The sequence below is a fragment of the Aminobacter anthyllidis genome (genome assembly GCF_018555685.1).
GTDB lineage: Bacteria > Pseudomonadota > Alphaproteobacteria > Rhizobiales > Rhizobiaceae > Aminobacter > Aminobacter anthyllidis.
In genome coordinates, this window is the sequence record NZ_JAFLWW010000006.1 from 222,650 (window position 1) to 551,258 (window position 328,609).

General features: G+C 63.9%; 331 protein-coding genes, 3 tRNA genes, 1 other RNA gene, 4 pseudogenes and 3 riboswitches (1 of these 342 only partly in view). Of the genes and pseudogenes, 187 read left to right on the top strand and 152 right to left on the bottom strand.

Features of this window, described 5'->3' with window-relative positions; genetic code table 11:
* The 3 genes from rpoN to ptsN form a co-directional block, all read left to right on the top strand.
* Positions 1 to 325: the final stretch of an RNA polymerase factor sigma-54 gene (gene rpoN / locus J1C56_RS21230; RefSeq protein ID WP_214392052.1), read on the top strand. 1,208 nt of this gene lie to the left of the window's left edge; the window shows 325 of its 1,533 coding nt (coding positions 1,209-1,533); the start codon falls outside the window, past its left edge; it ends in the stop codon at positions 323 to 325.
* Between the two features lie 281 nt (positions 326 to 606).
* A complete protein-coding gene (gene hpf / locus J1C56_RS21235) occupies positions 607 to 1,191 on the top strand; it encodes a ribosome hibernation-promoting factor, HPF/YfiA family (RefSeq protein ID WP_214392053.1) in 585 nt (194 codons plus the stop codon).
* A gap of 64 nt (positions 1,192 to 1,255) precedes the next feature.
* Positions 1,256 to 1,720, top strand: a complete 465-nt coding sequence (ptsN, locus tag J1C56_RS21240; protein ID WP_214392054.1) for a PTS IIA-like nitrogen regulatory protein PtsN — start codon at positions 1,256 to 1,258, stop codon at positions 1,718 to 1,720.
* 92 nt (positions 1,721 to 1,812) lie between these two features.
* Here ptsN and J1C56_RS21245 read toward each other — a convergent pair whose 3' ends face one another.
* The gene (locus J1C56_RS21245) at positions 1,813 to 2,070 is read right to left on the bottom strand and encodes a BQ00720 family protein (protein ID WP_214392055.1); all 258 of its coding nucleotides are present in this window, start codon (positions 2,068 to 2,070) and stop codon (positions 1,813 to 1,815) included.
* Positions 2,071 to 2,131: 61 nt separating this feature from the next.
* Positions 2,132 to 2,557: an Hsp20 family protein gene (locus J1C56_RS21250; protein WP_214392056.1), complete on the bottom strand. Its 426-nt coding sequence runs from the start codon at positions 2,555 to 2,557 to the stop codon at positions 2,132 to 2,134.
* A gap of 129 nt (positions 2,558 to 2,686) precedes the next feature.
* Here J1C56_RS21250 and J1C56_RS21255 point away from each other — a divergent pair, with 129 nt between their 5' ends.
* Positions 2,687 to 3,628, top strand: a complete 942-nt coding sequence (locus tag J1C56_RS21255; RefSeq protein ID WP_214392057.1) for a nucleoside hydrolase — start codon at positions 2,687 to 2,689, stop codon at positions 3,626 to 3,628.
* Between the two features lie 52 nt (positions 3,629 to 3,680).
* Here the strand turns inward: J1C56_RS21255 and J1C56_RS21260 are convergent, their stop codons facing one another.
* A complete protein-coding gene (locus J1C56_RS21260; protein WP_214392058.1) occupies positions 3,681 to 4,004 on the bottom strand; it encodes a hypothetical protein in 324 nt (107 codons plus the stop codon).
* 77 nt (positions 4,005 to 4,081) lie between these two features.
* Positions 4,082 to 4,696 (bottom strand): LysE family translocator, encoded by a 615-nt coding sequence (locus tag J1C56_RS21265; protein WP_214392059.1) that lies wholly within the window; start codon positions 4,694 to 4,696, stop codon positions 4,082 to 4,084.
* A gap of 225 nt (positions 4,697 to 4,921) precedes the next feature.
* Between J1C56_RS21265 and J1C56_RS21270 the strand changes: the two genes are divergently transcribed.
* Positions 4,922 to 5,176, top strand: coding sequence for a TonB family protein (locus tag J1C56_RS21270; RefSeq protein ID WP_214392060.1), 255 nt, complete (start codon positions 4,922 to 4,924; stop codon positions 5,174 to 5,176).
* Between the two features lie 60 nt (positions 5,177 to 5,236).
* On the opposite strand, the gene J1C56_RS21275 is transcribed toward J1C56_RS21270, so the two are convergent.
* The 6 genes from J1C56_RS21275 to J1C56_RS21300 all read right to left on the bottom strand — a co-directional run bounded on the left by J1C56_RS21275 (position 5,237) and on the right by J1C56_RS21300 (position 8,847).
* Positions 5,237 to 6,130: a ribokinase gene (locus J1C56_RS21275; RefSeq protein ID WP_214392061.1), complete on the bottom strand. Its 894-nt coding sequence runs from the start codon at positions 6,128 to 6,130 to the stop codon at positions 5,237 to 5,239.
* Between the two features lie 82 nt (positions 6,131 to 6,212).
* On the bottom strand, positions 6,213 to 6,677 hold the full coding sequence (locus J1C56_RS21280; RefSeq protein WP_214392062.1) for a hypothetical protein: 465 nt from the start codon (positions 6,675 to 6,677) through the stop codon (positions 6,213 to 6,215).
* Positions 6,678 to 6,692: 15 nt separating this feature from the next.
* Positions 6,693 to 7,178, bottom strand: coding sequence for a hypothetical protein (locus J1C56_RS21285; protein ID WP_246591694.1), 486 nt, complete (start codon positions 7,176 to 7,178; stop codon positions 6,693 to 6,695).
* Entirely contained in the window at positions 7,145 to 7,528 is a 384-nt protein-coding gene (locus tag J1C56_RS21290; protein WP_214392063.1) for a hypothetical protein, read from the bottom strand. Before J1C56_RS21290 ends, J1C56_RS21285 begins: the two co-directional genes overlap by 34 nt.
* A gap of 34 nt (positions 7,529 to 7,562) precedes the next feature.
* The gene (locus J1C56_RS21295; RefSeq protein ID WP_214392064.1) at positions 7,563 to 8,036 is read right to left on the bottom strand and encodes a hypothetical protein; all 474 of its coding nucleotides are present in this window, start codon (positions 8,034 to 8,036) and stop codon (positions 7,563 to 7,565) included.
* A gap of 544 nt (positions 8,037 to 8,580) precedes the next feature.
* Entirely contained in the window at positions 8,581 to 8,847 is a 267-nt protein-coding gene (locus tag J1C56_RS21300) for a hypothetical protein (RefSeq protein WP_214392065.1), read from the bottom strand.
* Positions 8,848 to 9,065: 218 nt separating this feature from the next.
* Here J1C56_RS21300 and J1C56_RS21305 point away from each other — a divergent pair, with 218 nt between their 5' ends.
* Positions 9,066 to 9,980, top strand: a complete 915-nt coding sequence (locus tag J1C56_RS21305; RefSeq protein ID WP_214392066.1) for an EamA family transporter — start codon at positions 9,066 to 9,068, stop codon at positions 9,978 to 9,980.
* Here J1C56_RS21305 and J1C56_RS21310 read toward each other — a convergent pair.
* Complete coding sequence (locus tag J1C56_RS21310; protein ID WP_214392067.1) at positions 9,910 to 10,836, bottom strand: methylated-DNA--[protein]-cysteine S-methyltransferase; 927 nt, start codon at positions 10,834 to 10,836, stop codon at positions 9,910 to 9,912. The two genes, J1C56_RS21305 and J1C56_RS21310, sit on opposite strands and share 71 nt — an antisense overlap.
* Positions 10,837 to 10,898: 62 nt before the next feature.
* Positions 10,899 to 11,393: a DUF2244 domain-containing protein gene (locus tag J1C56_RS21315; protein WP_214392068.1), complete on the bottom strand. Its 495-nt coding sequence runs from the start codon at positions 11,391 to 11,393 to the stop codon at positions 10,899 to 10,901.
* 22 nt (positions 11,394 to 11,415) lie between these two features.
* Between J1C56_RS21315 and nth the strand changes: the two genes are divergently transcribed.
* The gene (gene nth / locus J1C56_RS21320; RefSeq protein ID WP_214392069.1) at positions 11,416 to 12,222 is read left to right on the top strand and encodes an endonuclease III; all 807 of its coding nucleotides are present in this window, start codon (positions 11,416 to 11,418) and stop codon (positions 12,220 to 12,222) included.
* Here the strand turns inward: nth and J1C56_RS21325 are convergent.
* A complete protein-coding gene (locus J1C56_RS21325; RefSeq protein ID WP_214392070.1) occupies positions 12,216 to 12,656 on the bottom strand; it encodes a DUF2214 family protein in 441 nt (146 codons plus the stop codon). The two genes, nth and J1C56_RS21325, sit on opposite strands and share 7 nt — an antisense overlap.
* Before the next feature lie 170 nt (positions 12,657 to 12,826).
* Between J1C56_RS21325 and J1C56_RS21330 the strand changes: the two genes are divergently transcribed.
* On the top strand, positions 12,827 to 13,027 hold the full coding sequence (locus J1C56_RS21330; RefSeq protein ID WP_338001482.1) for a YdeI/OmpD-associated family protein: 201 nt from the start codon (positions 12,827 to 12,829) through the stop codon (positions 13,025 to 13,027).
* Between the two features lie 134 nt (positions 13,028 to 13,161).
* The gene (locus tag J1C56_RS21335; protein WP_214392071.1) at positions 13,162 to 13,695 is read left to right on the top strand and encodes a GNAT family N-acetyltransferase; all 534 of its coding nucleotides are present in this window, start codon (positions 13,162 to 13,164) and stop codon (positions 13,693 to 13,695) included.
* A 15-nt stretch (positions 13,696 to 13,710) separates the two neighbouring features.
* On the opposite strand, the gene J1C56_RS21340 is transcribed toward J1C56_RS21335, so the two are convergent.
* Positions 13,711 to 14,283 carry a transglutaminase-like cysteine peptidase gene (locus J1C56_RS21340; protein ID WP_280224465.1) on the bottom strand — a complete coding sequence of 191 codons (573 nt, stop codon included), beginning with the start codon at positions 14,281 to 14,283 and terminating at the stop codon, positions 13,711 to 13,713.
* A gap of 288 nt (positions 14,284 to 14,571) precedes the next feature.
* On the opposite strand from J1C56_RS21340, the gene J1C56_RS21345 reads away from it, so the two are divergent.
* From J1C56_RS21345 to J1C56_RS21365, 5 genes are read left to right on the top strand one after another with little or no spacing between them, the layout of a single operon-like run.
* Entirely contained in the window at positions 14,572 to 15,243 is a 672-nt protein-coding gene (locus tag J1C56_RS21345) for an amino acid ABC transporter permease (RefSeq protein ID WP_214392072.1), read from the top strand.
* A complete protein-coding gene (locus J1C56_RS21350) occupies positions 15,243 to 15,914 on the top strand; it encodes an amino acid ABC transporter permease (protein ID WP_214392073.1) in 672 nt (223 codons plus the stop codon). Before J1C56_RS21345 ends, J1C56_RS21350 begins: the two co-directional genes overlap by 1 nt.
* Positions 15,915 to 16,646, top strand: a complete 732-nt coding sequence (locus tag J1C56_RS21355; RefSeq protein WP_214392074.1) for an amino acid ABC transporter ATP-binding protein — start codon at positions 15,915 to 15,917, stop codon at positions 16,644 to 16,646.
* A 1-nt stretch (position 16,647) separates the two neighbouring features.
* Positions 16,648 to 17,571: an isoaspartyl peptidase/L-asparaginase gene (locus tag J1C56_RS21360; protein WP_214392075.1), complete on the top strand. Its 924-nt coding sequence runs from the start codon at positions 16,648 to 16,650 to the stop codon at positions 17,569 to 17,571.
* 20 nt (positions 17,572 to 17,591) lie between these two features.
* The gene (locus tag J1C56_RS21365) at positions 17,592 to 18,389 is read left to right on the top strand and encodes a transporter substrate-binding domain-containing protein (protein ID WP_214392076.1); all 798 of its coding nucleotides are present in this window, start codon (positions 17,592 to 17,594) and stop codon (positions 18,387 to 18,389) included.
* Positions 18,390 to 18,706: 317 nt separating this feature from the next.
* Here the strand turns inward: J1C56_RS21365 and J1C56_RS21370 are convergent, their stop codons facing one another.
* On the bottom strand, positions 18,707 to 19,705 hold the full coding sequence (locus tag J1C56_RS21370) for a LacI family DNA-binding transcriptional regulator (RefSeq protein ID WP_214392077.1): 999 nt from the start codon (positions 19,703 to 19,705) through the stop codon (positions 18,707 to 18,709).
* Positions 19,706 to 19,789: 84 nt separating this feature from the next.
* Here J1C56_RS21370 and J1C56_RS21375 point away from each other — a divergent pair, with 84 nt between their 5' ends.
* Positions 19,790 to 20,704: an ROK family protein gene (locus tag J1C56_RS21375; protein ID WP_214392078.1), complete on the top strand. Its 915-nt coding sequence runs from the start codon at positions 19,790 to 19,792 to the stop codon at positions 20,702 to 20,704.
* Complete coding sequence (locus tag J1C56_RS21380; RefSeq protein WP_214392079.1) at positions 20,697 to 21,422, top strand: copper homeostasis protein CutC; 726 nt, start codon at positions 20,697 to 20,699, stop codon at positions 21,420 to 21,422. Before J1C56_RS21375 ends, J1C56_RS21380 begins: the two co-directional genes overlap by 8 nt.
* 72 nt (positions 21,423 to 21,494) lie before the next feature.
* On the opposite strand, the gene J1C56_RS21385 is transcribed toward J1C56_RS21380, so the two are convergent.
* From J1C56_RS21385 to J1C56_RS21395, 3 genes are read right to left on the bottom strand one after another with little or no spacing between them, the layout of a single operon-like run.
* The gene (locus J1C56_RS21385; protein WP_214392080.1) at positions 21,495 to 23,051 is read right to left on the bottom strand and encodes a SpoVR family protein; all 1,557 of its coding nucleotides are present in this window, start codon (positions 23,049 to 23,051) and stop codon (positions 21,495 to 21,497) included.
* A 9-nt stretch (positions 23,052 to 23,060) separates the two neighbouring features.
* A complete protein-coding gene (locus J1C56_RS21390) occupies positions 23,061 to 24,377 on the bottom strand; it encodes a YeaH/YhbH family protein (RefSeq protein WP_214392081.1) in 1,317 nt (438 codons plus the stop codon).
* A 22-nt stretch (positions 24,378 to 24,399) separates the two neighbouring features.
* Entirely contained in the window at positions 24,400 to 26,349 is a 1,950-nt protein-coding gene (locus J1C56_RS21395) for a PrkA family serine protein kinase (RefSeq protein WP_214392082.1), read from the bottom strand.
* Positions 26,350 to 26,752: 403 nt separating this feature from the next.
* Between J1C56_RS21395 and J1C56_RS21400 the strand changes: the two genes are divergently transcribed.
* The 10 genes from J1C56_RS21400 (at position 26,753) to J1C56_RS21445 (ending at position 37,403) form a co-directional block, all read left to right on the top strand.
* Positions 26,753 to 27,181: an OsmC family protein gene (locus J1C56_RS21400; RefSeq protein WP_214392083.1), complete on the top strand. Its 429-nt coding sequence runs from the start codon at positions 26,753 to 26,755 to the stop codon at positions 27,179 to 27,181.
* A gap of 133 nt (positions 27,182 to 27,314) precedes the next feature.
* Complete coding sequence (locus J1C56_RS21405) at positions 27,315 to 28,265, top strand: sugar-binding transcriptional regulator (RefSeq protein WP_214392084.1); 951 nt, start codon at positions 27,315 to 27,317, stop codon at positions 28,263 to 28,265.
* Positions 28,266 to 28,468: 203 nt separating this feature from the next.
* On the top strand, positions 28,469 to 29,779 hold the full coding sequence (locus J1C56_RS21410; RefSeq protein WP_214392085.1) for an ABC transporter substrate-binding protein: 1,311 nt from the start codon (positions 28,469 to 28,471) through the stop codon (positions 29,777 to 29,779).
* A gap of 92 nt (positions 29,780 to 29,871) precedes the next feature.
* Entirely contained in the window at positions 29,872 to 30,744 is an 873-nt protein-coding gene (locus tag J1C56_RS21415) for a carbohydrate ABC transporter permease (protein WP_214392086.1), read from the top strand.
* A gap of 10 nt (positions 30,745 to 30,754) precedes the next feature.
* Positions 30,755 to 31,579 carry a carbohydrate ABC transporter permease gene (locus J1C56_RS21420; RefSeq protein WP_214392087.1) on the top strand — a complete coding sequence of 275 codons (825 nt, stop codon included), beginning with the start codon at positions 30,755 to 30,757 and terminating at the stop codon, positions 31,577 to 31,579.
* A 20-nt stretch (positions 31,580 to 31,599) separates the two neighbouring features.
* The gene (locus J1C56_RS21425) at positions 31,600 to 32,598 is read left to right on the top strand and encodes an ABC transporter ATP-binding protein (protein ID WP_214392088.1); all 999 of its coding nucleotides are present in this window, start codon (positions 31,600 to 31,602) and stop codon (positions 32,596 to 32,598) included.
* On the top strand, positions 32,595 to 33,371 hold the full coding sequence (locus J1C56_RS21430) for an L-iditol 2-dehydrogenase (protein WP_214392089.1): 777 nt from the start codon (positions 32,595 to 32,597) through the stop codon (positions 33,369 to 33,371). Before J1C56_RS21425 ends, J1C56_RS21430 begins: the two co-directional genes overlap by 4 nt.
* 187 nt (positions 33,372 to 33,558) lie before the next feature.
* Positions 33,559 to 35,037 (top strand): mannitol dehydrogenase family protein, encoded by a 1,479-nt coding sequence (locus J1C56_RS21435; protein ID WP_214392090.1) that lies wholly within the window; start codon positions 33,559 to 33,561, stop codon positions 35,035 to 35,037.
* A 160-nt stretch (positions 35,038 to 35,197) separates the two neighbouring features.
* Positions 35,198 to 36,769 carry an FGGY-family carbohydrate kinase gene (locus tag J1C56_RS21440; RefSeq protein ID WP_420797422.1) on the top strand — a complete coding sequence of 524 codons (1,572 nt, stop codon included), beginning with the start codon at positions 35,198 to 35,200 and terminating at the stop codon, positions 36,767 to 36,769.
* Positions 36,770 to 36,833: 64 nt separating this feature from the next.
* On the top strand, positions 36,834 to 37,403 hold the full coding sequence (locus tag J1C56_RS21445) for an isochorismatase family protein (RefSeq protein WP_214392091.1): 570 nt from the start codon (positions 36,834 to 36,836) through the stop codon (positions 37,401 to 37,403).
* A gap of 12 nt (positions 37,404 to 37,415) precedes the next feature.
* On the opposite strand, the gene J1C56_RS21450 is transcribed toward J1C56_RS21445, so the two are convergent.
* From J1C56_RS21450 to J1C56_RS21465, 4 genes are all read right to left on the bottom strand, one after another.
* A complete protein-coding gene (locus J1C56_RS21450; RefSeq protein ID WP_214392092.1) occupies positions 37,416 to 37,580 on the bottom strand; it encodes a hypothetical protein in 165 nt (54 codons plus the stop codon).
* A gap of 171 nt (positions 37,581 to 37,751) precedes the next feature.
* Positions 37,752 to 38,144, bottom strand: a complete 393-nt coding sequence (locus J1C56_RS21455) for a hypothetical protein (RefSeq protein ID WP_214392093.1) — start codon at positions 38,142 to 38,144, stop codon at positions 37,752 to 37,754.
* 70 nt (positions 38,145 to 38,214) lie between these two features.
* The gene (gene groL / locus J1C56_RS21460) at positions 38,215 to 39,840 is read right to left on the bottom strand and encodes a chaperonin GroEL (RefSeq protein ID WP_214392094.1); all 1,626 of its coding nucleotides are present in this window, start codon (positions 39,838 to 39,840) and stop codon (positions 38,215 to 38,217) included.
* Between the two features lie 40 nt (positions 39,841 to 39,880).
* Positions 39,881 to 40,195 carry a co-chaperone GroES gene (locus J1C56_RS21465; RefSeq protein WP_214392095.1) on the bottom strand — a complete coding sequence of 105 codons (315 nt, stop codon included), beginning with the start codon at positions 40,193 to 40,195 and terminating at the stop codon, positions 39,881 to 39,883.
* A 260-nt stretch (positions 40,196 to 40,455) separates the two neighbouring features.
* Here J1C56_RS21465 and J1C56_RS21470 point away from each other — a divergent pair, with 260 nt between their 5' ends.
* Positions 40,456 to 40,683, top strand: coding sequence for a hypothetical protein (locus J1C56_RS21470; RefSeq protein WP_214392096.1), 228 nt, complete (start codon positions 40,456 to 40,458; stop codon positions 40,681 to 40,683).
* 426 nt (positions 40,684 to 41,109) lie between these two features.
* Here the strand turns inward: J1C56_RS21470 and J1C56_RS21475 are convergent, their stop codons facing one another.
* The 4 genes from J1C56_RS21475 to J1C56_RS21490 all read right to left on the bottom strand — a co-directional run bounded on the left by J1C56_RS21475 (position 41,110) and on the right by J1C56_RS21490 (position 46,805).
* Positions 41,110 to 41,955, bottom strand: coding sequence for a ChaN family lipoprotein (locus J1C56_RS21475; protein WP_338001483.1), 846 nt, complete (start codon positions 41,953 to 41,955; stop codon positions 41,110 to 41,112).
* A 4-nt stretch (positions 41,956 to 41,959) separates the two neighbouring features.
* Entirely contained in the window at positions 41,960 to 42,685 is a 726-nt protein-coding gene (locus J1C56_RS21480) for a hypothetical protein (RefSeq protein ID WP_214392097.1), read from the bottom strand.
* 9 nt (positions 42,686 to 42,694) lie between these two features.
* Positions 42,695 to 44,431 carry an ABC transporter ATP-binding protein/permease gene (locus J1C56_RS21485; RefSeq protein WP_214392098.1) on the bottom strand — a complete coding sequence of 579 codons (1,737 nt, stop codon included), beginning with the start codon at positions 44,429 to 44,431 and terminating at the stop codon, positions 42,695 to 42,697.
* 64 nt (positions 44,432 to 44,495) lie between these two features.
* Positions 44,496 to 46,805, bottom strand: a complete 2,310-nt coding sequence (locus tag J1C56_RS21490; protein WP_214392099.1) for a TonB-dependent hemoglobin/transferrin/lactoferrin family receptor — start codon at positions 46,803 to 46,805, stop codon at positions 44,496 to 44,498.
* 368 nt (positions 46,806 to 47,173) lie between these two features.
* Between J1C56_RS21490 and J1C56_RS21495 the strand changes: the two genes are divergently transcribed.
* The 8 genes from J1C56_RS21495 (at position 47,174) to J1C56_RS21530 (ending at position 61,216) form a co-directional block, all read left to right on the top strand.
* Positions 47,174 to 48,934, top strand: a complete 1,761-nt coding sequence (locus J1C56_RS21495) for a peptidase domain-containing ABC transporter (protein ID WP_214392100.1) — start codon at positions 47,174 to 47,176, stop codon at positions 48,932 to 48,934.
* Between the two features lie 73 nt (positions 48,935 to 49,007).
* A riboswitch (cobalamin riboswitch) is annotated at positions 49,008 to 49,218 on the top strand.
* Between the two features lie 111 nt (positions 49,219 to 49,329).
* Positions 49,330 to 52,215, top strand: coding sequence for a ribonucleoside-diphosphate reductase subunit alpha (locus tag J1C56_RS21500; protein ID WP_214392370.1), 2,886 nt, complete (start codon positions 49,330 to 49,332; stop codon positions 52,213 to 52,215).
* A gap of 196 nt (positions 52,216 to 52,411) precedes the next feature.
* Entirely contained in the window at positions 52,412 to 53,530 is a 1,119-nt protein-coding gene (locus J1C56_RS21505; protein ID WP_214392101.1) for a ribonucleotide-diphosphate reductase subunit beta, read from the top strand.
* A complete protein-coding gene (locus tag J1C56_RS21510; RefSeq protein ID WP_214392102.1) occupies positions 53,521 to 53,766 on the top strand; it encodes a hypothetical protein in 246 nt (81 codons plus the stop codon). The genes J1C56_RS21505 and J1C56_RS21510 overlap by 10 nt, the downstream gene beginning before the upstream one ends.
* Positions 53,763 to 54,521 (top strand): precorrin-6A synthase (deacetylating), encoded by a 759-nt coding sequence (gene cobF / locus J1C56_RS21515; RefSeq protein ID WP_214392103.1) that lies wholly within the window; start codon positions 53,763 to 53,765, stop codon positions 54,519 to 54,521. The genes J1C56_RS21510 and cobF overlap by 4 nt, the downstream gene beginning before the upstream one ends.
* A gap of 113 nt (positions 54,522 to 54,634) precedes the next feature.
* Positions 54,635 to 58,444 carry a methionine synthase gene (gene metH, locus J1C56_RS21520; RefSeq protein WP_214392104.1) on the top strand — a complete coding sequence of 1,270 codons (3,810 nt, stop codon included), beginning with the start codon at positions 54,635 to 54,637 and terminating at the stop codon, positions 58,442 to 58,444.
* A 77-nt stretch (positions 58,445 to 58,521) separates the two neighbouring features.
* A riboswitch (cobalamin riboswitch) is annotated at positions 58,522 to 58,727 on the top strand.
* 117 nt (positions 58,728 to 58,844) lie between these two features.
* Entirely contained in the window at positions 58,845 to 60,092 is a 1,248-nt protein-coding gene (locus J1C56_RS21525; protein WP_214392105.1) for an aromatic ring-hydroxylating oxygenase subunit alpha, read from the top strand.
* A 23-nt stretch (positions 60,093 to 60,115) separates the two neighbouring features.
* Complete coding sequence (locus tag J1C56_RS21530) at positions 60,116 to 61,216, top strand: FAD-binding oxidoreductase (RefSeq protein ID WP_214392371.1); 1,101 nt, start codon at positions 60,116 to 60,118, stop codon at positions 61,214 to 61,216.
* Between the two features lie 61 nt (positions 61,217 to 61,277).
* On the opposite strand, the gene J1C56_RS21535 is transcribed toward J1C56_RS21530, so the two are convergent.
* The 16 genes from J1C56_RS21535 to exbB form a co-directional block, all read right to left on the bottom strand.
* On the bottom strand, positions 61,278 to 62,036 hold the full coding sequence (locus J1C56_RS21535) for an iron ABC transporter ATP-binding protein (RefSeq protein WP_214392106.1): 759 nt from the start codon (positions 62,034 to 62,036) through the stop codon (positions 61,278 to 61,280).
* Complete coding sequence (locus J1C56_RS21540; RefSeq protein WP_246591770.1) at positions 62,033 to 62,914, bottom strand: iron chelate uptake ABC transporter family permease subunit; 882 nt, start codon at positions 62,912 to 62,914, stop codon at positions 62,033 to 62,035. Before J1C56_RS21540 ends, J1C56_RS21535 begins: the two co-directional genes overlap by 4 nt.
* Before the next feature lie 52 nt (positions 62,915 to 62,966).
* Positions 62,967 to 63,920: an ABC transporter permease gene (locus J1C56_RS21545; RefSeq protein WP_214392108.1), complete on the bottom strand. Its 954-nt coding sequence runs from the start codon at positions 63,918 to 63,920 to the stop codon at positions 62,967 to 62,969.
* Between the two features lie 11 nt (positions 63,921 to 63,931).
* Positions 63,932 to 64,837: a siderophore ABC transporter substrate-binding protein gene (locus J1C56_RS21550; RefSeq protein WP_214392109.1), complete on the bottom strand. Its 906-nt coding sequence runs from the start codon at positions 64,835 to 64,837 to the stop codon at positions 63,932 to 63,934.
* A 72-nt stretch (positions 64,838 to 64,909) separates the two neighbouring features.
* Positions 64,910 to 65,755: a sugar phosphate isomerase/epimerase family protein gene (locus J1C56_RS21555; RefSeq protein ID WP_214392110.1), complete on the bottom strand. Its 846-nt coding sequence runs from the start codon at positions 65,753 to 65,755 to the stop codon at positions 64,910 to 64,912.
* Positions 65,752 to 67,053, bottom strand: a complete 1,302-nt coding sequence (locus J1C56_RS21560) for a DUF6005 family protein (protein ID WP_214392111.1) — start codon at positions 67,051 to 67,053, stop codon at positions 65,752 to 65,754. The genes J1C56_RS21555 and J1C56_RS21560 overlap by 4 nt, the downstream gene beginning before the upstream one ends.
* On the bottom strand, positions 67,053 to 68,321 hold the full coding sequence (locus J1C56_RS21565; RefSeq protein WP_214392112.1) for an AMP-binding protein: 1,269 nt from the start codon (positions 68,319 to 68,321) through the stop codon (positions 67,053 to 67,055). Before J1C56_RS21565 ends, J1C56_RS21560 begins: the two co-directional genes overlap by 1 nt.
* Before the next feature lie 10 nt (positions 68,322 to 68,331).
* Positions 68,332 to 70,044 (bottom strand): IucA/IucC family protein, encoded by a 1,713-nt coding sequence (locus tag J1C56_RS21570; RefSeq protein ID WP_214392113.1) that lies wholly within the window; start codon positions 70,042 to 70,044, stop codon positions 68,332 to 68,334.
* Entirely contained in the window at positions 70,028 to 71,815 is a 1,788-nt protein-coding gene (locus tag J1C56_RS21575; protein WP_214392114.1) for an IucA/IucC family protein, read from the bottom strand. Before J1C56_RS21575 ends, J1C56_RS21570 begins: the two co-directional genes overlap by 17 nt.
* A 94-nt stretch (positions 71,816 to 71,909) precedes the next feature.
* Complete coding sequence (locus J1C56_RS21580) at positions 71,910 to 72,194, bottom strand: DUF2218 domain-containing protein (protein ID WP_214392115.1); 285 nt, start codon at positions 72,192 to 72,194, stop codon at positions 71,910 to 71,912.
* Positions 72,195 to 72,257: 63 nt separating this feature from the next.
* Positions 72,258 to 74,564: a TonB-dependent receptor gene (locus J1C56_RS21585; RefSeq protein ID WP_214392116.1), complete on the bottom strand. Its 2,307-nt coding sequence runs from the start codon at positions 74,562 to 74,564 to the stop codon at positions 72,258 to 72,260.
* Between the two features lie 130 nt (positions 74,565 to 74,694).
* On the bottom strand, positions 74,695 to 75,657 hold the full coding sequence (locus tag J1C56_RS21590; RefSeq protein WP_214392117.1) for a FecR family protein: 963 nt from the start codon (positions 75,655 to 75,657) through the stop codon (positions 74,695 to 74,697).
* Between the two features lie 115 nt (positions 75,658 to 75,772).
* A complete protein-coding gene (locus J1C56_RS21595; RefSeq protein WP_214392118.1) occupies positions 75,773 to 76,276 on the bottom strand; it encodes an RNA polymerase sigma factor in 504 nt (167 codons plus the stop codon).
* A 376-nt stretch (positions 76,277 to 76,652) separates the two neighbouring features.
* Positions 76,653 to 77,546 (bottom strand): energy transducer TonB family protein, encoded by an 894-nt coding sequence (locus J1C56_RS21600; protein WP_214392119.1) that lies wholly within the window; start codon positions 77,544 to 77,546, stop codon positions 76,653 to 76,655.
* On the bottom strand, positions 77,543 to 78,004 hold the full coding sequence (gene exbD / locus J1C56_RS21605; protein ID WP_214392120.1) for a TonB system transport protein ExbD: 462 nt from the start codon (positions 78,002 to 78,004) through the stop codon (positions 77,543 to 77,545). Before exbD ends, J1C56_RS21600 begins: the two co-directional genes overlap by 4 nt.
* Before the next feature lie 11 nt (positions 78,005 to 78,015).
* A complete protein-coding gene (gene exbB / locus J1C56_RS21610) occupies positions 78,016 to 79,173 on the bottom strand; it encodes a tonB-system energizer ExbB (protein WP_214392121.1) in 1,158 nt (385 codons plus the stop codon).
* Positions 79,174 to 79,521: 348 nt separating this feature from the next.
* Here exbB and J1C56_RS21615 point away from each other — a divergent pair, with 348 nt between their 5' ends.
* From J1C56_RS21615 to J1C56_RS21645, 7 genes are all read left to right on the top strand, one after another.
* On the top strand, positions 79,522 to 79,917 hold the full coding sequence (locus J1C56_RS21615) for a cupin domain-containing protein (RefSeq protein ID WP_214392122.1): 396 nt from the start codon (positions 79,522 to 79,524) through the stop codon (positions 79,915 to 79,917).
* A gap of 27 nt (positions 79,918 to 79,944) precedes the next feature.
* On the top strand, positions 79,945 to 80,940 hold the full coding sequence (locus J1C56_RS21620) for a sialidase family protein (RefSeq protein ID WP_214392123.1): 996 nt from the start codon (positions 79,945 to 79,947) through the stop codon (positions 80,938 to 80,940).
* Between the two features lie 10 nt (positions 80,941 to 80,950).
* Complete coding sequence (locus J1C56_RS21625; RefSeq protein ID WP_214392124.1) at positions 80,951 to 81,643, top strand: HpcH/HpaI aldolase family protein; 693 nt, start codon at positions 80,951 to 80,953, stop codon at positions 81,641 to 81,643.
* Positions 81,640 to 81,990: a RidA family protein gene (locus J1C56_RS21630; protein ID WP_214392125.1), complete on the top strand. Its 351-nt coding sequence runs from the start codon at positions 81,640 to 81,642 to the stop codon at positions 81,988 to 81,990. The genes J1C56_RS21625 and J1C56_RS21630 overlap by 4 nt, the downstream gene beginning before the upstream one ends.
* Positions 81,991 to 82,096: 106 nt before the next feature.
* Positions 82,097 to 83,257: a Gfo/Idh/MocA family protein gene (locus J1C56_RS21635; RefSeq protein WP_214392126.1), complete on the top strand. Its 1,161-nt coding sequence runs from the start codon at positions 82,097 to 82,099 to the stop codon at positions 83,255 to 83,257.
* On the top strand, positions 83,254 to 84,081 hold the full coding sequence (locus tag J1C56_RS21640) for a sugar phosphate isomerase/epimerase family protein (protein ID WP_214392127.1): 828 nt from the start codon (positions 83,254 to 83,256) through the stop codon (positions 84,079 to 84,081). The genes J1C56_RS21635 and J1C56_RS21640 overlap by 4 nt, the downstream gene beginning before the upstream one ends.
* A 13-nt stretch (positions 84,082 to 84,094) precedes the next feature.
* Positions 84,095 to 85,564, top strand: coding sequence for an amidase (locus J1C56_RS21645; protein WP_214392128.1), 1,470 nt, complete (start codon positions 84,095 to 84,097; stop codon positions 85,562 to 85,564).
* 2 nt (positions 85,565 to 85,566) lie between these two features.
* Here J1C56_RS21645 and J1C56_RS21650 read toward each other — a convergent pair whose 3' ends face one another.
* From J1C56_RS21650 to J1C56_RS21675, 6 genes are all read right to left on the bottom strand, one after another.
* Complete coding sequence (locus J1C56_RS21650) at positions 85,567 to 87,270, bottom strand: glycoside hydrolase family 3 N-terminal domain-containing protein (protein ID WP_214392129.1); 1,704 nt, start codon at positions 87,268 to 87,270, stop codon at positions 85,567 to 85,569.
* 120 nt (positions 87,271 to 87,390) lie between these two features.
* The gene (locus tag J1C56_RS21655) at positions 87,391 to 88,191 is read right to left on the bottom strand and encodes an ABC transporter permease (RefSeq protein WP_214392130.1); all 801 of its coding nucleotides are present in this window, start codon (positions 88,189 to 88,191) and stop codon (positions 87,391 to 87,393) included.
* The gene (locus tag J1C56_RS21660) at positions 88,184 to 89,104 is read right to left on the bottom strand and encodes an ABC transporter permease (protein WP_246591697.1); all 921 of its coding nucleotides are present in this window, start codon (positions 89,102 to 89,104) and stop codon (positions 88,184 to 88,186) included. Before J1C56_RS21660 ends, J1C56_RS21655 begins: the two co-directional genes overlap by 8 nt.
* Positions 89,101 to 90,150 (bottom strand): ABC transporter ATP-binding protein, encoded by a 1,050-nt coding sequence (locus tag J1C56_RS21665; RefSeq protein ID WP_214392131.1) that lies wholly within the window; start codon positions 90,148 to 90,150, stop codon positions 89,101 to 89,103. The genes J1C56_RS21660 and J1C56_RS21665 overlap by 4 nt, the downstream gene beginning before the upstream one ends.
* A gap of 31 nt (positions 90,151 to 90,181) precedes the next feature.
* Positions 90,182 to 91,243: an ABC transporter substrate-binding protein gene (locus J1C56_RS21670; protein ID WP_214392132.1), complete on the bottom strand. Its 1,062-nt coding sequence runs from the start codon at positions 91,241 to 91,243 to the stop codon at positions 90,182 to 90,184.
* 1,080 nt (positions 91,244 to 92,323) lie between these two features.
* Positions 92,324 to 93,019, bottom strand: a complete 696-nt coding sequence (locus J1C56_RS21675; RefSeq protein WP_214392133.1) for a TetR/AcrR family transcriptional regulator — start codon at positions 93,017 to 93,019, stop codon at positions 92,324 to 92,326.
* 194 nt (positions 93,020 to 93,213) lie between these two features.
* Here J1C56_RS21675 and J1C56_RS21680 point away from each other — a divergent pair, with 194 nt between their 5' ends.
* Positions 93,214 to 93,696: a RidA family protein gene (locus J1C56_RS21680; RefSeq protein WP_214392134.1), complete on the top strand. Its 483-nt coding sequence runs from the start codon at positions 93,214 to 93,216 to the stop codon at positions 93,694 to 93,696.
* A 59-nt stretch (positions 93,697 to 93,755) separates the two neighbouring features.
* On the opposite strand, the gene J1C56_RS21685 is transcribed toward J1C56_RS21680, so the two are convergent.
* A complete protein-coding gene (locus J1C56_RS21685) occupies positions 93,756 to 93,989 on the bottom strand; it encodes a hypothetical protein (RefSeq protein ID WP_214392135.1) in 234 nt (77 codons plus the stop codon).
* A 47-nt stretch (positions 93,990 to 94,036) separates the two neighbouring features.
* Between J1C56_RS21685 and J1C56_RS21690 the strand changes: the two genes are divergently transcribed.
* From J1C56_RS21690 to J1C56_RS21700, 3 genes are all read left to right on the top strand, one after another.
* Complete coding sequence (locus J1C56_RS21690; RefSeq protein WP_214392136.1) at positions 94,037 to 94,246, top strand: cold-shock protein; 210 nt, start codon at positions 94,037 to 94,039, stop codon at positions 94,244 to 94,246.
* Between the two features lie 139 nt (positions 94,247 to 94,385).
* Entirely contained in the window at positions 94,386 to 94,607 is a 222-nt protein-coding gene (locus J1C56_RS21695; protein WP_214392137.1) for a hypothetical protein, read from the top strand.
* A 236-nt stretch (positions 94,608 to 94,843) separates the two neighbouring features.
* Positions 94,844 to 96,019, top strand: a complete 1,176-nt coding sequence (locus J1C56_RS21700) for an aminotransferase class I/II-fold pyridoxal phosphate-dependent enzyme (RefSeq protein ID WP_214392138.1) — start codon at positions 94,844 to 94,846, stop codon at positions 96,017 to 96,019.
* A gap of 213 nt (positions 96,020 to 96,232) precedes the next feature.
* Here J1C56_RS21700 and J1C56_RS21705 read toward each other — a convergent pair.
* Positions 96,233 to 96,322 (bottom strand) — tRNA-Ser (locus J1C56_RS21705).
* A 333-nt stretch (positions 96,323 to 96,655) separates the two neighbouring features.
* Between J1C56_RS21705 and J1C56_RS21710 the strand changes: the two genes are divergently transcribed.
* The 5 genes from J1C56_RS21710 (at position 96,656) to J1C56_RS21730 (ending at position 100,103) form a co-directional block, all read left to right on the top strand.
* Positions 96,656 to 97,369, top strand: a complete 714-nt coding sequence (locus tag J1C56_RS21710) for a hypothetical protein (protein WP_214392139.1) — start codon at positions 96,656 to 96,658, stop codon at positions 97,367 to 97,369.
* A 70-nt stretch (positions 97,370 to 97,439) separates the two neighbouring features.
* Positions 97,440 to 97,760, top strand: a complete 321-nt coding sequence (locus J1C56_RS21715) for a hypothetical protein (protein WP_214392140.1) — start codon at positions 97,440 to 97,442, stop codon at positions 97,758 to 97,760.
* A 37-nt stretch (positions 97,761 to 97,797) separates the two neighbouring features.
* Complete coding sequence (msrA, locus tag J1C56_RS21720) at positions 97,798 to 98,463, top strand: peptide-methionine (S)-S-oxide reductase MsrA (RefSeq protein WP_214392141.1); 666 nt, start codon at positions 97,798 to 97,800, stop codon at positions 98,461 to 98,463.
* 194 nt (positions 98,464 to 98,657) lie between these two features.
* Positions 98,658 to 99,647, top strand: a complete 990-nt coding sequence (locus tag J1C56_RS21725; RefSeq protein WP_184770036.1) for a BMP family lipoprotein — start codon at positions 98,658 to 98,660, stop codon at positions 99,645 to 99,647.
* An 84-nt stretch (positions 99,648 to 99,731) separates the two neighbouring features.
* Positions 99,732 to 100,103, top strand: coding sequence for a VOC family protein (locus tag J1C56_RS21730; protein ID WP_214392142.1), 372 nt, complete (start codon positions 99,732 to 99,734; stop codon positions 100,101 to 100,103).
* A gap of 36 nt (positions 100,104 to 100,139) precedes the next feature.
* On the opposite strand, the gene J1C56_RS21735 is transcribed toward J1C56_RS21730, so the two are convergent.
* Positions 100,140 to 100,349, bottom strand: coding sequence for a SlyX family protein (locus J1C56_RS21735; RefSeq protein ID WP_214392143.1), 210 nt, complete (start codon positions 100,347 to 100,349; stop codon positions 100,140 to 100,142).
* A gap of 167 nt (positions 100,350 to 100,516) precedes the next feature.
* Here J1C56_RS21735 and J1C56_RS21740 point away from each other — a divergent pair, with 167 nt between their 5' ends.
* The 7 genes from J1C56_RS21740 (at position 100,517) to deoA (ending at position 107,258) form a co-directional block, all read left to right on the top strand.
* On the top strand, positions 100,517 to 102,049 hold the full coding sequence (locus tag J1C56_RS21740; protein ID WP_214392144.1) for an ABC transporter ATP-binding protein: 1,533 nt from the start codon (positions 100,517 to 100,519) through the stop codon (positions 102,047 to 102,049).
* Positions 102,046 to 103,188, top strand: coding sequence for an ABC transporter permease (locus J1C56_RS21745; RefSeq protein ID WP_214392145.1), 1,143 nt, complete (start codon positions 102,046 to 102,048; stop codon positions 103,186 to 103,188). Before J1C56_RS21740 ends, J1C56_RS21745 begins: the two co-directional genes overlap by 4 nt.
* Before the next feature lies 1 nt (position 103,189).
* The gene (locus J1C56_RS21750) at positions 103,190 to 104,161 is read left to right on the top strand and encodes an ABC transporter permease (protein WP_214392146.1); all 972 of its coding nucleotides are present in this window, start codon (positions 103,190 to 103,192) and stop codon (positions 104,159 to 104,161) included.
* A 46-nt stretch (positions 104,162 to 104,207) separates the two neighbouring features.
* Positions 104,208 to 104,492 carry a hypothetical protein gene (locus J1C56_RS21755; protein WP_214392147.1) on the top strand — a complete coding sequence of 95 codons (285 nt, stop codon included), beginning with the start codon at positions 104,208 to 104,210 and terminating at the stop codon, positions 104,490 to 104,492.
* Positions 104,493 to 104,511: 19 nt separating this feature from the next.
* On the top strand, positions 104,512 to 104,904 hold the full coding sequence (gene cdd / locus J1C56_RS21760; protein WP_214392148.1) for a cytidine deaminase: 393 nt from the start codon (positions 104,512 to 104,514) through the stop codon (positions 104,902 to 104,904).
* Positions 104,901 to 105,707 carry a purine-nucleoside phosphorylase gene (locus J1C56_RS21765; RefSeq protein ID WP_214392149.1) on the top strand — a complete coding sequence of 269 codons (807 nt, stop codon included), beginning with the start codon at positions 104,901 to 104,903 and terminating at the stop codon, positions 105,705 to 105,707. Before cdd ends, J1C56_RS21765 begins: the two co-directional genes overlap by 4 nt.
* 231 nt (positions 105,708 to 105,938) lie before the next feature.
* Positions 105,939 to 107,258, top strand: coding sequence for a thymidine phosphorylase (deoA, locus tag J1C56_RS21770; RefSeq protein WP_214392150.1), 1,320 nt, complete (start codon positions 105,939 to 105,941; stop codon positions 107,256 to 107,258).
* Positions 107,259 to 107,293: 35 nt separating this feature from the next.
* Here deoA and J1C56_RS21775 read toward each other — a convergent pair whose 3' ends face one another.
* Entirely contained in the window at positions 107,294 to 108,508 is a 1,215-nt protein-coding gene (locus J1C56_RS21775) for an MFS transporter (protein ID WP_214392151.1), read from the bottom strand.
* 75 nt (positions 108,509 to 108,583) lie between these two features.
* Between J1C56_RS21775 and J1C56_RS21780 the strand changes: the two genes are divergently transcribed.
* Entirely contained in the window at positions 108,584 to 109,540 is a 957-nt protein-coding gene (locus tag J1C56_RS21780; RefSeq protein WP_214392152.1) for an AraC family transcriptional regulator, read from the top strand.
* A 3-nt stretch (positions 109,541 to 109,543) separates the two neighbouring features.
* Here J1C56_RS21780 and J1C56_RS21785 read toward each other — a convergent pair whose 3' ends face one another.
* The 3 genes from J1C56_RS21785 to J1C56_RS21795 all read right to left on the bottom strand — a co-directional run bounded on the left by J1C56_RS21785 (position 109,544) and on the right by J1C56_RS21795 (position 111,890).
* Entirely contained in the window at positions 109,544 to 110,086 is a 543-nt protein-coding gene (locus tag J1C56_RS21785) for a TIGR02281 family clan AA aspartic protease (RefSeq protein WP_214392153.1), read from the bottom strand.
* Positions 110,087 to 110,186: 100 nt separating this feature from the next.
* Positions 110,187 to 110,813: a uracil phosphoribosyltransferase gene (gene upp, locus J1C56_RS21790; RefSeq protein WP_214392154.1), complete on the bottom strand. Its 627-nt coding sequence runs from the start codon at positions 110,811 to 110,813 to the stop codon at positions 110,187 to 110,189.
* Between the two features lie 102 nt (positions 110,814 to 110,915).
* Positions 110,916 to 111,890, bottom strand: a complete 975-nt coding sequence (locus J1C56_RS21795) for an adenosine deaminase (RefSeq protein ID WP_214392155.1) — start codon at positions 111,888 to 111,890, stop codon at positions 110,916 to 110,918.
* 110 nt (positions 111,891 to 112,000) lie between these two features.
* Here J1C56_RS21795 and ubiE point away from each other — a divergent pair, with 110 nt between their 5' ends.
* The 12 genes from ubiE to J1C56_RS21855 all read left to right on the top strand — a co-directional run bounded on the left by ubiE (position 112,001) and on the right by J1C56_RS21855 (position 125,480).
* Positions 112,001 to 112,777 carry a bifunctional demethylmenaquinone methyltransferase/2-methoxy-6-polyprenyl-1,4-benzoquinol methylase UbiE gene (gene ubiE / locus J1C56_RS21800; protein WP_214392156.1) on the top strand — a complete coding sequence of 259 codons (777 nt, stop codon included), beginning with the start codon at positions 112,001 to 112,003 and terminating at the stop codon, positions 112,775 to 112,777.
* 13 nt (positions 112,778 to 112,790) lie between these two features.
* A complete protein-coding gene (gene ubiB, locus J1C56_RS21805; RefSeq protein WP_214392157.1) occupies positions 112,791 to 114,365 on the top strand; it encodes a 2-polyprenylphenol 6-hydroxylase in 1,575 nt (524 codons plus the stop codon).
* Between the two features lie 69 nt (positions 114,366 to 114,434).
* Entirely contained in the window at positions 114,435 to 114,710 is a 276-nt protein-coding gene (locus tag J1C56_RS21810; RefSeq protein ID WP_214392158.1) for a FitA-like ribbon-helix-helix domain-containing protein, read from the top strand.
* Positions 114,710 to 115,111 (top strand): type II toxin-antitoxin system VapC family toxin, encoded by a 402-nt coding sequence (locus J1C56_RS21815; RefSeq protein WP_214392159.1) that lies wholly within the window; start codon positions 114,710 to 114,712, stop codon positions 115,109 to 115,111. The genes J1C56_RS21810 and J1C56_RS21815 overlap by 1 nt, the downstream gene beginning before the upstream one ends.
* An 18-nt stretch (positions 115,112 to 115,129) precedes the next feature.
* Positions 115,130 to 116,347, top strand: coding sequence for a bifunctional phosphopantothenoylcysteine decarboxylase/phosphopantothenate--cysteine ligase CoaBC (gene coaBC, locus J1C56_RS21820; RefSeq protein ID WP_214392160.1), 1,218 nt, complete (start codon positions 115,130 to 115,132; stop codon positions 116,345 to 116,347).
* 126 nt (positions 116,348 to 116,473) lie between these two features.
* Positions 116,474 to 117,079, top strand: coding sequence for a glutathione transferase GstA (gene gstA / locus J1C56_RS21825; protein WP_214392161.1), 606 nt, complete (start codon positions 116,474 to 116,476; stop codon positions 117,077 to 117,079).
* A 415-nt stretch (positions 117,080 to 117,494) separates the two neighbouring features.
* Entirely contained in the window at positions 117,495 to 117,584 is a 90-nt protein-coding gene (kdpF, locus tag J1C56_RS21830; protein WP_067954606.1) for a K(+)-transporting ATPase subunit F, read from the top strand.
* A gap of 31 nt (positions 117,585 to 117,615) precedes the next feature.
* The gene (kdpA, locus tag J1C56_RS21835; RefSeq protein WP_214392162.1) at positions 117,616 to 119,319 is read left to right on the top strand and encodes a potassium-transporting ATPase subunit KdpA; all 1,704 of its coding nucleotides are present in this window, start codon (positions 117,616 to 117,618) and stop codon (positions 119,317 to 119,319) included.
* Between the two features lie 37 nt (positions 119,320 to 119,356).
* Complete coding sequence (kdpB, locus tag J1C56_RS21840) at positions 119,357 to 121,429, top strand: potassium-transporting ATPase subunit KdpB (RefSeq protein WP_214392163.1); 2,073 nt, start codon at positions 119,357 to 119,359, stop codon at positions 121,427 to 121,429.
* 12 nt (positions 121,430 to 121,441) lie between these two features.
* Positions 121,442 to 122,011 (top strand): potassium-transporting ATPase subunit KdpC, encoded by a 570-nt coding sequence (gene kdpC, locus J1C56_RS21845; protein ID WP_214392164.1) that lies wholly within the window; start codon positions 121,442 to 121,444, stop codon positions 122,009 to 122,011.
* 56 nt (positions 122,012 to 122,067) lie between these two features.
* Entirely contained in the window at positions 122,068 to 124,791 is a 2,724-nt protein-coding gene (locus J1C56_RS21850) for a sensor histidine kinase (RefSeq protein WP_214392165.1), read from the top strand.
* Positions 124,788 to 125,480 carry a response regulator transcription factor gene (locus J1C56_RS21855; protein WP_214392166.1) on the top strand — a complete coding sequence of 231 codons (693 nt, stop codon included), beginning with the start codon at positions 124,788 to 124,790 and terminating at the stop codon, positions 125,478 to 125,480. Before J1C56_RS21850 ends, J1C56_RS21855 begins: the two co-directional genes overlap by 4 nt.
* On the opposite strand, the gene J1C56_RS21860 is transcribed toward J1C56_RS21855, so the two are convergent.
* Both J1C56_RS21860 and gyrB read right to left on the bottom strand, forming a co-directional pair.
* Positions 125,456 to 126,118 (bottom strand): Pr6Pr family membrane protein, encoded by a 663-nt coding sequence (locus J1C56_RS21860; RefSeq protein ID WP_214392167.1) that lies wholly within the window; start codon positions 126,116 to 126,118, stop codon positions 125,456 to 125,458. The two genes, J1C56_RS21855 and J1C56_RS21860, sit on opposite strands and share 25 nt — an antisense overlap.
* Positions 126,119 to 126,493: 375 nt before the next feature.
* On the bottom strand, positions 126,494 to 128,938 hold the full coding sequence (gyrB, locus tag J1C56_RS21865) for a DNA topoisomerase (ATP-hydrolyzing) subunit B (RefSeq protein WP_214392168.1): 2,445 nt from the start codon (positions 128,936 to 128,938) through the stop codon (positions 126,494 to 126,496).
* Between the two features lie 503 nt (positions 128,939 to 129,441).
* Between gyrB and J1C56_RS21870 the strand changes: the two genes are divergently transcribed.
* Positions 129,442 to 131,340 carry a PAS domain-containing sensor histidine kinase gene (locus J1C56_RS21870; RefSeq protein ID WP_214392169.1) on the top strand — a complete coding sequence of 633 codons (1,899 nt, stop codon included), beginning with the start codon at positions 129,442 to 129,444 and terminating at the stop codon, positions 131,338 to 131,340.
* A 71-nt stretch (positions 131,341 to 131,411) separates the two neighbouring features.
* On the opposite strand, the gene J1C56_RS21875 is transcribed toward J1C56_RS21870, so the two are convergent.
* Positions 131,412 to 131,855, bottom strand: coding sequence for a response regulator (locus J1C56_RS21875; protein ID WP_214392170.1), 444 nt, complete (start codon positions 131,853 to 131,855; stop codon positions 131,412 to 131,414).
* A 138-nt stretch (positions 131,856 to 131,993) separates the two neighbouring features.
* On the bottom strand, positions 131,994 to 132,563 hold the full coding sequence (locus J1C56_RS21880; RefSeq protein WP_214392171.1) for an NADPH-dependent FMN reductase: 570 nt from the start codon (positions 132,561 to 132,563) through the stop codon (positions 131,994 to 131,996).
* Positions 132,564 to 132,738: 175 nt separating this feature from the next.
* On the opposite strand from J1C56_RS21880, the gene J1C56_RS21885 reads away from it, so the two are divergent.
* A complete protein-coding gene (locus J1C56_RS21885; protein WP_214392172.1) occupies positions 132,739 to 134,109 on the top strand; it encodes a cytochrome P450 in 1,371 nt (456 codons plus the stop codon).
* A 173-nt stretch (positions 134,110 to 134,282) separates the two neighbouring features.
* Positions 134,283 to 134,561: an acylphosphatase gene (locus J1C56_RS21890; protein WP_214392173.1), complete on the top strand. Its 279-nt coding sequence runs from the start codon at positions 134,283 to 134,285 to the stop codon at positions 134,559 to 134,561.
* 172 nt (positions 134,562 to 134,733) lie between these two features.
* On the opposite strand, the gene J1C56_RS21895 is transcribed toward J1C56_RS21890, so the two are convergent.
* The 4 genes and pseudogenes from J1C56_RS21895 to J1C56_RS21910 form a co-directional block, all read right to left on the bottom strand.
* Positions 134,734 to 134,964, bottom strand: coding sequence for a DUF3297 family protein (locus tag J1C56_RS21895; protein WP_214392174.1), 231 nt, complete (start codon positions 134,962 to 134,964; stop codon positions 134,734 to 134,736).
* Between the two features lie 132 nt (positions 134,965 to 135,096).
* Positions 135,097 to 135,468 (bottom strand): YraN family protein, encoded by a 372-nt coding sequence (locus J1C56_RS21900; RefSeq protein WP_214392175.1) that lies wholly within the window; start codon positions 135,466 to 135,468, stop codon positions 135,097 to 135,099.
* Positions 135,461 to 136,360 (bottom strand): 16S rRNA (cytidine(1402)-2'-O)-methyltransferase, encoded by a 900-nt coding sequence (rsmI, locus tag J1C56_RS21905; protein ID WP_214392176.1) that lies wholly within the window; start codon positions 136,358 to 136,360, stop codon positions 135,461 to 135,463. The genes J1C56_RS21900 and rsmI overlap by 8 nt, the downstream gene beginning before the upstream one ends.
* A gap of 217 nt (positions 136,361 to 136,577) precedes the next feature.
* Positions 136,578 to 137,104, bottom strand: a pseudogene (locus J1C56_RS21910) (EamA family transporter).
* Here J1C56_RS21910 and J1C56_RS21915 point away from each other — a divergent pair.
* Positions 137,103 to 137,576 carry a GNAT family N-acetyltransferase gene (locus J1C56_RS21915; RefSeq protein ID WP_214392177.1) on the top strand — a complete coding sequence of 158 codons (474 nt, stop codon included), beginning with the start codon at positions 137,103 to 137,105 and terminating at the stop codon, positions 137,574 to 137,576. The pseudogene J1C56_RS21910 and the gene J1C56_RS21915 overlap by 2 nt on opposite strands.
* 6 nt (positions 137,577 to 137,582) lie before the next feature.
* On the opposite strand, the gene J1C56_RS21920 is transcribed toward J1C56_RS21915, so the two are convergent.
* From J1C56_RS21920 to rph, 5 genes are read right to left on the bottom strand one after another with little or no spacing between them, the layout of a single operon-like run.
* Positions 137,583 to 137,903, bottom strand: a complete 321-nt coding sequence (locus J1C56_RS21920; RefSeq protein WP_214392178.1) for a low molecular weight protein tyrosine phosphatase family protein — start codon at positions 137,901 to 137,903, stop codon at positions 137,583 to 137,585.
* Positions 137,904 to 137,914: 11 nt separating this feature from the next.
* On the bottom strand, positions 137,915 to 139,081 hold the full coding sequence (hemW, locus tag J1C56_RS21925) for a radical SAM family heme chaperone HemW (RefSeq protein ID WP_214392179.1): 1,167 nt from the start codon (positions 139,079 to 139,081) through the stop codon (positions 137,915 to 137,917).
* Complete coding sequence (gene rdgB / locus J1C56_RS21930) at positions 139,081 to 139,728, bottom strand: RdgB/HAM1 family non-canonical purine NTP pyrophosphatase (RefSeq protein ID WP_214392180.1); 648 nt, start codon at positions 139,726 to 139,728, stop codon at positions 139,081 to 139,083. The genes hemW and rdgB overlap by 1 nt, the downstream gene beginning before the upstream one ends.
* On the bottom strand, positions 139,728 to 140,156 hold the full coding sequence (locus tag J1C56_RS21935) for a VOC family protein (protein ID WP_214392181.1): 429 nt from the start codon (positions 140,154 to 140,156) through the stop codon (positions 139,728 to 139,730). The genes rdgB and J1C56_RS21935 overlap by 1 nt, the downstream gene beginning before the upstream one ends.
* A gap of 10 nt (positions 140,157 to 140,166) precedes the next feature.
* Positions 140,167 to 140,883: a ribonuclease PH gene (rph, locus tag J1C56_RS21940; protein WP_214392182.1), complete on the bottom strand. Its 717-nt coding sequence runs from the start codon at positions 140,881 to 140,883 to the stop codon at positions 140,167 to 140,169.
* 149 nt (positions 140,884 to 141,032) lie between these two features.
* On the opposite strand from rph, the gene hrcA reads away from it, so the two are divergent.
* Positions 141,033 to 142,103, top strand: a complete 1,071-nt coding sequence (gene hrcA / locus J1C56_RS21945) for a heat-inducible transcriptional repressor HrcA (RefSeq protein ID WP_214392183.1) — start codon at positions 141,033 to 141,035, stop codon at positions 142,101 to 142,103.
* Between the two features lie 23 nt (positions 142,104 to 142,126).
* The gene (locus J1C56_RS21950; RefSeq protein ID WP_192567143.1) at positions 142,127 to 142,324 is read left to right on the top strand and encodes a hypothetical protein; all 198 of its coding nucleotides are present in this window, start codon (positions 142,127 to 142,129) and stop codon (positions 142,322 to 142,324) included.
* A gap of 13 nt (positions 142,325 to 142,337) precedes the next feature.
* On the opposite strand, the gene J1C56_RS21955 is transcribed toward J1C56_RS21950, so the two are convergent.
* The 3 genes from J1C56_RS21955 to J1C56_RS21965 are packed head-to-tail and all read right to left on the bottom strand — an operon-like array spanning position 142,338 to position 144,589.
* Positions 142,338 to 143,135: a YiiX/YebB-like N1pC/P60 family cysteine hydrolase gene (locus J1C56_RS21955; protein ID WP_214392184.1), complete on the bottom strand. Its 798-nt coding sequence runs from the start codon at positions 143,133 to 143,135 to the stop codon at positions 142,338 to 142,340.
* A 51-nt stretch (positions 143,136 to 143,186) separates the two neighbouring features.
* Entirely contained in the window at positions 143,187 to 144,119 is a 933-nt protein-coding gene (locus J1C56_RS21960) for a CHAD domain-containing protein (protein WP_214392185.1), read from the bottom strand.
* Positions 144,116 to 144,589, bottom strand: a complete 474-nt coding sequence (locus J1C56_RS21965) for a CYTH domain-containing protein (protein WP_214392186.1) — start codon at positions 144,587 to 144,589, stop codon at positions 144,116 to 144,118. Before J1C56_RS21965 ends, J1C56_RS21960 begins: the two co-directional genes overlap by 4 nt.
* Before the next feature lie 78 nt (positions 144,590 to 144,667).
* Here J1C56_RS21965 and J1C56_RS21970 point away from each other — a divergent pair, with 78 nt between their 5' ends.
* From J1C56_RS21970 to J1C56_RS21990, 5 genes are all read left to right on the top strand, one after another.
* Positions 144,668 to 145,351 (top strand): DUF1956 domain-containing protein, encoded by a 684-nt coding sequence (locus tag J1C56_RS21970; protein ID WP_214392187.1) that lies wholly within the window; start codon positions 144,668 to 144,670, stop codon positions 145,349 to 145,351.
* A complete protein-coding gene (locus J1C56_RS21975; protein WP_214392188.1) occupies positions 145,348 to 146,298 on the top strand; it encodes an HlyD family secretion protein in 951 nt (316 codons plus the stop codon). The genes J1C56_RS21970 and J1C56_RS21975 overlap by 4 nt, the downstream gene beginning before the upstream one ends.
* Before the next feature lie 109 nt (positions 146,299 to 146,407).
* Positions 146,408 to 147,325 (top strand): ABC transporter ATP-binding protein, encoded by a 918-nt coding sequence (locus J1C56_RS21980; RefSeq protein WP_214392189.1) that lies wholly within the window; start codon positions 146,408 to 146,410, stop codon positions 147,323 to 147,325.
* A complete protein-coding gene (locus tag J1C56_RS21985) occupies positions 147,322 to 148,470 on the top strand; it encodes an ABC transporter permease (RefSeq protein ID WP_214392190.1) in 1,149 nt (382 codons plus the stop codon). Before J1C56_RS21980 ends, J1C56_RS21985 begins: the two co-directional genes overlap by 4 nt.
* Positions 148,471 to 148,578: 108 nt before the next feature.
* The gene (locus J1C56_RS21990; RefSeq protein WP_214392191.1) at positions 148,579 to 149,403 is read left to right on the top strand and encodes a DUF2066 domain-containing protein; all 825 of its coding nucleotides are present in this window, start codon (positions 148,579 to 148,581) and stop codon (positions 149,401 to 149,403) included.
* 181 nt (positions 149,404 to 149,584) lie between these two features.
* Here J1C56_RS21990 and J1C56_RS21995 read toward each other — a convergent pair whose 3' ends face one another.
* Complete coding sequence (locus tag J1C56_RS21995; protein ID WP_214392192.1) at positions 149,585 to 149,908, bottom strand: hypothetical protein; 324 nt, start codon at positions 149,906 to 149,908, stop codon at positions 149,585 to 149,587.
* A gap of 178 nt (positions 149,909 to 150,086) precedes the next feature.
* On the opposite strand from J1C56_RS21995, the gene mbfA reads away from it, so the two are divergent.
* Positions 150,087 to 151,070, top strand: a complete 984-nt coding sequence (gene mbfA / locus J1C56_RS22000) for an iron exporter MbfA (RefSeq protein ID WP_214392193.1) — start codon at positions 150,087 to 150,089, stop codon at positions 151,068 to 151,070.
* A 19-nt stretch (positions 151,071 to 151,089) separates the two neighbouring features.
* Here mbfA and J1C56_RS22005 read toward each other — a convergent pair whose 3' ends face one another.
* The 4 genes from J1C56_RS22005 to J1C56_RS22020 all read right to left on the bottom strand — a co-directional run bounded on the left by J1C56_RS22005 (position 151,090) and on the right by J1C56_RS22020 (position 153,079).
* Entirely contained in the window at positions 151,090 to 151,854 is a 765-nt protein-coding gene (locus J1C56_RS22005; protein WP_214392194.1) for an SDR family oxidoreductase, read from the bottom strand.
* Between the two features lie 228 nt (positions 151,855 to 152,082).
* The gene (locus J1C56_RS22010; protein ID WP_214392195.1) at positions 152,083 to 152,427 is read right to left on the bottom strand and encodes an antibiotic biosynthesis monooxygenase family protein; all 345 of its coding nucleotides are present in this window, start codon (positions 152,425 to 152,427) and stop codon (positions 152,083 to 152,085) included.
* A complete protein-coding gene (locus tag J1C56_RS22015; protein WP_214392196.1) occupies positions 152,424 to 152,810 on the bottom strand; it encodes an NIPSNAP family protein in 387 nt (128 codons plus the stop codon). Before J1C56_RS22015 ends, J1C56_RS22010 begins: the two co-directional genes overlap by 4 nt.
* 65 nt (positions 152,811 to 152,875) lie before the next feature.
* Positions 152,876 to 153,079 carry a DUF1127 domain-containing protein gene (locus J1C56_RS22020; RefSeq protein WP_246591699.1) on the bottom strand — a complete coding sequence of 68 codons (204 nt, stop codon included), beginning with the start codon at positions 153,077 to 153,079 and terminating at the stop codon, positions 152,876 to 152,878.
* An 85-nt stretch (positions 153,080 to 153,164) separates the two neighbouring features.
* Between J1C56_RS22020 and J1C56_RS22025 the strand changes: the two genes are divergently transcribed.
* Complete coding sequence (locus tag J1C56_RS22025) at positions 153,165 to 153,845, top strand: ArsR/SmtB family transcription factor (protein ID WP_214392197.1); 681 nt, start codon at positions 153,165 to 153,167, stop codon at positions 153,843 to 153,845.
* A 287-nt stretch (positions 153,846 to 154,132) separates the two neighbouring features.
* A complete protein-coding gene (locus tag J1C56_RS22030; protein ID WP_184770089.1) occupies positions 154,133 to 154,285 on the top strand; it encodes a hypothetical protein in 153 nt (50 codons plus the stop codon).
* A gap of 234 nt (positions 154,286 to 154,519) precedes the next feature.
* Here J1C56_RS22030 and J1C56_RS22035 read toward each other — a convergent pair whose 3' ends face one another.
* Positions 154,520 to 155,140 carry a glutathione S-transferase family protein gene (locus J1C56_RS22035; protein ID WP_214392198.1) on the bottom strand — a complete coding sequence of 207 codons (621 nt, stop codon included), beginning with the start codon at positions 155,138 to 155,140 and terminating at the stop codon, positions 154,520 to 154,522.
* Between the two features lie 225 nt (positions 155,141 to 155,365).
* Here J1C56_RS22035 and J1C56_RS22040 point away from each other — a divergent pair, with 225 nt between their 5' ends.
* Both J1C56_RS22040 and J1C56_RS22045 read left to right on the top strand, forming a co-directional pair.
* Positions 155,366 to 155,716, top strand: coding sequence for a YciI family protein (locus J1C56_RS22040; RefSeq protein ID WP_214392199.1), 351 nt, complete (start codon positions 155,366 to 155,368; stop codon positions 155,714 to 155,716).
* Positions 155,717 to 155,718: 2 nt separating this feature from the next.
* Complete coding sequence (locus tag J1C56_RS22045) at positions 155,719 to 156,963, top strand: RNA polymerase sigma factor (RefSeq protein ID WP_214392200.1); 1,245 nt, start codon at positions 155,719 to 155,721, stop codon at positions 156,961 to 156,963.
* Positions 156,964 to 157,134: 171 nt separating this feature from the next.
* Here J1C56_RS22045 and cysK read toward each other — a convergent pair whose 3' ends face one another.
* Both cysK and J1C56_RS22055 read right to left on the bottom strand, forming a co-directional pair.
* Positions 157,135 to 158,115 carry a cysteine synthase A gene (cysK, locus tag J1C56_RS22050; protein ID WP_214392201.1) on the bottom strand — a complete coding sequence of 327 codons (981 nt, stop codon included), beginning with the start codon at positions 158,113 to 158,115 and terminating at the stop codon, positions 157,135 to 157,137.
* A 154-nt stretch (positions 158,116 to 158,269) separates the two neighbouring features.
* A complete protein-coding gene (locus J1C56_RS22055; RefSeq protein ID WP_214392202.1) occupies positions 158,270 to 158,887 on the bottom strand; it encodes a LysE family translocator in 618 nt (205 codons plus the stop codon).
* A 214-nt stretch (positions 158,888 to 159,101) separates the two neighbouring features.
* Between J1C56_RS22055 and J1C56_RS22060 the strand changes: the two genes are divergently transcribed.
* The gene (locus J1C56_RS22060; RefSeq protein WP_214392203.1) at positions 159,102 to 160,358 is read left to right on the top strand and encodes an Hsp70 family protein; all 1,257 of its coding nucleotides are present in this window, start codon (positions 159,102 to 159,104) and stop codon (positions 160,356 to 160,358) included.
* A gap of 218 nt (positions 160,359 to 160,576) precedes the next feature.
* Here the strand turns inward: J1C56_RS22060 and J1C56_RS22065 are convergent, their stop codons facing one another.
* The 4 genes from J1C56_RS22065 to J1C56_RS22080 form a co-directional block, all read right to left on the bottom strand.
* Positions 160,577 to 160,867, bottom strand: coding sequence for a GIY-YIG nuclease family protein (locus J1C56_RS22065; RefSeq protein ID WP_214392204.1), 291 nt, complete (start codon positions 160,865 to 160,867; stop codon positions 160,577 to 160,579).
* Positions 160,868 to 161,221: 354 nt separating this feature from the next.
* Positions 161,222 to 162,937 carry a SulP family inorganic anion transporter gene (locus J1C56_RS22070; protein ID WP_214392205.1) on the bottom strand — a complete coding sequence of 572 codons (1,716 nt, stop codon included), beginning with the start codon at positions 162,935 to 162,937 and terminating at the stop codon, positions 161,222 to 161,224.
* A gap of 82 nt (positions 162,938 to 163,019) precedes the next feature.
* Positions 163,020 to 163,265, bottom strand: coding sequence for a helix-turn-helix domain-containing protein (locus J1C56_RS22075; RefSeq protein ID WP_192567129.1), 246 nt, complete (start codon positions 163,263 to 163,265; stop codon positions 163,020 to 163,022).
* A 91-nt stretch (positions 163,266 to 163,356) separates the two neighbouring features.
* Positions 163,357 to 164,043 carry a phosphatase PAP2 family protein gene (locus J1C56_RS22080; protein WP_214392206.1) on the bottom strand — a complete coding sequence of 229 codons (687 nt, stop codon included), beginning with the start codon at positions 164,041 to 164,043 and terminating at the stop codon, positions 163,357 to 163,359.
* Positions 164,044 to 164,287: 244 nt separating this feature from the next.
* Between J1C56_RS22080 and J1C56_RS22085 the strand changes: the two genes are divergently transcribed.
* Complete coding sequence (locus J1C56_RS22085; RefSeq protein ID WP_214392207.1) at positions 164,288 to 166,273, top strand: PhoX family protein; 1,986 nt, start codon at positions 164,288 to 164,290, stop codon at positions 166,271 to 166,273.
* A 255-nt stretch (positions 166,274 to 166,528) separates the two neighbouring features.
* On the opposite strand, the gene J1C56_RS22090 is transcribed toward J1C56_RS22085, so the two are convergent.
* The 4 genes from J1C56_RS22090 to J1C56_RS22105 form a co-directional block, all read right to left on the bottom strand.
* A complete protein-coding gene (locus J1C56_RS22090; protein WP_214392208.1) occupies positions 166,529 to 166,867 on the bottom strand; it encodes a hypothetical protein in 339 nt (112 codons plus the stop codon).
* Positions 166,868 to 167,032: 165 nt separating this feature from the next.
* Positions 167,033 to 167,341 carry a hypothetical protein gene (locus J1C56_RS22095; protein WP_214392209.1) on the bottom strand — a complete coding sequence of 103 codons (309 nt, stop codon included), beginning with the start codon at positions 167,339 to 167,341 and terminating at the stop codon, positions 167,033 to 167,035.
* Between the two features lie 535 nt (positions 167,342 to 167,876).
* Complete coding sequence (locus tag J1C56_RS22100) at positions 167,877 to 168,629, bottom strand: hypothetical protein (protein ID WP_214392210.1); 753 nt, start codon at positions 168,627 to 168,629, stop codon at positions 167,877 to 167,879.
* Positions 168,630 to 168,687: 58 nt separating this feature from the next.
* Complete coding sequence (locus J1C56_RS22105) at positions 168,688 to 169,284, bottom strand: GNAT family N-acetyltransferase (RefSeq protein ID WP_214392211.1); 597 nt, start codon at positions 169,282 to 169,284, stop codon at positions 168,688 to 168,690.
* 212 nt (positions 169,285 to 169,496) lie between these two features.
* On the opposite strand from J1C56_RS22105, the gene lepA reads away from it, so the two are divergent.
* A complete protein-coding gene (gene lepA / locus J1C56_RS22110; protein WP_214392212.1) occupies positions 169,497 to 171,305 on the top strand; it encodes a translation elongation factor 4 in 1,809 nt (602 codons plus the stop codon).
* Between the two features lie 142 nt (positions 171,306 to 171,447).
* Here lepA and J1C56_RS22115 read toward each other — a convergent pair whose 3' ends face one another.
* Complete coding sequence (locus J1C56_RS22115; RefSeq protein WP_246591703.1) at positions 171,448 to 171,861, bottom strand: hypothetical protein; 414 nt, start codon at positions 171,859 to 171,861, stop codon at positions 171,448 to 171,450.
* A 318-nt stretch (positions 171,862 to 172,179) separates the two neighbouring features.
* Here J1C56_RS22115 and J1C56_RS22120 point away from each other — a divergent pair, with 318 nt between their 5' ends.
* Positions 172,180 to 174,153, top strand: a complete 1,974-nt coding sequence (locus J1C56_RS22120; RefSeq protein WP_214392213.1) for an NAD(P)-binding protein — start codon at positions 172,180 to 172,182, stop codon at positions 174,151 to 174,153.
* Between the two features lie 451 nt (positions 174,154 to 174,604).
* Here the strand turns inward: J1C56_RS22120 and J1C56_RS22125 are convergent.
* Positions 174,605 to 174,883: pseudogene (locus tag J1C56_RS22125) on the bottom strand (GIY-YIG nuclease family protein); the annotation flags it as partial.
* A 239-nt stretch (positions 174,884 to 175,122) separates the two neighbouring features.
* On the opposite strand from J1C56_RS22125, the gene J1C56_RS22130 reads away from it, so the two are divergent.
* A complete protein-coding gene (locus J1C56_RS22130) occupies positions 175,123 to 175,509 on the top strand; it encodes a hypothetical protein (RefSeq protein ID WP_214392214.1) in 387 nt (128 codons plus the stop codon).
* Here J1C56_RS22130 and J1C56_RS22135 read toward each other — a convergent pair.
* Both J1C56_RS22135 and J1C56_RS22140 read right to left on the bottom strand, forming a co-directional pair.
* A complete protein-coding gene (locus tag J1C56_RS22135) occupies positions 175,506 to 176,099 on the bottom strand; it encodes a hypothetical protein (protein WP_214392215.1) in 594 nt (197 codons plus the stop codon). The genes J1C56_RS22130 and J1C56_RS22135 overlap by 4 nt on opposite strands.
* A gap of 70 nt (positions 176,100 to 176,169) precedes the next feature.
* Positions 176,170 to 176,670 (bottom strand): hypothetical protein, encoded by a 501-nt coding sequence (locus tag J1C56_RS22140; protein WP_214392216.1) that lies wholly within the window; start codon positions 176,668 to 176,670, stop codon positions 176,170 to 176,172.
* A gap of 148 nt (positions 176,671 to 176,818) precedes the next feature.
* Between J1C56_RS22140 and J1C56_RS22145 the strand changes: the two genes are divergently transcribed.
* The 15 genes from J1C56_RS22145 (at position 176,819) to trmB (ending at position 193,545) form a co-directional block, all read left to right on the top strand.
* Positions 176,819 to 176,992, top strand: coding sequence for a hypothetical protein (locus J1C56_RS22145; protein WP_214392217.1), 174 nt, complete (start codon positions 176,819 to 176,821; stop codon positions 176,990 to 176,992).
* Positions 176,993 to 177,747: 755 nt separating this feature from the next.
* The gene (locus J1C56_RS22150) at positions 177,748 to 178,128 is read left to right on the top strand and encodes a hypothetical protein (protein WP_214392218.1); all 381 of its coding nucleotides are present in this window, start codon (positions 177,748 to 177,750) and stop codon (positions 178,126 to 178,128) included.
* A gap of 89 nt (positions 178,129 to 178,217) precedes the next feature.
* The gene (locus J1C56_RS22155) at positions 178,218 to 180,251 is read left to right on the top strand and encodes a hydantoinase/oxoprolinase N-terminal domain-containing protein (protein WP_214392219.1); all 2,034 of its coding nucleotides are present in this window, start codon (positions 178,218 to 178,220) and stop codon (positions 180,249 to 180,251) included.
* Positions 180,252 to 180,398: 147 nt separating this feature from the next.
* Positions 180,399 to 182,570 carry a malate synthase G gene (locus J1C56_RS22160; protein WP_214392220.1) on the top strand — a complete coding sequence of 724 codons (2,172 nt, stop codon included), beginning with the start codon at positions 180,399 to 180,401 and terminating at the stop codon, positions 182,568 to 182,570.
* Positions 182,571 to 182,833: 263 nt separating this feature from the next.
* The gene (tsaB, locus tag J1C56_RS22165; RefSeq protein WP_214392221.1) at positions 182,834 to 183,517 is read left to right on the top strand and encodes a tRNA (adenosine(37)-N6)-threonylcarbamoyltransferase complex dimerization subunit type 1 TsaB; all 684 of its coding nucleotides are present in this window, start codon (positions 182,834 to 182,836) and stop codon (positions 183,515 to 183,517) included.
* Entirely contained in the window at positions 183,514 to 184,002 is a 489-nt protein-coding gene (locus J1C56_RS22170; RefSeq protein ID WP_214392222.1) for a GNAT family N-acetyltransferase, read from the top strand. Before tsaB ends, J1C56_RS22170 begins: the two co-directional genes overlap by 4 nt.
* A gap of 88 nt (positions 184,003 to 184,090) precedes the next feature.
* Positions 184,091 to 184,891: a lyso-ornithine lipid O-acyltransferase gene (gene olsA / locus J1C56_RS22175; RefSeq protein ID WP_214392223.1), complete on the top strand. Its 801-nt coding sequence runs from the start codon at positions 184,091 to 184,093 to the stop codon at positions 184,889 to 184,891.
* Positions 184,892 to 184,973: 82 nt separating this feature from the next.
* Positions 184,974 to 186,374, top strand: coding sequence for a tRNA (N6-isopentenyl adenosine(37)-C2)-methylthiotransferase MiaB (gene miaB, locus J1C56_RS22180; RefSeq protein WP_214392224.1), 1,401 nt, complete (start codon positions 184,974 to 184,976; stop codon positions 186,372 to 186,374).
* 74 nt (positions 186,375 to 186,448) lie between these two features.
* Positions 186,449 to 187,441 carry a PhoH family protein gene (locus J1C56_RS22185; RefSeq protein ID WP_409014571.1) on the top strand — a complete coding sequence of 331 codons (993 nt, stop codon included), beginning with the start codon at positions 186,449 to 186,451 and terminating at the stop codon, positions 187,439 to 187,441.
* A 12-nt stretch (positions 187,442 to 187,453) separates the two neighbouring features.
* Positions 187,454 to 187,966: an rRNA maturation RNase YbeY gene (gene ybeY, locus J1C56_RS22190; RefSeq protein ID WP_214392226.1), complete on the top strand. Its 513-nt coding sequence runs from the start codon at positions 187,454 to 187,456 to the stop codon at positions 187,964 to 187,966.
* A gap of 26 nt (positions 187,967 to 187,992) precedes the next feature.
* Entirely contained in the window at positions 187,993 to 189,066 is a 1,074-nt protein-coding gene (locus J1C56_RS22195; protein ID WP_214392227.1) for a hemolysin family protein, read from the top strand.
* Between the two features lie 88 nt (positions 189,067 to 189,154).
* A complete protein-coding gene (lnt, locus tag J1C56_RS22200; RefSeq protein ID WP_214392228.1) occupies positions 189,155 to 190,747 on the top strand; it encodes an apolipoprotein N-acyltransferase in 1,593 nt (530 codons plus the stop codon).
* Positions 190,748 to 190,888: 141 nt separating this feature from the next.
* Positions 190,889 to 191,314 (top strand): helix-turn-helix domain-containing protein, encoded by a 426-nt coding sequence (locus J1C56_RS22205; RefSeq protein WP_214392229.1) that lies wholly within the window; start codon positions 190,889 to 190,891, stop codon positions 191,312 to 191,314.
* A gap of 247 nt (positions 191,315 to 191,561) precedes the next feature.
* Positions 191,562 to 192,827: a methionine adenosyltransferase gene (metK, locus tag J1C56_RS22210; protein WP_214392230.1), complete on the top strand. Its 1,266-nt coding sequence runs from the start codon at positions 191,562 to 191,564 to the stop codon at positions 192,825 to 192,827.
* Positions 192,828 to 192,843: 16 nt separating this feature from the next.
* Positions 192,844 to 193,545 (top strand): tRNA (guanine(46)-N(7))-methyltransferase TrmB, encoded by a 702-nt coding sequence (trmB, locus tag J1C56_RS22215; protein ID WP_214392231.1) that lies wholly within the window; start codon positions 192,844 to 192,846, stop codon positions 193,543 to 193,545.
* 59 nt (positions 193,546 to 193,604) lie between these two features.
* Here the strand turns inward: trmB and J1C56_RS22220 are convergent, their stop codons facing one another.
* Positions 193,605 to 194,993, bottom strand: a complete 1,389-nt coding sequence (locus J1C56_RS22220; RefSeq protein WP_214392232.1) for a sensor histidine kinase — start codon at positions 194,991 to 194,993, stop codon at positions 193,605 to 193,607.
* Positions 194,993 to 195,667, bottom strand: a complete 675-nt coding sequence (locus J1C56_RS22225) for a response regulator (protein ID WP_184773216.1) — start codon at positions 195,665 to 195,667, stop codon at positions 194,993 to 194,995. Before J1C56_RS22225 ends, J1C56_RS22220 begins: the two co-directional genes overlap by 1 nt.
* A gap of 128 nt (positions 195,668 to 195,795) precedes the next feature.
* On the opposite strand from J1C56_RS22225, the gene J1C56_RS22230 reads away from it, so the two are divergent.
* The 4 genes from J1C56_RS22230 to J1C56_RS22245 all read left to right on the top strand — a co-directional run bounded on the left by J1C56_RS22230 (position 195,796) and on the right by J1C56_RS22245 (position 200,141).
* Complete coding sequence (locus tag J1C56_RS22230) at positions 195,796 to 196,860, top strand: ABC transporter substrate-binding protein (RefSeq protein ID WP_214392375.1); 1,065 nt, start codon at positions 195,796 to 195,798, stop codon at positions 196,858 to 196,860.
* Between the two features lie 309 nt (positions 196,861 to 197,169).
* Complete coding sequence (locus J1C56_RS22235; RefSeq protein ID WP_214392233.1) at positions 197,170 to 198,114, top strand: Bug family tripartite tricarboxylate transporter substrate binding protein; 945 nt, start codon at positions 197,170 to 197,172, stop codon at positions 198,112 to 198,114.
* Complete coding sequence (locus J1C56_RS22240) at positions 198,111 to 198,599, top strand: tripartite tricarboxylate transporter TctB family protein (RefSeq protein WP_214392234.1); 489 nt, start codon at positions 198,111 to 198,113, stop codon at positions 198,597 to 198,599. Before J1C56_RS22235 ends, J1C56_RS22240 begins: the two co-directional genes overlap by 4 nt.
* Positions 198,600 to 198,626: 27 nt before the next feature.
* Positions 198,627 to 200,141: a tripartite tricarboxylate transporter permease gene (locus tag J1C56_RS22245; RefSeq protein ID WP_214392235.1), complete on the top strand. Its 1,515-nt coding sequence runs from the start codon at positions 198,627 to 198,629 to the stop codon at positions 200,139 to 200,141.
* Between the two features lie 205 nt (positions 200,142 to 200,346).
* Here the strand turns inward: J1C56_RS22245 and J1C56_RS22250 are convergent, their stop codons facing one another.
* Positions 200,347 to 200,511 carry a hypothetical protein gene (locus tag J1C56_RS22250; RefSeq protein WP_214392236.1) on the bottom strand — a complete coding sequence of 55 codons (165 nt, stop codon included), beginning with the start codon at positions 200,509 to 200,511 and terminating at the stop codon, positions 200,347 to 200,349.
* 271 nt (positions 200,512 to 200,782) lie between these two features.
* Here J1C56_RS22250 and rimP point away from each other — a divergent pair, with 271 nt between their 5' ends.
* The 10 genes from rimP (at position 200,783) to J1C56_RS22300 (ending at position 213,259) form a co-directional block, all read left to right on the top strand.
* Positions 200,783 to 201,415, top strand: coding sequence for a ribosome maturation factor RimP (gene rimP / locus J1C56_RS22255; RefSeq protein ID WP_214392237.1), 633 nt, complete (start codon positions 200,783 to 200,785; stop codon positions 201,413 to 201,415).
* Between the two features lie 51 nt (positions 201,416 to 201,466).
* Positions 201,467 to 203,056: a transcription termination factor NusA gene (nusA, locus tag J1C56_RS22260; protein ID WP_214392238.1), complete on the top strand. Its 1,590-nt coding sequence runs from the start codon at positions 201,467 to 201,469 to the stop codon at positions 203,054 to 203,056.
* Between the two features lie 32 nt (positions 203,057 to 203,088).
* On the top strand, positions 203,089 to 203,739 hold the full coding sequence (locus tag J1C56_RS22265; protein WP_214392376.1) for an RNA-binding protein: 651 nt from the start codon (positions 203,089 to 203,091) through the stop codon (positions 203,737 to 203,739).
* Complete coding sequence (gene infB, locus J1C56_RS22270) at positions 203,736 to 206,432, top strand: translation initiation factor IF-2 (protein WP_214392239.1); 2,697 nt, start codon at positions 203,736 to 203,738, stop codon at positions 206,430 to 206,432. The genes J1C56_RS22265 and infB overlap by 4 nt, the downstream gene beginning before the upstream one ends.
* A gap of 114 nt (positions 206,433 to 206,546) precedes the next feature.
* The gene (gene rbfA, locus J1C56_RS22275; RefSeq protein WP_214392240.1) at positions 206,547 to 206,954 is read left to right on the top strand and encodes a 30S ribosome-binding factor RbfA; all 408 of its coding nucleotides are present in this window, start codon (positions 206,547 to 206,549) and stop codon (positions 206,952 to 206,954) included.
* Position 206,955: 1 nt separating this feature from the next.
* Positions 206,956 to 207,903: a tRNA pseudouridine(55) synthase TruB gene (gene truB / locus J1C56_RS22280; RefSeq protein ID WP_214392241.1), complete on the top strand. Its 948-nt coding sequence runs from the start codon at positions 206,956 to 206,958 to the stop codon at positions 207,901 to 207,903.
* 61 nt (positions 207,904 to 207,964) lie between these two features.
* Positions 207,965 to 209,059, top strand: a complete 1,095-nt coding sequence (gene corA, locus J1C56_RS22285; protein WP_214392242.1) for a magnesium/cobalt transporter CorA — start codon at positions 207,965 to 207,967, stop codon at positions 209,057 to 209,059.
* A 163-nt stretch (positions 209,060 to 209,222) separates the two neighbouring features.
* A complete protein-coding gene (gene rpsO / locus J1C56_RS22290) occupies positions 209,223 to 209,492 on the top strand; it encodes a 30S ribosomal protein S15 (protein ID WP_184773233.1) in 270 nt (89 codons plus the stop codon).
* A 367-nt stretch (positions 209,493 to 209,859) separates the two neighbouring features.
* Positions 209,860 to 212,007: a polyribonucleotide nucleotidyltransferase gene (gene pnp / locus J1C56_RS22295; RefSeq protein ID WP_214392243.1), complete on the top strand. Its 2,148-nt coding sequence runs from the start codon at positions 209,860 to 209,862 to the stop codon at positions 212,005 to 212,007.
* A gap of 238 nt (positions 212,008 to 212,245) precedes the next feature.
* The gene (locus J1C56_RS22300; RefSeq protein WP_214392244.1) at positions 212,246 to 213,259 is read left to right on the top strand and encodes a class I SAM-dependent methyltransferase; all 1,014 of its coding nucleotides are present in this window, start codon (positions 212,246 to 212,248) and stop codon (positions 213,257 to 213,259) included.
* A 9-nt stretch (positions 213,260 to 213,268) separates the two neighbouring features.
* Here the strand turns inward: J1C56_RS22300 and J1C56_RS22305 are convergent, their stop codons facing one another.
* The 4 genes from J1C56_RS22305 to fabA form a co-directional block, all read right to left on the bottom strand.
* Positions 213,269 to 214,807, bottom strand: a complete 1,539-nt coding sequence (locus J1C56_RS22305; RefSeq protein ID WP_214392245.1) for a putative bifunctional diguanylate cyclase/phosphodiesterase — start codon at positions 214,805 to 214,807, stop codon at positions 213,269 to 213,271.
* 91 nt (positions 214,808 to 214,898) lie between these two features.
* Positions 214,899 to 215,711: an enoyl-ACP reductase FabI gene (fabI, locus tag J1C56_RS22310; protein WP_214392246.1), complete on the bottom strand. Its 813-nt coding sequence runs from the start codon at positions 215,709 to 215,711 to the stop codon at positions 214,899 to 214,901.
* Between the two features lie 10 nt (positions 215,712 to 215,721).
* Positions 215,722 to 216,945: a beta-ketoacyl-ACP synthase I gene (fabB, locus tag J1C56_RS22315; protein WP_214392247.1), complete on the bottom strand. Its 1,224-nt coding sequence runs from the start codon at positions 216,943 to 216,945 to the stop codon at positions 215,722 to 215,724.
* Positions 216,946 to 216,976: 31 nt separating this feature from the next.
* Positions 216,977 to 217,495: a 3-hydroxyacyl-[acyl-carrier-protein] dehydratase FabA gene (gene fabA, locus J1C56_RS22320; protein WP_214392248.1), complete on the bottom strand. Its 519-nt coding sequence runs from the start codon at positions 217,493 to 217,495 to the stop codon at positions 216,977 to 216,979.
* A 274-nt stretch (positions 217,496 to 217,769) separates the two neighbouring features.
* Here fabA and irrA point away from each other — a divergent pair, with 274 nt between their 5' ends.
* Positions 217,770 to 218,168, top strand: a complete 399-nt coding sequence (irrA, locus tag J1C56_RS22325) for an iron response transcriptional regulator IrrA (protein WP_395448410.1) — start codon at positions 217,770 to 217,772, stop codon at positions 218,166 to 218,168.
* A 35-nt stretch (positions 218,169 to 218,203) separates the two neighbouring features.
* Here irrA and J1C56_RS22330 read toward each other — a convergent pair whose 3' ends face one another.
* Positions 218,204 to 218,761 carry an SH3 domain-containing protein gene (locus tag J1C56_RS22330; RefSeq protein WP_214392250.1) on the bottom strand — a complete coding sequence of 186 codons (558 nt, stop codon included), beginning with the start codon at positions 218,759 to 218,761 and terminating at the stop codon, positions 218,204 to 218,206.
* A gap of 160 nt (positions 218,762 to 218,921) precedes the next feature.
* Here J1C56_RS22330 and J1C56_RS22335 point away from each other — a divergent pair, with 160 nt between their 5' ends.
* A complete protein-coding gene (locus tag J1C56_RS22335; protein ID WP_214392251.1) occupies positions 218,922 to 219,923 on the top strand; it encodes a 2-hydroxyacid dehydrogenase in 1,002 nt (333 codons plus the stop codon).
* Between the two features lie 261 nt (positions 219,924 to 220,184).
* Here the strand turns inward: J1C56_RS22335 and J1C56_RS22340 are convergent, their stop codons facing one another.
* The 14 genes from J1C56_RS22340 to J1C56_RS22405 all read right to left on the bottom strand — a co-directional run bounded on the left by J1C56_RS22340 (position 220,185) and on the right by J1C56_RS22405 (position 233,293).
* Complete coding sequence (locus J1C56_RS22340; protein ID WP_214392252.1) at positions 220,185 to 220,598, bottom strand: aconitase X swivel domain-containing protein; 414 nt, start codon at positions 220,596 to 220,598, stop codon at positions 220,185 to 220,187.
* Positions 220,595 to 221,848 (bottom strand): aconitase X, encoded by a 1,254-nt coding sequence (locus J1C56_RS22345; RefSeq protein WP_214392253.1) that lies wholly within the window; start codon positions 221,846 to 221,848, stop codon positions 220,595 to 220,597. The genes J1C56_RS22340 and J1C56_RS22345 overlap by 4 nt, the downstream gene beginning before the upstream one ends.
* On the bottom strand, positions 221,845 to 222,327 hold the full coding sequence (locus J1C56_RS22350; RefSeq protein ID WP_338001485.1) for a GNAT family N-acetyltransferase: 483 nt from the start codon (positions 222,325 to 222,327) through the stop codon (positions 221,845 to 221,847). The genes J1C56_RS22345 and J1C56_RS22350 overlap by 4 nt, the downstream gene beginning before the upstream one ends.
* 2 nt (positions 222,328 to 222,329) lie before the next feature.
* Positions 222,330 to 223,088, bottom strand: a complete 759-nt coding sequence (locus J1C56_RS22355) for a molybdopterin-synthase adenylyltransferase MoeB (RefSeq protein ID WP_214392254.1) — start codon at positions 223,086 to 223,088, stop codon at positions 222,330 to 222,332.
* Positions 223,089 to 223,143: 55 nt separating this feature from the next.
* Positions 223,144 to 224,292, bottom strand: a complete 1,149-nt coding sequence (recF, locus tag J1C56_RS22360) for a DNA replication/repair protein RecF (RefSeq protein ID WP_214392378.1) — start codon at positions 224,290 to 224,292, stop codon at positions 223,144 to 223,146.
* A gap of 47 nt (positions 224,293 to 224,339) precedes the next feature.
* Positions 224,340 to 225,458, bottom strand: coding sequence for a DNA polymerase III subunit beta (gene dnaN, locus J1C56_RS22365; protein ID WP_214392255.1), 1,119 nt, complete (start codon positions 225,456 to 225,458; stop codon positions 224,340 to 224,342).
* Positions 225,459 to 225,661: 203 nt separating this feature from the next.
* Positions 225,662 to 227,197 (bottom strand): chromosomal replication initiator protein DnaA, encoded by a 1,536-nt coding sequence (gene dnaA, locus J1C56_RS22370; protein ID WP_214392256.1) that lies wholly within the window; start codon positions 227,195 to 227,197, stop codon positions 225,662 to 225,664.
* Positions 227,198 to 228,032: 835 nt separating this feature from the next.
* Positions 228,033 to 228,299 carry a 30S ribosomal protein S20 gene (gene rpsT / locus J1C56_RS22375; RefSeq protein ID WP_067965745.1) on the bottom strand — a complete coding sequence of 89 codons (267 nt, stop codon included), beginning with the start codon at positions 228,297 to 228,299 and terminating at the stop codon, positions 228,033 to 228,035.
* 135 nt (positions 228,300 to 228,434) lie between these two features.
* The gene (locus J1C56_RS22380; RefSeq protein WP_214392257.1) at positions 228,435 to 229,208 is read right to left on the bottom strand and encodes an enoyl-CoA hydratase; all 774 of its coding nucleotides are present in this window, start codon (positions 229,206 to 229,208) and stop codon (positions 228,435 to 228,437) included.
* Between the two features lie 49 nt (positions 229,209 to 229,257).
* On the bottom strand, positions 229,258 to 230,148 hold the full coding sequence (mutM, locus tag J1C56_RS22385) for a bifunctional DNA-formamidopyrimidine glycosylase/DNA-(apurinic or apyrimidinic site) lyase (RefSeq protein WP_214392258.1): 891 nt from the start codon (positions 230,146 to 230,148) through the stop codon (positions 229,258 to 229,260).
* Entirely contained in the window at positions 230,141 to 231,379 is a 1,239-nt protein-coding gene (locus J1C56_RS22390) for a phosphopentomutase (protein ID WP_214392259.1), read from the bottom strand. The genes mutM and J1C56_RS22390 overlap by 8 nt, the downstream gene beginning before the upstream one ends.
* A 109-nt stretch (positions 231,380 to 231,488) precedes the next feature.
* A complete protein-coding gene (locus J1C56_RS22395; RefSeq protein ID WP_246591708.1) occupies positions 231,489 to 232,085 on the bottom strand; it encodes a TadE/TadG family type IV pilus assembly protein in 597 nt (198 codons plus the stop codon).
* Positions 232,086 to 232,159: 74 nt separating this feature from the next.
* Positions 232,160 to 232,702, bottom strand: coding sequence for a TadE/TadG family type IV pilus assembly protein (locus tag J1C56_RS22400; protein ID WP_420797423.1), 543 nt, complete (start codon positions 232,700 to 232,702; stop codon positions 232,160 to 232,162).
* A gap of 165 nt (positions 232,703 to 232,867) precedes the next feature.
* The gene (locus tag J1C56_RS22405) at positions 232,868 to 233,293 is read right to left on the bottom strand and encodes a pilus assembly protein N-terminal domain-containing protein (protein ID WP_246591710.1); all 426 of its coding nucleotides are present in this window, start codon (positions 233,291 to 233,293) and stop codon (positions 232,868 to 232,870) included.
* A 365-nt stretch (positions 233,294 to 233,658) separates the two neighbouring features.
* Between J1C56_RS22405 and J1C56_RS22410 the strand changes: the two genes are divergently transcribed.
* From J1C56_RS22410 to J1C56_RS22450, 9 genes are all read left to right on the top strand, one after another.
* The gene (locus J1C56_RS22410) at positions 233,659 to 233,835 is read left to right on the top strand and encodes a Flp family type IVb pilin (protein ID WP_214392262.1); all 177 of its coding nucleotides are present in this window, start codon (positions 233,659 to 233,661) and stop codon (positions 233,833 to 233,835) included.
* A gap of 164 nt (positions 233,836 to 233,999) precedes the next feature.
* Entirely contained in the window at positions 234,000 to 234,521 is a 522-nt protein-coding gene (locus tag J1C56_RS22415; RefSeq protein ID WP_214392263.1) for an A24 family peptidase, read from the top strand.
* A 131-nt stretch (positions 234,522 to 234,652) separates the two neighbouring features.
* On the top strand, positions 234,653 to 235,468 hold the full coding sequence (gene cpaB / locus J1C56_RS22420) for a Flp pilus assembly protein CpaB (RefSeq protein WP_214392264.1): 816 nt from the start codon (positions 234,653 to 234,655) through the stop codon (positions 235,466 to 235,468).
* Entirely contained in the window at positions 235,465 to 236,982 is a 1,518-nt protein-coding gene (locus J1C56_RS22425; protein ID WP_214392265.1) for a type II and III secretion system protein family protein, read from the top strand. Before cpaB ends, J1C56_RS22425 begins: the two co-directional genes overlap by 4 nt.
* Positions 236,983 to 236,996: 14 nt before the next feature.
* Positions 236,997 to 237,707, top strand: coding sequence for a CpaD family pilus assembly protein (locus J1C56_RS22430; protein ID WP_246591712.1), 711 nt, complete (start codon positions 236,997 to 236,999; stop codon positions 237,705 to 237,707).
* 19 nt (positions 237,708 to 237,726) lie between these two features.
* Positions 237,727 to 239,010, top strand: a complete 1,284-nt coding sequence (locus J1C56_RS22435) for a CpaE/TadZ family protein (protein ID WP_214392267.1) — start codon at positions 237,727 to 237,729, stop codon at positions 239,008 to 239,010.
* A 29-nt stretch (positions 239,011 to 239,039) separates the two neighbouring features.
* Complete coding sequence (locus J1C56_RS22440; RefSeq protein ID WP_214392268.1) at positions 239,040 to 240,542, top strand: TadA family conjugal transfer-associated ATPase; 1,503 nt, start codon at positions 239,040 to 239,042, stop codon at positions 240,540 to 240,542.
* A gap of 28 nt (positions 240,543 to 240,570) precedes the next feature.
* Complete coding sequence (locus tag J1C56_RS22445) at positions 240,571 to 241,584, top strand: type II secretion system F family protein (RefSeq protein WP_214392269.1); 1,014 nt, start codon at positions 240,571 to 240,573, stop codon at positions 241,582 to 241,584.
* A gap of 4 nt (positions 241,585 to 241,588) precedes the next feature.
* A complete protein-coding gene (locus J1C56_RS22450; RefSeq protein WP_214392270.1) occupies positions 241,589 to 242,605 on the top strand; it encodes a type II secretion system F family protein in 1,017 nt (338 codons plus the stop codon).
* A 71-nt stretch (positions 242,606 to 242,676) separates the two neighbouring features.
* Here J1C56_RS22450 and J1C56_RS22455 read toward each other — a convergent pair whose 3' ends face one another.
* Positions 242,677 to 243,486 carry a tetratricopeptide repeat protein gene (locus J1C56_RS22455; protein WP_214392271.1) on the bottom strand — a complete coding sequence of 270 codons (810 nt, stop codon included), beginning with the start codon at positions 243,484 to 243,486 and terminating at the stop codon, positions 242,677 to 242,679.
* A gap of 134 nt (positions 243,487 to 243,620) precedes the next feature.
* Here J1C56_RS22455 and J1C56_RS22460 point away from each other — a divergent pair, with 134 nt between their 5' ends.
* The 3 genes from J1C56_RS22460 to J1C56_RS22470 all read left to right on the top strand — a co-directional run bounded on the left by J1C56_RS22460 (position 243,621) and on the right by J1C56_RS22470 (position 246,350).
* The gene (locus J1C56_RS22460; RefSeq protein WP_214392272.1) at positions 243,621 to 244,985 is read left to right on the top strand and encodes a leucyl aminopeptidase family protein; all 1,365 of its coding nucleotides are present in this window, start codon (positions 243,621 to 243,623) and stop codon (positions 244,983 to 244,985) included.
* A gap of 157 nt (positions 244,986 to 245,142) precedes the next feature.
* Complete coding sequence (locus tag J1C56_RS22465; protein WP_184773291.1) at positions 245,143 to 245,493, top strand: MarR family winged helix-turn-helix transcriptional regulator; 351 nt, start codon at positions 245,143 to 245,145, stop codon at positions 245,491 to 245,493.
* Positions 245,490 to 246,350: a C40 family peptidase gene (locus J1C56_RS22470; RefSeq protein ID WP_214392273.1), complete on the top strand. Its 861-nt coding sequence runs from the start codon at positions 245,490 to 245,492 to the stop codon at positions 246,348 to 246,350. The genes J1C56_RS22465 and J1C56_RS22470 overlap by 4 nt, the downstream gene beginning before the upstream one ends.
* Before the next feature lie 499 nt (positions 246,351 to 246,849).
* Here J1C56_RS22470 and J1C56_RS22475 read toward each other — a convergent pair whose 3' ends face one another.
* From J1C56_RS22475 to J1C56_RS22515, 9 genes are all read right to left on the bottom strand, one after another.
* Positions 246,850 to 247,800 (bottom strand): 2-hydroxyacid dehydrogenase, encoded by a 951-nt coding sequence (locus J1C56_RS22475; protein ID WP_214392274.1) that lies wholly within the window; start codon positions 247,798 to 247,800, stop codon positions 246,850 to 246,852.
* Between the two features lie 20 nt (positions 247,801 to 247,820).
* Positions 247,821 to 249,449: an ABC transporter ATP-binding protein gene (locus J1C56_RS22480; RefSeq protein WP_214392275.1), complete on the bottom strand. Its 1,629-nt coding sequence runs from the start codon at positions 249,447 to 249,449 to the stop codon at positions 247,821 to 247,823.
* Positions 249,446 to 249,838, bottom strand: coding sequence for a type II toxin-antitoxin system VapC family toxin (locus tag J1C56_RS22485; protein WP_214392276.1), 393 nt, complete (start codon positions 249,836 to 249,838; stop codon positions 249,446 to 249,448). The genes J1C56_RS22480 and J1C56_RS22485 overlap by 4 nt, the downstream gene beginning before the upstream one ends.
* Complete coding sequence (locus tag J1C56_RS22490; protein WP_214392277.1) at positions 249,835 to 250,083, bottom strand: type II toxin-antitoxin system VapB family antitoxin; 249 nt, start codon at positions 250,081 to 250,083, stop codon at positions 249,835 to 249,837. The genes J1C56_RS22485 and J1C56_RS22490 overlap by 4 nt, the downstream gene beginning before the upstream one ends.
* 49 nt (positions 250,084 to 250,132) lie before the next feature.
* On the bottom strand, positions 250,133 to 251,275 hold the full coding sequence (locus J1C56_RS22495) for an ABC transporter permease (protein ID WP_214392278.1): 1,143 nt from the start codon (positions 251,273 to 251,275) through the stop codon (positions 250,133 to 250,135).
* The gene (locus tag J1C56_RS22500; RefSeq protein ID WP_214392279.1) at positions 251,275 to 252,378 is read right to left on the bottom strand and encodes a microcin C ABC transporter permease YejB; all 1,104 of its coding nucleotides are present in this window, start codon (positions 252,376 to 252,378) and stop codon (positions 251,275 to 251,277) included. The genes J1C56_RS22495 and J1C56_RS22500 overlap by 1 nt, the downstream gene beginning before the upstream one ends.
* 171 nt (positions 252,379 to 252,549) lie before the next feature.
* Complete coding sequence (locus J1C56_RS22505; protein ID WP_214392280.1) at positions 252,550 to 254,421, bottom strand: extracellular solute-binding protein; 1,872 nt, start codon at positions 254,419 to 254,421, stop codon at positions 252,550 to 252,552.
* Positions 254,418 to 256,301: an extracellular solute-binding protein gene (locus tag J1C56_RS22510; protein WP_214392281.1), complete on the bottom strand. Its 1,884-nt coding sequence runs from the start codon at positions 256,299 to 256,301 to the stop codon at positions 254,418 to 254,420. Before J1C56_RS22510 ends, J1C56_RS22505 begins: the two co-directional genes overlap by 4 nt.
* Positions 256,302 to 256,455: 154 nt before the next feature.
* Entirely contained in the window at positions 256,456 to 257,106 is a 651-nt protein-coding gene (locus J1C56_RS22515) for a c-type cytochrome (RefSeq protein ID WP_214392282.1), read from the bottom strand.
* Between the two features lie 199 nt (positions 257,107 to 257,305).
* Between J1C56_RS22515 and J1C56_RS22520 the strand changes: the two genes are divergently transcribed.
* Together J1C56_RS22520 and J1C56_RS22525 are read left to right on the top strand one after the other, a co-directional pair.
* Positions 257,306 to 258,034 carry a 3-deoxy-manno-octulosonate cytidylyltransferase gene (locus J1C56_RS22520; protein WP_214392283.1) on the top strand — a complete coding sequence of 243 codons (729 nt, stop codon included), beginning with the start codon at positions 257,306 to 257,308 and terminating at the stop codon, positions 258,032 to 258,034.
* Between the two features lie 16 nt (positions 258,035 to 258,050).
* A complete protein-coding gene (locus J1C56_RS22525) occupies positions 258,051 to 258,914 on the top strand; it encodes a prephenate dehydratase (protein WP_214392284.1) in 864 nt (287 codons plus the stop codon).
* 20 nt (positions 258,915 to 258,934) lie between these two features.
* Here J1C56_RS22525 and nudC read toward each other — a convergent pair whose 3' ends face one another.
* Both nudC and J1C56_RS22535 read right to left on the bottom strand, forming a co-directional pair.
* Complete coding sequence (gene nudC, locus J1C56_RS22530; RefSeq protein ID WP_214392285.1) at positions 258,935 to 259,876, bottom strand: NAD(+) diphosphatase; 942 nt, start codon at positions 259,874 to 259,876, stop codon at positions 258,935 to 258,937.
* 29 nt (positions 259,877 to 259,905) lie between these two features.
* Entirely contained in the window at positions 259,906 to 260,325 is a 420-nt protein-coding gene (locus J1C56_RS22535) for an HIT domain-containing protein (protein WP_214392286.1), read from the bottom strand.
* A 153-nt stretch (positions 260,326 to 260,478) separates the two neighbouring features.
* Here J1C56_RS22535 and J1C56_RS22540 point away from each other — a divergent pair, with 153 nt between their 5' ends.
* The 4 genes from J1C56_RS22540 (at position 260,479) to J1C56_RS22555 (ending at position 263,364) form a co-directional block, all read left to right on the top strand.
* A complete protein-coding gene (locus tag J1C56_RS22540) occupies positions 260,479 to 260,919 on the top strand; it encodes an anthrone oxygenase family protein (RefSeq protein WP_214392287.1) in 441 nt (146 codons plus the stop codon).
* A gap of 66 nt (positions 260,920 to 260,985) precedes the next feature.
* Positions 260,986 to 261,082: signal recognition particle sRNA small type (ffs, locus tag J1C56_RS22545), an RNA gene on the top strand.
* Between the two features lie 122 nt (positions 261,083 to 261,204).
* Positions 261,205 to 263,022, top strand: a complete 1,818-nt coding sequence (locus tag J1C56_RS22550; protein WP_214392288.1) for a DNA polymerase III subunit gamma/tau — start codon at positions 261,205 to 261,207, stop codon at positions 263,020 to 263,022.
* A gap of 18 nt (positions 263,023 to 263,040) precedes the next feature.
* A complete protein-coding gene (locus J1C56_RS22555; RefSeq protein WP_214392289.1) occupies positions 263,041 to 263,364 on the top strand; it encodes a YbaB/EbfC family nucleoid-associated protein in 324 nt (107 codons plus the stop codon).
* A 116-nt stretch (positions 263,365 to 263,480) separates the two neighbouring features.
* Here J1C56_RS22555 and J1C56_RS22560 read toward each other — a convergent pair whose 3' ends face one another.
* Complete coding sequence (locus J1C56_RS22560; protein ID WP_214392290.1) at positions 263,481 to 264,521, bottom strand: zinc-dependent alcohol dehydrogenase family protein; 1,041 nt, start codon at positions 264,519 to 264,521, stop codon at positions 263,481 to 263,483.
* A gap of 180 nt (positions 264,522 to 264,701) precedes the next feature.
* On the opposite strand from J1C56_RS22560, the gene J1C56_RS22565 reads away from it, so the two are divergent.
* The 3 genes from J1C56_RS22565 to J1C56_RS22575 all read left to right on the top strand — a co-directional run bounded on the left by J1C56_RS22565 (position 264,702) and on the right by J1C56_RS22575 (position 267,578).
* A complete protein-coding gene (locus J1C56_RS22565; protein ID WP_246591717.1) occupies positions 264,702 to 265,412 on the top strand; it encodes a cell wall hydrolase in 711 nt (236 codons plus the stop codon).
* Between the two features lie 93 nt (positions 265,413 to 265,505).
* On the top strand, positions 265,506 to 266,111 hold the full coding sequence (gene recR / locus J1C56_RS22570) for a recombination mediator RecR (RefSeq protein ID WP_214392291.1): 606 nt from the start codon (positions 265,506 to 265,508) through the stop codon (positions 266,109 to 266,111).
* 192 nt (positions 266,112 to 266,303) lie between these two features.
* Positions 266,304 to 267,578, top strand: coding sequence for a lytic murein transglycosylase (locus J1C56_RS22575; RefSeq protein ID WP_214392292.1), 1,275 nt, complete (start codon positions 266,304 to 266,306; stop codon positions 267,576 to 267,578).
* A gap of 143 nt (positions 267,579 to 267,721) precedes the next feature.
* Here J1C56_RS22575 and J1C56_RS22580 read toward each other — a convergent pair whose 3' ends face one another.
* Positions 267,722 to 268,723, bottom strand: coding sequence for an LLM class flavin-dependent oxidoreductase (locus tag J1C56_RS22580; protein WP_214392293.1), 1,002 nt, complete (start codon positions 268,721 to 268,723; stop codon positions 267,722 to 267,724).
* Between the two features lie 127 nt (positions 268,724 to 268,850).
* A complete protein-coding gene (locus J1C56_RS22585) occupies positions 268,851 to 269,903 on the bottom strand; it encodes an LLM class flavin-dependent oxidoreductase (RefSeq protein ID WP_214392294.1) in 1,053 nt (350 codons plus the stop codon).
* Positions 269,904 to 270,122: 219 nt separating this feature from the next.
* Here J1C56_RS22585 and J1C56_RS22590 point away from each other — a divergent pair, with 219 nt between their 5' ends.
* Positions 270,123 to 270,551, top strand: coding sequence for a DUF6481 family protein (locus J1C56_RS22590; protein ID WP_214392295.1), 429 nt, complete (start codon positions 270,123 to 270,125; stop codon positions 270,549 to 270,551).
* A 240-nt stretch (positions 270,552 to 270,791) separates the two neighbouring features.
* On the opposite strand, the gene sugE is transcribed toward J1C56_RS22590, so the two are convergent.
* A complete protein-coding gene (gene sugE / locus J1C56_RS22595; RefSeq protein WP_214392296.1) occupies positions 270,792 to 271,106 on the bottom strand; it encodes a quaternary ammonium compound efflux SMR transporter SugE in 315 nt (104 codons plus the stop codon).
* Between the two features lie 158 nt (positions 271,107 to 271,264).
* Positions 271,265 to 271,390, bottom strand: coding sequence for a hypothetical protein (locus tag J1C56_RS33330; RefSeq protein WP_275945173.1), 126 nt, complete (start codon positions 271,388 to 271,390; stop codon positions 271,265 to 271,267).
* A gap of 152 nt (positions 271,391 to 271,542) precedes the next feature.
* Here J1C56_RS33330 and J1C56_RS22600 point away from each other — a divergent pair, with 152 nt between their 5' ends.
* Together J1C56_RS22600 and J1C56_RS22605 are read left to right on the top strand one after the other, a co-directional pair.
* Positions 271,543 to 272,520, top strand: a complete 978-nt coding sequence (locus J1C56_RS22600; protein ID WP_214392297.1) for a cation diffusion facilitator family transporter — start codon at positions 271,543 to 271,545, stop codon at positions 272,518 to 272,520.
* Positions 272,521 to 272,648: 128 nt separating this feature from the next.
* Positions 272,649 to 273,050: a GFA family protein gene (locus J1C56_RS22605; protein WP_214392298.1), complete on the top strand. Its 402-nt coding sequence runs from the start codon at positions 272,649 to 272,651 to the stop codon at positions 273,048 to 273,050.
* Between the two features lie 5 nt (positions 273,051 to 273,055).
* Here J1C56_RS22605 and J1C56_RS22610 read toward each other — a convergent pair whose 3' ends face one another.
* Positions 273,056 to 274,312, bottom strand: coding sequence for a DNA recombination protein RmuC (locus tag J1C56_RS22610; RefSeq protein WP_214392299.1), 1,257 nt, complete (start codon positions 274,310 to 274,312; stop codon positions 273,056 to 273,058).
* Between the two features lie 103 nt (positions 274,313 to 274,415).
* Between J1C56_RS22610 and def the strand changes: the two genes are divergently transcribed.
* The 6 genes from def to truA all read left to right on the top strand — a co-directional run bounded on the left by def (position 274,416) and on the right by truA (position 277,985).
* On the top strand, positions 274,416 to 274,946 hold the full coding sequence (gene def, locus J1C56_RS22615; RefSeq protein WP_214392300.1) for a peptide deformylase: 531 nt from the start codon (positions 274,416 to 274,418) through the stop codon (positions 274,944 to 274,946).
* 64 nt (positions 274,947 to 275,010) lie between these two features.
* Positions 275,011 to 275,298, top strand: a complete 288-nt coding sequence (locus J1C56_RS22620; RefSeq protein WP_214392301.1) for a FitA-like ribbon-helix-helix domain-containing protein — start codon at positions 275,011 to 275,013, stop codon at positions 275,296 to 275,298.
* A complete protein-coding gene (locus tag J1C56_RS22625; RefSeq protein WP_214392302.1) occupies positions 275,295 to 275,720 on the top strand; it encodes a type II toxin-antitoxin system VapC family toxin in 426 nt (141 codons plus the stop codon). Before J1C56_RS22620 ends, J1C56_RS22625 begins: the two co-directional genes overlap by 4 nt.
* Before the next feature lie 47 nt (positions 275,721 to 275,767).
* Positions 275,768 to 276,703, top strand: coding sequence for a methionyl-tRNA formyltransferase (gene fmt, locus J1C56_RS22630; protein ID WP_214392303.1), 936 nt, complete (start codon positions 275,768 to 275,770; stop codon positions 276,701 to 276,703).
* On the top strand, positions 276,700 to 277,209 hold the full coding sequence (locus J1C56_RS22635) for a GNAT family N-acetyltransferase (RefSeq protein ID WP_214392304.1): 510 nt from the start codon (positions 276,700 to 276,702) through the stop codon (positions 277,207 to 277,209). The genes fmt and J1C56_RS22635 overlap by 4 nt, the downstream gene beginning before the upstream one ends.
* Before the next feature lie 23 nt (positions 277,210 to 277,232).
* Entirely contained in the window at positions 277,233 to 277,985 is a 753-nt protein-coding gene (truA, locus tag J1C56_RS22640) for a tRNA pseudouridine(38-40) synthase TruA (protein ID WP_214392305.1), read from the top strand.
* 3 nt (positions 277,986 to 277,988) lie between these two features.
* Here truA and J1C56_RS22645 read toward each other — a convergent pair whose 3' ends face one another.
* Positions 277,989 to 278,528, bottom strand: a complete 540-nt coding sequence (locus J1C56_RS22645) for an Lrp/AsnC family transcriptional regulator (protein WP_214392306.1) — start codon at positions 278,526 to 278,528, stop codon at positions 277,989 to 277,991.
* 48 nt (positions 278,529 to 278,576) lie between these two features.
* Here J1C56_RS22645 and J1C56_RS22650 point away from each other — a divergent pair, with 48 nt between their 5' ends.
* Positions 278,577 to 279,743 (top strand): MFS transporter, encoded by a 1,167-nt coding sequence (locus tag J1C56_RS22650; protein ID WP_214392307.1) that lies wholly within the window; start codon positions 278,577 to 278,579, stop codon positions 279,741 to 279,743.
* A gap of 25 nt (positions 279,744 to 279,768) precedes the next feature.
* Here the strand turns inward: J1C56_RS22650 and J1C56_RS22655 are convergent, their stop codons facing one another.
* Positions 279,769 to 280,365, bottom strand: a complete 597-nt coding sequence (locus J1C56_RS22655; RefSeq protein WP_214392308.1) for a transporter — start codon at positions 280,363 to 280,365, stop codon at positions 279,769 to 279,771.
* A gap of 12 nt (positions 280,366 to 280,377) precedes the next feature.
* Positions 280,378 to 281,565 carry a succinyl-diaminopimelate desuccinylase gene (gene dapE / locus J1C56_RS22660; RefSeq protein WP_214392309.1) on the bottom strand — a complete coding sequence of 396 codons (1,188 nt, stop codon included), beginning with the start codon at positions 281,563 to 281,565 and terminating at the stop codon, positions 280,378 to 280,380.
* Positions 281,566 to 281,737: 172 nt separating this feature from the next.
* On the opposite strand from dapE, the gene J1C56_RS22665 reads away from it, so the two are divergent.
* The gene (locus J1C56_RS22665) at positions 281,738 to 282,748 is read left to right on the top strand and encodes a 2-dehydropantoate 2-reductase (RefSeq protein WP_214392310.1); all 1,011 of its coding nucleotides are present in this window, start codon (positions 281,738 to 281,740) and stop codon (positions 282,746 to 282,748) included.
* Here J1C56_RS22665 and J1C56_RS22670 read toward each other — a convergent pair.
* The 4 genes from J1C56_RS22670 to dapD form a co-directional block, all read right to left on the bottom strand.
* Positions 282,745 to 283,446, bottom strand: coding sequence for a hypothetical protein (locus tag J1C56_RS22670; protein ID WP_214392311.1), 702 nt, complete (start codon positions 283,444 to 283,446; stop codon positions 282,745 to 282,747). The two genes, J1C56_RS22665 and J1C56_RS22670, sit on opposite strands and share 4 nt — an antisense overlap.
* Positions 283,447 to 283,467: 21 nt before the next feature.
* Positions 283,468 to 283,839: a DUF805 domain-containing protein gene (locus J1C56_RS22675; protein ID WP_214392312.1), complete on the bottom strand. Its 372-nt coding sequence runs from the start codon at positions 283,837 to 283,839 to the stop codon at positions 283,468 to 283,470.
* Positions 283,832 to 284,185, bottom strand: coding sequence for a DUF805 domain-containing protein (locus J1C56_RS22680; RefSeq protein ID WP_214392313.1), 354 nt, complete (start codon positions 284,183 to 284,185; stop codon positions 283,832 to 283,834). Before J1C56_RS22680 ends, J1C56_RS22675 begins: the two co-directional genes overlap by 8 nt.
* Positions 284,186 to 284,255: 70 nt before the next feature.
* Positions 284,256 to 285,110, bottom strand: a complete 855-nt coding sequence (gene dapD / locus J1C56_RS22685) for a 2,3,4,5-tetrahydropyridine-2,6-dicarboxylate N-succinyltransferase (protein ID WP_214392314.1) — start codon at positions 285,108 to 285,110, stop codon at positions 284,256 to 284,258.
* 143 nt (positions 285,111 to 285,253) lie between these two features.
* Between dapD and J1C56_RS22690 the strand changes: the two genes are divergently transcribed.
* Positions 285,254 to 286,093 (top strand): LOG family protein, encoded by an 840-nt coding sequence (locus J1C56_RS22690; RefSeq protein ID WP_108609491.1) that lies wholly within the window; start codon positions 285,254 to 285,256, stop codon positions 286,091 to 286,093.
* 3 nt (positions 286,094 to 286,096) lie between these two features.
* On the opposite strand, the pseudogene J1C56_RS22695 reads toward J1C56_RS22690, so the two are convergent.
* Positions 286,097 to 286,945, bottom strand: a pseudogene (locus J1C56_RS22695) (DUF817 domain-containing protein); the annotation flags it as partial.
* Positions 286,942 to 287,652: a pyrimidine 5'-nucleotidase gene (locus J1C56_RS22700; protein ID WP_214392315.1), complete on the bottom strand. Its 711-nt coding sequence runs from the start codon at positions 287,650 to 287,652 to the stop codon at positions 286,942 to 286,944. The gene J1C56_RS22700 and the pseudogene J1C56_RS22695, both read right to left, overlap by 4 nt.
* 177 nt (positions 287,653 to 287,829) lie before the next feature.
* Between J1C56_RS22700 and J1C56_RS22705 the strand changes: the two genes are divergently transcribed.
* On the top strand, positions 287,830 to 288,591 hold the full coding sequence (locus J1C56_RS22705) for a GGDEF domain-containing protein (protein ID WP_214392316.1): 762 nt from the start codon (positions 287,830 to 287,832) through the stop codon (positions 288,589 to 288,591).
* Between the two features lie 365 nt (positions 288,592 to 288,956).
* A complete protein-coding gene (locus J1C56_RS22710; RefSeq protein WP_214392317.1) occupies positions 288,957 to 289,862 on the top strand; it encodes a DMT family transporter in 906 nt (301 codons plus the stop codon).
* A 4-nt stretch (positions 289,863 to 289,866) separates the two neighbouring features.
* Here J1C56_RS22710 and phhA read toward each other — a convergent pair whose 3' ends face one another.
* Entirely contained in the window at positions 289,867 to 290,700 is an 834-nt protein-coding gene (gene phhA, locus J1C56_RS22715; protein WP_214392318.1) for a phenylalanine 4-monooxygenase, read from the bottom strand.
* A 133-nt stretch (positions 290,701 to 290,833) separates the two neighbouring features.
* On the opposite strand from phhA, the gene J1C56_RS22720 reads away from it, so the two are divergent.
* A complete protein-coding gene (locus tag J1C56_RS22720; protein ID WP_214392319.1) occupies positions 290,834 to 291,310 on the top strand; it encodes an Lrp/AsnC family transcriptional regulator in 477 nt (158 codons plus the stop codon).
* Positions 291,311 to 291,317: 7 nt separating this feature from the next.
* Here the strand turns inward: J1C56_RS22720 and J1C56_RS22725 are convergent, their stop codons facing one another.
* Positions 291,318 to 292,001: a transporter substrate-binding domain-containing protein gene (locus tag J1C56_RS22725; protein ID WP_214392320.1), complete on the bottom strand. Its 684-nt coding sequence runs from the start codon at positions 291,999 to 292,001 to the stop codon at positions 291,318 to 291,320.
* 9 nt (positions 292,002 to 292,010) lie between these two features.
* Entirely contained in the window at positions 292,011 to 292,913 is a 903-nt protein-coding gene (gene argB, locus J1C56_RS22730) for an acetylglutamate kinase (protein WP_172582946.1), read from the bottom strand.
* 182 nt (positions 292,914 to 293,095) lie between these two features.
* On the opposite strand from argB, the gene J1C56_RS22735 reads away from it, so the two are divergent.
* From J1C56_RS22735 to J1C56_RS22755, 5 genes are all read left to right on the top strand, one after another.
* The gene (locus J1C56_RS22735; protein ID WP_214392321.1) at positions 293,096 to 293,635 is read left to right on the top strand and encodes a sigma-70 family RNA polymerase sigma factor; all 540 of its coding nucleotides are present in this window, start codon (positions 293,096 to 293,098) and stop codon (positions 293,633 to 293,635) included.
* Positions 293,632 to 294,363 carry an anti-sigma factor gene (locus tag J1C56_RS22740; RefSeq protein ID WP_214392322.1) on the top strand — a complete coding sequence of 244 codons (732 nt, stop codon included), beginning with the start codon at positions 293,632 to 293,634 and terminating at the stop codon, positions 294,361 to 294,363. The genes J1C56_RS22735 and J1C56_RS22740 overlap by 4 nt, the downstream gene beginning before the upstream one ends.
* Before the next feature lie 189 nt (positions 294,364 to 294,552).
* Entirely contained in the window at positions 294,553 to 295,104 is a 552-nt protein-coding gene (locus J1C56_RS22745; RefSeq protein WP_214392323.1) for a fasciclin domain-containing protein, read from the top strand.
* A 195-nt stretch (positions 295,105 to 295,299) separates the two neighbouring features.
* Positions 295,300 to 295,797, top strand: coding sequence for a peptide-methionine (R)-S-oxide reductase MsrB (gene msrB / locus J1C56_RS22750; RefSeq protein ID WP_214392324.1), 498 nt, complete (start codon positions 295,300 to 295,302; stop codon positions 295,795 to 295,797).
* A 92-nt stretch (positions 295,798 to 295,889) separates the two neighbouring features.
* Entirely contained in the window at positions 295,890 to 296,222 is a 333-nt protein-coding gene (locus J1C56_RS22755) for an antibiotic biosynthesis monooxygenase family protein (RefSeq protein ID WP_214392325.1), read from the top strand.
* A 39-nt stretch (positions 296,223 to 296,261) separates the two neighbouring features.
* Here the strand turns inward: J1C56_RS22755 and yihA are convergent, their stop codons facing one another.
* From yihA to rpmH, 5 genes are all read right to left on the bottom strand, one after another.
* Complete coding sequence (gene yihA / locus J1C56_RS22760) at positions 296,262 to 296,924, bottom strand: ribosome biogenesis GTP-binding protein YihA/YsxC (RefSeq protein ID WP_214392326.1); 663 nt, start codon at positions 296,922 to 296,924, stop codon at positions 296,262 to 296,264.
* Positions 296,921 to 297,559 (bottom strand): CatB-related O-acetyltransferase, encoded by a 639-nt coding sequence (locus tag J1C56_RS22765; RefSeq protein WP_214392327.1) that lies wholly within the window; start codon positions 297,557 to 297,559, stop codon positions 296,921 to 296,923. The genes yihA and J1C56_RS22765 overlap by 4 nt, the downstream gene beginning before the upstream one ends.
* Positions 297,560 to 297,922: 363 nt before the next feature.
* Positions 297,923 to 299,743: a membrane protein insertase YidC gene (gene yidC / locus J1C56_RS22770; RefSeq protein ID WP_214392328.1), complete on the bottom strand. Its 1,821-nt coding sequence runs from the start codon at positions 299,741 to 299,743 to the stop codon at positions 297,923 to 297,925.
* A gap of 9 nt (positions 299,744 to 299,752) precedes the next feature.
* Positions 299,753 to 300,121 (bottom strand): ribonuclease P protein component, encoded by a 369-nt coding sequence (gene rnpA, locus J1C56_RS22775; protein WP_214392329.1) that lies wholly within the window; start codon positions 300,119 to 300,121, stop codon positions 299,753 to 299,755.
* Between the two features lie 16 nt (positions 300,122 to 300,137).
* The gene (gene rpmH, locus J1C56_RS22780) at positions 300,138 to 300,272 is read right to left on the bottom strand and encodes a 50S ribosomal protein L34 (RefSeq protein ID WP_008833937.1); all 135 of its coding nucleotides are present in this window, start codon (positions 300,270 to 300,272) and stop codon (positions 300,138 to 300,140) included.
* Positions 300,273 to 300,627: 355 nt separating this feature from the next.
* Here rpmH and J1C56_RS22785 point away from each other — a divergent pair, with 355 nt between their 5' ends.
* From J1C56_RS22785 to J1C56_RS22795, 3 genes are all read left to right on the top strand, one after another.
* Entirely contained in the window at positions 300,628 to 302,115 is a 1,488-nt protein-coding gene (locus J1C56_RS22785) for a sensor histidine kinase (protein WP_214392330.1), read from the top strand.
* Positions 302,116 to 302,217: 102 nt separating this feature from the next.
* A complete protein-coding gene (locus tag J1C56_RS22790) occupies positions 302,218 to 303,054 on the top strand; it encodes a universal stress protein (protein WP_214392331.1) in 837 nt (278 codons plus the stop codon).
* Positions 303,055 to 303,224: 170 nt separating this feature from the next.
* Positions 303,225 to 303,301 (top strand) — tRNA-Arg (locus J1C56_RS22795).
* Between the two features lie 148 nt (positions 303,302 to 303,449).
* On the opposite strand, the gene J1C56_RS22800 is transcribed toward J1C56_RS22795, so the two are convergent.
* Complete coding sequence (locus J1C56_RS22800) at positions 303,450 to 304,694, bottom strand: flavin-containing monooxygenase (protein WP_214392332.1); 1,245 nt, start codon at positions 304,692 to 304,694, stop codon at positions 303,450 to 303,452.
* Between the two features lie 303 nt (positions 304,695 to 304,997).
* Entirely contained in the window at positions 304,998 to 306,188 is a 1,191-nt protein-coding gene (locus J1C56_RS22805) for a M14 family metallopeptidase (protein ID WP_214392333.1), read from the bottom strand.
* A gap of 435 nt (positions 306,189 to 306,623) precedes the next feature.
* On the opposite strand from J1C56_RS22805, the gene J1C56_RS22810 reads away from it, so the two are divergent.
* Positions 306,624 to 306,700, top strand: a tRNA-Arg gene (locus tag J1C56_RS22810).
* A gap of 221 nt (positions 306,701 to 306,921) precedes the next feature.
* Here J1C56_RS22810 and J1C56_RS22815 read toward each other — a convergent pair.
* On the bottom strand, positions 306,922 to 307,227 hold the full coding sequence (locus J1C56_RS22815; protein ID WP_214392334.1) for a hypothetical protein: 306 nt from the start codon (positions 307,225 to 307,227) through the stop codon (positions 306,922 to 306,924).
* A gap of 165 nt (positions 307,228 to 307,392) precedes the next feature.
* Between J1C56_RS22815 and J1C56_RS22820 the strand changes: the two genes are divergently transcribed.
* The 12 genes from J1C56_RS22820 (at position 307,393) to J1C56_RS22875 (ending at position 321,180) form a co-directional block, all read left to right on the top strand.
* A complete protein-coding gene (locus tag J1C56_RS22820) occupies positions 307,393 to 308,553 on the top strand; it encodes a mandelate racemase/muconate lactonizing enzyme family protein (protein WP_214392335.1) in 1,161 nt (386 codons plus the stop codon).
* 35 nt (positions 308,554 to 308,588) lie between these two features.
* Complete coding sequence (locus tag J1C56_RS22825) at positions 308,589 to 309,761, top strand: M24 family metallopeptidase (protein ID WP_214392336.1); 1,173 nt, start codon at positions 308,589 to 308,591, stop codon at positions 309,759 to 309,761.
* A 127-nt stretch (positions 309,762 to 309,888) separates the two neighbouring features.
* On the top strand, positions 309,889 to 311,328 hold the full coding sequence (locus J1C56_RS22830) for an amidohydrolase family protein (protein WP_214392337.1): 1,440 nt from the start codon (positions 309,889 to 309,891) through the stop codon (positions 311,326 to 311,328).
* 69 nt (positions 311,329 to 311,397) lie between these two features.
* A riboswitch (glycine riboswitch) is annotated at positions 311,398 to 311,497 on the top strand.
* A 145-nt stretch (positions 311,498 to 311,642) separates the two neighbouring features.
* Positions 311,643 to 312,896: a D-amino acid dehydrogenase gene (locus J1C56_RS22835; protein WP_214392338.1), complete on the top strand. Its 1,254-nt coding sequence runs from the start codon at positions 311,643 to 311,645 to the stop codon at positions 312,894 to 312,896.
* A 16-nt stretch (positions 312,897 to 312,912) separates the two neighbouring features.
* Positions 312,913 to 315,105 carry a malate synthase G gene (locus J1C56_RS22840; RefSeq protein WP_214392339.1) on the top strand — a complete coding sequence of 731 codons (2,193 nt, stop codon included), beginning with the start codon at positions 312,913 to 312,915 and terminating at the stop codon, positions 315,103 to 315,105.
* A gap of 301 nt (positions 315,106 to 315,406) precedes the next feature.
* Positions 315,407 to 315,832: a GlcG/HbpS family heme-binding protein gene (locus tag J1C56_RS22845; RefSeq protein WP_214392340.1), complete on the top strand. Its 426-nt coding sequence runs from the start codon at positions 315,407 to 315,409 to the stop codon at positions 315,830 to 315,832.
* A gap of 164 nt (positions 315,833 to 315,996) precedes the next feature.
* Positions 315,997 to 317,085, top strand: a complete 1,089-nt coding sequence (locus tag J1C56_RS22850; RefSeq protein WP_214392341.1) for an NAD/NADP octopine/nopaline dehydrogenase family protein — start codon at positions 315,997 to 315,999, stop codon at positions 317,083 to 317,085.
* Positions 317,082 to 317,972, top strand: coding sequence for a dipicolinate synthase subunit DpsA (locus tag J1C56_RS22855; RefSeq protein ID WP_214392342.1), 891 nt, complete (start codon positions 317,082 to 317,084; stop codon positions 317,970 to 317,972). Before J1C56_RS22850 ends, J1C56_RS22855 begins: the two co-directional genes overlap by 4 nt.
* The gene (locus J1C56_RS22860) at positions 317,969 to 319,315 is read left to right on the top strand and encodes a dihydroorotase (RefSeq protein WP_214392343.1); all 1,347 of its coding nucleotides are present in this window, start codon (positions 317,969 to 317,971) and stop codon (positions 319,313 to 319,315) included. The genes J1C56_RS22855 and J1C56_RS22860 overlap by 4 nt, the downstream gene beginning before the upstream one ends.
* Positions 319,312 to 319,992, top strand: a complete 681-nt coding sequence (locus J1C56_RS22865; protein ID WP_214392344.1) for a resolvase — start codon at positions 319,312 to 319,314, stop codon at positions 319,990 to 319,992. Before J1C56_RS22860 ends, J1C56_RS22865 begins: the two co-directional genes overlap by 4 nt.
* A 1-nt stretch (position 319,993) precedes the next feature.
* Positions 319,994 to 320,194 carry a 2-hydroxymuconate tautomerase gene (locus J1C56_RS22870; RefSeq protein ID WP_067969826.1) on the top strand — a complete coding sequence of 67 codons (201 nt, stop codon included), beginning with the start codon at positions 319,994 to 319,996 and terminating at the stop codon, positions 320,192 to 320,194.
* Positions 320,191 to 321,180: an isochorismatase family protein gene (locus J1C56_RS22875; protein WP_214392345.1), complete on the top strand. Its 990-nt coding sequence runs from the start codon at positions 320,191 to 320,193 to the stop codon at positions 321,178 to 321,180. The genes J1C56_RS22870 and J1C56_RS22875 overlap by 4 nt, the downstream gene beginning before the upstream one ends.
* Before the next feature lie 74 nt (positions 321,181 to 321,254).
* On the opposite strand, the gene J1C56_RS22880 is transcribed toward J1C56_RS22875, so the two are convergent.
* Positions 321,255 to 322,622, bottom strand: coding sequence for a cytosine deaminase (locus J1C56_RS22880; protein WP_214392346.1), 1,368 nt, complete (start codon positions 322,620 to 322,622; stop codon positions 321,255 to 321,257).
* 246 nt (positions 322,623 to 322,868) lie between these two features.
* Here J1C56_RS22880 and J1C56_RS22885 point away from each other — a divergent pair, with 246 nt between their 5' ends.
* From J1C56_RS22885 to J1C56_RS22915, 7 genes and pseudogenes are all read left to right on the top strand, one after another.
* Positions 322,869 to 323,612 carry a GntR family transcriptional regulator gene (locus J1C56_RS22885; RefSeq protein WP_214392347.1) on the top strand — a complete coding sequence of 248 codons (744 nt, stop codon included), beginning with the start codon at positions 322,869 to 322,871 and terminating at the stop codon, positions 323,610 to 323,612.
* Positions 323,613 to 323,637: 25 nt separating this feature from the next.
* Complete coding sequence (locus J1C56_RS22890) at positions 323,638 to 324,105, top strand: RidA family protein (protein WP_214392348.1); 468 nt, start codon at positions 323,638 to 323,640, stop codon at positions 324,103 to 324,105.
* Between the two features lies 1 nt (position 324,106).
* Positions 324,107 to 325,105, top strand: coding sequence for a CobW family GTP-binding protein (locus J1C56_RS22895; protein ID WP_338001488.1), 999 nt, complete (start codon positions 324,107 to 324,109; stop codon positions 325,103 to 325,105).
* Between the two features lie 344 nt (positions 325,106 to 325,449).
* Positions 325,450 to 326,442, top strand: a complete 993-nt coding sequence (locus J1C56_RS22900; protein ID WP_214392350.1) for an ABC transporter substrate-binding protein — start codon at positions 325,450 to 325,452, stop codon at positions 326,440 to 326,442.
* A gap of 64 nt (positions 326,443 to 326,506) precedes the next feature.
* Positions 326,507 to 327,283: an ABC transporter permease gene (locus tag J1C56_RS22905; protein ID WP_214392351.1), complete on the top strand. Its 777-nt coding sequence runs from the start codon at positions 326,507 to 326,509 to the stop codon at positions 327,281 to 327,283.
* 71 nt (positions 327,284 to 327,354) lie between these two features.
* A complete protein-coding gene (locus J1C56_RS22910; RefSeq protein ID WP_214392352.1) occupies positions 327,355 to 328,155 on the top strand; it encodes an ABC transporter ATP-binding protein in 801 nt (266 codons plus the stop codon).
* Positions 328,156 to 328,353: 198 nt separating this feature from the next.
* Positions 328,354 to 328,609: pseudogene (locus J1C56_RS22915) on the top strand (Re/Si-specific NAD(P)(+) transhydrogenase subunit alpha); the annotation flags it as partial.

The following is a 328,609-nucleotide window of genomic DNA, read 5'->3' on the forward strand; positions in this document are numbered from 1 at the left end:
GACGGTCAGTCGCGTCACCGCCAACAAATACATGCTGACGACGCGTGGCGTGTTCGAGCTTCGCTATTTTTTCACCGCCTCGATCGCCTCGGCCGAGGGCGGCGACGCGCATTCGTCGGAAGCCGTGCGTGACCGTATCCGACAGATGATCGAGGAAGAGCAGGCCGCCGACGTGCTTTCCGACGATGCGATTGTGGATATCCTGAAGAAAAGTGGCGTCGAGATCGCCCGCCGCACGGTCGCCAAGTACCGGGAAGGCATGAACATCGCCTCGTCGGTGCAGCGCCGGCGCGAAAAACGCGCCATGGCGGGTACGGCCAGCTAGGCCGAAAGCCGCGGAACCGTTGGCCATCCGGGCCGTTGATTGACAATCCTTAATGAAGTGTCTAGAAGCCCGCCCGCATGAAGAGGGCTAAGCCCGCCAAAGAAAGATGCGGCACAGGATGGCTTGTGATACGAGCCAGGGGCTGCCGGTGGGTGGCCCAAGATCAGCCGACAAGTTCGGACTTAAAATTGGTGTGACAAGCGAGCCAACGCTTGTTTGCATCTGCCACGGGTATAAACTCGGACCGGTTTGAAGTCTGAACAGAAAAGGTCAGTTTTCAGATGAGCCTGCGCATATCAGGAAAACACATGGACGTCGGCGATGCGTTTCGTACGCGCATTGAAGGACGTATCGGCGAAGCGATCGGCAAATACTTCGATCGCGGCTTCTCCGGGCACGTCAACGTCGTGAAGTCCGGCTCGCGCTACACCGCCGATTGTGTGGTACGGCTCGATTCGGGCATGTCGTTGCAAGCGACCGGTGAGGCCCAGGAACCGACTGCCGCTTTCGAAGCGGCGGCCGACAAGCTCGAAACCCGCTTGAGGCGCTACAAGCGCCGGCTGAAGTCGCACAATCTGGGCGCTGGCAACGGTGAATTGACCGATGTCGCCTACTCGGTGGTCGCGGCACTCGTCGATGACGACGAGGATGTGCCGGAAGATTTCGCGCCCGCCATCGTTGCCGAGTCGACGATGGTTCTGAAGACGATGTCGGTGGCATCAGCCGTCATCGAACTCGATACCAAGGATAGCCCTGTTGTGGTGTTCCGCAATGCTGGCAACGAGCACCTCAACATCGTCTACCGCCGGTCTGATGGCAACATCGGCTGGATAGATCCCTCGACCGCAAAGGTCGCCCAGGGATAGTCGCCGCCGACCGCATGTGGGGTTTGGGGCAATGCGGCGGTGAGCACAGCAAGGGAATTTCAGCATGGATCTGAGTGATCTGATCGAGGCTCCGGCAATCATGCCGGCCTTGAAGGCGAACTCGAAGAAGCAGCTTCTGCAACTTCTCGCCGAAAGGGCCGCAGCGATTTCCGGTATCCCCGAGCGGGAGGTGTTCGACACCATCCTTCAGCGCGAGCGACTTGGCTCGACGGGTGTCGGCAATGGCATCGCCATCCCGCATGGAAAGCTCGCAGGCGTCAAGCGGATCACCGGCGTCTTCGCGCGCCTGGAAACGCCTGTCGACTTCGAAGCACTTGACGACCAGCCGGTCGATCTCGTCTTCCTGCTTCTGGCTCCTGAAGGGGCCGGAGCCGACCATCTCAAGGCGCTGTCGCGTATCGCACGCGTGCTGCGCGATGCCGACACGGTCGCCAAGGTTCGCGGCACGCGCGATGCGTCGGCGATCCACGCGCTCTTGTCGGAAACGCCGGCTTCGCACGCCGCCTGATTCTGATTGTTTGAAAAGCTTGGCAAGGGCCGCGTCGCGCGGCCCTTTTCCGTTTAGCCATCCTGTCGCCGGCCCGAGGGCAGGCGCAAAGGTCAGTGGATGGCGACTGTCATCAGATCGTTTTCCATCGCACCCGCAAGGGCGCGGTCACGCGCATCGGACAACAGGATCGGTTCGCCGGTTGCGGCAAACAGCGCCCACAGTTCGAGGCCGGGATCGATCTCGGTCAGGCCTGGGAAACGGCCGCGCAGATCGTCGCTGGATACCTTCCTGAGATAGGCGACGGAGCCTTCGCCGAGATGGGCAAGTTCGCCCGTGGTCATCGTGGGTCTCTGGGCAGTATTGGGCATTGTAGCCTCCTTCTAGCCAGGATGCCGTCTCGGCCATCCCGCATGAGAGCCATCGGCAGTATCAGTCTGCTACCGATATGTTTATTTTCCGTACCAGTCGCTCGGCTTCCGGCCGGTCGAGATCGACCGAGAGCAGACCGTTCTTAAGATCGGCCGCCATCACCCGCATCCCGTCGGCCAGAACGAAGCAGCGTTGGAACTGCCGCGAGGCGATGCCGCGATGCAGGAACTCGCGCTCCTTGTCGTCGCTCTGTCGGCCACGCACGATGAGCTGGTTCTCCTCGACGGTAACTTCGAGATCGTTTTCGGCGAAACCGGCCACCGCAAGCGTGATCCGCAGCCTTTCGCCCCCTTCGGCGGCATCCCTGATGCGTTCGATGTTGTAGGGCGGGTAGCTGTCGCCCGACTTGGCAAGGCGCTCCAGCGTCTTTTCCATCGTGTCGAAGCCCAGGAGAAGCGGGCTTGAGAAGGGCGTCATACGGCTCATGTTACAGCTTGTCCTCCGAGAGCGACATAATGCGGAAAAACCCGGATGGCATTTTCCCGTCTGTTGTTGATATGGTCCGCGCCGTCGGCAACTTCAAGACTGCAAAAAACTGCCCAACAAGGAAAGAAAATGCCCGTACCGCGCAAGATAATCATCGACACTGACCCCGGTCAGGACGATGCCGTCGCCATACTGCTGGCGCTGGGGAGCTCCGAGCTCGACATTCTGGGAATTACCGCTGTCGCCGGCAACGTGCCGCTGAAGCTGACCGAAAACAATGCCCGCAAGATCTGCGAACTGGCAGGCCGTCCCGACATCAAGGTCTATTCCGGCGCCATCCGGCCGCTGATGCGTGAACTGGTCACCGCCGAGGAGGTGCACGGCAAGACCGGCCTCAATGGTCCCGACCTGCCCGAACCCACGATGAAGCTGCAGGAGCAGCACGCCGTCGACTACCTCGTCGAGACGCTGATGCGCGAGGAAGCCGGCACCATCACCCTGTGCCCGCTCGGGCCACTAACCAACGTCGCGCTTGCCCTCATCCGCGAGCCCAGGATCGCCCCGCGCATCAAGGAAATCGTGCTGATGGGCGGCGGCTTCTTCGAAGGCGGCAACGTCACGCCTTCGGCCGAGTTCAACATCTATGTCGACCCGCATGCCGCCGACGTGGTGTTCCGCTCGGGCGTGCCGATCGTCATGATGCCGCTCGACGTCACCCATAAGGCGCTGACCACGACCAAGCGCATCGACGCCTTCCGCAAGCTCGGCACCAAGGTCGGCTTGGCCACCGCGCAGATGCTGGAATTCTTCGAGCGCTACGACGAAGGCAAGTACGGCACCGACGGCGGCCCGCTGCATGATCCGTGCGTCATCGCTTACCTTATCAAGCCCGAGCTGTTCCAGGGCCGTCACTGCAACGTGACCGTCGAGACGTCGTCCGAGCTGACCATGGGTATGACCGTTGTCGACTGGTGGGGCGTCACCAAGCGCCCGAAGAATGCAACCTTCATGCGCGACATTGACCATGACGGCTTCTTCGCGTTGCTGGTCGAGCGCCTCGGCCGGCTGTAACGCTACAAGCTATGACCGCCTCTCTTTGCCGGGAGGCGGTTTTCCACGGCTATCAGTCCAGACGATAGTCTGAGGTCCCATCCTCATAGGTCGTGCGTCGAAGCACCAACGCATTGCCTCTCTGGCGGATTTGCCAGTCCTGCAGGAAAACGAGTCTGTCTCCGACTCTCACACCGTAGCGATAGCTGATCCCATGGACGCTTCGACCGGAGCTTGTTGAGACAACTTCGATCGTTCCGACTACGGCATCGATAGACTTGATCGGGCTTGGCTTCCAAAGCTGCAAGATGGGTTGGAAGGCAAAAGCCACGCACATCAAAACTAAAATCGCCGCCGCGAGATACTTCGCGGCAGGTACCAAATATGTTTTCAGCATAGCGCGTGCCCCCCACATGTGATGACATGGGGAGGAGCGCGCTATACTTCAATAATCAGGTCGGATGGTGCCGTACCTCATTTTGCCCGCGAAAAAGCCAGCCAGACACCGCCGCCGACAAGGAACGTGCCCGATATGCGGGTCATCAGCTTGAGGCGCCTGGCTGACAGGAACTTGCCGGCGCGGCCGGCGGCAATCGCATAGGCCGAGTCCGACATCGCGGCGAACACCATCGCTGTGACGCCCATGATGACGATCTGCTGGGCGTAATTGGCGGTAGGGTCGATGAACTGCGGGATGAAAGCGCCGAAGAAGATCAGCGTCTTGGGATTGCTGATGGCAACCAGGAACCCTTGCAGGAAGAAGCCGCCGCGCGGCCGCCTGGGCATGCCGTCGCCGGCAAGCTCGCCGCCCGAGCGGAACATCTGGATGCCGAGCCAGATCAGATAGGCCGCGCCCAAAAGCCTGACCCATTCGAACCAGTGGCCCATCGCCTCGATCATCTGGTTGAGGCCGATGCCGACGATGGCGATCATCACGGCGACGCCGATCTGGGTGCCGGCGGCATTGGCGAGCCCGGCGCGCGTACCATGCCGGATGCTCGAGGCGATGATCAGCGTGACTGTCGGCCCCGGTATCAGCACGATGACGATGCAGGCGACGACATAGGCGGCGTAAAGTTCGAGCGACATGTTCCGTTCCTCCGGCGGTTGCCCGACAATAAGCACGCAGAATTTCTGGCTGTCCAGAAGAAGCAGAAGCAACCAAGGGCGCGGATCACCACTCCGTCAGGGTCGCCGGCCTAACTGTAGGTTCGCCTGAATGTGGTGATGAAAACCTTGCGTCTACATTGCGTGGCGTCAGCATTCATGAAAAACATGACGCTTTGAGACAAGGTTTTAGGCAAGGAATGAGACGTGAGCGCAATCCTGAAATCAATCGCCCTTGCTCTGGTGGTTTTCGCTAGTGGTTGCGCGACAAAGACCGCCGAAGTCGCTCTCGTTACTGATGCAAACGGCAAGCTCAAATCGGCGCAGATCGCTAAGACATCAGGCGATCCTGCCCTCGACAAGCGAGCGCTCGGTATCGCCAGGAAAAGGTTTACGAAGGTCGTGCCTGTCCCTGCCAAGGACAAGACCTACATGCAGCCGGTGGAGTTCAAGCTGAACTAGCTTCGACGGAGAGGCTCAGGCAGCCTTTCCATGTCCATCGACGTGGCCAGTCTGATGAGATCAGATCGCCGCATCCACCTCCGCGGCGAGCGGGATCGCTGGCTGGGCGCCCGGCTTCAAGCAGGCGAGGGATCCGGCAGCGGCGGCACGGCGAAGTGCGTCCTTGAGGTCGAGGCCCGACGAAAGGCCGGCGGCGAGATAGCCACAGAACGTGTCGCCGGCTCCAACCGTATCGACCGGAGTGATCTTGAGGGCGTCGACATGGACGAGTTCGTCGCCCTTGGCGGCCAGCACGCCGTCGCCACCAAGCGTGACGATGATGGTGGCTCCGGTGCGGCGGGCGAATTCGCCCATCCGCGCCGGCCGCTCGCCGGCGGGCAGCGCCAGCGCCTCGGCGTAGAGGTCGAACTCGGTTTCGTTGGCAATGATATAGTCGGCCTTGCCGACGAAGCTTGCGGCCTCGGCGCGGAACGGCGCGGTGTTCAGCATGGTCACGGCACCGGCCTTGCGTGCCGCGTCGATCGCCGCGTCCACTGTCGCGAGCGGGATTTCGTGCTGCAGCAGCACGATGTCGCCCTTCGTGAACTGGGCCTTGGCGAGATCGCCCGGCACCACCGAGCCGTTGGCGCCCGGCACCACTGCGATCATGTTCTCGCCGTCGCCGCCGACAAGGATCAAGGCAACTCCCGTCGCCGCCTGGATATGCGCAACGCCGGAGAGATCGACGCCGCCATCCTCAAGGTAGGCGACAGCCTCGCCGGCGAAGGCATCCTTGCCGACCGCGCCGACCATCCGTACCTGCGCGCCTGCGCGCGCTGCCGCGAGCGCCTGGTTGGCGCCCTTGCCGCCGGGCGCTGACTTGAAGTCGCCGCCAGGAACGGTTTCACCCGGGCCGGGCAGGCGGCCGACGGTTGCGGTGAGGTCGAGGTTGATGGATCCGACAACGGTGATCACGGCAGTCTCCTGAAGATTTGGCCGGAAACTACATCGTGTCGCGCGCGCTTGCCAGATGGCCGCCCGGTCATTCGCAGCTTGCTCATTCGCAGCGGAAGACGACCTGTGCCTGGTAGGTGCCGGCCGGGAAGATGCCGGTCGACTTGGTCGCGGTCAGGTTGACCGGAATGATCCTGGTTCCGTTCGACACCCGCGTGATCGTGCTGCCGCCATAGGTCACGCTATCCACGGTGTAGGTGGAAGCGAAGGTTACGTTGGCATCGCCTCCGCTCGGAGCCGACAGGAAGTTGACGGGGGCAGGCGCGGAGAGGCCGTAGCAGTCGAGCAGGTTCAGGATCGAGCACAGCAGCGAACTGGTGGTCACGCTGACCGAGGCGGCCGAGCCACCGGCCTGGGTCGAGCCGAAGACGTTGATTGTGGGGTTGGGCGAAAGCGTGCCGTTGGTCTGGATGTTGATGGTGCAGGTGCCGATGATGGCAGCTTGCGGCTGCGTCACCGCCCCAAGACTGGCCAATCCCACAATGCCTGCCTGCAGATAGCGCCGCATGGCCTCCACGCGTCCCTATTTCGGTTTCTGCTGCTGGCCATCGGTCCAGCCGCTTTCGGCCCAGCCGGCCTTGGAATGCTGCACCGATCCGGTGACGTCGCCGCCGCCCTGTCCGCCCAGCCCCATCTTGAGCAGTTTCAGCTCCATCTGCAGCCGCGCCACCTCGAGCTCATAAAGCTTGGAGCAGTCGAGCCGCTTGGGTGTCCGGCCGATCGGGATGACGACGCGGCCATAGGTTGCGAGGTCGTTGTTCTCGCGGTTGTTGCCCTGGATCACACCGACGTCGAGATAGGCGCCGCTGCCCGACACAGCCGAACGGCAGGTGGTGCCATCCGCGGCGCGCACTTCATCCTGGCCCTGTGGCAGTGTCACGCCCGGCAGGGAGAAACCGCTCTGGTTCTGGTTGAGATTGTAGACGTCCTCGGCCCAGGACGCGCAAGGCGTCAATGCGGCGAGGCTCGAGAGCGTCAGAAACGCCGCTGTCCGAGAAATTTTCCGCATATTTGAGCCTTGATCTGCGTCTGTTCATTTGGAAATGGCACGCTTTCCGTACAAATACGCACTTTACGCTCTTTGTTACCGTCGAACGGCACGACCACGAGAACCGGCCGCGACGCCTCGGCGCCCAGCATGAAGCTGTCGGGCGCGATCTTTGCGTTCACCGGCTGGAAATCCTGGTCGTAGACGCGGACATCGATCCGGATTTTCTTGTTGTAGGGATTGGATGGAAAGACACGCACGGCGAACGCGTCCGTGAAACTCGTCACCTCGCCGCGCATCGGCGACATCGACTGTGTGAATGCGGGGGTGGCCGCCAGCGCCATTCCGAGAAATGCCAGGCTGCGTAACATCAAGCTCTCCCTGTCGTTCTTGTCTTGATTGCCGCTACTGGCAGGTGACCGTGACGGTGGCCGAGTAGCTGCCGGCGGCAAAGATGTCGGATCCGGTCTTGGTGCCGGCGAGATGGACGGTGACCGTATCGACTCCTGGGGTCGACAGGTTCGAAGAGGCGCCGGTTTCCGCTATGGTGTGCGCGCCCGCCACCGAGTAGGTGGGCGACCATGTTATCGGGGTGATATCAGCCGGCGGAACGGTGATCGCGGTCGGTGCGCCAACGCTGAGCGCGACATTGCCCGTGGTGGTGATCGTAACGGTGCCGGGCGAGCCGCCGGCATTGTGCGAGCTCAGCGACTGCAGGCCAGGGCTCGCGGTCATCGTGCCGCTGCCATTGGTCACCACCAACGTGCAGATTGCCGCGACCGTGCCGTTGAAGGTGACATTGCCCGTGGCCGCAAGTACCGGCTGGCTCATCGAGCAAGCCGCGATGGCAAGCCCTGTAGTGAGAATGCAGTATTTCATTCTGCTCTCCGGGACCGCGTAGATGCATCTGTCCTGAAGGCGACGGTGATCCAGTATGGTTAATTTGGTATTAACACCAAACTCTGATCAAAAGTTCGTTTGTGTACATATAACTTATTCTACGTGATTTCGAGATTTTTGACACGGTGTCAATCTCGTTTGTTGCGTCGGATGAAAGTATATGTATGAAATTATTTTATGTGCGCACGTGAATTGCTTGAAATATGTGGCCATGCCCTCAAGTATCGGCGTCCGTCGGTTGATCCAGATGCGTAGCCCTTTTGATCCACGGCAGCAAGAATATGCACGTCGACTAAACATGTCAGGGTTTCGCCGCAGTCTCTTTCAAACAAATATGATCGATGGCTGATATAATCTCGCCCGTCGCGCGCAGGACATGCATTCGAGCTTAGGCCGCGTCAGGCCGTGGCTGAACCAACAGCAGCGCGCGCTGGCCAACTCCATGCTCGAGCAAAAAAATGAAAATTGCGAGCCAGCTCAGCAGATGGAGCTTGCTCGACAATAGGCCAGCCAGGAGACAGTGCTACTGCTTTGAGCCGCCAGTTGCCTGCTTGGACGCCTCGATCAGGTCTGCCTGGCGAACAAGGCCTTCGGCGATTTTTCGTGCCTGGTGTGGCTTTATCAGAAGCTCCACACTCTCAGCCGTGGTCTCTCCACGGCGAACCTGCTCGATGTGCTCCTGGGAGGTCACATACTCCAGGCGAACAATAAGGTTCCCCGGCTCCAGCGCGTTGATGTGCACGTTGATCAGGTTCGGTGTGTTGGTCGTGTTCTCAAATTTTGCAGGCATGGTCGTCCCTTCCGAATCTGCGGATCATGCCGCTGCATTAGCCAATAGTCCATCAGCCGCCTCAACGCACTTCTTGCCAACGAGCGCGATCAACCGTGGTCAAAGACGAAACCCGAAGTTGGCGCAAGGGGCAGGTCTTTCCCTTGGGGTTATCATCGTGTAGACTAAAAAGTCAATGAATTCAAATATTTGATCGATAGCGTCAGGAAAATTGAACCATGCGCCCGCGCCATCTGCTGCTCGCCCTGAGCATCGTTCTGATCTGGGGCGTCAACTTCGCCATCATCAAGATCGGCCTGAAGCAGGTATCGCCGCTGGCACTCGGCGTCGCGCGCTTCTTCCTCGCTGCCTTCCCTTGGGTGTTTTTCATCAAGCGCCCGAACGTGCCGCTATCGATGATCGCCACATACGGTTTGCTGATCTTTGCGCTGCAGTTCGGCTTTCTGTTCACCGGCATGAAGATCGGCATGAGCGCCGGGCTGTCGTCGTTGATCCTGCAACTGCAGGTGTTCTTCACCATCGGCCTGTCGATGATCCTGCTTGGCGAGCGGCCGACGCCCTGGCAACTGGCCGGCGCAGCGCTGGCGTTCAGCGGCGTCGGACTGGTTGGGCTGCATATCGGTGGCGACGTGACCATGGCCGGCTTGCTGCTGCTGATCGCGGCCGCCGCCGCCTGGGGCGGCGGCAATGTTGTATCGAAACAGATATCGCAACGCGCGGCGGCGGCACCCAACGTGCTCGGCCTCGTCGTCTGGGGCAGCCTGTTTGCCTTGCCGCCTTTGCTGGCCGTGGCGCTGATCCTCGACCCCGAACACTTCGTCAGCAGCTTCACCGGGCTGGACTGGGCCTCGGTCGGTTCGATCGGCTATATCGTCTATCTCTCGACGCTGTTCGGCTTCGCTGCCTGGAGCGGGCTGTTGGCGCGCTATCCGGTCTCGACGGTCGCGCCGTTCACCTTGCTGGTGCCGGTGTTCGGTTTCCTCGGTTCGGCTGTGCTGCTTGGCGAGCCGCTACAAGACTGGAAGCTCGTCGCTTCCAGTCTTGTCATCGTCGGATTGTGCATCAACCTGTTCGGGCCGCGGCTGTTTTCGCGTCCGCAGCGGTCAGTTGTCCCGCCTCCCAGCCCAGAATAGCCCGCTTGCGCGTCAGGCCCCAGTGATAGCCGGTCAGCGCGCCCGACTTGCCGAGCGCCCGGTGGCAGGGGACGACAAACGACAGCGGGTTGGCGCCGACGGCTGCACCCACGGCACGGCTAGCCTTGGGCGATCCGACTTCCGAGGCGATTGCCGAGTAGCTGCAAGCGCGGCCCATCGGGATCTTGAGCAGCGCTTCCCACACCCGCACCTGGAAGTCGGAGCCGATCATCACAACCCGCAAGGGCTGGTCCTGGCGCCAACGGGTCGGATCGAAGATATGCGCGGCATAAGGTGCCGTAGCACTCATGTCCTCGACATAGGTGGCATTCGGCCAGCGGCCCGACATGTCGGCGAAAGCGGCACGCTCTTCTCCGGCGTCGTTGAACGACAGCCCGGCGAGACCACGGTCGGTGACCATCACCAGTGCCACGCCGAAGGGCGAGATGTGGAAGCCGTAACGGATGGTGAGCCCGGCACCTCGCGTCTTGTAGTCGCCCGGCGACATCGCCTCGTGGGTGACGAACAGGTCGTGCAGGCGGCCCGGCCCGGACATGCCGACCTCGAACGAGGTTTCGAGCAGCGGCAGGCCGTCATCGAGCAATTTGCGGGCGTGGTCGAGTGTCACCGCCTGCAGGAAGGCTTTTGGCGACAGGCCGGCCCAACGGCTGAACAGCTTCTGCAGGCTGGTCGGGGTCTCGCCGACTTCATCGGCCAGGGTCTCGAGCGACGGCTGGTCGCGATAGTCGAGGCTGATCTTCTCGATCACCCGGCGCACGGTCTCGTACTCGGAGCCGGTCGGGGTGATGTCGTGCTGCAGCGTGGCGATGGGTTTCGTCTGCGTCTGGGCGTTCATGGCTTGATCTCCTTGGACGCCAATATCGCGTGGGCTGTGGGTATTTCCCACCCGATTCCTGCTCATCTGCTCCTTGCGGTTGCAAGGGCCCGTGAAAAGGCCGTGGCAAAGCTCTCGCGGTCGTCGGGATTGAGGAAGCTGCCGATCGGAACGCTTGTGTCGCGTGTCTCGACTGCCATGCCGGTGATACCGATCTCTTCGTGGCGGGAGACCGCGAAGCGGGCCCAGAACGGGTTGAAATGATACCTCTGCGATTTGCCTGACGGAGCCGTCTTCAGGATATCCAGGCTGGTGCGGGAGACGCTGACCTCCTCGCGGGCGCGTGCGGCGCGATAGTTGAGCCGGAAGGCGACATAAAGGGCAACCACGTCGAGGCCGAGGAAACCGAAGATCGGCCAGGCGCCCTGGCTCAGGAAGATGATCCCGGTGACGATCCAGCCGAATGTCAGCGCGCCCATCAGGATCATGAAGCCGGTGCGACCGAGCGAGCGGTGCGGCAAAAGAAGAGCCTTGAAGAATGGCTCGTCGGCAACAAAACTGGCGTTTGTCTCGCTCATGACGACTAATTATAGAGAGGCGATGAAAAACCCCAAGCCTAAAGATAAGCCGACGGACTCGCCCAAAGGTCGCACGTCGGCCGCCGGCGCCAAGCCGCGTACAACGCGCCGCCGTTCGCTCTACTCGGCGGCCGAAGTGCGCGAGATTTTCCGTCGCTTCTCGGTCCAGCGGCCGGAGCCCAAGGGCGAACTCGAACACGTCAACGCCTTCACGCTGCTGGTAGCGGTGGTGCTTTCGGCGCAGGCGACCGATATCGGCGTGAACAAGGCGACACGCGCGCTGTTTGCCATCGCCGACACGCCCGAAAAGATGCTGGCGTTGGGCGAGGAGACTGTCGGCCAGCACATCCGCACCATCGGCCTGTGGCGCAACAAGGCAAAGAACGTGATCGCGCTGTCGGAAGCGCTGATTCGTGACCATGGCGGCGAGGTGCCCGACGATCGCGACCAGCTCGTCGAACTGCCGGGCGTCGGGCGCAAGACCGCCAATGTCGTGCTCAACATGGCTTTCGGCCAGCACACTATGGCCGTCGACACCCACATATTGCGCATCGGCAACCGGATCGGGCTCGCCCCGGGCAAGACGCCCGAACAGGTCGAAGCCACGTTGGTGAAGATCATCCCCGACGAGTTCATGCGCCACGCCCATCACTGGCTGATCCTGCATGGCCGCTATGTCTGCAAGGCGCGCAAACCCGATTGCTGGCGCTGCGTCATCGCCGATATCTGCAAGTCGCCGGAAAAATCCACCAGCGAACCAGCCCCGCTGGTGCCTTTGGACGACATCGATCCGATCGAGGTCGCGGAAGCGGAAGTGGCGGCTCAGTAGCCGCGCGCCATGGCCGCGGCAAGGATCGGGATCAGCGCGAAGACGGCGATTTCGGCCTTGAGGAAGGTGCGCACCCTGGCGATCTCGGCGTCCGGAACGACGTAAGCCTCACCGCCGCCAGCCGAACGCCAGCGCGCGATGCGGATCGTCGGTCCGATCGACAGCAGCCCGACGGCAGCGAAGGCCACCATCTTGGCCCAGAAGGTCGGGTTGTAGACGTAGAACTCCCAGCCCTTCAGCCCGAAATAGACGCGCGACGCACCGATGATCACCAAAAGTGCGGCGAGCCCGCCATAAGTCGCGTCGATGCGGCCAAGCAAGGCGAGATTGCGCCGGCCAAGCCCGGGACGCACCAATATTGCCTCGGCGCCGATGACGCCCGCGAGCGCGAATGCCAGAAGGTGGTGGACGATAGTCAGGATAAGGTCAGTCATCGGTCCCTCGCGATACGACTCGACCGGGGCACCTTAGCAACGGACCTTGAGCACGCATATGACGGAGCAAGCTGGCAGGAAATGTCAGCTGACGGCTACTTGCCGAATTGACGGTGGGACGGGAAGAACACACGTTTCCGGCCATGGCGCTGACACGACAAATCAACTCGATGCCTGACTGGATCCGTGGCGAGCTTGTCTCGTGCGGCCTGATCGAGGCCTATGAGGCGCGGCCGGACTACCAGCGCAACGATTATCTCGGCTGGATCAGCCAAGCCAAGCTCGAAACGACGCGCCGCAAGCGGCTCGACCAGATGCTCGACGAACTCGAGCGCGGCGGCGTCTACATGCGGATGGCCTGGCACGGCTAGAACATGCTCTCGAAAGCGGGAAGCACGATCCACAAAGAAGGCAGCGCGCTGGCGGACAGCGTCACCATGTTCTGGCCTGCTGCCTCGGCGGTCATCTGTGCTAGACCGGCGTCCATCTTTCACGGAGCATCTCGATGGCCGCCTTTTCCCTTGCCGACATTCCTGTCATCGAGACCGAGCGCACAGTGCTGCGGCCGCATCGGCTCGACGATTTCGAGGCCTATGCCGGAATGTGGGCCGATCCGGTCGTCACCCGCTTCATCGCCAAGCCGCGGACGCGCGAGGAAAGCTGGCAGCGCTTCCTGCGCCATGCCGGATCATGGTCGCTGATCGGCTACGGCTTCTGGGCGATCGAGGAAAAGGCGACGGGCCGCTTCATCGGCGAGGGCGGCTTCCACGATCTCAAGCGCGAAATCACACCTTCGATCGAAGGCATCCCGGAGGCGGGCTGGGGCTTTGTCGCCGATATGCACGGCAAGGGCATTGCCAGCGAGGCGGTGGCGGCGTTCGTGCGCTGGGCCGACAGCCGCTTTGCCGGCCACACCGTCTGCATCATCGATCCGGCCAACGGTGCGTCGCTACGTGTCGCCGAGAAGAACGGCTATCGCGAGGTTGGTCGAACCACCTATCACGGTGAGCCGACCATCCTGCTTGAACGCCGAAGCTGAGTTCGGGAGAGGGCGTCAGCCGCCGACAGCAGTCGACAGGATCGGCTTGGCGGTGCCAATCCGTTCCCAGCTTCTGCCATTGCCCTGCGCCTGGCGGGCGAAATAGCTGTAGGGCGTGCTCGACCAGTCGCGGACCGAACTGGTCAGGTTGTCGAGGATCAGGTCGCCTTCGCTGGTGCGCACGGTGAGCACCGTGTGACCCTGGCCACGATAGCGCGCCACCGTCAGCAGCAGCGCCGAGGCCGGCCAGCCACGCTTCAGCAATTCGCGCTTCTTCAGGATCGCGAAATCCTCGCAATCGCCTGATGAAACGGGCACGCGCCAGTCATCGCCCGTGTCGTTGCGTTCCTTGATGCGCGAGTTGACCGCGCGGTTGACCTGCTTGAGCTCGGACTTGAGGTCGGCGTGCAAGGCAACGACCTTGCTGCCGCCTGAAGTGCTGCACAGGCCCGGTTCACGGCCGCAGAACGAGGCGAATGCGGGCGGCGCGAAGGCCTTGCCCTTGGTCTCCATTGTCGTTCCGGCCTGGGCAGCAAGCGTACAGGCAAATGACGCCGATAGCGCGATCAGCGCGACGATACTTTTCACAGTGGTAGTCCCCGATGCGTGGAAAAAGGATGACGTGTGTCGGTTAATGAGCGGTTGCTAAAATGACCATTTGCCGCAATCGAGGCGAAGCGCTTAACAAATTGTAACGGAAACACATAAAGCTTTAGACAATCGGCTGCTGGCGGCTTGCCGTCCAATGCCTGTCGCCGGCGCGCAGCTGTGGATGTTCTTTCCTTGAAAAACTGATCGCATGGCCGTTCCAGGCGTTGACATCGCCTTGGCCGTTTTGCAGAGTGAAACCGGTTTCACTTTCCGGGAACGTGCCGCTTGAAGTTCGACCTGTCGATCCTCGCCAAGCATATCCCCTTCCTGCTGGAAGGGGCGTGGCTGACGCTGCAGGCCTGCGCGCTTGCCGTGATCGGTTCGCTGGTGCTCGGTCTCGTTGTTGGTGCGATGCGCACCTCAGCCTCGCCGCTGCTCAACCGGCTGGCTGCGATCTACATCGACATTTTCCGCAACATCCCCTTCATCGTGCAGCTGTTCTTCTTCTATTACGGGCTGCCCGAGATCGGCATCTACATCGACGCCTTCACCACCGGTGTCGTCGCCCTTTCGATCGCCGGCGGCGCTTTCACTTCTGACGTCATCCGCTCGGGCATCCTGGCAATCGACCCGGGCGTCATCGAGGCAGCGCAGGTCAGCGGGCTCAGGAAGATCACCATCTTCCGCAAGATCATTCTGCCGATTGCCCTGCGCGCCTCGGTGAGACCATTGGGCTCGGTCTTCATCAACCTGATCCTGACGTCGTCGATCCTGTCGACGATCACGCTCAACGAGCTGACCGGCTCAGCCAAGATCGTCGCTTCGAACACGTTCCGCCCGTTCGAGGTCTACTTCGTCCTGCTTGTCGCCTACGCCGCGCTGACCTATTCCGTGTCGATCCTGATCGGCATGCTCCACCGCTACCTCAACCGTCACCAGGAAGAGGGGGCCGTCTGATGCGCTACGGGGACTTCACGCCGTTCGACATTGTGCTTTTGCTGCAAGGCCTTGGCGTTTCGCTGGCTTTGTTTGTCTCGACCACGCTGATCGGCCTCGTCATCGGCACGGCCTGGGCGGTGATCCGCTTCTACCGCGTGCCGGTGCTGATGCAGGCCGTCACCTTTGTCGCCGAGCTGCTCAAGAACTCGCCGGTGCTGGTGCAGCTGTTTTTGGTCTTCTTCGGCCTGCCGGCATTCCTGAAAATCAATGTCACGCCGACCGAAGCCGCCCTCATCACGCTGTCCGGCAACAGTGCCGCCTTCATCTATGTCATCGCCGTCTCGGCCATCGAATCCGTCGGCCGCGACCAGATCGAGGCGGCGCGTGTCTTTGGTCTTACCCGCTGGCAGATCCTGCGCCGGGTGATCGCGCCACAGGCGACCGCCTTCGCCATCGGGCCGCTGACCGGCCTGCTGGTCAACCAGCTGCAGGTCACCTCGCTGATCTCTGTGATCGGCGTCATGGACCTGACCAAGGTCGGCAATATCCTCAACCTGCGCACGCTCAAGCCGTTCCTCGTCTGGACTGCCGTAGGCTTGCTCTACTACCTCACCGCCAAGCTGGTGACCTATGCCGGCGCGCGCTTCGAGAAGCGGCTTCGCGCCCATACCGCCTGGAAGGGTCTGTAAATGATCAGCATCACCGGCCTGCGCAAATCCTTCGGCGCCGCCACAGTGCTCAATGGCATCGACCTCGAGATCCGCCAGGGCGAGGTTGTCTCCGTGCTCGGCTCGTCCGGCTCGGGCAAGTCGACGCTCATCCGCTGCATCAACGGGCTGGAGAAGATCGACGCCGGCAAGATCACGGTCGACGGCTTCGACGTCTCCAAGCCGCGCGAGTTGAGCGAGGCGCGCAAGCGCTCGGGCACGGTGTTCCAGCTGTTCAACCTTTACCCGCACATGACTGCGGTGCAGAACGTGGCGCTGGCCCCGATCGAGGTGCTGAAGGTGCCGCGCAAGCAGGCCGAGGCCGAGGCACGCGAGCTGCTGCACTCGGTCGGGCTGACCGAACGCGCCGACGCCTATCCCTCGCAGCTGTCAGGCGGCCAGCGCCAGCGCGTCGGCATCTGCCGGGCGCTCGCCATGAAGCCGAGCTATCTGCTGCTCGACGAGGTCACCAGCGCGCTCGATCCCGAGATGACGTCTGAGGTGTTGTCGATCCTGGCCGCTCTCGCCAAGACCGGCACGACGATGGTGTTCGTCACCCACGAGATCGAGTTCGCGCGCTCCATCTCCTCGCGCATCGCCTTCCTCGACAAGGGCCAGCTCATCGCCGACCTGCCGACCGAAGAATTCTTCTCCGCCACGGGCATGGCCCTGCCGCGCGTGGCCCAGTTCCTCTCCAAGATGCGTAAAGACTGAAATGATCCTGCTTGCCAATTCCGAGGCCTGGCCCGGCTTCTCCAAGAGCGTCGAACTTCTGAAGGGTGGCAGCCACGGCATCGACGCCATGGTCGCCGGCATCGGCGAGGTCGAGCGCGAGGTCAAGGTCCGCTCGGTCGGCTTCGGCGGCTGGCCGAACATGCTCGGCCGCATGGAATTCGACGCCGGCGTCATGGACGGCACGACGCGTGAAGTCGGCTCGGTGGGTGCGGTGCCTGACACCATCCCGGTCGCCGCCCTTGCGCATGAAGTGATGAAGCGTCTGCCGCATGTCATGCTGACCGGCGACGGCGCCCGCCGTTTTGCCACCGAGATCGGCTTTCCCCATGACGAGACGCTTTATGAAGAGAGCAAGCGTGTCTGGTGGCAGCGGCTGGAAAAGGAGCTGTCGCCGGAAGAGCTGGCCAAATTCCCCGACATCGCGCTCGCCCCGCTCAGCCGCACCATCACCGATCCCGAACGCGTGCGCGACACCACCGTGTTCCTGTCGCAGGACAGCCTTGGCGGCCTCAACGTCGTGACCTCGACGTCGGGCTGGGCCTGGAAGTATCCCGGCCGTCTCGGCGACTCGCCGATCCCCGGCGCCGGCTTCTACGCCGACAGCCGCTTCGGCGCTGCCGCTTGCACCCATACCGGCGAGATGACCATGCGCTGCGGCACCGCGCGCACCATCGTGCTCGCCATGCGGCTGGGTTATTCGCTCGACGCGGCCATCGCGCTTGCCATCGAAGAGCTGCGCGAGCTGAAAAGCGGCTTCCTGGCCGGCGTCGTCATCCATGCGCTCGACGCCAAGGGCAACCACAAGGTCGTCAGCCTGAATTGCGAAGAGCAGATCAAATACTGGTTCTGGGACACCGATTTGCCCGAACCGGAGCATCGCTTCGCCGAACCGTTCACATCCTAGCAACCCGAGGGAGAGGGAAAATGAAGAAGCTTATGACGAAACTGGCCGGCATGGCGCTGGCCATCGGCCTCGCGGCCACGGGCGCTGCCCAGGCCGGCAAGATCGACGAGATCCGCGAGCGCGGCACCGTGCGTATTGGCGTGTCGCTCGGCGGCGAGCCGATCGGCTTCCGCGACGCCCAGAACAACCCTGTCGGCTATGATGTCGACGTCGCCACCATGCTTGCCGAAAAGCTCGGCGTGCCGGTCGAATTCGTCGACGTGTCGGGCGACGCCCGCATCTCGATGCTGGTCTCCGGCCAGATCGACATCGCTGTTGCCAACACCTCCGCGACGCTCGAGCGCGCCAAGTCGGTCGATTTCTCGATCCCCTACAATCGCGCCGGCCTGCGCATCATCGTCCAGAAGGACGCCGGCATCACTTCGCTCGAAGGTCTTGCCGGCAAGAAGATCGTCGTCGGCCGCGGCTCGACGGGCGAGACTTTCATCAAGAAGGCGGCACCCCAGGCCGAGCTCGTCTACACCGACAACTTCTCGCCTGAGGGCGTTCTGCTGCTGCAGCAGAAGCGTGTCGACGCGGCGATCGAGGACTCCTCGCTGCTCGACTATCTCGCCACCAAGAACGAGAACCTGGTGACGCTGCCGGGCCTGCACTCCAACGACCCGATCGGCATCGCTGTCGCCAAGGGCGACGAGGGCTTCGTGCGCTGGATCGACATGTTCGTATCCGACTACATCCAGAGCGGCGCTTACCAGGCCAACTACAAGAAGTGGTGGGGCGAGACCGCCAACCCGCCGGCTTTGACCCCGCTCTGGTAATTACTGCCGCCGAGCCCCTCTCCTTAAGGGGGAGGGGTAGGTGGTGCGTCCTTCGAGGCTCGCCCGCCGAACGACTTTGCCCTGTTTGCAACCCATTGCGGGCTCGCACCTCAGGATGAGGACCGTTGGGTCAGCTCGACCTTATCCTGAACGTTTTTTCCAAAAATCAGCTGGAAGTTCTCGCTTCATCCTACGGCTTCGCCCGACAGGCATGGGCGACACCAACGGTCCTCATCCTGAGGTGCGAGCCCGCAGTGCGTAGCAAACAGGGCAAAGTCGTTCGGCGGGCGAGCCTCGAAGGACGCACCAACAGCGCCTTACGACGTCGCGCGCGGCACGAAGAAGGTCGGCACAGTCACCTCGGCCTGCCCATTGCCGAACTGCTCGGGTGTCGCCAGGAAACGCAGGATCTCGCTGACATAGGTCTTCTTGTCGTAGCCGATCGACGAGATCGGATAGGCCTCGAAGTCCGTCAGCGACAAATTGTCGAAGCCGTAGAGGCGGAAGCGCTCTGGCCTGTTGCCGGGAAAGGCGTCGCGGTGGACGTCCATGATCCCCATGGCCATGGCATCGGAGGTGCAGAACACCGCGTCGGTCGTTGGCCATTCAGGCGACTGCGCAACGCCGCGGCCGCTCTGGTAGGAGTAGTCGCCGCGCAGTTCCGCAACCAGTCGGATGCCGCGCTTTGCCATCTCGGCCTTGTAGTTGGCGATGCGCTGCTGCTCGACCGGTGAGGATACGCGTCCCGTTACCAGCGCTGCGGTTGCGACACCCTTGCTGGCCGCGTCGGCGACAGCCTCGGCGATGCCGATCGCCTCGTTGGGCACCACTGAAGGAGACGAGCCGTCATGCATGCCGTTGAGCATCAAAACGTCGTCGCTGCGGAACATCTTGCGCACGCTTTCAGCGTCGGCGAAGTCGGAAAACACCAGTGCCGCATCGACGTGGTAGGCAACACCGTTGCGCAGGAATTCCTCGATACGCTCGACCGAGCCGACGCGCAGGAAGATCACCTGCTTGCCGATCGACTGGATGTCGCTGATCAGGAGATCGAACAGGTCGAGGTCGGAGAAGTCGTGGATGTGGTTGACGATCACCGCGATCAGGTTGACCGTCTTGGTGGTCAGGCTGCGGGCCAGAAGATTGGGCTTGAAGCCGAGCTTGTCTGCTGCTTCAAGCACGCGCGCGCGCTTGTCGGCGGAAACGGGTCGGCTTTCGCTCGACAGCGCCCGCGAGGCGATCGCGCGCGACACGCCGGCCAGCTCGGCGACATCGGCGATGGTCGGCGAGGTGCGTCGTTTGCGCGAACTGTCCATAAGTGCCTTTGCGAGTTGTCGTCTTGAAATTCGGGCGCCGTGGCCGGTCGTTCCGCAGCATTGATCCATCTGGGAACTGATTTCATGCTTACCTGCTTCGACATTGGCGGTTCAACGATAAAAAGCGCCCGTGCGCGTTCGGCCGGCGAAATCGAGATCATCGACCGGGTCAAAACCCCGCTGGACGATTTCGATGCCTTCGCCGCCGTCATCGCCGAACGCGTGGCGATGGACCGCGATCGCACCCGGGGCGTTTCCATTTCGATCGCCGGCGTCGTTGACCCTGCGACCGGCAGCCTGAAATGCGCCAACATCCCTTGCATTGACGGTCGCATCATTGCTGCCGATCTCGAGGCTGAAATCGGCCTGCCGGTCTGGATCGCCAACGATGCCGACTGTTTCGCCATGGCCGAGGCGACTGAAGGGGCAGGGCGCGGCCATCGCAATGTCTTCGGCATCATCCTGGGAACAGGCGTCGGTGGCGGGCTGGTCATAGACGGGCGCCTCGTCACGGGAGCTGGCGGCTATGCCGGCGAGTGGGGCCATGGCCAGGCGCTGGCCACCAGGGTCGGCACGCCGCCGGTCGAGATCCCGCATTTCGCCTGCGGCTGCGGCCAGGCCGGCTGCGTCGACACCATCGGCGGCGCCCGCGGGGTCGAGAAGCTGCACCATTTCCTGTGCGCGGAGGCGCTGTCGAGCACCGATGTCATCGACCGCTGGCGCGAAGGCGAGCCGAAGGCGCGCCGCACGATGGAGGTCTATCTCGAACTTGTCGGCGTGCCATTGGCGCTGACGATGAACATCATCGGCGCCTCAGTCGTTCCCGTCGGTGGCGGTCTGTCCAACGTGCCCGAACTGATCGCTGCTCTCGACGATGAAGTGCGTGGCCGCACCCTTCGGCGCTCGCAAAGCCCGCTGCTGGTCAAGGCCGCACTCACCACCGAGCCGGGCCTGCTCGGCGCCGCTGCCCTCGGTTTCCAGGAGTTGACCCGTGTCTGAGAAAATCCTGCTCGAAGTGTGCCTCGACAGCCCGCAAAGCCTGGCCGCTGCGATTGAAGGTGGCGCCGACCGGATCGAACTGTGCACTGCGCTCGAAACCGGTGGTCTCACGCCGTCGCCCGGCCTGATGGCGCTTGCCGCCAAGGCGCCGATCCCGGTCTATGCGATGATCCGCACGCGGCCCGGCGATTTTGTCTTCGACGACGCGGATGTTGCAACCTTGCTGGCCGATATCGACGCCGTGCGCGCCGCCGGCCTGGCGGGTGTCGTGCTCGGTGCCAACAGGCCGGACGGGACGCTGGACCGCGATGTGCTTTCGCGGCTGGCAGTCCATTCAAAAGGGCTCGGCATGACGCTGCATCGCGCCTTCGACCTTGCTGGGCCGGACTTTGCGCCTGCGGTCGACCTCGCCATCGAACTCGGCTTCGAGCGTATCCTGACCTCGGGCGGCGAAACCACGGCGCTGAAGGGGCTCGACGCCCTGGCCGCGTGCTTCGATCACGCGCGCGGCCGCATCGTCATCATGCCGGGATCGGGCGTCAATCTCGACACGGTCGGCGCGATCAGGGCGCGGCTGCCGCTGCGCGAGATCCACTCGTCCTGCTCGTTGGCCGTCGACGCGCCCGCTGGCAAGGCGCTGGAACTCGGCTTTGTCGCAGCGCGGCCAAAGCACACCGACGCCGGGATCGTGCGCAAGATGATGGCGGCGCTGGCCTAGAACAATTCCAGGAAAAGTGCGCAGCGGTTTTCCGTCCGGAATTGCGTAAAGACAATACAGCTCGTGAGAGGCTCAAGCCTTCTCGCCCAACTCCTTGGTCGAGACTTCGTAGAGTGTCTTGTCGGTCGTGCCGTCGATGCCGACCATGCTGACCTCGTGCCCCCAGAGCCGCTGGATGTAGCGCAGCGTCTCGTTGCGGGTCTCTTCCACCAGTGTCGTGCCATGGTGAACTGTGTGCTTGATACGCAGCTTGCGGTCGCCCTTGAGGTCGGCGTCGACCGCCTGGATGTCGGGCTGCGTCACCCCGACGTCGTAGTTGTCGGCGAGCCGCGAGCGTACCCGCTCATAGCCGCGCTCGTCATGGATCGCCGTGACCTCGTAGTACGGGTCGGAGGCTTCTTCCTGCAGTGAGAACAGCCGCATGTCGCGGATCAGCGCTGGGCTCAGGAACTGGCGGATGAAGGACTCGTCGCGGTGCGTCGCCCAGGCGTCGAGCAGGGTGCCGCACCAGTCGCCATTGCCGGCGAAATCCGGGAACCAGTCGCGGTCTTCAGCGGTCGGTTGCGTGCAGATGCGCTGGATGTCGCGCATCATGTTGAAGCCGAGCGTGTAGGGATTGAGGCCGCCGTAGCGCGGGTCGTCGAAGGTGGGTTGGAACACCACGTTGGAATGGTTCTGCAGCACCTCCAGCATCGTGCCTTCGCTGATCTGGCCCTTGTCGAACAGGCGGTTCATGATCGTGTAGTGCACGAAGGTGGCACAGCCTTCGTTCATCACCTTGGTCTGGCGCTGCGGGTAGAAATACTGGGCAATGACGCGGACGATGCGCAGGATCTCCCTTTGCCAGGCCTTGAGCACGGGGCTGTATTTTTCCAGGAAGTAGAGCAGATTTTCTTCCGGATATTCGATGGCCGTCTGGCGCTCGGAAATGTCGGTCTCGGCCTCGCGCGGCACTCCGGCTTCGGCCGACTGCGGCAGCGTCCGCCACAGGTCGCTGAACGTGCGCTCCTCGTGTTCCAGCCGCTCGCGGATGCGCGCCTGCTCCCTTTCGACCGACAGCCTGGGCCGCCGGCGATAGCGAAACACGGCTTGCGGCATCAGTGCGTGTGCCGCGTCAAGCACGGCTTCCACGGCAGTCGGGCCGTACCTTTCCTCGCAGCGGGCGATATAGCTCTTGGCGAACTCCATATAGGCGAGGATGGCGCCCGCATCGGTCCATTGCTGGAACAGGTAGTTGTTCTTGAAGAAATGGTTGTGGCCGAACGACGCGTGCGCGATGACAAGCGTCTGCAGCGCCATGGTGTTTTCTTCCATGAGATAGGTGATGCAGGGGTTGGAATTGATCACCAGCTCATAGGCGAGCCCCATGCGCCCCTTGCGGTAGAGGTTCGACTCGTGGACGAAATGCTTGCCGAAAGACCAGTGCTGGTACATCAGCGGCATACCGATTGACGAGTAGGCGTCGAGCATCTGCTGAGATGAAATCACTTCGATCTGGTTGGGATAGAAGTCGAGGCGAAGCTCGTCGACGGCGATCTCCTTGATCGCGTCATAGGCGCGCGAAAGGTCGTCAAAGTTCCAGTCGGAACTCGTAAACAGCAGCGGCGACGTTTTTGAGCGCTTTTCCAACTTGCATCCTCATCCGCGTTTTGCCGGCGCTGGCGCCTTGGCGAACAACTCATGAAAGACGGGATAGATGTCGGACGGCTTGGCGATGCGCGTCATTTCGAAGTTCGGCCATTCGGCGCTGACCTCGCGATAGGCGTTCCACAGCGAGGTGCCGTTGTCGGCATGTCGGAACATCTCGCTTTCGCGTTCGTCGATGATCTCGACATAGGCATAGTACTGGCAGAGCCGCATCAGCGTCTTGTCGAGGATCGAAACGCAGCGCTCGGAATCGTTGGGGATGTTGTCGCCGTCGGAAGCCTGTGCGGCGTAGATGTTCCATTCCTTGGCAGGGTAGCGTTCGCGGACGACCCGCAGCATCTCCTCCAGTGCAGTGGAAACGACCGTGCCGCCGCTTTGGGTGCTGTAGAAGAAAGTGTCCTCGTCGACCTCCGAAGCCTCGTGCGTGTGGCGGATGAAGACGATGTCGGTCTTGGCGTAACGCCGCTTGAGGAACAAATGGAGGAGCACGAAGAAGCGCTTGGCGAGATCCTTCTCGCGCTCGCCCATCGAGCCTGAAACGTCCATCAGGCAGAACATCACCGCATTGGCATTGGGCACCGGCTGCGGCTCGAAACGGTTGAAGCGGATGTCGAGGGGGTCGATGTAGGGGATCAGCTTTCGACGCCGCGCGAGCATTGCAATTTCCTCGCGCAGGGCTGCGATACGTTGCTGGGTGGCGGCGCTCGGCCGCCTCTCACCCTCCAGCTTGAGCAGTTCCGCCGCAGCCGCGTCGATCTCGGATTGTTTCGGCCTTCTCAGCGCGATGCGCCGCCCAAAGCTGTTGAACATGGTGCGCCCGACGCTGATGCTGGTCGGGTTGCCGCTCATGGTGAACCCGGCCCGGCGCGGCCGGAACGTCACCACTTCCTTGAGGTTGAGCTTCACAAGGTCGGGCAGCTCGAGGTCTTCAAAGAACAGGTCGAGCACTTCTTCGCGCGACAGGGCGAACTGGAAATCGTCTTCGCCATCGCCCGACGACGACGGGTCGGAGCCCTTGCCGCTGCCCGCCGCCGGTCGCGGGATGCGGTCGCCGGTGCCGAAGGTCTTGTTGCCGGGCAGGACCTCCTCCCGGCGGCCCGAATGTGGTGCGCGTTGGAAGGTCGGCTCGCCGATGCCCTTGCGCGGGATCGGAATGAGCTGGTCCTGGTCCGCCGTGTCGATCTTGCCCGACCTGACCCGTTCGTTGATCGCCCGTTTCAACTCGTCCCGGGCGCGCCTCAAAAAACGCTGCCTGTTGCCAAGGCTCTTGTCCTTGGGATTGAGGCGCCGATCGATGAAGTTCGGCATGTGGGTCCCCGCTCGCTCCCGGTCAGCCTGCCTTGTTGACCCGCATGTACCAGTCGACAAGCCGCCGGACCTGGCGCTGCGTGTAGCCGCGCTCGGTCATGCGCTCGACGAATTCGGCATGCTGCTTCTCGGTGGTGCTGTCGCGCTTGGCACCGAAGCTGATCACCGGCAGCAGGTCCTCGACCTGACCGAACATCCGCTTCTCGATCACCTCGCGCAGCTTCTCGTAGCTGGTCCACGACGGGTTGCGGCCATTGTTCTTGGCGCGCGCCCGCAGCGTAAATTTCACCACCTCGTTGCGGAAGTCCTTCGGGTTGGCGATACCGGCCGGCTTCTCGATCTGCGACAGCTCGGAGTCGAGAATGCCGCGATTGAGGATCTGGCCGGTATCGGGGTCCTTGTAGTCCTGGTCCTCGATCCAGGCATCGGCATAAGCGATATAGCGGTCGAACAGGTTCTGGCCATATTCGCTGTAGGATTCGAGATAGGCCTTCTGGATCTCGTGGCCGATGAACTCGGCGTAGCGGCTGGCGATCTCCGACTTGATGAAATCCAGATAGGAGGATTCGATCTCGCCCGGGAACTGCTCGCGCTTGATCGCCTGTTCAAGCACGTACATCAGGTGCACCGGGTCGGCGGCGATCTCCTTGGTGTCGTAGTTGAACGTCTCCGACAGCACCTTGAAGGCAAAGCGCGTGCTGACGCCGTTCATGCCCTCGTCGACACCGGCGGCGTCGCGATATTCCTGCATCGACTTGGCCTTGGGATCGACGTCCTTGAGGTTCTCGCCGTCATAGACACGCATCTTGGTGTAGAGCGGCGAGTTCTCGTGTTCGGCGAGCCGTGTCGACACGGTGAAGCGGCTCAATATGTCGAGCACCTCGGGCGCGCAGGGATTGCTCACCAGTTCGCTTTCGCGCAGCAGCTTCTCATAGATCTGCCGTTCTTCGGTGACGCGCAGGCAATAGGGCACCTTGACCACCAGGATGCGGTCGAGGAACGCTTCGTTGTTGCGGTTGCTCTTGAACTGCAGCCATTCCGACTCGTTGGAGTGCGCAAGAACGATGCCCTGATAAGGGAAGGCGCCAAAGCTCTCGGTGCCGTTGTAGTTGCTTTCCTGGGTAGCCGTCAGCAGTGGGTGCAGCACCTTGATCGGCGCCTTGAACATTTCGACGAATTCGAGAAGCCCTTGCGTCGTTCGGTTCAGTCCGCCGCTGTAGGAGTAAGCGTCGGGATCGGCCTGGCTGAAATTTTCCAGCTTGCGGATGTCGACCTTGCCGACGAGCGCCGACACGTCCTGGTTGTTTTCGTCGCCGGGCTCGGTCTTGGCTATGCCGATTTGGCGCAGCCGCGACGGCATCAGCTTGACGACACTGAACTTCGAAACGTCGCCGTTGATTTCTTCGAGCCGCTTGGCAGCCCAAGGCGAGATCAGGCCGGTTAGCCGGCGCCGGGCGATGCCATATTTGTCTTCGAGCAGGTCGGCCATGCGCTCGGGATGGAACAGGCCAAGGGGTGATTCGAAAACCGGGCTGAGCTGGCCGCCGATCTTGAGCGTGTAGATCGGCCGCTCTTCCATCAGCTTCTTCAGTCGCTCGGCGAGCGACGACTTGCCGCCGCCGACGGGGCCGAGCAGGTAGAGAATCTGCTTGCGCTCCTCAAGCCCCTGGGCGGCATAGCGGAAGTACCCAACGATGCGCTCGATGGTGTCTTCCATGCCGTAGAATTCGGCAAATGCCGGATAAAGCTTGATTGTTCGGTTGGCAAAGATGCGCCCGAGGCGGGCGTCCGCGCTGGTGTCGATCAGGGTGGGGGCGCCGATGGCGTCCACCATTCGCTCAGCCGCAGTCGCGTACATCGCTGGCTGGTCGCGGCAGGCGAGCAGATATTGCTGTAGGCTCATCTCCTCGGTGGTCTGACTTCCGTATATTTCCGAGAAGAGATTGAAGACGTCGGATTCACGTGTTTGCATGGCACCCTCACAATGCCGAAGTCGGTGGGAGTGTAACACCACTTCGACCTTTTGCCTTCATCTCAACTTCCCTGAACAATCAAAGTTCCGCACAGAATCTCGTGATTGAAGATTTAGTTTGCATGCATGGAATTGTGGCGCGGCGCGGCCTTCGATTTGCCGTGGCCTGCACCTGATTTCACGGGCCTGCGACACGGCTTTGCCCTCAACTTTCGGCTGCATCGGGATGCATCCTGTGGAACACACGGCTGCCGCAAGCGACAAGTTTCGCGCCGGCCGCCGCGGCAATTTTTCTGGCTCAAAAACCCATGCGCGGAACGGCGGGTACTCGACGCTTTGGCCCGCGCCCGGCTATGAACGCTGACCGCATGGGCGGAACATTTTGCATGGAAGGATGGCTGTCATGAAGGCACGCATCAAATGGGTTGAGGATCGCACCTTCGTTGGCGAGTCCGGCAGCGGGCACAAGATCGTTCTCGGAACATCCAAGGAGCCGGGCGGCCAGACGCCAGGCCCGAGCCCGATGGAGCTGATGCTGATCGGCGCCGGCGGCTGCTCGGCTTACGATGTCGTCCACATCCTGGAGAAGGGCCGCGAGGCGATCGAGGATTGCACCGTCGAACTCGATGCCGACCGCGCCGAGACCGATCCCAAGGTGTTCACCCGCATCCACATGCATTTCGTGGTCAAGGGGCGGGGTCTTGCGCCAGCCAAGGTCGAGCGCGCCGTCAGCCTGTCGATCGAGAAATACTGTTCGGCCTCGGCCATGCTCGCCAAGTCGGCCGTGCTGACCCATGACTTCGAAGTCGTCGACACCACGACGGCAAGCTGACGTCTAGCACTGGCGCTCCGTACAGGGGCGCCAGAAGCTCAAGCAGGGATGCGAGCAATTGACGCCATTGCGAGCAATTGCGCATTTTCGAAAACCCTGCGAAACTGCCGGGATCAAGCATGAGGCGTGACGCATGAGTTCCCGGCAGGAAACCCCAAGGCTCGACGAGGCCGCCCGAGCGGGCTGGCTTTATTATGTCGCCGGAAATACTCAGGACCAGATCGCAACGAAGCTCGGGGTCTCGCGCCAGACCGCGCAGCGGCTGGTGTCGCTCGCCATGTCCGAGGGCCTGATCAAGGTGCGCGTCGACCACCCGATCGCGAGCTGCCTCGACCTTGCCGCCCGGTTGCGCTCGCGCTTCGCACTCGACCTCGTCGAGGTCACGCCCAGCGATCCGGATTCGTCTTCGACGACGATCGGTATCGCCCAGGCCGCCGCTGCCGAGATCGAGAAGTGGCTGCGTTCGGCCGAACCGATCGTCATGGCGATCGGTACTGGCCGCACGCTCAAGGCGGCAATCGAGCAGCTGCCGCCGATGGAGTGTCCGCACCACAAGGTGGTTTCGCTGACCGGCAACATTTCGCCCGATGGTTCGGCGGCGTTCTACAACGTCATCTTCACCATGGCCGACACCATCAAGGCGCGCAGCTTTCCCATGCCTTTGCCGGCAATTGCCTCGTCGTCGGAGGAGCGGCGCATGCTGCATAGCCAGCCGCTGATCCAGCCGACTCTGGCGCTCGCCGCCCAGGCCGACGTTACCTTTGTCGGCGTCGGCGACATGGGTCCGCAGGCGCCGCTCTACGAGGACGGCTTCATCACCGAAGCTGAACTCAAGGCGCTGCAGAAGGCAGGTGCCGTCGGCGAAATCGTCGGCTGGGCCTTCGACCGGGACGGCAAGCTGATCGAGGGCATCACCAACGACCGCGTCGCCTCCGCCCCTTTGCCGTCGCGCGAACGCTCGCTGGTGGTCGCGCTTGCCATGGGCGAGCGCAAGCTGCCCGGCATTCTGGCCGCCGTCACCCGGCGTCTCGTCAACGGACTGATCACCGACGAACGTACCGCGGCCGCGCTTCTGGCCGGTTGAAGCAAAGCTTCGGCAAGCTGTCGACTGCTGCGTAGGCGCTGGCGCACGCGCCCTCGGATTCTCACATTCAGAACCAAGGTCTCGCCGGCTCTCCGGCAGGCCCCGTCTGCGCGCGCCGAGATTCCTGCTTGACATAAATCACGTCAGATGAATAATTGCCCACAGCCGAGGCAAATGCTCACTTTGGCTTTTGGGAGGAATTGATGAAACTGAACACGCTCTTTCTGGGCCTGTGCGGAGCGAGCGCGCTCGCGTTTGCCGCTCATGCCGAGACCATCACCATCGCCACCGTCAACAATGGCGATATGGTCCGCATGCAGAAGCTGACGGACGATTTCACCACCAAGAACCCCGATATCCAGCTCGAATGGGTGACGCTCGAAGAGAACGTGCTGCGTGAGCGCGTCACCACCGACATCGCCACCAAGGGTGGCCAGTACGATGTCATGACTATCGGCACCTACGAGGTGCCGATCTGGGCCAAGCAGCAGTGGCTGCTGCCGCTCGACAATCTCGGCGCCGACTATGACGCCGCCGACATCATCCCGGCCATTGCCGGTGGCCTTTCGGCGGACGGCAAGCTCTACGCCGCGCCATTCTACGGCGAGAGCTCGTTTGTCATGTACCGCAAGGACCTGATGGAAAAGGCCGGGCTCACCATGCCCGACGCGCCGACCTGGGACTTCATCGCCGACGCCGCCCGCAAGATGACCGACCGTGCCGCCGAGATCAACGGCATCTGCCTGCGCGGCAAGGCCGGCTGGGGCGAGAACATGGCCTTCCTGACCGCCATGTCGAACTCCTTCGGCGCGCGCTGGTTCGATGAGAAGTGGCAGCCGCAGTTCGATCAGCCGGAATGGAAAAAGACGCTGCAGTTCTATGTCGACCTGATGAAGGATGCCGGCCCGTCCGGCGCCTCCTCCAACGGCTTCAACGAGAACCTGGCGCTGTTCCAGCAGGGCAAGTGCGGCATGTGGATCGACGCCACCGTCGCGGCGTCCTTCGTGTCGAACCCGAAGGACTCCACCGTTGCCGACAAGGTCGGTTATGCGCTGGCGCCTGACACCGGCCTCGGCAAGCGTGGCAACTGGCTGTGGGCATGGTCGCTCGGCATTCCCGCCGGCACCCAGAAGGCCGAAGCTGCGCAGAAGTTCGTCGCCTGGGCGACGGGCAAGGGTTACCTCGACCTCGTCGCCTCGAAGGAAGGCTGGGCCAACGTGCCGCCCGGCACGCGCACCTCGCTCTACAACAACCCCGAGTATCAGAAGGCCGCGCCCTTCGCCAAGATGACGCTGGACTCGATCAACTCGGCCGACCCGACCAAGCCCACCGTCAAGCCAGTGCCTTATGTCGGCGTGCAGTTCGTCGCCATCCCCGAGTTCCAGGGATTGGGCACGACCGTCGGCCAGCTCTTCTCGGCGGCACTTGCCGGCCAGTCGAGCGTCGATGATGCACTGGCCGCGGCTCAGACTGCCTCGGTGCGCGAGATGACCCGCGCCGGCTACATCAAATAGGCAGATCCTCCCTGCCTGGCCGTCCGGTCTCCCAGTCCGGACGGCCCCTTTCAGGCCTGAAACCTCATCTGCTCGAACGCGGGGTGACCGCCATGGCTACTCGACAGACCAGTACGCTGGCGCGCTTCATGATGGCGCCCTCGGTGATCCTGCTCTTCATCTGGATGATCGTGCCGCTGGCGATGACCCTGTGGTTCTCGTTCCAGAACTACAACCTGCTCAATCCGGGCAATGTCAGCTTCGCCGGGCTGTTCAACTACAAGTTCTTCTACACCGACCCGGCCTTCTTCCAGTCGATCTGGAACACGCTGGTGCTGGTCGTCGGCGTGCTGCTGATCACGGTCATAGGCGGCATCGCGCTGGCGCTGCTGCTCGACCAGCCGATGTTCGGCCAGGGCATCGTCCGCATCCTGGTGATCTCGCCGTTCTTCGTCATGCCTCCGGTTGCGGCACTGGTGTGGAAGAACATGATCATGCACCCCGGCTACGGCGTGTTCGCCGACATCGCCAAGTTCTTTGGCGCCCAGCCGGTCGACTGGTTCGCGCAGTACCCGCTGTTTTCGATCATCATCATCGTCGCCTGGCAGTGGCTGCCCTTCGCCACGCTGATCCTGCTCACCGCGCTGCAGTCGCTCGACGGCGAGCAGAAGGAAGCCGCCGAGATGGACGGCGCGGGCTTCGTCAGCCGCTTCATCTATCTGACTGTCCCGCATATTTCGCGCGCAGTAACAGTGGTCATCCTGATCCAGACCATCTTCCTGCTCGGCGTCTATGCGGAGATCCTGGTCACCACCAATGGCGGTCCGGGCTACGCCTCGACCAACCTGCCGTTCCTGATCTACCGCACTGCACTTCTTGGCTACGACGTCGGCGGCGCTTCGGCCGGCGGCATCATCGCGGTCATCCTGGCCAACATCGTCGCCTTCTTCCTGATGCGCGCCGTTGGCAAGAACCTGGACAAGTGAGGAGGAACCGATGGCACGCGCAGTTTCGACAAGACGCAAGATCGGCTTCACCGTGGCAGCCTGGGTGGTTGCCATGCTGATCTTCTTCCCGATCCTCTACACCATCATCACCAGCTTCAAGTCCGAGACGGAGGCGATCGCCGGCTTCAGCCTCATCCCGTCGGGCACGCTGGAGAGCTATGCCGAGGTCCAGGCGCAGAGCAACTATTTCAAGTTCTTCCTGAACTCGGTGATCATCGCGGTCGGCTCGACAATCCTCGCGCTGGTCGTCGCCGTGCCCGCCGCCTGGTCGATGGCGTTTTCGCCGACCAAGCGGACCAAGGACATCCTGATGTGGATGCTCTCCACCAAGATGATGCCGGCGGTGGCGGTGCTGGTGCCGATCTACCTGATCTTCCGCGACACGCATCTGCTCGATACGCGCATTGGCCTCACCGTCATGCTGATGCTGATCAACCTGCCGATCGTGGTGTGGATGCTCTACACCTACTTCCGCGAGATTCCGGGCGAGATCCTGGAGGCCGCGCGCATGGACGGCGCCACGCTTTGGGGCGAGATCGTCTATGTGCTGACGCCGATGGCGGTGCCCGGCATCGCCTCGACCATGCTGCTCAACATCATCCTGGCGTGGAACGAGGCGTTCTGGACCATCCGCCTGACCACCACCAACGCCGCGCCGCTGACCGCCTTCATCGCGTCCTTCTCCAGCCCGCAAGGCCTGTTCTGGGCGAAGCTTTCGGCGGCCTCGACACTGGCCATCGCACCAATCCTGATCATGGGCTGGTTCTCCCAGCGCCAACTCGTCCGCGGCCTGACTTTCGGCGCCGTGAAGTAGTCGACCCCGGGGAGGAAACCATGGGAAACATCAATCTCAAGAAAGTGTCGAAGTCATTCGGCGCAACGACAATCATCCCCGAGATCGACCTCGAGATCGAAGACGGCGAGTTCGTCGTCTTCGTCGGGCCGTCCGGTTGCGGCAAGTCGACCTTGCTCCGGCTGATCGCCGGGCTGGAGGACACCTCCGGTGGCAGCATCAGCATCGATGGCCGTGACGTCACCGGCGAGGCGCCGGCCAAGCGCCGGCTGGCGATGGTGTTCCAGTCCTACGCGCTCTACCCGCATATGACGGTCTACAAGAACATCGCCTTTCCACTGAAGATGGCGGGCGAGGACGCGGCCGTCATCGACAAGAAGGTCAAGGACGCCGCGCGTGTCCTCAACCTGACCAACTATCTCGAGCGCCGGCCCGGCCAACTCTCCGGCGGCCAGCGCCAGCGCGTCGCCATCGGCCGCGCCATCGTGCGCCAGCCCTCGGCCTTCCTGTTCGACGAGCCGCTGTCCAACCTCGACGCCGCGCTTCGCGGCACGATGCGCCTCGAGATCAGCGAGCTTCACCACCAGCTCAAGACAACGATGATCTACGTCACCCACGACCAGGTCGAGGCGATGACGATGGCCGACAAGATCGTGGTGCTGAACGCCGGCAACATCGAGCAGGTCGGCTCGCCGATGGAACTCTACAAGACGCCGAAGAACCTGTTCGTTGCAGGCTTCATTGGCTCGCCCAAGATGAACCTGATCAACGGTGCCGCCGCCGCCAAGCACGGCGCGACGACGATCGGCGTCAGGCCCGAGCATCTCGGCATCTCGACCACGGCAGGCGAGTGGAAGGCGACCGTCGGTGTGGCCGAACATCTCGGTTCGGACACCTTCCTGCATGTGCATGCCGATGACGTCGGGCCGCTGACGGTGCGTGCCGACGGCGAGATCGGCGTTCATCACGGCGAGACAGTCTTTCTGACCCCGAGCCCAGCCAAGATCCATCGCTTCGGCGCAGACGGGAGGGCCATGTGAGCGCGAGGCTCCAGGGCAAGTCGGCGCTGATCACAGGTGCCGCGCGCGGCATCGGCCGTACTTTCGCCGAGGCTTATGTCCGCGAGGGAGCCGTGGTTGCCATCGGCGACATAAATCTCGACGCGGCGATGAAGACAGCCGATGAAATCGGCGCTTCGGCCTATGCCGTCAGCCTCGACGTGACCAACCAGACCTCGATCGAGGCGGCGATCAAGGCCGTGGAACAGAAGACCGGCGGTCTCGACATCCTGGTCAACAATGCCGCGCTGTTCGATCTCGCGCCGATCGTCGAGATCTGCAGGGCAAGCTACGACAAGCTGTTTGCGGTCAACGTTGCCGGCACGCTGTTCACCATGCAGGCCGCCGCCCGCTCGATGGTGGCGCGAGGCAAGGGTGGCCGCATCATCAACATGGCGAGCCAGGCAGGCCGCCGGGGCGAAGCGCTCGTTGCGGTCTACTGCGCCACCAAGGCGGCCATCATCAGCCTGACCCAGTCGGCCGGGCTGGACCTGATCAAGCACGGCATCAACGTCAATGCCATCGCCCCGGGCGTCGTCGAAGGCGAGCACTGGCAGCATGTCGACGAGCTGTTCGCCCGATACGAAAACCGGCCGCTGGGCGAGAAAAAGCGCCTTGTCGGCGAAGCGGTTCCTTATGGCCGCATGGGCACGGCGGAAGACCTTGTCGGCATGGCGATTTTCCTCGCCGGGCCGGAGAGCCAGTACGTCGTCGCCCAGACCTACAACGTCGATGGCGGCAACTGGATGAGTTGAAGACAGCGCTCCTCTCCCCTGAGCTTGTCGAAGGGACGGGAAGAGGATGCCGGCAGGCAGGTGATGGGCAGCGAGAACCTTCGAGATTTCGCTCCGCCCTTCATCCGGCCCTTCGGGCCACCTTCTGCCCGTAAACGGGGCGAAGGGGTCGGGGGCGTCTGCGCCGAACAAGAGAAAGCGTCGAACCATGACCGTGAAGCTCTCACTCGCCACGCTGCCGAATTTGCCCGCCAAGGTCGCGCGCCCGACATACGACCGCGCGTCGCTCAGGGCCGGCATCGTTCATTTCGGGGTCGGCAATTTCCACCGCTCGCATCAGGCGGTCTATCTTGACGAGTTGTTCGACTCCGGTGCCGGCCATGACTGGGCGATCGTCGGCGCGGGCGTGTTCGATGGCGAAAAGATCGGTCGCGCCAAGTTGGCAGAGCAGGACTGGCTGACGACAGTGGTCGAGCAGGACAGCGGCCACATGAGCGCCCGCGTCACCTCGGTCATGGTCGATTTCCTGATGCCCGGCGACGCGGCTGTCATCATCGAGCGCCTCGCCGATCCAGCGATCCGCATCGTCTCGCTGACCATAACCGAAGGCGGCTATTTCATCGACCCGGCGTCCGGCGTGTTCAATCCGACCCATCCCGATATCGTCGCCGACGCGCAAGCCATCGCCACGCCCGGAACGGTGTTCGGCATCATCCTCGCCGGCCTCATCCGCCGCCGCGAAGACGGCATCGTGCCGTTCACGGTCATGTCCTGCGACAACATTCCGGGCAACGGACATGTCACATCGGACGCGGTTGTTGGCCTGGCGCGGCTGGTTGACGACACGCTGGCCGACTGGGTCCAAGACAACGTCGCCTTTCCCAACAGCATGGTCGACCGCATCACGCCCGCGACCACAGACCGCGAGCGCAGCATTCTCTCCAGCGACTTTGGCGTCGAGGACAACTGGCCGGTGTTCTGCGAGCCGTTCAAGCAATGGGTGATGGAGGACCGTTTCACCGACGGGCGCCCGGCGCTGGAAAAGGTCGGCGTCCAGTTCGTCCACGACGTCGCCCCGTTTGAGCTGATGAAGATCCGCATCCTCAATGGCGGCCACGCCACCATCGCCTATCCCGCCGGGCTGATGGACATCCACTTCGTTCACGAGGCGATGGAAAATCCGCTGGTGCGCGCCTTCCTCGCCAAGCTGGAGCGCGAGGAGATCATGCCGACGGTGCCGCCGGTCCCGGGCGTCGTGCTGGAGGAATATTGCCAGCTCATCGAGCGCCGCTTCTCAAATCCCAAGATCGGCGACACGGTGCGCCGCCTATGCCTCGACGGTTCCAACAGGCAGCCGAAATTCATCATTCCGACGATAGCCGACCGGTTGAAGGATGGCGCTGATGTCACTGGCCTCGCGCTCGAATCCGCGCTCTGGTGCCGCTACTGCTTCGGTAGCACCGACTCAGGCGCCGTCATCGAGCCGAACGACCCCAACTGGGACCGGCTCCAGGCGACGGCCAGGACAGCCAAGGGCGCGCCTGAAAGTTGGCTCGCCATGGAAGATATCTACGGCCAGGTTGGCCGCTCTCCTGCCTTCGCCGCAGCCTTTGCCCACAGCCTCGACACGTTGTGGAAGCTCGGCACCAGGGAGACGCTCACCCGTTATCTCGGCGGACGCCTCTGAGCCAAGTCTAGGGTGCCGCTGACCGCTGGAATTGGTCAGGGCGCGCATATAGACTGTGCGTCATGGTTCTGCTCCGCGCACGTCTGCATCGAAGGAAAGTGCCGTCGGTCCGGTCCGGCGGCTCCCGCGCGACCGGGCTTTCCAGGGCAGTGGCGTCCTGATGGCGGCCTATCTTTGCGCGGTCGACGTCGGCACCGGCAGCGCGCGCGCCGGTATCTTCGATACGGGGGGAAGGCTGCTCGGCCGTGCCGAGCACGCAATCGCCATGAACCGCTCGGCATCAGGCCATTGCGAACACGATTCCGAGCAGATCTGGTCGGCGGTCTGTGCCGCTGTCCGTGATGCCCTTGCCGCCGCGAAGGTCGCGCCCACCGACATCGTCGGCATCAGCTTTGACGCGACATGCTCGACGGTTTTCCGCGGCAGGTCCGGCGAGCAGGTCAGTGTGTCAGTGGAAGGGGATTCCCGCTGGGACACCATCGTCTGGCTCGACCACCGCGCGCTCGCCGAGGCCGACGAATGTACTGCCACCCGCCACGAAGTGCTCGGCTATGCCGGCGGGGTGATGTCGCCCGAGATGGCGACGCCCAAGCTTATGTGGGTCAAGCGTCATCTGCCGCGCAGCTGGGCGCGTACCGGCCAGCTTTTCGACCTTGCCGATTTTCTCGGCCACAAGGCCTGCGGTTCGCTCGCCCGCTCGCAATGCACGCTGACCGCCAAATGGACCTATCTCGCCCATGAGCGCGAGGCCTGGCGTCACGATTTCTTCGCGGCCGTCGGCCTCGGCGACATCTTCGATCATGCCGCCTTGCCCGATCGCGCAAGCCCCGTCGGCGCCGATCTCGGTGCACTTACCCCGGCAGCAGCCGAGGCGCTCGGCCTCACCACCGCATGCCGTGTCGGGGCCGGCATGATCGACGCGTTTGCGGGCGCCATCGGCGTCATCGGCGGCCTGCCCGGCATCGAACGCCATCTGGCGCTGATCGCCGGAACCTCGAGCTGCGTCATGGCGATGTCGTCCGAACCACGTGCATTCGCCGGAGTCTGGGGGCCGTATTTTGGCGCAGCGCTGCCCGATCTCTGGCTGAGCGAAGGCGGCCAGTCGGCGACGGGCGCGCTGCTCGACCACATTATCCGCTGGCATGGCGCCGGCGGCGAGCCTGACGTGGCCATGCACCGGCGCATCACCGAACGCATCATGCAACTGCGCGGCATCGAGGGCCTCGACCTCGCCGGGCGTCTCCATGTGCTGCCCGACTTCCACGGCAACCGCTCGCCGCTCGCCGATCCGCATGCGCTGGGCGTGATCAGCGGACTGACACTCGATTCATCCTTCGACAGCCTGTGCCGGCTCTACTGGCGTACGGCAGTCGCCATCGCACTCGGCCTTCGCCATGTGCTCGATGCGCTCAACGCCAATGGCTACGGCATCGACACGCTGCACGTCACCGGCGGCCACACCCGCAATCCGCTGCTGATGGAACTTTATCCCGACGCCACCGGCTGCACTGTTGTTGAGCCGCTTGGCGGCGACGCCGTGCTGCTGGGTACGGCCATGGCTGCGGCCTCTGCCGCCGGGCTTTATCCGAGCCTCACCGAGGCCTGTGCCGCGATGCGCCAGGAAGGCCGCGCGCGCCAGCCCAATCCATCGGCGCGTCCACGCTTCGACCGCGACTATCGCGTGTTCCTCGAAATGCACCGCCAGCGCAAGGCGCTCGATGACATTATCTGAGCCGGTCACCATATGCCGCTCATTCGAGTGAGGGGCGTCGGTGCAAGCAAATCGGGAAGTTAAGATGGATGAGGTGGTGACCGCCGACGCGTTGATCGTCGTCGATGTCCAGAACGCGTTCGTATCGGGCGCCGAGGCGGTGCCGGCCCACGCGCGGCTTCTCGCCGCCGTCGCGACGTTGCTCGTGAATGCGCGTGCCTCGGGCGTGCCCGTCATCTTCATCCAGAACGACGGCCCGGCAGGCGCCGTCGACGAGCCGCATACATCCGGCTGGGAGCTGCATTTTCCGCCTCGGCCAGGCGAGCATGTCGTGCGCAAGGAGGTCGACGATGGCTTCGACGGCACTGGCTTGAACGACTTGCTCACGGCATCCGGCGTGCGCACCATGGCCATCTGCGGCATGCTGTCGGAGATGTGCCTGGCGGCGACGGCGCGGACTGCGATGGCCATCGGATATGGCGTGATCCTGCCGCACGACGGCCACGCCACCTACGACGTGCCGCCGGGCCCCGGCGGGTCCGAGGGTGTTCAGGCGCATCTCGCGGCACGCGCCGCGGAATGGTCGCTCGGCGACGAGGTGGTCATCGTGCCGAAAGCGAGCGATGTCAGCTTTGCCCGCCGCCAAGCGAGCTAGCTGCCCGGAAATTCATTCTGTCTGGTCGTCTTCGGCCGCTGGTCGATCGCGCCGCCTGATATCGTCGTCCGATTTCTTGTGCTGGGCAGCGGCCGTCTTGCGGATGAAATCGAACCGGTTTTCGTCGGCATCTGCCGGCTTCGGCAGGGCGTCGGTCTTCTTTGAAAATCTGATCATGGGGCGAAATCCTATTCTGCTGAAGCCGAGAAGCCCGCCGGGACATGTCCTGGCGGCGGCAGCATTAGTCTTTCGAGAAGAAAATCATGCTGAGTTCGAAATAGGTGAGGTGCGAAGCTATCCGCGCCGGAGCTGTGTCCCCGGCGCGAACGTAGCGAGTGTCGCCGGATATCAGGCAGCGAGTGCGGTGGCGCAGCCGATGGAAGCGCGCCGGTCGGGAGCGGTCTCGCCCGGCATGGTGGCCCAGCCGCCGGTCTCGACGAACTTCTGCCTGTCATAGCCGACGGACTTGGCCTTCAGTTCGACCAGCTTTGCCGCGGCATCGGGTGCCGCATTGAATCGCTCGACGCAGATGGTCGAGGCGAGCTGACCGCGCGCCACGTCGCCGGCTGTCTGTGCAAGCGTCTGCGAGGTGCCGCCGGTGACCCAGCCGCCCCAGCTGAAGCCGATGATCATCGTGGCGATGGCGGTGCCGACGCATGTCCAGACAAGTGTTGATTTGGATGGTTGGTAGCTCTCCCAACGTGCGGCGAGGGACTGCTTCTGGTTGCTCTGCATAGCCATGGAAACGTTCCTTGTTGATGGTGGGCAGTCACCATCCAGCCGCTGGGCGGCCGGATGGTTCAGGCTTGGCTTAGTAACCCATGCCGGCTGGGTTGCCGCCGTTGGACGCTTCCTTCGCCGGAATGTCGGCGATCATGGCTTCAGCGGTGATCAGCAGGGCTGCGATCGAGCCGGCATCCTGCAACGCCGTGCGAACGACCTTGGCGGGATCGACAATGCCGGCCTTGATCATGTCGACATAGACTTCCGTCTGCGCATTGAAGCCCAGATTGGCATCCTTGCTTTCCATCAGCTTGCCGACCACGACGGAGCCTTCGACGCCGGCATTGTCGGCGATCTGCCGGATCGGCGCCTCGAGCGCCTTGAGTACGATCGAAATGCCGGCGGTGACGTCGGCATTCTCACCGGTGAGTGTCTCAAGCGCCGCCTTGGCGCGCAGCAGGGCGACACCGCCGCCGGCGACGATGCCTTCTTCAACGGCCGCGCGCGTGGCGTTGAGCGCATCGTCGATGCGGTCCTTCTTTTCCTTGACCTCGGTCTCGGTCGCGCCGCCGACGCGGATGACGGCAACGCCGCCAGCCAGCTTGGCCAGGCGTTCCTGCAGCTTTTCCTTGTCGTAGTCCGAGGTAGTTTCCTCGATCTGCATCTTCAGCTGGGCGATACGGGCTGTAATGCCGGCCTTGTCGCCAGAGCCGTCGATGATCGTGGTCGTGTCCTTGTCGATGAGCACGCGCTTTGCCCGGCCGAGCATGTCGATGGTGACGTTCTCGAGCTTGATGCCGAGATCCTCCGAGATCATCTGGCCGGCGGTCAGGACCGCGATGTCTTCCAGCATCGCCTTGCGGCGATCGCCGAAGCCGGGCGCCTTGACGGCGGCGACCTTCAGTCCGCCACGCAGCTTGTTGACGACGAGCGTGGCCAAGGCCTCGCCTTCGACGTCTTCCGAGATGATGAGCAGCGGCTTGCCGCTCTGCACCACGGCTTCGAGGATCGGCAGCATCGCCTGCAGATTGCCGAGCTTCTTCTCGTGGATGAGGATGTAGGGGTCTTCCAGCTCGGCCCGCATCTTGTCGGCATTGGTGACGAAGTAGGGGCTGAGATAGCCACGGTCGAACTGCATGCCTTCGACGACGTCGAGTTCGGTCTCGGCGGTCTTGGCTTCCTCGACGGTGATGACGCCTTCATTGCCGACCTTGTCCATCGCCTTGGCGATCATGGCGCCGACGGTGGCGTCGCCATTGGCGGCGATGGTGCCGACCTGGGCGATCTCGTCCGACGACTTGACCTTCTTTGCCCGCGCCTGGATGTCCTTGACCACGGCAGCGATGGCAAGGTCGATGCCGCGCTTGAGATCCATCGGGTTCATGCCGGCGGCTACGAGCTTGGCGCCCTCGCGCAGGATGGACGCGGCGAGCACCGTTGCCGTCGTGGTGCCGTCGCCGGCGAGATCGTTGGTCTTCGAGGCCACTTCGCGCACCATCTGCGCGCCCATGTTCTCGAACTTGTCGGAAAGCTCGATCTCCTTGGCGACGGTGACGCCGTCCTTGGTGATGCGCGGCGCGCCATAGGCACGGTCGATGATGACATTGCGGCCTTTCGGGCCGAGCGTCACCTTGACGGCATTGTTGAGCAGCTCGACGCCGCGCAACATGCGGTCGCGGGCATCGGTCGAAAATTTGATTTCCTTGGCAGACATGATTTTTCGTCCAGTTCGTTCTTGAGGCCGCAGAGCCGGATCAGGCGGCTTTCTTGGCCGCTTCGCTTGAGTCGACGATGCCCATGACGTCGGCCTCCTTCATGATCAGGAGATCGGCGCCGTCGATCTTGACCTCGGTGCCCGACCATTTGCCGAACAGCACCGTGTCGCCGGCCTTGACGTCGAGCGGGATCAGCTTGCCGCTTTCGTCGCGCGAGCCCGGGCCGACGGCAATGACTTCGCCTTGCTGGGGTTTTTCCTTGGCATTATCCGGAATGATGATGCCGCCTTTGGATTTGATATCGCCTTCGGCGCGCCGGATGACGACGCGGTCGTGGAGTGGTCGGAATTTCATGAAGAGTCTTTCTGCAGTCGGCGCATAGGGGACCGCATCCCTTATGTACGCCCTTTGGCACTCGAATGACAGGAGTGCCAAAAATTATTCCGGACGGTGCGAGAGTATTCAAAAATAACCAGCACGAGCGGTGGCTTAAAAATCCGATTCCATGACAAATAGGCGGGGAATTTGAATTCCGGGCAGAGAAACCTTATTTAAGGCGCAGTGGAATTTTTATTTTCCGCGCACAAAGAGGATTTCAGATATTGGGTGTAGTCATGGAAAATTTTCTGGATAAAGCTCAGCTGCGTTCGATCGAGACGCAGAAGAAAACAGCGGAACGCAACAGCGCCATGGCTGAATATCAGTCGGAAGCAAAAGCCCGTGCCATCAAGACCGCAAAGTTGCGGGAATTGCGCTTGGCCAAAGACGAGGCTGACCGCGCCGCCGAGGCCCTGAAACCCGTGGAACCCAAGAAGAAGCGGGTGACGCGCGCTGCAAAGTAGCCAGCGGCGCATTTTTCTGGCCACCAAGACTGCCACTCCTGCTTAGAGCGCCGTGCGTCCGAATGGACGCACAAAGGACGCTTTGATCCTTGGAATCGACGCATCGTGCTTTCCGAAAATCGGTGCGATTTTCGGGCCGATGCGTTTGGCAGGATGGTCAGTGGGCCGATGCTTGTTCGATGATGCCGGCCCCGCATCTGTCGACGAGCCTATTGCATTGTCCGAGATCCCTCCCCATATGAGACCCATCGGCAATCCGCCGGGAGCGAAACGCGCGTCGAGATACGATGTCGGGTTCTGCCGCGGATTGTTGAATTTGCCCTGATTGACGGCTGACCGACCACGAATGTACCGGCGGTGTGCGCAAGTCTCAGGACCCAGAGGGAAGCGGGCTGGCGCCCGCTTTTTTCGTTTCTGGGCTTCGCCCTAGGAGCGGGATGCCTCGACCGGCTGTGGTTGAAGCCGAAACATCGCCCTGGCTATTCCCTTGATCCGAGTGCCGTCGACAAGCGCCGTGTCGTTCGGCAGCAGCGTCGTCACCTTTCCGATTCCGAGATCCGCAAGCTGGAACGGCGTGCCGTGGCCGTATTCGAGATGCCCGCGGCCGATGATGCCGATCACAAGCGGCGGTTTGTCGGTCATCCGCGCCTTGGCGATGTTGCAGGCGAAGGCACGATCCCAGGTTTGCTGTGCCCTGACGAAGCGGTCGAACTCCGGCGCTTCGGGCGAAGTCACCTTGCGCGCCGGCGAACCGCCGCCGGTGATGTCGAACAGGTACTGGCGATAGGCGGGCGTCGCATGCGCGGAGGGCGTGAGGCTGTCGCGATCGTCGAGCGGAATGGCATCCCAGCCTTCCTTGCCGACCCGTGTCACCAGTTCGCGGTAGCAGTTGAGCGCCAGCATCGGGACGCCAAACTCGCGGCAGAAATGGAAGATCGGCAGGTAGAGCTCAGCCGGGAAACCCCAGACCTTGCCCCATTCGGCTGCCTCCAGAAACGCCTGCTGGTCGAGCTTGCCGGCAACCCAGTCGTCGAGCACGGGCTGCAGCCGGCGCGGGAACATTTCGAAACCGATGGCGATGTCGTTGCGCAGCGTCCGCATCGCCGTGCAGACATGCAGCTGCCAGCGATGGATGTCGTAGCGGTCATGCGTTTCGCCGAGCAGCAGCACATTGCTCTGCGCCACCTCCCGCATCAGCTCAGGATGATCGAGCAACGCTCCGCTGTCGGGTTCGAGCCAGCGGGCGACGGGATGGTTCCATGTGTCCGTCACGGCGTCACCCGAAGCTCGCCGGCGCGCCGGTGACCGTAAGTCCGGTCTCGGCGCCGTCGATGGCGAGCGCGACGAAGCGCAGTTGGTCAGCACCGCTCTCGCGGCGCCAGCCGGAAACCGACCCGCCCTTGAGGTGCAGGTGGAAGTCCGGCTGCATGACGTTGACATATCCCATGACAGGCTTGACTGCCGGCATGTCGCCTTCCCAGGCCTGCCAGAAGGACGGCCGGCTGAACTCGATCCTGACACGGCCACCGCTGCGCTCGGCGGCGGCGAAGGGCTCAAGCCCGGCATCGTCGGCGTCGAGCTCCTTGCGGTCGCCGGCGTTGGCGCTGGGCCTGTCTTCGAGGGGAAGCGGGGCCCCTTGCGGGAACTCGCCAAGCAAGGCGTCGAACGGCTCGAGGCCCTCGAAGCCGGTGACATTGGCAATGCTTTCGCCGTCGACACCGCGCAGCTCGATGCGTGGATAGGATTTTTCGCGCATCACCGACGTGCGATCTACGATGACGGTGGCGATGGCCGCCAGTTCGATCCGCGAATTGTGCTCGGTACCTTGGCAGACCAGCCAGCCGTCCTCGATGCGAACCTGATCGACAGTGCCGATACGCTCATGCGTGGCGCCAAGGCGCTCCGAATTGATCATCACCCGCCCGATGGCGGGCAGGCGCGCAAGCAAGGCGGCGGGGGCGACGTCGAGGCGTTCGCGTTTGTGGGGCGTGCGGGCGGTCATGGGCATTTCCTATGCGAATTGCAGGACTGGATTTTCGTTCGCCGCTTCGGCTTTCGGCTCGAGATCGATGACACGCATGGTCCCCAGCGCCTTGGGGCTGCGGTGCGAGACGACGACGAATGTTGTTGCCGGCAGATGTTTCCTGAGCACCGAAAACAGTTCCGCCTCGGCGGCCTCGTCGAGCGCGCTTGTCGCCTCGTCGAGGAACAGCCAGTCTGGCTTGAGCACGAGCGCGCGGGCCAGCGCCAGGCGCTGAAGCTCGCCGCCGGAGAGGCCCGACTGCACCAGCGGGTGGCCTTCCGCGGCATCTTCGAGCCGCAGCATGTCGCTGTCGCCGAAGCCGACGGCCTCGATGGCACGGCGCAATTCCTGTCGCGTGAAGCCGTGGGCGGACGCGGGGTAGGCGACCGCACCGAAGATGTCGCCCTGCGGGAAGTAGGCCTTCTGCGACAGGAACAGCTTGCTTGCTGAAGGCATCTCGATACGGCCGTCGCCATGGTCCCAGCCGCCTGCCATTGCCTTGAGCAGCGTGGTCTTGCCGAGCCCTGACTGGCCGCGCAGCCACGCTGTCTCGCCGGGTCGGACATCAAGGGAGCGTATCGACAGCAGCTCACGGCCCTCGGGCGTCCGCAACTTGAGATCGCGCACATGCAGTCCACCTGCCGACGCTTCATGGACGATGCCTGAAGGTCGGCCACGCACCGCCTCTGTCGCGGCAAGGAAGCCGTCGAGGCGCGACGAGGCGGCAACCAGATTTGACAGCGGTTTGTAGGAAAAGATGAACCACGACAGCGTGGTGACCACGTTGGAAAACGCCATGGCGATCTGCATCAGACCGCCAAGCGCGATGCTGCCGGCGAGGAAGCCGGGCAGGGCGACGAACAGCGGAATGCGCAGCACGGTATGCTGGTAGGGGAAGGTGAAGCACCCGAGCAGGAACTCGCGGCCGGCCAGCTTGCGCCAGTTCTGGGCAATGCCGTCGAAGCGCCGGTCGAGCCCGGAGCGCTCGACATCTCCGCCGCCCATCAGCGCGATCTCGTCGGCCGACTGGCGGATGCGCGCCATGGCGAAGCGGAAATCGCCCTCGCGCTTTTGCTGCGTGTAGAACAGCGACTTCAGCGGCCGGCCGAGCAGATGCGTCAGCGCGCTTGACAGCGCGACATAGATGAACGCCGCCCAGACCATGTAGCGCGGGATCGACACGTCGAAGCCGAACAGCGAGAAGCTCAGCGCGAAGGTCGACAGCCCCCACAGCAGGGCGAGATAGGAGAAAATGCCGACGATCTTGGTGATCAGCTCGATGCCTTCGTCGAGGATACCCTTGACGAACAGGCCGCAATCGTCGGCGATGCGCTGGTCGGGATTGTCGACATCGCGCGGGCAGTCGCCCTGGGTCAGCCGCCAATAGGCGCGGTCGGCGAACCATGAGCCGAGCGCTGCCTCGGTCAGCGACTTGCGCCACCTGATGTGCAGGATCTTCTGCAGGTAGTCGGCCGCCAGTGAACGCGCCGAGTTGGCGGCCACGATGCCGGCAAAAACCCAGATCTGCCAGACCGCGGCCTTGGCATCGACTTTCTCCAGCGCGCCGTAGAAGGCCGAGGTCCAGGTCACCAGCCGGATGGTGAAATAGATGCCTGCCAGCTGCAGCGCGATGACCGCGGCGAGATGGACAAGGCTCGTCTTGCCGCCCTTGCCGGCAATGCAGAGCTTGAGCAGGCGAACGAACTGCTTGAGGACGTTGATCACCGACGGGGCCTTTCATCAATGACGCAGGGCAACGTGCCCTGCGCCGGATCTCGTTCGTTTCGCCTCAGAAGCGCACGGTGGCGCCGAGCTTGAAGGTGCGGCCTGGAGCCACCTGCATTTCCGGATTGTTGGCGTTGGCCACCGGCGCCGAAATCACGTTGGTGACGCCGGTGAGCGTGTTGGGGAAATAGCGGCGGTCGAAGATGTTCTGGATGCCGAAATCGACATCGACGTTTTCGGTCGGCTTCCAGCGGGCGTAGGCGTCGAACACCGCATAACCGCCGGGCTTGAAGGCATTGGGGTCGGCACGTTCGGTGACGCCATGGGCGAAGGTCGCGACGAGCTCGGTCTCGAGGTTCCAGTCGGGGATGAGGTAGCGTCCGCCGAGCACCGCGGTCAGCGGAACCGCACCGTCGAACGCTGTTTCGGCAGCGCTCGCCGAAATCCGCTGCGTGCCCTTCTGGTAGGAGATCGAGGCGTTGAGGAACAGGTTGTTGTAGACCTCGTATTCGCCACCGAATTCGATGCCCCAGACCTTCACGTCCTCGACATTGTCGGAGGTGTATCGCTCGGTCGGGCCGGGCACGGGCTGCAGCGAGCGGATGAAATCCTTGTAGTCGGCATAGAAGCCGGTGAGGCTGAAGTAGCCCTTGTCGAGCTCGCCGCGCACGCCGACTTCGTAGCTGCGGACGAATTCCGGCTTGAGGTTGGGATTGGGGATCACCTCGACCATTCCAGTCGATCCGATCGACAGCGACGACGCGAACAGCTGCTGCGACGTCGGCATCTTGAAGCCTTCGCCATAGCCGGCATAGATCGAGTAGGTGTCGTTCAGCTCATACATCGCGCTGATCCGCTTGATCAGCCGGGTCTCGTCGATCTTTTTCGGCTGGAAGCCGGGCAGCGGAACGTAGTCCCTGTCGCCGGTCGGATCGATCGAATAGTGCGCCAGGCGCGCGCCGGGCGTGATGGTCAGCCGGTCGTCTAGCAGCTTGATCTCGTCCTGCAGGTAGATGTCGGCGCGGACGGTGTCGACTTCGGGGAAGTTGAAGCCCTGGTTGTTGGCCGTGGTCGAGGTGCCGGTCGTCAGGTTGTTGGTTGTGTTGTAGCCGGCATAGCTGCTGTTGGTCAGGTCGCCGTCGAAGCCATAGGTCAGCTTGTGCGCCAGGCCGCCCAGTTCGAAGGACGAGTTGGCCTGCACGTCGGCCTCGAAGAAGTCCTCGCCATAGTTGCGGACCTGGATGTTCTGCTGGCGCCGCGTCGGATAGGTGCGCAGCTGGTTGCTGTAGGTGTCGCGCTTCTGCGGTGAGTAGGAGATCTGCCACTTGATCTCGTCGAGCCAGGGCGCGTCGACTTTCCAGTCATGCGACAGGGCCAGCCTGTAGCGTTCCATCTCCAACTCGCGCTGCCAGCTCGTGCTGGTGTAGCCCCCGAGTGCCGCGCTCGAGTCATACATCTGCTGGATCGTGGTGTTGCGGTTGAACCATTCGCCGGTCAGCTTGACCTCGTGATCCTGGGTCGGGTTCCACTGCAGCTTCATCAGCCCGTTGAAGGCGTCGGTGTCGGCGGGAAATGCCTTGTTGCAGGGCCAGATCGCCTGGCGCGGGCAGCCCCACTGGCCGCCATCCGCACGGCTGTTGCTGAAATCGCCTTCCGAGGCGCCGAGATGGCCGAAACTGCCGAGGAACTTGAAGTCGCCGGATTCTGCGGCCGCACTCACCTGCTTGCGGAATGAATCGTCGTAGCTGTCATAGGCCGTCTTCATCTCGACGGCCCATGGCTTGGAGCCGTCGAGCAGGTCGTCGGGGTCGAGCGTGCGGAAGGCGACGGCACCGCCAAGCGCGTCAGCGCCCTGGAGCACCGAGTTGGGGCCGCGCACGATCTCGGCGCTGCGCATGTTGAACGGGTCGACGAAGTCGCGGCTGCCGTCGATGATCTGCTCCTGGATGCGCGAGCCGTCGACGGTCATCTGGACGCGGTTTCCGCCCATGGCGCGGATGTTGAAGCCGGTCAGCTGGCCGAACGGGTTGGTCAACGACGTCGTGCGCGACACGGTGACGCCCGGCTCATAGCGAACCATGTCCTGGATGTCGCGGACGACATGGCGCTGCAGGGTTTCGCGATCGATGACCGAGACCGACATCGGAATGTCGAGCACCTTGCCGGTGGTGCGTGCCGAGGTGACGACGAGCCGGTCGAGCACGATGCGCTCTTCATTGCTCAGCAGCGGCTTGATTTCCTCGGCCTTCTTGACCGGTACCGGTGTGGCTGCCGTCTGTGCGCCGGCGATGCCGGCCGATTGCAGCAACAGCAGCGAAACGCCAGCCAGAAGGATATGCGACCGCGAACCGCGACCGGTTTGAACGTTAGACATGACAGCCCCCTCGAAAAGTCTGGAAAAGCTGGCTGTCCGCGAACGAAGGGCTGGCGTAAGTTAATATGAGTCGATGACTCAAGATTATAAGGCTGTATAATCTGTTCCCATGCCGGCGCAAGCCCGGGCTGGCCCGGCGCGACACCTGGCCTCACCCGCAACAGGTACATGCCGGTGCCGGCTTCACACGGCCTGCGAGGATTTGAGCGGATCTCGGAAGACTTCCCGCGCGCATCGCCTTGACGTGACGGACGATTTTCGCCGAGCCATTTCGTGAAAATATGACTATCATTGTCATATTATTTGACAGCAAAGCACGAATGACCTAGCGAACCCGTCCCTGTTGTTCGAGCGGCGTCGGGTTGGCGATGAAATTTCGAGAGAAACTGAACGCCTTGCGCAACATACCGCTCGGCGACTGGCGGATACTGATGCGGATAATGGGCATCTACCGTCGAAAATTTTTTCTCGCCATTGCGCTTTCCCTGGCTGGAATCGTGCTTTCGGTGACGGTCCCGATCCTTTCACAGAAGATCATCGACAGCGTCATGGTCGGTAAGGACGGCTGGGCGGCGACCCAGTTCGCCGCCATTGCCATTGCAGCGGCGGTTATCAGGCACATGACGTCACGCTGGCACAATTCGTTGATCAACGACGTCGACGCCAGGTTCACCGCCCGGCTGTCCAGGCGCGTCTACTTCCGTCTCATGCGCATCCCCTACGAGAGTTCGGCATCGGCAGGCGGAAGCACGATCAACCTGCTCAATGAATCGCAGCGTGTCGCGAGCTTCATGCTGAGCGCTGCGCCGAACTTCGTCCTCACGATTTTGGGTGCCGCCGTCTCGTTCGCCGTGGCGCTGTACTACGACTATCTCATCTGCCTTCTGGCCTTTGTCGTTGCCCTGGTCTTCGCCTTATTTGCCCGCAAGACCAATGCGCAGTTGGGCGAGGCGAGCCGCAGCTCGTTCCGGCACAACAGCGCCCTGCAGGGGGCGACCGCCGAGACGGTGGGCAACATCCGCGGCATCAAGTCGAATGCAGTGGAGCGCTTCTTCATCGGGCGCTGGTCGGCGAAGTCAGCCGAAGCCATCAAGGCGCGCTGGCACATCCTCGACCTTTCGCACTCCTATTCATTCACGCTTGGCCTGCTGAGCGAGATTCTGACGCTTCTCGTGGTCCTCGTCGGCTGCTGGCGCATCCTGCGCGGCGATCTCACGATCGGCGGCCTGCTTGCGCTACAGCTCCTCGTCACCCGCGCAACCATGCCGATGCTGACCAGCGCTGGCATTCTGATCCAGTTCCATTCGGTCAGTGCCACGGTCTCGGCCCTTGCGGCCTTCGTCAAGCGTCAGCCGGAACGCGCCATCGTTGCCCCGGCGCTGCGTGCCGCCGATTTCGGTTCGATCACCGTGGAGGATCTGACCTTCCGTTATCCCGAGGCGACCGCCGCAGCGCTAAACGGCGTTAATCTGGCGCTGCCCGCGAGCGGCGTCGTAGCCATCGTCGGCCGCAACGGCTCGGGCAAGTCCAGCTTGCTGCGCGTGCTTTTGGGGCTCGAGCGCGACTATGACGGCAAGGTGGCGATCGGCGGCATAGACGTCCGCGCCTACAATCCGCGCTGGCTGCGCGGCCGCATCGGCGTCGTCGACCAGGAGACGTCGCTGTTTTCGGGCACCATCCGCGAGAACCTTCAGGCGTCGCTGCCACGCCCGCTCCGCAACGATGAGATCGACAAGGCGCTGGCGTTTTCCTCCGCCGACAAGTTCACCGCCGGCCTGCCCAAGGGCATCGACACCGAGCTGGTGCAGGCGGGGCAGAACCTCTCCGGCGGACAGCGCCAGCGCCTGGCGATATCCCGCGCCGTTCTCCGCGACCCGCATATCGCCGTTTTCGATGAGCCAACCTCGGCGCTCGATGCCGAATCGGCGATGTCGCTCGAGCGCGAGCTGCTGGCGTTTGGCCGCGACCGCCTCGTCATCATCGTCACGCACCATCTGTTTTCGGCGCGTTCGGCTGACATGATCGTCGTGCTCGATGAAGGCAGGATCGTCGGCGTCGGCAGTCATGAGGCTCTGAGCACCGAATGCTCCGTCTATCAGGCCCTGTGGCGCGACTACGTCAGGGACTGACCGTCCACTGACGTAGCGGGTCGATCAGGTGGAAATGATCTTTCCACCTGTTGACACGGCACCCGTCAGTTATACTACATGTAGACATCGTGGTTCTTCCGAGTTGATTCCGGCTCGGGAGCTAAGAGGGAAGCCGGTGAGCGATTTCGCAATGCCGGCGCTGCCCCCGCAACTGTAAGCAGTGAGTTGCTGTCGAGTAACGCCACTGGCGCCATGGGCGCTGGGAAGGCCGACAGCGGCAATGACCTGTGAGCCAGGAGACCTGCCGCGATCGATTTTTGAACGTCCACGGGCGGGGTGTCCCGGTGGTGCGCTTGCGTTCTGCCGGCATGCGCCGGCCGAAAGACAGCACGCGTCCGCTGAAGGCCTTCGCCCCCAAACCATCGGGGAAGATGATGCCGGCGACCTCCACTCTTCTATCAAGCGGAACCGACAGGGTTCCGTCCGCTTTCAGCCAGGATTCTGGCGCTGGCCACGTCGCAGGCTACCGCGTCATACGGCGCAACGGTTCGGTGACGCCATTCGATGCGACCAAGATCACGGTCGCGCTGACCAAGGCGTTCCTCGCCACCGAAGGCTCGGTGGCCGCCGGTTCGCGGCGAGTCCACGAGGTGGTCGAGGACATGGCGGCGCAGGTGGTCTCGGCGCTGACCCGGCGTGCCGACGCGGGCCGCACATTCCACATCGAAGAAATCCAGGACCAGGTCGAGCTGGCGCTGATGCGCTCCGAGCATCACAAGGTCGCCCGCGCCTATGTGTTGTATCGCGAAGAACGTGCGCGCGAGCGCGCCGCCGCCAAGGTGGCCTCGGTCGAAGTCACGGCGCCGGCGCTCCAGGTCAAGGGCGATGACGGCAGCCTGGCGCCGCTCGACGAGGCGCGGCTGGCCCGCATTGTCGACGAGGCATGTGATGGGCTTGATGCGGTGTCAGCCGAAGCCATCCTGACCGAGACGCGTCGCAATCTCTATGACGGCATCACGCTGGATGAGCTTTCGCTGGCGCCGATCCTCGCCGCGCGCACGCTTGTCGAGACCGAGCCGAACTACGCCTTCGTCAGCGCCCGGCTGCTGATGGACCGGCTGCGGCGCGAGGCGCTGAGCTTCGTCTCCGGCAGGCCGGAGCAGGCCACCCAGGCCGAAATGGCCGAGCGCTATGCTACCTATTTCCCCGATTTCATAGCCACCGGCATCAAGGCCGAACTGATCGATCCCGAACTTGGCCGTTTCGATCTGGCGAGGCTCAGCACCGCCCTGAAGCCCGAGCGCGACCTGCAGTTCCAGTATCTTGGCCTGCAGACGCTCTATGACCGCTACTTCCTGCACACCAGTGGCAAGCGTTTCGAACTGCCGCAGGCCTTCTTCATGCGCGTGGCGATGGGCCTGGCGGGGCGTGAGATCGACCGCGAGGCCCGCGCCATCGAATTCTACGACCTGTTGTCGTCCTTCGATTTCATGGCTTCGACGCCGACGCTGTTCAACTCGGGAACGCTGCGTCCGCAATTGTCGTCCTGCTTCCTCACCACCGTCGCCGACGATCTCGACGCCATCTTCAAGGCGGTGAAGGACAATGCTCTGCTCGCCAAGTATTCCGGTGGGCTTGGCAATGACTGGACCCCGGTGCGTGGCCTTGGCGCCCACATCAAGGGCACCAATGGCGAGAGCCAGGGCGTGGTACCGTTCCTCAAGGTTGCCAACGACACCGCGATCGCCGTCAACCAGGGCGGCAAGCGCAAGGGCGCGGTCTGCGCCTATCTCGAGACCTGGCACGTCGACATCGAGGAGTTCCTCGACCTCAGGAAAAACACCGGCGACGACCGCCGCCGCACCCACGACATGAACACCGCCAACTGGGTGCCGGACCTGTTCATGGAGCGGGTCGAGGCCGATGGCGAGTGGACGCTTTTTTCGCCCGACGAGGCGCCCGACCTGCACGACCTCTACGGCACGGCATTCAAGACAGCCTACGAAGCCTATGAGGCAAAGGCATCGGCTGGCGGCATCAAGGTGTTCCGCACGATCCGGGCGCTCGACCTGTGGCGCAAGATGCTGACCATGCTGTTTGAGACCGGGCATCCCTGGATCACCTTCAAGGACCCGTGCAACATCCGCTCGCCGCAGGGCCACGTCGGCGTCGTCCACTCGTCGAACCTTTGCACCGAGATAACCCTCAACACCTCGAAGGACGAGGTCGCCGTCTGCAATCTCGGCTCGGTCAATCTCGCCAATCACATCGGCGCCGAAGGTCTCGACCTCGACCGTCTGGCTCGCACAGTGACGACGGCGATGCGCATGCTCGACAATGTCATCGACATCAATTTCTACACCATTCCCGAAGCCAGGCGCTCCAACCTGCAGCATCGCCCGGTCGGCCTCGGCCTGATGGGTTTCCAGGATGCCTTGCAGGCGCTGAAGATCCCCTATGCCTCCGATCAGGCGGTGGCCTTCGCCGACGCCAGCATGGAGGCGATCTCCTACAACGCGATTTCGGCGTCCTGCGACCTTGCCGCCGAACGCGGGCGTTATCCGAGCTTCGACGGTTCGCTGTGGTCGAAGGGCATTCTGCCGATCGATTCCATCGACCTGCTGGCAAAGGCGCGTCCCGGTGTCGACATGGACCGGGGCTCGACACTCGACTGGGATGCCTTGCGCAAGCGCGTCAGGAAGACCGGCATGCGCAACTCCAACACCATGGCGATCGCGCCGACGGCAACCATCTCCAACATTTGCGGCGTGGCGCAGTCGATCGAGCCGGCCTACCAGAACCTGTTCGTCAAATCGAACATGTCCGGCGACTTCACCGTGGTCAACGCAGCCCTGGTGCATGAGCTGAAGGCGCGCGGCCTTTGGGATGAGGTCATGGTCTCCGACCTCAAATATTTCGACGGCTCGATCGGCCAGATCGACCGCGTCCCCGACGATCTCAAGGCGCTCTTCGCCACCGCCTTCGAGATCGACAGTGCCTGGCTGATCGAGGCGGCGTCGCGCCGGCAGAAGTGGATCGACCAGGCCCAGTCGCTCAATCTCTACATCGCCAATCCAAGCGGCAAGAAGCTCGATGCACTCTACCGCCTGGCGTGGAACAAGGGCTTGAAGACGACCTACTATTTGCGCTCGCGCTCGGCCTCGCATGTCGAGAAATCGACGCTGAAGGGCACCGACGGCAAACTCAATTCGGTCTCCGCCGTCACCATGACAGCGTCCGCGCCGATCATCGTCAATGCCGATGCTGCCTGGGGCGAAACCTGCGCCATCGACGATCCCGAATGCGAAGCCTGCCAGTAAGCATCATCGAAAGCCGTCAACGCACGCGCCGCCCCTCATCCCCCTGCCGGGACCTTCTCCCCGTATAGCGACGGGGAGAAGGAGGAAGCGGCAACCTCGCGGCCAGCCTTCCTCTCCCCGTCACCATACGGGGAGAGGATGCCGGCAGGCAGGTGAGGGGCAGCGCCAAGGGCGCAGAACAATCAAGGAAACAAAAATGCTCGACTGGTCCGAACCGAAATCCACACCCATCGTCCCGCCACTTGCCGGCGCACCTCTCGCCGACGCCACCGGGTTGGGTGTGATCGAACGTGGTGGCGGCCGCGTCCGCGTCGACGACAAGCGCATGATCAATGCGCGTGCCGACGTGAACCAGCTTCTGCCGCTCAAATACCGCTGGGCGTGGGAGAAATATCTCGCCGGCTGCAACAATCACTGGATGCCGACCGAAGTGTCGATGCAAGCCGACATCGCTCTGTGGAAGTCGAAGGACGGGCTGACCGACGACGAACGACGCATGATCAAGCGCAATCTTGGCTTCTTCGCCGCCTCGGAGAGCCTGGTGGCCAACAACATCGTGCTGGCCATCTACCGCCACCTCACCAACCCGGAATGCCGGCAATATCTGCTGCGCCAGGCCTTCGAGGAGGCGGTGCACACCCACACCTTCCAGTACATCGTCGAGAGCCTCAGCCTTGATGAGGGCGAGCTGTTCAACATGTATCGCGAGGTGCCCTCGATCACCGACAAGGCGGCCTGGGCGCTCAAGCACACCCAGCATCTCGACGATCCGGATTTCAGGACCGGCACGCCGGAGGCCGACCAGGCATTCCTGCGCGACCTTGTCGCCTTCTACGTCATCTTCGAGGGCATGTGGTTCTACACCGGCTTTGCCCAGATCCTGTCGCTGGGCCGGCGCAACAAGATGGTCGGCATCGCCGAGCAGTACCAGTACATCCTGCGCGACGAGTCGATCCACCTCAACTTCGGCATCGACGTCATCAACCAGATCAAGCACGAGAATCCGCATCTGTGGACCCCGGCGTTCCAGGACGAAATCCGCGGCATGATCCGCACCGCCGCCGAGCTCGAGGCCTCCTATGGCCGCGATACGATGCCGCGCGGGTTCCTTGGGCTCAATGCAGCGCTTTGCGAAACCTACATGCACTTCATCGCCAACCGGCGCTGCGCCCAGCTTGGCCTGCAGCCGGTCTTCGCCGACATCGAGAATCCGTTCCCGTGGATGTCCGAGGCAATGGACCTGAAGAAAGAAAAGAACTTCTTCGAGACCCGCGTCATCGAATACCAGAACGGTGGAGCACTGGCATGGGACTGAACTGGAACCGTCCCGCCGTCGCACCGGTCATGCCGGAGCCCGAACAGGTGTTCCTGGCTTGGCTGATCGCCCAGCCTGAGGACGGCAATCTGCGCGAGGCGGCGTCGCGGCAGGCCAGCCGCCTGGCCGAGTATGCCGGCGTGCATCCGGGGCCGCGCCAGCTCAGGCAATTGTTCCTCGACCTTGCCGCCGAGCTTGGCGGCGGCACGGCGGCCGGCAGGGCCATGCCGTCATGAAGCGAAAGATTCTTGTCATCGGCATCGGCGCCGGCAATCCCGACTATGTCACCATCCAGGCTGTCGATGCGCTCAACCGCGTCAACGTCTTCTTCATCCCCGACAAGGGTATCGAGAAGGACGGGCTGGCGCGTGTCCGGCGCGAGATCTGCGAACGCTTCATCCGCGACCAGAGCTACCGCACCGTCGGGTTCGACGTGCCGCGCCGCAGGCAAGCGCCCGAGGATTATGGCGTCGCCGTTGCGGATTGGCACGACGCCGTCGAAGGCGTCTACGAACAGCTTTTGATGGAGGAACTCGAGGAACACGAGTGTGGCGCGTTCCTCGTCTGGGGCGATCCGACGCTCTACGACAGCACCTTGCGAATCCTCGATCGGCTGCAGGCCAAAGGCGGCTTCGAACTCGAATATGACGTCATTCCGGGGATCACGAGCGTCCAGGCGCTCGCCGCTAGGCACAAGGTCGCGCTGAACAAGATTGGCGAATCGATCACTATCACCACAGGACGCAAGCTTGCCGAGGGTTTCCCCAACAATGCCGACAGCGTCGTCGTCATGCTCGATGGCGAAGGCGCCTTTGCCGGTCTCGACGGTGATCTCGATATCTGGTGGGGCGCCTATGTCGGCACGCCGGACGAGATCCTGGTGTCGGGCAAGTTGCGCGAGGTCGTCGGCGACATCGAGCGCTTCCGCAAGCAGGCGCGCGCGCAAAATGGCTGGATCATGGACACTTATCTGCTGAAGCAGCCGGACTGACGGACGGGCGGTCGCACTGCCCGTAGTCGCAAATACGACAACTGCGCACTCGACATGTTGACATAAAGATGTCTTTATGTGACCTGACGGCTTTGTCGCCGAAAGGATGAAAAGTGTCGCAAAACGCCACCTCGCTCGACGCCCTGTTTGGGTCTGTTGCCGCCAAGCCAGACGGCTCGGAGGTGCTCGCGGCGCTGAAAGCCGCGGCGCGCGAGCGCATCCTGATCCTCGACGGCGCAATGGGCACCCAGATCCAGGGCCTCGGTTTCAACGAGGACCATTTCCGCGGCGACAAGTTCACCGGCTGCGCCTGCCATCAGCAGGGCAACAACGATCTGCTCATCCTGTCGCAGCCCAAGGCGATCGAGGAGATCCACTACAAATACGCCATCGCCGGCGCCGACATCATCGAGACCAACACCTTTTCATCGACCTCCATCGCCCAGGCCGACTACGGCATGGAGGACATGGTCTACGAGCTCAACCGCGACGGCGCGCGGCTGGTCCGCCGCGCCGCGATCCGCGCTCAGCAGGAAGACGGCAAGCGCCGCTTCGTTGCCGGCGCGCTCGGGCCGACCAACCGCACCGCCTCGATCTCGCCAGACGTCAACAATCCCGGCTATCGCGCTGTTACTTTCGACGACCTGCGCATCGCTTATGGCGAACAGCTGCGCGGCCTGATCGACGGCGGCGCCGACATCATCCTGATCGAGACCATCTTCGATACGCTCAACGCCAAGGCGGCGATCTTTGCCTGCGACGAGATCTTCATCGAAAAGGGCGTGCGCCTGCCGGTGATGATCTCGGGCACCATCACCGACCTGTCCGGCCGCACCCTGTCGGGCCAGACGCCGTCGGCCTTCTGGAATTCGATCCGCCATGCCGACCCGTTCACGGCCGGGCTCAACTGCGCGCTCGGTGCCGCCGCGATGCGTCCGCATCTGGCCGAATTGTCCGATGTCGCCGAGACCTTCATCTGCGCCTATCCCAATGCCGGCCTGCCCAACGCCTTCGGCCAGTATGACGAGAGCCCCGAATTCATGGCCGCGCAGGTCGAGGAATTCGCGCGCGAAGGCTTCATCAACATCGTCGGCGGCTGCTGCGGCTCGACGCCCGAGCACATCCGTGCAATCGCCGAAGCGGTGGCAAAGTATCCGCCGCGCCAGGTGCCGGAACTCAAGCCGCAGATGCGCCTGTCGGGCCTCGAACCGTTCACGCTCACCGACGAGATTCCGTTCGTCAATGTCGGCGAGCGCACTAACGTCACCGGCTCGGCCAAGTTCCGCAAACTGGTCACCGCTGGCGACTATGCCGCCGCCCTCGATGTTGCCCGCGACCAGGTCGTCAACGGCGCCCAGATCATCGACATCAACATGGATGAGGGCCTGATCGACTCGAAGAAGGCGATGGTCGAGTATCTCAACCTGATCGCCGCCGAGCCCGATATCGCGCGCGTGCCGGTCATGATCGACAGCTCCAAATGGGAGGTGATCGAGGCCGGCCTGAAATGCGTCCAGGGCAAGCCGATCGTCAACTCGATCTCGATGAAGGAAGGCGAAGAGGCCTTCCTGCACCACGCCAGGCTCTGCCGGGCCTATGGTGCCGCCGTCGTCGTCATGGCCTTCGACGAGCAGGGCCAGGCCGACACCAAGGCGCGCAAGGTCGAGATCTGCACCCGCGCCTACAAGCTTCTGACCGAGCAGGCCGGCTTCGCGCCCGAAGACATCATCTTCGACCCCAACATTTTCGCCGTCGCCACAGGCATCGAGGAACATGACAATTACGGCGTCGACTTCATCGAGGCGACGCGGGAAATCACCCAGACCCTGCCGCACGTCCATGTCTCGGGCGGCGTGTCGAACCTTTCGTTCTCGTTCCGTGGCAACGAGCCGGTGCGCGAGGCCATGCACGCCGTGTTCCTCTACCACTGCATCCAGGTCGGCATGGACATGGGCATCGTCAATGCCGGCCAGCTCGCCGTCTACGAGTCGATCGACCCGGAGCTGCGCGAGGCCTGCGAGGACGTCGTGCTCAACCGCGTGCCCAAGGCCGGCGGCACGGCGACCGAACGGCTGCTGGAGCTGGCCGAACGCTACAAGGGCACGGCCGGCAAGGAGGCCAAGGAGCGCGATCTTGCCTGGCGCGATTGGCCGGTCGAGAGCCGCATCAGCCACGCGCTGGTCAACGGCATCACCGAGTTCATCGACGCCGACACCGACGAGGCGCGGCTGAGGGCCGAGCGTCCGCTGCACGTCATCGAAGGCCCGCTGATGGCTGGCATGAACGTCGTCGGCGACCTGTTCGGCGCCGGCAAGATGTTTTTGCCGCAGGTCGTCAAGTCGGCCCGCGTCATGAAGCAGGCTGTCGCCGGCCTCCTGCCGCACATGGAGGCGGAGAAGGCGGCCAACGCCGCCAAGGGCATCGACAATGGCGAGCGCCAGACCGCCGGCAAGATCCTGATGGCGACGGTCAAGGGCGACGTCCACGACATCGGCAAGAACATCGTCGGCGTCGTGCTCGCCTGCAACAATTACGAGATCATCGACCTTGGCGTCATGGTGCCGGCAACCAAGATTCTCCAGGTCGCGAGGGACGAAAAGGTCGACATCATCGGCCTGTCTGGCCTGATCACGCCCTCGCTGGATGAGATGGCGCATGTCGCGGCTGAAATGCAGCGCGAGGGTTTCGACATTCCGCTGCTGATCGGCGGTGCCACCACCAGCCGGGTGCATACGGCCGTGAAGATCCATCCGCGCTATTCCAGCGGCCAGACCGTCTATGTCACCGACGCCAGCCGCGCGGTCGGTGTGGTGTCCAATCTGTTGTCCATGGATGCCAAGCCCGGCTACGTCGAAACTGTACAGGCTGAATACAAGAAGGTTGCCGACGCCCATGCCCGTTCGGAGGCCGACAAGCAGCGCCTGCCGCTGGCCAGGGCGCGCGCCAATGCGCACAAGGTCGACTGGACGTCCTACACGCCCCCCAAGCCGTCCTTCCTCGGCACCAAGGTGTTCGAGAACTGGGATCTCGCCGAGCTCGCCCGCTACATCGACTGGACGCCGTTCTTCCAGACCTGGGAGCTCAAGGGCCGTTACCCCAAGATCCTCGACGATGAGAAGCAGGGTGCGGCGGCGCGCCAGCTGTTCGAGGACGCGCAGGCGATGCTGAAGAAGATCATCGACGAGAAGTGGTTCGCGCCCAAGGCCGTCATCGGCTTCTGGCCGGCTAATTCAGTCGGCGACGACGTCAGGTTGTTCACCGACGAGGCGCGCAAGCAGGAGCTTGGTACCTTCTTCATGCTGCGCCAGCAGCTGACCAAGCGCGACGGCAAGGCCAATGTCGCGCTGTCCGACTTCATCGCTCCGCTCGACAGCGGCAAGCCGGACTATCTTGGCGGCTTCGTGGTGACCGCCGGCATCGAGGAAGTGGCGATCGCCGAGCGCTTCGAACGCGCCAATGACGATTACTCCTCGATCATGGTCAAGGCGCTGGCCGACCGCTTCGCCGAGGCTTTTGCCGAACGCATGCATGAAAAGGTACGCAAGGAGTTCTGGGGCTACGCTCCGGAAGAGGCCCTCGCACCCGACGAATTGATCGGCGAGCCGTATCGCGGCATCCGCCCGGCTCCGGGCTACCCGGCCCAGCCCGACCACACCGAGAAGGTGACGCTGTTCCGGCTGCTCGACGCGGAGAAGAATGCAAGCGTCAGCCTCACCGAAAGCATGGCGATGTGGCCGGGCTCGTCGGTCTCCGGCATCTATCTGGCGCACCCCGAAAGCTACTATTTCGGTGTCGCCAAGGTCGAGCGCGACCAGGTCGAGGACTATGCCCGGCGCAAGGACATGACCATTGCCGAGGTCGAGCGCTGGCTCGGCCCGATCCTCAACTACGTGCCCGCCTCGTTCGCCGAGGCGGCCGAGTAACCTTGCCACGGGCTCTGTCGCCTTTGCGCTGAGCCCGTGTCGTTTTCGTGCTCGTGTCCGGCCCGCTTTCCGTGGTCTGATCAGGACATGTTCAAGGTGCTGCTTCGCGTGAGACGAAGCGGAGAATTGGGAAGCCGGTTAGATGCCGGCGCTGCCCCCGCAACGGTGGCGGAGTTTGTTGTTTCGACGGGAGACCACTGGGCCTGAAGGCCTGGGAAGGTGTCGAAACAGTCCGAAAGGACAGCTCCGGAGCCCGGAAACCAGCCTTGAACCTGAAACAACTCGACTGATCGCGGTGGGCGGTCAAGAGGCGGATCGTTGCTGCGCGGACCTTGCGTCCGCCGGGCAGTCGTTCTTCCCGACATCACCACCAGTTCAGTCCTTGGTGCGAGGACAGGACATGGACACGAAGAATAAGATGCTGAGCTTGCTGCGCGGACGCCGCGACGGCTTCAGCTTGGAGCAGCCCTTCTACATCGACCCGGATTTCTACCGGGTCGACCTGGAGCTGATCTGGTACCGCGACTGGCTGTTTGTCGGCCATGACTGCGAACTGGCCAAGCCGGGCAGCTTCTTCACCGTCCAGGTTGGCGACTATCCTGTCGTGCTCGTCCGTGACCAGAAGGGCGAGCTTCGCGCCTTCCACAATTCCTGCCGCCACCGCGGCAGCCGCGTCTGCGCGGCGGAAAAGGGCACGGCGGCCAAGCTCGTCTGCCCCTATCACCAGTGGACCTACGAACTCGACGGCCGCTTGCTGTTCGCGCGCCAGATGGCCGAAGGTTTCGACAAGAGCCAGTTCGGCCTGAAGCCGGTCGCCTGCGAATCCGTCGGCGGCTACATCTTCATCTGCTTGGCCGACGAGCCGGCCGACTTCGCGCCGATGCGGGCTATGGTCGAGCCCTATCTTCTGCCGCACCGGTTGCGCGAGGCCAAGGTCGCCTTCGAAAGCACCATCGTCGAGAAGGGCAACTGGAAGCTGGTCTGGGAAAACAACCGCGAATGCTATCATTGCGCGGCGAACCATCCAGAGCTCTGCAAGACCTTCCCCGAAGCGCCGACCGTCACCGGCGTCAACGGTGCCGAAAGCGATCCCGAAATGCTGGCGCACTGGGCCAAGTGCGAGGCGGCCGGGCTGCCGAGCAAGTTCCGCATCGATGCCGGCGGCCAGTACCGGGCAACGCGCGCGCCGCTGCTGCGCGACGCGGTCAGCTACACCATGTCGGGCAAGCGCGCGGTGCGGAAAAACCTCTCCGACAGCGTCTCGGCCGACAGGATCGGCACGCTTTTGCTCTATCACTATCCGACCACTTGGAATCACGTGCTCGGCGACCATGCCGTCACCTTCCGCGTGCTGCCGATCAGCGCCACCGAAACGGCTGTCACCACCAAGTGGCTGGTTCACAAGGATGCCGTCGAAGGCGTCGATTATGACCTTGCCGAACTGACGCATGTCTGGACCGAGACCAACGACCAGGACCGGCGCATCGTCGAGGAAAATGCCTTCGGCATCAAATCGCCGGCCTATGAGCCGGGACCCTATTCGGTCGAACACGAAGGCGGGGTCATGCAGTTCATCGAATGGTACGCCAATTTCCTCGAGCCGCGGCTGGCCGATGCCGGCAAGCCGGCCTTGCGCAACGTCGCCTGATTGGGAGGGGAGCAGTGAACGCGATGTCCGATCTCGGCCTTTACCGCAACCTCGACGAGATGGTGCCCTGGAACGACAGGATCCAGGTGCTGGAGGTCATCGGCGTCTCAGACGAGGCGCCGGACGTCAAGACCTTCACCTTCCGCTCCGACAACCAGACCTGGTTCCGCTATAAGCCTGGCCAGTTCGTGACGCTTGAACTGCCGGCCGAACCGGCGCCTGTCATGCGCACCTACACGCTGTCGTCGAGCCCGTCGCGGCCGTTCTCCATCGCCGTCACCGTCAAGGCGCAGGCGGGCAGCGTCGGTACGCGCTGGATGTTCGATCAGCTCAAGCCGGGCGTCCGCATCAAGGCCTATGGCCCGTCAGGCGACTTCTCGCTGCACCAGCATCCGGCCGGCAAATATCTGTTCGTCTCGGCTGGCTCCGGCATCACCCCGATGATGTCGATGCTGCGCTGGCTCAACGACTGCGCGCCCTGGACGGATGTTGCCTTCGTCAACTGCGCGCGCCGTCCCGAAGAGATCATCTTCCGCAAGGAACTGGAGCTCCTGGGCACCCACATGCCCGGCCTGTCACTTGGCTTCATGATCGAGGAACGGTCGAGCCGCGAGGGCTGGTTCGGCCATATGGGGCGCATCGATGCGGTGCGGCTGCCGCTTCTGTCGCCCGACTTCCGCGAGCGCGAGGTGTTCTGCTGCGGTCCCGATCCCTTCATGCGCGCCGTCCGCGGCATGCTGGAGGCGACCGGCTTCGACATGGCCCGCTATCATCAGGAAAGCTTCGCAGCACCGGTCATCGAGGAAGTCCCTGCGCCCTTCGCGACACCGGGCAAAGGCGGTGCCGAAGCAGTACCCGATGCCGTCGTCCCGGTCCGCTTCTCGCTGTCGGATGTCGACGCCGACTGCCTGGCCGGCCAGACAGTGCTGCAGACGGCGCGCGCTTCGGGCGTGCGTATTCCGGCGGCCTGCGAATTCGGCCTGTGCGGCACCTGCAAGGTCAGGAAGCTCTCCGGCGAGGTCGAGATGAGCCACAATGGCGGCATCCTCGACCACGAGATCGATGACGGCTTCATCCTTGCCTGCTGCTCGAAGCCGCTGTCGGCGATCGAGGTCGAGGCGTAGAGCAATTCCAGGAAAAGTGTGCAGCGGTTTTCCGACCGGAATTGCGCAAGATGATAGAGGCTCAGCGGTGGTGCAGCACCAGTGGCGCGCCGCCGACGTCGATGACATTCATGTCGTAGCCGAAGACCTGGGCGAGCACGTCAGGCTGCAGCACTTCCGCCGGCGCCCCGTCAGCGACGATGCGGCCTGCCTTCATCGCCACGATCCGGTCGGCATAGACGGCGGCATGGTTGATGTCGTGCAGCACCACGATGACTGTGCGCCTGTCGTTGTCGGCAGCCGCGCGCAGGTCGCGCATCAGCTGGCGGGCAAACAGCATGTCGAGATTGTTCAGGGGCTCATCGAGCAGCATGTAGTCGGTGCCCTGGCAGAAGGCCATGGCGACCATGGCGCGCTGGCGCTGGCCGCCTGAAAGATTGTCGAGGAAGCGGTCGGCCAGTTCCATCAGGCCAAACTGTTGAAGTGCTGCCTCGATCAGCAGCAGGTCATTTGCGTCGATCCGCCCGCGCTGATGCGGAAAGCGGCCGAAGCCGACGAGTTCGCGCACCTTGAGCCGGCTTGCCACCGCCGGGTCCTGGCGCAGGATGGCCAGCGTCTTGGCCAGTTGGCGGCTTGGCGTCGTGTCCACCGGCAGGCCGTCGACCGATATCGATCCGCTCTGCAGCGGCCGCAGCCGGGCTATCAGCGACAAAAGGCTCGACTTGCCGGCACCGTTAGGTCCGACAAGTGCTGTCACCCCGCCCTTGGGCATGGTCAGCGACACGTCTTGCAGGATCTGCGTGTCGCCAAGGCGCAGCGAAACATTCTTGATCTCGATCATAGCTTGCTCGTTGTGATCAGCATGGCCAGGAACACGAGGCCTCCCACGAATTCGATGACGACGCCCAACGTCGCGGCACCGCCCAGCACGTGCTGCAGCACCATCTGGCCGCCGAGCAGCACGATGACCGCCGTCAGCATTGCCGCCGGCAGCAGCAGGCGGTGGCGTCGGCTGTCGACGATGCGCTCGGCCAGTGCCACCACCAGCAGGCCAAAGAATGTCACCGGCCCGACCAGTGCGGTCGACACGGCAACCAGGGCCGCGACCAGCAGCAGCAGGCCGGCCAGCGCCTTGGTCCAGTCGACGCCGAGCCCGGTGGCGCTGTCGGCGCCAAGGGCAACGATGTCGAGCAAATGGCGCAGGCGCCAGATGATGACGGCGGCAACCGTCGTCACCGCGAGGCCAATGACGACGAGGTCGGGCCGCACGGTGTTGAAGTCGGCGAAGCTCGATCCCTGGACGACGGCGAATTCGTTCGGGTCGATCAGCCGCGCGATCAACATGGCGAGGCTGCGGAACAGCACGCCGAGCACCACGCCGGTCAAAAGCAGCAGGCCGATGTCGAAGCGCCGGCGCAGCATCGGCAGGAACAGCACTAGCGCCATGGCCATCATCAGGCCGGCCTCGCCGGCGAATTTCAGGCGCGGGTCGAGCGCGACATAGCCGACGCTGCCGAGTGTCAGCACCAGCGCCATCTGGCCGAACAAATAGAGCGCGTCGAGCCCCATGATCTGCGGCGTCAGCACACGGTTCGCCGTCACCGTCTGGAACACCACCGTCGAGATCGCGATGGCCACGCCGACCTGGATCAGCGTCACCAGCCGCACGGCGCGCAGTTCGAGCGCGAAGGCGATGTTGCCGCGCAGGCCGACGGTCATGAAGGCGACAGCCACGACCGCTGCCAGGGCGGCCAGGATCAGGAGGCGTTTGTCAGGCACGCTGCGTCCGCCCGAACAGGATCCACAGGAACAGCCCCGAACCGACGACGCCGAGCACGGTGCCGACAGGAATTTCATAGGGGTAGCGGATGAGCCGGCCGATGATGTCGCAGGCAAGCAGCAGCACGGCACCTGTGACGGCGACCCAGGGCAGCGCGCTTTTCAGATTGTCGCCCATCAGGCGCGACACGAGATTGGGAACCACCAGCCCGACAAACGGGATCATCCCGACGACGACGACGGCCAGCGACGAGATCACCGCCACCATGACCAGGCCGAGCTGGACGATGCGCTGGTAGTTGAGGCCGAGCCCGACGCTGACCTCACGGCCCATCGAGGCGATGGTCAGCCGGTCGGCAACCCACCAGGCCAGCGCCACCATGGCAGCAAGGATCCACAGCAGCTCGTAGCGGCCACGCAGCACGCCCGAGAATTCGCCATTGGTCCAGATATCGACATATTGCAGCAGGTCGGTCTGCCAGGCGATGAAGGTAACCGCCGCCCCGATGACCCCGCCATAGACGAGGCCGAACAGCGGGATGAGGAATGGCTGGGTCGGCGGCAGCCGATGCGCGATGCTGAGGAAGACCGATGTGCCGGCAAGGGCCGCCACGCTGGCGCCCAGCGTCTTCATGGCGATCGAGGCGGTTGGAAACAGCAACGTCACGGCAAGCACGCCCAGCGCCGCACTCTGGCCGGTACCCGTGGTGATCGGCTCGACGAAGCGGTTGCGCACCAGGATTTGCAGCACCAGCCCGGCAATCGCCAGGCCAGCACCCGTCAGCACCACGGCCACCGTCCGCGGCAGGCGGCTGACCAGCAGAAGCTGCAGTGCGCCGGCGTCGGTCAACACGCTGCCCATCGGCAGGTCGTCGACGCCGATGCCGAGGCTGAGCACGAACAGCCCGACGAGGCTGGTGGCGACCACCAGCCGCGCACTGGGCATTGCCGCCGCCACTACTTCGCCTTGGCGAAGGCTTGTTCGATGGTCTTGAGCACGCGGTGCGTCGACTGCACGCCACCGGCGGCGATGTAGAAGTCAGGCGACGGCAGGTAGATCACCTGGCCTTTCTTCCATGCTGTCGTCTGCGCCACTAGCTCGTTGTCGAGGGTCGCCTTGGCGCCCTGTTCGCCCGAGCCGATCGCTGCGGCGCGGTCGAGCACCAGCAGCCAGTCCGGGTTTGCCTTGCTGATGAATTCGAACGAGATGGCTTCGCCATGCGTTGCCGCCTCGACGTCGGCGACCGCCGGCTCGAGGTCGAGCGTCTTGTGCACCCAGCCGAAGCGCGAGCCGGGACCGTAGGCGGTGATCTTCGGACCGTTGGTCATCAGGATCAGCGCCTTGCCCTTGCCCTTCACCGCCTGCCTGGCGGCTTCGACGGCGGCATCCAGCTCCTTGGTGGCGGCAGCAGCTTCGTCCTGCTTGGCGAACAGGTCGCCATAGGATGCGAGGCGCGTCTTGGCCTGGGCAACGAGGTCGTCGCCGTCCATGGTCATGTCGATGGTCGGGGCCACGCGCGACGTCGCCTCGACCTGCGTCGACGAGCGGCCGCCGACGATCACCAGGTCGGGGGCAAGTTCATTCAGCGCTTCGAGGTTAGGTTCAAACAGCGTGCCGACGACGGTGGCGCCCTTGGCGACGTCTGCCAGTTCCGGCACGAACAGCTTGTCGGGAATGCCGGCCGGCTGGATGCCGAGGCGGTTCAGCGTGTCGATCGCGGCGATGTCAAAGACGGCGACCTTGGCCGGGACCTTGTCGATGGTCTTGGGGCCGGTCGCGGTGGTGATCTCGACGGCGAAGGCGGGTGCAGTGGCAATAGCCAGTGCCGCCGCAAGATTGGCCAGCAGGCGAACAAACTTCATCTTTTGTCTCCGTCCTCGTGGATTTGCGCCGGTTGCTTAAAACCTTCGCGATATACTCTTCTTTGGCGCATATCAGAAGCTGCCGGTGCGCAGCAAGACTTCGTCGCGGCCCTTCAAGCGCTTTATTGCCTGGCGGTCGCTGCGCAGCACGTTGAAGCAATCATTGCCGAACCATTCGAGCGAAGCCTCGACATTTGGGTCGTCGCGCAGTTCGCCGAGGAAGCGCCGGTAGTCGACCTTGCCGTCGAACAGCGGCGTCATGCCTTCGCGGCTTCCGGCCGCCGCATAGACATTAGCCGGCTCGAAGACCCGGAGATCGGCGCGCGAGCGCACGTTCTTGAGGTGGTAGTGGCGGATATGCGGGCGCATCGCCGCGTGCGCAGCGACTGGGTCGTCTCCGCCCTCCCAGACATGCAGCGTGTCGAAGTTGAGCTTGAACGCCGGATGGTCGACCTCGGCAACGAGCCTGAGCGTCGACGCGCCGCAATCGGCCAGCGTGCCGGGATGCGTCTCGGCCAGGAGTTCGAGGTCGAAGTCAGCGGCGATCTCCGAAATCTCGCGCAGGCGCGCGGTGATGATGCGCCTGACGTCGGCGGGCGTGTCGCGGCTGCCACGGCTGCCGGCGAAGGTGCGGATCTTCCTCGCCCGCCAGTGCCGCGCGAGGCGGCACAGGTCGACCGTCTTCTTGTGCAGGGTCTCGGCGTCGCCGTCGAGCGGCAGGTAGTCGCTGACCATCGGCACATTAAGCCCCTGCTCGTCCAGCCAGTCGGCGTCGCACTGCGGCTGGTAGGCGAGGTTGCGCGCATGCGCACCCCAAAGCTCGATGCCCTGGAAGTCATTGGCGCGCGCCCATCTAGCGATGTCCTCGAGCGAGAGGAGATGATGGCGGAAGGTGATGGTGCAGAGCGAGATCTTCATTCGGCTGCTCCGAGCAGTTCGATGGGGGTTGTGTGGGGGATGCCCTTGCTGGCGCACCACGCCCGGAAGGCCTCGCCGAGCCTCGCCTTGATCCGCCGTTCGAGCCCGTCCAGCGTGTCGAGCCGTAGCAAGACGTCGTCGGCGAGGCTACGGTCCTCGGTCTGGGCCAGCTTCATCACTGCATAGTGCAGCGCCTTGAAGTCCTGGATCACGCGCTCGATCTCGTCGCACCAGTGGTCGAAATCGGCGTTCGCCAGCTTCATCTCGCGCCAGAAGAAGGCGAAGCCGTGCTCATAGGCATATTTGCGGATCGAGATGACGGGTACCTCGCGCAAGGCGGCGCCGAGATCGGCGAGCTTCACGCCATCGCGGCCTTCGAGATGGGCTGAAACGATGCGGCGCACCCCGTCGACCAGCGGATTGTGGTCCGGCTGATGGCAGGCGAGGAAGAAGTCGCGCAGGTCGGTGGCGGCGGGCACACGCGCCTCCAGCCGGTCGAAGATGTAGCCGCCGCCGACGGTTGGCTGGCGGATCGCATGGATGACCTTGTCGCGGGCGATCTGGCCTTCCCAGCGGAAGTCGGGATCATTGACCTGCCAGATCTTCGGATCGTCGGTTTTCTCGATCATCAGATAGTGCGGGAACGGGTTCTGGTTGAACTTGTTCTCCCGCTCCGGCAGGTGGAACAGGTCCAGCATCACCATCAGATATTCGCTCTCGCGCTTGCGTTCGAGCAGGTCGAGCATGACGACGATGTTCTGGTCCTTGGACCGCGCCGGGTCGTACCATTCATGCATGGCCACGCCGTAGAGCCGCTGGTACCAGGCGCGGAAGAAATCGTGGTTGATAGACTTGTCGTGATAGGCGAGCTGCCAGCGCTCGTTGATGGCAAAGCCGGCGTCCCAGACGCTGAAATAGAACGGCCGCTGGTCGATGCCGGATCGCTTCAGCGCATCGCAGACGCTGCTGACGAAGCAATGCACCTTGATGTCGATATAGTCCTCGCCATGCACGCCTTCGCCCTGCGGCGCAGGCTTGGCCTCTGCCGCAACGGCTTCGCCGGTGAACAGCTGCGCCAGTTCGCGCACCGTATCGATGTCCTGGCGGTTGATCGCCTCTTCGGGCGCGGCCAGGCCGAACTCGAGCTCAAGGCTGAGGAAAATCTCGAGGATCAGCACCGAGTCGAGATAGAGGTCCTCGTTGAGCCGCGCGTCCGGGCCGAAGCGGTCGAGATGGGCATGGTTCATATGATCGCGCAGCACGGTGCCGATCGCTTCGATCACCTGTTCGGTGTTCATCACGCGACCTCCTTCGCCAATGCGGCGAACTGCCCGGCCGCGTGCTGTGCCGCGACCTCGCGGCGGCTGATCTTGCCGTTGGCCTGGCGCGGTATCGCGTCGACCTGGACGATTTCCATCGGCAGCTGGTGGCTCGCGAGGTTCTGGGCGCACCATTGCCGCACGGCCGGGCCCTCCAGCCGCTCTGTGGCACTGAACAGCAGGCCGACCCGCTCGCCTGCGAGAGTGTCGGCTTTGCGGAAGGCGACGGCGTCGGTGACTGAAGGCATCGACATCACCACGTCCTCGACCTCGCGCGGATAGACGTTGAGCCCGGAGACATTGATGGTGTCGTCGAGCCGGGAGACGAACACCAGCATGCCGTCCGGCCTGTAGTAGCCGAGGTCACGGGTGGCGATGTCGCCATTCGGACCACTGACGATCATCTCGGATGGCGCCACGGCGCTGTTGGAGCAGGCGACGCTGTGGTGCGGCAGAACGAAGCCCATGTCGGCCGCGTCGGTGACATCGGGATTGACGGCGATGCAACCGGTTTCCGAGCAGCCATATTGCTGGAACAGATGTGTCGTCCGCGCCCGGATGCGGGCGAACCACGGTTCGGGCAGCACCGTGCCCGAGGTCATTGCCGCATGGAGTTTCTCGCCCTCGGGCATCAGCCGGGCCAGCGTGTGCAGCACCGCCGGCGACGAATAGAGCAAAGGCTGCTCGATGCCGCGCAGGGTCCTGAGCAGGTACTTCGGATTGCCGGCGTCGACGATGACCGGCGTGCGGCCGCGCTTGAGCGCCACCAGTATGCCGCAGATCAGCCCGTAGGAATGCGTCGTCGGGCAGGCGATGACGGGCGTCATCTCCTCCGGCTGGCGGAACGTCGCCACGTAGCTTGCCACTTCCGCATCGATCTCGGCCCAGCCGCGGGCGATGCATTTCGGCGCGCCTGTGGTGCCGGAGCTCATCTGCAGCAGCTGGCCCGTTGAAGCCGGCTCGACCTGGGTCGACAGCGTCTCCGCTTCGAGGCTGTTGAAGTATAAGGCGTTGCAGCCCGCGGCGACGGCAAGCCGGCGCGCCGCGGCATGCGGCGTTGCCGGATGAATCGGGAAGACGCTGGCGCCGATGTTGCGGATGGCAAAGAACAGCGCCAGCCAGCCGGCTGTGTCGCTGAAGCAGACGGCGTAACGCGCGTTCGCGCTCAGTCCGGCCTTGTCGGCGCTCAGCACGACCATCTGCTCGAACTTCTGTCGGTCATAGTACCTGTCGTCGATCTGGAGCATCGATTTTCCTTCAGGCGTCGGGGATGGAGAGGGGGTTGGGAACGGCGTGGCTCGAGTGGCCGGTGTTCAGCTTGCGGGCGAGCAGGGCTTCGGCCGCAATCGTCGGTCGTGCGAGCCCGAGCCGGTCCTGGCGCGCGCCGAGCCCGTGGGTGGCGGCGTAGTCGGCCAGCATCCGCCGAACGGTTTTCCAGAAGTCGGCTTCGTGCAGGCCGTAGAACGTTTGCAGCAGGTGCGAGACCTCGGCCAGGTTGAAGACGAACAGCGCATCCGTCACCAGCTCGCCGAGCGTCTCGACATCTTCCATCCAGTAGTACTGGTCAGGCAATGCGTCGCGATAGACCGGGTCGAGCGCCAGGAAGTCGGGCGCCTTGTCCGGCTGGATGAGGAATTCGGGCACGTATTCGACGCTGTCGTGGAAGTCGCGCAGCACCAGCCTGACCGGCCAGCCGTCGCGATGGACGAGCACCATGTTCTGGCCGTGCGCCTCGGTGGCGATGCCATGCCCGACGAGCAGGTGCCAGACCGGCAGGATGGCGACATCGAGCAATTGTACGAGCCAGTTCCGGAAGCCGTGGCGGCGCACCCATCCGTCGATGAATGGGCGTCCGTCCTGTTCGGTCGCCATCAGCGCGTTGAACGGCACTGCCTGTTCGCCCTCGCCGAGCGTCGAGGTGACGCTGCGGCGCCAGATCGCCGCGAGCTGGCCGGCCAGCGGACCGTCGAGCCCGGCGATGATGCCGGCATATTCGTCGAGCACGACAAGCGGATATGTCGTCTCGAACAGCGGATCGCTGGTAACGATGTCGCCGAGCCAGCGCGAGATCACCGGTGCCGTGCACACCGAATGCGGCTCGATCGTCCGCAGCGACGACGAGTTGCTCATGTTCATCGACAGCTTGACGTTGGCCGCCTCGGGCCGGTCTGCGTTGAGCAGCGTCCGGATCGACTGGCTCGCCGTGTAGCGGTCGCCGGCGATGCCGGCGAAATGCGCGGTTCCGTCGGCGAGCCATGGTGCCAGCAGCGTGTCCCGCAGCGACTGCCACTGCCATGGATGCAGCGGCAGCAGGCAGCAGTCGTCCCAGGCAAGGCCAAGGCGGGTGCGCTCCCGGTCGAGCTGGGCAAAGACCACCGTGCCAAGCTCGGCGATCCAGAACGCGGCTTCATCGATCGGCAGGCGCTGGCTTACCTTGCTGCGCTTCACCAGCAACCAGGCGAGCTGGAAGCTGTTGCCGGCCTCGGGGCCGAAATCGCGGTTGTCGCTTTCGCTGAACCCCGTCCGAGCCTTGAAGCAGGGATGGTAGGCATGGCCCTCGTGCAGCGCGCCTTCGAGCGCGGCGAAGCCGAGGTCGCGGCGCGACCCGTAGCCAAGGTTGCGGTCGTTCCAGCTGCAATGCGCCAGCGTGCTTTGCAGTTCGCCCAGCAGCCGGCGCCTGTCTTCTGCGGAAGCCGGCAGGCTCGCCACCAGCTCGTCCAGTGTCGCGGCTTGCCATGCTCCATCGCGCCTTTCGCTCTCGACCGAGCCGGCCGCAAGGCGGATGCGGCCGAACGCGCCTTCCATGCCTGCGCAGCGAAAACGCTTGTTACCATGCGACCATGCGAAGGCGACCCGTGCGCCGTCACGGGCAACCGCCGCCTCGACGAGCCCCTCATACAGCACGGCCTCGACCAACTGCCTGACGACGCGCTCGTCGGGACGCCCCGGCAGGTCAAGAGGCAAGGGCACTGCCGTCTCCGTGGTAGAGGCCGGCAATGGCGGCGAACAGCGGGTTGGGGAAGCGGGCGTAGAGCGAGCGCTCGTTGCTGGTCTGCAGTTCGTCGACGTCGAACAGGCGCGTCATCAGGTTGGCCTTGAACGCCACCGTCGGCCGGTCGAGCAAGCTGCGGACGAATTCGCGGCCAACGCCCGACGTCGTTCGCGACAGCACCTCAAGGCGGTCGCGCAGCATGTGCAGCAGGACCACCTCGTCGATCAGGCCGTCATGCCCCATGCGGGCGATGACCGAGAAGATCTGGTTGACGATCAGGTAGTAGGCGAAGCGGTCCTGGATATCGCGGTCGTCGTAGTAGAGCGAGGCGATCTCGGCTGCCTCCGGCACATGCTGGCTGAGGCGGGCGCGATGGCGTTTCGACAGGTAGAAGCCCTGGTTGTCGCGATAATAGCCGGCGGTCGGATAGCCCTGGCTGACATCGACCAGGCTGTTCTGCTGGTGCGCCTCGAGCGCCAGGCCGAAGTCGTCATACAGCATGACCAGCGGGTCGAGCGCGCAGTCGAGATAGCGCTGGAACCAGTGGCGGCAGACAAGCTCGGGATGCGTGCCGTCCCTGAGGCAGATGGTGCGGATGATGCGTTCGAGCCGCGACTGTTCGCCGGGCAGCGGTTCGGCGGTCAGCGCGGCAATGGTGATCTTGCCACGTCCCTTGCAGGTGACGAACGGGTTCTCGCGCAGGATCACCTCGAAGCCGCTTTCGCTGCGGCCTGGCAGGTCGAGCGTGATGTAGGCGGGGTCGGCGATCAGCTTGAAGCGGCCGTCGTCGCTGCCGATGCCCGTCCGCTGGAGCAGCTTGGCCATGGCGACCCCGGCCTCCAGCTCCTTGCGGCTGTTGACCCTGAGCGAATTGGTGATCCGCACCGGCACCGAGAATTTCAGCATCCACGGCAGGCCTTCGCTGTAGACGGTGCGTACCGAAGACGTGGCGGTGAATGTGGGACCGGCTGGGCCGACGAGCCTGAGCTTGCGCGCCGCCTGAAGCGCGCGGATGCCGTCGTCGAGCAGCAGTGCCTCGGCTTGCAGCGGGTGCATCGGCAAGGGTATCTCGCCGGGGCGCAAGCCAAGGTCGGCACCACCTGTCAGTGACGCGACGATCTCCGGCGCGGACTCTGCTGCCGCCGATTTGTGGCTGACGACAGACGCATCGGCGGCGAAGTAGACCAGCTGGAAATTGCCGCGCAGCTCCGGCGCGTAGCTCGGCTCCTGCCACGAGGTCATGCCTTGCCGGCTCTTCGGCGTCGGGTGCAGCGAGTGCCCGAACACCAGCGACTGTTCGGCGGCAATGAAGCTGTCGTCGTCTTCGCCGGGGCGGTGCGCCTCGATGTAGCGCAGCGTCTGCTGGTAGCTCTGCAGCGCCCGGCCGAGCAGCTCGAGTTCGCAGCCGCGCATCGCGTCGCCGCGCTCGTCGTGCAGTTGCCTGTAGGCTTCCTGCAGCAGCAGCTGCAGTGCGGCGAAGGGTTCGACGTGGCGCCAGCCGCCTTCCGTCGCCCGCCGCTGCCGCTGCCAGACCTTTCCGAAGCGGTGCGGGCCGCACAGCGAGTGCGAAACAAGCTCGGCGCGCAGCACGAGCTGCTGTGCCGCCAGAACCAGTTCGATGCAGTCGACGGGGTCGTCCGTGCCGAGCCTGTGTTGCGTCACCCTGCCGGGCGAGATTTCGCGGACATAGCAGTTCGCGAAATTCTGGAACGTAGCGTGTTCGGCAACCTGCCGCTGCGTGAGCTTCATCTGTCGTCACCACATGGTTTGACCGATAGAGTCCCTTGCAGCAGCTAGGTATCTGACGGATTTTCTCGGGAACTCAGGCGCTGCCTAACGAGCCTCAGGCACTCCACTGGATGGTGCGTTCCGGCTCGCGGAAGGCGAAGCGGGCGAGATGGTCGTCGATGACGGCCTTGGTCCGCGCCAGCTGATCGGCGTCGGGCGCATCCACCGCGATGGTCAGGGCGGTGGCGTCGGCGTCCATCACGGCATGGCCGAACGGGAAATGGCATTCGCCGTGCCCGTCGCCATGTGTCACCTCGATCTTGTGGGCAAAATGCTTGCACAGCTGGGTCAGGTACTTCACGCCATGCTCGGTCTCGAACCGTCCCGTCGATTGAAACATGATCTCTGTCCTCGTCCGCGCTTTCAGTTGAAATGGCCACGGACAATGCCCGTGGCCATCAGGTCAGAACTTTGCCGTCGCGCTCAGCCGGAACGAACGGCCGGGTTCCAGCAGCGGCTTTACATCGTTGAACTCCTGGCCGTAGGTCGCGCGGCTGGCATAGTTCTCGTCGAACAGGTTCTTCACTTCGCCGCGGAACGTCAGGTTCGGATGCGACTCCGGCTGGTATTCGACGAAGACGTTGACCACCTCGTGCCCCTCGATCCGCTTCGAGCCCTTCGGCACCTTGTCGTAGTCAAGGGCGATCTCGACGTCGCCGCCAACGGTTACGCCCCAGTCGTCGAAACGGTGTATGGCGGCGAGCGTGAAAATCTGGCCGACCGGGGTCGCTAGGTAGTTGCCGAGGTAAGAATCCGCCGGTCCACCGTCGATGGTCACGTCGATGTTGACATACTTGACGCTGAAATTCCCTGCACCCCAGTCATAACCACCGCCGAGCGAGAAGCCCTGTGAGCGGACATCATGTGCCTCGATGGCTCGTCCGGGAGCCCAGTAGGCGGTGCGCGCGTCGTAGATGTCGGTACGAAAGATGCCGCCCTCAAGAGTGAAGCCTTCATAGGTCGCGACCAGTCCTGCGGTGAAGTTGTCCGATGTCACCGGCTTCGGACCGTCGCCGTAGTTCCACTTCGGATTGAAGTTGAAATTCTCGGCCAGCGGCACCCCGGCCCAGACATGCGAATAGCCTGCCTTGGCGGTCAGGAAATCGGGCAAGAGATCGTACTCGCCCGAGATGTTGCCGCTCAAGCCGGCATTGGTCCACTTCTGGCCGGTGGTCCCTTCGAACCACTGGTTGTCGCCGCGCGCACCAAAGGAAAGCCGCGTCCGCTCCCATGGCTCCAGCCGGGCCTGAGCGTAGAGGCCGATATTGCTGGCGTGCTCGGTGGACGAATCTTCCTTGGCGTCCAGATCGGCGGTGTCCTTGTAGAAATCGAAGCCGGCGGTGATGCTGCCCATGTCGAGCGCGAAGCGATTTTCTGCTTTGCCGTTAAGGCTCTCGGTCTTGCCGATACCGGTATAAGTGGCTGAAACGGTGCTCGGTGCCACGGGCCTCGGATAGATGAGCGTCTCCACCGTCGCGCTCGTGTAGGCGATCACCACTTTCGGATCCCACCATCCTTCAGGCGACTCGTCGGTATAGGTGAAGACGGTGCTGCTGCGGTCCAGCGTATAGTCGCGGATCTTCGGCTCCCAGTACTTGGGAGGATCGAGTTCGCCCATGTTGGCGCGGAACGGCCGGGGGGCGTCGTCGCGCAGCTGTTCGTGGCTCAGCTCGAAGCGATGGCCGTTTTCCGCCTGGTAGGCGACCTTGCCGATGCCGCTCAACAGATTGGCGCTGGTCCCGCCGACCTCACTGCCATTGCCAGCGGTGTAGTTGTCGCCCTTGGCGAAGTTCAGATAGCCGAAGAACTCGAAGCCGTCTTTCATGCCGAATGCCGACAGGCCGACCGTCGAGGTCTTGCTATTGAAGTCGTAGGTTCCGGTGACCAGCCCGCCGAGGCTCTTGCCCGGCTCGAGCAGGTCGCGCGCGTCCTTGGTCTCGTAGGCGATCGAGCCGCCGAGCGCGCCGGGGCCGGCATCGGCCGGGGCCACACCCGCGTCGACGCTCACGGCCTTCAGCAGCGAGGGATCGATCAGGTTGGTCGCGTTGTGGTGGAAGACCTTGTTGTTCTGGCGGGCTCCGTCGACAGTAACTGCAAGATTGGTCTCTTCGATGCCTTGCACATAGACCTTTTGCGACATCGGAAGTGAGCTGCCGACGGCGACCTTCGGCTCGTTGGCGAACACTTCCTGCAGGTCGACAGGGGCTTTCTGCGCCAGATCCTCGGCCGTGATCTGGACGTTGTTGACGCTGCCGCCCGTGCCCAGCGTGGTCACGTCGATCGTGTCGAGAACCACGGCGCCGCTGGCCGAAACGCTGAGACCGCCCGTCGCGGCGCTGGCGGCGGCCGATTGGACCGAAACGGTGTTGGGCCCGGTGAAGCGATAGTTGAGGCCGCTGCCTGCAAGCAGGCTTTGCAGCGCCTGTTCGGGCGACAGGTTGCCCGAGACGGCCGGGGCACTGGCCGATCCGATTTCAGCGGTGCCGAAGGCGATCTGCAGGCCGGTCTGGGCGGCGAGCTGCTTCAGCGACTGGCCGAGCGGCTGTGCCGGCAGGTTGATGCTCTGCGCCCGCGTGGCCGACTGCGCATGGGCCACGCTCATCGGCGCGGCAATGGTCAGCATGCCCGCCCCAAGCGCCGTGCCGACCAGAAGCCGCGCCAGCACGCGTCTCGACGCCGTGCCGCCAAAATCCATGTTGCTGTTGCCCATCGTGCTGGTCCCCAAAAGCCGTATGCGCCCATCCACCGAGCGCCCTCGATGGTGTGACGCGCGACAAGGCCCGCCGCCTAAAGGGCTGCCTGCGTTTTTTCTGAAATAAGTTGGGTCGAGTTCGTTGGGGTCAGGAGATGACGATGACGACGCCGGGAACCCGGCGCACGGTCAGGCCTTGGGTCTGCGCCAGTGCTTCGATCGCGTCATGCGCGTCACGCGTCAGGAACACGGCGCTGACCGGACCCGCATCGTGCGTATGCGTCGCAATGACGAGGCGCTCGGGAACATAGCGGCCGAGTTCGCCGACAGCGCTGCCGAACGGCCGACCTTCGAACACCACGCGCCCGCTGCGCCAGGCCAGTTCGTTGGCGACATTGACGTCGGTGGCCGCCATCGGCGCGTCGCCGCTGCGGTAGCGGGTTTGCTGTCCAGCCGTGAGCGACACCATGTTGGCCGCACTGCCGCCCGAGACGGCGATGGCGCCCGATGACGCCGTGACGGTGACTTCGTCGGCGATCGAGCGCACGGCGTATATGCCTTCGTTCGCGTCGCTGTTGCCGCCCAGTGCCGCGACACGGAACGGCGCGCCGGCGTCCGGTCTGATCGAGAACTCGACCTCGCCCGCGAGCAGGTTCACCAGGCGCAGGCCAGGCTGGAAATCGACGTCGACGGCGCTGTTGGTGTTGAGCAGCATCGTCGAGCCGTCGGGCAGGGCGGCAGTCGCCTGTTCGCCCGCACCGGTGGCGAAGTCCGACCGCATCCACGTCATGATGCGTGGGGCGGCGAGTGCCACCGCCGAGGCGGCAACTGCAGCGCCGACGAGAAACTTGCGCCGGCTGACGGAGCGGCTGAGCTTTGGCGTGGACACGGGAGCGGCATCCAGGTCGCTGCCGTCGACGTGCCGCAGCAATTGCCAGAATTCCTTTTCGCGGGCAAAGGCCCGCGCATGCTCCGGCGACTGGGCCCGCCAGGCGTGGAATCGGTCGAGGTCCTGCCGGCTGACATTGCCGGCGGTCAGTCGAACGATCCAGTCGCGCGCATCAAGTGCGACGCCGCGTTCGATCTCGGATCCGTGTTGCCCTTTGCCCATCGCCAGTCACGCAAGCAGTGCCCACAAGTTCGGGCACACTAACCATCTTGCTATCATAGACACGCGAGATGGCACCACGCCTAAGCGTCACGGCAAAATAAATCTTGTTGCGGGGTCAGCCGTTGCTGTCGCGCAACTCAGCGAGGCGTTCGACTACGCGCCGGATATGATAGTAGACGGCCTCGTCGCTGATGCCGAGCTGGCGGGCGATCTCGCGGTGCGAGATGCTGTTGACGCGGTTCATCAGGAAGATGCGCCGGCTTCTTTCCGGCATCGTCTGCAATGCCTTGTCGACGGCGCGCAGCATGTCGCGGCCCATGACGATGCGTTCGGGCGAGATTTCATCAACCGACGACGACAGCAGCTCGTTGACCTCGGCGTCGATCTCGTTGCGCCGCTGCTGCTTGCGGAAGTGTCCGATGGCGGCATTCTTCGCCGCCCGCATGGTGAAGGCAGCGTGGTTGTCGATGGCGTCGTCGTGGCGGACATTGGACAGCCGGATCCACGTATCCTGAACGATGTCCTCGGCGGTCGCGCTGCAGCCGACGCGGCCGCGCGTCAGCGCCTCGATGCGCGGACGCAACGTAGCAAAGCTGGTCATCAGCCTGGTGAGTGCCATTTTTTTCACTCTTGTTTTGCACCAGTTCCGATCGCGCATGCTTGGGAGGCGCCGCGACAGAGGTTCGATAGGCCATCAAAAAAGTGCCTGCAACCCCAACACGTTAGGGAAATGCAAGGCGTAGTCGGGGGTCCGGTCTAAAACCTTCCTGTTTTTATCATGTTTAGTGTTTGATTCTGCTGGACTAACGGCGACGGCCAGATGGCGACCCGCATCAATTGTCGCAGCAAGAAAGTTTTACGGGTGTAGCAGAAACAGCACATGCTGCTCGCAGGGGCAAAGCCGATCGCCAACCGGCCATGCCGGCTGGCTGTGAATCGCGACGGTTGCGGTGACGCGGGCGCCTGCCCCTGTAGCCATTGGGGGCAGGCGGCTGTTAGCGCTTGAAATCGATCGGCACCACGATGCTCGTCGGCACCGCCGGCGGCGGCGCCGGTATCGGCGACGACCGGCGCACCAGGCTGACGGCGGCTTCGTCCAGTGCCGGGTCGCCCGATGAATTGATCAGCCGCACCGAAAGGATGTCGCCACCAGCGTTGAACGAGAACTGCACGGCCGCAACGCCCCGGTTGCGCACGTTGCGCGGCTTATGCCTGTTCAGGTGGGCAAACACGCGCGACTGCCAGCGCGCCGGCGACATCGCCTTGCCACCGCCCTGGCCGGGCGCGGGTGCGCGTACGCTGTCGGCATTCTGCGCCGACTTCTTCGCGGCAGGAGCGCTCGGCGCCGGCTTCTTCTCGACCTTGGCTTCCTTGACCGGCTCGAGCTTCTTCTGCACCGGCTTCTTTTCGCGAACCGGCTTTTCCACGGGCTTCGGCTTCTTGATCTCGGGGCGCGGTTCGGGGATCGCCATCGCCACCTCGGGCAGCGTTGCCTCGACGAGGTCGGGGATCACTTCCTCGATCGGCTCGGCCTCGGTGACTTCTTCCAGTGGCTCCGGCGTCAGTTCTGCGACCGGCTCTGTTACCGGTTCGATCGGGTCGGGCGTGACCGTCTCCGTCGGCTCCTCGACCTGTTCCGAAGGGGTACTGTCGACCAAATCGGTCGTGTCCTGCTGCACGGCTTCCGGAGCCATGGCCATGGGCGCGAGGTCGATCATCACGGCGGATTGCGCCTGCATGTCTTCCATCATCATTGGCGGCTGCTGGTTGAGATACCAGGCACCGGCCATGTGGACGGAGAGGATGACGGCCGCCGCCGTCGACCACAGCAGAGCTTCGCTGCGGCTGATGCCGCCGAAGCTGAACTGTTCGTGAATTGCCGCGCTCATTGCGGTTGACCCTCGGTGGTCGCGGGCGGGGTGGCCTGTACCTGCTCCAGCCCGACAAGTGCTATCTTGAGGTAGCCTGCGCCGCGCATCAGGTTCATCACCTCCATCAGCTCGCCATAGTCGACGCCGCGGTCGGCGCGCAGGAAGATGCGGGTTTCCTTGTCGGCCTTGGCGGCAGCGTCGAGCTGCTGCTGGAAGGCGGTCCGGGCAACGGTATCCTGGCCGATCGAGATGCTGAGGTCTTCCTTCAGCGTCACGTAGAGCGGCTCCTCGGGGCGCGGCGTCGCGGTTGCCGTCGACGCCGGCAGGTCGACATTGACATCGACCGTCGCCAGCGGCGCCGCCACCATGAAGATGATCAGCAGCACCAGCATGACATCGATGAACGGCGTCACGTTGATCTCGTGGTTCTCCTGGAGATCGTCGTCGTCAACCTGCTGTCTGATGCCGCCGGCCATGGCTCGATCTCCTAGACAGCGACGGCGGGCGCGATGCGCCCGTTGCCGCGCAAGGCTTCATTCGCCGGCTGCGAGCGCTCGGCGCGCTGCGTCTGGCGGTCGAGATCGCGGCTGACAAGGCGCTGCACGCCCGCTGCCGCATCGGCAAGGCCCTGGCGGTAGCCGGTGATCGAGCGGGCGAAGACGTTGTAGATCACCACCGCCGGGATGGCGGCGATCAGGCCGACGGCGGTGGCGAGAAGCGCTTCGGCGATACCTGGTGCCACGACCGCCAGATTGGTGGTCTGCGATTCCGAGATGCCGATGAACGAGTTCATGATGCCCCAGACGGTGCCGAACAGGCCGACGAAGGGTGCTGTCGAACCGATGGTGGCGAGCACGCCGGTGCCGCGGCTGAGGCGGCGGCCGGCCTGCGCCTGGATGCGCATCAGCCGCGACTCGACGCGCTCCTTGATGCCCGAGGCGTCGCCCTGGCCGAATTCGTGGCCCGACATCTCGAACTCCTCGACGGCGGCGCGAACGAGCACGCTGCCGATGCCGGCGCGGTCGCCGAGAGCCTGGGAAGCGTCGGCGAGCCTGCGGGCGTGGAGGATGCCGCGCAGCGCCTTCTTCAGCCGCGCTTTGCTTGCGGCGATCTCGAGCGACTTGGCAAGCCAGACGGTCCAGGTGATCAGCGAGGCGAAGGCAAGGCCGATCATCACGCCTTTGACCACCCAGTCGGCGGCCATGAACATGCCCCAGGGCGACAGGTCGTGCGGCAACAGGCTCTTGGGAACGTCGGTGCCGGCAGGCGCGCCGACGGTCGTGTCGATGGGCGTTGAAGCGGCGCTCGGCGCGGCGCCGGTGGCTGCCGGTTCGCTGGCAACTGCGCCGGGCTGTGCTGCGACGTTGCCGCCTGGCTGCGTCGGCTCGGCGGCGGGTGTGCCGGAGCCCGTGGCGGCATTGGAAGCATCGGCCGGCGTAGCTGCCGCCGGCTGATTTGCTGGAGCCACCGGTGCAGTCGTTGTCGGGGCTGCAGGCTCAACCGTCGCCGGCGCAGCCTGCTGGGCGAATGCCGCGCCGGTGCTCAGCGCGATGTACAGCGCCGTTGCGATGATGCGTCCGGCCCGCTGCGGAGCTTGCGACCCGAAAGCCGTCCCGGTGCTTGTGATGCCCCAGATGCTTCTCATGTCCGCAGTCTCCGATCGCAACGCAAATGACTCAAAGGCAGGTGTCGTGTCGGGCCTCTAACATTGTTGACTACTTTAATCAAGAAAAGCGCCGAAGAAACATGAGAATGACACACCAGAATTCATGCGTCGAGGATGAAGCGCGACCACAAGGCACGGGCGCCGGGAAGTGGAGAGGATTCGCAGGCCGCCTTCGGGCGTCGCCCGAGCGCGGTACGGCTTATCAATAAAGTTGGCGATAACCCTTTTCTGGCCAGCGCCGGGGGCCGTTCGTAAGGTCCGATCCATCGCAGGGCCGTCGAGGCCCAGACAACAAGATCAGCATTGGCCGGCTAAAGGGGCGCTCCGATGGACATCCGCTCGAGCGATTTCACGCGACCGACACTCGAGCACCAGGGCACGACGCCGGTGTGGTGGCTGGTGCCGCCGCGCGAGATGCGGGAGGAGACGCTGGGCGGCCATCTCGAGCTGATCAGCGAATTCGAAATCCGCGCCGGCGGCGAGGTCAACACCCACCACCACCCGACCTACGAGTTCTATTTCATGCTCTCCGGCCGCGCGCTGATGACCATCGAGGACGAAACCCGCGAGATCGGCCCCGGCGACCTGGTCAAGATCCCGCCCAATGCGCGGCATTCGATCAAGCCGGCGCACGAGCACAACGGCATCCGCGCGCTCGCGATGGCCTTCGGGGTCAAGGACGCGCCTGTCGTCGACTATTCGACTGACCCCGAAAGCTACTGACCCTTCACTCTGGCCGCGGCTACGATCATGACCACCACCCTTTATGCGGGGCTCGCCGGCGACACCGATCCCCGCCGCTTCATGAGCTCCGGCCTGTTGCGAAGCCGAAACGGCGGCGCCTGGGAGCGGAGTGAATCAGGCTTTCCCAATGCGCCGCAGACATTCGCCCTGCTCGCCGATATCAGGCGTCCTGGCGAGGTGTTTGCCGCCACGCAGGACGGCATCTTTGCAAGCGCCGACCATGGCGACAGCTGGACCCGGCTCGACGCGCCGAAGCCGGAGTTCGCGGTGTGGTCGCTGACCCGCCATCCGCACGAGCCGCACACGCTTTTTGCCGGCTACGAGCCGACGGCGATCTTCAAGTCGACCGATAATGGCCGGACATGGCATGACCTCGATGTCACCGTCGGCTATCCCGCGATTACAGCTGGGATGCCGCGGCGCATCACCCGCATCGCCGTCGACCCCACCAATACCGACCGGATCTACGCCAGCATCGAGATCGGCGGCCTGATCATGTCGGAAGACGGCGGCCGCAGCTGGCGCCAGGCGCTCGACGGCCTCTATGTCGTCGAGGATGCCGTCGACCTGCATTCGGTGCTCGTCGATGGCGAGGGCAAGGTGTCGGTGACGACGCGCGTCGGCGCCTTCCAGAGCAGCGACAATGGTCGCCGCTGGAGCAAGCTGCCGGTGCCGCCGCTGCGCGAAAAGGGCTCCTATTGCCGCGTCCTCGGCCAGGGGCCCGCCGATACACTTTATCTCGGGGCCGGCAACGACTTCGACGGCGACCTCGGCGGCTTCTTCCGCTCGACGGACGGCGGCGCGAGCTTCCATCGCCTGGACCTCGGCGCGCCGCTCAAGAGCACCGTCTTCGCCATGGTTGTCGATGCGGCCGATCCGCGGCGGCTCGTCTGTTCGGACAAGTTCGGCCATGTCTTCCTGAGCGAGGATGCCGGCGACAGCTGGCGCTCGCATCCGCTTCCCCGTGGCATCGGCCATGTCTTTTCCATCGCCATCGGCTGAGGGGCGCATCATGCCAAATCCGTTCAAGCAGCGCCTTCAGCGCGACGAGCCGGTCGTCGTCGTCAATCCCGACCATCCCTCGCCGGCCCTGACCGAGTTTCTCGGCAAGCTTGGGGTCGACGGCGTGTTCATCGACTGCGAACACGGCACCGCCTCGATCCAGACAGTGCAGGACATGTGCCGCGCCGCGCGTGCCGCCGGCCTGCAGTCCATCGTCCGGCCCGAGGCCAATCTCGACCATCTGCTGACCCGCTACCTCGACGCTGGCGCCGGCGGCCTGATCGTGCCGCATGTCGACGATGCCGACGCCGCCCGCAGCATCGTTGCCGCCGTGCGCCGGGCCCGGCCGCAGAACCACGAGGACACTGTGGTGGTGGCGATGATCGAGTCGCTCGAGGCAGTCGCCAACCTCGACGAGATCGTCGCGGTCGAGGGCATCGACGTGTTCTTCATGGGTCCCAACGACCTGTCGCATTCGATGGGCCTGAACGGGCAGACCCACCACCCCGACGTCAAGCAGCTCGTGCTGTCCTGCGCCGCCAGGATCCGCGCCGCCGGCAAGGTGCCGGGGACGCTGGTGACGCGGGACACCGTTGCCGCCTTCGTCGCTGGCGGATGCCGCTTCCTCTACGAACACGCCAACAATTTCCTGATCACCGGAGCCAACGACTTCCGGCAAATAATGAAAGAGAACACAAAATGACGACGATTGAACGGCTGCGCCAGGGCGAACGAATGTCCCAGATCGTGATCCATGGCGACACGGTCTATCTCGCCGGCCAGACAGCCACGGACCCGGTGCCTTCGGTCGCCGAACAGACCAGGCAGGTTCTCGACAAGATCGACACCTACCTCGCCGAAGCCGGCACCGACAAATCGAAGATCCTGTCGGCCAACATCTGGCTGACCGACGTCGCGACCTTCGAGGAGATGAACGCTGTCTGGGACGCCTGGGTCGCCAAGGGCAACACGCCCGCGCGTGCGACCGTCGGCTCGCCGCTGGCACGGCCGAAGAACCTGGTCGAGATCGCCGTCATCGCGGCGCGCTGAGCGCCACGCCAAACCTCAACTGAAAGCCCGGTCCAAACCGGCATGCGCTTGCTCGACCCGTCGGGCGGGAATGCCGGCCTGCGGCCAAAAAAGCGGAAGGACTGTCATGTCACGTCAATTGGGAGTGGGCCTCTACGGGGCCGGAAATATTGTCCACGACGGCCATGCGCCGGCCGTGGCGGCTGGTGCCTCCACCAGGCTCGCCGCGGTGTGCGACATCGACGAGGCACGCGCCAGGACGCTGGCCGAGGCCTATGGCGGAGCGAACATCTATACCAGCCTGGACAAGATGCTTGCCGACCCGTCCGTCGACATCGTCATCATGGCGACGCCCAACAACCTGCATCGCCGCGATTTCGAAGCCTGCGCCCGCGCCGGCAAGCATGTGCTGTGCGAGAAGCCCCTGGCTGTCACCTATCCCGACGCGCTCGCCATGACCAGGATCGCCGAGGAGCACAAGATCGTGCTCAAGACCGGCTTCAACCAGCGCTACCTCAACCAGATCCGCCTGGCCAAGCTCGCCATCGACGCCGGCCTGATCGGCGAGGTGTTTTCGTTCCGCACCGTGTTCTCGGCGAAGTGGGACAATTGGGTCGACGGCACAAACTTCCGCTGGGATCTCGAAAAGTCGGGCGGCGCCACCACCAACGACAACCTGATCCACCGCTTCGACATGCTCCGCTACCTGCTCGACGACGACTATGCCGAGGTCGTGGCCGATGTCAGCCACTGCGTCATACCGCCTGTCGTCGACGACAACGTCCACCTCATGGTCCGCACCAACAAGGGCGCGCGCGGCTCCTTCATCGCCGACCGCTATTCGCCGGTGCTCGGCGACGCCACCGAGCTCTACGGCACCAAGGGCTCGCTGTCGTTCTGGACCAATGCCGGTTCGCCCTTCTTCGACGTGCCGCTCGCCATCAACACCACCGTGCCGATGAACGAGCTGCCGGAAGAGATCCGCAAGGCCGTCTACCCCACCGCGCGCTCCAAGCAGAACCGCCATGCCTGGGACGGCTGGCTGTCGATCTGGCCGCCGCGCAACGAGTGGGAAACCTATGCCGAGCAGCTCGCCGGCATGGCCGAGGAAATCCTCTCCGGCACCCGCGACGGCATCGGCGCCACCGGCCTCGACGGCGCCCGTGCCACCGAGCTGGTGCATGCCGCCTACAGCTCGCAGATCGCCCGCTCCTGGGTGTCGTTGCCGCTGGCCGACGATGCGCCCTTCGCGTTTCCCGACTTCGAGGCCAAGGCAGGCCGGCCATGATCACCGCTGGCTTCTACAGCACCTTCCTGCACCAGCTGCCCGTCACTGAGTTGGTGGGCAGGCTGTCGCAGGCCGGATACAAGTCGGTCGAGCTCAATGGCGACCTGTGGAGCAAAGGTTTCGTGCCGCATGTGACACCGGCACTTGATGCGGCCGGGCGGGCGGATGTCGCCCGCGCCATATCAGACGCCGGCATGAGCATCTCGGCGCTCAGCGCCTGCCTGCATCTCGCCAAGGAGACGGCGGAGGAACGCCGCGCCGGCATCGACTATCTCAAGGCTTCCGTGGACCTGGCGCGCGACATCGGCGCGCCAGTGGTCTGGGTCTTCACCGGACGCGCCTTTGGCGGCATGGACATTGCCACCGCGCGCAAGCATCTGGCGGCGGCGCTGGAAGAGGTCTGCGATCACGCCAAGGATCGGGGTGTCAGGTTCGGCATCGAGGGTTGCTCGATGCACATCGTCGCCAAGGCTGACGAATATCTCGACCTGTTCCGGGCGATATCCGGTTCCGATGTCCGCGTCGCCTTCGACCCGACCCATTTCCAGCTCCGCGGCGAGGATCCGGTCAGGGCGGCGGAACTGCTGTTCGACCGCATCAGCAACTACCATGTCAAGGATTCGGTCGGCCTCTACCCGGATTTCAAATGCGTGCCGCTTGGCACCGGCGAAGTCGACCTGAAGGCCGTCACCGACACCTTGCGGCGGCTCGGCTATGACGGCGCGGCCTCGGTCGAATATGAGTCGCATTTGTTTGGCTGGGAAATCCCGGCAGACGAGGTTATCCGCGACAGCCGCGCCTTCCTGCGCGGTCTTGGCATCTGAACGGGAGATGCCGATGTCCCGCTCGCCTATCGGTCCGTTCAAGGAGTTCGACGACTACGACGCGCTCGGCCTTGCCGACCTCGTGCGTCGCCGCGAGGTCACTTCGCGCGAGCTTGTCGAGACGTCGATCGCCCGTATCGAGGCGCTTGATGGCACGCTCAACGCCGTCGTCATCCGCTGCTTCGAGCAGGCACTTGCTATGGCCGAGACCACGCCGCCCGCCGGGCCATTTGCCGGCGTGCCTTATCTTGCCAAGGACCTGCACACCTCGTGGGCCGGCGTTCCCTCGACAAACAGCGTCTCGTCTTTCGCCGGCACCGTTTCCCAGTCGGATTCGCTGATCACCCAGCGGACGAAGAACGCCGGCTTCATCCTGCTCGGCAAGACCAACGCGCCGGAATGGGGATGGTCGCTGACCACCGAGTCGCCGATGCACGGCCCGGCGCGCAATCCCTGGGCTTTCGAGAGGACACCCGGCGGTTCGAGCGGCGGTGCGGCCGTCGCGGTCGCGGCGGGCTATCTGCCGCTCGCCGATGCCGGCGACGGCGCGGGCTCCACCCGCGTGCCGGCGGCGATCAATGGGCTGGTCGGCCTCAAGCCGTCGCGCGGCCGCATTTCGCCGGGGCCGGAGGCGGCCGACTTCTGGTTCGGCGGCGGCCAGTCTTCATGCGTGTCGCGGACGGTGCGCGACACCGCGGCCATGCTCGACGCATTGCAGGGCGGCTATCCGGGCGAGCCCTATTACATCAGGGAGCGTCCCTCGTTCCTCGACAGCACGGCCCCGGTCAACCGGCGCCTGCGCATCGGCTTCAGCCTCAACAACCCGCGCGGCGATGCCAACGGCGCGGTCGTCGACGAGGCTGTCTGCGATGCGGCGCGGCTGTGCGGCGCGCTCGGGCATGAGGTCGAGCCCTTCGACTTCGACTATGACTTCGAGGACCTGTGGCATGCCTACACCGGCATGATCCGGGTCCAGACGGCGGCACAGTTCGACGACCACGCCCGGATGCGGGGAATTCCCAACAAGCCGTCCGACATGTCGGCGACGATCTGGACGACGATCGAGCGCGGCCGGGCGATGAGCGCGATCCAGCACGGCCGCGACATCGAGGCGATGCGACGGCATTCCCGCCACATCGCCACGCTGACCTCGCGCTATGATGTGGTGCTGCTGCCGGTCCTGCCGCAGGGCACCCGTCCGCTTGGCTACTACGACATGGCCAAGGACATCGACGCCTATGACGCCTCGGCGATGGGCGAGGACACGGTCTACATGATGCCGTTCAACGTCTCGGGCCAGCCGGCTATGTCGCTGCCGCTCGGGATGGACCGCTCGGGCCTGCCGCTTGGTGTCCAGCTTGTCGCTCCGCCGGCTGGCGAGGCGACGCTGATCGAGCTCGCGGCGTCGCTCGAGCGGGCACGTCCCTGGTACGACCGGCGCGCGCCATTCCATGCCGCCAACGGCGCAAGCGGCAGGTTCTGAGATCAGTGCCGGACGCCGTTCGCCATGTGATGGGCGAACGGCCGGTCGAAATGCGCCGCGCAAAGCTTGCCCAGTTGCTCGAGATCCTGGTCGTCCAGCGCCTTGATCATTTCGTCATGCTCGGCGAGTGCCGGTTCGACAAGGTTGTCGGTCATCAGGCTGCCGGCGTCGATGCTGCGCATCCCGGCATCGCAGTCGTGGATCGAGCGGGCGATGAACTCGTTGCCGGTCGCCTCGAGCAGCAGGTCGTGGAAGACGCGGTCCTGGACATAGGCCAGCTCGAGATCGCCGACCGCAATTGCCGAGCGGTGGAGTTGCCTGGCCTCTTCGAGCTTGCCCATCAGCATCGGCGACACCGGCAGGCGGATGCGCTGCACCGCGGCGGCGATCAAAAGCTGGCGGACGTCGTGCAGCTTGACGAGGTCGTCGGGCGACAGGTGGCGAACCACCGCACCGCGATAGGGCTCGAGCTTGACCAGCCCGGTGCGTGCCAGCTCCTGCAGCACGGCGCGCGCGACGTGCCGTTTGACGCCGAGGCCGTAGACCAGCTCGTCCTCCATGATGCGTTCCTTGGGCAGGATCCGGCCGAGCACGATGTCGCGTTCGATCTTCTTGGCGACGTTGCCGACGATTTCCGACGAGCGTGTCGTGCCCGATTGGCGCGCCCGCGCCCCGAGCGGCTTGAGCAGGTCTTCCAGCCGCCTGGCGGTTTCGGCGAGGTCGATCGCTGAAGGCCGCCGCCGCATCCGCTTGGCCCGGTGCAGGCGCTCGACGGCATTCTCCGACAGCGGCATGGCGGCATCGGCGACGCGCTGCATCTCGTCCATGTCGCCGCTGCCATGCAGGATGACGTCGCAGCCGGCTTCCAGCGTGGCGCTGACCTGGGCATCGATCGGATGGGTACGGCTGATATCGGAGACGTCGTCGCTCATCAGCACGCCGTCGAAGCGGATCATGCCACGGATGATCTCGTCGATGACCGTGCGCGAGGCGGTAGCCGGCGCGTCGCGGTCGATGGCGCGGTAGATGACATGCGCCGCCATGGCGCAAGGCATGTCTTGCAGCGAGCGGAACGGCACGAAGTCGGCCGACTGCATCTCGTCAAGCGAAGCGTTGACCACCAGCAGCGCCTCGGACTTGTCCTGGCGGGCACGGCCATGGCCGAGGATGTGCTTGATGACGGGCAGCACGCCACCGGCCAGCAAGCCCTCGCAGGTGGCGCGGCCGAGAATGCTTGCCATCTCCGGCGTGTCTCCGAGCGCCCGGTCGCCGATCACCAGGTCGCCCTTGCCGATCGGCAGGTCGAGCACGGGCGCGATGTTGATGTCGATGCCGAGATCGAACAGTTCCGCCGCGACGAGGCGTGCATTGAGCCGGACGGCGTCAAGCGCGCGCTTGATGTCGGTGCGTGCGATCTGAGCGAACAGCGAGGCCGGCGGCGGGGCGCGCCAGTGCGGCGGAGCCAGTCGGGCAACCCGGCCACCCTCCTGGTCGATCATCACGCGGACATCGCTGCGGCCGACGCTTTCGCGCAGCTCGGCCACCAGCAAGCGCAACTGCGCCGGATCGGCGCAGTTGCGCTTGTGCAGGATGAAGCCCCAGGGCTGGGCGGCGCGGAAGAAGCTGCGTTCGGCGTCGTTCAGGCTGGTTCCCGCGCAGCCGAACACCACGGCCCTCGGTTGCGTTCGGTCAATTGTCAGCGGCATGGTCATCACTCTTGGCGGGCTGCACGAGACCGATTTGTCACCGCCCGAGCCATCAGCTTGGCAGAAAAGCTGTCGGCGCGGAAGGGCGTGCGGTCCTGCCCGGAGCTGGTCGCCGGTCGGTCACGAATGCTCCTGCCGCTGGCGCCCGAACACCACCGTGACGACGATGGCGACAAGCACGATCCAGATCGTCGAGATCACCGCGGCCTGCGGGTCGACACGGTCGCGCAGGCCCAGGAACATCACCTTGGTCAGCGTCGTATTGGCGCCGCCACCGACGAACATCGACACGATGACCTCGTCGAGCGACGTCAGGAAGGCGAGCAGGGCGGCAGATAAAAGCGAGAAGCGCATCTGCGGGATGACGACCGAAAACATCGACCTCCACCAGCCCGCACCGAGGCTGCGGGCTGCCTTTTCCTGGGTGAAATCGAAGCGGGCGAAGCCTGCCGACAGGATGACATAAGCGGTCGGGATGGCGATCACCGTGTGGCCCAGCCACAAGCCCGGGAACGAACCGACGAGATGCATCCTGGCGAGCACGAAGAAGAGGCCGATGGCGACCAGGATGGGCGGCACCGTGGCCGGCATCAGCAGTACGGCGTAGAGCGGCAGCTTGGCCCAGCCGAGCGAACGCGTCGTGGCGTAGGCGGCGGCGAAGGCGATCGGCACCGCGCCGGCGGCTGTGACAGTCGCCAGCAGCAGGCTGGTCTTGGTCGCCGGCATCCACAGGTCGGACTGCCAGTATTGCTGCCACCAGCGCAGCGAAAATTCGCTCGGCGGAAACTGCAGCAGTTCGGACGCCGAGAACGACATCGGCACGACGATCAGCGAAGGTGCAAGCAGGAACACCGCCACCAGCGCGGTGAAAATGCCGATCGCCAGGCGCAGCGGCCATGAGACATCGAAACCGTCAAACATTGGGCGAGCCCCCCAGGGCCTTGATGCTGCGTCGGAGCAGGAAGGTAACGAAAAACACCATGCCGACCGACAACAAGAGCAGCACGCCGAGCGCGCTCGCCGCCGGCCAATCCGAAAGCACCGAGACGTTCTGCTCGATGCGGGTCGAGATCATCGGCACGCGGCCGCCGCCCAGGATCGCCGGGGTGACGTAGAAGCCCAGGCTGAGCACGAAGACCAGCACGGCGCCGGCGAAGATGCCGTTGGCGGCCAGCGGCAGGATCACCGCCCGCAGGGTCAGGAGCTTGCTGGCGCCGAGGCTGGCGGCGGCGCGGATAATGTTCTGGTCGATCTGCTTGATCGCCGCATAGACAGGCAGGATGAACAGCGGCAGCATCACATGGGTCATGCCGACGATGGTGCCGAAGAAATTGTTGATCAGCGGCAAGGGTTCGGAAACCAGCCCGGTGTCAGTCAGGAACCTGTTGACCAGTCCGTTGCGCTGCAACAGCACCGAGAGCGCGTAGGTGCGGACCAGAAGGGCCGTCCAGAACGGCAGCATCACAACCAGCAGCAGGATCGAAGCGAGCCGCCGGCCGACACTGGCCATGACCAGCGCAAATGGTGTGCCCAACAGCGCGCAGGTCAGCACCGTCATGCCGCTGACCTGGAACGTCGTCAGCACCGAGCGCGTATAGACCGGCGTGCTCATGATCTTGAGATAGGTGTCGAGCGACACAGTTCCGTCAGGCCGGGCGATCGATATCCACAACATGGCGGCGAGCGGCACGACGATGGCAATGGTCACCAGCAGCACCGCCGGCAGCGCGAGCCCAAAAAAGCCAAGCTGTGCCAGCATGCCGTCGCGCCGCAGCAGGGCCGAGTTGTCTGTGGCACCGGCTGCCGCCGGCAAGGTCATGGCAGGCGCGCTCATGCGTCGGTCACCGCGATCACCGCATCGCGCCGCACATGCAGCTTCAGCGCCGCACCTTCGGTCAGCGCCTCGAGACTGAAATTCGCCGCCTCGGCTGCGGCGATGCGCGCCGAGACGGCTCCGCCGTTCGCCAGAGCGACGGAGATGAGCCAGCTGTCGCCCTGGAACACAGAGCGCGTCAGCACGCCATCCAGTGACACGTTGTCATGGCCGCTGGCATCGGAAAGCGACAGCCTCTCGGCGCGGATCATCAGCTTGCGGCCCGGTCCGCCGACATCCGGCTCAGGGGCAACGAAACTGTCCACCGCGTCGAGCTCGAGAATGTTGGCCTCGCCCAGGAACTCGGCGACGAAGCGTGAGGTTGGCCGGTGATACAGCGAAGCCGGCGTGCCGAGTTGCCGGATGACGCCGTCGCGCATCACGGCAATGCGGTCAGACATGGTCAGCGCTTCGCGCTGGTCGTGCGTGACATAGACGGTGGTCAGGCCAAGCCGGTCGTGCAGCTTGCGGATTTCGTACTGCATCTGCTCGCGCAGGTTCTTGTCGAGCGCCGACAGCGGCTCGTCCATCAGCATCAGCCGGGGCTCGAACACCACGGCGCGGGCGAGCGCCACGCGCTGCTTCTGCCCGCCCGACAGGGTGGCGATGTCACGTTCAGCCATGCTGGCGAGATCAACGATGTCGAGCGCCTTTCTGGCACGCTCGGATGCCTCTGCGCGGCCGATACCGCGGACGCGCAGGGGAAACATGACGTTGGCAGCAACATTCATGTGCGGAAACAGGGCGTAGTTCTGGAACACCACGCCGATGCCACGCTTGTTGGCGGGCAGGCGGACAAGGTCGCGTCCATCGACAGAGATCTGTCCGCGATCGGGCCTGACGAACCCGGCAAGCGCCATCAGAAGCGTGGTCTTGCCGGAGCCCGAGGGGCCGAGAATGCTCAGGAACTCGCCGCGCCCGACATCGAGGTCGACGTCGTTGAGGGCACGGAAGGATCCGTAGGCTTTCGAAAGATTGCGGATTTCAATGAACGCAGCACTTGTCATGTCGTTCGAACCAAGCCGTTCCCTGCCGCGCTCAGCGCGACATCATTTCCTGGAAGCCGAGCTGGGCTTCGCCGACATGGTCAACCCACCATTCATTGCGCTGCGCGAGCTGGTGCGCAGCGTTTTCAGGATAGGTCGGCAGCTTTTTTGACACGTCATCGGGGATCAGCCCGGTCTCATAGGCGCGCTTGTTGGCGGCACCATACTTGACCCCGACCGAAAACTTCGCCTGCGCTTCCGGCTTAGACATCTCGTTGATCATCTTCATCGCTTCGGCGGCATGTGGCGCGCCGACCGGAACGGCCCAGCAATCCATGCTCATGATGCCCTGGTTGAAGGTGTAGTCGATCTTGGCCCCGTCCTTCTTGGCCGCCTCGAAACGGGCGTTCCAGCCCACCGACATGTCCACTTCCTTGTCCTTCATCAGCTGCGCGTGCTGGGCACCCGAATTCCACCACACCGCGATATGTGGGCGCAACTGCTCGATCTTGTCGAGCGCCCGCTGCATGCCGCCTTCCGACTGCAGCACCTCGTAGACCTTGTCCATCGGCACGCCATCGGCGAGCAGCGCGATCTCGAGCTGTGCCTCGGCATCGTTGCGCATCGCACGCCGGCCGGGGAATTTCTCGACGTCCCAGAAGTCGGCCCAGGTCTGCGGCGCCTTGTCCTTGTAGGCGTCGGTGTTCCAGGCCATGACCCAGGAGAAGATCAGCGCCGAGATGCAGTATTTCTGCGCCGTGCCCTCGATGAAGTCCTTCGAGTCGATGACGCTGTAGTCGAGCGGCATGAACAGGCCTTCGCGACCGCCTTTTTCGGCCTGGAAGGCGTTGGTCTGGACGAGGTCGAAGGTCACGGCATTGGCTGCTGCCTGCAGCTTGACCGAGGCATAGGCGTCGTTGATGGTTTCCTCGCGCACGGTGTCGCCCAGCGTCTTGGCCGCCGGCCCCCACAGCGTCTCGCGGCCGACCTCCTGGATCACGCCGCCGCCGACTGCGACGGTCACTTCGGCCGCCTGGGCCGCCTGGCCTGCGATGCCCCACGCGGCAAGCAGCGCGCAGGCAGAAAGAGAGTTCCTCACATTGTTTCGGATCATGGCAATTCCCCACGGGGCTGGTTTTCATCCAGCGGTTTTATTTTCCCTGAACAGCTCTGGACGGCTTGATTTGCCCGGTGTTCAGCGCCCTTGGCTGTGTCGCCAGGGCCAGGTTCAGAATTACCGTAGGGCATGTCGGGCAGGTATCCGCGATTTATCGATGCGCTTATCGATAATTTCGTCCTCGCTATTTCCCAAGTCCCGGCGACGGCGTCCACACGGGTCCGCGTATCACCCGAGAAGGCATCCAGTCGAGTTCATGGATGTGTTGGCTCGTGCAGCTTCAAAGCCTGCAAGGCATCATTTCCGTGGACGTAGTTGCCACACCATCCGAGGGGCGGACAGCTTCTTCACGTAACGTTGACTGGCACGCTCGCGCCTTGAAACAGCGAAGGCCTGCCGGGAGGGGGTCGCGGCAGGCCCCGCTGATGAAGCGAAAAGGTGGTTCTGGATCTTCGCTCCATCACCTCAACCCATTGGTCGCCCCAGGGTTCCTCCCAGCAAGCAAATAGCGCCGCCGGCCGACGCCAATCGGGGCGGGGAGATTGCATGGCATGTACCAGGCTCGTGCCCGCGATCCTGTTCGCCGCAAAGCTTGGCGTTGCCTGTCGGCCGAAGGTTGGCAGCGCCCGCGGATGCCGAGCTATCCCTTTTGGTTCTGGCAAGCCCTCTCCGGGCTCGTGATTGCATGTGAAATGGATCAAACGTGGTGTCGTCTCGCCGAAAGAGGGGTTGGAGATGTCCTTGCACGTAACACCGTAGGATTAAATATTTGTTAACCCAATCCTTGCTCAGCAGGTAATTTTAGTGCTCACTAATGTTGATGGGGGATATCGGGGGTTGCCGCCAATGAGATATCGCGAAGTACAGGAGCAGCTAAGGCTGGTTGGAATTCTCATGAGCAAGAGAGGCGGGAGCCATCGGGTCAACCATTTCGGTGGCGGCCCGGAGACGGCATACCTCACACCAGACCTCGACGAGGCCCTTCGCTTTGGCCTGTCCATGGCTAGGCCAAAGCATCTGCCCAAGAATTGGTGCATGCAGCGCTAGCCACCGTCTCATGCGGGAAATGACGAATGTTCATCCTCGCGGGGCGAGGCCATCGAGCAGGAAGTCGAGGCCTTTCCGGAACGTGCCATCCCAATCGCTGTCCAACAGCAGACGAGAGCGTTCGATTGTCGGGTAGCGTTCGCTGCGACGCGCAAGGCGCTGCTGCGCGGCGGCCCTGTCGTCGTCCGAGAGCTCGAAGCTCGCCCGGGTGACGGTGGAGCCCATCACATGGTTCCACAGCGACCATATCGCGACGTTCAGGTCTGCGTCCGCTACACCGGCCCCGGACAGGGTCTTGCTCAGCAGCTCCAGCCGTCCGAGGATGTTCGGGCCAAGCGCCCGGCGCGGCAACAGCGATGCCGACCAGGGATGGCGCAGCATGCTGGCGCGCCAGTCTTCAAGCACGCCAACGACTTCTTCGCGCCAGTCCTGAGGCTCACATGCTTGCGGCGGCCCGCCATATTCGAGCACTGAGTCGAGCGCCAGGTCAAAGACATCTTCTTTGCTATCGACGTGCCAATACAGGCTCATCACGCCCGAGCCGAGGCGGTCGGCCAGTCGACGCATTGTCAATCCGTCGACGCCCTGGGCGTCCAGCAGTTCCACCGCGGTCGCCACGATACGTTCCAGGGAGAGAGGCGGTTCACCGCGCGGCTCCGGCACGGCCTCGGGCAACTCACCGGGTTGGGATCGTTTGCCCTGGGCGCCGCTACGTTTGGCTGCCATTCGTCTTCCTCGCTGGTCGGAACCGCGATTTTGGCAGCCAGCGTCAGGAATGTCGATGCCGGGTGGTTGACTCGTACATCGTACCATACGATGAATTGGACACCGCACGGTACATCGTACGAGCGATGGGCCAAAGTCGATCGTGCCTGCTGCAGGGGCCCGTAGTGCTCAGTCCGCGGAGCCAAGAGAAAATCATGTCGCACGCAATCAAGCATCTGTTTATCGGAGGGCTAATCATCATGACCATGGCAATTCCCACTACGACGACAGCGAGTGATCTCAAGCTGACCATCGTCAATCCGCCAAAGCTCTATGACCCGACGCCGAACGGCTACAGCACGGCGGTGATCGTGCCCGGCGAAGCCAGGGTGGCCTACATTTCGGGGCAGGGCGGACAGGACGGCACGGGAGCCTTGTCGCCCGACTTCGCCGTCCAGGTGAAGCAGGCCTACGCAAACCTGGCGACTGCGCTTGAAGGAATTGGTGCCCGGCCGGATCAGGTCGCCAAGCTCACGGTCTTCGTGGTCGATCACGACATGTCCAAGCTCGAGGTGCTGACCAGGAACGTCAAGGAAATGTTCGGCGAGAAACTGCCGGCGCAGACCCTGGTGCCCGTCCCCAGGCTTGCCGTCGACCCCATGCTCTTCGAGGTCGAAGCCATCGTCATGCTGAAGTAGCGGTGCTGGGCGCACTTGGCGTGACCGACAAGTTGCCACTCAACACCGACGTTTGACCGTTAACAGGATGCCGATGGGATGCCGATTTCGATGGAGTTGCGCATTCCGTCGAAGTCGGAATTTCCACCTGTGGAACGGTCCATTTCAGAGAGCAGAATAATAAAATTGACAGCGGCAGCTAATGAATATAAACACCAGCTGTCGATATTTGCTTGTTCGATTTTTGTTATTGCGCAAAACCACTGTGCGCCAACGAACATCCCTTCAAATAAAATCGCGATGTAAACAGCCATGCACTCGCTTGGCTGTCGATGAATATTGCCATGAAAAGGGGTTTGTTATGACCACTGGCACAGTGAAATGGTTCAATGCTACCAAGGGCTTCGGCTTCATTCAGCCCGACAACGGCGGTCCGGACGTGTTCGTTCACATCTCCGCTGTAGAGCGGGCCGGCATGCGCGAAATCGTCGAAGGCCAGAAGCTCGCCTACGAGATGGAGCGCGACAACAAGTCGGGCAAGATGTCTGCCGGCCAGCTGCAAGCTGCCTGATCGGTCTTTGTGCCCTTCGGTGACCACGGATGTACTGGCACCGTCATAGGGCGCGCGAGACTACAAAAGCCAGGCAGTTTGCCTGGCTTTTTTGTTGGTGGCGCTCAGCCCTTCTTTCGAAACTTTAGGGATAACAAGCATGACCGATTCCCAGAGCAAGGCACGAGAACAGGCCGAGTCAGCCTTTGGCAAGACGCAGTCGCAGTCCCTTGCGCGCAACCGGATCAACTCCGAGATTGACGCGGTCGTTCAGCAGCGCGAGGAAAAGACACTGCGCTTGCGCGCTTTGCGGTTGGAAAAAGAAGCTGAGCTTGCGGCAAGTTCAGCGTCCGCTGGTGCCGGCAAATCTGCCAGGAAGTAACCACAAAATCAGTGGCTGGGCGGTCAGGAATGGCTGGCCCCGCCAAGTTCGCGCATCGCCTCGCGTCGTTCGTCCAGGCGCACACCATCGTCGAAATCTGAACCTCCGCCTGCCACCAAGGCTGCTCGACGCGGCCGAACCCTCTCCACGCGGGCGGGTTGCCGGGCTCACCTGAACGCCCCGTTTACTCTGGCGCTGCCCGAGCGCATGCTTTGCCGAGCATCGGGAGCGACCCCATGAGCATTCTGTCCACGCGCGCGATTTCGTCGGCCGACGCCATCGACACGGTCTTCAGGTTCTTCAGCAGCTATCGCGACGGCGTCGATGACAAGGATGTGCGCGCCGATCTCACCTTCGGCAATCCGCACGAAATGCCGCTGCCTGCGATGGTGGCGGCGATCAAGGCCAGGATGGAGCCGAAAAGCGCGAACTGGTTCGCCTACAAGACCAGCGAAGAGGAACCGCGCACGGTGATTGCCAAGGCCCTTGGCGCCGAACTCGGGCTGCCGTTCCACCCCGAGGACATCGCGATGACTCAGGGCGCCTTCGGTGCGGTCGCGCTCGCCTTTTCCCTGCTGCTTGACCCTGGCGACGAATGCATCATCCCGCTGCCGGGCTGGTTCTGCTACGCCACCACGCTGCGCGCCCGCAATGCTGTGCCGGTTCCGGTCCCGCTCGCCGAAGCAACATTCGACCTCGACGTGGCCGCCATCGAAGCGGCGATCTTGCCACGCACGCGGATCGTGGTGGTCAACACCCCGCACAATCCGACGGGCGTCATCTACAGCCGGGAACGTCTGACCGAACTCGCCGCCATGCTCACCCGCAAGTCGGCGGAGTTTGGCCGCCCAATCTTCATCCTGTCCGACGAACCCTACCGCCGCATCCGCTTCGACGGCGTGCCCTTTACCAGCCCCGCCGCCGTCTATCCCCACACGCTGATCGACTACAGCTACGGCAAGATCCTGCTCGCGCCGGGCCTGCGCATCGGCTACCTCGCAATCTGCCCGTCCATGCCCGAAGCCGACAAGCAAGCCCTGCGTGCGGCGGCGTTGACTTCGCAGGTTGGTGGCGGCTGGAATTTTCCCGATGCGCCGCTGCAATATGCGGTCGCCGATCTTGAAAGGATGAGCATCGACATCGGCGAACTGCAGCGTAAACGCGACCGGCTGCACGGCGCGCTGACGCAATGGGGCTACAGCATGACCAGGCCAGAAGGCACATTCTACCTCTGGGGCCGCGCGCCGGGCGGCGATTCGGTTGGCTTCATCCGCAGGCTGGCGGATCAAGGTGTCTTCGTGATGCCGGGAACGCTCTTCGACAGGCCGACGGATTTCCGGATCAGCCTGACGGGCACTGCAGAGATGGTCGAGGCAAGCCTTCCTGTCTTCGAGGCCGCAACTGAACGCTGACGCAGCTTTTGGAGCGAAATCGGGGATTTTTAGTCCGGGCGGGCTCTAATGCTATGGACGCCCCTGACGGCATCGGTGTGCCAAGGCTATGGGGTTGTCTGGTCGAGTCGGCCTTTTCCGGCCTGTTGTCGCGCTCGTATCCGCCGCTGCTAACCCCCTTTGAAATCAATAGGAATTTGGGCTTTCAAATGTAGGGGTTCGCAATTTGATGGCTGGCGGAGAGAGCGGGATTCGAACCCGCGTTACGGTTTCCCGTAAACACACTTTCCAGGCGTGCGCCTTCAACCACTCGGCCACCTCTCCGCATACGCGCCTTGCGCCGGCTGGTTCAGCCGGGCCGGTTGGGAGTGCACGCATCTCCTTGGCGTCGGCTCGCCGAGCCGTCAGTCGGGCGCAGTCAACCTGCCATACACCCATCCGCCTGCCGCCGAACACCCGCTAAAGCATCTGGCCGCGGGGCTCATCTAGTCGATCCTGCGCTGCTTGCCAAGCGCTGAGGCGGCAAATGTTGCCTGGTGAAATGATCATGGCCGCGATTTGTGCTTTCGGGGTGTCCTGCGGCGAGCGCGACCGCCTGCTTGCCAGTGCGCGCCGCATTGCCGCAAAGTGCTGCAGGCTTGCGGCGGGGGAGATTCGATGGCGTCCGACAACCAAACGCCCGAGAGGGACATCTGGGGCTGGCTGCCGGTGGCGTGGCTCTGCCTGGTCATGGCGCTCAGCGCCCGCGGCATTGACGCCAGCATCGCCATCATGCTGGATTTCTCGATGCCGACGGCGGTGTTGTGGCTGATCTACGCCTCGGTCGGCTTCAGCGCCGTGACGATTGCCTGGGGCATCTATCTGCTTGTCCTAGCCTACAATCGTTCTCCAGGCTTCCCTCGCAACTTCACCATCTGGCAATGGGCGATCATCGTCTTCCTGTTGGTCAAGCAGATCTACATCCTTGTCATGCCCGACTTCGCCTTCGGCATTGTCGGTCTTGCCTGGGACGGCGGCGAGATCGCGATCGGCTTGGCCATGATCTGGCTGGTCGGTCGGCAGGATCAAACGCCAGCCTTGCGGAGCAGTGGCTCGCATGAGCGGCCGCGCTTGCTGGTCTCCATCGTCGCCGCCATCATCGGCGTCATTGTCGGTGCGGCGCTAGGCGCCGGCCTCGCGCTCGCGGTTGGCTCGGGGATTTCCGAGGCCACCGACATGAGCTGCTTCGAAGGCGCCTGCGGCTACTTCGTGGTGCTGATCGGCCTCGGCGGTCTTCTTGTCGGCGCCGTTGCCGGCGGCATCTTCGCCGTCTGGCGGGTCAATCGCCGCAAGCCGAAGCCGGCCGTCCCGCCGCAAACGCCTGTCAATTAGCCGTGTCTTCGATTGCACCTGCCGGTCACGCGGCCTATTTCTCGTTCATAACCGATATCCAGGACCGCCGATGATCCGCTTCGTGTTCCGTCTTGCCGCCGCAATCGCGCTCTCAGTCGCCGTCATCATGGCCGTGCTCGACGCCACCCGCACCGTCGCCGTGTCGAGGCTGGTCATGACCCCGCTCGATACCAGCTGGTCGACGGCCTCGCCGACCACGCTGGCCGCGACCGAAGCATTCGTCCGCGAAAAGACCAGCCCGGCCTTCTGGGACAGCTTTGTCGTTCCGGTGCTCAATCAGCCTGGCTTCGCGATTTTCGCTGTCCTTGCCTTCCTGCTTTACGCGATTGGCCACAGGCGGCGTGCGAGCCGCTTTACCGGCGAGGTCTGAGGCCGGCGCGGCGACAAGCTTCAAGGAGGGGTGCGCGATGTTTTTCCTGAGCGACATGCTGAACAAGAAGCTCAAGCTGCCCGCCGCCAACGAAGCGTTGCCCGGCCGCCAGCGGACCATCCCGACGGCGTCGAAGCATCATGTCTCAAAACGCCCGCTCAAGGGGCCTTATCCCGAGGGGCTCGACCAGGCGCTGTTCGGTCTCGGCTGTTTCTGGGGCGCCGAGCGGTTGTTGTGGCAGACGCCGGGCGTGTGGGTCACGGCGGTTGGCTACGCCGGTGGCCTGACACCCAATCCGACCTACCAGGAAACCCGCACCGGGCTTACCGGACATGCCGAGGTCGTGCTGGTGGTGTTCGACCCCCGCGAGGTCGCCTATGCCGAATTGCTGAAGATGTTCTGGGAGGCGCATGACCCGACGCAGGGAATGCGCCAGGGCAACGACGTTGGCACGACCTATCGCTCGGCGATCTACACCTTCTCCGATGCCCAGCAGGCCGAGGCGATTGCCTCGCGTGATGCCTATCAGGCCGCGCTCAAGGCTGCCGGCCGGGAAAAGATCACCACCGAGATCGACACCGCGCCTCAGTTCTACTTCGCTGAAGAGGATCATCAGCAATACCTTGCCAAGAATCCCCATGGCTATTGTGGCCTGAAGGGCACCGGCGTTGCTTGTGCAATCCCCGACAAGGCGGCCGTTTAGACATTCGTTTCACACACCATTTGCAACGCCTGTGCATTTTTCCAAAAGGTCAAGATTCCGCGTGAATTTTGTCTTGGCCCGTGCAAGATATGGCCATGCGCGGGGGGAGAGATCCTCGCCATACGCTGTGCGGCAGCCGGAGGAACGGCTCGCGCGGCGATTGCAAAAAAGACAACCGACAGGGTGTGGATCACATGAAACGTATTGTCCTCGGCCTTCTGGCGGCTACCGCCATGTGCCTTCCGGCGCTCGCTGCTGATGTTCAGCCGGCGCTGCTCTACGATCTCGGTGGCAAGTTCGACAAGTCGTTCAATGAAGCGTCCTTCAACGGCGCCGAGAAGTTCAAGGCCGAGACCGGCATTGCCTATGTCGAGTTCGAAGTCTCCAACGCCTCGCAGCGCGACCAGGCCTTGCGCCGCTTCGCCGAGGATGGCCGCAATCCGATCGTCATGGCCGGCTTTGCCTGGTCCGAGGCGCTCGCCAAGGTTGCTGCCGACTATCCCGACCTCAAGTTTGCCATCATCGACATGGTCGTCGAAAAGCCCAATGTGAAGTCGATCGTGTTCAAGGAGCATGAAGGCTCCTACCTCGTCGGCGTCATGGCGGCTCTCGCCTCGCAGTCCAAGAAGGTCGGCTTCGTCGGCGGCATGGACGTTCCGCTGATCCGCAAGTTCGGCTGCGGTTATGTCGGCGGCGCCAAGGCTGCCGGTGCGACCGAAGTCATCCAGAACATGACCGGCGACACGCCTGCCGCCTGGAACGACCCGACCAAGGGCGGTGAAATCACCAAGACCCAGATCTCGCAGGGTGCTGACGTCATCTACGCAGCGGCTGGCGGCACCGGCGTCGGCGTGCTCCAGGCTGCTGCCGACGGCGGCAAGCTCGGCATCGGCGTCGATTCCAACCAGAACGGCCTGCAGCCGGGCAAGGTGCTGACCTCGATGCTCAAGCGCGTCGACGTCGCCGTCTACAACGCCTTCATGGATGCCAAGAACGACAAGTTCGAAGGCGGCATCAACAATCTTGGCCTCAAGGAAGGTGGCGTCGACTACGCCATGGACGACAACAACAAGGCGCTCGTCACCGACGAGATGAAGGCTGCGGTCGAAAAGGCCAAGGCCGACATCATCGCCGGCACCATCCAGGTGCATGACTACACCTCGGACGACAAGTGCCCCTATTGATCGGCTAGCCCGATCGAAACCCACGCCGCCGGGCATCGTCCGGCGGCGTGGGTCATTCTGGCTCGGTTTTTGGGGCGGCAGTCAATGTTCACGGTGACCGGAATTGGCGGCTTCTTCTTTCGCGCCAGGGACCCTCAAGCGCTCGCTGCCTGGTATGAAAAGCACCTTGGCATCTCGGACATTTCGCGCGAGGTCTGGAAACAGCAGGCGGGGCCGACAATCCTTGCGCCCTTCAGCCAGGACACCGAGTATTTCGGCCGCCCGGAGCAGCAATGGTTGATCAATCTGCGCGTCGATGACCTCGATGCCGCGATGTCCGACCTGAAGGCTGCCGGTATCGCGGTGGAAACGCGAGCGGAATGGGACTCGGAGGTCGGCCGGTTTTGTCGGATCCACGATCCCGAGGACAATCCGATCGAGCTGTGGCAGCCATCCGACGCTGCCGGTCTGGCCTGAATCTTGATCGGCCTGAATCTTGATCGGAAAGCTGGATCACCAGTGGGGCGGTTTGGTCACCGGCGTATCGGGCGCCGACTGTTCTTCGAGCGCCAGAAAACGCTCGGCGAGCACGTCGAGTTTCTTTTGCATCCGCTCGATGATCTTCCACTGTTCGGCGATCTGGCCGGAAAGCTCCTCGATCGTATGCTCCTGCTCAGTGGCGCGTATTTCGAGCGTCGTCAGCCGGTCATCGGGCGTGGTCATGGGCGATCCTCATTAGGTCGTCATTTCGGTCGTTGCGTCGAAATTGGTCAAGGGTCGGCCAATTCCACGGGGCAACAAGGCGAGCCGATTGGCAGGGCAGTATCGGCGTGCTAGCTCTTTCGGCAAGCCATAACAAGAACATAAGAAACCTGAGGTGGGACGGTCGTATGGCGGAAGCAGCTATCGAACTGATCGGCATCAACAAGAGTTTTGGTGCGGTCCGCGCCAACCGCGATATCGCGCTCGAAATACCGCGCGGCACCATCCACGGCATCATCGGTGAAAACGGCGCCGGCAAGTCGACGCTGATGTCGATCCTCTACGGCTTCTACCAGGCCGACAGCGGCGAGATCCGCGTCAATGGCAAGCCGACCAACATCAAGACGCCCAATGACGCGATCGCCGTGGGCATCGGCATGGTCCACCAGCACTTCATGCTGGTCGAGAATTTCTCGGTGCTGGAAAACGTCATTCTTGGTGCCGAGGGCGAGGCGCTGCTCAAGAAATCGATCGCCAAGGCGCGCTCCGAGCTGCATCGTCTCGAAGACGAATACGGCCTCGAGGTCGATCCCGATGCGCTCATCGAAGAATTGCCGGTCGGCCTGCAGCAGCGCGTTGAAATCCTCAAGGCACTCTATCGTGGCGCCGAAATCCTGATCCTCGACGAGCCGACTGGAGTGCTCACCCCGGCCGAGGCCGACCACCTGTTCCGCATCCTCCAGCAGCTGAAGGAGCAGGGCAAGACGGTGGTCCTGATCACGCACAAGCTGCGCGAGATCATGGCGATCACCGACAATGTCTCGGTCATGCGCCAGGGCACCATGGTGGCGACGCGCAAGACCAGCGAAACCACCGTCGAGGAACTGGCCGAGCTGATGGTCGGCCGCCGCGTGCTGCTGCGCGTCGAAAAGGGCGAGGCAAAGCCGGGGGCCGTCAAGCTCGCGGTCAAGAACCTGACCGTCAGGGATTCGCGCGGCGTCACCATGGTCGACGACGTCTCGTTCGACATCCGCGCCGGCGAGATCGTCGGCATCGCCGGTGTCGCCGGCAATGGCCAGTCCGAGCTGATGGAGGCCGTCTCCGGCATCCGCAAGGCAGTTTCGGGCACCGTCATGCTCGATGGCACGCCGATCGACCTGACCGGCCAGGCCGATCCCGGCGAGTTGCGCGATCGTGGCCTAGCCCATGTGCCGGAAGACCGGCATCATGTCGGGCTGGTGCTGGCCTTCGACGAAAGCGAGAACTCGATCCTCGGCTATCACGACAAGCCGCAATACCTCAAAGGCCCGTTTCTCAACCTCGATGCGATCCAGAAGGACGCGCAGGAAAAGATCGAGAAATACGATATCCGCCCGGCCAATCCCCGGCTTAAAACCGCAAATTTCTCCGGCGGCAACCAGCAGAAGATCGTGCTCGCGCGGGAAATCGAACAAGATCCCGGCGTTTTGATCGTCGGCCAGCCGACCCGCGGCGTCGATGTCGGTGCCATCGAATTCATCCACAGGCGCCTGATCGCCATGCGCGACCAGGGCAAGGCGGTGCTGCTTGTCTCGGTCGAGCTCGACGAGATCCGCTCGCTGTCCGACCGTATCCTGGTAATGTTCGCCGGCCGCGTCGTCGGCGAGCGCGGACCCGAAACCAGCGAAGGCGAGCTTGGGCTGCTGATGGCAGGCGTCGAACACAAGGAGGCCGCCGAATGAGCACGCCTTACGCAAAACTCCCGGCCTGGGCCGATTACGGCCTCATCCCCCTCATCAACCTGCTTGTCGCCTTTGCCGTTGCCGGCCTCGTCGTGCTGCTCGTCGGCGAAAATCCGCTGCGCGCCGCCGTCATCCTCGTCGAGGGCGCCTTCGGCAGCGGCCAGGGCATTGCCTACACGCTGTTTTACGCCACCAACTTCATCTTCACCGGCCTTGCGGTCGCGGTCGCCTTCCACTGCGGCCTGTTCAACATCGGCGGCGAGGGCCAGGCCTACATCGGCGGTCTTGGCATCGCCATTGTTGTCCTGTCCTTCGACAGCACGCTGCCCTGGTGGGTCGTCTTTCCGCTGGCGATCATAGCCTCCGCGCTCTTCGGCGCGCTGTGGGCGCTGATCCCGGCCTATCTCCAGGCCAAGCGCGGCTCGCACATCGTCATCACCACCATCATGTTCAACTTCATCGCCGCCTCGGTGATGGTCTACATGCTGGTCAACGTGCTGAAGCCGATGGGCTCGATGGCGCCGCAGACGCGCCAGTTCCTCGAAGGCGGGCAGTTGCCCAAGCTCGGCTGGCTGCTCGCCGAATTCGGCCTCAAGGTCAGGCCGTCGGCGCCGCTCAACATCTCGTTCCTGCTGGCGCTGGTCATGGCCTTCCTTGTCTGGGTGCTGATCTGGCGCACCAGGCTCGGCTACGAGATCCGCACCTACGGCTTCAGCTCGAAGGCCGCGCGCTACGCCGGCATTTCGGAACCCCGCATCATCATCGTCACCATGCTGATCTCGGGCGCGCTCGCCGGCATGATGGCGCTCAACCCGATCATGGGCGACCAGCACAACGTGCCGCTCGATTTCGTTTCCGGCGCCGGCTTCGTCGGCATCGCTGTGGCGCTGATGGGCCGTTCGCATCCGGCCGGCATCGTGCCGGCGGCGATCCTGTTCGGCATGCTCTACCAGGGCGGCGCCGAGCTCGCCTTCGAGATGCCGAACATCTCCCGCGACATGATCGTCATCATCCAGGGCCTGGTGATCCTGTTCGCCGGCGCGCTGGAGAACATGTTCCGGCCGACGATCCAGGGCATCTTCGCGAGTATCAGCCCAGGATCGGTCGGCATCACGGCGACCAAAGGGGAGCGTGCCTGAAATGGAATTCGTCGACGCGCTCATCAACATCCTGAACTCGACCATCCGCGTTTCGGTGCCGCTGCTGCTTGCCTGCCTGGCCGGCCTCTATTCCGAACGCGCCGGCGTCTTCGACATCGGCCTTGAAGGCAAGATGCTGGCAGGCGCCTTCGCCGGTGCCGCGGCTGCGGCGGTCTTCGCCTCGGCGTGGATCGGCCTGCTCGTCGCCGTGCTGGTTTCGGTCGGCATGGCGCTGGTCCATGGCTTTGCCTCGATCACCCATCGCGGCAACCAGATCGTCTCGGGCGTGGCCATCAACTTCATCGCCGCCGGCTCGACGATCATCCTCGGCCAGGCCTGGTTCCAGCAGGGCGGGCGCACGCCCTCGCTGCCGCCGGAAGGCCGCTTTGGCGAGATCAAGCTGCCCGGCGCCGACGCGCTGCGCGACGTGCCCGTCATCGGCCAGCTCTATTCCGGCCTGCTGTCGGGCCACTCGCTGTTGACCTACGTCGCCTTCCTCGCCGTGCCGTTCACCTGGTGGGTGCTGTTCCGCACGCGCTTTGGCCTGCGCCTGCGCGCCGTCGGCGAAAACCCGGCCGCGGTCGACACCGCCGGCATCTCGGTCGCCTGGCTGCGCTACCGCGCCGTCATCTGCACCGGCATCCTCACCGGACTTGCCGGCTCCTACATGGCGCTCGCCCAGAATGCCGGCTTCGTCAAGGACATGACCGCCGGCCGAGGCTACATCGCGCTCGCAGCCCTGATCTTCGCCAAGTGGAAACCGGTGCCGGCAATGTTCGCCTGCCTGCTGTTCGGCTTCCTCGACGCGCTGTCGATCCGCCTGCAGGGCACGCCACTGCCGCTCATTGGCAAGGTGCCGGTGCAATTGATGCAGGCGCTGCCCTACATCCTCACCGTCATCCTGCTCGCCGGCTTCATCGGCAAGGCCATCCCGCCGCGTGCCGGTGGCGTGCCTTATGTGAAGGAGCGCTGAGATCGAACGTTGCCTTCCAACATAGCGGGGGAGCTTGGAGGTCGTTATGCTGACGCAGGTCATTCGAGCCTTCTTCCGGTCCTACGGCTACCGGTTTCTGGCAACTGAGGATCTGTTGGAAATGAAGGGCAGAACCTACGCGTCGTTGAGCATAGTCGAGGACGAGGATGGCGAGAGAAAGATGCTGTTCAGGTACTGGCTCGACGAGGCCACACGCACGCAGGTTCTAAGTCGCGAGAACGTCGAGGGCATCATTGCATCTTGCCGAACGTTGCTTGACCATTCTGTCTGGAGCGAAGGCCCGGCAGATCGTTTGAACTCAAGTCTGTAGAGTAAAGACAAGGCTTCTTATGTCCCACGATCTCTTCCAGGCGGCGATAGCCGCCATGGCCAAGGCCTACGCGCCCTATTCGAAATTTCCGGTTGGCGCGGCACTGCGCACCGAAGACGGCCGTGTCTTTGCCGGCGCCAACATCGAGGTCGCGTCCTACCCCGAGGGCTGGTGCGCCGAGACCACCGCGCTTGGTCATTACATCATGGGCGGCGGCGGCAAGATCACCGAGATCGCGGTCGTTGCCGAGCGCATGGCCCGCATCACGCCCTGCGGCGGCTGCCGTCAGCGCCTGGCCGAATTCACCAGCCCGGACACCAAACTCTATCTCTGCGACGACGCCGGCATCGTCGAAACGGTCACCATGGGCCAGATGCTGCCCTACGGCTTTGAAGGCGAGATGCTGAAATGAAGGAAGCCGTCGATCGCCTCGTCGAACAGCTCGACGGTCTTGCGCCTGCAACCGCCATGGTGCTGGGCTCCGGCCTTGGCGGCCTCGTCGATGAGGTCGAAAACGCCGTGCGCATTCCGTATGCCGCCTTGCCCGGTTTCCCCCGGAGCGGTGTGACAGGCCATGCCGGCGAGCTCGTTGCCGGCCTCTTCGGCGGCCAGCCGGTCATCATGATGGCCGGCCGCGCCCACTACTACGAACATGGCGACGCGTCGGTGATGCGTCCGGCGCTCGAGACGCTGGCCGGCATCGGCGTAACGCAGCTCGTGCTGACCAATGCGGCCGGCTCCGTCGATCCTGAAATGCTGCCCGGCTCGATCATGCTGATCGAGGACCACATCAATTTCGCCGGCACCAACCCCTTGTTCGGCGAGCCGACCGACAGGCGTTTCGTCGGCATGACCGAGGCCTATGACGCCGGCCTGCGCAAGGCGTTCGAAGCCGCCGCCGCAGCAGCAAGCATCGACCTGCACAAGGGCGTCTACATGTGGTTCTCCGGTCCGTCTTTCGAAACACCTGCCGAGATCCGCATGGCTCGCATGTTCGGCGCCAATGCGGTCGGCATGTCGACCGTGCCGGAGGCGATCATCGCCCGCTTCCTCGGCCTCAAGGTGCTGGCCTGTTCGGTCATCACCAACCTCGCCGCCGGCATGACCGGGGCCGAGCTGTCGCACCGCGAGACCAAGGACATGGCCCCCATCGGCGGCGGCCGCCTCGCCACGGTGCTGCGCAAGATGTTCGAGAAGGGCACGCTCGATGGCTGAGGTTTGGACCGGAGTGAGTGCCGCGTTCCTGCGCGCCCCCCTCTGGCCTGCCGGCCATCTCCCCCACAAGGGGGGAGATCACTCGTCCTCGACGTCTTCGCCAATCACCACTGCCCCAAGACGAGCGGCAAGCGTGCCGCAGCTGATCTCCCCCCTCGTGGGGGAGATGGCCGGCAGGCCAGAGGGGGGCAACGTCGAGCGCCATCCTGTCCAGTCCGCGAGCGCCATCTGATGCTCCCCCAAGAAATCATCCGCCGCAAGCGCGACGGCAAGGCGCTCACCTCAGGCGAAATCGCGGCCTTCGTTGCCGGCATCTCTTCGGGCTCCGTCTCCGAGGGCCAGATCGCGGCCTTCGGCATGGCTGTCTTCTTCAACGGCATGAGCCGCGACGAGGCGGTGGCGCTGACGTCAGCCATGCGCGATTCCGGCGACGTGCTCGACTGGTCCGATCTGCCCGGTCCCGTCACCGACAAGCATTCGACCGGCGGTGTCGGCGACAACGTTTCGCTGATGCTGGCGCCCATCGTCGCGGCCTGCGGCGCCTACGTGCCGATGATTTCGGGCCGTGGCCTCGGCCACACCGGCGGCACGCTCGACAAGATGGATTCGATCTCCGGCTATGTCAGCCAGCCCGACCTCGCCTTGTTTCGGCGCACGGTGCGCGAGACAGGCTGCGCCATCATCGGCCAGACATCAGATCTCGCCCCTGCCGACAAGCGCTTCTACGGTATCCGCGATGTCACCGCGACGGTGGAATCGGTGCCGCTGATCACCGCCTCGATCCTGTCGAAGAAGCTCGCCGCCGGCCTCCAGTCGCTGGTGCTCGACGTCAAGATCGGCAATGGCGCCTTCATGGAAAAGGCCCGCGATGCGGCGGCGCTGGCCACCAGCCTCGTCGAGGTTGCCAATGGCGCGGGCCTCAGGACCACGGCGCTGATCACCAACATGAACCAGCCACTGGCCTCCGCCGCCGGCAACGCCGTGGAAGTCCAGAACGCGGTCGATTTCCTCACCGGCCGCTTCCGCGATCCGCGCCTGGAAGAAGTCACGCTGGCGCTCGCCGCCGAGATGCTGCAGTCGGCCGGTCGGGCAAGCTCGCAGCGCGAGGGGCTGGCGCGGGCGCGCACGGCACTTGAAGACGGCACCGCCGCCGACATCTTCGGCCGCATGGTCTCTGTCCTCGGCGGCCCGGCCGACTTCGTGGCGAAGCCGGCCAGATATCTGCCCAAGGCAGATTTGGAACTGGTGGTGAAGGCTGAGCGCAACGGCTTTGTCTCGACTATTGCCACCCGCGACATCGGCCTTGCCGTCGTTGCGCTTGGCGGCGGCCGCACCCGGCCAGAGGACAAGGTCGACCACGCCGTCGGCATCACCGGGCTTGTACCGGTCGGGGCCGAGATACGGAAAGGCGACACGCTGGCGCATGTCCACGCCCGCAGTCCGCTTGTGGCGGAAGCCGCCGCAGCTTCAGTGCTTGCGGCCTATGTGCTCGAAGACGCAAGGCCGGCGACCGCCAAGATCATCGCCAGACGCATTGCGCCGCGCAGCTAGATAGCCACGCGGCGCAACAGGCTCGTCCAACATCGTCAGCTTGCGTGCTTTCCGCCGAAGCAGACGACGGCGATTGCCGCAAGCAACGTCGCTGCGCCGCTATAGGCAAAGGCGCTGGCAACGCCGGCATTGTCGACCAGCAGGCCGCCGAACACGGCGCCCAGCGCGATCGCCACCTGGAAGGTCGCGACCAGCAATCCGCCGGCACTTTCCGCCTGGTCGGGCGCGGCACGCACCATCCACGTTTGCACGGCCACCGGCACGGCACCGAAGGCAAAGCCCCACGCCGCGACGGCAATTGCCGAAACAGTCGGCGATGTCCCCTGCAGCAGCAGTGCAAGCGCGGCTATCGCAATCAGTAACGGCGCGAGTGTAACGGCTGCCTTGAGGCTGCGCTCGGCGAGGAAGCCGCCGGCGAAGTTGCCGAAGAACCCGCCGATGCCAAAGGCCAGCAGCACCAGCGAGACGTTCTCGATGTCGAGCACGGGCACCTGTTCCAGGAAGGCCCTGACATAGGTGAAGCCGGCGAAGTGCCCGGATGCGGTCAAGAGCACGACAAGCAGCCCGACCTTGACCATCGGGTTCTTGGCGACATCCAGCAGGCCGCGGAAGCTGGACACGCTCACCGGAGGCAGCTTGGGAAGGGTCGCGAACTGGACGATCAGCGTCACGACACCGACTGCGGCGGCGAGCATGAAGGCGGTGCGCCATCCCCAGATTTCGCTGACATAGGCACCGATGGGGGCGGCGCAGACGGTGGCTACGGAAACGCCGGTGAGGACGATGGACATGGCGCGCGGGAAGACATCGCCGGGCACCAGCCGCATCGCGATGGCAGCCGACATCGACCAGAAGCCGCCGAGTGCAACTCCCAGCAGGACACGCGCAAACAGCAGCGAAGGCAGCGACCAGGCTGTCGCTGCAAGCACGCTTGAGACGATCAGCAACAGCGTCAGGCCGAGCATGACGTGCCGGCGGTCGATGCGCTTGGTGATGATCGACATGGTCGGCGCGGCGATGGCGCCGATGATTGCTGTCGCTGTCACCGCCTGTCCGGCCGTGCCTTCAGTGATGCCGAGATCCTGAGCCAGCGGCGTCAGCAGGCTGGCCGGCAGGAATTCGGCGGTGACCAGCCCGAACACGCCAAGCGACAGCGACACCACGGCGCCCCACAGGGGTTCCGCGCGCTCCTCGGCTTTCGCTTTCTGGATTGGGATACCGTCCAGCGTTGCGGTCGCGATATCGTTCATGGGGGAGGCTCTCCGATTGCGGTGCGGTGCAACATGGGGGTGGCGAATTGGCGTTTCCATGCTAGAAACGCCAGCATGAATGATCGTTCGTCCAAACTTGCTGCTGACCCGCTGACCGACATCTTGCGTGGCTTGCGTCTGGAGGGCGTCGAATACGGCCGCTGGGAGCTGAAGGAGCCGTGGAATATCGAGTTTCCGGCCCAGGCCACGGCGCGCTTCTATTTCGTCGGCCAGAAGGCCTGCTGGCTGCGCCAGCCCTCGGGCGAGTGGGTCGAGCTTCGCTGCGGCGACGCCGTGCTCCTGCCGCGCGGCGTGGCACACGCGCTGGCCAGCGAGCCGGGCGCCAAGTCGTCGCCGATCAACGGCTACGAGATCAAGCAGATCTGCGAGAAGGTCTTTTGCCTGTCAACCGAGGGCTGCCAGCCAGGCACGCTGCTTTTCTGCGGCAGCATGTACTTCAACCTCGACGGCCTGCATCCGCTGCTCTGCATGATGCCCGACGTCATGCGCACGACCGAGCTCGAGGCCCATGATCCCGGTATCACCCACATGCTCGAAACCATGGCGCGCGAGGTCAAGCTCGAGCGCGTCGGCTCCGCCGGCATCGTCGCGCGGCTTGCCGATGTGCTTGCCGCCATCATCATCCGTTCATGGGTCGAGCGCGGCTGTGGCGATTCCAGCGGCTGGATCGCCGCGGTCAGGGATCCCAAGATCGGCAAGGTGCTGGCCGCGATCCATCTCGAACCGAGCCACAACTGGACGGTCGAGGCGCTGGCCCGGATGATGGGCGCCTCGCGCTCCGGCTTTGCCGACCGCTTCGCCGCCATCGTCGGCGAAACGCCGGCGCGCTACGTCACCCAGGTCAGGATGCATCAGGCACGGCAGTGGCTTGTCCGCGACCGCTTGCGCATCTCGGTCGTCGCATCCCGGCTTGGCTACGATTCGGAAGCCGCCTTCAGCCGCGCCTTCAAGCGTGTCATCGGCCATCCGCCGGGCCATTTCCGCACGGCGGACCAGCAGACCGCGGCGTGAGGCTCACTGCACCAGGAGCAGCGCGCCGTTTTCGACCTGGTATTTCTTGAGCCGCGACAGGAAGCTCATGCCGATCAGCGTGCCGTCGAGCGCCTTGTCTTCGAGCACGACGACAGGCACGTCGTCGACGCTGATCCGGCCGATCTGCAGCCTGTCGATGCGCGCAAGCGCTGCGCGCGCCGCACCGTTGGCCGTGTTGACCTTTTGGGTGAAGTCAGCCGGCGCGACCTTCACCCCGGCCTTGCGCGCGGTCGAGACGTTGATCGCCACCAGCGTGGCCCCGGTGTCGACCATGGCGTCGATCGAGCGCCCGTTGATCTTGAAGCTCGCGGTGAAATGGCCGCGCATGTCGGCGTCTATCGTCACGCTGCGGCCGGCGGTGGAAGCGGTGGCGGCGCTCACCGCGATCGGCTTGGGTGCCGGCGTGTCGCTGCCTGCCGCCATCTCGGTCAGCGCCTTGAACTTTTCGCCGTCCTTGTCCCAAAGCATCGGCACCGACGCGGATGCGCCGGCACAGACGCCGAATATGATGAGTTTGCGCAGCATGTGACGCCCTGATTTGAGGCGTCACGATAGGCCAGACAAGGTGATCGCGGCTTTAACGTCGCCGTCCCAATGTCAAAGGCGGTAAACCGCGGGTTAAGGCTTATTTGGTGCCGTACATGCGGTCGCCGGCGTCGCCGAGGCCAGGGATGATGTAGCCCTTCTCGTTGAGTTCGCGGTCGATCGAGGCGGTGAAGACAGGCACATCGGGATGCGCCTTGGTGAAGCGCTCGATGCCTTCGGGCGAAGCAAGCAGGCACAGGAAGCGCAAATTGGTGGCGCCGCGGCCCTTCAGCTTGTCGATCGCCGCGATCGCCGAGTTGGCCGTTGCCAGCATCGGGTCGACGACGATCACCAGGCGGTCGCCGAGGTCGCTCGGCGCCTTGAAGAAATACTCGATCGCTTCCAGCGTCTCGTGGTCGCGATAGAGCCCGACATGGGCGACGCGTGCCGCCGGCACCAGGTCGAGCAGGCCTTCGAGCAAGCCGTTGCCGGCGCGCAGCACCGAGGCGAAGACCAGCTTCTTGCCTTCGAGTGTCGGCGCTTCCATCGTCTCGATCGGCGTTTCGATCATCTTGGTGGTCAGTTCGAGGTCGCGCGTCACCTCATAGCCGAGCAGCAGGGAGATCTCACGCAGCAGCCGCCGGAAGCCGGCCGTCGAGGTTTCCTTGTCGCGCATGATGGTCAGCTTGTGCTGGACAAGCGGATGGTCGACGACGGTCACGGTCATGGCTTACGCTCCTGGAACTCGGATAATTGGCGCCATTCTATCGGCTGGCGCGCCGTCGACCAATGTCGCACCAGCCTTGAACCACAGTTTTGTCGGCCAAATTCAGCGTTTATGGCCGTCGAGACGGGCAAGAAGGGCAGCTTTGGTCTTCTTGTCGACGAAAGCGGCCTCGATCGCCGTCCGCGTCGTCGCCAGCAGTGCCTTGTCGTCCATGCCGAAATGCTCAGTGGCAATGTCGTATTCGCGCTTCAGCGTCGTCCAGAAATAGGGCGGATCGTCGGAGTTCAGCGTCACCTTGCAGCCGGCGTCGCGCAGCTTCGGGAATGGGTGGTCGGCAAAGCTGTCGAATACCTTCAGTGCGATGTTCGACCCCGGGCAGATTTCGAGCACCACGCCCTCGTCGGCGATGCGCTTGACCAGGTCGGGGTTTTCGATGGCACGAACGCCGTGGCCGATGCGCGACGGCTTGATGTGGTCGAGCGCCAGCGCCACGCTCTCCCAGCCCATCAGTTCGCCGGCATGGATGGTGATCCCGAGCCCGGCCTCGCGCGCGATCTCAAAGGCGCGCACATAATCCTCGAACTCGCCCATGCGCTCGTCGCCGGCAACGCCGAAGCCGGTCACCAGCGGATGGTTGCACCTGGCGGCGAAGCGCGCGGCGGCCTCGATCGATTCGACGCCGACATGGCGCACGCCGGTGACGATCATGCGGCCCTCGATGCCGGTCTTGGCCTTGGCCCGCTCCATGCCTTCGCCGAGTGCGTCGGTATAGGCCTTGGGCGACAGCCCGGCCTTGATGGCGTGGTCGGGCGAGGTGAACACCTCGGAATAGATCGCGCCGTCGCGCGCAAGGCTCGTCAGGTAGTGTTCGGACAGCCGGGCGTAGTCCTCTTCGGTGCGGAAAAGGTCGGCGGCGAAGTCGTAGGCCGCAAGGAACGAGGTGAAATCGTTCCACACGAAGGAGCCGTTCTGGATGAAGGGTGAGACGTCCTTGCCGTATTTCTGCGCCTGGCGGACGACGAGTTCGGGTGCCGCCGCGCCTTCTATGTGGCAGTGCAGCTCGGCTTTCAAAGGCATTCTTTATTCCTTGTCTTGTCGGCGCGGGCGCGGCCTAAAACCGCGCCTCTAACAATAGCGCCCGCTGGTGTGATCGGCTATGGTCCCGCCGGATTTGATTGGACAACAAAATGTCAGAACAACGGACGACGGCCGTCGGCGGCATGGAAACCTCCTACGGTTTCCGCAATGTCGGTGCGGGCGACAAGCAGGGCCTGGTCAACGAGGTCTTCCACAAGGTCGCCAACCGCTACGACATGATGAACGACCTGATGTCGGGCGGGCTGCACCGGGTGTGGAAGGATGCCATGGTTGCCTGGCTCAATCCGCCCAAGCGTCCGGGCTGGAAAGTGCTTGATGTTGCCGGCGGCACCGGCGACGTCGCCTTCCGCATCGTCGATGCCTCGCATGGCAACGCGCATGCCACCGTGCTCGACATCAACGGCTCGATGCTTGGCGTCGGCCGCGAGCGCGCCGACAAGCGCGGCCTCGCCGACAAGACCGATTTCGTCGAAGCCAACGCCGAAGAGCTGCCTTTCGCCGACGAGACCTTCGACGCCTACACGATCGCTTTCGGCATCCGCAACGTGCCGCGCATCGACGTGGCGCTGTCGGAAGCGTACCGCGTACTGAAGCCGGGCGGGCGCCTGCTGGTCCTCGAATTCTCCGAGGTCGACATGCCGCTGCTCGACAAGGTCTACGAAGCCTGGTCGTTCAATGCCATTCCGCGCATCGGCCAGGCGGTCACGGGTGACGGCGAGCCCTATGCCTATCTCGTCGAATCGATCCGCAAGTTCCCCAACCAGCAGAACTTCGCCGCGATGATCACGCGCGCCGGCTTCGATCGCGTCACCTTCCGCAACTACACCGGCGGCATTGCGGCTTTGCATTCGGGCTGGAAGCTTTGACGGACGGCGCGCGATGAGCAGTCTCGGGGCGTCTTTCCGGCTCGCGCGCGCGGGCTGGGTCCTGGTGCGCGAGGGCGTGGTCGCGGCCTTGCCGGGCGACCAGCTGACCGGCCTGCCCAAGTTCGGCTGGAGCGTCGCCAAGCTGTTCACCCGCCGTCGCGCCCGCAAAAGCGTGCGCAGCGACCGGCTCGCCAATGCGGTTGCCCGCCTCGGCCCTTCCTACGTCAAGCTCGGCCAGTTCCTGGCGACACGTCCCGACGTCGTCGGCGACGACATCGCGCTCGATCTGGCGCTGCTGCAGGACAGCATGGCGACCTTCCCGATGTCGGAAGCTGTCGAGGCCATCGAAGGCTCGCTCGGCCGCAAGGTTTCCGATCTCTATATCAGCATCGATGCGCCGATCGCCGCCGCCTCGATCGCCCAGGTCCACCCGGCCGAGGTCGACACGCCGGATGGGCCGCGCAAGGTCGCGGTCAAGGTCATCCGTCCCGGCGTACGCCGCCGCTTCTTCCAGGATCTCGAAAGCTATTTCCTGGCAGCCCGGCTGCAGGAGCGTTTCGTCCCGTCGAGCCGCCGCCTGCGCCCGGTCGAGATCACCGAGACGATGGCCCAGACCACCAAGATCGAGATGGATTTCCGGCTCGAGGCGGCTGCCTATTCCGAGCTCGGCGAGAATACCAGGGACGATCCCGGCTTCCGCGTGCCATCGGTCGACTGGGAGCGCACCGGCCGAGACGTGCTCACCATGGAGTGGATCGACGGCGTCAAGCTCAACGACATCGACGGGCTCCGCGCCGCCGGCCACGATCTCAAGGCAATCGCCGCGACGCTCGTCCAGTCGTTCCTGCGCCATACGCTGCGCGACGGCTTCTTCCATGCCGACATGCACCCCGGCAACATGTTCGTCGACGCCAAGGGCGACATCGTCGCTGTCGATCTCGGCATATCAGGCCGCCTCGGCAAGAAGGAGCAGCGCTTCCTCGCCGAGATCCTCTACGGCTTCATCACCCGCAACTACATGCGTGTCGCCGAAGTGCATTTCGAGGCCGGCTATGTGCCGCGCCATCACAATGTCGCGGCCTTCGCCCAGGCCATCCGCGCCATCGGCGAGCCGATCCACGGCCAGCCGGCCGAAACCATCTCGATGGCCAAGCTGCTGACATTGCTGTTCGAGGTCACCGAGCTGTTCGACATGCAGACGCGGCCCGAACTGGTGCTGCTGCAAAAGACAATGGTCGTGGTCGAGGGCGTTGCCCGCACGCTCGATCCGGCCTTCAACATGTGGAAGACCGCCGAGCCGGTGGTCGGCCACTGGATATCAGGCAATCTTGGCCCGCAAGGTCTGCTGATCGACGCCCGTGACGGCCTCGGCGCGCTGATGTCGCTTGTCCGTCAAGCTCCTGATTTCGCTGCCCGTACCGAGCGCCTGTCACGCCAGATCGACGCCATGGCCGAGAACGGCCTGCGTTTCGACGCCGAGACCGCCAAGGCCATCGGCAAGGCCGAGGCGCGCTACAACCGCTCCGGCCGTGTCGCACTGTGGGTTATCGCGGCGACGCTGGTCTACGTCGCCTGGAAGCTGTTCTAAGGGTGGCCGTCGTTTGACGCCCATGCTGTCAATGACTACATTGCAGTCAATGACAGCATGGAGGCGTCGATGGCTACGCTCACCATCAGAAACGTTCCCGAAGATGTAAAGCAGGCCCTGCGCGTGAAAGCCGCGCAGAATGGCAACTCGCTTGAAGAGGCATTGCGCCAGATTTTGTCTGGCGAGGTGGCCGCCGAGCAAACGCTCGCGTCCCGCATCGGCGCGGACGAAATCATGCGCCGCGCCGCCGAACTCGAGTCTGATCAGCCGACAGACAATCGCTACAAGCACTTTTCGCAAAAGGAGCTGAGCGACCTGATCTGCGGCGAGTTCGACGGGCTGTGATGGTTGTCGACACCTCGGCCATCATTGCGATTGCACGGCGTGAACCCGAGGCGCTGGCGTTCAGCACGTTGTTGGAGCAGACGCCGGGTAAGCTGATGGCTGTCCCTACCTATCTCGAATGCGTCTTCGTTCTCGCCGGCATCGCACCGAACAAAGGCCTCTCATTTCTGCAGGGATTGGTGGCCGACACGTTGATCAAACTCGTTCCTTTCGGTGAGCAGGAGCTGGAAGCAGCGGTCGATGCCCGGATACGCTACAGCAGGGGCTCCGGTCACACCGCCAAGCTCAACTTCGGCGACTGCTTCGCCTACGCGCTTGCGAAAACCCGAAATGTCCCGCTGCTTTTCAAGGGCGAAGATTTCATCCATACCGACATCGAGCCGGCGCTGAAGCCGGCCTGAGAATACGGCGGACCTGGCATGATCCTTTCCGGCAAGCGCATCCTGCTCATCATCGGCGGCGGCATCGCGGCCTACAAGTCGCTCGACCTGATACGCCGCCTGCGCGAGCGTGGCGCTTCGGTCCGTGCGGTGATGACATCCGCCGCGCAGGAATTCGTCACCCCGCTGTCGGTCGGCGCGCTGACAGCGGATCACGTCTTCTCCGATCTCTTCGACCGCCAGGACGAGCACGACATCGGCCACATCAGGCTGTCGCGTGAGGCGGACCTTCTGGTCGTAGCACCTGCCACGGCCGACCTGATGGCCAAGCTCGCCAATGGCCATGCCAATGACCTGGCCTCCACCGTGCTGCTCGCCACCGACAAGAAGGTCTTGCTTGCACCGGCGATGAACCCGAAAATGTGGTCGCATCCGGCAACCCGCCGCAACCGCGCCACGCTTGAAAAGGACGGCATCCATTTCATCGGCCCGATGAAGGGCGAAATGGCTGAGAGCAACGAGGCCGGCGAGGGCCGCATGGCTGAGCCGCTGCAGATCGTTTCCGCCATCGAAGCACTGCTCGACGTCAGCCCGAAGCCACTGTCGGGCCGCAAGATCATCATAACCTCCGGCCCGACGCACGAGCCCATCGATCCCGTGCGCTACATCGCCAACCGCTCGTCGGGCAAGCAGGGCCATTCGCTCGCTGCGGCTCTGGCGAAACTGGGCGCCGATGTCCGCCTCGTCTCCGGCCCGGTCACCATTGCTGATCCCGCTGGTGTGAAAACCATCCATGTCGAGAGCGCGCGCGAGATGCGCGATGCCGTCGAGCAGCTTCTGCCCGCCGATGCCGCGGTCTTCGTCGCCGCCGTCGCCGACTGGCGTACCGACAACGCCGCCGGCGAAAAGATCAAGAAGGTGGCGGGTGAGGGGCCGCCCGCGCTGCAGATGGTCGAGAACCCCGACATCCTCGCCGGTATCGGCCATCACGCCAAGCGGCCGTATCTTGTCGTCGGCTTCGCCGCCGAGACCCAGGACGTGCTCAGGAACGCCCAGGCCAAGCTTGCCAGGAAGGGCGCGGACTTCATCGTCGCCAACGACGTCAGCCACGAGGGCGGCGTCATGGGCGGCGACCGCAACCGGGTGAAGATCGTCAGCAAATCAGGCGTCGACGAATGGCCCGACCTGCCCAAGGAAGAGGTCGCCGAGCGGCTTGCCCGGTTGATCGCCGAGCGCCTGAAGACCGTCACGGTCTAACCCCTGGCGATTTCGACGCCGCCGGTTCTGCGGCAGCGGCAACAGAGTGTTCACCGGATGGATGCTTGGCCCTCTCGCCCGCGCATGCGAGGGGAGGGCCACCCACCATCTGGAGTTCCCCACGAAATGAAGCTTTTCTACATGCCCGGTGCCTGCTCGCTGGCCCCGCACATCGTCGCCAACGAAGTCGGCATCGACCTTGAGCTCGTCAAGGTCGACGGCAAGACCAAGACCACCGAAACCCAGCAGGACTTCCTCGCCACCAATCCCAACGGCTACGTGCCGGCGCTGGTCCTCGGCGATGGCGAGCTGATGACCGAATCCTCCGTGCTGGTGCAGTACCTCGCCGACCAGAAGCCCGAGAGCGGCCTGATGCCCAAGCCCGGCGACATGGCGCGCTACCGCGTCCAGCAGTGGCTGGCCTTCGTCGCCACCGAGCTGCACAAGGTCTTCGGCGCCTTCTTCAAGCCCAACACGCCCGAGGCGACCAAGGAGATCAACCGCGAACTCCTCGCCAAGCGCCTCGCTTTTGTCGACGGCAAGCTTGACGGCCGCGCCTATCTGATGGGCGACGCCTTCACCGCAGCCGACGCCTATCTCTGGACGATCCTCGGCTGGGCCAAGCATGTCGGCATCGACCTCAGCTCCTTCGCCAACATCCAGCGCTATATCGGCACCGTGGCCGCCCGTCCGGCCGTGCAGAAGGCCCTGCGCGCCGAAGGCCTCGCCTGATCTCCTGCCGCCGCTGAAGCGGCGGCCTCAAGTCGGACGACAAGACGGCCTCCAGGCACCCGCCTGGGGGCCGTTTTCTTTATGCAATTCCTATTTCTTTGCCTGCCCCGCTCTCTCGAACCTTAATGCGGTCCGGGGCCATATTCCGTTCCGAAATCCAGAGCCCCGCCAACGTCGTCAGCGTGCCTGACGCCGTCGTTTGGCGCGTGGCCATGGTCCTTGTGCCCTCGGTGCAAGGTTTCAACGGAACAGGAGCCTTCGAAGATGGATATCTTCGTTCTCGCCATAGGCGTCGTCTTCTTCGCCTTGTGCTTCGCCTACGTCAAAGCCTGCGACATCCTCTGAGCATTGGCCCGAAAATTGGAAACGATTTTCGGAAAGCACGATGCGCAAATTCAACAAGTGAGAACGCCAAATGTTGCTCGAATACATCCTCGGCGGCGCAGTGACCGTGTTCCTGCTTGCCTATCTGACCTACGCGCTCATCCGCCCCGAACGGTTCTGACCGCTCTGCGCTCGCACGGAAAGTTTCTCAAATGACCATCAATGGCTGGATACAGATCGCCGCGTTCTGCGCGATCATCATTCTGCTCGTGAAGCCGCTGGGCGGCTACATGACCCGCGTTTTCACGGGCGAGCGCACGTTTCTGTCGCCCGTGCTCGGCCCCGTCGAGCGTGTGCTCTACCGGCTAGCCGGCACCAGCGAACGCGAGGACCAGCACTGGACCGGCTATGCCGCCGCCATGCTGTCGTTCAACATCGCCGGCTTCCTGCTGCTCTATGCGATGCAGCGGTTCCAGGGCTCGTTGCCCTTCAACCCCGCCGCCATGGGCGCGGTATCGCCTGAACTCTCCTTCAACACCGCCGTCAGCTTCATGACCAACACCAATTGGCAGAACTACGGTGGCGAAAGCACGATGTCCTATCTCGTGCAGATGGCCGGTCTGACGGTGCAGAACTTCGTTTCCGCCGCCACCGGTATCGCCGTCGGCATGGCGCTGATCCGCGGTTTCGCCCGTGCTTCAGGCAAGTCGATCGGCAATTTCTGGGTCGACCTGACACGCGGCACGCTCTACGTGCTTTTGCCGCTCTGCGTCGTGCTCACGCTCGCCTATGTCTGGCTCGGCGTGCCGCAGACGATCGGCTCCTACGTTGCCGCGACCACTGTCGAAGGCGCGCAGCAGACCATCGCCGTCGGCCCGGTTGCCTCGCAGCTGGCGATCAAGATGCTCGGCACCAATGGCGGCGGCTTCTTCAACGCCAACTCGGCGCATCCGTTCGAAAACCCCGACGCCATCTCCAACTTCATCCAGATGGTCTCGATCTTCGCGCTTGGTGCGGCGCTGACCAACGTCTTCGGCCGCATGGTCGGCAACCAGCGCCAGGGCTGGGCGATCTTCGCCACCATGGGCATCCTGTTCGTCGCCGGCGTCGCCATCACCTATTGGGCCGAGGCTGCCGGCAATCCGCTGGTGCACGCGCTCGGCATCGACGGCGGCAACATGGAAGGCAAGGAAGTCCGCTTCGGCATCGTCTTGTCGTCGCTCTTCGCGGTCGTCACCACGGCTGCCTCCTGCGGGGCGGTCAACGCCATGCACGGCTCGTTCACGGCACTCGGCGGCATGATCCCGCTCATCAACATGGAACTCGGCGAAGTCATCGTCGGCGGCGTCGGCGCCGGCTTCTACGGCATCCTGATGTTCGTCATCATCGCCATCTTCGTCGCCGGCCTGATGGTCGGCCGCACGCCGGAATATCTCGGCAAGAAGATCGAGGCCAAGGAAATCAAGATGGCCGTTCTCGCCATCCTGTGCCTGCCGCTTGCCATGCTCGGCTTCACCGCGATCGCGGTGCTGATCCCGAGTGCCGTGGCGTCCGTCGGCACGCCGGGCCCGCACGGCTTCTCCGAGATCCTCTACGCCTACACCTCGGGTGCGGCCAACAACGGCTCGGCCTTCGGCGGCCTCACCGGCAACACGCCCTGGTACAACATCACCATTGGTCTCGCCATGCTGATGGGCCGCTTCCTGGTCATCATCCCGGCACTCGCCATCGCCGGTTCGCTGGTCACCAAGAAGACGGTTCCCGCTTCCGCCGGCACCTTCCCGACCGACAGTCCGCTGTTCGTCGGCCTGCTTGCCGGCGTCATCCTGATCGTCGGCGGCCTGACCTTCTTCCCGGCACTCGCCGTCGGCCCGATCGTCGAGCACCTCGCCATGATCGTCGGCCAGACGTTCTGATGCAGCGCCGCAAAACCAAAGGACTGGAGTCTCTCAAATGAGTGTCCACAAATCTGCGAGCCTGCTCGACGCTCGCATCATCCTCCCCGCCATGGGCGACGCGTTCAGGAAGCTTGACCCGCGCAGCCTGGCCAAGAACCCTGTCATGTTCGTCGTCGCCGTCGTCACGGCGCTGACAACCGTGCTGTTCGTCAAGGACCTGATCACTGGCGCGGACGGCCTCGGCTTCTCGTTCCAGATCATCTTGTGGCTGTGGTTCACGGTGCTGTTCGCCAACTTCGCCGAGGCCGTGGCCGAAGGCCGTGGCAAGGCCCAGGCCGACTCGCTGCGCAAAGCGCGCACCGAAACCCAGGCCAAGCTGCTCGAGGGCGAAAGCCGCACCGCCTACAAGATGGTGGCCGGTACCAGCCTGAAGGTTGGCCAGGTCGTTCTGGTCGAGGCCGGCGACATCATCCCCTCCGATGGCGAAATCATCGAAGGTGTCGCCTCGGTCAACGAAGCCGCCATCACCGGCGAGTCGGCTCCGGTCATCCGTGAATCCGGCGGCGACCGCTCGGCTGTCACGGGCGGCACCCAGGTGCTGTCCGACTGGATCCGCGTCCGCATCACGGCGGCTGCCGGCTCGACCTTCCTCGACCGCATGATTTCGCTGGTCGAGGGCGCCGAGCGCCAGAAGACGCCGAACGAGATCGCGCTCAACATCCTGCTTGCCGGCATGACGCTGATCTTCGTGCTCGCCGTCGCCACCATCCCGAGCTTCGCCACCTATGCCGGCGGCTACATCCCGGTCATCGTGCTGGTCGCGCTGTTCGTGACGCTGATCCCGACCACCATCGGTGCGCTGCTCTCGGCCATCGGCATTGCCGGCATGGACCGTCTCGTGCGCTTCAACGTGCTCGCCATGTCGGGCCGTGCCGTGGAAGCCGCCGGCGACGTTGACACGCTGCTGCTCGACAAGACCGGCACCATTACGCTCGGCAACCGCCAGGCCACCGAGTTCCGTCCGGTCAAGGGCGTCACCGAGCAGGAACTGGCAGATGCCGCCCAGCTCGCCTCGCTCGCCGATGAGACGCCGGAAGGCCGCTCGATCGTCGTGCTGGCCAAGGATCGCTACGGCATCCGTGCCCGCGACATGGGCTCGCTGCATGCGCACTTCGTGCCCTTCACCGCCCAGAGCCGGATGAGCGGCGTCGATTTCGACGGCTCGTCCATCCGCAAGGGCGCTGTCGACTCGGTGCTCAACTACGTCAAGTCAGGTGCTGCCTCAGCCTCAGGCACGCGTGTCGACACCGAAGCCGTGCGTGGCATCCAGGCCATCTCGGACGAGATCGCCAAGCTCGGCGGCACCCCGCTCGCCGTTGTCCGCGATGCCCGACTGCTTGGCGTCATCTACCTCAAGGACATCGTCAAGGGTGGCATCAAGGAGCGCTTCACCGAGCTGCGCCGCATGGGCATCCGCACCGTCATGATCACCGGCGACAACCCGATGACGGCCGCAGCCATCGCTGCCGAAGCCGGCGTCGACGACTTCCTCGCCCAGGCGACACCTGAGAACAAGCTCAGCCTGATCCGCGAGGAACAGGCCAAGGGCAAGCTTGTCGCCATGTGCGGCGACGGCACCAACGATGCCCCGGCACTCGCCCAGGCCGATGTCGGCGTCGCCATGAACACCGGCACTGTGGCCGCCCGCGAAGCCGGCAACATGGTCGACCTCGACAGCGACCCGACCAAGCTCATCGAGATCGTCGAGATCGGCAAGCAGCTGCTGATGACGCGTGGCGCGCTCACCACCTTTTCGATCGCCAACGACATCGCCAAGTATTTCGCCATCATCCCGGCGATGTTCCTGGCCTTCTACCCGCAGCTCGGCGCGCTCAACGTCATGGGGCTGGTAACGCCGCAGAGCGCCATCCTGTCGGCGATCATCTTCAACGCGCTGATCATCGTCGCCCTCATCCCGCTGTCGCTGAAAGGCGTGAAGTACCGGCCGATCGGTGCCGGCGCGCTGCTCCGCCGCAACCTGCTCGTCTACGGCCTCGGCGGCATCATCGTGCCCTTCATCGGCATCAAGGCCATCGACATGGCGATCAACGCCATCGGCCTCGTGTAAAGGACATCCATCATGTTGAAGCAACTCAGACCCGCGCTCGTCATGATCGCCGCGCTCACTGTCATCACCGGCCTCATCTATCCCCTCGGCATGACCGGTGTCGCGCAAGTCCTGTTCCCGCACCAGGCCAATGGCAGCCTGATCGAGAAGGATGGCAAGGTCATCGGCTCCGAGCTGATCGGCCAGGCCTTTTCAGGCGAGCGCTACTTCCACGGCCGTCCCTCGGCCGCCGGCGATGGCTACAATGCGGCTAGCTCCAGCGGCTCCAACCTCGGGCCGACCAGCGCCAAGCTGATCGATCGCATCAAGACCGATGCGGAAGCGCTCAAGCAGAGCGATCCCGGCGCACCGGTGCCTATGGAGATGGTCACCACTTCGGGCAGCGGCCTCGACCCGCACCTTTCGCCCGAAGCCGCCTACTTCCAGGTGGGGCGCGTGGCCAAGGCGCGCGGTGCCGATGAAGCTGTCATCCGCAAGCTCGTCGATAGCCATGTCGAGGCGCGCGAACTCGGCTTCATGGGCGAACCGGTTGTCAACGTGCTCAAGCTCAATTTGGCCCTCGACGCAGCGGTTGCGCCCTGACAAGGTCGCGCCGGAGTTCCAGCAGAACTTCGGCGCGCCAGACTGTAAAAGAACAGATGCCAGACGATATCAGGGACAAGGAAGCCAGGCCTTCGCCGGACGCGCTGCTTGAGACAGCCGAGCGTGAAGGACGAGGCCGTCTGAAGATATTCCTCGGTGCTGCCCCCGGCGTCGGCAAGACTTACGAGATGCTGATGTCGGGCCGCGCCCGGCTCGCCGATGGCACCGACGTCGTCATCGGCGTCGTCGAGACCCACGGCCGGCGCGAAACGCAGGCCCTGGTCGAAGGTTTTGAGGTCATTCCGCGCAAGGCGGTCGAATATAAGGGCCGCAAGCTCGACGAGATGGATCTCGACGCCATCATCGCGCGCCGGCCAGCCCTCGCGCTTGTCGACGAACTCGCCCATACCAACGCACCGGGCAGCCGCCATCCCAAGCGTTATCTCGACGTCCAGGAACTGCTGACCCAGGGCATCGACGTCTACACCACGCTCAACATCCAGCATGTCGAGAGCCTCAACGACATCGTCGCCCAGATCACGCGCGTTACCGTGCGCGAGACGGTTCCTGACTCGATCATCGACCGCGCCGACGACGTCGAGATCATCGACCTCACGCCCGACGACCTGATCAAGCGCCTGCATGAAGGCAAGGTCTATGTGCCGACCACGGCGCGCCGCGCCATCGAGAACTATTTTTCGCCCGGCAACCTGACCGCCCTGCGCGAACTGGCGCTGCGCCGCACAGCCCAGCGTGTCGACGAGCAGCTGCTCACCCACATGCAGGCCCATGCCATCGAAGGGCCGTGGGCCGCCGGCGACCGCGTGCTTGTCGCCGTCGACGAGCATCCCCGCGGAGCCTCGCTGGTTCGTTACGCCCGCCGCCAGGCCGACCGCCTGCGCGCGCCATGGGCGGCGCTCCACGTCGAGACGTCGCGCTCGGCCAACCTGCCCGACGCCGACAAGGACCGGCTCGCCGCGACCATGCGGCTGGCCGAGCAGCTTGGCGGCGAGGCCGTCACCATTCCCGGCCAGTCGGTGGCCGAAGACATCGTCCGCCATGCCGGCACCCACAATTTCACCCACATCGTCGTCGGCAAGCCGGCCAAGTCGCGCTGGCGCGAATATTTCGAGGGTTCGGTCACCCATGACCTGATCCGCCAGGCCGGCAACATCAGTGTCCATGTCACCTCTGGCACGGAGCAGGACGCAGCGCCCGCCTCGCAAGGCGTGAAGACAGCCATCCCACGGCGGCGCTTCGACCCATGGCCCTATCTCACGGCTGGGCTGCATGTCGTCGGCGCGCTCGTCGTCGGCATGGCGCTGCAGCAGTTCCTCGACGTCCGCAACATCGCGCTCGTCTTCATCATGGCGGTGCTGACCTCCGCGGTGACGCTCGGCCTTAGGCCCGCGCTGTTTGCGTCGATACTTAGCGCGCTTGCATACAATTTCTTCTTCCTGCCGCCGCTCTACACGCTGACCATCGCCGACCCCGAAAGCGTCGTGGCGTTGTTGTTTTTCCTGATCGTTGCCGTCATCGCCTCCAACCTGACTGGCCGCGTCCAGCGCCAGGCCGCCGCCGCCCGCGAGCGTGCGCGCCTGACCGAGGACCTCTATCTCTTCTCCAAGAAGCTCGCCGGCACCGGCACGCTCGACGACGTTCTGTGGGCCACCGCCTTCCAGATCGCCTCGATGCTCAAGGTCCGCGTCGTGCTGCTCTTGCCCGAGGATGGCAGCATCGCCGTCAAGGCCGGTTATCCGCCCGACGACACGCTCGTCGACGCCGACATCGCCGCCGCCAAATGGGCCTGGGAGCACAACCGCGCCGCCGGTCGTGGCGCCGACACGCTGCCGGGCGCCAAGCGGCTTTATCTGCCGCTCCGCACCGGCCGCATGGCGGTCGGTGTCGTCGGTCTCGACAATGACCGCCAGGGCCCGCTGCTGACGCCCGAGCAGCAGCGGCTGTTCGATGCGCTTGCCGACCAGGCGGCGGTCGCCATCGAGCGCATTCAGCTCGTCGCCGACGTCGACCGTGCCAAGCTCGCCGTCGAAGCCGACAGGCTGCGCTCGGCGCTGCTGACCTCGATCTCGCATGACCTCAAGACCCCGCTGGCCAGCATCATGGGCGCGGCTGGCGCACTGCGCGAGTTCGGCGTTTCGTTGCCCGAGGAGGGCAGGGCGGAACTGGTCTCGACGGTGCTTGACGAGTCCGAGCGGCTCAATCGCTTCATCGCCAACCTGCTCGACATGACCAAGCTCGAGTCGGGTGCGATGGAACCCAATTCCGCGCTGCATTATGTCGGCGACGTTGTCGGCAGTGCCTTGCGCCGTGCCGCCAAGATCACCGCCAATCACAAGACCGAGCTCGACATGCCGGCCGACCTGCCGATGCTGAAGCTCGATCCGGTGCTGTTCGAGCAGGTGCTGTTCAACCTGCTCGACAATGCCGCGAAATATGCTCCGGAAGGCTCGACGATCCGCATCCGCGGCTGGGCCGACGGCGCGTCGGTGGCGATCCAGATCATGGACGAAGGTCCCGGTATTCCGCAGGCCGATCTGGAACGGATCTTCGATACGTTCTATCGCGTCCGCAAGGGCGACCATGTCCGCGCCGGCACCGGCCTTGGCCTGTCGATCTGCCGTGGCTTCGTCGAGGCGCTGGGCGGCACCATCATTGCCTCGAATCGGGCCGACCGGCCCGGCGCGGTCTTCACCATCACCATGCCGGTGCCGGCCGAGCGGCCTACTTTGGACGGACCAAACCTGGACGCAATTGCATGACCAACACGTCGGTGAAGATCCTGATCGTCGATGACGAGCCACCGATCCGCAAGCTGTTGCGCGTTGGGCTAGGCACCCAAGGCTACGCCATCAGCGAGGCGCCGAATGGCAAGACGGCGATGGCGCTGGTCAAGGAAGAAAAGCCCGACCTGATCCTGCTTGATCTCGGCCTGCCCGACATCGCCGGCCATGATCTGCTTGCCACCTGGCGTAACGAGGGCCTGCAGGTGCCGGTGCTCATCCTGTCGAGCCGCACCGATGAAGCCGGCATCGTCAAGGCGCTGGAACTCGGCGCCGACGACTATGTCTCAAAACCCTTCGGCATGAACGAGTTGGCCGCGCGCATCCGCACCGCCCTTCGCCACCGTTTGCAGCAGCAGGGCGAAAAACCGGTGTTCCAGACCGGCGAGCTGTCAGTCGACCTGGTCAAGCGCATCGTCAGGCTGGGCGGTCAGGAAGTGAAGCTGTCGCCCAAGGAATACGATATCCTGCGCGTGCTGGTGCAGCATGCCGGCAAGGTTCTGACCCACCGCTTCCTGCTCGAACATGTCTGGGGCGGGTCGGCCGACGTGCAATATCTCAGGGTCTATGTCCGCCAGCTCAGGCAGAAGATCGAAAAGACCCCCGACGAGCCGCAATACATCACCACCGAAACCGGCGTCGGCTACAGGCTGCGCGAGCCTGACTGACTTGCCGGACGGACGACGTCACGGCGTCCGCGCGCCAGCATGCGGTCGATCGCAATCAGCGTGACGGCAATGATGAGGAAGGCTGCGGTCAGCAGCACGATGCTGGCCGACAGCTGCTTGAGGTTCAGCGCTTCCGGGTTGAGGAACCAGTAGGCGTACCAGCCGTCGGCGGCGCCCCTGGCGAAGGCATAGGCGCAGTAGCCCAGCGGTGGCACGACGGCCCACAGCGCATCCCGCCATCTGAGCCCGCCATGGTCCCAGGCAAGCCACGTCAGGAAAAACAGCACGGGCGTGGCGTCATGCAGCGCATGGTCGGCGACAGCCTGCCAGCCGGTCGGCTGCCAGATCGCCCTCAGCGCCACGGAATAGACGAGGCCGCCGAAGACGATCGCCGCCGCCGTCACCAGCCGCGAGCGTGGTCCGGCGAGGCGCCCGGTGGGGTTCAGCACCAGGGCGCTCGCCACCACAGCCGCCATCAGGTTCATGATGATGGTGAAGTAGCCGAAGAACCGCCACACTGCCTCGACGACCGACGCGCCGGCACTCATCATCTGGTCGATGAGCAGGCCAAGCTGCAGTCCGAGTGCCGCCCAGGCAGCGATTGCGGTGATGAAGGCCAGGCTACGTCGAAGAGGCAATGGGGCTTCCCTGCAATGTTCGCCGCCAAGCTACATCAACGCGTGACCGGTGCAATGTGCTCTCGGTCAGAGACGTTGAGCGAGCCGATACCCCCACCCCTAACCCCTCCCCACAAGGGGGAGGGGAATGGTCGCGCCTCGCCTTCCGACGAGTGTGCGGATGTTCATCCCAACGTAAACGTGCGGAGCTGCTCTTACGGCTGCGCTGTGTGATCGATTGTGGTCGCGGCAATGGAAGGCATCCCCCTCCCCCTTGTGGGGAGGGGGTAGGGGTGGGGGTACTTCGAGCGTTGACCTCAGCACCCCAGAAAACACAATCGCCCCCTCCGCGGCAGCGCGAACGAGGCGAGGTGCAAAACACGCTAAACGTTGCGATCAGACGTCGAGATTGGCCACGCTGAGCGCGTTTTCCTGGATGAAGTCACGGCGCGGCTCGACCTCGTCGCCCATCAGGCGCGAGAACAGCGCGTCGGCGTCGGTGGCGTCATGCACCTTGACCTGCAGCAGCGTGCGCACGTTTGGATCGAGCGTGGTTTCCCACAGCTGCTCGGCGTTCATCTCGCCCAGGCCCTTGTAGCGCTGCATGGTCAGGCCCTTGCGGCCCGATGCGAAGACAGCGGCCAGAAGTGCCATCGGCCCGGCAATGGTCTCGGCGTTTTCCTTGCGGCGCAGCACCGGCGGCTCGGCATAAAGCTCGGTGAGACGGCCGGCAAACCGGTCGAGGGCGCGCGCGTCGGCGGAGTTGATCAGCGCCATGTCGAGATGGACGCTCTCCTTGACGCTGCGCAGCGTGCGTTCGAACACATAACCGCCCGAGCCGTCATTGTCGGTCGAGATATGGCCGGTCCAGCCGCGCTCGATGTCTTCCGAAATCAGGTCGAGGCGCCGGGCGATCGTCTCCGCCATCGCCTTGGCGCGGCCAAGATCGTTGAAAATGTCGGGATTGAGCGCGCCGGCGATTGCCGCCTGCTCGACCACCGAGCGCGAATAGCGCGTGTGCAGGCCGTCGATCAGCGTGCGCACGCCGAGCGCATCGGTTATCGCCGCGCGCAGGTCCTGGCCGGTCCGCACTTCGCCCGACGACAGCGTCAGCGAGGCCTCGTCGAGGCCGACGTCGACGAGATATTCCTCGAAGGCGCTCTCGTCCTTGAGGTACTGCGAGCTCTTGCCGCGCGCCACCTTGTAGAGCGGCGGCTGGGCGATATAGAGGTGCCCGCGCTCGATCAGCACCGGCATCTGGCGGAAGAAGAACGTCAACAGCAGCGTACGAATGTGGGCGCCGTCGACGTCGGCGTCGGTCATGATGATGATCTTGTGGTAGCGCAGCTTGTCGGCGTTGAACTCGTCCTTGCCGATCGAGGTGCCAAGCGCGGTGATCAGCGTGCCGATCATCTCCGATGACAGCATGCGGTCGAAACGCGCGCGCTCGACGTTCAGGATCTTGCCGCGCAATGGCAGGATCGCCTGGTTCTGGCGCGAGCGCCCGCTCTTGGCGGAACCACCGGCCGAGTCACCCTCGACGATGAAGATTTCGGACTTGGCCGGATCGCGTTCCTGGCAGTCGGCAAGCTTGCCGGGCAGCGAGGTGATGTCGAGCACGCCCTTGCGGCGGGTCAGCTCGCGCGCCTTGCGCGCCGCCTCGCGCGCGGCGGCGGCTTCCACCACCTTGGCGATCAGCGTCTTGGCCTCAGCCGGGTGTTCCTCGAACCAGGTGCCAAGCGCCTCGTTGACCAGGCTTTCGACGACAGGGCGGACTTCCGACGAAACCAGCTTGTCCTTGGTCTGCGACGAGAATTTCGGGTCGGGAACCTTGACCGAAAGCACCGCCGTCAGGCCCTCGCGGGAATCGTCGCCGGTGATCGAAACCTTTTCCTTCTTGGCGATGCCTGAGGTTTCGGCATAGCCGGTCACCTGCCTCGTCAAGGCTCCGCGGAAGCCGGCAAGGTGGGTGCCGCCGTCGCGCTGCGGGATGTTGTTGGTGAAGGCCAGCACGTTTTCGTGGTAGCTGTCGTTCCACCACATCGCCACTTCGACGGTGATGCCGTCGCGCTCGGCCCGGATCGCGATCGGGGCGCTGATCAGCGGCTTCTTGGCACGGTCGAGATACTTCACGAACTCGACAAGGCCGCCGTCATAGAGCAGCTCCTGGCTCTTGATGTCGGCATGGCGCTTGTCGGACAAAACGATGCGCACGCCCGAATTGAGGAAGGCGAGTTCGCGCAGCCGGTGCTCCAGCGTGCCATAGTCGAACTCGATCATGGTGAAGGTGTCGCTCGACGGCATGAAGGTGACTTCGGTGCCGGTCTCATTGCCCGCATCGCCGGTTTCGCGCAGCGGCGCGTCGGCCACGCCATGGGTGAAGCTCATCTCGAAAATCTTGCCCTTGCGGCGGATTTTCAGCTTGAGGAACACCGAAAGCGCGTTGACGACGGAGACGCCGACGCCGTGCAGGCCGCCCGAAACCTTGTAGGAATTCTGGTCGAACTTACCGCCGGCGTGCAGCTGCGTCATGATGACCTCGGCCGCCGACACACCTTCTTCGTGCATATCGGTCGGAATGCCGCGGCCGTTGTCGGTGACGGTCACCGAACCGTCCGGATTGAGCGACACCGTCACCAGCGTGGCGTGGCCGGCCAGCGCCTCGTCGATGGCGTTGTCGACCACTTCGTAGACCATGTGGTGCAGGCCAGAGCCATCGTCGGTGTCGCCGATATACATGCCAGGGCGCTTGCGGACAGCGTCCAACCCCTTCAAAACCTTGATGGAATCTGCGCCGTACTCGGCTTCTGCGCCGGGAAGGTTCTCGGACTGGTCGCTCATGAAAAACTTTCGTCTGACTGCCGCAGGAGGACGCGGCAAAATCGGCCCCGAATCGCACGCCCGTTGGTCCCCCAGATATAGGCGTTAAGTGTGGTTTTTCCAAGTTTTAGGGGGCTTTTGCGAGGGGATAACCACCCACCGCGCCGCCTTGCGGTGGCCCACGCTCGGGCTTGACGATTCGGCCGGTTCGAAGGCGCCTGCGGCATGCACCAAAAACCTGTACCAGGCCGCCGTTTAGGCGAGCCAAATGCCGCCCCTACTACCGGAGCCACCCGACGGCAGCATCTTGCCGATCTTACCTTGGGAGATGCTGCCGTTTGTTGGCAGGCGGCTGAAACTATGTGATTTTTCGTCCGTTGATGTTGTCGGAGTTCGGGAACAAACGCCGCACTGGCGCATTCAGGCTCATCAATACTGCCGCCCCGCCTCCGGTTGATGCCGTGGGGCTGATTTTTACTGTCCGACACTTTCACAACAGATTTCAGCCGAGAAAACTCCTGCCCATGCCGACCACAAGACCGTTGAAGGCCGATGACAAGGTTTCCAATCCGATCGTTTCAGGCGAACTCGCCGGGCTCATCGAAGCGCTGGACTGGTCGTCGACGCCGATCGGTCCGATCAGTTCCTGGCCGGCAGTCGTGCGCATGACGATCCGCATCATGCTGGCATCGGCGATGCCGATGTGCCTGCTGATTGGCCGCAAGGGCGTGATGATCTACAACGACGCCTACCGCGACATCGCAGGCGCCAGGCATCCGGCTTGCCTCGGCACGTCGGTCTTCGACAGCTGGCCCGAGGTCGCGCAGTTCAACCACACGGTCATCGACCGCATCTTCCAGGGTGAAACGCTGACCTACGAGGATCAGGAACTCGTGCTGTGGCGCAATGGTGCGGCCGAGCGTGTCTGGCTCGAGCTCGACTATAGCCCGCTGCTCGACGACGACGGCGAAGCGGTTGGCGCATTCGCCATCCTTGCGGAGACCACCAAGCGCGTACGTGCCGAAAAGGCGCTCGCCCGCAGCGAGGAACGCCTGTCCTTGGCGCTCGAGGCGTCCGGCATCGTCGGGGCCTGGGAACTGGATCTGACCAACCGGATCGTGACTGCCGATGCGCGCTTCGCCGAAATGTTCGGCGTCGACCTCGCCGCCGCGGAAGAGGGCATTTCGGCTGAAAACTTCTTCAGGCGCATCCATCCCGCCGACCGCGACTTCGTCGCGCGCAAGACCGACGAGGCGATCGCCGGCCGAGGCGGTTTTCGGGCCGAATACCGCCTCGTCGATGGCGATGGCCGTATCCGCTGGGTGCTCGCCACTGGTAAGTTTTTCGACACTGTCGGCGGCAATCCACGCCTGCCGGGCGTCGTCATCGACATCACCGAGCGCAAGGCCGTCGAGGCGGCACTGGCCGCAAGTGAAGCCGGCTTCCGTACGCTCGCAGACACCATGCCGCAGATGGTCTGGTCGACCCGGCCGGATGGTTTCCATGATTACTACAATGCGCGCTGGTACGAATTCACCGGCATGCCGCCGGGTTCGACGGATGGCGAGGCATGGGCAGGCATGTTCCATCCCGACGACCAGGGTCGCGCCTGGGAATTGTGGCGCCATTCGCTCGCCACCGGCGAGCCTTACCAGATCGAGTACCGGCTGCGCCACGCCAATGGCGAGTACCGCTGGACGCTGGGCCGGGCGCTGCCCATCCGCAATGAGGCCGGCGAGATCATCCGCTGGTTCGGCACCTGCACCGACATCCACGAGACCAAGCTGGTTGCCGAAGAGCGCGAGATCGTCGCGCACGAGCTAAGCCACCGCATCAAGAACATCTTTTCGGTGCTCAACGGCATCATCAGCCTCTCGGCGCGCTCCTATCCCGATATCAAGCCTCTGGCCGACCAGCTCAGGCAGCGCATCAGCGCCATGGGCAAGGCGCATGATTTCGTCCGGCCGCACAGTCAGGCATCGCGGCCGCAGAACAACCAGTCTTCGTTGCGCGCCCTCGTCGAGCTTCTGCTCGCTCCGCATGTCGGCGACGCTTCCGGCCGGTTCACCTTCAACGGTGACGACGCCACGATCGACGACGGCGCGGCCACCCCGCTGGCGCTGCTGTTTCACGAGCTCGCCACCAACGCGGCGAAGTATGGCGCCTTGGCGGAGGCAGAGGGCCGCGTGGTCGTCGATGCCGTCGTGAACCGAGACACCTACCGCATGGTCTGGAAGGAAACAGGCGGCGCGCCGGTGTCGGGCCCGCCCGCAGGCGAAGGTTTTGGCAGCCGGCTGATCACGCTCAGTGTCCAGGGCCAGCTTGGCGGTACGCTGCAGCGGCGGTGGAATGAGGCCGGACTTGAAGTGGAACTGACCGTGCCCGTGGCACAACTCAACCGCTCGGTGACGCTCCGGCGCTAGATCGCGGAAACGACGAAGGGCGCAACGGCGTCTGCCGGAGCGCCCTCAAATCTCGAGCAGCCGCGTCTCTGTCAGGCCGTCACGCCAAGCCCATCCTCGCTGTCGTTGCAATTGTCCGCAAACAGCTTCAGCCGAGCTGGCGGATCGGCAGGCAAACGGCGTCGGCGCGCCACGGCATATCGCACCGCCTCGCGTAGTTCTTCGTCCATCACCGGCTTGGGCAGTACACCGATCGTGCCGGGTATGCCGTCGCCCAGTTGCGAAGGATTGGCGGTCATGAACAGCACTGTCACCCCAAACTGCTCGGCAAGGATCTTGCCCAGCGAAGGTCCGGTCGGGCCGTCCCGCAAGTTGAGGTCGACAAGCGCTATTTCGGCATGCTGCGCCAGATCGAGCGCGCTCGCCGAGTCCATGGCGATGCCGACCGGGTGGTGCCCGAGTTCTTCGAGCATGCTTTCAATTTCGGTGGCAACGAAGATTTCGTCCTCAACCACCATCACCTTGCAGTTCATCATGTCACTCTACACGTATTCCCTGTTGACTGGTTGCATGGGCCAAACGCCACCGTCAGGGATAGGTTGCATGCCAAGTGGTTGAATTTCCGCAAAGGCGATGGTCGTCGCCTCAGCTGTGGTCCTGAGGCGACAATGTGGTCAGCCAGCCCGCAGCGGCTTCAGCGCTTCGCTCCAGCGGAACAGCTCGTTGAGCATCGTCTTGGCGCTGTCGTCGATCAGCGCGTTCGACTTGAACTCGCCATTCTCCTGGAGATGCTGGGTGAAGGCGGGGATCGCGATCGCCTCTGGGATCGGCATGATCTTGACCGAGGTCAGCAGCAGCTTTTCCGACTGCACGGCGCGCAAGCCCGCTGAGACGCCGCCATAGCTCAGGAAGCTTGCCGGCTTGTAGTTCCATTCACGGGAAAGATAGTCGATGGCGTTCACCAGCGCCGGTGCTGCGAAGTAGTTGTATTCGGGTGTCACGAACACGAAGGCGTCCGCAGGCTTGATCGCTTCCGACCACTGCTTGGTGTGTTCGTTTTCGTACTGGCCCAGGCGCGGGTGCTTGGGTTCGTCGAATATCGGCAGGCCGAAGGCGTCGATGTCGGTGATGACAGGTTCGAACTTGCCGTGTTCGCGCGCATAGGCTTCGAGCCAACGGGCGAAAACGGGTCCGACGCGGCCGGGGCGGGTGCTGGCCACGACGATGTTGAGCTGGTGTTTCAAGATTTCAGTCCTTGGGTGGGCAGGTATCCAATGGTGACTGGCGGGAAATAGGCGCTGAAACCCTCCCGTGGCAAGAAGGCACCTTTTGGTGACTGGGTCACATCTCGGTCATCACGCGCCTCCGCATGGACGCCTGCCTCCGCGGCACCTACATTCAGGCGATGAGGCAAATCTGATGGATACAAGACCGGAACCCTTCGTCCCGCCGGCGCCGATACCGCGCACCAAGCCGCCCTCGACGCTGGAGATGATGCGCATCGTCTACCGTAACCCGCTCGAGCTGTGGGGCGAGCCGTCCTACAACGAGCCGTGGATTTCGGTTTCAGGCGTCGGCGGCCCGCTGGTCATCGCCAACGATCCCGGCCTCATCCGCCACGTGCTGGTCGACAACGCCAGGAACTACAAGATGGCGACCGTCCGCCAGATGATCCTCAGGCCGATCCTGCGCGACGGGCTTTTGACCGCCGAGGGTGACGTCTGGAAGCGCTCGCGCAAGGCCATGGCGCCTGTTTTCACCCCGCGCCACATCTTCGGCTTCGCCCAGCCGATGCTGGCCCGCACGCTCGATTTCGTCAAACGCTACGACGACGCCACCGGTACGGTCGATGTCGCCCAGGACATGACCATGCTGACCTACGAAATCCTGGCCGAGACGCTGTTTTCGGGCGAAATCGCGGGCGAAGCCGGCAGTTTTGCCCACGAGATCGACCGGCTGTTCGAGACCATGGGCCGTGTCGATCCGCTCGACCTGTTGCGCGCGCCTGAATGGCTGCCGCGCCTCACCCGCATCCGCGGCCGCAAGACCATGGCCTACTTCCGCAAGATCGTCACCGACACGGTGGCGATGCGCAGCGACAAGCTGGCGCGTGATCCCGACGGCGCGCCCGAGGACTTCTTGACCTTGCTTTTGCGCGCCGAGGGGCCGGATGGGCTCTCCCGCCAGGAGATCGAAGACAACATCATCACCTTCATCGGCGCCGGCCACGAAACCACGGCCCGCGCCTTGGGCTGGACGATCTACTGCCTCGCCGAAGCGACCTGGGAGCGCGACCGCGTCGAACAGGAGATCGACGCGGTGCTGGCGCGCGAGCCCGATCCGGTCAAATGGCTCGACGCCATGCCCTATACCCGCGCCGCCTTCGAGGAAGCGCTCAGGCTCTATCCGCCCGCACCTTCGATCAACCGCGAGCCGATCGCCGAAGACGAGTACAAAGGCTTCAAGATTCCGCGCAAGGCGCAGGTGCTGGTCATGCCGTGGACGGTGCATCGCCACCGCAAGCTGTGGGACCGCCCCAACGCCTTCATGCCCGAGCGTTTCCATCCCGAAAACCGCGACAGGATCGACCGCTACCAGTATTTGCCGTTTGGCGCCGGCCCGCGCGTCTGCATCGGCATGAGCTTTGCCATGCAGGAGGCGATCATCGCCCTCGCCATCCTGCTCTCCCGTTTCCGCTTCGACACCACTGCCGAGACCAAACCATGGCCGGTGCAGAAACTGACCACCCAGCCGCAGGGCGGCCTGCCGATGCGGGTAACGAAACGGTAGGCCTCATCCTGAGCCTGTCGAAGGATGGGGCACGCGCCACGCCGACGCCTCCCTCCCCCTTGTGGGGAGGGATAAAGGGTGGGGGTAAATCGAGGGGCGACGATGCTTGGGGGCACCCCCACCCCTAACCCCTCCCCACAAGGGGGAGGGGAATTCTCGCGGTAGGAGGCCTCATGCCAGACGACCAGAAAGCCGTTCTCGTCCGCATATCAGGCCACGTCCAGGGCGTCAGCTTCCGCGTCTGGACGCAGCGCGAGGCAAGGCGTCTCGGCCTGAATGGCTGGGTCCGCAATGAGCGCGACGGTTCCGTCAACGCCCTGATTTCAGGCCCGGAAGAAGCGGTTGCCTTGATGCTCGAGGCATTCTGGAAGGGGCCGCCCGGCGCCGATGTCCGAAGCGTCGTGCCGGAGCCGGCCGATTCGGCAGCGGCTGGTTTCAACATCACCGGCTGACCTGCTGCCCCACCTGCAGGTCGAGCGCTTTCGCGCCTCTGCCCCGCCGGTCGCAGGGCAGTGCAGCGGCCGCAATGACTGGCGCTTCCTCTCCCCCGGGCAGGGGGAGAGATGGTTCGCGCAGCGAACCGGAGTGGGGTGCTTACCGCCTACGCCTGGCGGCAAGCCGCTATCACGGCTTCGGAAAAGCCTCGACAGTGCCCTTGAGCTTGATGGTGATCGGCTCGCCGTAGCGGTCCTTGGACTTGCCGGCCGGCACGCGGATCCAGCCTTCGCTGACGCAATACTCGCTGACGTCCTGGCGCTCCTTGCCGTTGAACAGGATGCCGACGCCCGCCTGCAGCGCCTCGGCGTTGAAAAACGGGCTGCGCGGGTCGTTGCTCAGGCGGTCGGGAAGGGACATGGCCATCTCCAGTAACTCAGGCGCCCTCGGGCGCGAACCTCGATTGCCCGTGTCGCGGGCTTGCGTGGCCTGTTAAGGGCATTGGCCGCAGGCGTAAAGGCCCAACGCGACGCACGATGCGCCGCTCCATGCTCAGTTCCGTCCCTGGAACGCGTTTTCGACATGCACCGGCCAGCGCCTCGGCAGCACCGCCACCATGTCGAAGCGCACCGAAAGCCGGCCATAATCCGGCTGGCGGGCGAGCCACAGATCGGCGGCGCCCTCGATGCGCCGTTCCGAGCCGTAGGCCACTGCATCCATCGCCTCGACCAGCGTTTTCCGCGCCTTCACCTCGACGATCAGCACCAGGTCGCCGCGCCGGGCGATCAGGTCGATCTCGCCGAGCTTGGTCTTGTAGCGCCGCGCGACGATGCGGTAGCCCTTGAGCATCAGCGCCAATGCCGCCAGCCACTCGCCGCGATGACCGCGACGTTGAGCGTACTGGCGGGCGAGGCGGTCAGTCATCCGACCCTTCGCGCAGTTCCAGCAGACGACGGTAGAGTGTCGATTTCTGCCCGCCGGTCATCCGCGCGGCCTCCGCTGCCGCCTTCGACGCCGGCATTTCCTTGGCCAGCGACAGCAACAGCTTGTCGACGTCGTCGGCCGTCTCGGTCCGCTCCTCGGGCGGTGCCACGCAGACCACGACCTCGCCCTTGGGGGTGTCGGCTTCGGCATAATGCGCCGCGAGCTCGGCCAGCGTGCCGGTGCGGATCTCCTCGAAGGTCTTGGTCAGTTCGCGCCCGATCGCCGCTGGGCGCGCACCAAGCACGTCGGTCATCGCTTCAAGCGTGTCGGCCAGCCGGCGCGGCGATTCAAAAAAGATCAGCGTGCCGGGCACGGCCTTGACCTCTTCAAGCCGCGTCCGCTTCTGCCCGTCCTTGACCGGCAGGAAGCCGGCGAAGAAAAACGCGTCCGACGGCAGCCCCGAGGCGGTCAGCGCCGCCAACACCGCCGAAGCACCGGGGACCGGCACGACGCGGATGCCGCGCTCCTGTGCCTGCCCGACAAGCCGGAAGCCGGGATCGGAGACCAGCGGCGTGCCGGCGTCGGAGACGAGCGCCACGCTGCAGCCGTTCTCCAATGCCTCGATCAGCCGTGGCCCGGCTTCGCTGGCATTATGTTCGTGATAGGCGGTCGGACGCTGGCGAATGCCGTAGCGGTCGAGCAAGACGCGGGTCACCCTGGTGTCTTCGCAGGCGACATGGTCCGCCCCGGCCAGCGTCTCCAGCGCGCGCAGCGTGATGTCGCCGAGATTGCCGATCGGCGTCGCCACCAGATAGAGCGCGGGCGTCAGCGGTCGCGCCGCGATTTCGGTCTGGCCGATGACATAGACCCGCTTGTTTTCGTTGTTCTGCACGCCGCCTCTCTTTCACCCCCTCATTGGCATGGCGGGGCCGCGCTTGCAAAAGGATGTGATCGTTTTCGCCATGGCTTTGCCACAGTGCGGGAAACAAATCGCCGCCGCGGATCGGAACGAGAGCGATTCGTGAACAGAGGCAATCGTACCGGCCATGCCCCATCGTTTCGACGCCTTCATCTCCCGCCTTGACGCAGCCACCAAAGCGGCGCCGCCCTCACGACTTGGTGGCGACCAGAACCGCGCCCGCCGCGATCAGCGCGACGCCGAGCCAGTTCGCCGTGCCAAGTCGCTCGCCAAGGAAAATGGCGCCAAACACCGCGACAAGAACGACGCTTAGCTTGTCGATCGGCGCCACCTGCGCCGCGTTTCCGAGCTTCAGCGCGCGGAAGTAGCACAGCCACGATGCCCCCGTGGCCAGCCCCGATAGGATCAGGAAGGCATAAGTCTTCCCCGAAATCGAATCCAGCGCCTGCGCTTGCCCGGCGGCGGCCGCGATTCCCGCCAGCACTAGCAGGATCACCGCCCGATCAGCGTGGCGAAATCCGAGTTGATGTTCTCGATGCCGACCTTGGCAAAGATCGCCGTCAGTGCCGCAAAGATGGCCGAAAGCACCGCCCAGAGCTGCCAGGATGCGAATGCGGGTTCATATTGGCTCCTTTGTTCTGATCTCTTGGCTGCTGGATAGTTGCTTGCGCATGCTGTACCCGGCGCTTGAAACCTTCGAAATCGAGCTGACACCATGGCGACGCACGAGACCTATTCGATCTCCGATCTTCGCGACAGGCCGGAATTTGCTGGCGACGTTGCCGTCCGCATCTGGAATGCCTGGTGGCGCCAGGACGGCCATGAACTTGCCTTCATCCGGGGCCTTGTCGACGAGAATTTTGCTTCGACCGGCCTGCCGCAGGCGCTCGTCGCCCATGACCGCGACACCTTTCTGGGCACCGCCCATCTGATCGAAAGCGATCTGGAATCGCGGCCGCAATATTCGCCATGGGTGGCCGCCGTCTGGGTCGATGAAGCCGCCAGGAAATCCGGCATCGGCGCAGCACTTGTCCAGGCCGGGGCGGAAGCAGCGTTCCTGCAGGGTTTCGACACTGCCTATCTCTGTGCCAAACCCGCCGTCTCCGCCTTCTACGAGCGGCTCGGCTGGCAGCGCATCGAGGAAGACGTCGAAGGGCTCAACGTGTTTTCGCTGAAGCGGAAGGCCTGATCGGGCTCAGCGCAGGTGCTTCGGCACCCGCTCTTCCAGCAGCGCGACCAGCGCCGGGTCCATGAAGGCGTAGTCGTCGGGAATGTCGAGGCAGACGACGCGCGCCTTGAGCGCCTTGGCGAACTTCTTCTGCAGCTTGGTGCGGTGGGTCTTTTCCATCACGAAGATGATGTCGGCCCAGGCGACAAGTTCCGGCGTCAGCGGGTTCTCGGCGTCATGATTGGTACCAGCGGAATCGACCTCGATGTCGCGGCGGGTGGCAAACACCTGCTCGGCGGTCGGGCTGCGCAACTTGTTCTGACTGCAGACGAAGAGCACGTTCTTCACCGCAGCCTCTGCTACCGCGCCAGGTCGGCGACGACGGCGTCGAGCACGATCATGCCCTCGGGCGTCGCGCGCAGGCGCGAATTGCCGATCGGCGCCACCAGGCCTTCGCCCTGCAGGATCGATAGCCGCGCCGAAGACAGCGACTTGCCTGACAGGACTTCGTAGCGCGCGAGGTCGATGCCTTCGACAAGCCTCAGGCCCATCAGCAGGAACTCGTCGGCCTCTTCCGAGCGGTTGAGGATCTCGCCGCCGGTAATGCCATGGCCACGCTCCTCGACCAGTTCGGCCCAGCGCTCGGGCGTCTTCTCGGCGATGGTCACCACGCGTGTGCCGTCTTCCAGGAACCGTCCATGCGCGCCGGGGCCGACACCGACATATTCGCCGTAGCGCCAGTAGGTCAAATTGTGCCGGCTCTCCGCACCCGGCCTGGCGTGGTTCGAAATCTCGTAGGCCGGAAGCCCGTGCGCCGCCGTCACCTCTTGGGTAATGGCATAGAGCTCGGCCGCGTGCTCGCCGTCGGGGATCTCGAACTTGCCGGCGTTGTAGAGCTGGAAGAAGCGCGTGCCTTCCTCGATTGTCAGCTGGTAGAGCGACAGATGGTCGACGGCATAGCCGATCGCCTGCTTCAGCTCCGCTGCCCAGTCATCCGGCTTCTGGCCGGGCCGGGCATAGATCAGGTCGAAGGACAGGCGTGGGAAGATTTCGCGCGCCAGGCCGATGGCATGCAGCGCCTCCTCGACATTGTGCAGCCGCCCGAGAAAACGCAAATCGGCATCATTCAGCGCCTGCACGCCGAGAGATACGCGGTTGACGCCGGCGGAGCGGTAGCCGCGGAAGCGCTCGGCCTCGACCGACGAGGGGTTCGCCTCGAGCGTGATCTCGGCGTTGTCAGCGATCGTCCAGTTGGCGGCGATCGCATCGAGCACCGCCCCCACCGTCTCGGGCTTCATCAGCGACGGGGTGCCGCCGCCGAGGAACACGCTCGTCACCTCGCGCGGACCGGTGCGGGCCCTCATCGTCGCAAGCTCTGACGCGAAGGCGCGAGCAAAGCGTTCCTGGTCCACCGGCTGGTGGCGGACATGGCTGTTGAAGTCGCAGTAAGGGCATTTGGCCGCGCAGAACGGCCAGTGCACATAGACGCCGAAGCCGGGGTCGCGGCTGAGCGACGTAACGCCCATCAGGCCGAACCAAGCATGGCGCGGGCGAATTTCTGGAAGGCGCGGGCACGGTGCGACAGGGCATCGGCCTGGCCGGGCTTCCAGCCGTGCTTTTCCTCGGCGCTCATCTCGCCAAAGGTCTTGTCGAATCCTTGCGGCAGAAACACCGGATCGTAGCCAAAGCCCTTTTCGCCGCGCGGCGGCCACACCAGGTTGCCTTCGGCCTCGCCGCGGAAATACTCGGCGTGCCCGTCGGGCCAGGCCAGGCAGATGACGGCGACGAAGCGGCCGGTGCGCTGGTCGAGCTTCGTCGCACCGCGCTCCAGCATGGCATCTTCGGTGCGTTGCATCGCCATGGCGAAGTCGCGCGTGCCGTCTTCCTTCTCGGCCCAGTTCGCGGTGTAGACGCCCGGCGCGCCGTCGAGTGCGTCGACGACGAGCCCGGAATCGTCCGACATCGCCGGCAGCCCGGTCGCGGTCGCCGCGGCCAGCGCCTTGATGTAGGCGTTTTCCTCGAAGGTCGTGCCGGTCTCGTCGGGCTCGGGCAGGCCGTATTCCTTGGCCGACTTGGCGCCGATGCCGAACGGCGCCATCAGGTCGGCGAATTCACGCAGCTTGCCGGCATTGTGGCTGGCGATCACGATCTCGTTGTCGGCAAGCTTGCGCATCAAAGGCCCCATAGTTTCGGCTCGGCGATCTCAAGCGAATTGCCTGATGGATCGCGGAAATAGATGGAACGGCCGCCTCCTGAGCCCTTGCCGAAGGGCGGCCATTCAAAGTCGGCTTCGATGGCGATGCCTTCGCCTTCGAGCCTCGTCTTCCAGTGCTCGACTTCTTCGGCGGTCGCCGAAAAGCACAGATGTCCCTGACCCGTCGTGCCATGTGGTGGCACCGGCAGCCTGGCATCGGGCTTGGGCGGATGCCGTGTCGCGTCGGCATCAAACAGCAGCAGCACACCCTGTCCGCAGCGGAAGAACACATGCCGCCCCGGCACCTTGGCGATCCGCTCCAGCCCCATTACCTCGCTGTAGAACGCCTCGGCGGCGTCGAGATCGGTGACATAGAGCGCGGATTCGAGGATCGCCGAGAGCCGCATGGCGAGTGTCTCAGCCCACCGCCATCTTCTGCAGGTCGACCAGCCGGGTGATGCCCTTGCGGGCGAGGCCCATCAGCGCCAGGAACTCTTCCTCCGAGAACGGGGTGCCTTCGGCGGTGCCCTGGATCTCGACGATGCCGCCCTTGCCGGTCATGACGAAATTGGCGTCGGTGCCGGCCGAGGAATCTTCGAGATAGTCGAGGTCGATGACCGGCTGGCCGTCATGGATGCCGCACGAAATCGCCGCGATATGATCCTTCAGCACCTTGTCGACGCTGACCATCTGGCGCGTCTCCATCCAGCGCAGGCAGTCGTAGAGCGCAATCCACGCGCCGGTGATCGAGGCGGTACGGGTGCCGCCGTCAGCCTGGATCACGTCGCAGTCGACGGTAATCTGGCGCTCGCCGAGCGCGCCCATGTCGACGACGGCGCGCAACGAACGGCCGATCAGCCGCTGGATTTCCTGCGTGCGTCCGCCTTGCTTGCCGGCCGAAGCCTCACGGCGCATGCGCTCGCCGGTCGAGCGCGGCAGCATGCCGTATTCGGCCGTCACCCAGCCCTTGCCGGAGTTGCGCATCCAGCCCGGCACCTTCTCTTCCAGGCTCGCCGTGCACAGAACATGGGTGTCGCCGAACTTCACAAGGCACGAGCCTTCGGCGTGCTTGGACACGTTGCGCTCGAAGGAGATGGCGCGCATTTCGTCGAATTGGCGTTTGGAGGGGCGCATACGGCTACTTTCTATGGCGAAATCGGAAATTGTTGCCGGCTTGTAGCTCCATGGCCGGACCAGCGCAAAGGAAAACCGGTTCCGCCGCTGGAGCTGTTGTGTTCGTGGCCGTGGGGTCTATATCATTTTGCACGGAGACCATGAAGCAGATGACCAAAGCGGTACCCGATCCCACGCTGCAGACGCTCGACATGCGATCGCGCGACATCTTCCGGCGCATCGTCGATTCCTATCTCAGGGATGGCGAGCCCGTGGGGTCGCGCAACCTGTCGCGCATGCTGCCCTCGTCGCTGTCGCCGGCGACCGTGCGCAATGTGATGAGCGACCTTGAGCATCTCGGTCTCGTCTACGCCCCGCATATTTCCGCCGGCCGCCTGCCGACGCAAAAGGGCCTGCGTTTCTTCGTCGATGCCTTCATGGAACTCGGTGATCTCTCCGACGAGGAGCGCCGCGTCATCGAGGCCCAGGTCAAGGCTTCGGGTGAGGGCGCTTCGCTGGAGCACATGCTGACCGAGGCGAGCCAGATGCTGTCGGGCATGTCGCGCGGTGCCGGCCTGGTGCTTGCCGCCAAGAACGAGGTTGCCCTCAAGCACATCGAGTTCATCCAGCTCGAGCCGACCAAGGCGCTCGCCGTGCTGGTGTCGCAGAACGGCGACGTCGAAAACCGCGTCGTCGAGCTGCCGCTCGGCGTCACCGTTTCCCAGTTGCATGAGGCGTCCAACTTCCTCAACGCCCACATCCGTGGCCGCACGCTTGCCGAGGCGCGGATCGAGATCGCCCGCATCAAGGATGAGACCAAGGCCGCCCTCGACACGCTGTCGCAGGATCTTGTCGAAAAAGGCCTTGCCGTGTGGGCCGGCGCCGAAAGCGGCCTGCCGTCGCGGCTCATCGTGCGCGGCCGCGCCAATTTGCTCGAAAACGTCACCGCCCAGGCCGACATCGAACTGCTCAAGCACCTGTTCGAGGACATGGAAACCCAGGACGGGCTGATCCAGCTGCTCGACCTCGCCGAGGAAGGCTCTGGCGTGCGCATTTTCATCGGCTCGGAGAACCGGCTGTTTTCGTTGTCCGGCTCATCGCTTGTCGTCGCGCCCTATCGCGACAAGGATGCCCGCGTCGTCGGCGCGCTCGGCGTCATCGGCCCGACCCGGCTCAACTATGCCCGCATCGTGCCGATGGTCGATTATACGGCGCAGCTGATTTCGCGCATGCTAAGGTGAGCTGAAACTAGGAGAACCGGACTATGGCGCTCGAACAGATCAAGGCCCAGATAGCGGTCCTGCTCCAGGAGATGGTCAACCAGCCCGAGGATTCCCACGAATTGCAGGAGCAGCTGCGCGAAAAGCTGAGCGAGTTGCGCGCGCAAGGCTTGCCGCTGCCCAAGGACCTCGTCGACCTCGAAAAGCGCCTCGACGACGACTTCTCCGAACAGGAAGATTGAGCAGGCGGGGCGATCACGCCCCATTGCCAGCCTTGTCTTGCTCGCCCCACGTCACCTGCCGGTAGTCGAAGCCATATTCCAGCGTTGGCTTGACGATCCTGAAATAGGGCGACAGGTCGAAGTCGCGCGGCGTGTACAGCGAGTGGTGGCGGATGTGCATGATCTCCTGGCGCATGTAGGTCGACTGCGCCGAGGCGCGGCCGGGTGCGCGGGTGATCTCGGGCAGGATCGGATAGCGGATCTCGCCATAGGCTTCGGCGATCATCGTCGAGCAGATGGCCCGCGTCGGGTCACCCGAGCCGAAGGCGAGCATGCGGCGGCGCCAGCGCACCGGCACCGGCGGCCTGGGAACGAAGTAGCGCAGCATGTCGAAAATGTTCTTGAGGTCGTATTTCAGGCCGAGCCTCTGGACCATGAACCTGACAATATGGTCGCGGTCTTCCGGCGACAGGCCGTTGGCCCGGCAGATACGGGTGTTGTAGGTGCGGTACTTCGACAGCGGCACGGCCACGCAGCCTTCGCCGAGATTGACCTCGATCAGCCGCAGCCGTTCCGAGCCGTCTTGCGGCTCCGGCAATGCGTCGCCGATGTAGAGCGCCGAGTGTGACCAGGTCGACTGCGTCAGGTACTTGATGACGGCCGAAATGCGCTGGTTGCCTTCGATCAAAAGGATGTCGCCCGGCTCCAGCGTCCGGCGCAGCGTGTCGGGGTCCGATGGCGTGTAGGGCTCGTAGCCGGAGGATTCGACCTGCAGCCGGGAGGCGAGCCAGCGGCCGAAACGGTCGAGCAGGGTGTCGGTCTTTTGCGTCATGACGCACAGGACGTAACATGAGCCGGGCCGGCGATGCCAGCGCTGCCGATGCTAGTCGGCTTCGGTATCCGCCATGCTTCCGACGAGGTCGTCGCGGGCCTTCTTCGCCAGCCGGCGCGCCGTGCGCCTGGGCCTGTCCTCGAACAATTCGGCAGCATCATTGAGGCACAGCTTGCGCAGCGCCTTCTCCGAACGCTTGAGCAATTTCACCAGATGTTTCGGCTCAGGACCGTCGAACGGCGCTTCGCCTGCCTCGATCAGTTGGCGCATGACGAACACGTCGTGCAGTTCGCCCAGGCTTTCGCCAAGTGCTTCGGCGCGCTCCCGGCGCGGCTTGACCGGCGATGGCCACAGCTTGCGGAGCAAAGAGAGGTGCGCGGCATGCCGCTTCACCGCCTTGCGCAGGTCATGGAAATCGTCTGCTTCGCCGCGCTCGCGCGATTGCTCCAGCGCCTTGCGCGCGCGCCTGAGCGTCGCCAGTGCGCCGTCGGCCAGGACGTCGGCGGCATTCTCCGGCAGGTCGGGCAGTGCCAGCGCCTGCAGGGCAGCAAAGCCCGCCTGGCATTCGGCGATTGCCGTGTCGAGCACCACGCTGAGCCCGGCCTCGCCGTGGCCGGCCTGGGCGCGATGGCGCACCAACCTGGCGCGGATCGCGGCAAGGCCGGCGGCATCCGCTTCCTCGGCGAAATCCTCCGCCAGCCGGTCGATGGTTTCGATCAGCGCGGTCGCCTGGCGCGGCCCGGCGATCGACGCTGAGATGGCGCGGTAGCGGTCGTTCTCGGTGCGGCAGAAGGCCTCGTCGCCCGGCCGGACGAGGTGCAGCAGCGCGCGCAGCGCCTTGAGGCGCTTGCGGGCGTTGTGCAGTGCCTTTTCGGGGTTGTCGCGGGCGGTGTTCAGATGCGCGGCAATCTTCTCGATCTCTTCGCCGGCAATACGGCGGACCTCGCCGGTAAGCGCCAGGCGCGGATCGATGCGAAAGCTCATGCAACGGCCTCCGGGACGTCGCTGTGGGCAAGCGACGCGTTGTAGTAGCGCGGATCGTCGGTCACCTCGCGGCCGATCCATGCCGGCAGTTCCGAAGCCGGAACATCCTCCGGCGTCTCGAGTTCCGCGATGACCAGCCCCCTCAGTTCGCCGCCGAACACATCGATCTCATAGAGACGGCCACGATGGCTAACATGATGACGTGTCTTCTCGATGACACGGCCGATGGCGAAATCCATCATCTCCTCGGCCTCGGCGAGCGGCACCTGGTACTCGAATTCGTCGCGCTCGCGGCCTCTCGTGCCGAACTTCAGCGTCAGTGTCGCCACCTCGCCATCGGAGATGCGCAGCCGCACGGAGCGGCCCGTATTCGATGCGAGATAGAACTGCCGGATGCGGATCCTGCCTTCGACAAGGCTCCGCCACTCCTGCCCGTTCACCAGGAACTTGCGTTCGATTTCCTTAGCCATGGCGCCAGTAAAGCGCGGCGCGGCGTGCGGCGCAACATTTCTGTTGACTTTAATCAATCGATTGATTAAATAACTGCCATGAGCAAGACACAGATCCCGCAAAACCCCTCCGCAGCTGACGCCACCCGTTTGGCGCTGGTGATGGCGGCGCTGAAACTGTTCGGCCGCCAGGGCTTCGATGGCACCTCCACCCGTGAGATCGCCACCGCCGCCAACGCCAATATCGGCTCGATCGCCTATCATTTCGGCGGCAAGGAAGGCCTCAGGCTTGCCGCCGCCGACCACGTCGTCATGACGATCCAGGCCATTGCCGGGCAGGCGCTCGGCAACACCGCCCTGGCCCAGCCGCAGGCCGTCACGCCTGAGGAAGCCGAGGCCCAGATCGAGGCGGCGGTGGAGCGCATGGTCGGCTTCATGGTCGCCCGCCCCGAGGCCGGCGAGATCGTCCAGTTCGTGTTGCGCGAGCTGTCGACGCCGACCGATGCGCTCGACCGCATCTACAGCGGCGTGTTCGAGCCGGTCCACCGCAGGCTGTGTCTCCTCTGGGCCGCCGCCACCGGCGAGGAGGCCGAAAGCGAGCGCGTCAGGATCAGCGTCTTCATGATGATCGGCCAGGTCGTCTACTTCCGCATCGCCCGCGCCGCCGTGCTGCGCCGCATGGGCTGGGCCGACATCGGCCCAGCCGAGGTCGGCAAGGTCATCGGCATCGCCAGGGAAAACGTCGCGGCCATCATTGCCGCGCGAAAGGCAGGAAAGCCATGAGTATCCTTTGTTCCATCCCCTTTGCGGCACAGCTGTTTTCGGCCTGCGCCGCCCCCGCACCGCTCGCTGTCGGCTATGTCGAGGGCGACTACGTCCAGCTCGCCCCGATCGAGGTCGCGCAAGTTGAAACCGTCTCAGTTCGCCGCGGCGACCGTGTTGAAGCCGGCAAGCCCGTCGTCACGCTTGAAAGCGGCGACGCCAGGATCGCGGTGACCCAGGCCGAGGCAGCCCTTGCCCAGGCCGAGGCGCAGCTCGCCGACCTCAAGATCGGCAAGCGGCCCGACGAGATCGCAGCACTCGAAGCGGCCGTCCGCTCCAGCCAGGCCCAGGCCGACGATGCCCAGCGCAGCCTGACCCGTACGCAGGACCTCGCCCGGCGCTCCATCGCCACCCAGGCCCAGCTCGACGATGCCACGACCAAGCTCGAGGTCGCCCAGGCAGCCTTCGGCCAGGCCAACGCCAATCTCGCCGTCGGCCGCCTGCCGGCCCGCAGCGAGGTCATCAAGGCCGCCGAAAAGCAGGTCGAGCAGGCTCGTTCCGCGCTCGGCCAGGCTCAGTGGCGGCTGTCCAAGCGCACGCTGACCGCGCCCGCCGCCGGCCGCATCGACGACGTCATCCGCAGCGCCGGCGACACCGCCGGCCCGTCGTCGCCGGTGCTGTCCGTGCTGCCCGATGGCGCGGTCAAGCTGACGCTGTTCATCCCCGAAAGTGCGTTTTCGTCCGTCCACGTCGGCACCCGGCTTGCGGTACGCTGCGACGGCTGCGCCGACGGGCTCACCGCCAAGGTCAGCTACGTCTCGCCCGATCCCGAATTCACCCCGCCGGTCATCTACTCGCTCGAGAACCGGCAGAAGCTCGTCTACCTCGTCGAAGCCCGCCCCGAAGACGCCAACTCGGCCCTGCAGCCGGGGCAGATCGTCGATGTAGCTCTGGAAGAGAGCGAATAGGGAATAGCGAGTAGCGAATAGAGCCACACTTCATGAAAGCCGCGCTCGTCCCTACTCCCTATTCGCTATTCGCTACTCCCTATTCGCCCGCTGCCGGAGGCAGCCCCCAATGAACGCCATCGAAGTCACCAACCTGGTCAAGCGCTTCGGCGACAAGACCGTCGTCGATCACGTCACAATAACGGTCGCCGAGGGCGAGATCGTCGGCTTCCTCGGGCCCAACGGCTCGGGCAAGACCACCACCATCCGCATCATGTGCGGCCTGCTCACCCCCGACGAGGGCGAGGGCCAGGTGCTGGGCTACGACCTGCGCACCGACAGCCTCAAGATCAAGCGCGAAGTCGGCTACATGACGCAGAAGTTCTCGTTCTACGAGGACCTGACGATCGGCGAAAACCTCGAATTCGTCGCCCGGCTCTACAAGCTCAGGCCGGTCGAGGAACACGTCGCCCGAACCCTCGACGAGCTCGGCTTGACCAGCCGGCGCGACCAGCTTGCCGGCACGCTGTCGGGTGGCTGGAAGCAGCGCCTGGCGCTCGCCGCCTGCATCATGCACAAGCCGAAGCTGCTTCTGCTCGACGAGCCCACCGCCGGTGTCGACCCCAAGGCGCGGCGCGAGTTCTGGGACGAAATCCACCGCCTGGCGCGTGGCGGGCTGACCGTTCTTGTGTCGACCCACTACATGGACGAAGCCGAGCGCTGCCATCGCATCAGCTACATCTCCTATGGCAAGATGCTGGCCTCGGGCACCGTCGAGGACGTCGTGCGCAATGCCGGGCTGACCACCTTCGTCGTTTCCGGGCCGAGGCTCGACCAGGTCGCCACGGCACTCGAAGGCCGCCCCGGCATCGACCAGGTCGCTCCCTTCGGCGCCACGCTGCATGTCGTCGGCTCGGACCGTGAAAAGCTCGAAGCGGCACTTGCCGACATACGCGACCGCAAGGACGTGACCGTCGAACCGGGCGAGACCAGCCTGGAGGACGTGTTCATCCAGTTCATGGCGGGTTCCAGGGACAACATGTCATGACAAGCCTCACCAACGGCATCTTTTCCTTTGCCCGGCTCGGTGCGCTCCTGACCAAGGAGTTCATCCAGATGCGCCGCGACCGCATCACCTTCGCCATGATGCTCGGCGTGCCGCTGATGCAGCTCGTGCTGTTCGGCTTCGCCATCAACAGCGACCCCAAGAGCCTGCCGGCCGCCCTGGTCGCGACAAGCAACGACCAGTACACCCGCGCCATGGTCTCGGCGCTGCAGAACACCAACTACTACCGCTTCGACCACATCGCCGAAACATCAGCCGAGGCCGAGGAACTGATGGCCAGCGGCGAGGTCGCCTTCGTCGTCACCATCCCCGCCGATTTCGGCCGCCGGGTCGCGGCCGGCGACGCGCCGCAGATCCTGATCGAGGCCGACGCCACCGATCCCTCCGCTTCCAGTGGTGCCGTGTCGACGCTCGGCACCGTCGCCAACCAGGCACTGCTGCGCGCCCAGGGCATGGAAGCGGCCTCCGCCGAGACGGCGAGGGGCCAGCTCGAGGTCGTCGTCCATCGCCGCTACAATCCCGAGGGCATCTCGCAATACAACATCGTGCCCGGCCTGCTCGGCGTCATCCTGCAGATGACCATGGTGATGATGACCTCGATGGCGCTGACCCGCGAAACCGAGCGTGGCACGATGGAAAACCTGCTCGCCATGCCGGCGAGCCCGGCCGAGATCATGCTTGGCAAGGTGCTGCCCTATCTCGTCGTCGGCGCCGTCCAGGTGACGGTCGTGCTGATAGCCTCGAAGCTTTTGTTTTCGATCCCCTTCATCGGCTCGCTGTCTTTGCTCCTGTCGGCGATCCTGGTCTTCGTGCTGGCGCTGGTGCTGCTCGGCTACACCATCTCGACAATTGCCCGCACCCAGATGCAGGCGATGCAGCTGACCTTCTTCTTCTTCCTGCCGTCGATCCTTTTGTCGGGCTTCATGTTCCCCTATCGCGGCATGCCCGGCTGGGCCCAGGCGCTGGGCGAAATCCTGCCGCTGACGCATTTCCTGCGCATCATCCGCGCCGTCATGCTGAAGGGCGCCGAGTTCCCGGCGATCGCCGCCGAGGTCGGTATTCTCGGCCTGTTCGTCGCCGTCTTCGCCGGGCTCGCTCTGTTCCGCTTCCGCCGCACGCTGGATTAGTGCAGGTTTGGCAGCATCCTTTGCGCATCCAGGATGCGCGGCGCTGCAACGCTTCATTGCGGGCGCCTGCTCTGATAGGTTGCATCCTCCGGACGGAGGGTGCGGCACATGCTTCGCGGCGGGATACAGGTCTGGTCTGGCGCGGCACTGCTGGCGCTGGCCTTCTTTGGCCAGGCGAGGGCAGCCGAGCTCTACACCACCCGGACAATCACCAGCGGCACTGCGCCCGAGCGCCGCGCCATTGGCTTTGCCCAATGCCTGCGCGATGTCGTGGTCCGCGTCACAGGCGACTCCAGGCTGCTCGACGAGCCGCGTCTGGCCGAACAGGCGCGACATGCCGGCGACCTGATCGCCAGCTACAGCTTTCGCGACCGCATGAGTGGTGTGCCGATCCACGACGAGCAGGGCAGCTACGACCGACCGCACGACCTGACCTGCATCTTCGACCCGGCAAGGCTCGACGCTTTCCTGAAGTCGTTCGAGCGTGAACCCTGGCTCAAGCGTCCGCGGCTCGTCGCCGTTGTCGGCATCCGCGACATGAAAGGCGCTGCCAGCATGCTGGCCAGTGACAGCCTTGCCACGCGCGATGAGGACATGCGCACGGCCCTCATCAGCGCCGCCGACAAGCTGGCATTGCCGCTTTTGCTGCCCTCGCAAAGCCAGTTGATGCAGGCGGGCCTGAGCGCCGCGACATTGGCGACGGCCGATCCGGCGCGCCTCGGCACCCTGGCTCGGATGGCCGGTGGCGGGCGGGCACTCGTCGGTACCATCGTGTGGCACGACCAGCCGGCCGGCTGGGTTGCCGAATGGCGCATCGCCGACGGGCTACCCGACACGCGCTGGGGCATATCAGGCGTCGGCTTCGACGATGCCTTCCGCAATGGCGTTTCGGGTGCTGCGCAAGTGCTGTCGGGGCATGAGCAGCCGCGATAGGCCGAGCTGAGAGCTTGCAGTCACCCCCACCCCTAACCCCTCCCCACAAGGGGGAGGGGGACGCCTTTGGCGTGGCCTTAAATGACTGGACAGATCTCAGCTTTGTGGAGGCGAGCCACTGCCAGGGTCCCCCTCCCCGTTGTGGGGAGGGGTTAGGGGTGGGGGTCTGTTGGCGTGCACCTCACCCCATCAACGACCGCACCCGTTTCTCGCCGCCAGCCTTGCGCCACGCATTGAAACGGTGCGTCGCGGCGGCGAACGAGATTTTCATCGCCTGGGCCACCGAGTAGCGTGACTTGCCTTCGTCGAACAGGCGGTAGCAGCATTCGACGCCGTCGGGCGTCAGCTTGCCGTCGCAGGTCTTGTTGTGCGGGTTGGCCGGGTCGAATTGTTCCGGCTGCGGTTCGAGCATGCCCTTGAGGCGGGCAAGGTCGGCTTCGATGCTGGCGATCAGCTCGAGCACGGGCTTGGGGTCGATGTGATGCGCGTGCTGCTTGGCCGCCATTGTGCAATCCTTCTATCAGGTGAGATTAGGCTATATAGCCACACATTGCCCTATAACAAGGGATGTGGCCGCACCTTGTCTTGGCATGCGGCAAATGGATCACACCCATAGCTTCGCGCATTGACCGGCGGGTGCCGAATGCCTAGTTTAGAATTATTCTAAACTGGAAGATTCGCAGATGTTGTCCCGTGTCTTCGGCTTTGGCCGCCGCGCCTTCGATTCCTTGTCCGAGCAGGAGATCCTGGCTCTAGCCATCTCGTCGGAAGAGGACGACGCCCGCATCTACCGCGCCTATGCCGACGGCCTGCGTGACGAGTTCCCGCAATCGGCCAAGGTGTTCGACGCCATGTCCGAGGAGGAAGACGGCCATCGCGCCGTCCTGATCGACCTTCACCGGGCCCGCTTTGGCGAGCGAATTCCGCTGATCCGGCGCGAGCATGTTCGTGGCTACTACGAGCGCAAGCCCGACTGGCTGGTGCGCCCGCTCGGCATCGACAAGGTCCGCGATCAGGCCGAGGAGATGGAGCGCCAAGCCTATCGCTTCTACATCGAGGCGATGAAGCGGACGAGCGACGCCTCGACCCGCAAGCTGCTTGGCGACCTTGCCGCTGCCGAACAAGGCCACGAGTCGCTCGCCCATCGGCTCGGCGACAAGCTCGTGCCCGAGGACGTCAAGGACGAGGAGAGGGCGGGCGAACGGCGCCAGTTCATCCTGACCTATGTCCAGCCGGGCCTGGCCGGGCTGATGGACGGGTCGGTGTCGACGCTGGCGCCCATCTTCGCGGCCGCCTTCGCCACCCAGGATACTTGGCAGACCTTCCTCATCGGCCTGTCCGCTTCGGTCGGCGCCGGCATCTCGATGGGCTTCACCGAAGCCGCCCATGACGACGGTAAGCTGTCGGGCCGCGGCTCGCCGCTCAAGCGTGGCCTCGCCTCCGGCATCATGACGGCGGTCGGCGGTCTCGGCCACGCGCTGCCTTACCTCATCCCGCATTTCTGGACCGCAACGACGGTCGCTGCAGTCGTCGTCTTCTTCGAATTGTGGATCATCGCCTACATCCAGAACCGCTTCATGGAGACACCATTCATGCGCGCGGCCTTCCAGGTGGTCCTCGGCGGCGCGCTGGTCTTTGCCGCTGGCGTGCTGATCGGCAACGCCTAGCCAGTGCTCGCGATGCCGCTCAGTCAGGCGAAACCGAAAGGTTCTGGCCAAGTCCGCCGTCGACCTTGATCCGTTCGCCGGTGGTGAAGGTGGCATCGAAGCCGAGGAACAGCACTGTGCGCGCCACCTCGTCCGGCGTGCCGTGGCGCTTCATCGGCGTCACCGCGTCGCCGATCTCCATGAAGGCGGCGCGCTCGTCTGCCGTCGCGCCGGCGACGCCCATTGTCGGCGTGTCGATGAAGCCGGGGCTGACCACGTTGACCCGGATCTTGCGCGGCAACAGCTCTGCCGCCAGCACCCGGCTGAACGCCGCCAGCGCGGCCTTGGTGGCTGAGTACACCACCATGCCCGGCGTGCCGGAATCCTCGGCGACCGACGAGGTGAAGACGATCGAGCCGCCTTGCTTGATCAGCGGGATAAGGCGTTGGGTGGTGAAGAAGGCGCCTTTGGTGTTGATACTGAACTGGCGGTCGAAGGAGGCTTCGGTGACCTGGTCGTAGGGCTGGAGTTCGGAAATGCCGGCATTCATGTGCAGGAAGTCGATCTCGCCGAGCTTGTCAGTGACCTCGGCGCCAAGCCTGGCGATCTCGCTGAGGTTGGCAATGTCGGAGCGGACGACGTGAGCGTTGCCGCCGAGCGCGAGCCGCGCATCGTCGAGGGTCTTTTCGCTGCGGCCGGTGATCAGCACTTCGGCGCCGCCGGCTATCAGTGCCTGCGCGACGGCGAGCCCCATGCCATGCGTGCCGCCGATGATCACTGCCTTCTTGCCTTTGTAGTTGCTCATGATCTGTCCCTTTTCGACCCGGCCTTGCCGCAGTGTTGGAACGCCGTCTGCGGGATGGTTCATCCAGTGAGCGAGCCCGGCGTCATGATCGATAGCTAGGCAGGTACTTGCCCATGCTCAAGTACGGACAAAAAGGTAAGGTACTTACCAAATTCTCAGAAATGGACGATTGTAGGAAAAAGAGCAGCGGGAAAGTTGCGTCAGGCGGTGAGGGGCAACGCTGACATCTCACCCATGCACCTTCCGACTGTCCCCCGGCGCCTCCGCCCGCTCGTGGAGCCCGTAGTCGCGGACAACATGGGCGATGCGCAGCCGGTAGCCTGAAAACACACCGCCACGCCCGGCCATCTGCGCCTGCCTGTGCTCTTCGGTGTTGCGCCAGGCCTTCACCGCTTCCTCGTCGCGCCAGAACGACAGCGACAACAGCCGCTTCGGATCGGCCAGGCTCTGGAAGCGCTCGATCGACAAAAACCCGTCGATGCCATCGAGCAGCGGGCGCAGGTCGGCGGCGATGCCGAGATAGGCATCGCGCTGCCCATCAGCCGGCTCGACCTCGAAGATGACGGCGATCATGGCTTCACGCTTTCCCGTTGCATGATCCCTGTCCGGAAAGTCTGCAGCTTTTCGGGATCATGCAAGGCCGCATGCGGCCCCGAGGCCAGTTTCAGGAAGATGCGGTCCTCCTTGAGGATGAACTTTTCCCGCCGGGCGAACTGGTAGTTCTCGCGGCCCAGCGGGTCGGCGGCAAGCCGCGCCCGGTAGGCCTCGTAGGCGGCGAGATTTTCGATGTTGTAGACGCCATAGGCCGTCGTCGCCGAGCCCTCGTGCGGGGCGAAGTAGCCGATCAGGTCAGCACCACAGCGCGGGATCGTCTGGCCCCAGTTGCGGGCATACTCCTCGAACGCCGCCTTGCCGAACGGGTCGATCTCGTAGCGGATGAAGCAGGTGATGGTCATTTCGGTCTCCGGAAAATGTTGGCAATGGTTCGGCCGGCATCGAAGCATCCGGCTAGGGCGGCGTGCTAGCGCCAGAAGGGTCTAGCGACTTCGCGCTCGACGTCGCGGCGGCTGAGGCCGATGTCGTCGAGCTGTTCGTCGGTCAGTTCGGAAAGGTCGAGCCGTTGCAGATGCCGGTCATAGCCGCGGGACAGGAACGCCAGCATCCGGCCGAATGCACCCAGCGGCAGGCGCTTCGGCTGTGTCGCGAATTCGGTTTTCGTCGTCATGGCTCACTCCTTTGTTGGGTTGGAGAATACGCATTGCCTGACGAGAATGCTTCGACTACCATCGAACCATGGAGGTAGTTGCGTCATGAAGGAAGGTCCCGATATCGCCCGCATCGCCAGCCTGGTCGGCGACCCTGCGCGCGCCAACATGCTGACCGCGCTGATGGATGGCGGCGCGCTGACGGCGAGCGAACTGGCGCTCGAAGCCGGCGTCTCCCTGCCGACGGCAAGTTCGCATCTCGCCAAGCTGATGGACGGCAAGCTGCTGACGGTGGCGAGCCAGGGCCGGCACCGCTACTACGCGCTGTCAGGCACCGAGGTCGCCAACATGATCGAGGCGATCAGCGGCGTCGCCGCCCATTCCGGCCCCAGGCGCGCGCGTCCCGGTCCGCGCGACAAGTCGATGCGCGAAGCCCGCGTCTGCTACGACCACCTTGCTGGTGACCATGCGGTCAAGATGTTTGACCGCTTCATCGCCGAGGAGATCATCGTCCGCGACGACGAGGAGATCCGGCTCGGGCCGGCGGGTGCGAGCTTCTTCACTGCGATTGGCATCGACACCTCGACGCTCAGTAGTTCGCGCCGGCCGATGTGCCGCGCCTGCCTCGACTGGAGCGTCAGGCGTTCGCATCTGGCGGGATCGCTGGGCACCGCCATCCTCGACAAGATCCTCGCCGAGAAGTGGGCGCGCCGCCCCGCCGGCAGCCGCGTCGTCGAATTCACCCCGCCCGGACGCAAGGCCTTCGAGAAACTCTTCCTCGCCTGACGCCAGATCTGTCGCAGCGACCTTGCGAATGGCCCGTCTCGATGTAACCGCGCCTCGAAACCTGTGGATAGTTTCGCGGCAATCGGCCGTTACATCCGTGGCGCAAAAGACACATCTTAACCAATGCCGCCCGATCAGGCCTAAATGCCTAGAAAAGAACGCAATTCAGCCGTGATCGGGCGCATTTTCACACGAAGATTAACATCGCGTTCACCGAAGATTCACATCCGCCGGCTATGATCGCTTTCACGTTCGGGACGAGCCCCGGGCGGACAGGGATAAGAACAATGGCTATCTGGAACCACCTCACTTTCGCCGCTGTGGCGTTTCGCGAATTCATCGCCCCGACCTACCGCCCCGAGCGCCACTACATGCGCGGTCCGGGACCTGCCTGCGCGCGCCGCACCAGCACGCTCCAGGCACGCGTGACCTTCCACTGATCATGACTGTTACCGGACGTCACGAAAGCCGCATCGCGCGGCCGACAAGCGATCACCGCTCGACCACCTTGCGCGGCGAACGCCGGGCGATTGCTGCCACTCGCCTCTAAGGCTTGTCCGCCCTCCCGGCGGCGCAAGCCCGGCTGCTCCAAGACAAGATGACGATCTGGCGCGCCGCCTCTTCGCGGACGCGGGCGCCTTGCCGATCGGCCTGTTCGCACGGGCCGTTTCGCCTCACCACATCTCGTGGCTGGCGTTGAGGTCCCTGATGACGGGGATGTCGCGCTGCGCCGCGCAGACGCGCTCGATATTCGCCCAGGTCGCGGCAACCTTGCCCGCCTCGGGGTGCCAGTGCGCCAGCATCAGCAGATAGATGTCGGCAACCGACATGCGCTTGCCGGCAAGCCAGTCGCGGCCTTCGAGCGCCTTGTCGAGAACACCGAAACCGCGATCGCTCTCGGCGATGGCGGCGACTTTCACAGCTTCGATGCCTTGCGCGTCGGTCGTGTAGCGCTGCGCATAAAAGTAGCGCAGCAGTGCCGGATACATCACCGACGACAGGAAGGTGAGCCAGCGCAGGAAGTCGGCGCGCCCCGGCGCATCCACAGCGGGCGCCAGCCGCGCATAGGGATGGCGCTCGGCGATCAGCTGGCACATCGCCGCCGATTCAGTCATCGCCCCGCCTTCCGGCAGCACCAGCGCCGGCACCTGGCCGAGCGGGCTGATGGTGCGGAATTCCGCGGCGGGTTCGGCGCCCTTGATCACCTCGATGCGCTCGAATGGCACGCCTGCCAGTTCGAATGCCGCCTCGACGACGAAGCCGCCGCTGCCGGCGCGTGTATAAAGCCTGTACATTGTTGTCCCCCTGCCGCTCCCCGGCGGTCGGATATGACATGCCGCCGTGTTGCTTCTCAAGCCGGGCGGATGCCGTCCAGGGTTGAATTTTCACCGGTCCAGCCCGCCATTTCCATGTGTTAGGCTCTGGCCCGAAAAAGATTCCGCTGGCCTGTCGAAATCCGTCCAAGCCGCGCGACTTCCGTTCAGCCGCGACGATGCGGCCGCAAACAACAGGAGACGGCAATGCAGTACATGCTTCTGCTTCACCACGACGACACGCCGTTCGCGGCGGCAAGCCCGCAAGACCAGGAGAAGATGAGCGCGCCCTACATGGCCTACAACGAAGCGCTGATCAAAGCCGGTGCGATGGTCTCGGGCGAGCGCCTGCAGGGCGCGTCGTCCGCCACCACCGTCCGCGTCCGCGACGGCAAGACCGAAGTGCTCGACGGCCCGTTCGCCGCGACCAAGGAGCAGCTCGGCGGCTTCTACATCATCGAGGCGCCGGACCTCGACGCCGCGCTCAACTGGGCGGCGCGCTGCCCCAGCGCCAACTACGGCACCGTCGAGGTTCGTCCGATCTGGCCGACCCGCTAGGAATGGCCGCAGGCGCCGAACAGGCGCGGGCGGCGGCGGAAGCTGCTGCCCGCCAGAGCTACGGCAGGCTCGTCGCCTGGCTTTCGGCGCGCACCCGCGATGTCGCCGGTGCCGAGGACGCGCTTGCCGACGCCTTTGCCGCGGCCTTGTCCAGATGGCCCGAGACGGGCGTACCCGACCATCCCGAGGCCTGGCTTCTGACCGTGGCGCGGCGCCGTTCCATCGACCAGCGCCGGCGGCGCATGACCGGTGAGGCTGGCCAGGCCCATCTCAGGCTGATCGGCGAAGAACTGGAACAGGAGATGGCGCGCGAGAAATTTCCCGACGACCGGCTCGGCATGATCTTCGCCTGCGCCCATCCGGCGATCGATGCCGGCGTGCGCGCGCCGCTGATCCTGCAAGCAGTGCTCGGTTTCGATGCCGCCACCATCGCCTCCGCCTTCCTGGTGTCGCCCGCGGCCATGGGCCAGCGCCTCGTGCGGGCCAAGTCGCGCATCAAGCAGGCCGGCATCCCGTTTAGCATTCCCGAAAAGGCCGAGCTCGGCGAAAGGCTGTCGGCGGTGCTGGAGGCGATCTACGCCGCCTTCTCCGAAGGCTGGACCGATGCCAGCGGCGCCGAATCCCGTCGCCGCAACCTCGCTTCCGAAGCCATCTGGCTCGGCCGGCTGGTTGTCGAGCTGCTGCCAGGCGAGCCGGAAGCGCTCTGCCTGCTGTCGCTGATGTTGCATGCCGAGGCGCGCCGCCCCGCCCGCCGCGGCGCTGCCGGCGAATTCGTGCCGCTCAGCGAACAGGACACTTTGTTGTGGGATGCAGGCCTGATCGGCGAGGCTGACGCATTGCTCCAGCGCGCCGGCGCCTTTGACGGCATCGGCCGCTACCAGATCGAGGCGGCGATCCAGTCGGCGCATGCCGCGCGGCGTTTCGCCGGCCGCACCGACTGGGCCGCGATCGCAATCCTTTACGCTGGCCTGATGACGCTCTCGGCTTCGCCCGTCGTTGCCGTCAACCATGCGGTGGCGGTGGCCTATGCCGGGGCGCTCGAGCAAGGCCTGGCCCTGCTCGACGCCATCGACGACGCCAGGCTCAACGAATACCAGCCCTACTGGGCCGCGCGTGCCGAACTGCTGGCGCTCACAGGAAGTTTGGCCGAGGCCGACAAGGCCTACCAACTCGCCATCGGCCTTGAGCCCGACCAGGCCGTGCGGCAGTTCCTCAAGCGCAGGCGGGCGGCTGTCAGCAAACGCTGATTGGCCGAGGTCTCTCGGCGGAAGGGCGCGCCGCCCCTCATCCGCCTGCCGGCACCTTCTCCCCGTAATGACGGGGAGAAGGAACAAGCGGCGACGCCGACGCCCCCCCTCTCCCCGTCCTTCACGGGGAGAGGGTAAGGGTGAGGGGCAATTGGAGATAGACTTGTCCGCTTACCCGCCCAATCCCTCGAACAGCACCGTCGAGAGATACCGCTCGGCGAAGGAGGGGATGATGACGACGATGTTCTTGCCGGCATTTTCCGGGCGCGAGCCGACGATGATGGCGGCTTGCAGGGCAGCACCCGACGAGATGCCGACCGGTACGCCTTCGAGACGGGCGACCAGGCGGGCGTTCGCCACCGCATCCTCGTTCGAAACCTTGATGATCTCGTCATAGACCGTCGTGTCGAGCACCTTGGGCGCGAAGCCGGCGCCGATACCCTGGATCTTGTGCGGGCCGGGCTGGCCGCCCGACAGCACAGGTGATCCCTCTGGCTCGACCGCAACGACATGCAGCGAAGGCTTGCGTTTCTTGATCACCTGGCCGACGCCGGTGATCGTGCCGCCGGTGCCGATGCCGGCAACCAGGATGTCGATTCCGCCTTGCGTGTCGTTCCAGATTTCCTCGGCCGTCGTTTCGCGGTGGATCTCGGGATTGGCGGGGTTTTCGAACTGCTGCGGAATGACGGCGTTCGGGATGGTCTGCACCAGCTCCTCGGCCTTGGCGATGGCGCCCTTCATGCCCTTGGCGCCTTCGGTCAGCACCAGCTCCGCGCCGAGCAGCGCCAGCATCTTGCGGCGCTCGATCGACATCGTCTCGGGCATTGTCAGGATCAGCTTGTAGCCCTTGGCGGCGGCGGCGAAGGCGAGCGCGATGCCGGTATTGCCCGAAGTCGGCTCGATCAGCGTGCTCTTGCCCGCCGTGATGCGGCCGTCGGCCTCGAGTGCCTCGATCATCGCGACGCCGATGCGGTCCTTGACCGATGCGATCGGGTTGAAGAATTCGAGCTTGGCGATGAGGTTCGCCCCGACACCCTTTTCCTTGGCGAACTTGTCGAGCCGCACCAGCGGCGTGTCGCCGATCGTTTCGGTGATCGAGCCATAGATGCGGCCGCGACCGGGCGCACGCGTGGAGGTGACGGGCTTGTTCATCGATTTAGCTCCCGAAATTGGCCTGAGATTTGAGCGACGAAGATAGGGTGTCGCAGGGCAAATTCCGAGTGGGTAGCGTGCTGATTAGGGTTGGTTCACGGAAACATGTTTCCGTGAACGCCAATTCAGGGGAATGAAATTCCAACCCGCAGGGTTACTGGCGGACGGCGATGGCCGCCGCCGCGCCCACCATGAAGCCGGCGGCGGTGCGGTTGAGCAGCTTGAGTGCGCGCGGTGTCTTGAGAAACCAGCGTGCCTGCGAGGCCAGCAGCAGATAGGGCACCAGCACGACCAGCAGCACGGCGATCGTGATGGCGACCAGAATGCCGTAGTCGCCAAGCGTCAGCGCGTGCAGGTCGACCACCGTCGGGGTGATCGCCAGGTAAAAGATCATCGTCTTGGGGTTGCCCAAGGTCACCGTCAGTCCGGCGAGGAAGCTCGAAAACAGGCCGCCCTTGCCCTTCTTTGCCTCGACCGTCTCCGGCGTGATGCCGCTGGTCCAGAAATTGTAGGCGAGGTAGGCGAGATAGGCGACGCCGAGCCATTTGATCGCCAAAAACACCATGCCGAACGACTGGGCGACGAAGGCCAGGCCAAGCACGACGGCGGTGAGATAGGTCAGGTCGCCGACCACCAGCCCAAGCGACATGGCGAGCGACGAGCGGAAGCCCGAGCCGAGCGCGCGCGCCACCAGCGCCGTCACGCCCGGCCCGGGAATCGCGGCGGCGATGGCAAGTGCACCGCTATAGGCAAGAAAACCTGTAAGGGTCATGGTGGATACTCGGCCCGGTTGAATGGCCGCGATATCGCATGAAAGCGGTTTCCAGGGAATGCCGCGGGGATTGGGCCAACGATCACATTTTCCCGGAAAATGCCTTGCAGACATCGACATTCATCGCCCCGTCGTGTAGGCGCACGGTCCGATTGCGGCCCGGCAGAAGCTTGGGGTCGCCCATTCATTCATGCAGAAAATTCAGGACTAGGTGATGCGACCGGCTTTCGGCGGCATAGACTTCGGCACTTCCAATTCGACCGTCGGCGTGATCGAGAACGGCCGTCCGCGCCTCGTCGCGCTCGAGGGTGAAAACGTCACGCTGCCCTCGGCCATCTTCTTCAACTTCGAGGACAACCAGACGGCACTCGGCCGCCGCGCCATCGGCGAATACACCGACGGTGCCGAAGGCCGCCTGATGCGCGCGCTGAAGAGCGTGCTCGGCTCGTCGCTGGTGCATGAAAAGACCCGCATCAAGGCGCGTTACATCGCCTTCACCGACATCGTCGGCATGTTTGTCGGCCACCTCAAGGACCGCCTCGAAAACCATGTCGGCGAGCCGGTCGACAGCGTTGTGCTCGGCCGCCCGGTGCAGTTCGTAGACGACAATCCCGAGGCCGACGCGGCCGCCCAGAGCGAGCTCGAAAAGGCCGCGCGCGCGCAAGGCTTCAAGCATATCGACTTCCAGTTCGAGCCGATCGCGGCAGCGCTTGACTACGAGCGTACGGTGACGCGCGAGGAGCTGGCGCTGATCGTCGACATGGGCGGCGGCACCTCCGACTTCTCGATCGTCCGCGTCTCGCCCGAGCGCGCCGCCTCCAGTGACCGCAAGGCCGACATCTTGGCCAATCGCGGCGTCCATATCGGCGGCACCGATTTCGACCGGCTGCTCTCGATCGCCCACGTCATGCCCGAGCTCGGCTATCTCACCCCGACCAAGGACGGCAAGCGCAACCTGCCGGCGGGTTATTTCATCGACCTGGCGACTTGGCAGCGCATCAACCTGCTCTACACGCCCAAGGCGATGCTCGACCTGCGCGCGATCCGCTTCGAGGCAGAGCGCCCCGACCTCATCGACAGGATGATCGAAGTCGTCGACCAGCGTTTCGGCCACGCTCTGGCGACCAAGGTCGAAAAGGCCAAGATCGAGCTGACCGATGCGTCCGAAGCCGCCATCGACGTCAAGCTGCCGGGAGCGAAGTTCACCGCGGCGCTGACCAGGCAAGGTCTCGAAGACACCATTCGCACCGCCGTCGACCGCGTCACCGCGACCGTCGCCGACACGCTTGCCGAAGCCCAGGTCGGCGCCAAGGACATCACCGCCGTCTTCCTGACCGGCGGCTCGACCGCCATCCCGCTGGCACGCGAAAGCATCCTGGCGCTGGTGCCGGGCGCCCAGATCGTCCAGGGCGACGCCTTCGGCTCGGTCGGCCTCGGCCTTGCACTCGACGCGCAGCGCAAGTTTGCCTGAGAGCAGGCTGTCGCCGGCCTCGACCGCCGGCGATTGGGGCAGACAGCAAATGAAGCCCGTCATTCCCGACCTCGTGAGCTCGTGAAACGAGCGGAGAGTGTCGGGAATCCATGCCGTGACCGTGATGAGTGGTATCACGGTCCCAGAACTGCTCGTCGCAAAGAACGTGCTTTAGGAAACCATGCTACGGCGCAATGACGGCGGAGCTGGCTCAGCCCTTAAATCAGGTGCCACGCAATGTCGCGCCAATCAGGATTGCGTTCCTCGATCAGTTTGACCTTCCAAGCTCGTGGCCACTTCTTGATCGCCTTCTCGCGGGCGATGGCATCGACAACGAGGTCGTATTCGTCGAACCAGACAAGCCGCACCGCGCCATAGCGAGCAGCAAACTTCGAACCGGTTCCGGCCTGGTGCTGCAGCAGGCGACCAGGGAGATCGGATGTCACGCCGGTGTAGAGCGTGCCGTTCTTCTGCGAGGCGAGGATGTAGACGTACCCCTTCCGGCCCATCCGGGAACCTTAGCCGGACGCGGACATGCGGCAAGCCAGTTCCTGCTCCGATTTTGATTTCGCCCATGTCACGGCATGGATTCCCGACACTCTCCGCTCGCTTTGCTCGCTCGCGAGGTCGGGAATGACGGAGGCGAGGGGCCGTATCTGCTAACCTTCAACGGCGGATCACTTGCCTTAACACTCGCCTCTGTAAGTCACAGACCGTCGAAAGTTGGTGGCGCCACTTCCCACCCCGTCATTCCCGACCTCGTTAACGAGCGAAGCGAGTGGAGAGTGTCGGGAATCCATGCCGTGACGGTCGAGCGACGCCACGGTCCAGAACGCGGCCTCCAAACACCGCCAAGAAGTGGCCTACCCCGCCGTCTCCGTCCTCAGCAACTCCTGCGCATCCTTCACCGATGCAGCGTAGCTGACATGGGGGCGCTTGACGCCGTGGGTGATCAGCATTCGCCGCGTCTGCGGCGAGGCCCCCGTGATGAAGAAGCGAACGCCGGCCTGGCGTGCCTTGCGCGCCGCGCCCTCGATGACATTGGCCGCCGTTGAATCGAGAAACGGCACGCCCGAACAGTCGAGGATGAAGCTCTTGCGCTGGTCGGCGATGCGGTCGAGCACGGCACCCACGGTCGAAGCGGCGCCAAAGAAGAACGCGCCCGAAATCCGGTAGATGACTGTGTCTGTATCGCCGGCGTCGCCCACCTCGTATGCGTGGCGGCTGCCATTGCTGGCGTCGGCGACATCCTCCTGCACCAGCGGCTGGTCGGTTTCCACCGCGATGCTTTTGGCCATGCGGTCGATGAACAGGATAGAGCCCAGCGCGAAGCCAACGACGATGCCTTCGGTCAGGTCGCGGAACACCACCAGCAGGAAGGTGACCATCAGCACCAGCGCGTCGCCCCATGACGAGCGGATCAGCGCCGCGAAGGCGTGTCTTTCGATCATGTTCCAGGCCACCACGGCCAGCACGCCGGCAAGCGCTGCGAGCGGTATGTAGCTCGCCAGCGGCGCGGCGATGAGCATGAATGCCAAGAGGAAGATCGCGTGCAGCATGCCGGCTACCGGCCCGTGCGCGCCGGCCCGTACATTGGTTGCTGTCCGCGCGATGGTGCCGGTCACGCAGATGCCGCCGAACAGTGCCGAACCTATGTTGGCAAAGCCTTGCGCCACCAGTTCACAGTTCGAGCGATGGCGTCGTCCGGTCATGCCGTCGGCAACGACGGCCGACAACAGCGACTCGATTGCGCCCAAAAGCGCGAAAGCGACCGCATCCGGCAGCACGGACATCGCCTTGTCGAGGCTGAAAGCGGGCATGGCTGGCCAGGGCAGGCTGCGTGGAATGCCGCCGAAGCGCGTGCCGATGGTCTCCACCGGCAGCGACAGCAGCGTGACGACGAGCGCAGCCGCGCCAACCGCGATCAGCATGCCGGGCCAGCCCGGGCGCCAGCGCTTGAACGCCAATATGGTGCCGATGGTCAGCGCTGTTACCGCCACGGTCGAGGCGTTGACGGTATCGGCGGCTGTCGCCAGTGCCATCAGCTTCGGCACCACCGGCCCAGGTTCCTTGCCTGTGAGCGTCAGCCCGAACATCTCGCTCAACTGGCTGGCGAAGATGATCACCGCGATGCCGGCGGTGAAGCCGACAGTCACCGGATAGGGGATGAATTTGATGTAGGTGCCGAGCCTGAGGTAGCCGATGGCGAGCAGGATGACACCCGACATCATCGTGGCGAGGATCAGCCCGTCGACGCCCTCGCGCGCCACGGTTGCTGCAACCAGCACGATGAAGGCGCCGGCCGGCCCGCCGATCTGGAACCGGCTGCCGCCGAGCGCCGAGACGATGAAGCCGCCGATGATCGCGGTGAACAGGCCTTTATCAGGCGACACGCCCGAGGCGATGGCGATCGCCATCGACAGCGGCAGCGCCACGATCGCCACCGTCAGCCCGGCAATCGCGTCGGCCTTGAACTGGGAGCCGCGGTAGCCTTCGCGCAGGACCGTCACCAGCTTGGGCGTGAACAGCTCGGCGAATGTCGGCTTTTTGTGTCGGGTTAGGCGAGGGTTGGCGTCCATGATCCGTTCCGCATTCAGCGGCGGGATCGTCGGCAAAACTGTCGGCGGTCGCCGTCGCGACTATCTCTTGCGGATCGTCGGTTCAACCGGCCTTTTTCTTGAGGCGCACGCCCCGGCCGCCGGTCTCGTTTTCGCCGATCAGTTCCACCCCGGCATCTTCGATCGCCTGGATGACCTTGGTCAGCGTGTCGATCACGCCGCGCACCACGCCCTCGCTCGCTTCCATGCGCTGGATCGTCGGCACCGAGACGCCGGCCAGTTCGGCGAGCGTCTTCTGGTCGATGCCTGCCAGCGCTCGTGCGGCGCGCATCTGTGCGGCTGTGATCACTTCAGGTTTTCCCGTCTTTGTCCGCAGAATGAATGTATCATACATTCATAGTGATGTTTCAAGCATTAATGTAGATACTTGAAACATGCCGTCATTGGGCTTCGCCGTCCGATTTCATCAGTTTGCGGCTGACCAGCCAGCACAAGGTCGCCCAGGCAAAGCCGGCGCACCAGCCGGCCAGCACGTCAGACGGCCAGTGCACGCCGAGATAGACCCGGCTGATGCCGACCATCACAGTGGTCAGGATGGCGATGCCGAACACGAAGACCGTCGCCGCCCGTCCCGGCAGGAAGCGCGCAAGCAATGCGCCCAGCGTCAGATACGTCACCGCCGACAGCATCGCGTGCCCGCTCGGAAAGCTCATCGTGTAGACCTGCGCCAGATGCGGCACGAGGTCGGGCCGCGGCCTGTCGATGCCGAGCTTGAGCAGGCTCGACAGCACCTGGCCGCCGGCCACCGAGGCGAACACGAACAGCGCCGGGCCCCAGCGCCTGACCATGCAGAGATAGATGATGGTGATCGCGGTGATGTAGATCAGCACCGAGGCGCTGCCGAGCGCGGTGATGTCACGCATCGCCTCTTCCATCCACAGCGGGCCGATCGGGTCGGCCGGGTTGCCCGCCTCGCGGAAGAACAGCAATATGTCGGTGTCGAAGGCATGCGGTGCGGCGTCGCGGGCGATCTCCGACAGCTCGACGAAGCCCCAGAGCCCGCCGGCGATGATCACGCCCGCCGCCAGCAGCGAAAACTCGATCCTGTTCCACAGTGTCTGATTCATCGTCCTGCCGCTCTGTTTCGCCTTCGGGATGGCCTCTAATCGGTCGCCGCGCAACAAGTGGGGAGGCCTTTCCCAAAGAAAAGGCGCTCAAGCAAAAGGTCGCAGCGCATTTCGTCGGCAGAGGCCATCCGCCACGCTGTTTGACCCGGCCGGATTTCCGGCGAAACTGTCATGCTGCTGTTATCTCGTCCGATTAGCGGTCTCGGCGAACCCCAAGCCGAACACCCAGCCAGAGGTCGACGCCATGAACCAGCCCTATGATCAGAAGTTCCGCACGAGCATGCTCGAGGACAATGCCGGTCCCGGCCACAATCCGACCGACAACCGCACCATGGGCGACATCATCGCCAGGCGCTTCTCCCGCCGCGGCTTCCTCCAGGGCTCGCTCGCCGTTTCGGCCATTGCCGCAACCGTCAGCCCCATCGCCATCCTGCTCGCCGACGATGCCCGCGCGGCTTCGGCGTCAGCCTTCGTCTTCGACGAGATCGAGGCCGGCATCGACGACAAGCACCATGTTGCCTCGGGCTACGATGCCGACGTCCTGCTGCGCTGGGGCGATCCGATCTTTGCCGACGCCCCCGAGTTCGACCCGCTCAACCAGTCGGCGGAATCTCAGGCGAAGCAGTTCGGCTACAACAACGACTATGTCGGCTATATCGCGCTCGAAGGCTCGTCCGAGCACGGCCTGCTCGTCGTCAACCACGAATACACCAACGAGCACCTGATGTTCCCCGGCATCGTCAAGATCGTCGAGGGCAAGATCGATGTCGCTCCGGCCGACCAGAAGCGCGTCGACATCGAGATGGCCGCCCATGGCGGTTCGATCGTCGAGATCCGCAAGGACGCGGGCAAGTGGCAGGTCGTCCGCGACGGCAAGCTCAACCGCCGCATCACCTCGACCACCGAGATGCAGCTGACCGGCCCGGCCGCCGGTAACGATCGCCTCAAGACCAATGCCGATGCGACCGGCACCAAGGTGTTCGGCACGCTCAACAACTGCGCCGGCGGCGTCACGCCCTGGGGCACCTACATCATGGCCGAGGAAAACTTCCACGGCTATTTCGGCGGCGAGCTTGCGGCCGATCATCCCGAGGCCACCAACTACAAGCGTCTCGGCGTGCCGGAAGGCACCTATGAATGGTTCAAGTTCTACGACCGCTTCGACGTCTCCAAGGAGCCGAACGAGCCCAACCGCTTCGGCTGGATCGTCGAGGTCGACGTCAACGACCCGACCTCTCTGCCCAAGAAGCGCACCGCGCTCGGCCGCTTCAAGCATGAGGGTGCCGAATCGATCGTGGCTGCCGATGGCCGCGTCGTCTTCTACCTCGGCGACGACGAGCGCTTCGACTACGTCTACAAGTTCGTCACCAAGGGCAAGTTCAACCCCAACGACCGCGCCGCCAATCTCGACCTGCTCGACGAAGGCACGCTCTACGTCGCCAAGTTCGCCGAGGACGGCACCTTCGCCTGGCTGCCGCTGGTCCAGGGCGAGGGTCCGCTGACCGCCGACAACGGCTTCGTCAGCCAGGCCGACGTTGTCATCGAGACGCGTCGCGCCGGCGACCTGCTCGGCGCCACCAAGATGGACCGCCCCGAAGACATCCAGCCCAATGCCGTCAACGGCAAGGTCTATGTCATGCTGACCAACAACACCAAGCGCAAGGCCGACCAGGTCGACGCCGCCAACCCGCGCGCCGAAAACGCCTTCGGCCACATCATCGAACTGATCGAGGATGGCGGTGATTTCGCTGCCACCAAGGGCAAGTGGGAAGTGCTGCTCAAGTGCGGCGATCCTTCGGTCGCCGAGGTCGGCGCCTCGTTCTCGACCTCGACCACCCAGAATGGCTGGTTCGGCATGCCCGACAACTGCTCCGTCGATTCCGCCGGCCGCCTCTGGGTCTCGACCGACGGCAACTCGCCCAAGGCCACCGGCCGCACCGACGGCCTCTGGGCCGTCGACACCGAAGGCGAGGCGCGCGCCACCTCCAAGCTGTTCTTCCGCGTGCCGGTCGGCGCCGAGATGTGCGGCCCGCTGTTTGCGCCCGACGACCAGACCGCCTTCGTCGCCGTCCAGCATCCGGGCGATGGCGGCGAGGATTGGGAAGGTTTCGGCCGTCCGTCCTACTACGAGGACCTGTCGACGCGCTGGCCCGACTTCAAGCCCGACATGCCGGTTCGTCCGGCCGTCGTCGCGATCACGAAACAGGGCGGCGGCAAGATCGCCGTCTGATCGGGATCGAACCGAGGTAACGAGAATGGGGGTCGCTTGGCCCCCATTCTGTTGGTCGCTGCCGTAGCTGACGCGGCGCCTCCTTCCTCCGTCATTCCCGACCTCGTGAGCGAGCGAAGCGAGCGGAGAGTGTCGGGAATCCATGCCGTGACAGCGACGGACCAGAGCCGGTGCAGGATTTGGACCTGACCTTGATCTCTTACGAGGTCAGGAATGACGGAAGGTGGGTGGTTTTCGTCCTCCCTCTGTGACGCCCTACTTCCCCGCCAGCGCCGGCCCGAGCGTGATCAGCGCCACCGCGACGACCGCGAGCCCGACGCCGATGCCCTGGATGCCGCTCAGCTTCTCGCCGAAATACATGATGGCCACCGCGTTGACGGCGATCAGCTGGATCACCGCCGACAGCGAAAACGACACCGACATGCCGAAGTCGCGCACCAGCCTGAGCATGATCAGGTTGCCGAGCGAATAGAGGATCAGCGTCACCACCAGCTTGCCGAGCGTCGGCTCGATGCCCCAGTGCTTGGCCACCATCGCGGCGATCAGGAAGATGACGGTCGAAAAACCGAGCAGCGAAAGGCCGATGGCGGACATTTTCAGGCAAGCTCCCACGAATGCCTGGCGATTTGCTCCGAATGCCGCCCTGACGTCAAGCAGGCCGGCGACACGCGCCGTCACTATCGCGCCATGCCAGGCAAAAACCCTCCCGTCGTGAGACGGGAGGGCGCTTGGCTCAAGTCTTGGGAGGCCCTGATGCCATCAGGGATAGGTACACTTGCCTTTCTGCGGTTCGCCCTGCGGGCCCGGCGTGCCGGTCTCTTCCCAGTCGCCGCCATGGCTGATGCAATAGGAGATCATCAGGTTGCACGACGCCTTGTTGTTGCAGGTCTCGACATGGCCGTGGGTCTGTCCGCCGCCGCCCGGCGCCTTGAGGCTGAGCTGGTGCGGCGGCGGTGCCGGCACACGGGCCTTGAGCTGGGCGGCCGATGACGCACCGGCGAAAGCCGACATCGAAAGCGCAAGCGTCGCGATCAGCGACGAGCGGATGATCGTGTTGGTCATGTTCATTTCGGTTCTCCTCTGGGTTCACCTTTGATTTGCGGCTCGCTGGCCGCCACGATCATGGGTGTCCGGTTCGGAGAGGAAGGTTCACGACAGAGATGGAAAAAAGATTGGGTGATTGGCGAGGGTGCTCTTCCTGTATCGCGACAATTGACGGCAGCCGCAAAATCAGTGCGGCAAGTCCATCTTATTGCGCCTGCGCGCTCGCCGTCTCTGTCACGGCATGGGTTCCCGACACTCTCCGCTCGCTTTGCTCGCTTACGAGGTCGAGAATGACGGGTTGGCGGTGTCGCCTCGGCTAACCTTCGGCGCCGTATCAGTTGCCTCAGCCTAACCTACATCAGTTGCAGGACTTGAAGGTTGACGGAAGCGCGCCCGCATTCCGTCATTCCCGACCTCGTGAGCGAGCAAAGCGAGCGGAGAGTGTCGGGAATCCATGCCGTGACATCAATGAAGGCACGGCGGTCCAGAACGGACGGCCATTCACATGGCGATATCCCAACCGCCCAGACATCGTGTTGCGCGAAAGCAGGCCGCTAGATCAAGCCAGCTGACCAGCCGGGATCGTCGCGACCACCCGCCCGGAAAGCGCGAGGTCGTCGTTCGTCGCCATCACCGCCAGCGACGTCACCGGCAGCTCGGCCAGCACGCGCCGCCGCCACCGCTCCGCCAGTCCCGCGAGATCAGCCGTCTCCGCAACCGTCAGCGCCGCTGCGAAATGATAATAGCCGATCACGTAGAAGCGGGTCAGCCGCGCACCGCAGGCCTGCTGTACCAGCCCGAACACGTCCTCGCCGTCGTGGTAACAGGGATAGACAGGCAGATAGATCCGGCCGGTGTTGATCCGGCCGAGGAACGGTCCGCCGATACGCAGCGAAATTGCGCCCAGCGGCGCAAGCGCTGTGGCCGCAGCGTCCGCGCAACGCGCGATGTCTGGCTCGGAAAGGCCGCCGACGATGGTCGCATGCAGCTTGCCGGCGCGTTCGTCGCCAAGCTCCCAGGCGATCTTTTGGCTGAATGAAAACGAGCGAAGCTCCGCCTCGAACTGCCGGAACGTTTCAGACCCGACCAGTTGCCCTGCATCGACGGGCACCACCAGCGAATGGCGCGGCGTCTCGTATGTTCCGTGGCGATAATCGGTTCCATCCTTGCCGGCGATGATCTCGGGATGGCCGGGTGCCACCAGCGGCAAATGGGCGAGCCGATAGGCGACGTCGAAGGTCAGCGCCTCGCCCGGGCCGAAAGTCCGGCGCGAGGCGTCATACGCCATGAAGGTGTCGTCGCAGAATTTCATCTGGAAATGTCCTGGCGGGAAGGGCAGTCGGCGCGTGTCAATGTCAGGTCAACCCGCCTCACGGCTTGACCATCAGCACCCAGTTCTCGCCTTCGCCGGCCCAGCCTTCCTTGACCATCGGCTCGGCAGCGATCGCGCGGTATCCGACGCTTTCATAAAGGTGTCGGGCGGTCGTGTTGGCGTCGGAAACGATCAGGCTGGTGCCGGTGCAGCCGGTGGCCTCGGCGATGGTGTCGGCCATGGCCAGCAGCCGCGAGCCATAGCCGCGCGCCCGCGCCTCCGGCAGCGTCGCCATGACATTGACGTACCAGCTGCCGACGGCCAGCGCCTCGAGCATGTTGAACGGCACGAACATCGCCGGTGTGTCGGGATCGGGCAGCGAAGGCACGATCGGATAGCCGATCAGGCAGGCAATCACCTTGCCATGCTCCAGCACCACCGCGTTGCGGTAGGAAAAGCTGCCTTCCTCGCGTTGCGCCCGCTGGCGCCCGACCTCCCAGGGGTCTTCGCCGTCCTCGGCCAGCTTGGTCCACAGATAGAGCGGCAGCCCGTCGCCAGCCATGTTGACCAGCTTGGCCAGTATGGCCGCGTCCTCCTTGGTGGCGGGCCGCGCCTCGGCCGTCAAACCCTCGTCGCTGTGGGCCTTCTCGGGCATGACATGCTCCTTCCAGTCCGCAGCGTCCCCTCGCTGCGGCCGGTATAGGAGCCTGCGTTCCCGGCTGCGTCAACAGTCCCCAGCGCGTCTCCTGCTAAGCTGTCTCGAGCCAGCCGACCGCTGCCATTGCCGGGCGCTATGTGCTGCGCTGGTAGCGAAAGCCCGCGCCGCCCTGCTTGTTAACCCTTGCCGCCCCTGCTAAAGCGCGGCGCATGACCACACCGCTCGACCACATCCGCAATTTCTCCATCGTTGCCCATATCGATCACGGCAAGTCGACGCTTGCCGACCGGCTGATCCAGTCCACCGGCGGACTGGAGCTGCGCGAGATGACCGAACAGGTCCTCGACAACATGGACATCGAGCGCGAGCGCGGCATCACCATCAAGGCCCAGACCGTTCGCCTCAACTACCGCGCCAACAATGGCGAGGATTACATCCTCAACCTGATCGACACGCCCGGCCACGTCGACTTCGCCTATGAAGTGTCGCGTTCGCTGTCGGCCTGCGAGGGTTCGCTGCTCGTCGTCGACGCCTCCCAGGGCGTCGAGGCGCAGACGCTCGCCAATGTCTACCAGGCGATCGACAACAACCACGAGATCGTCGTGGTCCTGAACAAGATCGACCTGCCCGCCGCCGAGCCCGAGCGCATCAAGGAGCAGGTCGAGGAAGTCATCGGCATCGACGCGTCGCAAGCCGTCTACATCTCGGCCAAGACAGGCCTCGGCATTCCCGACGTTCTGGAAGCGATCGTCAACCAACTGCCGCCGCCGCGCGAGGGCGACATCGACGCGCCGCTCAAGGCAATGCTGGTCGATAGCTGGTACGACACCTATCTCGGCGTCATCGTCTTGGTCCGCATCATCGATGGCAAGCTCAGGAAGGGCCAGACCATCCGCATGATGGAGACCAACGCCAAGTACCTTGTCGAGCGCACCGGCGTCTTCACCCCCAAGATGATCCAGGTCGACGAGCTTGGCCCCGGCGAGTTCGGCTTCTTCACCGGCTCGATCAAGGAAGTGGCCGACACCCGCGTCGGCGACACCATCACCGAGGACAAGCGCCCGACCACCAAGGCCCTGCCGGGCTTCAAGCCGGCCCAGCCGGTGGTGTTCTGCGGCCTGTTCCCGGTCGACGCCGCCGACTTCGAGGACCTGCGCGCCGCCATGGGCAAGCTGCGCCTCAACGACGCCAGCTTCTCCTTTGAAATGGAAACCTCGGCCGCCCTCGGCTTCGGCTTCCGCTGCGGCTTCCTCGGCCTGCTGCATCTCGAGATCATCCAGGAGCGGCTCGAGCGCGAGTTCAACCTCGACCTCATCGCCACGGCACCTTCGGTCGTCTACCGCATGAACCTCAACGACGGCTCGGTGAAAGAGCTGCACAACCCCGCCGACATGCCCGACGTGGTCAAGATCGCCGCGATCGAGGAGCCGTGGATCCGCGCCACCATCCTGACGCCTGACGATTATCTCGGCTCGATCCTGAAACTGTGCCAGGAGCGCCGCGGCATCCAGGCCGACCTCTCCTATGTCGGCAAGCGCGCCATGCTGGTCTACGACCTGCCGCTCAACGAGGTCGTGTTCGACTTCTACGATCGCCTCAAGTCGATCTCCAAGGGATACGCCTCCTTCGACTACCACCTCACCGACTACAAGGAAGGCGACCTCGTCAAGATGTCGATTCTGGTCAACGAGGAGCCGGTCGACGCGCTGTCGATGCTGGTCCACCGCACGGCGGCGGAAAAGCGCGGCCGCGTCATGGTCGAGAAGCTGAAGGAGCTGATCCCCCAGCACATGTTCAAGATCCCGATCCAGGCGGCGATCGGCGGCAAGGTCATTGCCCGCGAGACCATCTCCGCCCTGCGCAAGGACGTCACCGCCAAATGCTACGGCGGCGACGTCACCCGCAAGCGCAAGCTGCTCGAAAAGCAGAAAGAGGGCAAGAAGCGCATGCGCCAGTTCGGCAAGGTCGACATCCCCCAGGAAGCCTTCATCCAGGCGCTCAAGATGGGTGATAACTAGCTCCGCTTTTCCTTCTCCCCGCTTGCGGGGAGAAGGTGGCCCGCAGGGCCGGATGAGGGGCGGCGCGAACGCCTCATTCTCCTCTCCCCAGCGGAGGGCGGCCGCGCATCGGCCGGGTGAGGGGCTTTCGCCCCCACGCCCATCACTTCACGGCAAAATCCACCGTTTCCTTGACCGTGCCATCGACGGCGATCTGCACCTGGTAGGTGCCGACCGGCCAGCCGGCGTCCGGCCGAGTCATCGAGGCGTCGACGTGGTTTTCGATCATGCCGATTTCGAAGCTGACCTCGTCGATCTTGTAGTTGGCCGGCGCGACGCCGCCCGAATCGATCGAAATCCAGCTCACCGTGAGCTTCGATCCCGAAGCCACGGCATCGGTCAGGTCGGCGGAGAGGAAAATCTTCGCCGTGTCAGGCGCAAACGTCGCCTCTGTCGCTTCCGCGTCCTCGCTGGCCGACAGCACGATGTTTTCGAACCCTTCGGCCTGCGCATGCTGCGCCAACGCCCCAACCGCCACCAGTGCGGCTGCCCCCATCATCATCGACCGAATGCGCATGCTCTTCCCCTGATTGAAACCGCCGCCCGCGCCCGACTCATCCGGCACGCGCCCGCGGCCGCTTGCGTAGAGCGGAAGGGGTGGGGTTTGTCCATGACGGCGGACCTGCACCTGGCGGAGCTGCTGGCGCGCCTTCGCCCTCATGCAACCTGATGCGCACCGTTGTCGCCCCCCCCCCCCAAGTCATCCCGCAGTGCAAACATGTATTGCATTGCAGCGTCGAATTATCCGCCGCCACACGACATCGACTGTTCTGTCGATTTACTGACACCGTGAAGATGGCTAGCCTTCCCCTCGCATTCTGCCAGAGGGAACATCATGAACTGGACTGAAAAGGACAAGAAGCTGGGCATGGACCGCGCCATATCCAGGCGCGATTTCATGGACGGCGTGGCGATGGCGATCGGCGGTGCGGTTGCGTTGCGCGCCATGGGCCCCGGATCCGCGCACGCGCAATCCGCCCCCGTCGCCTACCCGCCCGCAGCAAGCGGCCTGCAGGGCCAGACCGACGCTGCCCAGAACGTCATGCACGCCGTCCGCGACGGCAGCTACTGGTCAAGCGCCGGCCCGGTCACCGCAAGCGCCGAGAGCTACGATCTGGTCGTCGTCGGCGCCGGCATCTCGGGCCTTGCCGCCGCGCACAGCTTCCGCAAGCAGGCCGGCCCCGACAAGCGCGTGCTGATCGTCGATCCGCTCGAGGATTTCGGCGGCCACGCCAAGCGCAACGAATTCACCGCCTCGAACGGCGCCAAACTCATCGGCTATGGCGGCAGCCAGTCGATGCAGACGCCGAGCTATTTCAGCCCCGCCGTCAACGCGCTGCTCACTGAGGTCGGCATCGAGCCCAAGCGCTTCGAAACCTTCTACGACCAGAAATGGTCCGAGGATCGCGGCCTCTCAGGCGCCATCTTCTTCTCGAGGGAGCAGTGGGGCGAGGACAGGCTTGTCATCCGCACCGGCAAGACGCCCGAATGGGTGGCCAAGACGCCGCTCAACGACAAGGCCAAGTCCGACCTGATCCAGCTTATCGAGGCGCCCGGCGACTATCTGCCCGGCCTGACCCGCGAGCAGCGCCTGGAGAAGCTGTCGGAGATCACCTACAAGGCGTTCCTGCTCGACCACGCCAAGGTCGACCCTCAGGTCGCCGACTACTTCGCCACCTCCACCAATGGCTATTTCGGCGTCGGCATCGATGCCGCGAGCGCGCTCGACGCGCGCGCCAACGGCAATCCCGGCTTCGACGGCATGGACCTCGGCGAAGCCGTGTCGAAATACAACAGCCCGTCCGGCCGTCTCGCCTTCACCGACCCCGACGACTACATCTACCATTTCCCCGACGGCAATGCCGGCATTGCCCGCGCTTTGGTGCGCGCGCTGGTGCCGGGCGCGCTGGCCGGCACGTCGATGGAGGAGCTGGTCACCGAAACCGTCGACTATTCAGCCCTCGACAAGCCGGACAGCCCCGTCCGCATCAGGCTGAATGCGACAGTCGTCAAGGTCGCCCATGATGGCGCGGCTGATGGCGCCAGCTCGGTCACCGTCACCTATGCCGACGCCGCCGGCAAGCCGGTCAGCGTCAAGGCCGGCCACGTCGTGCTCGCCTGCTGGCACCGCGTCATCCCCTATCTCACCGACGAGCTCGGCGCCGAGCAGGTCGCCGCCCTCAACGACCAGCAGAAGGTACCGCTGATCTACACCAACGTGCAGCTCCGCAACTGGCAGGCCTTCGACAAGCTCAAGATCGACGGCTTCCGCGCGCGCGGCGATTTCTGGTCCGGCGCCGACATCGATTTCCCCGTCTCGATGGGCGACTACAAATTCGCCGACAAGCCAGATGACCCCGTCGTCCTGCACCTGTCCAAGGTGATGACCAGCCCGGGCCTTGCCCCGCGCGAGCAGGCGCTGGCCGGCCGCCGCGCGCTGATGACGCTGAGCTTCGAGGAGATGGAGCGCTCGATCCGCGACCTGCTTGGCCGCGCGCTTGCAGGCGGCGGCTTCGACCCCGCCCGCGACATCGAGGCCATCACCTGCAATCGCTGGTCGCACGGCTACGCCTACGAATACATGCGCCCCGGCGACCGCTTCTGGCCGGACGGCCCGTTGCCCATCGAAGCCGCCCGCAAGCCCTGGGGCCGCATCTCCATCGCCAACGCCGACAGCGGCGCCTACGCCTACGCCCACTCGGCCATCGACCAGGGCGTCCGCGCGGTGCGAGACCTGCTCGGCACCCCGGAAGGCGCACCAGACGTCTCGCGCTTCCCTGGGCCGCCGGTGGAGAAGATCGGGCTCTGAGCGCGGACGATCAGCGCGCTCTCTCCCGTCTCCCCTCCTGAGCTTGTCGAAGGGACGGGGAGAAGTGGTCCGCAGGGATGAGGGGCGGCGCAACAGCCCCACCCAAGCTTCGTCAAAAGGTCAGCATTGCTCGTCGAATGGCGGGCTCCCCCAAAACCTCATGGTGAGCCTGTCGAACCACGAGGTTTTGGGGCCAGCAGAATTTGGCGCCTGACGCCCTCGTGGTTCGACAGGCTCACCATGAGGGCTACTGAAGCGCCTCCGGCCTCTCATCGCCGCAGCTCTGCGCTCGGTTGCGACATTCCAGAACCTGGCGCTGCCGTCCAAAGCCCCTCATGATGAGGCTGCCGAACCGCTCTGGTGAACCTGCTGATGGTAAGCCTGTCGAACCACCGGATTTTGAGCCGTCGTCGTCCGAACGCTTCCACCACGGCGTGAACTCAACCCCTTGCCTATTCTTCGCTAGTTCCGGCAGCCTTTCATACGCTAGCGCAATCAGCGCTTCCTTTTTGGCGCGGCTCCAGCCCTTGATCTGCCGCTCGCGTTCGATCGCCTCGACAATCCGATCATATGTCTCGGTGAACACCAACTCCACCGGCCGTCGCTTGCGCGTATAGCCGTCATAGACGCCCTCATTGTGCTCCCACAGCCGCGCTTCAATGCTCTGTTTGGTCAGGCCAGTGTAGTAGGAACCATCGGAACAGCGCAGGATGTAAACGGTGACTTCCATGCGCGTCCCCCAAATACAGCGCAGGCCCTCATCCTGAGCTTGTCGAAGGATGAGCTGAACGCAACGCCCCTAAAGCCTTTAGTTGAGCTTGTCAGGCGATTAGACTTGGACAAGCCTCGGCCAATATCTAGCCTGTACATCCTAGAAAATCTTGCCTGTTCTGAATTCCAAATTCTCACATTGGATAGCAGTTCGGACATCTTTCAACGACAAAGAATATCGTACCGATTGGGAAGTGTATGAGCATTGACGTCACTTTTTTAGAGTGCAAGAATCATAATGACAAGCTTTGTGGAGGGGGACTTATGCCAGACGGACAGAATCGAACGACGGAAGCGGAGTTGTCGGCAGTGGTTCTGGAGATATTGTATGATCGACCGAACGGTCGCTCTACTGTCCAGCAGTTGATAGCTGCAATTCCGCGCCGATTGGTGCTTACGCCTGAGGATCAGGCTCAATCAGATACTCGTCCGAACGAAGAGATTTGGGAGCAGAGAGTTCGTAACATTCGATCGCACCACAATACCGCCGGAAATTACATAGCCGAAGGACTTCTGGCCGCAGTTGATGGTGGTTACGAAATTACGGCAATGGGGCGACTGCGCATCGAGAATAGGCAGGCCTAGGCGAAACGCGCTTTGTATCCAGGTTGGAGCCACTTTAGCTCAGTAGCACCGGAAACGGACTTGTCCCAAACGAACCAAGCGTATGCTGTGGTGCCGGAGCCGGCCTGTACTGCTCCGGCGGGATAGAACGTTATTCTTTCGCTAAAGACCCACACCCGCGCAGGAGCTAATTCGCTGAAAATTGTGCGCGCACGGTTAGCACCTTCTAAGAAGGCTAATCGCAGCAGCAATGCAAATTTGTCACGTGCGAGAGCAACACCAGTGCGGACGAATTCCTCCGCACTGTTGTAAGGTGGGTTTGTCACGATGTTGTCAGCGAGGCTGGTGGCCCGCGTGAAGTCTACGCCCGATTGACCATATCCGCGATTGTATAGGTCGGAACTTCGGACCTGGTTGCCGCGACTTTCTAGAACGCGCGACATGGCCCCGTCGCCGCAGGCGCACTCCCATATCTCACCTTCAAAAGTCTCGCTTTCCATCAACGCATGGGTTGCCCATGCAGGGGTCGGAAAATAGTCCGGACCAGCCAGATCGGCAAATCGTTTCATTGTTGGCTTGAAGCCGCCGTTTAGGTGGTACGTAGCGTCCATGGATTGTTCCCAGGAATTGACGAATACTAAAAGAATAAAATGGTTAACAACCGATGACGACGTTCTGTACTTATTCGTCTTGTTTCAAGATAGAACGAGATTTTGATGACATCCCAAACCGCATCACCCAGTTAAGCTCCCACGTCTCGCCGCCATCAACCGACATCGCCTGTTCCCAGCGCGGTTCTTCCCCTCCCGTCCAGACATACCGCACGCGCACCGGCACGCCGCCCTCGACGTCGTCGCCAAAGAACTCGCCACGACCGTCAGCGAACCGCCCGACGACCGGCGGGAAAAGCTGAAAACTCCTGGTGTCGTTCCAGTAGATCGACCATAGCCCGGTCTCGGGATTGTAGAGCCTGAGCGTCATGCCGGTGAAACCGCGCTCGGGCACCGCCATCTGGTCGAGATTGCCGCCAAAGGTGCCGTCGGGGGCCTGCATCACCTTTTCGATGTGCGAGAAGGCCGTAAACGTCTCCCACTCGGTCGAGCCGACAAGCCGCTCGCGCAGGCGTTCGTTGGTCACCGTCCAGTCGCCGATCAGGAAATCGAAATCGTCAAAGCCGCTCATGCCATCCTCCTCCTGGATCTGGCGCAGCATAGCCGATGCCTGCTGACAGGCTGCTGTCAGGAGATGTCAGGGGCGGGTTGACCTTGGCGGCATCGCGGGCTCATCTGCCGCCGCGATCCCGCCACACCTTGCCCCTAACGCCCCATCCATGAAGCTGCTCGCCGCCCTCCTTGCCCTGGCAACCCTGTCCGCCTGCGCCGCCCGCGCGCCGGTGCCGCCGGCGCCTGTCGCCGCCCCGCCGGCCGCCGTGCAGCCGGAGCCTCTGCCCGACGGGGTCAAGCCGCTCACCGTCGAACAGGACGAGCAGATTTCGCAGGGCTGAGCGGGGAGAATTTCTCCACGCTTTCGAAGTTTTTCCGCTTTTTTCTTTCCGCTCCGTTCCTTCGCGCCCCCCTCTGGCCTGCCGGCGTTCGATGCTCGAAAAGCCAAGCAATTGGCTTTTCGTCCGCTACGCGGACCGCATCTCACCCCCCACAAGGAGGGAGATCACGCCGTCATCTGGCCCGCGACTAACCACCTGCATCGCAAGGGATTTTTGACCCGCTGGCAGGGCGAGCGCCGCCGGCGACGTGACCAATCTCCCCACCCGTGGGGGAGATGCCCGGCAGGGCAGAGGGGGGCGCGAAGGAACGCGGCCAATGTGGTTGGCCGCACCATCCCCCCGTGAACACCCACATCCCTTTCTCCACGCCCCCAGAACCTGCCCCATAATCCATCCCGTTCCTCCCACGGGAACGCCGGTCGCGACGGTGATCAGTGGGGAGGGGCCGGCGCCTCCGGCAGCGGGTTGACGTGCCCGCCGCCCGGGGAGGCTCCGCCAGGAGGTTCCCCTCCCGGGACTACGCCCGGGGTGCGCTGGACGAGCGCTAGTGGGACCGCAAGACGGGCGAAAATGCCCTGAACGCGGTCTGCGGAAGCGGAACGGGCGGAGACAGAAATCGCCGGACGGGCGGTCGCGAGATCGCGCCTACATCTAGCCGAGCGATCCCGCGACCGCCCGTCTTCCCGACCCCAAAAGCCGGCTCGGCGCGAGCGCGGCAAGGATTTCGCACGCCCCGAAAACCCGAGGAGCTTTCGATGAAGCCGACGGAAAAACCCTGGCAGCATCCCGTCTTCCGCATTCCCATGATGGAGCGCGAGGCCGGGTGCACCGACGCGCAGTGGGCCTGCGTGATGCGCGACCAGGAGCGCCACGCCGAGGCCAAGGGCATCTATCTCGGCCTGTTCCAGCTGTTGTGCAGTCATCTCGGCCATTTCAGGACATGTTCTCGCGGCGCTTGCCGGCGGCTCGGCAAATGTGTCGGCCGCCGCGCAGAGGACGACTGGTCCTTCGCCTTTCGCCCGCTGATCCCGCCTTGCGTGCCGCTGGAAGAGGAGATCGTCGAGGCGATGCGCGCCGAAATCCGCGCCGAGGTCAACCGCCTCGTTGTCCTTGGCGAGGCGCGCGGCGATGCCTGACCCTCTGGTTTCAGGCGGCTGGCCAATTTTCCTTTGCTGGCGATATCGGCTAAGCGGGACGGAGATTAAGAACTCCGGACCATCAGCGCATGCACGCCAGCCATCCTCTTCATCCCGGCCCGCTCTATCTCGGGATCGACACCGGCGGCACCTACACCGACGCCGTATTGTGGTCGGAGGCATCGGGCCCGCAGGGCAAGGTGCTGGCCAAGGCCAAGTCGCTGACCACCCGCCACGACCTGGCTGTCGGCATTTCGGGCGCTGTCGACGCGGTGCTGGACAAGGCCCATGTCGATCCCGCCGCCATCAAGCTGGTGTCGATGTCGACCACGCTTGCCACCAACGCGCTGGTCGAGGGCCAGGGCGGGCGCGTCGCACTTGTCATGATCGGCTTTTCCGAGGCCGATCTTGGCCGCGACGGGTTGAAGACAGCGCTCGGCACCGACCCGCTTGTGCTCTGCGAGGGTGGCCATGATGTCCACGGCAATGCCCGCGCGCTTGATCTCGCGGCGCTTGAGGCGGCCCTGCCGGAACTGGCGAAATCCGTCTCGGGTTTTGCCGTCTGCGCCTATTTCGCCACCCGCAACCCGGCGCATGAGATTCTTGCACGCGATTTGATCCGCGAGAAAACGGGCCTGCCTGTCACCACCAGCCACGAACTCTCCGCCAAGCTCGGCGGCCCGCGCCGCGCCCTGACGACGCTGCTCAACGCCCGCCTGATCTCGATGATCGACCGCCTCGTCGCCGCGACTGAAGGTTTCCTCGACAAGCGCGGCATCAACGCGCCGCTGATGGTGGTGCGTGGCGACGGCGCGCTGGTGTCGGCCGAATTCGCCCGCCAGCGGCCGATCGAGACCATCCTGTCCGGCCCCGCCGCCAGCCTCGTCGGCGCCCGCCACATGACCGGGCTCGACAATGCTGTCGTCTCCGACATCGGCGGCACCACCACCGACGTCGCCGTGCTCGACCACGGCCGCCCGCGGCTTGATCCGGAAGGCGCCACCGTCGGCGGCTTCCGCACCATGGTCGAAGCCGTCGCGATGCGCACCTTCGGCCTCGGCGGCGACTCCGAGGTTGCGCTGGAAGACGGCGGGCTCAAGCCGAAGATGTCGCTCGGGCCGCGCCGCTTGGTGCCGCTGGCGCTTGCCGGCATGATGCATGGCGAGGCGGTGACGAGCGAGCTGGAGCGGCAACTGCGCGCGCCCAATCCGGGCCGCATGGACGGCCGCTTCGCCGTCCGCACCGGCGTGCCGGAGCAACTGGCGGCAGGGCTCACCGTGCCTGAAGCCAAACTCTACGATCAGATCACTGCCGTCCCGCAACCCATCGACCGGCTGCTGACATCCAACGCCCAGAGCGCGACGCTCAATCGACTGGTGTCGCGCGGGCTTGTCCATGTCTGCGGTCTCACACCCTCCGACGCCGCCCATGTGCTTGGCCGCCAGGCCAACTGGGACGAGGCGGCAGCGCGGCTCGGCGCCGAGCTGTTTGCCCGCAAGCGCGACGGGCGCGGCCAGCCGATCGCGGCGACGCCGGAAGCCTTGTCCGAGCGCGTGCTGGTCACGCTCACCCGCCTCTCGGCCGAGGTCATTTTGGAAACGGCATTCGCCGAGGATGGGCTCGATGGCGCGGCGACGGTGGCGCATGCGCTGGTGCAGCGCGCGGTCGACGCCCATCCCGGCATCGCTCGCCTCACGGTCGCGCTCGACCGGCCGGTGATCGGCCTGGGTGCATCGGCCCCATTGCACTATGCCGGCCTGCCGCCGCTGGTCGGCAACGAATGCGTGGTTCCAGAGGATACCGATGTTGCCAACGCGCTGGGCGCGGTGGTCGGCCAGGTCCGGGTCACCGCCGAGGCGCGGGTCAGCCAGCCCAAGGAAGGACTGTTCCGGGTGGCGGTGGGCGAATTGCTGCGCGACTTCACCGACGAGGACGCGGCGATGGCGCTGGCCGAGGCCGAGGCGCGTGCCATCGTTGCCTCCAAGGCGCGCGACGCGGGTACGGATGCCGCCGAGATCGATGTGACTGTCGATCTCAAGGTTTCGACGGTCGAGGGCCAGCGCATGTTCATCGAGGCGCATGTGCTGGCGGTTGCGGCGGGCCGGCCCCGGATAGCGGTTTGACGGCTAAATCGATTTGCAGCGGCGATGGCTGTAAATCATTGCTGCCTTGCAACATTCGACGAATTGACCCTGCGCGTTTTGCGTGCCAAACGCCCGAAAACGTTATTTAGAACGCCCCTGCGGCGCCGGAATTCTGGAGCGCATCTCATGACCGATACTGTCTCCCTTCATGGCCTTTCTGTCGCGCGCGAACTCCACGACTTCGTGGTAGCCGAGGCCTTGCCGGGGACGGGTGTCGAGGCGGATGCGTTCTGGGCGGGTTTTGCCGCGATCGTGCACGATCTCGGCCCGAAGAACCGGGCGCTGTTGGAAAAGCGCGACGACTTCCAGCTCAAGCTCGACGCCTGGTACCGCAAGCATGGCGCACCCCACGACATGGCGGCCTACAAGGCGTTCCTGAGCGAGATCGGTTATTTGGTCCCCGAGGGGCCAGCCTTTGCCGTCACCACCGACAATGTCGACCCCGAGATCGCCACGGTCGCCGGCCCGCAGCTGGTGGTGCCGGTCATGAATGCGCGTTATGCGCTGAACGCGGCGAACGCGCGCTGGGGCTCGCTCTACGACGCGCTTTACGGCACCGATGCGATTTCCGATGCCGGCGGGGCCGAAAAGACCAAGGGTTACAATCCGAAGCGCGGCGCCAAGGTCATCGCCTGGGCCAAGGCGTTTCTCGATCAGTCCGCACCTTTGGCGTCCGGCAGCTGGAGCGATGTGACCGGTCTCGCGGTTGTCGATGGCAAGCTCGTGCTGGCGACGGCCTCCGGTTCGGTTGGCTTGCGTGATGCGGCCCAGTTCGCCGGTTATCGTGGCGAGGCAAAGAATCCCGACGCGGTCCTGCTTGTGAAGAACGGCCTGCATGTCGAAGTGGTGGTCGACAGGGAAAGCGCGATCGGCAAAACCGATCCGGCCGGTATCGCCGACATGGTGCTGGAGTCTGCGCTGACCACGATCCAGGACTGCGAGGATTCGGTCGCAGCGGTCGATGCCGAAGACAAGGTGACGGTCTACCGCAACTGGCTCGGCCTGATGCGCGGAGACCTGTCCGAAACCTTCGACAAGGGCGGCAAGCCGGTCACCCGCAAGCTCAACGGCGACCGCGACTACACCGCTCCCGATGGCGGTGTTGTTTCGCTGCCCGGCCGCTCCTTGATGCTGGTGCGCAATGTCGGCCACCTGATGACCAATCCTGGTATCGTCGACCGCGACGGCCATGAGGTGCCCGAGGGCATCATGGATGCGGCGATCACCGCACTGATCGCCCTGCATGATGTCGGCGCCAACGGCCGCAAAGCCAACTCGCGAAAAGGCTCGATGTATGTCGTCAAGCCGAAGATGCATGGCCCCGAGGAAGTGGCCTTCGCCGTCGAGATCTTCGACCGCGTCGAGCGCCTGGTCGGCATGCCGCGCAAGACCATCAAGATGGGCATCATGGACGAGGAGCGGCGCACCACGGTCAACCTCAGGGAGTGCATCCGTGCTGCCAAGGAACGGGTGGTGTTCATCAACACCGGCTTCCTCGACCGCACCGGCGACGAGATCCACTCGTCGATGGAAGCCGGTCCCATGGTGCGCAAGGGCGACATGAAGCAGGCGCCGTGGATCAATGCCTATGAGGCCTGGAACGTCGACACCGGGCTTGAATGCGGCCTGTCCGGCCATGCCCAGATCGGCAAGGGCATGTGGGCGATGCCGGACCTGATGGCGGCGATGCTGGAGCAGAAGATCGCCCATCCGAAGGCCGGCGCCAACACCGCCTGGGTGCCGTCGCCGACGGCAGCAACGCTGCATGCCACCCACTACCACAAGGTCGACGTGCACGCCGTCCAGGCCGAGCTCAAGTCCCGCCCCAAGGCGCGCCTCGACGACATCCTGTCGGTGCCGGTCGTCGTCCGTCCGAACTGGACGCCCGACGAGATCCAGCGCGAACTCGACAACAACGCGCAAGGCATCCTCGGCTACGTCGTGCGCTGGATCGACCAGGGGGTGGGCTGCTCGAAGGTTCCCGACATCAACGACGTCGGCCTGATGGAAGACCGCGCCACGCTGCGCATCTCCTCCCAGCACATCGCCAACTGGCTGCGCCACGACGTCTGCTCGCACATCCAGGTGATGGATTCGCTGCAGCGCATGGCTGCGATCGTCGACCGCCAGAATGTCGGCGATCCGCTCTACCGGCCGATGGCGCCCGAGTTCGACCAGTCGACCGCCTTCCGCGCCGCCTGCGACCTCGTCTTCGAAGGCCGCGCCCAACCCAACGGCTACACCGAACCAGTCCTGCACAAGCGCAGGCTCGAGCTGAAGGCGAAGGAACGGGGCTGAGCATTGCCAACGGAATGCTAAGCAGTCCGTGGTAGCCTATTTCGTATGACAGCGTTTCTTCACGCCCCCCTCTGGCCTGCCGGCCATCTCCCCCACACAGGGGGAGATCAACAGCTTCGGCGACGGCGACAGTCCTGCCTCGTTTTCGATTGGCGCGGGCAGTGGGGACAGCTGATCTCCCCCCTTGTGGGGGAGATGGCCGGCAGGCCAGAGGGGGGCGACGTAGAGCGTCTCGACTTCTCGAAATCCGTTAGGCCCTGCCCATGATCCTGCTCGCCATCGACTGTGCCGCAAGCCTCTGTGCAGCCTCCGTCTACGACGCGGGCACAGCCAAGGAGCTTGGCCGTTCCGTGCGCGATCTGGGCAAGGGCCATGCCGAGCATCTGATGGCCGTCATCGACGAGGCTTTGACACAGGCCGGCAAGACCTATGCCGATCTTGGCCGCATCGCCGTCACCACCGGCCCGGGCTCGTTCACCGGCGTGCGTGTCGGCGTTTCGGCGGCGCGCGGTTTTTCGCTGGCGCTGAAGATCCCGGCAGTCGGGGTCACCACACTTGAAGCGCTGGCATATGAAGCACGCCACGCGTTCGGGCCGGTGAAGGTGCTGGCAGCGCTCGATGCGGGGCGCGAGGAGCTTCATGCGGCACTTTACGATGCGGACGGACAGGCTCTTTGCGAACCTGCCGTCCTGTCGCTGGCCGAGGCCGTCGAGATCGCCTCTTCCACGCCGCTGGCGCTTGCAGGAACCGCAGCCCGGTTGATCGCCAATGCGGTCGGGGTGGACAAGGCATTGCAGCTCGGCCCGCTCGGGGCCACTGCCGACATCGGCACCTATGCCCGCCTCGCCGCTGGCAAGCAGCCCGGCGAACGGCCAAAACCCCTTTATCTGAGAGCGCCGGATGCCAAGCCGCAGGCCGGCTTCGTGCTGCCTAGGGAAGAGAAATGAAACTGCCGTTCTGGCCGCTGAAGCGCGACTACGCACTCGAACTCCTGACAACAGGCGACAGCGCCGCCATCGCCCCCCTGCACCATGAGGATTTCGTCAGGCCGTGGTCGGGTGAAGAGTTTTCGGCGCTGCTCGAACAGGACACGGTGTTCGGTTTCGCCGTCCGCGAGATCGGCCATGGCGCGGAAGCACCCGCCGGCTTCGTGCTGGCCCGGCTCGCGGCCGGCGAGGCGGAAATACTGACCATCGCGGTGTCGCGCTCGCACCGCCGCCATGGCCTGGGCTGGCGGCTGATGGACGCGGTGCTGCGCGAACTGCACGCCCAGCGTGCCGAGGCGCTGTTCCTCGAGGTCGACGAGACCAATGCGCCGGCGATCGGGCTCTACCGCAAGTTCGGTTTCCACCAGGTCGGCAAGCGTTCGAACTACTACCAGTCGGCGCAAGGCGCCACCGGTGCGCTTGTCATGCGGCTCGATCTTCGCTAGCCAGATGCCCCGAGCATGATCCCGAAAAGTGGCTACCGGTTTTTGGACAAGATCATGCTCAACAGTTGAAAAGGGCATCGAGCACTACATGATCGGAAAGATCCGTACGGGGCTCGCGCTCTTCTGGATGGTTGCGGCCTCCTTGGTGCTCGTGCCGCTGCAGGTCATCTCGATGAAGACCGGCCTGTGGCCGGAAACCGTCATCCTGAAGATCTGGCACCGCGCCATGCTCAAGGCGCTCGGCATGCGCGTGCATGTCGTCGGCGAGATGGTCAAGACACGGCCGCTGATGATCGCCTCCAACCACATCTCGTGGAGCGACATCATGGCGCTCGGATCAAGATTCGACGTCACCTTCATCGCCAAGTCGGAACTCAACGGCTGGCCGATCTTCGGCTTCCTGTCGCGGCTGCAGCGTACCGTCTTCATCGAGCGCGAGCGCAAGCGCAAGTCGGGCGACCAGGCCAGCGAGATCGCCCGGCGCCTTGCCGCCGGCAACGCCATGGTGCTGTTTGCCGAGGGCAGCACCGGCGACGGCAACATGCTGTTGCCGTTCAAGAGCACGCTGTTCGGCGCGGCGTCGATGGCGATTGCCGAAGGGGCGGCCGAGCATGTCGTCATCCAGCCGGTGTCGATCGCCTATACCCGTATCCATGGCATCCCGCTTGGCCGCCAGCATCGTCCGCTCGCCAGCTGGATCGGCGACATGGACCTGGTGCCGCATGTCGGGCAGTTGCTGGCCGAAGGCGGGCTCGACGTCGAGATCCGCTTCGGCGACCCGATCGACTTCTCGGCCAAGTCGAGCCGCAAGGAAGCGACGCGATTGATGGAAGAGCGGGTTCGCGACATGATGCAGCAGTCGCTGGCCGAGCCGCATCCGGCGCGCTAGAAAGTCACGCGGCCGACAGCTGCGGCGGCACTGGGCCTAAACCGTCTGTTTTTTGCCGCGGAAAGGCGCTAAGAGGCGCCGCATGGAAATCGACGATATCGCTGAAATCATGCCGGCCGGCAAAGCCGCCGCGGCAACGGGCGCTGCCAAGAAGGTCTTCATCAAGACCTATGGCTGCCAGATGAATGTCTACGACTCGCAGCGCATGAGCGATGCGCTTGCCGCCGACGGCTATGCCGCAACCGAGACCATCGACGACGCCGACCTGATCCTGCTCAACACCTGCCACATCAGGGAAAAGGCCGCCGAGAAGGTCTATTCGCAGCTCGGGCGCCTGGGCAAGCTCAAGGCCGAGCGGGCGGAGAGTGGCCGCGAATTGATCGTCGGCGTCACCGGCTGCGTCGCCCAGGCCGAAGGCCGCGAAATCCTGCGCCGCGCCTCGGCTGTCGATCTTGTCGTCGGGCCGCAGACCTATCATCGCCTGCCGGAAGTCGTGCGCAGGGCGCGTGGCGGCCAGAAGGTGGTCGAAACCGAATACGCGCTCGAAGACAAGTTCGAGCACCTGCCGCAGCCACGCAAATCCGAGGTCGCCAGGCGTGGCGTCACCGCCTTCCTGACGGTGCAGGAAGGTTGCGACAAGTTCTGCACCTTCTGCGTCGTGCCCTATACCAGGGGCTCTGAAGTGTCGCGTTCGGTCGCCCAGATCGTCACCGAGGCCGAAAGGCTGGCCGAGGCCGGCGTGCGCGAAGTCACTCTGCTTGGCCAGAACGTCAATGCCTGGCACGGCGAGGGCGCCGACGGCAAGGAATGGGGGCTGGGGCGCCTGCTTTATCGCCTTGCCGAAATCCCCGGCATTGCCCGGCTGCGCTACACCACCAGCCACCCGCGCGACATGGATGACGAGCTGATCGCGGCCCATCGCGATCTCGCGGCACTGATGCCCTACCTGCATCTGCCGGTGCAGTCGGGCTCGGACCGCATCCTCAAGGCAATGAACCGCAGGCACACTGCAGCCGACTATCTCAGGCTGGTCGAGCGCATCCGCACAGCCCGCCCCGACATCGCCATGTCGGGCGATTTCATCGTCGGATTTCCGGGCGAGACGGATGAAGATTTCGAGGCTACGATGGCGATCGTGCGAGCCACCAATTACGCCTCGGCCTATACGTTCAAATATTCGCCGCGTCCCGGAACGCCCGGTGCGGATATGGACGGCCATGTCGAGGAAAAGGTCAAGGACGAGCGCCTGCAAAGGCTGCAAAAGCTTATCACCGAGCAGCAGCACGCCTTCGCCGATGGGCTGGTCGGGATGACCATTTCGACGCTGATCGAGAAGCCCGGTCGCGAGCCTGGACAGATCGTCGGACGTTCGCCTTGGCTGCAGCCGGTTATTGTTGATGAAAAGGCCGGCGAAATCGGTGACATTGTTGATGTGCGAATCACGAAGACAGGCACCAACAGCCTGTTCGCCGAAGCGGTCTGATCGGCCGTACGGCAGATGAGGAGAGACGGTTGAGCGCTGCTGAACTCAAGAACCTGCCCTCCGGGGCGTCTGACATGGCGCACATCGTACTGACCTTCGACAACAACAAGCTAGCCAGTGCGCTCTACGGCCAGTTCGACGAGAACCTGGCCCGTCTAGAACAGAAACTCGGCGTCGACATCCGTTCGCGCGGCAACCAGCTGACCATCAAGGGCAGTGCTACGGCTGCCGAACAGGCGCGTCGCGCGCTCGATCATCTTTATGCCATCCTGCAGAAAGGCGGCGAAGTGGCGCAATCCGACGTAGATGGCGCCGTGCGCATGGCGGTTGCCCCCGACGACCAGCTGACGCTGCCGACGCTGGAGCGCAAGGGCAAGATGGCGGCGGCACAGATCTCGACGCGCAAGCGTACGATCTATGCCCGCTCGCTCAACCAGGACGCCTATATGCGGGCGCTGGAGCGCTCTGAACTGGTGTTCGGCATCGGCCCCGCCGGTACCGGCAAGACCTATCTCGCGGTGGCGCATGCCGCCATGCTGCTCGAACGCGGCATGGTCGAGCGCATCATCCTGTCGCGCCCGGCTGTCGAGGCCGGCGAACGGCTCGGCTTCCTGCCCGGCGACATGAAGGAAAAGGTCGATCCCTACCTGCGCCCGCTCTATGACGCGCTCTACGACATGATGCCTGCCGACAAGGTCGAGCGCGCCATTGCCGCCGAGGTCATCGAGATCGCGCCGCTCGCCTTCATGCGCGGACGCACGCTGGCGCATTCGGCCGTCATCCTCGACGAGGCGCAGAACACCACCTCGATGCAGATGAAGATGTTCCTGACCCGTCTCGGCGAGGGGTCGCGCATGATCATAACCGGCGACCCGACCCAGATCGACCTGCCGCCCAACACCAAGTCGGGCCTCGTTGAGGCGCTGCGCATCCTGGACGGCGTGCCGGGTGCTGTGACTGTGCGTTTCAACGACGCCGACGTGGTCCGCCATCCTCTCGTCGCCGAAATCGTCAGGGCCTATGACCGCGACGGCAAGGTCGCGCGCGGCCTCGGCACCGAGGGTTGATCGGGAACGGTTATGCCTGACAAGACAACATCGGCGCCCGCCGCCGCGGCGGGAGCTCTCGATATCGACCTGATGATCGAGGAGGGCGCATGGCCGAGCGAAGACGCGCTGCGGGCGCTCGTCAACCGCGCCGTGCCTGTCGCCCTGGCCGAGGCTGAGGTCGAAGTCGTCGACGGCGTCGAACTGAGCCTGGTTTTCACCGACGACGACGCCATCCAGAGCCTCAATGCCGAATGGCGCCAGAAGGACAAGCCGACCAACGTGCTGTCGTTTCCGGCGTTCCCGATGGCGCCGGGCGACCCGCTGCCGCCGATGCTCGGCGACATCGTGCTCGCCTACGAGACCGTCGTGAGCGAGGCCGAGCTTGAAGGCAAGCCGCTCGAAAACCACATCACCCACCTCATAATCCACGGACTCCTGCACCTTTTGGGGTATGATCACGAGACCGACGAGGAGGCCGAGGAGATGGAGGCCCTTGAGCGCCAGGCGCTTGCGAGGCTTGCCATTCCCGATCCCTACGCGTAACAGGGACGAACAACGACCGGAAGACGATGAACGACAAGCAAGAGACTGCCGCCACGCCCGATACGGGAACCGCGGCAAAAGCCTCCGACCAGACCGAGGACGGACCTAGTAGCAGTGCGCCGTTACCAGCGACGCACGACCCCCAGGCCGATAGGCCATCCTTCATCGAGCGGCTGACACGGCTTTTCCGCCACCGCAGCAACGGCACCAGTATCCGTGAGGAAATTGTCGACGCGCTGGCCGAAACCGGCAGCGACGCCGATTCGTTTTCGCCCGGCGAACGCGCCATGCTCAACAACATCCTCAGGCTCCGAGAAGTCAGGGTCGAGGACGTCATGGTGCCGCGCGCCGATGTCGAGGCGATCGAACTGTCGACCACGCTCGGCGAGTTGCTCGCGGTGTTCGAACAATCCGGCCATTCGCGCATGCCGGTCTATGTCGAGACACTCGACGATCCGCGCGGCATGGTCCACATCCGCGACGTGCTCGCCCACATCACCCGGGGCGCCCGCGTCAAGAAGGGCAGGGCCCGCAAGACGCCGCAGCCCGCCGACGTGCAGATCGACCTCGCCCAGGTCGACCTCAAGCGCAACATCGGCGAGCTGAACCTGATCCGCACGGTGCTGTTCGTGCCGCCATCGATGCTGGCGTCGGACCTGATGAGCCGCATGCAGGCGACGCGCACCCAGATGGCCCTGGTCATCGACGAATATGGCGGTACCGACGGGCTGGTTTCGCTCGAGGACATCGTCGAGATGGTCGTCGGCGACATCGAGGACGAGCATGACGACGACGAGCCGATGATCACCCAGGCAGGCGATGGCGTTTACGTCGTCGACGGCAAGGCCGAGATCGAGGAAGTCGCCAAGGTTCTCGGCGAGGAGTTCTCGCCCGGCGAGCACAGCGAATATGTCGACACCATCGGCGGCATGATCTTCAACGCGCTCGGCCGCGTGCCGGCGCGCGGCGAAGTGGTGCAGGCGATCCCCGGCTTCGAGTTCCACGTGCTCGATGCCGACCCGCGCCGCGTCAAGCGCGTCCGCATCGTCCATAGCGTCAAGAGCGAGCGCCGCCGTCGCGCCAAGGCTGAACAGGCGTGAGCCTGGCCTGCCCGGGCGGTCCACCAGTTGGTGCCGCCCTGCGGTGCTGCTACACCTTCGATCCGTGATTCTGGGACGAGGGGCACGGATGGAGCGCCACGCTGGGCGGATAATTCTGCTGTGGGGATGGAAAAGGGCGCTGGTGGCCTTTGTGGCCGGCGCCTTCGCCGTACTGGGCCAGGCGCCTTATGATTTTTTCGCCGCCTGCTTCGTTTCTTTTCCGATTCTGGTCTGGCTGCTTGACGGTGCCGTCGCCGACAGGCCGGCAGGCTTCCTGCGCCGCCTCGTGCCGGCCTTCGCCACCGGTTGGTGGTTCGGCTTCGGCTATTTCCTCGCCGGGCTGTGGTGGGTCGGCGGCGCGCTTCTGGTCGAAGCCGAGAGCTTTGCCTGGGCATTGCCGTTCGCCGTTGTCGGCATTCCACTGATACTGGCCTTCTTCTACGGCTTCGCCGCCGCATTGGCGCGGCTGCTGTGGAGCGATGGCATTGGCCGCATCGCAGCACTCGCCTTCGCCTTCGGCCTGACCGAATGGCTGCGCACCTTCCTGTTCACCGGCTTTCCGTGGAACCCGCTCGGCTTTGCCGCCATGCCCATGCCGCCGTTCATGCAGAGCGTGACGATGATCGGCGTCACCGGCATGAACGTGCTGGCGGTCTTTGTCTTCGCCATGCCCGCGCTGCTCGCCGACCGGCGCAATCTGCGGCTCGGCACCGCCCTTGCCGCGGTGCTGTTCGCGGCGCACGCCGCCTACGGCTATTACAGGCTGGCCGCACCCGCGGCGCACGGCAGCCGCACGATCAATGTCCGTATCGTCCAGCCCAACATCGACCTCAGCGAGAAATGGGATGGCCGCGTCCGCGACCGCATCTTTGCCAGCATGCTGCAGCTGTCGGCGGAGGCGCCCAAGCCGGGCGCCAAGAAGCCCGACCTGATCGTCTGGCCCGAGACCTCGGTGCCGTTCCTGTTCACCGAGCGGCCGGATGCGCTGGTGGCGATCGGCGACATGCTGACCGAAGGCCAGACGCTGATGGCCGGCACCGTGCGCGCCGAAGGCGAATCGGTGGCCGGCGAGGAAGCCCGCTATTACAACTCCGTCGTCAGCATCAACGACAAGGGCGAGATCGTCGACGCCGTCGACAAGGTCCATCTCGTTCCTTTTGGAGAGTACATCCCGTTTGCTGGCCTTATGGAGCGGATCGGGCTAACGCAGCTGGTCGCCGGGCCGATGAACTTCTCCGCCGGCGCCAATCGGCGCCCGCTCGAGCTGCCCGGCGGGCTCAAGGCTGCGGCCTTCATCTGCTACGAAATAATCTTTCCCCGTCTGGTTGCAGTTGACGCAGCGTCAACTGGGATTATTGTGAATGTGACCAACGACGCGTGGTTTGGCGACACTCCGGGTCCTTACCAGCATTTCCGGCAGTCGCAGGTCCGCGCGGTCGAAAACGGGTTGCCGGTCCTGCGCGCGGCCAACACAGGAATTTCCGGCATTGTCGACCCAAGCGGGCGAGTTGTGGATGCACTTGCGATGAATGTTCGCGGCACCATCGATGTCTCGCTTCCGGTGGCCGCCATTGGCGCTGCCTCGCCGTCGCTTCCGCGCGTTAACGGTTTCCTGATCATGTTGTTGATTGCCGTTGCGGCAAGTGGCTTGAAGCTCAGACAGAGGCTCAGGGCGAATTGACACTGCGGTTGTTAGAAACTCATATGTCGCCGCGCAGCCTGAAGCTGTGCCAATCAACGTTCACACGCGAACGTCATAAACTGCCCTGAAATGGGTTACCTGCCCAAATAATAAGCTGGAAAAATCCGGCGAGGAAAGACAGTGGAAAAAGAGAACAAGAAAAAACCAAATCCGACCGACGTATACGTCGGCGGACGAATTCGCCTGCGACGCAATATGCTAGGGATGAGCCAGGAGAAGCTAGGAGAGAGCCTGGGTATTACTTTCCAGCAGATCCAGAAATACGAAAAAGGGACCAACCGTGTCGGCGCGAGTCGCCTTCAGGCCATCGCTCAGATCCTGAGCGTTCCGGTCGCTTTCTTCTTCGAGGATGCGCCTGGAGCTGACGGCAGCGAGCACAAGGGGCTGTCGGAAGATTCTTCCACCTCTTTTGTGGTCGATTTCCTCTCGAGCGCCGAAGGCCTGCAGCTCAACCGTGCCTTTGCCCGGATTTCCAACCCCAAGGTCCGGCGCAAGGTCATCGAACTGGCCAAGGTTCTGGCCGACGACGAAGAGCAACAATCCTAGAGCGGCGCGCGTCCGAAAGGGCGCGCAAAAACGCTCCCGGCGTTTGAACCGCGCATCGAGATTCCTGAAAATCGGTTCCGATTTTCAGGCCGATCCACGAGGGCGACGGCGATGCGCCGTCGCCACGCCCTTGCATTAACAATACTTCCGCGACGAAAGCCTGCTTGACGAGGTCTGGCAGGCTTCGCTAACACGTTCGCGCCAAATGATCGGCATCGCGCCGGTCGCTTTCTAGAGGGGACATCCCGTGCAGCGGCAGAATTATCTCTTCACTTCCGAGTCCGTATCCGAAGGTCACCCCGACAAGGTGTGCGACCGCATTTCCGATGAGATCGTCGATCTCGTCTACCGTGAAGCCAAAAAGACCGGCATGGATCCGTGGAAGGTCCGCGTTGCCTGTGAAACTCTGGCAACCACCAACCGCGTCGTGATCGCCGGCGAAGTTCGCGTGCCCGACACGCTGCTGAAGAAGGACAAGAACGGCCAGATCGTGAAGGACGCCGCCGGCCATCCGGTCGTCAATCCGTCCAAGTTCAAGTCGGTGGCCCGCAAGGCCATCCGCGCCATCGGCTACGAGCAGGCCGGCTTCCATTGGAAGACCGCCCGTATCGACGTTTTGCTGCACGGCCAGTCGCCTGACATCGGCCAGGGCGTCGACAGCGCTTCCGACCGCCAGGGCGAAGAAGGTGCCGGCGACCAGGGCATCATGTTCGGTTATGCCTGCCGCGAGACGCCCGATCTGATGCCGGCGCCGATCTACTACAGCCACAAGATCCTGGAACTGCTCGCTACCGCTCGCCACGAAAACAAGGGCGATGCCGGCAAGCTCGGCCCTGACGCCAAGAGCCAGGTCACCGTGCGCTACCAGGACGGCAAGGCCCACGAAGTCACGCAGATCGTGCTTTCCACCCAGCACCTCGATGGCAGCTGGGATTCGGGCAAGGTCCGCAAGGTCGTCGAGCCCTACATCCGCGAAGCCCTTGGCGACCTCGACATCGCCAACGACTGCAACTGGTACATCAACCCGACCGGCAAGTTCGTCATCGGCGGTCCCGACGGCGACGCGGGTCTCACCGGCCGCAAGATCATCGTCGACACCTACGGCGGCGCGGCCCCGCATGGCGGCGGCGCGTTCTCCGGCAAGGACACCACCAAGGTCGACCGTTCGGCAGCCTATGCCGCGCGCTACCTCGCCAAGAACGTGGTTGCCGCCAAGCTCGCCGAGCGCTGCACCATCCAGCTGGCCTACGCCATCGGCATTGCCCAGCCGCTGTCGGTCTATGTCGACCTGCACGGCACCGGCAAGGTCGATGAGGCGGTGCTGGAAGATGCGCTGCGCCAGGTCATGGACCTGTCACCGTCGGGCATCCGCCGTCACCTCGACCTTAACAAGCCGATCTACGCCAAGACCTCGTCCTACGGCCATTTCGGCCGCAAGGCTGGTCGCGACGGTTCCTTCTCGTGGGAAAAGACCGACCTTGTGAAGGCCCTCAAGGATGCGGTCGCCGCTTAAGGCGACCGGGGTAGCAATGGAACAGGAACCGCGCCGCACTCGCACCAGCGAAGCCTTTTTCGGGCGGCGGCGCGGCAAGGCTATCCGCCCGTATCAGGCGGAGGCGCTTGAGTCAGGATTGGCCCGCCTTGGCATCGACCTGGGCGTGGCCGCTCCCGCCGATCTGCGCACGATGTTTGAAGCTGCGGTTTCAAAGGTCAGGCTCGAGATCGGCTTTGGCGGCGGCGAGCATCTTCGCCATATCGCCGCGAACAATCCCGATGACGGCTTTATCGGCGTCGAGCCATTCGTCAACGGCATGGCCAAGATGGCGGCAGCACTCGGCGAAAATCCGCTTGCCAACATCCGCCTCTATGACGAGGACGCCACCGAGCTGCTCGACTGGCTGCCGGAGGCTTCGCTTGACGGCATAGACCTGCTTTATCCCGATCCGTGGCGGAAGAAGAAGCACTGGAAGCGCCGCTTCGTCAGCCCGGTCAATCTCGACCGTTTCGCCCGCGTGATGAAGAGCGGCGCGAAATTCCGCTTTGCATCCGACATCGACACCTACGTCAACTGGACGCTGCAGCACTGCCGCGCGCACGCTGCCTTCGAGTGGCAGGCAGCCGATGCCGCGGATTGGCACACGCCCTACGAGGGCTGGACCCGCACCCGCTACGAAGCCAAGGCGATTCGCGAAAACCGCACGCCTGCGTATCTGACGTTCGTCCGGGTGTAGGCGGGCAGGGCGCGCCAACTCTTCCTTCTCCCCTTGCGGGAGAAGGAAATCACCGCCGCTCAGCCCTCCGCCTTGCCAAACGCCACCCGCACCCTGAGCCCGCGGCCTTCCGCGCCAGCCAACAGCTCCAACTGGCCGCCGAAGAGTGAAGCTATCTCCTCGACGATCGGCAGGCCAAGGCCGGCACCGGGCTTGTCGCCCTCGCGCCCACGCACGAAGCGCTGGCGCACGCTTTCCATTTCGGACGCCGGAATGCCCGGCCCGGTGTCTTCGACCTCCAGCACCACCTCCGTGCCGCCATCGAGCACCTTCACGGTCGCCTCGGCATCGCTGCCGGCATAAGCGAGCACGTTTTCGATCAGGTTGCGGATCATCTCGCTGAGCAGCATCGGTTCGCCGCGCACATGGAGTGCCGCTTCGCCCTCGAAGCCGAGGTCGATGCCGGCGGCATGGGCCTGGGTGACGCGGTCGGCGGTAAGTTGCTGCGCAAGCTCGGTCAAATTGACCGCGCCGAGGTTCTTCAGCCTGTCGGATGCCGCCTCGTCGACCTTGGCGAGCAGCAGCAACTGGGCGATGACGCGCTCGGCATGGGCCACCGCCTCGTCGCCGATCCGGGCCGCGCGGCGCGCCTCTTCGAGCGAGTGCGCGCGCGAGGCAAGCGCCAGCTGGGTGCGGATGATGGTCAGCGGCGTGCGCAGCTGATGGCTGGCATTGCCGGTGAAATGCCGCATCGCGCCGAGCGCCGAACCAAGCCGGCCCATGAAGGAATTGACCGTGTCGACCAGCCCGCGCACCTCCTTCGGCACCGATTGCTCGATCGGGTGCAGATCGTCGGGGTTGCGCTCGGCAATCGCATCGCGCAGCCGGTAGAGCGGACGCAGCGAGAAGGTGACGGCGAGCCAGACGATAGCAGCCGCACTGCCGATCAGGATGGCGAGCCTGAGCGCCGAGCGCAAAAGGATCGTCTGCGCCAGTTGCGTGCGGGCAATCGTCGTTTCGGCGATGGTGACCACGAACGGGATCGAGGTCGCGCCCGTCGAGGCGGCGCGGGAGAGCGAGGTCAGCCGGATCGGCTCGCCGCGGAAACTGGCATCGGCATAGCCGCTTTCCTCCTGCGCGAGACCCTCGATGACAGGCAGCGTCTGATAGCCGGTGATGAAGCCATCGGGTCCGTCGACACGGTAGAAGACGCGATCCTGCGCCGCCGAGGTCAGCATTTCGAGCGCCACGTAAGGAATGTCGACCTCCAGCGCGCCGTCCTCGGCCACCACCACGCGTTCGGCGATCGCCAGGGCGGAGCCGGCGAGCACGCGGTCGGAGACGGCATTCGCGGTGTCCACCGCCTCGTTGTAGGTGTCAGCCAGGGCGACCAGGCCCAGGGCGACCAGCGGTACCAGCAGCCACAGCAGCAGCCGGCTGCGCAGCGAATAGGGTTTGGTCCGCGCCATCAGGGGCTTTGGATCTTTTCGAGATAGTAGCCGATGCCACGCGCCGTCCGCACCGTCAGTCCGTAAGGGGCGAGGCGCTTGCGCAGGCGGCTGACATATTGCTCGATGGCGTTGGCGCTCAGATCCTCGTCGAAGCCGGCGAGCGATTCGATGATCGCCTGCTTGGCGACGACCTTGCCGGCGCGCATGAACAGCGTTTCGAGCAGCGCAAGCTCGCGCGCCGGAATGTCGATCGCCGCCCCACGCGAGGAAAAGCTGCGCGTGTTGAGGTCGAGCGCCACCTCGCCGAAAGTGACAGTCGCGGCCTTGAGCCCGGCGCGCCGGCGCAACAGCGTGCGCACCCGGGCCTCCAGCTCGCCGACGTCGAACGGCTTGACCATGTAGTCGTCGGCGCCGAGATCGAGCCCCTTGACCCGCTCGTCGAGCGAATGCCGCGCCGACAGGATCAGCACGGCGGCGTCATGCTGGCGCCCGCGCATCGTGCGCAGCACGTCGAGGCCGTCCATCTCCGGCAAATTGAGGTCGAGGATGACGAGGTCGAAGCGCTCGGTGGCGAGCACCGCCACGGCGGATGCGCCATCGCCGACGACGTCGACGGCATAGCCGCTGCCCTTGAGCACCGCCGCCAGCCCCCCGGCCAGCGTCGCGTTGTCCTCAACCACCAGAATGCGCACCCGTATTCTCCTTGCCCGCCCCATCAGGACGATGCCCATTCGCCAGTCAAAGGTCCAGAGCCTGCGATGTGCATCGTCGGTGCTTCGCCGTTGTGTCGTTCACCGCGCTGTTGCATGGTCCGGCGATCATGCGCCTGGCCATCCTCACCGCCCTCGTCTGCCTTTCAGCGCCCGCCTGGGCCGAGGTCACCGTCTTTCCAGCGCTCAGCGGCGCTGCCGACGCGCGCACGCTTGTCGTTTATTCCTCGCTCGACGCGCCATTGGCCAAGCCGATGATCGAAGGTTTCCAGAAGGCCAACCCCGGCGTCGCCGTCAGGTATGAGGACCTGCAGACCGTCGACATCTACGACCGCGTCGTCGCCGAGACCGACGCCGGCAAGGGCACCGCCGACATCGCCTTTTCCTCGGCCATGGACCTCCAGGTCAAGCTCGCCAATGACGGCTATGCCCAGGAAAGCCGGCTGCCCCTGTCGGAGCGCTGGCCGCGCTGGGCCAACTGGCGCGACACCGCCTATGCCTTGACCTACGAGCCGGCGGTGTTCGTCTACCACAAGCCGAGCTTCAAGGACGCCGCGCCGCCCGCCACGCGTGGCCAGTTCGTCGATTTTCTCAAGGCGCAGGGCGACAAGGTCTATGGCCGCATCGCCACCTATGACATCGAGCGCTCCGGCGTCGGCTTCATGTTCATGGCGCGCGACCAGGAGCAATATCCCGATATCTGGTCGGTGATCCGCGCCATGGGGGCCGTCGGCGTCAAGCTTTACTCGACAAGCGGGGCGATCCTCGAGCGCATCGCCGATGGCCGCTTCGTGCTCGGCTACAACATACTGGGCTCCTATGCCGCCGACTGGGCGGCGCGCAACCCCGACGTCGGGGTCGTCCTGCCCAAGGACTATACGGTGGTCATGTCGCGCATCGGCCTGGTGCCGGCCGCGGCCAAGTCGCCCGATCTCGGCCGCCGCTATCTCGAATATTTCATGTCGGCGGAGGGCCAGACGGTGATGGCGCGGCAACTGCACATCGCCGCCGTCAATCCGGAGGTATCGGGGGAGAACACGGCCAACCGGATGCAGGAGGTTCTGGGCGGGCAGTTGCGCCCGGTGCCGGTCAGTCCGGGGCTGATGGTCTATCTCGACCAGGTCAAGCGTTCCCGCGTCATCGAGCGCTGGAACGAAGCCCTGCGCAGTCCCTGACGTCAGGATGTTCCCAAGCAGTTGCATCGGTGTCAGTCTGATGTCAGGTTGCTGCGATAGGGAAGTTTTGGCCCATCCGTTGGAGGCGGCGAGGCTCGGAAAGTTCGGGAGGACTTCGAACACGTTTCCGCTAAGGCTACCCGACGGCGGTTGTCACCGCCGCGCAGAGGGGCCGGGAAACGCTGCTGTCATGGCAGGCCCTTAAGCCGGCCAGTTCCTTCCCCCAGGTTCCGAGACGCTGCCTCAGGCGCGGGCTTCGAAACTGAAAAAGCATTTTGCCCCGCGCATGCGGGCAAGGGAGGAACAGCAATGAAGCAGTTCGTATTGGCATCCATCATCGCGGGCGCGCTTGCGCTGCCGGCCGCCGCGGCCGACTACAAGATCATGGCACCGGCAGCCCCCGGCGGCGGCTGGGACCAGACGGCGCGTTCGATGCAGACCGCGCTCCAGGACGAAAAGATCTCCGGCTCTGTCCAGGTCAACAACGTTCCGGGTGCTGGCGGCACCATCGGCCTCGCCCAGTTCGTCAACCAGGCCAGCGGCGACCCTGCCCAGCTCATCGTCGGCGGCTACGTCATGGTCGGCGCGATCCTGACCAACGCCTCGCCTGTCACGCTCGACCAGGTCACCCCGATCGCGCGCCTGACCGGCGAATACGAAGCGCTGGTCGTTCCGGCCGCTTCCGACATCAAGGACATGGCTGGCCTCGTCGCCAAGCTCAAGGCTGATCCGGGTGCGGTTTCCTGGGGCGGCGGCTCGGCCGGCGGCACCGACCACATCACGGCCGGCCTGATCGCCAAGGCAGCCGGCGTCGACCCGACCAAGGTCAACTACATCGCCTATTCCGGCGGTGGCGAGGCACTCGCTGCCATCCTCGGCGGCCAGGTGACGGTCGGCATTTCCGGCTACGGCGAATTCGCCGAGCAGATCAAGGCCGGCACGCTGCGCATCATCGGCATCTCGTCCGACGCCAAGGTCGAAGGCATCGATGCCCCGACCTTCAAGGAAGGCGGCGTTGACGTCTCGATCCAGAACTGGCGCATGGTCGCTGCCGCTCCCGGCATCTCGGCCGAGCAGAAGGCAGCCGTTCTCGCCGACGTCGAGAAGATGGTGACCTCGGCCTCGTGGACGAAGATCCTCGCCGACAAGGGCTGGGCCAACACCTACCTCGCCGGCGACGACTTCGCAGCCCAGCTGAAGAAGGACACCGAGTCCACCGCCGCCATCCTGAAAGACATCGGCCTGGTGAAATGAGCCTGGATAACCAGCAACAAGAAAGGCGCCGCCCCGATTGGGCGGCGCTTGCCATCGCCGCCCTGCTTATGGTGGTTTCGGTCGTGATCGCCTGGAGCACCGCCAGCCATGGCGCCGGCGCCAGCTATGCCCGCGTCGGCCCGACAACGTTTCCCTATGTGATCGCAGTGGCCTTCTTCGGCCTGTCGATCTGGACGGTTTTCGAAGCTTTCCGCGGCGATTTCCCCGCGCGCGAGAAACAAGAGATCAGCCCGATCCTGTGGATCATCGGCGGTCTTGCCGCGCAGATGCTGCTGCTCAAGGCGGCCGGCTTCTCGATAGCCACCGGATTACTCTTCGCGGCGACGGCACGCGCCTTCGGACGCGGACCGCTGTGGAAGACGATTCCCATCGGCATCGTGCTTTCGTTCGTCGTCTGGATCATTTTCGCCAAGGGACTGCAGCTCTCGCTGCCCGCCGGCCCGCTCGAACACCTGCTGTTCTGAGCGATCATCAAGGGAGCTCGGCTCTAAATGGATACCTTTGGTCTGCTCGCGCAGGGACTGCTCACGGCACTCGAGCCGATGAACATGCTTTATGCGTTGATCGGCGTGACGCTCGGCACGGCTGTCGGCGTTCTTCCTGGCATCGGCCCGGCGCTGACAGTCGCCCTGCTTTTGCCCGTCACCTACAAGCTTGATCCCGCGGGTTCGCTGATCATGTTCGCCGGCATCTACTACGGCGGCATGTATGGCGGCTCGACGACGTCGATCCTGCTCAACACGCCTGGCGAAAGTGCCTCGATCGTCACCGCGCTCGAAGGCAACAAGATGGCGCGCGCCGGGCGTGGCGGACCAGCGTTGGCGACCGCGGCCATCGGCTCGTTCGTTGCCGGCCTGATCGCCACCATCGGCCTGGCCTTCATTGCGCCGACAGTCGTCAAGATGGCGCTGTCGTTCGGCCCGGCCGAATATTTCGCGCTGATGATCCTGGCCTTCATGACCGTCTCCGCCGCCTTCGGCGACTCGACGTTGCGCGGGCTGACGGCGCTGTTCATCGGCCTGGCGCTCGGTCTCATCGGCATCGACCTGCAGACCGGCCAGGCGCGCCTTGCCTTCGGCATCCCCGACCTGCTCGACGGCGTCGAGGTGACGACGCTCGCGGTCGCGTTGTTCGCCGTCGGCGAGGCGATGAGCGTCGCCGCCAGCAAGGGTGGCGATTCGACGATCCAGGCGATCAAGGGTTCGGTGTGGATGACGCGCGAGGACTGGAGCCGGTCATGGAAGCCGTGGCTGCGCGGCACCGCCATCGGCTTCCCGATCGGCGCAATGCCGGCCGGTGGCGCCGAAATCGGTACCTTCCTGTCCTATTCGGTGGAAAAGAATCTGGCCAAGAAGCCCGAAGAGTTCGGCCACGGCGCGATCGAAGGTGTCGCCGGTCCGGAAGCGGCCAACAATGCCTCGGCTGCTGGCACGCTGGTGCCGCTGCTGACGCTCGGCCTGCCGACCACGGCGACCGCCGCGATCATGCTCGCTGGCTTCCAGCAGTTCGGGCTGCAGCCGGGCCCGTTGCTGTTTGCCACCAACCCGCAGCTGGTCTGGGGCCTGATCGCCTCGCTGCTGGTGGCCAACCTGATGCTGCTGGTGCTCAACCTGCCGCTGATTGGCGTCTGGGTCAGGCTTCTGACCATCCCGCTGCCCTGGCTTTATGCCGGCATCCTGCTGTTTGCGACGCTCGGCACCATCGGCGCCAACCCGTCGACCTTCGAGCTCGGCATGCTTTTGGCGTTCGGCCTGCTCGGCTACGGCCTGCGCCGCTTCGGCTATCCGATCGCGCCTGTGGTGGTGGGGTTGATCCTGGGGCCGATGGCGGAACAGCAATTGCGCCGCGCGCTGGCGATCAGCCAGGGTGACCCGTCGATCCTGCTGGGATCGCCGATAGCGGTCATCCTGCTGCTGCTAGCGGCAACCGCGGTGCTGCTGCCGCTCTACCTGCGTGCCCGTGGCCGCGGCAAGGTGCTGGCCCAACTCGGCGCCAACGAGGACTGAGATTACTCGGTCGCGAAACAAAAAAAGCCGAGGCCCGGAGTATCCGGCCTCGGCCTTTTGCTTGCCTCGACAGCGAGGCGGAATACCCAGGGACAGAGCGACGGTCAAAATAACCTGCCGCTCCGGAGCACGGTCCAGCTGGTCACGTCTCGGCAATCGCCAATGACGCGGCCAGCGGTGCGCTCTCTACCCTGAATGCCTGTAATCAGTATTTGCGAATGCGGTCGAAGTGGAGCGGGTCGATGCCGAGCATCACCAGGTCCTTGTTGGTTGGGCGATGACCGCGCTCGACGGCTGCTGCGGCAGCGACGGCGCTACCAAAGGTGCGGACCAGTTCGCCAATGCGGCCAAGGGGCTTGCGGGTGTTCATCTCTTCATCCTCTTTTGCGCTGCATCATCATTTTGTGCAACGCAACAAATATAGGTGCCGTGACGGAATCCGGTAGGGGTATCAGCGCATGCTTGCCATGCATCTGCTGCAATGGTCGGCTAAACAGGTGGCAGTGGATGCTGCCGGCCACAGGACTTGAAAGGCGCGCCGCCTTCGGCTATATCAGCCTCAAATTCTTGGTCGGTATGACGAAGAGTGGGTCCACCCGGTCCCGCTCTTTTTTGTTACCTGCCGACCGTCTGGAGATTCTATGACCGAAAACGCAGTCGAACAGACAGGCGACGACCGCATCATCCGCGAGACTGGCATCGATGCCCGCATCGCCCTGATCGTTCAGCCAGTCCTTCGCGCGATCGGCTTCCGCCTCGTTCGCATCCGCCTGTCGGGGCAGAGCGGGCTGACGCTGCAGATCATGGCCGAGCGCGAAGACGGCACCATGACCGTCCAGGATTGCGAAGAAGTGAGCCGCGCGGTTTCGCCTGCTCTCGATGTCGATGATCCGATCGAAAAGGCGTATCATCTCGAAGTGTCGTCGCCGGGCATCGACCGGCCGCTGGTCCGCAAGTCGGATTTCGGCAACTGGATCGGTCACATCGTCAAGATGGAGACCTCGGTCATGGTTGCCGACCGCAAGCGCTTCCGCGGCAAGATTGCCGAGGTCGACGAAGAAGGCGTCCTGATCCAGCGTGACCAGGCGGCCTATGGCGAGGAGCCGACCGTGCGCGTGCCTTTCGAGGCGATTTCCGAGGCGCGGCTGATCCTCACCGATGATCTCATTCGCGATGCCCTGAGCAAGGATAATCAGGCGCGCAAGGAAGCACGGAAGCGTCGCGGCGAAGACGAAGATGCGCCGGAAGACGAAGAAACCGAAACGGAAGATTGATAGAGCCGCGCGGCTGGACCAGGTTCGGCCGAACGCTCCGGGAGAAAGACAATGGTTGTAAGCGCCAACAGGCTCGAACTGCTGCAGATCGCCGATGCGGTCGCCCGCGAGAAGTCGATCGACAAGTCGATCGTCATCGCCGCGATGGCCGACGCGATCCAGAAGGCAGCGCGCTCGCGCTATGGTCAAGAGACCAACATCCGCGCCGACATCAACCCCAATACGGGTGAGATGAAGCTGCAGCGCCTGATGGAAGTCGTCGAAAAGGTCGATGACTACGCCATCCAGATCGCGCTGAGCTCGGCGCGCGAACGCAATCCGGATGCGCAGCTCGGCGACTTCATCGCCGAACAGCTGCCGCCGATGGATTTCGGCCGCATCGCCGCGCAGTCGGCCAAGCAGGTCATCGTCCAGAAGGTGCGTGAAGCCGAGCGCGACCGCCAGTATGACGAATACAAGGATCGCATCGGCGAGATCGTCAACGGCACGGTCAAGCGCGTCGAATACGGCAACGTCATCGTCGATCTCGGCCGTGGCGAGGCGATCATCCGTCGCGACGAGCTGATCCCCCGCGAAAACTACAAGTACGGCGACCGCGTCCGCGCTTACGTCTACGACGTGCGCCGCGAACAGCGCGGCCCGCAGATCTTCCTGTCGCGTACCCATCCGCAGTTCATGGCGAAGCTGTTCACCATGGAAGTGCCGGAGATCTACGACGGCATCATCGAGATCAAGTCGGTCGCCCGCGACCCCGGTTCGCGCGCCAAGATCGCCGTCATCTCGCGTGACAGCTCGATCGACCCGGTCGGCGCCTGCGTCGGTATGCGTGGTTCGCGCGTCCAGGCCGTCGTCGGCGAGCTGCAGGGCGAAAAGATCGACATCATTCCGTGGTCGCCTTCGGCCGCTTCCTTCATCGTCAACGCGCTGCAGCCGGCCGAGGTCGCCAAGGTCGTTCTCGACGAGGACGCCGAGCGCATCGAAGTCGTGGTTCCTGACGACCAGCTGTCGCTGGCCATCGGCCGTCGCGGCCAGAACGTGCGCCTGGCTTCGCAGCTGACCGGCTGGGACATCGACATCCTCACCGAGCAGGAAGAGTCGGAGCGCCGCCAGAAGGAATTCGTCGAGCGTTCGACGCTGTTCATGGAATCGCTCGACGTCGACGAGATGGTCGGCCAGGTGCTGGCGTCGGAAGGCTTCACCTCGGTCGAGGAAGTCGCTTACGTCGATGCCGACGAAATCGCATCGATCGACGGTTTCGACGAGGACACCGCGTCCGAGATCCAGACCCGCGCCCGCGAATATCTCGGCAAGATCGAAGCCGAGCACGACGACAAGCGCAAGGGCCTCGGCGTGCAGGACGAACTGCGCGAGATCCCCGGCATCACCACGGCAATGCTGGTGGCGCTCGGCAATGATGGTGTGAAGACAGTCGAGGACTTCGCCGGCTATGCCGCCGACGATCTCGTCGGCTGGAAGGAACGCAAGGACGGAGAGACCAAGTTCTTCCCGGGCGTGCTGGCCGACTACGGCGTGTCGCGCACCGATGCAGAACAGATGGTAGTTGCTGCCCGACGCATGGTTGGTTGGATCACCGAGGACGAAGTGTCCGAGGAAGAGCCAGCCGACGTCGCCGGTGCGTGACGTGAGGCCGGCCGGAGAACCCCTTGGACGAGATGAACGATCGCACCTGCATCGTCACGCGCAAGAGCGCCGAACCGGATGATCTGATCCGGTTCGTCGTCGGCCCGGATTCGACTGTTTTTCCAGACCTCAAGAGAAATCTGCCCGGCCGCGGTTGCTGGGTGACGGCCGACCGCCTACATATCGACAAGGCGGAGGCCAAGGGCATGTTCGCCCGCGCCTTCAAGGCGCAGGTCGTCGTGCCGCCCAATTTGGGCGCCATGGTTGATAATCTGCTCGTCAGATCGGCGCTTGGCGCGCTTGGGCTTGCCCGCAAGGCCGGTCTGGTGGCACTAGGTGCCGCCAAGGTCGACTCCACGGTCCGCGCCGGCAAGGCGCTTTTAGTACTCCATGCTTATGAGGGCGCCGAAGACGGCGTCCGCAAGATCACCCAGGCCCGCAAGGCCACAGTGCATATCGGCGGGCCTGCAACGCCTGCCTATAAACTTTTTTCGGAAGCCGAATTGGGTTTGGCATTGGGTGCAACAAATGTGATACATGCTGCCGTCCTCGCGGGAGAAGCGGGCAAGGCGGTCACGAAGCGCATGGTTGCGCTTGACCGATATCGGGGCGGATCCCCGGATGATCTGGCAATGATTGCGGCGATTGCCTACGACGATGATGCCGCAGAGGATATGGAATGAGCGACACTAAATCGGGCGATGACAACACGTTGAGCGTCACTCCGAAGAAGACCTTGACGCTGAAGCGCCCGGGATCGGAGCAGGGAACCGTACGCCAGAACTTCTCGCACGGCCGCACAAAGCAGGTCGTCGTGGAGACGAAGAAGCGTAAGTTCTCCATGCCCGGCGACAAGCACGAGCCCACACCGACGGCGGCGACAGTCTTTGCGCCCAAGCCTCAGCCAGCAGCGCCCGCGCCGGCAGCGCCGGTTGCGCCTGTGGCCGCGACACCGGTCGTTGCGGCTCCGGTTGCGCCGGCTCCTGTTGCGCCAGCACCCGTTGTTGCGCCTCCGGTCGCCGCAGCGCCGGCCCCTGTCGTGAGAGAGACGCCCAGGCCTGCTCGTCAGCCCGAGCGTTCGGGCATGGTGCTGAACTCATTGTCGCGCAGCGAGATGGAAGCGCGTCGTCGCGCGCTTGAAGGCTCGGTCGTGCGTGAGCAGGAAGACCGCCTGCGCGCTGTCGAGGACGCACGTCGCCGCCTCGAGGAAGAAGAGCGCCGCCGCAAGGAGCGCGAGGATTCCGCTCGCCGCCAGGCCGAGGAAGAGGCTCGTCTCAAGACCGAGGCCGAGTCGCGCCGTCGTGCCGAGGACGAGGCACGCCGCCGTGCTCCGTCAGCGGCTCTCGAAGCCAATGTTCCCGACGAGGTGGAAGCCAAGCCGAAGGGCCGCGTTGGTCCCGGCTCCGCGGCCGCATCGCCGATCCGCCGCATTGCGACCCCTGAGGTTGCCCGTCCGGCCAAGACCAAGACCGAGGACGACCGTCGTCGCGGCAAGCTGACGCTCAATACGGCGCTGACTTCCGCGGATGGCGACGCCCGTTCACGTTCGCTGTCGGCGATGCGTCGCCGTCAGGAGAAGTTCAAGCGTGCGATGCACAACGAACCGCGCGAGAAGATCATTCGCGAGGTTACCCTTCCCGAGACCATCACCATCCAGGAACTCGCTCAGCGTATGTCCGAGCGCGCCGTCGATGTCGTGAAGTTCTTCATGAAGCAGGGCCAGATGATGAAGCCGGGCGACGTCATCGACGCCGATACGGCTGAACTGATCGCTGCCGAATTCGGCCATACGGTTCGCCGCGTTGCCGAGTCCGACATCGAAGAAGGCCTGTTCGACATCGCCGATCACAGCGCGACGCTGGTTACGCGTCCGCCTGTCGTCACCATCATGGGCCACGTCGATCACGGCAAGACCTCGCTGCTTGACGCGATCCGCCAGGCCAACGTCGTTTCCGGCGAAGCCGGTGGCATCACCCAGCATATCGGTGCCTACCAGGTCGAGAAGAACGGTCAGAAGATCACCTTCATCGACACCCCCGGCCACGCCGCCTTCACGGCGATGCGTGCCCGTGGTGCCCAGGCGACCGACATCGCGATCCTGGTGGTCGCGGCCGACGATAGCGTGATGCCGCAGACCATCGAGTCGATCAGCCATGCCAAGGCTGCCGGCGTGCCGATCATCGTCGCCATCAACAAGATCGACAAGCCGTCGGCGGATGCCCAGAAGGTCCGTACCGAACTGCTGCGCCACGAAGTCTTCGTGGAATCGATGGGCGGTGAAGTGCTCGACGTCGAGGTTTCGGCGAAGAACGGCACCAATCTCGACAAGCTGCTCGAGGCGATCCTGCTGCAGGCCGAAGTTCTCGACCTCAAGGCCAACCCCGACCGTACGGCCGAGGGTGTGGTCATCGAAGCCAAGCTCGACAAGGGCCGTGGCCCGGTTGCGACAGTGCTGGTCCAGACCGGCACGCTGCTGCCAGGCGACATCCTCGTCGCCGGCGACCAGTGGGGCCGCGTCCGCGCTCTGGTCGATGATCGTGGCAACCGTCTCGAAGAAGCTCCTCCGGCGATGCCGGTCGAGATTCTCGGCCTGCAGGGCACGCCTCAGGCTGGCGACCGCTTCGCGGTTGTCAACAACGAGGCCCGTGCCCGCGAGATCACCGAGTACCGCCAGCGTCTGGCGCGCGACAAGGCTGTCGCCAAGCACGCCACGCAGCGCGGCTCGCTCGAGCAGATGATGACGCAGCTGCAGTCGTCCGGCCTCAAGGAATTCCCGCTCATCATCAAGGGTGACGTGCAGGGTTCGGTCGAGGCGATCATCGCAGCGCTCGACAAGCTCGGTACCGACGAGGTGCGTGCGCGCATCGTTCATTCGGGCGCCGGCGCCATCACCGAAAGCGACGTCACGCTCGCCGAGACATCGGGTGCGGCGATCATCGGCTTCAACGTCCGCGCCAATGCGCAGGCGCGTCACGCCGCTGAGCAGCAGGGCATCGAGATCCGCTACTACAACATCATCTACAACCTCGTGGATGATGTTAAGGATGCGATGTCGGGCCTGCTGTCGCCGGAACGCCGCGAAACCTTCATCGGCAACGCCGAGATCCTCGAAGTCTTCAACATCACGAAGACCGGCAAGGTCGCGGGCTGCCGTGTCACCGAAGGCAAGGTCGAACGTGGCGCAGGCGTCCGCCTGATCCGCGACAACGTTGTCATCCACGAAGGCACGCTCAAGACGCTCAAGCGCTTCAAGGACGAAGTCTCCGAAGTTCCGGTCGGCCAGGAATGTGGTATGGCCTTCCAGAACTACGAAGACATGCGCGCAGGCGACGTCATCGAGTGCTTCCGCGTGGAGATGGTGACCCGGAGGCTCTAAGCCTCTGGCATTTGTCTAATCGTTTGGACGGTGGCCGTTCGGCCGCCGTCCGTTTTCGTGCAGCAGGAAGCGCGGTCCCATTCCGCCTCCTGCGACATATGGATTTTCAGGACCATGTCGCGTTTACAGAGTTCAGGCCCAACCCAGCGCCAGCTTCGCGTCGGCGAACAGGTGCGTCATGCGCTTTCCGAAATGCTCCCGCGCGGAGAGATCATCGATCCGGTGATCGAAACGACGGTCATTTCGATCACCGAGGTGCGCATGTCGCCCGACCTCAAGATCGCCACCGCATTCGTGTCGCCGATCGGCGCCAACGATACTGATGCGGTCATCGCCGCGCTCAACAAATACGCCAAGTTCATCCGTGGCCGTGTTTCATTCGCCCTCAAGCAGATGAAATACATGCCGGAATTCCGTTTCCGGCTGGACACCAGTTACGACAATTTCGCCAAGATCAACGATCTGCTGCGCTCGCCCGAAGTGGCGCGCGACCTCGGCGGCGAAGAAGACAAGGAAGACTGACATGTCGCGTCGCGGCAAGAAGAAAGGCCGGCCCGTCTCCGGCTGGCTGGTGCTGGACAAACCCGTGGGCATGGGCTCGACCGAGGCCGTCTCCAAGATCAAGTGGCTGTTCAACGCCGAAAAGGCCGGACATGCCGGAACCCTGGACCCGCTTGCGTCGGGCATGCTGCCGATCGCGCTCGGCGAAGCCACCAAGACCGTGCCCTACGTCATGGATGGCGCAAAGGTTTACCGCTTCACCGTCTCCTGGGGCGAAGAGCGTTCGACCGACGACCTCGAAGGGCCGGTGACCAAGACCTCGGACAAGCGCCCGTCCGAGGAAGAGATCCGTGCTATCATGCCTGCTTACACCGGCGTCATCATGCAGACCCCGCCGCAGTTCTCGGCGATCAAGATCGCCGGCGAGCGCGCCTACGATCTTGCCCGCGAAGGCGAGACCGTCGACATTCCGGCCCGCGAGGTCGAAATCGGCCGCCTCGAGATCATCGAAAACAGTGCTGACCGCACCATCTTCGAGATCGATTGCGGCAAGGGCACCTATGTCCGCTCGCTCGCCCGTGACATGGGTCGCGACCTCGGCTGCTTCGGCCATATCTCCGAGCTGCGCCGCACCGAAGTCGATCCGTTCACGGCCGAGGACTTCGTCACCATCGCCGAGCTCGAAGCCGCTCGCACCGCCGGCCAGCCGGACGGTGAAGAGGGCAAGTGGGACTTCACCGCGATCGACGAATTCGTCGTCGACACCTCGGCTGCGCTCGACTGCCTGCCGCAGGTTGCGGTGACCGACGAGGCCGCGACCAAGATCAGGCTCGGCAACCCCGTCATCGTGCGCGGCCGCGATGCACCGGTGGAGGCCGAAGAAGCCTGTGCCACCGCGCGCGGCAAGCTCGTCGCCATCGGTGCCATCGAGCAGGGCATGTTCAAGCCCAAGCGGGTGTTCACTGCCTGACACTTGTATGCCGGTGCCGTTTCCGGTTGGATCGCGGACATGATTCCGCGGGCGAGACGCAATGGCACTGGCTGAAACCACAGGCAATCGCGGCCATCACCGGCGCGCGCGGCCGCCGGTCGGCGCGTCGCCCGGCACACTGATCGCCGATCCGTCCGCGCGCCAGTCGGCGCTGAACCTGACGCTGATCTCGCCCGATGCCTGCGAGTTCGTCGACAATGCCAGCCTCGACGACGTCGAGGCTGCTTGCAACAATTGGCCATTGATCTGGCTCGATTGCGTCGGCCTGGCCAATGTCGGCCTGATCGAGGAGATCGGCAGGATATTCGGCCTGCATACGCTGGCACTGGAGGATGTGGTCAACACCGGCCAGCGCTCCAAGGCCGACTTCTTCGATGATCATGCCTTCTTCGTGCTGTCGATGATCGACGACGCGAAGACCAGCCGCTACGAGCAGATCTCCTTCTTCTTCGGCGACAAGTTCGTCGTCACCTTCCAGGAGCGCGAGGGTGACCCGTTCGAGCCGGTGCGCCAGCGTATCCGCACCTCCAACCCGAGCCGACTGCGCCATCGCAAGGCCGACTATCTTGCCTATGCGCTGATCGACGCGGTGGTCGACAGCTACTTCCCGATCGTCGATGCCACCGGCGACAAGGTCGACGCCATCGAAGACGAGCTGCTGGCCGCCCCCAGGAAGCAGCACATCAGCCAGCTGCACGGCCTGCGCCGGGCAACCAGCCTGCTCAAGCGCACGATCATGCCATTGCGCGACGCGCTGACCACGCTGATCCGCTCCGATGCTGCTTTCATCTCGGCCGAGACGAAGGTCTATTTCAACGACACGCTCGACCATTCGATCCGGTTGGCCGAAACGGTCGAATCCCAGCGCGAAACGATGATCGGCCTGATCGAGATGCAGCTGTCGCTGTCGCAATCGCGGACCAACGAGATCATCGGCGTGCTGACCATCGTCTCGGCGATCTTCATTCCGCTGACCTTTCTCGCCGGCATATGGGGCATGAATTTCGACCCCGCGAGTTCGCCCTGGAACATGCCCGAGCTGCTTTGGCCTTACGGCTATCCCGCGGCCCTTGGCTTCATGGCCGCGGTCGCGATCTCGCTGGTGCTGTTTTTCCGCTGGCGGAAGTGGCTCTGAACGGCAGCTCCGAGCCGGCTTGCGAATGGGACTGGCTTTTGTTGCCAAATTCCACTATATGCGCCGCAACATTGCACTTTTAAGTGCCTTGTTCCATTGGCCCCAGCTGGACGACATCCCGGCCGTGGGCGTCCCGTTTCCTCCAAATTGAAAGGAAAACACGATGTCGATTACTGCCGAGCGCAAGTCGGAACTGATGACTGAATTCGCAACCGCCAAGGGCGATACCGGTTCGCCGGAAGTCCAGGTTGCCATCCTCTCCGAGCGCATCAAGAACCTGACCGAGCACTTCAAGGACCACAAGAAGGACAACCACTCCCGTCGTGGTCTCCTGGCGCTGGTCTCCCTGCGTCGCTCGCTGCTTGATTACCTCAAGCGCAAGGACGACGCACGCTATCAGACGCTGATCGAGAAACTCGGTCTGCGCCGCTGATGAATTGGCCGGCGGGCTCTCCCAGCGAGAGCCCGCCGCTCGCGCATTCGGGCCATCCCTTTTGATGGTCCATTGGTCCGATCTCGCCACAAGGGTGCGGTCGCGCTGAAAAAGGTTCCGGAGCGCCACAGCGAAGCGCCCGAACCGCCCATGGACGGTCATGGGGCAGGATTGCAGGACGTTCGGTCAGCCGCTTTGCGGCCCACATTTTCCACCGAGCTTCTTGTTGTCTTGCCCGTGGCTGGCCAAACCGAAGCCAAGGCGCGTGCGGAAGACCAGACGGTTTTCCCTAATGGCGCGCTGAACAAGCCAGGGAATTGGCGCGCCGGAATGCGGCGTGGGCCATTCCCGCCACGAAGGACAGATTATGTTCAATCACCACAAAGTTGAAATCGAATGGGGCGGTCGTCCGCTCATCCTCGAGACCGGCAAGATCGCGCGTCAGGCTGACGCCGCCGTTCTCGCCACCTACGGCGAGACCGTCGTTCTCGCGACGGTCGTTTCGGCCAAGGAGCCGAAGCCGGGCTTCGACTTCTTCCCGCTGACCGTCAACTACCAGGAAAAGACCTACGCAGCCGGCAAGATCCCCGGCGGCTATTTCAAGCGTGAAGGCCGTCCGAGCGAGAAGGAGACGCTGGTCTCGCGCCTGATCGACCGCCCGATCCGCCCGCTCTTCGCCGCCGGCTACAAGAACGACACCCAGGTCGTCATCACGGTTGTCCAGCACGACCTCGAAAACGATCCTGACATCCTGTCGATCGTTGCCACCTCGGCTGCCCTCACGCTCTCGGGCGTGCCTTTCATGGGCCCGATCGGCGGCGCGCGCGTCGGCTACATCAACGGCGAATACGTGCTCAACCCGCACATCGACGAGATGCAGGAATCCAAGCTCGACCTCGTTGTCGCCGGCACCGATGCCGCCGTGCTGATGGTCGAGTCGGAAGCCAAGGAACTGGCTGAAGACATCATGCTCGGCGCCGTCATGTTCGGTCACCGCGGCTTCCAGCCGGTCATCGACGCCATCATCAAGCTGGCCGAAGTGGCTGCCAAGGATCCGCGCGACTTCACCGCGCCGGATTATTCCGAGCTTGAAGCCGAGATGCTGAAGATCGTCGAAGGCGAGCTGCGCGACGCTTACAAGAACATCGACAAGCAGGCCCGTTATGCCGCTGTCGACGCGGTCAAGGCCAAGGTCAAGGCTGCTTTCGCCGCTGAAGGCGACGAAGCTCCGAAGTGGTCGGCCGACAAGGTCGCCACCGTGTTCAAGGAACTCCAGGCCAAGATCGTGCGCTGGAACATCCTCGACACCGGTTCGCGCATCGACGGCCGTGACCTCTCGACGGTCCGCCAGATCGTTTCCGAAGTCGGCGTCCTGCCGCGCACCCATGGTTCGTCGCTGTTCACCCGCGGCGAGACCCAGGCGCTGGTCGTTGCCACGCTCGGCACCGGCGAAGACGAGCAGTATGTCGACTCGCTGACCGGCATGTACAAGGAGAAGTTCCTCCTTCACTACAACTTCCCGCCCTACTCGGTTGGTGAGACCGGCCGCATGGGTTCGCCCGGCCGCCGCGAAATCGGCCACGGCAAGCTCGCCTGGCGCGCAGTGCGTCCGATGCTGCCGGCTGCCGAGCAGTTCCCCTACACGCTGCGTGTCGTCTCCGAGATCACCGAGTCGAACGGCTCGTCTTCGATGGCTACCGTCTGCGGCACCTCGCTTGCGCTGATGGATGCTGGCGTTCCGCTGCAGAAGCCGGTTGCCGGCATTGCCATGGGCCTGATCAAGGAAGGCGAGCGCTTCGCCGTTCTCTCCGACATCCTGGGCGACGAGGATCACCTCGGCGACATGGACTTCAAGGTTGCCGGCACGACCAACGGCATCACCGCGCTGCAGATGGACATCAAGATCGACGGCATCACCGAAGAGATCATGAACATCGCGCTCGGCCAGGCCAAGGACGGCCGCCTGCACATCCTCGGCGAAATGGCCAAGGCTCTGTCGGAAGGCCGCTCGGAGCTCGGCGAATTCGCTCCGCGCATCGAGGTCATGCACATCCCAACCGACAAGATCCGTGAAGTCATCGGTTCGGGTGGCAAGGTCATCCGCGAGATCGTCGAAAAGACCGGCGCCAAGATCAACATCGAGGACGACGGCACGGTCAAGATCGCTTCGTCGAACGCCAAGGAGATCGAGGCGGCCAAGAAGTGGATCCACACCATCGTGGCTGAGCCGGAAGTCGGCGAGATCTACGAAGGCACGGTCGTCAAGACCGCTGACTTCGGCGCCTTCGTCAACTTCTTCGGCCCGCGCGACGGCCTCGTCCACATCTCGCAGCTTGCCAACGACCGCGTTGCCAAGACCTCGGATGTGGTCAAGGAAGGCGACAAGGTCTGGGTCAAGCTGATGGGCTTCGACGAGCGCGGCAAGGTCCGCCTGTCGATGAAGGTCGTCGACCAGGAAACGGGCAAGGAAATTGCTCGCGACAAGAAGGCTGAAGGCGAAGAATCCGCCGCCTGATAGCCTGATAAGTTGATAAGAAGCGGGCGCGCCGTAAGGTCGCGCCCGTTTTCGTTTGTCGTGCGTCCTTCGAGGCTCGCTTCGCTCGCACCTCAGGATGAGGTAGGTAGCGGCTCGGTGGCCACGGCATGACAGGTTCCATCAAGCCACAACATCTCCGGTTGGTGGCGCCAACCACCCTCATCCTGAGGTGCTTGCCTGAAGCGAGCCTCGAAGGACGCCCGACTAGGAAGCCAGAATGCGCGACGCCCTGAAAACCCTGTTCTATCCCTTCGAGGCCGAGCTGCTGGCAATGCCGGGGCAGGGCACGCGTGCCCTGTTCATCGGGGCTGAGCCGGGCTTCAGGAAGCCGCAGGGCTTCGATGCGAAGCTCTCGCTGGTTCAGGGCTTCCGGCCTCACGTGCTGGCCCTGGCGGCCGCTGGGCACGATGTTGCGGCGCGCGCCGAGGAAGATGGCTTCGACGTCACGCTTGTGCTTGCCGGGCGTCATCGTGGACTGAACGAGCTACGTGTCGCCGAGGCGATCAAGCGCGTGGTGCCAGGCGGGCTGGTCGTCGTTGCCGGTGGCAAGGATGATGGCATCGCCAGCCTGCGCAAGCGGCTTGGCGGCCTGCTCGACATCGAGGACCATCTGCCGAAATATCACGGCACGGCACTGTGGTTCCGCCGTAACGCCCAGGCAGAGGCTGCGGCAGCGACGCTGCGGGCCGACAATCCGGAGATGCTGGTCGAAGGCCGCTTCCGCACCGCGCCCGGCATGTTCTCGTTTGAACGTGTCGATGCGGGTTCGCGGCTGCTGGTCGACAACCTGCCTGCTGACATCAAGGGCAAGGTCGCCGATTTCTGTGCCGGTTGGGGCTATGTCGCGGCCGAGGTGGCCGCGCGCGCCAAGGAACTCAAGGCGCTCGACCTGTTCGAGGCCGACTTCGATGCGCTGGAGGCGGCCAGGGCCAACGTTCCCGGCACGCCTGTCCAGCCCGGGTTCCACTGGCAGGATCTCGCCAAGGAGCCGGTCGAGCGGCGCTATGATCTGGTGGTGATGAATCCGCCGTTCCACCAGGATCGCGACGCGGACCCGGAGATCGGCCAGCGCATGATCAAGGCAGCTGCCGCGGCGCTCAAGCCGGGCGGCCGGCTGTTCATGGTGGCCAACCGCCATCTGCCCTACCAGCCGGTGCTGGCGCAGGCCTTCTCGTCGGTTCAGGAAATCGCCGTCGACAGCGCCTTCAGGGTCTATTCGGCGAAGCGCTGACGTCGAGCGTCAGTGGACGCGGGCGACGCCCTCTGTGCCTTGCGTCAGCGCCGGGTCGCCGAGGCTGAGCGGTGCTGGGCGGCCGAAGAAGTAGCCTTGGACTTCCTGGCAACCGGCGGCCCTGAGCAGGGTCGCCTGGTTTTCCGTTTCCACGCCTTCGGCAATGGTACGCACGCCAAGCGCCCGCGACAGGCCGACGATCGTCGAAACCACGGCGCCCGAATTGCTGTCGGTTTCCATGCGGCTGACGAAGGAACGGTCGATCTTGAGCTTGTGGAACGAGAAGTCGATCAGGTAGGCGAGGTTCGAGTAGCCGGTGCCGAAATCGTCGACCGCCACTGAAATGCCCATCGCCGTCAGCTGCTTCAGGATCAGGGCCGCGCGGTCGCGGTCCTGCATCATCGCCGATTCGGTCAGTTCGAGTTCGAGCCGCTTGGGCTCGATGCCGGTTTCCTTGATGATCCGCTCGACGATGCCGACGAAATCGCGGGTCATGAACTGCACCGGCGAAATGTTGACAGCAACGAAGCAGTCTTCCGGCAGCAGGCGGGCATCGGTGCAGGCCTTGCGCAGCACCCACTCGCCGATCGGCGCGATCATGCCGGTCTCTTCGGCCACCGAGATGAACTCGACCGGCGGGATCATGCCGCGCTCGGGGTGACGCCAGCGGATCAGGGCCTCGTAGCCGACGACGCGGCCCGACGTCAGGTCGAGCTGCGGCTGGTAGTGCAGGTCGAAGTCGCCGCGCCCGAAGGCGACATGCAGTTCCGATTCCACCCACTGGCGATGGTCGGCAACCCGACCCATTTCGGGCTGGAAGACAGCCCAGTCGCCGATGCCGCTGGCGCGTGCGTTCTGCAGCGCGAGGTTCGAGCGGCGCAACAGCACGACCGGGTCATAACCATCCTTGGGCATGGCGACGACGCCGACCGAGACATTGACCGACTGGAGGTGTGACGGCAGCTGGTAAGGGCGCATCAGGTCGTGGATCAGGCGCTCGACGAGTGTTTCGAGCGAGCAGCGCAGCATCTGGTCTGGATAGAGAATGGCGAATTCGCCGGCGCCGATGCGGCCGATGACCATGTCGCGTGGCAATGCCGCCTTGAGGCGGGCGGTGAAGGCGCGGATCAGCACGTCGCCATTGCTGTAGCCGATGGCGTCGTTGATCTGCTTGAAGCGGTCGATGTCGATGTCGATGAGGAACATCGGCTTGCCGGTGCGGGCCGTGGCGGACGCAGCTTCGGCGATCTTGCCGACCATCGCCGGCCGCGCCAGAAGCCCGGTCAGCTTGTCGAAATGCGTCTCGTTGAAGACGAAGTCTGCCGATTCGTCGACGCCGGCAAAGAACGACATCGCCGCGATCGAGGCTGCCAGTGCGCAAAGGGCGGCAATGACCGCGCTGACCGTATCGCCCGACATGCCGCCGACATCGTCACCAAGGCCGAATTTCAAGGCCCACATGCCCAGCACGAAGCTGCCCATGCCTGAAGCGGCGATGGTAACAAGTCGAAACGTGGGGCTTCGACGGGGATTCCTGGCGGCAGACATGCTGATTTTCCTAACTTGCGTGGCATTTCTACCGATTCGCTCGTTAAGATCGATTTTGACGATTGTCTACAATTTTACCAGCAGGCGTTTTTTATTCGCGCCCGCCGTCCATCTGCTTGAGCTCGTCCAGCGTCGGCATCGACACGATGTGATAGCCCGAATCGACGTAGTGGATCTCGCCTGTGACGCCCGACGACAGGTCGGACAGCAGATAAAGTGCCGAGCCGCCGACCTCGTCGAGGGTCACGGTGCGGCGCAGCGGCGAATTGCGCTGCTGGTAGGTGAACATGTGGCGTGCATCGGCAATGCCCGCGCCCGCAAGCGTGCGTACCGGGCCGGCCGAAATGCCGTTGATGCGGATGCCGCGCGGGCCGTAGTCGTTGGCGAGGTAACGCACGCTGGCCTCAAGGCCCGCCTTGGCGACGCCCATGACGTTGTAGTTCGGCATGACACGCACCGAACCGGCATAGGTCAGCGTGATCATCGAGCCGCCATCGTTCATCAGCGCCGCCGCGTGCTTGGCGACCTCGGTGAAGGAGAAGCACGAGATCACCATGGTGCGCACGAAGTTGTCGCGCGTGGTGTCGGCGTAGAGGCCCTTGAGCTCGTTCTTGTCGGAGAAGCCGATGGCGTGCACAAGAAAGTCGATGCCGCCCCACTTTTCCTTCAACGTCTCGAAGGTCGCGGCAACCGAGGCGCTGTCTTCGACATCGCACGGCACCAGGATCGAGGCGCCGATCTTCTCGGCCAGCGGCTTGACCCGGCGCCCGAAGGCCTCGCCCTGATAGGTGAAGGCCAGTTCGGCACCATGCTCGGCGAGCTTCTGGGCAATGCCCCAGGCAATCGAGTGGTCGTTCGCGACGCCCATGATGAGCCCGCGCTTGCCCTTCATCAATCCGTCCATGTCGGGGTCCCTATGCGGAGAGGCGCTGGAAAACGAGCGTGGCGTTGGTGCCACCGAAGCCGAAGGAGTTAGACAGCACGGTGTCGATCTTGGCGTTGTCGATGCGCTTGCGCACGATCGGCATGCCTTCGAATTCCGGGTCCAGCTCTTCGATATGCGCGCTTTCGCCGATGAAGCCGCCCTGCATCATCAGGATCGAGTAGATCGATTCCTGAACGCCCGCTGCACCCAGCGAGTGGCCGGTCAGCGACTTGGTCGAGGTGATGTTGGGCAGGTTGCCGGCGAAGACTTCGCGGATGGCGCCCATTTCCTTCGAATCGCCCACCGGCGTCGAGGTGCCGTGGGTATTGATGTAGTCGACCGGGCCCTTCACCGTGGCGAGCGCCTGGCGCATGCAGCGCATGGCGCCTTCGCCCGACGGCGCGACCATGTCGTAGCCGTCCGACGTCGCGCCATAGCCGACCAGCTCGGCATAGATCTTGGCGCCGCGCGCCTTGGCATGCTCGAGCTCTTCCAGCACCAGCACGCCGGCGCCGCCGGCGATGACGAAGCCGTCGCGGTTGACGTCGTAGGCACGCGAGGCGACCGAGGCGCGGTCATTGTACTTAGACGACATCGCGCCCATCGCGTCGAACAGGTTCGACATCGTCCAGTCGAGGTCCTCGTGGCCGCCGGCGAACATGATGTCCTGCTTGCCCCACTGGATCATCTCCGCCGCATTGCCGATGCAATGCGCCGAGGTCGAGCAGGCAGACGAGATTGAGTAGTTGACGCCGTGGATCTTGAACCAGGTGGCGAGCGTCGCCGAGGCCGTCGACGACATCGCCTTCGGCACCGCGAAAGGCCCGATGCGCTTGGGGCTGTTGTTCTTGAGCGTGATCTCGGCGGCTTCGACGATCGTGCGCGTCGACGGGCCGCCCGAGCCCATGATGATGCCGGTGCGTTCGTTGCCCGACACGTCGCTCTCTTCGAGGCCGCTATCGGCGATCGCCTGCTTCATCGCGACGTGGTTCCACATGCCGCCCTGCGACAGGAAACGGGAGGCGCGGCGGTCGACGAGATCGCTCGTGTCGAGGTTCGGCGAACCCCAGACCTGGCACTTGAAGCCATGCTCGGCGAAGGATTCGGAGAAGCTGATGCCGGACTTGGCGTCACGCAGCGAGGCTTGCACTTCGGAAGCGTTGTTGCCGATGGACGACACGATTCCAAGGCCAGTTACGACGACCCGTCTCATTCAGATTTCCTTTCAGAATGTCCGCCAGCCCTTAGACTGCGGCTTCCTGCTTCGAGAGCCCGACCTTGAGGTCGAGGGCCTTGTAGATAGGTTCGCCGTCGGCCTTCAACCAGCCATCGGCGATGCCGAGCACCAAACGGCCGCGCATGACGCGCTTGAAGTCGATGCCATATTCGACCTTCTTGACCGAAGGCGTGACCATGCCCTTGAACTTCACTTCGCCGGTCGAGAGCGCCATGCCCTTGCCCTGTTCGCCAAGCCAGCCGAGGTAGAAGCCGGTCAGCTGCCACATGGCGTCGAGGCCGAGGCAGCCCGGCATGATGGGATTGCCGATGAAGTGGCAGGGGAAGAACCACAGGTCCGGCCTGATGTCGAATTCGGCGCGGACGAAGCCCTTGTCGAACTCGCCGCCGGTCTCGCTGATCTCGGTGATGCGATCGAACATCAGCATCGGCGGAGCGGGCAGCTGGGCGTTGCCGGGTCCGAACAGCTCGCCGCGGGCGCAGGCCAGCAATTCCTCGTAGCCGTAGCTGGATTTCTGATCGGCCATGAACACCTTCCCCGTCAACGTTTCGGGCGGTGCCACGCCCTTCTTGTGTGCTCTCACTAGCACAGACTGTTTGCAGCCGGAAACCGGCGATTGCGATTAACGTGCCCGTCCGCGTGGGTCAATGCGCGCTATTGATCGCATTTGAGTGACAGAATATATGTCAGGCATAGCTTGCCGGCTGCCGATCCGATTTTGGCGCGCCAGCAGGCTGGATTTGGGGCGAAGGCAAACTTCGACGAGGCAACGAGTGGATTCCCACAAGGCAAGCATTGCTGTGGAAACGCGTGTCCGTGATGCGGGGCTTAGGCCCACGCGTCAGCGCATTGCGTTGGCCGAACTGCTGTTCGCCAAGGGCGACCGCCACCTTTCGGCTGAAGAGCTGCATGAGGAAGCCTTGTCGGCCGGCGTGCCGGTGTCGCTGGCGACCGTCTACAACGCGTTGCACCAGTTCACCGAGTCGGGACTCTTGCGCATCCTGGCTGTCGAAGGCTCGAAGACCTATTTCGACACCAACACCTCAGACCATCACCACTTCTTCATCGAAGGCGAAAACCGGGTGTTCGATATCGAATCGGGCCCCGTCACGGTCACCAACCTGCCGGAGCCTCCGGAAGGCATGGAAATCGCCAACGTCGATATCGTGGTGAGGCTCAGGCCCAAGCGCCCGGCCTGAGGCCACCGATCCCGGCCGCTGCGGCCGGGATAAAATCAGTTCTCGATGCTTTCGCCGGGGTATGCGCCCCAGACCTGCGACTGGTTCAGCCAGCCGCTGGTGCCGGAAAAGCTCATCTCGCACCAGTCGCCGTTGCACTGCTTGATCGAACCGACGACGCCGGGGTCGATGATGGCGACGGTGCGCGCGCCGCTTTCGGGCTTGGCGAGCAGGTTGAGCTGTGCCGGCTTGCCGCGTTGCCACGGTGCCGTCATCGCCGTGCGGTGACCCGACAGCAGCGACTGGTTGATCCAGCCCTCGGCACCTTCGGAATCGCGCACGCGGCGCCAGTTGTCATATTCCTGGATGATTTCCATCGGCAGGCCTGGCTTCATGTAGAGCCAGTCGACCGGGTAATTGACGCCGGGGCCGATGCGCGAATTGACCTTGCCCGACTTCAGGCTGACGAATCGCGGCAGTGGCAGCCCGCTCGGACCGATCGTCCCATTCTGGGCGGCCGCGGCCGGGCCGACAAACGCGGTGCCGGGCGAAACGAAAGCAAGGCCGATCAGTGCTGCGCTGACGGCCAGACGGAGCGACACGAAACCAGACACTTCCGTAACCTCTGTTTGAACTTGGCGCCCTTTTGGCGGGCACCCTTTTTCTTTGTCTTCGGCGGCACTGCTTGTTACACAGATTACCGCTCATGGATCGGATTGCAGTTTCGCCGGTCTTGGTTAAAGAGGTCTCAACGAGATCTTCGTCGAGGATAGAATGGCCGGTCGAAAAAAGCCTCTCGTCGTCATTACGCGCAAGCTGCCCGACCAGGTCGAGACGCGCATGCGCGAGCTCTTCGACGCGCGGCTGAATGTCGACGACAGGCCGATGAGCCAGCCGGAGCTGGTCGCGGCGGTCAAGGAAGCCGATGTGCTGGTGCCGACGGTGACCGACACCATCGACGCCGCACTGATCGAACAGGCCGGCCCCAATCTCAAGCTGATCGCCAATTTCGGCAACGGCGTCGACAAGATCGACGTCACCGCGGCCGCCAAGCGCGGCATCACCGTGACCAACACGCCGAACGTCCTGACCGAAGACACCGCCGACATGGCCATGGCGCTGATGCTCGCCGTGCCGCGCCGCCTGACCGAGGGCGCCAGCGTTCTTACCAGTGACAAAAAGTGGGCCGGCTGGTCGCCGACATGGATGCTCGGCCGCCGCATCGGCGGCAAGCGTCTCGGCATCGTCGGCATGGGCCGCATCGGCACCGCCGTTGCCCGCCGCGCCAAGGCCTTCGGCCTGTCGATCCACTATCACAACCGCCACCGCGTGCTGCAGTCGGTCGAAGACGAACTGGAGGCGACCTATTGGGAGAGCCTCGACCAGATGCTGGCCCGAATGGACATCATCTCGATCAACTGCCCCTCGACGCCGGCGACCTTCCATCTGCTGTCGGGCCGCAGGCTGGCGCTGATGCAACCGCACGCCTATCTCGTCAACATCGCCCGCGGCGATATCATCGACGAGGATGCGCTGGTCAAGATGCTGCAGGACGGCAAGCTTGCCGGTGCCGCCCTCGACGTCTTCGAGCACGAGCCGGCGGTCAACCACAAGCTGCTCAAGCTCGCCGCCAAGGGCAAGGTGGTGCTGATGCCGCATATGGGCTCGGCGACAATCGAGGGCCGCATCGACATGGGCGAAAAGGTCATCATCAACATCCGCGCCCATGTCGACGGGCACCGCCCGCCGGATAGGGTGCTGCCACTGAGGACTTGAGCGGGGCGTATGGTCGTGCGTCCTTCGAGGCTCGCCCTTTGGGCGAGCACCTCAGGATGAGGACGGTCGGCGCTCTTCAGGTTGAGAACGATTGCCGCGTTGCTACCGCAGCGTTTGAGGCTTTGTTGTTTGCTGCCGCCTTTTGCTGCCGCTATGGCTGCGGGTTTGGCGGTTCAGGATCTGGGGTGCAGCACCCGCGGTCCTCTTCCTGAGGTGCGAGCGTAGCGAGCCTCGAAGGACGCAGGGCCCCTGCCGCCCGCCTCAATCGGAAACGCTGATTTCCCCATCAGCGTCGACCCGCACGTGCCGGCCCTTGAAGGCGCTGAACGCCTCTCGCGGCAACTTCACCGCCACCGGCGTCTGCCAGCCCATCTCGCGCGCCACGATCAGCCCGAGCAGCAGGATGGCGTCGGGCTCGTGCAGCACCAGCGCTGCCGGCGCATGGCCGGCATGCACAAGCTCCATCAGCACCGCCGAAGCCGACGACGAACCAATGGTGCCGGGCAAAAACAGCACCTTGCCTGATATGCATTGCCCGCATTCGGGATGGCGCACGTCGGCGATGCGTCCGGATTTCGCATCGACGCCGCCCCAGAAGCTGATCGGCGCCGACAGGATCAGGGCCGGGCCTTCGCCCGCTTTGCCCGGGACCAGGATTTCGGCGTGCGTGCTCACGAGTTGAGCCTCGCGAATACCGGTCGTCCTATGACAGCGCTCTCGACGCAGTCGGCAAGCGAGCCATAAAGCACGGCGTAACCGGTATTGCCCGGCGCATAGTGCGCGAATTTTCCGGAATTGGTCATCAGCACGCCATCGGCCTGGTCTGGCAGGATCGGCGTCACCACCACGCAGGTGTCGGCAACGATCACCACGCCCAAGGCCTCCAGCGCCTTGCGCCGGCCGTCGCTGTCGAGCTCGGTCAGGACATGCCGGCCGGTGCAGGCATGGATCGGCACTGCAAGCCGTCGCCCCGCCATCAGCCGCTCAAGCGCATCGAACTCGGCCAGCGACAGATGCGGGCTGCCGATGGCGACCGCGTCGATCCGGTCGGTGCTTTCAGCCGTCGACAGCCGTGCTTGCGCCTGCCTGACCATGTCAGGCGTCACCCGGATCACCGTTTCAGCCTCGACGCCACCCAGCGCGGTCGCGGCGTCAGGCGCTTCCGGCGTCACGCCTGAAATATGGAACAGCCCGACGGCACCCGACGATGCGGCAGCCGCGCCAAAGGCCTTGAGCGCGTCCTCGCCGGGATTTTTCTCCACCCCGGTCACCACGCCGATCGCGTTGCCGACCTCGCGGCCATAGAGGCTGCCGAGCACCGGCCAGGCGATCTCGGAGGCGAGGAACTCGGGGGGCAGGGCGGAGACGTCGAGCACCAGGCTGGCCCGCCGGTTCTCGGCTTGATGCAGGCCGTAGTCAGGTGCCCGTCCTGATATCGCGCAGGCAATGTCCAAAAAGTCGCCGTAGCGGTTGGTGCGCGCGCCGAGCACCGAATTGCAGAACACCACCGCGTTGGATTCACCCCAGGCGACGTCAGTGCCGAAGGCCGGGCGATGGCCGGCCTGATAGGGCGCGCAGGTCCAGCTCTGCTCGCAGCCGAGCTTGCGGTAGGCTTCCATCATCCGCCGCGCCATGGAGCGTTGCGGCTCTTCCAGCCGCACGCGCGAACAGCCCATCAGATCGAGCGCGCCGACATTGAGCGTTGCGCGCACCGCAACGCGCGCGCCACCTTCGACCAGCCTTTCGGCGAACAATGTGCCCGAATCGCCGTGATAGAGCGCGCCGTCGATATGCGCCGAGGCGATCGGGATCAGCCTGGGCGCGCCGAGCAGCGTGGCGCTTTCGGCGACGATGCGCATCGCCATCGCCGCACCATCAGTGCCGCCGGCGATATGGCGCTCGTCGCTGGTGAGGTCGAGGCTCAAGTGAGCGTCTTCCGAAAGGTGATCGAGGTCGGGCGGTCGAAGCCGTCATGCGCCGTGCGCTCGAACTCGACAAAACCCAGCTTCGCAAAGGTCGCGTGGTTCGTGGCGAGCTCGATTCGGGTCTGCAGTTCGAGCACCGGCTTGCCTTGTGCGATGGCATGGCGTTCGGCGGCCAGCATCAGCGCCCGGCCGATTCCCAGGCCGCGTGCACTGTCGTCGACGGCCAGCTTGCCGACATAAAATGCGTCGCTCCGTTCGGCGGCGAAGATGCAGCCGACGAGCCGCCCTTCAAGCGTCGCGATGAAGCAGACTTCGTCCTTGGCCTTGTCGCGCAGGTTGGCAGGCGTCAGCCGGTGCGCCGAGGACGGCGGGTCGATGACGCCGTCCATGTAGGCAAAGCAGCGCATGATCAGGTCGAGCAGGTCGTCCCAACGCTCGAAATCCTGGGGCAGGCGCGCAATGGTCACCTGTGCTGCCACGATCACGCCGCCTTGTAGCGAACGGTGTCGAAGCGCGCGCCGAGCGCATCGTAGAGCAGGAGCCGGCCGACAAGCGGTTCGCCGATGCCGGTGATCAGCTTGATTGCCTCCATCGCCTGCAAGGTTCCCATGACCCCGGTCAGCGCGCCGAGCACGCCGGCCTGCGCACAAGACGGCACCAGCCCCGCCGGCGGCGGCTCGGGAAACAGGTCGCGATAGGAAGGATTCCTGCGGCCTTCGGCATTGCTCTCGAACGGCTTCAGCACGGTGATCGAGCCGTCGAAGCGTCCGACCGCGGCATGCACCAGCGGCCGCTTCACCTCGGCGGCGGCATCGGCCACGGCATAACGCGTCTCGAAATTGTCGGAGCCGTCGATCACCAGGTCGTAGCCTGAGATCAGCGCGCCAGCGTTGTCGGCTGTCAGCCTGAGCTTGTGCAACTCGACCCTCACGTGCGGGTTGATGCGGACGATTGTCGCCTTTGCGCTCTCCGCCTTGGAGAGGCCGACCGATTCGGTGGCGTGGATCACCTGGCGCTGCAGATTGGATAGCGACACGTGGTCGTCGTCGACGATGCCGAGCGTGCCGACGCCGGCGGCGGCGAGATACTCCAGCACCGGCGCGCCGAGTCCGCCGGCACCGATCACAAGCACGCGCGCGCGCTTCAGCTTCTGCTGACCCGGCCCGCCGATCTCCGGCAGCACGATGTGGCGCGCGTAGCGCTCGAGTTCTTCCGGGGAGAGGGGGGCTGCCTGGTTCATGGCGCAAGCATATCGCTGCGAAATCGGCTTGTCAGTCCGGTAGCGGCGCGATCTATCAGTCCAGGCCATCCTGCAAGGCCGTGGCCCGCACGCTGCCGTGGTCGACGGTCAAAAACTGCGCCCGTCCGACAAGGCTCGAAAACAGGCTCGCCTCGGTGCCGGTCATGAAGGCCTGGCAGTTCAGCTCTTCGAGGATCGAAAACAGCGCCGCCCGGCGCCCGGCATCGAGATGGGCGGCGATCTCGTCGAGCAAGAGGATGGGCGCGGCGCCCGCCATCTCGCCGGTGAGGCGCGCATGCGAAATCACGATGCCGACCAGCAACGCCTTCTGCTCGCCGGTCGAGCACAGCTCCGCCGGCATGGATTTCGGCTTGTGGCGCACGACGAGGTCGGAGCGGTGCGGGCCTTCGAGCGTGCGTCCCGCCGCGCGGTCGCGCTCGCGCCCGCCGGCGAGCGCCTGGCGGAACCGTTCTTCCAGCTCCACCGCCGGCATGTCGCCGATGCTCTGTTCGAGCGTGCCCGCCAGGCTGAGCTCGGCCTGCGGAAAGGGCCCGGTCTCCGGCATCCGCCCGATCATCGCGGTGAGCAGGCGCACCATCTCGACGCGGGCGGCCGCGATTGCGGCACCTGTCTCGGCCATCTGGATCTCGATCGCGTCGAACCAGGCATTGTCGCGGCGGTCCTCGGCAAGCAGCCGGTTGCGGCCGCGCATCGCCTTTTCGTAGTCGAGGGCGCGCTGGCCGTGCGCCGGATCGATCGCTAGCACCAGCCGGTCGAGAAACCGCCTGCGGTCGCCGGCCGGTCCGGTGAACAGCGCGTCCATCGACGGCGTCAGCCAGACCACGCGCAGCCATTCGAGCATGTCGTCGGCCCTGGCGTTGGCGCCGTTGATGCGCACCCGCCGTCCTGCCTCGCCCATGGCTTCAGGCGCGGTGCCCGTGCCGATCTCGACCTCGCCGAATGGTGCTTCGATGCCGGCATGTACGGCAAAGCTGCCGGCGCTGCCCTCGCGCGCAACGTCGGGATAAGGCGCCCGGCGCAAGCCGCGTCCCGGCGTCAGGAAGGAAATGGCTTCGAGCAGGTTGGTCTTGCCAGCACCGTTCTCGCCGGTGAACACCACCGCGCCCGGCCTGAGGTCGAGCGAAAGCGAGCTGTAATTGCGGAAGTCCGTAAGCGTTAGCTTACTGATATGCGTCGGGGGGATGCGTTTCCGCGTCTCCCCCGTATCTGGCTCTTGCACCGGCGTGCGCGCTACACGCGCATCGGCATCAGCACGTAGAGAGCGTTCTCGTCGGCTGTGTCATGGATGAGCGTGGGCGAACCGGCGTCCGCCAGCATGAAGCGGGCTTCGCTGCCCTTGAGCTGGGCGGCGACGTCGAGCAGGTACTTGGCGTTGAAGCCGATCTCGATCGGGTCCGACGAATAGTCGGCGGCGAGTTCTTCGACGGCACTGCCCGAATCGGGGTTGTTGACGGCAAGCGTCACCAGCCCGTCGGCGATCGACAGCTTGACCGCGCGGCCGCGCTCCGACGAGATCGTCGACACGCGGTCGACGGCGGCGGCAAAGCTCTGGCGGTCGATGATCAGCTGCTTGTCGTTGCCGCTCGGAATGACGCGCTGGTAGTCGGGGAAGGTACCGTCGATCAGCTTCGAGGTCAGGATGACGCCGCCGATGGTCAGCCGCATCTTTGTGTCGGAGATTTCGGTGGTCACCGCGACATCCGGGTCGTCGATCAGCTTCTGCAGCTCGGACACGGTCTTGCGCGGGATGATGATGCCCGGCATGCCTTCGGAACCCGCCGGCGCCTCGACCTCGGCACGCGCTAGGCGGTGGCCGTCGGTGGCGACAGCGCGCAGCATCAGCTTGCCGCCGCTCTCATGCGTGTGCAGGTAGATGCCATTGAGATAATAGCGCGTCTCTTCGGTCGAGATGGCGAACTGGGTCTTGTCGATCAGGCCCTTGAGCGCATTGGCCTCGAGCCGGAAGATATGGGAAAACGTGCCGGCCGAAAGCTCGGGGAAGTCAGACTGCGGCAGGCATTGCAGGCGGAAGCTCGAACGGCCCGACACCACCGACATGGCGTTGCCGTCCTCGTCGGTCTTCAGCATCACCTCAGCGCCGTCGGGCAGCTTGCGCACGATGTCGTAGAGCAGGTGCGCCGGAACGGTGGTGGCGCCGCCTTGCTCGACATTCGCAGGCGTTGCTTCCGAAATCTCGAGATCGAGGTCGGTTGCCTTCAGTTCGAGGCTCGCGCCATTGGCCTGCAAAAGCACGTTGGACAGGATCGGAATCGTGTTCCGCCGTTCGACCACGCGGTGCACGTGGTTCAGCGACTTCAACAGGTTGGAGCGTTCCAGGATAACACGCATGACGAAACAGGCTCGCTTCTTTTGAAGGTGCGGGTTCGCGGGCTCGAATGCGCCCGGGAAAGCCCGCAACACGATCGGAATTGTGCTGAGTCTGACAGTAAAAACACTGGAAAGGCAAGCCCGCGCAGCGACTCCAAGGCCGTTGCACGGGCGTTCTGGGGATAAGTCTCAGGCGTCAAACTGTCGCCTGCGCCGACAAACCATCAGGCCTGGTCGTTGATCAGCCTTCTCAGCAGTTCGAGCTCCTGGGCAAGCGTGTTGTCGCCGCCCGAAAGGTCCTCGATCTTGCGCACCGCATGCAGCACCGTGGTGTGGTCGCGGCCGCCGAAACGCCGGCCGATCTCCGGCAGCGAGCGTGGCGTCATCACCTTGGCCAGATACATCGCGATCTGGCGCGGCTTGACGATGGTGCGGGTGCGGCGGTTCGACAGAAGCTCCGTCTTCGACACGTTGTAGTGGCGGGCAACGATGCGCTGGATGTCTTCGATGCGCACGCGCTTGGGCTCGCCCGAGCGGTAGATGTGGCCGAGGATCTCGTCGATGCGCTCGATCGATAGCTGCGGTTCAAACGACTGGCGGAAGATCAGCTGGTTGAAGGCGCCTTCAAGCTCGCGGCCCGAGCCGGTCACGGTGCGGGCGACATGGGTGAGGATCTCCTCGTCCATGGCCAGGCTGGGGTCTTCGTTCTTGGCACCCGCAAAGCGCAGCTTGAGCATGCCAAGGCGCATGCCGAAATCAGGCGCCGACATTTCGAGCGCGACACCGCCGTTGAGGCGCGAACGCACGCGCGGCTCGAGCGATTCCAGTTCCGCCGGCGGACGGTCGGCGGCAACCACCACCTGCTTGGCCGAGTCGAGCAGCATGTTGATGAGATGGCAGAACTCGTGCTGGATCGACTTGCCCTGCAGGAACTGCATGTCATCGATGATCAGAAGGTCGATGTCACGCAGCTGTTCCTTGAGCGTCAGCGCGTTGTTGTCGCGGATCGCCGTCGCAAAGCGCCACATGAAGTATTCGGCGGTCAGGTAGACGACGCGCGACTTCGGGTTCTGGCGCAGCGACTCGGCTGCGATCGCCTGCAATAGGTGCGTCTTGCCGAGACCAACGGTGGCATGGAGGAACAGCGGGTTGAAGCGCGAGTTCGATTCCGCCACCGCACGCGCCGCGGCGAGCGCCACGCGGTTGGAAGGGCCTTCGACGAAGGACTGGAAGGTATAGCGCGGGTCGAGCGGCGAGCCGAGCACGCTCTGCTTGAACTCCTGGTCCGCCGTGCCGTTGCGGGTGGGGGCGGGGCGTTCGGCAGTGCGTCCGGCAGCAGCCGTGCTGGTGGCAAGGGCGGTCTGCGTCGTCTGGCGCAGCGGCTTGCGCAGCGTTGCCTCGGTCTCCACGCCGGGGCGCGCCATGCGGGTCGCCGTGCGGATGATGATTTCGAGCTTCAGCAGCTCCGGCTCTTCCTGCCGCCACAACTCGGAAATGAGGTCGAGATAATGGCTGTTGATCCAGGAACGCAGGAAAGCCGTCGGCACCGAAAGGCGCACCACGCCTTTGGATGTTTCCGCGAGCTTCATGCGGCCAAACCAGCTGGAGAAGACCTCGCTGCCCAGGCGAACCTGGAGCTGCGTCTTGACGCGGTCAAAATTCTTCTCTGCGGCGCTGGTTGCTGCCACTGCATTGCCCTCGATCAGTTCGCCGGTAAAAAGAAAGCCCGCATTTGCTTCCCTTTCGATGCCGCTTTGCATTGTTTGCAATCCCTAACCTTCGGTCCTCGTTGCCGTATGGAGGCGCGCCGCTCGCGTCTCCACCGGTATATGTTCATTCGGGATGCTTGCCGTTTCCGGCTGAGCCCCAATAACCTTCCCCTAGCGCCACGCAGCGCTTTCGGAAGGCCAGTGCCGCGGGGGCCGCAGCACCAGGCAAATGCGTAGCCATCCGGCGAAATCGCCGGTGCGATGCAAAGTCACCATGCCGTGTATCCCCACACGCCCCAAGTATACTTCGAAGTGGGCATACCTCCCCCGGACGCGGATTCCATCCACGCCGAGAACGCCGCCGATTTTTTGGCTTTGCAGAGGGCTTGCTGCCCGTCCCTTCGATAAAAAGACCTTACAAAAATCGCTGTGGACAGGGCAAGGCCGAGTCTAACCCGTTTTTAATGAATCTGCTTACCTCGGCTCCGGATTCAAAGCTTGCCGGCACCCCTCAAAGGGACAAAGCCGTTGTGATTCAAACCCTTTTCCGGGGATCGAAAAAAAGCGCAGGCCGTCCGAAATAATTATAAAAGAATCCGCTTGACACCAACTTGTCCCCCGAGGCTCAGGGGTAGCTTGAACAACCTGTGGATGACTGTGTGTAAGTATATGAAATTACAGGGGAAATTCTGACACGGTGAGTCTGGTTGTAGGGCTACTTCTAACAGTTGTAGTTATCAGAATAGCCGCATATGCCGGCAAAATTTCGACCCCCTGGAGACCCTGCTCAGGTGGCCCTTGGGACGGCTTTTTCGGCCCCATGCCGGCAAAAGAAAAACCCGGCTGGTGAGGCCGGGTTGATCAGAAATCCAATTTCTTGCAGGGCTTAGGCGGAAAGTGCCTTGAGCCGCTGTGCCAGACGCGAAACCTTGCGCGAGGCGGTGTTCTTGTGCAGCACGCCCTTGGTGGCGGCGCGCATCAGTTCCGGCTGGGCGGCGTTGAAGGCGGCTTCTGCCTTTGCCTTGTCGCCCGAGGCCAGTGCCTCTTCGACCTGGCGGACATAAGTCCGGACGCGCGAGCGGCGGTTCTTGTTGACCGCTGCGCGGCGGGCGATCTTACGCGTTGCCTTCTTGGCCGAGGAGGTATTGGCCATGGTGCCTCTCTTTGATCTCTAGGTGGGCGCAACGCGGGTATCCGCAGAGCGCAAAAATAAATCGGGCGTCCCTGGGGGCGCCTCAGTTGGTGCGGCTTATAGTTCAGCTTCTTGCCAACGTCAACGCGATTCAGGTCAGCGGTTGCGGAAATTCGCAGTCCTTTTCTCGGCAAAGGCGGCCATGCCTTCCTTCTGGTCGTCGAGCGAGAACATCGAATGAAATACCCGGCGCTCGAAGCGCAAGCCTTCGGCAAGCGTTACTTCGTAAGAGCGATTGACGGCTTCCTTGCACATCATGACTGCCGGAAGCGAGAAGTCGGCGATCTTGGCTGCTGCCTTCATCGCTTCTTCCATCAGGTCGGCCGCGGGCACGACTCGCGAGACGAGACCGGAGCGCTCGGCTTCGGCCGCATCCATCATTCGGCCGGTCAGGCACATGTCCATTGCCTTCGACTTGCCAACGAAACGGGTGAGTCGCTGCGAACCTCCCATGCCGGGCATGACGCCAAGCGTGATCTCGGGCTGGCCGAACTTCGCCGAGTCGGCGGCGATGATGAAGTCGCACATCATGGCGAGCTCGCAGCCGCCGCCCAGCGCGTAGCCGGCGACAGCGGCGATCATCGGCTTGCGATTGCGGGCAAAAGCCTCCCAGCCGGAGAAGAAGTCTTCCATGTAGGCGTCGACATAGGACTTGGCCTGCATCTCCTTGATGTCGGCACCGGCCGCGAAGGCCTTTTCCGAGCCGGTGATGACGATGGCGCCTATGGCCTGGTCGGCTTCGAAGGTGCCGGTTGCGGCAAGCAGTTCGGCCAGCACCTGGGAATTCAGGGCATTGAGTGCCTTCGGGCGGTTGAGCGTGATCAGCCCGACCTTGCCGCGTGTTTCCACGATGATCGTTTCATAGGCCATCTCCGGCTCTCCCTCTCTCGCAGCGTCACCAATGAGGCTTTGCTCTAGCTCAGCGCTGGCACTGGCGGCAATAGAAGGTTGAGCGCCCGCTCTGCACGATACGCTCGATATGGCCCGCACAGCCGCTGTGCGGGCAAGGTTCGCCCTCGCGGTCATAGACCGAGAAGGAGTGTTGGAAGTAGCCGAGCGAGCCGTCGGTGTGGACGTAATCGCGCAGCGAAGACCCGCCCGCGGCGATCGCATCGGCGATCACTTCCCGCACGGACGTTGCAAGCAGCGTTGCCCGCTCCCGCGCGACCTTGCCGGTGCCGGAGATGGTGCCGGCTGCACGCGTGGGCGAAAGCCCGGCGCGCCACAGCGCTTCCGCGACATAGATATTGCCAAGACCTGCGATCAGCCGCTGGTCGAGCAGAGCTGCCTTGAGCGGTGTCTTCTTGCCTGCGAACAACTGGGCCAGGAGTTCGCCGTCGAGCGTATTGCCGGTCGGCTCGACGCCAAGGCCCTGCAGCATCGGATGCTCGGTGCCGTTGCGCTCGGCAAACAGCATGAAGCCAAACCGCCTGGGGTCGTTGAAGACGACGCGCGCCGGCACGCCCTTGGCATCGGCGACGTGAAAGACGACGTGATCGTGGGTTTCCGACTTCGATCGCTCGTGATGGAAGCTGCCAGGGGCGGCTGCGTCGTCGTCGGTTTCGACGCGGAACGAGCCGGACATGCCGAGATGGCAGATCAGCAGCGGCGCGTCCTCGACGTCGGCGATCAGATATTTGGCGCGGCGGCCAAGCGAGGTGATCTTCCTGCCGGCAAGGCGTTCGCCGAACTGCTCGGGGAAGGGGTAGCGCAGATTGGGCCGCCGGGTCTCGACGCGCTCGATGCGCGCGCCTTCGAGCACCGGCTGCAGTCCGCGCCGCACGGTTTCGACTTCGGGCAATTCAGGCATGGGGGGCGATCGTTTCGAGGAAGGAGGTGCCGTGGCGCCCGGGCGCCAGGCTGAGATGCTGGGCCACCGTCTCGCCGATGTCGGCGAATGTCGGCCTGAGCCCAATATCGCCGCCGGAAAAGCCCTGGGCGATGCCGATCACCGGAATGCGCTCGCGTGTATGGTCGGTGCCGGGCCAGGTCGGGTCGTTGCCGTGGTCGGCGGTCAGGATGAGCAGGTCGCCCGGCTTAAGCCGCGCGAATGCTTCCGGCAGGCGCCTGTCGAAGGCTTCGAGTGCTGCGGCATAGCCCGGCACGTCGCGGCGATGGCCGAACTCGGTGTCGAAGTCGACGAAATTGGCGAACACAAGGTCGCCGTCCTGGGCATCGTCCATGGCGCCGAGCGCCTTGTCGAACATCGCCATGTTGCCGACGCCCTTGCGGATTTCGCTGATGCCGCGATGGGCAAAAATGTCACCGATCTTGCCGATGCCGATGACCTTGCTGCCGCGCGTCGTGAGCCGGTCGAGCAGCGTGGCCTCGGGTGGCGGGGTGGCATAGTCGCGGCGGTTGGGCGTGCGCTGGAACGTCGCCTTGTTCTCGCCCAGGAAGGGGCGGGCAATCACCCTGCCGATCTTCAGCGGGTCGACGAGGCGGCGAACGACCTGGCACAGCTCGTAGAGCCGCTCCAGCCCGAAGTGTTCTTCATGCGCGGCGATCTGCAGTACCGAATCCACCGAGGTGTAGCAGATCGGCTTGCCGGTCCTGATGTGCTCCTCGCCGAAGCGCTCGATGATCTCGACGCCGCCGGCGTGGCAGTCGCCCAATATGCCTGGCACCTTGCCTTCGCGGATGATGGCTGCGGTCAGCGATGCTGGGAAGGTCGGGACTGCTTGCGGAAAATAGCCCCAATCGAAGGTCACCGGCAGTGCGGCGATTTCCCAATGGCCGGACGGTGTGTCCTTGCCGCTCGAGATTTCCTGGGCAGCACCATGAAAGGCACCGGCGCGTAGCGGCTTGTCGCCGGCGAATTCGAAGCCGGTTGCCACTTTCGCCGCGCGGCCCAGTCCGAGCGATGCCATGTTGGGCACGTCAAGCGCGCCGGAGCGCAGGCCTTCGCGGTCGCCACGACCTTCGGCGCAGGCGCTCGCGATATGCCCGAAGGTATCCGATCCGACGTCACCGAAGCGCGCGGCGTCCGCCGCGCCGCCTATGCCGAAGGAATCCAGGACGAACAGGAATGCACGCGCCATCTACAAGGGGTTCTCGGTTGCCAGTCTGCCAGACATAGGATCAGTCGCCGGCATTGGCAATTATCCCGCCGCAAGGCAGCTGACAGGGGCGCCATACAGGGGAGGCTGCTCAGCAGTCGGAGCAGGGTATCGACTGGCTCATGCGTGGGCGCAGGTAATAGGTCTCGGACATCGAGATACCGTCGAATGCGGCAGCAAGGCCTAGAGCCGGCTTGGACTCCGCCGCCCAGGTGATGACGGGCTTGTACTCGAGATCGCTTTTGACGCGGATCAGGAAGGTGCCCTTGATCTTTAGTGCAGCAGGCACGGTCGTGGGAGCCTCTTTTGGTGCATCCACAGAGGCCACGCCATTTACAAGCTTGCGCGACCACACCACCTTGACTTTGGGCGTCGCCTCGTCGGTGATCTCGATCGCGGTGATCACGATCTTGCCGACGCTGCGATTGTAGGGCTGCAGGATCGATTCGCCGATCTTCATGATCGCATCGATTTCGCTTTTTTTGATCGTCTGCTGCTGGGTGACCAGGTCGGCGACCATCGAGCCGACACGGCTGACCTTCTTGTTGGTCTCGATCCCTTGCGAAACCTCCATTGTCACGAAGTAGAGCGACAACAGCAGCGGCGCGATGATGGCGAATTCGATGGCGGCAACACCGCGTTTATCGCCGACCAGCGCGCGCGTGCAAGACTGCCAGCGCTCCAGCATGGATCGTGCTCCCGCGCAGAAAGACATGTTGCCCCTTCTTCCCATGCCACGGCTTTCGAAGCCGATCGGTCCACTCAGTCGTTAAACGGTTCGTTCTGCCAGGTAACGGTCGCGTATTGCAAAGTCTTGCCGTCCTTGAGGTTCGACATCGACGCCCGCATGAAGTCGGTGATGACAGGCCATCTATAAAAAACCTGCAGCATGTTCTTGGACATCGACGGTCCCGGGGTGACAGCGAAGCCCGTCGTGTCGATATCTTTGTCGCTGGTCAGCTTGACCTTGACCTTTGCCGCATCGGCAAAAGTCGGATAGCTGCGCAGATCGACGACCAGTTCGGGGCAACCCTTGGCAACAAGGACCTCCAGCTTGTCGCAGATCATCTTTTCCAGCGCGACCTTCGTAATGGCGGCCGCCCTGACTTGACCGGTGCGCAGCTGCCGGGCGACTTCGTCGGCGGCGTTGGCCAATACCTGCTGGCCGGCGAAGGCAATGCAGCTTTCCAGAATGGCAAAGACCAGCAACGAGAACGGGATCGCCAGTACGGCGAACTCGATCGCCGTACTGCCGCTCTGGTTACGCATGAACCGGGCAAGGAAGCTTGGCTTGGTTCCGTTCACGTCATTGCTTTCTGCAACCGCTGCTGCGCTCATGTCCCGACCGCTTCTTGTGGTTCGCGTCGACGTATAAGGGAAAGCTGTTGAAGTCCGGTTTGAATGATCCGGAAAATTGCGCGGACCCGGTTTACTGGCCGCTAACCATAGCTGGCAGGTTCAAACGCCAACCTATTGGCTGGCGTTCATTTCGCTCTCGGACATCCGCTCTGCGTCGCTCTTGTAGGAGCTCTCGCAATAGGGCGTGCATGAAAGCGTCTGGACCTCCGAACGCCGGTAGATACGGACGGACGAGGCATCGTGGCGGATGACGGTCACCTGCTCGTCGACGATCGGGCTTCCGTCGGCATCGAGCACGACGAGGTTGGTGACGCCAAAACCCTTGCCGGTGAGCACGATGGTCGAGGCATCCTGTATCGCAGCGTCGGCGATCGCCGAGTTGCCGACCACGATAGTGTCGGCCGGGCGGGTGAGCCGCACGATTTTGGCCTGGTTCATCGTCACTTCGATGCCCGCGCCTGCATATACATGCGTCGCAGTGGCGAACGATGCCAGCCAGGTGCAGGCTCCCAGGACATAAAGGTTTGGCTTGGCCATGATAGGCGCCCCCTCGGCGGCTGTCGGTGTCGGTCAACTGTTCAATGGAAGATGAACGACTTTGGTGAACCAACGGTTAAGCGCCGTACCTGGACAACCTTGGGGCGAAAGTGACGCTGTGTTGGCTCGTTCGAATGCCTGTGCAGCTGCCACGAAAATCCGCAGTTCCGGCACGGCTGCATCGCCGACATTTGTCCGGTTCTGCTTAGTCTGCGATTAACCACACGGGGCCAAGTCACGGCGAAAGGATTCGGTAAGGCTATTTCTTAAGTCGATTGAAAGAGCTCCCCGCTAGGTTGCAGTCATCCGATCGACGACAAAGAAATGTTGGCGGAAGTGCTGTAACACGGAGCAAGGAGCTTTCAATGTCTAACCTCATCGCACGTTTTGTGAAGGACGAGTCCGGCGCGACCGCTATCGAATACGGTCTGATCGCCACCCTTATCGCGCTCGCAATCATCGTCTCTGCCGGCGCGGTTGGCACCAACCTTAACACTCGATTTGAAGAAATCAGAGACGCACTGATAGCACCGGCGCCGTGATCATGGATTGACGCCCACGTCGATGTAGTTTCGGCAGGGTAAGCGAAAGGCCACTCACGAGTGGCCTTTTTGCATTTGTAGAACGTCTACCTTCGACAGAACTTCATTCAAGCTTAATTCAGCTGTCGTATGCTGAGTCGAGAACCTAACTTGGACGCGTGGCGATGCTAGAAGCGCTGATCTTTGTCGTTTTTCCTTTCTGCATGGTGTTTTCGGCTGTCTCCGATACCTTGTCGATGACCATCGCCAATCGGGTGCCGTTGCTGCTGCTCGGCGTATTCCTCGTGGTCGCTCCGCTGACCGGTATGGCCTGGACGGATATCGGCATACATCTGGCCGCTGGTGTCCTGTTGTTGGCTGTCACCTTCGCGTTGTTCGCGTTTGGCGGGATGGGCGGGGGTGACGCCAAGCTGATCGCGGCTACCGGGGTCTGGATGGGGTTCGGAATGCCGTTGATGCAGTATCTTCTCACCTCGGCGGTCCTTGGTGGCCTGTTGACGCTTGCGATCCTGTATTTCCGCAGCTCCGCACTGTCTCACATCACCGGGCAGAACATGTTTCTCAGGAATTTTTCCAAGGATGCGGACGGCGTGCCTTACGGTATCGCGCTCGGCCTTGGCGGGCTTGTCACATTTCCCGCGTCGCCGCTGGTGGTCTGGGCGGTCGAGCGCCTGGCAGCCCAATAGCTGCATGACCAGCAGGCCCGCGTAAGAAACAATTAATCACGCTCGTAAGGACTACATTAACCATAAGTTGACGATTGCCTATGCAAAGTCCGGCTTGGCTTGATGGGGTGCCAGGGCGAGGTTTCGGACAAATGGCTGCATCGCGACTGATGATACTGGGCGTGGCGGTCGCTGCCGCAGGCGGCGCCGGCTTCGTCGCAAAGAACATGTCGGCACCGCCGCCGGCCGAGGTCATTGTCGAATCCGGCCCGCAGCAGCCACAGATTGCCCTGACAGATGTCCTGGTGTTGACCGGCGACGTGCCGATGGGCGGTGCCGTCGAAAACAACATCGCCTGGCAGCCTTGGCCCAGCGACGGCGTCAACCCCAATTTCATTACGCGAAATGCCGAGCCCGAAGCGCTTGAGAAATTCAAGGCCTCGGTAGCTCGCCTCGCCATGTACAGCGGCGAGCCGCTGCGCAAATCCAAGCTGATCGGCGAAGGCCAGAGTTTCATGTCCGCCGTCCTGCCGGCCGGAATGCGCGCGGTAGCCACCACCATCTCCGCCGACACGTCAGCCGGTGGTTTCATCCTGCCCAACGACTATGTCGACGTCATCATGACGCGACGGGCCGATGCGTCGAAGTCCGGCGGCGGCTTCACCACCGAAACCATCCTCAGCAACATCCGGGTGCTGGCCATCGACCAGGCCATTCAGGAAGACGAGGAAGGCAAGAAGGTCAAGGTGGGCGAAACGGCGACGCTCGAACTTACGCCCCAGCAGGCCGAGATCATCACCGTGGCGCAACAGATGGCCGACAGGCTGACGCTGGCACTGCGCTCTGTCGCCGATACACAGGAAAAGAACCTCGCCGAAGCCGACTATCTGGTTTCGGGTTCCGGCAAGCGCGGCACCGTGCGGCTCATCAAATCCGGTGAGATTTCTGAATCGGGAGCAAGGAAATGAGATCCTGCGTCAGCTTCCTGGCGACTGCCACCGCTGCTCTCGCCATTTTGGCCGCAGGGGCTGTCGTTCCCGATCTCGCCCCGGTCTCCGCCGCTTCACGGGCACAGGTCAGTTCGAGCACCGCCAACATCCAGCGTGTCAAGCTCGGGCTCAACAAGTCGGTGGTCATCGACCTGCCGAGCGACGCCTATGACATCCTTGTCGCCAACCCGACAGTCGCCGATGCCGTCACCCGCACGGCGCGGCGCATCTACCTGTTCGGCAAGGCAGTGGGTGAAACCAACATCTTCGTCTTTGGCCCCAATGGCGAGCAGATCGTCAGCCTCGATCTCGCTGTCGAGCGCGACGTCGCCGGCCTCGAGGACTACATCAAGCGCTTCATTCCCGGCGCCGACATCAAGGTCGAGTTGCTGAACGACAACGTCGTGCTGACCGGCACCGTCGACACCCCGCTCGATGCCAAGCGCGCGGTCGACCTGGCGACGATCTTCGTCACCGGCGGTGAGGCGACGACGGGACAGTACTCGCAAACCGCTACTGGTGGATCCGAAAACGGCGGCGTCGACATCAACAACCCCGACCAGACGCGCCAGAAGAGCAAGATCGTCAACCTGCTCCAGATCATGGGCGATGATCAGGTGACATTGAAGGTCACGGTGGCTGAAGTCAGCCGTACTGTCATGAAGCAGCTTGGCGTCAATTTGATCGCGGGCGGCAACGCCAATGGCATCAGCTGGGGAGCTATCGGAGAGAATTCTTTCGGTCTCGGCAAGCCGCTGTCGTCAGGCGGCTTCTCGGTCGGTACCGACATGCTCAAGGCCTATGTCAACGCCATGGAGCAGGCTGGTGTCATGAAGACGCTGGCCGAGCCGACATTGACGGCTGTCTCGGGCCAGCAGGCCACCTTTAAGGTGGGTGGAGAATTCAATCTTGTAAGCGGCCGCAAAATCGATGCGGACACTGGCGAAGTCATCTACGACATCGAAAAGCTGGAATACGGGATCGGACTTGAGTTTCAGCCGGTGGTACTGTCTCCCGGCCGTATCAGCCTCAAAGTTCGCACGCAGGTCTCCGAACCGACTACTGAAGGGTCTGTGCAGCTTGAAGCGGGGGGCAAGCTTCCGGGCACTAATCTTCTTTCCATTCGTAAGCGCTTGGCAGACACGACGGTCGAACTGCCCTCTGGCGGCTCGATGATGATCGCCGGCCTGGTCCGCGACGATGTCAGGCAGGCCGTCAACGGCATGCCTGGCCTGTCCAAGATTCCGGTGCTTGGTACCCTGTTCCGCAGCCGCGACTTCGTACGCAACGAAACCGAGCTGGTCATCCTGGTCACGCCCTACCTGACCCGTCCGGTCGCGCGCAACGAACTCGCCAAGCCAGATGACAATTTCAACGCCGCCAGCGATGGCGCCGGCATGTTCCTTGGCCGAGTCAACCGTGTCTACGGCACCATGAAAACCGACAAGCCTATGGGCCGTTACCACGGCGTCGTCGGCTTCATCTACAAATGAGCGGGGGTAGGGGCATGTCTCAGGCAATCGTCACGCGCAGCGCCGACCGCAACCGGTTGAAGAGGTCGCGCATTTTCCGTCCGCTACTTGCCGTTGCCGCAGTTGCCCTCTTGGCCGGCTGCGCCAACCGCGACAGCGTCACGGTCGGTTCGATCCCCGATGACTACCGTACCAATCATCCGATCGTGATTGCCGAAAAGAACCAGACCATCGACATCCCTGTTGGTGCGAGCGATCGTGGCATTACCAAGGGGCAGAAGGTAACCTTCGAAGGGTTCCTGCAGAATTACGATCGCCAAGCAGCGCCCGCGCTGACGATCATGGCGCCATCAGGCGGAGCCAACGATGTCGCGGCCACACATGCGGCGCGCGGTCTGATGAACATCGCGATGAAGGCGGGCGTTCCGAAGAATCGTATCGCCATCACCAGCTATCAGGCGGAATATCCCGAAGCGTCTTCGCCGATCCGCGCTACATATTCGGCGATGCGGGCACAGACCGGCCGTTGTGGCAGCTGGCCCGAAGACATCGCCAATACCACCGACAACAAACACTACGCCAATTTCGGCTGCTCCTATCAGAACAATCTCGCCGCACAGATTGCCAACCCGGCTGACCTGCTCGGGCCGCGCAAGCAGACAGAGATCGATGCCGAGAATCGTAATGTGGTGATCGATCAGTATCGAAAGCCGCCGGCCGTTTGGAATCCGGAAACGTTCTATTGATGGGTAGGGGCAGTCCGACATGAGCAATCTCGCCTACGATTCCCCGCCCGATGGTGCCGAGCTGTCGCAGCAGGACCTTGATGTCATGCAGACATTGAGACCCGTGCCGCGCATTTCGATCCAGGCGTTCTGCGAGACCGACAGTGTCGCTGGGCCGATCGGCCGCGCCGGCGAGGACCGCCGCATGGCCAAGGCCCATCTCCAGGTCCATATGGGCGGCATCGAAACGGCCATCGAAGTCTACAGCGGCGCCCCAACGCCCAACCTGATCATCATCGAATCGCGCGGCGAACCCAAGAGCCTGCTCGAGACGCTGCATAGGCTGTCTGAACATTGCGACCCGAGTTCCAAGGTCGTGGTCATCGGCCACTACAACGATGTCGCGCTCTACCGCGAGCTGATCCGCACGGGCATCTCGGAATATGTCGTGGCGCCCGTATCGACCGCCGACGTCGTCAGCGTCATCTCCTCGATTTTCGTCGATCCCGACGCCGAACCGATCGGCCGCTCGATTGCCTTCGTCGGCGCCAAGGGCGGCGTGGGTTCGTCCACCATCGCCCACAATGTTGCTTGGGCGATGTCGAGCCTGTTCAAGTCGGAGGTTATCGTCGCCGACCTTGATCTGGCTTTCGGCACCGCCAATATCAACTTCGACCAGGACCCCGCTCAAGGTATCGCCGAGGCGGTATTCGCGCCCGAACGTGTCGACGAGGTCTATCTTGACCGCTTGCTGGCGCAGTGCGCCGAACACCTGTCCCTGCTTGCGGCACCGTCGACACTGGAGCGCGTCTACGACTTTGATGCCGAGGCGTTCACGTTGATCATCGATACGGCGCAGCGCAGCTCGCCGATGCTTGTGCTCGATGTTCCCCATATCTGGAGCGGCTGGAGCAAGAACACGCTGCTCCGTGCCGATGAAGTGGTCATCACCGCCACGCCGGAGCTGGCAAACCTGCGCAACACCAAGAACATGGTCGACATGCTGAAGCGGCTTCGGCCCAACGATCCGCCGCCGCGGCTGATCCTCAATCAGGCTGGTGTGCCCAAGCGCCCCGAAATCACTGCCAAGGACTTCTCCGAGCCGCTCGGGATCACGCCGTTGGCGATCATCCCGTTCGACCCGCTGCTGTTCGGCAATGCCGCCAACAATGGACGCATGCTTGGCGAGATGGATGCCAAGAACGCGGTCGTCCAGACGATCAACGAGATCGCCCATGTTCTGACCGGTAGGTCCGAGGCCAAGGCCAGGAAGGCGTCCGCGCTCGGTGGAATTCTCAATCGGCTGAAAGCCCGCAAGAAGTGATGCCAATGCGGCGGAGGTGTTAGTCGATCATGTTTGGCAGGAGAGGCAACGACGACGGTAATCGCCCCACGCCGGGGTTCCGCCCGCTCGCAACAACGCCACCGCCCGCAGCGCCACAGGCCGGCGACACACTGGTTGCCCCGCGCCCGGCGACACCTTCGCCGTCCGCGCCGGCAGCCGCACCGCGCCGCACCTTCGAGTCGTCGCCTTCCTTTGCGCCCGAGCCACGCAAGGCGCAGCGCGAGCGCAGCGAAAGCTACTACGACACCAAGAGCCAGGTGTTTTCGGCGCTGATCGACACCATCGATCTGTCGCAGCTCGCCAAGCTCGACCCTGACAGCGCGCGCGAGGAAATCCGCGACATCGTCAACGACATCATCGCGATCAAGAACTTCGCGATGTCGATCTCCGAGCAGGAAGAGCTGCTTGAGGACATCTGCAACGACGTGCTGGGCTACGGCCCGCTCGAGCCTTTGCTGGCGCGCGACGACATCGCCGACATCATGGTCAACGGCGCCAAGCACGTCTACATCGAAGTCAACGGCAAGGTGGAGCAGACCGGCATCCGCTTCCGCGACAATCAGCAGTTGCTCAACATCTGCCAGCGTATCGTCAGCCAGGTCGGCCGCCGGGTCGACGAATCCTCCCCGATCTGCGATGCGCGCCTGCCCGACGGCTCCCGCGTCAACGTCATTGCGCCGCCGCTGTCGATCGATGGCGCCGCTCTCACCATCCGCAAGTTCAAGAAGGACAAGCTGACGCTAGACCAGCTCGTCAAGTTTGGCGCGATCTCGCAGCATGGCGCCGATGTGCTGAAGATCATCGGGCGTGTCCGCTGCAACATCATCATCTCCGGCGGTACCGGCTCGGGCAAGACGACGCTGCTCAATTGCCTGACCAACTACATCGACCGCGACGAGCGCGTCATCACCTGCGAGGACTCTGCCGAACTGCAACTGCAGCAGCCGCATGTCGTCCGTCTCGAAACGCGCCCGCCCAACCTAGAAGGCGAGGGCGAGGTGACGATGCGCGACCTCGTCAAGAACTGCCTGCGCATGCGTCCCGAGCGCATCATCGTCGGCGAAGTGCGCGGACCAGAGGTCTTCGATCTGCTCCAGGCGATGAACACCGGCCATGACGGCTCGATGGGCACCATCCACTCCAACAGCCCGCGCGAATGCCTCAACCGTATCGAAGCGATGATCGCCATGGGTGGGTATTCGCTGCCGCAAAAGACCGTGCGCGAGATCGTTGTCGGCTCTGTCGATGTCATCATCCAGGCAGCGCGTCTGCGTGACGGTTCGCGCCGCATCACCCACATCACCGAGGTGATCGGCATGGAAGGCGACGTTATCATCACCCAGGATCTGGTGCTCTACAACATCAAGGGCGAGGACCAGAATGGTCGGCTGATTGGCCAGCATGTCTCCACCGGTATCGGACGGCCGCATTTCTGGGATCGCGCGAAGTACTATGGTGAGGAGGCGCGCCTCGCGACTGCTCTCGAAGCCATGGAAAAGGCATCTGACTGACATGCATAAGATGAGGATCTGACGCGCCATGTTCGGCCTCGACGCCATGATGCTGATCTTCATCGCCCTTGCCGGTCTTAGCGCCGGCGCGGTGGCTTATGCATTTCTGTTCAACCGTATCGAGACCCAGGCCAATACCGATCGTCGTCTGGCTACCGTCAGGCAGACCGACTCGGACCGGTCGGTGGTCAAGGCTTCGCGCGACCGTGTCGCCGAGGTCGCCAAGCGGCGCAAATCGGTCCAGGACACGATCAAGGAACTTGAGGAAAAGCAGAAAGCCAAGGATCGCAATATCAAGAAGCCGCCGCTGCGCGTCCAGATTCGCCAGGCGGGCATGCTGGTCACGATCGAGCGGTTCTACGTCTATTCGGCGATCTGCGGTGTCGTGGTCACGCTGCTGGCCTATCTGCTGGGCGCGCCGCTGATCCTGTTGCCTGGCGCATTGCTTGCCGGTGGCATTGGTTTGCCCAGGTGGTTCGTCTCCTTTCGCCGCGGCCGCCGCGTCAAGCAGTTCCTCGAAGAGTTTCCCAATGCGCTCGACATCATCGTGCGCGCGGTGAAATCCGGCCTGCCGCTCAACGACGGCATCCGTCTCATCGCTTCGGAATCGCCCGAACCGGTTCGCGGGGAATTCCGTCGCCTCGTCGAAGCCCAGCAGGTTGGCGTTTCGATCCCCGAAGCCGCCTTGCGCATGACCGAGACGATGCCATGCCCCGAGGCGGGCTTCTTCGGTATCGTCATCCAGATTCAGAGCCAGGCTGGCGGCAATCTTTCCGAAGCGCTCGGCAACCTGTCGCGGGTGTTGCGCGACCGCAAGAAGATGAAGGCCAAGGTTCAGGCGCTGTCGATGGAAGCGAAAGCGTCGGCTTGGATCATCGGATCTTTGCCGGTCATCGTCGCCATACTCGTCTTTTTCTCAAGTCCGAACTACATCATGCCGCTGTTTGTCACGAGCACTGGCCACCTCATCCTTGGCATCTCCGGCGTGTGGATGGCGATCGGCATTTTCGTGATGCGCAAGATGATGAATTTCGAGGTCTAGGCCGATGACGGACCAGGTTGTCAAATCGCTTACCGATCCCTCCTTCCTCATCGCGCTGCTCGTTGCCATCGCGGTCTTTGCCACCGTGTTCACGGTACTGCCCTCGCTAAACGGCAATCCGCTCAAGGGGCGCATGAAGGCTGTAGCTCTGGAACGCGACGAGTTGCGTGCCAAGCAGCGCATTCGCCTTGCCGCTGAAGCCGACCGTCGCCACAAGGGCCTGCGCGAACAGCAGTCGGTCGGCATGCGCAACATCGTCGAGCGGCTCGATCTGCGCCGCGCGCTCGTCGACGAAGCGACACTCAACAAGCTCAAGATCGCCGGCTTTCGCGGCCAGAATCCGCTGACACGTTTCCTGTTCTTTCGCCTGGTCCTGCCGTTTGTTGGCCTGCTGCTGGGCATCGTCTATGTCTTCGTGCTTGGTGGGGTCGCCGACAAGCCGTTCTTGATGAAGGTCTTTATCTGCATCGTCCTGGCATATGCCGGCTTCTACGCGCCTGTGCTTTACGTCAACAACCGCGCCACCAAGCGCAAGCAGTCGATCCAGGCGGCCTGGCCGGATGCGCTGGATTTGCTGCTGATCTGCGTCGAGTCGGGCATGTCAGTCGAGGCCGCCCTGCGCAAGGTCGCCGACGAGATCGGCGCCCAGTCCGTCGATCTCGCCGAGGAGTTCGTGCTGACCAATGCCGAGCTGTCCTATCTCACCGAACGCCGCCAGGCCTATGAAAATCTGGCCGGCCGCACCGGCCTCGATTCGGTCAAGTCCATCACCCAGGCCCTCATCCAGGCCGAGCGTTATGGAACGCCGGTTGCCCATGCCCTGCGCGTTCTGGCAGCCGAAAGCCGCGACATGCGCATGAACGCGGCCGAAAAGAAGGCGGCCGCACTGCCGCCCAAGCTTACCGTGCCGATGATCCTGTTCTTCCTGCCGGTGCTGTTCGCCATCATTCTCGGGCCCGCCGGCATGCAGATCAGCGAGCGCGGCATCATGGGCGACAAGCAGCAGTCGAGCAGCGAGTAGACTTCGATCCAGCACGTACAAAAAAGCCGCGTCACGACGCGGCTTTTTTTATTTTTTGGCAGATGGGTTGGTCAGTTCTTCTTCGCCTTGTCGTCGGCCTTGATCTGGTTCCAGGCATTCTGCTGGGTCAGCATGCTCCTGAGATAGCTGACATTGGCCTGCGCCTGTTCGGGCGAAAGCTCCTGGCTGGCGATCTGCTCGGCCTCGTCGAAGCGGCCCTGGAGGCCGACCGCCAGCGCCAGGTTCTGGCGCACGCGGCTGTCGGCGCCGGGCTGCGAGGCAGCGGAACGAAGATAGGTCTCGGCCGACTTCAGGTCGCCTTCGAGCACATAGGACATGCCCAGATTGGACAGGATCGTCGGCTCGTTCGGCTTGAGGTCGAGCGCCTTGCGATAGAGGCCGCGCGCATCCTGGGTCTGGCCGAGCTGGTCGAGGATCGCCGCTTCCGCCGACACCAGCTTCCAGTCGGGATATTCAGGTGTCTGGGCGCGGCGCACGGCGTCGAGTGCCGGCTGGAACTGCCCCGAAGCGGCGAGTGCCTTGCCATAGGCTGCAAGCACGTCGCGATCCTTGGGATAGCCGATGGCAAGCTTGCGCATCACCGCCAGCGACTGGTCGGTCTGGCCCTTGACCTGCAGCGCCGATGCGTATTGCAGCGCCACCGGCTTGTTGTTGGGATCGCTGGCATAGGCGCGGCCGATATGGTCGACGGAGCCGCCGATGGCGCCTGTCGACATGGTGTCGACAGCTTTGCCGCGGCCGATCGAGCCGGTGGTCATCTTGGCGGCGCCGCAGCCGGCGACGCTGGCCATCAGCAGCGTCAGCAATGCCGCTTTGGCGAGGTGTTTTCCCGTTGCGTTCATCGAGCGATTGGTCAACATCGGCGACGGGTCTCCATTCGTTCGCGTGGCCGTTCACAGGCCATTCCCCGCCTTGGAGAAATATTCTGTTAACCCTAACGGATGGTTAAGAACGTGCTGAAACGCCGTTCCATCCGAGACTGAAGGAAGACGATATGCCGGTCGAACTGTTCGAGCAAAAGCCCTCCGACGCACTGCCGATCCACCTCGTCGCCAAGGGCGGTCTCGAAAGTGCCGGGCTCTCCGCCGATGTCCTGGCCTGGGCCAATGCCAACGATTTCGCCGGCGAGGCCGGCAAGGTGCTGGCGATCCCTGGAGCGGACGGCAGCTTGGCGGGCGCGTTGTTCGGCACTGGCCAGGGCGACAGCGGGCTCGCCTTCGGCGCACTCGCGCGCAACCTGCCCGCAGGCAACTGGCATTTCGCCAGCGCCCCGGCGCAGCCCGAACTGGCAGCCCTTGGCGCCGCTCTCGGCGGCTATGCCTTCACCCGCTACGGCAAGAAGCCGGGCAGGGAGCTTGGCCTCGCCGTGCCTGGCGGCGTCGACGCTACCAGGCTGAACAGCATCGTCGAGTCGGTGTTCCTCGTTCGCGATCTCGTCAACACGCCGACAAACGACATGGGGCCATCGGCGCTCGAAGCAGCGGTCCGCAAGCTTGCCGGGGTTCACGGTGCCGAGGTCAGGGTCACGCTTGGCGACGACCTGCTCAAGCACAATTTCCCGATGATCCATGCCGTCGGCCGCGCGTCCGACGATGCGCCGCGCCTCATCGACCTGACCTGGGGCGCGCAGGACGCACCCAGGATCACGCTTGTCGGCAAGGGTGTGTGCTTCGACACCGGCGGCCTCGACATCAAGCCGGCCTCAAGCATGCTGTTGATGAAGAAGGACATGGGCGGTGCCGCCAACGTTCTCGGCCTCGCCTCGATGATCATGGCGGCAAGGCTCAACGTCAGGCTGCGCGTGCTCATCCCGGCGGTCGAGAATTCGATCTCGGCCAACGCTTTCCGGCCCGGCGACGTGCTGCAGAGCCGCAAGGGCATATCAGTCGAGATCGGCAACACCGATGCCGAGGGACGGCTGGTGCTGGCCGATGCGCTCGCCCTTGCCGATGACGAACAGCCGGAGATGCTGATCGACATGGCAACACTGACCGGGGCGGCGCGCGTGGCGCTCGGCCCCGACCTACCGCCTTTCTACACCGACGACGAAGTGCTCGCCGCCGAACTGGCTGCTGCGTCGCTAGCCGTCGAGGACCCGATCTGGCGCATGCCTTTGTGGAAGCCCTATGACTCGAAGCTTGCGTCGAAGATCGCCGACATGAACAACGTCACCACGGACGGCTTCGCCGGCTCGATCACCGCCGCCCTGTTCCTCAAGCGCTTCGTTGAGAAGACATCAGGCTGGGCGCATTTCGACATCTTCGCCTGGAACCCGAGCGATCGCCCGCATGGCCCCACCGGCGGCGAAGCCCAGGCCATCCGGGCGTTGGAAAAGGTGATTTCGGCGCGATTTGGTTGACGGTCTTGTCCCTTCTCCCCGTTGACGGGGAGAAGGTGCCGGCAGCCGGATGAGGGGCGGCGCGAGCTGGGCAGATAGTGCGACCCCGCCTCACCCCCGCCGCAAATTCTCTCTTGAATGAAACGGAAGCGAAACAATTAGCGTGGATGCTGGCGTCATGCCGATCGCATTGCGTCCGAGCCAGTCGCTGAGGCTGCTGCAGCAGTTTTCCCTGTCCGAGGTGCGTGACGACGCGCCCGACCTGACGCTGCGCCAGATGGCGATCCTGCTCACCATCTATCTCGACCCGCCGCCGCATACGGTGCGCGCGCTTGCGGCCCGCCTCGGCGTCAGCAAGCCGGTCATCACCCGCGCGCTCGACACCATGGGCGCGCTCAAGCTGGTGTCGCGCCACCGCGACGAGAGCGACAAGCGCAACGTGCTGATCCGGCGCACGGTTGAAGGCGCGCTCTATGTCGAGCGTTTGGGCGATGCTATCATTGCCAAAGCCATGGAGCTTCCGATTTGACCGCCCGCGACAGCCGCCTTCACGCCTTCCGTCCCGATCTCGCCGATGCCCGCCTTCAAGGCGAGGTCACGGCCGAGCGCTTTGTCTCCGGTCGTCCCGCGCGCATTACCGCGGCTGTTGCCGATGTCCGCAAGGCGCCGCGTCCCGATGCCGGTCTCAACACCCAGTTGCTTTACGGCGACGAGGTTGTGGTCTTCGACGATACCGATGGCTTTGCCTGGCTACAGGCCGGGCGCGACGGCTATGTCGGCTATGTCTCGGCGGGCGACCTCGCACCGCGCGGTGCTGAACCGACCCATGTCGTCACCGCCTTGCGCACCTTCGTCTATCCCGGCCCTGATATGAAGCTCCCGCGCAGCGGCCAGCTGTCGATTGGCTCGCAGGTCGCGGTCACCGGCTTCGCCGAAACGCGCGGCACGCGCTACGGATTGCTGGCGTCGGGTGAAGCGCTTGTCACCCAGCATCTGGCACCACTTGATACCGAGGCCGAAGACTTCGTCTCGGTAGCGGAACGGCTGATCGACACGCCCTATCTCTGGGGCGGCTCCAGCGCCTTCGGCATCGATTGTTCGGGCCTCGTCCAGTTGTCGATGCGCATGACCGGGCGCAACGTGCTGCGCGATTCCGACATGCAGGAAGCCTCGCTCGGATCGCCTGTCGATGCGGGCGCCGATTTTTCGCGGCTCCAGCGCGGCGACCTCGTCTTCTGGAAAGGTCACGTCGCCATCATGACCGATGCCGAGATGATGATCCACGCCAACGGCCACACCATGACCGTTGCCCGCGAGGGCCTCCGCGACGCCATCGACCGCATCGGCTACCTCTATGGCGGGCCGACGAGTTTCAGGCGACCGTAAGCGGGCAGCTTCAGGCGATACGATCGTGGAGAATTTCTCCACGATCGCGAATTTTGTTACGCGACGGATCCCGCAGATTATCTCGGCCGCGATCCTTCGCACCCCCCTCTGGCCTGCCGGCCATCTCCCCCACAAGGAGGGAGATTAATCGCGTCGCCGGCGGCGCATATCCTGAGAAGTCGCAACGACCACGCCTCTGACACTTACGATTGGGCGGGGCGCCGATGAAGGCGTGATCTCCCTCCTTGTGGGGGAGATGGCCGGCAGGCCAGAGGGGGGTGCGAAGAAACGCGATCGACGAGATTGGCTTTCTCAGGCAGCGGCACCTGTCACCATCTTGCGTGGATAGCCGTCCCCATTTTTCTGCGCCACCCGGACCCATTGACTGGACCATCGTCAAGCACGGCCGGGACCCCAGCCGCGCTCATCAATGGGGGCCTAGGTCTGCGCTCGCCCGGAATGACACGCGCGACTTGCGGCGCCCCCGAAGAAACGTCCCTCAATACCCCGCGTTGCGGTCGACCACATTCTCCAGCGGCTCGCCGCGTTCGAAGGCGGCCATCTGGCTGAGCATGGGGGCCACAAGATGCGCCGGATCGGAGGTTGCCGCCGCGTGCGGGGTGACGAACACCTTGGGGTGGTTCCACATCGGGCTGGTCTTGGGCAGCGGCTCGACCTCGAAGACGTCGAGGCTGGCTTCCTTCAGCGTGCCGTCGTCGAGCGCGCGCAAGATGTCGGCGTCGCGCTGCAGCCTGCCGCGTCCCGCATTGATCAGCACCGCTCCGCCGAGGCCGTTGCGCCGGCGTAGCTCCTTGAGCAGGCCGTAATTGATGATGCCCTTGGTCGTCTCCGTCAGCGGCAGCAGCACGACGAGAATATCGGTCGCGTTGAGGAACGGCACCAGCCCGGCTTCGCCGCTGAAGGTGGTAACGCCCGCGACTTCCTGCGGCCGGCGGCTCCAGCCATTGATGCGGAAGCCGACCGCCTTGAGCACGTCGGCTGCGGCGCGGCCGAGATTGCCCATGCCCATGATGCCGACCGAGATGTCCTCGGCCGGCCGCTGCGGCGGTTCGTGCCAGGCCTTCTTGGTTTGCTGGGCGCGGTAGAGCTGGCCCTGGCGGTGATGGTCGAGCACTCGCCACAGCACATATTCGCTCATGTGCTGGCTGAGATTGTCGGCGACGACACGCACGATCGGCACGTCGGGCAGGCCGGGATCTGCAAAGACGTGGTCGACGCCGGCACCGATCGAGAAGATCGCCTTGAGGTTCGGCAGCTTGGCCAGCGTGCCCGGCTTCTGCTTCCACACCACGGCATAGTCGATCGAAGGGTCGGCCGCCCCGTCTGGTTCGAGCACCACCTCACGCTCCGCCGACAGAAGTTCGTACCAGCGTTGCGGGTTGAAGCCGGTGATCGAAAGAAGGATCTTTCCCTTGCCCTTGGTCGACATGCTCTTCCCTTGAAGTCCTGCTACTCGCTGACCACGCCGGTCGGCGCGGTTTCGATCCTGAACGCCGCCGAGATCAGCGCCCGAGTGTAGTCCGTTTGCGGGCGCTCGAAAATCTGTTCTGACGGCCCGGCCTCCACCACCTTGCCGTTGCGCATGACGATGACGTCGTTGGCGAGCGCACGCACCACCTTGAGGTCGTGGCTGATGAACAGATAGGCGAGGTCGTGCTTGGCCTGCAGGGAGCGCAGCAGGTCGACAACCTGCGCCTGTACGCTCATGTCGAGTGCCGAAGTCGGCTCGTCGAGCATGACGAAGCGCGGCTTCAGCACCATGGCGCGCGCGATGGCGACGCGCTGGCGCTGCCCGCCAGAGAACTCGTGCGGGTAGCGGAAGCGCGTCTCGGGATCGAGGCCGACCTCGCGCAGCACGTCGACAACCTTCTGGTCGCGTTCGGCTGCCTTGAGACTGGGCTCGTGGATCTTGAGGCCCTCTTCGATGATGTCGGCCACCGACATGCGCGGGCTGAGCGACCCGAACGGGTCCTGGAAGACGATCTGCATCTCGCGCCTCAGCGGCCGCATGGCGCTGAAGCTGAACTTGTCGATCTCGCGGCCGTCGAAGTCAATCCGGCCTTGCGACGAGATCATGCGGGTCAGCGCCAGCCCCAGCGTCGTCTTGCCGGAGCCGGATTCGCCGACGACGCCGACGGTCTGGCCCGCCCGCACGGCAACGTCGATGCCGTCGACGGCCTTCACATGGTCGACGGTCTTGCGGAAGAAGCCCTGCTTGATCGGGAACCACACCTTAACGTCCGAGCCCGACATCACCGTCTTGGCCGAGGCGTCGGCCGCAGGTGGCTTGCCTTTCGGCTCGGCGGCGAGCAGGTGGCGCGTATAGCTGTGCTGCGGGTTGGCGAAGATCTCTTTCGTCGGCCCGGTCTCGACGATCTGGCCCTTGGTCATCACGCAGACCCGGTCGGCGATGCGCCTGACGATGCCGAGGTCATGCGTGATGAACAGCATCGACATGCCCTTGCGGGATTTGAGCTCGGCAAGCAATTCGAGGATCTGCGCCTGGACCGTCACGTCGAGCGCGGTCGTCGGCTCGTCGGCGATCAGAAGCTCCGGCTCGTTGGCGAGCGCCATGGCGATCATCACGCGCTGGCGCTGGCCGCCGGAGAGCTGGTGCGGATAGGCGTCGAGCCGCTTCTTGGGCTCGCGGATGCCAACCTCTTCGAGCAGTTCGAGCGTGCGGGCACGCGCCTGCTTGTCGCGCATGCCCTGATGCAGCGACAGCACCTCGACGATCTGGTGCTCGATCGTGTGCAGCGGGTTGAGCGAGGTCATCGGCTCCTGGAAGATCATGGTGATCTTGTTGCCGCGCACCTTGCGCAATGCGTTTTCGTCGAGCGCGAGCAGGTCCTGGCCGCCGAACATCATCCGCCCCGAGGGGTGGCTTGCCGGCGGGTAGGGCAGGAGCTTGAGCACAGACAGCGCCGTGACCGACTTGCCCGAGCCGCTCTCGCCGACAAGCGCCACCGTCTCGCCCTTGGCGATGTCGAAGGAGATATGGTCGACGGCAATCGTGGTTGCGCCGCCCTGGCTGAAGGCGACCGACAGGTCCTGGACGGAAAGGAGAGGGACGGTCAAATGGCGGCCTCGATGTCTGTCATGCGAAAGTCGTCGCCTTTGAAGAGAAGTGGCTGCTGGCGGGCCTTGGCAAGCGCATAGGCGAAGCAGTCGCCGAGGTTGAGCGTGGCCGGGTGGTTGCCCTTGCCGAATTTCTGGTAGGCCTCGCGGGCGAGAAGTGCCTGTTCAGGCGTGATCGGCACAATCTCGATGTCAAAATCGGCAAGCAGATTGTTTAGCTCCGCGCCTTTCCTGGTGTCCTTCAAGCCATCCGCCTTAACAGCGGCTTCAAGGTAGTTGACAGGCGACATCGCATGGCGTTGGCGAGGTGAAAGAAGCTTGTCTTCCATCGCGTCGCCATCGGACTCCTCCAATAAGATCGCTAGAATTGCCGATGCATCAACGATCATGCCGGCAAACCGTCATCGTCGTACAAATCGGAATGATCGCTTGTGACACCGGGAGGTGTCGGGCCGGAACGTTTCAATATTTCCTTGATGCGCGCCTTGCGGATCGCAAGGTCATCATTGATTTCAAGCCTTTTGAGTTCAGCTTCCAGGGCCTGTTCTATGGCGGCGGTCATGCTCTGCTGCGTTGCATCGGCCAACTGTCGCGCGAGCCTTTGTGCCTTCTCACTCTTGATGTTCATGCCCATGTTCCGCTCCATGGTAGAAAACATAAGAAATTATACCATGGTTCCAAGCTCACTTGAACGTCTTCCTTGGGTCGAAGGCGTCGCGGGTGGCTTCGCCGACGAAGATCAGCAGCGACAGCATCAGCGAGATCACCACGAAACCGGAGAGGCCGAGCCATGGCGCGTTGAGGTTGCGCTGGCCCTGCTTGAGCAGTTCGCCGAGCGAGGCGGAGCCGGGCGGCAGGCCGAAGCCGAGGAAGTCGAGCGAGGTCAGCGTCGAGATCGAGCTGTTGAGGATGAAGGGCAGGAAGGTCAGCGTCGCCACCATCGCGTTGGGCAAGAGGTGGCGGAAGATGATCGTGCGGTTGGGCACGCCGAGCGCGCGGGCCGCGTTGACGTACTCGAAGTTGCGGGCGCGCAGGAACTCGGCCCGCACCACGCCGACCAGCGCTACCCAGGAGAACAGCAGCATCAGCCCGAGCAGGATGAAGAAGCCAGGCGGCAGGATGGCAGCGACGATCAGCAGCAAATAGAGCACCGGGATCGCCGACCAGATTTCGATGAAGCGCTGGAACAGAAGGTCGGTCCAGCCGCCGAAATAGCCCTGCATCGCGCCAGCCGTCACGCCGATCAGCGCCGAGCCCGCGGTCAGGATCAGGCCGAACAGGACGGAGATGCGGAAGCCGTAGATGACACGGGCGAGCACATCGCGGGCCTGGTCGTCGGTGCCGAGCCAGTTCCAGTTGCCGACGTTGCAATTGGGATCGTCGACGCCAAGGGGATAGCGCTGGCAGCGCACGTCCTTGGCATACATCCACGACGGCTTGGCGGGTGCCGCCTCGGGAATCTCGTTGTTGGTGGTCCGGTAGGAATAGCGGATCGGCGGCCAGATCGCCCAGCCATTTGCCGATATCGCCTCCTGCACCACCGAGATGCGGTAGTCGGTAACCGGCAGGAAGCCGTCCTCGCCGAGGAACGTGCTTTCTTCATAGTTGCTGATGATCGGCGAATAGAACTCGCCCTTGAAGCGGATCAGGAGCGGCTTGTCGTTGGCGATCAGTTCGGAAAACAGCGACAGCACGAACAGCACCAGGAAGATCCACAACGACCAGTAACCGCGGCGGTTGGCCTTGAAGCTCAGCCAGCGCCGCTTGTTGATCGGCGAGAGCCAGGGCCGCTTGACCGGCGCGGCAACGGTGTCAATGGCCGACATCAGACGTCCCTCCGCTCGAAGTCGATGCGTGGGTCGATCCAGGTGTAGATCAGGTCCGAGATCAGGCCGACGAACAGCCCCATCAGCGAGAAGATGAAGAGGTTGGCGAAGACCACCGGATAGTCGCGTTCGAGCACCGAGCGGAAGCCGAGCAGGCCGAGTCCGTCGAGCGAGAAGATGTTCTCGATCAACAGCGAGCCGGTGAAGAAGGCCGAGATGAAGGCGCCGGGAAAGCCGGCGATGACGATCAGCATGGCGTTGCGGAAGACGTGGCCATAGAGCACCTGGCGCTGTGAAAGCCCCTTGGCGCGGGCGGTGACGACATACTGCTTGCGGATTTCGTCGAGGAACGAATTCTTGGTCAGAAGCGTCGTGGTGGCAAAGGCCGACAGAACCAGCGCGGTCAGCGGCAATGCGAGGTGCCAGAGATAGTCGAGCGCCTTGCCGCCGAGCGACAGCTGGTCGAAATTCTCCGAGGTCAGCCCGCGCAGCGGGAACCAGTCGAAGAACGAGCCGCCGGCAAACAGCACCATCAGCAGGATGGCGAACAGGAAGGCCGGGATGGCGTAGCCGATGATGATGACGCCGCTGGTCCAGATGTCGAAGGTAGATCCGTCCTTGACCGCCTTGCGGATGCCGAGCGGGATCGAGATCAGGTAGGACAAAAGCGTGATCCAGATGCCGAGCGAGATCGATACCGGCATCTTCTCGAGGATCAGGTCCAGCACCGAGACGTCGCGGAAGTAGCTGTCACCGAAATCGAAGCGGATGTAGTTCCACAGCATCATGAAGAAGCGTTCGAGCGGCGGCTTGTCGAAGCCGAACTGCTTCTCCAGCTTGGCGATGAACTCAGGGTCGAGCCCCTGGGCGCCGCGATATTTGGACGAGCCTTCGCCGCCCGCCGGATCGAGACTGTTGCCGCCGATTTCGCTCCCGCCGCCGGACAGCCGGTCGCCGGCGTCGCCGCCCTGGCCTGTCAGCTTGGCGATGACCTGCTCGACAGGCCCTCCCGGCGCGAACTGGATGACGGCAAACGAGATCGCCATGATGCCGAACAGGGTCGGGATCATCAAAAGGATGCGGCGGAGGATATAGGAGCCCATCAGTGTTTACCCTCCCCCTTGTGGGGAGGGTCGATCCGCGAAGCGGAGCGGGGCGGGGGTAGAGAACGGTCGATAGTGCTTGCACCCCCACCCCGTCTCACAAGCTTCGCTTCACTCAGCTTGTTCACCGACCCTCCCCACAAGGGGGAGGGTGAAGCGCAGCGAAAAATCTCAGGTCTTGCCAATACGTGCAGCCTTGTCCTTGTCGAACCACCACATAGCCTCGACTGGGAAGCCGAAATCGGGTTTCGGCTCCTTGTAGCCGAACATGTCCCAGAAAGCGGCGCGGTGATTCGCCGAAAACCAATTTGGAATCCAGTCTTGCCGGGCGCGCAAGACCCGGTCCAGTGCGCGCATCGCAACGGTCAGCGTATCGCGGTCCTTGGCCGCACCCACGGCGTCGATCAAGGCATCGATTGCCGGGTCGGTGGTGCCGGGCAAATTGCGAGAGCCCTGCAGCCTGGCCGCGCGTGAATGGAACAGCTCGTCGATCTCGTCGCGGCTCGGCGTTGCGCTGAAAGACACAGCCATGACGATGGCGTCGAAGTCGAAGCTGGTCTGGCGCGCCTGATACTGGGTGGAATCGACCATGCGCGCGGAAGCATCGATGCCGATTGCCCGCATGTTTTCGATCCATGGCGAAAACACCCGCACGAAGGTGTCGTCATCGACAAGTACTTCGAGTGACAAAGGCTCGCCCTTGGCGTTGCGCAGGCTGCCGTCCTTGCGCGCCCAGCCCGCCGCGGCAAGCAGCTTCGTGGCCTGCCCGAGCAGCTTGCGGTCGCGGCCGGAGCCGTCGGATGGCGGCTGAATCACGGCTTCGCCGAAGGTCTCGTCGGGGATGCGTCCGCGGAACGGTTCGAGCAGCGCCAGTTCGGCGGGCGAGGGCAGGCCCTCGGCGCGATAGGCCGACTTCTCGAAGGTTGATTGGGAGCGCTGATAGGCGCCGTAGAACAGGTTGCGGTTGGTCCATTCGAAGTCGAAGCACAACGCAACTGCCTGACGCACACGCGGGTCGCGAAAGCGCTCACGCCGCTGGTTGAGTGCAGTCGCCTGCATCATCGGCCTTTTCTCGCTTGGGAATTCGCGCTTGACCACCTTGCCCGACTTGAGCGCGGGGAAATCATAGCCTGTCGCCCAAATGCGCGAGGTGAACTCCTGGCGGAAGAGGATGTCGCCCTTCTTGAACGCCTCGAACGCGGCCTGTCGATCCTGGTAGAACTCGATGCGGATGCGGTCGAAATTGTAGAGGCCTCGATTGACCGGCAGGTCGCGGCCCCAATAGTCGGCTACCCGCTCGAATTCGATTGTCTGGCCCGGTGACACGCGGCCGACCTTGTAGGGGCCTGAGCCGAGCGGTGCCTTGAGCTGCGAGGCGTCGAAGGGATTGGCTTCGAAGAAGGATTTTGCCGGGATCGGATAGGTGGCGATGTCGAGGAAGGTTCGGTCGGACTGCTTGCCATCGAAGCTGAGCCGCAGTGTGTGCGCATCGATCGCCTTGGCTTCGGTCAGGTGGGTCAGCGGCAAAAGCAGGCTCGGATGGCCATCCTTCTTGAACAGCGTGAAGGCATAAGCCACGTCCTCGGCGGTCAAAGGCGTGCCGTCATGGAACCTTGCCTCGGGGCGGAGGGCGAAGTCGAAGCTGTTGCGGTCGTCCGAAATCGTCACCGATTTCGCCAGCAAGCCGTAGATCGCATCCGGCTCGTCCAGCGCCGACGTCATCAGCGAATCGTAGCACAGCCCCATGCGTGGCGGCGCGTCACCCCGGCTGACAAAAGTGTTCAGCGTGTTGAAGGTCAGCGGGTTCTGGTTGAGAACCCAGTTGGGCGGCGAGAAGTTGAACGTGCCGCCCTTGGGGGCGTCGACATTCACGAAGTCGAAATGCGTGAAGTCGGGACCGTATTTGAGGTCGCCGAAGGCCGACAGGCCGTGCAGTCCGGTGCCGGTCGGGCTCGCTGCGAAGGCGCGTCCTGATATGAACGGGGCGGCGGCGGCAGCGGCGCCGAGCGCGAGGAAGTCCCGGCGGGGGAGGCGCGTGCTCAATTGACGCCCTTGTACTTGGCGGCCAGCGCCGCTTCCTTGTCCTTGTCGATCCACCAGGAATCGATGTCGGCGCCGATGAAGCTCGGCTGTTTTTCAGGAATGCCGAACTTGTTCCAGTAGGCCAGCCAGACGACCGCCCGGTGGTACTGCGGCACGACGTAGTAGTTCCACAGCAGGACCCGGTCGAGGGCGTGGGTAGCCGCAAGCAGGTCATCGCGATCGGTGGCGAAGATGACGCGCTCGACCAGCGCGTCGACGACAGGATCGTTGATGCCCATGATGTTGCGCGAGCCCGGCTTGGCGGCCGATTTCGAACTCCAGAAGTCGCGCTGCTCGTTGCCCGGCGAGGACGACTGGTTGAGCGTTGTCGTCGTCACGTCGAAGTCGAAGTCATTGATCCGGTTGATGTACTGGCTGGTGTCGACCATGCGCAGGGTCGCATCGATGCCAAGCCTGCGCAGGCTGTCGATGAAGGGGCTTGCGATGACCTCGTCGGTGGCGTCCTTGCCGAGGAACTCGATCTTGAATTGCTCGCCGGTCTTTTCGTTGATCAGCTTGCCGCCGCTGGCGCGCCAGCCGGCCTCGGCCAGCAGCATAGTCGCCTGCCTCAGATACTGCCGCTCGGACTGTGGCGAGTCATAGACCGGCAGCTTGAACTCCTCGGTGAAAAGCTCGGGCGGCAGCTTGTCCTTGTAAGCCGTCAGCAACTCAAGTTCCTTGCCGCTTGGCAGGCCGCTGGATGCCAGGTCCTGGCCCTGGAAGTAGCTGCTGGTCCGCGTGTTGAGCCCGAAGAACAGCGTGCGGTTCATGTATTCGAAATTATAGGCCAGCGTCAGCGCCTGCCTGACGCGGCGATCCTGGAACTGCGGCCGGCGCAGGTTGAGCGCGTAGCCTTGGAACGGCTCGCCTGAGGTCGTCTTGAACACCTGCTTGATGACGTCGCCGGCCTGGAAGGCGGGGAATGTGTACTGCGTCGACCAGCGCCGCGAGCTGTTTTCAGCCTTGATGTCCTGAATTCCGCCCTTGGTGAAGGCCTGCCATTCGGCGCTGTCGTCAAGGAAGTAGGAGTAGCGGCGCTTGTCGAAGTTGTTGCGTCCGACATTGACCCCGACATTCGCCGACCAATGGTCGGGTACGCGGCTCCAGACGATCTCCGTGCCCGGCTTGAAGCTCTCGACCTTGTAGGCACCGGAGCCGAGCGGGATTTCGAGCGTTGGACGCGTGATGTCGCGCTTCTTGCCCGAGGCGTCGGTGCCCTCCCACCAATGTTTCGGCAGGACGACCAGGTCGCCCATGATCTTCGGAAGCTCGCGGTTGCCCTTCTGGTCGAAACGGAACTCGACCTCGCGGTCCGAGATCGCGACGGCTTCCTTCACGTTGGTGTAGTACTGTCCGTATTGCGGGCTGTTTGCCTTCAGGAAATTGAATGACCAGATGACGTCGTCGGTGGTGATCGGCTTGCCGTCGTGCCACCTGGCGCGTGGGTCGAGCCGGTACGTCGCGGAAGAGTAGTCGGCCGGAAACTTGTAGGCATCGGCGATCAGGGGATGGCTGGTGCTCGGCTCGTCGAGCGATTGCTCCATCAGCGTTTCGTAAAGCAGGCCGCCGCCGAAATATCTGAAGCCGGCGGCCGATGCGCCTTTGACGATGTAGGGATTGAAGCTGTCGAACGTGCCGCCGACCGTCGAGTTCAGCGTGCCGCCCTTGGGCGCGTTCGGATTGACGTAATCGTACTGCTTGAAGTCCTGGCCATATTTCGAAGTGCCGTTCAAGGACGAGCTGGTTTGCCATTCCTGGGCTGCCGCGGAAGCTATGGCGCCGGACAGAACCGCCACGGCAAGACCCGCAATTGCAACCAACCTGGTCAGCCCAACCTTCATCAACAATCCCCTCCGCCCGGTGCTTCGCAACACTCTAATTAAATCCCGGCGCATGGAAACCGCACGTTAGACGATTGTCGCCTTATGTTTGCGCCAGGCAACAAAAAAGCCGGGCTAAACCCGGCTTTTTCAAGATGCGAAGATTACAAATCGTTTAGTGAGCGGCCGCCGGGGCAGCACCCTCGGCCGGAGCGGCCGGTGCAGCACCTTCGGCAGGAGCTGCAGCAGGCGCGGCGGCCGGAGCAGCATCGGCCGCGGGCAAAGGTGCCGGGCTGTCCGACTGAGAATTCAGGTAGGCGATGAGGTTTGCGCGCTCGTCATCCTTCTTGATGCCGGCGAAGCCCATCGCGGTGCCCTTGATGTAGCCCTTGGGCGACGTCAGGAAGTGGTTGAGGTGCTCGAAATCCCAGACGACCTTGCCGCCTTCGGAGAATTCCTTCATCGGGCCCGAGTAGCCGAAGCCGCCATGCGAGGCGATCGGACGGTTGACCACGCCCCACAGATCCGGACCGACCTTGTTGGGGCCGCCCTTCTCGATGGAATGGCAGGCGGTGCACTTCTTGAACACGGCAGCACCGGCTTCGGCGTTCGCGCTGGCCAGCAGCTGGGCGATCGGCACGGCAGCCGGAGCGGCTTCGCCGCCACCTGCACCTGCGCCGCCTTCTTCAGCCGCTTCGATGGCAAAGCCCGGCTTCTCGGGAACCGGAGCAGCGAAGATCGCGTCCGACACGAGCGAGATGGAGAACACCACAAAGGCAGTACCCAGCAAGCCGCCAAGCACCTTGTTCATTTCGAATGAGTCCATACGCCCCTGGCTCCCTTATCCGGCCGATCGCCATCCTCTGCGACCGCTGCCGTTCGTCGGTATCGTACATCGCCCGGCAGGCCGGGTGAAATCGCGCGGAAACTAGGTCTTTTGCTTGCCGGTTGCAACACCTATAAGGGCGCTTCCAGTGAGACCTTTTGACACTTTCCAAAGCCATTTAGAAACAGACGCACCAGCCATGTCCACCCTTATCCTGATCCCCGCCCGCATGGCCTCGACGCGCTTGCCGGGCAAGCCCTTGGCCGACATCGCCGGTCGCCCGATGATCGTCCATGTAGCTGCCCGCGCCTCGGAAAGCGGGCTCGGCCGGGTGGTCGTGGCGACCGACACCGACATCGTGGCGGAGACGGTGAGGGCGCACGGCTTCGAGGCGGTGATGACCCGGGCCGATCATGAGTCGGGTTCGGACCGCATCTTCGAGGCGCTGACGACGCTCGATCCGAAAGGCGAGGTTGAGACGATCGTCAATGTCCAGGGCGATCTGCCGACGATCGATCCGGCAATCATCCAGGCAGCCCTGCGGCCGCTGCAGGAAAAGGCGGTCGACATCTCCACGCTTGGCGTCGAGATCACCCGCCACGAGGAAAAGGTCGACCCGAACGTTCCGAAGATCATCGGCTCGCCACTGTCGGCGCAGCGGCTGAGGGCGCTCTATTTTACCCGCGCGACGGCACCCTGGGGCGATGGCCCGCTCTATCATCATGTCGGGCTTTATGTTTATCGCCGCGCCGCACTCGAGCGCTTCGTCGGGCTGGGCCCGTCGCCGCTTGAAAAGCGCGAACGCCTAGAACAGTTGCGGGCGCTCGAAGCCGGCATGCGCATCGACGTCGAGCTTGTCGACACGGTGCCGCTCGGCGTCGACACGCCCGAACACCTCGAACGCGCGCGCGAACTTCTCTCGAACTAGAACAGACAGGCCTACCATGCCGACGACGACCAACAAGATTTCCTTCCAGGGCGAGCCGGGCGCCAATTCCGACACCGCCTGCCGCAACATGTTCCCCGACATGGAGCCGCTGCCCTGCGCGACCTTCGAGGATGCGTTCAACGCAGTCGAGACCGGCAAGGCCGATCTCGCCATGATCCCGATCGAGAACACGATCGCCGGCCGCGTCGCCGACATCCATCACCTGTTGCCGGAATCGAAGCTGCACATCGTCGGCGAATATTTCCTCCCGATCCATTTCCAGCTGATGGTACTGCCGGGCGTGCAGCGCTCCGAGATCAAGACCGTGCACAGCCACATCCATGCACTCGGCCAGTGCCGCAAATACATCCGCAAGAACAGCTGGAAGCCGGTGATCGCCGGCGATACCGCAGGTGCCGCCAAGCTCGTTTCCGAGGTCAAGGACCGGACGATGGCCGCCCTTGCGCCGCGTCTCGCCGCCACGCTCTATGGCCTCGACATACTTGAAGAGAATGTCGAGGACACCGACAGCAACGTCACGCGCTTCGTCGTCCTGACCAAGAACAAGCAGTGGGTCGAGCGTCCGAGCCAGGACGCCAAGATGATGACGACTTTCATGTTCCGCGTCCGCAACGTGCCGGCGGCGCTGTACAAGGCGATGGGCGGCTTCGCCACCAACGGCGTCAACATGACCAAGCTGGAGAGCTACCAGCTCGGCGCCTTCACCGCGACGCTGTTCTATGCCGACATCGAAGGCCATCCGGAAGACCCGGGCGTCACCCACGCGCTGGAGGAGCTGCGCTTCTTCTCGCGCGAGGTGCGTATCCTCGGCGTCTATCCGGCGAGCGATTCCCGCGAGGCGTGGCAGGTCGCCGACTGAGGCGACACGTCTTCTTCAGGTCACCCCGCTTCCGCCCAGGTGCGGATGAGCTGGTGCGCAATGGCATGTCCCGGCGGCACCCTGAGTTCGGCGGGGTGGGTCCCGGCGAGCATCTGCAGCACTTCCGCCCGGGGAAACCAGCGGCAGTCCTCCAGCTCGTCGGCGTCGGTCGAGATGTCCTGGTTGAGCGCTTCGCCATAGCAGCCGATCATCAGCGAATAGGGGAACGGCCAGGGCTGGCTCGAATGGTAGACGACGCGGCCGAGCCGGATGCCGGCTTCCTCAAGCGTTTCGCGCCGCACCGCCGCCTCGATCGTTTCGCCCGGCTCGATGAAGCCGGCGAGCGCCGAATAGACGCCCGGGGCGAAATGCCGGCCGCGGCCCATCAGGCACTTGTCGCCCGACACGGTCAGCATGATGGCGACCGGGTCGGTGCGCGGGAAGTGTTCGGTGCCGCATCCCGTGCAGCGGCGCTTGTAGCCGCCGGCGCGCATCTCGGTTTCAGCACCGCAGCGGCCGCAGAAGCGGTGGCTGGCATGCCATGCGAGCAGGGCGGCACCTTGCGCCAGGGCGCCGAGGGCGGCCTCGTCGGTCAGGCGTTGCGCCAGGATGGAGCGGAAGTCGATGGCTTTCAGGTGCTCCGGCAAGCCCTCAAGCTCGGCAGCGACGGGCAGTGCCAGCATGGCGATGTCGTCTGCACGGCCGAGCAGGATCGCCTCGCCGGTTTGGGCACCCATCGCCTCGGCCGTCGCGAGCGTGAAATATGGGTTGGGCGAAGTCTCGCTGAAATCGAGCAGCAGCCGCCCCGACGCGACCAGCAGCAGCCTTGCGCCGGGCTCCGCGAGCGCTTTCACTGCGGAATCGTCGCTGCGCTTTTCCGACTGGCGGTCGATGATGTTGCCGGCGAAGCCGAGGAAATGGCTGGCTTCACGCGTCGGTGCGTCGAACAGGCTGAAAGGCATCTGAAACTCGGTCTGCGTCGTTTCGGCTGTTATAGAGCCGACTTGATGCGCTCGGCAAACCGGTGGAGATCGTCGCGGCGATAAGGCTCGCGCACGCCATGGCCCCAGACCGGGCCAGGCCAGCCGGGATCGCCCTCGGAGCGCCCGACGACATGGAAATGCAACTGTCGCACGATGTTGCCAAGCGCGCCGCTGTTGATCTTGGCGCAGCCGGTGGATTGCTTCAGCGCATGCGCCACCATGTTGCTCTCGAAGGTCAGCATCGCCTGGTCGAGCGGGGTGAGGTCATGGATTTCCTCGACGCCGGGGCGCTGTGGCACGAGCACCAACCAAGGCCAGCGTCGGTCATTCATCACGCGCAATTCGCAAAGGCCGAGCCACATCAGCGGTTCGCTATCGGCGTCGAGACGCGAATCCAGCGTAAACCCGGCCTTGAGCCCCGAAATCATCGGCGTTTCCCTTGTTTGATCGAAGGCTAGAGTGTGGCTGTCATGGCTGCAAGCGAATCATTGAAAAGACCGGGCCAGAAACATCGCAAGGCGCACTGACGCACCGCGCGTTGCGCCGATATGCTATGCGTCGAACGTCAGCGGAGATGCGCAATGTTTGCCGGTCAGATCGCCCTGGTTCTCGCGGCCGCCTTTGCCGGTGCGGCATTCTACATCAATTTCGCCGAACAGCCCGCACGGCTCGGCCTCGACGACAAGAATCTGCTCGCGCAGTGGAAGCCGAGCTATGCCGCAGGCTTCACCATGCAGGCGAGCCTTGCAGCCGTGTCCGGTTTGCTTGGCCTGCTGGCCGCCTGGCTGGCGGCGGACTGGCGCTGGGTTGTCGGCTCGGCGCTGATGCTCGCCAACTGGCCTTACACAATGCTCGGCATCATGCCGACCAACAAGCGGCTCGAGGCGATACCGAACGAGGAAGGCGGCGCCGCGTCCCGGCGGCTGATCGTGCATTGGGGAACGTTGCATGCGCTGCGCACCGGTCTCGGCGTCGCGGCAACGCTAGCCTATCTCTGGGCGCTGAACTTCGGCAGCGCCTGATCGTCGCGTCGACATGTCGTCCAAGGGCTCTTGCAATTGGTGCGGCAATTGCCGATATGGAGGTTGGGAGGTTGGTGGTGGACGATCCACTCGCCAACCGGGTCAGGTCCGGAAGGAAGCAGCCCTAACGAGCCCGGAACGGGTCATTGTTCCAGCCTCCCGCCTCTTCGCCCTTCTCCGCGTCATTGACGGCGTTGCGCCGTGCGGGCGAAACTCGTTTCGCGGAATCGGCCCTTTGCGGTCGAGGCAGGGGCGCCAATACGAACGGGCGGGCGAACGGGGCGGATGAGCGAAGCCGGACAAACCGATAACAGCAAGGCCTACCGCGTTCTCGCGCGCAAGTATCGTCCTGCGGATTTTACGGCACTCGTCGGCCAGGAGCCGATGGTCCAGACGCTGACCAACGCCTTTTCCTCGGGACGTATCGCTCAGGCCTGGATGCTGACCGGCGTCCGCGGCGTCGGCAAGACCACCACCGCCCGCATCCTGGCACGTGCACTCAACTACAAGACGCCCGACATTGACCGCCCGTCCGTCGACCTCACCGTGCTCGGCGAGCATTGCCAGTCGATCATGGAAGGCCGCCATGTCGACGTCATCGAGATGGACGCCGCGTCCCACACCGGCATCGACGATATCAGGGACATCATCGACCGCGTCCGCTATGCGCCCGTTTCGGCGCGCTACAAGGTCTACATCATCGACGAGGTGCACATGCTGTCGACGCAGGCCTTCAACGGCCTGCTCAAGACGCTGGAAGAGCCGCCTCCGCATGTGAAGTTCATCTTCGCCACCACCGAAATCCGCAAGGTGCCGATCACGGTGCTGTCGCGCTGCCAGCGCTTCGACCTGCGCCGCATCGACGCCGGCAAGCTTGTCGGGCATCTGCGCAACATTTCGGCGCAGGAAGGCATATCGGTCGAAGACGACGCTTTGGCCATGGTCGCGCGCGCGGCCGAGGGCTCGGCGCGCGATTCGCTGTCGATCCTCGACCAGGCCATCGCCCATGGCGGCGGCACGGTGACCACGGAAGCGGTGCGTGCCATGCTCGGCCTTGCCGACCGGGCGCGGGTCGTCGACCTGTTCGAAAACATCATGAAGGGCGACATCGCTGCCGCCCTTGGCGAGTTGCGCGCGCAGTACGACACCGGCGCCGACCCGGTGGCGGTGCTGAACGACCTTGCCGAATTCACCCATCTGGTTACCCGCCTGCGTTTCGTGCCGTCGGCGGCCGATGACGCCTCGCTGTCCGAGGACGAGCGCAAGAGGGGCGTGGAATTCGCCCAGTCTCTTTCCGTCAGGGTGCTTTCCCGCGCGTGGCAGATGCTGCTCAAGGGCATTCCCGAGGTGCAATCGTCCAACCGGCCGGTCAGTGCTGCCGAGATGGTTCTGATCCGGCTGGCCCACGCCGCCGACCTGCCGACGCTCGACGAAGCGCTGAAATCGCTCGGCGATGCGCCGTCGCAGCCTTCGGGCGCCCCTCGCAATGGTGGTGGCATGCCTGCCGGCGGCAATGGCGGAGCCGGCGCTTCGGCCGTGTCGCAGGCGCGCATGCCGGTCAGCAATGGTGGCGGCCAGGCGATGCGCCTGGTTGAAAGCGCACCCGCTCCCACGGCCTTCGTCGCGCCGACGCCCGCACCGGAGCCGGTTGTCGATGCGGTGCCGGTGCGCACCATCGCCGAGCTCGCGAACCTCGCCGAAGCCAACCGCGAAATGGCCTTCAAGGTACTGATCCGCCGTGCTGTGCGCCCGGTGCGCATCGAGCCCGGCCATATCGAATGCAGCCTGACCTCTGACGCGCCGCGCACGTTCCTCAACGACCTGACAACCAAGCTGAAGCAATGGACCGGCCGCCACTGGATGGTGTCGCTGTCGCGCGAGGAAGGCGGACCGACGCTGGCCGAGCTCGAGGCGACCAAGCGCGAGGTCGCTCTTACCGATGCCAAGGCGGACCCGACTGTCGCGGCGATCCTGTCGCGCTTTCCCGGCGCCAAGATCATCGACGTGCGCCTGCCGACGGCGCCGGATGCACCTGACCTTGATACCGACACCGAGTTGCCGCCCGATCCGGGCGTGGACAACGACGATGACGAACCGTTCTGAGACGAAAGGACAAAGACGATGAAGGATCTCCTCGGCCTGATGGGCAAGGCGAAGGAAATGCAGGCCAAGCTCCAGGCCATGCAGGAGGAGGTCGCCCTGATCGAGGCGACCGGCCAGTCCGGCGGTGGCCTGGTTATCGTGACGCTTTCGGGCAAGTCGGAAATGAAGTCGGTGAAGATCGATCCGTCGCTGCTGAAAGAAGGCGAGGGCGAGATTCTCGAAGACCTGATCGTCGCCGCGCACAACGACGCCAAGGCCAAGGTCGAGGCGACGATGCAGGAAAAGACCAAGGCCCTGACCGCCGGCCTGCCGATCCCGCCGGGCATGAAGCTGCCGTTCTGAGAAAGAGCGAATAGGGAATAGTGAGTGGCGAATAGTGGCGGCGCTTGATCTTCAGGCGCCGTTTCTCGTCAATCTATTCGCTATTCGCTATTCGCTATTCGCTATTCGCTATTCGCCTAGAACCTCGTCACCACGCTGATCCCCAGCCCCTCGAACCGGTCCATCGCCATCAGCGCAGCGGGCGCTTCGTCGAGGCTGAGATGCTTGCCGACAAGCATTTGCGGCTTGAGCTTGCCGGCTTCGATCATCTCCATCATCGCCTGGTAGCGGAACGCCTGCATGCCGTGGCTGCCGAGGATTTCGAGCTCGTGGGCGATGACCTTGTCCATCGGGATCTTGGGGTGATGATGGTCGCCGAGCATCAGGCCGACCTGGACGTGCCGGCCACGCCGGCGCAGATTGGCGATCGAGTTGAAGCAGGTGACGGGATGGCCGAGCGCGTCGAGCGAAAGATGCGCGCCGCCCCTGGTGATCTCCCTGACAGCGTCGACAACGTCGCTCGTCGTTGACGCATTGATTGCGGCAACCGCGCCGACCTTCCTGGCGAAGTCCAGCTTGTCGTCGGCGAGGTCGATGGCGATCACATTGGCGCCCGCGGCCGACGCGATCATGATCGCCGACAGCCCGACGCCGCCGCAGCCATGCACGGCAACCCATTCGCCCGGCTTGACGCGGCCCTGGTCGACGACCGCGCGGAACGAGGTGACGAAGCGGCAGCCGAGGCCGGCCGCCGTGGCGAAGTCGAGTGTCTCGGGCAGCCGGACAAGATTGGTGTCGGCGAAATCGACGGCGACATATTCGGCGAACGATCCCCAGGCGGTGAAGCCGGGCTGGAACTGGTGTTCGCAGACCTGGTGATTGCCCGAGTTGCACTCGAAGCAATGGCCGCATCCGCCGACGAAGGGCACGGTGACGCGGTCGCCGATGCGCCACCGCGTGACTTGGCTGCCGAGCGCCGAGATTGTGCCGGCCAGTTCATGGCCCGGCACATGCGGCAGCACGATGTCCGCGTCATGCCCCATCCAGCCGTGCCAGTCGCTGCGGCACAGGCCCGTGGCCTCGACCTTGATCACCACGCCTGCCGGCGAGGGCGTCGGATCGGCGACGTTCCGCAGCCTCGGCGGCTGACCGAACTGCTCGAACAGGACTGCTTTCACTGTGTCTTCCTCTTGCTTTTGGAGCGTCGCGCGGGCCTTTGGCATCGACAATAGCGACCGAGCGTTGCAGTGGCGACCCCGGCAATGAGGCACGTCTCAGCCTTCGGCCATCATTTTGCCCGAAACGAGCGCATTGTTGCTGCAATCTGGGGACGTGGCGGGCATACGAGAGGGGCGCTTTTGATCGCCAAGAATTGGAAGATGCCGATGCTTGTCGGCGTCGTGGCCTTGCCGTTCATCGTTTCGGGATGCACCACCAGCAAGCTCGCTGACGGCATTACCACGAGTTCGGTTCGTTCGGGTTCCTACGCCTATACGGCGAAGGACAAGGAATGCCTGGCCAGGGCGATGTTCTTCGAATCCAACCGCTCCAGCCGCGACGGCCTTGTCGCCGTCGGCAGCGTCGTCATGAACCGTCTCAAGTCGGGCGAGTATGGCGACAGCGTCTGCGGCGTGGTCGGCCAGAAGAACCAGTTCGCGCCCGGGGTTTTGTCGCGGCCGATGAATTCAAAGGCCTTGCCCGACGTACAGGCGGCCGCGGAATCCGTGCTCAAGGGCGAGCGCCATCCCAAGGTGAAGGACGAAGTGATGTTCTTCCACACGGCAGGGCTGAAATTCCCCTACAAGAACATGCACTACACAACCGTCGCCGGCGGCAACGCCTTCTACGAGAAGCGCAGCCGCAGAAAGCCGCTGCCAGCCATGCCCGAAACGATGGTCGCCTCAGTCGAGCAGCCGGCGCTGCCTGGCGTCGTCGAGGAGGCGCCGGCGACTGTCGCTTCCGCCGGTTCCGATGCAGCCCTGGCCAGCGCGATGTCGTTCCAGGCGACCCCGGAGAATGCCGACGCGATCGGCGCGCTGATCGCCAGCCAGGATCGGCCGATGGAATGATCGAATAGGGAGTAGTGGGGCCTGAGCGGTGGCGCCGCACCGCTACTTCACTATTCGCTACTCACTATTCGCTACTCGTTTTATATCGCTTCCATGTCGAAGCGAATCGCCGGTCCCGAGATCGAACGCCTGATCCAGCTCCTGGCCAAGGTGCCGGGGCTTGGGCCGCGTTCGGCCCGCCGCGCCGCCCTTCACCTGATCAAGAAGAAAGAACAGCTGCTCGCGCCGCTGGCCGACGCCATGAGCGAAGCGGTCGACAAGGTGCGGGTGTGCTCGACCTGCGGCAATGTCGACACCTCCGACCCTTGCATGATCTGCACCGATCCGCGCCGTGACTCGACCACCATCATCGTTGTCGAGGATGTGTCCGATCTCTGGGCGCTGGAGCGGGCTGGCGCCATGAACGCGCGTTTCCATGTGCTCGGCGGCACGCTGTCGCCGCTTGATGGCGTGGGCCCGGACCAGCTGACCATCAAGCAGCTGGTGACGCGGATCGCCGAGGGTGGGGTCAGCGAGGTCATTCTCGCGGTTAACGCCACGGTCGAGGGCCAGACCACGGCGCATTACCTGACCGATCAGCTTTCCGGCTTCGACATCAAGGTCACACGGCTGGCGCATGGCGTGCCGGTCGGCGGCGAGCTCGACTATCTCGACGAGGGCACGCTGTCAGCTGCGCTCAAGTCGCGGACCGTGTTTTGACGCAATTGCGGTGAAGGAAGCTGCATGAGCAAAGGTTCTGAATCGTCGCAGCTCCGTCCCACCCCCCTCTGCCCTGCCGGGCATCTCCCCCGCAAGGGGGGAGATCGGCAGCTTCTGGCGCGCCGCTCATCTGGCTACGCTGACGATTGGCGGAGACGGTGGCGACAGCTGATCTCCCCCCTTGCGGGGGAGATGGCCGGCAGGCCAGAGGGGGGTGCGAAGAGGCGAAACCTCCGCAGTTTGGCTGCTGTATTTCTCGTCGCGTTGATGGCGGTTCCTCTCGCCGCTCCCGCCTCCGCCGCCAGGATCGACGACCAGTTCCAGGCCTGGCTTGCCAAGGATCTCTGGCCCGAAGCCAAGGCCAAGGGCATCTCCAAGGCGACCTTCGATGCGGCCTTCGACGGTGTCTCCCCCAATCTCAAGCTGCCCGACCTCGTCTTGCCGGGCGAAAAGCCCAAGACGCCGAAGAAGCAGCACCAGGCCGAGTTCGGCTCGCCCGGCAACTACTTCTCCGAAAAGACGCTGGGTGCCGTCACTGCGGGCGGCCGCACGCGCGCCGGCGCCAACGCCAAAACGCTCGCCGCGATCGAAAAGCGCTTCGGCGTGCCGGCCGGCGTGGTGCTGGCGATCTGGGGCCGGGAGTCAGGCTTTGGCGCCGCCAAGATGCCCTACGATGCCTTCGAGGTGCTGGGCACTAAGGCGTTTCTCGCCACCCGCAAGGACATGTTCCGCAAGGAGCTGTTGGCCGGCCTTGAAATGGTCGAGCGCGGGCTGGTCAGCCGCAAGGCGATGCGCTCGTCCTGGGCCGGCGCGCTCGGCCAGCCGCAGTTCCTGCCGACGTCATTCCTCCAGCACGCCGTCGATTTCGACGGCGACGGCCGCGCCGACATCTGGAACTCGACACCCGACACGCTGGCCTCGATCGCCAACTATCTCGTCCACTATGGCTGGGTGAAGGGGCGCGACTGGGGTTTTGAAGTGACGCTGCCGGACAACGTCTCTTGCGCCCTGGAGGGTCCCGACCAGGGCAAGAAAATCGCCGACTGGGCCGCCATGGGCATCACCCGCGTCGGCGGCAAGCCGTTCCCGCCAAACGAGGCGCGGGCCGAAGGTTTCCTGATGATGCCGGCGGGGCGCAATGGACCTGCCTTCATCGTCACGCCCAATTTCTACGTGCTCAAGGAATACAACGAAAGCGACGTCTACGCGCTGTTCATCGGTCACGGTGCCGACCGGATTGCCTCCAGCGACCGGCGTTTCGCGGGTAGCTGGGGCAAGGTCGACGGGCTCTATCGCTCGGACATCGCCTCAATGCAGCGCGGCCTGGAGAAGCTCGGCTACGATGTTGGCGGCGCCGACGGGTTGCCGGGCTTCAAGACACGCCGGTCGATCGGCGACTGGCAGGCCAAGAACGGCTGGGCCGCGACGTGTTTTCCCGACAAGGGGATCGTCGAAGCGATGCGCTGAATTCTTCCTTCTCCCCGTTTACGGGGAGAAGGTGGCCCAAAGGACCGGATGAGGGGCCGCGCCAACCTCTTCGAGCTCAGCTCGCCCTGCTTCGCTCGCAAGCTCGCTTTGCTTCCCTCTCCAGGTAAACGGGACGAGGAGCCTTACGCCGCCTTCGCCAGTCCGGCGCCGACTTCCGCCAAGATCTCGTAGGACCGCTTGCGCGCGGCGTGGTCGAACACCTGCGCCGTGACCATCAGCTCGTCTGCACCGGTGCGCGCAATGAAGGCCTCGACGCCACGCCGCACCGTTTCAGGCGACCCGACAACCGCGCAGGCGAGTGTTTGCGACAGCATCTGGCGCGCGACCGGGTCGAGCTCGCGCTCGTAGCCCTCGAGCGGCGCGGGCAGACGCCCGGGGCGACCGCTGCGCAGATTGACGAAGGCCTGCTGCACCGAGGTGAACAGGAGCTTTGCCTCCGCGTCGCTGTCGGCGGCAACGATGTTGATGCCGGCCATGACATAAGGCTTGGCCAGCCGCTCCGAGGGCTGGAAGCGCGAGCGGTAGATTTCGATCGCATGGTCGAGTTCGGACGGGGCGAAATGCGAGGCGAAGGCATAGGGGAGGCCGAGCATGGCGGCGAGCTGGGCGCCATAGAGGCTGGAACCGAGCACCCAGACCTCGACCTGCTCGCCCTCGCCGGGCACGGCGCGGATGCGCTGCTCCGGCGTTGCCGGCTCGAAATAGCCCATCAGCTCGACGACATCCTGAGGGAAATTGTCGACGCCGGCTTCGAGATTGCGGCGCAGCGCGCGTGCGGTCAGCATGTCGGTGCCGGGCGCGCGGCCGATGCCGAGGTCGATACGGCCGGGGTGCAGGGCGGCCAGCGTGCCGAATTGCTCGGCAATGACCAGCGGCGCATGGTTGGGCAGCATGATGCCGCCGGCGCCGACGCGGATGGTGCTGGTGCCGGCGGCGACATGGGCGATGACCACCGAGGTCGCGGCACTGGCGATACCGGCCATGTTGTGGTGTTCAGCCAGCCAGTAGCGGTGGAAGCCAAGCTTCTCGGCATGGCGGGCGAGGTCGAGCGTGTTGTGCAGCGATTGGCCGGCGGTACTGCCTTCGGTGACTGGCGAAAGGTCGAGGACGGACAAGGTGGTCATGAGGCAGCTCCGGCGGGTGGGGACCCGCCGGATATAGGAAGCGTTATGTCAGCAAACAAACCTTCCCTGTGTGCGGAAGTCTTGGTCCAGCGGCTGAAGCGCTCTGATTGCGCTTCCGGCCGATAGCTCAGGCCGCCGTGTCGACAGCGGGAACGCCCAGCTCCTTGCGCACCAGCGGCGCGACCTTGGTGCCGTAGAGTTCGATCGCCTTCATGATCTTGTCGTGCGGCATGAGGCCGATCGCCATCTGCAGCAGGAAGCGGTCGTTCTTGAAGATCTTGTGCTGCGCCACGATCTTTTCTGCGACGACTTCCGGGTTGCCGACGAACAGCGCGCCTTGCGGTGAGCGCGATTGGTCGAAATGCGCCCTGGATGTCGGCCCCCAGCCGCGCTCGCGGCCGATCCGGTTCATCACCTCGGCCTGTGGCAGGTAGAAGTCGTCCGCCGCCTGCTCGGTCGTTTCGCCGATGAAGCCATGCACGTTGATGCTGGTGGCAAGCTTGGCAGGGTCCTGGCCGCCTCGGCGGGCCGCCTCGCGATAGAGGTCGAACAGCGGCGCGAATCGCGCCGGTTCGCCGCCGATGATGGCGAGCGCCAGCGGCAGCCCGAGTACGCCGGCGCGGGCAGCCGATTGCGGCGTGCCGCCAATGGCGATCCAGATCGGCAGCTTGTCCTGATAGGGGCGGGGATAGACGCCACGGTCGTTGATCGGCGCGCGATGCGTACCGGTCCAGGTCACGCGCTCGCTGTCGCGCAGGGCAAGCAAAAGGTCGAGCTTCTCGGCGAACAGCTCGTCATAATCCTCGAGGTTGTAGCCGAACAGCGGAAACGATTCGATGAAGGAGCCGCGCCCGGCCATGATCTCGGCGCGGCCGCCGGAAAGCTGGTCGAGCGTGGCGAACTGCTGGAACACGCGTACCGGATCGTCCGACGACAGCACGGTCACAGCGCTCGTCAGCCGGATGCGCTTGGTGCGCTCGGCGGCGGCGGCAAGGGCAACGACGGGTGCCGAGGCTGCATAGTCCGGGCGGTGGTGCTCGCCGAGGCCGAAAACGTCGAGGCCGACCTGGTCGGCCAGTTCGATTTCTTCGATCAGATTGCGCAGCCGCTGATGCGCCCCGATGGCGTTGGCGCCGGGCTCTGGGCTAACGTCTGCAAAAGTGTAGAGGCCAAGTTCCATGATCGCTGGTCCTATCGCTGGTTTTCGTGCTACAGGTAGCCATCGCTCCACAAAGCCGCCAGATGCGGTCTAGTGAACAATCCATATCGAGATTGGCGCCAAAGAGCGTTTCCTATCCGCAACATCACGCGAATTCATGGGAGACACGCCTTTTTGGCGCTTGAACTATGCCTTCGCACGCGTATGTAAACGTCGCGAAGTGACTCCAGGGAAATCAAATTGGCAATCTACAGGGAAAAAGACGTCTTCGAGCGGCGTAACGCCGCCAATGACGCAAAGAAAGCTCTCCTCGAAAAGTACAAGGCTCGCCCGGCAGCCGACGATCCAGAAGTTCTGGCACGCCAGGCCGAGCGCAAGGCCATCCTCGAGGCTCGCGCCATCCGCGAAGCCGAGAAGGAAAAGCTGAGGCAGGAACGCCTGGCTCGCGAAGCCATTGAAAAGGCCGAGCGCGAAGCCAAGGCCGAAGCTGAACGCCTGGCCGCCGAAGAGGCCGCACAGGCGGAAGCCAAGGCACGCGAGGCCGAAGAGGCCGACCGCATCAGCCGCCTGCTCTCCGACGAGGCAGAGCGCAAGGCCAAGCGTGACGCGCGTTACGCAGCGCGCAAGTCGCGCGGCAAGCGGATGCCGCCTTCGGCCAACTTCGGCTGATCACAGGCCAATTCGCATGAATGACGCGTCGGCCCGTTAGCCGGGCTCGATCGCGCGAATTCAAACGTCCAGCGATTCGCAAACGGGGTGATTGCCAGGCCCCGGGCGCGGATCGCGTTCGTGCGTCTGATGCACGGCTGCTGAAATCGGAATCGATCCTCGCCAGGGCGTGCAAAAATCAAAGCTTGGGAAATGGTGAGGCCCGCCCGTTTCGGGCAGGCCGTTGCAAAGGTTGGCTGATCAGGCGACGAGCTTGAGGCCAACGATGCCCGAGACGATCAGGCCGATGCAGGCGAGGCGAATCGCTGTCGCCGGCTCGCCGAAAAGCCAGATGCCGAGCATCGCGGTGCCGACGGTGCCGATGCCGGTCCAGATCGCATAGGCGGTGCCGAGGGGCAGCGACTTCAGCGCCAGACCGAGCAGGCCGAGGCTGATGACCATCGAGGCTACGGTGAGGACGGTCGGCGTCAGCTTCGAAAAGCCGTCCGTATACTTCAGGCCGATGGCCCAGCCGATCTCGAACAGGCCGGCGAAAAACAGATAAGTCCAAGCCATGGAACGCTCCATTGGAATGGCGGGTCGTCCCAGCCGGTTTTTTTGGGAGATGCAAGGCCGTCCTTGCACCGGTTAGATAGGTTTTTTCAAAGAAAAATTCAACCATGCGCCCGGCCGAAACCGGGCGTGGTTGATTGGCGTCTAGCCAGCCTGAAGGACTACTTGTCCTTGATCTTGATTGCCTGCACCGGAGGCGCCTTGAATGCCGGCGTGGGCGCAGGCTTCTTGGCATCTTTTTTCGGTTTCCGGGCTTCTTTCCCGGCTTTCATCGCACCCTTGGCCATGATTCGTTTCTCCCGCTGCTGAGACGCGAAGTGAAACGCGAAGTCGCCGCGCTTGCAAGAGGGGTATTGAGGGCGACGACAACGGCCGTGCCAAGGCGAAAATGCTTGAGTGGGCCAGCGTCCCGGCTACTCTGTTCGAACACGAGGGACAGATGGCGGCGCAATCCGGCTCCAGATTTGTGATCTTCGCCGCGATTGCAGGCAACCTGCTGATCGCGGTGACCAAGTTCGTAGCTGCCGCCTACACCGGCAGTTCGGCGATGCTGTCGGAAGGCGTGCATTCGCTGGTCGATACCGGCAACGGCCTGCTTCTGCTCTACGGCTTGCATCGCGCCGCCCAGCCGCCTGATTTGATGCACCCGCTCGGCCATGGCCGCGAGCTCTATTTCTGGAGCTTCATCGTCGCACTGCTGGTCTTCGCGCTCGGTGCCGGCGTCGCCTTCTACGAAGGCATTATCCACATGCTCGATCCCGAGCCGATCGAGAACCCGCTCATCAACTATGTGGTGCTTGCTCTGTGCATGGTGTTCGAGGGTGGTTCTTGGCTGGTCGCGCTCAAGGAATTCCGTCGCAGCAAGGGCGAGCTCGGCTACATCGAGGCCGTGCGCCGCAGCAAGGATCCGAGCGTCTACACCGTCCTGTTCGAAGACAGCGCGGCGCTGCTCGGCCTGGTGATTGCGTTCGTCGGCATATCGGCTGCGCATTATTTCGAGCAGCCCTGGCTCGACGGTGCCGCCTCGATTGGCATCAGCCTGATCCTGGGAGCGACCGCCGTGTTCCTGGCGCGCGAGAGCAAGGGGCTGCTGATGGGCGAGCCGGCGTCGCGCGACGTGCAGTCGTCGATCCTGGCGATCGCCCAGGCCGATCCTGCCGTCGAAAGGGCTAATGGCGTGCTGACCGTGCATCTGGGACCGGAGCAGGTTGTCGCCGGGCTGAGCCTCGATTTTGTCGATCATCTCTCCGCCGCCGACATCGAGACCTGCGTCGAGCGGCTGGAAGCCAGGCTCAAGGCCGAAGTGCCCGAGGTGACGGCGGTGTTCGTCAAGCCGCAGACATCGCAGCTCTGGCGGGAACGGCGAGAGCGGATCGTCAACCCTGACGCTGGGACGGCCGCGCCTGACAGCGAGTAGGCACCCGCTCCAACGCCACGGTCTGTCTATGCTGCTGTTGCAGCCAGATCTCTGCCGAAAACCGGTTCCTCCGTTTCAGCTTCGTGCTTTAGGATGCGGGCAGTCAAAACACCCGAAGGGAGGCTTCCATGAAGATCGAGGGCGGGTGCCATTGCGGCGCCATCACCTACAAGGCCGAAGTCGACCCTGAAAAGACGGCGATCTGCCATTGCACCGACTGCCAGAAGCTGACCGGAACGGCCTTCCGTGTCACCGTGCCGGTGCCGGAGGACAAGATCGCGTTTTCGGGAACGCCGAAGATCTACATCAAGACAGGCGAAAGCGGCAACAAGCGCGCGCAGGGCTTCTGTCCGGAATGCGGCTCGCATCTCTTCGCCACCTCCGTCGGTGACGGGCCAAAGGTCTATGGCCTGAGGACAGGTACCTCAGACCAGCGCGAGCAGCTGGTGCCACGCAAGCAGGTCTGGCACCGCTCGGCGTTGCATTGGCTGCCGGAATTCGATGGCATGGCGACGGTGGAAAAGGCGTAGCCTGCCTAATCCTCTTCGACGACGCGCAGGCGGAGCTGGCCGGTCTTCGAATCGGCCGCACGCGCGGCTTGAGGCGGTGGCGCGTCTTCGGCCTCGCCGGCATGTCCCGCGCCGAACTCCAGCGCCTCGATCTTTTCGCCGCGCTTGGTGACTTTCGACGACGACACGAGGATGTCGTCAATGTCCTTGCTGGCCTGGCCGAAATGCGTCTGCAGCTTGCGCACGCGATCGTCGAGACGGCCGACGTCCTCCATCAGGCGGATGACCTCGCCCTGGATCAGATGCGCCTGTTCGCGCATGCGGGCGTCCTTGAGGATCGCCTGGATGACCTGGATCGACAGCATCAACAGCGACGGCGAGACGATGACGATGCGGGCGCGATGCGCCCGGTGGACCAGCGATTCGAAGTTCTCGTGGATCTCGGCGAAGATCGATTCCGACGGCACGAACATGAAGGCGGTGTCCTGCGTCTCGCCAGCGATCAGGTACTTCTCCGAGATCGCCTTGATGTGCACTTCGAGGTCGCGCCGGAAAGCCTGGGCGGCATATTTCTGTGCATCCGCAGCGCCCTCCACATCAGCCGCGGCGCGGATGGCGTTCCAAGCCTCGAGCGGAAACTTGGCATCGATGACCAGCGACGGCGCGCCGTTGGGCATCTTGACCAGGCAGTCCGGCCGGTTGTTGTTCGACAGTGTCGCCTGGAATTCATAGGCGCCAAGCGGCAGGCCGTCGGCGACGATCGTTTCCATGCGCGACTGGCCAAAGGCGCCGCGTGTCTGCTTGTTGGACAGGATCGCCTGCAACTGCACGACCTGGCCGGCGAGCGACTGGATGTTGCCTTGCGCCGTGTCGATGACCGCCAGCCGCTCCTGCAGCTTGGCCAGGCTGTCATGCGTCGACTTGGTCTGCTCGACCATGGTCTGGCCGATGCGGCCGGTCATCGCGTCAAGGCGCTGGCCGAGCGACTGGGTCAGCTCTGCCTGGCGGGCACCGAAGATGTCGGCGACGGTGCCGAGCCTGCCCTGCATCTCGGCCTGGGCCTGCAGGATGCCGGCCATGCGGGCCTCGGCGTCGCGGGCATGATCAGCTGCCTCGGCAGCGGCCACGGCCCGCGCCTTGGCTGAGCGCCACAAGGCGATCATCAGCACGGCGAGCAACACGACGAACAGCAAGGCGCCGAAGCCAAGCGCCTGGCCGAGCGTGATGATGGTCGCGCCAAGCTGGGCGATGGGGGCGGACAAGATGCTGGAAAGCTCGTTCATGGCCGGCACCATAACCGATTCGTCCCGCAAGGTCAGATCAAAGCGAGAACATTGCCGTGTCAGACCAGTTGACGGCTTTATTCTGACATCTTAGTTGAAGCGCATGACGATCAAGCCGCTCATCATCCTGCCCGATCCGCTCCTGCGCGAGCATTCCAAGCCGGTCGAACACATCGACGACGGCGTGCGCAAGTTCGCGCGCGACATGCTCGACACGATGTATGACGCGCCAGGCATTGGCCTCGCCGCGATCCAGGTCGGCGAGCCGATCCGGATGCTGGTGATCGACCTTGCCAAGGAAGGCGAGGAGCCGGCGCCGCGCATCGTCATCAATCCTGAGATCGTCACCAGCGGCGAAGACCGCTCGATCTACGAAGAAGGCTGCCTGTCGATCCCCGATTATTATGCCGAGGTCGAGCGCCCGGCGACGGTGCGGGTCAAGTATCTCGACGAGCATGGCAAGCTCCAGGAGGTCGATGCCGACGGCCTGCTCGCCACCTGCCTGCAGCATGAGATCGATCATCTGAACGGCGTGCTGTTCATCGACTACATCTCCAAGCTCAAGCGCGACATGGTGATGAAGAAGTTCAAGAAGCTCGCCAAGGACCGTCCGCCAAGCCGCATGGTGGGGTGATTCCACCTTGTTTGCTGGTGCCGCCACCATCTGATATCATTGATATCAACCGATGGAGGCGCGCATGGGCGACCTGCTGATCAGGAATATTCCGGAAGCCGTCAAGGAAAGCTTGGCCGATAAGGCGCGCCAAGGCGGGCGTAGCCTGTCTGACGAGGTGACGTTGCGGCTGGCTCAAAGCTTGGCGGAAGAGAAGGAGACGCCGCCTGACACCCGCAATGCTTTCGAGGTGCTGAGAAGCATCTTCCAGGACAACAATGCGCTCATGTCGGAAGAGGATCACGCAGACTTCATGCAAGCCGTGGACGGGATGCGCAAGGACGAGGGACGACCACTCCCTGAACTTGAATGATCGTCCTCGATACGAATGTGATTTCGGAAGTCCGCCTGCAGCGTCCGAACGCCAATGCTGTTGCATGGCTGGTACAGCAAGATCAGGCGGAGCTTTTTCTGTGCATCCCTGTAGTCGCCGAACTCTCTTACGGCGGATACCGCATTCTGCAACGTGACAAGCACTCGGGTCACCTCGATGCGCTGTCCGCGCTGATCGGCCAGCGGTTTCGCAACAAGGTTCTCCCCAACGACGTCGCCTCCGCCATCAAGTTCGGCGAGGTCCTGGCCAAGCGAGAAGCAGTCGGTCGCCCGATAGGCCTGATGGATGCCATGATCGCGGCGATCTGCCTTGTTCATGGCGCGACCCTTGCCACGCGCAACGTCCGCGACTTCGACGGGCTTGACCTCAGGCTCGTAAACCCGTTTGAAGCGATGGCCTGAACGGATGGCCGATGCTGTCCGGGGCATTGCGGGATAGCCAGAGCCGAATGAGCCTTCGCGTCATCTTCATGGGAACGCCGGATTTTTCCGTGCCGACACTGCGTGCGATAGCGGACGCCGGCCACGAAGTCGTCGCCGTCTATTCGCAGCCGCCACGCGCCGCCGGCCGGCGCGGGCTGGAGCTGACGCCGTCGCCGGTGCAACGCGAGGCCGAGCGCCTTGGCATCGAGGTGCGTACGCCGCTGTCGCTGAAGGGCGAGGCCGAGCAGGCGGCCTTTGCTGGCCTCAAGGCGGATGTTGCCGTCGTCGTTGCCTACGGTTTGCTGCTGCCAAAGGCCATTCTCGAAGGCACCCGATTGGGCTGCTACAATGGCCACGCCTCGCTCCTGCCGCGCTGGCGAGGGGCGGCTCCGATCCAGCGCGCCATCATGGCGGGCGACACCGAGACCGGCATGATGGTCATGCGGATGGAAGAGGGATTGGACACCGGACCGGTGGCGCGACTTGAAAAAGTCGCGATTGGACCCGACATGACAGCCGGCGAGTTGCACGATCGTCTGATGGCGATGGGTGCTTCGCTCATGGTAGAAGCGCTGGCGGAACTTGAAGCGGGCAGGCTGGAAACAGTGCCCCAGGCCAGCGAAGGCGTGACCTACGCCAAAAAAATCGATAAGGCGGAGACGCGGATCGATTGGACCTTGCCGGCGACGGCAGTCGACAACAATATCCGCGGCCTGTCGCCATTTCCCGGCGCTTGGTGCGAATTCGAAATCGGCGGACGAACCGAGCGCCTGAAAGTTTTGCGCTCGCAACGTTCCGCTGGACAAGGGGAACCGGGAACGGTTCTCGACGACCGGTTGGAGATTGCCTGCGGCGAAGCTGCCGTCAGGCTGGTCGAGGTACAAAGGGCGGGAGGAAAACCCGTCACCGCGGATGAATTCCTGCGCGGTGCCAAGATCGAAGAAGGAATGAAATTGTCATGAGCATGATGTCGATCCGGGCGGCTACGCCCCGCGACCGCGAGGCGATCCGCCTCGTTGAAGAACACGCCTTCGGGCAGCAGGCCGAGGCCGGTCTTGTCGACGCACTGGTTGCCGAAGGCGACGCGGTCATCGAACTGGTGGCCGAAGAAGATGGCGATGTGGTCGGCCACATCCTGTTTTCGCGCCTCTACGTCCAGAACGGCGGCAAGACAGTCCCGGCGGTCGCGCTTGCGCCGCTGGCGGTCGAGCCCGATTTCCACGGCAGCGGCATCGGCGGCGCGCTGATCCGCGAAGCCCATATCCGCCTCAAGGACGCAGGCGAGACGCTGGCCGTGGTGCTTGGCGATCCGGCCTATTACGGTCGCTTCGGCTACACGCACGATCGCGCCGCGAAGTTCGAAAGCGACTATCAGTGCGACGCATTGCAGGCCCTGGCCTGGGGCGATGCGCCCGAGGCCGGCAAGCTGGTCTACGCTTCGGCTTTCGGTACGGCTCTGGCTGCGTAAAGCGGCCGGAGTTACCACCCCACATGCCGCGCTATCGCCTCGATCTCGAATATGACGGTCGCGCCTATGCCGGGTGGCAGCGGCAGGCCGGCCTGCACACGGTGCAGGCGGCGATCGAGCAGGCGATCCTGAAGTTCTCGGGCGACGAGATCTCGTTGCGTGGTGCTGGCCGCACCGATGCCGGCGTGCATGCGACGGCACAGGTCGCCCATGCCGACCTGACCAAGGCGTGGGCCAACGACAAGGTCCGCGACGCCGTCAACGCGCATCTGCAGGCCGCCGGCGAGACGGTGGCGGTGCTTGCGGCCCAGCAGGTGCCGGATGAGTTCGACGCCCGCTTCTCCGCCACCGGGCGTCACTACGTCTACCGCATCCTCAATCGCCGGGCCCCGGCCGCGCTTGAGCGCGGCAAGGTCTGGTGGGTGCCCAAGCGCCTCGACCACGAGGCGATGGCTGAGGCAGCCAAGGTCTTGCTGGGCCGGCACGATTTCACCACCTTCCGCTCGACCCAATGCCAGGCCAACAGCCCGCTGCGTACGCTCGCCCAACTCGACGTGACGCGTATGGACGACATGATCGAGGTCCGGACCTCGGCGCGTTCGTTCCTGCACAACCAGGTCCGCTCGATGGTCGGCAGCCTGAAGCGGGTCGGCGAGGGCGGGTGGACAGCGCACGATCTCAAGGCCGCACTCGAAGCGCGCAACCGCGCCGCTTGCGGCCAGGTCGCGCCGCCCGATGGGCTCTATCTCAGCGGCGTCGATTACCCGGCGACCTAGCGCCTAGTAGAGCGGCTGCGCCATGTGCTTCGGCGCTGGCCAGTCCTGGGTAATGCCGGGCTGAACGGGCCGTTCCAGATAGGTCGACAGCACGACATAGCTGCGCGTCGAGGTTACACCAGGCGTGTCATAGAGGCGTGCAAGGAGCCCTTCGAGCGCGCGTGTATCCTCGGTCCGCACCTTGAGCAGCAGGCAGGCGTCGCCGGCGACCGTGTGGATCTCCTCGACTTCCGGAAACGACGACACGGCCATCAGTTCAGGGGTCTTGCCCCAGCCCTTGGTGTCGATATGGACGAAGGCCAAAAGCGGCTTGCCGAGCGCCTTTGGGTCCGCCATCGCCACCGTCTGGCGGATGGCGCCGGACCGGCGCATGCGCTTCACCCGTTCGTGCGCCGCCGGCGCGGAGAGGCCGGCCTTTTCGCCCAGTTCGGCGTAGGAGACTGTCGCGTCCTCCACCAGAACGCCTAACAGCCTTCGGTCCGCGGCGTCGACCGTGCGCTCCGACAGGCGGTTCTGCCGAATGCCGTCTGTTTCTTCATCCATCCGGAAATTCTCCGTTGAAGCTGAACATCATTCGGGGAATATGCGCCCATGTCGAACCCCGATCAATTGTTTCCTGTCGTTGCCGAACCTGTGGCTCGCATTCCCAGGGCAGCCTACCTGCTGACCGGCTGCATCGCCGTCATCGGCTCCAATTCGCTGGTCCTCGGACCGATTGCCCCCGAGGTGGCCGCCGGCTTCGGCAGTTCCGTCCCCGTGGTCATGACGGCCGCCTCGGCGTTCGGGCTGGGCACCGCGGCGAGTGCTCTTTTTCTTGCCCGCTATATCGACCGCTTCGGCGCGAAACGCATGTTGCAGGGCGCACTGGCGTTGCTGGCGATAGCCCTTGTGGCCAGCGCCATGGCGCCAGCGGTCATCGTGCTGGTCGCAGCACAATTGCTCGCCGGCATCGCGGCCGGCATCGCTCTTCCGGCGATCTATGCCAGCGCTGCCGCAGTTGCGCCGCCCGGCCGTGAGAGCGGAACCATCGGCGTCGTGCTTACCGGCTGGACGCTGTCGATGGTTGCCGGCGTGTCGCTGTCAGCCGTGCTCGCCGACCTCGTCCATTGGCGCGCGGTATTCGCAGCGGTCGCGTTGCTTGCTGCCATTGCGCTGGCGGCCATATCGGCCATGTCGGCCGACGACAAGCCGGCCGGCGGCATCGCTCCCGCGCCGCTGGGGGCGCTGGCAACGCCCGGCATCGTGCCGCTGCTGATTGCCTGCGGCGCCTTCATGACGGCGTTCTATGGCGTCTATGGCTATCTCGGCGATCATTTGCACCAGGCGCTCGGACGGCCGGTCAGCACCAATGGTCTCGCCGCTGTTTCCTACGGCATCGGTTTTGGCGCCGCAGCCCTGCTCGACGGCATCGTCGACCGGATCGGCGCCCGGCGCGTCATGCCCATCGCATATCTCGGCGTGGCGGCAATCTATGTGCTGATCGCTGCCGTCGCAGGCAACTTCGCCGTGCTCATCGCCACCATGGCGTTGTGGGGGCTGGGCAACCATTTCGGGCTGAACGTGCTGGTCATGCGCCTGTCCATGCTCGACCCTAGCAGGCGTGGCACCATCATGGGGCTGAACAGCGCGGTCACCTATCTCGCCGTGTCGGTCGGTACCACCGCATTCGGTCCGCTCTATGCCAACTACGGCTTTGCGGCCTCGGCGATCGTCGCGGCAGTGCTGATGCTTGGTGCCGCCGCTGCCGCTTGGCGTTGAGTTCTAGAGTCGCTGCGCCGGCGGTTCAGGCCGGCAGTGTGATACCGAGCAGGGCTTGCAGCGAAAACAGCACCAGCAGCGAGATGAAGAACATGCCGGTGAAGACGGCCGATCCGATCGCCGCACCCTTGCCGATGGTGGCATTGGTCATCCGCCAGGTGAACACCATCGACAGGCCGAACACCGCCAGCGACAGCAACGTTATGAAGTTCTGTGCCGCCGGAAACAGCATGCGGGTCAGGGCTGCCGGCAGCATCAGCCAGGCGATAATCGCCGAGGTCCAGTTGCTGGCGACGACATAGTGGACGAAGCGGTCGCCGATGCCGGCGCGCGGCGCAACAAGCGCAAGCGCGATCAGCGGCAGGACCCACGCACCCATGTCGACCATGGCGAGGCGCACCACGATGCCGAAGCGACCGGCGAAGGTTGCCGTCTCCAGCGCGACGTCGTTTGACACCCCGGCCCAGCCGACAACGAGCGCGGGCACCGCAACCAGAATCGCAAAGAACGAGTTCCAGAACCCGTCGGCGCTGAGATCGAGCAGGCGCAGGCCGTCGGCCTTGCCCAGCATCAGCCGCCAGGCGCCCGCAAGATTCTGCTCGATGTCATCGGTTGCCAGCATCAGCGCGTTTCGTCATCCGAACCAGTCTGCGAGGAACTGCTGGTAGACCTGTGTCAGCATCTCCAGCTCGGCAAGCGGCACGCGCTCGTCGACCATGTGCATGGTCTTGCCGACCAGCCCGAACTCGACGACCGGGCAATAGTCCTTGATGAAGCGCGCGTCGGATGTGCCGCCCGTCGTCGAGAGCTTGGGCTTGCGTCCGGTGACGCTCTTGATGGAGCCGGCCAGCGCATCGATCAGCTTGTCGTTGCGGGTCAGGAAGACGTGGCTCGGCCGGTCGCGCCAGACCAGCTCGAACTCGATCGGCTCCTTGCGCCCCTTGCGGTATTTCTTGCGCCCGCTCGCCTTGTCCAGGCGATTGTGGATCTCGGCCTGCAGCGTCTCGTCCGTCCAGGTGTCGTTGAAGCGGATGTTGAAGGTGGCGGTCGCCCTGGCCGGAATGACGTTGGTGGCGGCGTTGCCGACGTCGAAGGTGGTGACCTCCAGGTTCGACGGCTGGAAATCCTTGGTCCCCTTGTCGAAGGCCGGGTTCAGCAGTGCATCGACGAGCGTCATCAGGCCGCGCACCGGATTGTCGGCGAGATGCGGATAGGCGACGTGGCCCTGGCGGCCATGGACGGTGATGGTGGCCGACAGCGAGCCGCGACGGCCGATCTTGATCATGTCGCCGAGCGCGTCCGGGTTTGTCGGTTCGCCGACCAGCGAGGCATCCCACTTTTCGCCGCGCGACGCCGCCCATTCGAGCAGCTTGACGGTGCCGTTGATCGAGGGGCCTTCCTCGTCACCGGCGATCAGCAGCGAAACAGACCCCTTGGGGCCGCCATGGGCTTCGACGTGGCGGGCGACCGCCGCGATGAAGCAGGCGATGCCGCCCTTCATGTCGACCGCACCGCGGCCATACATCTCGCCATTGTCGATCGCAGCCGAAAACGGCGGGTGCTTCCACGCCGCCTCGTCGCCGACCGGCACCACGTCGGTATGGCCGGCAAACATCAGGTGCGGGCCGTTGCCCGAGCGGCGGGCATAGAGGTTCTCGATGTCGGGCGTGCCGTCCTCGGAGAAGGTCGGGCGGTCGACAGCGAAGCCCAGCGGCTTCAGCATGGCCTCCAGTGCTGTCAGTGCGCCGCCTTCGGCTGGGGTGACCGAAGGGCAGCGGATGAGGGCGGCGAGGTTCTCGGCGGGGTCTGTAGGCAGCTTCATGGCGACAGCGATAATCGAATCGCTGGTTCCTGTCACGACGTTCGGTTGTTCCAGACTGCACCGAGTACAGCCTCGCTACAGCGTTGTACGGTCGTGATCGCCAGACAGCGCCTGGCAGGCGTTTGTGTTCGGCTTCGAACGTTGCCTATAGTCGAGCCGTCGGGGGAGGGGCATGCGGGCATATCAGTCCATCGTCGTCGCAGGCGCCGGCAGCATCGGCTGCCATGCCGGTGCGTGCCTGGCGCTGGCTGGGCGGGACGTGACGCTGTTGGCGCGGCGCCGCGTCGCCGAAGCCATCGGCGCCGCCGGGCTGCGGGTCAGCGACATCGACGGGTTTGACCGCCGGCTCGATGGCGGCGCCATCGACGTCGCGACCGCTCCTTCGGTGCTTGCCGGGGCCGATGTCGTGCTGGTTGCGGTGAAGAGCGGCGACACCGCCGCCATGGCCGAGCTGATCGCCCGCCATGCGCCGGAAAGTGCCGTCATCGTCAGCCTGCAGAACGGGATCGACAATCCGACGCTGCTGCGGGCAGCGCTCGGGCGGCGACGGGTGATTGCCGGCATGGTGCCGTTCAACGTCGTCCAGTCGCCCGAAGGCGAGTTGCCGCTGCACGTCCACCGGGCCAGTGCGGGCACAGTGCTGATCGAGGCCGGAGACGAGAGCCTGCGCAAGCTGCTCGACGTCGACGGCTTTACCGTTGCCGGTCACGCCGACATGCCTGCCGTCCAATGGGGCAAGCTGCTGATGAACCTCAACAATGCGTTGGTGGCACTTTCGGGGCTGCCTCTGGCGGCTCAGCTCGCCGATGCCAGGTGGCGCCGCATCCTCGCCGATCAGATCGACGAGGCGCTGGCGGCGATGAAGGCGAACGGCATCAGGCCGGTGAAGGTTACAGCGGTATCGCCTGTGCTGCTGCCAACTGTACTCCGCCTGCCTGACTGGCTGTTCCTGCGCTTGGCGAAGCGCATGCTGGCGATCGACCCGATGGCGCGGTCGTCGATGTGGGAGGATCTCGAGCGGCGGCGTAGGACGGAGGTCGATGCCTTGCAGGGAGTCATCCTTGGGCTCGCGCGAAAGGCCGGTACGCCAGCCACGCTGACCGAGCGGATCGTCGCCTTGGTGCGCGACGCGGAAGCCAGGGGCAAGGGGTCGCCCAGGCTGAAGCCGGAGCAGGTCGCCTAGGTCTGTCGCGTGGCCTCGATCAGCGTAATCTTCTGCCAGATCTTGCGCGACAGGTTGGAGCCGAGGTCCTCTATGTCGTTGACCGCACTCGTCACAACCTCGTCCTGGATGGCCTGCGCGAAGAGCGCTGCGAGCTTGCCGGTGACTGACAACATCTCCGAGCAATAGTCGAGATAGCGGGCGAGCTCGGCCGGGTTGTTGGTGCGCTGCGGTGAATGCGCCGTCGGCGTGAAGGAGGTCGACAGGGCAGCCGGGTCCTTGGTCAGCTGGTGCATGTCGATGACATGGATCAGCGAGCGCAGGCCGTGCAGTTCCTTGAAGATTTGCTTGCGCTTGAGCCGCTGCTCGACGCTGTTGAGTGCAAGGAAGCCGACGCCGCCGAGGATCAGTGTGTTGAGTGTCGCCTCCACGCCCTGCACGAAGTCGAAGGCGCCGGTCGAGATGCGGTCGAAGGACAGGATCGAGCCGACGAAGATGAACATGCCGGCGCCGAGTATGATTACCGACCAGGTCAGGACCCGGAGCCACCAGATCGGCCGCGCCAGCCTTTCGGCTGCTGCGGCGAGATCACGTGACATGACGACTAGTTCGGAGGCTACGCTGGCGAGGCCGGAATTCGGGAAGCGGTCGCCGATGCGCGCCTCCAGCGACTGCGCGGTGGCTGCGATCTTTTCCGGGTTGAGCGTTCTGTAAGACATCGCGCTCGTCTCTGCCTGCGATTATTGCGGCGCGTTGGTGTGGTTGCCGAACTGGTTCGGGCCCGGAGTACCGGGGAAGAAGCACAGCGCGATGAAGGCGAAGATCGACACCACCGGGATGAACAGCGCAACCGCAAACAGGCCGGGCTTGTCGAAGTCGTGCAGGCGTTTGACGCTGAAGGCGATATGCGCCCACAGGAAGACCAGGAAGGTCAGGCCGAACAGCATCGACCACAGCTGGGCGGCGCCGCTTTCCGGGTGCACGCGCATGAACTGGTAGAGCGGGAACGACATCACCACCAGCATGAACAGGAAGCCAAGCAGATAGGCCGCGCGGTTGACGCGGCCCGAGAAGCGAAAGAACAACCAGAAGAGCTGGGATTTGTCAGGCAAGAGGATCCGGTCCGAATTGGTTGGCGCCCCTGGTGCCTTCGAGGATGCCAAGTTCGACAAGGATCCAGACGGCGCCGATGACGGGCACGAGTGCGATCAGGCTCCACCAGCCCGACTTGTCGCGGTCATGCCAGCGTTTGGCATAGATTGCCAGCGCGAAATAGATCATGCCGATCGTGACGACGATGCTGATGGCGCCGGCGCCCGAATTGCCGATGTCGAGCCCGAGCATCATGTCGAGCAGGTTGGCGACGATGCTGACGGCGATCATGACGCCGATGCCGGCCCAGAACTTGGCCCGGTTGATGCGACCATCAAAGCTGGTCAGGAGATACTTCCAGTCCATGTCACCCCTCCGAAGCTAACCGGCGCACATGGCGCGCGCCGGTCGAAGTTGCTTCGGATCGCGTGAAAGATCAATCGCGCAGCAGTTCGTTGATCGAGGTCTTGGAACGGGTCCTGGCATCGACGCGCTTGACGATGACGGCACAGTAGAGGCTCGGGCCGGCATCGCCGTTCGGCAGCGGCTTGCCCGGCAGCGAACCCGCCACGACGACCGAATTGGCCGGCACTTCGCCGTAGAACACTTCGCCCGTGGCGCGGTCGACGATCTTGGTCGACTGGCCGATGAACACGCCCATGCCGAGCACGGAGCCTTCGCGGACGATGCAGCCCTCGACGACTTCCGAACGCGCGCCGATGAAGCAGTTGTCCTCGATGATCGTCGGGCCGGCCTGCATCGGCTCGAGCACGCCGCCAATACCGACGCCGCCGGACAGGTGGACGTTCTTGCCGATCTGGGCGCAGGAGCCGACCGAGGCCCAGGTGTCGACCATCGTGCCGGTGTCGACATAGGCGCCGACATTGACGAAGGACGGCATCAGCACTGCGCCCGGGGCAACGAACGCCGACTTGCGCACGACAGCCGACGGCACGGCGCGGAAGCCGGCCTTCTCGAAGTCGACAGCGCCCCAGCCGTCAAACTTGGACGGCACCTTGTCCCACCAAGAGGCGCCACCGGGCGCGCCCGAGATCAGCTCCATCGGGTTGAGGCGGAAGGACAGCAGCACCGCCTTCTTGAGCCACTGGTTGACCTGCCACTTGCCGTCGTCCTGGCGCTGGGCGACGCGGGCCGTGCCCTTGTCGAGCAGGTCGAGCGCCGTCTCGATGGCGTCGCGGACTTCGCCACGGGTCGACGTCGAAATGCCGTCGCGTTCCTCGAACGCCCGATCGATGGTCTTTTCCAGGCTGGCGAGATCGGGCTTCGACATAAACATCTCCGTTACGGGCCGTTAAGGTTAAGGCTTCTAAGCTGGCATAAAATCGCGCGGACCCTATTTCAGGCTTATCTGGGGGTCAATCGCGGTGACGCCGCGGAATGTCGCGGGCAACGAAATTTGAGGTCGAGCATATAATGAATCCAATGGACAAGGCTGGCTGGACGCCGCTGCCGCACTCCGACGAAGACCTGGAGCGTTCCAAGAGCGTGCCTGACACGCCGCAGACACGCGCCTCGACCTACCGGCTCGCCTGGAATGACGAAGACTTCATGACCCAGCGCGACCTGCGCCCGGTGCGGCTGCAGCTTGAACTGCTCAAGACCGAGATGATCCTGGCCGAACGCGGCATCCGTTCGACGGTCATTCTGTTCGGTGGCGCGCGCATTCCCGAACCCGGCGGCGAGGCCTGGGCCGCCAAGAACGAGACGCAGCGCAAGAACCTCGAGGCCAACAGCCGCTACTATGAGGAGGCGCGCAAGTTTGCCCGCCTGTGCTCGCAGCATTCGGCGGCGTCCTACTATCGCGAGTTCGTCGTCGTCACCGGCGGCGGCCCGGGCGTCATGGAAGCCGGCAACCGCGGCGCCGACGATGTCGGAGCACCGTCCATCGGCCTCAACATCGTGCTGCCGCACGAGCAGGCGCCCAACGCCTATGTGACGCCGGAGCTGTGCTTCAACTTCCACTATTTCGCCATCCGCAAGATGCACTTCGTCATGCGCGCCAAGGCGGTTGCCGTGTTCCCGGGCGGTTTCGGCACGATGGACGAGTTCTTCGAGACGTTGACGCTGATCCAGACCGGACGCATGGAGCGGGTGCCGGTCATCCTGTTCGGCAAGTCATTTTGGGAGCGGGCGATCGACCTCGATTTCCTCGCCGACCAAGGCACGATCACGCCTGGCGACCAGGATATCATCGATTTTGTCGACACCGCCGACGAGGCCTGGGACATCATCGCCAAGTTCTACAGCCTTTGAGCCGGCGTCCAGCGGCCGTGGCCTGTGCACCAGCGTCACCAGCACGAAGGAAATGATCATCAGCAGGTACCAGGCGCCGAGTTTCTGGATGGAGACCGGCGTCCAGGCATCGTGCTGGCCCGGATAGATCCAGGCACGCGACCAGGTGCCGATGTTTTCGGCAAACCAGATGAACAGCGAAACCAGCAGGAAGCCGAGCAGCAGCGGCATGCGGTGGCGGAAGCGGAAGACGCGGTAGTGCACGACGGTGCGGAAATAGAGCACCGCCGTGACGGCGAACAGCCCGTAGCGGATGTCGATGACGAAGTGGTGGGCGAAGAAATTGACGTAGATCGCCGCGCACAGGAGCACCGTCGCCCATAGCGGGGGGTAGCTTGTGTAGCGCATGTCGAAGATGCGGCTGACGCGGGCGAGGTAGGAACCCACGGCCGCATACATGAAGCCGGAAAAGAGCGGCACGTTGTCGATGCGGAACAGGCTGTCTTCCGGGTAGGTCCACGAGCCGGCCGAGGTCTTGAAAATCTCCATCGCCGTGCCGACGACGTGGAAGATCAGGATGACCTTGGCTTCCGACGGCTTCTCCAGCTTGAAAGCAAGCATCGCCAGCTGGATGGCGACCGCCGAGACAAACAGGAAGTCGTAGCGCGCCAGTGCCGCCCCGTCCGGCCACCACAGCTTGGTCGCCATGATCAGCGCCAGCATGGCGCCGCCGAACAGGCAGGCCCAGGCCTGCTTCAGGCCGAAGACGAGGAACTCGACGACCGCGCCCGAGACACCTCCGGCGGGCAGGCGGTCGAGCACGGCATGTGCCGCCGCATCGATCCGCGCCTCGACGGAGGTAAACCGGCTCAAGCGGCGTTGGCCTCGACGATGGTGGTCAGGAAGCTCGCGAGATCGTCGGTGACGAAGTCGACATCGTCCTCGTGGGTCGGGTCGCTTTCCCAGATCTCGGAGAAGGTGGGCTCGAAATTGCGCGGTACGATCAGCACCGTGGTCATGCCAAGCGACTTCGGCACCGACAGGTTGCGTGCGAGGTCCTCGAACATCACGGCGTTGGCGCCTGTCACCTTGTGCAAGGCGGCGAAGGTCTCGTAGGGCTGGCGCGCCGGCTTGGGTGTCAAACCAGCAGCGACGATGTCGAAGATGTCGTCAAAATGGTCGAGGATGCCAAGCTGGCGCGCGGTGCGCTCGGCATGGCTTCGATTGCCGTTGGTGAAGATGAACTTGCGGCCCGGCAACTGGCGGATCGCAGCACCCAGCACCGGATCCGGCACCAGCCAAGAATAGTCGATGTCGTGGACATGTTCGAGGAACGCGTCGGGATCGATGCCGTGGCGCTGCATCAGCCCGTTAAGCGTTGTGCCGAATTCGAGATAGAGCTCCTTTTGCAGCTTGCGCGCGTCCTCGCGCGACAGCGTCAGAAGCTCCGCGACATAGCCCGTCATCTTCACGTCGATCTGCGAAAACAGGTTCGAATGGTGCGGATACAGCGTGTTGTCGAGGTCGAAGACCCAGTCGGTGACGTGGTCGAAGCGGGCGGGATCGGGAATATCGGTCATGACGCCCTTATGCCACGGTTCAAGAATTTTGGAAGCGGCTGCATGAGGCCAAGTTGGCACTCGACAATGGCCAAAATTCGGAAGACACCAAATTCAACAAGGTGGGTCAAATTTTAACTACCGATGAAAGATGACCTTCAGTTGATGCTGGCATTTCAAAGCCGGCAGGGAGTCGAAATGAAAATCGTCGTTCTTAAAACAGCCGCTGTGACCTTGGTTTCAATCCTGGGTTCGCTTGCACTGGTCTTGACGATCGTGCCAGCACTGGGAGGAACAGTTGGCGCCATCGGCTGGCTGATGTGCTTGCTATGCCCGCTGTTCATTGCGACCCCACTGGGCTTCTTCACCTTCATGCAGGAGAGGAAGCTGAAGCTCGCCCATGACGATCTGATGCGGGCGCATGCCCAGCTTGCCGCCGCCCATCGCCGCCTTTCGGAAAAGGCGAGCCGCGACGAGATGACCGGCATGCTCAACCGCGAGAATTTCTTTGCCGCGCTCGATGGCTCAAGGCGCAAGAACGATCGCGGCGCGCTGCTGATCATCGATGCCGACCACTTCAAGCAGATCAACGACTCCTTTGGTCACCTGACCGGCGACCAGGCCTTGCTGCAGATCGCCGCTGCGATCACCCGCGGCGTGCGCAGCGGTGACATCCTCGGGCGAATCGGCGGCGAGGAGTTCGGCGCCTTCCTTGTTGGCGCCACGGAGGAAGAGGCCAAGCTCGTCGCCGAGCGTATCCGCAGCGAGGTGGAACGGTTGCGCTTCCAGCCCAATGACGAGCCGGCGGTGCCGCTCACCGTCAGCATCGGCGGCACCAATTGCGAGTCCGAAGCCAACGTGTCGGAACTGATGCGCGCCGCCGACAAGCGCCTCTATGAGGCCAAGCGTCGAGGCCGCAACCGCGCGATCTTTGACACGGGCATTCCCGAAGCGGCCTGACGGCGCGCGAATCGGTCACATTGGTTTGCTAGCGGGGCGATGGCGTTTGCTGTCGCCCCTTCTTGTTATTGAGATGCCGTGACCACTGGCACCTTGTCCTGCCGCTGCTGATGTGCGGCTTCGGCATGGGCATCGCCATCTCGTAGCTGTTCCAGACCGTGCCGCCACGCGACGCTGGTTCGGGCTTGGGCGCGGTGCAGGCTTCCAGCAGATAAGTGTAGCGCTCTGATGTGACATGCCCGGTCGGGGGACGAACAGTTCCTGGATCAATGCATTGCCCTGAAAATCGATTCCGAATTTCGGGGCGATGCTGTAGACGCTGGAGCGCGGCCGCTCCGGCCGCCTTCAGCCGATACTGAACCGACATGCCGTTGTGGATTCCCATCACCATCGCTGCCGCCTTCCTGCAGAACCTGCGGTCGGTGGTACAGAAGCATCTCAAGGGCGTGATGGGCACGACCGGTGCCACATTCGTGCGCTTCGGTTTCGGCTTCCCCTTCGCGCTAGCCTTCGTCGGCGTGCTGCATTTCGTGGTCGGCTACGAGCTGCCGGCCCTGAACAGGACGTTCTTCGTCTGGGCAGTGCTCGGCGGCCTTGGCCAGATCGCCGCGACCTTCCTGCTGATCCACCTGTTTTCATTCCGCAACTTTGCCGTCGGCACCGCCTATTCGCGCACCGAACCGGCGCAGGCGGCCTTGTTCGGGCTGCTTTTCCTCGGCGAACGCGCGACATCGGGTGCAATCGCGGCCATCGCCATCAGCGTCTTCGGCGTGATGCTGATCTCGGTCGCGCATACGGCATTCACCGCGCGCACGCTGGTGACATCGGTGCTCAGTCGCAACGCGCTGATCGGACTGGCTTCGGGCACGTTCTTCGGCATCTCGGCGGTCGCCTACCGCGCGGCGTCGCTGGCGCTTGGCGGGCCGAACTTCATGATGCAGGCGGCTGTTACGCTCGCCGTCGTCATCGTCTTCCAGACGCTGGTCATGCTGGCCTGGATTGTCTGGAAAGAGCGTGACGAGCTGCCGCGCATCGCCAAGGCGTGGCGGCCAGCACTGTTTACCGGCCTTGTCGGCGCCTCGGCTTCGTTCGGCTGGTTCATGGCGATGACCCTGCAGCAGGCCGCGATCGTCAAGTCGCTCGCCCAGATCGAGATGCTGTTTACCTTCGCGTCCAGCGTCTTCTTCTTTCGCGAGCGCATCAACCGGCTCGAGATAGCCGGTTGCGTGCTGATCGTCGGCGGCATCCTGGTGCTGCTCGCCGTAGGCTAGGAGCCTAGATCGTCGCGGGATCGCGCGGCGGCTCGGCTTTCCAGCGCTTGATGATGCCGGCCAGGTCGCTGTTCTGGAACGCATCCTTCAGCGTGTCGAACGACGGCAGCACGAAATAGGCGCGCTGGAACTTGTCGATCTCGTAGGTCGTGCGCATCACCGTCTCGATGTCGAAGGGCACCTGATGGGCATCAGCGCTTTCGACCGCGAACTGCAGTTCGGTGAAGGACGACATCAGGCCGGCGCCGAATGCCTTGAGCGGCTGGCCGGGTTCCTGCATCAGCCCGTATTCGGCGGTGTACCAGTAGAGCCGGGTGATCATCTCGTCGCCGCCAAGCGCGATGAGGTCGGTCGCCTTCTCGCCGTACATCTGCATGAAATCGCCGAACACCGGCTGGCTCAGCACCGGCACGTGGCCGAAGAAGTCGTGGAACATGTCGGGCTCGACGATGTAGTCGAGCTCATCGCGCGTCCTCAGCCAGTTGGTGACCGGGAAGCGGCGGTTGGCGAGATGGTCGAAGAAGGGTTGCGCCGGGATCAGGCCGGGCACCGCCACGATCTCCCAGCCGGAGAGCTTGCGCAGCTTTTCGCTGACCTCGTGAAAATCCGGAATGCGGTCGACGAGACCGAGCGCCGACATGCCGTCGAGGTAGGATTTGTGCGCCAGCCGCTGGGTCAGCTTGGTCTGGCGGTCGCACAGCGTGCGCCACACATCCTGTTCGGCCTGGCTATAGTCGTACTTCTGCTCGACGGTGAAATCCGCCCGGCAGACGCTGTAGTCACCGCGCAGCCCCTGCGCCGCACATTCCTGTGCATAGTCTTGAACGCTCACGCTCATGGTCCGATCCTCCCCGGAAACCAGCTTCGATGAGGAATCATAACCGCCGCAGCGGAGCGGAGTTCACCTCTTTGTGCGCATTGGTTCTGGATTTGAGGTATATTCACCCAATGAATTCTCAGAAAGGGTAAAAATGCCTCAGTTCGACGAGTTCGAGATCAAGATGCTCGAGATTCTCCAGCGCGACGGGCGCAAGCCGGTTTCCGAGATCGCGCAGGAGATCGGCCTGTCCAACACGCCTTGCGCCCGCCGCTTCGAAGCGTTGCAGGAAGCCGGCGTCATCAAGGGGTTTTCGGCCCGCATCGGCCGCCGCGCGGTCGGCCTGATGGTCGAGGTCTTCGTCCAGGTCAGGCTGGTCAGCCACAGCGACGATTCGCCGGAAAAATTCATCGCCGCCGTGCAGCGCATGGACGAGGTCTCGGCGTGCTGGACGATGACCGGCGACTACGACTTCCTGCTGCATGTCATGGTGCCCAGCGTCGACGACCTCAACGCCTTCGTCATGCACCGGCTGATGCGGCTTTCAGGCGTCCGCGACGTGCACACCCAGCTGGTGTTGCAGAACATCAAGGGGCCGGGCCATGTGCCGCTCGCGCATTTGCGGGGGTAGGGGTCTCTCAGGGTCGGCTCTCAGGTGCCAGCCCAAACGAAGAGAGAAGTGTCGCGTGAGCCGGCGTGCCGAGAAAGGTGCCCAATAGGCTATCGAGGCGCTCTTGGATCTCGCGGCTGCGGCACGCGAATGCGCCGGAGGCGGGTACCTTCTCACTGGCCGGAACGGTGACGCACGCCAAGCCAGTCCCAGGATTCCGGGTAACGTGCTCGCGATGCGCGCTCTCGACACTGGCATATGCCTCGACGGCCCCGTCGGCGACGGCCTGCGCCGCCTCGTCATAGTCCTGGAAGATGACGACGGTGTCGGCACGGAACCCGAGACTCAGGGCCGTCTGTTCTTGAATCTGCCCCGCGAGGACGGCAAGCTTGCCTCCCAGGGCGGCAAGGCTGCGATAGCCGGCGATGCGGTCACGGTTGCTCTCACGCACCAGAAGTCCGTCGCGCAGCGCCCAGATCGGCAAGGTGAAGAAGGCGCGTTCGGCACGTTCCCTCGTGGCGAACATTCCGGTGGTCACGTCCCAGCGACCGTCTTCAAGCCCGGGCAACAACTCCAAGAAACTGGTTTCGACCGGTTCAAAGGATTCGCCGATGCCGGCGAAAATGTACCGGGCCAGTTCGACGTCGCTGCCAGTCAGCCCGCCACCCTCCTGATAGTTGAAGGGCGGTTCGGCTATCCAGGCGAACTTCATCGCGGCTCCTTACGGAACGATCAGCGTGCCCGCGCCGTGCTCGGTGAACAGTTCGAGCAGCACCGAATGCGGCGTCTTGCCGTTGAGGATGACGACGCCTTCGACGCCGCGCTCGATCGCCTCGATGCAGGTCTCGACCTTGGGGATCATGCCGCCCGAGATGGTGCCGTCCTTGATCAGCGCCTTGGCGTCGGCGACCGTCAGCTCGTCGATGAGTTTCTTGTCCTTGTCGAGCACGCCAGGCACGTCGGTGAGGAACAGCAGCCGTGACGCCTTGACCGCGCCGGCGATGGCGCCGGCGAAGGTGTCGGCGTTGATGTTGTAGGTATGCCCGTCGCGCCCCGGGGCGACGGGCGCCAGCACCGGGATCATTTCGGAACGGGCGAGGAGGTCGAGCAGCGTGCGGTCGACTTCAACCGGCTCGCCGACGAAGCCGAGATCGATCACCTTCTCGATGTTCGAGTCGGGGTCGACCATGGTCTTCTTGGCCTTTTCGGCGAAGACCATGTTGCCGTCCTTGCCGCACAGGCCGATCGCCCATTCGCCCTCGGCGTTGATGAGGGCGACGATCTCCTTGTTGATCGAGCCCGCCAGCACCATCTCGACGATCTCGACCGTCTTCTGGTCGGTGACGCGCAGGCCGCCCTCGAACTTCGATTCGATGCCCATCTTGGTCAGCATGGCGCCGATCTGCGGGCCGCCGCCGTGCACGACGATCGGGTTGACGCCTGACTGCTTCAGTAAAGCGATGTCGCGGGCAAAGGCGCGGCCGAGCTCGACATTGCCCATGGCGTGGCCGCCATATTTCACCACGACCGTCTTGTTTTCGTAGCGCTGCATGTAGGGCAAGGCCGCGGAGAGCAGGGCAGCCTGCATTTCGGCGGTGGCGGCGACGTTCGTCGTCATCGGCATGGTCCCGGGTCGGTGGAAAAGGTCGGCGCGGTCTTAGCCGGAAACCGGGCAGGGGGCAAATGGTTCGATGGGGCCGGCGCATCTGCGGTGCCGTGCCTCATGCATCGCTGAAACCGGTTGCAGTGATCCACGCGGCTTAAACAGCAGTTGCAATTCGTTTCGCGCCACGTAACTTGGCGGGCATGACGCCGCAGGACATCACCAAGCTGATTGTTCGGACCTCGATGAAGGACCGTGCGGCCTTCGATTTGCTCTACCGGCACACGAGCTCGAAACTTTTCGGGGTCTGTCTGCGTGTATTGAATGACAGGGCAGATGCCGAGGAAGCGCTGCAAGAGGTCTTCGTCAAGATCTGGACGAAAGCGGACCGCTTCGCAGTTTCTGATCTCAGCCCCATTTCGTGGCTTGTAGCAATCGCGCGCAATCATGCGATCGATCGCATACGGGCGCGGCGTCAGGCGCCTCTCTCGATTGACGAGGCGCTCGAGGTTGCGGATCCGGGGCCGGGGCCAGAGGCTGCAGCGGTGGCGGGCGGCGAAGCCGAGCGCATCCATGGCTGCCTGGAAGAACTGGAGAAGGACAAGGCGGCCGCGGTCCGCGGCGCCTATCTCAAGGGGGAGAGTTATAACGAACTCGCGGACCGCCACGGCGTGCCGCTCAACACCATGCGTACCTGGCTGCGCCGCAGCCTGCTCAAACTCAGGGAATGTCTGGAAAGATGACGCTCGCGCAAGACAATGGACAGGAACGTGGAGGCGACGATCTGGTCGCCGCCGAATACGTTCTCGGTGTCCTGCCTGCCGACGAGCGACGTCAGGCCAGCGCCCGCATCGACGGCGAGCCTGGTTTCGCCCGCATGGTCGACCAGTGGGAGGTGCATTTCGCGCCGCTCGCCGCCGCCTACCCGGAAATCGAAGCCCCGGCCTCGGTCAAGCCGGCGATCGACCGCAGGCTGTTCACCGCAACCGCGACGTCGCCGGCGCCCAGTTCGCAGGGCTCCGGGAGCTTGTGGGCCAGTCTCGCCTTCTGGCGCGGCCTCGCTACGGCAGCTGTCGCTGCGCTCGCGATCTATGTTGCTGTTCCCTACATCAATCCGCCAGCCCAACTGCCGCAGGAGCGCATGGTCGCTTCGCTCGCTGCCGATGGCAGTGACGTCAAGTACATGGCGATGTACGACGCTGGCAGTGGCCAGATCGGCCTTTCACACGTCTCCGGCGAGCGCGCCACCGGCAGGGATTTCGAACTCTGGATGATCGAGGGCAGCAACGCTCCGGTCTCGATGGGCGTCATCCCGGTCGGATCGACGATCCATATCAACGTCGATCAGGCGATGCGCGACAAGCTCGCGGCGGGCGCCATTCTGGCCGTCAGCCTCGAGCCTTCGGGCGGCTCGCCGACCGGCCAGCCGACCGGCCCGGTCGTTGCCGCCGGCGACCTGCGCGACATCTAATCCAGAAAAATTTGCCCGAATTCGCAACGGGGTGAAACTTTATCGCTGTGTCACTCGTGTCTTCGCGGTTTGCAAAAGATTAGATTGAAAGATGTGAAATATTTATCGCGAGAAAGTGAAACTATATAATCTCATGCCCGTAATTCCTTGTGCCTTTCCAATTCGGGAAACAACCCAAGGAGTTACAATATGCGTAAGATCTCTCTCGCTTTGCTCGCCGGTACCTTTTCCGCTCTCGCCACCTTTGCCTATGCCGAAAACCCGATGGTTGGCGGTGCCGCGATGTTCGCCGACAAGAACATCGTCGAAAACGCGGTGAATTCGAAGGACCACACCACGCTCGTCGCTGCTGTGAAGGCAGCCGGCCTGGTCGAGACGCTGCAGGGCAAGGGCCCGTTCACCGTCTTTGCGCCGACCAACGAAGCCTTCGCAGCGCTTCCGGCCGGCACTGTCGAGACCCTGCTCAAGCCCGAGAACAAGGACAAGCTGACCAAGATCCTGACCTGCCATGTCGTCGGCGCCAAGGCGATGGCTGCCGACATCAAGAAGATGGTCGACGACGACAAGGGTGCCCACCCCGTCAAGACTGTTGGTGGCTGCACCTGGACCGCCAAGTATGACGGCGACAAGGTGACGGTCGAGGACGAAAACGGCAACGTTGCCAACGTCACCATCGCCAATGTCGAGCAGTCGAACGGCGTCATCCATGTCATCGACAAGGTTCTGCTGCCCAAGATGTAAGCCCGGGGGGCAGCGTGGTTGTGCGACGCTGTCGCTCCCTGAGGCTCGCGCAATCGGCAAAGCGCCCCGCAACGGTCACCGTTGCGGGGCGTGGTTCGTCGAGGGCTGGCCCGTCGAACTACGGGTGAGAGGCCTCAAGCCCTGTTGATTTCGCCGTGATGCGGCGCCGGCCTATGGTCGGATAGGAGAAAAACCATGGACCGCCGTTCATTCCTGTTGGGCAGTGCCGCGATCGCCGTTGTTGCCGGTTTCATGATCTCGAGACGGCTGACCATTGCCGGCCCGGCTTTGGCCGAGAACTTCGAGGTCACCAAGACCGAAGCCCAGTGGCGCGCAATTCTCTCTCCTGCCGCCTTTGCAGTGCTGCGCCAGGAGGACACCGAGCCGCCGGGGTCGAGCCAGCTTCTCAACGAACACCGCAAGGGTACGTTCAACTGCGCCGGCTGCGACCTGGCTGCCTATTCGTCCGACACCAAGTTCGATTCCGGCACCGGCTGGCCAAGCTTCTGGGACGCGTTGCCCAATTCGATCGGCACCAATGTCGACACTTCGCTGCTGATGACCCGCACCGAAGTGCATTGCCGCCGCTGCGGTGGCCATTTCGGCCACATCTTCGACGACGGCCCGCCGCCAACCGGCAAGCGCCATTGCATCAACGGGCTGGCCTTGACGTTCCGGCCGGCCGCGGCCTGATCCTTTCTTGAAAATTTCTCTTGACCTCAAGATATCTTGAGGTTGCATTGATGTGCTCTCACGAGATCCAGAATGGAAAAAGAAGAGCAGCAATGAGCCAGAATGCAGAGAACGAACTGAACGGCCCGGTGGCGTTCGTCAACATCTTCACCCTGAAGCCGGGCAAGCTGGACGAGTTCATCGCCCTGCAGAAGATCAATCTGGGTCGTTCGATCGGGAACGTTCCAGGTTGGAGGGGCAGCCGCCTGCATCGTTCGATCGACGGCAATACGGCGATCATGATCAGCACCTTCGACACGGTCGCTGATCACAAGCGGGTACATCAGACGCAAGGCTTCGCCGATCATATCGCGAAGGTCGGGCCGCTGATCGAGAGCGCGGTGCCTGGCTACTATCAGGTCGTCCACGAGGTGACGCAGGCCTGAGGCCGGTTTGCCTCAGGGTGCACGCGACGGCGGCAGCGATCAGCCGCCGTTGACCACCAGCGCGATCGCCGCGCGCAGCTCGTCCAGGCCTTCGTTCTTCTCGGACGAGGTTGCCAGCACGGTCGGGAAGGCGGCGGCGCGCTTCTTGATCTTCAAAAGCGTGTCTTCGATCAGCGGCTGCACGCCCGCGGCCTTGATCTTGTCGGTCTTGGTCAGGACGATCTGGTAGGAAATCGCCGCCTTGTCGAGCAGGGTCAAAACCTCCTCGTCGTTCTTCTTGATGCCGTGGCGGGAATCGATCAGCAGATAGACGCGCTTGAGCGTCACCCGGCCGCGCAGATAGTCGAACACCAGCTTGGTCCACTGGTCGACCTGTTCCTTGGGCGCCTGGGCATAGCCATAGCCGGGCATGTCGACCAAGGCCATGGGCGGCAGGTCGCCGGCCTCGCCGGAATAGCCGTCGGGCACGAAATAGTTGAGCTCCTGCGTGCGCCCCGGCGTGTTCGACGTCCGCGCCAGCCCGCCATGGCGAACCAATGCGTTGATAAGTGACGACTTGCCGACATTCGAACGGCCGGCGAAGGCGATCTCCGGCGGGCCTTCCGGCGGCAGGAATTTCATGGCAGGGACGCCGCGGATGAAAATCCATGGGCGCTTGAAAAGCTCGGCATCCACCGGGCCGTTGGTCGTATGTTCGTTCAAGCCGCTGCCTCCAGCAGAGAAATATCCGAGCCGCGAATGGCATTGAGGTTGCGGCCGATCTTGTCCACCGGCCAATCCCACCAGGCAATCGAAAGAAGCCGTTCGATGGTCTTGTCGTCGAAACGCTTCTTGACCACGACGGAAGGATTGCCGGCTACGATCGCATAAGGCGGTACGTGCCTGCTGACAACCGATTTCGCAGCGACTATGGCGCCATGACCGATATGGACCCCCGGCAGGATCACCGCTTCCATGCCGATCCACACGTCATTGCCGAGCACAGTGTCGCCGCGCACCTCCTGCTGCCAGGTGGCAACGTCGAAGCCTTCTTCCCAGCCGTGGCCAAATATATTGAACGGGTAGGTCGAAAACCCTGACATGGCGTGGTTGGCGCCGTTCATGATGAAGCGCGCGCCTTCGGCGATGGCGCAGAACTTGCCGATGATCAGCTTGTCGCCGATGAACGGGTAGTGGTGCAGCACGCATTTCTGCTGAAACAGATCAGGACCGTCGGGATCGTCGTAATAGGTGAAGTCGCCGATCTCGATGTTCTCGGCGTCGACGAGGGATTTGAGGAAGCCGACGCGCTTGTGCATCGGTATCGGGTGCTTGATCGCGGGGTTGGGTCCGGGCATGGCGTCTCATCCATATTTATGCGCGTCGATACCAGTATAGCGCGATCCGCGACGAAGACATCGGCGGTGATGATCTTCGAGATCCGGTTTTTGCAAGCAAGACCCCGGCACCTTCGATCGAGGTGCAAACCGGGGTTCCGCAAGGGATGCGGAACCCCGGCCTTTGCCGAGACGGTTCAATTCTGACCGGGGGGGATGGTCAGAAACCGCCACCCCGCAGGCTGATGCTTGGGAGGCATCGCTCAGCTACGCTGCCACCAGCGCAAAAGTTTCAGCCTCCAGTTGAAGAAAACTCGAATGTCTCAAAATGCAAAAAGGCCCCGGAAATTTCCGGGGGCCTTTTCGTTTGGTCCCGAAGGGCGGCTATTCCGCCGGTGTCGGTTTCTTCTTGAACAACGCCACCAGATTGTCCCAGAGCTCGATCTTGGCGCCCTGGCGCTTCATGATCACGCCCTGCTGGAGGATCGACAGCGAGTTGTTCCACGCCCAGTAGATGACGAGGCCCGCCGGGAACGATGCCAGCATGAAGGTGAACAGGATCGGCATCCAGGTGAAGATCATCGCCTGGGTCGGATCCGGAGGTGTCGGGTTCATGCGCATCTGCAGGAACATGGTCACGCCCATGATCAGCGGCCAGACGCCGATCATCAGGAAGGCGGGCACGCCCCATGGCAGCAGGCCAAACAGGTTGAACAGCGACGTCGGATCCGGTGCGGCCAGATCGTGAATCCAGCCGAAGAACGGCGCATGGCGCATTTCGATGGTGACGTAGAGCACCTTGTAGAGCGCGAAGAACACCGGGATCTGGATCAGCACCGGCCAGCAGCCGGCCAGCGGATTGATCTTCTCGGTCTTGTACAGCTCCATCATCGCCTGCTGCTGCTTCATCTTGTCGTCCGCGTACTTCTCGCGGATTTCCAGCATCTTGGGCTGCACCATCTTCATGTTCGCCATCGACTTGTACGACTTGTTGGCGAGCGGGAAGAAGATGGCCTTGACGATGACGGTGGTGGCGAGGATCGACAGACCGAAGTTGCCAAGCAATTTGTAGAGCGTGTCGATGAGCCAGAACATCGGCTTGGTGATGAAGTAGAACCAGCCCCAGTCGATCAGAAGCTCGAACTGGCGGATCTGGCGGTCCGCCTCATAGGCGTTGATCTTGGCCACTTCCTTGGCGCCGGCGAAGACCAGCGTCTCGACGGTTGCCGACTGACCGGCAGCAACAGTGATCGGGTCGGTCATATAGTCGGCCTGGTAGCGCGGGCGGCCGTCCTCGAAATAGGAGAAGCGCGGCTGGAACGGCTGCTTGCCCGAGGGGACCAGCGCCGCAGCCCAGTACTTGTCGGTGATGCCGAGCCAGCCATCGGTCGACTTGCCAGGCAGAACCTGCTTGTCGTCCTCGATGGTGCTGTAGTTGATTTCCTGCAGGCCTTCCGTGCCGGTCACGCCGATCAGGCCTTCGTGCAGCACGTAGGTCGAAGCATGCAGCGGCTTGTCGAAGCGGGTGAGGCGGCCGTAGTTCGACAGCGCGACGTCGGTGCTGCCAGCATTCGCCACCGTATCGGTCACCGTGAACATGTAGTTCTGGTCGACGGCGATGGTGCGCTTGAAGGTCAGGCCCTTGTCGTTGATGTAGGTCAGCGTCACCGGCGTTGCCGGCGTCAGCGTTGCATTTGCCTCGGCGGTCCAGACGGTGTCGGGACCCGGAACCGCGCCGGTCGCTTCGCTGCCGACGAAGCCGATCTCACTATAGAAGCCGGACGGCAACGCCTGCGGGTTCAATAGCTCGATGACGGGCGAATTCGGTTCGACGGCGACGCGGTAGTGCTTGAGGCTGATGTCGTCGATGCGCGCGCCGGTCAGGTTGATCGAACCCTTGAGGCTCGGCGTGTCGAGCGCGATGCGGCCGGACGCGGCAAGCGCCTGGGCACGGTCGACCACGGCGGCCTGGGCCGTCGTCGTGCCGGGAACACCCGCCTGCGGGGTCGCAGGCATGCCGGCGCTGGCGCCTGGCGCTGTGCCCGCGGGTTGAGCTGCCTTCTGCTGCTCTGCCACGCGCTCGGCTTCGATACGCGCGGTTTCCCGCTGCGATTCGACGCGAGGGTTCATGTAGAACACCTGCCAGAGCGTCAGGATCAGCACCGACAAGGCGATGGTGATAAAGAAATTACGGTTGTTTTCCATCGAAAGCCCTTATCGCGTTCCGCGAATGCGCCGAGAAAGTTCGGCCGTGATCTGGCCGAAGGGGGCGGTGAGCACGTCTTCGCGCCCGACGATCACATAGTCTTTGCCGGCGGCCATGTCACCTGCGGCATGTGTACGAACGGCTTCCCTGAGGCGCCGCTTGACGCGATTGCGGACAACCGCGTTGCCGACCTTCTTGGTGACGGTATAGCCGACACGCGGCCCCGCACTGTCGTCGCGGTCCATAACCTCGACGAGAAAAAACCGCCCGCGCCGCTTGTCACCGCGGCGGACGGCCAGAAACTGTTTTCTTTTCAGAAGCCGTTCGGGGCCGCGTCCATGCGGAGCAGACCCCTCTGGCTTGCCGTCAGCGGGCAAGGTTCCCGCCTATGGCTTAGGCGGAGAGCCGCTTGCGGCCGCGATTGCGGCGAGCTGCGACGACGCCACGACCGCCCTTGGTAGCCATGCGAGCACGGAAACCATGGCGGCGCTTACGGACGAGTTTCGACGGTTGGTAGGTACGCTTCATTTGTTTTTATACCGCGGGGTGCGGCCCTTCTTGATTCTGTCACACTGTAACAGGAGCTTAGCTGGGCTGACTTCGACGCGATCAGAAACCGCGCCGGAAGCGGGGCCCGAGCGTGTGCGGGCTTATAGAAAGAAGGTACCGCGAAGTCAATCCGCTCGTCCCGGCGCCACCGAAGGTTGATTTGCACTGTCAGCAGAAGACAGGGGACAGCGGAGCTGCTTCGACATTTTGCAGTGCGGAATTTGCAACTGCGTTGCGATCGCCTATCTTTGCCATGAAGGGGATGCAAGGCAGTTCGTGCTCATTTTAGTCCGAAGCGCATCATTCTCGCACTGGCCTCGCAGCAAAGAACAGCATGACAGAAGCAGCCGATACCGGTGCATATGCCGGAAAGCAGGCGGACCGTTCGGTTCCGCTTTCGCGCGGCCTGTCGGCCAAGCTGCTGCTTTTGACCATCGCCTTCGTGCTGTTCGCCGAAGTTCTGTTCTTTCTGCCCTCTATCGCCACCTTCCGCCTGCGCTGGCTGGAGGAGCGCTTGGCGACGGCAGCAGCTGTTGCGACCATTCTGGTGCAAGGCGACCCGACTTCGTTGTCGCGCGCAGCGCAGAACGACGTGCTGGCCGCCATCGGCGCCAAGGCGATCGCTGTGCGCGACGGCGGCGTGTCGCGCTTGCTTGTCGTCGCCGACATGCCGCCCGAGGTCGACGAACATATCGACATCGCAAAGTCTGGCGTGCTGGGCTCGATGCCTGACGCGATCGACACGCTGTTGTTTGGCGGCAACCGCATGCTGCGCGTCTACGGCCGGGTCGGCGAGAGCGCCAAGGAATTCGAGCTCGTCATCCCGGATTACCGGCTGCATCGCGCCATGCTGGCCAACGCGCGCTATATCGTTTTCGTCTCGCTGTTGATTTCGCTGTTCACCGCGGCTCTTGTCTATGCCGCCATCGACCGCATCATGATCAAGCCCATCCGCGCCATGACGCGTTCGATGCTGACCTTTTCCGACGCCCCCGACGACCCAACCGGGGTCATCGTTCCGGAGTCACGTTCCGACGAGATTGGCCTGGCCGAGCGCGAGCTGGCGGCGATGCAGATGCATCTGCAAAAGATGCTGCACGAGCAGAAGCACCTCGCCGACCTGGGCCTCGCTGTCTCGAAGATCAATCACGACATGCGCAACATCCTGGCTTCGGCCCAGCTGATGTCCGACCGCCTGCGCATGGTCAAGGATCCGGCCGTCCAGGCCTTTGCGCCGAAATTGCTGCGGACGCTCGACCGCGCCGTTGCCTATTCGGAGAACGTGCTGTCTTACGGCCGCGCCCAGGAGCCGGCGCCGGCGCGCCGACGCCTTCGGCTCAGCCAGCTTGTCGACGACGTGCATGGCCTGCTCGGCCTCGAGCCCGAATCGGGCATCGAGTTCTTCAATGCCGTCGACACCGAGTTCGAGATCGAGGCCGATCCGGACCAGTTGTTCAGGGTGCTGACCAATCTGTGCCGCAACGCCGTGCAGGCGATGGCCGGTGCCGCCGACAGCGCCATTGTCAATCGCCTGACTGTCTATGCCGAGCGCGAGGGCAGCGTCAGCCGCATCCTGGTCGCCGACACTGGCCCGGGCCTGCCGCAAAAGGCGCGCGAGAACCTGTTCGCCGCCTTCCGTGGCTCCGCCCGCAGCGGCGGCACCGGGCTTGGCCTCGCCATCGCCTACGAGCTGGTGCGCGCGCATGGCGGCTCGCTGGAGCTTGTCGAGAGCGCTGGTGGCCGCACCGTTTTCGCCGTCACCATCCCCGACCAGCCCGTTCGCCTCGACGAGGCGCGCCAAGGCATGCGCCGGCCGGCGTGACGCCTTGATCCAGCTCAAGGCGAGGCGGGGAGAAATAGGGTAGTCTCATTTGAATGCGCGCCGACGCTGCAAGGTCGAGCGCGTCAACCAAGGAGTACTCCGATGAAGCCGCATTTCTTCCTTCCTCTTGCCACCTATCCCGAGGCCAATTCCGAGGCGGTGGCATCGAGCGCGGCGTCGATCGCAGCCCAGTTCAATGCGGAACTGCATGCGGTGGTACTCAATCCGGCCATTCCGCAGGTTTCCAACGCGCTTTCGACACTGCTGCTCGATACACCAAAGATGATCCGCGATGCCGAGGCTTCCAGTCGCAGGCATGGCAAGCAACTTCTCGCAGCCGTGGAGACGAGTGCGAAAGAAGCCGGGGTCGAGGTCGCCATCGGTGAGATAGCAGTGCCCGTCGCAGCCCTTGGCGAGGCGGCTTGCGAACGGGCCCGCTATTTCGACCTCGCGCTGCTCGGCTGGGAAGCGGGCAATCAGACCTCACGCATGCTTGCCGAGGCGGTCGTCTTCGGTGCCGGCCGTCCGGCTGTAATCTTGCCGGGCCTTTCGGCTGTAGGCACTATCGATCATGTCGCCATCGCTTGGGATGGCAGTCGGGTTGCAGCGCGTGCTGTCGCCGATGCACGCCCTTTCCTGGAGAAGGCGTCCAGGATTTCTGTGATTACCGTGCTCAATGAAAAGAAGCTGCGCGATGCCGATGCTGCCGAACGGCTTGCCGCGGGCCTGCGCCAGCGCGGCCTCACTGCGGAGGCGGTTCCGACCCAAATCGGCAGCTCCTCCATTGGCGTCACCCTCCAGGAGGCCGCGATGTCGTTGGGTGCACAGCTGTTGGTTATGGGCGGCTATGGCCATTCCCGCGTGCGTGACTTCGTGCTCGGCGGCGCAACCGAAGGCATCCTGAGCGACCTGCGACTCCCTGTCCTGTTGTCGCACTGACGGCACCCGCTGGGATATCGCGAGGCGAACGGCCGGGCTATTGCGTCCGGCCGTCACTGTGAAAAACTTTGCCGGCGCCGGCTTGCATTTCACAAAGCCAGCCGCTAGGTAGCGCCGGTCGCTGCGGTCCATTGATCGAAACGACCCGGCCATTGCAGATGGCCTGATGCGCGCCCGTAGCTCAGCTGGATAGAGCACCAGACTACGAATCTGGGGGTCAGAGGTTCGAATCCTTTCGGGCGCGCCAATTTTCCACCGTTCCGGAACAAAGCTGGGCACCGAGGTTCGCTATTGACCCTCTGCGGCCACCCACCTTTGTGGCTTGAAGCTCGCGAGAGGAGGAAGCCGCCTACCGGAGGATCTTCGCTTAGAGTCGGCATCACTGAATCGGGACGTCAGATGCAAGTGTCTAGGCGACGCTTGATATCTTCGACCAACAGGGCTGCTTCCTCTGCGATTGCCAATATTGTGCCCGACCGCCGAGAGATCGCAAAAGGCAGGCCGGCAAAATACACGCCAGGGGCGCCCGCAAACCCGTTCTCGTGCAATGGTTGCCCTCGCGCATCGAGCACGTTGGGAACGCGCACCCAGCCGAAATCCCCTCTGAATCCGGTGCACCAGATCACCGTCGTAATCCCCCGCGCGGCGAGGTCGATTGATCGGATCGGCGGATTCGGCAGGATCGCGCCAATCGCCTCCGCCGGGTCCGGCTCAGCCCTAGGGGCATCGATGCCGTTGCGCGCGATGTACTCGTCGATCTGGCTTCGAAGTTTAGCGGAACCCTCGTCCGCATGGCGAACATGCGCTTCTGCCTCGTCGCTGAACGAGAGGCTGCCGTCGTCGACGCCGGTGAGCCGACCCAGCAAGACAACGCCTTGCGCACTGAGGGATTGCAGGCTGATCGTATGGAGCGCTCCTGTCAGCGCCCTTCCCGGGATAGGCCCCTGTTGAAGCAGTTCCGTGCGCGTCAAATCTATCAGTCCGGTAAGAACCATCCAGACACTGATGTGAGTACCTCGGTACATTCGGGGCAGCCGGCCGACTCGGCCTGTTGCAAGATACACAGTTCGCCCCGCCTGGACCAAGTCCTCGGCGATTTGGCCACCCGACTGGGCGCTACCGACCACCAGCACGGCTCCACTGTCGAGACCAGACGGGTTGCGGTAGGCCGATGCATCAATCTGTTTGACCTCGGGCGGCAACAAAGCAGAGAAAGGCGGGCGCTCCGGGCAATTCTGGTTACTGCTAGCGATCACCACATTCCTCGCCCACAGGGAGCCGCTCGGAACAGCCAGCCGGTACAGGCCATCGCTCACGACAAGGTCGGTCACCGGCGTACCGGTTTCCACCGGCAGGCCATGCCGGCCGGCATAGTCCTCCACCAGCGCGACAAGCTCGCCGCTTGTCATTGCACCGTCGGGATCCGGGCCGACATAGGTATCCCCGGGCATGACCGTTTGGCTGTTAGGTGTGTTTACCCGAAAGGAGTCCCAGCGCTGGGTCCGCCAAGTCTCACCGATGCGACCTCGCTCCAACACTCTATGACGCAAGCCGCGCTGCGCCAGCGCATGGCTGACGCCTAGCCCCGCCCAACCGGCACCGATGACGACGGCATCAAGAATGTCCGTTCCGCTCGTCATTACGCCCCCCCCTCTAGTTACAACGCTATTGTACTTTGTGAAATCAGTAGATGGTCCGCTTTCCAGCATGGCGTTGCTCTCGCGCATGACAAGCGTTTCATTAACTACAAAGCCCCCGCGACGACATAGCGGTGCCAGTTTCATCCCCTCCGGTGCGCCACTATCTCCGCCACTACGGAACTAAGCGGACGCTCGCGTCTCTGCTCGATGGGCCAGAGCTTGCTCGCCAGCTCGTTGCGAACGCCAGTCTACCAAGACAAGCAGCGATCAACACGTCTTTCGGAAATACGACCCCCGCGTGGATTACTCGGGATAGGCCTCAACGCCCTCAGGCGGCGCCTTGTTGAAAAGGATGAACACCAGGGGGTTGCCGGGTTCGGACATTGCGTCGCTGCGCTGTCCCGTCACTTCTCCAGCCACGCCGCTTGTATATTCCGCAACCACTTCGCCGAAGCTGTCGCGCTGGACTGCAACCTTTTGTCCGGCTTCGACCTTGTCGTTGAGCTTGACCAGATGTTCGACCAGCCCGCCATGGGTTGCCAGGATCGGGAACGCGCTGTTGCCGACAAAGACCGTCACATCCTTCCCCGTGCGGCCCATCGGCCCGGCCACGATGCCATGATGCTTGAGGACGTTCATCGTCCCTTCCACGAACAGCGAGATCATTTCGAGGTCGAGCACGCGCGCGGCGCCGATCTCCGGGCAAAAGGCCGGAATGCCGGCGTCGACGAACGCGTTGTGCAGGACGCCGGGATAGACATGGCTGTCGAAGATCTGGCCGACTGGATAGAGTTCCAGCATCGCCTTGATCTCGGGCACATCCGTGCCGCCGATGTTGAATGCGGTGACATCGAATCCGGTTGTCCCGGTATGGAAGTCGATCGCAGCGTCGGCGTTCGGCCGTAGCAGCCGGTTGAACAGCAACCCGGCGTGCCGGCTGGGCGCGGTGGCGCCGTTCTCGTTGCCGGGCCATTCCCTGTTCATGTCGATCAGATCGTTGCCCCTGCCGAAATTGGGCCATCGGCGCTGCATGCCCTCGATCGCCGGGCGGGACACATCAGTGACCGCCATCACCGTGCCCGACATCTCGGCAGGATCGAGCTGGTTCATCACCGTCTGGACCGTATGCACGGAACTCATCTCGTCGCCATGCACGCCACTGGTCAGGACGACGCGCTTGCCGGGCTTGGCCCCCCTGGCGACCGTCACGGACACATACCAGTACTGTCCGGTCGGCATCTGTACGCCCTGAAAGTACAAAAGGTGCTTCTTGCCGGGCTCCAGGTCGTTGACGTCGAGGGCGCTGACGACTTTCTTTCCCTGGATCACATCACCGGTGTAGACCGTTGATGACGGCGCGCCGGACGGTGCCGCCGCGTCCTGGGCGCTTGCCGAACCAACATTGGCCGCAAGAACAGCTGATGCGCCGACAGTTGCAATGGATGCGATCATGAAGTCGCGGCGATCGAGATTTTCTTTGGGCTTGTTTGGCATGATCGAGGCCTTTGCCGAGAGAAAAGCGACGTTTCGGACAGCAGCATACACGCCGATCATAATCGCGCACAACTTCAAGTGCCGTAAGGTCATCTCCGATCTTTGCCGGTGGCACGACCTGCTTCGGGAGCAGGTGCCCGGTTGCGCAATGCGCGGCGCCAGGTTGCCAAGGCGATCACGGGCGCGACGATGATCAGGGCGAAGGTGATCCGCGTGCCATGTGTGGCGGAGAATAGCCTGCCTGCATCGGCTTCGGCGTCCCCGCCGACAGCAACTTTGGCAGCACCTCTTCGACAGCGTGGGGGGGGGTCGGCAGGTTTTCCCAGAAAGTTTGAATGCGGCGGCTTGCAATTCGCCAAGTCAGGGGCTAGTTAGCGCCGGTCGCTGCGGTCGATTGACCGGAGCGGCCCGGCCGTTACTTTTACGGCCTGTTGCGCGCCCGTAGCTCAGCTGGATAGAGCACCAGACTACGAATCTGGGGGTCAGAGGTTCGAATCCTTTCGGGCGCGCCATTCTCCCAACAATCCTAAACTCTGTCGGTTCGAACCGGCTCAGGATGTGTGTTGCACGTCGACACGGGCAGGTGCGGGTTGTCCCGTCTCCCGAAATGCCGATGCGTTACATCGCCCCGGTCCGGCCGCCAGCGCAGGACGCCAGTCATTGGCCATGGCGATTTCCTTGACGACCGACAGGCCGAGGCCGCTGGGTGCAGCGCGCCTGCCCGCAAGCCGGCTCACCGCGTTGGAGCGTCTTCGGTGCTGACGTGCCGTTCGAACTTTTCGAGCAGGCCATGCATCTGCTTGCGCGCGACCTCGAAGTCGGGCGATGCCGCACGTGCGGCGCGGTCGGCGTCATAGGCTTCCCTTGAAGGGAAGCTGCATTCCCACCTGACATCGGGACCACTGCCTTCCAGCCTTACCAGGATGCGTCCCGGCTCCAGCCCAAGACTGCGCCTGATCTCCGTCGCCCTGCGGCGCTGCTCGAGAACTTCTCCCGCCTGGCCTTCCCTGGCGAAGTAGTTGGTCGCCTCGACAATCATCTTTTCCCTCCTCGTGTCGTGTCGCCCGTGGTGTCCGCGCCGCCGGCGGCAAAATTCGATCCGCGCATCGCTTGACATCCAAAAATATGATCATAAAGTGTGATCACACTAGATGATCGCATCGTACAGCGACGCTACGGTGGTGACAAGGAAAAGGTAAGACCGGTGCCCACGATCAAGTCCATCGAAACGCTGATTGTCCAACTGCCGACGCGGCGCGAGCACAAATGGGCCGGCCTGACCGAGGTCATCGGCCGCTATGTCATGGTCAAGATGACCGACAGCGACGGCCGTGTCGGCTGGGGCGAGGCGCCGGCCCTGAAGGATTGGGGTGGCGAGTTCGGCCGCTATTTCGGTGAATCCGCGCTGATCACCCGTGCCGTCATCGAGACCTATCTGGCGCCTGCCGTCATCGGCCTTGAACTCGGCAATTTCGCAGAACTGCACGCCCGCATGGATGCCATCATCCGCGGCTATCCCTATTCCAAGGCGGCGGTCGAATTCGCTGCCTATGACCTGACCGGCCGTTGGCTCAACGTTCCCGTTCATACGCTGCTGGGCGGCAAGGCGCGCGCCAAGGTCGCCATCACCCATTCTATCGGCCTGATCTCGATCGAGGAGGCCAAGATCGAGGCGGCCAAGCTCGCCGAAGAGGGCATCAAGACGATCAAGGTCAAGATCGGCGTCGACCCGGCGCGCGACGTCAAGATGGTCGCTGCGGTTCGCGAGGCGGCCGGCGAGGCGATGGAGATCTGCGTCGACGCCAACGAGGGCTACAAGACGCCTGGAGAGGCGGTGCAGACCGTGCGCCAGATGGAAAAGTGCCGGCTCAAATATGTCGAGCAGCCGGTGATGGGCATCGAGCGCATCGCCGAGGTCGGCCGCCGTATCGATGCGCCGGTCATGGCCGACGAGTCGGCATGGAACGCCCATGACGCCATCCAGATCATCCAGAATGGCGGCATCCAGATCATCTCGATCTACACCACAAAGGCCGGCGGCCTGTACAAGGCGATGGAAGTCGGCGCGGTCTGCCGCGCCGCCGGCATCATCTGCAACGTAAACGGCTCGATCGAGACAGGCATCGGCAACCTGGCGAACGTCCAGGTCGCGGCTGCTTCGCCGGCGGCGACGCTATCCTGCGTCATCCCGATCTCGACGCCGGCCGAGGCCCAGCACGGCCAGGTCGGCGGCATCTACTACAAGGACGACCTTCTGGTCGAACCGATGCAGGTCGTCGATGGCGCGGTCGTTGTGCCGTCGGGTCCCGGCATGGGCATCGATGTCGACCTGGCCAAGGTCGAAAAATACCGCGTGCGCGACTGAGCGCCGGTCAAGAAACTCAAGGAGAGGAACAAATCATGCGGGCAGAAATCGTAGCGAAGCAGGTCAGGGCAATGGCGGAGCATGGGCTCGACGCCATCATCTGCTCGTCGCCTGAAAACTTCGCCTACACCGCTGGCTTCGTCGTGCCGTCGCAGCCGCTGATCCGCCACCGCCATGCGATGACCATCGTCACCGCTGACGGCCGCACCGCGATCTTCGGCGTCGACATGGAGGCCTCGACCATCAAGCGCCGCCTGCCTGACATGCCGGCCCGCATCTGGGCCGAATTTTCCGACGATCCGATGCTGGTGCTGGCTGACCAGCTCGCCGGTCTCGGCCTTGCCAAGGCGCGCATCGGCCTCGAGATGGATTACCTGCCGGCAGGCGACTTCGCCCGCCTGATCGCTGCGATGCCCGGCGCCCGTTTCGAGCATGCCGAGCCCATCCTGGCGCGGTTGCGCCAGATCAAGACAGCGGAAGAAATCGCGCTGCTCTCCAAGCTGTCGCGCATCGCCGACCAGGCGATCACCGACACGCTGGCCGTGGTTGACGCAGGCGACTCCGAGATGGACATTGCCGGCCACCTGACCCGCAACGTCTATTCGCTCGGCGCCGAGCACTTCAAGCTCCTGATCGTCGCCACCGGCGAACGCTCGGTGCTGCCCAATGTCGGCCCATCCGACCGCATCCTCAAGCGCGGCGACGTCTGCCGCGTCGAAATCTTCTCGGTCATCAACGGCTATCAGGCCGGCGTCTGCCGCACGGCCATCGTCGGCGAGGCGCCGCCCATGGCCGACAAGATCTGGGCTCACCTGGTCGAGTGCAAATATGAGATCATGGAGAAGGTGAAGCCGGGCGCCAGCTGCCGCGAGATCTACGATGCCTTCATCGCCAAGCTCGCCAAGCTCAACCTGCCGCCGATCTCGTTCGTCGGCCACGGCATCGGCCTGCACCTGCACGAGGATCCCTATCTCGGCATGACGCCGGTGCTTGGCAAGCCGGGCAGCGACGCGCCGCTGGAAGAGAACATGGTGCTCGGCTTCGAGCCGCTCTGCTACGACACCGGCTATGGCTACGGCATGCAGAACAAGGACATGCTTTTGGTGACCTCGAAGGGGTCGGAGCTTTTGTCCGACTACGCCGACACCGACCGGCTGATCCTGTGCGGCACCGCCAAGCAGGGCGGCAAGGTCAAGGCCGTGGCCTAAGGATCGCGGCTTGCGAAATGGCGGCCGGGGTGATTGTTGGCCCGGCCGTTTCAAGAACCATCGCCCGCCGTCACGGACCGGTGCAGCGATCTGGAGGGTCCGTGGGTAGAGAATTGGGTGGAGCCGCATGCGTACGCTGATCGAAAATCTGAACTTCGCTTTCACGGTCGACAAGAACGACACGGTGCTGCGCAACGCCAGCGTGGTGGTCGAAAACGACCGCATCGCCGACATCGGCCTGGCCGACGAGGTGGCGGCGCGCCACAAGGGCAAGAGCTTCGACAAGGTCATCGACGGCACGATGCTGGGCATTTGCCCGGGCTTCGTCGACAGCCACGTGCACCTTTCGGAGACTTTGTCGCGCGCGGTCTTCCCCGACAATCTCAACACCCGCGCCTGGGTGTTCCACTGGGCCAAGCCGTTCTACGCCCACATCACTGAAGAGGATGAATACTGGGGCGCGCTGCTCGGCATCACCGAGATGCTGCGTTGCGGCACCACCTGCTTCCTCGACATGGGTTCGCAATATGATCCGGGCGTTGTCATTCGCGCCATGGACAAGACCGGCATCCGTGGCATCACCGGCCGCCATGCCGCCGACAATCGGCCGGCCGAGCTGCCGCGCGGCTGGACAGAGGAGATGGCCCAGCACCACTTCTTCCCCGATGCGCAGACGGCGCTGAAGGTGCTTGAGGAAAACGTCCTGCGCTACAACAACACGCTCGACGGTCGCGCCCGCTGCTGGGTCAATATCGAGGGCAAGGAGCCTTGCAGCCTCGAACTGCATGTGGGCGCGGTCAAGCTCGCTGAAAAGCTCGGCGTCGGTACCACCTACCACCTCGCCACCTCGATCGAGGAAGCCAAGGTCTGCGAAAGCAAGTATGGCTGCTGGCCGATCACCCGCATCGACCGCGCAGGCGGCATCGGCAAGAACCTGGTCATCGCCCATGGTGCTGCCGTGTCGGACGAGGAGGTCAAGCTGCTGGCCGAGCGCGGCGCCAGTGTCGCCTTCTGCCCGTGCTCGTCGTTCAAGCTCGGCAAGGGCGCGACCGCCATCGGCAAGTATCCCGAGATGGTCAAGGCCGGCGTCAAGGTAGGCCTCGGCACCGATGGTGTTTCGGCCGCCGGCAACATGAACCTGATGCGGCAGATGCTGGTGGTTGCCGGCATGTTCAAGGACGCTCGCATGCAGCCCGACATCTTCACCGCGCGCCAGGCGCTGCGTGCCGCGACCATCGAAGGCGCTCGTGCCCTGATGTGGGACGACGAGATCGGCTCGCTGGAGATCGGCAAGAAGGCCGACTTCATCCTGTTCGACCTCGACCATGTCGAGTGGACGCCGTTCTACGACCCGCTGCAGGCGCTGGTGTTCTCGGCTTCGACGGCCTCGATCACCCAGACCTGGGTCGACGGCAAGGTGCTTTATGCCGACGGCAAGGTGCAGGGCGTCGACGAGCCGGGTATACGCCGCAAGGCACGCGAACTGGCTGCCGCCGCCGTGGTCCGTGCAGGCCTGCACGAGCATGGCGTCGAGACCACCACGACGCTTTACGACGAAGGCAACTGATGCCGTAACCCTTCCGCGACCGCCGTTGCGGAAGGGGCCGGCGCCGGCTACTAAGAAGACATGCGTTCAAGAGGCTGCATGGGAGAGATCGGCCGCTGCTAGACACCGGCCGACGCCGACGGAGCAACCCCCCAGGAAACTCTCAGGCACAAGTGACCATGCAGTTGAACGATCTGGAGAGAGGCGCCTCGAGCGTCCACCGAAGGGGAAAGCCGCAGCGGCCCGGCCGTCGCGGTTAAGCTCTCAGGTACAGCGACAGATTGGGGAAAACAGCGGGTTTCGGCCCGCACCCAACTTTGTTCGCGGAGAGTGAAATGTCCCATATTGCCGTTATCGGCGCCGGTATCACCGGCGTTACCACAGCCTATGCGCTCCTGGAGCGCGGCTATTCCGTCACCGTCATCGATCGCCAGCGCTACGCCGGCATGGAGACGTCGTTCGCCAATGGCGGTCAGCTGTCGGCCAGCAATGCCGAGGTGTGGAACCACTGGTCGACCCTGCTCAAGGGCATGAAGTGGATGCTGCGCAGCGATGCGCCGCTGTTGATGAATCCCAGGCCGACCTGGCACAAATATGCCTGGCTCGCCGAGTTCGTCTCCAACATCGCGAATTACCGCGACAACACGGTGGAGACGACGCGGCTGGCGATCGCCGCGCGCAAGCATCTGTTTGCCATCGCCGAGCGTGAGAACATCGATTTCGACCATGTCCAGCGCGGCATCCTGCACTTCTACTGGGACAGACCAAGCTTCCAGCATGCGCTGAAGGTCAACTCGATGCTGGTCGAGGGCGGCCTAGACCGCCGGCCGGTGACCGCTGCCGAGGTGAAGTCGATCGAGCCGACATTGCATGGCGATTTCCATGGCGGCTTCTACACGCCGTCGGATTCGACCGGCGACATCCACAAGTTCACCTTTGGCCTCGCCAAGGCCTGTGAGCGGCGTGGGGCGCGTTTCGTCTTCGATGCCACCGTCAGTCGGATCGCCAGGGATGGTGTGTTCTGCATCGGTTACACGACTGATGGTGCCAACGGTCAGCCGGATCACCGGGTGGTCGAGGCTGATGGCATCGTCGTCTGTGCCGGTTCGGCGAGCCGCCACTTCGCCGCGATGCTCGGCGACCGCGTCAATGTCTATCCGGTCAAGGGCTACTCGATAACCGTCCATCTCGACGACGAGCGCAGCCAGGCTGCCGCGCCCTGGGTCAGCCTGCTCGACGACCGCGCCAAGATCGTCACCAGCCGCCTCGGCGAAGGACGCTTCCGTGTCGCCGGCACCGCCGAGTTCAACGGCATGAACCGCGACATTCGCGACGACCGTGTCAGGCCTCTGGTCGACTGGACCCGCATGCTGTTCCCCGGCGTCGACACCAACCGTGTCGTGCCCTGGGCCGGTCTCAGGCCGATGATGCCCAACATGATGCCGAGGGTCGGCAAGGGTCGCCAGCCGGGCGTGTTCTACAACACCGGCCATGGCCATCTCGGCTGGACCCTGTCGGCCGCTACCGCCCAGATGGTCGCCGAGACCATATCGGGCGAGTTCCGCACCGACGCTGCGATTGCGGCCTGACGGGGGAGACGAGACGATGAACATGATGAACCGGGTCAGCGACCGTGTATCGCTTTTCGGCCTTTCTGTCGCGCGCGAACTCCACGACTTCGTGGTAGCCGAGGCCTTGCCGGGGACGGGTGTCGAGGCGGATGCGTTCTGGGCGGGTTTTGCCGCGATCGTGCACGATCTCGGCCCGAAGAACCGGGCGCTGTTGGAAAAGCGCGACGACTTCCAGCTCAAGCTCGACGCCTGGTACCGCAAGCATGGCGCACCCCACGACATGGCGGCCTACAAGGCGTTCCTGAGCGAGATCGGTTATTTGGTCCCCGAGGGGCCAGCCTTTGCCGTCACCACCGACAATGTCGACCCCGAGATCGCCACGGTCGCCGGCCCGCAGCTGGTGGTGCCGGTCATGAATGCGCGTTATGCGCTGAACGCGGCGAACGCGCGCTGGGGCTCGCTCTACGACGCGCTTTACGGCACCGATGCGATTTCCGATGCCGGCGGGGCCGAAAAGACCAAGGGTTACAATCCGAAGCGCGGCGCCAAGGTCATCGCCTGGGCCAAGGCGTTTCTCGATCAGTCCGCACCTTTGGCGTCCGGCAGCTGGAGCGATGTGACCGGTCTCGCGGTTGTCGATGGCAAGCTCGTGCTGGCGACGGCCTCCGGTTCGGTTGGCTTGCGTGATGCGGCCCAGTTCGCCGGTTATCGTGGCGAGGCAAAGAATCCCGACGCGGTCCTGCTTGTGAAGAACGGCCTGCATGTCGAAGTGGTGGTCGACAGGGAAAGCGCGATCGGCAAAACCGATCCGGCCGGTATCGCCGACATGGTGCTGGAGTCTGCGCTGACCACGATCCAGGACTGCGAGGATTCGGTCGCAGCGGTCGATGCCGAAGACAAGGTGACGGTCTACCGCAACTGGCTCGGCCTGATGCGCGGAGACCTGTCCGAAACCTTCGACAAGGGCGGCAAGCCGGTCACCCGCAAGCTCAACGGCGACCGCGACTACACCGCTCCCGATGGCGGTGTTGTTTCGCTGCCCGGCCGCTCCTTGATGCTGGTGCGCAATGTCGGCCACCTGATGACCAATCCTGGTATCGTCGACCGCGACGGCCATGAGGTGCCCGAGGGCATCATGGATGCGGCGATCACCGCACTGATCGCCCTGCATGATGTCGGCGCCAACGGCCGCAAAGCCAACTCGCGAAAAGGCTCGATGTATGTCGTCAAGCCGAAGATGCATGGCCCCGAGGAAGTGGCCTTCGCCGTCGAGATCTTCGACCGCGTCGAGCGCCTGGTCGGCATGCCGCGCAAGACCATCAAGATGGGCATCATGGACGAGGAGCGGCGCACCACGGTCAACCTCAGGGAGTGCATCCGTGCTGCCAAGGAACGGGTGGTGTTCATCAACACCGGCTTCCTCGACCGCACCGGCGACGAGATCCACTCGTCGATGGAAGCCGGTCCCATGGTGCGCAAGGGCGACATGAAGCAGGCGCCGTGGATCAATGCCTATGAGGCCTGGAACGTCGACACCGGGCTTGAATGCGGCCTGTCCGGCCATGCCCAGATCGGCAAGGGCATGTGGGCGATGCCGGACCTGATGGCGGCGATGCTGGAGCAGAAGATCGCCCATCCGAAGGCCGGCGCCAACACCGCCTGGGTGCCGTCGCCGACGGCAGCAACGCTGCATGCCACCCACTACCACAAGGTCGACGTGCACGCCGTCCAGGCCGAGCTCAAGTCCCGCCCCAAGGCGCGCCTCGACGACATCCTGTCGGTGCCGGTCGTCGTCCGTCCGAACTGGACGCCCGACGAGATCCAGCGCGAACTCGACAACAACGCGCAAGGCATCCTCGGCTACGTCGTGCGCTGGATCGACCAGGGGGTGGGCTGCTCGAAGGTTCCCGACATCAACGACGTCGGCCTGATGGAAGACCGCGCCACGCTGCGCATCTCCTCCCAGCACATCGCCAACTGGCTGCGCCACGACGTCTGCTCGCACATCCAGGTGATGGATTCGCTGCAGCGCATGGCTGCGATCGTCGACCGCCAGAATGTCGGCGATCCGCTCTACCGGCCGATGGCGCCCGAGTTCGACCAGTCGACCGCCTTCCGCGCCGCCTGCGACCTCGTCTTCGAAGGCCGCGCCCAACCCAACGGCTACACCGAACCAGTCCTGCACAAGCGCAGGCTCGAGCTCAAGGCGAAGCGCCGTATGGGGTGACGCTGAGCCGTCGAGCGCGGCACTTGCCCCTCACCCTTACCCTCTCCCCGTGAAGGACGGGGAGAGGGGGCGTCCACGTTTGCGCTCGTCGTCTATGCCATAGGAGAGAGCGGTCTCGGCCATTCCTCGTCCCTAACAGGAGGACGCCAGAGCTGTGACCTTCTCCCCGTTCTTCACGGGGAGAAGGTGCCGGCAGGCGGATGAGGGGCGGCGCTGAGAGGGCAGCAGCCATCGCTTCGAAACTAGATCGCCGAGCCTTCGTATCGGCGGCGACCAACCAAACCGAGCCAAGGAGACTAAAATGACCGAACTGACACTCGCCGCCGCCAACACCATCATCGTTGCAGCCCTCGGCAAGGGCACGGACGCCAAACCCCTGACCGTTGCCGTGCTCGACGCCGGCGGCCATCTCAAGGCGCTCCAGAAGCAGGATGGCGCATCTATGCTCCGCTACGAGATCGCCAGCGGAAAAGCTTATGGCGCATTGGCCGTCGGTATGGGCTCGCGCTGGCTCGACCAGGCCGCTAGGGAGCGTCCGCACTTCATGGAAGGCCTCAACGCCGTTTCCGGCGGCAAGATCGTGCCGGTGCCGGGCGGCGTGCTGATCCGCGACCAGGCTGGCAAGCTACTAGGCGCCGTCGGCATATCTGGCGACACCTCTGACAATGACGAGCTGGCCGCAATCGCCGGCATCGAAGCCGCTGGACTGAAACATCAGGCCGGGTGAAGAGCGGAAGCGCATTCTTCCGCTTGACAATTTTCAGTGTGATCATAAAGTGTGATCAAACTGGTTGATAGCAATCAATTGGCGCGAGGGATGGGGAGGAGTACCCATTCCGAGCGTGAGGTCGTGCGGCCAGCGTAGTCGTACTTCGGCCCCCGGAGGAGAGAATGAAAGTTGCAGTATTAGGCGCGGGCGCGGGCGGTGCAGCGTCGGTCGCAGAATTGGTCCAGGCCGGCCATGACGTGCATTTCTGGGCCCGTTCGGCCGAGACTCTGGAGCCGCATGTCAAGCTCGGCGGTGTCGCCTACGAAGGCAAGCTCGGCGAGGGCGTGGCAAAGCCGGCGCTGATCACCACCGATCTCAAGGCGGCAATTTCGGGCGTCGACGTGGGGGTGGTCGTTTTGCCGACCTTCTCGCACTCGGCGATCGCGAGTGCTCTTGCCGCCGCCGGCTGGTCGTCCAGCAAGCCTGTCGTGCTCAATCCCGGCCACACTGGTGGTGCGCTCGAATTTGCCGAGACGTTTTCGCGTACCGGACGTGCTGCCCCTCCGGTCGTCGAGTTCTCGACGCTGACCTATGTCGCGCGCAAGTACCGCCCCGACGGCGTCACGGTTTCCGGCCGAGCCAAGCAGCTCAAGGCCGCAGCGCTGAAAGGCGGCTCCGAAGTGCTTGAGATCGCAGGCAAGCTCTATCCGGGCCTTACCCCGGTCGCCGACGTGATCGCGTCGGACCTGTCCAACGTCAATATGGTCCTGCATCCGCCGGCGGCTGTGCTTGCGGCAGCTTGGGTCGAGGCGACCGGCGGCAATTTCACCTTCTATGTCGATGCAATGACCCCGGGTGTCGCCCGCGTCATGAAGCAGCTCGACGACGAACGCCTGGCGGTCGCCAAGGCATTTGGGCATGATCTGCCTAACCTCGTCGAAGAGATGAAGCTGCTCGGCACAGTCGAGGCCGATGTCACCGACACCAGCGACTTCCGCGCGGCAATTGCCGGCGGCGAGGCCAACAAGCGCATCAAGGGTCCGGATTCGCTCGAATACCGCTACTACAAGGAGGACTTCGGCCACGGCCTGCTGCCTTTCCTTGAATTCGCGAAGATCGCAGGCGTCGAAACGCCGGTGGCGCATTCGCTCTACAGCCTGGCGCAGATCGCTGTCGGCACCGATTATCGCAAGGGCGGCCGCACCGCCGAGGCGATGGGCATCGCTGGCATGTCCAGGGATCAGGTCATTGAAAAGGTAAGGGCGCAATGAGCTGGAACAACACAGTCATCGCCGTCGTCGCCGGCGACGCCCGCGAGCAGGAAATCGCCCGCTGCGCGGTCCGTGCCGGTGCAACCGTCCGCGCTTATGGCTTCCCCTGGCCGGATGAGGGCATCGAGGGCGTCTATCACGCCAAGGATGCGGCCGACGCGCTGAAGGGCGCCGACATCGCGCTGTTTCCGATCCCCGGAATCACAGCTGAAGGTGCGCTGTTTGCGCCGAAATGCCGGGAGAAGATCATCCCGACACGCGAGATGCTGGACGGAATGCGCAAGCCCGGCCACATCATTCTCGGCTGGGGCGACGCCAATTTGAAGGGCCATTGCGCCGAACTTGGCATCACGCTGCACGAATATGAGTGGGACGTCGACCTGATGCTGTTGCGCGGCCCGGCGATCGTCGAGGGCGTGCTCAAGGTGATCATCGAGAATACCCAGATCACCATCCACAAGTCCAACATCTGCCTGGTCGGGCAGGGCACCATCGGCTCGCTGCTGACCAACACGCTCTTGGCGCTTGGCGCCCATGTCCATGTCGCGGCGCGTAACCCGGTGCAGCGCGCTGCCGCCTATGCGGCGGGTGCTGAATCGCTGACGCTTGAACAATTGCCTGATTACCTGCCGAAGATGGATGTCGTCATCGGCAGCGTGCCCAAGCGGCTGCTCGAACGCGAACAGCTGGCGCTCTTGCCCAAGCATGCGCTGCTTGTCGATGTCGCGGCGCCGCCCGGCACCATTGACCGCGACGCGGCCGCCGAACTCGGCCTGAAGACCGTGTGGGCACGCGGCATGGGAGCACGCGCGCCCATCACCGTCGGACGCAGCCAGTGGAGCGGCATCGTCAGGCGCATTGCAGGAATTTTGGAGCAGAAGTCATGAAAGCGGATCTGGTCATCAAGAACGCGCGGGTGGTTCGCCACGATGGCGAATTCCATGGCGGTGTCGCGGTCAAGGACGGCAAGATCGTCCTGACAGGATCGGACGAGTCGCTGCCGAATGCCACCCGCACCATCGACGCCGAAGGCCGCGTGCTGATGCCCGGCCTGATCGATCCGCACTGCCATCTCGGCGTGAAATTTCCCTTCGCCGAGGACATGCGCACAGAAACGGCCGCTGCGGCTTCCGGCGGTGTGACCACGGCGCTGCTCTACATCCGCAACCTCAAGGAATCCTACTTGCCGTTCTATGAGGAGCGGAAGGCGCTGGGCGAAGAGAACTCGGTCATCGACTTCGGTTTCCACTTCGGCATCCAGCGCGAAGAGCACATCGCCGAGATCCCCGAGATCATCGCCAAGACCGGCGTGAAGTCGTTCAAGTGCTATTTCGGCTACGAGCCCGACAATCCGATCGGCATCGTGCCGGCGACCGACGGTTGGGTCTACGCCGCGATGCGCATTCTCGCCAAGGTTCCGGGCGGCGTCATCAACGTGCATTGCGAAAACACCCAGATCGCCTCGTGGATCAAGAAGGAGATCGCAGCCACCGGCCGCCAGGACCTCGGCGCCTATACGGAATCGCGCCCGGCCTTCTGCGAGGTCGAAACCATCCGCCGCATGATCTTCCTTGCCGAAAAGACCGGTTGCTCGCTTCATCTGGTCCACACCTCGGTCGGCATGGGCCCGGTGCTGGCCGCCGAGGCGCAGGCGCGCGGCGTGCATGTCACCGTCGAGACCTGCCCGCACTATCTGACACGCACCTGCTATGACGACGATCTCGACATGCGCGCCAAGATCTCGCCGCCGCTGCGCGACCGCAACGAGCTCGAGGGCCTGTGGGCCGGCATGCTCAACGGCTCGGTCTACAGTCTCGGCACCGATCACGTGCCGTTCCTGCCCAAGAAGCTCGAGGATTTGTGGACGGAATTCCCCGGCGTCGTCTCCTTCCCGTGGGAGCTGTCGCTGATGCTGCATTTCGGCGTCCACCAGCGTGGGCTTCCCCTCAGCCGCCTGGTCGAGCTCAACTCGTTCAATCCGGCACGTCGTTTCGGCTTGTGGCCGCGCAAGGGCCATATCGATGTCGGCTTCGACGCTGACCTGGTGCTGGTCGACCTCGACGAGGAACGCACGGTTACCCACACCGGCAAGGGCACCTGCATCTATGAAGGCTGGAAGCTCAAGGGTTGGCCGGTGATGACGGTGGCACGCGGCGATGTCGTCTACGAAAACGGCGTCGTCGCCGACACCAACTATGGCCGCGGCCGCTGCGTGACGCTGCCGTCATGACCTCGAGCCCCGATCAGCTGGACCTGGCCGGCCGGATTTCGCTGACACCGGCGCGGCTGCCGGTGCGCGAAGCCGTCGCAAGCATCGTTGCCCGCAAGGCAACGATGCGCCAGGAGCGGCTGTCGGGGATCCACAATCCGTGGGGCCATGTCATCGGCCTCACCGATCCGTGGAGCTTTCTCGAGCTGTGCGAGAGCGATGTCGTGATCGATGCCGCGCGGAAAATCATCGGTGCGGACGTTATCTTGTGGGACAGCGAACTGTTTGCCGAAGCGGGCAGCTACGCTGAGTTCCTGAGGCAAGGCCGGGAAGGCCGCTACTGGCCGGTGAGCCCGCTTGCCGGCGCCATCGTCCTGCTGCCGGTCGGTCGCGACAACCCTCAGGCCAAGGCGATCAGGCTTGAGGAACTGGAGGCTGAGGCGCTCGACGGATTCGATGCCGCCGAACCGCTCTACGTCGTCAGGCTGATGCCGGCGACCAGCCGTTTCGACCGCGACCCGAACCATCCGGCCAACCGTGCCTGCATGGAAGAGCAGGTGCTGGTCAATTATGCGAACCGTCCACTGTGGCTGCTCTGCGGCACCGACCGGGCGGACAACGATCTGGTTTCGGGCTTCGCGCCCGCCGTGCCCGTATGGGCCTCCGGCGCCATGCCCAGCGAAAGAGAGGAGAAATAAGATGCCATTCGTCGTCGTAGAGATGTGGGAGGGGCGCACTGTCGAGCAGAAGCGCAACCTCGTCAAAGCCATCACCAAGGCCATGGTCGAGGAGGCCGCCTGCAAGCCCGATCACCTGCATGTCGTGATCCACGAGACCCCCAAGGACAGCTGGGGCCGCGGCGGCGTGCTCGGCATCGACATGGTGGAGCACAAGAAATGAGCCTCGAAGCCCTCGACTACCGCAAGTCGGCGCTGTTGGTCATCGACCTCCAGAACGCCTTCATCCACGAGAAGGGCACGCTCGGCATTTCGGGCGTCGACACCAAGCGGCTGTCGTCGATCGTGCCGCCGCTGGCCAAGCTGATCAAGCGCTGCCAGGACACCGGCATTCCAGTCATCTGGACGATGCAGGAACACTTTGCCGTCGACCAGAACCGCGCCAAGAAGAAGCTGCTCGGCCATACCGCCAAGCGCAAGCAGGTGTCGGCGCTGGCCGGCAGCTGGGACGAGCAGATCATCGACGAGCTGAAGCCGCTCGCCGATTTCGATCCGGCCTTCGTCATCCGCAAGCATCGCTTTGGCGCCTTCTATGAGACCCGTCTTGAAATGATGCTCAAGATGCTGGGCACCCAGCATCTGTTCATCACCGGCGCCACCACCAATGCCTGCGTCGAAACCTCGATCCGCGAGGCCTATCTGCGCGATCTTGACGTCATTGCCGTCGATGACTGCGTGTCGGGCGTCAACGCCGAGTGGGAAGCAACGGCAAAGCAGATCTGGAAGCAGTATTTCTGCGAGATCGCGCCGTCCTCGGAAGTGCTCGACTGGATTGGCGAGCAGGTCAAGCCGCGCGTCACCAACTACGGCCACCAGCTGATCATGGTCAACGACATCGACACGTCGGTTGCCTTCTACACCAACCAGCTGGGCTTCACGATCCGGCCGGCCAAGCCGCTGGCTGACGGGCGTCCGTTCACGGCCTTCCACCAGGGCATCGCGCTGATCCATGGCAAGGCTTCGGACCATCGCCAGCTCGATCACATCGCTTTTGAAGTGAACGATGTGCGCGCCATTGATGCCAAGCTCAAGAAGGCCGGCGTGAAGTACTATACCGACCTGCATGATGGGCCTTACGGCCTGACGATCTACATCGCCGACCCCGACGGCACCAAGGTCGAGCTCTATCAGGTCGGCGCGACCGCCTGATTGCCAGGCGCCGCAGAGATAGAAAAGGCCGCCGGGTTTCGGCGGCCTTTTTTGTTTTGCAGGCGGTCTGCAGTTCAATCGAGCGCCATGCCTTCAAGCCCGTCGAGCTCGGCATAGGCGGGCAGGGAGGTGACGACCGGTGCGCCGTCGCGGATAACGATGCGGTTGCTCTCGGCACGCGACAGCACCTCCGACCAGGAGCGGCCTTCGAACAGGATGAAGTCGGCTGGCTGCCCCTCGGCGATGCAACCTTTGCCTTCGAGGCCCATGATCCCGGCCGGGGTTGTGGTCACAGCCCTGATCCAGTCGCCGGCGGGGTGGTCGAGATGCAGGACGCGTGTGCCCAGGCGGAACGTATCGAGCATGTCGAGATCGCCATAGGAGTGGAACGGGTCGCGCGTGTTGTCGGAGGCCAGGGCCACCGGGATTCCGCGCCGCCGCATCTCGTGCAGCAAGGTCACGCCGCGCCATCTCGGGGTCGTGCCGTTTGGGCGCCGGTCCTGCAGATAGAGATTGCAGGTCGGCAGCGAGACGACGGCAACACCTGCCGCCGCGACCTTGTCGAGCGTGGCGTCGGCGACTGCCTCTTCCTGCATGGCCAGCGAACAGCAATGGCCGACCAGCACGTTGCCGGCAAAGGACGTGCGCCGTGCGGCCTCGGCGATGCGGCGCAATCCGTCGGCTGCGGGATCCGCGGTCTCGTCGGCATGGAAGTCGAGGTCCAGGCCATGTTGCGCGGCTTTAAGGAACATCTTGTCGAGCAAATGGTCGATGTCGGGCGCAGGATAGGCGACCGCCCCGAGTGTGCCGCCGGCGTTGACGACATGCTGTGTGATTCTGTCGAGAAATGCATCGTCGCGGGCCATGTCGATGGGAAACAGGCACGACGCCTGCAAATCGATGCGGCCGCGCCAGTGTTGCCTGAGCTCCATGAAGGCAGGCCAGGAAATGTGGCCCTGCGGCGGTTGCGAGTCGATATGTGTACGTATTGCCGCCGTGCCGTAGTGGAACGCCGAGCGTAGCGCGAAGTCCATGCGCTTGGTGACGTCGCCGGCGGACCAGTTGGCCGTGCGGTCGGCGCGCGTGGCCGCCAACGCTCCCTCGAAAGTGCCGTTGGCTGCCGGCGTTCGCGGCAGGATATGACCCTTGTCGAGATGAGTGTGGCAGTCGATGAAGGTGGGCAGCGCAACCCGGCCGCCGGCATCGATGGAAATCACGTTGTCGCCGCTTGTTTCGATGGAACGGCTGCGCGCAGGAGTTGTTGCCAGTATCCTGCCGTGCTCTACTGTCACGTCAGCAAGAAAGTACCCTGCTGTATCGATGGCACTTGTTCTTGTCACTGCACTGTTGAGACGCACGTTGCGCAACACATACCGGCCGAGCCTGGCGCCGTTGGCGATCTGGTCGCGCAGGGCAGGCTGGTCGAAGGCAGGTGCGTTCATGGGCGGGTCTCCGGATGGGCGGATGTGATAGCGCTCTGGGCCGTCGCGGCATTCTCGGTCAAACGGCAAGGCAGTTAAAGGTTGCCGTCCTGGCAAAGATCATTTATTGATCACAATATGAGATCACAGATTGCGGCCTGTCAACTTCTGCCCCCGGCCGGCGTCTATCTGCGGCAGGATCGCCGCCGGACGCCGTTCCTCGTACAGCGCAATTCTTGAGGAACTTCCGAGAGGCGGAGAAGCAGAGTGCGGATAGACAAGACTGAGGACGCCGGCAACGGTGGCAACGAAGCGCCCAAGAAGGAGCGCGGCCATGTCCACGGACATGTGCTGCGCTACATGCGCCGCGGCCTGATGGTCGGTGCTTTCCTGCCCGGCCAGGTGATGAGCCTGCGCAAGCTCGCCGCCGGCTTCGGCACCAGTCCCATGCCTGTTCGCGAAGTGCTGAGCCGCCTGGTGGCCGCCAATGCGCTCGAGGAAACCAAGGGTGGCTCGGTGCGCGTGCCCAGGCTGAGCCCGGACAAGCTCAGCGACCTTTTCGCCGTGCGCGAGATGCTCGAGGGCATGGCCGCCGAGCTTGCAGCGAAGAAGGCGACCCCGGCGCTGGTCAGCGAGCTTACGGCCATCAACAAGCAGTTGCTCGTGGCGATCGAAAAGCGCGACATCCTGAACTGCCTGTCGTCCAACCAGAAATTCCACTTCACGCTCTACGAGGCGGCCGCGTCCGACGTGCTGATGCCGCTGATCGAGTCGTTGTGGCTGCAGTTCGGCCCGACAATGTACATGTCGCTGCTGATCCCCTCGATGCCCTGGAATGCCTCGGACCACGAGGACATCCTTGCCGCCTTGAAGGAAGGCAATGCCGGCGCCGCCAAGAAGGGCATCGTCCACGACATCCGCACCACCTGCAAGGCGCTGCTCAGCGTCGCCGGCTCGCAAGGCATCGAACTGCCTTTCGCGCAGGGGACCGATCTTCAATTCGACTACTGACATCACGATCTGGGAGGATCCCGCCATGGCCAGCAAGGCTGAACAAAATCTCGCGCGGCTCGGCATCAGCCTGCCGGCGACCGTTGCCCCTGCGGCCAACTACGTGCCGGCCCGCCGCCTGGGCAACCAGGTCTATGTTTCGGGCCAGGTTCCTGCCGAGGGCGGCAAGGACAAGTATACGGGCAAGCTCGGGTCCGATTTCACCGTCGAGGAAGGCCAGGCCGCAGCAAGGCTCTGCGCCGTCAACATCCTGGCCCAGCTCAAGCAGGCGCTGGACGGCGATCTCGACCGTGTCGTCGGCGTCATCCGCCTTGGTGGCTTCGTCAATGCCGAGCCCGACTTCAAGGATCACCCCAAGGTCATCAACGGCGCTTCCGACCTGATGGTCGAGGTTTTCGGCGAGGCCGGCCGCCATGCCCGCGCCGCTGTTGGCTGCTATTCGCTGCCGCGCAACGTGCCGGTCGAGATCGACGCGATCTTCGAGGTCAATTGACGTGCAGCCTGCCGCTTCCACCATCGATGAGCGAATCCCGGTCCATGTGCTGACCGGCTTCCTCGGAAGCGGCAAGACGACATTTCTCCGGCACCTGCTCGGCGAGCCCGATCTTGCCGACACGGCCGTGATCATCAACGAGTTCGGCGAGGTCGGGCTCGACCATCTGCTGGTGCGCGAGGTTTCCGAGGACGCGGTGCTGCTGTCGTCTGGCTGCCTGTGCTGCGCGGTGCGCGATGATCTGGTTTCCACCCTTGCGGACCTTCTGGCGATGGTCCGCCGTGGCGAGGTGGCGGCTTTTCGCCGGGTCGTGGTTGAGACCACGGGCCTCGCCGACCCCGCGCCGATCATGCAGGCGGTGATGAGCGATCTTAAGCTCCGCCGCGGCTATCGCGCGGGCAGCATTGTCGCCACCGTCGATGGCGTCAGCGGCGCCAACAGCATCGGCAACTTCGCCGAAGCTGTCCAGCAGGTGGCTCTGGCCGATTGCGTGGTCATCACCAAGTCGGATCTCGTCGAGCCGTGGCGGCTGGATGCGCTTGCCCAGGATGTCGGCAAGGTCAATCCCCAGGTTCGGCAGCTCGTTTCAAGCCGCGCAAGCATGCCAGGCGCGGCCGATATTTTTGACCATGACGGGACTTGGGAGCCGCGCCATTTCGAGATGGCCGACACGCCAATGGCGGGCCGGCACAGCGACGGCATCGAGACCTTCACCGTCGAGATCGACAGGGAAGTGGACTGGCCAGCCTTCGTCGACTGGCTCGAACTGCTTCTGGCCGGTCGAGGGCAATCGATCCTGCGCGTGAAGGGCCTGTTGCCGGTCAGGGGCGACCCGCGACCGGTGGTCATCCATGGCGTCCAGCACGTCGTTTATCCACCTGAATATCTGCCGCGCTGGCCTGAAGGCATGCCGCGCGGTTGGCTGGTTTTCATCGCGCGCAACCTGAGCCGTCAGGCGATCGAAAATTCGCTGCCGGGCACGTTCGCGGCCGCGCACTGACAGCCCGGAACCTGGCTGGCATCTGATTTTTGTCCAAACATTTTTCGTCGGCGATGACGGCAGCGCACGCTGTCGCCTGGCCGATGCCTGGTCGCGACGTCACGACGCGTGGCGAATCCCGAAGCGATTTCCGATGCTTGGCGGAGAAGTTGTCGGCCATGGGGTGGGGCCTACATATGTTAGAGGTGGCGTCGGATTCGTCGCTTGACAAAGATCAAATGTGATCACACTATGAGATCAAGAATGAGGATCGAGAGCGTGAGCTATCGCGCCTTGTTCGGGGGAGAGAGGCAGGCCTTCGGGCCATAGGGGCGCCCGCAAGGTGCTCGTTAGGGAGGAGAGAAATGTTGTACGCCACAGGTCTCATTCGCGGCACGGCGCTCATCGCCACAGCTGCGGTCGCCACTGTTCTTGCAAGCCAGAGCGCCATGGCGGAAGACGTCAATGTCCGCTTCAGCTGGAAGCTGAAGGGCGAATATGGCTTCTTCTATCTCGGTGAGCAGAAGGGTCTGTACAAGGACGCTGGCGTGACGCTGAAGCTCGGCGAAGGTGCTGGCTCGCAGGCAGCGCTTGGCTCGCTGATCCAGGGCCAGGAAGACGCTGTCATCCTGCCCGGCATCTTCGCCATCTCGGCGATCCAGAAGGGCATGCCGGTCAAGATCATCGCGCTCTATCAGCCGGAGTCGCCGATTGCCCTGATTTCGCATCCCGACAAGGCGGTGAACTCGCCCAAGGATCTCGAGGGCAAGACCATCGCTCATGCCGTCGGCGAGACCGGCACGTCCTATCTCGGCGCCTTCTGCGAGATCAACAAGGTCGACTGCAGCAAGGTTTCCAAAGTCCAGATGGACTCGCAGTCGCGTGTGCCGCAGTTCCTGCAGAAGCAGGTCGACGTGGTCAGCGTCTACAAGACCAACGATCTGCCGGTGCTCGAAGACAAGACCGGCCAGAAGTTCCCGACGCTTGATCTCACCGAGTTCGGTCTGGCTGTGCCCGGCATGGCCGTGGTGGCCAGCGACGACGGCATCGCCAAGAAAGGCCCGGCGCTGAAGAGCTTCCTGGCCGCCAACGCCAAGGCCATCGAGCTGACCCGCGCCGACCCGGTTGCGGCCACTGCAGCGCTCAAGGCCGTCTGGCAGGCTGGTCCGTCCGACAAGGTCGTGCAGCAGCAGATCGAGGCGACGTCGGCATCGATCCACTCGCCGAGCGGTACGCCAATCGGCTGGATCGACGAGAAGGCGATCGCCGACGCCATCAAGCTGATCGGCAGCGTCGAGGAAATCGGCGACGCCAAGCCGATGTCGACCTTTTATACCAATGAACTTCTGACGCAGTGAGGCTACGGTGGCGAGCACGGATGTAATCGGCGCCGCTCAGGCGCAGAAAAAGCAAGGCAAGGGCATGAGCAGCAAGAAGAAATCACGAGGGCCATGGCTTGAGCGTTATTCGGCGCTCATCCTGGCGGTTGTGCTGCTTGGCGCATGGCAGGTTCTGGTTCCCTGGTCCGGGCTCTCGGAATTTGTCCTGCCGACGCCGCTGGCAATCGCCAAGCGGATCGTCAACGAGCTGCCGTTGCTCGCCTCCCACGCCTATGTCACGCTGTTCGAGGTGGTTGCAGGTTTTGCCATGGGCGTGCTCGTCGGCATCCCGCTGGCGCTGGCAATCTTCTATTCCCGGGCGTTCGAACGCGCCATCTACCCGATCCTGGTTGCCCTGCAGACGGTGCCCAAGGTGGCACTGGCGCCGCTTCTGGTGCTCTATCTCGGCTATGGCTGGGCCCCCAAGATCACGCTGGCCTTCCTGATCTCGTTCTTCCCGATCGTCATCTCGACAGTCGTCGGCCTGCAGTCGCTGGACAAGAACCTGGTCAACCTCGTCCGTTCGATGGGCGCCAGCGAATGGCAGACCTTCTTCAAGGTCCGTCTGCCGGCGGCGCTGCCCAACATCTTCGGCGGCTTCAAGGTTGCGGTGTCGCTTGCCGTCATCGGTGCGGTCATCGGCGAATATGTCGCCGCCGAGCGCGGCCTCGGCTACCTGCAGCTGCAAGCCAACTCGCTGTTCGACACGACGCTCAACTTCGCCACCGTGGTGACGATCTCCGGGCTTGGTGTGATGTTGTACTTCATCATCGACACCATCGAGGCTCGTGTCACCTACAAGCGCGACGCCGCCAAGTAGTCAGGGCGGCAAGTAATCAGCCGGCCGCTGCCGCGGCCGAGCATCGACAACAGGTTCAGTGAGGCAACCCCATGAGTGCCACTACCCAGATGGGCGCGGCGGTCGACATTTCGCGGCTTTCCAAGATCTACAAGACACGCGAGGACGACGACGTCCTCGCCCTCGACAAGATCGATCTCAAGATCGAGCCCGGCAGCTTCGTCGCTGTCGTCGGCCCCAGCGGTTGCGGCAAGAGCACGCTGCTTTCGCTGCTCGCCGGACTGACACCCGCCTCGACCGGCAGCATTGCCATCGACGGCGACGGCGTCAGCAAGCCGCATCCAAAGACCGGCGTCGTGTTCCAGTCGGATCTGTTGCTCTACTGGCGCTCAGTGCTCGACAACATCCTGCTGCCGATCGAGATCAAGAGGCTCGACGTCGCAAAATATCGCCCTCGCGCCGAGGAACTGCTGGCGCAGGTCGGGCTCGAAGGCTTCGGCAACAAGTTTCCCTCGGAGCTTTCCGGCGGCATGCGCCAGCGCGTGGCGATCTGCCGGGCGCTGATCCAGGAACCGGGCCTGCTTTTGATGGACGAGCCCTTCGGCGCGCTTGACGCGCTGACGCGCGAACAGATGATCATGGATCTGCAGTCGATGTGGCTGCGCCTGCGCAACACGGTGCTGTTCATCACCCACGGCATCGACGAGGCGGTGTTCCTTGCCGACCGCGTTCTGGTGATGTCGCCCCGTCCGGGCCGCGTCGACCTCGATCTCAAGATCGACCTGCCGCGCCCGCGTCAGTGGAGCAAGACCCACGAGGACAAGGACTATCACGGCTATGTCCGGCAGATCCGGGCGATCTTCGAAGCCAAGGGCATCCTCGTCGCCCACTAGTGCTTGATCCCGAAAGTCGGAAACGATTTTCGGGACCATGCACTGGTTCAGGGTTTTACGGCGTCTATTGCGCAGCCAGTGGGCGCGCGGCGCTATAGTCGGTTCGGCCGATCCGTCAAATCGGCAAATACTGCAGTAACGGCATGAGCGCCGCCGGGAGGTTTTCCCGGCGGACGAACATTTGCGCGGAGACCTCGGATGTCCGGGACGATATTCATACCCAGAGAGCTTGAGTTGATTGAGACCCGTGTTGGAGCTTCGCCGGATACGGTGAAACGCCTTGTGGGGCTTGGTTTCGAGGTTGTTGTCGAGACGGGTGCTGGGACCTTGTCGCGCATTCCCGATGCCGATTTTGCGGCGGTGGGGGCTGTCATCGGCAAGGCATCCGATGCGGCCAGGGCCGATGTGGTGCTGAAGGTGCGCCGGCCTTCGGAAGCCGAGCTCAAGGGCTACA

What these genes read in the sequence shown, in the direction of transcription:
- J1C56_RS21295 (WP_214392064.1), bottom strand. Translation starts at nt 8,036, where the DNA reads ATGAAATACTGCATTCTCACTACAGGGCTTGCCATCGCGGCTTGCTCG.
- J1C56_RS22230 (WP_214392375.1), top strand. Translation starts at nt 195,796, where the DNA reads ATGCGCCTGGCCATCCTCACCGCCCTCGTCTGCCTTTCAGCGCCCGCC.
- J1C56_RS22605 (WP_214392298.1), top strand. Translation starts at nt 272,649, where the DNA reads ATGAAGATCGAGGGCGGGTGCCATTGCGGCGCCATCACCTACAAGGCC.
- J1C56_RS22490 (WP_214392277.1), bottom strand. Translation starts at nt 250,083, where the DNA reads ATGGGCATGAACATCAAGAGTGAGAAGGCACAAAGGCTCGCGCGACAG.
- J1C56_RS21265 (WP_214392059.1), bottom strand. Translation starts at nt 4,696, where the DNA reads ATGTCGCTCGAACTTTACGCCGCCTATGTCGTCGCCTGCATCGTCATC.
- J1C56_RS21550 (WP_214392109.1), bottom strand. Translation starts at nt 64,837, where the DNA reads ATGAAGTTTGTTCGCCTGCTGGCCAATCTTGCGGCGGCACTGGCTATT.
- msrA (WP_214392141.1), top strand. Translation starts at nt 97,798, where the DNA reads ATGTTTTTCCTGAGCGACATGCTGAACAAGAAGCTCAAGCTGCCCGCC.
- J1C56_RS21990 (WP_214392191.1), top strand. Translation starts at nt 148,579, where the DNA reads ATGCTTCGCGGCGGGATACAGGTCTGGTCTGGCGCGGCACTGCTGGCG.
- J1C56_RS21545 (WP_214392108.1), bottom strand. Translation starts at nt 63,920, where the DNA reads ATGCCCAGTGCGCGGCTGGTGGTCGCCACCAGCCTCGTCGGGCTGTTC.
- J1C56_RS21955 (WP_214392184.1), bottom strand. Translation starts at nt 143,135, where the DNA reads ATGACGCAAAAGACCGACACCCTGCTCGACCGTTTCGGCCGCTGGCTC.
- J1C56_RS21365 (WP_214392076.1), top strand. Translation starts at nt 17,592, where the DNA reads ATGAAGAAGCTTATGACGAAACTGGCCGGCATGGCGCTGGCCATCGGC.
- J1C56_RS21495 (WP_214392100.1), top strand. Translation starts at nt 47,174, where the DNA reads ATGAAATTTCGAGAGAAACTGAACGCCTTGCGCAACATACCGCTCGGC.
- lepA (WP_214392212.1), top strand. Translation starts at nt 169,497, where the DNA reads ATGACCACACCGCTCGACCACATCCGCAATTTCTCCATCGTTGCCCAT.
- J1C56_RS21795 (WP_214392155.1), bottom strand. Translation starts at nt 111,890, where the DNA reads ATGCCTTTGAAAGCCGAGCTGCACTGCCACATAGAAGGCGCGGCGGCA.
- J1C56_RS22020 (WP_246591699.1), bottom strand. Translation starts at nt 153,079, where the DNA reads ATGACGACGAAAACCGAATTCGCGACACAGCCGAAGCGCCTGCCGCTG.
- J1C56_RS21330 (WP_338001482.1), top strand. Translation starts at nt 12,827, where the DNA reads ATGCCTGACTGGATCCGTGGCGAGCTTGTCTCGTGCGGCCTGATCGAG.
- corA (WP_214392242.1), top strand. Translation starts at nt 207,965, where the DNA reads ATGGCACTGGCTGAAACCACAGGCAATCGCGGCCATCACCGGCGCGCG.
- J1C56_RS22830 (WP_214392337.1), top strand. Translation starts at nt 309,889, where the DNA reads ATGCGTACGCTGATCGAAAATCTGAACTTCGCTTTCACGGTCGACAAG.
- J1C56_RS21935 (WP_214392181.1), bottom strand. Translation starts at nt 140,156, where the DNA reads ATGCGGCTCTCGGCGATCCTCGAATCCGCGCTCTATGTCACCGATCTC.
- J1C56_RS22060 (WP_214392203.1), top strand. Translation starts at nt 159,102, where the DNA reads ATGCGACCGGCTTTCGGCGGCATAGACTTCGGCACTTCCAATTCGACC.
- J1C56_RS21500 (WP_214392370.1), top strand. Translation starts at nt 49,330, where the DNA reads ATGCCGGCGACCTCCACTCTTCTATCAAGCGGAACCGACAGGGTTCCG.
- J1C56_RS21650 (WP_214392129.1), bottom strand. Translation starts at nt 87,270, where the DNA reads ATGCCGCTGACAATTGACCGAACGCAACCGAGGGCCGTGGTGTTCGGC.
- J1C56_RS21665 (WP_214392131.1), bottom strand. Translation starts at nt 90,150, where the DNA reads ATGACAAGTGCTGCGTTCATTGAAATCCGCAATCTTTCGAAAGCCTAC.
- hemW (WP_214392179.1), bottom strand. Translation starts at nt 139,081, where the DNA reads ATGGGCGTTACGTCGCTCAGCCGCGACCCCGGCTTCGGCGTCTATGTG.
- mutM (WP_214392258.1), bottom strand. Translation starts at nt 230,148, where the DNA reads ATGCCTGAATTGCCCGAAGTCGAAACCGTGCGGCGCGGACTGCAGCCG.
- groL (WP_214392094.1), bottom strand. Translation starts at nt 39,840, where the DNA reads ATGTCTGCCAAGGAAATCAAATTTTCGACCGATGCCCGCGACCGCATG.
- J1C56_RS21715 (WP_214392140.1), top strand. Translation starts at nt 97,440, where the DNA reads ATGATCCGCTTCGTGTTCCGTCTTGCCGCCGCAATCGCGCTCTCAGTC.
- J1C56_RS21325 (WP_214392070.1), bottom strand. Translation starts at nt 12,656, where the DNA reads ATGACTGACCTTATCCTGACTATCGTCCACCACCTTCTGGCATTCGCG.
- ubiE (WP_214392156.1), top strand. Translation starts at nt 112,001, where the DNA reads ATGTCAGAACAACGGACGACGGCCGTCGGCGGCATGGAAACCTCCTAC.
- J1C56_RS22145 (WP_214392217.1), top strand. Translation starts at nt 176,819, where the DNA reads ATGAAGCTGCTCGCCGCCCTCCTTGCCCTGGCAACCCTGTCCGCCTGC.
- J1C56_RS22665 (WP_214392310.1), top strand. Translation starts at nt 281,738, where the DNA reads ATGCGGGCATATCAGTCCATCGTCGTCGCAGGCGCCGGCAGCATCGGC.
- J1C56_RS21630 (WP_214392125.1), top strand. Translation starts at nt 81,640, where the DNA reads ATGACGACGATTGAACGGCTGCGCCAGGGCGAACGAATGTCCCAGATC.
- J1C56_RS22105 (WP_214392211.1), bottom strand. Translation starts at nt 169,284, where the DNA reads ATGCCCGAGAAGGCCCACAGCGACGAGGGTTTGACGGCCGAGGCGCGG.
- J1C56_RS21895 (WP_214392174.1), bottom strand. Translation starts at nt 134,964, where the DNA reads ATGTCCCTTCCCGACCGCCTGAGCAACGACCCGCGCAGCCCGTTTTTC.
- J1C56_RS21395 (WP_214392082.1), bottom strand. Translation starts at nt 26,349, where the DNA reads ATGCAAACACGTGAATCCGACGTCTTCAATCTCTTCTCGGAAATATAC.
- J1C56_RS22540 (WP_214392287.1), top strand. Translation starts at nt 260,479, where the DNA reads ATGTTTGCCGGTCAGATCGCCCTGGTTCTCGCGGCCGCCTTTGCCGGT.
- J1C56_RS22600 (WP_214392297.1), top strand. Translation starts at nt 271,543, where the DNA reads ATGGCGGCGCAATCCGGCTCCAGATTTGTGATCTTCGCCGCGATTGCA.
- J1C56_RS22185 (WP_409014571.1), top strand. Translation starts at nt 186,449, where the DNA reads ATGGCGCACATCGTACTGACCTTCGACAACAACAAGCTAGCCAGTGCG.
- J1C56_RS22705 (WP_214392316.1), top strand. Translation starts at nt 287,830, where the DNA reads ATGAAAATCGTCGTTCTTAAAACAGCCGCTGTGACCTTGGTTTCAATC.
- J1C56_RS22070 (WP_214392205.1), bottom strand. Translation starts at nt 162,937, where the DNA reads ATGGACGCCAACCCTCGCCTAACCCGACACAAAAAGCCGACATTCGCC.
- cpaB (WP_214392264.1), top strand. Translation starts at nt 234,653, where the DNA reads ATGGCTGCATCGCGACTGATGATACTGGGCGTGGCGGTCGCTGCCGCA.
- fmt (WP_214392303.1), top strand. Translation starts at nt 275,768, where the DNA reads ATGAGCCTTCGCGTCATCTTCATGGGAACGCCGGATTTTTCCGTGCCG.
- J1C56_RS22250 (WP_214392236.1), bottom strand. Translation starts at nt 200,511, where the DNA reads ATGAACACCCGCAAGCCCCTTGGCCGCATTGGCGAACTGGTCCGCACC.
- J1C56_RS22015 (WP_214392196.1), bottom strand. Translation starts at nt 152,810, where the DNA reads ATGACCATCACCTGCTTCATCCGCTACGAGATCGACCCGTTCGGCAAG.
- J1C56_RS22720 (WP_214392319.1), top strand. Translation starts at nt 290,834, where the DNA reads ATGCCTCAGTTCGACGAGTTCGAGATCAAGATGCTCGAGATTCTCCAG.
- ybeY (WP_214392226.1), top strand. Translation starts at nt 187,454, where the DNA reads ATGCCTGACAAGACAACATCGGCGCCCGCCGCCGCGGCGGGAGCTCTC.
- J1C56_RS22635 (WP_214392304.1), top strand. Translation starts at nt 276,700, where the DNA reads ATGAGCATGATGTCGATCCGGGCGGCTACGCCCCGCGACCGCGAGGCG.
- J1C56_RS21900 (WP_214392175.1), bottom strand. Translation starts at nt 135,468, where the DNA reads ATGACTGACCGCCTCGCCCGCCAGTACGCTCAACGTCGCGGTCATCGC.
- J1C56_RS22690 (WP_108609491.1), top strand. Translation starts at nt 285,254, where the DNA reads ATGAATCCAATGGACAAGGCTGGCTGGACGCCGCTGCCGCACTCCGAC.
- J1C56_RS22710 (WP_214392317.1), top strand. Translation starts at nt 288,957, where the DNA reads ATGCCGTTGTGGATTCCCATCACCATCGCTGCCGCCTTCCTGCAGAAC.
- J1C56_RS21740 (WP_214392144.1), top strand. Translation starts at nt 100,517, where the DNA reads ATGGCGGAAGCAGCTATCGAACTGATCGGCATCAACAAGAGTTTTGGT.
- J1C56_RS21335 (WP_214392071.1), top strand. Translation starts at nt 13,162, where the DNA reads ATGGCCGCCTTTTCCCTTGCCGACATTCCTGTCATCGAGACCGAGCGC.
- J1C56_RS22055 (WP_214392202.1), bottom strand. Translation starts at nt 158,887, where the DNA reads ATGACCCTTACAGGTTTTCTTGCCTATAGCGGTGCACTTGCCATCGCC.
- J1C56_RS21950 (WP_192567143.1), top strand. Translation starts at nt 142,127, where the DNA reads ATGGCGCTCGAACAGATCAAGGCCCAGATAGCGGTCCTGCTCCAGGAG.
- J1C56_RS22740 (WP_214392322.1), top strand. Translation starts at nt 293,632, where the DNA reads ATGACGCTCGCGCAAGACAATGGACAGGAACGTGGAGGCGACGATCTG.
- J1C56_RS22680 (WP_214392313.1), bottom strand. Translation starts at nt 284,185, where the DNA reads ATGGACTGGAAGTATCTCCTGACCAGCTTTGATGGTCGCATCAACCGG.
- J1C56_RS22900 (WP_214392350.1), top strand. Translation starts at nt 325,450, where the DNA reads ATGTTGTACGCCACAGGTCTCATTCGCGGCACGGCGCTCATCGCCACA.
- J1C56_RS21980 (WP_214392189.1), top strand. Translation starts at nt 146,408, where the DNA reads ATGAACGCCATCGAAGTCACCAACCTGGTCAAGCGCTTCGGCGACAAG.
- J1C56_RS21970 (WP_214392187.1), top strand. Translation starts at nt 144,668, where the DNA reads ATGAGCAAGACACAGATCCCGCAAAACCCCTCCGCAGCTGACGCCACC.
- J1C56_RS21635 (WP_214392126.1), top strand. Translation starts at nt 82,097, where the DNA reads ATGTCACGTCAATTGGGAGTGGGCCTCTACGGGGCCGGAAATATTGTC.
- J1C56_RS22430 (WP_246591712.1), top strand. Translation starts at nt 236,997, where the DNA reads ATGTCTCAGGCAATCGTCACGCGCAGCGCCGACCGCAACCGGTTGAAG.
- J1C56_RS21640 (WP_214392127.1), top strand. Translation starts at nt 83,254, where the DNA reads ATGATCACCGCTGGCTTCTACAGCACCTTCCTGCACCAGCTGCCCGTC.
- J1C56_RS21525 (WP_214392105.1), top strand. Translation starts at nt 58,845, where the DNA reads ATGGACACGAAGAATAAGATGCTGAGCTTGCTGCGCGGACGCCGCGAC.
- J1C56_RS22805 (WP_214392333.1), bottom strand. Translation starts at nt 306,188, where the DNA reads ATGCCAAACAAGCCCAAAGAAAATCTCGATCGCCGCGACTTCATGATC.
- J1C56_RS21960 (WP_214392185.1), bottom strand. Translation starts at nt 144,119, where the DNA reads ATGAGCTTTCGCATCGATCCGCGCCTGGCGCTTACCGGCGAGGTCCGC.
- J1C56_RS21375 (WP_214392078.1), top strand. Translation starts at nt 19,790, where the DNA reads ATGCTTACCTGCTTCGACATTGGCGGTTCAACGATAAAAAGCGCCCGT.
- J1C56_RS22475 (WP_214392274.1), bottom strand. Translation starts at nt 247,800, where the DNA reads ATGTCGACCAAGGGCAAGGGAAAGATCCTTCTTTCGATCACCGGCTTC.
- J1C56_RS22835 (WP_214392338.1), top strand. Translation starts at nt 311,643, where the DNA reads ATGTCCCATATTGCCGTTATCGGCGCCGGTATCACCGGCGTTACCACA.
- J1C56_RS22085 (WP_214392207.1), top strand. Translation starts at nt 164,288, where the DNA reads ATGAACCAGCCCTATGATCAGAAGTTCCGCACGAGCATGCTCGAGGAC.
- J1C56_RS21470 (WP_214392096.1), top strand. Translation starts at nt 40,456, where the DNA reads ATGGAAAATTTTCTGGATAAAGCTCAGCTGCGTTCGATCGAGACGCAG.
- J1C56_RS21390 (WP_214392081.1), bottom strand. Translation starts at nt 24,377, where the DNA reads ATGCCGAACTTCATCGATCGGCGCCTCAATCCCAAGGACAAGAGCCTT.
- J1C56_RS21440 (WP_420797422.1), top strand. Translation starts at nt 35,198, where the DNA reads ATGGCGGCCTATCTTTGCGCGGTCGACGTCGGCACCGGCAGCGCGCGC.
- yidC (WP_214392328.1), bottom strand. Translation starts at nt 299,743, where the DNA reads ATGGAAAACAACCGTAATTTCTTTATCACCATCGCCTTGTCGGTGCTG.
- J1C56_RS22510 (WP_214392281.1), bottom strand. Translation starts at nt 256,301, where the DNA reads ATGAAGGTTGGGCTGACCAGGTTGGTTGCAATTGCGGGTCTTGCCGTG.
- J1C56_RS21560 (WP_214392111.1), bottom strand. Translation starts at nt 67,053, where the DNA reads ATGAACACCGAACAGGTGATCGAAGCGATCGGCACCGTGCTGCGCGAT.
- kdpA (WP_214392162.1), top strand. Translation starts at nt 117,616, where the DNA reads ATGACCATCAATGGCTGGATACAGATCGCCGCGTTCTGCGCGATCATC.
- J1C56_RS21435 (WP_214392090.1), top strand. Translation starts at nt 33,559, where the DNA reads ATGACCGTGAAGCTCTCACTCGCCACGCTGCCGAATTTGCCCGCCAAG.
- J1C56_RS22390 (WP_214392259.1), bottom strand. Translation starts at nt 231,379, where the DNA reads ATGGCGCGTGCATTCCTGTTCGTCCTGGATTCCTTCGGCATAGGCGGC.
- upp (WP_214392154.1), bottom strand. Translation starts at nt 110,813, where the DNA reads ATGACCGTGACCGTCGTCGACCATCCGCTTGTCCAGCACAAGCTGACC.
- J1C56_RS21700 (WP_214392138.1), top strand. Translation starts at nt 94,844, where the DNA reads ATGAGCATTCTGTCCACGCGCGCGATTTCGTCGGCCGACGCCATCGAC.
- J1C56_RS22445 (WP_214392269.1), top strand. Translation starts at nt 240,571, where the DNA reads ATGTTCGGCCTCGACGCCATGATGCTGATCTTCATCGCCCTTGCCGGT.
- J1C56_RS21480 (WP_214392097.1), bottom strand. Translation starts at nt 42,685, where the DNA reads ATGACCGCCCGCACGCCCCACAAACGCGAACGCCTCGACGTCGCCCCC.
- exbD (WP_214392120.1), bottom strand. Translation starts at nt 78,004, where the DNA reads ATGGCCGGCGGCATCAGACAGCAGGTTGACGACGACGATCTCCAGGAG.
- J1C56_RS22580 (WP_214392293.1), bottom strand. Translation starts at nt 268,723, where the DNA reads ATGACCACCTTGTCCGTCCTCGACCTTTCGCCAGTCACCGAAGGCAGT.
- J1C56_RS21675 (WP_214392133.1), bottom strand. Translation starts at nt 93,019, where the DNA reads ATGGCAGCCAAACGTAGCGGCGCCCAGGGCAAACGATCCCAACCCGGT.
- J1C56_RS22845 (WP_214392340.1), top strand. Translation starts at nt 315,407, where the DNA reads ATGACCGAACTGACACTCGCCGCCGCCAACACCATCATCGTTGCAGCC.
- J1C56_RS21285 (WP_246591694.1), bottom strand. Translation starts at nt 7,178, where the DNA reads ATGCGGAAAATTTCTCGGACAGCGGCGTTTCTGACGCTCTCGAGCCTC.
- J1C56_RS21555 (WP_214392110.1), bottom strand. Translation starts at nt 65,755, where the DNA reads ATGAAGATCTCGCTCTGCACCATCACCTTCCGCCATCATCTCCTCTCG.
- J1C56_RS22515 (WP_214392282.1), bottom strand. Translation starts at nt 257,106, where the DNA reads ATGGACTCATTCGAAATGAACAAGGTGCTTGGCGGCTTGCTGGGTACT.
- J1C56_RS21245 (WP_214392055.1), bottom strand. Translation starts at nt 2,070, where the DNA reads ATGCCCAATACTGCCCAGAGACCCACGATGACCACGGGCGAACTTGCC.
- J1C56_RS21510 (WP_214392102.1), top strand. Translation starts at nt 53,521, where the DNA reads ATGGGACTGAACTGGAACCGTCCCGCCGTCGCACCGGTCATGCCGGAG.
- J1C56_RS22910 (WP_214392352.1), top strand. Translation starts at nt 327,355, where the DNA reads ATGAGTGCCACTACCCAGATGGGCGCGGCGGTCGACATTTCGCGGCTT.
- ptsN (WP_214392054.1), top strand. Translation starts at nt 1,256, where the DNA reads ATGGATCTGAGTGATCTGATCGAGGCTCCGGCAATCATGCCGGCCTTG.
- J1C56_RS22855 (WP_214392342.1), top strand. Translation starts at nt 317,082, where the DNA reads ATGAGCTGGAACAACACAGTCATCGCCGTCGTCGCCGGCGACGCCCGC.
- J1C56_RS21620 (WP_214392123.1), top strand. Translation starts at nt 79,945, where the DNA reads ATGACCACCACCCTTTATGCGGGGCTCGCCGGCGACACCGATCCCCGC.
- J1C56_RS22010 (WP_214392195.1), bottom strand. Translation starts at nt 152,427, where the DNA reads ATGATCGCCGTCATCTTCGAGGTCGAGCCGGCTGATGGGCAGCGCGAT.
- J1C56_RS21595 (WP_214392118.1), bottom strand. Translation starts at nt 76,276, where the DNA reads ATGGCACTCACCAGGCTGATGACCAGCTTTGCTACGTTGCGTCCGCGC.
- J1C56_RS21780 (WP_214392152.1), top strand. Translation starts at nt 108,584, where the DNA reads ATGAATGATCGTTCGTCCAAACTTGCTGCTGACCCGCTGACCGACATC.
- J1C56_RS21745 (WP_214392145.1), top strand. Translation starts at nt 102,046, where the DNA reads ATGAGCACGCCTTACGCAAAACTCCCGGCCTGGGCCGATTACGGCCTC.
- J1C56_RS22620 (WP_214392301.1), top strand. Translation starts at nt 275,011, where the DNA reads ATGGGCGACCTGCTGATCAGGAATATTCCGGAAGCCGTCAAGGAAAGC.
- J1C56_RS21445 (WP_214392091.1), top strand. Translation starts at nt 36,834, where the DNA reads ATGGATGAGGTGGTGACCGCCGACGCGTTGATCGTCGTCGATGTCCAG.
- J1C56_RS21725 (WP_184770036.1), top strand. Translation starts at nt 98,658, where the DNA reads ATGAAACGTATTGTCCTCGGCCTTCTGGCGGCTACCGCCATGTGCCTT.
- J1C56_RS22800 (WP_214392332.1), bottom strand. Translation starts at nt 304,694, where the DNA reads ATGACGAGCGGAACGGACATTCTTGATGCCGTCGTCATCGGTGCCGGT.
- rbfA (WP_214392240.1), top strand. Translation starts at nt 206,547, where the DNA reads ATGTCGCGTTTACAGAGTTCAGGCCCAACCCAGCGCCAGCTTCGCGTC.
- infB (WP_214392239.1), top strand. Translation starts at nt 203,736, where the DNA reads ATGAGCGACACTAAATCGGGCGATGACAACACGTTGAGCGTCACTCCG.
- J1C56_RS22450 (WP_214392270.1), top strand. Translation starts at nt 241,589, where the DNA reads ATGACGGACCAGGTTGTCAAATCGCTTACCGATCCCTCCTTCCTCATC.
- J1C56_RS21410 (WP_214392085.1), top strand. Translation starts at nt 28,469, where the DNA reads ATGAAACTGAACACGCTCTTTCTGGGCCTGTGCGGAGCGAGCGCGCTC.
- J1C56_RS21965 (WP_214392186.1), bottom strand. Translation starts at nt 144,589, where the DNA reads ATGGCTAAGGAAATCGAACGCAAGTTCCTGGTGAACGGGCAGGAGTGG.
- J1C56_RS22520 (WP_214392283.1), top strand. Translation starts at nt 257,306, where the DNA reads ATGTCCACCCTTATCCTGATCCCCGCCCGCATGGCCTCGACGCGCTTG.
- msrB (WP_214392324.1), top strand. Translation starts at nt 295,300, where the DNA reads ATGGACCGCCGTTCATTCCTGTTGGGCAGTGCCGCGATCGCCGTTGTT.
- J1C56_RS21535 (WP_214392106.1), bottom strand. Translation starts at nt 62,036, where the DNA reads ATGATCGAGATCAAGAATGTTTCGCTGCGCCTTGGCGACACGCAGATC.
- gyrB (WP_214392168.1), bottom strand. Translation starts at nt 128,938, where the DNA reads ATGAGCGACCAGTCCGAGAACCTTCCCGGCGCAGAAGCCGAGTACGGC.
- J1C56_RS22875 (WP_214392345.1), top strand. Translation starts at nt 320,191, where the DNA reads ATGAGCCTCGAAGCCCTCGACTACCGCAAGTCGGCGCTGTTGGTCATC.
- J1C56_RS22220 (WP_214392232.1), bottom strand. Translation starts at nt 194,993, where the DNA reads ATGGCGCGGACCAAACCCTATTCGCTGCGCAGCCGGCTGCTGCTGTGG.
- J1C56_RS22735 (WP_214392321.1), top strand. Translation starts at nt 293,096, where the DNA reads ATGACGCCGCAGGACATCACCAAGCTGATTGTTCGGACCTCGATGAAG.
- J1C56_RS21420 (WP_214392087.1), top strand. Translation starts at nt 30,755, where the DNA reads ATGGCACGCGCAGTTTCGACAAGACGCAAGATCGGCTTCACCGTGGCA.
- J1C56_RS22355 (WP_214392254.1), bottom strand. Translation starts at nt 223,088, where the DNA reads ATGAACCAGGCAGCCCCCCTCTCCCCGGAAGAACTCGAGCGCTACGCG.
- J1C56_RS21750 (WP_214392146.1), top strand. Translation starts at nt 103,190, where the DNA reads ATGGAATTCGTCGACGCGCTCATCAACATCCTGAACTCGACCATCCGC.
- J1C56_RS21645 (WP_214392128.1), top strand. Translation starts at nt 84,095, where the DNA reads ATGTCCCGCTCGCCTATCGGTCCGTTCAAGGAGTTCGACGACTACGAC.
- J1C56_RS22395 (WP_246591708.1), bottom strand. Translation starts at nt 232,085, where the DNA reads ATGCTGGAGCGCTGGCAGTCTTGCACGCGCGCGCTGGTCGGCGATAAA.
- J1C56_RS21590 (WP_214392117.1), bottom strand. Translation starts at nt 75,657, where the DNA reads ATGGGCAAAGGGCAACACGGATCCGAGATCGAACGCGGCGTCGCACTT.
- J1C56_RS22235 (WP_214392233.1), top strand. Translation starts at nt 197,170, where the DNA reads ATGAAGCAGTTCGTATTGGCATCCATCATCGCGGGCGCGCTTGCGCTG.
- rpsO (WP_184773233.1), top strand. Translation starts at nt 209,223, where the DNA reads ATGTCGATTACTGCCGAGCGCAAGTCGGAACTGATGACTGAATTCGCA.
- J1C56_RS22065 (WP_214392204.1), bottom strand. Translation starts at nt 160,867, where the DNA reads ATGGGCCGGAAGGGGTACGTCTACATCCTCGCCTCGCAGAAGAACGGC.
- J1C56_RS21695 (WP_214392137.1), top strand. Translation starts at nt 94,386, where the DNA reads ATGACCGATTCCCAGAGCAAGGCACGAGAACAGGCCGAGTCAGCCTTT.
- J1C56_RS22870 (WP_067969826.1), top strand. Translation starts at nt 319,994, where the DNA reads ATGCCATTCGTCGTCGTAGAGATGTGGGAGGGGCGCACTGTCGAGCAG.
- J1C56_RS21315 (WP_214392068.1), bottom strand. Translation starts at nt 11,393, where the DNA reads ATGAGCGAGACAAACGCCAGTTTTGTTGCCGACGAGCCATTCTTCAAG.
- J1C56_RS22245 (WP_214392235.1), top strand. Translation starts at nt 198,627, where the DNA reads ATGGATACCTTTGGTCTGCTCGCGCAGGGACTGCTCACGGCACTCGAG.
- J1C56_RS21755 (WP_214392147.1), top strand. Translation starts at nt 104,208, where the DNA reads ATGCTGACGCAGGTCATTCGAGCCTTCTTCCGGTCCTACGGCTACCGG.
- J1C56_RS22440 (WP_214392268.1), top strand. Translation starts at nt 239,040, where the DNA reads ATGTTTGGCAGGAGAGGCAACGACGACGGTAATCGCCCCACGCCGGGG.
- miaB (WP_214392224.1), top strand. Translation starts at nt 184,974, where the DNA reads ATGGAAATCGACGATATCGCTGAAATCATGCCGGCCGGCAAAGCCGCC.
- J1C56_RS21465 (WP_214392095.1), bottom strand. Translation starts at nt 40,195, where the DNA reads ATGAAATTCCGACCACTCCACGACCGCGTCGTCATCCGGCGCGCCGAA.
- J1C56_RS22465 (WP_184773291.1), top strand. Translation starts at nt 245,143, where the DNA reads ATGCCGATCGCATTGCGTCCGAGCCAGTCGCTGAGGCTGCTGCAGCAG.
- exbB (WP_214392121.1), bottom strand. Translation starts at nt 79,173, where the DNA reads ATGAGAAGCATCTGGGGCATCACAAGCACCGGGACGGCTTTCGGGTCG.
- rph (WP_214392182.1), bottom strand. Translation starts at nt 140,883, where the DNA reads ATGCGCCCCTCCAAACGCCAATTCGACGAAATGCGCGCCATCTCCTTC.
- argB (WP_172582946.1), bottom strand. Translation starts at nt 292,913, where the DNA reads ATGCCGATGACGACGAACGTCGCCGCCACCGCCGAAATGCAGGCTGCC.
- deoA (WP_214392150.1), top strand. Translation starts at nt 105,939, where the DNA reads ATGCTCCCCCAAGAAATCATCCGCCGCAAGCGCGACGGCAAGGCGCTC.
- J1C56_RS22100 (WP_214392210.1), bottom strand. Translation starts at nt 168,629, where the DNA reads ATGAAATTCTGCGACGACACCTTCATGGCGTATGACGCCTCGCGCCGG.
- J1C56_RS21765 (WP_214392149.1), top strand. Translation starts at nt 104,901, where the DNA reads ATGAAGGAAGCCGTCGATCGCCTCGTCGAACAGCTCGACGGTCTTGCG.
- J1C56_RS22130 (WP_214392214.1), top strand. Translation starts at nt 175,123, where the DNA reads ATGAGCATTGACGTCACTTTTTTAGAGTGCAAGAATCATAATGACAAG.
- J1C56_RS22785 (WP_214392330.1), top strand. Translation starts at nt 300,628, where the DNA reads ATGACAGAAGCAGCCGATACCGGTGCATATGCCGGAAAGCAGGCGGAC.
- pnp (WP_214392243.1), top strand. Translation starts at nt 209,860, where the DNA reads ATGTTCAATCACCACAAAGTTGAAATCGAATGGGGCGGTCGTCCGCTC.
- J1C56_RS22305 (WP_214392245.1), bottom strand. Translation starts at nt 214,807, where the DNA reads ATGTCTGCCGCCAGGAATCCCCGTCGAAGCCCCACGTTTCGACTTGTT.
- rpsT (WP_067965745.1), bottom strand. Translation starts at nt 228,299, where the DNA reads ATGGCCAATACCTCCTCGGCCAAGAAGGCAACGCGTAAGATCGCCCGC.
- J1C56_RS21655 (WP_214392130.1), bottom strand. Translation starts at nt 88,191, where the DNA reads ATGTTTGACGGTTTCGATGTCTCATGGCCGCTGCGCCTGGCGATCGGC.
- tsaB (WP_214392221.1), top strand. Translation starts at nt 182,834, where the DNA reads ATGATCCTGCTCGCCATCGACTGTGCCGCAAGCCTCTGTGCAGCCTCC.
- J1C56_RS22825 (WP_214392336.1), top strand. Translation starts at nt 308,589, where the DNA reads ATGCGGGCAGAAATCGTAGCGAAGCAGGTCAGGGCAATGGCGGAGCAT.
- J1C56_RS21355 (WP_214392074.1), top strand. Translation starts at nt 15,915, where the DNA reads ATGATCAGCATCACCGGCCTGCGCAAATCCTTCGGCGCCGCCACAGTG.
- coaBC (WP_214392160.1), top strand. Translation starts at nt 115,130, where the DNA reads ATGATCCTTTCCGGCAAGCGCATCCTGCTCATCATCGGCGGCGGCATC.
- J1C56_RS22585 (WP_214392294.1), bottom strand. Translation starts at nt 269,903, where the DNA reads ATGGAACTTGGCCTCTACACTTTTGCAGACGTTAGCCCAGAGCCCGGC.
- J1C56_RS21310 (WP_214392067.1), bottom strand. Translation starts at nt 10,836, where the DNA reads ATGAACGCCCAGACGCAGACGAAACCCATCGCCACGCTGCAGCACGAC.
- J1C56_RS21680 (WP_214392134.1), top strand. Translation starts at nt 93,214, where the DNA reads ATGTCGCACGCAATCAAGCATCTGTTTATCGGAGGGCTAATCATCATG.
- J1C56_RS21360 (WP_214392075.1), top strand. Translation starts at nt 16,648, where the DNA reads ATGATCCTGCTTGCCAATTCCGAGGCCTGGCCCGGCTTCTCCAAGAGC.
- J1C56_RS22405 (WP_246591710.1), bottom strand. Translation starts at nt 233,293, where the DNA reads ATGGCCAAGCCAAACCTTTATGTCCTGGGAGCCTGCACCTGGCTGGCA.
- J1C56_RS21415 (WP_214392086.1), top strand. Translation starts at nt 29,872, where the DNA reads ATGGCTACTCGACAGACCAGTACGCTGGCGCGCTTCATGATGGCGCCC.
- J1C56_RS21280 (WP_214392062.1), bottom strand. Translation starts at nt 6,677, where the DNA reads ATGCGGCGCTATCTGCAGGCAGGCATTGTGGGATTGGCCAGTCTTGGG.
- J1C56_RS22435 (WP_214392267.1), top strand. Translation starts at nt 237,727, where the DNA reads ATGAGCAATCTCGCCTACGATTCCCCGCCCGATGGTGCCGAGCTGTCG.
- cysK (WP_214392201.1), bottom strand. Translation starts at nt 158,115, where the DNA reads ATGAACAAGCCCGTCACCTCCACGCGTGCGCCCGGTCGCGGCCGCATC.
- J1C56_RS21710 (WP_214392139.1), top strand. Translation starts at nt 96,656, where the DNA reads ATGGCGTCCGACAACCAAACGCCCGAGAGGGACATCTGGGGCTGGCTG.
- J1C56_RS22380 (WP_214392257.1), bottom strand. Translation starts at nt 229,208, where the DNA reads ATGGCCTATGAAACGATCATCGTGGAAACACGCGGCAAGGTCGGGCTG.
- J1C56_RS21855 (WP_214392166.1), top strand. Translation starts at nt 124,788, where the DNA reads ATGACCAACACGTCGGTGAAGATCCTGATCGTCGATGACGAGCCACCG.
- J1C56_RS21300 (WP_214392065.1), bottom strand. Translation starts at nt 8,847, where the DNA reads ATGCCTGCAAAATTTGAGAACACGACCAACACACCGAACCTGATCAAC.
- J1C56_RS22150 (WP_214392218.1), top strand. Translation starts at nt 177,748, where the DNA reads ATGAAGCCGACGGAAAAACCCTGGCAGCATCCCGTCTTCCGCATTCCC.
- J1C56_RS21600 (WP_214392119.1), bottom strand. Translation starts at nt 77,546, where the DNA reads ATGAGCGCGGCAATTCACGAACAGTTCAGCTTCGGCGGCATCAGCCGC.
- J1C56_RS21975 (WP_214392188.1), top strand. Translation starts at nt 145,348, where the DNA reads ATGAGTATCCTTTGTTCCATCCCCTTTGCGGCACAGCTGTTTTCGGCC.
- kdpB (WP_214392163.1), top strand. Translation starts at nt 119,357, where the DNA reads ATGAGTGTCCACAAATCTGCGAGCCTGCTCGACGCTCGCATCATCCTC.
- J1C56_RS22415 (WP_214392263.1), top strand. Translation starts at nt 234,000, where the DNA reads ATGCTAGAAGCGCTGATCTTTGTCGTTTTTCCTTTCTGCATGGTGTTT.
- J1C56_RS21425 (WP_214392088.1), top strand. Translation starts at nt 31,600, where the DNA reads ATGGGAAACATCAATCTCAAGAAAGTGTCGAAGTCATTCGGCGCAACG.
- nudC (WP_214392285.1), bottom strand. Translation starts at nt 259,876, where the DNA reads ATGCCTTTCAGCCTGTTCGACGCACCGACGCGTGAAGCCAGCCATTTC.
- gstA (WP_214392161.1), top strand. Translation starts at nt 116,474, where the DNA reads ATGAAGCTTTTCTACATGCCCGGTGCCTGCTCGCTGGCCCCGCACATC.
- J1C56_RS22765 (WP_214392327.1), bottom strand. Translation starts at nt 297,559, where the DNA reads ATGCCCGGACCCAACCCCGCGATCAAGCACCCGATACCGATGCACAAG.
- J1C56_RS22670 (WP_214392311.1), bottom strand. Translation starts at nt 283,446, where the DNA reads ATGTCTTACAGAACGCTCAACCCGGAAAAGATCGCAGCCACCGCGCAG.
- J1C56_RS21985 (WP_214392190.1), top strand. Translation starts at nt 147,322, where the DNA reads ATGACAAGCCTCACCAACGGCATCTTTTCCTTTGCCCGGCTCGGTGCG.
- J1C56_RS21875 (WP_214392170.1), bottom strand. Translation starts at nt 131,855, where the DNA reads ATGATGAACTGCAAGGTGATGGTGGTTGAGGACGAAATCTTCGTTGCC.
- J1C56_RS22645 (WP_214392306.1), bottom strand. Translation starts at nt 278,528, where the DNA reads ATGGATGAAGAAACAGACGGCATTCGGCAGAACCGCCTGTCGGAGCGC.
- sugE (WP_214392296.1), bottom strand. Translation starts at nt 271,106, where the DNA reads ATGGCTTGGACTTATCTGTTTTTCGCCGGCCTGTTCGAGATCGGCTGG.
- J1C56_RS22045 (WP_214392200.1), top strand. Translation starts at nt 155,719, where the DNA reads ATGGCCGCAGGCGCCGAACAGGCGCGGGCGGCGGCGGAAGCTGCTGCC.
- J1C56_RS21250 (WP_214392056.1), bottom strand. Translation starts at nt 2,557, where the DNA reads ATGAGCCGTATGACGCCCTTCTCAAGCCCGCTTCTCCTGGGCTTCGAC.
- fabB (WP_214392247.1), bottom strand. Translation starts at nt 216,945, where the DNA reads ATGAGACGGGTCGTCGTAACTGGCCTTGGAATCGTGTCGTCCATCGGC.
- J1C56_RS21505 (WP_214392101.1), top strand. Translation starts at nt 52,412, where the DNA reads ATGCTCGACTGGTCCGAACCGAAATCCACACCCATCGTCCCGCCACTT.
- trmB (WP_214392231.1), top strand. Translation starts at nt 192,844, where the DNA reads ATGGAACAGGAACCGCGCCGCACTCGCACCAGCGAAGCCTTTTTCGGG.
- J1C56_RS22195 (WP_214392227.1), top strand. Translation starts at nt 187,993, where the DNA reads ATGAACGACAAGCAAGAGACTGCCGCCACGCCCGATACGGGAACCGCG.
- dapE (WP_214392309.1), bottom strand. Translation starts at nt 281,565, where the DNA reads ATGAAGCTGCCTACAGACCCCGCCGAGAACCTCGCCGCCCTCATCCGC.
- cdd (WP_214392148.1), top strand. Translation starts at nt 104,512, where the DNA reads ATGTCCCACGATCTCTTCCAGGCGGCGATAGCCGCCATGGCCAAGGCC.
- J1C56_RS22725 (WP_214392320.1), bottom strand. Translation starts at nt 292,001, where the DNA reads ATGAAGTTCGCCTGGATAGCCGAACCGCCCTTCAACTATCAGGAGGGT.
- J1C56_RS22160 (WP_214392220.1), top strand. Translation starts at nt 180,399, where the DNA reads ATGACCGATACTGTCTCCCTTCATGGCCTTTCTGTCGCGCGCGAACTC.
- J1C56_RS21870 (WP_214392169.1), top strand. Translation starts at nt 129,442, where the DNA reads ATGCCGACCACAAGACCGTTGAAGGCCGATGACAAGGTTTCCAATCCG.
- J1C56_RS22625 (WP_214392302.1), top strand. Translation starts at nt 275,295, where the DNA reads ATGATCGTCCTCGATACGAATGTGATTTCGGAAGTCCGCCTGCAGCGT.
- lnt (WP_214392228.1), top strand. Translation starts at nt 189,155, where the DNA reads ATGGAGCGCCACGCTGGGCGGATAATTCTGCTGTGGGGATGGAAAAGG.
- def (WP_214392300.1), top strand. Translation starts at nt 274,416, where the DNA reads ATGACGATCAAGCCGCTCATCATCCTGCCCGATCCGCTCCTGCGCGAG.
- cobF (WP_214392103.1), top strand. Translation starts at nt 53,763, where the DNA reads ATGAAGCGAAAGATTCTTGTCATCGGCATCGGCGCCGGCAATCCCGAC.
- J1C56_RS21540 (WP_246591770.1), bottom strand. Translation starts at nt 62,914, where the DNA reads ATGACCGTCGGCCTGCGCGGCAACATCGCCTTCGCGCTCGAACTGCGC.
- J1C56_RS22525 (WP_214392284.1), top strand. Translation starts at nt 258,051, where the DNA reads ATGCCGACGACGACCAACAAGATTTCCTTCCAGGGCGAGCCGGGCGCC.
- J1C56_RS22095 (WP_214392209.1), bottom strand. Translation starts at nt 167,341, where the DNA reads ATGAACATGACCAACACGATCATCCGCTCGTCGCTGATCGCGACGCTT.
- J1C56_RS22745 (WP_214392323.1), top strand. Translation starts at nt 294,553, where the DNA reads ATGCGTAAGATCTCTCTCGCTTTGCTCGCCGGTACCTTTTCCGCTCTC.
- dnaN (WP_214392255.1), bottom strand. Translation starts at nt 225,458, where the DNA reads ATGCGTGTTATCCTGGAACGCTCCAACCTGTTGAAGTCGCTGAACCAC.
- J1C56_RS22555 (WP_214392289.1), top strand. Translation starts at nt 263,041, where the DNA reads ATGAAGGATCTCCTCGGCCTGATGGGCAAGGCGAAGGAAATGCAGGCC.
- J1C56_RS21685 (WP_214392135.1), bottom strand. Translation starts at nt 93,989, where the DNA reads ATGGCTGTTTACATCGCGATTTTATTTGAAGGGATGTTCGTTGGCGCA.
- kdpF (WP_067954606.1), top strand. Translation starts at nt 117,495, where the DNA reads ATGTTGCTCGAATACATCCTCGGCGGCGCAGTGACCGTGTTCCTGCTT.
- hpf (WP_214392053.1), top strand. Translation starts at nt 607, where the DNA reads ATGAGCCTGCGCATATCAGGAAAACACATGGACGTCGGCGATGCGTTT.
- J1C56_RS21850 (WP_214392165.1), top strand. Translation starts at nt 122,068, where the DNA reads ATGCCAGACGATATCAGGGACAAGGAAGCCAGGCCTTCGCCGGACGCG.
- J1C56_RS22030 (WP_184770089.1), top strand. Translation starts at nt 154,133, where the DNA reads ATGGCTATCTGGAACCACCTCACTTTCGCCGCTGTGGCGTTTCGCGAA.
- J1C56_RS22860 (WP_214392343.1), top strand. Translation starts at nt 317,969, where the DNA reads ATGAAAGCGGATCTGGTCATCAAGAACGCGCGGGTGGTTCGCCACGAT.
- J1C56_RS21490 (WP_214392099.1), bottom strand. Translation starts at nt 46,805, where the DNA reads ATGTCTAACGTTCAAACCGGTCGCGGTTCGCGGTCGCATATCCTTCTG.
- J1C56_RS22410 (WP_214392262.1), top strand. Translation starts at nt 233,659, where the DNA reads ATGTCTAACCTCATCGCACGTTTTGTGAAGGACGAGTCCGGCGCGACC.
- J1C56_RS21400 (WP_214392083.1), top strand. Translation starts at nt 26,753, where the DNA reads ATGAAGGCACGCATCAAATGGGTTGAGGATCGCACCTTCGTTGGCGAG.
- kdpC (WP_214392164.1), top strand. Translation starts at nt 121,442, where the DNA reads ATGTTGAAGCAACTCAGACCCGCGCTCGTCATGATCGCCGCGCTCACT.
- J1C56_RS22265 (WP_214392376.1), top strand. Translation starts at nt 203,089, where the DNA reads ATGAACGATCGCACCTGCATCGTCACGCGCAAGAGCGCCGAACCGGAT.
- J1C56_RS22890 (WP_214392348.1), top strand. Translation starts at nt 323,638, where the DNA reads ATGGCCAGCAAGGCTGAACAAAATCTCGCGCGGCTCGGCATCAGCCTG.
- J1C56_RS33330 (WP_275945173.1), bottom strand. Translation starts at nt 271,390, where the DNA reads ATGGCCAAGGGTGCGATGAAAGCCGGGAAAGAAGCCCGGAAACCGAAA.
- J1C56_RS21565 (WP_214392112.1), bottom strand. Translation starts at nt 68,321, where the DNA reads ATGCTCCAGATCGACGACAGGTACTATGACCGACAGAAGTTCGAGCAG.
- J1C56_RS21455 (WP_214392093.1), bottom strand. Translation starts at nt 38,144, where the DNA reads ATGGCTATGCAGAGCAACCAGAAGCAGTCCCTCGCCGCACGTTGGGAG.
- J1C56_RS22300 (WP_214392244.1), top strand. Translation starts at nt 212,246, where the DNA reads ATGCGCGACGCCCTGAAAACCCTGTTCTATCCCTTCGAGGCCGAGCTG.
- truB (WP_214392241.1), top strand. Translation starts at nt 206,956, where the DNA reads ATGTCGCGTCGCGGCAAGAAGAAAGGCCGGCCCGTCTCCGGCTGGCTG.
- J1C56_RS21885 (WP_214392172.1), top strand. Translation starts at nt 132,739, where the DNA reads ATGGATACAAGACCGGAACCCTTCGTCCCGCCGGCGCCGATACCGCGC.
- J1C56_RS21625 (WP_214392124.1), top strand. Translation starts at nt 80,951, where the DNA reads ATGCCAAATCCGTTCAAGCAGCGCCTTCAGCGCGACGAGCCGGTCGTC.
- J1C56_RS22115 (WP_246591703.1), bottom strand. Translation starts at nt 171,861, where the DNA reads ATGCGCATTCGGTCGATGATGATGGGGGCAGCCGCACTGGTGGCGGTT.
- J1C56_RS22120 (WP_214392213.1), top strand. Translation starts at nt 172,180, where the DNA reads ATGAACTGGACTGAAAAGGACAAGAAGCTGGGCATGGACCGCGCCATA.
- fabI (WP_214392246.1), bottom strand. Translation starts at nt 215,711, where the DNA reads ATGGACGGATTGATGAAGGGCAAGCGCGGGCTCATCATGGGCGTCGCG.
- J1C56_RS21615 (WP_214392122.1), top strand. Translation starts at nt 79,522, where the DNA reads ATGGACATCCGCTCGAGCGATTTCACGCGACCGACACTCGAGCACCAG.
- fabA (WP_214392248.1), bottom strand. Translation starts at nt 217,495, where the DNA reads ATGGCCGATCAGAAATCCAGCTACGGCTACGAGGAATTGCTGGCCTGC.
- J1C56_RS22090 (WP_214392208.1), bottom strand. Translation starts at nt 166,867, where the DNA reads ATGTCCGCCATCGGCCTTTCGCTGCTCGGTTTTTCGACCGTCATCTTC.
- J1C56_RS22815 (WP_214392334.1), bottom strand. Translation starts at nt 307,227, where the DNA reads ATGATTGTCGAGGCGACCAACTACTTCGCCAGGGAAGGCCAGGCGGGA.
- J1C56_RS22790 (WP_214392331.1), top strand. Translation starts at nt 302,218, where the DNA reads ATGAAGCCGCATTTCTTCCTTCCTCTTGCCACCTATCCCGAGGCCAAT.
- J1C56_RS22550 (WP_214392288.1), top strand. Translation starts at nt 261,205, where the DNA reads ATGAGCGAAGCCGGACAAACCGATAACAGCAAGGCCTACCGCGTTCTC.
- J1C56_RS21370 (WP_214392077.1), bottom strand. Translation starts at nt 19,705, where the DNA reads ATGGACAGTTCGCGCAAACGACGCACCTCGCCGACCATCGCCGATGTC.
- J1C56_RS22865 (WP_214392344.1), top strand. Translation starts at nt 319,312, where the DNA reads ATGACCTCGAGCCCCGATCAGCTGGACCTGGCCGGCCGGATTTCGCTG.
- J1C56_RS21260 (WP_214392058.1), bottom strand. Translation starts at nt 4,004, where the DNA reads ATGCTGAAAACATATTTGGTACCTGCCGCGAAGTATCTCGCGGCGGCG.
- J1C56_RS22500 (WP_214392279.1), bottom strand. Translation starts at nt 252,378, where the DNA reads ATGGGCTCCTATATCCTCCGCCGCATCCTTTTGATGATCCCGACCCTG.
- J1C56_RS21775 (WP_214392151.1), bottom strand. Translation starts at nt 108,508, where the DNA reads ATGAACGATATCGCGACCGCAACGCTGGACGGTATCCCAATCCAGAAA.
- J1C56_RS21690 (WP_214392136.1), top strand. Translation starts at nt 94,037, where the DNA reads ATGACCACTGGCACAGTGAAATGGTTCAATGCTACCAAGGGCTTCGGC.
- J1C56_RS21580 (WP_214392115.1), bottom strand. Translation starts at nt 72,194, where the DNA reads ATGTTTCAATCGACGGGACGGTTCGAGACCGAGCATGGCGTGAAGTAC.
- J1C56_RS22535 (WP_214392286.1), bottom strand. Translation starts at nt 260,325, where the DNA reads ATGATTTCGGGGCTCAAGGCCGGGTTTACGCTGGATTCGCGTCTCGAC.
- rpmH (WP_008833937.1), bottom strand. Translation starts at nt 300,272, where the DNA reads ATGAAGCGTACCTACCAACCGTCGAAACTCGTCCGTAAGCGCCGCCAT.
- J1C56_RS22170 (WP_214392222.1), top strand. Translation starts at nt 183,514, where the DNA reads ATGAAACTGCCGTTCTGGCCGCTGAAGCGCGACTACGCACTCGAACTC.
- J1C56_RS22080 (WP_214392206.1), bottom strand. Translation starts at nt 164,043, where the DNA reads ATGAATCAGACACTGTGGAACAGGATCGAGTTTTCGCTGCTGGCGGCG.
- J1C56_RS22240 (WP_214392234.1), top strand. Translation starts at nt 198,111, where the DNA reads ATGAGCCTGGATAACCAGCAACAAGAAAGGCGCCGCCCCGATTGGGCG.
- J1C56_RS22425 (WP_214392265.1), top strand. Translation starts at nt 235,465, where the DNA reads ATGAGATCCTGCGTCAGCTTCCTGGCGACTGCCACCGCTGCTCTCGCC.
- J1C56_RS22850 (WP_214392341.1), top strand. Translation starts at nt 315,997, where the DNA reads ATGAAAGTTGCAGTATTAGGCGCGGGCGCGGGCGGTGCAGCGTCGGTC.
- J1C56_RS21815 (WP_214392159.1), top strand. Translation starts at nt 114,710, where the DNA reads ATGGTTGTCGACACCTCGGCCATCATTGCGATTGCACGGCGTGAACCC.
- J1C56_RS22905 (WP_214392351.1), top strand. Translation starts at nt 326,507, where the DNA reads ATGAGCAGCAAGAAGAAATCACGAGGGCCATGGCTTGAGCGTTATTCG.
- hrcA (WP_214392183.1), top strand. Translation starts at nt 141,033, where the DNA reads ATGACCAAAGCGGTACCCGATCCCACGCTGCAGACGCTCGACATGCGA.
- ubiB (WP_214392157.1), top strand. Translation starts at nt 112,791, where the DNA reads ATGAGCAGTCTCGGGGCGTCTTTCCGGCTCGCGCGCGCGGGCTGGGTC.
- J1C56_RS21575 (WP_214392114.1), bottom strand. Translation starts at nt 71,815, where the DNA reads ATGAAGCTCACGCAGCGGCAGGTTGCCGAACACGCTACGTTCCAGAAT.
- J1C56_RS21405 (WP_214392084.1), top strand. Translation starts at nt 27,315, where the DNA reads ATGAGTTCCCGGCAGGAAACCCCAAGGCTCGACGAGGCCGCCCGAGCG.
- mbfA (WP_214392193.1), top strand. Translation starts at nt 150,087, where the DNA reads ATGTTGTCCCGTGTCTTCGGCTTTGGCCGCCGCGCCTTCGATTCCTTG.
- rimP (WP_214392237.1), top strand. Translation starts at nt 200,783, where the DNA reads ATGACCGAAAACGCAGTCGAACAGACAGGCGACGACCGCATCATCCGC.
- J1C56_RS21890 (WP_214392173.1), top strand. Translation starts at nt 134,283, where the DNA reads ATGCCAGACGACCAGAAAGCCGTTCTCGTCCGCATATCAGGCCACGTC.
- J1C56_RS22140 (WP_214392216.1), bottom strand. Translation starts at nt 176,670, where the DNA reads ATGAGCGGCTTTGACGATTTCGATTTCCTGATCGGCGACTGGACGGTG.
- J1C56_RS21660 (WP_246591697.1), bottom strand. Translation starts at nt 89,104, where the DNA reads ATGAGCGCGCCTGCCATGACCTTGCCGGCGGCAGCCGGTGCCACAGAC.
- J1C56_RS22035 (WP_214392198.1), bottom strand. Translation starts at nt 155,140, where the DNA reads ATGTACAGGCTTTATACACGCGCCGGCAGCGGCGGCTTCGTCGTCGAG.
- J1C56_RS21730 (WP_214392142.1), top strand. Translation starts at nt 99,732, where the DNA reads ATGTTCACGGTGACCGGAATTGGCGGCTTCTTCTTTCGCGCCAGGGAC.
- J1C56_RS22335 (WP_214392251.1), top strand. Translation starts at nt 218,922, where the DNA reads ATGGCCGGTCGAAAAAAGCCTCTCGTCGTCATTACGCGCAAGCTGCCC.
- J1C56_RS21785 (WP_214392153.1), bottom strand. Translation starts at nt 110,086, where the DNA reads ATGCTGCGCAAACTCATCATATTCGGCGTCTGTGCCGGCGCATCCGCG.
- phhA (WP_214392318.1), bottom strand. Translation starts at nt 290,700, where the DNA reads ATGAGCGTGAGCGTTCAAGACTATGCACAGGAATGTGCGGCGCAGGGG.
- J1C56_RS22455 (WP_214392271.1), bottom strand. Translation starts at nt 243,486, where the DNA reads ATGTTGACCAATCGCTCGATGAACGCAACGGGAAAACACCTCGCCAAA.
- J1C56_RS22655 (WP_214392308.1), bottom strand. Translation starts at nt 280,365, where the DNA reads ATGCTGGCAACCGATGACATCGAGCAGAATCTTGCGGGCGCCTGGCGG.
- J1C56_RS21995 (WP_214392192.1), bottom strand. Translation starts at nt 149,908, where the DNA reads ATGGCGGCCAAGCAGCACGCGCATCACATCGACCCCAAGCCCGTGCTC.
- J1C56_RS21735 (WP_214392143.1), bottom strand. Translation starts at nt 100,349, where the DNA reads ATGACCACGCCCGATGACCGGCTGACGACGCTCGAAATACGCGCCACT.
- J1C56_RS21670 (WP_214392132.1), bottom strand. Translation starts at nt 91,243, where the DNA reads ATGATCCGAAACAATGTGAGGAACTCTCTTTCTGCCTGCGCGCTGCTT.
- J1C56_RS21290 (WP_214392063.1), bottom strand. Translation starts at nt 7,528, where the DNA reads ATGTTACGCAGCCTGGCATTTCTCGGAATGGCGCTGGCGGCCACCCCC.
- J1C56_RS22485 (WP_214392276.1), bottom strand. Translation starts at nt 249,838, where the DNA reads ATGATCGTTGATGCATCGGCAATTCTAGCGATCTTATTGGAGGAGTCC.
- J1C56_RS22610 (WP_214392299.1), bottom strand. Translation starts at nt 274,312, where the DNA reads ATGAACGAGCTTTCCAGCATCTTGTCCGCCCCCATCGCCCAGCTTGGC.
- dapD (WP_214392314.1), bottom strand. Translation starts at nt 285,110, where the DNA reads ATGTCGAAGCCCGATCTCGCCAGCCTGGAAAAGACCATCGATCGGGCG.
- truA (WP_214392305.1), top strand. Translation starts at nt 277,233, where the DNA reads ATGCCGCGCTATCGCCTCGATCTCGAATATGACGGTCGCGCCTATGCC.
- recR (WP_214392291.1), top strand. Translation starts at nt 265,506, where the DNA reads ATGTCGAAGCGAATCGCCGGTCCCGAGATCGAACGCCTGATCCAGCTC.
- J1C56_RS21305 (WP_214392066.1), top strand. Translation starts at nt 9,066, where the DNA reads ATGCGCCCGCGCCATCTGCTGCTCGCCCTGAGCATCGTTCTGATCTGG.
- nusA (WP_214392238.1), top strand. Translation starts at nt 201,467, where the DNA reads ATGGTTGTAAGCGCCAACAGGCTCGAACTGCTGCAGATCGCCGATGCG.
- J1C56_RS21450 (WP_214392092.1), bottom strand. Translation starts at nt 37,580, where the DNA reads ATGATCAGATTTTCAAAGAAGACCGACGCCCTGCCGAAGCCGGCAGAT.
- J1C56_RS22495 (WP_214392278.1), bottom strand. Translation starts at nt 251,275, where the DNA reads ATGTCGGCCATTGACACCGTTGCCGCGCCGGTCAAGCGGCCCTGGCTC.
- J1C56_RS21585 (WP_214392116.1), bottom strand. Translation starts at nt 74,564, where the DNA reads ATGGGCAACAGCAACATGGATTTTGGCGGCACGGCGTCGAGACGCGTG.
- nth (WP_214392069.1), top strand. Translation starts at nt 11,416, where the DNA reads ATGAAAAACCCCAAGCCTAAAGATAAGCCGACGGACTCGCCCAAAGGT.
- J1C56_RS21810 (WP_214392158.1), top strand. Translation starts at nt 114,435, where the DNA reads ATGGCTACGCTCACCATCAGAAACGTTCCCGAAGATGTAAAGCAGGCC.
- J1C56_RS22135 (WP_214392215.1), bottom strand. Translation starts at nt 176,099, where the DNA reads ATGGACGCTACGTACCACCTAAACGGCGGCTTCAAGCCAACAATGAAA.
- J1C56_RS22460 (WP_214392272.1), top strand. Translation starts at nt 243,621, where the DNA reads ATGCCGGTCGAACTGTTCGAGCAAAAGCCCTCCGACGCACTGCCGATC.
- J1C56_RS21530 (WP_214392371.1), top strand. Translation starts at nt 60,116, where the DNA reads ATGTCCGATCTCGGCCTTTACCGCAACCTCGACGAGATGGTGCCCTGG.
- J1C56_RS21350 (WP_214392073.1), top strand. Translation starts at nt 15,243, where the DNA reads ATGCGCTACGGGGACTTCACGCCGTTCGACATTGTGCTTTTGCTGCAA.
- J1C56_RS22575 (WP_214392292.1), top strand. Translation starts at nt 266,304, where the DNA reads ATGGCCGGCAGGCCAGAGGGGGGTGCGAAGAGGCGAAACCTCCGCAGT.
- J1C56_RS22700 (WP_214392315.1), bottom strand. Translation starts at nt 287,652, where the DNA reads ATGACCGATATTCCCGATCCCGCCCGCTTCGACCACGTCACCGACTGG.
- J1C56_RS22840 (WP_214392339.1), top strand. Translation starts at nt 312,913, where the DNA reads ATGAACATGATGAACCGGGTCAGCGACCGTGTATCGCTTTTCGGCCTT.
- dnaA (WP_214392256.1), bottom strand. Translation starts at nt 227,197, where the DNA reads ATGCAAAGCGGCATCGAAAGGGAAGCAAATGCGGGCTTTCTTTTTACC.
- J1C56_RS22650 (WP_214392307.1), top strand. Translation starts at nt 278,577, where the DNA reads ATGTCGAACCCCGATCAATTGTTTCCTGTCGTTGCCGAACCTGTGGCT.
- J1C56_RS22880 (WP_214392346.1), bottom strand. Translation starts at nt 322,622, where the DNA reads ATGAACGCACCTGCCTTCGACCAGCCTGCCCTGCGCGACCAGATCGCC.
- rdgB (WP_214392180.1), bottom strand. Translation starts at nt 139,728, where the DNA reads ATGCGCAAGCTTGCCGACAACGAGATCGTGATCGCCAGCCACAATGCC.
- J1C56_RS22025 (WP_214392197.1), top strand. Translation starts at nt 153,165, where the DNA reads ATGAAGGAAGGTCCCGATATCGCCCGCATCGCCAGCCTGGTCGGCGAC.
- J1C56_RS21255 (WP_214392057.1), top strand. Translation starts at nt 2,687, where the DNA reads ATGCCCGTACCGCGCAAGATAATCATCGACACTGACCCCGGTCAGGAC.
- J1C56_RS22005 (WP_214392194.1), bottom strand. Translation starts at nt 151,854, where the DNA reads ATGAGCAACTACAAAGGCAAGAAGGCAGTGATCATCGGCGGCACGCAT.
- J1C56_RS22155 (WP_214392219.1), top strand. Translation starts at nt 178,218, where the DNA reads ATGCACGCCAGCCATCCTCTTCATCCCGGCCCGCTCTATCTCGGGATC.
- J1C56_RS21915 (WP_214392177.1), top strand. Translation starts at nt 137,103, where the DNA reads ATGGCGACGCACGAGACCTATTCGATCTCCGATCTTCGCGACAGGCCG.
- J1C56_RS22755 (WP_214392325.1), top strand. Translation starts at nt 295,890, where the DNA reads ATGAGCCAGAATGCAGAGAACGAACTGAACGGCCCGGTGGCGTTCGTC.
- J1C56_RS22040 (WP_214392199.1), top strand. Translation starts at nt 155,366, where the DNA reads ATGCAGTACATGCTTCTGCTTCACCACGACGACACGCCGTTCGCGGCG.
- olsA (WP_214392223.1), top strand. Translation starts at nt 184,091, where the DNA reads ATGATCGGAAAGATCCGTACGGGGCTCGCGCTCTTCTGGATGGTTGCG.